The organism is Chryseobacterium sp. FH1 (genome assembly GCF_000735135.1).
Classification (GTDB): domain Bacteria; phylum Bacteroidota; class Bacteroidia; order Flavobacteriales; family Weeksellaceae; genus Epilithonimonas.
The window spans coordinates 1,326,445-1,787,817 of sequence record NZ_JPLZ01000006.1; the positions used below are offsets into that span (position 1 = coordinate 1,326,445).

The following is a 461,373-nucleotide window of genomic DNA, read 5'->3' on the forward strand; positions in this document are numbered from 1 at the left end:
GACTTTTATCCCAAGTGCGCAATTGACACCGGGCCGACTGAATATCTTCAACTTCAAAAACTTCAAAGTGATGATCGATTTTGCGCATAATCCAGCTGGATACGAAGCAATTGAGGATTTCTTGAAAAGTGTGGAAGCCAACAAGAAAATCGGAATCATCTCGGGTGTTGGCGACAGGAGAGATGGCGACATCCGCGAGATCGGAAAAATTGCTGGAAGAATGTTTGATCACATCATCATCAGAAACGAAAAACATTTGAGAGGCAGACCGGAAGAAGAGATCAACGGCTTGATCATCGAAGGCATCCAAGAAGCGAACAGAAACATTAGCTACGAGTGTATTCCGAAAGAAATCGATGCATTGAAACACGCGATGAGTCTGGCAGAAGAAGGTACTTTTATCACCGCTCTCAGTGATGTGATCACGAATGCTATAGAACTGGTTCAGGAATATCAAAATAAGGAAGTTCAGGACGAAGGAAAATATTAGAATTTAAATTTCAATAAGAAACCGCTCTATTCAAGGGCGGTTTTTTAGTTCCTTGAAATCAAATAATCCTTAAATTACAATACTTTTTTAAGCCTTAAAATTGAAATTAATGCAAAACTTTAAAATCATAAAAGTCGCTCTTATTTTTAGTTCGGCTCTGTTATTTTCTCAAAATTATAAAACCTCGATAACTGCAAAGGACGGAAAGTCATTTCCTAGAATTGATGCTAATCGAAAAGCAGAGTTCAAAGTCCATTTTCCAGAAGCAAAATCAGTCATTTTGGAAGGTGGAGACGGAATGCAAAATTTGAAAGTGACCACTTCAAAGGAAAATGATGGCTTTTGGAATATCTCAACCTCGCCTTTGGAGATCGGCTTTCATTATTATTGGTTTAATGTTGATGGCAAACGAACCAATGACCCGAATACAGAACTTTATTTCGGATACGGTCAGCCAACAAGCGGGATTGAAATTCCGTCTGGCGAAGATTTCTTTTTTGAGAAAAATGTGAAGCATGGAAAAATTGTAGAGGAAGGTTTTGATTCTGAAATCACCAAAGGAAAACGAAACTTCAAAGTGTATTTGCCACCAAATTACGGCACTAAGAAACTCCCGGTTTTATATCTCTATCACGGGACTGGCGAAGATATTACTGGTTGGGAAAGACAAGGTTACATCAGAAATATTTTAGATAATCTTTTGGCAGAAAAAAAAGCAACCGAAATGATTGTCGTGATGGATTATGGCGTTGCACTAACTCCCGAACTGGAAAAATTGCCCGACGATTTTCCAAGAACTGTCATTTCTACAAAAAATCTAGACAAGCTGGTGGCTCAGGAACTGATGCCTTACATCGAAAAAAAATATAAAACAAACGGGCAAAATGCTATCGCTGGGCTGTCGCGGGGAAGTTATCAGGCGATGTTCATCGGTTCAAATCACCCTGAATTATTTTCTGCCATTGGCTCGTTCAGTCCAGTGATCTACGACGGGACAGAACTTCAGCCTTTCAAAGAATTGCCGATTGACAAATTATTGAAATCAAAGCGAAAACCATTTATATTCATTGGAATCGGTGAAAAAGAAGACAAGCGTTTTGAGGAATACAACACGATATTGGCTAATTATCTGAATCAGAAGAAATATCCATTCGTCCAATACAAATCGGCCGGAACCTACCACGAATGGCTAACTTGGCGACGTTGTCTTTATGAATTTGTGCCAAAATTATTTAAATAAATGAAATAAACCGCTCTTGATTTAGGGCGGTTTTTGCATTAAAATGTAATGCGATTAGTCTTTTTGCATTGTCAGTATTAAAATGGGTAATCTTCAAATTCACCCTCTTCGAAGATGCCCGTAGCAACATTACTTGGTTTTGCAGTAGTTGTCGTTACTATGCTTGGATTGGAAGGATAGGTGCCATTTTTGTAGATCAGTTCTTTCCACTCTTCTCTTTCCTTGATGTAGAGGACGTTCCAACCATTTTTGGTGTCTGGATTGGCATAGACAGGTGGTCTCGTCACTGTAAATTTGGTAATTGGTTTGATTTGATGATCCAGCAGAATCATAGAGCAACCACCCGTTCCACAGAAGTATGGCGTGGAGAACATCACGAAGATTTCTTTTTCCCCATCGGCATTCAGGTCGATCTCCTGGTAGCGGAATTTTCTGTCGCTCACCTCGATGGATTGCAGATCTTCGGGAGAAAGATAATCGCTGGTTATGTATTGGGCAATTCGTTTTGCAGTGTCATCGCGCTTTGTTTTTTCCAGATTTGGAATTGCGGTCACGGTGTCATTATCCTTCGGTGACATTTTCTGAATCTCCTCTATGGGATTGTTTTCTACTTTGTTGCAACTGATGATTGACAAAGAAGTCAAGACCAATGCTTGTATGATGATATTGTTTTTCAAAATTGAGATTTAATTTCTCTAAGTTACACCATTTATATGATATTCAAAGAAGTGTGATGTGATCTAACGGTTAAATTTTACAAAGAAAAACCGCACGTTGAGATGCGGTTTTGTAAGTTAATAAGGACTTTTTGCAGTCTTGGCATTTTCCGGAAGATGGAATTCTTTGTCATCCAACTTCATATCTTTAATTTCTGTTGCTGTACTCGTGAATGTGAATTGGGGATTTTCTACAACCGTTTTCAGTGGTAAGGCTTTGGAAACTTTCAGATAGTCGTACCAATTTCCAAAAAGGTGACCTGCAAACAGGGAAGCATCGACATTCAATCTGGAATTGTAGTAGTATTTCTGAATGCCACTTTTGCAAGTCAGGATCAATTCATCGCAAGGCAATCCCAAAACCTTCTCTGTGCCTTTCTTGACCTCTACATTCAAAACTTCATCTGGATTGGTTCCGCCTTCATTGTAAAGCAAAGTGTCAGAATCAGCCATCTTGCTGTAAAGTTTGTTGTCTTTTTGGACATACAGTTGCCACTGCACCATTGTGCCGTTGGTCGTAGATTTATAGTCGCCATTTTTGATGAGGTACTCTTGCGTGGCACCCATCATTGTGGTTAACTGCTCATTGGTCAGATTGGGGATTTTGCTCTCATAGGTGTTTTTGTAAATGATTTTACCTTGAAACGTCTGTCCGAAAACCGCGATCGTTGCGGTGGTCATCATCATTAAGAAAAGTTTTTTCATCGTGTAGATTATATTGAAATAGTTTTGTTTTTATTTGGTTTCATTAATGGAATCAATTCCTCGATCCTAAATAATTAGTCTGAATTTACTTCTCCGCTCTCCTCGTATAATGCCTCACCAGCACAGCAACCGCAAACAAAAAAGTTACCGCATACAGCACAGACAAAGCCGGCTTCTCCACAGTCATCGTATTAAAATCAATTTGCTTGTACAAGGCGGAACCAACAATGATGGCTACGATTCCCATTGTGAACACGGGCGCTTTGCTCTTTTCCATAGTTTTAGAATATTTAAGTTTCTGATCAGTTTTATAGAACTAAAATAGCAATTAATTCCGACTCACAGACAAAAGTCGTTTGCGGGCTTTGTCAAAAACAATCGTCTTATTCGGACCACCGTAGAACAGGGTGATTGCAAACGTGCTGTCCGTTTCTTTTTCCAGAACAATATTCTTTGCTTGGCTGATTCTCATTTCCGGTCGCAACAGCGCTTCATATTTCACATTGATGGGTTCGTTTTTCAGTCGCTCGATGTCCATTTCGGTGGTTTTATAGATTACTTTCTCCAGCAATCCCTGTTTCTCTATGACTTCTATCCACGGATGAACCATCACGCCGTAACCCACGATTTGAGCGCGGTACTTTTCATTCAGATCCTTTTTCAGATGCAGTCCTGCTGAGGTCATAGAGAGCATCAGACTGTAGAGTGGAAGTCCCATCATCAGTACGCTGCCAACAACAGCTAAAACCATTAATCCCAAAAATACTTTGGCGACTAGCTTTTTCCAATACACCACAATCACAAACAGACTCGACAAAAGCCAACTCCAAAACAGAATAATATCACTGTGATAGCCCGCCAGACTCATCTGAAATTTGTAAAACAGCACACAATCTGCCACAAGCAAGACGGAAAGCAGAATGAAGAGGTAAAGACTTATTTTCATTTTAAGGATTAGAGGATTGATAAAACTAATGTAAGCAAAATCAAGTATTATCACAGCCCTCTATTTCTACTAGTTGTTGTTCTGCCTTTACTATTTCATCAGAAATTGATACTTTAATTGAGCCTCATTATCTTCTGGCTCTTTTTCAAGATATAACTTTAGATATTCAATGGCTTTTTCTTTTTGACCTGAAACCCTGTATGCCTCACTGATGTAATAATAACCATTGGTTGAATTGGGGAAGAAGTGGAGATTCAACTTAAACAAATCGATGGCCTGATTCGTCTTTTTTTCGAACAAGAACTTATAAGCATATCTTTCAATCAGATTTTCTCTTAACGAATATTTCTTTGAATTTTGTTCTATTTCCTTAATGCCGGCTTCATAACCTTTGCTGGATATGGTCTTAATGATATCTTTAGTGTAAAAGAAGTTGTCAATGGATGGCGCTGAACCTACCAATTGTTTTTTGATCAGATTACTCGCTTCCCAATAATTTTCGACTTCTCCATTGGTTAGAATGACTACTGTGTAGCCTAAATCCGGATAGATCATGAGTTCACAGGCAATACCGTCGTGTCCACCGGTATGTCCAAAGATGCGATGCCCATTGACTTTGGTTTCTTCAAATCCATAGCCGTACATTCCTTCTCTGTATTTCACTTTACCCGATGTACAAAGCGTTACATTGTCTTTACTTAGTAAAATATTATTTTGCAAGGCATTGGCGAAATTGAGCAAATCATCAGCTGTGGAATAGCCACCACCAGCAGGCGTTCCTTTGGCTAAATTCGAGAAAATATTATTTTTCCATTGTCCAGGTTCTTCTAATGACATTGTATAGCCAGTAGCCAAATTTGAAATCGCATGATCCAATTCGTAAGCATCTGTATTGATCATTTTTGCAGGTTGATAAATGTGTTCTTTTACGTAATCAAAATAATTCTGACCCGACACCTTTTCAATAATCAATCCTAAAACCATATATCCGGAATTGCTGTAGTAGAAATCACTACCAGGCGCAAAGGCTAGTTTTTTATCTACAAACAGCGGAAGGTAATCAGAAACTGTTTTGAAGTTGACTTTTGCAAGCTTGTCATAGTCCTCCCAAAAACTGCGCATCCCGGAAGTGTGCGTCAATAATTGATGGATGGTCACCGAGTCGGCAACCGTTTTATTGGGATAATCTGTAAGATGTTTTCCTACTTTGTCCTGAAGTGAAATTTTCCCGGATTCCACCAATTGCATAATCGCCATTGCTGTAAACATCTTGTTGATGGAAGCTAAATTGAACTTCGTGTCCGGTTTGTTTTTAACACGATCCGGCAAATTGGAAAAACCAAAAGCTTCTCTATAGATTGGTTTGCCATCTTTAGCAATAAGCACGACTCCGCTCAGGTAATTTTCTTTTTCAAGACTTTTTAAGTGGGCCTTTATTGGATCGACGATGCTTTTCAAATTTTGTGATTTGACAACAATAGGTTGCAAAAGAGCTATCAATAAGACAGCTGTAGAAAAATAGATTCGACGAATGGTCATAAGGGTTTTCATTATTGATTAAGCGACAAAACTACATTAAGCCGAAAAGGAAAAATTGTACAATTGTCAACCTGCCTATAAAAACAACCAGTGAATTTGTTTTTTTTCCAGCGCAGTCGTTTTTGCAAAGAAAACCTTGGGCGAAAACCCTGTTACCGATTTGAATTCCCTGATCATATGCGACTGGTCAAAATAATCAACACCGTAGGCGATATCCGTTAAGTTGTTTCTTGTCGTATTTGATGCATATTTGTTGACTGCATTCCTAAATCTAAGTATCTTTTTGAATTCAGATGGTGTTTTGCAGATATGTCTGCTAAAGTGTTTGTTCAAAGTGGTGCGCGAGATAGCATTTTTTTTGCACAGTTCTGTAATCGTTAAAGCATCATTTTCATCACCCATCATTTCGGACAAAACAGATTCAAGGAAGTTGTGCTGAAACCCGATCAATTTGGATAACCAATACCTTTCAACTGCCTCAATTTTTTCGGTGTCATTTTGCAAAGAAAGAATGTCGATCATCGATTTTCTGTAATCTTCAAAAGGCGAAAACTCAGAAAAGTTTGAGCTGTTGTAATGGCTTAAGTCCTGCTTCAAAAATGCATTAATCGCCAATGGTTTAAAATAGATGGTAATTTCGTTTATTTTCCCTTCATATTGCACATACACCGGCTTGTTGAAATCAGACACCAGATTGGTTTCCACCTCGTTGTCATCGCATTGCCCGATGATCAATTGATTGCCTTTAGTCAGCGATCTCGATTTTTCACTGCTTGACACAATGGTAAAAATAGAGGGAAAAGTGATATATTTTGCCGGTTCTTCTTCAGCGGTATGGGTGAGGATATAAATACTTTCGATGTATTTTTGAAGCAAAGGATTGGTGGGGGAAAAGACTTTTATTTTCATAGGTTGCCATTGGGCGTTGAAGCCTAACTAACTTTTTCTATTGATGTAATTTCTCTAATTCAGGCAACTCACTTTTATACTTTTCAACATCCCAATTCAAATTCCAGTTTTTAACATAGTCAGAGATAGGGCCTAGGCTAACTTCTGTTCTTCTTTTATCTACATTGTCAGGGTCGGTCAATGGTAAAACATAGTGTGTATTATCTTTCGGATTGATGCCTATCTGACTGCCGTAGATTTGTTTCCGGCCTTCTCGGATTTCTATTCTGTCGATCAGCAAAGCCAAAGAACCTGGATTTGCATTTCCTTTGGTTACAGCTTCTCTCATCATTGGCAAATACTTTCGTTGCGTCTCCAGATCCGAATGTTGAATGACAAGAAATATCGCATTGTTCGCTTGCGCGCCTACTTTGTCTTTGCCAACCCAACCTTTTTCATCTAATATCTTTTTTATTTTTAATAAGTTGATGGAGTCTTTCTGAAATGTTATTTTCCGGAGGTCTTGCATTTCTTTAGAGTCGTCAATGTGGGTTTTTAGCGTTTCGTAGATCTGCTTTCTGTATTTTTGGTCTTCCTCGAGGATGGTCAACAATTCAGCCTGCAATGGTTTGTCATAATTCGCTTCTACCAACTCTAATTTCTTTTCCAGCTTTTCAACCGTTTTGCCCCATTCTTTTTTTGAATGCAGATTCTCTAGATCAGTATCAGACTTTAAGTGCCTTAGATTGGACCAACCATTTTGGTATATTCTATTCTGTTCTATCGCTGGTGCGAGGCTCTGGCTCGTATCCTCTTGCAATTAATATAGCTTTGAATATATTAAGTAGTGCACAGGACACTCGCGCCAGCGGGCAGGGGAAGTAATGATAAAATTAAAGTTTCTTTACTTCAACAATACTTTCTAAAACCTGTTTTAAAATTTTATCTCCCCATTTATTTGCAATTTGCTTGTATTCTAATATTTGATCATTATTAAAATCCAACATTAATGCTAATCCTACAAAAAATTCTAGTGTGCCAAACCAATTATCACTTTCGTTCATAGAAATTAATTTATTAAAGTACTCCAAATATAATGCTTCATTTTTTATCAGTGTTTCAACTAATTCTTTCAAATTTTTAAGATTTAATATTTTTGCTATTCGTAAAATTTCTGAAAGAAATTGTTTAGAGTTACTGTCATCATTATCAATAAAACCTGCGTTTATTGCAACATCATAAATAGAGTTAAAAATGTCTAAGCGATTATCTTCGGTAAATAAGTAAGTTAATGTTATAAGATTTATATCTTCAAATTCGATTTTATTGTCACCATCAATTTTTCTTAATTCATTAAATATTTTTGTGTGATCTTCACGAATTTCTAAAAATTGTTCATCAGCTAATTCAAATAAACCTGCCAATCTGTAAAGTTTTCTTTCAATTTCTTTTGGAATTTCATAGTTCTTTTTATAAGAAAGCTCGTGAGATATGGATGCCCAAGAATGTTGAAGAACTGTCCTTACTTGAATTTCAGCTTTTAATTTTGAGAAATTTTTCCATTCAGCGAGTTTTTCCCGATCATTATTTAAAGTGATAATATAATGAACAGAAAGATAACCGAATTCATTTGACTTATATAATTCTGATTTGTTAATTGAGTTAGGTTCATCAACAATAAAATTATCTCTGACTATTCTTTCAATTTTATCTATGTCGTCTTGATAGTAAACTATAATTCTGATTCCAGATAAATCGGTTATCTCATTTAAATCCTTAATTTGTTTTCTTTCAATTTTTTCCACTAAACTATCTGAGTCTTTTGTTCTAGATTCTATGATGTGAAATTTAATATTATTTGCTACTAAAAGTGACTCTACCAGACTTTTTAAATGATTTGTAAAAAGAGTATGCTTAATTAGTTCAGATTTTATAATTTTTGTATCCATTCTTTTTTTTGTTGATTTATATATTTAATTTATTGTGTTCTATTCTTTTTCAAATCTTCCTAAAAATAGGTTTGCATTTTGCATTTCTTTTAATTCATCTGTTGAAAATTTTAATCCTACATTGTTGTAGTATTTTTCATTAAACTCATCAAAATTTTCTATAGTATCATATTTATTTAGCCAATCATCAAACTCTTGTATACTTAAAATTAGTGTTTGTGAATAATGAGAAATTATTTCAGGGAATCTTGATACAACTATATATTTATAAGTTTTTGGAATGTTGTATTTTGAGTGGTGAATTTGTAAATGATATGCTCTCCTTAAAACCTTTTTCTCCCACGAGGATTGCAAATATTTTAAATGCTCATTAGTTTTATTCGTATCCTTAAAGTATACATCTAATGGTAGTGCGTGGTTTTTTGCTTCGATTAGAAGGTATTCATTATTTGTATTTTTAAGTATAATATCAATATCTCCTATTTGGTTTTTTTTCTCAAATAAATCGAATTCTCTATCAACTTCAACGTATCCATATTTTTGTGAGATTAATGATATTTTATCAAGGAACTGTGAAGCTTGCCTAGTTATATATTCATGTTTAATGTTAGTCGCTTCAATTAGTGAATAATGAATGTTTGTAAAAAGACTATCCATTATTAATTCTGGGGAAATAACTAAAGTGTTATTTTTTATTAGAAATGGTTGGCGTGTCAGTTGATGAAATTTTAATTCTTTTGGGTTGAAACTTTCATAATCAAAAGCTAAACGATTTAGAAGTAAATCGAATTTTCTATCAAATGAGTCTAAGAACCTTTGTTTATTGATAACATAGCAGTTAGAAAAATGCATAAACGTATTTGAACTATTTACCTCGATATTACCGTTATCTGACTTGTCAAATTTGTCACTGGTTTTAAGGATTCTCTCAGATAAATCTTCGAGTGTTTTTCTAATAAAATAAGTGAAATCAACTATTTCGACTCCCATTTCCAGAAAAAACAAATCTGCATATGGTAAATATTCTTCTTCAAAATTTTTCAAAAGACCATCCAGATTTTTCTTTGATTTTTTTTTGATATTATTGTCTTCATCAATTCGTAAAAAATAATCAAATAGCTTTTTTACATCTTTATCCTTTTCAGCATTAGACATGTCAATTCTAACATGTTGATTTCTTTCGCCCGAAACTCGTATGTCAAATAGTTTTATTAGAGCTTCTGTTTCATACTTTGAATTAATTAAATTAGCATCCTTTATAAGGAATTGTGCTAATGGAAGGTTTAATATTGGTCCATTATCCTCTTTCGATATTGCTATTCTCCATTTACCAAATTTTGCACTTAGTGATATCAAGTATTTTAAAGATTCTTCAAGAGAATTGCTGTAAGTACTAATAACTTCTGGATTAACATTTTCTGCATTAGGAAAATGACGTAATAGTCTAACCCAATGTAATTGGTAAACAAAATATAGTAATTCTAAGAAATTACAGTTTTTGGAAATTTCACAAATATTATCAATGTCCTTGTTTAATTCAATGCGGATTTTTTCTAATGCCTTTTGTTTATCAGTCATGTTGATTGTAGTTTTAGTATGATGTTGCAGATTTGAAATCTGTTTCTAAAAACCCCGATGTCGTGGATTTGCAATCCGTGACAATTACTTCTCCTTATTGCAAAATTCATTAAAGTACCTTTCTCCCATAGTCTCAGGGACAACATAGCTCATATCGGCTAAAATTTCATTCACTTCGAAATGGTCAAGAAGCTTTCCTTCTTTAGAATATACATTCATTTGGAATAAGCCCATTTTTTTGTCGTCACAATCAAATTTAAAAAGAGCTAGTGTATAGCCATTAACAATTTTAGCAACCTTAGAGTTCTTCGGATAATATTCTGTTTTTTCCGATACCGTTTTGAACCAAGCGGTATCGTCGGTATTATATTTATAAAAAACAGCCTCTTCATCGTTTAGTGAAATGGTTTTCCAATCCTGAGAATAGCTAAGTGAAAATAAAAGAAGTGAAAGAAATAAAAGAATTTTCTTCATCGCAGGGTAATGGTATTAGTTTTTTAGTTTGACTCAAATTTACAAAATACTCTGATATTCAGTAAATTAATTTATCAACAATCGAAACTAAATTATAATGATACAATTTTAATAAAAAAAAACCGCCCTTTTAAGAGGGCGATCCAATTTATAATACAAAATTTAAATGCTATTTACTTTTGATCAAGACTTCAAGTCTATACATAACATCATCTTTTTCTTTCAGCATTCTTTCGTAAAGCAATATCTTTTCTTCGTGTAGTTGAATAATCTTATCAATAGGATTGTAATTGTTTACTATGACACCTGTAGCATTATCATTAAATGTACTTGCAATAATATTAACAGCTTGCTCTTCATCAAAATTTTTAAACGCTTCTACAGGAATTTTAATGACTTCGGATATTTTCTCAAGCAAAGAGTCTTCAATAAGATCTTTTTGCTCGAGTAAAGATATTTTCTTCTGGTTCCAGTCGTCACCGAGGTCAAGCGCCAATGCTTCCTGTTTGATGCCCAACATCTCTCTAAATCTCTTGACATTTCTTCCCTGATGTATTTTCTGTTCCATTTTAGTTTTTTTGAGGTCCGATATTGTAATTTGAGTAGTAAAGATAAAAAAATATGGTGGATTGGAAAATTATGACATAAGTAGAAATCCTTTTCCTATTAATTATCTTTAGTGTTGGCTAATTTCTGATGACATTCAAAGTATCGGACAAGTAAACTGACAAAATATCACAGACGCAGTAAAATTAAAAACAACCGTAGAGTATAAGAGGAGCACAGCAAAAGTATGAATATAGTATCCTAAGAGCAGATCGATAACCTCCAAAAACCAACTCTTAAAATGACAAAAGCCACCCACTCCGGATGGCTTTTTTAATAGTCTTATTTGATGAATCCTCGATTGCTCATAGAAGATTAGTGACAGTTCAACTCAACTATTGGTAGTCATTATTGCAAAACACATTGAAAAACCCTTCTCCCAGAGTATCCGGGATAGCATAGGCCATTTCTACGACGTGTTTGTTTTGCTGTAAACTAGCTAGAAAATTGTCTTCTTTTGAGTACACATTCCTTTGTAGCAGGCCTGCTTTTTTATTTTCACAGTCAAATTTCCATAAGGTCAATGTGTAGCCATCAATGATTTTCAGTCCGGTAGAAGTTTTTGGATAATACTCCGTTTTACTTGATATTACTTTTATCCAAGCCGTATTTTCTGTGTTGGGTTTGTAGTAAAAGGTATCAGTATTGTTTTCAAAAATATATTTCCAGTCCTGCGCACAGCTGAATGAAAATATGAAAAGACCTGAAGCTAATAAAAGTTTGTTCATTTGGTAATTTTCAATTGGTTATTAATTTAGTTTGCTCAAATTTACAAAATATACTGATAATCAAGCAATTGATTTGTTAATTTAATATTAAGTCGATCAATAATTTCTACATTAGATCCAGAAAACCAGTTAACATAATAATGTTCGCGGAAATCGGTCATCAAAAATATATTTTGTATTAATGAAATATTTGCTCAACAAACTCAATGATTTAAAATGACAAAAGCCACCCGATCCGGATGGCTTTTTTTAATGATTTTATTTTAAAATGTTGGTTTAAAATCTCGTCAAAATTAATTTCCCAAATGTAGTCTTGACAAACTTTTCAAATTGATTTTCCTCTCTTTAGGGTCGGGGCAAAGAAAATTAATTTACCCCTCCTCAACCCCTCAACCTCTCAACCTCTCCAACTCAAAAACTCTCCAACCCTCAAACTCTCCAACTCAAATCACACCCTCTCATTCTTGATCTCATCCACGATTTCCGGATTCAGCAAGGTCGAGATGTCCCCAAAACTGTTGAAATCGCCCTCTGCGATTTTTCTAAGGATTCGGCGCATAATCTTCCCGGAACGCGTCTTCGGCAACCCGGATACAAATTGGATCTTGTCCAGCTTCGCAATCGGCCCGATCTGCTCGGAAATCAATTGGTTGATTTCCTTCGCCAGGTTCTCACGATTTCTTTCTGCCCCAGCATCTTTCAGGATCACAAAACCGTAGAGCGCATTCCCTTTGATGTCGTGCGGATAACCCACGATCGCAGACTCTGCCACCGCCGGATGCTCATTGATGCTATCCTCGATAGGCGCCGTCCCCAGATTGTGCCCGGAAACGATGATCACATCATCCACACGACCCGTGATCCGGTAATAGCCAACCTCGTCCCGCAAAGCCCCGTCACCCGTGAAATATTTCCCAGGGAAAGCCGAGAAGTAGGTCTCCTTGTACCGCTGATGGTCACCCCAGATTGTTCTCGCAATCCCTGGCCACGGAAAACGGATGCAAAGATTTCCATCCACTTGGTTCCCGGTGATCTCATTCCTTTTTTCATCCATCAGCACCGGCTGAATGCCCGGCAATGGAAGAGTAGCGTAAGTTGGTTTGGTAGGCGTCACAAAAGGAATCGGCGAAATCATAATACCACCAGTTTCTGTCTGCCACCAGGTGTCGACAATCGGGCATTTCTTCTTCCCAACATTGTCATTGTACCAGTGCCAAGCCTCATCATTGATAGGTTCACCCACCGATCCGATCACTTTCAATGAGTCCAGATTATGTTTTAACACCCAATCCACACTTTCCTTCGCCAAAGAACGGATCGCCGTAGGAGCGGTATAGAACTGGGTTACCTTGTGTTTGTCGATCACTTCCCAGAATCGCCCAGCGTCAGGGAAAGTCGGCACCCCTTCGAAGATAACGGTGGTCGCACCATTCAGAAGCGGTCCGTACAGAATATAAGAATGTCCGGTGATCCATCCGATATCAGCCGTACACCAATAGATGTCATTCTCTTTATAATTAAACACATTCTTGAAGGTGTAAGCCGTATAGACCATATAACCCGCGCAAGTGTGCAACATCCCTTTCGGTTTCCCAGTAGAGCCCGAAGTATAAAGGATGAACAAAGGGTCTTCTGCATCCATGATCACAGTCACAAAATCTGCCGAAGCTTTGTCGTAATAGTCGTCCATCCAATGGTCACGGCCTTCCTTCATCTTCACATCGTTGTGGGTTCTTTTCACAACCAATACGTTTTCAACGGTTGGTGTTTTCTCTAAAGCTTCATCCACTAAACTTTTCAAGTCAAGGATTTTTGTTCCCCTGTAACTTCCGTCGGACGTGATGACCATCTTCGCCCCGCAGTCATTGACTCTAGAAGCCACCGCTGAAGCAGAGAATCCGGCAAATATCACGGAATGAACGGCGCCCAATTTAGCACAAGCCAACATCGTGATCGCCAATTCGGGGATCATTGGCAGATAGATACAAACGCGGTCGCCTTTCTCGATGCCTAGTTCACGAAGGATATTCGCTACTTTGTTGACCCTGGTGTAAAGTTCGTTGTATGAAATATGCTGTGCTTCTTCCTTCGGGTCGTTCGGTTCCCAGATGATGGCAGTTTTGTCACCACGCACGGAAAGATGCCTGTCCAAGGCGTTCTTGGTGATATTCAGTTTCGCGTTCTTGAACCATTTGATGTTCGCTTCCTGCATATCATAATCAACGACCTTGGACCAGCGCTGGTACCAGACGAAGTTCTCATCCGCAATCTTATCCCAAAACTTCTTCGGATTCTTAATTGATTTTTTGTACTCTTTGAAATAATCCTGTAAATTCTGAATGTGATAATTTCTCATTGTTTATCTTTTTTTAATTCTTAAAATGGTTGTTTGTTATTTGTCATGCTGAGCGAAGTCGAAGCATTCCAAATGTTGTCTCTTTTTACTTTTTCCTTTAGCCTAGCATTTCCTCGATCTGCTGAATCAGTTTCTTGATAGAGTAGGGTTTCGTAACATAAGCATCTGCTCCCATGTCCAAACCTTTCTCGATGTCTCTCGGATTGGCTTTGGCACTCAAGAAAATGACTTTTGTAGCGACTAATTCTTCCATAGTTTTGATCTGCTCCAATGTGCTGTAACCATCCAGGTTCGGCATCATAATATCGAGGAGAATGACATCCGGTGTGATGGTCTTCAATAATTCCAAGACCTCGGTGCCGTCTCTGGCAATGAAAACTTCGTACCTTATTTTCCTAAAACTGTATTCCAGAGACATCAGGATCTTGTGTTCGTCATCTGCAATCAATATCTTTTTCATTGTTCTTTTTATATCTATGTTTGAGAACCCGAAGGGTTCAATTTCAGTAGCCGTAGGTGAAATCGAGGGACGAGATTCGGCGAAGCCAAACCTATGGTTCTTCGGTATTTTCCCTCTGAACCCGAAGGGTTCAATATCAGTAGCCGTAGGTGAAACCTATGGATGTTCGATTTGTGGTTTGGCACCGAACCCGAAGGGTTTAATTTCCATAGCCGTAGGTGAAACCTATGGTACCTGTTGATTCCGAATTAGGCAACCCGTGAAACGGGTTGAATTTGCATCCGTCACAAATATTTTTCATCAAATTCAATTCCGTGTTCATTCAATAACCTTTTAAATTCATTTTCAAACGTTTCATTTTTATGATGTTCTTTTTGGTTTTTAATATAATTGACAATCGTCTCTTTCTCTCTAATCGAATAGGTAAACGCACCATACCCTTCCTGCCAACCATCGAATTCCGGAAATAACCCTGATTGCTTCATCCATAAATTAGTGGAGACTTTGATGTCTTTGACCAAGTTACTGAGGCTGATACTCGTATGCAAATCACAAAAGATATGGATGTGGTCTGGCATTCCATTGATTCTGTATAATTTGCATTGTTTGTTTTTCAAAACGCCCCAGATATATTTGTAAAGTTCGGATTCATTCTTTTCATTGATTGATGGTTTCCGGTTTTTGGTTCCGAAAACGATTTGATAATAGATTTGTTTGTAAGTTCCCATTTGTGTTTTGTTGATGGATTTTTCTACATATTGATGTTTTTGTTGAACCCTTCGGGTTCTGATTGTTATTCTTCGTTTACCATAGGTTTCACCTACGGCTATTCAAATTGAACCCTTCGGGTTCGTTGGACTATTTGATTATTATCCCATAGGTTTGGCTTCGCCGAATCTCGTCCCTCGATTTCACCTACGGCTACTGATATTGAATCCTTTCGGATTCGCTATTGTATTTAAAATTATTGTTCAGCACCATTTCGAATTCAACGCCTATTTCCACATTCTTTGCTGAGATACTTCCTTTGTGTGCCTCCACTATCTTTTTACAAATGGCCAATCCAAGACCACTTCCGGATGGTTTTCTCAGATTTTGATTTCGGGATTGATAAAACTTATCGAAAATCAAATTCAAATCATCTTCCGGAATTTGTTTTCCTGTGTTGAAAATCTTAATAAATAATTGACCATCTTTCTCCTGAAATTTCGCCTGAATCGTTCCTTGTTCATCGGTAAACTTCAAAGCGTTTCCGAGGATATTCTGAAAAACCTGAATCAATCTGGCTTCGTCGTATTCGAAAATGTGATTGGTCAGAAGGTCAACTTCGCTGAGGTGAATTTTTTTCTGATGAATCAAATGACTGATTGGGTTCAAAGCTTTTTGATAAGTTTCAATAATATTATTTTGATTAATGCTTAATGCAATTTCGCCGTGTTCCAGTTTGTCGAGGTAGAGAATGTCGTTGATGATTTCATTCAATCGGTCAGATTCCGTGATGATGTTGTTGAGAAATTCCCTTTTGATTTCCAATGGGATATCATCGTCGTCTGTCAAAATTTCGCCAGCGGAACGGATTGCAGTGATTGGAGTTCTGAGTTCGTGTGCGACAGAATCCAGGAAGTCATCTTTTTGTTTGTCTTTGAAGATAAGGTTTTCATTAGCAAAACTTAGTTCGTTGGAGAGTTGGCGAAGTTCTCGACTTTGCTCGGTCAGTTTTTTATTGAGACTGATATTTTCTTTCGATTCTTCGAGGATTTCTAAAACTTCTTTCAGAGAGATTTTGTCTTCGTGCGTCACACCTTCAATCAAAATCTTGGCAGAAGCTGTTCCGATTCTTCCGGATAAAAGATTTTCTGAGAATTTGATAAATCTCGCATCGGCGGTTTCGGTTCTTGTGTCGATGTTGTATTTAAGATTGAAGATTCGCATTGCCTGTTCGGTCTTCTTTTCGCCAAGAAATTTCACCAAAATATTCCGGATGTCAGAGACGTAAGCTTTTCCGCGCCAGATAAAGGCGTTCTCGTGATTCTGAATGTATCTGTCGATGTCAACATAGATTTCGGCAAAATTCCGTTCCCGGTAATCGCCTTTTTGGCTTAATGAAATAACCACAAACAAACTTATATTAATTAAAATTGACCAAAAGAAAACTTCCGAAATACTGCTCAAATAAGGAATGTCGAAAAAACTAAACCAATTGTACATATCTCTCACCAAGCCTTTGAATTCCTGATTGTAAGAAAAATAATACTGCGGAATTATCAATCCAAAATAACAGATTGCCAATCCGCCAATCAAACCAATCACTGCACCTTTGTAACTGCCTCGTCTCCAAAATATCGCTCCGAAAAATGACGGTCCCAATTGCGAAATAATCACAAAAGAAATCAATCCAACGGAATATAAACTGTTCTTTAAAATAAAATATTTATAAAAGACAAACGCTGTAACAATCAATATAAAAATACTGACTTTTCTAATGTTGACGATGCTTTTGGTATTTTTAGTTTCGTTGTGAGAGTTCAATTTATCAAGCCAGCCGTAAGGAATGATTAGGTTGTTCGATAACATAATTGATAAAGTAATACTGGAAATAATCACCATCGAAATAGATGAACTTAATCCACCAAGAAAAACTAAAACCGTGATGATTTGATTATTAAAATGTTGTGGAATTAAAATCGAATAAAACTCTGGATTTACCGTTTGTCCTTCAAAAATAATTCTTCCGCCCCAAGCAATCGGAAATACAAATAAGTTGAAAATCAATAAGTAAAGTGGAAAAAACCAAATTGCCGTTTTCAAATGCTTCTCCTGTCGGTTCTCAACAATTGTCGTGTGAAATTGTCTTGGCAAAAGGAAAATCGCTGAAGCAGAAATGAGACAAAGAATCATCCAGTTGAAACTTCCTTCCAAACCGTTGAATGTGTTTTTCTCTTTAAAATCGGGTAGAAGATTTGCCTTCGCATAAATATCAGAAAAGCCATCAAAAGCAAAAAACGTAACGAAAACGCCGAGAACAATTAAGAAAATTAATTTCAAAAAACTTTCCAAAGCAACAGCGGAAATAATTCCCAATCTTTTCTCGGAAGCATCAACATATCGAGTCCCATAATAAGAAGAAAACAAAGCCAAAAGCACAACTACAAAAGTTGCATTATCAGTGAAAATATTCTTAGAAATCGGCGTATTGGTCACCAGATGAAAAGTCTCGGAAATCGCTTTAATCTGCAATCCTATGTAAGGAATAATCCCAAAAATACAGACCAATGTGATAATCGCTCCAAAAGAACGGCTGTTTCCGTACCTCAATGAAATAAAATCCGCAATACTGCTGACTTTATTCACTCTCGAGATTCTCAGAATTTTTTTATTAATGTAAATCCAAGCCGGAATAATAATTATCGGACCAATGTAAATCGGAAGGTAATCCAAACCGCTGTTCACAGCAACGCCGATGCTTCCATAATACGTCCACGCCGTGCAATAAACAGCCAGAGAAAGCGAATAGATGTACGGATTGTTCACCCAGATCTTGCTCTTCTTTTTCTCGGCGCGATGGGCTACCAGAAAAAGAAGGGCGAGATAGAGGATTACCACCGCAAATAAGGAAACGCTACTCATCGTATTTTTTGAAGATTATAAAAGAAGCCACAATCGACAGAAGCCAAACGCCAAAAATGTAAACGTACAACATTGGCAACCCGAAAACCTCTCTTTCGCTATTGAATAAAAGAATAATTGGCGCACTGAACAAAATCATCAGTCCGAAACTCAGGATAATCAGTTTCTGTTCGTGTCGCTTTTTCATTGTTAATAATTGAATATTTTGGGCAACTTATCCGCCTTCCGTTCCCAATCTTTTTTGCCTTGCTTTTCCAGCGTCAAAAAAGGATTTCCACTCAAGTCGGGTTGCAGATTCGGCGTTCCAAAAACGTTTTCAGATAAAAGATAATTGATGAACATACATTGTTGTTCATCAATTATCAAATTATAATTTAGTGTTTTAAATTTTCTCGTCAGAATATTCGCCGGTCAGGGCATAGTATCCAAAAATTCCTAATCCACCACAAACGATTGGCAAAAGAATGAAGACGATAATGATTCCGAATACCAAATCTTCCTGTTTCCCTGACGTCAGTTTTGGAATTCCCATTACCGTCAGTCCGAAATACAGAACGACCAATGCCAGTAATATCCAAACGATGCCTAATATTTTTTTTATGCTGTCCATTTTTGTTTGATTTAAAGTTACTTAATACTTATGAAGTTTTAAAATAAATTTTCCTCCCTTTAGGGTTGGGGAAAAGAAAATTAATTTGCAATTTGATAATCTATTCTAATTATAAAAATAATAGTTTGAGAAGCCAACAGCAAAAAGCCATTTGCTAATGCCCTTAATCGTGAATATTATTGTTTTTCGTTTTCAGATAGAACAATCCAATCACCAGACAGACCGACGCAACGCCAATCGGATACCAGAGTCCTTCCAGATACCAGCCCGCGTGACCAGCATCTTTTCCGGTCGTCACAAGATAAGTCGCAACAGCAGGCAGAAGTCCACCGAAAATACCGTTACCAATGTGATAAGGAAGTGACATAGAAGTATATCGGATTTTCACTGGGAACATCTCGACCAAAAATGCTGCAATCGGACCATAAACCATTGTTACAAAGATGACCTGAATGAAAACGAGGAAGACCAGATACCACTTTGTATCATCATTTATTTTGACAGATGAGGTAACTTTAGGTTCTTCCGCTTTTCCATCTTTCATCACAGGTCCGGCTGCCGACCAATGCACGATACTGTCTTTTTTGAATAAAGTTCCGTCTGTGTAAGCGATTTCTTTATGGAAAGTCACGAGACTGTCGGTCGTAATTTTTGCGTGAACCTTCGAAGTTCTTTTCTCAGTGATTCCGTTTGCTGAAATCTCTTTGGTTTTTGTGTCGACAGAATTGAACATCGCACTATAAATAGGTCGGTAAGCTAAAATTGCGACCAGCATTCCGGTCATCATCACGGCTTTTCGCCCGACTTTATCAGACAACCATCCGAAGAAAACGAAGAACGGCGTTCCAAGCAAAAGCGCAATTGCCATCAAAGTATCGACCTGAGTTGTGTCTATACTCATTACTTTCTGCATAAAGCTCATTGCGTAGAATTGTCCTGTGTACCAAATCACACCTTGTCCCATCGCTGCTCCGAAAAGTGCAAGCAAGACGAATTTAAAATTAAATTTATTACCAAAGCTCTCTTTCAAAGGATTGGTAGAAGTTTTTCCTTCGCTTTTAGCTTTTGCAAAAAGAGGAGATTCTTTCATATTCTTTCTGATAAAATACGAAACAACAACCATCAAAATCGAAATCCAGAACGGAACTCTCCATCCCCAATTGTCAAAATCTTCTGCAGAAAGTGACGATTTGGTAATGAGGATTACAATTAATGAAATGAAAAGTCCCGCTGTTGCAGTAGTCTGAATCCACGATGTCCAGTAACCACGTCTGTGAGGTTGTGCATATTCTGCAACGTAAGTCGCCGCACCGCCGTACTCGCCACCGAGTGCTAAACCTTGTAAAAGTCTAAGGATTAAAACTAAAACCGGCGCCATAAATCCAATCGTTTCATAACTTGGGATACATCCTATGAGGAATGTCGAGAATCCCATAATCAGAAGCGTTACTAGGAATGTGTATTTTCTACCGATCATATCGCCCAATCTTCCGAAGAACAAAGCTCCAAATGGTCTGACCACAAAACCTGCCGCAAAGGTTGCCAAGGTTGATAAAAATGCCGCGGTTGGATTATCGGCCGGGAAGAATTTTGTAGCTAAAACAACTGCCAAACTTCCGAAGATATAGAAATCATACCATTCGATAAGGGTTCCGAGGGACGAAGCCATAATCACGCTCCAAATGGTGCGGTTTTTCTGCTTGTCGCTCAGGTTTTCATACTGTTCATGATGTAAATCGCTCATTTTATATTAAGATTTGATGTTAAACGGTTATAGATAGATTTGGAATTGAAGGATGAATTCTCCCTTGGATTTCGGTTCTGCAGATGCACTTGTGTAAGTTGGTCTGGTGGAATATTGCGTCGTCAATTTCGCGTGATGACCATCAATAAACCAGTTGGCGCCGACATCAAATTGTGAAGATGAATTCTCCAAAGCTTTGAAGTTTTTATTCGTGTAAGCTGCAAAAGGCTGAATTCTGATTTTAGGCTTATCGGCATTGCTTGGTAAAAGTAAGCCGGCTTGCAGATAATAAATATTGCCACTTCCAATCATTGGCTGAAGATTTCCTGCGCCAGCAATTGCTTTGTCGCCAATAAATCCTGGGTCGTTGGAACCAACGTTCATTATGCCGAGATTTCTCAGATAATTTGGTCCGAAGTTGTAATTGTAGAAACCTGCGTAAGCCGAAAGTGCCATTTTATTTTTCGCGTTTCCCAAAGGCAAATCAGCGAATGCATCGATGGCGTAAAGAGCGATATCGTGTTTCTCGATTTGAGAATTGACAGAAGTTCGTGTTCCATCTTTCTGATGATAAAAACCGGCACCCAGATTGAAAACTTTTTTAGTTCCCAGATAAGAACCAACTTTGAAAGGCAATAGATTAGACTCAGAGTCAAGAAATTGATATTCCACATATCCGGCTTTGGAGAATTCCGGATTTCCGTTGTTGTCAACCGCAACTCTTGTTGCTGGATTTGTTACACCAACTGGCGCAAGATTGGTTGCGAATGGTTTATTCAAACTGAATCGGTATTCGAACTTTCCATATTTTCCTTTCGCAAACATTCCCATTTGTCTGGCAAACTGGTCAGAATTATCAATTAAAGGCCAAGTGAAAATAGGAGAGTCAACAGTCAGGAAATTAAGTGTCGAAGCCATCGTCATCCGGGAAAGTCCCATATAATAATGAAGTCCGGCTCCAATCGACAAGCTGAATTTCCCCGCTTCTCCCGGCAAAACCACGGCATATTCATTCCAGGCATCGTGAAAAAACATCTGTGGCTTCTTACCGTTTCCATATCCGCCAGTTCCTGTAGAGCCCGAACCGCCACCGTTGATGAAGGTCTGATTATTAATCCCGAAGTGCATCAAAACCATATATCTTTTGGTGATTTGTGCATAGGCAAGCGCTCTCAGTCGTCGGTTTCCGATGTTCCAGGAATTCTTTGTGGCTTCATCAGAAACCATTGTTCCCGGATTCATTTCCGTATTTCTCAACCATATCTGGTTCCAAAGAATAAATCTTACATACTTATCGCCTTCCGGATTGAGATTTAATTTTAAACCATTTCCATAATCAGGCGACCCTTGCGAATATAGGCTGGTGCTCAAAAGCACTAAACCTATAAAAGTTAGAATTTTCTTCATAAATTAATAAGAATTTGGTGTTTATTTTGTGATTGCCAAATTGTTATTAATATTTTGTTTACAAAAATTTAATATATATTAATGGAAAGTATATAGTTTTATTTATAATTGATGAACGATAGACGATTAGCAATTCTTTTAATCATTTATTATTTATCAATTATCATTTACTTCTTGAATCTTTCCCATTTGATTAACATATACTTATCAGCAAATTGAGTGATAATCAATCCTGAGTTTTCAAGATTATTTTCCTGAGAAATATATTCTATCAATTCATTTTGTTTAAAGACTTTATAAACCGGATGAAACTCGGAATGTGGTGGTCGCGTAATGTTATATTTCTTAATCCAAGAACTAATGCTGACGTGGGAAACGCCAATGATTCTTTCAATTTCCCGATAGCTTAATCCTTCTAGGTAAAGTTGTAAAGCTTTGGTAACGTAGTAATCATCAATTTGTTTTCCTAATTTTTTGACCGTGAAATTATAGTTGCACTTCTTACAATAGAATCTCTGTTTTCCTTTGATAATTCCGCTTTTTGAAACGTTTTGATTATTACACTTAGGACATTGATTTTCCATAACTATACCTTTTTAGCAAATATATAATAATTTAGCAATATTTAATATTGGTTTAAAGATAATATTGTTGTTAAATATTAATTAACAGATAAAATTATCTTTTTAATTTGGTTAATAAAGATAAATGTATTTAAATTTGCCACTTAATTAGATAATATCAATGAAATTAGAAGTTTCCTCAGAGAAACATTTGGTCTATGTGGAAGAAATCCGAAACGAAATGGAGGATTCTGCAAAGAAAAGAGGAACAGGCATCGCAAAACGTTCCTCCGAATATCTGGGCAAAAAAATCTCGGAAGGTAACGCCATCATCGCCATAGACGAAGATGGAACCTGGGCAGGCTTCTGCTACATCGAAACCTGGACGAACGGAGAATACGTCGCGAATTCCGGATTGATAGTTTCGCCTCAATTCAGAAACGCCGGATTGGCCACTTTGATTAAAGAAAGAATCTTCGAGCTTTCCCGGGAGAAATATCCAAATGCGAAGATTTTCGGCCTCACCACCGGATTGGCAGTGATGAAAATCAACAGCAGTTTAGGTTACAAGCCAGTGATTTATTCGGAACTGACTCAAGATGAGCAATTTTGGAACGGTTGCAAAAACTGCGTGAACTATGAAATTCTGATGATGAAAGAACGCAAAAACTGTCTTTGCACAGCAATGCTTTTCGTCCCGGAAAAAGTAAATATGAATAAAGAAAAAGATTTTGAATCTATAAATAACGACAATGAGTAAGAAAGTAGTTTTGGCATTTAGCGGAGGTTTGGACACATCGTACTGCGCCAAATATCTAAGTGAAACTTTGGGTTACGAAGTTCACGCAGTCACAATCAACACAGGTGGTTTTGATAAAAACGATGAGGTTTTGCTTAAGGAAAAAGCAGAAAAATTAGGCGTGGCTTCTTACAGGTTTATCGATGCTTCAGAAAAATATTATAACGATTGTGTTAAGTTTTTGATTTTCGGTAACGTTCTGAAAAACAACACTTATCCATTGTCAGTCAGCGCAGAAAGAACAATTCAGGCGCAAACCATTGCCGAATCTGCTTTGGAAATCGGAGCCGACGCTATTGCGCACGGAAGTACAGGCGCAGGAAATGACCAGGTTCGTTTCGATTTGATTTTCAACGTAATGTGCTCGAAAATCGAAATCATCACACCAATTCGTGATTTGAGTTTATCGCGTGAAGAAGAAATTCAATTTCTGAAAGACCACAACTACGAAATGGATTTCGACAAAGCCAAATATTCCATCAACAAAGGACTTTGGGGAACTTCCGTCGGCGGAAAAGAAACTTTGACTTCCCGATTTTCCCTTCCAGAAGAAGCTTTTCCTTCGCAAGTTGAAAAAACTGGACCATCTCAATTAGAAATTGAATTCAAAAATGGGCAGTTGATTTCTGTCAATGGCGAGACTTTTTCTCATCCGGTTTTAGCGATTCAGAAGATTGAAGAATTGGCGTCACCTTACGGAATTGGTCGTGATATCCACGTTGGAGACACGATTGTCGGGATAAAAGGTCGTGTTGGTTTTGAGGCTTCGTCGGCGTCAATTATCATCAAAGCGCATCATCTTTTGGAGAAACATACACTTTCCAAATATCAGCAGACCATCAAATCGCAATTGTCAGATTGGTACGGAAACTGGCTTCACGAAGCACTTTTCCTAGACCCTGTAATGAGAAACATCGAATCTTTTCTGCACGATTCTCAGAAAACAGTCAACGGAAAAGTATTTATCACGCTTCATCCTTACCGTTTTGTCTTAAACGGAATTGAATCTGATAATGATTTAATGTCTTCAAAATTTGGAAGTTACGGCGAAGAGAATCTCGCTTGGAGTGGCGACGATGTCAAAGGTTTTACCAAAATTCTCAGCAACTCGCTTAATATTTATCATCAAGTCAATAAATTGAATTAAAACCAACGAACTCGAAGAGTTCAATATCAGTAGCCGTAGGTGAATCCTATGGAAGCGAATAAGGAAAATCATCCTAACTCGAAGAGTTCAATATCAATAGCCGTAGGTGAAACCTATGGAAACGAATAACGAAAATCAACCGAACCCGACAGGGTTCAATAATAAAAACGCCGGTAAACTGTCGTGCTAAAAATGAAAAAATCAGTCGGAATCATTGGAGCCAATGGCTACACAGGAAGCGAACTTGTTCGTTTGCTAGCATTCCACCCGAATATAGAATTAAAGTTTTTGTTCAGTCGTTCCAATTCCGGAGTGAAAATTTCAGAATTATATCCGGATTTGGACTCGATTTGCGATTTGGTTTTGACGAATGAAATTTCAGAAACGGACATTCTTTTCCTCTGCCTTCCTCACAAAGAAAGTCAGAACTGGCTGAATGAAAATCCGGTTTCAGAAGAAACTTTGGTTATCGATTTAGGAAATGATTTCCGTCTCGATGGCGATTTTGGAAATAGAGATTTTGTTTATGGTTTGCCCGAGATTTATTTTAATGAGATTCAGAACTCGAAAAGCATTGCGAATCCTGGATGTTTTGCGACTGCGATTCAATTGGCATTATTGCCTTTAGCGAAGCAAAATCTGCTGAAAGATGTCTATACAACCGGAATTACAGGTTCGACTGGAGCTGGGCAATCATTACAACCGACTACGCATTTCACTTGGCGAAATGACAATATTTCAGCCTACAAAACTCTGAATCACCAGCACGTTGAGGAGATTTTAAAACAAGTCGATTTGCTTAATGAAAAGGATGTGGAAATCAATTTTGTGCCTTGGCGAGGCGATTTTGCAAGAGGGATTTTTACAAGTTCTATCATCGAATGTGATTTGGAATTAGATAAAATCTACAATTTATATAAAGACTTCTACAAAGATTCGCCTTTCGTTAGAATTTCAGAAAAACCGATTGATATGAAACAGGTTGTTAATACCAATTTCTGCGTCATCCAAATCGAAAAACAAGGAAGCAAAATAGCAGTTCATTCCGCAATCGATAACTTATTGAAAGGCGCATCCGGACAAGCTGTTCAAAATATGAATATCGCCAATGGCTGGGAACAAAACCTCGGATTAAACTTAAAACCATTGGCTTTCTAAACTTTGCGACTTAAAAGCAGTTTGAAATTAAAAAAAATCTTTGCGCACTTTGCGTTAAAATAAAAATGTAAAAATGAATTTATTCAACGTATATCCACTTTTCAACATCAATCCTGTAAAAGCAAAAGGTTCTTTCCTTTGGGATGAAAATGGCCAAAAATACCTCGATTTTTATGGCGGTCACGCTGTGATTTCCATTGGTCACAATCACCCGCATTATGTTGAGAAATTGAAAAATCAATTGGATAAAATCAGTTTTTATTCCAATTCCGTTCAGAATAATTTGCAAATTGAATTGGCTGAGAAGTTGGGGAAATTATCAGGTTACGAAGATTATTCATTGTTCCTCTGTAATTCTGGAGCAGAAGCGAACGAAAATGCTTTGAAACTGGCTTCATTCCACAACGGAAAAAAGAAAGTGATTTATTTCTCCGAAGCTTTCCACGGCCGAACATCCGCCTCTGTTGCTGTGACAGACAATCCGAAAATCGTAGCACCAGTCAACGAATCTGAGAATTTCGTCAAATGTGAATTCAATAATTCTGAAGAATTGGAAAAGATTTTTGCCGAAAACCAAAACGAAATTTCAGCAGTAATCGTAGAAGGAATTCAAGGTGTTGGCGGAATCAATTTATTGGATAAAGATTTCATTTTAACGATTGAAAAATTATGCAAAGCAAATAATGCGATTTTAATTTTGGACGAAGTTCAGTCTGGTTACGGACGTTCCGGAAAATTCTTTGCCCATCAGGAATTCGACATCAAGCCAGATTTAATCACGGTTGCCAAAGGAATGGGAAATGGCTTTCCGATTGGTGGCGTTTTGATTAGTCCGAAATTCGAAGCGAGTTACGGATTATTGGGAACTACATTTGGCGGAAATCATCTCGCTTGCGTGGCTGGAATTGCAGTATTAGAAGTGATTGAAAATGAAAATCTGATTGATAATTCAGAAAAAATCGGCGCTTACATCGAAGAAAAAATTAAAGATTTCCCCCATATCCAAAACATCAAAAGGCGCGGGCTGATGATTGGAATCGAGCTTGACCAAGCTTGCGCTGATGTCAGGAAAGAATTGTTGTTTGAACATTTTATTTTCACTGGAAATGCCAATGACAAGAATGTTCTTCGGATTTTACCGGCGCTCAATATTTCGGAAAAAGAATCCGATTTGTTCATCAATGCTTTAGGAAAAACCTTGAAAGCCATTGATGAGAAAATATTAGAATTAAAATAACGCAAAGGCGCAAGAGTAGTAATCTCACTGCTGAAAAGTCGCCAACATTGTGCGTTAAAATTTGCGACTTGAAATGTCGAATCATAAAAAATCATAGCGCCTTTGCGTTCAAAACAATTAAGAAATGAAAAATTTCACTTCGGTTTACGATATAGATAATTTGCAGGAAATCATTGCAAAAGCTTTAAAAATAAAAGAAAATCCATTAGAAAATCCAACTAAAGGAAAAGGAAAAACGATTGGTTTGGTTTTCCTCAATTCCAGTCTCAGAACAAGATTAAGTTCTCAAATCGCGGCTCAAAATTTAGGATTAAATGTCCTAACACTCAACGCTGCACAAGAAGCCTGGAATCTGGAATTCGCTGATGGAACGGTAATGAACGGCGACACAGTTGAACACATCAAAGACGCCATCGAGGTCCTGAATCAATATTGTGATATCATCGCGGTAAGATGTTTCGCAGGAATGAAAAGCAAAGAAGACGACGTGAACGAAAGTATTCTGAGCCAATTCTTGAAACACGCCAAAGTCCCAGTGATTTCTTTGGAATCTGCAACGCGTCATCCGTTGCAAAGTCTGGCAGATTGCATCACAATCACAGAAAATTGGACAGGAAATAGAAAACCAAAAGTCGTTTTGACTTGGGCGCCTCACATCAAACCAATTGCGCAGGCTGTCGGAAACTCGTTTACAGAATGGATGCAACAAATGGACGTTGATTTCGTGATTGCAAATCCGGAAGGTTACGATTTGGATAAAAATTTCACAAAGGATGCGAAAGTAATTCATAATCAGGATGAAGCATTGAAAGATGCAGATTTTGTTTACGTTAAAAACTGGTCGTCGTTTGAAGATTATGCAACTATGTCGAAAGTTGAAGAAAACTGGATGTTGACCAATGAAAAGTTAGAATTGACAAACAATGGAAAAGTGATGCATTGCCTTCCCGTCCGTAGAAATTTGGAATTAAGCGATGAAGTAATGGATGGCGAAAATTCAATCATTTATCAGCAGGCAAAAAACAGAATTTTTTCTGCACAGGCAGTTTTCTCTGAAATATTAGATGACTTAAATTAAAAAATAAGGTTTAAGTCTTTGATGAGTTTTACGCCTTTGCGAACCTCAAAATATTTTCAATAATTAACAAAAAATCTTAGCGGACTTTGCGTTCAAAAAACAATTAATGCAAAAACTACACATCATAAAAATCGGAGGCGCTCTAATCGATGACAAAAAATCATTGAAAGCTTTTCTCCAGCAGTTTTCGCAAATCGAAGGCGCCAAAATCCTGATTCACGGCGGTGGAAAGATTGCAGAAACTCTAGCGGAAAAACTGAAAATCACGCAGACGATGATTGATGGACGTAGGATTACCAACAAGAAAACTTTGAAGTTGGTGACGATGGTTTACGCTGGAAGAATCAACAAAAATATTGTGGCGAAATTGCAGAGTTTCAATTGCAACGCGATGGGATTTTCCGGCGCTGATGGTAATTTGATTCAAGCTGAAAAACGCCAGCATCCAACCATTAATTTTGGATTTGTGGGCGATATTAATGAAAAAAGCATCAATCACGAATTGATTACAAATATGATAAATCTGGGTTTGGTTCCGGTGTTTTCTGCAATCACTCACGATAAAAAAGGAAATCTGTTAAACACCAACGCAGACACGATTGCCGGAACTATTGCTCAGGCTTTATCAAAAAATTTCGAGATAGAATTGTTGTTCTGTTTCGATAAAAACGGGGTTTTGGAAAATGTGGAAGACGAAGATTCAAATCTTAAAACCATTAATAAAAATGAATTTTCTGAATTGAAATCCGAAGGAAAACTCAACAAAGGAATTTTACCAAAACTCGAAAATGCTTTCAAGGCCAAAGAAAATGGTGTTCAGAAAGTGTCTTTGATTAACGAGAAAAAACTGTCAGACCAAATAAAACAAGGAAATGAAGGAACTGAAATCTGTCTTTAGCAGAGAAGAACTTGCGGAAAACGCTGTCAAATTACTGAAAAAACTCATCGCAACACCATCTATGAGTCGCGACGAATACAACGCTTCGCTCATCATCGAAGGCTTTTTCAATGAGCATCAATTGACCGTCAACCGATTCAAAAATAACATCTGGGCAACCAACAAACATTTTGACGCTGGCAAACCATCGATTCTTCTAAACACGCACCACGACACGGTAAAACCAAACAAAGCTTATACATTGGACCCATTTATTCCGGTAGAAAAAGACGGCAAATTATTCGGTTTGGGAAGCAACGATGCAGGCGCGTCTTTGGTGGCGATGGCGCAGACATTTCTTTATTTTTATGAAGCCGAAGATTTGTCGCATAATTTAGTAATTGCGTTGACGGCCGAAGAAGAAATCTCCGGTCTGGACGGCATCGAAGCCTTGTTTCCGCAACTTCCGAACGTAGAACTGGCAATCGTTGGCGAACCTACAAAAATGAATCTGGCGATTGCAGAAAAAGGTTTGCTCGTCATCGATGGCGAAATGCTGGGAACGCCTTCTCACGCTGCGCATCCTAACGATGACAATGCGATTGTGAAATGTATGAAGGATTTGCAAAGCATCCTCGATTTCACATTTCCGAAAGTTTCCGATTATTTGGGCGAGGTGAAAGTCACATTATCAGTTCTCAACGCAGGAACGCAACACAACGTGGTTCCCGAAAAATGTAATTTCACATTGGATGTCCGCGTGACAGACGAATATTCAAATCGCGAAGTTTTCGAAATCATCCAGTCACAGATGAAATCCAAACTAACACCAAGGTCATTCCGTCTCAATTCCTCAAAAATCGACGTCAACCATCCGTTTGTTCAGGCTGGATTGGCGTTGGGCAGTACAACTTACGGTTCGCCGACATCCTCGGACCAGGCGATTATTCCGTGCACATCTGTCAAGTTGGGACCCGGCGACAGCTTGCGTTCCCACACCGCAAACGAATTTATTTACATCGACGAAATCCGAGAAGGCATCGATGTTTACATCAAAATATTAGAAAATATTTTATAAAGTCCTAAAAGGGCGTTTTAGCAAAGGATAGGATGTAATCCTATTAAATAAAGTAGAAAAATAAGAATTTGGGCAGCTTTTCCGCCTTCCGCTCCCAATCTTTTTTGCCGACGATTCCAGTTTAAATAGAACTTGAGTATAAGCAAAAAAGGATTTCCGCTCAAGTCGGGCTGCGCTTCGCAAAGTTGAAGATTTGTCTTCAATTCAAAAGAACTTTAGAATTCATTCTTTGGTGAGCGTCAGCGCCTTTGTGAACCTTAAAAATGTTTTCAATAAAAATTAAAAAAAATCTTTGCGCGCTTTGCGTTCAAATATCAAAATATTACAAAATGAAAAAAATCTGGCAAAAAGACAATACGACAACCAATGATTTGGTTACAAAATTCACAGTCGGGAAAGACCTGGATTTTGACGACAGATTAGCAAAATACGATGTGTTGGGCTCCATTGCCCACGCAAAAATGCTCGCAGAAGTTGGATTGATTCGACTGGATGAAGAGCAGGCAATCGTGGCCGTTTTGGAAGAAGTTCTTTCTGACATCGAAAAAGAAACTTTCGAAATCGATAAAACCGCAGAAGACATCCATTCTCAAATCGAAAATATCCTCATCGAAAAATTGGGTGAGACAGGAAAAAAAATCCATACCGCAAGGTCAAGAAACGATCAGGTTTTGACGGATATCAAATTATATTTAATTGACGAAATCAGAGAAATCACAGAACTGACCGATTCATTTTTTCAAATCCTGAAAGACAAAGCCAATCTTCACAAAGACGTTTTGTTGCCTGGTTACACGCATTTGCAGGTGGCGATGCCGTCGTCTTTCGGATTGTGGTTTGGTGCGTATGCAGAATCTTTGGTGGACGATTTGGAATTGCTTTTTGCGACGAAGAATATCATTAATAAAAATCCACTTGGTTCGGCCGCTGGCTACGGTTCGTCTTTCCCAATTGACAGAGAAAGTACGACTTACAAACTCGGTTTCAGAACTTTGAATCATAATGTGGTTTATGCGCAGATGACGCGTGGGAAATCCGAGAAATTGTTGGCGAATTCGTTGTCGGTTATAGCAGGAACTTTAAGCAAATTTTCTTACGATGTTTGTCTTTATCTAAGTCAGAACTTCGATTTCATAAGCTTTCCGAAAGAATTCACAACGGGAAGTAGCATTATGCCACACAAGAAAAATCCGGATATTTTCGAATTGGTGAGAGCAAGATGCAACAGAATTCAGGCTTTGCCAAATGAACTGATTTTGGTGACGAATAATCTGCCTTCAGGTTATCACAGAGATTTGCAATTGACAAAAGAAATCCTTTTTCCGGCCATCGATTCCTTAAAAGAATGTCTGGAAATCCTGATTTACACGCTTCCAAACATCGAAGTGAAAGACAATATTCTGGATGATGAAAAATACAAATACATCTTCAGCGTAGAAAAAATCAACGAAGAAGTGAAGAATGGAAAATCATTCCGAGATGCCTATATCCAAATCGGTCAGGAAATAGAAAATGGCTTGCTCGAATACGATTACAAAGAACTCAATCACTCCCATCAAGGCAGTTTGGGAAACCTTTGTCTCGACGAAATCGAATATCAATTCAATAAAGTCAGAGATAAATTGTTGGGCTAAGTATTTTGATTTATTCTCGCAGATAAAACTGATTTTGCAGATTATTTGAAATCAGCAGAATTTGCTAAATCTGCGAGAGATTTGAAATTAATCCAGTTTAAATTTAGTCGATTTTTTCACTTCGGCCAATACAATAGAACTGTGATATTGCCCGATGTGAGGACTGTTTGAAATCACATTTACCGTGAAGTGATTGTATGAATAAATGTCGTTTGCTAAGATTTTCAATTGATAATCATATTCGCCGGAAAGACTGATGATTTCCTGGACTTCATCATATTTTGAGATATAATTTTCGAAATCCTTAAGCGTATTTTGAGATTGTTCTTTGAGACGAACATTGCAATAAACAACGATATTGATTCCGAGTTTTTCACGGTTGAGCAGGGCGACATATTTTTCTACAACGCCACTTTTTTCAAGGTTTTTGATACGCTCGTAGGTCGGCGTGAAAGTCAGTCCGATTTTTTCGGAGATTTCCTTTACCGATAGCGTAGAATCTTCTTGTAGAAGCGAGAGAATTAATTTGTCTTTTTTGTCCAAACTCATAATATTAAGTAGCTGATAGCACTTTGCTTTTGGCGATTGGCTTAAAAAGCAACGCTTTAATAGTTAAAAATATATGTTTAAGTAGTTTCAAGTACTTGTCAATCTTTCAAAAGTAAAGAAAATATTTGATTATAGAAATTTTAAGCGCAGAAGTTCATTGATTTAAATACTTACAATAATTTATTCATACATTTTTGTCAATCTGAGGTTTTCGAAGACTGAAATGACAGAGTGGAAAGCTAATAGCAAAAAGCTAATTGCTATCAGCTAATAATTACAAAAAAGTATGAATAAGATTTTATCATATCGAAAATATTGGTATCTTTGCACCCAATGAATCTGGTACAGAATTTAGCGACATTAGTGTTTGGCAAATTTGCCGACAACAACAATATTTTTTATATTTAACGAAGTCTTTTAGGCTTCGTTTTTTTTATTTAAAAATTTCAGATATGATTAAGCTTGCACGCGTCTCCACGGAGAGTATAGAAAAAATTTTACAGGAAGCACAGCAATTTGCAGATGGTAAAGTCAGCAAAATTAAAGGTGATGTTTTCGCCGCGAACCTCTTTTTTGAGAATAGCACAAGAACCAAAACAAGCTTTGAAGTAGCGGAGAAGAAACTCGGTCTTCAAGTTATAGATTTTGAAGCTGATAAAAGTTCGATTGCAAAAGGCGAAACAATGCTTGATACGATTAAAACTTTGGAAGCTATCGGCGTGGAAGTGGCGGTTATCAGACATTCTGAAAAAAGATATTACGACCAGCTTCAGGATGCTAAATTGAGTATCGTAAATGCTGGCGACGGCGTTGGAAGTCATCCTTCACAGGCGCTTTTAGACGCTTTGACCATCATTCAGGAATTCGGAAAGATTGAAGGTTTGAAGATTGGAATCGTAGGTGATGTGAAACACAGCCGAGTTGCCAATTCGGGTGCAGGATTGTTCAGAAGAATGGGCGCAAAAGTCTATTTCTCTGGCCCAGAGTTCTGGTTTGACGAAGGAATGTTGGTCAACGGAACTTATATGCAATTCGATGATTTGGTGAAAGAAGTGGATGTTTTGATGTTGCTAAGAATCCAGCACGAGCGTCACGAGAGAACTTTCAATTTCAAGTCGGAAGATTATCTTAAGAAATTCGGTTTGACCAAAGAAAGAGAAAAGAAAATGAAGCCAAACGCTATCATTATGCATCCGGCACCAATCAACAGAGGTGTGGAGATTGATTCGGAATTGGTGGAATGTGAAAGGTCCAGAATCTTCAAACAAATGCAGAACGGCGTTTTTGCAAGAATGGCGATTCTTAAATTTGACCTTGAGAATAAAGGTTTCGAGTTTGTCGACTCCCAAAATTAAAAATTAATTCACGCTTTTCGGGCGTGTTTTTTTTGAGTAAAAAAGACCGATGTCAGAAGTCTGATGACCGATGACAAAAATGAAATAAATATTAGTGAAACCTCGGACTTCGGACTTCCGTCTTCCGACTTAAAAGTAAAAATGAAAAAGAAATTAATATTAGAATCCGGAGAAGTATTCAATGGGGTAGGATTCGGAGCAGCACAGGAAACTGCCGGCGAAGTGGTTTTCAACACAGGAATGACGGGTTATCAGGAATTGATTTCCGACCCAAGCTATTGCGGGCAAATTGTTTGTATGACGTATCCTTTGATAGGAAATTACGGCATCAATCGCGACGATTACGAAAGCATCGAGCCAGCAATCAAAGGTTTGATTGTCAAAGAATTGTGTGATTTACCTTCCAACTTCCGAACTCAAATGACCTTGGATGAACTTTTCAAAAAGAAAAATCTATCCGGAATCTCAGGAATTGACACGAGAAGACTGACGAGAATTCTTCGCAACAAAGGTGTTGTAAAAGGAAAAATCGTAAACGCTGAAACTGATGATAATCAAACGGTTGAAGAGCTTAAGCAAACCACTTTCCCAATCAACCAGGTAGAATCTGTTTCCACAAAAACTTCGTATGCAAGTCCTGGAAGAGGCTTTAAAGTGGTGTTGGTGGATTTTGGTTCCAAGTTGGGAATCATCCGCGAATTATCTCAAAGAAATTGCGACATCATCGTGGTTTCTCAGGACACAACGGCAGAAGAGATTTTGCTAATGGACCCAGACGGAATAATGCTTTCCAACGGTCCCGGCGACCCGGAAGATGTGAAAGGTGCATCAGAATTGATTAATGGATTGCTTGGAAAAGTGCCGATTTTCGGGATTTGTCTAGGTCATCAATTGATTGGTTTGGCTTGTGGCGCAAAAACTTACAAACTGAAATTCGGGCACAGAGGTGGCAATCACCCGGTTTTGGATTTAGAAAAAAATAAAGTGGCCATCACTTCTCAGAATCACGGTTATGCAATCGACCAGGAATCTTTAAAAAATACAGACTTAATCGAAACACACATCGCACTGAACGACAGAACCAACGAAGGTCTGAAACATAAAATCCATCCTTGTTTCTCAGTTCAATACCACCCGGAAGCAAGTCCAGGCCCAGAAGATGCGAATTATCTATTTGATGATTTTATTGAATTAATGGAGGAGTTTAAATCTAATCAAGTAAAAAAGTAAAATGGCAAAGCGTACAGACATAAAAACAATTTTAGTAATCGGCTCAGGTCCCATCATCATTGGCCAGGCTGCGGAATTTGATTATTCGGGGACACAAGCTTGTCTTTCCTTGAGAGAGGAAGGTTACAGCGTGATTCTAATCAATTCCAATCCGGCGACGATTATGACGGATAAAGAGATTGCCGACAAAGTTTATATCGAACCAATCTCTCTGGAATTTGTTTCCAGAATTATCAGAAAAGAACGTCCGGATGCTTTGTTGCCAACTTTAGGTGGACAAACCGGACTTAATATGGCCGTGGAATTACAGAAATCCGGAATTCTGGAAGAATGTAAAGTGGAGGTTTTAGGAACCAAATTAGACGCTATCAATCAGGCTGAAGACAGAGACCTTTTCCGCGAATTGATGCACGAACTGAACGAGCCTGTTCCAGATTCCGACATCGTAACAACTGTTGAAGGCGCAATTGATTTTGCTAATAGAATCGGTTATCCGGTGATTGTTCGTCCCGCTTTTACAATGGGTGGAACAGGCGGTGGAATTGCCGCAACCGAACCCGAACTTCGTGAAATTGCTGAATTGGGATTGAAATATTCTCCAGTGACGCAATGTCTGATAGAGAAATCCATCGCAGGTTTCAAAGAAATCGAATACGAAGTGATGCGTGACAAAAACGACAACGCCATCGTGGTTTGTAATATGGAAAACATAGACCCGGTTGGTGTTCATACAGGAGATTCAATTGTTGTTGCGCCTTCGCAAACACTTTCTGACAGAGAATATCAGATGCTGAGAAATGCATCACTCAAAATCATTCGGGCTTTGGGAATCGAAGGTGGTTGCAACGTTCAGCTCGCTCTAGACCCGCATTCTTACCAATATTATATCATCGAAGTAAATCCAAGAGTTTCGCGTTCATCGGCTTTGGCGAGTAAGGCAACTGGTTATCCGATTGCGAAAATTGCTGCGAAAATTGCTGTTGGATTGACACTAGACGAAATCAAAAATCCTGTAACCGGAACTTCTTATGCTTGTTTCGAGCCAGCTTTGGATTATGTCGTGACCAAGTTTCCAAGATTCCCTTTCGATAAATTTGAAACGGCGGACAGAAGGTTGTCAACGCAAATGAAAGCAACAGGCGAAGTAATGGCCATCGGAAGAAATTTCGAAGAGTCTTTGCACAAAGCCATCCGTTCTTTGGAAACCGGACTTCGCCATTTGGGATTAAAAACAAAACAAGCTTTAGCCCTTACCGACGAGGAAATTGAAAGAAGGATTCGCGTTTGTGATGACGAGAGATTGTTCATCATCGGTGACGCTTTGAGAAGAGGATACGATTGGGAACAGATTGTAGAATGGAGCAAAATCGATAAATTCTTCATCTGGAAAATCAAGAAATTAATTGATTTCGAGAAAACAATTGCAGATAACAAGTTTGATAAGGAGACGCTTATTGAAGCTAAGAAATTAGGTTTTGCTGACCTTAATATCGCACATCTTTGGGAAACGACGCAACGTGAAGTTTTCAATTTCAGAAAAGAAAACGGCATGATGCCGGTTTACAAAATGGTGGACACTTGCGCCGCAGAATTTGAATCTGAAACGCCATATTTCTACGGTACTTACGAAGAGGAAAATGAAAGTGTGGTTTCTGACAAGGAAAAAATTATTGTTCTAGGTTCAGGTCCAATTAGAATTGGGCAAGGTGTTGAGTTCGATTATGCTACGGTTCATTCGGTTTGGGCGATTCAGCAGATGGGTTACGAGGCGATTATCATTAATAATAATCCGGAGACTGTTTCCACAGACTTCTCGATTGCAGACAAATTATACTTCGAACCATTGGCAGAAGAAGACGTGATGAACATCATCGAACTCGAAAAACCAAAAGGTGTTGTGGTTCAGTTTGGCGGACAAACCGCTATTAATTTAGCAGATAAATTATCGGCTCACGGCGTTCAAATCTTGGGAACTTCACTCGAAGATTTGGATAGAGCGGAGAACAGAGATAAATTCGAGAAAGCGCTTCAGGAATTGGGAATCCCGCAACCACTTGGAAAAACTTCGACTTCAAAAGAAGAAGCGATTGTGATTGCCAACGAAATTGGTTATCCGGTTTTGGTTCGTCCAAGTTATGTTTTGGGTGGACGTGCGATGGAAATCGTTTATACGGAGAAGGAACTTTCGCATTATATGGAAAATGCGGTGGAAGCGAGTCCAGACCAGCCGGTTTTGATTGACCGATATTTGACTGGCCAAGAAGTAGAAGTGGATGCAATCTGTGACGGCGAAACGGTTGTCATTCCAGGAATTATGGAACACATCGAAAGAGCTGGTGTTCATTCCGGAGATTCAATTGCGGTTTATCCGCCACAACATTTGACGGAAACTCAAATCAAAACTTTAGAAGATTATACGATAAAATTAGCTAAAGGATTGAATGTGATTGGGTTAATGAATATCCAATACGTGATTTCCAAAGGCGAAGTTTTTGTTATCGAAGTGAATCCACGTTCGTCCAGAACCGTTCCTTTCTTATCCAAAATTACGGATGTTCCGATGGCAAATCTCGCAACGAAAGCAATTTTGGGAGCAAAACTAAAAGACCTAGGTTACACCTCAGGATTGATTCCGAACAAAGAAGGAATCTTCGTAAAAGTTCCGGTTTTCTCTTTCAGCAAATTGACGAAAGTAGATATCTCTCTCGGTCCAGAAATGAAATCTACTGGCGAAGTGATGGGGAAAGATTCAACCTTCGAAAAAGCCTTGTACAAAGGATTAATCGGCGCAGGAAGAAAAGTGCCGACGCACGGTTCCATCTTGTTCACTGTCGCCGACCAGGACAAAGAAGAAGCGTCTGAAATTGCAAGAAGATTCCATACGATTGGTTTCAGAATCTGGGCGACAGAAGGAACGGCAAAGTATTTCGAGGAAAAAGGAATTCAAACCAAAATCGGTTACAAGATTGGAGAGGAAGATGTCAATTTGATTGATTTGATTCAAAAAGGAAAAGTCCAATACGTTGTCAATACGACCACCAAAGGAAAACAAGCCGAAAGAGACGGTTTCCAAATCAGAAGAATGAGCGTGGAAAACGGCGTTCCTTGTTTGACCTCAATGGATACAGTCGAAGCGATTTTGAAGGTGATTGAAAGTATGACTTTTAAGATGGAGGCGATGTAATTTCCAAATGAAATAAATTTATAGACGCATCTTAATTTTTAAGGTGCGTTTTTTGTTTTAATGCTTATCTTTAATTCAAATAAATTATCAAAAAATGAAAGCAACAAACATTTTAATTTTAGCCATTTCGGCATTATCAATTTTCTCCTGCAAGTCCGTTCACGACAGACTGCAAACGGGAACCATTGTAAGAGATTGTACGGGAACTTACGTCCGAGTCGCAGAAAACGAAGATTACTTAGTTTGTAATGCGGATATTTTGGCAACGAAAAAAGACGGCGAAAAAGTGTCAGTGGTTTATGATTACACAAAAGAATGCGCAGAAAGGGACGGCAAGATCATGTGCATGATGTATCACGAGAACAAAGGAATGATAAGAGTCAAAAGCGTTCAATAAGCTTTAATAATTAGAAACCTCATAATTCAGTTATGAGGTTTTATTTTTAATTTATTTTGAAATATGGTTCATTGAAATATTTGCTGGGTTTGATGTAGATGATCTGCGTTTCCGCATCAAAGATCCAGTTGAATCTCCTGATAAGGTCTGCACCAAAATAACTTGTGCTTTGATTCTTGATCTCTCCCATAAAGAATCCGGCTGATACATTTTGCAATGTGATATCATCAATGATTGTCAACATTGGCAGAATTCCTTGTTTGGTACTAATGCTTTGCCCGGCTGAGTTTTTCAGGGTCTTTTCACCAGTGATCTCAAGTTTTTCATTCAGTTTTTTCGAATCTGCAAATTGATTGCTATAGAGAAGTCCGCCAGAATAACCGGACTGTAACAGAAAGTTCGCTTCATAAGTTTCATTACCAATCATATTTTCACAAGTCAGAAAGATTTGACCTTGCTTGTTATAAGTGAATGAAACTTGCTTGTAATCCTTTACATTAGGCAATTGATCATAGAGCACAAATTGATTGTTGTCATAATCGATCTTATAGGTTTTCCCTTTGAAAATTCCGGTTCCGATTTTTCCATCTGCTTCTTGACCGGTCAACTCATTATCAAAAAAGCGGATGTTTTTAAATTCTTTCTTTCCGATTTTCACAGCATTGTTCTCACTCATTCCATTTTTGTCGAAAATTAAACTCTTCGCAGGTCGTATTCTTTCAGGCGAAATAGATGCGTCTTGCATTGCAATTTGAAACATCAGGTCCAAAGAATCTTTATCATTCACAAGGGTTTTTACAATAATGTTATTGTATTTTGTGATCCTAAAAGGGATAATTTCCTGAGCATTAACAGAATTAATGAAGAGAATAGTGTATAATAGGAAGTAGATCTTTTTCAAAGCGGTTGGTTTTCATGGTTGTTAATTTCAAATGTAAAAAATAAAAACTATAAAGTCTTATATTTTTTAATCATTAATTATCCATTGTTTCCTCCCGATATTTAATGAAAATTGACTGGAAATCTTCTAGGTTAGCTTTGTCAGATTTGGTGATTTTCCCGTCCTTGTAGATAGAATAGGTGTTCTTGGTGCCAACGTCCTTATTCTTAAAATCGAAATAAATCCCGTTCTGTATTTTCCCGGAAATGTCTGTGTTTAAATAAGCTAAAGCTTTCGGCTCGAATTTGTCTGCGTAGTTTCCATAGAAAAGTCTCAGCAATGCATCTTCTTTACTGAAAAAATCGCCGATATTTTCGAATATCGCATCCAGATCATCCAGATCGCTTCGAATATCCAACCTGTAAAAAACCTTGAAAGTCTTATCTGGATTGTCATCACGAAACAGTTGATAATTGGTGGTCAACATATTACTAGTGATGGTTCCATTTGAAATCGAACTTGCTATCTGTGCTTTTTTGGGTAAATGGTCAAGGTCAAAATCAATATTTTCTATAATGATCGCAGGTTTGTCTTTGTAGAAAAAAGTTCGGACCTGCTTTTTATTCTTTAATTCGATTTTGATCACCGAATTTTCATCTGCAGCATTGACGATTCGGATTTCGTCCTTTGTCTTGGAAATTATCAATGCATTGCCATAATTTACCGCGACCATGGCGACAACGATGCTGTCCAACTTCCCATCTTTGTACTTTTTAAACGTGCTTCCACCTTCAATTTCTATTTCACTGAAATCTGATAGATTTTTTTCTTGTCCGTAAAAACACAGAGAACACAACATCAAAAGTATCAAAGTAAGACTGTTTTTCATATCAATATTTTAATTTAAGAACAATGAAGATAGGCATTAAAAATTAGTTTTTTCGTTAAGCTTTAAAGTACAGTTCATTATTTCTTCAAAAGATTGATACTCACTGTCGCCAACTCAGAATCCGGAAATTTTTTAAACAAATTAATGTCTGGTTCCAAGCCAGATTCTTTACAAATCCTGTAAAAAACATCGACTTCCAAAATGTATTGGTCAGAAAATCCGTGTGTGGCATCGTAAGCTGTACAAGCCGTCAATCCAAGATTTTTCGAGGTGATTTCTGGAGAAAGTGTGTGAAGTTCAATCAAAAGCAATCCAAATTTTTCAACATAAGGTGTCCACTTTTTCAAATGATTCAAAAGATTTTCTTCGACATCGCGATTGGACAATCGTTTTCCTCGGAAGGCAAATGCACCAGTTGAAGTGCTGATTCCTTGTCTGTCGGTTTCCAAAACGTCTTCCCAAATTCGGTTATGGTCGAGGAATGTTCTGATATTCAGCAAATCTCCCAATTCGATATTGTAGTCGGATTGCAGATCTTCGGCAAGTTGTCTCGGATTTCCAATGTCGCCCCAAATCACCTTTGCCCAAATGTCATTTTTGATGAGATTGGCGCGCGTCACTTTCAACGATGCTGGATTGTAGTCCGCGCCAACCAAAAATAACGGATGTTCTTCCAAATATTTTCCGCGCAAAGTCTGCCTCTCGATGACTTCATAAAGGTGTTGCAAAAGGGCGCCATTTCCGCAACCCATATCCAAAATTCCCTTTGGTTGCTCATTGATTGGCAGGTTGAAAATTTCAATGATGAACTCATCAATCACTTTGAAATAGGTCAAATGCGCGCCACCACTTCCCCAAACATTCATCTCGCGGTTCACGTGGATTTCGTCTTCGCCATCTTCAATTTCACGGATTTCTGACGCTTTTCCGAAAATCAGATTGTCCAATTTTGAGAACATCGGCAGATAAGAAACTGTTACGCCATAAGCTGTTGCGCGTCTCGCAAAGAAAAGTCCCGTTTCCGTGAATTGGAAATTATTTCCCTTTTTGGAAAACCAGCCGATTTCTGAAAGATAATTGAGAATGATTTCAAAATAATGCGGATTCTTGTGAAACTCTTCCGCGCTGAAACTTGCTTCCATAAAGTATTTGTGAAACATTCCGCTCATTCCGAGTTTGATGATGATTGGACCAACCAGCGCGCCTTCGATATGTTTTTGGATTTGATATTTTAATGAATTTACATCTACGTTTTCCATCAAAAAAGATTTGTACTTTTCGAAGAGAGAGATCCACTTTTTACAGAGCTCTTCGGTCAGTTCTTTGGAATTGATAACGTTTGGATCCGATAAAAATTCCGCCAGATCACAGTAGATATTTTGATGAGAAAACGCCTCTTCGGTTTTAGAATTGACTGTTATTTTCACAACATCGGTTTCATTATCCAAGTGATAATCCAGAAAACCTTGTGAAGCCAAAACCCGCAACGCCACATTCAAATAACCTTTATTGGAATTAAATTTTTCATTGATCTCAGAAAGTTCCAAAGTTTGATTTTCATTAATGAAATCCAAAATATTTTTCTTCGACAAAGCCGAAATCACAGGCGCTGTCACAATCCCATCCAAATGTCTGAAAATCGATTCCCGAAGTTTTTTCTTATCCATAAAACTGTGATTTTTGTGTTTTGGAAGATAATATTTTTCAGGAATATGAAAGAGAAAAATTGCTTGTTCATTTTTCGGTTGTCATCAAATTTCCAAAACAATTACATTTGTATCATTAATTATCATTTTTTATGAAACCAAGTTTCGAACAGATGTACCAAGCTTCTTTCCAAAAAGATCCCGACTTCGAAGGTGTCTTTTGGATGGGCGTGAAAACGACAGGCATTTTCTGTCGACCAACCTGTACTGCGAGAAAACCAAAACCAGAGAATGTTGAGTTTTTTGACAATACAAAAGACGCTATTTTAAAAGGTTATCGCCCGTGCAAAGTCTGTAAACCATTGGAAAATCCAGATGAAACGCCGATTGAAATTCAGAAGCTGATGAATGAATTGTCTGAGAATCCGGAACTTAAATTCAAGGATGTAGATTTGATTGGTCGTGGATTATTGCCTGCAACTGTGAAACGCTGGTTTCTAAAATACCACGGAATGACCTTCCACGCCTTTCAAAGAACCTTTAAAATCAACTCGGCTTTCAAAAAGCTTCAGCAAGGTGAGAATGTTTTGGATGTGGCTTTGGAAAATGGTTATGAAAGTTTGAGTGGTTTTAATGAAAGTTTTAAATCCATCATCGGAACTTCACCAAAAAATTCGAAACTGGAAAAAATTGTTGACCTCAAAAGAATCGAAACACCGCTCGGAACGATGGTTGCGTGTGCTAATGACGAAGGAATTTGTCTGTTGGAATATTCCGACCGAAAATCACTTTCGAGAGAATTAGAGGAAATTTCAAAATACTTTAAAGCGAACATTATCCAAGGTGAAAATCCGCATTTCAAAACTTTGGAAACAGAATTGACCGAATATTTTGAAGGAAAAAGATTGGATTTTACCGTTCCACTTTCGCCTGTCGGAACAGATTTTCAGAAAAATGTCTGGAAAATTCTACGAACCATTCCGTACGGAATGACGAGAAGTTACCAGCAACAAGCGGACATTCTTGGCAATCCAAAAGCTGTGAGAGCTGTTGCCAATGCGAATGGACTTAATAAAATTTCAATTATTATCCCTTGTCACAGGGTCATCGGAACCAATGGAACTTTGACAGGTTACGGCGGTGGAATCTGGCGAAAACAGAAACTTTTGGAATTGGAAAAAGCTATTCTTTTTTAGTTCAATGTTCAAAATTTATTATTCAATGTTTAATAATTTTGAACTATCAACTATCAACTATCAACTATCAACTATCAACCAAATGAACATTCAGCCTATATTAGAAAACGAAAATGTAAAACTCGTTCCGCTTGATCAAACTGATTTTGAGCAATTATTATCTGTTGCTTCAGATCCTCTCGTTTGGGAACAACATCCGAACAAAGACCGCTACAAAAGGGAAGTCTTCGAGAATTTCTTCCAAGGTGCAATGGAAAGTGGTGGTGCGTTCAAAATCATTGAGACAAACACGGGCGAAATTGCTGGAAGCACAAGATTTTATGATTATAATCCAGACGATAATTCCATTTTCATTGGTTATACTTTTTACGGAAGGAAATTCTGGGGCTCAAAACTCAATCCGCAGGTCAAAAAATTAATGCTGGATTATATTTTTCAATTCGTTGATAAAGTCAATTTCCACGTTGGTAAAGACAACATCCGTTCGCAAAAAGCAATGGAAACACTAGGCGCGAAAAATGTGGATGAAGTGAATGTTGCGTATGCTTATGAACCAGAACGATTGAATGTCGTCTTTGAAATTAAAAAAGAGAATTATCAGAAGTCAGAGACTATTTAAAATTTCATCAAAGTTATTTCCCCAATTCTAAAGGGAGTAATTTCGATGAAATTTCTAATTGATTTTTGTACCCTTTAGGGTTGGGGTAAACAAAAATCAATTAGAAAAAAAATATTAGGTTTTCTACAGAATCTTTTCGTTCAAAATTTTTCACAAAACCAATTCCTCAAATAACCTCTCAAAAGTCTTCTCCAAATCCAAGCTCGCTCCGGGATGAGGTCTTGAAGTCTGAATGATAGAACTCTTCACAGCGGTCAACCATCGGAAACGCTCAGGAATTTCGAGTTGCGCAATCGAGCCGGCCGATTTTTCCCCGTTCGCAATATTGACAAAAGATTCCAAATGTTTCTTCACATCATCAAAATCGATTTTCGAATGGATCACCCGAAATTTCTCCTCACAAAGATGAATTTTAACCTTGATGAATTTCTCTCTTTTTGAGAATAAAATCAATCCCACATTAAAGAATTCCTCACGCTCAGGCTTCGGCACCAAGCGTATCACCGCATACTCATATAACTTTTGCTTTTGCATTTTTGGCTTCATTTAAAAAGTTATCAGAATGGTCTCGTCTCAAAGTCAGGAATTGAAAGTAAACATTTTTTATTTCAGTAGGCGTCAGTTCGGTATCGTTCCATTGCAACCAATCTTCAGGAATCAGTTCTACGATCTCTCTCAAAACGTCGTCCGTCAATATCGCTTTGAATCTTTCATTGGCAGAATCTAATTCAGAAGCTTGAGGCAACAAAACGTGGTCTTTGATCATCACAAACGGACTTACGGCATTCTTCTCCCAATTGTCCCAGGAATGGTGGAAGTAGAGCGAGGCACCGTTGTCGATCAGCCACAATTCTTTGTGCCACATCAGCATATTCGTATTTCGGAAAGTGCGGTCAATATTGGTAAGGAAAGCATCTAGCCAAACAATTTCGGAAGATAATTTCGCATCTATTTTCACTGCGCCAGGATCGTAAGTGATGGCGCCAGAGAGATAATGCAATGCGAGATTCAGTCCGCAACTGCCTTTCAAAAGATCTTGAATTTCTTCATCGGCTTCACTTCTTCCAAAATCCACCGAAAGATTCGCAAACACCAATTCCGGAATTCGGAATCCCAAAACCTGAGAAATTTTTCCACCGATCAATTCAGAGATCAAAGCCTTCACGCCGTGTCCAGCACCTCGGAATTTCAACACATATTTGAAATCGTCATCTGCTTCTGCCAACGCCGGCAAAGAGCCACCTTCTCGTAATGGCAGAATGTAGCGCGTGACGGTAACTGTTCTTAAAGATAAGTCCAATCTGTAATTTTTTGTAAAAATAAGTTATTAAAATCAAATTTGACAAGGTCGAACTATATTAGGTTTGGGCGCCTTTATCCACCTTCCACTCCCGCTTTTTTCTGATATTGCGATCGACGTAAAGTCATCAATAGAACTTTTTTAAAATCGCAATATCAGAAAAAGAGCTACGTTCAAGTCGGGGCGCGCTTCGCAAAGTTGAAACATTTGTTATAAAACTGAAAATTACCCAAATTATCAACGCTAATACTCACAAACTCTCTCACGCTCCAACACTCAAACTCTCCAACCCTCCAATTCGAAACCCTCCAATTCGAAACCCTCCAACTCAACATATTTTCCTATTTTTGAAAAAAATAAATCAATGTCCAGCTTCATAGACTTCGGAATTGCCTCAAAACAATATCACGGAATGAACAGAATCACACAGCTTTTCAACATCAAATATCCAATCATCCAAGGTGGAATGATTTGGCATTCGGGATGGAAGTTGGCTTCTGCGGTTTCTAATAATGGCGGATTAGGATTGATTGGTTCGGCAAGTATGTATCCAGATATTTTGCGTGAGAATATTCAGAAATGTAAACAGGCAACGGACAAACCATTCGGTGTCAACGTTGCTTTGCTGTATCCAAATATTGATGAAATCATCAATATCATTCTGGAAGAAGGCGTAAAAATCGTTTTCACATCAGCAGGAAATCCCAAAACATACACCGAAACTTTGAAGAAAGAAGGCATCAAGGTTGCTCACGTGGTGGCGAGTTCCAAATTTGCAGTGAAATGTCAAGATGCAGGCGTAGATTCGGTTGTAGCAGAGGGTTTCGAAGCGGGCGGACACAACGGTCGTGAAGAAACAACAACACTTTGCCTGATCCCAAATGTCAAAAAACACATTGATATTCCATTAATTGCAGCGGGCGGAATTGGACTTGGAAGTCAGATGAAAGCAGCGATGATTCTTGGTGCAGATGGCGTTCAAATTGGTTCTCGTTTTGCAGCGACAGTTGAAGCAAGCTCTCACGAGAATTTCAAGAATAAAATTGTTGAACTAAAAGAAGGCGACACGCAATTGACATTGAAGGAATTAGCACCAGTTAGATTAATTAAAAATAAATTCTACCACGATTTGGAAAACCTTTACGAATCTGGCAGAAATGTTGAAGCGTTGAAAGAAACTTTGGGAAGAGCACGCGCAAAGCTTGGAATGTTCGAGGGCGATCTCACGGAAGGCGAATTGGAAATCGGACAAGTCTCTGCTTTGATTGATGAGATCCTTCCTGTAGAAAAAGTCTTTCAAAATTTAATTAAAGAATTCAATGAAGCGAAAGTAGATTTGACTTTATAAGAAATAAGAAGAGGCAAAAGAGTCAAGGAAAAATTATTTAAAAAGGCTTCGAGAGCCTCAGCCTGACAACAATGGAATGCTTCGAGAGTCTCAGCCTGAAAAAGTCAAATTTCTCTTTTCAATTATATCAATTATTATTCATCAATTATCATTTATGTTTTCGAAGCAAGAAGCTCAACAACTAAAAACGGAATTCTGGACAGCTTTCGGAAAAGCTTTTCCAAGGAAATGGTTGTTATACGATACCAAGATCAAGGATTTTTCTTTCAAATTTTCTGCTGATAACAAAAAAGCGGAGGTGTCGATTGATATTGAAATGAAAGATGAACTCTTCAGAAATGCCTACTTCGAGAAGTTTCAGTCTTTGGAAAATCTGTTGAAAGATGAGATCGGCGAATTCCAGATGGATGAGTTTTACACTTTAGAAAACGGAAAAGTCATCAGCAGAATTTGGGTGGAAAAACACAATGTTAGTATTTTTAATAAGCAAACCTGGCCAGATACTTTCGAATTTTTTGTCTTGAAAATGAACGCTTTCGAAATGTTTTATTATGAATACGAGGATTTCATCAAGTCAGTTTAAATAAAGATAAATTATACTTTTTACAGTCTACATTATACAATTAACAATGAAAAAAATTACAATAAAAGCCAACGATTTCTTCGAACTACTCAAACTGAAAGGCGAATCCATGTGGGATATTTTTGCACAATTAATTGATGATGAGGAAAAAGAAATCACTTTCGTAAATGATAAGGACGAATATCTTTTTCATTATATTTTACCAACCACTTTGGAGAAGCTTAAGGAAGATAAAGAGCTTTTCTCCAAGGAATACGCCGATAAATTGTCAGGACTTAACTAGCATTCAAACCTTTCTTCCATTCCAAGTAACCGATAATTGCCATCGCTGTGAAGATAACGTATTGAATTGCTGTAATTCCCAAACCTTTGTAAAGCATCATCGGAATACAGATAAAATCGGCAACAATCCAGAAAATCCAATTCTCGATATTTCGTTTTGCCATAAAAAACATGCCGACCAAAAATAGGGAAGTGGTGATGATGTCGGTATAATTGGCCCAATCCAAATGGTAAAGTCCCAGCCTCACGCCATTCATAGAAAATTGATTGTCAATATAAGGTTTGAAATAATAAACCAATCCAACGAAAATCAAACTCCCCACAAACAAAGCACTTCCAATCTTCCAATCTTTTTTGCTGGCTTTTTTCACCTCCACATGGATGTTGTCATCCGAACTTTTCGACCAGAGAATCCAGCCGTAAACGCTCATCACGGTGTAATAAACATTAATGAGCATATCGCCCAACAATCCGAAAACGTACATAATGTAAATGAACAAAACCGTGGAGATGATTCCGGTAGGATAGACCCAAATGTTTTTTTTGATAGAAAAGAAAACGCTTAAGATTCCGAAGACTACCGCAATGACTTCAAAATAGATAAGGTAAGTTTCGTAAGAATTGTATTGTGCGGTGAGGGTTTCCAGAAAATTCATAGACTCAAAGATAGTGATGTTTTCCAAAATAAAACCCTGTCAAAGTTCAAAACTTTGACAGGGTTTAGGAAAGAATGTTTTAGGAACTTGGATTATTCTTTTACAAGTTTCTTGGTTATAGTATTACCCGCTTTTGTGGTTGCTGTGATGATGTAAGTTCCTTTTTCCAATGTTGCAACATTTACAGATTTTGCAGAAGCTGGAGCTTGTTTTACAGTTCTTCCAGAAATATCAGAAATTTTAATACTAGAAACTTCTTCGGAGAAATTAAGAATATCTTTTACGGGATTTGGATATAATACTAATTCGGATTTGCTGGTTTGAAATACTGCAAGATGATTATTACATAATGTATTGTAACTAGCGGTATTATCTTTCATCCATCCACTATAAGAATTTGCATTTGTGACATTATCTACTTGGATACAAGTAAGACTTGGATTCTCATTTGTCCACATTGTTGCCAAGATATTGTTATTGTTATTCTTCAAGTTTAGGCTTGTAAGCAGATTTTCGCGACAGTTAAGATGTGTCAACAATGTGTTTTTACTAATGTCTAGATTAGGTAGTCGATTAGTTCTACATCTTAGATCAGTCAAAACAATGTTCTTACTTATGTCAAGATTTGTTATTAAGTTTTCACTACAATCCAAGTAAGTTAATAAAGTATTTTTGCTAATATCCAAACTTAGTATTTGATTGAATTGACATTCTAGTTTTGTAATTTTCACAAAAGCTTCAATACCGACCATTCTTGCTATATTTTTACTACTAGCATTAATATCTCCTGTAAAAGCTTCAGCTTCGGAAACTTGTATCTCAGTATCTCCATTGGTATTGATTGCAGTATTGCTTACAAGATAAGCTTTAAAGTTGGTATCTGGGATATAAACAATTGGATCAGGATTACAATTGGTGTTATAACTTGCAGTAGCATCTTTTGTCCAACCAGTATGAACTACTGTTGCATTATCTACTTGGATACAAGTAAGATTGGGGTTATTGGTTGCATTCATTGTTGTGATTGCAGAATTGTTACCGTTTTTAAGATTAAGACTTATTAATTTATTGGTATTAAGAAATACACTTTTCAACGCTGTATTTGAGCTTAAATCCAAAGTAGTCAATTGATTGGAGTGACAGCTTAAAATAGTTAATGCTATATTTTGACTCACATCCAAATTTGTTAGTTTATTATCAGCACAATTTAACCACGTAATTTTTGTAAATGCCTCTATTCCTACAAGGCTACTTATTGATTTTGAAAAGCACACAATATCTCCTGTGAACGATTCTGCTTCAGACACTTGTATCTCTGCATCACCATTAGTATTGATAGTGGCAACGCTTAAAAGATAAGCTTTGAAATTAGCATCTGGGATATTTACAATTGGAGTAGAAGTACAATTGGTGTTATAGCTTGCTGTTGCATCTTTTTTCCAGTCGCCAGCTGTTGTGTAAGAATTGGCATTGGCAACATTATCTACTTGTATGCAAGTAAGGCTTGAATTGAAATCTGCATACATTTTTGTTAATATAGTATTATTGCCATTTTTAATATTTAAACTTGTAAGTTGAGAGTTATTATTACAAGCAAAATCAGTCAAAGTAGTGTTCGAGCTTACATCTAAAGAAGTTAATAAATTGTTTCCGGTCCATAGCGTTGTCAAATTTGTATTTTTGCTCACATCTACACTTGTTAATTGATTCCCACCACAATCTAGTTTTGTAATTTTTGTGAAGGCCTCAACCCCAGTAAGGTCAGAAATATTTTTATATTGACATAATATTTCTCCAGCAAAATCTTCTGCTTCTGAAACTTGTATTTCATTATCGCCGTTAGTATTAATAACTGTGTTTCCTACGAGATAAGCTTTAAAGTTTGCGTCCGGGATGTTTACAACTTGGTCACAAGAAATAACCTGAAGGGTTCCTATGACAGTGTTCCCGGCAATATTGTAGGTTATGTTATGATTCCCGATACCACCAGCAATCATCGTATTGAAGCTAAAAGTTTTTCCATCGCCATTATCTGTGACTCCAAGTCCGCTATAAACCCCGCCTACTGGAGAGGCACCTCCCAAATTTTGAGTTGTAATGTTAGAGCAAACTGGTGGAATGTTGGGGAAGGCTGGCTGGTTTATTGTTAATTTTGAAACTTTACCTCCCGCGTATTCGGCAAAATATAAATCAAGACCATTGAATGCGGATAGCGATGGCTCTTGCAAACCCGAAGCCATTGTTTCTAAAGAAGAGTTTGCATTGCTGATATCTTTTCTTTTGATGGTGGTACCTGTGGCTTCGGAAATATAAAGAAAGTTTCCGTTGAACATGATGCCATCAGGTCCTCGCAAACCACTTGCGACCGAGGTTATAGAAGGATTGGGTTGGTTTAGATTAATTTTTTTTACTTCTGTTCCATAGAAGTAACTGAAATACAATTCATCCCCTTTGATGGCCATTCCGGAGCAAGGGTTGTTTGTGATAATTGAGGTTGCTGCCTGAGGGAAAGCCTGGTCAAGTCTCACCTTGTAAATGCCAGCTTGATTTGAGAGTGTTGATGATGAGCTGATGTACAAATCATTGCCATTCTGAACAAAGGCTTGTGTTATAAATGTGCTATTAAGATTTGTGGTGATAGGTTCGATTGTGGGGTTGCTTGATTCAATATTGATTCTGCCCACAGAAGTATTGTGACCAGGTAAGTTTTCTTCTGAAGCAATATACAAATAGTTGTTGATGATATACAGCCCAGTAGTTCTGTTGATGTTGTTTAAGATTGTGGTTACTGGAGCGGGAAGTGGTTGGGATATGTCTATTTTAGAAACCTTACCAGCACCATATTCGCTTATAAACAATGTATTGTCTTTTATAGCTAATCCTAATGGTTGATTTAAGCCAGAAGCAACTGTGGTTATCGTCTGTGCAGATAATTTAAATGATAACAAAAATATAATAACGAAAAAAGATTTCCATCTTGTCTTTGTGGAAAAGAAAATAGTTTTTTTCATAGGAATTAGTTTTTTTGCCTACTCTGAAATCGCATTTTCGGCTTCCTGCGTTTTTATATCGCAAATATGGAAACCGTTTTATCTGTTTTGAAATTTCTGGGACAGAATGGCAAATTCTGGGATAGAAAACAAAATGTATTTCGTTATTGGTGAAAATTATCAAAAAATAAAGCGTTCTGATAATAATATCAAAACGCTTAAATGTTTATTGATGTGAAAAATGTAAATTTTACATCTAACGGATAAATTGCTTTACGTTATCCAAATAATTTTCAGAAACAGGAATCAAATTTCCTTTAATGATAATATTTCTATTGCTGAACTTTTCTATTTTATTCTTATTGATGATGTAGGCCCTATGGGTCTGTACGAAGGTGGATTCGGAAATTTCACTCAAGATTTTTTTGATGGTAGATCTGGATTTGTAAATTTTGTCATCGGTGTAAAGTAAAAGATAATTGCCGTCAGATTCTATATAGTTGATTTTTTCCTCGTCCAGTTTCACGCTGTACTCGCCCTCTTTTACATTTATAAAATGTTTCTGTTTTGGAAAATAGGCAGATTGCCGAATTGCGATTTCCATAGATGCAATCAAGTCGCTGTTTTTGAAAGGCTTCGTAAGGTAAGAATACGGCGAAGTGGAAACGGCCTTCCCAATGATTTCCTGATTTTCATAAGCCGTGAGATAGATAAACGGAATTTGATATTTTTCCTTTATTTTCAAGCCGAGCGAAATTCCATCCTGCTCATTTTCACCAAGATTGATGTCTAGAATGGCAAGCGTAATGCTTTCTTTTTGTAAGATTTCCAGAGCTTCTTTTGAGTTTTTAGCTTCACTCACGGCGTATCCATTTTCGGACAATATCTTTTTCGTAAATCGCCTGTTCAAAAAATCGTCTTCTACCAGTAAAATTGTCTTTTCCATATCACAATCGTTAAAAATAAAGCATCAATTCAAATCCATTCCCACTTGTTGTCATAATTTCGCCGTCCAGTTGATGGATCAGTCCTTTTGTAATCTCTAATCCCAGACCTTTGTCATTGTTTTTGTTGAAATCAAATCCATCACCGTTATCAGCATAATATAGTTTGCTTTTCCCGGATTTTTCATCCTCTGTGATTTCTATGTTGATGATTCCGATATTCCGATTTTTGAAAGCGTGTTTCATACTGTTGCTCAGAAGTTCTACGATGATCATTCCCACGGGCAAAGCTTTTTCTATAGAAATAGTTTCGATTTCACATTTGATATGAAGATCGATTTTCTTTCTATGGTTGTCGTAAGATTCTTTCACGATCTCAGAAAGCTCCGTGATGTACCTTCCAAAATCAATTTCATTCACATTGTCAGAAACATTCAGCTTCTTGTGGAGCAACGCCATAGAGTGGATTCTGTTCTGATTTCCTCTGATCAGTTCCTCGATGTTGTTATGGTCCGCAGACTCTTTCTGGATTTCTAAGATGCTGATGACGTGTTGTAGATTATTTTTTACCCTATGTTGCAATTCCGAAAGCAAAACCTGTTTTTGCTCCAAAAGTTTCTGGAGTTCGCCAAGCTGTTCATTGATGATCTTGTTCCGATGGCTGATTTGCCTGTTTTTTCCCATCAATAAAAGCAGACCGATCGCGATAACCGCTAGCAAACTACCAATCAAAATCATCAATTTATCTTTATTCTTGATGGTGTTTTCCTTTTTATCACTTTGATATTGCTCCTCCAGTTTTTTTATCTTGATTTTTTCTTCTTGGCTGGAGATAAGTTGCAGTTTTTCATGATATTCTTTATAATAAAACAATGCAGAGTCTGTCTTGCCCATTCCTTCAAATATCATAGACCTCAATTTAAGATAGAAACCTTCATTTATTGTTGACTTATTAAAAAAAACACTAGCAGAATCATTGTATGATAAAGCCACAGGATAGTTTTTCATTTTATAATTAACTACGCTGATATTATTAAACGCAGCCGCAATTTCACCAGATCGTTTTGTTTTTTTCTTATGCTTCAAAATCTTAAAATCATATTCGAGTGTTTTTTCATAATTCTTATTTTTAGAAGTATAAAATCCCATTAGGAGATAAGAATCTATCAAATCTTTTTCATTATTATATTTTTTCGAATATTTCTCGGCCTGTTTTGCATAATGGTTCATAGAATCCAGCTTCTCCACAAAACGAAAGTACGAGCTTCTCCGGATGCAATATGTGCTGTACAGATTTTCAAGTTGATGATCCTTATATTTCTTGTAAGCTTTATCGAGATATAAGTCCGTCAATTCCAGATGTTGTGATTTTTCATACGCCAAAGCAATCAACAGATAGATTTGATAAGAAAGAGCGTGCAGATTTTCATCTTCCGCATCATCGATTATCTTTAGCAAAATCTTCAAAGATTCTACAGAAGTCGCTTCGTTTTCATCAAATATAATGGCTCGCCTGAATTGAGTTTCTAAAAGCTGAGTCTTATTTCTTCTACCAATCTGGAATTTTCTCAACTGCTTGTACAAACTGTCCGTTTTCTTCTGAGCAAGGTCAATCTCCTTATCTCGGATGAGTTTATCGATTTTCATTAATTCCTGATTCACAGCAGAGTCTTGGGACATATAAAAATGACCACATAATATAGATAGGAAAAATAAAAAACGGACGATCATTTTCAAATGAAATAACTTTATCAGGTCTCAAATTTAGAAAAAGAGTTTATTTTAAAATAATTTTTGGGACAGAATGATGTTTTCTGGGACGGAATGTTTTAGATAACTCATCATTCCATTCAACGTAATTCAAAATAAATTAGTTAAAAAATGTTAAGGTTGATATTTTTTTAATATTTTCGTAATTCAAAATAAACAAACAGAAGAAAAGCCCCTCATTTTTTGGGGATAAAAAATTAGATTATGGCAAACATTTGGATTAAGAAGCCAATGGAAGCGTATGAAGCAGACATCAAAAAAAGTCAGCTAAAACGCGTATTGGGAAAATGGAGTTTAACGGCTATTGGAATTGGTGCTATCATTGGAGGTGGCATTTTTGTTTTGACAGGTACAGGGGCATATTACAATGCAGGTCCTGCTTTGGCACTTTCATTCGTCGTAGCTGGGATTGCCTGCGTTTTTGCAGCGCTTTGCTACGCAGAATTTGCATCGATATTACCAGTTGAAGGTTCAGCTTACGCTTACGCTTATGGAACAGTAGGAGAGATTTTCGCCTGGATCATCGGTTGGGGACTGATTCTGGAATATGCGATGGGTTCAATGACGGTCGCCGTTTCGTGGTCCGGATATTTCGGAAAATTGCTCAAGATGTTCGGGTTGCATTTGCCATATTGGATGACAACAGATCCTGGAACTGCTAAAAAAGCCTTTGGTGAAGCGACTTCGCAAATCGCAGCTGGCGGTTTGCCATTGGACAAATTACAGACTTTCCAAGAAACTATCGCAAACTTCAACGCGGCGCCAGAACTTTTCAATATCAAATTGTTCCTGAATCTTCCTGCATTGGTTATCGTATTATTCGTGATTTCAATCTTGGTAAGAGGAACAAAAGGCGCAGCAAAAGCGAACAACGCTATCGTGATCCTAAAAGTATCTGCCATCATCTTCGTGATCATTGCAGGTGTATTTTTCATCAATGTAGAAAACTGGACACCTTTTATTCCAGAAGCTACAACTATAATTGAGAACGGAAAATCCGAGCCAGCCTATGGTTATAGCGGGATCATTGCAGGAGCCGCCGCGATTTTCTTTGCTTACGTAGGTTTCGATGCAGTTTCGACACAAGCTGGTGAGGCCATCAATCCGAAGAAAGATGTGCCTTTCGCGATCATCACTTCATTGGTGGTTTGTACAATTTTATACATTTTGGTATCATTGGTCTTGACCGGAATGATGCATTACACAGATTTCAATCCGTTGGGTAAATATCCAGACGCGATCAAGGCTCCCGTAGCTTACGCCTTTGATATTGCAGGACAAGCTTGGGCAGGTTACATCATCACGATTGCAGCAACTGTAGGTTTGATTTCTGTATTGATGGTAATGATTATGGGACAATCCAGAATTTTCTTGGGAATGTCAAAAGACGGTTTGATTCCTCAGACTTTTGCAAAAGTAGATGCAGAATCTGGCGTTCCTAGAAAAAACCTTTACATTTTAGGAGCTGTCATCGCGGTTGTAGCAGCATTTACGCCGATCAACGATTTGGCGCATATGACAAGTTTCGGAACCTTGTTTGCCTTCACAATGGTATGTGTGGCCGTTTGGATCCTAAGAAAAAAAGAACCGAACCTACAAAGAAACTTCAGAGTTCCAGCGTTGCCCGTCATCGCGACTCTAGGGATTTTGATCAACGTTTACTTGATTTTCAACCTTAGCCCAGAAGCACAAAAATATTCATTGATCTGGTTGGCATTAGGTTTCCTCATCTATTTCCTTTACAGCAAGAAAAATTCAAAATTGCAGAATGGTGGATTTGGAGAGACTTTCAAAGCGGAACAAGAACCTTTGGAAGACATCGACATAAACATCGATAACAAAGATTAATCATTTAAATTCCGCCTCGTGCGGAATTTTTTTTGAAGTTTATCGTACAGGTTTTCCCAGTCTTTTATTTGGAGCTGTTTGACTTCGTCGATTGCTAATTTTTTATTTTTTTAGAAGCAATTCCCGCTATCCGCTATTACTCCTCGCGCCAAAGCCTTTCCCATCGCTAGCTGTGGGGTAACCGCTACTATCGGGGCTATGGGATTCCTTTTCCAAACCAAATTTTGCAAAAAATGAACCATATTCACAATGTCATACTGAGGCTCTCGAAGCACACTACACGATTACATTCACCTGCTGAGCAAATTGAAGCACATTATAAAATTAAATTGTCATGCTGAGGCTCTCTAAGCCTTCAACAAAATCCAAGATCTTTTCCAAACTTTCTTTAAATTTATAAAATGAAAAAACTAAGTTTACTTCTCCTGTTGATTTCAACATTCTGTTATTCTCAGAAATTCAAAATCGATACATTGTTGACAGATAAGATCAGCATCCGAGCCATTCAACTTTGGGATGGGAAAGTTTGGTACGCAGGGACAGATTCCAAGTTTGGTTATGTGAATATTGATGATAAGGCTGATAAGAAGCAAATTGTGTTGTCAGATAAAAAATTGCAATTCCGCACCTTAGCCCAAGATGAAACTGATTTTTATACGATTAATATTGAGAGCCCAGCATATTTCTTTAAAATTGATAAAAAAACTTTAAAATCAAAAATATTTCATACAGATAATGCAAAAACAGCTTTTTATGATTCATTTGTTATTCAGTCCAAGAATTTAGGAATTGCTATTAGTGACCCAGATGGAGATGGATTTCCAAGATATTTCAATTTTAATAATAATAAAAATTATGAGCTTTTAAATTATCCAAAGTATGATAAAGGAGAAGCGCATTTTGCAGCAAGTAATACAAATATTGCTATTAATAATAATGTAGTTTGGATTGCAACTGGCGGAACCAAAGCTAGAATTTTTAGATTTAATTGGAATTATCCTATGTATTGGGAAGTATTTGACACTCCATTTGTACAAGGAACAACATCACAAGGCATTTATTCCATAGATTTTTTTGGGAAGAAAGGTTTTGGAATTGCAGTGGGTGGAGATTATACCAAGCAAGCCGATGATATCAACAACATCGCAACTACAAATGACGGCGGACGAACCTGGCAGATCCAAGCGAGCGGACAAAATGCCGGCTATATGACCTGTGTCAAATTTCGTCCGAAAACCAAAGGAAAAGAAATTGTTGCAGTTGGCGACCAACACATCAGTTTCTCTTCCGACTACGGCAAAACTTGGAAAAAAATCTCCGATGAAAAAAATCTCTATGCCTGCGAATGGGCTGACAAAAATACTTTGATTTTATCAGGAAAAGATAAAATTCTAAGATTAAAGTTCTCAGATAATTAATTTCTTTTCTAAGTTTTACGTCTTTGCGAACCCTGAAAATATTTTCAATAATCTAAAAGAAACCTTTGCGGACTTTGCGTTTAAATTGAGCATTAAAATCAGAATCCCTATTTTTGCATCGAATCAATGAAATTGAAAAGAGAAATTTGAAGATGAAGAACACGGTTATTTTTGATATGGACGGCGTGATTGTAGATACAGAACCGCTGCACAAAAAAGCTTACTACCAACATTTCGCAGAATTGAACATCGAGGTTGACGCAGAATTATTCTCAAAATTCACAGGCAAATCTACCCGAAATGTCTATCAAATGATCAAAGATATTTTCGGCATCGATACCATTACAGAAGAATTAATTCAAAGAAAAAGAACCATTTTCTATGGTCTATTTGATACAGATCCAGCACTCAAATTATTGGACGGCGTAGAAACTTTGATTAATAATCTACATTCTCAAAATTTTCAATTGATCTTGGCATCTTCTGCTGCAAAAACGACAATTGACAGAGTTTTCAAAAGATTCAATTTATTTCCGTTTTTTTCACATCTCGTGAGTGGGGAAGATTTCCCAGAATCTAAACCAAACCCCGCGATTTTCATCGAAGCGCAGAGGCTTTCCGGAAACGAAAAATCCAATTGCATAGTGATAGAAGATAGTACAAACGGAATATTGGCGGCCAATGGCGCCGAAATATTTTGCGTAGGTTACAAAAGCGAAAACAGCAAAAATCAAAACTACGACTTGGCAGATTTGGTTATCCATCATTTTGATGAGTTGGAAGTAGAAAAACTGAAAGTTCTTTAGGGAATTCTTTTTTTGTTAGAAGATTCCACCCATTCATCTTTTCCGCAAACTTTGCATTGGCTCTTTTCATGCATCTCAAATTCTTGAGTATGACCACAAAAAGTGCAGGAATAATGCGCTGTTCGGTAAAATGATTTTACCGCTTTGTCTAGAGAATTGGGCATTATCGGCAAACCGTATTTGATGTCCTTGTCCTCATAATAAAATACGCTGATCTCACCCGAAATTTCCTCAATTGCTTTTTCGATTTGGCCAAGATGGGAAACACCTTTCAGTCTCAATTCAGAGAAGAATTCGTCTTCGCCAAGCGCTTCTTTTTTGAAATCCTCAATACAGAACACACCTTGATCAATCAAACAGATTGGTTTTCCTTCAACCAATTTTTCAAACTTTTTACTTTTGCTGATAATGTAAGTGATAATGCTGTAAAGACTGATGATCATTGTGAAAACCACCAACGCAGGCATAATTCCGACATCTTTGTAAAACATCGGATCTCCCGCAGCTGAACCTAATCCGATAATTACAACCAGCTCAAAAACAGATAGTTGTTTCACGCCTCGTTTCCCAAGAAGCCGAAGCCCGAAAATGATGATGAAGAACATAATACTTGTTCTCAAAATGGTCTCCAAAAGGAAACTCCATTCTTCGGAGCCGAGTAGAATTTGTTTTAGGTCGAATGAATCGCTGGTGAGGAACATAGTTTTTTTTGAGAAGCTATGTCAAAAAATACGCCAGAGGGAAATTGATAGTTTTCTTATAATTTGATAATAAAAACTATTTGATTAATTCCCAAAAAACGCCATAGAACTCCCAATCCAAATTGCATCTTTCTTATTGAAATCCACATTCACCATCGCTGCTTTTGTCATTCTTACAAGATTTACCAATAACTCTGGATTTTCTTTTTTCGGATCCCAACCAAAAAGCAAACGGATCTCTGCTTTGGAAAATTCGCCGTTGATGTCTTCGAAAAGTGGGGCATAAATCACTTTTCTTTGAAGAATGTAATTTTCTTTATCATCAATTTGATCAATGATTTCCTGAGTAGGATTCAGATTGACACCGCTTCCTGCGAAAGAAAACAATGGTTTCAATACAAAATTTTCTAGCGTTTCATTATTTGGAAAATCAGACAAGAAATAACTCTTCGGAACAAACGCATGTTTCAACTTTGGAAGAATATGTTTTGAAACTTTGAAGAACCAATTCGGATGTGTGATCCATTCCACATCCACATCTTCACGGAAATCAAATTCTGTTTCCAATCCTTCGATCTTATCCAATTCATCAAAGATTACTCGATTGTAAATACGATTGATCGGAATTAATTCTCCATCTTTTTCGTAGAATAACTTTTTGCCTTCTTTTTTAACTTTCGTCAGACAAACCGTTTTGATTCCCAACAATTGCTCTGTCAATACAAAATCAACCGCAGTCTTTTGTTTCTCGGGATAAATTTCCAGCAAGATCACATTCTCTGGATTTTCATCTCCAACAATCACAGCTTTCAGTTTTTCTACAAACTCATCCTGTGAAAGCGACTTCTTCAAATCAGTAAGAAAAGGATAAACTTCTGTGATCACTTCCTCAAACAACCTTTGAAAACCGAACAAACTTGGGAAAGCCTGCAACTCTATCAATTGCGGAATGATCTCGCCATTTTCATCCTGACAGATCCCAAAATCAATCGCCAAGAAATGTGGTTTCTTGGTGTCATTCGGAACCTTGCAATTGGCGGGAATCGCTTTGCTCAATTCTTCATCAGACATATTTTTGATCTGCGTAATAATCGATTGTGAAGCGTCGTCCAGCTTGTTCCAAAAATCATTAGTGAGGAAAATCGGACTTTCAGAAAGACGAAACGCGGCTTCCTGACCGCATTTCTCTATGATTAGCTCATTTGTTTTCTGATATTTTTCCTGAGAAAATTCTTTGTTGAATTGAGTTCTGTATTTTGAGACCATAGTTTTTAAGTATATTTTTAAATTATCGCAAAGGCGGAAAAATCTTATTTAGTATAATGTAGAAAGTCGCAAATTTTCAGCGCTTTGCTTCGCGACTTTCTTCACTATTATTTAAAAAAAATATTTGCGACTTTGCGTTAAAATCTAACTATAAGCTAAATTTTTAGCGATGTGCTCGGATGCAAATTTCAAGAATCTTGGAACGATCTGCGCTTGTGTCAGAACAATCTTGTCATCATCATTCATTCTGTCAATGGTTTCAAGATATTTTTCCATTCCGAAGGTTTCAATCATTGCTGTTTTGTTTTTCTCATCCTCCAGATTTTTAATAAATCCTGTCGGATCAGCCTCTGGATGAAATTGAGTTCCGAAGATCTCATCAGAAAAACGAACGGCCATCAATGCTCTTTCAAGATGAACAGTTGGACGGTATTTTTCCAAAGCCACGACTTTCATTCCTAGTTCATCTATTTTTTCCTGATTGGGTTCGATACATTGATAACCTCTGGAATCTACAGCGTAGAAAGGGTCTGGCAGATTTTTGAACAAGACTTCTTTCTCACCATCCTCAGATTTGTGGATGGGCATCACGCCGAAGGAATAGGATTTTCTCTTGCAAACATTCGCAATTCCAAAATGAATCACTGCCAATTGGAAAGAATGACAAATTAGAAATGCATATTTTTTATGTTCACTTTTCTTGTTGTGATTCCAGATTTGGTCTAAGAAATCAGCGTATTTGTTTTCCCATTCGTAGCCTTCACGGTGCGGATTTCCGGGTCCTCCGGAAGATAAAAATATATCAAAATCATTAATATTTGGCATCTCGTTTTTGTAACGAACGTCGAAGATCTCTACTGAAACATTATCATCAGATTGCTCCTGAAAAGCTTGAGATAATTCTTTAATATTGCGCATCCCTTGATTCGGATGGTTGTTATTCATATCCAAAAGCGCAATTCTTACATCATTTTTACTCATATTCATAAATTTTCTACAAAATTAAGAATTTTAAATTTGAGGGAGTTTTGAATGATTAATGATACCAAAATCATTAATCATTCATCATTTATAATTAAATCAATCCTTTTTCAGTTTCATAGATCATATAATCCACAACTTTTTTAAGATCGCCACCACTTTCGTTGAAGACTTTCAATTGTCGATCTGCGCCAGTTCCCATTTTGCAAATTTCTCTAGCATATTCTACTTCTTTTCTACAACCTAAATCGTCAACAACATCATCGATGAAAGCCAATAATTCTTCCAAAAGGTCACGGTAAGGAACGCTCGCTTCTTTCCCAAAATCAATCAAATGTGCATCGATTCCGTCTTTTGAGGCGCGCCATTTATTTTCTGTCAATAATAGTCTTCTGTAACTTCTGTAACTCGTATTTTGCTGGTGCATTTTGTAGATTTTTGCTACCAGAGATTGCATAATTGCGGCAAGACAAACGGTTTCGTCGATAGTCATTGGCATATCACAAATCCTGAATTCGATAGTCGGGTAGAAAGGATGCACTCTCAAATCCCACCAGATTTTCTTAGCATTGTCAATCGTTCCGGTTTTTACCATCAGATTTACATAAGCATCAAATTCTGCAACGCTTCCGAAGTAACTTGGCAAACCTGTTCTTGGAAATTTAGCGAAAACTTCCTGTCTGTAGGATTTGAATCCCGTCAACCGTCCCACCCAGAACGGCGAATTGGTGGACAAAGCGTAAACGTGCGGCAGAAAATAACGCATCACGTTTTGAATTCTAATGCCTTCTTCACGGTCTGGAATTCCAATGTGAACGTGCAATCCAAAAATCAAGTTGGACCTCGCAACATCGCCCATATCACTCACGATTTTGTCATAACGCGCATCTTTTGTGATGACGTTATCCTTCCAGTGCGAAAATGGGTGAGTTCCGCCACCAGAAACGCGCAAGCCTTGGTCGTGAGCAGTTTTTACAAGATGTCTTCTGAGGTCGGTGAGTTCCTGTCGTGCTTGCTGGATATTTTCGCAGATTCCGGTTTCCATTTCAACGACGGATTCGTGCATCTCGTGTTTTAGGTTTTCGCTGAGAACCGCTTTTCCGCCTTCTATGATTTTTGAAACGTGCGAAACCAAATCCCGCGTTTCGGCGTCTATAATTTGATATTCTTCTTCTACACCTATCGTAAATCTGTGCATATTATTTGTGTTTGTTGGTTAAAGTTAGTTAGTCGTTAGATGAAGTTATTTTTATTAAACCTTCAAGGTTTCAAAAACCTTGAAGGTTTGAAATTTTTTTTAAAGTTTATTGGTCACAAATTTTCCCCAGTTGATATTCACTTTTCCTGGTTTGTAATCTTTTGCTTTTTCAATCGCCAATTTTGCAGAATGTTCCACAATCCACGCAAAGTTCTCTTCTCCCACAGAATTTTTGTCCGCATCAGGCGCTGGGTTACAGAAGTCAATCGCGTAAGGAATGCCGTCTCTCACAGCAAATTCCACGGTGTTGAAATCGTAGCCTAAAGCTTCATTCATTTTCAAAGTGTAATCTGTGATGGTTTTAAGCAATTTTTCTCTGGCTGCACCTTCGGTTTGATGCGTGGTTGCATATCTCAAATGGTGTGGATTTCTCGGCTCGTAAGGCATGATGTGAACATATTTTCTCCCCAAGCAATAAACACGATAGTAATCTTCGAAGATGATTTCTTCCTGCACCATCATCACCAATTGCTCTGTCTCGGCGTGTTTTGCCCACATATCTTCCGGACTTTCCACTCGGTAAACATTTCTCCAGCCACCACCATCGTGTGGTTTCATATAAGCCGGGAATCCAACGTAATCGAAAATATATTCCCAATCGTGTGGGAATTTCAAATTTCTGAATGAAGTTTCCGAAGTGTTAGTCGGTCTTTCATAAGAAGGAAGCAACACTGTTTTAGGCAATGGAATTCCGATTTTTAGCATCAAGGCATTGTTGAAGAATTTCTCATCTGCGCTCCACCAAAATGGATTGTTGATGACGTAAGTTCCGCTCACTGCCGCATTTTTCAGATAAGCTCTGTAGAACGGAACGTCTTGCGAAATTCTGTCGATAATCACAGCGTAGCCATAATCTGCGCCTTGTTCCAATTTGTCGATTTGAACAGGTTCTGCGATGAACTCGCCTTTGCCAAGTTCATTTACTTTATCAATAAAAGCCCACGGAAATGTGTCTTCCATTCCGAATAAAATTCCAATTTTTTTTGCCATAATTTTTGTTTTTTGATTGTCAGAAAATCCAAGGTTGAAAGTCTGAAGTTATTTTGATTTGTTATTATTTTAAATTTGAATTAAGTTTAGACTTATCCGAAAAATCTTCCAATGAATTTCGGGAAGACCATTCGCCAAAGCACCCAATCGTGGTCTATCCATTTCTGCTCGTCATACCAATGGTTGATGCCTTTTGAGGTAAGAATTCCTGCCATTCTTCTAGTAGGTTCCAAGCAAATATCACGGTCAGAAGTGCTGAGGACGATGTGCATGTGTTTGTATTTCCACGCTTCATCATTTTTAACAAATTCATCCGGACAATTGAAATAAACCAATTCATCCTGAATGCCATCCATAAAATTTCGAATTGAAAAAGCACCTGATAAGCAGAAAAGATGCGATACCAAATCCGGATATCTGAAAGCGAAATTCGCCGCATGATAACCGCCGAAACTTGCACCGGCAACAATCACACGATGCGTATTATGCGTTTTCTGAATATACGGAATGAACTCCTGAACCAAGAACTGAACGTACAATTCATAGTTTCTGATTCTGTCGTTAGCCGAAATATTTTTATTATAAAAACTTAAAGAATCGATGGTTTCGAGATTGAAAAGTTTTAGTTTTCCATTGTCTGTAAACCAGGAAATGCTCCCATTCAAATGAAAATCTGCATTCTGCGTATAGGAACCCTGCGAAGTGGGAAACATAATGACAGGAAGCCCAAAATGTCCCGTGATTTCTACCTTGATGCTCTTCCCAAGGATGTGTGAGTAATAATCTGTATGTGTAATTTGAGGCATATCTTATTTATAAATGATGAATGATAATTGATGAATGATTAATTAAAACTGCTGTCAGGCTAAGGTTCTCGAAGCCTTAAATGAAATTTTAATTCGTTGGTTTGTCTTTTGGTGGCAAAATATTTAAGATTCTTTCCGTAACAATAGTTGCAGCTTCATCCAATCTTTCCTGAACTTTCTCTTCGGTTGTTGCCTTGTAAACGATTCCGATGTGATAATCGATTGGTAAGAATTTTTCGACATCTTCGTTTTGAAGATCGCTTGTATCAGAATGTTTTTCTTTGGCAAGCGAAACAATCAATCCGGAATATAATTTCTGAGTTTCCTCAACCGTATATTTTTCGCCGTCCAATAATGCATTTTCCAATTTTGCCCATTCTCTCCAAATGTTGACACCAGTTGCCGCTTCCACCATATCGGGAATGTGCGCGCCGCCAACTCTGGATGAAGTTTCCAGGAAGTAGTATTGACCATCAATTCCTCGGATATATTCGCTGTGTGTTGCCCCATTTTGAATCCCGAATTTATCCAAAACCTCTTTGTTTATTTTTTCTAAACCAATCGCTTCTTCAGATTTTTTATCCAAAGTTTTGGTTCGGAAAACACCACCTTCGTGTGACACTTTCATCGGTGGAGAAAGGTATTTTGAGAAGCAGGAAAACACGATTTCCTTGTTGTAAACCAAACAATCCACGTGGTAGACATCGCCAGGTTTGAACGCTTCCAGCAAAAATTTGAAACGCTCGTCGCCCAGATTTTCTACCGCTGGCCAAAGTTCTTCGGCAGAATTTATTTTGATAATGCCACTGGCAGAAGCTTCGGAGCGTGGTTTCAAAACCCAAGGTCCGGGGACATCCTGCATGAACTTATGCAATTTTGCATCATTGAAAATCGATGAAAATTCGGGTACGGAAATCCCGTTGTCCTTTGCCTGTTGGCGCATTGCCAGCTTGTCTCGGAAATAACGGTGCGTCGTTTGCCCCATTCCTGGAATACGATAGGTTTCACGAATCATCGCTGCTTTTTCCACATCAAAATCATCCAAAGCAATCACCGCATCTATCTGATGATTTTTCATCAAATATGCGAAACCTTGCACCAGATGGTCCAGATTCCAAACCGAAGCTTCGATTTCCGGCATATAATAAACCTCGTCTATCGCGTGCCAAGGCCAGTTTTTTTCTTTCAGGTTTTCTGACGTGATGAGAATGACTTTGTTTCCAAGCTTTTTGCACTCGTCCATAAAGTCGTAACCTTTGTAATAACAGGAGATGCAGACAATTGTTTTTTCCATATTCATTTATTTTTGTCGGAAGTCAGAAGTCGGATGTCCGAAGTCTGATATTCTTATTTGTGATTAGTTTTTAATTTAGTTAAAAGCAAAACGCAATAAGCTAATTGCATTTTGCTAATTATAATTCTCAATAAAATCCAAAAGCAACTGTACGCCATAACCTGTCGCTGCCTTATCTTTCGCATAACCAACATTTCCAAAAGCGACGCCAGCAATATCGAGATGCGCCCAATTCTGATGGCCTTCTATAAATTGCTCCAAAAATTTTGCAGCAACAATGCAATCCCCAAAAGGCTTCATCGAAATGTTCTTAAAATCTGCAACATCCGAAGTGAAATCGTCTTTCCAGACATCCCAAAGTGGTAAATTCCAAATCCTCTGATTGGTTTTATCTGCGGACTTTTCCAATGATTTTTTCAAATCGTCATTGTTGGAAAAGTAGGCGCCACAGGTGTAACCAAACATTCGAACAGAACTTCCTGTCAAGGTTGCCAAATCAATCAGAACATCGGTTTCATAATTTTTTGACAAATATGAAAGTCCGTCTGCAAGTGTCATTCTGCCTTCCGCATCGGTGTCCAAGACTTCAATTGTTTTTCCGTTGTAAGCCGTAATCACGTCACTTGGCAAATACGCTTTTTCCGAAACTGCATTGTCCGTAATCGGCAGAATTGCAATGATATTCACGGGAAGTTTTAGTTCCGAAGCTGTAATCAAAGCGCCAATCACAGCACTTGCTCCGCCCATATCGCTTTTCATATAATGCAGATTGGCAGAACCTTTGATGGAAATTCCGCCCGTGTCGAACAAGACGCATTTTCCAACCAAACCGATGGTTTTGGCGTTCTCTTTTTCTGATTTATATTCCAAAATCGTGAAAGAGGCTTCCTGCGAACTTCCCTGATTGACCGCGACAAAAGCACCCAAACCTTCTTTGATGGATTCTTCTCGGTTCAATGATTTGTAATTCAAGCCATATTTTTCTGAGGTTGATTTCAGAAATTTTGAGATTTGGTCCACCTTTTTGTGGTTCGCAGGTTTGTTCAGCCACTCCATTCCGGCAAATTCTCCGTTGCAAAGTGCTTCGGTTTTTATGGCCAAATTGTTGGCTTCGTCTTCGGAAATATTTTCAAAATAAAGTTCAAAATTCTCCTGCCAAAATGGATGCGATTTTTCGAAAGGGTAGAGGTAAGTTCCCAAGAACAGACCTTTTACAAATTCTTCAGTCAAATCAAATCCTAATTTTGAATGGACTGAAGTCGGGACTACTTGTAGATTTTTTTTATAATCGTTCGCAAATTTTTTCGCTACAGCCTGGATTTCAAAACCTTTTGAATCCTTCCCGATTCCAATGAAAAAATTGATTTCATTAGAATCTGTTTTAATGAAAACCTCGCTTTTTTTTCCGTTGAAGAAATGTTCCGTATTCGGATAATTCGATTTTTCCTGCTCCCAATCGTCTTCGCTGAACAGGAATATATTTTGTGTGGTTGTTTCTTTTTTATTGTAGATTTTAATCATAATTTCTTCACTGTTTTCATAGGAATAAATTCCTATGTTGAAATATTGGTCGTCCCGATGGGACTCGTTGGGGTTTAGTTTTTGATGTCATTTTCCAATTCATCTTTTGCCTTCACCGGACTTTCCAAACTGTCGATGAACAGCCATTCTACAGCTCTTGGAAATTCCTGCGACCAATAGAATTCCTGATGCGTTCCTTGTTCGTTGATATTGGTTTTCACTTCAAAATCAAACAATTTCTGAGCATTCAGCCGTTTCAAAGATTTCTCGAAAAGCCTGATTCTTCCTACCATTCTGGAGCCTTCCTGTCTTCCGCCGTACAGATAAACCTTGATTTTATAAGGATTACTGAAACTAATCATCGGAAAATCATTCTCCGGTTCTACCCAAAGCGACGGTGAAAAAATTAACAGTTTAGAATAGACTTCCGGATAGAGAAATCCACCATAAATACTAATCAAACCACCCAAAGAACTTCCGCCGATTCCCGTATTTTCACGGTCCTTTTTGGTTCTGTAATTTTTGTCAATCCAAGGTTTCAACGTGTCGGTAATGAACCTCAGATATTTTTTTCCTTCCGCATCTTTTGTGACGGCGTCATTGTCAAAAATATATTCCTTAATTCTGTCGTCGTTCCCGTGCTCTACGGCAATGACGATGAGTTCGCCTCGTCCATATTCTGCCAGAAGCGCCAACTTTTTATCAATTTCCCAATTGCCGTAAGCCGAGCCTTCATTAAACAAATTCTGCGCATCCTGAAGGTAAAGCACAGGATAAGTTTTCTCAGATTTGTGATAATCGTAAGGCAAAAGCGCCCAAACTTTCCTTGTTTTATCGAGCTGAGGAATGTAAAACGCCTCATCCACCAATTCCACTGTCGGGAAAAATTCCTTCTTGAAAGGTCCCCAATTCAGTCGCCATTTTTCTATATTGACCTGGACTTTTTTGTCCTCTTTTCTTGCTTTTCTATTAGGCGTAATGCTGTCATATTTGTCGATTTCTACATTTTCCCAACCGCCTTTTGTAAACTTAAATTCAATCTCATCACTCAGTTGTTCATCGGGAATCTGGATATAATAATTGCTGTCATCCAATTTTTCCAATTCAAATTTGGAATCGCGCGGATTCCACTTGTTAAAATTTCCGGTAATGAAAATCGCTCGGTCATCATTGTCTTCTGACTTCAGAAAAAACTCCATTCTTATTTTTAATTCTCTTTAATGAGTTATAAATTTATAAAATTATTTCTATAATCACGCAAGTGTTGTCTATTTTTCTTATAAAAAACAAGTTCATTATTTAATTTTAACTTAATACGGTAAATTGTTGAATTAATGAAAATTTAATAATCTTAAATATTATTAATGAAAAAAAAGAAAAGCCTAACAAAAATAGATTGTTAGGCTTTTAATTTGTAAAAATAATAATGCTCCTTTGCTTATCTGAAAAGGTCTTTAGTTACTTTTTGTTGAGTTTTTGTGAGAGTCTTTTTAATGGAAACTTGATACTTTCCGTTTTGGTTTTGTAAGTCTAAACCTGCGTTGTTAAAGTATTTTAGGTAATCGATTGGTTGTAAAGTATAAACATAAGATAAGATTTCCTCTGTAGCATCTCCAGCGTATTTTTTTATAATCGCATTTAGTTCTTCTTCCAGATATCCTCTGTTCTCATTTTTATAGATAGAGTATAGATCCTTCATCACATTATCCAGAGAATATTTGTTTTCTGAAGATATTCGTATTTGCAGGTCTAAAAGGATTCCTATAAGCGGACCTTTTTCATAAAAAGAAATGGTTTCTCCTTTCTTTCCGAACGGACCGTCTTCCCAAGTATAATAGCTTGAATCTGCCAAGGTCTGCTTTTCTTTCGCTGGATTGTTCTCAAAACTGTTGATCATTTGACTCCATTCTTCCAGCATCACTTCTTTGGATTTTATACCTGCACGATTTAGAACGATGGCTTCGTAGTACACAGAAAGTCCTTCCCCTACCCAAAGTGTCTTTGTTTTATTTTTGTCTGAATAATTGAAAGGTCCGATTTCTATTGGTCTTATTCTTTTGATATTGAAGTGATGGAAATATTCGTGTGTCAAGAAATTTAATATTTTTTGTCGGCTTTTTTCTACATTCAGAGAGTTTCCATTGAAGGTCAAGGCAGTGGAATTGGTTTGTTCAATACCTCCATTTCCTTTTCCAATCGATATAAACGTGTAATGCTCGTAAGGAATGTCGTTGAAAATATTGGTGGTCTCAATAATCATTTTTTGCAGGTCATCCATTAGTTTTTTTCTATCAAAATCTCCAAGTTCAATGCCTTTAAAAAAGTGCTTTTTTCCTTTGACCTCAAAACTAGGTAGCTCTTCCAAATCGCCGACTAGGATTGGAGAATCATATAATTGATTGAAATCTTTTGCGATGTAATTCTTGCCCTTTTTATCAAGACCTGTAGCAATTTTTTTCCATTTACTGTTTTCAATTGTTAGAGAGATTGGCCTTTCTAGAAATTTTTCCGGAAACATAAAAACGGCTGTAGGTCTTATGAATGCCTTTTTTTCGCCAAGATATGCTTTGGCAATAAACTCATCCTTGGCCGAAATTTGATAATCTATGGTGATTTTTTCTGATTGGTTTGTGGCTATTCTCCAAGTATTGGCATTAGTTTTCACAAAACCCAGAACTTCATTTTTATTGTTTGTGACCTTCAGGTTTTGGACATTTTCTGAGAAATTTAATAATTGATAATAGCCAGGTGTCCACTCTGGTATTTTGATATCTAAGATGTTTTCGCTTTTTATATTGGGAATTTTAATTTTGATTTTATAGAGATGATCGGCAAAACTGTCAAGATTAACATCTATTCTTATGCTGTCCTTTTGAGCATAAATTGAGTTAGAAATTGAAAAAATGATAACTAAGAAAAGTTTAAAGATTTTATTTGTCATTATTTAAAATTTATTCCGATTTTACAACCTCTGTTCTCTCAGAGATTCCGTTGGCATTGAAAGCTTCGATTTGGAAATAATAGGAATCTGTTCTGTCTGCTCCAGTGAAAAAGTATTCGTTTTTACCGTAAACCATAATGCTTCCGTACAATTTGTCCGGCGATTTTCCCCAATAGATGACGTAGCCGTCAGCGTCAGAATTCTGTTGCCATTTGAACCAGATGCTTCTTCTCTCGCCATATTTTTTAGGGTCGGCGCGCAATGGAACGAAGTTTTGAACTTTCGCAGGTTTTGCACCGGCACCTTTACCAAAAACTCGGAATCCGCTCAATGCAAATTTTCCTGTCGGCATTTTCAGGTTTTCCATTTTCAGGAATCTTGCTTTTGCCGGTTTTTCAAGTTCAATGTAATCGTGTGGAACGTCGGTTTGGTTTTTGGATTTATCGACAATCACTGTCCATTTTTTTCCGTCATTGGAACCGTAGATTTTGTATTGGTGCATTTTGCCAAGCGTTTTTCCCATAAACTCCGCATCTTGGTCAGCATAATTCACCTGGATTGCATTAATGGTGGAAACTTCGCCCAAATCCGTTTGAAACCATTCCCCGGAATTTCCAGTTTTTGCAGACCAGTAAGTTTTAATATCTTCATCCACCGCAAGATTTGCCTGATAACCGCCCAAAGTTGAGGAAACCTGAACGGGTTTATTGTAATTCAACAGCATCCAACCTGGGAACAATCCTTTGGTGAAATCTTTGCCTTGCGCATATTGCGGAAGCAAAGTTGGATAATCGCCGTAAGCCGTGTTGGTGTACATCACGTCATCCTTGTCGAAGCCGGTTGGCCAGATTCCCAAACGTCTTTCAAAATTATTTTTTGTTGAGATGAAAATCGTGGAAACGTGCCACCAATTCCCAAAATTATCTTCGAAAGTTGCGCCGTGGCCAGCGCCTCTCGCAAAACCACCTGGTTTGTAGGAGAATGGATTATGTTGCTGATATTCAAAACCTTCCAATGGGTTTTTAGAAACGTAAACGCCGTCAGAATAACCACTGAATTCTGTGGCTGGCGCACCGTATTGCATATAATATTTGTCTTTGTACTTCGTCATCCAAGCACCTTCCACAAAGGGTTGAAGGAAAACATTGTCATTATATTCGCCAAATCTTTCCCAGCCGTGGTCTTCCGGTTTCAATCTTAAAATCGGTTTTACGAAACCTTCGGATTGCATTGTTTTGGTTTTGATTTCGGTGCCTAGAAGTGGCCATTCGTTGCTGGAACCCCAATACAGATACAATTTGTTTTTGTCCTCATCATAATGAAAAGCCGGGTCCCAAGCGCCAACCTTCAAAGTATCGACAGCGATTTTCCAGTCGTCTTTGGTTGGATTGGTGCTTTTCCAAATCGGGAAATCCTGTTCCCAAGTGGAACCGAAAACGTACAATGTATCTTTCATCGCCCAAACTGCGGGAGCGTTCAAATCGTGGGTGTATTTGTTATCGCGAAGGAATTTTCTGTGGACGAATTTCCAATTCAGCATATCATCAGAATGCCAATAGCCTTCTTGATTCGTGGAAAATAAGAAAAGTTTTTTCTGAAAATTGACAATCACCGGGTCGGCCGTTGCGCGGTGTTTCCCTTGTTTGGAAAAAACCTCGAAAGGCGTGTAGCCATAATCGATGTTGATGGGATTGCAATAGGTTTTTTGTTGCGCCGAAATCTGACCGATGAAAAGTAAGATCAACAACGTAAAAATTGTTTGTAATTTCATTTGAATTTTATTCTTGAATTTTACTGTATTGTTCCAAAATATTATTGACGAATCTGAAAGTATCCTGCTTGATTTTCATATTTTCCTCTGGCTCTCTGTGGAAAAAAAGAACGTAATCCTTATCGTCTATCGTCAGTTTTTTACCTGCAGATTTTGCGTCGTAGAACTTGTCTAATTTGTAGATGAAGTATTTTCCGTTTTTCAGCGTAATCACAATCGGGAAGAATTCTGGCGGTGCAACAGAGCTTCTGTTAAAATTGTTAACGACATTGGCTATGTAATCTTCCTCGCCATCTTGATTGAAATCACCTTGGTCGATTGCGACGACCTCATTATCACTCAAGAAATCTTCGAACTCAATATCCTGAACGCCGTCTGGTCGGTAGAATTTCATCTCGTCGTTTACATTTAGCTTATTGGTAAAGCTGTTTTTGCTGATGAGACTTTGCAAAGTTTTGAGGTCCATATCACTTCTGATACAGGAAACCAAGCAGATTGCAACTAGGAAATAGAGGATAGATTTCATTAATGAAAAGATTTATTGTAAGTTATATAAAAATGCTGAAACTTGATTCTTAAAATCAGCGAATTCTTTTACAACAATAATCCGTTTGTAGGTTGGATTGCTTGTGGCAGGTCTTTCTCATTCAACATATCACGCATATCGATCTCTATCATTCGGCTGATCTGGGAAATCGGGACATCGTTCGCACCGCCTTCAAAAGGGTTTTCACAACTTTCGCCGATCTGTTCCAAAACCAAAAAGACCCAACCCAACAACATGCTGAAGGGAATCGTCAGCCAAATGTAATTGCTTTCCAATTTTGCAAATTCATTCAGAAAACCCAAAGGTAGGAGGATGCAGAAAAGATTGGTGAAATAAGTATTGATCGTGGAAAACTGTCTTGGATAAGGAAAGTTCTTGATTCTTTCACACTTGCCTTGTTGGTCATAAAAATCCCTTAACTGATTTTCCAAAGCCGTGTAATTAAAATCATTAACGAAACCTGACTCATGCAGTTTCCTCAAGGCTTCGGATTGCAAGGTAATGAGTTGTGTTGCCCGGTTTTTCTTTTCGAGGAGGAAATTAATTTCGTTTTGATCAATGTAATTTTTCAATTCTTCGCCAAGTTCAGATTCCCATTCCGGAACTTTATAATATTGAAGATAACGTCTGTTGTAAGGTCGCGTTTTCACATTTTCCCAAGCTTTCACTTCCCGTAATTGAAACCTCAAAGCGGTCAACCAAGCAAAATGACGATAGAACAATTCTTTGTGCAAGCGTTTTTCCTCATCAGAATTATTTTGTCTGATGAAATCCTTCACCATGATTCCAAAACTCCGACTGTTGTTGATGATGGAGCCGTAGATCTGCCTTGCTTCCCAAAGTCTGCCATAGGTCTGTGTATTCCTGAATCCGGAAATAAAAGCGGTTGCCGTTCCCAAAAGTGCAATCGGAACCCACGGAATTGCCAGCCATTTCCATCCCAAAAAGTAAAATAACAAGGTTGGAATAGTGCTGATGATAAGCATTTTGATGATTTTTTCTCTGGTCCACAAAATGAAATGTGAAACTTTGTAGCGGTGTGATGCGTTCATTTATGTTTTTTTTATTTTAAATAGTTTCAACCCAGTGTTTCTTGATCAGTTCCGTAAGATAATCCGGACATTTTACGATTTTGTTTGTCTCCGAGTCCAGAAAAAAGAGTGTGGTGGAAGCTTCCGTAATTTTTGCATTATCTTCATTATAGATTTCATAGTCAAACTCAATTCTGATTCCTGGAATTTTCCGAACATAAGTCCTGATTTCCAAAAGTTGGTCATAAAGTGCTGGTTTCAAATACTTAATTTTATATTCTGAAACAGGAAGAAAAATCCCACGTTTTTCGATTTCGTCATAGGACATTCCCAGCGTGCGGAAAAGTTCGACTCGTGCGACTTCAAAATATTCTGCATAGTTGCCATAATAGACATATTTCATAGGGTCGGTTTCGCCGTAACGAACTCGTATTGAGGTAGTTGTTTGTATCATTTGGAGTCATTAATAATTCATACAAATATATTTTTTAATAATCAATAGAGAAAAAATTTTTTTATGAAAATTAATAATTAGATATTTGTTGTCTTCTTAAAAAACTAAAATCCCACCGGAAATAGCAGCAGAAAAATGAATGAAAATTTAGTATTGATCTGGGATAGGTGTCTCCAATTTATGAGAGACAATCTAAACGCAGCGGAGGACAACACAGACCTCAAAAAGTTAGAAAATTCTTTCGACTTGTTATTTGATAAAGTTCAGCCAATTTCTTTGGTGAACAATAATCTCACGTTGCTTGTTCCTAGTGATTTTTACAAAGAATATATCGAGGACAATTACTTGTCTTTACTGTCTGCTGCGCTTAAGAAAAATATCGGTAAAGGAGTGAAATTGTGGTATTCTGTGATGGAAAACAAACCATCTGGGAAAGAAAAACCAATTACAATGAACGTAAAAGGGATTTCTACACAACAGCCTAAGATTCAAGAAGCTAGACCGGTTCTAAAAGATAATAACGTTAATGCATTTGCTGTTCCTGGAATCAAAAAAATTACGATTGATTCTAATTTGAAAGCAGACCAATCTTTTGATAATTTCATCGAGGGAGAAAGTAACAAATTTGCTTCTACAGTTGCGAGATCGATTGCAAAAAGACCAGGTTCTACGGCTTTCAATCCATTGTTTGTCTATGGTGGGTATGGTGTTGGAAAAACGCATTTGGCTCAGGCTATTGGACTTGAGGTGAAAGCTTCTTTCCCAGAAAAAGTGGTTTTGTATCAATCTTCAGAAAAATTCATTCAGGATTTTGTGAAGGCGGCGAAGTCTCAGAACAAAACAGATTTTCAGCATTATTATCAGATGATCGATGTTTTGATCATCGATGATATCCAGTTCTTGTCTGGTAAAGCGGCGACACAAGATAGTTTCTTCCACATTTTTGATTATTTGCATCAGAATGGAAAACAGATCATCTTGACCTCTGATAAAGCGCCTGCTGATATTCTTGATACGCAGGAAAGAATTATTTCCCGTTTCAAATGGGGACTTTCTGCAGAGATCAAATCACCAAATTTCGATACGAGAAGAAAGATCATCGTTGATAAATTAAGTCGCGATGGAATCGAATTGACTGATGATATGCTGGATTATCTAGCATCGGAAGTCAAGACAAACGGCGTTAGAGAACTGATCGGCGTTGTAAATGCCGTGATCGCTTACTCTACAGTTTATAAATCTGATTTCAGCCTTGACCTATTAAAAGATACCATCAATAAGTTAGCGACAACTCAGAAGAAAACCATCAATATTCCTTACATCCAAGAGATTGTTTGCGACTATTTCGGGATTCAGAGAGAGCAGTTATTATCTAAAACAAGAAAAAGAGAGATTGCACTTCCAAGACAATTGGCAATGTATTTCGCAAAAGAATATACCAACGCAACGTTCACAAAAATCGGTGAGGAAATGGGAGGTAAAGACCATTCAACCGTGATGTATGCTTGTGACACGATTCGTGACGTTTCCAAAATCGATAAAGAATTAAAGAAATATATCAAGGATTTGAAAGATAAAATTGCTCAATAACAAATACAAGGATTTAAATTTTTTTAAATCCTTTTTTATTTTTCTATGCTGTTAAAGGGTTCGACTCCGTTCAGCCTGACATTTTTTTTTAAAATACTTAGTTAGTTGTCACACTGAGCGGAATCGAAGTGTTTTCTCAATATTAAAAATTTAAATTAAATTTGACTCTTTCAAAATATTTTTACAATGAAGATTTTAATGGTTTGTCTCGGAAACATTTGCAGAAGTCCTTTGGCAGAAGGAATTTTGAAACATAAATTAGGCGAGGATTATTTTGTGGATAGCGCTGGAACCATCAACTATCACGAAGGAAGCCAGCCAGACGAACGCTCCATCAGAACCGCAACCAAAAACGGAATCGATATTTCCACCCAAAAATCCAGACCCATTACCAAATCAGATTTTGACAAATTCGATTTGATATTTTGTATGGACAAAAACAATTACAAAGACGTTCTAAAGCTCGCCGACGATTCTCAGAAGCACAAAGTCAGATTGATCTTGGATGATGAACTCGAAGTTCCAGACCCATATTTCGGTGGAATCGACGGTTTTGATAAAGTTTACAAAATGCTCGACGAATCTTGCGAAATAATTGCCGAAAAAATCAAGAACAATAGCATATAACTCGCAAACAATTCTAAATTTGTAAGACAACATTTTCTTATGAATTTTGACATTGAACAAAAACCGCTGAAGCCCAAAAGATTCTATCAGCATCTGTATATTCAGGTTTTGATTGCAATTATTTTCGGGGTTTCGCTCGGCTATTTTTATCCCGACTTAGGCGAAAAAATGAAACCTTTGGGCGACGGCTTCATCAAATTGGTGAAAATGATCATCGCGCCCGTGATCTTCCTCACAGTTTCAACAGGCATTGCGGGAATGAGCGACCTTAAAAAAGTCGGACGAGTTGCAGGAAAAGCTTTCATCTATTTTTTTACTTTTTCAACTTTAGCGTTGATCATCGGTTTGATTGTCAGTAATGTCGTTCAACCAGGAAAAGGGCTCAATATCAATCCAAGTACTTTGAACAGCGCAGAAATCGAGAAATATGTCAAAGCCGCGCACGACAACTCGATGGTGAATTTCGTCTTCAACATCATTCCAGAAACATTGTTCAGTCCTTTGACGGGCGATAATATTTTGCAGGTTTTGTTGGTCGCGATTTTATTCGGCGTCGCATTGGCGATCACTTCCGAGAAAAGTTATCCCGTTTATGATTTCCTTCAAAGCTTGACGATTCCGATTTTCAAAATAGTTGAAATTCTGATGAAACTCGCTCCCATTGGTGCTTTCGGAGCAATGGCTTTCACGATTGGCAAATATGGACTGGAGTCTTTGAAAAATCTGGCAATGCTCGTCGGCACATTCTATGCTACTTCCGCATTGTTCGTAATTTTAGTTTTAGGAAGTGTCGCTTGGTACAACGGCTTCAATATTTTCAAATTTCTAAGATATCTAAAAGACGAAATCCTCTTGGTTCTCGGCACAAGTTCATCAGAACCAGCACTTCCCGGATTGATGAAAAAACTCGAAAATGCTGGTTGCGAAAAAGGCGTTGTCGGTCTGGTGGTTCCGACTGGCTATTCCTTCAACCTCGATGGAACCAACATTTATATGACCTTGGCGGCGCTTTTCATCGCCCAGGCTTGCAACATCGATCTGAGTTTGGAGCATCAGCTCGGTTTGCTTTTAGTCGCAATGTTGAGTTCAAAAGGTGCGGCGGGCGTTTCTGGCGCCGGATTTATCACATTGGCGGCGACTTTGGCGGTGGTTCCCGAGGTTCCGATTGCTGGAATGACCTTGATTCTCGGCATCGACAAATTTATGTCCGAATGTCGCGCATTGACTAATGTCATTGGAAATGCCGTTGCTACCGTTGTCGTTTCCAATTGGGAAAATCGTTTGGACAAAGAACGATTAAAAGAAGTTTTGAACTAAATTTGTGATTGTTAGGATAATTATTAAAAATGAATGCTAAAGAAAAACAGACTGAATTTATAAAATTATATTTGAAACCTTTTTTGAAAAATAGAGATTATAAAAATTCAAACCAAACTTGGTGGAAAGATCGTGGTGATTTTTATAATGTGATTAATCTTCAGAATTTTTCTTGGAATACTTCAGATTTAATTTAGGTATCGCATTAAAAGCAACTTTGAAGGATACAACTTTAAAGAAAGTCACTCATTTTGATTGTGTCACTCATTTGGGTGATGGAGCTTTTTTACCAGATAGTAAAAATAGAAAGTTTGGAAGCAATCTAGGATATGAAATTGAATCTGAAACTCATTTAGATGATTTTGTTATTTCATTTTTTAATGATTTTTCTAATTATGTATTGCCCAAATTCGAAGAGCCAAGCAATATAAAAGAATTGATTGATTTCTATAAACAATTTGAATTCTGGGGAAATCAACTTGAGAAACAAATTGAAATCAATAAATTAATTTGAAATAAAATTTCTGCTATTTGATAGGAACAACAAATTATTTTTACTTAAACATTTTACAATAATACAAAAAAATGCTTTACCTTCTACCAGCTTACCTTTCAGAAAATTCTCCAATCGACTATTTCGCGCCAACGATCAAAGACATCATTATGAATGTCGATCATTATTTTGTGGAAAATGAAAAAACGGCCAGAAAAGTCATCAAGTTTTTTGCACAGGAAAAGAAACAACCAGAATTGAAATTATTCCTCCTCGACAAATATTCCGAAACAGCCGATTTGAAAGAAGCGCAAAAACTGATGAAAGAAGGCGTAGATTTCGGATTGTTGTCAGAAGCGGGTTTGCCTTGCATTGGTGATCCGGGAAATATCATCGTTGGTTGGTCGCATAAAAATAATGTGAAAGTCATTCCTGTCAACGGACCAAGTTCTTTCGTTTTGGCTTTGATTGCAAGTGGTTTTAATGGACAGCAATTTTCATTCAACGGTTATTTGGCGATCGAGAAAGATAAGAAGAAAAAGGAAATTCAACAGTTGGAAAGTTTGGTGGAGAAAACGGGATTCACGCAGATCTTTATGGAAACGCCTTACCGAAATAACCCATTTTTCGAAGATTTGACGAAGTTCCTAAATCCAAATACAAAACTCTGCATCGCCTCCAATATCAATGATCCGGAGAATGAATTCATCAAAACAAGAACCATCAACGATTGGAAAAAAAACAAACCGGAATTGCATAAGATTCCCACAGTTTTTCTGATTGGGAAATGATTATAAACCACAAAGCCACATTGAATTTTAATGGAAAAGATTAAATAGGATTGATTATGAACTATTTGAACTTAAAGTCTATCTAAAACTATTGTGCCTATGTGGTGGAATATTTTGTAAATTCAATAATTATAAATCAAAACTATGAATCAAACCTATCCTTTTTATGTAAAACTTTCCTGCATATTGATCAGCATTGTGATCTTGGGATTTCTTGCAATCATTGGCGAACAGATTTTGATTCCGATGGTTTTGGGATTGTTGATCTCGATTTTGTTGATGCCTCTCAGCCGATTTATGGAGAAGCGATTGCGGTTTCCGCGAAGTCTTTCTTCGATTCTGGCAAGTCTTTTGGCGTTGGCAATTATTGGTGGCGTGATCTACGTGTTGTCGCTCCAGGTAGCGAAGTTGGCGAATGATTGGCCATCATTTCAAAAGCAGTTTGTGGATTTGATAGATGATCTTCAAGGTTGGATTTCCAGAACTTTTGGTGTGCGGAGAAAAGATCAATTGTTATATCTGAATGATACGGCGAAAAAGTCGATCAGCACCGGAACTGCGATTCTGGAAAGAGCCTTGAAATCCATTGGTTATGTTTTGATGTTGACGGGTTTTACGTTTTTATTTACGCTGTTTTTCCTTTTGTACAGGACACATTTGCTCAAATTTTTGGTCGCCAGTTTTTCTGAAACGTATCACAAAACGGTGTTTGAGATCATCGATAATATTCAGTTTATGGTGAAGAAATATTTGGTGGGATTGTTTCTCCAAATGTTGATCGTCACGATCTTATCATTGATTGCGTACACGATTATCGGGGTAAAATATAACTTTATGCTCGCCATTCTTACAGGAATTTTGAACATTTTACCTTACATCGGAATTCTTATCGCCTTGCTGATTGGCGCATTGATTACGTTTGCAACCGCAGGAATCAGTCACGTGTTGTTTATTGTGATTGCCATTGTCGTGATCCACGCCATCGACGGTAATATCATAATGCCGAGAGTTGTCGGTTCCAAAGTGAAGATCAATTCTTTAATCGTGATCATCGGTTTGGTGATTGGCGAGATGCTTTGGGGCATTGCTGGAATGCTTCTCACGATTCCGATCTTGGCGATTCTGAAAATCATTTTTGATAGAGTAGAAGGTCTGCAATCCTGGGGATTCCTGATGGGTGAGGATGATGATGTTCCGCTCTTCAAAGAGACGTTTGACAAATATTTTCTGGTAAAGAAAACCAAGGTGACGAATGTGGAAATCATTTCTAAGCCTGAAGACGAGATCGGGAAATGATTTGGAAAAATTTTAAAAAGAAATAGAAATCCCGCAACCCGACTTGAACGCAGCTCATTTTTTGTGGCTGGAAAAGCGATGGCAAAAATAGCGGGAGTGGAAGGCGGATAAGTTGCCCCAATAATTAAAAATTAACTATGAAAAAATTAAGTCTTCTAATGTTGTTGCTTTCTGTATTTTGGAATGCGCAGACGAAAAAGGAAAATCTGAAAGCTGTAGAAAAGTTCCAAAATGAGCTGAACGCAGAATATCTCAACCCAAAAGAATCGCCATTGCGAGGGGACAATTTGACGAATTTCAAAAAGCATCCGTTCTTTCCGGTCAATCTAAAATATCGGGTGAAAGCAAAATTGACCAAGACGGAAAATCCCGTTCCGTTTGAGTTGCCGACTTCTTCTGGCCGTTTTCAAAAATATAGGGAATATGGGACGGCGGAGTTCGAAATTGATGGGAAAAAGTACGCGCTGACCATCTATCAAAACTTGAGACTCATCGAAATGGAGAAATATAAGGATCATCTTTTCCTGCCTTTCCGCGATGAAACGAATGGAAAAGAAACCTACGGAGGCGGAAAATATATGGATCTGAGAATTCCGAAAGGTGATGAAATTGTTTTGGATTTCAACCAATCCTATCAGCCGTTTTGTGCTTACAACGCGTTTGATTACAACTGTCCAATTGTTCCGGAGAAGAACAAATTAGCTGTGAGAATAGAGGCTGGTGTGATGTACGAGGATGTTTATCATCATTAGAATTTGAACTTTAACGTTCCTTAACAGCGCATTAGCACGAACCTTGGAACTATCATTCAAATCAAAAAATTATGACTGATAAAAAAGTAGCCGGACTTTGGATAGACGGCAGAAAAGCAATTGTAGTAACGAATCACGATGGACAGGATGTTTCTGAATTTGAAGTGAAAGAAACGGTGAAAGCAGATGTTCAACACGGAAATTCTAACGAAAACGCGGCGAACAATGTAGAACAAACCAACAAAGCGAAGTTCTACAAGGAAATCGAAAAAATCATCACCAACAGTACAGATCTTTATGTGACTGGGCCAGGAACTTCTCAGGAAGAATTGAGAAATCACCTTTTGGACACAGCGCAATACAAAAATCTGAATATCAAACTAGGAACCGATTCGCAACTGAGCGAAGAGCAAGTTCTGGAAGAAGTGAAATCTCACTTCAACGCATAAAAAATGAAAACGATCCCGAATTTGGGATCGTTTTTTTGGGTTTTAAATCCTCTCCAATTCCCCAGAATCAATCGTGGTTTTGAAAGTTCCATAGTTCACGGTGACTTTGTTTTTCTTGATTTCGTCAATCGTTCCAACACTCGCACTGCCTTTGATGCGGACGCGCTGACCCACTTTCATCCAGATTGCACGTTCGGCAACGCGCTTTTCTTCTAGTTTTTCGTTGGTTTCAACGATTTTTTCCTGAACATCTTCTTTCTTGAGTTGTTGCGTTATTTTTCGTTTGATGACTTGCAGACGTTTGCTTTCGTCTTTGTCTACGCCAATTTTTCGGAATTTTTCCTGTTCCAAGATCTTCACGAAATCTTTCACCACATCTTTTCTTGATTTCCCTTTCACATAACTGTCGATGAAGGATTCTATCTTGTTTCCGAATTGTAGTTTGCGGTGTTCGTCTTCATACAATTTTTGGAAATTATGAAGTTTTTGCTGAAGTTGCTCGTTCAGTTTTTGAAGATTGTCACGTTTGTCTTCTACAGAATCTCGCTTTTCCGAAAGGTCAGATTTTATCTTTTCAACCTCAAATTTTTCCTGCTGAAGTTTCACAATCGTTTTGTCAAGATTCACAATGTCGTGTTCCACTTTTTTCTTTGCAGAATTGATGATGAATCTCGGAATTCTGTTTTTCTCCGCCACTTCAAAAGTGAAAGAACTTCCAGCTTGTCCAACTTCCAATTTGTATAATGGTTCAAGGGAATTTTCATCGAAAAGCATTGCGGCGTTTGTGGCTGCAGGAAGATTTTCCACGACCAGTTTGATGTTCGTGTAATGCGTCGTGATGATCCCGAAACTTTTTTTGTCATAGAAGAATTCGAGGAAACTTTCTGCCAACGCGCCACCCAATTCCGGATCGGAACCAGTTCCAAATTCGTCGATCAACAAAAGCGATTTTCCGTCGGCCTGTTTGATCATTCCAGACATTTTTTTCAGTCGGGAAGAGTAGGTTGATAAGTGATTCTCAATGGATTGATTGTCACCGATGTCCGTCATTATTTTCTCAAAAAAGAACATTTCCGATTTTGGATGACAAGGAACCAAGATGCCACTCTGAATCATCAATTGTAACAATCCAACGGTTTTCAGCGTGATGGATTTTCCACCGGCGTTTGGTCCGGAGATGCAGACAATTCGGTTGTGTTCCGTCAAGGATATCGTTTGTGAGAAGATCTCTTTGTTCTCCGCTTTGTTCCTGATCCAAAGCAACGGATGAAAAGCTTCACGCAATCTCAAAGTGTGATGGCGATTGATTTTTGGTAAAATTCCATTCACTTTCTCAGCGAATTTTGCTTTGGCTCGGATTAGGTCTAAGTCAAAGATATAAGTTTGATAATTTGAAAGTTGGGGTTGGAATTCTGCAATTTCGGCGGTCAGTTTTCTCAGGATCTTATCGATTTCTTTTTTCTCTTCTTCCTGATTTTCTTTCAGTTTGAAATAATGTTTAACGACACTTTCCGGCTGGATAAAAGTAATAGAACCCGTTTTAGAAATGCCCAAAACTCTTCCGTTGACTCTTTTTTTGAATCCGGATTTCACGGCCAAAACTCGCTGATCTTCGATAATGCTTTCCTTGATGTCATCCAAAAAATCACTTTGTCCGTAATTGAAAAGAGCTCTGTTAAAGTTTTCATCAATGGTTTTTCTCGCGTGCTGAATTTCTGTTCTAAGGACTTTCAGAATCGGCGACGCTTCGGTTTTTACGTCTCCGAAACGGTTGAAAACCTTGTCGATTTTGTCAACAATTTCTTTTCGGAATTCCAAATCTTTGATCTCTTCCAGAAGTGTTGGGAAAAGCTCTGAAAGTTGAGGGAAAAATCTTTGCAATTTCCCGATCTGCTCCGTCATCGTTTTGATTCTGATGAAGGATTTGTTTTCCAATCGAAAATTCTCGATCAGCATCAGTTTCAATTCTTCTTCGATGTCCTCGTATTCATTAAAGGGAACTGCTGTTGAACTTTCGAAGCTTGAAAGGAATTCTGAGGTTTTTTTCAAGGATATTTCTGCTTCGTCTATGGGCATTGGACGAAGTTCCATTATTTTGTCTGCCGTTTTTGGCGAGAATGCGAAAGGGGCGATCTCCGAAAGAAGTTCCGGAAATTCTAATTCATTAAGGTCTGCTTGATTGATATTCACAATGCAAATTTACGAATTTGAAATGTTTTAAAATTTGAAAATTCACATTTGAAATTTCTTTCAGAAATTGAGTTTTTATATGTCTTCGAGAACCTCAGACTGACAGCTTTGATAAATTGTTAGGCGTTTGAACTTTGTTTGAAAGTTCATATTGGAAATTTCTTTCAGAAATTGAATTTTTATTGGTCTTCGAGATCCTCAGACTGACAGCTTTGAATCTTTGAATTTAATTTGAGGATTGTTTTTTTTAAAATGATGAGTATTTAAAATGGATATTGTCACTTTATTTTGAAATAGAATCGTCGATAATTGCGAAGCGCGTCCTGGCTTGAGCGGAAATCCTTTTTTGTGTAAACAAAAATTCTATTTAGAGAGAAATCGTTTGTAAAAAAGATTGGGAGCGGAAGACGGATACAGACGCCCAAATCATTTTACAAAAAAACAACATCACCGGAAAAACCAGCGATGTTGCATTGAAAAATCTAATTGTATGAAAAAGTATTATGAAAAATTTGTTTTTAGATTTTGGTTGATAGGCTGAAGATGAGATTCAGGTCGTCTTTTACGACGATCATTCCGCCCATTTTTTTCGGTGGTGTGATGTTGAAATCACTGAATTTCACATTCTTCCGGCCAATCATTTTGTTGTTTTCTACATTGAATTCTACGTTGTATCTTTTGCTTTGATTCATCATTCTGACTTCTACGACTGCGTTGTAACTTTTTTGAGTCTTGGTAAAATTGATGAACTTGATGGTCATTTCCGGATATTTTTCTGAGTTCAGGATTTTCTGAAAATCTTTGGTCATCATTTTGTTTCCGCAATCAAAATCGTTGACTTTTAGAATGATGTTTGGTAGTGTCTTTTCTGAAAATGTGTAAACGCCGGTTTCTGCTTTGAACTTGTTGTTGACACATCTGAAACTGTTGACATTCGTATTCCCGTTGATCTGAACGAAGTTGTCCTGTGCCTGAGCGACGATGGTGATAAAACCGAAAAGCAAATAGAGAAGTTTCATAGTAGTTGTATTTTTAAGAAAAAAGCAGAGGTTTCCCGAGAGTTTCCTCTGCTTCTCGTTAACTGAATATTAGAAAGAAATCACCGCCTCCAACATAAATCCTTTGAACTCGCCATCTCTTCTGATGTTTGCCTCTGGATATCCGTCATATTTCTGGTTGACGTATTCTAATTTTGTAAGAATGTTTTTGGTCATAAACCAACCTCCACCGATGTTGTATCTATCTACGCTGATGTCTTCTCCGCTGATTAGTTTTCCATCCACTTTATTGTATCGCCCACCGAAGTAGAAGTTTTCCGTATTTCCAAATCTGTAGATGAGTTCTGCGGCATATTGGTTGTAGGTTCTTCTTTCGGTTTCTGCCAGGTTGCGTCCAGATGCAGATTCGAAGATTCCGAAGAATTCTAAACCTCTGTATTTTACAAATGGATTGATCATAAATGTAGTCAAAGTGTTTTGGAAATCAGGGTCTACCATTCCAGATCTGTGGTTTGCAGAAGATGTCGCGGCGGTGTTCTCCATCACGAAATAATATCTAGATCCCGCTCTGTCTCCATTGTAGAAATCCAATCTTGGTGCTCTTGCAATGTTGTAGAAAGATCCGGTCAATCTTACTCTTAAGTCGCTGTTCAGTTGTTTGTCATAGCCCAGTTTTCCATAGATCCCCGCACTTGTGCCTCCTGTTGCGGTTTGATTAAGTCTGCCATTGGTGATACCACCCATCACGATTACGCCGTTTCTTCTATAATAGACCTCTGCGAAAGGAAACGTTGCATAGGCATCCATCAAGTAATTTCCTACGAAGGGATTCATAATGGCGTAGGCATTGTCGGATCTTCTCAGTTGCGCATCACCGTAGTTGATTTGGTCTTGACCTACTTTGATGGTTGTATATTTCATAATATCTTCAGCAAAACCTTTTTGGATGAAATCCAACTTGTCGATTTGTAGATATCCACCTTTTACATAAGTTTCATTGTGGTGTCTGGAAGATAGAAATGTTCTCAAGTGTAGATTTACGCCGTCGTATAGAGCTACATCCAAATCCAAATTGGCGGTTGGCAGGTTGATGTTGTTTCCGATGTCAAAAAGCTGATTGGTATTCAAGCCTGCAGCATTCAGAACAGGAGTTGCGTTGTTTTTATGTTGTAATCCTTGAAACTGCAATGCAAATGCGCCTCCAACTTTCACTCTTAAATGATCGAAGGTTGAAATCGTGTCTTTTGGATTTTCGAACACTGTGATTCCACTTTTGTCTCTTGGTTTCAGGTTGTCCAATTTGCCTTCCTGTGCCTGTGCGAATGTTGCGGTTAGTAAAGCGGCGATGAAGCTGGCTTTCAATAGATTTCTTTTCATAATATTAAAATTATTCAGTTATTATTCAGTTTTGTTTTCAGTTACTCTGCTACGATGTTTACTTTGACAGTCACCACATCACCGGTTTTGATGCCCATAAATCCAGGTCTGTCCATCCCGAATTCTGATAACTTAATGCTTTCTGATCCATCGATCACGTAACCATTACCTTTTTTGGCCACGTTCACTGGGAAGCTTACATTTTTAGAAACACCTGCGATGGTCAATTTTCCTGTAATGTTGCTTTTTCCAACACTCAGTGTAGGAGCGGAGAATGTAATGTTTGGAGTCTTATCAGCTTTCAAAGCATCGTAAGCTTTCTTCTCCATCGTTTTTCCTTTTTCAGCTTTGATGGTTTTTACCGGGACAATGAAGGTCACATTATTGATCGTGCTGCCAGCTACGGTTCCCACAAAAGTGGCTGTTGAACCGGTCATTTCCCAATCGTGCATTGGTGATGTTCCAGTTATTTTTATATTCGTTGTTTTCTGAGTTATTTTTTGTGCATTTGATAATTGTGGTAATAATGCAAAACCTAAAACTAACCCGATGCTCATTAAATTTGTAATTGTTTTCATTTTCATAAAATTTGATTGTTATAATTATATATATTTCATTATTGATAGGACAAAGGTATAGGGATTGTAATCATTTTGCTATTTTTTTATACTGACAAAAATCTTATTAAAGTTGTAGATTGCCATCTTGATAATTTTTACCAATGATGGTTATAGATTTTATCTTATTTCAGTTTTATTTTAAAATTTATGAATACTCTTTGTTTACTTCGTTTGAAGAATAATCAGATATGACATTTGTTAGGTCACTGATTGATGATGAATATCAGTTTGTAAATTTTTGAAATCTTATAAAAAATGTTAAATTATTAAGGAATTTATAAAGTTATATGACGGAAGTCATCTTTGAATTTTGATAGTAAATTTGTATTTTAAGAATTCACAGTATTTCTTACTTTTACATTTCGAAAACACAAAATTCTAATGCATACTTTACTTCCATTTCTGCTTGCAATGATTGCGGCCATCGTTCTCCTCAATATGTGGGCTGCAAAACTCAGGATTGCTTATCCCATATTATTGGTTGTCGGCGGATTGCTTGTGAGTTTTATCCCAGGTTTGCCGGTTGTTCGGATAGATCCGGATCTTATTTTCTTTATCTTCCTTCCGCCATTGTTGTTTGAGGCTTCTTGGGCAATATCATTTAAAGAAATGAAGAAGTGGTGGCGCATCATTGGAAGTTTCGCTTTCTTGGTTGTATTTTTTACGGCACTTTCGGTGGCTTTGGTCACCAATTACTTTATTCCGGGATTTACGATTGCGATAGGATTTCTTTTAGGTGGAATTGTCTCTCCGCCAGATGCGGTGAGTACTGGAGCAATTATGAAATTTGTTAAAATTCCGAAATCCACCTCTGCTATTCTCGAAGGCGAAAGTTTGTTGAATGACGCATCTTCTCTGATTATCTTTCGATTTGCCTTGGTTGCTGTTGGGACAGGACAATTTGTTTGGCAGGAAGCGACGCTTAGTTTTCTGTGGATGGTAATTGGTGGTGCAGGAATCGGTTTGTTGATTGCCTGGCTTTTTGTTCAGGCTCATAAACGTTTGCCTACAGACGCACCTTCCGACATTGCATTGACATTGATTGAACCTTATCTGATGTACTGGATTGCCGAGCAAGTTCACAGTTCCGGCGTGATGGCTGTTGTTTGTGGTGGTTTGTATATGTCGTTGAAACGTTTGGTTTTTCTGAATAGTGCCAGCAGGATACAAGGATACAGCGTTTGGCAAAGCTTTGTTTTTATCTTGAATGGAATTGTGTTTCTGATTATCGGTTTGGAGCTTCCAGAGATTGTCTCAGGCATCCGTGCAGAGGGAATTCCACTTCGTACAGCAATAGGTTATGGGATTTTGGTAACTGGAATTCTGATTGTTGCGAGAATGATAAGTTCGTACACTGCATTGATTTCGACAATCATTTTCAGGCCAAGTGTGCAACCTCACGCATCTTCAAGAGCGCGCCGATGGTTGATGCCACTTTTATTAGGTTGGACGGGAATGCGTGGAGTGGTTTCTCTGGCAGCTGCTTTGGCAATTCCAGTGACTTTGGACAATGATGAGGCTTTTCCGCACCGGAATTTGATATTATTTATCACTTTCATCGTGATTCTGCTGACGCTTTTGGTTCAAGGTCTTACATTGCCATATTTGATTAGAAAAACAGGATTTTTTGATGGTGCCTTTGCTGAAGAAAGTGAAAAGGTCACCAAACTGAAAATGAAGCAAGGTTTGAAAACACACGTTTACGAAGTCTTAAAAGACAAATACGAAAACAAATACCAAGGCAATGTAATCATAGAGAAAACCCTGAAACAATGGGAAGAGCGCACCAAAGTAAACGACGAAAACTGGATGAACAGAGAGACGAAGCAAATCTTCATCGAAATTCTGGACAGCCAGCGCGAATATTTGACGGAATTGAACAAAGACCAAGATATCAACGAGGAAATCATCCGCCAGCAATTGTATCAGATTGATTTGGAGGAGGAAAGGTTGAAGCGGATTTAAGTTGAAATCTTGAAAGATTCATTTTTAAATTAAAATATATTACCTTATTTTAATCACCACTTTTCCTTTAGCACGTCCGCTTTCAACATATTCCAAGGCTTCATTGGTCTGTTCAAAAGGGTATATTTTGTCGATTACAGGTTTGATGATGTCAGACTCAATAAGCTTTGTGATTTTCTCCAATTGATTTCCATTGGCTTTCATAAAGAGAAAAGAGTAGTCGATATTTCGCTTTTTTGCTTTGCTTCTGATGCTGAAACTGAGTAGTGACAAAACAATCTTTAGATACCAAGGTAATTCCATTTCTTTGGCGAAATCCGGAGTGGGCGGACCTGAAATAGATATCACCTGACCATTTGTTTTCAAAATTTTGATTGATTTTTCTAATGTTTTATTGTCCTGGCTGTTGAGTACGACATCGTAATCATTAAGCATCTTTTCGAAATCTTGCGTTTTATAATCAATCAAAACATCTGCTCCCAGATTCTTCAAAAGTTCAAAGCTTCTTTCACTGGCGGTCGTCGCAACAGTTGCTCCCAAATGTTTTGCGAGTTGAATGGCTACAGTTCCAACACCACCGGAACCCGCTTGGATAAAGACTTTCTGTCCTTTCATCAAATTTGCTTTTTCAACCAACGCTTGCCACGCAGTCAGCGCTACCAAAGGTATTGAAGCAGATTCCTCCATCGTCAGGTTTTTTGGTTTGATGGCAACATATTGTTCATTAATGGAAATATATTCCGCAAAAGTCCCGATGTGAAAATCCGGAACCCTTGAATAGATCTCGTCACCCACTTTGAATTTCTTAACATTCTTACCGACTTCCGTTATGATTCCAGAAACATCGTGTCCTAAAATTAATGGAAATTCATAAGGCAAAAACAATTTAAAATCTCCCTTTTTGATTTTCGAATCCAAAAGATTGATGCTGGCGGAATGAACTTCTACTAAAACATCATTGTCACCGACTGTTGGCGCCGGAACATCTGCAATCTGAAGTCCATCTTTCGTGTAGCTGTTGATGAGGAATGCTTTCATTTTTATTAATTTTTTAAAAGTTGATGACTCTGTTTTGGATTGATGATGTTAAAGCCTATTTTCGGAAAGAATCTGTTGATAAAGGTAAAGATTTTAGCGTCACCCACTCGGATGGTGTAATGGTCTTTTGTCAAACCGTGGATGAGACCGTCGATCATTTTCTTAGGCGTTATCTTCTTGTCGTTTCTTTCAGCCGTCATTTCTGTCGCCACAAGTGGTGGGATCAATTCGAATATTTTCACCTTGCTTCCAATGATTTTTAAATGTTCCCGAAGCGATACAGTGTAGAATGCCAATGCAGTTTTAGAGGAGGAATAGGTCGCTTCGATTAGTGAAGGCGTGATGCTTAGTATTGATGTGGTGTTGATGATTGCAGATTCATTTCTGGAATTTAGCATATCCAAAAAAAGATTATTCAGACGGATGACACCCAGATAATTAACTTCCATTTCGTAAGCCGCACCCTCAAGATGTTTATTATTTGGAATACCGAGATTTGCAGGTGGCACAAGGACACCTGCATTATTGTATAAAATATCAATGCCACCTAATTCTTTCACCTTTTCAAAAAGGGACTTAGCATCAGCTTCTTTTCCTGCATCACTTTGTATCGTAACGATGGATGGAAATTCTTTTTTCACCGCGTCCAATTTCGATTGTGTTCTCCCGGTAATGATGACCTTGGCGCCAATTTCTAAAAATTGCTTTGCAGCTTCGAGTCCGATGCCGGACGCGCCACCTGTGATCAGAATGGTTTTTCCTTTTAATTTCATAAGATTTAAATTTAATACTTTAAAAAATTAATGAGGTAATTGCTCTATGATCGGATGGATCAAGGCATGAATTTGTTTGCTGTCACCAACCGGAACTTCAAACTGATTTTTTTCTAGGGCTAAAAACAATTCATTGGCAACTTCGGATGGCGGAATTCCGTTAGCGCCACCAATTTCTGCTGAAAATTCCGTGTTGACCAGTGGTGGATAAACTTCATAAATATTCAGTTTTTCGTTTTCTGCAAAAGTGTCTCTGAGTCCTTGCGTGTAGCTGTTCAAAGCAGCCTTGCTTGCTGCGTAGGTTGGTGCATATTTGTTTCCACGGAAAGCGGCGATAGAAGAGATGTTGATGATTGCAGCTTCCGATTGTTCAAGGAGAGAGGGCAACATCAATTCTGTAAAATCAATTACAGAGACATAGTTCGTATTCATCTCATTTGCCGCAAGATCTGCGGAACTGATCTCTGGATTGTTCAGATCATTGAGGAAGGCAAGTCCAGCATTGTTAATGATAATGTTGACTTCCGGATGTTTTTGATGTAGTTCTTCTACAATTCGAATACGATCTGCCTTATCGGAAAGATCACCCTGAATAGAAGATGTATTCTCTAGTTGGGATGCGGCATTTTGAAGCCGTTCCTCGTTTCTTCCATTAATAATGATTTTGTTGCCTGCTTCACTTAGTTTTTTAGCAAGTGCTAGTCCAATTCCGGCACTTCCGCCACTGATGAATATGGTGTTTCCTGTTGTTTTCATTTTGATATATTAAAATTTGGTTCAAAATTATTCTGATAAAAATGGATAATCTGTGTAGCCTTTTTCGCCAGGCGTGTAGAATGTGCTTTGGTCGGGAGCGTTGAGTGCAGCATCAGTTTTGAATCGCTCTACCAGATCCGGATTTGCAAGGAAGGGAACGCCGAAAGATACAAGGTCGGCATCGCCGTCATTCAGTACTTTGGTAGCGGTTTCTTTGTTGAATCCTCTATTGATGATCATGGTGCCGTTGTAAATTTTACGGAAATGCTTTGCAACTTCCTGTATCGCATCCGGATTGTCTGTAACATCCGTAAAAGGTTCGATGAGGTGGATATAGGCTAATCCGTAATCATTCAATCTGTTGACAACGTAATTATAAAATGCAATGGTCTCGTCATCTACCGAGATTCCCATAATGCCATTCAACGAAGGATTCAAGCGAATTCCAACATGGCTAAGATTTACCACATTTTTTAATTCATCCAAGATCTCGAAAAGGATTCTTGCGCGATTTTCGATTGAACCACCATACGCATCCTCACGTAGATTACTATTTTTACTGAAGAATTGTTGTAGCAAATAACCATTTGCACCATGTAATTCCACACCATCAAAGCCAGCTTCGAAAGCATTGATTGCACCTTGTCTGAAATCTGAAACCGTTTGTTTGATGTCATCGATGCTCATCGCTCTGGAGCTTTCACTTTTTTTGAATCCTGTAGGCGTGAAGACTTCCACATTCGGATTGTATGCAGACGGTGCGAGAGGAGCGCTTCCATTGTGATGGTCGGGATGTGAGTTGGCGCCCGTGTGCCAAAGTTGCGCAAAGATTTTACCTCCTTTCTCGTGAACAGCTGATGTCGTGAGTTTCCAACCTTCGATTTGGGAATGGCTGTAAATACCTGGGACATTGATAACGCCAACTGCTTCTTCACTAATGACAGTTCCTTCTGTGATGATAAGGCCTGCTGACGCTCTTTGGCTGTAATATTTGGCATTCAATTCTGTTGCGGTGTGTTCTGGATTATCAGAGCGACTTCGGGTCAATGGTGCCATTACCATTCTGTTTTTTAGTTGTAAATCGTTGAGTTGAAAAGACTCAAATAATGATGTTGTATGACTCATAAGTTTGTTGTTTTTAAATATTTTGTATGATTAAATATGTTTAAAATATACTTTTTGGTCTATTTTTGATTAAAAAAATTAGATTGCGTATTGCTCTAATTCTGCTTTTAGATTTTTGATGAGTGATTGCATCGGTTTCATCGTGTCCATCGTTCGGCACATTACAATACCTCCTTCTACAGATGCCACAAGTTTGAATGCAAAAACCACAGGGTCGAGCTTGGTAGAATATTCACCATTGGCAATGCCTTCCCGCAAAATAGAACTAAGTCCTTCCTGCCCGACTCTGAACAATGTCGCAACCTTTTGCTTGATAATGGGGAAATTGTCATCTACTTCCACGGCTGTGTTGAAAATAGGACAACCTCCTGAAATATAAGTATTTATGGGGTCTTTGTAAAAATCCAGGAATGCTGCTATTTTAGCTTTAGTCGTTTTAGCATTTGAAACTGCGAGATGCATTTTGTCCGACACTTTTTTCAGCATCAATTCAACCACCTGCTCGGTGAGATCATCTTTATTTTCGAAATGGCCGTAGAGACAGCCTTTGGTCAGTTTGGTCTCATCTAAAACGTTGTCAATGTTCACACCAGAAATACCTTTCTTGTTGTAGAGAGGTACAGCTGTTTCCAGAATAAATTGTTTTGTCTTTTCTGCTTTGGTCAACATTGGTATTGAATTATGATGCAAATATACTAAAAAGTATATTAATGTCTATTTGTTTTTTTAAATTATTTTTTTAATTGTAGATAATTCAGTGAATTAAGATGTTTAACTGATAGTACAAGTGAAAGCCAAATTTAACTTAAAATCAATGTTGAATAAATTAGGATATCCTTCTGTATTAGCTGTATTGTTTTCAATTTTACTAATTTAATTGGAATAACACATCCTACTTTATCATGCATTTATTACTTAGTATAGTAATCTTAAATTTCATCTATTTAATTGTTGAAACGATTTATTTTTTATATCAAAAAAGAGAAAATTCTTTTTAAACTGAATTATTATTTATTGGTAGTAACATTTATGTGGTCAATTATTTTCATAATCTGATCATTGATAGAATGAAAAAAGCATTATTTTTTATATCAACAATCTAAAGCTAAGTGCAATGGTTAATCTGATCGATCTAAAAGGTAGATGTGTTTATACTGGTTGCAGATCTTACGGGAAATATTACTACGACCTATTTCAAGACGATGATCAGTATTCTGGTTTCTTTGCTGCTAAGAAGTAAAACTTATTATGTTTCATGGTCTTTTACTCATATAGAGCCAATTTTTTGAATGTCTAATCTATCTAAAATGTAGCATAAAGAGTATATAAATTCTGTCTCAAAAATAGTTGCAAGTTCACCCTGACTATTTAATTACACAATTCATGGAATAGTCACAAATTATCAAAAAAGTGAAAGCTCCGTAAACTATACGGAGCTTTTACATTATTTTTCTTTGACATCTCTACTTACTTGCTTCTCCGCATTCTCAGCCTTCTTTTCCTGCGCACGTTTGTCTTTTCGTTGTTGCGCTCGGGATTTTTTCTCAGCCCGTTTTTCTTCTCTGATGACTTTGTTCGATTTTGTATTATAAAGAGCATCCATAATACCTTGTCCGGTTTTGCTGAAGATTTTGATTTTCGGTTTCTCGTGAGTTCCTGTGACTACCACTGGGAAACCAATCCAACCGCCAGGTGGCAGACCAACTCGGATTCGGAAATCGAGTAGGCCATTGAAACTCGTTGTTCCGCTGATAGATGGTCTCAAAACTGAAACTTTGAATGTAAACGGGTCCACGTGAATCAAATTGTTTTTGATATTTGTTTTGATGTCAACGCCTTTCATATCGGGATTGTTGAAGGCATTTGCGCCAATATCATTTCCGACGGCTGAGAGCATTTTCAGGTTTTTGACTTCGACATCTTTTAGATTCACATTTCCGCCACCTTCCAATGATGGATAAATCGGTTTCATATTCGCATCGAAATCACCTTTCAGTTTGTAATCCAAAGACACAATTCCTTTCACATCTTTGGCTGCTGTCGCCATTTCGCGAATCATATCGATTTCTTTGTAAGCGCGCTGAACATCGAAGTTATCAACCTTCAAAGCGACATCGTAGTTGGCTGTAATTGGCGATTCGTTCTGATATCTCGCGTCGATTCCCATTCGGCTTCCGACAATATCGAAAGTTGTATTCTTAAGATAAACTTCGCCTTTGTTCACAGAAGCCAAACCAACCAAATTATTCAAACCAAGTCCTTTGAACTCGACTTTTCTGGCATTCGCTTCCAACGAAACATTCAAGTTTGTAGGAACAATCACGACGCCACTGCTTTTCGGATTTTCCTCTTTCGCATATTCCACAGCCAGCGATTTGTCTTTGTTGTCACCTTCTTTCAGTGCCATAAATTCATCAATCAAAATATAATTGGACTTGAGATGGAATTTCCCGTGCAAAGTTCCTTTTCTTTCGATGAAGTAATTGATGGTGTTTAAAAGATAACCATTCAAAGCAAAATCGGATTTACCATAAGTTGCATAGAACTTTCTGAACCACATTTTTTCATTCTCAAATTCGAAGTTTCCTTCTTTGATGAAGAATGATTTTGGTAAATATTCTGTAGTTGCTTTGATGTTTTTTAAGATTAAGTTTCCTCGGTTATCAAGCTTGCTGTATTGTCCCGTAGTCGCATAACTTTGACGACCATTTAAAGATAAATCGGCCATTATCAAACCACTTACATCAAAACCTTCTTTCTTGAAAACCTGATAGATTCGACCAATATTCAAAACACCTTTTGCTCTGACTTTATACAATAAGTCTTCGAAGTTTTGCAAATCAGCATTTACGAAAACAGGATTTCCTTCAAAATCAAATTTGAACGGGTCGAGTTTCACGCCAAGACTTTTGAAAGTCCCGTCTGTATTATAAATATTCGCTAAAATATTGATGTTCTGAATCGCATTCGGATAATATTTGGTTTTCAGCCAACCGTTTTTCAGATTCAGATAACCTTTTGTTTTTGGGAATAATTTTTTATCTAAATTGAAAATCCCGTTCGATTGAATATCTGTATTCAACAGGCCTTTCAGTTCAATATCTTTCAATCCCAAAGCTGAATCCAAGGTCGCCAAATCAATTCCGCCCTTGATGTTGGCATTGATTTTCATTTCGTCCATTCCCTGCGTTTTCACAACGGCTCGGAATTTATTGTTTTTTCCTAGGTCAAAACTCAGATTTCTCAAGTCGAGTAGGAGTTTATTCGTATCAAGCGAAGGTAAATCAACATTCAAATCCAGATTCAGATTGTTCATCGGCACTGGCGCGTTGCTGTTGGAAACGAAACCATTGTTCACTTTCAGACTTGCTTTCAAATCGGGTTTCTGATTTTTCGGCTCGCTGAATCGGCCTTTTAAACTAAAGAACAAATCACTATTTCCCTCGATTTTCGTATCCTTCACCCAACCTAAATATTGAGGTGGCAAAACGGACAACATATCTTTAATTGTTGTTTTTTCTGAAGCTGCATTGATATTCAGATTATAACCATCCTTCAAAATACTGACGAAACCGGTGAATTTCAAAGGCAGTTCATTGATTCTCAACTCATTTTTTCTCAAGACAAAAGTCAAGGCATTGGTGTTGATTCTCGTAATCAAATCGGCGTGAAGTGATTTTTCTTTGGCGTACCAAATTCTATTTAATGCAAAATCAAGTTTGTCAATTCCAAGGTCGGTTTCGAGGTCGAAAATATCTTCGCTCAATCCACCTTTTCCTGTGTAATTAAGACCTTTCGCATTCACCAAAACATTGGTTGCGTGGTCATTGTATTTGATGTTCCAGTTTTTCAGTTTGATTAAATCTAATTTGATAGATGCTCCAGCTTCCGTCGTATCTTTCGGCTTTTCGGAAGGCTTGGAAACATAAACATTATAATTCGCCTGACCTTTGGAATTGACGAAAACGTTGGCCACAGCGTCATTCACATAGATTTCATCGATTTTTATCTCGCCATCGAAAATCAAATTTTTAAGATTGATTCCAGCCGCAACCTCCTTAGCCGCGAGAAGCGTGTCTTGTTCAAAAGGTTTGGAGCCTTTCAACAGGAAATCATCCACAGAAACCGTGAGAGAAGGGAAGTGACGGAAAAAACTAAGGTGTGTTTTCTTGTAATCGAGTTCGCCAGCCAAATGTTTGTTGGCGAATATCTTGACCTGATTCGAAATCTGCCCAGGAAAAAGAATCGGAATGATGAACATTAGAAATAGGATAGAAGCAATCGTAATTCCCAGCCATTTTAATATTTTCAGCAACACTGTTGTGATATTTCCCGCACTCATAATCTTAGATTTTTATGATTGATTCAAAGACTGTGCTAAAAATTAATTCACAAAAAGACCTTCCCCGATTTGAGAAAGGTTTTAAGTCTTTATTGATGAATGTTTACAAATATTTTTCGATAATTGGAAGGGCAATTTCTGCCATCATTCCATATCCTTTTTCGTTGGGATGAACGTTGTCCTTGGAAAGCAGAATTTCTTTGTCTTCCAAAAAAGCTGAATGAAAATCGATGTAACTCAACGCGTTTTCTGTTGCGATATCTTTTAGAATTTGATTATAAACCAAAACATCTCCGTTCGTTCTAATCTTTCCTGTTGTTGAGATTTTAGAATCAATTTTATCAGAAATTGGAAGAATGCTGACCAGATAAATCTCGTTTGAATAAAGCTTTGCATCTTGAATTGCAGTTTCAATATTTGCTTTAAACTGAGTTGGATTGACCATTTGATTTCCGTCTTTCACAGCCAAATCATTGGCGCCATAACCGATGAATACGATATTTCCGTCAGCAGAGTTTCTGGCTTTCATCTCGTGCGGAATTCTTTTGACCAAACCTTCCGACGTTTCGCCACCAATTCCGAGATTGAAAAGAATCAGTTCATTCGAGCTTCCTTCATTATATTTCTGTAGCGCATAACGTTTCAAAATATCGACCCAGCCACCAAAAATACCATCATATTCGCCGTAAGTAATGCTGTCTCCGAAGAATAATCCATAAATCATCTTGTTCATTGTCTTTTTTTAAATCACTCCAAAATTAATGTAATATTCTTGTGCGATTCTAAAATCTCAACTAAAATTTCGAATAAAGTTTGCCCGTTTCCAGCAATCAAATCATCCAGTTTTTGCTGAATTATCTCAATATTAAAAGGTTTTCCTTGTTTGATTTTGTTTTCATAAAAAACTTTCGTCAATTCAAAACCCAAATCCTGTTTTGATTTCTCAGATTTTTTCCAAATGATTTCACCCTGAAATCCATAAAGAATATCATCAAAACCATCCAGAGTTCCGACTTTCCAATCTTCATCTTTCATAAAAAGTTCAGAAACTTCATCGTAAAAACCTTCCAAAGCTGAAAAATGACTGCCATTGATGACAGTCATTTTATTATTGTGAATTTCGTTTTCCATTTAATTATTTCCTTAGATAGATATTCCCATATTTGGATTCAAGACTGTATTGCGGTCCGCTTCCAAATGTTGTCGTAACTAAGGTATGAAAATCTTCCGAATCCTTCCCTGTAAATTTTGTATCCAAATTAGAATAGATTTGTCCGTAGTATGTTTCTGCAGAAAGTTTCCCCGTGTTTTTTTCTGGAATTGTAGCATCAATTCCGCCGTAAGTTGCATCAACGCTTATTTCTCCACCAAAATTTTTCACTTCTACCAAACCGTATTTTGCTTCTATGTGGGTTTTGAGAGATTGCGGAACTTTGATTTCCAATTCGATATTGATGTCAACGCCATCGGACATTGTATTGAAAGTTACACCATTGGTTTTACAATATTGTTGATAATCATCTTTGGTTTTAAAAGTTAGTTTCTCACTTCCCTTACGAACTGTTATTCTATGAGGAATTTTGTCGATTTCAGAAACTCTTCCTTCTATAACAAGAGAATTTCCTTCTTTTGACTCTTTGATTTGAAAAGCTCCATTGTTTTCATTTTCATTAATGTTGACCGTTCCCGAAATCTGAACTTCATCTTTATCCCAAGTGCTGATTTTTATCAATTGAGGATAGTCGAATTTCAAAGAAACATTCTGATTTTTGACCGTTGAAAAGCTTCTGTTAATCGTTGTTTGTGCTGTAATGATTCCGAAAACAAAAGTCACTACAAAAATGATTAGCCTTCTCATTTTGCTCTCAAATAGATTTTACTGTAATCTGAACGAACTTCTATTTCCGTTCCGCCACCATTTACTTTTCCGACAAGGTCATCACCGTGACGAATTAGGTCATCCTCTGTTTTTTTTTCTTGCTCAATTTTAAAATCCGGAGAAATATAGATTTCGCCATAAGAAGTTGTCGCTTTCAGGTTTGCTTTTACAGATTTTGGAAGGCTGACATCCGCATGTCCATAAACCGAAATGATGGATAAAGGACCTTTCACATTTTGGCTGAAAACGGCTTCCACATTTCCATAAATAGATTTTACAGTTGCCGGTCCAGTAATATTTTCTAACTGAACATTGTTATAAGTTGAAGCAATCTCGATCTCATTCTGCATATTTCTGAAAATAACTTTTCCGCCATATTGTGATTGATGTTTAAATGAAACAATAACATTCTCTGGAACTAATATCTTAATCGATGGAGATGAGATTTTTTTCAATGGATTAACTTCCAAAACGCCGTCTTTGTCAGAAATATTGATTCCAAGTCCGGTATTATCGATAAGTCCTAAAGCATTGATTGCCTGAAGTCCTTCTGCACGTTTGTCCTCTGCCGGAGCTTTACCTTCCAAAGAGAAAATAATCTCATTCCCTTTGTAGCCTTCAACCGTTGCTTTTCCAAGATTGATAATTAATTTTCCTTTGTTTTTATTGACTTTGTAAGTCTTCGGATTTTCTTTTGTTGTAGTTGTCTGGTTCGTGGTTTCCTGCGCTTGGAAGGAAACAGTCATCAAAGCAAACATAATCAAATATATCTTATTCATAATGTTTAAATTGTTAATAATTACTGAGTTTATTTATATAAAAGCTTTTAGAATTTCATTATTACAGAATATGCTTCGTCTTTCACAAAAGCTACTGTTGTTGGATTTTTAGCGAGTGCTAAAAGTTTTATGTTAACTTCAGAACTGAGCTCGGACGAGTGTTTTTCAGCCAACAAGGATATCAGTTCTTTCTCTACCATCGGGTCATTCTGTTGAACAAAAATTTGTTGAATTCTATCTTTTACAGCAGGATTCTGTCTTTGTATTTCTAAAGCGGAAATAGCCGCCAATCGTACATTCGTATTTTCGTCCGAGATGGCTTTTTCAGAAAGAATATCAATGATGTTTGCGTCATAATCTGGTAAATTCTTTATCAAAGCAATTCCTTGTAATCTGGAGCTGGCAGAAAATTGATTGTCCATCAAATCTATTGCATTTGCTTTCTCAAAATGATTTTCCTCTTCAATATTGTAGTTCGGAACAGAATTTTGTTCTTGAATTCCTTTTTTTAAATCATAAGAATTAGTCTTTGCAAGAAATTGCTTAGAATTTTGCTCTCCATTATCTTGTTTTTCCGATGTTTCTATTTCTTTGTGAGGAATTGAAATTTCATCTGGAATTTTTTGTTCTTTTTTCGGAGTTTGTTTAACAAAAACAGTTTTGTCGACTTCTTTTTTTTGCCATAAATTAAAAATTCCTAAACTTAAAATAATCGTGATAGAAGCAGCAATAGCGTAATTTTTCCAGGAAATTATGGAACGTGATTTTGCAACAGGTGGAGTAGAGTTCTCCATCTTTGACATTATTTTGTCAAACATTTCATCTGGAGCTTCGATTGTATCGAATTCCTCGCGGTGGTCTTGTATATATTTTTTAAGCGGATCTGTCATTTTGCTCTTTTGAAGTTAATTTTTCAAAAATTTTCTTTTTAGCACGGTGATAATAGCTTCTCACCGTTCCGTGCGGGATGTTTAGAACTTTTGCTATTTCTTCCTGTGGCATTTCCTCGAACAGAAAAAGGTTGACAATCGTTCTTGTCTGAGGCGGAAATTCAGCAATAATATTTTGAAGCTCCGTCACGCGAGATTCCATAGCTAGCTTCTCTTCCAAGTCGTCATCATTGAAATCCAACATTTTATCATCATCAATCTCCGAAAAGTAGATTTTATTTTTCCGGAGAAAGTTCAACGATTGGTTGATGGCGATTCGTTTAATCCATCCACCAAAACTCTCTACATTTTTCAGAGATTTAATTTCGGAAAATGCTTTTACAAAAACCTCCTGAAGAATATCTTCTGCGTCTTCTCTATCATTTAAAATCCGAAAAATAGAATTGAAAATTGCTTTAGAATAACGATGATAAAGCAGAGAATATCCCGAATTGTCTCCGGAACTGCACAATTCCAACAATTCTTTGTCGCTGATATTTTCTGTTTTTGTCTTCAAAAAGTTATTCGTTTTTTTATGGTTCTATCTAAAAGACGCAAACCTGTTGCAAATGTTGCAGTTTTTTTCTGATTTTTTTAATTAATGTCCACAAGATTGAGTTTCGATAGGAATTTTAAAAATATCAATTTTTTCCTTTTCTACCTTATCGTACATTTCTTTAGCCTCTTTGCTGTCTACGTTTTTACTTTGATAGACGTAAGTGAAAGTTGCGGTCGGCGAATTGAGATTGGCAAAAATCATCGATGGGTTTTCTTGATATCTCTTCCAAAATACTTCCCATTGTTTTGGTGTAAAATTCACTTTCGCAGTGTAAGCATTTCGCCCTTCGATATTGGTATTTTCTTTTGTAAGTCCTTTGACTTCAAAGATAAAATTCTCTTCAGAATCAGATATTTTAAGAATCAATCCGGGTAAACCAAAAAATTTATAAGGTCCGTCGCTGATTGGTATTTCGTTTGTAAACCAAGCAATCCATTGTCTTCCGCCAAAATTGGTTTCAGCTTTTTGGACATTATAATTGAATAGCTTACTTTTTTCTTGCTGGATTTTCCAGCTTGGTTTGCAATTGTAAGTTGTTAAATACACTTTGTCGAAGAAATTTTCTTCAACGATTGTGTTTTGAGATTTTAAATCTTTGAAAATCAAAGATTGCAACTTCCATTGAACATTCGGACCTGGGAAACTTCTGCTTCCCTCATCCACAAGTTTGGTTTTTATTGAATCATATTTGAATTTTGCTAGGGATTCGAAATAAGAATTCTCATCATTTTTTAAAAGAACGGTTAATTCTGAATTATAATCCTTTGCGTGTTCTTCGGTTTTCCATTTGAAGTCGTAAATGATTTTATATGATTGTGAAAATACGGAAATGCAATAGATTAATGCAAATAAGCATAGTAATTTGGTCTTCATACAATAGTTTTTGATGGTTTATTACTATTAAGATGCAGGATAATGAATAATGTTGCAATTTGTTCAAAAAAAATGACTGTCGAGATTGACAGTCATTTTTTTATTTAAGTAATTGTATAAGATTTACGGTATTATTTAAAATACTCAACGCCGTTTTTAAAGATGTTGTGATAATTCGCAGTCGGAATATTTTTCATCAAACCTTCTGCAAAGCGCTCAGGATGTCCCATACGACCGTAGATTTTTCCACACGGACTTGTGATTCCTTCTATTCCGAACAATGAGTTGTTTGGATTGAAAGGCATTCCGTGAGCGACGTTTCCATCCAAATCCAAATATTGAGTAGCAATCTGTCCGTTCTCAAACAACTTCTGAATTTCCGCTTCTGACGCCATAAAACGACCTTCACCGTGAGAAATTGGAATGGTGAAAACTTGGTCTTTCATTCCTTTCAGCCAAGGCGATTCGTCGTTTAGAACTTTCACATTCACCATCTGAGAAATGTGTCTTCTGATTGCGTTGTGAGCCAAAGTAGGAGAGTTCTCATCCAAATCCTTGATTCTTCCGTAAGGCAACAATCCTGACTTTACCAAGGCCTGGAAACCGTTACAGATTCCGATAATCATCCCGTCTCTGTCGAGCAATTCGTGAACGGCATTTCGCATCTTTTCATTTTTCAAAACATTCACGATAAACTTGGCAGAACCGTCTGGCTCATCACCCGCAGAGAAACCTCCGGAGAATGCTAAAATCTGTGACTGTTTAATTTCTTTCACCCACGCATCAATGCTTTCGTCAAGTAACTGATGATTGATATTAATCAAAGGCAAACTGCTAACAATTGCGCCTTCTTTTTGGAATGCATTCAGTGTATCGTATTCGCAATTTGTTCCCGGGAAAACTGGTGCGAAAACTCTCGGTTGAGCAATTCCGTGTTTTTTAATAATGATATTTCTTGGATTGAGTGAGTTTAATTTGTCCTCAATTTCAACCGTTATTTTTTCTTTTTCTACTGTTGAAAATAGGTTTTCAAATGTATTGGTATTTGCTGATAATAATTTTTCAATCGCAAATTCACAATCATTGATTTTAAGAATACTGAAATCCGTAATTTCACCAATGAATTGAAGTTTTGCAGTGCTTAATTCTTCTTTGGATTCGATGATTAAGCTACCGACATTTTTCGTTAATAATAATTTTTCATCAACTGTAATCTCAGCACCCAATCGATTTCCGAAACTCATTTTAGCTAAAGCAACAGCAACGCCACCTTCTTTCACAGTCTTGACAGAAACGATTTTTCCAGCCTTGATATTTTCAAAAATCAATTCAAAAACTGTCTTCATATTTTCATAGTTTGGAAGTCCGTTTTCCTGTGGAATATGGTTGAAGAAATATAGTTTATTTCCAGCTTGTTTAAATTCAGGAGAGATTACGTTTTTCTTTTCTCCATTGGCACAAGCGAACGAAATCAACGTTGGCGGAACATTCAAATCCTGATAGGTTCCACTCATTGAATCTTTACCTCCAATGGCCGCTAAACCGAAGTTGATTTGCGCGTCATAAGCTCCCAAAAGCGAAGCCAAAGGTTTGCCCCATTTCTCAGGGTTCTGACCCAATTTCTCAAAATATTCCTGGAAACTAAATCTGATGTTTTTATAATCGCAACCCATCGCAACGATTTTCGCAACGCTTTCAACGACTGCGTAAGAAGCTCCCAATAAAGAGTTTTGCTTTGAAATTTCAGCATCAAATCCCCAACTTGCAAAGGAAACGGTTTCAATATCTTTTGCGCCCAAAATCGGTAAAGTCTGAGCGCTTCCTTCCATCAAAGTCTGCTGATATTTTCCACCCAAAGGCATCGCAACCGTGGTCGCACCAATTGATGAATCAAACATTTCCAACAAACCTTTTTGAGAGGCAACGTTTTTATCTGCAAGGATTTTCAAGAAATTCTCTTCGTTGAAAACCGGAGTTTCTTCTTTCACTTCATTAAGATGCGTAATCTTAACTTCCTGACTTTTTGAACATCCGTTTGTATCCAAAAATTCTCTTGAAAGGTCTACAATTTTATCACCTTTCCAGAACATCTGCATTCTGCCTGAATCTGTCACCTTTGCAACTTCCACAGCCACAATGTTTTCTGCTTCACAGAATTTGATGAACTGTTTTTTATCTTTTGGCTCAACCACAACCGCCATTCTCTCCTGAGATTCAGAAATGGCAAGCTCAGTTCCGTTCAAACCTTCATATTTTAAAGGTAAAACATCGAGATTAACCTCCAAAGAATCAGCGATTTCACCGATGGCTACAGAAACGCCACCCGCTCCGAAGTCATTTGATTTTTTTATCAATCTCGTTACTTCAGGATTTCTGAACAATCTCTGGATTTTACGTTCCTCAACGGCATTTCCTTTCTGCACTTCAGAACTCATCGTGTGGATAGAAGTTTCGTCCTGTTCTTTTGAACTTCCGCTTGCTCCACCAACGCCGTCACGACCAGTCGCACCACCTAAAATAATGATAGAATCTCCAGCTTCCGGCTTTTCACGTCTTACCCAATCCACAGGAACGGCGCCAGCAACGAAACCAACTTCCATTCTCTTTGCTTTGTAACCTTCATCATAGATTTCAGAAACCATTGTAGTCGCCAAACCGATTTGGTTACCGTAAGAAGAATAGCCGTTCGCCGCTTGTTTTGTGATTGTTTTTTGAGGTAATTTTCCGGATAAAGTTTTGTCAACCGATTCCAAAACATCAGCTGCACCCGTCAATCTCATCGCTTGGAAAACGAAAGAACGTCCGGACAAAGGATCTCTGATTGCCCCACCTAAACACGTTGAAGCACCTCCAAAAGGTTCAATTTCTGTCGGGTGATTATGCGTTTCGTTTTTGAACAATAAATACCACGGTTCTTTTTTACCATCGTATTCAGCTTCGATCTGGATGGTACAAGCGTTGATTTCGTCAGAAACCACCAAGTTCTCCAGCTGACCTGTTTTATGGAAATATCTTCCGCAAACCGTTGCCAAATCCATTAAAGAGATTGGTTTCAATTCGCGTCCTAGGAATCTTCTTTTTTCGATATAATCATTGAAAATGGTTTCCAATGTATGTTTAAACTGTCCTTCAAATTCAATGTTTGACAGCTCTGTTTCGAATGTTGTGTGACGGCAATGGTCACTCCAATAGGTGTCTAAAACTTTAAGTTCAGTTTCTGTTGGATTTCTCTGTTCCGATTTAAAATACACCTGAATGAATTTTAAATCATCTAGTCCTAATGCAAAACCGTGAGTTTTAAAGAATTCTTCCAGCTGAGCATCATCGAAGTTGATGAAATTTTCGTGAACCAAAACCTTTGAAGGAGCTTCCTCCGAAGGAATATTTAAAATGGTTAGATCTTTTTCCTGAGATTCAACTTTATTGATCAAAAGGTCTTTGATTTTTGTCAAATCGGATTCAGAAGTTCCTTCGAACTCGATTAACTTTCCGCTTCTTACTTTGGATTTTTCATTTCCAGTCAACAAGGCAATACACTGCTGCGCAGAATCTGCACGCTGATCGTATTGTCCAGGCAAAAATTCTAGTGCGAAATATACTCCTTCTGCAGGATTTTCTTCGACTAAAATATCGGTAACCGGGTCTACGAAAGTACTGTTGACCACTTTTTCGAATTCACCGTCATTTAATCCAAAAATATCGTAAACGTTGTACACTTTTACGCTTTGGATCGACGGAACCACCGCTTTTACTTCATCAAAAATTTTTGGACTTTCTACATCGAAAATTCCTCTTTTTTCTACGAAAATTCTTTTATTCATTTTTATAGATATGAGATTTTAGCTTTCATTCTAAAATCATTTATTAGATTTATTTTATAAAAATAATTGCAGCCGAAGCTGCACAGATTATACTTTTAGGTCAGATTCCAAACCAATCAATTCGCTGTTCGCATCCAAAATCGGCTGAACTTCATTGCTGATAAATTCCTCCGTTTGAATTGGGGCAAAACCGATGAAGTTTTTCGGGTCAAGAACTTCTTTTAATTTTGATTTATCTAATTTTAAGGTTTCATCATTCAAAATCCTCTCAATCAAATCGTTTTCTTTACCTTCTTCTTTCACTTTTTTCGAAGCTTCCATAGAATGAAGTCTTATTACTTCGTGGATTTCCTGACGGTCGCCACCAGCTTTTACCTCCTCCATAATGATGTATTCTGTCGCCATAAAGGGAAGTTCCTCTTCGATGTGTTTGTTGATTCTGTTTGGATAAACCACGATTCCATTCATAATGTTGTTCCAGATCAACAAGATTGCGTCAACCGCCAAGAACGCTTGTGGAATTGTCAATCTTTTGTTCGCAGAATCGTCCAAAGTTCTTTCAAACCATTGGGTTGAAGCCACCATTGCAGAACTTGTTGTCAAAGACATCACGTATTTTGCCAATGCTCCGATTCTTTCGCTTCTCATCGGGTTACGTTTGTACGCCATTGCAGAGGAACCAATCTGGTTTTTCTCGAAAGGTTCTTCAACTTCTTTCAGGTTTTGAAGAAGACGTAAATCGTTGGTAAATTTATGTGCAGACTGAGCGATATTTCCTAATAAAGCAACCACTTTAGCATCGATTTTTCTGTCATAAGTCTGTCCGGAAACGCCGAAAACTTTTTCGAAACCGAATCGTTTTGACAATTCTTTGTCAAGATGTTTTACTTTAGAATAATCGCCATTGAAAAGTTCAAGGAAACTTGCAGCCGTTCCAGTTGTTCCTTTGACACCTCTGAATCTTAGGGTTTCTAAAAAGAAATCAAGTTCCTCGATGTCAAGAACCAAGCTCTGTAACCAAAGTGTTGCTCTTTTTCCAACAGTTGTCAATTGAGCTGGTTGGAAGTGAGTAAATCCAAGAGTTGGAAGATCTTTATATTGAATAGAGAAGTCAGCGAGATTTTTCATCACATTGACCAACTTTTTCTTTAAAATCAAAAGTCCGTCACGGATTTGAATTAAGTCAGTATTGTCTCCTACAAAAGCCGAAGTCGCTCCCAAATGGATAATTCCTTTTGCAGAAGGCGCAACGTCACCATAAGTATGAACGTGAGCCATCACATCGTGGCGGAATTTTTTTTCATATTCTGCCGCTTTGTCATAATCGATGTTTTCTGCGTTGGCTTTCAGTTCAGCGATCTGCTCGTCCGTAATTTCAAGGCCAAGGTCTTTTTCGATTTCAGCGAGAGCGATCCAAAGTTTTCTCCAAGTGCGAAACTTGTTGTTATGCGAAAAATTAAATAGCATTTCTTCACTGGAATAGCGCTCTTCCAATGGGTTTTTGTAGGAATTCATTTCTTTCTTTTTACTTTTTTAGATGACACAAAATTAAGAAAATTAACCGATTGAATAAAATGAAATTAAATATAGAAACCGATTTAACCAAAAGATAATTTTTGAATCAAATAATCGGCGGGATATTTGTTAAACAAAATTAAATCTAATAGAAATGGCTTCTCATAATACGTCCGAAATCAAAGTAAGTGTAACCACTGAATATGATAATTTCAACAGTTATCCTTCGGAAAATAGATTTGTTTTTCGATATAATATTGAAATCGACAATCTTGGCGATTTCCCTGTAAAACTACTTTCCAGAAAATGGATGATTTACGATTTGGGATTTGGATTTACGGAAGTGGAAGGTGCAGGTGTAATTGGTCTGACTCCAGTATTACAAGGTGGCGAAAAATTCAGTTATTTTTCTAATGTGATCTTGAAATCTGGTGTTGGGAATATGGAAGGCTATTACATTTTCGAAAATGCAGAAGGCGAAACTTTTAATGTGAAGATTCCGAAATTCCATTTGTTGACAGAGGTTTTGAGTAATTAATTAAATTAGAAAAGTTAAAATTAATTTTACAGAAACTTGATCTTCTTGTTAAACACTTGGTTAATTTCATCATTTCTCGAAATCATCAACCTTTCGAAACTTAAAAGTGAAATCTTAGCACAAACTTCCGCATCAGCGTCTGCCCTGTGGTGATTGAAGTTGATCTGATGCTGTTCTGCCAAGCTTTTCAGTCCATAACTTTTCAAATCTTTCCAAGCTTTTTTTGCAACGCCAATGCTGCACAGATAATTAATCTTTGGCGTAAAAAATCCATAATGATCCAGACAACCACGCAAAACATTGGCATCGAATGAGGCGTTGTGAGCAATCATTAGATTTCCGTACATCAGATTTTCTATTTCATACCAAATATCACCAAAAGTAGGAGCGTGCCTCACATCTTCCGGGTTGATGCCGTGAACCGCGACATTGTGATAATTGAAATATGGATAAGAAGGCGGTTTGATGAGCCAAGATTTGGTTTCTTTGATCACGCCATCTTCCACGATGCAAATTCCCAGCTCGCAAGCTGAGTTTTTTTCGTGAGTAGCGGTTTCGAAATCTAAGGCAATGAAGTTCATTCTTTAATTATTTTTTTGGTCCTAAAAAATGTTTGAACATCAGCCATTTTGTTTGATAATAAGGATCGATCTGATGTTTCTGTCTCAATTGAATTGACTTTGGAAGTTGGATGTAAAAATAAACGTGCGCTTTGAGGACTGCCAAAAGAAATCGCCATCCATTTTTGTAAGCCAAGTAAAACGCCGCGTAACCATCAAGATGAAGTCTGAAAAACAAGGTGAAGAATGCTTTCGAAGCTGGAAGATTCTTCAACATCATTGACAGATTATTCCTGAAATTGAGATAGGTTTTCTCTGGATTTTCCTTTTTCAACGTGCCACCACCAACGTGATAAACTTTGGATTTTCCGGTGTAATAAATCTTCTTACCTTCATTTTTAAGTCTCCAGCAAAGATCGATTTCTTCTTGATGTGCAAAGAATCTTTCATCAAAACCATTCATTTTCCAAAAATCCTCGGAACGGATAAATAAGGAACAGCCAGATGCCCAAAAGATTTCGGTCTCGTCGTCATATTGTCCGTTATCAAATTCTATATTTTCAAAAACTCTTCCTCGGCAATACGGATAACCGAGATTGTCTATCAATCCGCCACCAGCACCAGCAAATTCGAATTTGTCTTTCTGATTGTAATCCAGAATCTTCGGTTGGATCGCTGCGATATTTTGATCTTGCGAGAATAATCTTAAAATTGGAGCAATCCAATTCTCGGTCACTTCCACATCGGAATTCAGTAAACAATAGATGTCTGCTTTAATGGATTTCAGTCCTTGGTTATAACCCATTGCAAAACCAGAGTTGCTCTCGTTTTGAATGATTTTGACTGATGGGAAATTTGATTTTAAAAATGGAATAGAGTCGTCGGTCGAAGCATTGTCGATCACATAAATCTCGGCTTCTTTGGAATGTAGAATGACAGATGGGAGGAACTTTTCCAGCCATTTTTTTCCGTTCCAATTTAGGATTGCAATTGCGAGAGTCATCTATTCTTCGTAGGTTTTGATTGCGTCTTGGTACTTCCATCTTCTGTGTGACCAAAGCCAATTATCTGGTCTTTTGTTGATGGTATTTTCCAATAGTTTATGGAATTTTTTCACTACCTCGTGCTCCACAAACTTCTCTCCATCGGGATAGATCCTGTGGTAGTTCACTTGATAGTAACCACGTTTCACTTTCTTCATCTCACAATAGATAAAAGCCATATCCATTCTGGTGGACAATTTATCATAGCCAATGAAAGCCGGTGTTTTCTGATTCAAAAACTTAAGTCCATAGTTGACATTGGAAACGTGAGGCGTTTGGTCTGCTACGAACATATAAATAGAATTTCCGTCATTAGGATTCCGGAAAATATGTTTAATGACATCATTAGCTTCCAGAGACTGGTTGTTGAATCTGTTTCTAATGGTTTTTATTTTTTGTTCCCAAAATTTGTTACTCATTCTTCTGTAAACAGGATGTGAGTTTTCCTGAGGAACAATTGTTTTCAAAGCGTTGAACCATTCCCAATTGAAAACGTGACCAGACAGAAGAATCACGTTTTTCCCTTCGGCTTTCGCTTCGTGGAAAAGGTCTTGGTTCAAGTGTTGCATTCTCACTCTGGATTCTACATTGCTGATGGTAAAAGCTTTTAGCATCTCTGCAAGATAATCGCAGAAGTTTGCAAAAAACTTTTTGGAGATCTTATTGATTTCCTCGTCTGACTTTTCAGGAAAAGAGTTTTTAAGATTTCCTAAAACTTCTTTTTTTCTATAGCCAACAATATAATAAGTAATGAAAAACAAAATATCTGAAAATATGTATAATATCTTCAGTGGTAATTTTGAAACTAATAATAATATATTGAATAGAAATTGATTCAAACTATGTGTTTATTGGCAAATATACTGAAAAATGGCTGGATAATTGCTTAAATTTGGGGTAGTAAAAATCAATATTTAAATAAAATAATGAAAAAATCAATTATCAAATCAGTTTTGGTTGGTAGTTTGGTCTCTTTTTCTGTTTCAAACGCACAGACTACGGAAACGCCACTTACCAAAGAGCAAATGGAAGCGAAAAAGAAAGCGGCGAGAGAAGAAGTAGCTAAGTTGCCCAAACCGTATCATCCGGAAGCGAATGCAACATTAGAAATTAAAGAAGCAGTTGCGCTTGCTAAGAAAGAACATAAAAATGTAGTGATCCAGGCTGGAGGAAACTGGTGCATCTGGTGTTTGAGATTCAACAACTATGTGCAACAAACGCCGGAACTTAAAAAATTAGTTGATAATAATTTTGTTTACTACCACTTGAACTGGTCGCCAGAAAATAAAAATGAGAAAGTATTTACAAGTTATGGCAATCCTGGAGAGAAGTTTGGTTATCCGGTTTTCATCATTTTGGATGAGAATGGAAAACAAATCCATACGCAGGATAGTGCGGTCTTGGAAGAGGGAAGTGGCTACAGTATTGAGAAAGTGAAAGAGTTTTTCAATACTTGGAAACCGAAAAAATCATAGGAAGTACATTTCACAAAAAAAACCATCTCGAAAACATCGGGATGGTTTTTTTTTATGATTTTTAAAATCTAATTAAGCTTCTTCAGAAGGAGTTTCCTCTTCAACTTTAGCTTTTGGAGCGGCTGGTTTTGGAGCTTCTACTGGAGCGTCAGAGACGATGTTGAAATCAAAGTTGTACTCTACATTTCTGTGAAGTCTGATCAATGCAGTCACTGTACCAGTTCTTTTGATTGTGTTTCCAGGGATTTTGATATATTTTTTATCAACGCTTACACCAGCTTTTTCCAAAGCTGCAACAAGATCTGCATTGTTGATAGAACCGAATAGTCTGTCTCCAGTTCCTACTTTTGCAGGGATAGTTACAGATGTTTTCTTCAATTGATCTACTACAGCATTTGCAGTAGCTACCAATTTAGCTTCTTCTTCTTTTCTAGATTCCAAAGTAGCTTCTAGAGCTGCTTTGTTTTTAGGCGTTGCTAATAAAGCAAAACCTTGAGGTAGTAAAAAGTTACGAGCGTAACCTGGTTTTACGTTTACTGTATCGAACTCAAGTCCTAAGTTCTCTACGTCTTGTTTTAGGATAATTTCCATTGTTGTTGTCCGTTTTAGAGATCCGAGTTCCGGTTTTTAAATCCGGGTTTCTCATCACTTCGTTAGAATTTAATATTAATTCAGCAACAAAAGAAGCAGGCGAACCTACTTCCTTTATTTTATTTTTTGTCTTATTTCAAAAGATCTGCTACGTAAGGCATTAAAGAAAGGTGTCTTGCTCTTTTGATAGCTGCAGATACTTTTCTTTGATATTTAAGAGAAGTTCCTGTGTATCTTCTTGGTAAGATCTTACCTTGTTCGTTTACGAATTGTAAAAGGAAGTCAGCATCTTTGTAATCTACGTGCTTAATTCCGAATTTTTTGAATCTACAGTACTTTTTATCAGTTTTTGTGTTGATATCAAGTGGAGTAAGAAATTTTACTTCAGATTCACCTCCAGCAGAGGCTTGTTTTGCCATATCATCTATTGCCATGATTTTAAAATTTTAAAAGGTTAATAATTAAGCTTTAGCAGATTTGATTTTGCTTCTTCTTGTTACTGCATAATCGATAGCGTGTTTGTCAAGTTTAGTCGTTAAATAACGGATCACTCTCTCATCACGTTTGAAAGCAGTTTCAAGATCTGCAACTACAGTTCCTTCTCCTTTGAATTCGATCAGTGTGTAAAAACCATTCTTTTTCAATTGAATAGGATAAGCTAATTTCTTAAGTCCCCAATTTTCTTTGGCAACGATTTCGCAATTGTTTGAAGTCAATAGATCTTCAAATTTTTTCACTGCTTCCTCCACCTGAGCATCAGATAGAACGGGAGTTAAAATGAAAACAGTTTCGTAATTGTTCATAATGTTAATTTATTAATTAAAAATTCGAGTTGCAAAAGTACAAATATTTTTCAAATTACAAATAGTTTATTTGATATAAGATTATTATTAATTATAAATAGAATCAAGACTGTAAATTATGATGATTATCTTTTAGTTAATGTAAATGAAAAATCCCGCCATATGACTGACGGGACTTAAAGATTTGATATTTAAGAAAGATTATTTCTTGATTACTTTTGTAGAAGTAGAAGTTCCATCTTCCAATAAAGTTGTCACAACGTAAACACCAGCGCCAAATCTGCTAAAATTGATTTGCGATTTCATATCATTCAGATCTTTGGTTAAGATTTGCTTACCAGCAACGTCATAAACTTTTACAGATTTGATTTTACCTGGAGCCTCGATGTTAAAGATATCTTTAACTGGGTTTGGATAAGATTTGATGTTGTTTTTAGCTGTTTCTGATACTGCAAGAACTCCAATGTTCAATGTGTAATCTTCAACCTGGCCGTATGTACTGGTTCCACAAGATGTCGAATTGGCTCCGAAAGCACTATCATGCAAGCGTACACGCATTCTAGTTGTTCCAATACTTGCAGTAGAAGGAATAGTGATTGTTCCTGTCCATGGTGTAGTTTTCACAGCAGATGTATATAATTGTTCGCCGGCATCATTGAAATCTCCATCTTGGTTTAAATCTACCCAAACTATCACCTGATCGTTGTAGTATGAACTAGAGTTACCTGTAACCGTTAATGGATAGCTTGATCCAGCTGTTGCATTTCCAACTACGGATGTGAAATCTTCGTATCCTGCCGTAGAGGTTGAGCTTTGATTAATATTTGAAAATGTAACGTTTGATATTTTTTCAAAGCCTGTAGAAGTGGCACCGGCTGAGCAATAGCATTGCGTTGGAGCGTTCTGCGTTACTGTAATTGCATTGGAAGTTGTACTTTGAGATGTTTCCGAACAAGTTACAATTATTCTATAATAAGTACTCACAGTCTGGGAGGTGACTGTGTAGGAAGGTGTGCCTTGTGCGCTTCCCAGGTTGCTCCATGTGTTATTATCTGTGGAAGATTGCCATTGATACGAATATGCGGAGCTAGGTGTGGCAGTAGCTGAAAGGACAAAGCTCTGTCCTGTACAAATGCTAGATAGTGACGATGATACCGATTCTATGGTAGGTGCGCCTGTACAGGCAGTTGGTTTTGTTATGGTAACAGTGTAATCTTCATATTCACCATAAGTTTCAGGATCATCTGTGCAAGGATCAGTAGATGCAGGATTGTTACTTCCAGCTGCTAATACTTGGATACGTAATCTGTAATTACCAGTATCAACATTAGCGGGGATGCTAATGTCATCTGTTACGGTAACGCCGGTTCCTCCGTTACCTATTTCCCCTAGATACTCGCTGCTGTCAAAAGTGCCATCATTGTTATAATCAATCCAAGCTGAGACCCTCTCGTACCATCCGTCTCCAACTGTAACTGAAATCGGGTATGTTTGTCCACCCAACAATTGTCCTGGAGTTGTGGTAGTGTAATCACTGTATCCATTCGTTCCGCACGCGGAATTGTTGTTTATACCTGCGAATGTAACATTGGTTATGACATCTCCGTCAGTACAATCCAATGAAACTGTGCAGTAAGTAGCAAGGCTTGATTTGGAATCACTTGCTGTCGTGCTGACCTTTCTGCCATTTAAAGTTGTGTCGTTCGCTTTGATTTTTCGATTGGAAAATTTAACTTTTAATGCTTCTGCTTCTTGTTTTAATTGTGCAATCTGTCCATAACCAATTAGCGGTATAGTCAGAAATGCAAATCGTAGTAGATTTCTTTTCATAATAGTAAATTTTTTGATTCATTTCAAAATTATGAAAAAAAACTTAACAAATGTTAATTTATTGTTATTTTAACATTTAAAAGTTTAAAAATATAGCTAATGAAGAATTATTTTTCATTTCTAATGTCATTAATGAAATTAATCTTAAGCACTTCGTATAAGGAATGACGGCTCACTAGGACAGAAAAAATTGACGACATCATTCCGGCCAACATCAAATGAAATATCAATGAATGTCTGTCCGTCATCTCCAAAACTAGAATCGCAGATGTAAAAGGCGCTCGTGTAATTCCTGTAAGAAAGGCTACCATCCCTGCCAAGATCAAAACATTCGTTTCATTATCTGTGAGATTCATAACGTTCGCGAAAACACTTCCGATAGAAGCACCAGTAGAAAGAGCTGGTGCAAAAATCCCACCTGCACCACCAGAAGTAAAGGCCAAAGCGGGACCCAACATTCTGAGAATCGGGACGTACCAAGCTTCTGTTTTATTTTCTGTAAACAGAACTCTCTCTATAATGTCTTTTCCAGAACCCAAGATATCTCTATTGATGAAATAGGCAATTGTAGCAACGATGAGTCCGCAGATTACAAGAAATACAACATTGGAAAAATCGGTTTTTAATTTCTTTTTTAATCGATTGATTTTCAACATTGCCACAGAAAGCTGACTGCTCAGGATTCCACAAATGCCAGAAGTGAAAACAATCGGGAACATAATCCACAAAGTCACATCGCTCGTTTTTGGATAGCCAAGATATAAATAAGATCCAGCAAAAGATTGTGCCGTAAGTCCAGCAATGATTACCGCCGTAAACAATGCCGTTTTGAAATAGTTGATGTGCGTCTTCGACAATTCTTCCACTGCGAAAACAATCCCTCCAAGTGGCGTGTTGAAAGCCGCAGAAAGTCCAGCCGCAGCACCTGTCAAAATCATATTTTTCTTTGATATTTTTGGCCACCAAGCGGGTAAGAATTCATAGACTTTTCGGAAGATGGAACCTGCGATTTGAATCGTTGGTCCTTCTCGTCCAATCGCGCCTCCACTTGAAACCAAAACGAAACTGGAGAGAATTTTTATGATAATGATCCTAAAACTTAATAATTTGTGGATCAAATGATTGTCTTTCGGATTGGCAAGTTCTACGGAAGCCATCACTTGCGGGATTCCGCTTCCTTTTGCGAATGGTGCATATTTTTTTACAAGCCACCAAGAAAGCACGAAACCAGCTGGCGCAATAATGAAAATCATCCACAAATTCCAGTTCAAAATCTTGTGGAGTGTATGTTCTCCAAAAGCAAAAATCTGAGCGTACAAAACTGCGATGATTCCCGTAATGATGGAGCCGATCCAAAACGGAACAGCTTGCAGGAGATTCTCTTTCAAACGTTCATTTCTGATATTGTCAAAAGATTTTTTGAGGATGGTTCTGGCGTATCGGAATAATCTTTTCATACTCAGAGTTTCAAAGTTTCTGGATTGTGCAGACGGATGACCTTCGCGCCTTTTTCTATTAATTTCAAATGTAGATCTAAAGTTTCTTTTTCAACTGCATTGGGTTGTTTCCCCAGTGGTTTGTAGATAAATGACTTCTTCGAGATTCCTGCAAGAATAGGATATTTTCCAAAACCGATGTATTCAAATTCATCTATCATCTTGTATTGGTCTTCAACCGTTTTTCCAAATCCGAAACCTGGGTCGAGGATGATGTCTTTGATTCCTTTTTGATTTAATTCTAATAATTTCTCTGAGAAAAATCGATTGATTGACAAAATAATATCATCAAACTTCATTTTCTTGTGCATCGATTCATAACTCGGATTGATGTGCATCAATATATAAGGTAAACCCGTTTTCGAAACCACATTCAAAAGTTCAGAATCAAATTGTCCCGCCGAAATGTCATTCACCAAATCGATTCCTTCATCAAAACCAAATTTCACAACGTCTGCATAAAAAGTGTCCAGCGAAATCAAACTTTCCGGAAATTCTTTTTTGATTAATGAAATCACATTTCCAATTCTTTGGATTTCCTCATCAGCCTTCAAATATTCTGCATTTGGTCTTGTGGATTGTGCGCCAATATCGATAATGCTAGCTCCGTTTTCCAAGAGATTTTCTGCTTGCTTCAGCGCATTCTTTTCATTATTAAATTTCCCGCCATCCGAAAAAGAATCGGGCGTGAGATTCAGAATCCCCATTAATTTTGGCTTCGACAAATCAACCAATCTGCCATTGAAATTGATTGAAAAAGAATTATCGTTTTTAGAATTGGTAACGGAAAAGTTCATTTTAAAATTTGAATGAAAATATTTGATAGTAATTTAACCACATAGGAACATAGTTTTTTAGATGAATTTAATAGCCTTTAAAAATAATTCAAAAATAAATTTTTAAAAAGTTTTTCTTTTCCCCAACCCTACAGGGTGTAAAAACGCCTTAAAAATTTCATCAAAATTACTCCCTTTCGGGTCGGGGAAATAATTTTGATGAAATTTAAACAAGCTTTAAGACAAAATAGTTTTATTGCTATGTTATCTTTTTTAATTGAATAATCATCATTTTTCTATGTGTCTATTGTGGTTTTAACATTTAAAGTAAGCCAGAAGTTTTCATTAATTGGTCATCGCATAAACCGCAAAACTCGCCAACCAATGGTCGCCACCATAATTTCCTTGAAAAATAATCGGAAGCGAATTCTCAATGAATTTTTCCCGCGTAATTTCAAATCTCTTTCTAAGCTTATCTCCTTCTGGCAAAGCGTTCGCAATATTTTTCATTGCCCAAGCTTTCGAAAACGACAAGCCAACCAGATGAACGGTTTGATAATCGCTCAAATCACTGATGATGGGAATTTGTTCGATATTTTCCAAACTTCTTTTTTCGTAGAAATTATTCAGCCATTTTTCAAATTCTTTTTGTGGCAAAATTCTGCTCATCAATTCTGCAATTTCCAGACTTGGCGAGAAGAAATCACTTCCGTCAGGCTCCAAGTAAGCTGGCGTTTTTGTGTTGTTCAAGTAGAAAACTTTGGCTTTTTCAGACAATTCTTTCTCGAAGATTTTATCGCCCGTTTCTCTCGCCCAATCGATGGCGAAACACATTGCAAATGCGGTATTTGGATGAACGCCAGTTCTGTTTGGGTAGGTTTGTTTTGGTAAATAAACTTTCCAAAGTCTTAGGATTTCATCTGTCAAAGGTTTCAAATTCTGATGCCAGATTTTAGCTTTTGGATGATTCCATTTTGCCAATTCCTCATCCAGTTTGAGAATCCAAGCCCAGCCGTAAGTTCGTTCAAAATTCTGCGCAACTTGATATTTTGTGAAGTATTTTGCTTCTTCTTTAATTTTTTCTGATGAAAATGATGCTTCTAAAATGGAGATGATTTGGTCTTTGTTTTCCAAATTTTGTTCAGTCCTTAATAATCGAACCAACATCCAATGTCCGTGCACAGAGCTGTGCCAATCGAAACAGCCGTAAAAACTCGGGTGCAATTCTTTCGGCGTCAGGACTGCATCTTTTTCAGAATTGATGACGTGCGCGGTCTTGTTCGGATATTCTTGGTTGATGCATTTCAGAGGCATCGATGCCAGCTTGTTTGCCATTTCTGCTGTCAGTTCCGATTTTTGTTGAGCGTTGACAAAAAGTGAAGACATTAGAAAAATTGAAATGGCTATTTTCATTAGTTGGATTTAATTGTTTGATGTTCATTTTCAATCGCTAAAAATTTTTTTGATGTTTCAAAATATGGCGATTTTATTAAGGAAAATTTGGAATCATAAAAATAGTTAATTTTTCCGGTTGACAATCAAAAATTGAAAACAACAAAATTTGTATCTTTGACCAATTAGACAGATTTATGCACAATACTTCCGCCCAGTTTGACGACGTTATCACGGTTTGCAGGGACTTATTTCAGAAAAAAATGAAGGATTATGGAACCGCGTGGCGCGTTCTTCGCCCAAGTTCTATTACCGACCAGATTTATATCAAAGTCAATAGAATCCGTACTTTGCAGATGACCGACGTGAAAATGGTGGACGAAAGTGAGGAAGACGAATTTATCGCCATCATCAATTATTCCATCATCGGATTGATTCAATTAGAGAAAGGTTTTTCTGATGAACTGAATGCCAATCCAGAAGAAACAATGGCACTTTACAATTCCTACGCTCAAAAAGCAAAGGACTTGATGGAACGCAAAAACCACGATTACGGTGAAGCTTGGCGCGAAATGAGAATCTCATCCATCACCGATTTGATTTATCAAAAAGTGCTTAGAACCAAACAAATTGAGGACAACAACGGTGCAACTTTGGTTTCCGAAGGTTTGGATGCGAACTACTTCGATATGCTCAACTATGCAGTGTTCTGTTTGATTAAGTTCAAAAATTAAGAGATTTTTTTTAATCATTTATAAATTATCATTCATCACTTATGAAAGCAGTTTTACGCTACATTGTCGCACTTATATTCATCGCTTCCGGATTTGTGAAAGCGGTGGACCTCAAGGGATTTTCTTTCAAACTGGAAGAATATTTTTCGCCCATCGTTTTTGACTTGCCGTTTTTGGAGAAATATGCTTTGGTATTTTCAATCATCGTGGTTTTGCTGGAGCTGGTTTTAGGGTTTATGTTATTAATGAAAATCAAGCTTAAAGAAACCATTTATGCCTTGATTGCACTCTGTGTTTTCTTTGGGTTTCTGACGTTCTATTCCGCATACTTTGATGTCGTTACAGATTGTGGATGTTTCGGGGACGCTTTGAAATTCACGCCTTGGCAATCGTTTTGGAAAGATATTACGCTTTTGGTTTTATTGATAATCTTGGCAGTTCTCTATAGAAAAAGAGAAGAAGATGATGTCGTGAGATTTGGAAAATTACCGTTGTTGGGCGTTTTCGTTTTGGTAATGTTTTTCGTGATGTACCGCGGACTTTTCCACGAACCGATGATTGATTTCCGGGCTTATGCAATTGGGACGGATTTGGCTTCGGAGAAAGATAAAATCAATAAAAATCCTTCGGAATACAAGACTTTTTATTCATTAAAAAATTCAAAAACCAACGAGGTCAAAAAAGTTGACCAAGACGAATATATCAATAAAGAATATTGGAAAGATACGACTTGGCAAATCGAGGAAGGAAAAACCACTTCCGAAATCGTGAAAAAAGGCTACGAATCCGAAATTTCGAAATTTAAAATCGAGGATACAAACGGAAATAACATCACAGACGAAATCCTGAAAGAGCCAAAAGTCATCATCATTTTCACTTATAAACCAAAAGAAGCCGACGCAGAATTGGTCAAAAAAACTGAAACGAAAGCGTTGTCAGAAAAAGCAAAAGTAATCGGCGTAAGCACACAACCTGATTTCTACAAGCAAGTTCCAAATTATATGATGGACGAGATTGCCATCAAAACCATCGCCAGAAGCAATCCTTTCATCTTGATTTTGGAGAAAGGAAAAGTGGTCGAAAAATTGGGCGCAAAAGATTATTTGGATTAATAATCTTAAATTTGAAATGCTGAATGAAAAATATTAAAAATGAATTACAAAATATCATTACAAGAGATGGACAAGATGGCAATCAAAACCTTGTCAAAACAGTCCAAAGTATCCTTAGAACAAATGCAAAGTCAGGCAAATTCTCTTCATACAAAAAGCCTCTCAAAAGTGAAGAAGAAATCTATTTAAAAAAAATTATAGAAACTGAAAGTCTTCATTACAACCAAGATATTTCGGAGGATAACTATATTGCAGAAGGAGCTGAGCAAAAGGTTTACAGACTAAATGATGAATATGTCATTAAATTGAATGACGCTATTTTTTATGAATGTTGGCAAGATTACTTTGAAAGTCTATTGATACATAATTACTTTTTTAAGTCCACAGAATATGAATTTTTGGGTTTTAAGATAATTGATGAAAAAATATTCTCAGTGGTAAAACAGAGATTTATCAAAGCCACGGAAACTGTAAATCTAAATCAGGTCAAGGACTTTTTGGAATTCAATAACTTTCGTAATATTAGAAATAACGATTACTTGAATGAAGAATTAAGATTGATTTTTGAAGACTTGCACGACGAAAATGTATTGAGCAACGAGGGAATTCTATACTTCATCGATACTATTTTTTACACTACAGAAAAATTTTATATTATATAATGAGAAAATCAAACAAACCAATCGCTGGCTATCACTTACTGATGATTTTGTCCGCAGTCGATGGAATCATAAAACCGGAAGAAGGGCTCAAAGTTCAGGAATATATGACCGAGGAATTTCCTTTCCGTCTCAATTTGGACGACGAGTTGGAAATCATCGCGCAATTGACGTCTGACCAATGGCAAGACCACTTCGAGTTCCACGCCAAATGTTTCGAAGAAGATTCTACCGAGCAAGAAAGAAAAGACTTCATCCAATTCGCAAAATCCCTCATCAAAGCCGATAACAAAGTGAGCGACGACGAGCACAAATTTTACATCCTACTGAAAAACCTTTGGAATTTAAAATAATATCAAAATGAGAAAGAACATTGTCGCAGGAAACTGGAAAATGAACAAAACCTACGCTGAAGCACAAGAATTGATGGCTCAGCTTTTAGAATACAAAAAAAACAACACCACCAACTGCGAGGTTTTCATCGCTCCGCCAGCGTTGTATCTGGCTTCTGCTAAAGAAGTATTCAAAAATGGGGAAGTGGGCGTGTACGCTCAAGACGTTTCAGAATACGCGAGTGGCGCGTACACAGGCGAGATTTCTGTGGATATGTTGGCATCTATCGATGCAGACGGAAGTTTGGTGTCGCACTCCGAGAGAAGAACTTTCCACGGCGAGACCGATAGCCACGCGAACAGAAAAGTGAAAGCCCTTTTGGACAAAGGTTTGACGCCAGTCTATTGCAATGGCGAAAAGTTGGAGGAGAGAAAATCCGGAAGACATTTCGAAGTCGTAAAAAATCAGACCGAAACCGCACTTTTCACTTTGTCCGCAGAGGAAATCAAAAAAGTCGTGATTGCCTACGAACCTGTTTGGGCCATCGGAACCGGAGAAACAGCCACTGCAGAGCAAGCGCAGGAAGTCCATGCCTACATCAGAAGCCTGATTGCTGACAAGTACGGCAAAGAAGTTGCGGACGAAGTTTCCATCCTGTACGGCGGAAGTGTGAAGCCAGACAACGCCAAAGAAATCTTCTCCCAACCCGACGTAGACGGCGGTTTGATTGGAGGCGCAGCGCTAAAAATCGAAGATTTCACAAAAATCATAGAAGGATTCAATTCATAAATAAAACTTACTTTGTCAAATCGAAGATTGGGCGTAGCCAAAGTTTATCCGATTTGACAAAGTTTTTTTTAGGAGCTTGATCCCGCTATCCGTTGCAATCTTTTTTGCACCACATTTGGTCATCCGAAAGAAAGTGAAATCAAAGCAAAAAAGGATTTCCACTACTATCGGGGCTAAGGGTTTTGTCATCCAAACAAGTTTTGTCATCCAAAAGTTAGCATTCAGATATTTATTAATTGAACCATTATTGTTTTTCTTTGCTGAGCTTCAGCGCCTTTGCGAGCCTTAAAAATGTTTTCAATTAATTTAAAAAAAATCTTAGCGAACTTTGCGTTAATTTTTTTTATTCAGCTTCAGCATCTCAAAAATTTATCTCCTTACTATTTTTAAAATTAAGACAATATGAAAATAGAACACCTCGGCATCGCTGTGAAGTCTCTCTCAGATTCAGATGATTTGTTTGCCCGACTTTTGGGAAAATCAAATTACAAAAAGGAATCTGTAGAAAGAGAAGGCGTTACCACCTCTTTTTATGAACTTGGCGAAAGCAAAATAGAACTTCTGGAAGCATCAAACCCCGAAAGTCCAATCGCCAAATTCCTCGACAAAAAAGGGGAAGGAATCCATCATATTGCCTTCGGTGTAGAAAATATCCAGACCGAAGTAGAAAGATTAAAAAAAGAAGGCTTCATTTTCATCTCCGAAGAACCCAAACAAGGTGCTGATAACAAATTAGTTGTCTTCCTACACCCAAAATCGACCAACGGTGTCTTGATAGAATTGTGTCAAGAAAAACCGTAAAACGTTTTGTAGATAAAGAAATTTTGCTATTTTTGCAAACACAAAATCTAACCAATTTTATGCGGTCCTATAGCTCAGCTGGTTAGAGTCCCTGACTCATAATCAGGTTGTCCCTGGTTCGAGCCCAGGTGGGACCACAATAAAACCCTTGAATATGTTTATATTCAAGGGTTTATTTTTTTATAGGGGAGTGATTAGGGGCAGGATAATTTTGTTAAATAAGATTAATTAGAGTCTTATAGTTTAAAATAAAGGTCTTAATATTTCTTGATTTTCTTCGGACAATGTTGGTACTGATATAAATAATCTATTCATTGCTCTACTACATTATAGTCGTCCAAAATCGTGCTCAGATAGTACCATCCCCAGCCAATGATCTTGAAATAGGTAAAATCTGTCTGCCACATTTGATGCACAAATTCCGTTATGTCTTTGAACTCATTTGCTGCTGAAAGAAGAAAATGATTCGGTGCCGGGATTAAGTCTCTTTGCTTCAAAATACGGTAAACGGTGGATTCTGAAATAAAAACACCTTGCTCATCGGTAATTTTGTAGGTAAGTTCCCTTGTAGATAATTCGGTGTGTTCCAAAGCGATCTCTACCATCAGATCTTCATGTCTTTCAGGAATGCTGTTCCATTGCCTATGGTTTGTTCTTTTCGTAATTTCCAGACCATCATAGCCGTATTCGAGGTAGCTTTGATACCATTTGTAAAAACTACTTCTGGCGATTCCAAAACTTTCCAAGGTTCGCTTCACACCGATTTCACTCCTGGTCACCGTTTGAATGATCTCGTATTTCTCGGCTGCTGATAATCTCATATATTTCCTGTATTTATCGATTAATCCAGCCTTTCTAAACTTTTTTTACAATGTCATAGCGAACGACCAGGTCAGCTACGATCTCTTTCAAACGAGCGTTTTCCTTCTTCAGGTCTGATACTTCATCACTCGTAGTCTCGCCATCAGAAATTTAAGCAGAAACAACAAGATTATCGAGGCAGAGGGAGAAACCATCCTGAAAGCCGAGACCGAAAATAGCAACGAGTGGTACACATAGTACGGATGATTTTTCGGTGCGATAGTATTGGTGTATGTCAGCTCTTTTCTTATGCGCAATGTCAAAGTGCATCCATTTCTCATCAAAGATGATCATCTTATTATCAACAGTTTATTCTTTAGGAAATACAAGATTCAGGAAATTGATAAAGTGGTGTTCCGATCTGTCAAAACCAATTACAGAATGGGTGGCTACAGTGGCACAATGCGCATCGACCTGAAAAATGGAAAATCCAATCGTACCAGTATGTACTCTGCCCGAATGACCCTCGTTTCCGAAAGCGATACGAAAGTGATCGCTTACATCCGGGAGTTGCAGAAGCAACTGAAAGAGGCCGGGATCGAGAGTGAGTTTGTGAATTAGTGATTTTTGAATTTTTTCCGTTTTCCAATGTAACCTAGTAGGAAACTCAATGGATATAATTAAATACGATGTATTAAAAATTTGAAGTTATTTCTATAGGCTTTGTATAGGCTCGCTAAGTATTTCATTGGGGCCCTGCATGGGCTTCCTATATAGTTTTCAAATGCTTTCTACAGGCTTAGAGCTATATTTAGCTTTCAATGTTAATTTGTCTTTCATTATTTTGTCTTTTTTAAAGCAAAATGAGGAAAACCGTAATGCATTAGATTGGTTTTTGGTTATATTTGGATTTGAAAAACTATTCACTTCATGATTACTTACAACGGAAGCCTTGCCATCGAGCTCAGCACGGTAAAATCTATTTTTATAGAATATTTGCAACAAGGCGGAAATCTTGTTTTTGAATTAAACAACCTTATCATTCCTTTTACCGATCCTGATACGGATGAGACCACACTTCATTCTTTCCCGAATGAACCTGTCAAATATTACTTTGACAGTTCTGATTCTCTGCACGCTTATTTCGAAGAGTGGGTGGGAATGTGGAAAGATTCTCAAAAATAAACTTAATAAATTATATCTTGTATTTCCAATATTACTATTGGAGATACCTACAAATTAAAATAAATGAACCACGCTGTACACAATAAACTCGTTTCCTTTATCTGGAGTATTGCCGATGACTGTCTGAGAGACGTCTATGTAAGAGGAAAATATAGGGATGTTATCCTGCCAATGGTTGTTTTGCGAAGACTGGATGCTTTGCTGGAACCTACCAAACAACATGTTTTAGAGGAAGTCGTTTTCCAGAGGGAGACAATGAAATTTACCGAATGGGATGACAAAGGGATGACTGCTGCTTCCAAGTATGTTTTTTACAACACCAGCGAATGGACGCTGCAAAGCCTCCACGGTTCGGCAACCAACAGCCAGCAGATTTTGCTGGGGAATTTTGAAGATTATCTGAATGGTTTCAGTGCCAATGTGCAGGAAATTATTGAGATGTTCAAGCTTCGGGCGCAAATCAAACATATGGCGAACAAAGATGTGTTGCTGGATGTTCTGGAGAAATTCACATCACCTGATATTAATTTGACGCCTTTTGAAAAACTGGATACTGCCGGAAGAAAAATTCCTGCGCTGACCAATCTGGGAATGGGTTATGTTTTTGAGGAACTGATTCGGAAATTTAATGAAGAAAATAACGAGGAAGCTGGAGAACACTACACGCCACGAGAGGTTATCGACCTGATGACGCATATGGTTTTTGACCCGATCAAAGATAAAATTCCATCGGTGATTACCATTTATGACCCTGCCTGCGGAACAGGTGGAATGCTGACAGAATCTGAGCTTTTCATTACCGATGAAGACGGCGAAATCAAAGCGACCAATACTTCCGTATATCTTTTTGGGAAGGAAGTGAATGACGAAACATACGCCATCTGCAAATCGGATATGATGATTAAGGGCAAAGACCCAGAACATATCAAAGTGGGTTCTACACTTTCTACCGATGAATTTGCCGGAACGAAGTTCGACTTTATGTTGTCGAATCCTCCGTATGGAAAGAGCTGGGCGAGTGAACAGAAATACATCAAAGACGGAAAAGATGTTATCGACAACCGTTTTCTCATTAAACTGAAAAATTACTGGGGCGAAGAAGAAGATGCCGATGCAGTGCCACGTTCTTCCGACGGACAATTGCTGTTCCTGATGGAAATGGTGGATAAAGTGAAAGCCATTACCAACAAAAATACCATCGGAAGCCGTATTGCCTCGGTACACAATGGCTCGAGTCTGTTCACCGGTGATGCAGGCGGTGGCGAAAGTAATATAAGACGCTATATTATTGAAAACGATTTGCTGGATGTGATTATCCAGTTGCCGAACAATATTTTTTACAACACAGGCATTACCACCTATATCTGGATTCTGAGCAACAACAAACCCGCTAATCGTAAAGGGAAAGTACAGTTGATTGATGCCAGTGAAATGTATCAGAAACTCAGAAAAAATCTGGGTAATAAAAACTGTGAACTGACGAAACAGCATATTCAGGAAATTCTGAACTGTTATTTAGAGCTTTCAACACTGGATAAAAAAGATACCGGAAATATCGGAAGCAAGGTTTTTGAGAATGCTGATTTTGGCTATTACAAAGTCAATATCGAAAGGCCAAAACGTTTGAAATCTCAGTTTACTCAAGAGAAAATTGAAGCCTTGAAATGGGATAAGACACAACCTGTATTTTCCAAAGAACTTTATGAGAAATACGGAATGGAAGTATATGCAGGTTTGGAAAAACATAAAAAAGAAATTGAAGACCTTGCCGAAAAGCAGGACCTCAACATCAATGCAAAACAGCTGTCTGCATTTCTGAAAAAAGAAAGCTGGGAAAAACAGGATGCCCTGTACCAAACGGCGGTTCGCCTGATGGAAGTTTTGGGGACGGAAGTTTATAACAACTTTAATGAGTTTGGAAGCAAGGTGGATGAAGTTTTAAAACTCGACAAAACCAAACTGTCTGCTTCGGAGAAAAAACAAATTCTGGATACCGTGAGCTGGTATGATGAAGAAGCCGATAAAGTGGTGAAAAAAACAGAAAAACTGAATGGTCAGAAACTGGCAGATTTGCTGGAATTTTTAGGCTGTAAAGAAAAAGACCTGCCTTATTATGGTTATTTCCCCGTGGCGTCGAGTCCCTCAGCCACCGGAAAAGGTGAATATATACTTTATGAAACCGAAAGTGATTTGCGCGACAGCGAAAGCATCCCATTGAAAGAAAACATACAGGATTACTTTTTAAGGGAAGTAAAACCTTATGCCGAAGAAAGCTGGATTGCTTTGGACTCTGTAAAGATTGGATATGAGCTGAGCTTCAATAAATATTTTTACCAACCTGCCCCATTGCGCAGTCTGGAGGAAGTGACCGAAGATATTTTGGCGCTGGAAAAGGAAGGCGACGGATTGCTGGCTGAAATCTTAAATTTTTAGGCGATGCAGCGATACGAAAAACACAAAGACAGCGGTGTGGATTGGATTGGGGAAATTCCTGAGCATTGGGAAGTTTCGCGATTAAAAAACCATATCTATTTTATAACAGGATTTCCGTTTAAAAGTGAAAAATACTCTTATGAGGGAATAAAATTAGCGAGGGGTATTAATGTAAAAGAAGGTGTATTTAATTGGGATGACACGAGGTTTTGGCCAGCAATTGAAAACCATTTAGAAAATTACTTACTTAAAGAAAACGACGTCTTAGTAGCGATGGATGGATCTAAAGTAGGTAAGAATTTTTGCAAAGTTTCAGTTGATGATTTACCAATTTTACTCCTCCAACGTGTAGCGAGATTAAGGACAAAATTCACATTGAATGCTAATTTTCTATATATTAATATAGTAAATAGAAGTTTTTTGTATTGGGTTGAATTGACAAAAACCGATCCAATGGTTCCTCATATTTCACCAGACGATATCAAGAATTTTATAATTGCAATTCCACCAATTTCCGAACAGCAAACCATTGCCACCTTTCTCGATGACAAGACCGCTAAAATAGACCAAACGATTGCCAACAAGCAGAAAGAAATAGAACTGCTTAAAGAACGCCGACAAATCCTCATCCAAAAAGCTGTTACCAAAGGTCTGGATGATACCGTGCCACTCAAAGACAGCGGTGTGGATTGGATTGGGGAGATTCCGAAGCATTGGGAGGTGAGGAAGTTGAAGTATGTGCTTACTATGCGAAATGAAAAGATAGAAAGTAAGTCAACAGACAAGATTTATGTAGGAATGGAAAATATTGAATCGCAAACTGGCAAGTATGTACCTACAGATTCTCAAGTTGAAGGCTTAGCAAATGTTTTTTACAAAGATGATATTCTATTTGGAAAGCTGAGACCCTATTTAGCTAAAGTTTATCTCAGTGAATTTGATGGAATTTGCTCTACAGAATTTTTGGTTTATAAAAGTTCTAATGCTTCATTCTATCAAAGGGTTTTACTTTCAGATGTATTTATAAAATTAGTAGATTCTTCAACTTATGGAGCAAAAATGCCAAGAGCAAGCGCTGATTTTATTAATAAAATTTCAATTCCAAATCCACCAAATCCAGAACAAATCCAAATCGTTACCTACTTAAAAGCAATAGAAGAAAAAATCGCCAAAGCCATTTTGCTGAAGCAACAGGAAATAGAAAAGCTGAAAGAGTATAAAACGGTGCTGATAGATAATGTGGTGACGGGGAAAGTGAAGGTGAGCTAAAAAATAAATCAAACACAAACAATATGTCAAAAAACGCCAATTTTCAAGTTGACCCAAAGTTAGCTGAACTGTTAGGAGAAACTTACAAATCAACTGAAGATGCCACAAAAGAATTGGTTGATAATTCATACGACGCCGATGCCGATAATATATGGATTACTTTGCCCGAAGTTCTAACTAACGATGCCGTCATAACTATTGTTGATGATGGTACAGGTATGAAAGAACAAGAACTCAGAACAGAATATCTGAAGATTGCAAGCAGCCGACTATCAAGGAAAGGCGAAAAGACATTGCTTAAGGGCAGAAAGGTTAAAGGTAGAAAAGGTATTGGTAAGTTTTCAGGATTAATGGTTGCTGCTGTAATGAATGTAACTACAAAAGCAGGCGGAAAACAAACAACTGTTTCTATTTCGAAAGATGAACTTGCAAGAGAGAAATATGATTTAGAAAAAGTAAATCTACCTATTACCGTAACTGACTGTTCGAAAGAAGAACATGGTACAACAATAACTTTAATTGGACTCAATCAGAATTTTAATTATCCTAATCCAGATAAATTAAAACAAATCTTGGTTTGGGACTATGGTAGAGTTTCGGACTTGAACATATTTGTAAATGGAGAAAAACTAGGAGTACAGGATTTTCAGGGCAAAACTATTACAAAAGAATTGCCGTTGGAAAATGGCAGTGTTGCGCAAGTAGTTTATACAATTACAGATAAGCCTGTTCCGTATGATGGTCTTATTTATCGAGTAGGTGGTAAAATAGTTGGACGACCGGAAAATTTCTTAAAGGAAGATGAATTGGTACCTGATAAATTAAAGAAAAGACTTGTTGGTGAGATAATCTGCGATGAGTTGGAAGATTTTGTAACCGCGGATTGGGGAGGAATTATTGAGAATAGCAAACTGAATGAAAGTATTAAGAAAGAAGTAAAGGAAGAATTACACACTTCATTTACCGAAGTTTTTAAAACTGATATGCATTTAGCCAAACAAAGACATCAGCAAAAAATTAATCGTGAATTACAGAAGCTACCAGAATACAAACGGCAATTTGCAGAGAAGTCATTGCATAAGGTCTTAGAAAAGTTTTATGGAGAACCAGAGGAGAAAGTGAATGTAATAATTTCGGTAATGGTTGATGCTTTGGAAAAAGACTATTACTGGAATGTTGTTCAGAATATAGAAAATTCAAAAGATGGAGACATCGAAAAGATAGCAGATGCCTTATCAGAGTTTGGTTTTGTTGAAATGGCTGTAATGACTAGTCAAGCTACAAGTAGATTAAAGTTTCTGGACGAATTGGACCTATTAAATAATAATCCTAAAACTTTAGAAGCTACAATACATAAAGCTTTGGAGAACAACTTATGGGTATTTGGAAATGAATATACTCTGATGTTTTCTAATAAAACCCTGAAGATTGCTGTACAAGATATGCTTGGGAAGAAATTTACTGGTAAAAGAGCAGACAAAAGACCAGATTTATTTTTAGGAGAAGATATTCTTAGAAGGCATTTGCTAATTGAGTTTAAAAAACCTTCTGCTACTATTGGCAGAGATGCTGAAAGTCAAGCTTTAAAATATCGTGACGACTTGAACTCTGTAATTCATAGTAAAAATATCCAAATCATTATCATTGGCGGAAAGGTTAACTCGGCTATCTCATCACACAATGAAAGAGATGATGTTAAGATGATAAGCTATTCTGATTTAATTTCTACTGCGAGAACGCAGTTGGATTGGTTGCTGAAGGAATTGAAAAGTGAGTAGTGGAAAAATTTAAACAATCTTCTACATTGGAGAATGATATTAGTAATGATGTGGTTACTGGGAAAAAGAGCGTGAGTTGAGAAAGTAAAAAAACTAAAATTAATAACTAAGAAAACAAAAATTGAATGTGTGCATCTTACGGAGATAAGCGAAAAAGAGGATTCTTTGAATCTTCGGCAAATAAGATTTTTACTGGGATAAGGGAAATTGTTCCCCAATATGCTGAGAAAAGAGCAATCTGGGAATTATTTCAAAATGCGTTAGACACCGTAAAGGAAAATGGAATTATTGAAATTGCAAAAACAGATAATGGTTTATTGTTTAAGCATAATGGCAGATCGTTTACAGATGATGAATTTGGAGGGCTGATAAATCAATACAGCGTGGGAAAATCTTACGGAGACAATAGTGAGCAACTTGGTCAGTACGGAACAGGTTTTTTGAGCACTCATATTTATGGAAAAAAAATATTGGTCAATGGCTCTTTATTAACAGATGATAATAGCTATAGATTGTTAAATGATTTTGAGATTGACCGTGATGCTTTCAGTATAGATGAACTTACAGATAAACTTATTGCGCAAGATGATAAAATAGAAATGCTCTGTGATGATATAGAATTAGCAGAAAAAACTTGCTTATGTTATACTTCTTTTGAATATAAAGCATCTGCTAAAAGTAAAGAACATATTGACTCTATGCTTCAATATGTTGAAACAGTATTACCCTACATATTTTGTTTTAATGATAAACTTTCGCAAGTTAATCTTACTTATGATAATATTTCATTAAAATATGAAAGAGATGAGACTTCTGATACAGAGGTTTCGATTAAGATAAACGACCAACCAATAAAAATACCAGTACTAAAAGACAAAGAAAATAAGATTGTGGTAGTGCTGGCAAGTGAAGAACGTGTAATCGATGAGATTCCTAAACAATTTTTGTTTTATCCTCTAATGGAAACTGGCAATGCAGGTTATAACTTTATTATTCACGCTAATGATTTTAAACCCAATAGAGAAAGAGATTATTTACACAAAATAAAGGAAAATGAGGAATTAAAAATCGATGTTGAGGCAAATGAAAACTTATTACAGATAGCATTTAAATTAGCGCTAAAAAGGATTAATGAAGATGAAGATATATCAATTGTAGATATGGCTAAAATTTCATTCAACGCTTCTGATTCTAGTTTTGAGAAAGAATTGAAAAGTGATTTCATTGAAAATATTAAGGATCTCAAACGTATTGAATTTGACACTGAAAAATATGCTCTTAGTGATTTACAGTTCTTTGACAAGTCGATTTTATTGTTAGAAGAATATGCAAAAAAAGAAGTATTCCAATTATTAAAGCAATTTCGTAAAATACCACCTTATGAAACGTATTGTTTTCTTAGTGAATACATAAATACTTGGAACGAAAATGCAAATAAGAATTTCGATACTATATCATTAAATGATCTCGCCGAAATTATCGAAAATGAAGGAGGAGGAAATTATGCATTTTTAAATGATAAAAAATCTTATAAAGAATTTGTAAATCAGATTAGTACAGATATTACTATTCTTAATAAAGTTGCTCTTATTCCTAATATTCACGGCGATTTCAAAACGCTTGAAAGTCTTGTAAAATGGGATAATAAAGAAGATTTACTTATAGATGTGATGGATAATATAAATGCATCAGTTAGCGAAAAATATATTCATCAAGATTTTGAGTTTATTAATAATGTAAATATCTATACAAGAGAAAAGTTTAAAGAAGATTTTAGCAAATTTTGTAATGAGTTATTAGATAATCTGGAAAAAGAAAAAGTTTCCCTCTCTTCAAAGGGAATCAGATATATATACCTGACAAAGTTTCTAAATAAATTCATTGGATTAAATAGAAATACGCAGTTAAATATTGACCTTTATTCATTTTACAATAAGATATATAATTTTTCAACAATGTTTGAGGGATTATCTTCGCCAACTGTTGAAGTAAATTATCAACCAGCGATTAAGTTACTCGCAAATATATATATCAAAAATATTGTCAAAAATGACATTAAATCTAATATTGATGATTTAAAAGAAATCATCGGGATAATGTATACTAACACAAATCTTAAAGAGGAGCTTTTGCATAAAATGGAGTGTATTCCAAATCAAAATTTTTGTTTGAAGTCGCAGTCTGTTTTAAAGAAAGATAGTGTAAAAGACGAAGATTTCAAGGATGAATGGAACAAAATTTTAGGAGGAGATATTCGCAATGACTTAGTGCTTGAAGGCTTTGAAGGTTTTCTTCAGCACAGTAGTTTTGTGTCAGGTTCTGAATTAGGGAATCAAATAGAACAAAAGCTTAATAGCGAAAGAAAATTTATTCCTGTAGATAAAGATATTTTGGAAACTGTAATTAGATTAATTGAAAAAATTTCCTCAAATCAAGATACTTGGGGGAGTTGGTTAAGGGAAATAAATGCAGTAAAGGAAGAAATTCTAATGTATAAATTTCAGGATGAAAGTACAAGACAAAGTTTATTTAGTATTCTTTCTGTTAAACCTGAAAAGATTAATTTGTTAGGAGAACTTGCAAAAATTGATAATCTTAGTGATTTAATCCGTGCAGGTAAAGAGAAACAAAAAGAGGAGGCTAGAAAATCAAATCATTTAATATACATAAATGAAGTTGGATTAAGAATCCAAAATATAATTGAAAGTGAATTGAATTCTTCATTGAGAGATACTATAAAAATCATAGAATCAACATCGGATGAGAAATTAAAAAGTGTTGAAGAACAAAATGGGCAAGATTTTATAATATACAAGTCAGGTAGACCTATATACTATATTGAAGTTAAATCAAGATGGGATATAGAGGGAATAGTTGCTTTAAGTAAAAGACAAGTAGAATGTTGCTCTCTTAATAAAGAAAATTACGCTGTAATAACTGTGAATGTTGCTAATTACAAATCTAAAAACAAAATAGATATTGAAACTATTTCTTTTATAGATTTAGCAGATGATGTAAAGGTAAACGTAGACTTAGGAGATGGTTTTGAAAAATTAATTAAAGAGAATGAAGAATCTGAAAAGATTCCTGAAAAAACTAAGTTAATAGAATTTAGAGGTCACATACCTCAGAAGAGAATTGAAACAAATGGTATGTCGTTCGAAAAATTTATTGGTGACCTTAAAGAAATTATGATTAAGGCTTAAATATTTAGTAAAGTAATTCTAAATATTGATAAAAAAAACAATTACAACATAGACACAATACTGAAAATTAATAGTATGGAAATAGACGCACAAGTTAAAAGTATATCAAAATTAAAGGATTATTTCTTCATAGTTCCAGATTATCAAAGAGAATATGTCTGGAAACCAGAAGATCAGGTAGAGCAGTTTCTAATAGATATCGATAACGAATACGATGAGGATGTAACAAAACAAAAAGGTTACTTTATCGGGTCAATAATAATTGTGGCCAATAAAGAAAAATTTGATGTTATTGATGGACAGCAAAGACTGACTACAATAATTCTTACTTTATGTGCCTTTCGAGATTTATTACAAGGGGTTGATTTAGATAGAAAACAAGAGCAATATCTTAAAAATATTGAGGAACTTCTATCCGATTTTGATATGGATAGTGATGAAACTCAAATGCGATTAGAATTGCAGTATGAAGAGAGTAAAGGTTATTTGGAATCATTAATTTCCAAAACAAATTTCAACGATTTGAAGTCTCCTTCGATTATTAAGATGGAGCAAGCCTATTACAAAATCAAGAATCATTTAGAAAGTTATTTAAATGATAGCGTTGAGTCAATAACAAACTACGCAAAATATTTTCTTACTAAAATAGAATTAGTTCTAATCGAATCAGAAAATCTAAGTAGTGCATTAAAGATTTTCGAAACAATTAATCAGAGAGGAGCTGGACTCAATGCAATGGATTTGGTGAAAAATCTTTTGTTCAGTAAAGCTAAGCCTGCCGATTTTAATCACATTAAAGATATATGGAAAGAAATAGTTCACAATCTACAAAAATGTAAAGAAGATAATACACCTTTACGATTTCTTAGGTATTTTCTCATGTCTAGATATTATGATGGAATTTTGAGAGAAGATGATATTTACAAATGGTTTTTATCTGAAAAGGGTAAAAATGATACTAAATATGAAACTCAGCCACTTATTTTCGCCAAGGAATTAAAAAAAATGTCTAAAAGGTATTCTGATTTAGTCATTGCAACGGAGTTAATAAAAGACGGTGGAGAATATCCTAATATTACCAACATAGGATTTATTAATAAATATAAATCGAGACAACATCTAATCCTATTGATGGCGCTTAATGAAATCGCAACTATAGATGTTATTGAATATTTAGGCAAGCAAATAGAGAGTTTCTTTTTTTACAGTGTGAGTTTAGGGATTCAGGCTAAAAACAATGAAAATCAATTTACTAGATGGGCAATAAAACTTCGAAATAAAAACACTATTGATGAAGTTGCAGAAGTTATCGAACAAAATATGGTACCTTATATCAAAGAAAGGTTAGGTGAATTTTTAGTCAAATTTCCCACTTTGACTCACTATCACTATAGTCCACTTTATAGAGAAAGATATGTCTTGGGGATGATTGAGAATACAATATTAGCAAAATCTAATTTTCCGATAAAAGGAAAAGATTATCTGTATAATTTACAAATTGAACATATACTACCTCAAACTCCAAAGAATGATATTTTAACGGAGGAATTTGAAAGTAAACACGACTATTCTAGTTATGTATATCGTTTAGGAAACGTTACTTTGATTGAGTCAACGATAAATCAAGCAGTCAATAACTTCAATGATTTGAACAGCGATTGGTTTGAGAAGAAACAGAATGAATATAAAAATTCTGGAATTATTTCCACTCAACTGCTTGATGATGAATTTCAAATAGGTGCAAATACTGCTCTAAATAGATTCAAAAATGAGTACAGTTTTGAATTTGAAAAATGGGATAAAGAATCTATCAATCAAAGACAGGAGAAATTGCTAAATTTAGTTTTTGAAACTTGGAAGTTCAATGATAAACCAATAAATCTTTAATGACCAGCAAAACTAACGAACTCGCCCTCGAAACTGCCATAGAAAAAGCCCTCTGCGGTATTTCGACAGAAGATATTAAAAGCGGAATAGTTTCCGAACCGAATGAGCCCTATAGCAGTAACGGTTATCGCATCGGCAATCCGGCAGATTTCAATGCAAAATATGCATTGGATGAAGTGCGATTTTGGGATTTTTTGGAAACGACTCAAAAGGAAGAATTAGAAAAACTCAAACGCCAGTCGGACTGGAAAATAAAAGTGTTAGACCGTTACGACAAGCTGGTAAAAAAGTATGGTGTTTTGCGTTTGCTTCGCAAAGGTTTGGCGGTGGATGATGCGCATTTTACATTATTCTATGTAGCTCCTTTGCAAAACAGCAGTCAGAGCATCAAAGATAACTTTGAAAACAATCAGTTCAGTGTTACCCGACAGTTAAAATATTCCGTTGCCAATCCGCTGGAGGAAATTGATATGGTGATTTTCATCAATGGCATTCCTATTTCAACCATAGAATTGAAAAATCACTGGACCGGACAGAATGCGAAAGTGCACGGTGTAGACCAATATAAGTACAAGCGTGATATTACCCAGCCATTGCTGAATTTCGGAAGATGTATTGTGCATTTTGCAGTGGATACCGATGAAATTTATATGACCACCAAACTGGACGGAGCCAATACTTTTTTTCTGCCGTTTAATCTTGGTAATAATTTTGGGAAAGGAAATCCGCCCAACCCTTTCGGACATAAAACTTCCTACTTTTGGCAGGATGTTTTGCGTAGAGAAAGCATTGCCAATATCATTCAGCATTTTGTAAGATTTGACGGTGCAGAGAGCGATGCGTTGAGCAAAAAGACGTTATATTTTCCAAGATACCATCAGCTGGATGTCGTACGCAGACTGATAAAAGATACAATTCAAAAAGGTGCCGGTGAAACTTATCTGATTCAGCACAGTGCAGGTTCGGGAAAATCCAATTCCATTACCTGGCTTGCCTATCAGTTGATAGAAGCCTATCCTGAAAGCGATGCTGTTTCCGGAACTAAAACTACCAATCAACCTTTGTTTGATTCTGTGATTGTCGTGACAGACAGACGATTACTGGATAAGCAATTAAGAGATAACATCAAAGAATTTTCAGAAGTTAAAAATATTGTAGCACCTGCTTACCGTGCTGCTGATTTAAAGTCGGCTCTGGAAAATGGAAAAAGGATTATTGTGACAACCATTCAGAAATTTCCTTTCATTATTGAAGGCATCGCTGATATGAGCAGTAAACAGTTTGCTGTAATTGTAGATGAAGCGCACAGTTCGCAATCGGGAAGTTCTGCCGACAAACTGAATGAAGCCATTGGAAATAAAGGTGAAGATTCAGATGCGGTAGATTATCAGGATAAGATTCTCGAAGCGATGAAAGCCACAAAAATGACTAAGAACGCTTCCTATTTTGCTTTTACGGCTACACCAAAAAATAATACGCTGGAGAAATTTGGAGTAAAACAGGAAGATGGCTCTTTTAAACCTTTTCATTTGTATTCGATGAAACAGGCGATTGAAGAAGGATTTATTCTCGATGTATTAGCTAACTATACAACATATAGGAGTTACTATGAAATTGAAAAATCAATTGAGGATAATCCATTATTTGATACTTCCAAGGCACAGAAAAAATTAAGAGCTTACGTAGAAAAACATAAGCAAACGGTGGGTACGAAAGCTGAAATAATGCTGGATCATTTTTCCTCATCGGTGGTGAATACCAAAAAGCTGAAAGGCAAAGCCAAAGCTATGGTTGTCACCCAAAGTATAGAATCTGCTATCCGTTATTATCAGGCATTGCAGCAACTGTTGAATGGCAGAGGAAATCCTTTTAAAATTGTCATTGCATTTTCAGGGACAAAAGAAGTGGATGGTATTGAATACACCGAAGCCCAAATGAATGGCTTTCCGGAAAGTGAAACCAAGGATAAATTTGATGAAGACGAATACAGAATGCTGGTGGTTGCCAATAAATACCTCACCGGATTTGACCAACCGAAACTTTCTGCAATGTATGTGGACAAAAAACTACAGGGTGTATTGGCGGTGCAAACTTTATCAAGATTGAACCGTTCTGCCAACAAGCTGGCTAAAAAAACCGAAGACCTCTTTGTACTGGATTTCTTTAATACAGTGGAAGATATCCAAACTTCGTTCGATCCTTTTTACACCTCAACAACACTAAGCGGTGCAACAGATATCAACGTTCTCCACGAATTAAAAGACAGTCTGGATGATTCAGGAATTTACGAGCACTCGGAAGTTGAAGATTTTAATGAGAAGTACTTTACTAAAGTGGATGCTCAGTTTCTAAGTCCGATAATCGATATGGCAGCGCAACGTTTTGTTTCAGATTTAGAATTAGAGGAGAAAGACAAAGCAGATTATAAAATCAAGGCAAAACAGTTTGTTAAGATATATGGACAAGTTGCAGCTATATTGCCTTATGAAATGATTGCGTGGGAAAAGCTTTTTTGGTTTTTGAAATTTCTGATTCCAAAACTAAAAATTGAGGATAAAGACAACGATTTGTTGGATCAGCTTTTAGAGTCAGTTGATTTATCTACATACGGTTTAGAAAGAGTAAAATTAAATACTCAAATTTCTCTTGATGACTCTGAAACACAGGTTGACCCACAAAACCCTAATGTGCGTGGTGCACACGGAGAAGAAGAAAAAGATGAATTGGAAAATATCATCAGTGGATTTAATGAGAAATGGTTTCAGGGTTGGGAAGCTACGCCGGAAGATCAGAGAGTAAAATTTATTTCTTTAAGCAAATCTGTACAGGCACATCCTGATTTTAATATGAAAGTTGCTCAAAATGCAGATGACCAAAACAGAGAATTAGCTCTGAAGAAAATACTGGATGATGTTATGTCGCAGCATAGAAAACAGGAATTAGAGCTGTATAAATTATACGCGCAAGACCCATCTTTCTATCAGGCCTTTTATAATACGATTAAGCAGGTAGTGAATGTGAGATAATAATATATCTACAAAATAAACGGTTTGGAAAGTAATTATTTTTAAACCGTTTATTTAACCTTTATCTGAATCGCAGTGTACCCATTTTTTAATTTCTTTTTTTAAGAATCTAGTCATCATCAGCATATCCTTTTCCTACATGATCCTTTCCTACAAATCAATTTACTTTGTACAGTGAAACTAACTTCTTAATCAGAGAAATAAAATCTCTTTCCAAGCACTCACTCATCTTAAAAGTAAAAATACCAACTCTCGTTGGTATCTTATTCATTTAAAAGTTTAAAAAATTGTTCAACAGTAATTTTATTACTTTAATTTAAAATCAAATAGTTCCTGTGGATGCACATCTAATCCTTTGGCTAACTCTTGAATAGTAGAAATCCTAATATCTACTTCCCCTTTTTCTATTTTGCTAATATTACTATGATCCACATCGCATTTTTGAGCCAACTCTCTATAACTTAAATTTAGCTTTTTTCTAAAGATCTCAACTCTTTTACCAAATGCTATTCTAAATTCTAATTTGTCCATTGCGGTTAACTTTTAATAGACAAAATGATAAGATTTTAATAAAATTATGTAGTCGAATTAACCTACATTGATAAAAATATCTTATATTTGCTAAATAAGTTACAATAAAGGTAACTTTGCAATACTTCAAAATTAATAATCGAAGCTATTGCTTAGATTCTCGACTAGAAAACTGGTAATTTTTATGTGTACGGGAAGATAAGTAAATTAGCTCACGACCGCGGCGTGGGCTCTCTTATCGTACACGGGTATACCAGTGCCTCTAGTCAATAAGTTGAGTTCCACGCCTTTTCTTTTGGGCAAAATGTAGTGAGTGTATTTTCAATGTTGTAGAGAATTCATACGGAAATCTAGGCAGTTCCTTCCGGCAATAATTTGCTAAAAGAAACACTGCTTATGAAAAAAAATAATTCTTCACCCCGAAATCTGACCGATCTTCAGCTCTACGAACTGCTAAAAAAAGGTGACACTACCTCTCTTGGACATATCCATCTACGCTACAGAAGGCTTCTTTTCTGGATCGGGATGCACTTACTTAAGGATGATTTTGTGGTGGACACGCTAGTTCAGGATGTCTTTCTCAAATTATGGTTGCACCGGGACGCGATAGAGACGCCTGATCATATTCTTGGCTTCTTACGCTTTGTGATGAAAAGGGATTGCATCTCGTATTTCAATGCGCCTAGAAATAAATTTAACCGCTTGGTTGCTTCCCTCGAAAGTTTTGAGAATTATCAGGATTATCTCGTCGGTTATGATCCCCTGCATGACAGAGAGAATCTCCTCAGCCAGGAATCAGACCAGAAAAATTTCGATGAGGTCACAAAGGTCTTACCCGTTCTGGCTCCCAAAAGAAAACACCTGATCGAGCTTTGCCTGGAATATGGCTTCCAATACAAACCCATTGCAGAGGCTATGGGAAGCAGTGTGACAGGCATCAGCAATGAGGTGAGCAGAGCCATAGATGACCTTCGTAAAATTCTGAATAGAAATTCTTTTGAACAGCCACAGGAAAAAGCGCTCAATAATAAAGTGCAGTCAGAAAAACTCAGCAGTCAACAACTCGATATTCTGAAAAGAAGGTTTGAACAGAGATCATCATTTGCAGTCATTGCCAAAGAACTCAAATTACCTGAGAAGGAAGTCCATAGGGAATTCCTGTATGCCTATCAACATTTGCAAAATCAAAACATTTCTGAAATACCACTTTGAAATGGAAAGATCCACGATAACATTGACCCGAAAAATTCAGCTGCTGATAGATGTTCCACCCGATGAGAAAAATGAGGTGTGGGAAAAACTCTATCGGTATCAGAACCGCTGTTTCCGTGCGGCAAATTTAATTGCTTCCCATCTGTATGTTCAGGAGATGATCAAGGATTTCTTTTATCTCACAGAAGAGATCCAATACAAGTTGGCAGATTCAAGCAAAGACGAAATGGGAATGCTCAACCGTTCCAAAACAAATACAACGGCACGCTTGGTCTTTGACCGTTTCAAAGGAGAGATTCCCACCGATATCTTAGGAAGCCTGAACAATACGATCCAATCCACCTTTTCCAAAAATAAGGCAGACTATTGGCAGGGAACAAAATCTTTGAGGAACTTTAAAAAAGACATTCCAATTCCGCTTCCGGTCAAATGCATCAGCAAAATGAGATATGATGCCGAAAAGAAAGCGTTTTGCTTCAATATGTTCGCGATTCCGGTCAAAACCTACTTAGGGAGAGATTTCTCAGACAAACGGCCGATCATGGAACGCCTATTAAAAACAGAGATCAAGCTCTGCAACTCACAGATCCAGCTAAAAGCAGGAAAAATATTTTGGCTTGCCGTATTTGAATTTGAGAAAGAAGAACATCTCTTAAAACCCGAGATCATCGCAGAAGCCTCCCTGTCTTTGGAACATCCCATCGTAGCAAAAGCCAACAATGTGCGGATCAACATCGGTTCGAAAGAGGAGTTTCTCTATCGCAGATTGGCGATCCAGGCAAGCCAGAAAAGGATCCAAGCTAGTGTCGAATATGCGCGTTCAGGACATGGAGCCAGACGCAAACAAAAGGCACTGTACAAAACAGAAGATTTGGAAAGCAGGTATGTCAGCCATCGGCTTCATCTGTACAGCCGGAAGCTGATTGATTTCTGCATCCAACAACAGGCAGGAACATTGATCCTCAAAGATCAGGAAGACAAGATAGGCATTGCAAAGGAACAGGAATTTGTACTCCGCAACTGGAGTTATTATGAGCTGCAGACAAAAATAAAATACAAAGCAGAAAAGGCGGGCATCGAATTGATCAATAGGATAGCTAAAAAAAATAACGAGGGTGCTTGTAAACCCGTAGGGTGAGGTCATGAACACTCACTAAATACTCAATAAGTATATACAACGGCGTGGGCTTCTTTTTTTAATGGAAAAGCTTGTCAATAAATAGAAATTTAAGTAATTCGGGATAATTACTTTTTCATAGTAAAGGCTCAACTAATTCGGTTGAGCCTTTTTAGATTTTCAATTTTATATTAAACCTGCAACTATTTTTGAGACAAAATTCATATATTTTCTATGTTAAATTTTGCATCGACTAGACATTAAATTTTGATAATCTCTTATTGTTAAATTTCTTAAAGCCGAAATCGAAGATTCGATATAGTCTATGCCTGATATTACTCCTGCGACGTAAAGGGAAGGAAGGGTTTGGGGAAATAATTTTTATGAAATTTGAACATTTTTATAATAAATTAAAGTATTTTAGCTATGTCAACCAATTTGTTGATAGAGATCGAATGGTGAAATTCAGGATTTGTAAAAGCATCTATATTGTACTATTTTCTTTAGTACAAGTCTTTCTGTTTGGCCAATCTCAGACCGTTATCCTTACGGACCAACAAATTGAAAAACCCATATCGCTACAAAATTCCCACTGGAGGTTTCATCCCGGAGATAAAATAGAATTTGCGAGTCCGGCATTTTCTGATGAGTCGTGGGAAATTATTTCTAATACCAATTTCGGGAAAGATAAATACAGCAGAGCACCAATGCCAAAAGGCTGGACGGGAATTGGCTGGTTTAGAATTTGGGTTCAAAAATCGAACTCAAATTTAACCGATACTTGGGCAATGTCAGTCAACCACGATGGCGCATCAGAAGTCTATCTGGACGGAAAAAAAATAATGACCATAGGAAAAGTTGATGATTCAAAAGAAGATATGGTGGCAAGTAGGCAACCCTACCTCAGTATTCCGCTCGCAATTACCGATACCGCTACCCATGTTATCGCAATAAGGTATTGCAATTATAACGCAGCATTTCCCAATTTTTACGGATTTCAGGCTAGTTTGCAGGACTTGCATCAGATGAATGCGAAGCAAAAGGCGGATAAATTCGTAATGGATCAATTGCTGATGAGCGTTGCTGCCGCCTGTATTTTGATTCTTTTGCATCTCTTGATTTTTATCTTTTATCCAAAACAAAAAATTAACCTTTACTATGTTCTATTTGTTGCTTGCGTAGCCATTGGGTTGTATTCACGTTATCAAACCTTTGTTACTACAAGTCCGGCTCAGCAAGTCTTTTATTGCAAGATCTTCATGGGATTTGTTACGCTTCATCTCACGTTTGGATTTCTTTTATTATACTATGCGGCTTTTGGCAAATTACCAATCAAACGAACTATTCTTATGCTTTTGGCATCAGTACCGATCGCGGTTTATTTTCTATTTAATTGGTATGATACGTGGAATGACAGCAAATTAGATTGGTTTCAGAATTGGCATCAAAATATATTTTTGCTGGTTTTTTTTACTGATGCGGTATTTTTCTTGCTCAAAGCCATCAAAAATGGAAACAAAAAATTGTGGTTGCTTCTTGTCGGAATGTTCATATTTATAGTAATGGGAACTATAGCAGGTTCTAACCAGTTTGGATGGTTTACCCTGCAACAGGTGATGGTTTTGTTTGGTTGGGGCAATCTATTAATGCCTCTTATGTTTTCAATTTATTTGGCGATCGATATTGCTGCAACCAATAGAAATCTCGCTTTTCAACTGGTAGAAAACAAAAAGCTGTCCGAAGAAAATCTGGAAAAGGAACTAGAAAAAAACAGACTTATCTCCGAGCAGGCGGATCATCTTGAAAAAACAGTTCTACAAAGAACGGCGCAAGTTCGGGATCAGGCAGAAAAATTGCAAGAGATGGATGCTGCCAAATCTAGATTTTTTATAAACCTGACGCACGAATTCAAGACACCGCTGACACTGATTATTAATCCTGCGAAAGAACTGTTGCAAAATCCAGACAAAGAAACAGCAAAGCAATATGCCAAATATATCCTGAAAAACAGCGAACGTCTTTTGCAACTCATTAATCAACTTTTGGATCTGAGCCGTCTCGAAAGCGGGCAAATGAAGGTGGACTATCGAAATATCGACATCGTGAAATGGCTGGAATTGCACGTGAAGCAATTTGGTTCCTTAGCGGAGCACCATTATCTTGAACTGAAATTTGAAACTGGGCAACAGGAACTTTGGGTACAAACGGATCTTGACAAGCTTGAAAAAATTGTACAGAATTTGGTTTCAAATGCGATAAAATTTAGTGAGAAAAATGGTTCTGTAGATGTCATATTCCAAAAATTGAATGAAAACTATTTTGAAATTAAAGTAATTGATAAAGGAATTGGTATTAAAAAAGAAAAATTGCCCTATATCTTTGATCGGTTTTATCAAGCAGACACTTCTGATTCTCGCGATAGGGAAGGTGCAGGCATCGGATTAGCTTTAGTGAAGGAATTGGTGGAACTTTTAAACGGAAGTATTGAGGTCAATAGCGAAGAAAATAAGGGCTCAACTTTCACTGTAAGATTACCCTATTTCTCTGCGGATAAAAATTCTGAAGAAACGGTCACATCATCTTTATCTGAAATATACGACAGCCACAGCAGTATCGAATTAATTGACGATGAAGAAGATCAGCAAACTAAAGAAACCATTTTAATAGCGGAAGACAATGAGCAACTTCGTGAATTTATAGAAATTACGTTAAAGAAAAACTATCAAGTCCTGTCAACCAGTAACGGCGAAGAAGGAATACAAATAGCCCAGGAAACAATACCCGATCTGGTGATCACCGATCTTATGATGCCCAAAAAAAACGGATATGAACTCTGCGATACACTCAAAAATGATGAGCGCACAAGCCACATTCCCATTGTTATGCTAACGGCAAAAACCGATCAGGACAGCAAGATCCAAGGGATAAAATCCGGTGCCGACGCATACCTTGCAAAACCGTTCGATAAAACAGAATTAATAGCCATCATCGAAAATCTCATTACGACACGTCAAAAACTAAGATCAAAATTTTCTCAAAATAAGGGTTGGCTGAGCGAAATTTCCAAATTACCATCAATAGAGCAATCATTTTTATCAAAAATAAAAGACATTATTAATGATCGGATAGATGATGCGCAGCTAAGTGCAGAATCCTTGGGGAGCGAAGTTGGTCTTAGCCGAACGCAACTCCACAGGAAACTCAAAGCATTGATCAACCAAAGTCCAGGTGAGCTTTTGCGCACCATTCGTATGCAAAAAGCGCACGAACTGTTGGAAAAAAAGACAGGCTCTATTGCGGAAGTAGGTTTTATGGTAGGCTACGGAAATCCTGCAAATTTTTCTACCAGTTTCGCAAAACATTTTGGCTATCCACCAAGTGCAGTTAATAAAGATTAGTTTTTAAATACACTAGAATTTAGCACAAATCCCTGACTTTTCAGATTTTCAAATATCTTTTTAATGTTTTAATGCTTGATTTTGCGCCTTAAGGTTTTTAATTGGCAACAAATTCAAATTAATATGCAACAAAATCAAAACACACAATAATAATTCGTTTAAACGCACAATATCAAAAGCATTTGCAACAACAGCAAATGCTTTTTTTTGTTTCTGAATGTAGCTTTGGACTATCGAAATAAAGAAATATCCAATAACTTATTAAATCTTACAATTATGAAAACTTTAATTTTTAGCCTTATTACAACTTGTTTGTTGATGTCTTGCCAGAATAATAATTCAAAAACCGATACTTCCGTAATTGGTGATTGGGATGCCCATCTCCGCCATAATGGAAAACCGTATGTTTTGAAGGCGCATTTTGGTGCAGATAATAATTATGAAGGATTTACCGACGGAAAATTATTCGTCACCGGTAAATATACAATCAACGGAGATGTTATGATCATCTCCGATTCACTTTGTAATGAGCACTACGAAGGGAAATACAAAATTGCATTTTTTGCTAAAGATTCTTTGCGTTTTTCTGTGATTGAAGATACTTGCAAAATGAGAAACCAAGGAATAAACGGACTTGCAGTTAAGAGATTACAATAAAAAAGCAATTTCCAGCTTTACTCATTTTGGTAATACTTCTAATCATTGTCTTGATCTACACACCTGACTGAGTTTAGTTAAGAATTCAAATCTATTATAGGGTCTGTTAGTAGAAAAACATCCAATCAATCTAAATAATTATGTCATTATGAAAACACTTAAAATAATTTCGATATTTCTGCTGATGATTGGTTTGATGTCTTGCAGAAGAGACGATAAAGAACCAGAAGTTGTTGAAGATTCTTTTGATATTACAGATTATGTGCTTGTAGCATTGGCAAAGGATGATAACCAATCATCAACTTTTATTCTAACTTTTGAAAAGGAGGCTCAAGGAAAATCTATTGAGTATCACACCTTTGCCCCGATTGAAGGCTATAATTATACTTACACTTTTGTAGATGGCATCGTAAAAATTTATAGTGCAGGTTACGTTGTCAGAGAATTTAAGATTCAAAATAAAACGATTGTATCAGCCAATAATGCGGATCAACTTAATTATAAATTATCATTAGTGAAAATTTCAAATATAAACCAGCTCAATGGCAATACCTATGTTGGATCGTGGAGAGTTCCGGGAACAAATACCCAATATGCTGTAAATTTAAGGTTCTCTGGCACTCATTACTCCGAATCATATCCTAATCCGATTGATCCTAATCAGGAATATAAGATTATAAAAAACGTCGCTGCATATTCAATTGAAGCGAACAAACGATCTCTATGGATTCTGGTAGATGGTAAATTAGAGGGGTACAGGCAACTTTTTCCTCTTGCTCAGCAGATTGGAACTTTCCAAAAACAATAATTTCAAAATAAAAATTATTATGAGTACCAATATTTTTAATGTGCATTTTAGGGGCATACTACGAATCAGTTTACTTCTAATCATAAATATCAATCAAGTTTTGCAAGCACAAGACCTTACAACTCCACAAGTTGTAGGTCAGCCTTCCGGAAGAAGAATGACTACTCCAATTCCATTCGATGTCAAAGGTGTAGCATTTTCGGAAATACGCAATAGTGTATGGTCACCTCAGTCCGAGATTGTGAGTGAATTTCAAGTAAGCTATTACAGAGAAGGTGACCCGAAACAATATGTAAATAAAAGCATCAGCAAAGTGAGTCTTGCCCCATACGGAAATTGGCAGTTTCACAAGCTCTATGTAGAACCTTTGCCATACCATAAACCCAATGTAAAGCTTGTTAAAGGAAAAACAGAATATTCATTATTTATCTATCAACTCTACCAAGGCAGAACATCTGCAATATGGAATGCGGCTATAGACATAGACGATTACAAAAGGTGGAAAACAAAGGATATTAAAAATGGTCCAATCATCGTACATCCGAAGGACAAGGTCATTCTCAATCCTCAACCCATTCCACCGAAAACGCCATCTAAAAAAAGATAATCATTAAGCAATCTTAAAAAATTTCATTATGAAAACAAATATTTTATACCTATCCAAAGCATTACTTTCATTAGTTTTTATAATTATATTCAGTCTAAATGTTAATGCCCAATCAGGTGAAAAACTGAAAAGAAAACCAAAACCGAGCAGTCAGGAAATAGAAAACAAACCTGCTATTACCTTTCCAACGGCTGGTTCTGTAATAGACGGACCGTTTGTAATAATAGGAAAAGCAGAACCTAATACTTATATCAATCTGAGGGTTTCTCCTATATATAATTTTCCTGCAAATCCATCAGGTAAACCAACCTTACGAATAAGTACAAAAGAGCACAATCCACAGGAATTCAGCATCAAAGCAGATGAGAAAGGCATTTGGCAAAGCCCGCCTATCCAGGTTTTGTTTGATCCGAAGGCCATTGATACAAAAATATTTGCCTTTGTTTCTCAAAAATCAGGGTCAAAGTACTACGAAAGCAAAAACATCGAATACAAAACTTCGCCAAAATTATTTCTGAAAACCGTCCCGATGAAAATACCGGCAATGGAAAACAATACGAATGAATCTTCAGGAAAACCACAAAAAGACGAACCTCTTATCAAAGGCGGTGCTATTTCCAATTTCAAAATCATTTCACCGTTTGATAACAAAAACGTGGGCAATGATGGGTTTTACGTTAGCGGAGAAGCTCCGGAAGGCGCATTGGTAAGAGTGGAAGTTCGATTTTCCGGTTACAAATCCAAATCAGAAATAAAAATTGGCAATGTAGGTCCAATATTTCCAATCCCGACGATTGATAAAAATACCACTACAGTCAACAATGCGATTTGGGGAACTTACAATGTGCGTTACAATTCCTTAATGAAAATGTGGATTACGGACGAAATCAAACTGATTAAAAAATCAAATGACTATTCCTATTGGGCAAACACTTATACCATTACGGCAAGTCTTATAAATGAAAAAGGACAAGCCGTGAATTCTAAAACCATCCAAGTTTCCCGAATGAAAACCAAAGCCATCTGATGAAAAAGCTAATATTAATTAACCTGATATTCTTCCTGATTGCCAATTTTTATCAAGCGCAGGAACTTACAGATTGTTTAAAAGAAATTGAAAAAGAAAATGTGGGTAGCCTCAGCAAGATAAAATTTGAAAGAATAATTGAGCTAGACGAAGATAGAAAGGTATATGAATTTTCCATAAAAAGCGATAGACGCTGTATGGATTGTTATAATGGTCGAATCTTCTATGACAGCCATTGTAAGCAAGTCGCACGATTTGGAATTGGAAGAGGAGTAGACAAATTTGTAGCAGATGGCTATACCGCAGGCGATTTCGGGATTCCTAAACTACCAAATAGAAACCTGGAGAATATAGAGAATTCATTGTTTTATATTTCTAAAAACGAAGCGAAGGAATTGAAGGGTTTTGAATATGATGACCAGATTGAGATATCTCCAAAAGAAGGCTTAAAACATTTTCGTAAAGGAAAATTAATCAACACCTATAAAATCATTCCCGGAAAATTTTCATCCACAGAAATGAATGCTCCACGTATTTACTATTTGCCCTCATTTCAGTTGTATTTTAAAGTTGTGGAACGTGTATTTTATGTCACCAAAACAACATTTCAGGACGATGTTCTCACCAATAAAATAGATGAAGATGATTGGGTTAAAGCTTTTCATCTCATAAAGCAAAAATTAAAATGATTATGAAGAATATCATCATCTTATGTGGTGCTTTCTTATTCCTCATTACAAACAACGAAGTCAAAAGCCAAAGCAAGAAACAGAAAGACGTCACGATTGTATACCCTAAAAACAATCAAAAAGTTAGAGGTGCACACATAATCGAACGGTTAACACAGCATTCTGGAAAAATAATACGACAGTCACCATCTCTTCAGAAAACTTTCCAGGAGCAGTAAATTACATTTTCACAATAGGCGGTGATGTCTACATATGTGGTTATAAAACCAATAATTCACTCATTTGCAAAGGTCTGGGAAAATGGGGAAGCTCTAAACCTTACAGACGCGGCTCTAATAATGCAGTTGCAAAGGGGATTTTTGTGACAGAAACCCAAGAGTAAAATAAGCAGAATTGATATCATAAATAAGATTTTATAAACTAGAAAAAGATAACGTTATGAAAACATTGAAATTAATTTGTTTTTTAATGCTCATTTTAAGCTTATCAGCTTGTAATAGAGAAAATGATGAACCTGAAACTATCAATACCAATGTTTCTGCAGAGGATTTGTTGGGATATCAAATGTATTGGGCACTTCAGTTTAACGGAGGAGGAGATTCATACATACGTTTTATGTATTTTGATAAGACAGGAAATACCATCAAAGCTACAATAGATGGCATAAACAACAGAACCATAAAAGAAGTGAAGGTAGAAAATAACATCCTTTCCATAGACCTCAACAATAATGGATCGGTAATGTACACCTTCGAACTGGAGAAAAATAATGATGGTACTGTACTGGTGAAATCGGCCAAATATTACGACATCAACCATCCCAATGATAAGTTAGGAGATGGTGCTGGCATCATCCCTTTATCTAAATTTTCTTCGGTAAAGGGAACCACTTTTAAAGAGGTTAATGGCACAACAATCATTCGGTTTAATGCCGATAATACTTTTTTATCAGGACAACATCCTAACAATACCGGAAGCTATTATGAATGTGGCGTTGGAGGCTTTAAAGCAAGCATTAACAACGAAACCTACTTTGGTTTTAAACTGACTGAGCAAGGAAAGCTGTTTATACTTCTACAATATACAGGGGACTTCAAAATATACAGCTACGAAAATTACTAATGCTTAATTGGTGGATTAAATTTATCTTTTGCGTATGTATTTGATTATTAATTGTTTAATAGATTGATGGAATTGTCAGAATATGAAAATATTTTGATTGAAATGCTTTTTATGAATTTGTGAAAGATAAACTTCCCGAATTGGTAATACATATGACCTTTAAAAAAAATAAATATCTGCATATGAAAAGAAGAAATTTTATAACAACAGCACTGTTGTCGATTCCTGCATTTTCCTTAGCAAATCTGCTTTCAGAACCTAAGAAAAAAAAATTGCAAAATGAAAAACCCTACCATTTAAAATCCAACGAAAGTCGATTTTTTGGGAAAACTGCAAGTGCCGAAAATCTGCACGGAAGATGTATCGTTTCATCTGCCGATACTGATAGCCAATTGTATATAAGTTCTGCCTCAAAACTTACAAATGCTGAGATTGGCGGACCCGCATTACACATTCATCATCAAAGCGATGAGATATTCTTTGTCGCTTCCGGAGAGTTTTTATTTCAAATAAACGATGATGTTTTTTTTGGCAACGAAGGTGATACTGTTTTCGTTCCGAAAGGCGTTCCGCATACTTTTGCGAATCCGGTAGCAGGAAATCCAGGAAATCTGGTCATCATCCATCAGCCAATTAATGAGAATTTGGAGAAGTTTTACGAATTATTTTGTAAAATCGGTTATATGAACGAAAAGATATTGCAGGAAAACATTTCTCCCGAACTTCTCCAGGATATTATGAAAAATAATGTATATGTGGGTCCGCCGATAGATGTGGAATCTGCAATGAAAAATTTGACAATTAATCATTAACACTAAAGCACTTTATTATGAAAACCAATTTTTATTTTATCAAAAACAGCATTAAGCTTTTAGCTTTTTTCATGCTCGGAAACGCCAATGCGCAAAGAACTGCATATTTCTCGAACGATACTGATTTGCCAATTCCAGACAATTCTACATTGGCTTCTTTACCGATAACAGTAAGTGGAATCCCAAATGGTTCACATCTTTATTATCTCAATCTAGGAGTCAGAATGGATCACTCATTTGTAGGAGATTTGACCATGCGTTTACAAATGCCTAATGGAGGGACAATCGGGTTGATGCATCGTCCCGGTACAAATGCTGTTACAGGAGCTCCTTATGGCAATATGGCAAATTTGTCTTCCGCCAATATGATTTTGTTTGATGACTATTCAGCAAAAATCAGCGAACAAATTGGGGCGGACTTGACTAGCAATGAAATCATACCTCAAGGAGCATTCCGTACAAGTTGGAACAATTTGGAAGGAACTCCAACCTATCAATCTTTTTCCGAGATTACGGCAAAAAATGTGGGTACTGTAAATTCTAACTGGACTATTTATCTGATGGATAAAACGGGTGGTGACAGTGGAACATTGACTTATTCGGAACTTCTCATGAAATATGACGATTATTGTGTGCCCTTTTTTGAAAATAGCTTTGAACATATTACAAATGTGAGTTTTGCTGGTCTCAATCAGAACTCAGGAAGGTTTGCGTATGATCATCCCGATTACCAAACAGTAGCATCAACAGACAATTCCACTCCTGTAAAGCAAGGAAAAACGTATCCGATTTCTGTTTCTATAACGCTCGGCATCAATGAATATATCTATGCTTTTATCGATTGGAACCAAGACAAAGATTTTGACGATGCAAATGAAATTTACACCATTGCTTCTAATGTTTCTGCACAAGGACCGCATACAATTAATATCACTATTCCGGAAGATGCTGAGCTGGGAGAAACACGTATGCGTATCATGCTGGGGTACAGTGAACCCAATCCGAGCCCATGTTACAAATTGTCTAACACATTCTACGGAGAAGTAGAAGATTACACGCTTTTGGTGGAAGAAAATTTGGGTGTCGAAGATTTTACGGCAAAAGAAAAAACGATTGCTTACCCCAATCCAGTAACCGATTTTGTGAAATTTAAATCTCAAAATAACATTCAACAAATTCATATTTACAATGCAAATGGTCAAGAAGTTTTGGCTCAAAAATTTAGTTCTAAAAATGCAGAGTTGAATTTAGCAGGGTTAACTTATGGTGTTTATGTAGCTAAAATCCAAACCGATATAGGAACGGAATCCGTAAAAATCATCAAGAAATAATTCAACAAAAAAAATATTTCTAAACTTTTGCAACTTATTTCTGATTGTAAGTTGCAAAAGTGATGAAAAAACTGGTTGTTGAGATATTCTGAAAATTTTGAGCAGCTAGGTCAAACGATGAGACTTAATTATAAAGAAATCAACGGTATTGCCAAGCGTTTTCAAAAGAATGAAAAATTAGGATTTAATTGGATTGATCATTCATTCTTATCAGGAGAGTATAAGGATAAATATAAAGAATTAATTGAAAGTGGATATGCAAATCTATTTAGTTAACGATCAGAATGAACTACTTCGTTTTTTGGGTAAGTAAAATTAACCTTTCTCTTGGAAGAGATAAACAAGGTTGTTACATAAAAAAAGCTACCAAGATTGGTAGCTTTCATTTTGGTGGTTCATAATTACTCTTTCAAAATTCTTTCTGTGACTTTCTTATTGTTCACATTTCCTGTCACGATGTAATGACCTTTTGGCAAATCGGAGATGTTCAATTTGGAACTTCCCTTTAAGCTTACCGTTTTCACGAGTTGTCCAGACATATTGAAAAGTTTTAAATCCTGCACGTCTGATCCAAATATGATCTCGTTATTTTTAACAAGTGTATTCTTAATAAAAACCGATTTGTTGGAATTTGAATCATCTACGGCCAATATGGTACCAGTAGATTGTGGAGTAGGAAAGGCTATTGTAAAGTCTACATTGTTATTGTTGGTGTCCGCTGAAATCCTCGTAATGGAGTTGAGTATAGTTGGGGAAGGTGCTGCTCCAGCGCCTTCGTATTGATCTGCGGTACCATATCCAACAAAATCTATAACGTTAGAGGAAGTAGGCCCCGTAACACGAGTACTGTTAGTTGCCAATGCGACTTTTCCCGATGTTAGCCCTAGTTGTATTCCAACGCCTAAAAGTGGCGCAGACCCATCAAAATTTAACACAACATCTACAATGAGATTGGGATTGAGAAGGTTGATGCCTCCCAGGCCCTCCGAAGCTTGCTGTATCAAATAGGTTTGTCCGGGGCCAAGGGTTATTGTTGGCAATGTGTGGTATTGTGAAAATTGTCCCGAGGGTGGTCCGTATTGGATTGTTGCACCAGTCAATGTTTGGGTAGATGTTCCAATATTTTTTAATTCGATGAAGTCATTCGTGAGAATTGCGGTGAGTAAACCACCACCTGTATAAACTTCATTGATGACAATCTGCGCATTATAAAATGCAAACGAGGAAACAAGTCCGATGATAGTAAAAAATTTTCTCATAATAATAAATTTTTATTGATTTGAGAAAAATATTACAATTAATATGCCATATTTATTGTTTTTATGTCTTTTTATTGACTTTATAATGATTAATTATTGTTATTTTTAAGGATATGATAATAAAAACACACAATAGTTTAATATCACTCATTTTGTAGATGAATGGGAAAATTCTTACACGGTAATTTCAAATCTGCACTTTAATTTTCAGTTTTAAATTGCAAAAGCATCTGTAGAAGGGATTTTAATCATATATTCAGTTTTTATTCTTGTTATTAAACTAAATTAATAAGCTGATATATAAATTTTTATGATTTGTATCATAATGCCCACGACTTTCAAATTTTACAATAGTTTTTCCACTCATGCGATTACTTTTAATAGCACTTAAAGGGATTTGTAGATGGAATTTCAAATTTGTTTGGAGGAAACTGGCTTTAGTAAGAGAAAATAGACAGCTTAAAAAAAGAATAATAGACAATCACGTAATTCAAATATGTTAAAAACATCCACTCTCATAATTTTGTGTACGATCGATCGTATTTGTATGCAATATTGAGATGACACTTTACATCAACTTAAGGCTAAATCATAAATAATATCTGTATTAAATGGATGAGGAAATATATAGCTCCCTAATTTGGATTTCTATTTCTTCAAAATAATATTCAACGGCTTGATTGTTGTAAAAGATAGAATATCAAACTATTAAAATTCACATACTAAAAATAGTTTTGCTATTGAACAACATTCAACACATATTATATTATTAACCACAACAAAATTTTATTATGAAAAAGTCAATCTTAACAATTATCGCGATAGGTGCCATGATTGCTTGCGAGAAAAAAGAAACAACACATTTGGATCATTCAACTGATAGTTCCGCGGCTGCAAATGACAGTTCAATGATGGTCAAAGACTCGGCTAATGTTGCTCCAGTCGCGGGCGCTACAACAACCGCTTTGACAGATCAAGACAAAAAATTCGCTGATGCGGCAGCAACTGGCGGAATGATGGAAGTGATGATGGGAGAGCTCGCTCAATCCCAGGCTACGGACGCTTCGGTTAAGGCTTTAGGGACAATGATGGTAAAAGATCATAGCAAGGCAAACGAAGAGCTTAAAAGTTGGGCCACATCAATTGGCTATACATTGCCAACGAGTTTAAAAGCAGAGCAACAGAAAATGTACGATGACCTGAAAGCCAAAAAAGGAGTAGATTTTGATAAAGCCTATGCCGAAGCCATGGTGACGGATCACAAGAAAGATATTGCAGAATTCAAAAAACAAGCTGCCGATGGAGGAGAGGCTTCATTGAAATCTTTTGCCAGCAAAACTGTACCGACATTAGAACATCACCTGATGGAATCGGAAAAAGCAAAAAGTGCAGTTAAGTAATAATTTCTGAAATCAAAATTTCAATAAAAAAGAGAGGTAGTCTAAAACTATCTCTCTTTTTGTTTTTAAACATCACAGATTGGTGGCCGAATTGTTATTCGTAGTTAAACTTGAGCATGTGACGATTTCTTGATTTATTTGATTTTGTCGTAAATCAACTTTGTTACCAAAGCACCGAATAGATAATAACCAACTGTCATAGCCTTCTTCTTGAAATTTTCAGCAACAGGTTTATCATTCAAACCGATATGTTTCGGAAGTGCTACTGCGCCTATTCCCATCAATAATCCTGAACTTATATTGTGATTGGTAGCGGTGGACGCGTAATATAGACCATTGCTGATGATATCGCCTGCAAGCGTGGCAGCGTAAAGTGAATTTTCACCACTGATATCGATCGATGTGTTATCTGTCAACTTCAATAGCGCTTCCTCACCCAGTTCATTGATGTGTGGTACATTGTCGAAGTTCTTCCTGATGGTCTCATGCAGAATGTTTAAGGCAATGGCACCACCAAAGCCCGCTAAAATTTTCTTGTACATAATATTTGAATTTGATTGTTTATTTGATTGAAGAATCTGAAATAATTCTAAATATGTTATCTCAAGATTCAGACCAAGGCCAATTATGATTGCATCTTTTAATTTTCATCAGGTAAGTCGTAGAGTTTTGATTGCCGGCACCCATTCAGAATGATCGCATCTTGAACAGCAATGTTTACCACGATCTAGTTCTTCAGAATGACCACAGTAGGTACATGCATACATGCCGTCTGTTGTAATGGAGCTTTGTTTCTTTTCGTATAATTTTGGAAGCACTGGCAGGCCGTATCCAACATCATTATCTTGGTAATAATAAAAGCTGATATTTCCAGTCGTTTCCAGAATTGCCGTTCTCACTTGTCCCAAATGTTCGATAGACTCCTGTCTCATTTCCGAAAAAAATTCATCCTTGGCAAAAGTATGGTCTTTCTTCACTCCCAATACGAATTTGCCATCTTCAATCACGTATAGTGGCTCACCTTCTATGAAGTCTTCAAATTTCTCACTCTTCATTGCAAAATAAGTAATGGTGCGGTAGAGTGCAATGATGGATACAAAAACGATTACGGAGGGAATGATGGCGGTGTTTTTGTCAAACATGGGATCTCCAGCCGCAGAACCCAGGGCAATGATGATAGCCACTTCAAATAGTGAAAGCTGACGGACACCCTTCTTTCCTGACAGACGCAGGATCAAAAGTACCATGCTGAACATTATGAGGGTGCGAATGACAATTTCTACCGCAAAGCTGAAATCGAAATCACCAATAAATATCTTGTTCCAATCTAAATCCATAATGTTTAAAGTGTTTGGTTGCAGATAAACAAAATCCCCGCCAAGCATTTACATACGATGTCATTACTTAATCTGATCAACTTCAAAGTTTCAGCTAATTAAAAATTATTTCTAATTGTGAATATGACCCTAATCATAATAAGAATTTTAAGTTCTGTTTATTTTTGATTTTGAAAATTTAACTATGACCGAATTTTACTTTAACGTTCCATTACATATCCCTCATACAGACACTTTCCGAAATCTATCATTGTAATCATAAATTTTGCAATCAATGGCTATTGAAGAGTTTATAATCAAGTCATCAGTCGGAAGGGTGAGGGAGTACGATGCAGGAGATGTTGTTTTTTCTGAAGGCAATCTACCTAACTACTATTACCAAATTATTGAAGGCGAGGTAAAGTTGACCAATTACGACGACGATGGAAAAGAAGCCATCCAAAATATCGTGACAGCTGGTCATAGCGTCGGCGAATTTCTTCTTTTTATCGATAAGAAATATCCTGCCAATGCAATCGCGATTTCACATTGTAAAATATTGCGGATTTCTAAGCTCAAATTTTTTAAGCTCTTGGAAGATTATCCCGAGTTGAAGATGGATTTGATCAGGAATTTGTCAGACTCCATGTTTTTAAAATTCGTTATGCGCCAGATACTTTCAATCAAAGATCCCGCAACCAAGCTTAAGGTTCTGATGGATCATCTAAAGGGAACGCAGGATGAAACTACTGCTTTTTCTTTTCAAATCCCTTTGACGAGACAACAGATGGCGAGTCTCACTGGAATGCGTGTAGAGACAACAATCCGGGCACTGAAGATGATGGAAAAAGAAAACATCGTTAAGATCAGGAATCGGAAGATCTTTTATTAACGTGTTACAGAATCTTAGATGTTGATCTATGTCAACTTCGGTCATTGCTGGACTTGATGGAAGATGAGAATATAAAAATAAAATTTTCATTTTTAGGATATTAATAAATATATTGTGAGAAATTATAGGTGATAATAGTTCTTGATCTCAAATTTGTGTTTTGATAATCGGAAGAATTATTTATTTTTGTTTAAATCGTAATCTGTTCGATGTGATTTCGATCATATTGGTCTGTCTTTGTAAATTTTAATTTTGTGAACTGGTGTTTGATAGCGATATTTTGTTTTAATCTTTCAAATTTCCTCCAAAATAAGATGTGATGAGTAAGAAAATTTTGATCTTTGATGATGATGTTGCCACGTTGGAAGTCGTTTCGATAATCTGTCGAGATCTTGGTTACGAGGTTGATATTGCCGAGACCGCTGATGATGTTCTCTCGAAAGTGGAATTTTTTCTTCCCAACCTTATTATGATGGATATTAATATTCCGATGATTGGCGGTGTGGAGGCAACACGATTGATCAAGGCACATGACACTCATCGAGAGATACCCGTTGTTTTCATCACTGCGAAAAATGATGTAGCCCTTCTGTCCTCGCAGGCACACGCCGATGGATACTTGTCAAAACCCTTTGATATTGAGGAATTGGAGGATATTGTTGAGAGATTGATCTGAATTAATATTCGTATCAATTTTGCCAAGTTTATTCCAAATTATAATTAAATACACTTTATTTTCAAATTCATATTTCCGGAAACTTCAAAATTTTCTTCAATTATTTTTCGAAAGATTATTTAATATGATTTCATAATAGTTCAATGAAAACTCAGAATATTGTATATAACATCAATCTCTATATTTAATTTAACATAAAGTTAATAATCCTTTTTATACTCCGTTGTTTTAATTTAATCTGATTATGCAAGTGAGGTTTTATTCTTCTAAAGTCTGATTACTAATTACATATGATTAATTACGATATTGTCCTGTTTTTTATTAAATAAACATTTTATCACGGAATTAGTATTCATAATGACAGTCTCACACTTCAAAGATTGTAATTTTGATATATAATTTTTAAATTTGGTAATTCAAACAAACATTTAATTTATTTATATGAGACAATATCTACTAAATGATAAGAAAAATAAGCTCAAACAATTACTTCTTGAGATCAAAAGAAGGAAAAATAGTCTTAATGTATATAATGTGTCATCTCTCGATAGAATTAAAATGTCTGTACAGAGGCTTTTTAATGAATTAAGATTTAGCATTAATCAAAAAGAATGGAACAGTTGGGTTTACAAAGGTCTTATCGCTGCTGGTTTGATTACATCATCAGTTGCAGAAGCGCAGCAAACACCTAGTTTTGATGCAGGCACATTGATCAAGGCAAATGGTAGTAATGCTTATTTGAACGGTGGACGCGCATCTTTGTCCGTAGCGGATTTTGATAATGATGGCGATGTGGAACTGATTGCTGGTATCAGAACAGCTTACACTGGGTATGATAATGGATATACGGCCAATCCTGAATTTAAAATGTTTAGTGATTTTGATGCCGACTCTGGTGAGTTTAATCTAAGAACCGATGTCAATACCAATAACTTTACAATCACCAATGATTCCTACTTCTATTCATACGCGAACCCATCTTTTGCAGATGTCGATGGTGATGGAGATTTGGATCTTGTGGCTGGAGATTTTACCAATAAGCTAGCCGTTTTATTAAATGACGGTAATCAAAATTTTACTTTTGACAGCTATTTACAAGTCGGGGGTGAGGATATTTCATCGGGTAATTTCACAAAATCTGTCTTTGCAGATATAGATGGAGACGGTGATCTGGATATGATCCTAGGCGAAAGACATTCTGCATCCGGAGGTGGATATGAATCTCAGGTGCATCTGTACATTAATACTGCCGGAGCGGGCAATCCGATAAAATTTGACGAGCCTAGTACAATTTTGCAAGCCAATAACAGCAATGTTGGAGTTGGAATATCTGGATTTCACATGCCTGCGCCATTTTTGGTCGATTATGACAATGATGGTGACTTGGATTTGTTTATAGGAACTAATACCGGGAAAGTATTTTATTTTGAAAATGCTGGTACCGCAACAGCTCATTCTTTTACTGCTCCTAAAGAAGTTGCATTGGATTTTCAATATGAAGGATTTTATGGAACTATGGCAAGTCCCGTGGTTGCTGATATTGATGGAGATGGCAACTTGGACCTAATCGTTGGTTATGGAGATAATTCTGACACCAGTGGCGTGATGTATCTTTTCAAAGGTAAAAGTGTAACGATGGGTACTGATGATCTGGATAAAAACAATGCAATTTCTGTCTATCCAAATCCTGTAAGTGATGTCCTTCATCTGAATAGTAAAAATGATGTAGAGCAGATCAATATTTTCAATACCGTCGGTCAAAAAGTATTAAGCTTTAAGGATAGCAAGTCTATCGATGTTTCCTCATTGCCAGCCGGTGTATATATCATGAATGCAACATCCAAAGGAAAAACAACGACAAAAAAAATCATCAAGAAATAACTTGATTCATATTACAAAAGCCACTTACATTTACAGTGGCTTTTGCTTTTATAATATTTTATGAGTACTGATAAACAACCTAAGATAAGTCCTTTCCAATTAACCTATTCATCTCAGGTTCCTGAGCTCCTGCACAGATTAGGCTGTAGTCTGATATTGTCTACTTTCCAAGCAGGAAAGTTAATTGCCATCTCACCTAAGGACGAAAACAATCTGATACAGTTGGCCCGAAACTTCAATCGGCCCATGGGAATTACATTTGCTGATGCTTATCAAAAAATGGCGCTTGCATCTTTTAACGAAGTTATCCAATTTCGCAATTCTCCCAGATTAGCAATGGGCTATCCGTCGAAAGCAAATGTATATGACAGTCTGTATGTTCCCACACAGACCAATTACACCGGGAAATCTGACTTGCACGATTTGTCCTACGGAGAAGACAATCAGCTTTATGCTGTAAATACTTTGTTCTCCTGCATTTGTACTTTCGATTCCAATTCGAATTTTGTGCCTTATTGGAAACCGGATTTTATTTCCGAATTACAGCCCGAAGATCGTTGCCACCTCAACGGAATGGCACTTTTGAACGGCAAACCCAAATATGCCACTGCCTTCGCAAAAAGCAACAAGGAAATGGGATGGAAGGAAAACCTAACCAAAACTGGTGTTCTGATCGATGTAGAAACTCAGGAAATCATCTTGGAAGGTTTGGGAATGCCACATACACCAAGAATCATCGAAGGAGAATTATATTTATTACTTTCGGCTACAGGTCAACTAATCAAAGTTGATATCGAAGCCAAAAGTTACAAAATCGTAATCGAGTTAAATGGATTTGTACGTGGAATGTCCTTTTATGAAGATTATCTATTTGTCGGAATGAACAAATTGAGACAAAATTCCTCAAGTTTCGCCCATTTGGACGTTGCGAAATTATCTGATTTTGCAGGAATTAAAATTGTGCATTTGCCTACAGGAAGCCTTCAGGGCTATTTGCAATATACATCATCCGTGGATGAAATTTATGATGTAGAAGTTCTTCCGGATTTATTAAGACCAAATATTCTCAACACAGTAACAGATACATTTGCACAAAGTATTTTGACAGATGATATGGCGTTTTGGATGAGGTCTGAATAAGATTAAATTGTTTCTAAAATTTTATTTAGAGCCTGTTTAAAAATGATTCAAAAATAGAATTTTCAAAACATTTTTCTTTTCCCAACCCTAAAGTGGAAAAACGCTTTTTAAATTTCATCAAAATTACTTCCTTTAGGGTTGGGGAAATAATTTTGATGAAATTTAAACAGGCCCTAAGATTTTCCATAAAATTCATAAATGATTTTTGAGGAAGATTTTATGTCTGATTTTAAAGTGTCAATAATGATTTCTGGCGACAGTGGAACGTCGTAAGGAGCAGTCAAACCTGTAAAATTCTTGATCTCGCCTGATATTGCTTTGCGGTACAAACCTTTTGGATCTCTACTTTTACAAGTTTCAAAATCCGTTGATACATAGACTTCGATGAAGTTTTTGCATGCTTTTCTTATCTGTTCTCGAATATCATTGTAAGGCGAGATCAAAGATACGATGACAGTATTTCCCTGTTTTTCAAACATTGCGGACAAAAGTCCAATCATAAGATTGTGCTTCTTTCTTGATTCTTCGTCAAAACCTATGTTTGGAATGATGTTTCTGATTTCATCTCCATCCAGATAGATGGGATTGATGCCGTCATTTTTAAACCGTCTTATCAGATCATTCGAAATTGTAGTTTTGCCAGCGCCACTAAGACCTGTCAACCAAATGACAGCAGATTTATTTTTTGAATGATTTGCTGAAGATGTTTCTTGCATTAACGGAATGATTTTAAATTAGATAAAATTTTGATCTGGTAGTGTAATGTGAAGATTTGAAAGAATTCAGAACTCTGTAACCGCCTTACAAATCTACAATATTTTTATAAAAATGATGCTTAAAAACTATTCTATACAACAACTTCTGATCGTACTTTAGAATCTGTAACTTTTAATTTTTCGGACAATCTTTCTGCCTGATCACGCAGTTCGTTTACTGCTGTACTTTCCCATAATACACCTTTTAGGTTAGATCCAATTGTGTACAAATGGTCATGAGGTTTTCCTTCACCATTTTTAATTTGAAACGATTCTGGATCCGCATCAATGCCAAGATTCAAATGGTCTTGAGTCAAAATTCTTTTTGACAAACAATTTTTCAAGAAACTATTTTCAAGATTGGTCAGATTACTTTCGGGTCCAGTACAGTTGATGACACGAGATATATTGATCGTTTTCTCTTCGTTCTTTTTTTTGTCAAAATATTCTACTGTGATAAAATCCTGCGATTCCAAAATGTCGATGATCTTTCCAGATTTGATATGAAGTTTGCCATCAATTCTCAATTGCTGAATCTTGTCATGAGAATGTAAAGGAATTCTGTGTCTTGCAACACCCCACAAATGCCGAAGTCGAGACATAAACAATTCTTTCTCTAGGTGCGAAAATGTTTGCCATATCTTTTGAGTATGGATTCGCAGAGAATCAATGACCGACTCAGCTGATAATCCATATTTTCTGACAGACTTGATATGTTTATTCACGAGTTTCACCAATTCGTAAATGGTCATATTATCTTTCAGTTCCTCATTTAATTTAGAATATTTCAGTCCATTGTTTCTGTGTGGTAAAATATTAAATCCATTGGGCGAAATGGCGTAGATTTCCCCATCAAAACCTTGTTCCAACAATCCAAATATGGTATCAACCATTGTCAAACCATTGCCAATTATTAAGACAGGCAGTTTACTATTTACATGAATAACGGATTCGATTTTCCAGGGATTTTGGAAATAGTTGTTACTCTTGTAGAAATTTACATTTTTAATTGCTGGATTTCTTGGAATATGATTGCCTGTTGCAAGGATGCAATCATCGACAATAAGTTTCGATTTGTCGTCCAAAGACAAAATGACAGCATCTTCAGAGACATCCAGATCTGTGACAAGGCTATGAATCAGGGTTATTTTTATTCTCTTTGTTTCCGCGAGCTTTTTTGCATCTTCCCAGATCGAACATAGATACTCCCCATAAAGTAGTCTTGGCAGGAAAGAATTTTCTAAAAGTGTAATATCCGTTCCTACAAAATTATCCCTTTTGATAACCCAATTCAGAAAATGTTGCGGGTTATCGGGATATGCACTCATTTTTCCTGCAGTTACGTTCAATAAGTGCTTTTCAGAATAAGGATTGTAAGCGGTTCCTTTGTTCAAAGTTTCTTTATCATTGATAATAATAATCTCGAAGGGATGACTCGATTTTCCAATCAATTGAACCGCTGTCATCGTCCCTGTAAAACCTCCGCCGACTACACCTATTTTCTTCATAATTATATTAACTTTTCACTAGTGGGAATTGCATGTTTAAATGAATAATAATTAGCAATGCGGTTATTACTCTGCGATAAATATTTTCTTTTTGGCAATGTCGATTGTCAAAACCTTGCCAAGCCATTCTATGCTTATTTTTCCTTCGTAGATCAATCCATCCACAAATGCGACATCCAATCCCTCAAGTTTACTTAATTTGTTAACTGTACTTACTTTTGAAAGCTTACCGATATAATAATTGTTTTCTTTTTTGAAATCGCTTTTGACAGGTACTGCTTTAAAATCTGCTTTGTCCAAAGCCAAAGGTTCCATCAATTTTGAACTGAACCAAAATGAACTTTTTCCAGCCCCGCTATCCAATAAAGTTTGAATCTTCAAATTGTCATTCAACTCGACATAGGTGAAAATATCAATCGCTTTTCCGGCATAATCCGCAATTTGAATATCAATGCTTTTTTCATTTTTTGTAGACTTGTTGAAAAGAATGTTTTTGTTGTTATAATCAATGGTAATCGGCGTATTTCTGAAAGCTTGCAGTGAGATCATCCCATCTATATCCCCAAATTCCAGATCAATCACAGCATATTGTTGATCCTCAAATTTTTTATTATTGATTTCAAGACTTTTTGCATTGTAAAGATCAACACTTAATTCTTCGCCTGTTGCCCTGTGTCCCACGAAAAAATTATTGGTCTTTTCATTTTTGATTTTATTCGAGAATTTGGTGAAGATTGCGTTAAGACCTGCTCCCGTGTCAAGAATGAATTTACCTTCGACATCATTTATTTTTGCCTTAATGATGATGTGCCCACTATTATTGACTTCAAACGGAATTTGTGCATTTGTTTTTAAGGAAAATAAGAGAAATACAAAAAGAAAGCTGGTTGTGAATATTGATTTTGTCATGGATAATTTATATAAAATCGCAGATTAATTTTAATTATTGTGAAAATATTTTCGATATAGAATTGTGATTATTTATTCTAAGAATTTTACATTTAACAATGCTGATTTCGTTTTTCAAAAATAATGTTATTGACTTAATTCATAAGGATGTATTACTAATTATTTTGCTAATAATAATTTAATACAGCAAATGCAGACTTTGAAACATAGAAAATATTATATTTGCCTTCCAATTTTAATTTTAAACTATCATATTATGAAAGAACTTATCGAAAAAATCAATGCTGAGTTTGAAACATTTTCAACTGAAGCAAGTCAGCAATCTGAAAAAGGAAACAAAGCGGCAGGAACAAGAGCAAGAAAATCTGCTTTGGAGTTGAGCAAATTGTTCAAAGACTTCAGAAAAGTTTCTGTGGAAGAATCCAAAAAATAAAAACTTCCAAAACTGATAACCCTGCAACATTGCAGGGTTTTTTGTTATCGTTATATATGAAAGTTAAGATCCGTAAATTATGTTTTCTTAGAGTTTATTCAGTTTATTGACGAGATAGCTTATCATTTGTGCGACATTTTCGGCAGGGAGCGCAAAATCACTTTCGACCCAATTTTTGATAACGGCAATGCTCCCTTTTTCACCAAATTGATAAGCCATTTCAACAAAAGGTTTTGTTTCAGGCGTCAATTCAATTTGATCTTCCACCGGAAAATTATTTCGGACACTTGTCAGAATACGCGATAAAATGCCACTTCCATCACCTTTTGTAAAAACGATCTTGCTCATTTCTTTGTCATTTTCCAATAGTTGACAGCTTAGCAAGATCACCTCGTCCATATTGTAGCTTTTGCGCAGTACGGCCGACAATTTCTCAAAAACCTCTTCTTCCAGCTCCAGCAATATATCAAGCGGAATGGCGTAATGACGATAAAATGAATTTCTATTGACGTCAGCTTTATTGCATAATTCTGTAATGGTGATCTGACTCAGTTCCTTTCCTTTCAAAAGATCAAACAATCCTTCTCGCAATAGTTTCTTGGTGTATTGCACTCTTCGGTCTTTTCTTAATTCCATCTTAATTTTTTTGAGTAATGCTACAAAATCTTAAGTTTTTGCTACTTATCGTACAGAGTTTGTGGCTTTGCAACCTTAATTTAATCACAGATTTTTAGCTTTACATTGTGATCATAGTAAAGCGCTATGTTAGATAATGAACAAAATGTATAACAAATCAAAAGAATTTGATACACATCACGGTTTATTCTACAAATTATTCTAATTTAAAAAAAATGAAAGATAAGATAGTAAGTACAAAAAAAAGAATTCTTCTTACTGGTGCATCTGGTACGGTGGGCTTCGAAACTTTAAAGCATTTGCTGAAGGTTCCCAATTATGAAATCACCGTTTTCGATATAAAAACGCCAAGATCAGTTAAAAAATTAATGCCTTTTAAAGATCGTGTAGAAATCGTGTATGGTGACATCAGCAATTACTCAGCGGTGGAAAAGGTGAGCCAAGATAAGGATATTGCACTTCATCTCGCCGCGATCATTCCGCCGATGGCAGATATAGATCCCGAATTGGCCTATCGTATCAATGTGCAAGGAACAGAAAATCTGATTCGTGCTTTGGAAGAACATTCACCCCAATGTTATTTGCTTTTCAGCTCCAGCATTTCTGTTTATGGCGATCGCTTGAGCAACCCCAAAATTTCCGTGAATGATCCCTTGAGACCAAGCGCAGGCGATAGATATGGTGAGACCAAAGTTTTATGTGAAAAAGCAATACTTGGATCTAAATTGTCGTGGTCTATCTTTCGTCTGGCGGCGATTATGGGGAATCACAAGATCTCCAAACTGATGTTTCATATGCCACTCGATACGCCAATGGAAATCTGTACACCTGAAGATACTGGAAGGGCCTTTGCCAATGCGATTGTTTTCCAAGGTCAACTTAGATACCAGATTTTTAACCTAGGTGGAGGAGAAGACTGCGTAATTTCGTACCGCTCCTTTCTTACAAAAATGTTCGATGTATTTGGACTTGGGGACGCAAACTTTCCTGAAAAAGCGTTTGCAGAGAAGAATTTTCATTGCGGAATAATGTTTGACGGTAATAGGCTGGATGAGATCATCCATTTTCGCCAACAGAATTTGACCGACTATTTTGAGAATGTCAATCAAAAAGTTGATCCTATTCAGAAAAAAATAACCTTTCTATTCAAAAAATTAATCAAACGGTGGCTACTTTCACAATCGGAACCTTACCAAGCTTACCGACGTGGAAATCAATTGGCAATGGCGCATTTTTTCAATAATAATGAAAGTGAGATTATCGGATTCAGCTAAAAATTAAACTTAAAAAAATAAAAAATATGTTACAGAAAATAATGGTACTGGCACTCCTTATCATCATCACTACAACTCTTTTTGCACAACATCATTTCACGGTGGAAGTGTCTGATCTTGTAACGGATAAAGGCTCTGTCTATCTTGGGCTTTACAATAAGAAAGATGGTTTTCTAAAGGAAAATACTGCGTTTGCAAATGCAAAAGTAAAGACGACGGGAAATAAGATCAGCTATACCTTCAAAAATCTGCCACTTGGAGATTATGCTGTCGCCGTCTATCAAGATGTCAACAACAATGGAAAATGTGACCGGAATATGATCGGATATCCAACTGAGGGATTTGGTTTTTCCAAAAATTACAGACCCAAACTGTCTGCTCCCACATTTGATGATGTGAAAATTGCCATCATACAATCTACAAAAGCCAGTATTTCTTTGATAGGGAATTAAGTCGCTCACTTTTATTAATAATTAAGTGAAGTACATAATGAGAATATTTAGTCAAATAATTCTCAAAGTATCACAAAAAACAGTTTCTGACATTAGATTTTTACGATAAAATTAACACAAGATAATTTTCGTACTATATGAAGTTTACCTAATTTTGTCCCGTTAGCTCTTTGAGAGTTTTCATGGTTATTAGTTTTTATCCCCACATTGTGGGGATTTTTTTATTTCAAAAGTTTAGGTAAGGATATTTCTCAGATTATCCTTAAGCAAATTCGTCTCACATTATCATTAATTAATTATACGTTCGAAATTTCTCTAATTAACTATTTTTTTAAGGTCTGTTTTTTGCAATCATCTCGAAAAAAGCATAATGCCTAAAGTAAATTTAGGTTCAACTACCTTTTAAAGTATATTTGAATCTATATATAATCATCTCTCAACAGTGTCATGAATCCATCCAAACAATCCGCCAAGCTCAAACTAACATTTGACAAAGGTGTCACGATTCCCAGTCTTATTTTTATTATAGGAGTATGTCTTTTTTCGGTCATGTTTCCTACAATGGTTAACTCTATTTTAACAGACATCAAGAATTTTATATTTGTCAATCTGAACTGGGTCTATGTATGGTGCGTAACTATATTTGTGGTGTTTCTGGTTTTTCTATTGTTCAGCAAATACGGTAAGATCAAATTGGGATCGAACGACAGCAAGCCAGAATATTCTTTCTTCTCATGGGTGTCCATGCTTTTTGCGGCGGGAATGGGAATTGGACTGATGTATTTCAGTGTAGCAGAACCCATGCAACACTATTCTACAGATGCGTTTTCTGAAAGTCATATTATCAGCAGGGCAAAGAATGCGCAGCTTTACACTTTCTTCCACTGGGGAATTCATGCCTGGGCCATCTATGGTCTTGTTGGTCTCTGCTTGGCCTACTTCACATATCGATATCGCCTTCCACTGTCACTTCGGAGTTGTTTATATCCTTTGTTAAAAGATAAGATTACGGGCAAATGGGGGGATGTCATTGATATCTTCGCTTTGTGCAGTACTTTTTTCGGTATCACAACTACGCTTGGATTCGGAGTGGTGCAGATCAATTCAGGCTTGGAGACATTGAATATTTTGCCTGAGACTGGATTTGTTTATCAGCTCTTAATTGTTGCAGTTTTGGTGTCGGTCGCTGTTTTTTCTGCGACATCAGGCGTTGACAAGGGCGTGAAGATATTAAGTAAGATCAATGTCGTAGCGGTCGTGATTCTACTTTTTTTTGTGCTTTTTCTAGGACCTACAGTGTATCTTATCGGAAGCTTTACTTACGGTCTGGGCAATTACATTAATAATTTTTTTGATCTCACATTCAACACGCATGTTTATGAGGAAAAGACATTGCCATGGTTTTACAATTGGACTATTCTTTATTGGGCTTGGTGGATCTCTTGGTCACCATTTGTCGGACTTTTCATTGCTAAAATATCGAAGGGTCGCAGCATCAGGGAATTTATTGCGGCTGTGCTGATCATCCCAACATTATTCAACTTTATATGGATGTCGGTTTTCGGAAACAGTGGCATGTGGATCGATCTCAATATCGCTAATGGTGCGCTGAGTGCGCTGGTTTCTGATCCAGATGCACTTATGTTCCGTTTTTTGGAATATCTGCCACTTTCTGACATTTTAAGTTTAGCCGTGGTTTGCATCATCATGATTTTCTTTGTCACATCGGCAGATTCTGGGATTCTTGTCATGGATAGCATTTCGACAAAAAATTCCTCGAAGTCTCCAAAAATTCAAATCGTATTTTGGGGATTGCTTCTCGCCGCGTTGGCGCTCATGTTACTTAATGCTGGAGGATTGCAGGTTCTCCAGACCATGACGCTGATCACCGCTTTGCCATTTGCCGTCATTATGATTTTGTTCGTGGTATCGTTGATGAAAGCCCTTGTCATAGATTATAGTTATTACGAAAAAGGCTTGTCGGTTTCGACGGTACCATGGTCTGGTGAATTTTGGAGACAGCGTCTTAAAACCATTGTTTCCTTCAAAACAAAAGACTCGGTTAAAAAATTCATCGAAGAGCAGGCCTTAGGAGCGTTCAACGATTTGAAGGATGAATTTGAAATTAATGGTATCAAAGCAGAGGTCAACTACATCCAGGAATCATCGAAGATCTATTTGGAAATTCGCCACAACATTGTCAATAATTTTATCTACGGTATAAAAAATCAAAAAAGGATTGTTTCAGAATATTTGGTCGACGATAGCAATCTTCCTGATCTGGAAAGCAATATCACTTATTTTCCAAAAACATATTTCGGCGACTCGCGCGAAGGCTACGATGTGCAATACTTCACGAAAAATGAATTGATCAGCGATGTGCTCAAGCATTATGATCGCTTCCTTAAAATCATTGCCGACGAATCAAACGAAATGTTCATTAGCAGTGATAATAATGATCTCGGGAATTGATTAAATTGCGTAAAAATAAATCTAAAAGTATATTAAATTAAATCCTCCCTCATTTCTGAAACAGGATTTAAGATCTAAATTTTATATAAAATTACTGAGCCTTTTTTATTTGCTCTTCAATTTTGCGCCAATCGTAATAATGAAAAACTTTCCCGTTGCTCATCGCTACAAAAACGCCTTTCGGAAAACGATCGCCTAAAGGGATTGCAGTTACTTCCGAACCATCACTTTCACTTGTTGAGAATGGTATTTCTGCAATTTTTCCTTTTGCCGGATTTTCTCTCAGATAAACATTGAAAGTATCTGCCTGCTGATTGGAGATTAGAATATACCCTTTCCCAGTTTCTGTCGGATAAATAGAAATTCCCTCGATGTCTCTTTTGAAATCTCCCTTTCCAAATAATAAAATCTCCCCATCACCTTTTGTAGGATTTGCGTGATAAACATGGACGCCGAACATTTCATCGGAATAATAAATCAATCCTAATTCTGCGTCAACAGCAATACTTTCTATTTCTTTCAATCCGCTGAACTCTCCGAATTTTCTCACAACTTCAGCTTTGATTTTACCCTGGTCATCAGAAAGCTTATACTGCCACAAGTATTGACCACTCGGACCGGTTTTTCTTCCAACGATGACATAAATCTCTTTAGAATCGGGATTTTTGTATACAGAAATTCCCATTGGTGAACGGAGCTCCTCTCCATCAAAAACTGAAAATTCACCAATTTCCTTCAGATCAGGCACCGAATAAATTCTCACCTTATCGGTATCTCGCTCTGTGACTACGGCAAAATCGAAGGTTTCCCCATTGAGAGAAAGTCCATATCCAATATCCACATTATTGGGACGACCCAACCCGGTTATTTTATTGATAATCTTCCCTTCAAGATCGAAAGCGTATAAACCACCGCCGGTTTGTTTGTCTGTTCCTACGATAATGCTTTTCGAAGCGTCATCAGGATTGATCCAAATGGCAGGATCATCGGTATCGAACATTACTTTTTCTGTTACGATGTCAGGCTTTAAAGCATTTTTATTTTTTTTTAATACTGAACAGGAAGTTAACAAAGCCAACATTCCAAGTACAGCAAAACTATTTTTTATGGATATTCTTTTATTCATTTTATTAAAAATCAAATTTTAATCCCAGCGTGTATCTCGGCATATAATATTCCATCTGCATCGTTCTGTTTTTCTCACCTTGATAATAGCGCAACGGCTGATTGGTCAAATTATTGGCTTCTGCAAAAACTCTCATAAAGCTGGTAAGAGCGTAAGAAACATTGGCGTCTAAGAAAGTCTGCTTGTCGTAGTAACGGTCTTCAAAATCTGTCGAACCAAATTCATCAAGATAAGCTGCTGCGTGATTCAGAGACAGTCTTGCTGTGAATTTTTTGTTTTCCCATGATAAAGATGAATTAAACATATGAGGCGCGGTTCCCGGTAACATCACGTTCGTTCTCAAATCTCCATCTGCATTGTAAACGCCTTTTGCCTTGGATTTTGTGTAAGTATAATTTAAATAAACTCCAAAATGCGAAAGAAAACCAGGAAGAAAATCAAGCTGTCTCTGTACCGCCGCTTCAAAACCATACACCTGTACCGACTCACCGTTTTGTGGCAATACCAAGGTGTAGTTCTGCCCGTCTTCTAAAGTATTCGAGATATCCGGAAACATCTGTGCAAATTTCTCTCTGTTAAAATTTTGATCTCTGTAATCATAAATAAAATTATTGATTTTCTTGTAGAAACCTCCCAAAGATAAAATTCCGACGGATTTGAAATAATATTCTCCCATCAAATCGTAATTGTGTGCATAAGATGCCTTCAAATCAGGATTTCCCGCAGACACAACTCTGTCATTCGGTAAAATATTGACGTACGGAGAAATTTTATAATAACTTGGCCTTGCCAAAGCGGTAGAATAAGCAGCTCTCAAAACTACATCCTTGTTGGGAGCATATTTGAAGGAAATGCTCGGCAACCAGTTGGTGTACTGACTTTCTATATTTCTGCTTCCTGTCAGGTTTTCTTCGTCTTCCACCACGTTTCCGGTATAATCAATCTGTGTGTTTTCAACTCTGACACCAACAATCATTGATAGTTGATCGGTAAAATTCTGATCCCATCTCAAATATCCAGCGTAGATCTTTTCATTTGCAGAATAATTTTCTGAAAGGAATTCTGAAGGCTCGCTGGCTTGCTCGTAAGCCGAAGAATTTAAATTTAAATTTCCTAGATAAGTATTGCCTGCAAAAATTCCTGGAGCGTAACCAGAATTCGGATTGAAACGTCCATTCCAATTTACCAGACCAGTTTGTCCTAGATTATCCATGGAATTTCCTGTAGGCTCATAAGAGAAGAAATCATTTTCGCGTTTCTTGAATTTCAATCTGGCTTTACCACCAAATCTTAAACGACCTTTCTGATTTTCAATAATAGACAATGGAACTCTGAAATTCAATCTTCCTGTGATTTCCTCTTCGTAAGTCAGTCCGTTTTGTTGGCTCAACTCATCAAAGGCATATTGATTAAGACCAACCTGATTTTGCAATGTGAACATCGGTTTTTTGGTCGAAAAATTACTTGACAGTCTGATGTCGTCACCATTATCTGCAGTTTCAGCTTCGTAGGTCAAATACCTTTCGTTGGGTCTTTGTTCTTCAGCTTTTGAGTAAGAAGCACCCCAATCCATTTCCAATTTACTTCCGATCACATGATTTCCGAGAATCGAATAATTCTGCATAATCTGCCTTTCCAAACGTCTTGAATCATTCAGTTTATTATTGATTCCTCCTTTCGTCTGACGGTTTAACACGGCATTGAATCCTGAAATGTTGGTTTCGGAAGCGTCAGAATAAATAGGTTCGATATCTTTAATTCTTAATCTATATCTGTTTTCCCAGTCGTCTCTCCAGTTGTACAAAGCAGAAACTCTGATGTTGTTTTTGTCATTAAATTTAAAATCAAGATCAGTTCCTATGCTTTTTCTTTCACGTTTTACATCGTACTTTCGGATGTCCATTTCTTCCATGTAAACATTTCCTGCCTCATCTTTTGTCCAGACACCTTCCACATTATCAGAACCGTAATCATTGTTATTGTAAGAACCATTTAAGACCAATCCTAATTTTCCGCCTGCAAACCTGTTGCTATACACAAAACTGTCTGCAAACAAAGCTTTTGAACGAATAGGATTGTAACCGGAAGCCGTAGAAATTGAAATCCGCTCCTTAGCCGATGCTGTTCTGGTAATTAAATCTACAGATCCACCAATCGCATCACCGTCCATATCGGAAGTCAGAGTTTTATTCACTTCAACAATCTGAATCATATCTGAAGGAATAAGATCCATCTGCACATTTCTGTTATCTCCTTCCGCAGAAGGAATTCTGTTTCCATTTAAGGTTACGGAATTAAGTTCGGGTGCTAAACCTCTGATGATGATATTTCTTGCTTCACCCTGATCATTCTGCATTGTAATTCCGGGAACTCTTTTCAAAGCGTCACCAATATTGGCATCTGGAAATTTCCCCATTTGATCAGCGGAAATGACGTTCGTAATGTTCGCGTTGCTTTTCTGTTTGTTCAGAGCTCGGGCTTGATTTTGAAGGGCAAAACCTTTGATCTTGACTTCCGAAATTTGCTGTTCCTTCCTAACGAAAACAATATTCTGTTTTGTATTTCTGTCTGAATCTACAGATATTGGAATCTCCTTTTTACCATATCCAATGTAATCAACATTTAAGGTGTAATTTCCTGAAGGAACATCAAGAAAAACAAAATTACCGTGTTCATCCGAGACCGTAAAAATGTTACCCGGACTTAAAGTGATTTTTGCTCCCGGAAGGGCAATTTGTGAATTGTCGTTGATATTTCCCGACACAGTACCTTTCTGCGCGAAAACGATCATTGATGCACACAGTAAAACCGTGCATAATACTTTTTTCATTTTTAAATTTTAGATAGCAACAAAACTATAGGATTCGAGACCGTTGCCGTTTAAGAAAACCTTATGAGTAAATGAACAAACCCTTAAGAAATCCCTATAAATACAGGTGATTGTAAACAATATGTTATTGTTTGATTAAAAAAAACTTAATTATCATAGTTCGAAAATAGCATATATGTTCTATGGTTCTAATTTTCAATGCTTTAATAAGATTCTACTATTGATAAATTCAGATTGCAATCATATCCACCAAAATAAATAGGGAAGTTGCTATCTAAAAATAGCTTTAGGATGAAGGTTAAGAAATATGATTGAGTGATAAAAGTTAGATGATCCTCAATTCTTTCACAGAAGCTCAGAACTAAAGATTTTTGAAGTAGTGGATTTAATTATCAATAGGAGAAGAATGACAAATTTTTATTTAAAAAATCTCTTCCTTGAATTGAGTCGCCGTCATTCCCGTATTTGATTTGAAAAATTTTGAAAAACTGGCGTGGTCATAAAAACCGAGATCATAAACGATGTCTTTTACCGACATTTTAGAAACTTTGAGCAGACGTTTTGCCTCGAGCAGAATTCTATTCTGGATTAATGATGATGCGGATGTATTGAGAATCTTTTTGCAGATAATATTCAAATAATTCGCCGAAATATGAAGTTTGTCCGCGTAGAAAGAAACAGATCGTTCTACTTTGAAATTCGAATCTATTAAGTTTAAAAATTTGGAGATTACAGGATTTGAGTGAATTGCATCATAACCTTTGAATCTCGCTTCTACAGACTTACTTATCATTAGACCTATGATTTCACATCGCTTCTGTACCATCTTCCAAAAAATATTTTGCCCTTCCATTTCTTTTTGAATGCTTCGAAATTCATACAAAAAAGACTGAAAAAGATGATCGGAAAGATCAACAACAGGATGATTCTGATAAAATAGAGCCGAAAATCTAAGCGATGAAAGAAGATTTTCGAACCAAGATCTGCTGATCATCAATTGATAACCAATCGTTCCTTTTTCAATATGCCATTGATGCACCTGATCTGGAAAGACCAAATGAACCTGACAGTTTTGAATTTGATACGATACAAAATCTATGGTATGATTGCCCTTTCCTTTTTCGAAAATGTTGATGATGAAAAAATCGTGCTTGTGCGGTGAATCGATTGAACGCTCACCGTGAAGTTCGTTGAATAAAATCTGACCTCCAGAATTCTGGTTTTCACTGAAATCCTGAATACCCAAAATGGGAAAGTGATCTGACTGTTGATTCATCCTGAATGATTTTCGCTTAAAATTAGTAAAATTTAAACAGAAAAGGATTCAGAATGAAAAATCATATTTTAAGACTCCAATATTTTTACAATATTTTTAAAGCCTAATGATTTTGAATGTTGTAAAGCTGTTATGCTATCTTTATCCGGAATGTTGAGATCTGCACCTGCATTTTTTAAGATCGTGATGATCTGCTGATATATTGTGCTTCCATCACCTAATACGACTGCTTCCATGAGAGCTGTCCAACCCAATCTATTGACATGATCTATCGGAAATCCTTTCGTATTAGCAAGAATTTCGACGGTTTCCACATGACCTCTTTCGCAGGCAGGAATCAAGGCTGTTCCATTATATCGGTTAAAAACATCGAATCTGGCTCCATTGTTCAGAAATAGTTTTACCAATTCGGTTTGTCCGCTTGCTCCGGCGTATAAAAATGGACTGTCTTTTTGAGCATCCTGGAGGTTGACATCAGCTTTATATTCTACCAGAACTTTTGCCATCTCTGTTTGTTTTCCGATCACGGCAATTAGCAAAAGTGATCTTCCTTTTTGATCGGTTGTATTAACGTTGGCCCCGTTGTTCAAAGCATTTTTTAATTTAGTAATATCATTTTTCATCACCAAATTCACCAAATTTTCATCTTGCATCCTGTTTTCTTTTAAATATTGAACTGTATTTTTTTCGCATGCAGTAACACTTATAATGCAAAAAGCGAAGAGAAAAATTAAAATTTTCATTGATGTTTGATTTAGTTAAAATACGATATTTCCCTGATGAATCAAGGATCTCACGTCGGATATTCTCGAAACAGCTTCAGCCGAACAACTCGCATTGAGAAAGACCAAATTTGCGTCGTCTCCAACTTTTGGCCATTGCTGATTTCCTTTATCATCCAATGGAAGTACGTTCGCTGTTGCCAGTTTCAAACATCTTGATAATAGGAATTCCGTCGACTGGCCGTACAATTGCGCGTATAGATTGGCTTTTTCCAGAACACTTCCAGTTCCGTAGGTGTTCCAATGATCTACGATGCTGTCGTTTCCGGTATAAACAGTTACACCATGTTTTTGTAACGTAGGAAGTGGCATGATGAGGTTTCCAAAAGGAATCGTAGAGACAATTCCAACTTGGGCATTTCCTAATTTTTCAGTAATCTCTTCCTGTTTTTTTTGATCTAGTTTACCTAAAACAAAGCAGTGACTTAAAAATGTCTTTCCCTTCAAAGCAGGATTTTCGTTGACTTTATCAATTAGATATTCCACGGTTTTCAAACCAGATTCTCCAGTTTCGTGTAGATGAATATCAATTCCTTTTTGATGATCTAGTGACAATTGTACTGTAAAATCAATTGTCTTTTCAATAGCGCCATCTAAGGTGTAAGGATCTACGCCACCAATATAATCGATGTCCATTGTGGCAACTTCTTTCAAATAGGGGACAGAATTTTTATAAAAAACACCATGTTGCGGAAAAGCCACCAACTCTGCACCGAAAGTTTTCCTCTTGTTTTCTAATGCTACCTGCAGATTTTTAAATGAATCTAATTTTGAAGTTGGCTCAATATTTACGTGGCTTCTGGCAAAAGATGTCCCTTTGGAATGGAGTAGTTCAATCATTTTTTCGGCTTTCTGCGTAGAAGTTTTCAGCAGTTCGGGCATCAATTTTTCTTCTAACTCTATCATTCCTTTTACACCGCCTTTTCTTTTTCTCACCGCCTGCCATTTGTCGCCGTAGAAAGTTTTATCCAGATGAATGTGCATGTCCTTGAAAGCCGGAAGCATTAGAAATCCTTTTGCGTCAATTGCTTTTGCGTTGGGATTGTTTGGAGATATTTTTAAAATTTTTCCGTTTTCAACTTCGATGAGAAACAAATCTGTTTTTGTAGCAACTATTTCATCTTCTTCGTATTGAAAACCAGTTTCTAACCGAACATTTTTTAAGATCAATTTTTTGTTTGATGCAATTGTTTCATCATTAAAATTAGAAGTTGCCATCATAATATTGGGAGTTAAGGTAAGACCAGCCACTGCTAGTGCAGAATTTCTAAGGAAATTTTTGCGTGATATATTATTTGAAACATTCATGTCAATTCTTTGAAACAAAATTAAAAAGAAGACCTGATACCACAGAGGTATGGTTTATCACATCATTTGTACCATTTATCAAAAATGAGAGAGAGGATGAATCTTTACAAGTTACTCCTTCAAATTTTGTAGTAATTTTTTTTTTTAATTTTATAATAAAATACCAATTAATCCGTTATATTTCCATAAGATCCGGTCATCTGCCGGAAAACTCAACATTCTTTTTATTCAGACACCCGATATTGATTACATCTGTTTGTTCGCTTAAAGTAGATCAAATATGATATCAAATGTCACAAAAATTAAAATTCTCTACCGCTTCAGGTTCTCGTTTTTATGCAACCGTTAGAAATAGGGTAGAGCACCATTTCAGTCATAATGAATTAAGTCAACATGCGAATGCGCCAATGTGGGGCAAAACCGTATTTTTCTTGACAGGTTTTGTAGGGATTTATCTTTTCATTATCTCAGGTCATTTGCCTATGTGGATGCTTTTGCCACTTTCAATATTGCTGGGTATGTTTAGTGCATTTGTAGGGTTTAATGTGTGTCACGATGCAATTCATGGTGCGCTTTCCGGGAATAAAAAGGTGAATAAGATCTTCGGGTTTATTTTTAATCTTGTCGGAGCTAATCCTTATGTTTGGAGTATTACGCATAATTTGGTCCATCATACGTATACAAATATTCCTGGCCACGATGAGGATATTGAAATAGCGCCAGGATTGATCCGAATTGCAGAAGATGATGAAGTAAAATCCATCCAAAGATACCAGCATTGGTATGCGTTTCCGCTTTACAGTCTTGCCTCGCTGTCGTGGGTTTTCCGTAAGGATTACAAGAAGTTTTTTCAGAAGAAGATAGGCGCTCATCAAAACAGGCATCCCAAGTTAGAATTTTTCAATTTATTTTTCTTTAAAGCAATCTATTATTTCTTGTTCATCGTTTTGCCTCTTCTAGTGTTGGATGTAAGTTGGTGGCAGTTTCTGATCGGCTTTTTGCTTTTGCATATTGCACAAGGTTTGACCATGGGGCTTGTTTTCCAGCTGGCTCACGTAGTGGAAGGAACCAATTTCCCTGTCCCAAATGAATCCGGCAATATAGAAGAAGCGTGGGCGGAGCATCAGATGCGTACAACAGCAAATTTTGCAACTCATAATAAAGTCGCCGCATTTTTTCTTGGTGGCCTGAACAGGCAGATCGAGCATCATTTATTTCCTAAAGTCTGCCATATCCATTATGGGGAGATTTCCATTATCGTAAAACAGACCGCGCTGGAATTTGATTTGCCCTACAATGAAAATAAGACATTTCTATCCGCACTGCGTTCACATTTTTTGATACTGAAGAAATTTGGTAAAGAGGCGAGTGTAAGCTAATTTTATAGTAGTTTTGCTCGTAACGCTTTATGAATGATAGATTTTTAGCACAAAAGTTTAATATAGAAGGCACATAGAAAAAACTTGGTGGTGGCAGTTATTTTAGTTTAATGAACTTGACTTTAGTTGCCCCAAAATTGGTAATGTTCAATCCAGTCATTTCGCCTTTTTTGTTTCTTTCAAAAGTGACTTCCACTGCAAAGGTCATTAATCCCGTAAATTTATCTTTCTCTACTTCTGTCAGCACAACATCGCTTAATCTACTGTGAGTCATTGTCAACTTTCCATCGATGACCTTCAATGTGAAAAGTGATGACAGATCCGTGTTTTGAAACTGACCTTCGAAGTCTTTTAGCATTTTAGTAGGAACATATTTTGGTTTTTCTTCGGCCTTCTTTTCGGGTTCGGCTATCGGCGCTCTTTTTTTAAATTGGTCAGATAAGTAAAATTCTGCAATGTCTAATCCTGCATTGTATGAAGCGAAATTTTCATCATTGCTCAAAAGGATGATGGATAATTTATTGTCAGGAAAACGACCCAAATAAGATTTGAAACCTGCATCGCTTCCAGTATGATTATAAAGATTTAGACCTTTGTAATTTCTGGTAAATTGACCTTTTGCGTGGTAAATAGTTTCGCCATCTCTCACGGATAGAATAGCAGGTTCACCATTATCCAATGTTGATTTTTCATTAAAATGATTAATAAAATCAGCATCGCCAACTTTAGGATTTTCAAAATTGGCGGTCCATTTACTTAAGTCTTCCACGGTCGTATAGACGTTTGTAGGTCCTATAGAAGAACTATTGAGGTTTCTCTTAATGTACAATCCGTCTTCACTGCCGTATGAGTAGGCTCTGTTTTTAACTATTTTTTCGTTGTCATCATAGATCAATGTGTTTTCCATTCCTAATGGATCGAAGATATTTTCTTTTGCAAACGCGCTGAAACTTTTTCCCGAAACTCTTTTTACTATTTCCGTTAACAATGAGAATCCTGAGTTGCTGTATTTAAACTGGCTTCCCGGTGCAAAATTCAACTCCTTGTGTTTAGTGATTATTTTCATGACCTGCTCATGAGTGATCACATCATCCATTCTCCAGCCTGCCAGTGTCAATAATGACCATTGATCTTTCAGTCCGCTTGTATGCGAGCACAAATGTTTGATGGTAATTGTTTTTTCATAAATTGGCAATTCCGGAATGTATTTTCTGACATCATCGTCCAACGATATTTTGCCCTGTTTTTCTAATAAATAAATTGAAAAAGTCGTGAATTGTTTTGAAACAGAACCTACGTTGAAAATCGTTTTTGGTGTTATGGCGATATCGTATTCTAGGTTGGCCGTACCATATCCTTTTTTGAAAATCAGCTTTCCGTCTTTCACGACACCAACCGCAACGCCGGCAGTTTTTGAGTTATATGTAGAAAATAGCGAATCAATTTTCTTTTCTGGATTCGAACGTGTCTGTGCTGACAAATTGTTTGCAAAAAAAAAGTAAAATAGAATAAATTTGGTTAATTGCTTCATTTGATTAATTCGATTCTTATTTGGTATTGCATTCTCTCAAAAATACAATCAGATAACAGGTGTGGAGGGCTATATTGAACCAAGTTTCTGTAAATTTAATCATTAACTTTAAAATCAAGTATTAAATATTAAATTTATTTAGAACAGTTATCATTCAATTCTCGCAATGGTGTCATTTTTGACTATTAACTTATTATAAAGCTGATGTTTATTTTTTACCGAATAAATTCTGTATATATTTTTAATGTGATATTTCACGGTCGTTGTTGCAACAAATAATCTTGAAGCAATCTCTGTATTAGAAAAACCGTGTAACATCAAAATCACGATTTCCTTTTGTCTTTCATTGAGCTCCGTGCTTTGTAGTATCAGTTCATCATCGATGGTCTCAAAAATTGATGAACTTTCAAAAATTTTAATTCTGTGTTGCAAGCTTTTTATTTGCAGGTTTTTCCTTTTGATTTTATTCCTGTACGATCGAACTTTGAGACAATGATAGGTGAGCGTGATCATTAGAAAGACAAAAAAACTGACAGCATTGGTGATTTTGTGATATGACATTGATAATATTGAAATTTCCGCAGATAATTAAAAAAAAGAGTAGACTAAAATAGCCTACTCTTATTCTGAAAACTTTTAAAATACTTTAGATTCTCTAATGTTTTTTATGCGGTAAAAAGAATTCATTTTTTTTTCATCATTTACATTTGTTAAATCCTATTGCTTTCCTCTCTTCACTCATTAGCAAGTAAGTTTAGCATTTGATATTACAAATTTCGTCTAATTAATTCCATTTAAGTTGTTGATGTTTTTTTAATATTTACACATATCACAGTATTTCTGAAAGAAATGATTCTTAATGTGTGATAAGTGTAAGGATGATGAATTTATATGTAACACACCGCTTGAATAACAACCGTAAATTACAACTTAAAGGTTTGTATTGAGAATTAAATCAATTCAAAAGCTAAATATTTTCGGAGCGGAAATGTTGTAAATCAGAATTAATTGAGATTACAGATGTGCTTATCCAAAACCTTGTTGCTATAGATATATGAAATTATACATTAAATACATGGTGAGTCTGCGCTGTAAAATGATAGTGCAAAACGCACTTGACACTTTGAAAATAGAATATGTAGAGATAGAGTTGGGATTTGTAGAGACCTTGATAAAAACAAGTGAAGAGAAAAGGAAAGGACTTGCCGAAATTCTCAGCAAGTCAGGATTACAACTTTTAGATGACAAAAAAAGTATTCTCGTTGAAAAGATAAAAACAGTAATCATCGAGATGGTCCATTATTCAGATGAACTTCCAACACAAAATTATTCAGATTATATCAGCGAAAAATTAGGTTACGACTATACCTATTTAGCCAATACATTTTCGGAAGTCAAAGGCATCACAATCCAACATTTCATCATCATTCATAAGATTGAAAGAGCTAAGGAACTGATGCTGTACAATGAAATGAACCTGACCGAAATTTCCTACAAACTCAATTACAGCAGTGTTGCGCACCTTTCCAATCAATTCAAGAAAATAACAGGACTCAGTCCATCTTTTTACAAACAACTCGGGCAGAGAAGAAAGCAAAATCTGGAAGATATTTAATTGCATCCGCCACATTGATAGCGATAATGATATCTCTCCTTTTGAAGCTCGTACATTTTGATTGAACCAATATCATTTTATGGATTACTTAGCAAGGTATAAAAATTACTTCAATGTTTATGCAATTTCTGATGTAAAAGCTAATGACCACACAATTGAATAGTAGATTTTGACCACAATTTCAAATGAGTTGAATGATGGAATATTTATTGTTAGAAATTCGGTAATGATATTTTATTATTAATTTCAATTATAAAACTGAATTATGAGAGCAATCTGGAATGGCGCCATTGGCTTTGGACTTGTGAATATTCCCATCAAATTATATTCTGCGACAGATTCCAGCACTTTGGATTTGGATATGTTGGACAGCAAGGATTTGAGTAATATCAAATTCAAACGTGTCAACGAGAAATCTGGAAAAGAAGTGGTTTGGGAAAATATTGTCAAAGGTTACAAACTTGAAGACAAATATATTGTTCTTGATAAAGAAGATTTCGCGGCCGCAAGTCCGGAAAAATCCAAAGTTCTCAGTATTGCCCAATTCGTTAAACAAGATGAAATTGATTCTGCCTTGTTCGAAACCCCATATTTCCTTGAACCTCAAAAAAATGGTGAAGCGGCTTACAAATTATTATTAAAATCATTAATGAAAACCAAAATGGCCGGCATCGGTTCTTTTATTTTAAGAGAACGTGAAATCCTATGTCTGATTCGGCCTTACGATGACAAAATATTGATGGTCAATAGAATGCGTTATCCTGAGGAAATGCGAAGCTACGAAGATTTGAAAATCCCAACCGGAAAAGCACCGAAACCGGACGAACTCAAAATGGCAGAGTCATTAATCAAATCTTTGGCAACCACTTTTGACCCTTTAAAATACAAAGACACTTACAACGCAGATTTACTAAAAATCATCAAACAAAAAGCAAAAGGCAAAAAAGTGAAATTGGTGGAAGAAAAAGAACCAAAAGGAAAAACCACCGATTTGATGGCAATGCTGAAAGCCAGTCTCGAAGGCAAAAAGAAAAAAGCTGGATAAAAAATTCCAGAAAAAAGAAAAAAGATGAGGGCTTCGAGAACCTCAACCTGACAAATATCAAATTCTCTAAAACACTCAAACTGTCAAACACTCCAACCCAAAATGGCACTCGAGGATTACAACAAAAAACGGAACTTCAAAGAAACTTCAGAACCGAGTGGAAAGGAAAAGGCGAGCGGTAAAAAACTGAAATTCGTGATTCAAAGGCACGCGGCGTCGCGATTGCATTACGATTTTCGATTGGAAATGGAAGGCGTTCTGAAAAGTTGGGCTGTTCCGAAAGGACCATCACTGAATCCTTCTGACAAAAGATTGGCGATGATGGTAGAAGACCATCCCTATGAATACAGAACTTTTGAAGGCTCGATTCCGAAGGGGAATTATGGTGCCGGCGAAGTGGAAATTTGGGACGAAGGAACCTATGAACCTATCGAAAAAGTGAAAGGCAAAACAGATGACCTTGTGATGCGCGCCGAACTTCACAAACAATCTCTGAAATTCATTCTTCACGGAAAGAAATTGAAAGGCGAGTTTGCATTGGTCAAAATCAAAAATCCGCAGGATGACAACGCTTGGTTGCTGATTAAACATAAAGATGATTTCGCGGTTTCAGATGATTACAATGCCGAAGAACACACCTCCAAAAACTCAAAAGTAACGGCTTACCTGGAAGGGAAAGACAGTAAAAAAAAAATACCGCCTCCGAAAGCATAAACCATTTTAAAAATTATACACCAGCACTTTCCGGCGAGAAAAAACTGTCGGAATTCATTGTTCCGATGTTGTGCAAAACCACTGATAAAGCCTTTGATGATGCGGATTGGGCGTTTGAAATTAAATGGGATGGTTATCGTGCAATTGCTGATTTAAGAAATGATTCTATCGGATTGTATTCCAGAAACGGCCTCGATTTTTCTCAGAAATTCAAGAAAGTGGCGAATGCATTGAAACTTCAGGAACACGAAATGATTCTGGATGGCGAAATTGTCGCGTACGATGACAAAGGAAAACCGAACTTTCAATGGCTTCAAAAAATTGGCGACAATCCTGATTTGGCCTTGATTTATCAGGTGTTCGATTTGCTTTGGCTGAACGGACACTCGACAGAGGAACTGACTTATCTTGAACGGAAAGAATTACTGAAAGAAGCTTTGGTTCAAAACGAAATTGTCCAATTCCACGACCACATAATCAAAGATGGGAAAGATTTTTATCAAGTCGCAAATGACCTTGGTTTGGAAGGCATTGTGGCGAAGAAAACCGACAGCACTTACAAAGAAGGCGTCCGAAGTTCGGAGTGGCTGAAGATTAAAATCAACCAAACGGATGAAGCGATTATCTGCGGATTTACCGAACCAAAAGGTTCTCGGAATAAATTTGGTTCACTAATTCTCGGGAAATATCTGGACGACGAAATGGTTTTCTGTGGTCACACGGGAACAGGTTTCAACGACAAAGTGCTTTCTGAACTTCATCAATTAATGAAACCTTTGATTATCGAAAAATCGGTTTTCAAAATCACGCCGAAAACCAATGCAAAAGCGACTTGGATAAAACCGGAATTGGTTGCGGAAATCAAATTTACGGAAGTCACCAAAGATTTTATTTACCGTCATCCCGTTTTCCTGCGACTTCGCGACGACGTGAAACCGAAAGACGTCGAATTCAATGCTGAAAACAAATCAAAAAACGAAATTGTGAAAAAAGCCGAACCAAAAACCAGAACTGCCAAAAACGAAATCACCAAAAAAATCGGAAAACAAGAGCTGAAACTAACGAATCAGAACAAAATCTATTTTCCCGATGACGACGTGAGCAAAGGCGATGTGATAGATTATTATCAAAGTATTTCGAAATATATTCTGCCACATCTCAAGGCGCGTCCGCAATCTATGAACCGTTTTCCGAACGGCATCAAAGGCTTGAGTTTTTATCAAAAAGATGCATCCGAAGAAACCCCCAATTGGATTGAAATTGAAAAAGTTTTTTCAGAAAGCAGTGACAAATACATCAATTACATCATTTGTAACGACAAGGAAACTTTGGCGTATCTCAACAATCTCGGTTGCATCGAACTGAATGTTTGGACGAGCCGATTACCGAAAGCCGATTTTCCCGATTACTTGGTTTTGGACCTTGACCCATCAGACAAAAATACCTTTGAAGACGTCATTGAAACAACTTTGGCGGTGAAAGAAGTTTTGGATTTAGCTGGAATCAAAGCGGTTCCGAAGACTTCTGGAAGTTCGGGAATTCACATTTATATTCCGATGGGTGCGAAATATGATTATGACCAAGTCAAGGATTTTGGACATTTGTTAATGCAAATGGTTCAGCAAAAATTGCCCGATTTGACAACGCTGGAAAGAAGTCTTCAAAAACGTGATAAAAATAAAATCTACCTCGATTATCTTCAAAACCGCCGTGGACAGACGCTCGCGAGTGTTTACAGTCTTCGACCAAAAGAAGGCGCTACCGTTTCGATGCCTTTGGAATGGGATGAGGTGAAAGTTGGTTTGAAGCCGACGGATTTCACAATTCATAATGCTTTGGAGCGATTGAAGGAAAAAGGCGATCTTTTCAAACCGGTTTTGGGAAAAGGTGTTGATATGTTGAAGGTGATCAAGAAATTGGAAAAGTAGAAATTGAATTTTTTATTAATCTAAAAATTAATGAGTTTAATTCTCCTCTGAAAATCCTGCAAAACCTCAAGACTTTCTTGATGGATTTCCCTTTCCAAAGTTTCCAAATTCGTAATATCCCAAAGTCCACTGTGGTGCCACTCATCTGGAAAATCCCAGTCTGGACGGTCGATAATTGGGTAGATACAACAACCGTAGAAGGGAATTCCGGTTTTCAAAATCGATAAGCATTCATCAGAAATCATCTCAAGCCAATCTCTTCTGTTATCTTCAGGAATACTGGTTTCTGACAGGACAATTGGTTTTCCGTAATTGATGAAAACTTCTTCGATTAATGAATGCAGACTTCGCCAATGTGGACTTGGAGGCGTTTCGTTCCAAGGAATGAATTGATGTTCCGGAAACGTCCATTGATTATCATTGTAAAAATTAACGCCAATCATATCCAGATATTCTGGTTTTCCTCTGAGTTCTGGACACAATTTTCCTGTCAGAATTTCCAAAACCTGAAACTGCTCCTGATGTTTTTCGTTTGCTTTAAGTACTGAAAATGGATCTGACAAATTGGAAGAAATGATATTGACCAAAGGTTCCGTCGTCATTATTTTGATGGTCGGATCGATTTCCTTCATCATTTCAATCCCTTCGATGTAGGCTTTCATCAGCATATATTTCACTTCCCAACCTTGATTCACGCAATACGGACTTGTACCTTTCGCATCGCCACCGAGCCAAGACAGAAAACTGACCTCATTGATCGGTGTGACAGTTAATTCGCCATCTGGAACCAAACTTCTGTATTTCAAAACGAAAGCTCTGCACAAATGTGAAAATCGCCTTGCAAACATTGGATGCAGTGGCGTCAAATCATCTGGAAATCCAAAATGACAAATGTCCCAAATGACCTGGATGCAATTGTTTTTTGCATTGATAATGATCTCTTCGACCTGCGACCAATCATAAACGAAAGGCGATTTCTCAACAAAACTCCAACGGATTCCTTCGCGAATAGTTTTGATTGTGATTTCTGTCAGACGCTGATAATCTTCATTAATGAAACGATCGTGTCCAGTTAATTTGATTAAATCCACTCGTTCGCCAAACGCATTTTGCTGGTCTGCACATTCGAAACCAGCCATCAGAAAGGATTGAAAAGGATTTTTAAAATTAATGGGATTACTGTTGTACTGCATTTTCTTCTTTGATGATCTTTCGGAAAAGCGCCAAAGATTGCGCTACGACTTGATCCATATTGTAATATTTGTAAGTTCCCAATCGCCCTGTGAAAAAGACATTCGGTGTTTCGTCTGCCAATTTTTTGTATTGATTGTACACGTCCTGATTTTCTTTTCTGGGAATTGGATAATAAGGATCACCTTCCGCCGTCGGATATTCGTAAACAATCGCCGTTTTGTGGTGTTTTTGTCCCGTCAAATGTTTGAATTCCGTGATTCTTGTATAAAGATTTGAAGTGGGATAATTGATGGTTCCCGTTTCCTGATAATTTTCCTGATCTAATGTTTCAAATTTAAAATCAATCGAACGATAAGGCAATTTTCCAAATTGATAATCAAAATAGCCGTCGATCGGACCAGTGTAGATCAATTGTCTATGCGGAATGATATCCACAATATCTTTGTAGTTCGTGTTCAACATCACGTGGATATTCTTGTGGGAAAGCATTGTCTGGAACATTTCTGTATAACCGTTTTTCGGCATTGCCTGCAGAGAATCTGTGAAATATCGGTCGTCGGCATTGGTTCTCGTCGGAACTCTTGCGGTCACCGAAGCGTCCAATTCTGACGGATCCAGATCCCATTGTTTTCTGGTGTAACCACGGAAAAATTTCTCGTAAAGTTCTTTTCCAACGACGTTCAAAACGACATCTTCCGAGGTCAAAACGGGTTTGCGAAGTTCAGCTTTTGAGGCTAAAAAATTAACGACTTCATCGGAAGTCAAATTCTTTCCATAAAGTTTATTGATCGTCGTCAGATTGATTGGAATCGGAACCAATTGTCCATCCACACTTCCCAAAACGCGATGTTCATAAGGTCGCCATTCTGTGAATTTGCTTAGGTATTTGAAAACATCTTCGGAGTTTGTATGGAAAATATGAGGGCCGTATTTGTGGATTAAGATGCCTTCTTTGTTGTAGAAATCGTAGGCATTTCCAGCAATGTGATTTCGTTTGTCAACAATCAAAATCTTTTTTCCTTCATTGGCCAACCTTTCTGCCAAGACCGATCCGGCGAATCCGCAACCGATAATTAAATAATCATACATAGATTCCGTTGGTTTTTTTGACGTTGTTAATTAACTGATTCATCTTTTCGAACGTATTGTCCCAAGATTCATCTGCCAGATATTCATCCACTTTTGCCAGCCATTCTTTTTTGGAATCTTTACCGAGTTCCTCCTCAGCATAAGCGATAAAAGTTTCGGCATTGTTTGCGATGTACACCAAATAGGCTTCTCCGTAAGGTTTGACAACATCTTTAATTGGCGTGGAAATCACCGGAAGTCCAGCCGAAAGATATTCTGGCGTTTTGGTTGGGCTGATGAATTCCGTCGATTCATTAATGGCAAAAAGGACCAATGCAATATCCCAATGGCTGATGTAATCTGGCAATTCCGAATATTTTTTCGAACCGAGATAATGAATGTTCTCAGCTCTCGGAAGTTCATTAACATCGATTTTTACAACTGGACCAATGATGACGAAATGCCAATCCGGTCGCAGTGCAGAGACTTCTCTCAACAATTCGATATCGAATCGCTCATCGATCACACCATAAAATCCAAACCTCGGATTTGAAATGTGCTTTTGGTCTTCGGCATCTATTTTATTGATTCGTGCTTTTTGAAAATGTGATTTATCTATGCTACTTGGAAATGGATGAATGTTTTGATGGCGGTTCTTTTTTGCCTGGTAAAGCGTGTGTCCACCTGTGAAAACCACATCTGCTTTTTTGAATAATTCATTTTCCAAATCCAACAATTGTGGTGGTGCAAATCGGAATGCGGACAGCTCATCCATAGAATCGTAAATCGTGATCTGAGGTTTCAAATGGGATGTATATTCCAAAGCCATTGGCGTGTAGTACCAGCAGGAATAGGTTTTTATGTTTTGATCTTCCAGAATTTTGCTGATGAGTTTTTCCAACCTTTGATTTTTGTTTTCCTGATCATCATTAATGAAAATTTTAATAATGGAAACGCCATCCTGCAAGTCGATCTCGTAAAAATCAGAAATGCTGTTGCGAGGTTCTTCGATATAAAAAACCTTGTTTTGTTTGGCAAATCTGGTCAACAAATGTTGCGGACGCTGGTAAACGAAATCCCAATGTAAATGGCTGAAACATAGAATATTTTGCATAGATAAAAATGTATTATCACAATATTGGATGGAAAGTATTTCCAAAGCTCTACATCAGAATAGAATGTGATTTTAGCCGAAATTAAAGAGCAATTGTGGATTGTAAATCTAAGCCGTAAATTTTGCCTTATTTATGATTGCGGTCATAACAAAGCTGATATTTAAAACGTATTTTATAACAATTTATAATTTGAATTTCAATAAGTTATAATCCTTTTATTTTTGATTAATCGTATCGGTTATGACTCAAATCATAAACTCCCGCTGTTCTTCCGTCTACCTTTACGTATTACCAAATCAACAATTATTGTAATTGATAAAAAATAAACCTATCAAAAATATTTCTATGGAAAATGACAAAAGTAAGAATGAAAAAGTAGATCAGCTTCAGGATCATACAACGGACAATTCGGACAAAGCGTTGACGACCAATCAAGGTCTTAAAGTCAACAACAACCAAGACTCTTTGAAGTCTGGCGAAAGAGGGCCAAGTCTGTTGGAAGATTTCATTCTAAGAGAAAAAATCACGCATTTTGACCACGAGAGAATTCCGGAAAGGATCGTACACGCAAGAGGTTCCGGAGCACACGGCGTTTTCAAACTGACGAAAAGTTTAAAGGAATTCACCAAAGCAAAATTCCTCACAGAAGTTGGAAAAGAAGTTCCAGTTTTCACCAGATTTTCTACCGTTGGTGGAAGCCGTGGAAGTACGGATTTGGCGAGAGATGTGAGAGGTTTCTCAGTGAAATTCTACACAGAAGAAGGGAATTATGATCTCGTTGCGAACAATATGCCTGTGTTCTTCATTCAGGATGCGATGAAGTTTCCAGACCTTGTTCACGCTGTAAAACCTGAGCCAGACAATGAAATTCCGCAAGCTTCTTCCGCGCACGATACATTTTGGGATTTTATTTCATTGATGCCGGAAAGTATGCATATGATAATGTGGCTGATGAGCGACCGCGCAATTCCAAGAAGTTACCGAATGATGGAAGGTTTCGGCGTTCATTCATTTAAATTTATCAATGATGCCGGCGCTGTTCATTTTGTTAAATTCCATTTCAAACCGAAATTGGGTGTCCATTCTGTAGCTTGGGACGAGGCGACGAAAATTTCAGGGAAAGACCCGGATTTTCACCGACGAGATCTTTGGGAAGCGATTGACAGTGGCGCATTTCCAGAATGGGATTTTGGCGTACAACTGATTCCGGAAGCGGATGAACATAAGTTTGATTTTGATCTTTTGGATCCCACCAAATTAGTTCCCGAGGAAGAAGTTCCCGTTCAGATCTTCGGAACTTTGACATTGAATAGAAATCCGGACAACTTCTTTGCAGAAACAGAGCAGATCGCTTTCCATCCAGGACATTTGGTTCCAGGAATCGATTTCAGTAATGATCCTCTGTTGCAAGGCAGATTATTTTCTTATACCGATACACAATTATCAAGATTAGGTTCTCCTAATTTCCACGAGATCCCGATCAACCGATCATTAAATACGGTTAACAATAATCAGCGCGATGGGCATATGCGTCAGCAAATCTCAAAAGGAAAAGTGAGCTACGAGCCAAATTCCATTGGTGGCGGATGTCCATTCCAATCGATGATGAAAGATGGCGGATTTGTATCGCACGGCGAAAGGGTAGATGGTCATAAAGTGAGAGCCAGAAGCCAGAGTTTCGTGGATCATTATTCTCAAGCCAAATTGTTTGTCAACAGTCAAAGTGCGCCAGAAAAAAAACACCTTCAGGATGCCTTGATCTTTGAACTTTCGAAAGTGAAGATTCCGGCAATCCGTGAAAGAATGGTCGGTCAACTTAATTTCATTGATAAAGATCTGGCCAAAAATGTAGCGAAGAAAGTTGGCGTTGATGTGACGAAACTCGAACAACCCAACCAAAGTATTCCCGCAGATGCCGATCCGAAAACACTTCAAAGTGAGGAAAGAGAACCAGCAACCAAAAGTTCAGACGCGCTCAGTATGAAAAATACAGCGACGGATTCCATAGAAAGTCGAGTGATCGGTTTCATTATGGAAGATGGCGTAAATGCTTCCGATGTCAATTCTTTAAAATTAAAACTTGAAGCAGAAGGAGCGGAGGTTCAAATCATCGCCGGAAGTCTTTCACCAGTGAAAGCAGATGATGGAAGCAGTTTTACGCCTAAGCATTCTTTAACGAGTACAGCCAGCGTTTGTTTTGATGCATTGTATCTCTGTAGCGGAAAAACATCTTCAGATAATCTTTTGAATGAAGATAACAAACCAGGAACTGTTCATTTTGTGAATGAAGCTTACAAACATTGCAAAGCGATCTATTTCGGAGCGGATACGGACGAGATCTTCAAAGCGAGTGAAGTGGCAAGCAAGAAACATAAGGATCCTGCGATTGTCACCTCAGAAAGTCAAAACGCAGACGAATCTTTCATCAAAGCAATTGCCAACCACCGCGTTTGGGAATTGGAAACGGAAAGAAACAATCCCGCTTAGAAACAACAAGATCACCACAAAATATTAAAATATGAAAGCAGCAGTTTTTCACGCACCAGGTAAAATTACTTGCGACACGGTAGAAGATCCAATCATTGAGGATCAAAATGACATCATCCTAAAAGTGACTTCCACAGCAATCTGTGGCAGTGATCTCCATATGTACACCGGTGGCATTCCGCAGGCCAGACCAATGGTAATGGGACACGAGTTTATGGGAATCATAGAAGAAGTTGGAAAGAATATCAACCATCTAAAAGTCGGCGATCGGGTAGTTGTACCTTTTCCAATCGCTTGCGGTGGCTGTTATTTCTGCGAACACGGATTGCCAACAGCTTGTGAAAATAGCAATCCAGATCATTATGGTCCGGAAGGAGGAATCTTGACAGAGAAAGGTGGCGGTATGTTCGGCTACACAGATTTGTATGGCGGTCACAATGGCGGACAGGCACAATATGTACGTGTTCCTTCCGCTAATTTCGGACCGAGAAAAGTGCCTGATAATTTAACCGACGAACAAGTGCTTTTCCTCACAGATATTTTCCCGACAGGTTATGTTGGCGTAATGTGGGGCGATCTGAAAGGTGGCGAAACGGTAGCGATTTTCGGCGCAGGTCCCGTTGGGTCGATGTCTGTGAAAAGTGCCATTCTTCATAATGCGAAAAAAGTCATCGTGATCGATACTTTGCAATACAGACTGGATCAAATTCAAAAGCTGACAGGTTGCGAAACTATTCTTTGGGAAAATGCGGAACAAGTCGTGGAGGAAATCAGAAGCTTGACAAACGGACGAGGCGCAGATCTTTGTATCGATGCCGTTGGATTCGAGCCAGAAAGAGATTTCTTGGACAAGGCCAAAGCGGTTATCAACTTCGAAAAAGGGTCGATCAAAGTTTTGGAAGCTTGTATGAGCGGTGTCAGGAGAGGCGGTACTGTTTCTATTTTGGGAGTTTATCCTGTTAATTACGACAACTTCAAAGTTGGTCAATTATTCGACAAAGGCATTACGATCAAAGGTGGACAATGTCCTGTTCATACCATCATCGATAAACTTCTGAAGTATGTAGAAACCGGCCAAGTAAAATTGGATGATATCATCACGCACAAACTTAGTCTCACCGATGTGGCGAAAGGCTACGAGATCTTCCACAAAAAAGAAGACGGCTGTGTGAAAGTCGTTCTGGATCCGTGGATTTAATCAAGAAAACAATTTAAACTTATTAAAATTTTATACTATGAAAAATCTATTATGGCTTGTAGCCGCTATTTGTATCATCGTTTGGTTATTGGGAATGTTGGGCGTTGTAGAAGGACTCAGTACCGGATATCTGGTTCACGTTCTTTTGGTAATTGCCGTTGTGGTAGTGCTATACAATATTATTAGTGGAAGAAAACCACTTGATTGATCGATTTAAACTTCGAAATATTATGGTCATTTTTCAGATTAAATGATTGATATGCAAAAGCCCACTCGTAAAAAAGTGGGCTTTGTGCATTTATGTGTTTGAGTATTTAATAATGGATATTCCGATTGATGATTTTGAGAACTTCCTGTTTTTCAAGATTTTTGATGGTTCTAATGACTGTCTCAACGCGCAATCCAGTGATGGAAGCCAATTGTTGCCTTGTCAATGGAACTTCGTAGGAGTAATTGCTCTGGTCTGGACTGAAACTTTTGTGATAGTCCAATACCCCTTTGATGCGTACTTCTGCGTGCAAAGACGAGTTGTTTTCCAACATCATAAATTTGTGGTACAAACGCTCCGAAAGAAATTTGTTCATATCCTTGGAAATATTCGGATGCTCGTCCATCATTTTCATAAAGTCGGCTTTGGGAAGTTTCAAAACGGTGGATTCTTCTATTACGACAGCGTTCACGGGATATTTTTTATCGATGAAGAGCAAAAGTTCACAAACGCTGAGTCCAGGTTCCAGGATTGCCAGTATTAATTCTTTCCCAGCTTCGTTGTAATGGTTAAGTTTGATTCTTCCACTGATGATTTGATAGTAGCATTTTGGTGTTTCGCCTTCATCAAAGATAATTTCGCCTCGGGAGAATGTTTCATATTCGGCGCCATAAGACAGAAGTAGATTTTCTGGTATCATATTAGTTTATTTTTATTAATTGTTGAATGATGTTTTTTTGATTAATTTTCTGAATTACAATTTCAGTGCCGTTCCAATTTTAGATAAGAGCCTGCTATTGTGAACAAATGATGAATTTGCCTGGCTTATGATTCAAGTCATAAACCCGAAAACATAACAACGTTAATTTTACAAACTAACCAAAAATAAAATTTTATGAAAACATTACTTGTAACGCTTAGCGTTTTGTTTATTGTAAGCTGTTCGAAAAAAGATACAGCAGAAACAAACTCGACAACTGATTCTTTGCCAGTTGATACGATGACGGCAATCCCAAATCCATCACCTTCCACAGATACGACTTCTGTTTCTACGGCTGACAGCACTTCAACTTCCGCTGCGATGAAAAAAGACTCAGCGAAATAACTTTTTCGATTTTAATTTCAATCTTTACAATCCTGCTTTTGTTTATATTTAATATTAAAAACAAAAGTAAGGATTGTAATTTGTTTTTATTGAATTAATTTTAATAATTATCTTTAATTTTTAGTTTTATTTTAATAATTTTAAAAATATAATGTGAATTATTTATTTTATCGGTATGGTTTTTGAAATATAATTAAATGTATAAATGAAATTTCTTGTTTCATGATATACCTTATTAAAATTACAAAACCTTTTCCTGATTCTATTTGTGAGATCTGATCATTAGGAAATTAATATCATTCAAAATGATGATCAATGAACAAATTTTAGAATCGCTGGGTGCGACTACCGAAGTCTATCACGCTGGCGAATCCATCTTCGAAGAATCCGAGACGCCCAAATATTATTTTCAAATCATCGAGGGAAAAGTAAAACTCAACAACTTCAACCACGAGGGGCGAGAAATTCTACAAACTTTTTTGGAGCAAGGACAATGCATCGGCGAATCTTCGCTTTTTGTTGATGATGTCACATATCCTGTCAACGCCGTTGCGGTAACGGTTTGCAAAATATTCAAACTCAGAAAATCTTTATTCTTCGAGATGTTGGAAAACCATCCGGAGATTAGTCTTCAGATGAACCGCTACCTCTCCAAGATTCTCTACTTCAAACAAATTATGGCGCCAATTCTCTGCACGAATAGCCCAACTTTCAAGATCAAAGCATTGCTAGATTATTTGAAAAGCAATCAGGAGGAGAAAGAGCCGTTCGCATTTCAGGTTCCGTTTACGCGTCAGGAAATGGCAAATCTCACAGGACTTTGTGTAGAAACGACGATCAGGACGATTAAAACAATGGAGAAAAACAATGTGGTCGTCATCCGAAAGCGGAAAATTCTTTATTGAAATATCAAAGATTCGGATTGTGATTCAGATCATAATTTGTTGAAATTCATATTATTTAGCTTTGAAAAGTCATTCAATTAAAATATTATTAATGATTTCAAACTAATAAGTATGGACCAGAAAACTCTACTCATTAATTTACAGAAAGACTTCGTTAAGATTGCAAATGAGGGAACTCTTTTTGAAAAGGGAACAGAAATCTATGCAAAGGAAATTAAAGACGGGACATTTCTGCTTTTCAACGTCTTCGCTGATAAAAGGAGAATGCCCATTCAGGCCATGATTGCCACTTATGATTGTTTGGAAAGCATCGCCCTGAATGCACCCAATCAACTATTGTTTCAATTGAAGATCAACAATATTGCAGATCTGCATTATTTGAAAACCTATTTGTCCGCTGCAGTTTAAATTGGATTATGATTGTAATCATAACTTTAACATTTTCAAGGCTGTACATTTGAATTCAGTTAAGATCAAGACATCAAACTAACCAAAAATATTATTATGAATTCAAAACCTAAAACTACGGCTAAAACTAGCACGGAGAAAAAAACGCCTGCAAAAAGTGATGCGGCCAAAGAATTAGTAGATCTTTTCGAAGACAGTCTGAAAGACATCTATTGGGCTGAAAAAGCGCTAGTAAAGGCATTGCCAAAAATGCAGAAAAATGCGACAGATGAAAATCTGAAGGAGGCCATCGGACAACATCTTGTGGAGACAAAAGAACACGTGAGCCGTCTGGAAGCTACTTTCGAATCGATTGGCGTAAAAGCGCAAGCCAAGAAATGCGACGCGATGCAAGGGCTTTTGGACGAAGCTGACAGTATCATCGAGGAAACAGAACCAGGGACAGTTCGTGATGCAGGAATCATTGCGGTCGCTCAAAAAGTGGAACATTATGAGATCGCGACTTACGGCACTTTGGCAGCTTTCGCAAAAGTACTGAATGAAAAAGAGGCTTTGGCAAATCTGCTTTCTACATTGGAAGAAGAGAAAAACTGCGATAGTCTGTTGACTCAGCTTGCGGATACTAATCTAAATTCGAAAGCTAAGAAGTAATCTTAAGTTAGATTTATTTTTTCATAGCAATCAAATGGAAAGAGAGCAATTAATTGCTCTCTTTTTTATTTGTCTTGATGATATATTCTAATCTCGGAAAAACTGTCCAATTCCAGCAGAATCAAAAGTGTAAGCGTTGGAATTTTCAGATTTATCTAATTTCTTGCTGATCGTCAAAGCCCATAAAACCAATTCTTTGCAGAAGTTTTGATCTTCCTCGCTAAGTTCCGTGGCATTTTCTTCAACAACATTTACCAAAGGCGTAATGCTATTTAGTTTGTTGTAGAATTCTTCATCGGAATCGGTGTAGTTCAGTTCCAGATGATTTTTGTTAAACCATTTGATCAAATCGGTGTAAGGTGTTTTGATGCCTTCTTTCTCTAATTTTGAAATGCGTGGGAAAATACTTTCAAATTGCGTCATCACAGCTTTGTCAATTAATATTTTGGCCACATAATCTGCGCCTTCCTGTTCACCTTCGTAAACCAATTCAATTTTTCCTGTAATTGATGGAATGATCGACATAAAATCCAACAGACGAACGCTTGTTTTCTCAGCATCAGATTCAATTAGACGAAGTTTTGCGGCAGCAACGAGATTTTCCATCGCACTGATCGTCAATCTTGCACTCACGCCACTTTTGGCATCCACATATTCGCTGTCACGCGCTGCGAAAGCTACTTCTTCCAAAAGATCTTTTGCTAGATTTGGAATTTGAATTTGAGATCTGTCATCTTCAGAAATTGCGGCTTCTTGCTCTGTGATTTGTCTTGCAAGTGCAATCGTTTTTGGATAATGCGTAAAGATTTGTGATCCTATTCTGTCTTTCAAAGGTGTTACGATGCTTCCACGATTGGTGTAATCTTCCGGATTTGCTGTAAACACAAACTGAATATCCAAAGGCATTCTCAATTGGAAACCTCGAATTTGAATATCGCCTTCCTGCAAAATATTAAACAAAGAAACCTGAATTCTGGCTTGTAGATCCGGCAATTCATTCAGTACAAAAATCGAACGGTTGGCTCTCGGAATCATTCCGTAATGCAAAACACGTTCGTCAGAGTAGGGAAGTTTCAAAGTTGCAGCTTTGATCGGGTCGATGTCACCAATCAGATCGGCAACATTTACATCTGGAGTCGCCAGTTTTTCGAAGAAACGATTCGAACGGTGAACCCAGGAAATCGGAGTTTCATCGCCTAATTCAGCTATGAGATCTCGTGCAAATTTTGAGATTGGCTGAAATGGGCTGTCATTGATCTCCGAACCTTTTACAATCGGCATATATTCGTCCAAAAGATTGACCATGCTTCTTGCGATTCGGGTTTTTGCTTGTCCTCGCAAACCTAAAAGATTGATATGATGACCTGCTAGAATCGCCTTCTTCAATTGTGGAACCACGGAATCTTCATAGCCCCAAAGTCCTTCAAAAACAGGTTCTTTCGCTTTGATTTTCGCGATCAGATTTGCCTGAATTTCCTCACTGATCGTTTTGTCTATATATCCCGAATTTTTTAATTCTTTGAATGTTGTATTGTTTTTCATTTTAATGATGTAATTTTTTATTCGTTTAATGATGAGAATTGGAAGATGGTTGTTCGAAATTTTTAAAGAAATTTGGTTTTTCCCAACCCTAAAGGGACTAAAAATATTTTAAAAAATTCCACCAAAATTACTCCCTTTAGGGTTGGTGAAATAATTTTGATGGAATTTCTGCATTGATTTCTTCCATCTTCAAGCTTCCGTCTTCCCGCCTTGTCTCAAATCCTTTTAATTCTATTTTTCTCATAATCTTCAAAAATCATCTGTCCCAAACCAGAAAGTCCAGTCAGAAAAGCTTTCCCTTTGTTTTGAGCCGTAAATGCATTCACAAATTTTCTCAAATAAGGATCTTGCGCAATCATAAATGTGGTGATTGGAATTTTTAATTTTCTTGCTTGTGCGGCCTTGTTGAGACATTGGCTGACAATCATTTCATCCAAGCCAACGCTATTCATGTAATATTCGCCGGTTGGTAATTTGATACAACTCGGTTTTCCATCGGTGATCATGAAAATCTGTTTGTTGGTATTTCTTTTTCTTCGAAGGATATCCATTGCCAATTCCAATCCAGCAACGGTGTTCGTGTGATAAGGACCAACTTGCAAATAAGGTAGATCTTTGATTTTAATAGGCCAGGCTTCATTTCCGAAAACAATAATGTCGATGGAATCTTTCGGGTATTTTCTATTGATCAATTCCACCAAAGCCATTGCGACTTTTTTGGCGGGCGTGATTCGGTCTTCACCGTACAAGATCATTGAGTGGCTGATGTCAATCATCAAAACCGTGCTCATTTGCGCTTTGTGCTTGGTTTCTTCTACGATGAGATCGTCTTCTGTCATTCGAAGATCTGAAATTCCGTTGTTGATTTGAGCGTTTTTCAGACTTTCGGTCATATTGACTGTGGAAAGATCGTCGCCGTATTGGAAGTTTCGGTTTTCGCCATCGCGCTCATCGCCGACTCCGGATTTGTTGGTTCTGTGATTCCCGATGCCAGATTTCTTCAGCTTTCCGAATATTTGCTCGAGTGCATATTCTCGCAACGCCGCTTCCAGTTTGGCTGTCAGAATGTTTTTGCCTTTTCCAGTTCCGGTGTTTCCATCTTCGGAATCATCTTCTCTTTTGATGTAACCTCGCTTTCTGAGGTCTTCTTCAAAATCTTCAAGCGTATATTCGTCGGTGAAAATATCATATTCTTTGTCCAGCATTTCGAGCCAGTTAAAAGCTTCTTCGATATCGCCGGAAGTGTGGGTCAACAAATCTTTGAACACGTCGAAAACACGGTCGAAGTGGGAGATTTCTTCCGGAACGTGCTTGCTGAATGTAAAACCTTGTCGAAAATTAAATTGTTTATTTGTCATGAGATGAATCTCGTTTTAGAAAGGACAAGTTATGGAAATTTTATACCAATCTTCCTTTATTAAAAATAGATATTAGTAATGACAATGATGCAGAAAAGGTAAATGAGAACTTGATCTTTAATTAATCAAATTTGAGTTTCTAGTGATATTATTAAAAAAGTTTGAGCCTGTTTAAAAATAATTTAAAAATAAAATTTTCAAAACGTTTTTCTTTCCCAAACCATAAATGGTGGAAAAACGCCTTACAAATTTCATCAAAATTACTCCCTATAGCGTTGGGGAAATAATTTTGATGAAATTTAGACAGCCTTTATTTTATTAATCTAATGAATCAATTCGGCAAAGTGAACCAAAATGTACTTCCTTCTCCAATTTTACTATCAGCGCCAATTTCACCTTCGTGTTTTTTGATGATCTCAGAACAGATGTAAAGTCCCAATCCAAGACCGGAATACGACTTTCCAGAATGGTCTGCACGGTAATATCTATCAAATAGATTTGGAAGGATTTCTGCATCGATTCCTTCTCCAAAATCGGTTACGGAAACTTTGGTCTTGTTTTCCAAAGCTTCTATTTTAATTTGAATTGCTTTGGATTGAGATGCGTATTTAGTTGCATTGTTTACAAAATTGACGATGATTTGGTCAATCCGATTTTCATCCGCTAGAACCTCAATAGATTTATCGCCTTCAATCGTGATGTCAAATTTCCCTTCCATTCTGATATGGTTGCAACTATTGGAAAGCATATCGTACAGATTGAATTTTTTCTTTTCCAGTTTCAATTGGTCTTCATTCATTCGACTCATATTCAGCAGTTCATCGATGAGCTGAACCATTGTGTCAACACTTTTTTCGGACTGCTCGAGAAGTTTGTTGTGCGTTTCGGAAAAAGGTTTCTCTTTCAGCCTATCTAACAATTGGATAGACGCTTTCAAGATCGTAAGTGGCGTTTTCAGTTCGTGGCTGGCGATGCTGAGGAAATCGTCTTTACGCTGATCAAACAATTTTTTATCTGTGATATCGGCTGTCATTCCTACCATTCTGTCGGCAACGCCGTTTTCGTCGTAGCGCGGTCGGCCGTGTGCTTCTATCCAATGCACAGATCCGTCTCGCCATTGGATTGGATATTCTGTTTTATAGATGCCGTTTGTTCTGATAGCTTCTTGCACCAGACCTTTCACTCGTTCTCGATGATCTGGAAACATAGCCTCGAACAAATCGGAATAGGCAAAATCTTCCTCCGGTGCAAAGCCATAATTCTTCTTGAATTGATCTGTGCTTTGCATGACTCCAGTCGCCAAAAGCACTTCCGTATAACCCAAACTGCTCGCATCTAAGGCAATTTGCAACCTTGTATTGATCTCATTTACGGATTCTCTTGCGTTTACCTGTTCGGTAACATCTATTGCAACAACAAGTACGGTCTGGGTTTTTCCGTCGGGATCAAAGGTCGGTTTGTAGACAAAATTCAAATATTTCTCTATGATCTCTCCATTGATTGTTGCGGCCGATTTGTATTCCGTTCCGTAGTAAGGTTTTCCGGATTTAAAAACATCATCCAAGATTTTCCAAAAAGATTGGCTTTCTGTCTCGGGTAAGGCATTTTTCATTGGTAAACCAAGAATAGATCTGTCTTTGCCAACGATCTCTAGAAATGTGTCGTTCGCAACATCTATCAAGTATTCTTTTCCTTTGAGAGATGCCATTGCTACGGGCGAATGTTCTATCAGAGATTTGAAGCGGTTTTCACTTTCGATGAGTATGTGGTTGGTCTCCTGTAATTTATTTTTAAATTTTGTAAGATCTTTATTGGCCTTCTCTAATTTATTGTTGATTTTCAGAAGTTCCTCGTTGGTGATTTGGTATTCTTCATTCAGATCGCCAAGGTCTTTGGTCAATTGCGCTTCGGATTTTGACTTTTCGGTCACCATTATTCTATTTGCCATCCTTTCGGAAACTTCGAAGGCTGTATGGAGGATGTAAGCCGTTTTTCCGGATTCGTCCAAGATTGGCTTGTATTCAAAATCGAAATAATAATTCTCAATGATGCCATCTACTTCCAAGATCGCCGGAAAATCCTTTGCAAGAAACAGTTCTCCAGAATCCCAAACCTGTTTCAAAATATCGAAAAAAGGTTGACCCGAAAGTTCGGGAAGTGCTGTTTGAAAATCCTTGCCCAACACGGATCTGTCTTTGCCCCAGAAGTTTAGCATTGCCTCGTTGGCGCTTATGATTGTGATGTCTTCGCCAGTATAGATGGCAGTTGCATTTGGGGATTTGAAAAGGATGCTAAGTAGCTTCTCGGCGGGGATCAGGTCGGGAGAATTCATATTCTTAATAATAGATACACAAATATAATTAATTATCTTTCAATAGAAAGGCTACAAACAATTTCCGTGCAAAAAGAGGTACGGATTTTGAAACTAAAATTTTCATTCGGGATTTCTTACAAGCGGTCTCGATAAATTTTTGTTTTTTTGCAAATCTTTAATTTTAATATCTACGTATGTCCAAGTTTGATGCTATCAGACCTTTTTATGACCATGAAGTGAATGAGGCTTTGCAGGGTATTGCAAAGCATCCGATGATGAAGACGATGATGCAGTTCACTTTCCCGAATCGTGAAGAGAAAGATTGGCAGGAGCAATTTGAGAATATCAATACCATTTCCGAATTTCAAAGCCAAATCATAGCTGAAACGGTTCGTCGGATTTTGGAAAGAAGCTCTGAGGGCTTGACTTACTCTGGATTTGATGCGTTGGACAAAACTAAATCCTATCTTTTTATATCCAATCACAGGGATATTATTTTGGATACTTCGTTGCTCAATTTGGTGTTGCTGAATCAGGATTTTGTAATGACGTCTTCCGCGATTGGGGACAATCTTGTGAAAAAAGACTTTCTGCATGTTTTAGCAAAGTTGAATCGTAATTTTCTGGTTCAAAGGGCATTGTCTATTCGTGAGCAACTGAATAGTTCTCAGGTCTTATCAGAATATATCTATAAATTATTACAAAAAGAAAACCGTTCTGTTTGGATGGCGCAACGCGAAGGCAGAACCAAAGATGGAAATGATGTAACGCAACAAGGCATTTTGAAAATGCTGGCAATGGCGACAAATAATACTTCGCTGACAGATTTTTTTAAAAACTTGCGAATTGTTCCACTTTCAATTTCTTATGAATATGATCCAACCGACGTCCTAAAAATGCCTCAACTCATGGCGCAATCTCGAAATGAATTGTACATCAAAGAAAAAAATGAGGATTTCAACACGATGCTGAGTGGCGTTCTGGGGCAGAAAAAAAGAATTCATTTGCACGCAGGTCAAGTTTTGGATGAAAAGTTGGACTTTCTGGATTCCAAATTTGAAAACAAAAACAAACTGTTGCAGGCGATTGCACAAGTCATAGATCATTCTATCATCAAGAACTACAAACTTTGGCCAACCAATTACATAGCGTACGATTTGTTGCATAAGACCGATAAGTTTTCCGACCGATATACCATTCAGGAAAAGCAATTGTTTGCAAGGCGCTTGGAAATGAGAATCAATAATTGCGATCAGAATTTGAAGCAGAGTTTTCTGGCGATGTACGCCAATCCTGTTGTCAACCAAATGAAGCTTGAATCTGTATTTTGACCACGATTTCCAGCTGTAATATTCTTATTTCTTTAAAATATCTAAAAATTCCAACTTTTTTCAGGCTTTGGTAAAGCAATTGCATTGTCAGCATTTAAAATAATGACTTTCCTTTTTCATGAAAATTAATGATAATTCAGTGAATAAATTTTTAGCGATTTGATTTGATTTTTTAAATCTTGTCTTTAAGAATAATTTATTTATAATGAATTATTGATTATTGGTTTTCTTGAATTGCAAAATTTTACTCTAATATTCTTAAAATAACCATCGGTTTTTTAAAAATTGTGAGTATTTTTGGTGGCTGAGGAGAGTATAAACTGTTACCAGATTTATTTTACGCTTTATGATTTTAATTGTCGATGATAACCAAAACAATATTTATTCATTAAAAAAACTTTTGGAGTCGAAAGATTTCCAGGTTGATACCGCTATTTCTGGTGAAGAAGCTTTGGGAAAAGCATTGAAGAATAATTACGCGTTGATTATCCTGGATGTCCAAATGCCAGTGATGGACGGCTTCGAAGTTGCTGAAACTTTTTCTGGTTACAGCAAGACCAAAGAGATTCCCATTATTTTTCTATCCGCAGTCAATAAGGAAAAGGAATTCATCACGCGCGGTTACGCATCTGGTGGAATGGATTACGTGACAAAACCTATCGATCCAGAAATTCTTCTTTTAAAAGTCAAAACCTTTTACAATTTGCAGGAAAACAGTCTTGCGATGAAGAAGACTCAGCGAAGTCTGGAAAAAGAAGTCAAAGGCAGAAGGGAAGCTCAAGTGACGATGAGATCGGAAATCGACCATTTTCATTTGATGTTGGAAGCCTTGCCACAGATTGCCTTCACGCTGGATGGTGATGGAAAAGTGAATTTCGTAAACAGCAAATGGTACGAATATTCCGCATCCGAATTGGAATTTCCAGAAACCCATCCAGACGATAAAAATATCCAATACGAATTTGAACGTTGCAAGAAAAAAGGAAAAGCACTCGAGCTGGAATCCCGCATCAAAAATATCACAACTGGAGATTATAGATTTCATTTGCTGAGAATGTCGCCAGTTTACGATGGCAAATCAATCAAAAATTGGGTCGGGACTTTTACAGATATAGACGATCAAAAGAAAGTTGAAAAAGAAAAAGACGAGTTCCTCAGTATCGCAAGCCACGAATTGAAAACACCTTTGACGAGCATCAAAGCTTACATGCAACTCTTGGATCGCAAATTGAAAATCAATGAAGGAACAACGGAAGCCAATTATGTGAACAAAGCTCTGTCTCAAGTCGAAAAACTTAACACTTTGATTACAGACCTTCTTGATGTTTCCAAAATCGACAACGGAAAACTCAAAATCAATAAGAAACCTACGAACTTAGATAGCGTCATTCACACCGCAATAGAAACAATTCTCCAAACGCATGATGACAAAGTGAAAATTACAAGACACGGCTTCATTCCCGATATTTTGATTCCTCTGGATGCAATCAGGATTGAGCAGGTTTTGATTAATTTTCTTACCAACGCTATCAAATATTCTCCCGAAAACAATCAAGTCATCGTCACAACTTTTGTAGATGAAAACGAAGTGAGAGTTAGCGTCACAGACTTTGGAATTGGAATTCCGGATTTCAAGCAAGACGCAGTTTTCAAAAAATTCTACCGCGTGGAGGAATCGTCTCTTCAGTTCCAAGGAATGGGAATCGGTTTGTACATCTGCTCGGAGATCATCCAGCAACATGACGGAACTATTGGTCTCTCCAGTGTCGTGGAAGAAGGATCTACGTTTTACTTTACATTACCATTAAACTAATTTTTTATGCCGAAAAAAGTCATTAGAAATCTTCAATTCGGGATTGGATTTTCATTATTTATATTAATCGCGAGTTCCATTGCATCTTACTGGAGCATCCAGAAACAGATGGAGCATCGGGAAAATGTTTCTAAAAGCAGAAAATCTGTAACGGCTGTCAAAGATGTTTTGATTGCCCTTCTGGATGCTGAAACTGGGAACAGAGGTTTCCAGTTGACAGGAAAAGAAAACTTTTTGGAACCATACAACAGAAGTATTTCTGAATATTCCAACGCGATAGAATTAGTGAAATCATATGATTTAGGAAATGATGCTCAACTTGAAAGGCTCAAAAATCTGGAGCAGACTGTTGATGCTAATATGAACAACCTGAAACAGTTTGTTCAAAACAAAAAAGACGGCATTGTGATGACTCAGGATCAGATGATTCAGAGCAAAGTTTACATGGACAGATGCAGAAATCTGGTTCATGATTTTGTCAAACTTGAAGAGACTCAGTTGGATCAAAAGAACAAAGACCTCAATTCATCATCCAATATTACCGTTTTATTCATTTTGTTTTCAGCGCTGTCTGCCATTGCTGTGACTGTGTTTTTCTACATCAAGCTAAGAAATGACTTGCTTAGAAGAGATAGATTGGAAAAAGAATTAAAGGCCAAAGATATAGAAATTTCAAATCGTGTCAGCGTCATTCAGCAAGTTGCAAATCGTGTTTCCAATGGAGATTATGATCAGAAAATTTTTGATAATTACGACGGAGATTTAGGTGATTTGGTGGAGTCTCTCAACCACATGACGGATTCTCTCAAAGAATCCTTTGACAAATTGAATCGAAGTGATTGGCATCAGAAAGGTCTGGCTTTGCTTAATGAATCTCTGGTCGGAAACAAATCGGTGAGCCAAGTGACAATCGATTCACTTAATCAATTGATTGAATATGGAAATTGTACAAATGGTGCTGTTTATTTGTTAGATGAAGGTCAGTTGCGACTGACGACCGCTTTCGGATTGGAAAATTCGATGAAGCAATCCTTTGATTTGGGTGAAGGAATGGTTGGTCAGGCTTTTGTTCAAAAAATGCCGAAAGTTTACAACGATCTTAATGAAGATGATTTTTCAATATCGTTCGCGACTGGCAAAATCAAGATCAATGCTATTCTATTAATCCCGATTATTTTGAATAATGAAGCGATTGGCGTTTTGGAATTAAGCTCTTGCACCAATTTTGACCAAGATCAAATTGAATATTTTGCAGAAGGAAGCAGAAATATTGCAATCGCACTCAACGCGGCAAAAGGCCGTGAAAAAGAACAACGATTGTTGGAGGAAACTCAGGCACAGTCGGAAGAACTTCAGGTCCAACATTCTGAATTGGAAAACCTGAACACAGAATTGGAAGCGCAAACCCAAAAATTACAAGCTTCTGAGGAAGAATTGAAAGTACAGCAGGAAGAATTGATGCAGACCAATACGGAATTGGAAGAACGTTCAAAATTATTGGAGGAAAAAAACCACTTGATTGCAGAACGAAATGCCGAGATTCAGAAGAAAGCGGAAGAATTGGAATTGAGTACAAAATACAAATCGGAATTCCTGGCAAATATGTCACACGAATTGCGAACGCCATTGAACTCAATTTTGCTTCTTTCAAGATTGATGGCAGAAAATTCTGATAAGAATCTGAACGAAGACCAAGTAGAATCTGCAAAAGTCATCCAAAGTTCGGGAACGAGTCTTCTGACTTTGATCGATGAGATTTTAGATTTAGCTAAGATTGAATCGGGGAAAATGTCACTTGAATATCAAGAAGTTTTCTTGGAAGATGTGGTGAAAGATCTCAAAAACCTGATGAATCCCGTTGTGAAAAACAAAGGCATAGAATTTAATATCAATATAGAAGATGATCTAGAAAAATCCCTTGAGACAGACCGTCTGCGTTTGGATCAGGTATTGAGAAATCTTCTTTCCAACGCTATCAAATTTACGAAAGAAGGAGGCGTTGAATTGAACATCAAACAAGATTCTAAAAATCAGGACAACATCATTTTCTCTGTGAAAGATACGGGAATCGGAATTCCGGAAGAGAAACAGAAAGTAATTTTCGAAGCGTTCCAGCAGGCTGATGGATCCACACAGCGCAAGTTTGGTGGAACAGGTTTGGGATTGAGCATCAGTCGTGAGATCGCCAAATTACTCGGAGGCGAATTGCTTTTGGAAAGTACCGTAAATGAAGGAAGTGAGTTCAGTTTGGTGATTCCGAAAAATGAATTGTCAAAAATTAAAATCATTGAGAAAGATCAAAACGCCGATCAGATTTTAGCGGATGAAATTAAGGAAATAGATTTCGAAGTTTCATCCACATACGCAACTCTAGAAATTCCTGAAGATGTGGCTGATGATCGCGATAATATTACGGATGAAGACAAAGTGATTTTGATTGTGGAAGATGACACCAATTTTGCAAAAGCACTTTTGAAATATGCAAGATTGCAGAATTACAAAGGCATCGTCGCAGTGAGAGGAGATCATGCACTTCCGGCCGCGTTGCAATATCATCCTTCCGCTATTCTCCTGGATGTTCAGCTTCCTGTGAAAGATGGTTGGCAAGTGATGGACGAATTGAAGGCTAATTCGAAAACCAAACCAATTCCGGTTCATATGATGTCTGCGATGCAAGTGAGACAGCAGAGTTTAATGAAAGGCGCTATAGATTTCATTAATAAACCTATTGCGATGGATCAGATGACGGAAGTTTTCAGAAAGATTGAAGATGCGCTGAAAAGATCACCACAGAAAGTATTGATCGTGGAGGAAAATGCCAAACATGCAAGTGCTTTGTCTTATTTCTTAAGCAATTTTGACATCTCTCTTTCCATCGAAGATAATGTGGAAGACAGTGTGAAAGCTTTAAATTCTGACGCTACAGATTGTGTGATTTTGGACATCGGGCCAGACAGAAGAAATGGCTATAAAATCTTAGAATCGATTAAGAATTATGAAGGCATGGAAAACTTGCCGATCATTATTTTTACGGAGAGAAATCTTTCCAAATCCGAAGAACTTAAAATCAGAGAGTACGCAGATTCCATCGTCGTGAAAACGGCGCATTCTTACCAAAGGATTTTGGACGAAGTTGGCCTGTTCTTACATTTGGTCGAAGAGAAGAATACGACTGTTGAAGCCATTAGAAATAAAACTTTAGGCTCATTGACAGAAGTCTTGAGTGGGAAAAAAATCCTGATCACAGATGATGACGTTCGGAATATATTCTCATTGTCAAAAGCATTGGAGAAATATAAAGTAGACGTGGTTCTGGCGATGGACGGCAAGCAGGCATTAGAACAAATCAAGCAAAACCCTGACATAGATGTAGTCTTGATGGATATGATGATGCCAGAGATGGATGGCTACGAAACCATTCAGGAAATCAGAAAAATGCCGAGTTACAAAAAATTGCCAATCATTGCGGTGACTGCAAAATCTATGATTGGTGATCGGGAAAAATGTCTGCAGGCTGGCGCATCCGATTATATCACGAAACCTGTGGATATAGATCAGTTGCTGTCATTGCTACGTGTTTGGTTATATGAAAGTTAAAAGTTTTTTAAGTTTTAAATGAGTACAAGAATTTTAATAGTGGATGACGATCCAAACAATATATTTGCCCTGAGACTGACTCTGAAAGCGCGTGGTTACAAGTTAGAAAGTAGCACGATGGCGGAAGAGGCAATTCGGATTTTAAAAGAAGAAAATGATTTTTGTATCGTACTGATGGATATGATGATGCCGGAAATTGACGGCTATGAAGCGATAAAGATCATTCGAAGCACGCCGGAAATCAGCAAAGTTCCAATCATCGCTGTCACTGCACAAGCGATGGAGGAAGACCGAAGAAAGTGTCTGGAAGCAGGCGCACAAGATTATATTAAAAAACCCATTGACGTAGATCTACTACTCAGTGCTATCGAAAAATATTGCTAATGTTGGAGCCAAGCATCGTAAAAGATAATGAAATAGAACATCTGATCAAGGATGTCTACGAATCTTACGGTTACGATTTTTCACTATACAGCCGAGCATCTTTCAAAAGAAGGGTGAATAGAATATGTGTGATAGACAGATTTACGAGCTACGCAGAATTGCGTTATCAAGTGTTGAACGACGGCGATTATTTCAAACATTTTATAGAAGAAATTACAGTGAATGTCACTGAGATGTTTCGTGATCCCTTATTTTTCAAATCGCTTCGGGAGAAGATTTTGCCACAATTAGGCACATTTCCTTTGATCAGGATTTGGGTCGCAGGATGTTCGACTGGCGAAGAAGCCTACTCAATCGCAATTTTGTTGAAGGAAGCTGGACTTTATCACAAATGTTTGATCTATGGAACTGATATCAATCCATCGGTTTTGGAAACTGCAAGAGCGGGGATTTTTCCGATGCATCACATGAAAACCTATTCGGAAAATTATATGCTTTCTGGAGGGAAGAAGGATTTTTCTGATTATTATACTGCGAATTATGACAATGCCAGATTTGATAAAAGTCTGCAGGAAAAACTTATTTTAAGTACCCATAATTTGGTTTCAGATAGTTCTTTCAACAGTTTTCAGCTGATTGTCTGTCGCAATGTTTTGATTTATTTTGATAAGGAATTGCAGGAGCGCGTATTTGGTCTTTTTGATGCAAGCTTGGAAAATTTGGGTTATTTGGCTTTGGGTTCCAAAGAAACTTTGAGATTTTCCACTTTGAGCAAATTTTACAGACAAATGGAAGATCAGAAGATCTGGAAGAAATTGGATTATAACTAATTGTGATGGAAGCGAATGATTTCAAGACGGAGTTGGTTGTAATTGGCGGATCTGCAGGTAGTTTGCAGGTGATTTTGGAAATGCTCAAGAATTTGAATGACCATCTTGATTTTCCAATGGTTCTTGTTCTACATCGGAAAGCGCAAGCCATCAGCATTCTTCCAAAACTGTTGCAGAAATTTTCAAAACTTGAAGTTATTGAGATTGAGGATAAAACTGAGATCGAAAATAATAAAATATATATTGTTCCTTCGGATTATCATTTGTTGTTCGAAACTAAAAATTCAGTCTCGCTTGATGGTTCCGAAAAAATGAATTACTCGCGTCCGTCCATCGATGTGATTTTCAGATCGGCATCAGAGATATTTGGAGAAGGTGTTGTCGCAGTTTTGTTGTCAGGCGCCAATGCAGACGGCGTGGAAGGCTTGAACTACATCAAAAAAAATAATGGAAAAGTTTGGATTCAGGATCCGGAAACGGCCGAGGTCAATTATATGCCAATGCAGGCAAAATTAAACGTAGATTACGACCTGATAACGACCCCCGAAGATTTGGCAAAATATATTAATCAATTGAAATAACTAACTATATATAAGATGAATAAAATTTTAATATTTGACGATGACACCAGCATTCTGGAAGTGATCAGCATAATTTTCGAGGAAAATGGCTATAAGGTCGAAATCTCCGAAACTTCGCACGACATTATCCAAAAAGTTGAAGCTTTCCGCCCAGATGTGATTTTGATGGACAATTGGATTCCCAATATCGGTGGAGTAGAAGCGACCAAACTTTTGAAAAGTCACGCAGAGTTCAAAGATATTCCGGTGATCTATGTGACGGCGAATAGCGACATCAAAACCTTGGCCGACAGTGCGCAGGCAGATGATTTCGTAGCGAAACCATTTAATTTAGAAGACTTGGAAGAGAAAGTTGCTTTTTATATGAAAAAGTAATTTCCTAATTTAAAACTCCAAGATTCCATCTGCAAAATTTTTCCACTGCGTTTTGGAAATGCCGAACATTCCACCGAATGCGATGACGAAATTTCTGATTTTACCTATCAGATTTGTTTTCATATTCGGGGTTTCGTTTCTTCCGTAGATGCTCATTTGGATGTAAGTTGCAGATCTTGAAATTGAAAATACAGAAGCAGATTGATCGGAATAGAAATGAGCAATGTGTCCATTTTCTTTTTGTGAAGGTGGCGAGGTTGGAACACAATTCATCAAAATATTTTCAAGCTCATCATTTTTCAGAAAATAATTGCTCAAGGTAATGATCTTTACCCAATCAAAGCCTTTTGTCTCGGGATTTCCAGGCCCTGGAATATCAATTCTAATTAAGTCGCCTTCTTTTGGAATTCGGTTTACAGGTGTACCATTTTGGTCAAAATGTTTGAATTTGGCACCACCTTTTCCACCGAATTCTTGCCAACGGTTGATATCAAAAAATCTTCCTTTTAAAATTTCAAATCCAGAAAACGCAAGTTGCGCATCTGAATATTCTTTGAAGCTTTCTGTATCATGGAAACTTCCTTTTTCTTGCTGAGGAACGCCGGGAATTTGTTTAGCTTTCATTTATGGGAGAGTGATTAGTTTAAAAGAAAAATTCCGGATGAACCGGAATTTTGACTGAATTTTACTTTGCTTTTGTATTAAGATTTGTGTCTGCGATGCTGGACAGCAAATCGTCACATTGTTTTTCTTCTTCCAAAGTTTCCAACAGATTTTTGAGACATCTTTTTTCTTTCATAACTTTTGCAAATGCTGCAAGCGTTCCATAAGTTGCAATCTCGTAGTGCTCAATTTTTTGAGAAGCGGCGATGATTCCTGCATCTCTCACTGCGCCTGGCTCTGTTTCTTCCATGATGCTTTTTCCCTCGTCTAAAAGGCCTTGCATTGCGTCACATTTTTCAGCTTCGGCTTTTTTACCAAGTGCGGAGAAACAATCTTCCAATCGTTTTACTTGATTTTTGGTTTCAGCAATGTGATTGGTGATGGCGGTTTTCAATTTTTTGTCTGTTGCATTTTTCTCCATTTTTGGCAAAGCTTTTAGGAGCGCTTTTTCTGCCCAATAGATATCTTTCAATCCATCTTCGAAAAGATCTTCCAGTTTCTTCGCCGCATCTTTTTTCGCAGGGACTTTTTTAGCTTTAGATTTGGTTGCAGGTGCTTTAGATGTTGCTGTTTTCGAAGTTGTTGTCTTTGTCGATGTCTTCGGGGCTGTAGTTTTTTTTGGTGTTGCGGTGTTTGTGGCCATAATATTTTGTTGTTTTATGATTTGTATTTTCGATGTGGCAACTATTGTACCGTTAAATTAAATGTTTGTTTAATTTTTATTTGATTAATATTATTCTTGTTGATATTTTATTATTATGTTTAAATTTTCCTTAATGATAGAAATTTTTTAACAGCTTTATTAATAATTATTTAATGTTTTTGCATCTTCTGTATTAGTGTAGTAAAAGATTGTATTTTAAAGTAAATTTATTAAAGTGTAATAATTAACTTAAGTTAATCAAAATGGTGTAAACCAATTAATTAATGTTATCTTTGCTTTATTAATTATCACTGTGAAGCTGCTGATATTAATTTGATTAATACAATTGCCATTCGCTTCACCTTATTTTTTTGCTGTAATGATGGCTTACAGCGCGTTTTTATCTCTCAAATTATATGAATGCACTTGCATTAGACCTACCTACAGACTCATACACGGAGTTTCTAAACCGTTTCAAAACTTCAATTTCATCTCTTTTTCAAAAGGAAAATATAGATCAGCTAAGCCTTTCGCGTGGTTTGCCTCCTAATGTTTGGAAAGAAATCTTCAATTTGAAGCCATTGTCGGTTGCTATTCCGAAAGAATTTGGTGGTAGAGGTGTAAAGGTGAAAGAATGTCTTGGACTTTTATCCGCAGCGTCTTACGAATCTTTGCCTTTGTCTTTGACATTTGGGATTAATATTGCACTTTTCTTGGAGCCTTTGGCGAAGTACGGAAATGAAGTGATCAAAGGTGACATCTTCAAACATTTCTTGGATTACGGTGCAATGGGTGGTTTGATGATCACCGAGCCGGATTACGGAAGTGATGCATTGAGTATGAGAACTCAAAATCAATTGATTGATAACGAATACCACGTAAAAGGTACAAAACACTGGCAAGGTCTTACAGGATTGGCCAATTACTGGTTGATCACTTCCAGAAACGCCAATGCAGAAGGCAATCTTGGAAGAGATGTAGATTTTTTCATTGCTGACACGCACAAGCCAAATCAAAATATCGAGGTTTTAGAATATTACGACAATGCGGGATTGTATATGATTCCTTACGGTCTTAATAAGGTGGATGTCAAACTTCCTCAGGAAAATAAATTGATTCCGGAATCTACGGGATTGAAATTGATGCTGGACGTTCTTCACAGAAGCAGATTCCAGTTTCCAGGAATGGGAATGGGTTTCTTGAAAAGAATGATGGACGAGGCGACAACACACTGCAAAGAAAGAATCGTTGGAACTTCCAATCTTTTCGCTTTGGATCAAGTTCAATTCCAATTGGCAAAAATGCAGTCTTATTTCACGCTGTGCTCAGCAATGTGTGCAAAAAGTTGCAAAGTAAGTGGCATTGACAATGATGTGTCCGGAAGCGGTGTTCACGCAAACAGTATGAAGGCTTTGGTGACCGATATGATGCAGGATTCTGCACAGATGTTGGTTCAGCTTTCTGGCGGAAAAGGTTACAGATTGAGCCACATCGGTGGACGCGGCATTATGGATAGTCGTCCATTCCAGATCTTCGAGGGTTCTAATGAAATGCTTTACACGCAAATCTCAGAAGGCATCTTGAAAGATATGAAGAAGAAAAAAACAGAAAACCTTGGAGAATATCTTGCAATCAACGAATTGACAAGCAACGCTTCAAAACTTTATAAAAAGGAATTTGACTTCAACATCGGAAGTCCGATCTCTCAAAGAAAAATGATTGATCTTGGAAAAGTGATCGCAAGAGTGGTGACTGTAAATGATCTTTTGGAATTGAATAACGAAGGCTTTAGCCAGCAATTGACAGATAACTCTGTGGAAATGGTAAGACAAGAAATCGTAATGTTATTGGCATCTTTGCAACATCATCAAAATATCTCGGCACTAGAAGATTTAGGAAATAGTGATTGGATGTCGTTTGCGTAATCAAACAAAATAGAACTTAAAGACCTCAAGGCTAATCGTTTTGAGGTCTTTTTTTATTAATGGATTCTCAATAATCTTCTAATTTAATATTAATTTGAAAATCAATTAATTAAAATAGTGTTTGTATCATATTAATGTTGTATATTTGCATTATAATTTACAAAAAGAGGTGTCTGCCTTGCTTTTTCTGTCACAGTTTAGAATACCAATTTTTCTCTCCCCAGTTTTCGCTTACAGTACCAATCTTCAAATTTTATATTGTAAAATTGAATTTATTGTTGACCTCGATTATTAAATTATAAAAAAACATAGCTCTCGTGGAAAGGAGTTATCATCACAACAAAAATATTAATATAACACTAGAATAATTTATGGCAGATTCTTTCTCCAAAAAAGAAAATTTTAAGAAAAAAATCGCAAAACAAAAAGAAAAGGCAATACGTCGTGAAGATCGTAAAAACAACAATGACAAAGGTAAAGAGTCAGAGTTCATGTACGTAGATGCTTATGGCAGACTTACTTCTACACCTCCAGAGGAAAGATTAGAAGTTAATTTGGATGACATCCAGCTAGGTGCAGCGCCTATCGAAGCCGAAGAAGCTGTAAAAACAGGAATTGTAACATTCTTTAGCGAGAAAGGTTACGGTTTTATTACAGAGGATGGTAACAAAGAAAATGTTTTCTTCCATAGCAACAATTGTGTGCACTTGGTGAAAAAAGGAAACAAGGTCTCTTTCGAAAAAGAGAGGTCGCCAAAAGGTTACTCCGCTATCAACATTCAACTTATCAAATAGATAATTTATAACAACAATTTTTTAATACCATTACAATGCAAGAAGGCACAGTAAAATTTTTCAACGAAACAAAAGGTTTCGGATTCATTTCTCCATCAGCTGGAGGAGACGACATCTTTGTACATTCATCAGGTTTAGTTAGCAGAAACATTCGTGAGAATGACAAAGTAACTTTTGAAGTACAAAAAGGACAAAAAGGATTAAACGCAGTTAATGTAAAACTTGCGTAAGCATAAAAAGTTTTTTCCATTGAAAATGATAAGCTCTAATTAATTTTAGAGCTTATTTTTTTGTTTGATAATCACAATTCTTGGCTTCATTTTGGTTTAATGCATTGATATGATTCCTAGACTCAAGTACGATCCGCAATTAGATTCTCTTACCGAAAAAGAACTGAAACTTTTGGACAAAGCTTCTGATTCCATTCGGAAATTTGTGAACAAATCACCGAAGATCAACAAATCTGATTTTGCGCCGAGAGACGCACACGCGACAACTTATTCTGTTGTGAAAGGAACTTTTAAGGTCTATGAAGAATTTGATAGGAAAGCTATATTTCCAACCGAAAAATTGGATTGCATCATCCGGATTTCCCACGCTCATATGAAGCTGATGAGTCAAGAGAAAACGATTCCAGCTTACGGATTTTCAGTTAAAATTTATAATGATGAAAAAACCATTGCGAACTTTCCGATGGTGAATTTTCCATTATTTCCGATTGTCAATGTTTCGAGATTTCTGAAATTGTTCATTTCCATTAATGATTATTTCGCTGGAAATTTTTTTAGAAAAATATTTAGTTCGCTGAGAATATTTAAAAGTTTTATCACCATCATTCCTAATACCTTGAATTTCTCTTTTCAAAATCAAGTTTTAAAATTTTTGAAACGATGGAATCATTTTATTTTGTCATTGGATTATCATTCAATCGGTGTTTACAGAATGGGCGATGATTTGGTTAAATTAAAATTAACTCCTATTAATATTAATCATAAGATTCAAGACAGTAGAATCGATTTATCAATTGAAAATTATCTAAAGAGTAATATCTACGAATTGGAATTATGCGTTCAATATTGTTATAATTTGAAAGACCAGCCAGTCAATCAATTAAATAAAATGTGGAAAAAATCAAAGTTTGTTCCATTGGGAAATATCCAAATCACTGAATTATTAGATAAATATAAGGTGGAGAATGAATTGCTTTCTTTCAATCCGTTTGAAAATATTCTTGGATTACAACCTGTCGGGAAGATTCAAAAATTGAGAGATCAAGCGTATAAAACTTCACTACAAACCAGAACCGAAATTAATTTGAAATAAATGGACGAAAATATATTAGGACTAGTCGCGGGTATTTTGACCTCAGTCGCAATGATGCCACAACTCATCAAAGTTTTGAAAGATAAAAATGTAGAAGACATTTCCGTAATGATGCTATTGGTGCTGATTTCCGGACTGTCTCTTTGGGTTTGGTATGGAATCTTGCAGGAGGAATGGCCAATCATTTTGTCCAATGCTTTCTCCGTTTTGGTCAATGTCACGCTTTTAACTTGTTGTCTGATCTTCAAAAAGAAAGATTAAATCTCATAGATTTCAGAATCGGTAAAGACAAAATAAGTTCCTTTCTTGGGAATATTTTTCGTGTCCAATCCCGTAAACTCGCTGAAGGCAGGCAACAATAATTGTTTTGAGGTCTGGGCAAAACAAGGGAGTTTTATTTTCTTGACAGGAGAATTGATAACAAATCCTGGATGGATATGTCCCGTAATCTGGAATTTAGGATTTGAACGGTCAAAGTCGTGAACAAAAGCGATGTCATCAATTTCTAACGAATCACTTCTCGAATCCAAACATAATTTATTCTCTAAAGTTTTCGAAATCCTGTCGTGATTGCCTTCTACGAGACAGAATTTGATATCCGGATATTGATTTTGCCACGCGCAAAATTCATCAACATCAGAATTATTTCCTGCGTGCAACAAATCGCCAACGATAATAAATTTATCAGGCTGAAAATTTTCAATTAAAATAGATAAACGCTCCAAATCATTTTTCATAATATGATTGGCCAAAGCAATTCCGTTTTTCCGAAAATGAGCGGTTTTTCCGATATGTAAATCTGAAAAAATTAAGGCTTTTTCTTTCCCCCAAAATAATGCACGTTGGTTGGTTAGCGTGAAAGTTTGGTTTTGAATTGTTATGTTTTTTGTGGCTATATTCATTTTTCCAACTGTTGCAAAAAATGCAACAACTCATTTATTCATTTATTTTCCCTGACTGCTTTATCAACTTCTGAATCCTCACATCCAAGTCTTCACTCGTCAAAGTTTGCCTCAAACTGTCAACTTTAATCGGAAAACTCAAGGGTGTAAATTTATCCGAAAATTTCAGAATAAACTTCGATTTTTCTATTCGTTTAAAAGCTTCCACCAATCTTTGCTCCTGCAACTGCATATTAAAAACTTCGGTGTACGCCTGTCTCACCAGAAAATGATTCGGGTCATAATCTTCCAGTACTTTAAAAATCAATCCGGCTGAACTTTGCAATGCCTTGTTTGAACGTTGCTGTCCGGGGAAATTCTGCACGACCATTCCCGAAATCACCGCAATGTCTCTGAATTTACGACTTGCCATTTCTGCTGAATTGATACTTGAAATCACATCAACCATCAGATTATCTCTGGTTAGAATTCCATCTAAATTATCTTCATTGATTGGAATTTCTTTGTCACTGAACAGTTCAAAACCGTAATCATTCATCGCCATCGAAAAAGAAATCGGAGCCAGTTTGGAAATTCTGTAAGCAATCAACGCTGCCATCACTTCGTGCACCAAACGTCCCTCGAATGGATACATAAACAAATGATAACCTTCTCTGTTTTTAATCAATTCAATCAAAAATTCATCTTCTCTTGGAATATGAGAGCGTTTTTCCTGATTAGCTAAAAGCGGATATAAAAACTTCAGTTCTTTTTCAGAAGCTTTTGGATTTAATGCTCCCGACAATTTTTCTCTTAAAAAATGACCCAGATTTGAACTTAAAGGCAATCGTCCGCCCAGATAACTCGGAGCCTGCGCTTTTCCTTTGGAAGCCCGAACAAAAACTGTCATATCTTTTATCATTGCCACTTCCAAAACACGACCAGCCAGAATAAATTTCTCTTCTTTTTTCAGTCTTGAAATAAAATATTCCTCAACCATCCCGATATAACCGCCCGAAATAAATTTCACTTTCAGCATTGCATCGCTGACAATCGCACCCATATTCATCCGGTGGAGCATCGCAATTTTTCGTGAGATCACTTTGTGCAGACCGTCTTCCATTACGACGACTTTGTGATATTCTTCGTAGCTTTTCAAGGCACTTCCGCCAATCGTGAGGAAATCAATCATCGCTTTCCATTCCTCATCTCTGATTTCCTGAAAAGTATAGACTTTTTTGATTCTTTCGTAAACTTCTTTCGGTAAAAATCCATCACCAACCGCCAACGTCATCAGAAACTGAACTAAGACATCGAAACATAAAACCACCGGCTCGCGTGGTTCGATAACTTTCTGTTTTACAGCTTCTTTTAAAGCAGCAACTTCAATCAGTTCCAGAGAGTGCGTGGGAACGCAGAAAATTTTTGAGGTTTCAAAAGGGGAGTGGCCACTCCGTCCCGCACGTTGCAGAAATCTCGCTACACCTTTCGCTGAACCAATTTGAATGACTGTATCTACAGGTTTAAAGTCAATTCCCAAATCCAGAGATGATGTGGAAACAACTGCTTTTAATTTTCCAGAACTTAAATTTTCTTCAATCCAGATTCTGAGATGCGCATCAATCGAACTGTGGTGAATAGCGATTTGTCCGGCAAAATCGGGATAGGCATTTAGCAAAAGCTGATACCACATTTCGCTCTGACTTCGGGTATTCGTAAAGACGATGGTCGATTTTGATTCTAAAATAATCGGAACGACTTTATCGGCTAATTTTTGTCCGAGATGTCCTGCCCAAGGCAACAGTTCAACTTCATTCGGAAACACAGAGATAATATCGATTTTCTTGAGTTCCTTAGCCGTAATTTTTGTCTTCTTAATATCATAGGGAATCAAAACATCCTGCGCTTCGTCGAGGTTTCCGATGGTTGCAGTAATTCCCCAGATTTTAAGTTTAGGAACATAATGAAAGAGCTGTGAAATTCCCAATTCGACCATCACGCCCCGTTTGGAACCGAGCAATTCGTGCCACTCATCCACTGCAACGCAATGCATATTGGTAAAGAATTGCTGATGGTTTTTCTGTCCTAAAAGTAAATGTAGACTTTCAGGTGTGACCACCAGAATTTCAGGCATATTTTTCACCTGTTGCTGACGGACTTTAGGGTCGGTATCACCGTTTCTCACGCCAACTGCCCAATCTAAGCCAATCTCGTCAATCGCTTCCTGCATTGCTTTGGCTATATCTTTGGAAAGGGAACGTAATGGCGTAATCCAAATCATCTTCAGTCCTTTTTTGTACTTGTCGGGATTCGTCAAAAAATCAGAAACCAAAGCTAAAAATACAGAAAACGTCTTCCCAAAACCGGTCGGAGCAACCACCATTCCGCTATAGCCACTGCCAAATTTCTTCCAGGTGTCGACCTGAAATTTAAATGGCGAGTTGCCTTTTTCCATCATCCAGTTTTGAATGATTTTAAAGCCTTCGGTATTTTCGTAGTTGCTCAAATTTATTTTTCGCTTTCTAATTAAAAATTCTTCGACTTCGCTCTGACTGACATCTTTAAAAACATTTAGTATTAGGATTGTCATGCTGAGCGGAGTCGAAGCATTACTGTATCAATTTCTTAATCTCTTCAATATCATCAATATCATTCACGGTTTTGTCTTTCCGCCATCTTAAAATCCTTGGGAAACGCAATGCCACGCCGCTTTTGTGTCGGTTGCTGAAGCCAATTCCTTCAAACGCAATCTCGAAAACCAACTCAGCTTTCACAGTTCGGACGGGACCGAATTTTTCAATCGCATTTTTATTGACAAACTTGCTGACTTCCATTATCTCTTTATCCGTCAATCCGGAGTATGCTTTGGCAATGGTAACCAATGTATCGCCACTTTTCACGGCAAAACTGTAATCGGTGTAGTAGGCGCTTCGTCGTCCGCTACCTTTTTGAGCGTAAATCAAAACAGCATCAATCGTCAACGGACTGATTTTCCATTTCCACCAGTCACCTTTTTTCCGTCCGGAATGGTAGTGCGAATTTTTCTGTTTCAGCATCAAACCTTCACTGTTGATTTCCCTTGAATTTTCCCGGATTAAATCTAATTTGTTCCAGTCTTCAAAATCAATGGCCTGAGAAATTTTAATATTTTCCGGCGCTTCATTTAATAATAATTCCTCTAACATTGCTCTTCTGGCTGAGATGGGCTTTTCCCTTAAATCAGTTCCTTCCAGTTCCAAAATATCATAAGCGAAAACTTCAATCGGAATTTCAGCGAGCATTTTTTTAGTTAAAGTTTTACGGTTCAAACGCTTCTGTAATTCATTAAAATTTAAAACATTACCTTCCATTACCGCAAGTATTTCTCCATCTATCACAAAGTTGCCTTTCATCGCTTTTACAGTCTCGGCAATTTCAGGAAACTGTTCGGTCACCAGTTCTTCACCACGCGACCAGATGAAAACTTCGTCATTTCTTCTGATGATTTGTCCACGGATTCCATCCCATTTATATTCAATCAACCATTCTTCAGGTTTTCCCAAATCTTCCAGCTCTTTTTCAAGCGGATAAGCCAAACAGAAAGGGTAGGGTTTTGAGTTATCGGGATTGATATTTTCAGCCGAAATCAATTCCTGAAATGAAACTTCATCAGGTTGCCATTTCCCCATCAGACTGTGCATCAACGTGCTTGCTTCCTGTCCGGAAAACTTGGTCAGAGAATTAATTAAAGTTTTCGAGGAAACTCCAATTCTGAAACTTCCCCCCAATAATTTATTGAAAATCAATCGTTCCGTGTAATCCAAACCATTCCAGGAATTAAGAACAAATTCCTTTTTCTCTGCTTCGGTTTTTGTTTTAAGTCCGATGATTTCATTCATCCATTCAGATAAAGTTTTCTCTATTTTTTCAGTTGGTGGCGGAAGAATCAAGGATATTGTTTCACCCAAATCGCCGACTGAGGAATAACTTTCCTGAAAAAGCCAAAACGGCAGTTGAGTAATTTCCAATGCCCATTCTTTCATATAGTTGGTGTTCACATTTCGCTTGGGTCTTTTTCCCGTAAACAGGGCGATGAACCACAATTTATCATCATCAGGCGCACGCTCAAGATAATCGATGATGGCATCGATTTTAGCATTGGTTTTATTAGTGCTTTCAAGGGCGTTGATGAGTTCTGCGAAATGTTTCATCGGTTAGATTTTCAGGTTGAAAACTGCAATTTAGTTTCAAGAAAGGCTCAGATTAAAAAATCCAAGCCTTAATATTTTACTTAAAAAATTGTGGCAATTAGCCACAAAATAATTTTTAGTGGGTAGCGTTTTGAACGTCTGTTTTCACTTCTTCAGCTTTGTTTTTGAATTGGTCAGCTGTTTCAGTAGCTTTATCTTTCAATTGATCCGCTGTTTGGTTTGCTTTGTCCTTCAGGTCATTTCCGAATTTCGTCAGATTTTCCTTTGCAGTGTTGAAGGTATCTTTCACCTTTTGTTGATCTTCCGGAGAAGATTTTTTGTATTTCCACCACGCCAAAGCGCCAACTCCTAACAATGCCAATAGGCCATTTGTTTTATTTCCCATTTTTGTAATTTTTTTTAGTTAATAAACTGATTTGTAAAGAGAGTAGAAAATTTTGTGCCAACAATCCAACATTTGCATGTTTTTTTGGGCGTGCCCCTCTCCAGCGCTAAGGCCAATACTCGGGTCGCGCTGTCCACTAATATCTTTTTGTTTTTAGAAATTTTGTAAAACGGTAGAAAGATTGGTTCAAAAAACAAAAAGGATAACCGTTACCATCGCTCACGCGCTTCGCAAAGTACAACCTTTCACATCAAAACAAGTTTCCCATAACTCTCAAACTCTCAAACCCTCAAACTCTCCAACTTCATCGATAATTTCTGAGTCAATTCCTTGCGACTAAATTCATTGATACTAGCAGAATTTTGAATTGCTTTTCCAGATTTCCAATCCTGATATAGCGACAGAATAAAATCCGAGATTTCCCCACTTTCCGAATAATCAAAATGCTTTCCCGCTTTGGTTTTTTCCAGAATAGTTTCCACATCAGCGTATTTCGGGCCGAAAGAAATAATCTGTCTTCCCGTCGCCAGATATTCAAACAACTTTCCAGGGATGATTCCTTTCGAACTTTCATTAGGAAAATTAGTTATCAAAAGCAAATCCGAATTTTCCATTTCCTTCACAGATTCATTGTGTGCCAAGTAACCAAGATTCTTGATGTTATTTTTCAAAACAGAATTCTCAATGTCGTTCAAGATTTTATCATCCACTCTTCCAACAAATTTCAATTCAAAATCATTAGAAAAATCCTGATGTTTTTCACAAAGTAAAGTCAAAGCATTCCAAAGATTTTCGGGATTTCTCAATTGCTCCATAACGCCAACGTAGCTCAAAGTGAATTTTGCAGAGAGGAAGGGATTCGAACCTTCGATAGTTTCTTGTTTGTCAAAACCGTTAGTAATACAAAAAGCATTCGCCCCATTTTTCATAAAATTCTCTGCGTCCGTGTAGCTTGTCGCCAATGTCAAATCTGCATTTTCGAAAACTGATTTTTCAAGTTCTCTGTGTTTTTTGTCAGAACCAGAAGTTAGTTTCAAATGTTTGTAGTAGGAAATCTCTGTCCAAGGGTCACGGAAATCGGCAATCCATTTTAAATTAGGCAATTCTTTTTTCAATCCGAGTCCAATCAAATGCAAACTGTGAGGCGGACCAGTTGTGACAATTGTATCAATGTGATTTTCGGTCAGATAATTTTTTAAAAATTTAATCGAAGGTTTTACCCAAAATTTCCTTGCATCTGGAATGAAAAAATTACCTCTGATAAAAATAGAAAGCTTCGAAACAAAAGACTGATTCTTCCCAACATCAAACTGTCCACCTTTGAATTTCTTATTGCTCTTACTAAATTTCTCCGCAATCTGATAAGGTTCCCAAATATTGGTCTTCACGATTTTCAGATGTTTTGGAACTTCTTTTATTAAAGTCTCGTCCATCAAAGGATAACTCGGGTTTTCCGGTGTGTAAATAATTGGTTCCCAGCCAAATTCTGGAAGATATTTTGCAAACTTCAACCAACGTTGTACGCCAGGTCCGCCTGCTGGTGGCCAATAATAAGTGACGATTAAAACTTTTTTAGAATTTTCCATTTAAGAATTTCGGCTTCATCAAACTATTCAGTAAATTTATATGTTTTTTCGAAAGGTCTAAAATAGGACTTTTTACAGTTCGTTTCAAAACCAAAATCAAGAAAAACATTAATTTCTATTTCAAGACCAATGAACTATTTCTCCGACCAAAAATTCACGAAAATCAGCACGGAAAAACTTGAAAAAGCGGATTACGAAAACTGTATTTTCACGGAATGCAATTTTGCGAATCAAGATTTATCAGATTTCAAATTCTCGGATTGTGACTTTAAGGATTGTGATTTCAGCAATGCGAAGATTCATCAAACGGCTTTTAGGGACGTGGTTTTCAAGAATTGTAAAATGATTGGGCTTAGTTTTGATGACGCGCATTCCTTCAATATTTCTTTCAAGTTTGAGGGTTGTCTGCTCAATCATTCTTCGTTTTATCAATTGGATATTCGGAAAACGGTGTTCAAAAATTGCAGTCTTCAGGAAGTCGATTTTACGGAAGCAAATCTTTCCAATTCATTTTTCGATGATTCAAATTTGACAAACGCGGTTTTTGACCGAACGATTTTGGACCAAGCAAATCTGAAAAATGCCATCAACTTTTCCATCGATCCAAGTAAAAATCAACTCAAAAAAACCAAATTTGCAAAAGACAATCTCTCAGGACTATTGGATCAATTGCAAATTATTATTGAATAATTAGACCTAATTAAATTAAAAAAATGAAAAAAATATTATACGCCAGTTTCCTTTTATCCATAACGGTTTCTGCACAATATACGGACATTAATATCATCAAAGAAGTCAAAGTGAAAAACAAAGGTGTTGTGGTTTCTGCGCATCCTTTGGCGAGTGAAGCCGGTGCGAAAATCCTTAGACAAGGCGGAAATGCATTTGACGCAGTGATCGCGACACAGTTGGCTTTGGCAGTTGTTTATCCTCAAGCTGGAAACATCGGTGGCGGTGGATTTATGGTGGCGACAACTGCAGAAGGAAAGAAAATCGCATTGGATTATCGTGAAACTGCGCCTTCCAAAGCATCTTTCGATATGTATTGGGACAAAGAAGGCAATGCGAATGTTGACCTTTCCCAAAACGGACGATTAGCAGTTGGCGTTCCGGGAAGTATTTCTGGGATGTTCGAAACTTTGAAATATGCGAAATTGCCTTTCTCTAAGCTGATTGAACCTGCGATAGATCTTGCGGACAAAGGTTTTGCCATCACAGAACAAGAAGCTGGATTGCTGAATTCCCACAAAGCTGATTTCCTCAAAAATAACAAAAACAAAACGGTTTTCGTAAAAGATACAGATTGGAAAATTGGAGATTTGCTGATTCAGAAAGAATTGGCGGAGACGTTGAAAAGAATCCAAAAGTCGGGTGAGAAGGAATTTTATCAAGGAAAAACAGCAGATTTGATTCTTGCGGAAATGAAACTCGGAAACGGAATTGTACAATCTCAGGATCTTAAAAATTATAAAACCAAAGAAAGAAAACCGCTTGTTTTTGATTACAAAGGACATCAGATTGTCTCGATGCCCTTTCCTTCCAGTGGTGGCGTTTTGTTGGCGCAAATGCTGAAAATGTCTGCTTATGAAGATCTTTCAAAGTACCAACAAAATTCGACAGAAGCGGTTCAAATAATGGTGGAAGCGGAACGGAGAGCATACGCTGATAGAGCGGAATATATGGGCGATCCGGATTTCATCCAAGATAAAACGGCAATGCTGATCTCCGATGAATATTTGAAAAGTCGTTGGAAATCTTACAGTCCAAAATTGGCTACGCCGAGTAAAGACGTGGGAAATATCATCAATTCAAATCGAAAGGAAAGTACGGAAACCACGCAGGTCTCTATCTTGGACAAGTTCGGAAATGCGGTTTCTGTGACCACGACTTTGAACGGACTCTATGGAAGCAAAACGGTAGTTTCCGGCGCGGGATTTTTCTTGAATAATGAAATGGACGATTTCTCCATCAAACCAGGCGTTCCAAATATGTTCGGCGCAGTTGGCGGAGAAGCGAACAAAATTGAGCCCGGAAAAAGAATGCTTTCCTCGATGACGCCGACTTTGGTTTTGAAAGATAACAAAGTAAAAATAGTGGTTGGAACGCCTGGTGGAACTACGATTCCGACGTCCGTTTTCCAAGCGATTGTTGGCGTGATTGATTTCAAACAAAACACCAATTTCTCTGTCAACGCTCCGAAATTCCACCACCAATGGTTGCCGGAAATTGTAACTGTCGAAAAGAATTTTCCATCAGCCACCATCAAAGACCTTGAAAAAATGGGATATAAGATTGACAAGCGCAGTCAGATCGGAAGAACAGAAATGATTTTGATTGATGATAATAAAACCGTTCACGCGGTTGCAGATGGGAGAGGAGATGATTCTGTGGGAGTGGAGTGATTTTTTTTAATTAGCAGTAATTATGAAGTCAAAATTCTCAATTTTATTTCTGTTTCTAATTTTACTTTTTTCTTGTTCTAAAGATGAGATTCAATATATAGAACTTACAGGTGGACGTGAAATGGATCGTAGCAAAGAAAGATTTGGCATTAAAATTAAGTCGGATAACCACATTTATTTTTGTAAAGAGATAATGGATGTTAAACCAGATAACTATGATCATCATAGCGGAAAATATAGTTACTATAAATCAATTTCAAAAGTTGATTTTATGGAATATCAAGCTTTAGTGTTCAATAATTTTTCAAGAGATAAGGTAGATGCATTTAGTTCTATCCCGGATGCAAAAGCTTATCAGATAAAATTTCAGTTCACGAATGCGCAGGAAAAATTGACATTCTATCCCGAGTATTTGAATGAAAAACAAAGTTTTATTATTGAAATGCTTGAAAGATTAAAGTATAAGAAATTTAAGGCGATAGATTCAATTGAATTTTCGAAAGATTTACTTCAAGAGAAACTTCCAGAGCCACCAAAATTTTAAACAAAGCCAAAGCAAAAGGCTTCCAAATTTTGGAAGCCTTTCATTATTATATCAAACTGAAAATTACCTCGCGATATTCACAGATCTTGTTTCTCTGATAACAGTTACTCTTACTTGTCCTGGGTAAGTCAATTCGTTTTGAATCTTTTCAGAGATATCGTAAGACAATTGATGAGCATTTTCGTCGTTCACTTTTCCACTTTCTACCATAACTCTAAGCTCTCTTCCCGCTTGGATTGCGTAAGCGCTGGAAACGCCGTCGAAACTTAACGCAGCTGCTTCAAGATCTTTCAACCTTTGGATGTAAGATTCCAAGACTTGTCTTCTTGCGCCTGGTCTTGCACCGGAGATGGCGTCGGCAACCTGGATGATTGGTGATAGGAGAGAAGTCATTTCGATCTCGTCGTGGTGAGCACCGATTGCGTTGATCACTTCAGCATTTTCGCCATATTTCTCAGCCCATTGCATTCCAAGAAGTGCGTGTGGCAATTCAGATTCCTGCTCTGGAACTTTTCCGATATCGTGTAACAAACCAGCTCTTTTCGCAAGTTTTACATTTAATCCCAATTCCGCTGCCATAGTTGCTGCGATGTTCGCAACTTCTCTGGAGTGTTGAAGAAGGTTTTGACCGTAAGAAGAACGGAACTTCATTCTACCAACCACTTTTACCAATTCTGGGTGAAGACCGTGGATTCCAAGATCGATGATGGTTCTCTTACCAACTTCAATGATTTCTTCCTCGATTTGTTTTCTTGTTTTTTCAACCACCTCTTCGATTCTCGCTGGGTGAATTCTACCATCTGTCACCAATCTGTGAAGGGACAATCGTGCAATTTCTCTTCTCACAGGATCGAAACAGGAAAGAAGGATTGCTTCTGGCGTGTCATCAACGATGATTTCTACGCCTGTCGCAGCTTCCAACGCTCGGATGTTTCTACCTTCACGTCCGATGATTCTACCTTTGATCTCGTCGGATTCGATATTAAATACAGAAACCGAGTTTTCAACTGCTTGCTCTGTTCCAATTCTTTGGATGGTTTGGATAACGATTTTTCTGGCTTCACTTTTCGCATTCAGTTGCGCTTCCTCCATAATGCTTTGAACGTGCGCTGATGCTTTCGTTTTAGCTTCTGATTTCAGGGATTCTACCAATTCGTTTTTCGCTTCTTCTGCAGAATAGTTGGATATTTTTTCCAGCATTTCTACTTTCTGAGCGGTTGCAACTTCCAGATCGTGTTGTTTTTTCTGAACAACTTCCAATTTTTTGTTGTAGTCTGCAACTTGTCTTTCCAGGTCTTTTTCTAATTTTCCAGCTTTGCTAAGCTCGTCATTTAGTTTGTTTTCTTTGTCCTTGGTGCGTTTTTCAGATTCCTGCATCTTTCTCTCACGTGATTGGATGTCTGCATCGTGCTGAGATTTAAGCTCCATAAACTTTTCTTTTGCCTGGAGATGTTTTTCTTTTCTTACAGCTTCTGATTGCACATTGGCTTTTTCTATAATGTTTTCGGCTGTTTTCTTTGCATCTTCTATCACGAACTGTGCTTTTGTATTCAAAGAACTCTTTCCGAAGAAAAGTCCTGCAACTGCGCCGATGATAAGTGCAACAACACCGATAATAATGGTAAGTGTGTCCATAAAATTTATATATATTGAGTTTTAATTGTCTCTTTTGTTTTGTAAAAAGTATAATGTACAATGTACGTTGACTTTCTTTATTATAATCTTAATACTTTATACATTTTTACTTTGTACATTGTACATAAAAAAACCTACAACAGTTCAGATATAGAGTAAACTCCATAAAAACACGATTTGAACTGATTTTCACTCTCTGTAATCTGCGCAAGGCAGCACGCCATCAAATGAACTTTCGTCCGGTAATTTTTAATTGTTGAGTTTACTTCTTTGTGTTAGAACTATTGTAGGTAGCTTGTCAATTCGAAAAAAAATTATTTTTCTAATTGGTCTAAGAGTGCGTTGATCTTCACCACGCGCTCGTTTGTATTTTTAATATTTTTCTCATTGTTTAAAGAATAAACTTCTGCGTTGGTCCCGAGTTTCAAAACGCACATTGCGAGTGCATCTTGTTTGTCCCTCACGTCGAAACTGGCTTCGAAGTCCTTAATCATACTTTCTATCTGCTTGCCAACTTTCCTTAGGGTTTCCTCCTCGGCTGCTGGTACATTTAGCGGATAATTTCGTCCGGCAATAGTTATAGTTATTCTTCTGAAATCCATAGTTATAAGCCGGTGTTTTGTAATTCAGAAACGCACATATCTATTTCTTTTACCAGTCTGTTGATGTGATTTTTCATCAAGCGGTTGTGTTCTGCGTTTCCGGATATTGCTGAATAAAGTTTTAATTCTTTGTTTTCTTCTACTAAGATCTGGTTTCTGCGTTTCTCTGCAACATATTCTTCCTTCAATTTCTCCAGCTCCTCAGACGTTTCTGCGTGTTTCTCCGAAAGATTCTTAAACTTCTTATAAAGATTGAGAATCTTTTTTTCTAAAACAGAAAAGTTGTTTTCTAATTCGCCTAACATAACCAGAATTAAATTCTAACTTTTACAAAAATAGGAAAAATTAATGATGATTTAACACGTTATTTCTGTTTTGTGAAATCGAAATTGCTTCTGTTTGATTTATAATGATTTAACTTTAAGTAAGTCATCAAAATAATTAAGAATGAAAACTTTGAGAATCATTTAATCTAAATTTAAATAAAAAAAAGAGCCTTTGGGAAAAAGCTCAATTTGTATTTTATTCAAATTTCAGAACGAACATAAAGGCTCTGGATTGCATTGTAGAAATCGTTGGCGTCCAATATGGCGGTGTTGTGTCTTTATCAGAGACCAATTCGTTGTTTGTGAAGAATGTTCCTCTGATTGCAGGTGTCAGTTTAAATCTACTGAAGTATAACTGAATACCAATCTCCGCACTCCAACCGAAATTGTGAGTTGTAGTTCTGAAAGTATTCTGTAAATTGTCACCTTCTGATGTTTGGTTGGATTGCAAATTAACCAAGTAATTAATCCCGGCCGCAGCGTAAGGTCGCGAGTTGTACCAACGATCGCCATGAACTTCCAGCAAAACTGGAATATCAATATAAGTTGACTTTACAATTTTTTTTGTGTAAGCTTCATCTGGATTTGAAATTACTTCAGCAAAATTTCCATCCTGAAGAGGGAAGCCTGAAGGATATAATTCATTGACACGGTCGAAAGTGTTGAAAGTCAAATCTCTTTGTACAAAATGCAAACCTGGTTCAATTCTCAAATCAAAGAATTCATTCAATCTCATTTTTCCGATCAATCCTGCTCCGAAACTGTAGGTCGCCTTGGACTCTACCAAATTCTGGTTGCCATCCATCCCTAAAACAGGATTGAGATTCATTTTGTAATCGAAGTTATTGGCTGCAAGATAAAATCCGTAGCTGAATTTATTCAGATCAAAGTCTTCCAAATTGTCCATTCTGTCTTTGGTCCTGAACAAATTGTTGTAAGTCTGAGCCTGTAAATTAGTGCTCAGAAGCACTGCAAATGATAAAATCTTGATAAGTCTTTGCTTCATCCTATTTTGTAGCTTTATAAATGGTGGCTATTCCTAAACTTAATTTTGTGTATTCTACTTTTTTGAAACCTGTGTTCAGCAGAATTGTTTTCATCTTTTCTCCAAATGGAAACGCATTCACAGAATCCGGAAGATATGTGTAAGCGCGGTTGTCTTTGGAAACCAAACGCCCGATTGCGGGCAAAATGTTCTTAAAATAAAACATATAAAACGGTCCCAAAAATCCTTCTACTTTGGAGAATTCTAAGATATAAATACTTTTATTGTCTTTCACAACTCTTCTTAATTCTGATAATCCTTTTTCCAGATTCTCAAAATTTCTTACTCCAAATGCAACGGTAACGCCATCAAATTTATTGTCCTCAAACGGAAGTTGTTCCGCATCGCCTTTCTGCATAGAGATTTTGCCATCCAGATTTTGTTTTTTGATTTTCTCGATGCCAACGTTCAACATTTGTTGGGAGAGATCCAAACCTACAACATCCGCATCGGTTCCTTTTTGTACGGCAATTGCTAAATCTCCGGTTCCAGTTGCAACATCCAACACCAATTGTGGTTTGTCTTTCGCAAGCATCTTAACCAGTTTGTTTCTCCAAAGCACATCAATTTTCATCGACAAGACGTGATTCAAAAGATCATATTTCGGCGCAATGTTGTCAAACATATCTTCTACTTGACTTTTCTTGCTGTACTCGGAGTTGTATGGTGTTACGTTGTTGTGTTCCATTTTCTTGATGAATGATAAATAATAGTTGATAAATGATTATTAATGCTTCTTAATCATTTAATTTTTTAATAATTAATTTACTAAAACTTATAATAGTTCTTGTAATAATTGATGAAATCCTGCTTTCTGAAAATCTTGGTTCGGCTTTCTACTTTTGCCACATTTTTTACGATTTTGTCATAATCTTCATCCAGATTGTAATAAAAATCTTCTGTATAAAGTTTGTTGACCTTTTTCACATCGCCAAGATATTGCTTTTTGTCAATCTCAATTCCAGGTTGTGAAGCAATTAGTGAATCTTTGTTCAGACCATAACCGTAATATTGATTATTGATGTAATAATCCTTATTTGTGATGTTTAGCAAACCTCTAACTTTGTTCACCGTGAAGGCAGAGTCGTAAAGAATTGTTTTATTTTGGTCAAAAACTTTGATGCTGTTTTTACCTTTGTTCAAATTTACTTTCAAATATTGACCAGCGGAAAGAATGTTTTCCTCACCGTTGTTGATTTTGAAATAGAAAGTCTCAGGCGTCGGGTTATCTACCAAGTAATAATTGGGTTTCGCTAAAAACAAAAAGTAGATCGCAAACGCAGATCCCAAAGCCAATAAAGAAATAATCAAGCCTTTCGTAGAGGCGCTCAGATTTTTCATAAGTAGATTTTATTTTTTTCAAAAGTCTTATGCAATCGCAGGCTTTTTGTCTTTTTAATTAGAATGGCAATAGCGATTTCGTAGAACGAAAATCAATATTAAGGATGCGAATTTACGGATTTTTTTCCGAGCGTTGATTTTTATAATTCTGATATTAATCAAGACCTTGATTCCTGAAAAGCATAACCTCGCAATCTCTCAATTTTTCTGTTTTTTCTGGATTGAAATCGAAAGTTGGCGCTTTGGTTCCATTTTCGAGATTCAAATTTGGGGTTTTGAAGATCAAAGCTTCATCCCAAAGGTTTTGATCGACGAATTGTTGCAACGTAAATCTTCCACCTTCAATGATGACGGATTGAATTTGCAATTCATACAACTTTTCTAAGATTTGATTTAACGAATTTTCTTTTTCTATTTTAATGAATTTCAGATTTTTATCTTCATAATTTTTAGTTGAATTAAAGATAATCGTTTCTGCATCGTTATTATAAATATTGAAATTCTCAGGAATATCAAGATTAAAATCAATCAAAATTCTAATAGGATTTCGACCTGCAATTTCTCTCACTGTCAAACTAGGATTGTCGTGAAGTGCGGTATTTTTTCCAACCAAAATTGCGTGTTCCTCACTTCTCAATTGATGGACCAATTGCTTCGAAAGTGAATTGCTGATCTGCGTCGGCTTGAAATCCTTGTCCATAAAACCATCCGCAGATTGCGCCCATTTTAGAATAATAAATGGTCTTTTCTTTTCATGGTAAGTAAAAAATCTTTTGTTGAGTTCTCGGCATTCATTTTCTAGAATGCTGGACACAACTTCTATTCCTGCATCGGTGATGATTTTTTTTCCTTTTCCGTTCACTTTGTCGTGGCTGTCCATTGCACCGATCACGACTTTTTTGAAACCGAGTTCTACAATTTTCAAAGCGCAAGGTGGCGTTTTCCCAAAATGCGCGCAAGGTTCCAAAGAAACATAAATCGTAGATTCCGGAATCAGATGTTTGTCTTCGTCTTTTATGGAATTGATTGCATTGATTTCTGCGTGCGGTTCGCCAGCTTTTTGATGAAAACCTTCGCCAATGATTCTGTCATTGTGGACAATCACCGAACCAACTAACGGATTTGGATAAGTCTTTCCCAGAGCTTTTCCCGCCAATTCTATGCAACGTTTGATGTAATATTCTTGATTCAAAGATTAAATGATTAAAAAATTAGATTATTGAAATCGGACAACGATCAACTGAAAACTATCAAGCAATTACTTTTTCTTCGCTTCAACAGCAGTTGGTTTGTAAGTCACTGGCGGAATTGCCAGTGTGATAACGGCTTCCATCAGTCGGCTTCTTTCTTTTGACAAAGATTTAGAAGCGTATTTCAAATCGCCCGCAAGTCTTTTGGAATAGGAGAAAATCAAGAACGATTTTTTGCCTCCAGCTTCGAAACTTTTGAATCGGTCAATATTATATTCAGCGTAAGATTCGCCTTCTTTTGGAACTATGGTCACGAGGTAATCAACTATGATTTCCTTTCCATCTGGACTTTCCGTTACACTTACAAAGGAATATTTGTCCTGGGTTCTTTCTTTTCGTTTTTCGACATATTCCACTTTTTGTTTCACGGCAGTGTCCATATCGATTTCTTTGTCGAAGTAAGAAATATTAATGAGTTCTTTGTAATTGTTAAAATCGTCATCTCGCAAAATATACTGCTGTTGCGCCCAAGTTGGCGAGTTTTGTTTGCTCCAGGTCAGGATATATTCGTTATCGTGAAAAGTCAATGGACCAGCAATGTTGAGTCTGTCAACCACTTCAACTGGCGCAGAAACCGCCGTTTCTTCAGTTTTTGTTTCCTGAGAATGAAAAGCCGAAGTGAATGCGAAAAGACTAAAAGCAGAAAGTAGAATTTTATTTTTCATAATTATTTTTTTTTTTTGTTTTTTAATTTCCCTGATTCTTGATCTAAATAACAAAACAGAAATTATGATAAGAATTGATCCGATTAAATTCATTATTAATGAATTGATTTCCTCTGATTTTGGCGATAGCACAAGTGCTAAACCTGTAATTAATAGAAAAATACCAAAGCCGATTTTTGTTTCAAAGGATGTTGCTAGAACCTCTAGAATTCCTAATAAAAATTCGCCTCCGATTTTCTTAAAAATATTGTTGTTTTTCATTAATTAAATCTTTGGAAAAGTTGTTACGCTTTCAATTCTTCCGGAATCTCACAAACAGGAATCGGATTCATTTTATGTTGCGTCGCTCTGTTGAATCTTAGATAAATGGTCATCACTTCTTTTTCTCGTCCATCAAAATCAGCTTCGGTTTTTCCGGCTTTTTGCTGTTCCATTGCCCATTCCAATTCAGGATAGGTTGCGCCGATTTGGTCTTCGTCCGTTCTTTCTACTTCCCAAAGTCCGTCTGTTGGTTTAGCTTTCTGAATGCTTTCAAGAATGCCTAATTCTTTAGCGATTTCATAGATTTGAGTTTTGTAAAGATCCGCGATAGGAGAGATGTCTACGCCACCATCGCCATATTTTGTGAAAAATCCAACGCCAAAATCCTCCACCTTATTTCCAGTTCCCGTCACAAGAAATCCGTTGATTTGACCATAATAATAAAGCGTCACCATTCTTAATCTGGATCTCGTGTTCGCTTCAGCGAGATTTTTGCTTGGCGAGTCGTCTTTGTAGCCTTCCGTTGTTTTTTCGAAACTTTCAAAAGTAGGCGTTAGATCAACTCGGAAACCTTCTACATTTGGAAAATTAGATTTCAAAAAATCGATGTGATCCTGAGCTCTGTCCACTTGATCTGCTTTTTGACGGATAGGCATTTCCAAAACCAAAACCGGCAATCCTGTTTTCGCCACCAAAACTGAAACCACAGCAGAATCAATTCCTCCGGAAACACCAACCACGAAACCTTTTGAGTTAGCTTTGGTTGCATAATCTTTTAACCAGTTGACGATATGATCTATTACTTTTTTTGTCTGCATATTTTTTTATTATTTTTAGCCTTGTCAAGGTTTCAAAGCTTGACAAGGCTGTTTTTAACTTTTATTTTTTTTCTAGTTCGTACCAATAGCAATTGTCGCCATTATCAAGAAATTCGCCTTTGTTTTCAAAACCTAATTTCGTGAGAATAGAATTGGAAGATTGATTTTCGACATCGGCATAAGCATAGATTTTATCAGCATTGAGTTGATTAAAACCTAAATCCAATGAAGCTTTTGCAGATTCTGTCGCGTAACCTTTTCCCCAGAATTCAGGAAGAAATCTGTAGCCCAATTCGTAAATATTTTTGAAACCGTTGACTTCCTCTGTCAAAAGTTTGATACCGCTCCAGCCGATAAATTTGTTAGTTTCCTTTTCGATGACCGCAAGTCTGCCAGTTCCGTTTTTTTCGTATTGATTTAGGATATTCTCAATCATTTTTTCAGATTGTTCTTTGCTGATAGAAGGCGGAACACCTACATACTTCATCACGTCGGGATTGCTGTCCAAAAGGAAGATGTTGTCAACATCATCTTTTGTCAATTTTCTTAAAATTAATCTTTCCGTAATTATTGGTAGCTTCATCTATTAAATCGTATTTTTGCTTTTCGAAAATCTTAATGTAAAAATAATGAAGTTTTTCCGATATATCTCTTTTTCGGCCATAATTGTTTTCAGTTTGTCGGCGTGTAAAAAGGAAAACGAAAATAGATGGGACGTTGAAATCAAGAATCCTGTCAAAAAAATAAACATCACGGACATCTCTGGCGAATTCTACAATTCTGAGGTCAGTCTGGAGGATTTCAAAAAGAAATATCCGTGGTTTCAAGGTTCTGTGCCTGATGCAGATTACGATGATCGCCGAAAAGATACGATGGAAGTTCGCATTTACAAAGAAGCGATTTCCAAGATTGATAAATCCAAACTTGACAAAGATCTGGTGAATCTTTTCTCGCACATCAAAAATTATTTTCCGAAATTTCAACCGCCACATATTTATCTTTATTCATCGGTTGTTGATGCTCAGAATGTCATAGATCCGATCTTTTTGAGAGAAGATGAAAATATGCTTTTCGTCGATATCACAGGATTTTTGGGAGATGGAAATAAGAATTACAGTGGACTTGATTTGTATTTTCAAAAATCGATGACTCCTGAAAATTTGGTTCCCAAGATTTCTGCTTTTTTTGCATCAAGGTTGGTTCCTGTTCAGACAGCTCAGCAAAAGTTTTTGGATCAAATGGTTTATCAAGGCAAGATTCAGATTCTTCAAGAAGCCTTTTTGCCGAATGTTCCTGAGCATTTGAAAATGAATTATTCCAAACAACAATATGATTGGGCGGTCGCGAATGAAGCCAATATCTGGAATTACTTTGTGGAAAACGATTTGCTCTTCAGTGCAGACGCTGGACTTTCCGAAAGATTCATCACCCCTGGACCATTTTCAAAATTCTACACAGAAGTGGATCCTGAAAGTTCGCCTCAGATTGCCATTTGGACAGGCTGGCAAATTTGCAAACATTATTTGAATGCCCATCCCGAAGAAAAATTGGACGTGTTTTTGAAAAGAAATGCAACGGAGATTTTCAATGGATCGGAGTACAGACCTAAGTAAAGTTGGAGAATGGGAGAGTTTGAGAGATATAGTAGACTAACATATTTCGAATCTTAAATCTCTAATTTTTTGATCATTTAATTTTTTAATCATTAATTTTAATATAACAATGCGTAAGACAAAAATTACAATAGATATCGAACTGGACGAAAATCACGTTCCAGAAAAAATGACCTGGAATGCTCAAGACGGTGGCGTAGAAAACCAAGAAACCAAAGCCGTAATGATCTCAGTTTGGGACGAAAAAACTTCCGAAGCATTGAGAATCGATCTTTGGACAAAAGATATGCCTGTGGATCATATGAAACGTTTCTATCACCAGATCATCGTTTCTCTAGGACAAACTTACCTGCGTGCAACTGGCGAAGAAGATGTTGCTGGTTGGCTGGAAGAAGTAGCTGAGGATTTCGCAGTGAAGTCGGCGATAAAAATGTAGTTGGCAATTGGCTGATGGCTTATTGCTATTGGCTTTTAACCTATTACAACAAAACAAAAATCTGCGGATCGCAAAAAGCTAATAGCCAATTGCCATTTGCAAAAAGCAAATTATTATGAAATTCAATACAAAAGTTATTCACGGCGGACAACAGCACGAGCCAGCGACTGGCGCAGTCAATGTTCCCGTATTTTTAACATCAACATTCGCGCAAAAAAGTCCAGGACAATTGATCTCTGGCTACGAATATTCAAGAGGTGCAAACCCAACTAGACAAGCTTTGGAAGATTCCTTGGCAAGCATCGAAAATGGTGCTAGAGGATTGGCTTTCGGCTCAGGTTTGGCCGCAATCGATTGTGTTTTGAAATTGCTAAATCCAGGTGATGAAGTGATCGCAGTCGATGATCTTTATGGCGGTTCCTACAGAATGTTCACCAGATTATTCGAAAAGTACCAACTGAAATTTACGTTCATTGGATTCGATAATGTTGAGCAACTTGAAAATGTCATTACAGACAAAACAAAACTAATTTGGCTAGAAACACCAACCAATCCTTTGATGAAATTGGTGGATATCAAAATGGTGGCTGATTCAGTAAAAGGAAAAGATATTTTGGTAGCTGTAGATAACACATTCGCAACGCCTTATATTCAAAAGCCTTTGGATCTGGGAGCGGATATCGTGATGCATTCTGCAACGAAATATCTTGGCGGGCATTCTGATGTCATCGCTGGAGCTTTGATCGCGAAAGATGCAGAATTGGGCGATAAATTACATTTCATCCAGTTTGCAAGCGGTGGGATTTTGGGACCTCACGATTCTTATTTGGTCTTGAGAGGGATCAAAACTTTGGCGCTTAGAATGCAAAGACATTCGGACAACGGTTTCGAAGTGGCAAAATATTTGGAAACGCATTCTTTGGTTGATAAGATCTATTACCCAGGATTGTCTTCTCATCCGCAATACGATTTGGCGACCAGACAAATGACGGAATTTGGAGGAATGGTTTCTTTCACGTTCAAATCTGGAAAGAAAGAAGATGCGGTTAAATTCTTGGAAAATATCAAAGTTTTCACTTTGGCAGAATCTTTGGGTGGCGTAGAATCGTTGGCAAACCTTCCAGCTTTGATGACGCACGCTTCGATCCCAGAAGACAAAAGAGCAGTTCTTGGAATCACGGATGACTTGGTAAGACTAAGCGTCGGAATCGAAGATGCAGAAGATTTGATTGCTGATTTGGAACAAGCGTTCAACTCAATAAATGATTAATGATAGATGATTTTTAATTAAGATTATGTTTTAAAAATAATTGAGTTATTCATTTTTAATTAATTTTTGTTTACCCCAACCCTAAAAGGGAGCAAAAATCAATTGAAAATTCAAGCAAAATTACTCCCATTAGGGTTGGGGAATTAATTTTGATAGAATTTTAAACAGGCTCTAAGTATTTATAAATCATTTATCAATTATCATTCATCAATTATCATTCATCAATTATAATTAAAAATATGACTTTTCGAGACGCCACTTTAGAAGACCTTCCAAAAATCGTAGAGATTTACAATTCTACGGTGGCGTCGCGATTGGTTACCGCTGATCTGGAACCGGTTTCTGTGGAAAGTAAACTCGATTGGTTTAATGAACACAATTCCGAAACGCGTCCGCTTTGGATGGTTCAGGATTCTCAGGAAAACACGATAGGTTGGGTGAGTTTTCAGGATTTCTATGGACGTCCAGCTTATCAGAAAACGGCCGAGATCAGTATTTATATTGATGAAAAATATCGCGACAAAGGTTTTGGAAGACAGATTTTGGAATTGTCAATCGACAGATGTTCAAGTTTGGGAATCGAAAATCTTCTCGCATTCATCTTTGCCCACAACCTTCCAAGTTTGACCTTATTCGAAAAATTCGGGTTTAAACTGTGGGCCAATCTCAAAAATATCGCTGAATTGGACGGCGAAAAAAGAAGTCTGATTATCTTAGGTAAGACCATTAAGCATTAGAATTATTTATGGAAAGTTACACGTATTGTTTGTATTGGATTCTTTCCATTTTGGCGATTCTATCGGTGTTTGTTCCTGTTATCAAAAACACATTCTGGATTTTCAGGATTTTCGATTATCCTCGTTTTCAGAAATTCGTCATTCTCATTATTCTTGCTTTTCTATGGAATTTCGCAGTTGAAAATCCGACGATTTACGATAAAATTCTTCTGATTACGGAAGTCGTAGTTGCACTTTATTTGTTTTATATCATCATTCCTTACACCAAATTTGGAAAGACAATGATAGATAAAACCGAACCAAATCCTGGCGAGGAATTGTTGGATATTTTGGTTTGCAACGTTTATCAGCACAACCGGAATTATCAAAAATTGGTTGAGCTTATCAAAGAAAAAGATCCAGCCATCTTATTCTTTTTGGAAACTGATGAAGAATGGAAAAAAGCTTTGGAAACGGTCACAAAAGACTATCAATACAAGATCGAAGTTCCGCTTGCCAACACTTATGGCTTGTTGTTTTACAGTCATTTTCCGGTTAAGAATTACGAGGTCAATTATTTGATTGATGACGATATTCCGTCCATTGTTGCGGATGTGGAATATAATAACAACGTTGTGCGATTGTTCGGAATCCATCCAACGCCACCTGTTCCTCAGGAAAATCCCGAAAGTACGGAGCGTGATGCCGAGATTCTGATGGTTGGCGAAAAAGCTGAAGAATACGGAAAACCAGCCATCGTTTTTGGGGATTTGAATGACGTTGCTTGGTCGCAAACTACCAAATTATTTCTCAAATCCAGCGGAATGCTCGATCCACGACGCGGACGCGGAATGTTCAATACCTTTCACGCCAAATATTGGTTTTTGCGTTGGCCTTTGGATCATTTTTTTGTAAGCCCGCATTTTCGGTTGGTAGATATGAAAGTTTTGAAAACCGTTGATTCTGACCATTTTCCAATTTGGATTTCGTTGGTCATTAGAAATGAAGATACTGAAGATCAATTGGATATTTCGCACGACGAAGAGCAGGAAGTGGCAGAAAAAATAGAAGAAGGAATCGAAAAAGGCGATGCCAATTAAATTTCGTATCTTGAAAATTAAATTTAATAAAAATGAAAAAGATAATTTTTAGTCTGATACTTTCCCTTGGTTTTATCTTCGGTTCTGCGCAGACAAGTATGCCAAAACCAATTGTCATCGTTCAAAATGTGGTGATGGGAACTTTGACTTTAAATAGTTTGGATCCCAATAAAATCGAAAGCATTCAGGTTTTTAAATCGCCTTCTTCCGAAACGGCAAATTTCGATGATTTGATTAAAAATGGTTTGATCAATGTCAAGCTTAAAGAAAAAATAGCCATTGAAAGTTTGACAATTTCTGAAGCTAAAAAGAAATTCCAATTGCCTGAAAATGCCTTAGTTTTCCTTAATGACATCCAAGTTCACAACGAAACTATTTTGATTGCAGAAGATCTGTTAAAGACCACGAGAATCATCAATCCTGATAAAAAAGTAAACAATTTCACTGCGCCAGTTTTGAGCATTAAAGCTGACTAAACTTGTTTTTACATTTCCGAATTGCTATTTTTGCTGGAATCCCTATTTTCAAAAATATGATTTTCACGAAGGCCAAATTATTTCTCTGCGCCCTTTTTCTAACTTCAATTTCAGCATCTTTTTCCGCACAAAATCGGATCAGCGATCACAACAATATCGGCTGGTACGCGTACAACGGAACTTTCAAGCTGGATTCTAAGTTTTCCATTCACACAGAATATCAGTGGCGAAGAAATGATTACATCACGTCTTGGCAACAAAGTCTCTTGCGTTTGGGACTTAATTATCAGGCGAATCCAAATTTGCAATTACGTGTAGGCTACGCTTGGGCAGAGACTTTTCCTTATGGTGAAATTCCACTCAACAGTCTGGGAAAAGATTTTACAGAACACAGGATCTATGAGATGGCAACCATTTCTGACAAAATCGGAAAGGTGGATTTGTCGCACCGTTTTATGCTGGAACAACGCTGGGTTGGGCGATATTCTGATGCCAACCTGACTTCCGAAGACCAATATCCATTTATGAACCGAGTGCGATATATGATCCGTTTGCAAATGCCTTTGAAGGGAAATTCGATTGGAGACAAAACGCCTTACGTTGCGGTTTACGACGAATTGATGATTGGATTTGGGAAGAATGTCGGCGAGAATGTTTTTGACCAAAATCGAATCGGAGTTTTGCTAGGTTACAAATTCAACAATTTGGTTAGGGTAGAAGGTGGATATCTGAATCAGATTGTGCAATTTGGACGAGAAATAGAAGGGAAGAATGTGTTCCAGTACAACAATGGATTTATTGTAAGTGCAAATTTCAATTTTGATTTTTCTAAGAAAGCTGTGGATTAATTTAACCACATAGACACATAGTTTTTTTGATTTAAAAAGGTTTCGACTCCGCTCAACCTGACAACGTTAATATTATTGACTTGTATACTGCGTTGTCATCCTGAGCGGAGTCGAAGGATTTTCTATGTATGAAAAAATCTTCTTTTGTGGTTCAAATAAAGAATAATCTTTAATTTCGCAAAATGAAAATAGCATTCCTCGGACCCGAAGCTTCTTTTACGCAGTTGACCGCAACGCAGTTATTCCCAAATGATGAATTGATCCCAAAAGCCAATATTTTGGATTGCTTTCTGGCGGTTCAGAATAATGAAGTGGACAAAGCAGTGGTTCCATTGGAAAACTCGATAGAAGGAACGGTTTCTATGACTTTGGATTATCTTTATCAAACGTCCGAAATCAAAATCGAAGCGGAAGCGGTAATGCCGATTGCGCATCATTTGATGATTCATCCAAGTCAGGAAAATCCAGAATCCATCGAGAAGATCTATTCTCATCCGCAGGCGCTTGCGCAAAGTTTTCATTTTCTGAATAAAAATTATCCCGATGTTCCGAAACAGGATTTTGCTTCCACAGCTGCTGCGGCAAAACGTGTCTCTGAAAATCCAGATCGTAAAATCGCAGCAGTTGCGAATAAATTTGCTGCAGAATTATACGGGTTGAAGATCCTTAATGAAAACATCCACGACGTTGAGGAGAATCACACGCGTTTCATCATCATTTCCAAAACTGAGAATTCTTACGAGAATCATCTGGAAAATATTGGGAAGAAAACCGCGATGCTTATCACTTTGCCACAAGATCATGCTGGAGGATTGCATCAGGTTTTGTCGGTTTTTGCGTGGCGAAATATGAACCTTAGCAAAATCGAATCCCGAACGCTGAAAACCAGATTGGGAAATTATTTCTTCTTCGTGACCGTTGTTGGCGGTTGGGACGATGTGCTTTACATCAATTCGGTTGACGAACTGAAAGCGATTGGCGCTGATGTGAAATTTTTGGGGAATTATAAAGAGTTTTTGTTGGAAGGGTAATTTTTAGTAAAAGGTTAAATTTTAAAAGGTGATTTAATTCATAATGTTGGACCATATTTATTTTTTATGATTTCCCAATCCACATTATGTTTTTTAAAGATTTCATTATCTTTTCTGGAATTCCACATCTTCCATCTTTTATTATATGAATTTTTGAAATATTTGTGATAATCATTTATTATTAAAATGAGTCTTATTAAACCAATCAAATTAATTTCTTTTTTATCATCAAGTAAGTAATATTCATCAATATCCTTGACAATATCTTTTGTTAATATGTTGTTTAATTCGTCTAAGTTTTTTATGCCATATTTTTCAATCTCATCAATTATATCTTTAGATGATCTCATATTAAAAATCTTGCCTTTCTTTATTAGAGATTCAAATTTTGTATTTATAAATTGTTGTAATGAAGTGGTATTGATTTCAAAATCTAATTCACCAGACTTTGTTCCTTTTTTTACTTTTAAAGATAGAGTGTCGATTTCTTTTGAAATATTATTAAATTCTCTATCTGCAATTTCTAATGAACCAGCTAAAAGCATAAATCTTCTAGCTATTTCATCTGGCAACTTACCTGAAAATTTATAATTTTTGTCGTGTTCTATTTCTGCCCAAGCGTGTTGTAAAATTGTTCTTACTTGTATTTCAAAAAATAAGTCTTTTAAATTTTTATATTCTACAAGACATAGTCTATCTTCCTTTAGTTTTGCAATAAAATGAATTGATTTGTAACCTACCTTATCTGTACCTAAATTTTTGCTTTTATCAATACTCCGATCAATATCAATTTCAAATATAGATTCTATAACCTTACATATTTTTTGAACATCTTCTTCTACATATGTTATGATTCTTATTCCAGCAAAATCTGTAATTTGTTCAATAGGATTATCATACTTTTCATTTGAAATTTTATTTCTAAAACTTTCTACCTCTTTAACTCTTGAATTTATTGCATGAAATGGTATCTTTTCAATTTCAAGAACTTCTATTATTATACTACTTATTTTACCGCATAGTTTCTTAAAATTTATTCTATTTTCAATAAACCAATTTACAGATGATTCAATTACAATCTCTTTATTTTTTTCCATAAATAGTGTTTTTAATTATCAATTTTTCTTTTATTAATAAAAAAATAAACAGGCAACCCAAGCAATATCAATCCCAATCCTGGCAACGTATAATCTGGTTTGTAGATTAGAAGCAAAATACAAAACGCCGTTCCAATCAAAAGGTAGAGTGCGGGTGTGAAAGGATAAAGGAAGGTTTTGTAACCTCTTTCCATTTCTGGTTTTTTGATTCTGAGGTAGATCACACCAAAAACGGTCAGCATATAAAACAGAACAATTACGAAGGAAACCATATCCAAAAGATTCCCGTATTGTCCGCTCAGGCAAAGCAAACTTGCCCAAATTCCCTGCATCCAAAGTGATTTTTCGGGAACGCCATTTTTATTATTTTCAACGGCGGATTTCAGGAACAAACCATCTTTTGCCATCGTTTGGAAAACCCTTGCGCCTGCTAAAACAATTCCGTTCACGCAACCAAATGTCGAGATCATCACAAGAACCGCGATGATGATTGTTCCAGCATTTCCGAACATTTTCTCCGCTGCAGAAACCGCAACTCTGTCATTCGCTGCAAAGGCAATTGAATCTCTGTCAAGCGCATTCAGATAAACGAAATTTACTAAAAGATAAAGAATCATCACGGCCGAAGTTCCCAAAATCATTGCTTTCACCACGTTCTTTTTAGGATTCTTAATCTCGCCGGAAATGAAAGTTACATTCTCCCAAGCCACAGAACTGAAAACCGAACCGACCATCGCAGCGGCAATACCACCAAGGATTGTTGCGCCGGAGATTCCCGTCCATTCTGTATTTTTTAAGTTTTGAAAAGCGTCCCAACCGAAACTCATATTGGAACTCCAATTGGATTTGTCGATCAAAATAAAACCTAAAATAATCAATCCGAGAAGTGCGATGATTTTTGAAGAAGTGAAAACATTCTGCAAGATTTTCCCGAATTGTACACCTTTGGTATTCACAAAAGTCAGGAAAAGAATCACAACAATCGCTAGGATCTGAATCCAGGTAATCTGAAATTCGCCACTTTGGAAAATTGGAGCAGCGTCATTCAGAGAAGGAACAAGATAAGCTGTAAACTTTCCGAAAGCCACAGCCACTGCTGCAATTGTCCCGGTTTGAATTACCGTAAACATTCCCCAACCGTAGAGAAATCCCATCGGTTTTCCAAAAATTTCCGTGATGTAAGTATATTGTCCGCCCGCTTTTGGAAACATCGCCGAGAGTTCGCCGTAGCTGATCGCCGCCGCAACGGTCATAACGGTCGTAATTAGCCAGACCACGATCAGCCAATAGCCAGACCCAAGATTTCGCATGATGTCTGCGCTCACGATAAAAATCCCGCTTCCGATCATCGATCCCATCACAATCATCACGGCGTCCCAAAGTTTGAGTTTCTTTTCCATAGTTTTTTATTCTTCATCAAATATAAAAACATCTTTGGTATTTTGATGACGGCGAGTGAATTAAAAGTTGTTGAAATAGTTTTTGCGATAATATTTCCAAAGAATTCTTATCACAAATATGGGTGAAAACATTATTCTTGATAAAAATAATACACAAATGAAATTTTATTTACAAATTCCATTAGCATCTTCTATTTTTGTTGTCAATCTCAAAGATCAGAATCTAAGAGAAGAAGTTATGTTGAAAGGCACAAATTAAAAAAAATCGTCGCTGTAAGACAAAATCGTTTGAATTTATTATGACAGAAATTCGGTTTCTATTGTCGAAAATGAGGTGATAATAAACTACTTTTTGTGTTGGATTGTGACGCCTGTTATCGCATTGTTCCCATCGTAAATCAATGCTTTTCCTTCACAGTTTTTATTGATGTAGGAGACGGTTTTGGATTGTACTTTTCCGTTCATTGTGTTGATGAAGGTTTCTTTTCCGTCTACAAGCGTGTTGGTGTTTTCAGAAATATAACTTTCGTTAGCTGGGACAACTTTCATTTTTGAAAAGCGGGTTTCCACTTTGTTTTTATATTCGTAAAAATTTGTGCTACTTGCTTCTCCGGAAGAAAAGTACTCTTCCCGAATCAGCCTTCCAAGATCATCGTAAAAGAAATGCTGTTCAGATGTTGGGTTGTTTCGTTCATCAATACTTACTTTTTTTGAAATTTGAAATTTGTCGTTCAAAAGATATTCATCGCGAGATTGGCTGTTTATGAATCTTGTGACAACGCGATCTGGTAGATATTTGAATTGGGTTTCATAATCCTTTTTATGATTCAAATGATACACGATAGAATCCACCAAACCCAGAGCATTGAAATGGTATTTCTGTCCGGACTTTTCTCCGTTTCTATCATAATCGCTGCTTATGATCTGCCCATTTTTGTAGGTTACAGAAGAACTGTAGCTCAATTTTTTTTCGGCAAGGTCCGTAAAAACTTGGGTCTCAATTATTCCATCGCAATTGATAGCACTTAGCCCGAAAACGGCAGGAGAAAGATTGCGTTTTAAGTTCATCAGAAGTTTTTCTGCATATTTCTGGTCGGGTTTGTAAACGATGGACCAGATAGAATCTACCGCGGATCTTGCAATTTTTTCTTGATTTTTGATAGTTTTGTTAACTTGTTGGGCTCTCTCCAAATTATCGGATAAATGTCTTTTTATTAATGGTAGATAATTTTCGACATCATATTCTACAATAGGTTTTTCTGAACCATCAAAAAGGATCATTGCGGTTCTTTTGTTCATTTGGTTGACATCTAGAAACCAGGTTTTTTTTCCTTTGGTAAATTTAAAAGTCTTTGCATTGGTTCTTCCAACCAACATTAGATCTGTTGCTGAGCCGAATAAACCATAAATTTGATTTGCTTTTTCTGTGTGCTTTTTAACTAATTCTTCTTCGGCTTTTATATTTTCGTTTTCAACAAAAAAGGCAGATTTGGAAGGTGAAGTGATTCCGAAATCAGATTTTTCACCATTTTTCGGATTGCGGATGATTTTTTGTGAGCATGAAATACAGATCAGAACAATTGCGAGAGGAACTAAAATTAATTTTTTAATCATCTTTTTTATGTTTAGTTTTTTATCAAATATAAATAAATAGTTTACAATTTAATTTCTTGGCTGGTTAATATTTTTATCAAAGTGTATGTTTTGGATAAAAGTAAAAGTAAATTTTTCTTAAAAATATTCTATAAAATTAAGATTTTATTAAGCATTTCATAATAGTTTGTTAGTTTACAGAGAAAAGCTTAATTTTGCAACTTCAATTTTACACACACTATGGAACTAGAATACGTAGAACATCTGAGCCCAATGCTGAAAGGCGATATCAAGAATTATCTGATCGATATCGACGGAACCATTACAGAAGATGTGCCTAATGAAGAGCCAGAAAGAATGGTGACTTGCGAACCTTTTCCAGATGCTTTGGTAACGATCAACAAATGGTACGATGAGGGTCACCAGATTTGTTTTTTCACTTCCAGAACCGAGGATCTTAGAGAGGTGACAGAAACGTGGCTCAACAAACACGGCTTCAAATACCACAGCGTACTACTAGGAAAACCACGAGGTGGAAACTACCACTGGATAGACAACCACCTTGTAAAAGCAACAAGATACAAAGGGAAATTTACAGATATGGTTGAAAAACAAGTGACCATACAAGTTTTCCGTGACTAATCATAATAAATGATAATTGATGAGTGATAAATGATTGTGAATTCAGATTGTTTATCACTCTTCTTTTTATCATTCATCATTTATCAACCATCAATTATACAAAATGAAAGTACTTGCAAATGACGGATTGACACAATCTGGAATCAATGCGCTATTACAGAACGGATTTGAGGTAATCACTGCAAAAGTGCCTCAGGAAAATCTGATCACTTATATCAACGAAAACAATGTGACGGTTCTTCTCGTGAGAAGCGCGACGAAGGTGACGAAGGAGATGGTGGACAATTGTCCAAGTCTGGAAATCATCGGTAGAGGTGGCGTCGGGATGGACAACATCGAGGTTGCCTATGCAAGAGAGAAAGGGAAACACGTGATCAACACGCCGGCAGCTTCGTCGGAATCTGTGGCAGAATTGGTTTTTGCACACCTTTTTTCGGGATGTAGATTCTTGCAAGATGCGAACAGACAAATGCCTGTAAAAGGAAATACCGAATTTGCAAAACTTAAGAAAAAATACGAAGCTGGAATCGAACTTAGAGGTAAAACCATCGGGATCGTCGGCATCGGAAGAATTGGACAAGAAGTAGCGAGAATCGCGCTTGGTTTGGGAATGAAGGTCATTGCTTCCGATACAAGAATCGGGAAAGCAAGTGTAAGAGTGGATTTCTACAACAGTCAATACATCAATGTTGAGATCGAGACTGAACCTTTGGAGCAACTGATCCAGCATTCGGATTTCATCACGCTTCACGTGCCTGCTCAGGATGGCCCGATCATCGGTGCTGCTGAGTTGGAAAAAATGAAGCCTGGCGCAGCAATCGTAAACTGCGCAAGAGGTGGCGTAATAGATGAAACTGCTTTGATTGCAGCGCTTGATAGCGGAAAGTTAGCGTTTGCAGGTCTAGATGTTTTCGAAAACGAGCCAACGCCTTCTGACGCTATTTTGAACCATCCGAAGATTTCTTTGACGCCTCATACAGGTGCAGCCACGGAGGAAGCGCAGGACAGAATTGGAACCGAGTTGGCAAATCAGATTGCCAGCATTCTTTTGGTTAAATAAATTAACTTAAATATAAATAAATGCTCGTTTTTTTAACGGGCATTTTTTATTTCCCTGATTCAGATTAAAATTTTACTTTTGTGGCTATGAAAAGAAAAGTACTTCTCATCTACACCGGCGGGACAATTGGGATGGAAAAAGATTATGAAACAGGAAGTTTGGTTCCATTTGATTTCTCCACGATTTTCAAGAGAATTCCGGAAATGAATCTTTTGGAATGTGAGGTTTCCGTTCATCCATTCGAAAAACCTGTTGATTCTTCTGATATGGGTCCGAAAGAATGGCGAATGATTGCTGATTGGATCTTCAAAAATTATGATGATTTTGATGGTTTTCTGATTCTTCACGGGACAGATACAATGTCTTACACGGCGTCGGCACTTAGTTTTATGCTGAAGAATCTTGGAAAACCGGTCATTCTCACGGGTTCACAACTACCGATTGGAGATTTGCGTACGGATGCGAAGGAAAATCTTCTGACAAGTTTGTATTACGCCAGCCTTTATGAAAATGATGAAGCGATCATCAAAGAAGTGGCGGTCTATTTTGAATATAAGCTCTTGCGCGGAAACAGAAGTCTGAAATATTCAGCTGAGTTTTTTGACGCTTATCAAAGTCCGAATTATCCGATTTTGGGGCAATCTGGCGTTAATCTTAATATCGAAAAAGATTTGCTTTGGAAATCTAAAGGCAAATTTGAACTCGATAATTATCTGAATGAAAAGGTTCTTTTCTACAGGATTTTCCCGGGAATGAACTTCGAATCTCTTTTGGAACTCAAAACGCCGGAAGCAATCGTACTGCAGGTTTTCGGATCGGGAACTATTTTCAATAATGAGAAAACGCAGAATGTTTTGCAGGAACTAAGAAAGCGAGACATTGAGCTTGTGGTCATCAGCCAATGTATTTCTGGCGGGATCAGTTTTGGAAAATATAGCAATAGCAATATCTTCACTAAGATTGGTGCGATCAGCGGGAAAGATATGACGGCGGAATCAGCCATTACGAAATGTATGCACATTTTGAAAAATCCAAAATATAACAAATCATTTTCTGAAGTTTTCAGTGAAAATATTTGTGGAGAGATGACAGAAAACTTTTGATAGAATAGCTGTTAGATTCTAGAAATTAGATTTTAGAAAAAAAAATAATAAAATATCCTCATCAAGGTGTTTTTATCTTTTGAGAATTCAGATATTTCATTATATTTGCAACCTCAAATAGAGAGGTGTCCGAGTGGTTGAAGGAGCTAGCCTGGAAAGCTAGTGTGCGGGTAACTGTACCGAGGGTTCGAATCCCTTCCTCTCTGCAAAATCCCCTGTAAACGTATTGTTATAGGGGATTTGTTTTTTAGGTGCTAATATAGGTGCTAATTTTTTTTTTCTTTCTATTACAAATAATCTTTTACTATGCATTCTTACAAGTACTTTTTTTTCTTAATAATCTCTGGAGCAAAATATTACAATTATAGATATAATTGCATCGTTTTTTGCAATTTATTTTAGCTAACGGTTTGGCGCTTTAGGGCATTGGCGGATTTCGGCGCACAAAACTTTTAATACACCACAAAAGTTGATGCGAGGTACAATGTTCAATTAAGTAACTTCGCCCGTCATAGAGCCAAATGCCTTTTGCCAATTGTTTTTCTATTTCGTTTTATTTAGGTGGCTGAATATTTTTTCTGCAATTAATTGTCCTGTCGGGATGAAATTGTTGTTAAAGTGAATTTCATTTTGGCTTTCTGGCCAACGTCCTGTTACCTTTCTTACAATAAATGCTAATTCTGCTTCTATACTTTCAATTTTAACCTTATCAAAGTCTTCAAAGTTAAAGACATATAGCAATACTGTTTCATAAGTTTTCCATTTGTAGCCGTGATAACCGTTTTGTCCATTCGCTGTTAAGCCATAACGAAGTCTGTTTTTAACAGAGGATTTTGTTGTCCCAATGTAAAGGATTATATCTTCACTTTTGAGAATGTAAATTTTAAAACCATTAGATGTAAGAGGATGTGAAAACTTAGTAATAATTGACTTTTTGTCAATGTCAAAAATTGACTGTACTTTATTGTCCAAAAGAGATAAGCTAAATATGTATGGTTTTAATTTAATCATCTTCCTATTCTATAATTTTTTGAACTTTCGTGCATCAAGTTCGTTCATTTCAATTATTGTCTGTAAACCTATACTGCTAAAGAAATTTCTGTCAGCATATTTTTCTTTCGGGTATTTTTCAATTCTATTTCTAATGAAGTCATAAACGGAGTCGAGAGTAAGCCATAAATAATTAATGTCATTTTTAGGCTCGTCTCTCGTAATTAAAAGTTTTGCGATTTGGCAGTTTTGTCCGAATTCATTCTGAAAACTAACAATTGCAGACTCGCCTAATTCTTTTGCAATTCTGGAATTGTCAGCCGTTAAACCTAATCTGGCCAAACTGTAAGATAAATATGGTTCACGAAAAAGTTCTTTGTCACCAATTGCTCCACCCTTCACTTGGCAGATAATCCCGATTAATGATTTAGTATCAAAGTTTTTAAAAAGCGTCTGGTCCCAATCTTCTGATTGTCCACCGATTTCTTCATAGACAAATGGTGTTCTAACTCCGATAAGGTCAGCATCAGCAGAGTATTTTATATTTTCCGATTTATGAATTACAAAGTTGTCAATGAGGAAAAATCCATTTAGCCTAAAATACCAATATGATTGTTCTTCTGAACTGTTTAGCATAGGGTCTGTTTTTTTTTAATAATCAATAACATTTCAGCGCTTGCCAAAGGCAGGGATTTTAGAACAAAGTTCAATAGAATTACTGCCGTCGAACCTTGCACAAACGATTAATCGAAAAACTTCAGTCTCGCTTTTGGCAACCCTTGTTAGCAGTTGTTATTCTCTTTTTCTAGTACCTTTCCGTTTGTTAATTTCCTTTGTGATTTTTTTTAGCTCTTTAATTTCATCATTGTAGATTTTATTTAATGAAAATTCCAAAAGTCTATAAGCTTCCAAAATATCAATAGTTTCAATATCTCCAATGTGACTTCCTGTATTTCCAATCCATTTTATAGCTAAAAGCAAATCTTTAATTTCACTATGATTGTAATTTTCAATACGTTTGTGTAGTGAAATTGGAACTCTTTTTCCCCCTCTAATTTCAAATTTTTTAACTCCTTGTTCATTCATCAAAATTTCAAGCGAAATTCTTATCTTATTGGCACAAGATGGGAGATCACACCAAAATAGTTTAAATGAATTTTCAATTTCCATTAGAAGTTCTTCACTGCATTTATCTGGAATATTAAATAGCTTTATAAGTGGCTGAAAAAAAGTTGGAGTAAAAAAATTTGTATATTGGTCATTATATTCGTCTAAAACTTGGTCATAATAACCAGTATGTTCTGGATTTCCAGTTCCAGTAAAAAATACGACTTCGCCACAATTTTTACAAGTTAACTGTCCATTAAAAACAAGTTGTATCCATTCAATTTCCCAATCTTCATTCTCTGAACGAAACTTTTTGGAGCTTGCCGTTTCTTCGTGATGAAGTTTTTCTTTAATTAGATTTAGTGAAGAGGTGTTACAAGAAGGACAAGGCCACTCAATTTTCGAATTCTCATCAAAATACCTTTTTGTCCAAATATTTAAATCCATATCACCAGTTTTTATTTATTGTCAATTAAGTGTTTCAATTCGTCATATTCAGGATGTTCAAGTAAGTCAAGATCGTTCATTGTTGCCAATTTAATAGCTTGTCTAGCTTCGTTGATACGGTTTAACATTGGTAAAATAATTCGTTTGCCGTGATTGACAAAATTATCTAAGTCCTTTGCTGTAGTTGGTATTTTATAACCTTGTCTTCCTGAAGCGATTAAAATCCCTTTGTCTCTTAAACTTCCTACAACTTTGCTTCTGAAATATTCGTCTTGAATTCTCGTAGGTCTGTTCTGGTTTAAATGTCCTAGAATTTCTGCTGTTGTTGTATATCGATTTTTAGGATAGGCTCTTTGTAGCCAAAGTAATAATTTCAAGAAATTAATTTGGTCAATTTTCTGTTGATCGCTACCAGTTTCTTTGTCTAAAAAATCTTGAATACGTGTAATACAAACTTCTGCTATTCTTGAGTCAAAACTTTCATCTATGTTACTTTTATGAAACTCTTCATATGTCCAATTTATAGGAGGAAAATGAGTTAAGCTACTAATTTTAGGTGTGAGTATATTTTGAAATTCGTTGCTGTGTTCTGATTTTTTAAGTTCATCAAATATATAACCTAATGAACCTGCAACAAAATCAGCTAGTTGAATTAATTCATTTTGTTTGCTGTCTTGTATATTGAAATCTGCACCTGAAAATAGATTTCGAGAGTGATTTCTTTCTACATATTTTTTAAATTCTTTTAAAAACTCATTTCCGCCGTGTTCATCAACATATAAGTCAAGTGTTGGAAAAGTTCTAAATAATTCCTTATACAGTAAATTATTGGTGAATTTGTAAAATGACTTTTTAAAGTTAAATCCTTCTCCGGTCAATTTTTGCTTATCAATTATAACTGCGTAAATAGATATGTCAAGTTTTGCAATGTCTTCTAGAATTCTTTTTCGTCTTAAATAGTCTTTTGCGACTTTACTTGATTTTAATTCGCCGGTCTGAAATTTATGTTTTTGTCTTAAATCTTTGACTTGATTTTTGAGATTTTCTATGTTGTCAGTTTTTGTAATAACAGTAGCAACGATAAAATGGCTTCCTTGTGTTTGGAAGTTAAAAGAGTTGTTGCCAAATTCGTCTGCAAAAGCTGTTATTTGTTGTGTCATCTTGGTTTTAGTTTTTTGTTTTTTAAAATTTTTGCTAACGTTTTGCGCCTTGGTGTAGTGGCGGATTTTAGCACAAAAGTTCTGTCGAAGAACTGCACTTGAACCTAACACAAAACTGTCATACGAAGCACTACACCCGCCATTACGCCAAACCGCTGTTAGCTGCTGGTTTTATTGATTCAATAATTAAATTAGACAACTTCGTCCTTGCTTGTTCGTTAGAGCCAAAATACTCTGAAGTCAACTTAATATCCTTTAATTCAAGGTAGTTTTTAAAATTTACAAATGTGTCTTTGAAAAAGTCTCTCGTCAATTTATTTTGACTCACTCCAATTCTATGAATTGTCGGATAGGCCTTTATTACAGACCCGAATCCAATTGGCTTTGAAATAATGTAATCTTTAGGATTATCCCATTCGGTTTCAAAAGCATCTCGGACGCCATTAAACAAATTCAAAATTATTTTGAACATAACCGCATCTTGATTATCAATGAAATATTGTCTGAATACCAATTTCTCGTTTGGTTCGATGCTCTCTCCATTTTTAATTCTACGAGTATCATCGTCAGGATTTTTAGTAATTAACTCTAATAGATACTTAATAAATGTCCCTTGTGATAATGAAGCAAAATCTTGATTTTCTTCTTTTTTTCCAAGCATTTTAAGTCTGTTTGAAAATGGAGATCCCTTTTCAATATTTAGTGCTCTTGCCATTTCGTGACAACTTTTGTAAGGACTTCTCTTATCGGATAGTGCGAAAAGGTCATATATCAAGGACATATTTACCCTTGTTTGTTTACTATTAATTATTGAGAATACATATGCTTTTTGTGAAGGGAAAAGGTCAAACATTAGAACTACTGGCATTTGGAACTTGCTTAAATAGTTGGAAGCCTTTAATCCTTCAAGTCTATGCTGTCCGTCAATAACTTCACCTAAAACTTCGTCTTCGTTAAATAAAATATAATCTTCGTCAATTCTCACATCTGCATCTTCTTTGACTGCAATAATTATTGGTGTAGGAAATGTTGCATCAGAATCACCACAATATTTTGCGATGTCTTTGATTCTTGTTGTCGATTGTTCTCGTTGAACAGCATCTGGATTTTCGTGTCTGCGTTCAACAGTAGCAACTTTTGCTAATACAGATGCATCAATTGAGGTAAGGTAGAAAGTCCCAATTGGTTGTTCTATTTTTAAGTATTTAATTTTCTTCATAATTGAATGCCATTTGGGTCTTGATTCAACAAAGGTTCAGCCACTAAAATTTCTTCAACGTGTTCGTCATTTTGCTCATTAAAGAGAGGGTCATTGATGTTGTTGAAGTTCAAATTGCTTGACTCAAGTCTAAGTATGCAATATCCATATGACGCAAAAATTATTGCAAAAATGTAAATAATAGTTTGAGTAAAATCTATTCTTAGATTACCTAAGGTTGAACTGCCAATAATTTTGGATTGTATTGATGCGTAAATAATCCCCGTTATGAAAAGGTAGAAAATCGCAATAATTATTGTAAAGGTTTTTAAAGTTCTGAATTGAATTCTATCAGACTTGATAAAATTCAGGAATATCGGGCCAAGAAGAGAAGCAATTAAGGCAATTGCAAATGTGTAGAAACTACCATTCATTGATTCAATATAAATTGAATTTGAAAGGATTGTTTCGCTTGTATAGTGTCGGACTATAAAGTTTGCCAGAATTCCAAACTGCCCTGTCACAATTGTGAATAAAAACCAAATGAAGAAGTCGCTTTTGCTCTCCTTTATGACTTTGAATGGGTCTTTGATTAGTATTAAAAGTTTTTTCATATTTTATGTTGTCGTTAATGTCGGTCTGTCTAAACTTGCAGCTAACGGTTTGGGGCTTTGAGATGGTGGGGCAATCGAAGCACAAATCTTCAATTTTGCACAAAAGTTGAAACGAAGCACAAAAATTGAACTTTGCAGTTTAGCCCCACTACTGCAAAACCCTTGTTATATGCTGTGCTTGTTGTCATTCGGTTGTTGGTAATAATTTGTCTATTAAATATCGTTTCCATTTTTCGCCTATAAATTCACAGTTTCCGCTATTGATTTTAGCATTTGGAAAGTCGGAAAGAACTGTTGTTAAGTCGTTCCAAACATATTTCAACTCTTCGTCCTTGTTTTCAAAACTCAAACTCAAACTCAGTTTTCCGTTTTCTATTTTTAAATACTTAAGAAATATGCCTTCTTGTGTTGTGTTAATTCTGTCAGCAAGTTGTATGTAATAACCTTGATAGTCTGGATACGGAACTTGTTCTGGTAGTCTTTCGGCACCTGCGTAATAACGAAACAAAATTTCGTGTCCGAACTTACTTAATTTCTCTTTCCAAAATTCAGGTCTTGGAATTTCTGAAAGATCTGTTGTCAAATACATTTCTGTCTCGCTTGCCCAAGGCTTAAAAGTCGTTTTTATTAATTCTTGTTCTTCAATTTCAAAACTGTCCGCTACAAGTTTAAAAGTCGCAGGAGTTGAGAAATCTAAGCAAATACCATTTTCAACTTTACTTGCTTCAATACATTCAATGTAATTGTCGTCACCGACATTTACCACATCTTTTTAAAAAGTCCATTCATAAATTTTATTAGGAATGACTTTGAAAGATAAAATGTGTCTTTCAGAATTTGCCTTATAGTTCGCTTTCACATTATAACCAACAATAATTTCAAGTGGTTTTTCCTTAATTGCTAATACGTGTCCGTCTTCAAAATAGAAGTTGTCGGACAACCATTTGTCAAGGTCGTTAAATGTTTGTATGGTCGTTTTTAGCATTGCATATAACATTTGTTTTTACACATTGCGTCAACCGATACTATATGATATTCGCAAAGCCATTTATGATACTAAGATAAGATTTTATTTTGATGAATTGATTATTAGTTTCATACAGTTTTATTTCAGTAGAATCTTTCATTGGATTGACGAATTTTTTACTTTTTAATGCCGTATGTTTAAAAAAGGGATTGCAAATACTTTAAAATTTCTAAACGTATTTCACCATTAATATAATTTCTTTAACGACACAAACTTATTTTAAAACAAAAATCCCAACTCTCATCAGGATTTTTTACTTTTAATTTCTTTAATATCGTATTTCTTATCTCGGAAGGGTTCATCAGGAAGAAAATCTTTAATGGAGCATCCTAATGTTATTGCAATTAGATTTAGATGGATTAAATTATATTTTGCTTTTTTAGATGGAGCTTCTATCTGTGAAATAAATCCAATATTCTTCCCAATAGAAAGTGAGAGCTCCTCTTGGGTGACACTCTTTGATTCTCGTATTTCTTTAACACGTTTTATAACATATCTTTCTATTTCTTCTAATGATTCATTCATAAACCAAAGTGAATGAAAAACATCAAAAAATATTATGTACTATAGTACATATTTTAGAAAAAATTTTTATATTTGTAAAATAAGTTATTGAAATGTAACTTTGCGATACTTCAAAGAAATATAGAAGCTATTGCTTAGAATCTCGAACTGAAAACTGGTAATTTTTAATATGCGAGAGGATAAGTAAAGTAGCTCACGACCTAGGCGTGAGCTCACTTATCTGCATATAAGGTATACCAGTGCCCCAGTTCGGATATGTTGAGTTTCACGCCATTTATTTTTTTTTTGTAAAATGAAGCGAGATAGTGCATAAATGGTAAAGACAATTCATACTGAAATCTAAGCAGTTTCTTTTAGCAATCATTAAGCTGAAAAATACCGCTTATGAAAAGAACAAACACTCTGCTCCGAAAGCTCAACGATCATCAGTTATATGAACTGCTGAAAAAAGGAAATCCCGCCGCTCTGGAACATATTCATAAACGTTATAAAAGACTTCTTTTCTGGATCGGAAAACAAATGCTTGATGATGATTTTGTTGTAGAAACTTTAGTTCAGGATACATTTCTTAAACTCTGGCTACAACGTGATTCCATTGAAACGCCAAATCATATTCTTGGCTTTTTACGGTTCGTTCTGAAAAGGGACTGTATAACCTATTACAATACTCCGAAAAATAAATTCGCACGCTTAACTGCTTCTCTTGAAAGTTTTGAGAACTATCAGGATTATCTTATCGGATATGATCCTATGCAAGACAAAGAACATCTTCTTTGCCAGGAATCCGATCAGAAAAATTTTGATGAAATCAATAAGGTCTTAAAGGTGATAAACCCCAAAAGAAAACACCTGATTGAACTTTGCCTTCAATATGGATTTCGGTACAAACCTATTGCAGAAGCAATGGGAAGCAGTGTAAAAGATATTAGCAATGAGGTAACTAGGGCAATAGATGATCTAAGAAAAATCTTGAGAGCAAATTCTAATGAAGAGCTAGCGATTGAATCTCAGAAAGACAAGGTTCACCAAGATGAACTCAGCAGTCAACAAATTGAAATCATAAAAAGAAGATTTGAACAGAAATCTTCATTTGCAGTGATTGCACGAGAACTCAAACTTTCCGAAGAAAAAGTCCATCAGGAGTTTCTTTATGCCTATCAATATTTACAGAACCGAAACAAGTCTGAAATAACTACTTGATATGGAAAAATCCACAATAACACTTACCCGAAAAATTCAGTTGTTGATCGATGTTCCATCGGATCAAAAAAATGAAATGTGGGAAAAACTTTATCGGTATCAGAACCGCTGTTTCCGTGCAGCCAATTTGATTGCTTCCCATTTGTATGTTCAGGAAATGATCAAAGATTTCTTTTACCTCACCGAAGAAATCCAATATAAGTTGGCCGATGAAAAAAAAGATCACATGGGAATGTTTAACCGTTCAAAAACTGGCACTACAGCACGAATGGTATTTGACCATTTCAAAGGAGAAATCCCGACCGATATTCTGGGAAGTTTGAACAATACAATTCAATCAACTTTCTCTAAAAACAAAGCAGACTACTGGCAGGGAACAAAATCATTGAGAAATTTTAAGAAAGACATTCCGATTCCACTTCCGGTTAAATGCATTAGTAAAATGAGATATGACGAAGAAACTAAAGCGTTTTGTTTCAATATGTTTGCAATTCCTATCAAAACATTCTTAGGAAAAGACTATACTGATAAGCGAGTGATAATGGAACGTCTGCTAAAAGAAGAGATAAAGCTTTGCACCTCGCAGATCCAACTGAAAGACAGGAAAATCTTCTGGCTTGCAGTTTTTGAATTTGAAAAGGAAGAATATTTTTTAAAACCTGAAATCATTGCAGAAGCTTCCCTGTCTCTTGAACATCCTATAGTAGCAAAAGCCAACAATGCACGAATCGACATTGGTTCAAAAGAAGAGTTTTTGTATCGCAGGCTTGCAATTCAGGCAGGTCAAAAAAGGATTCAAGAAAGTATTGCCTACGCTCGTTCCGGAAAAGGAGCTAAGCGCAAACACAAGGCACTGTATAAAACAGATAAGCTGGAAAGCAGATACGTAAGCAATCGGCTTCACCTGTATAGCCGAAAACTTATAGATTTCTGTATCAAGCAACAGGCAGGTACACTTGTTCTAAAAAATCAGGATGACAAAATTGGCATTGCAAAAGAACGGGAATTCGTGCTTCGTAATTGGAGTTATTACGAGTTGCAGACCAAAATAAAATACAAAGCTGAAAAAGCTGGAATTGAATTGATCATTGGATAGCTAAAAAATAACGAGGGTGCTTGTAAACCCGCAGGGTGAGGTCTTGAACACTCACTAAATACTTTAGAAGTATATACAACGGCGTGGGTTCTTTTTTTTTAAAATAAAAACTTGAACCTTATTGAAATCAACTAATTTAATTTTAAAAAATTCTAAAATTAAATTAAAAACTTCTCTTTGAAAGCAATCAAAGAGAGGTTTTTATTATAATCTTAGTATTGAAATTTCGGAGTTGTCCAACGGACAACCGCATTAGCTGTAATACTAATTTTTCTTACCACAGTTTGGACAATATAAAGGTGCTACCGCAAAAGATTTTGTTAGAATATCTCCAGAAATTAAATTTCGCTTTAAATTTTCGTCGCTATCGAGCAATCTTAATATTGACAAGGTTTTTCTATCATCATCTGATAGAAAAAGTTTTGCTTCTAATTCATTCTTAAGGTTTTGTAATTTTTCTGTTAACATGATAATTATTTAAATTGATTCAAATAGTGCTGATACTTTCTTAGTTAGTTTACTTCCAATAAAATTCTCTGCTAATCCTAGAAAAATTCCAAAAATAATTGAAACAAAAGGGTCAGATTCAATTTCGGTTGTAGATATGGATCCAAATTGAAGTATTATAACCTTTTTATAAAACAGAAGAGAAAATACTAATGCAATTGAACTAATAAATATTAACTTTAAATAAGGTTCTAGACGATCTTGTTCAATAGTTGTCAATTCCTCAAATGATAAAATGGTTTTTCTAGTTCCGAATGACAACCAAATCCCAAATAAGCAAGAAGACCAAACTAATAAAAAATTAGTGAATGTATTTAAACTCTCTAATAATTCATCATCAGTCTGGAAATGATAGTAACTCTTAAAACCTAATGCTACAATAAGAGGTAAAATACCTAAATTAATTGCTTTAAATCCTAATTTTTTAAAGTAGCTATTTTTAATTTCACCTGATTTTTTATCAATTATTTCAAGTTTTAATTGTGCTAATGCATTGAAAGATATTGTTGGCTGTGCATTATCAGGAACTAATCCAGCTTGTGCTAGAGATAATAGTTGGTTAAAATAATGTTGAAGTTCAATTTGGGAGTTTTCAAATAATTTTCTAACAACAACTAATGTTTTCTCAATATCAATATGCAGTTTTTGTTGATTTTCTGTTACTTGCTCAATGTCAGGTTTAATTGAAAAAACTATATCATGTGGAGTATTTGTATTAGCAGAAACGATATAACAACCTTTTTCCATCTTTACAATTTTTTTCCACAAAGTTGACAAATTGATGGAGCAGCTGCAAACGATTCCATTACTACTTTTCTAATGCTATATTCTTGATTAACAATTTTTTTTATTCCATCATTTGTGTCAAAAAAATTTAATTCATATAGCAATTCTTTTTGATCTCTGTTCAAAGATTCAATTTTTGAAAGTTGTTGCTTCAGTTCTCTTAGTTTTTTTGTAAGCATAATTTTTAGTTTTTATATTATGGAATTGTTGGGATAATGCAGTGGCCGAAAGTTTTTTCAAATCATTAAAAACGGAGCTCATTTATGGAAACAAACTCATTACAAAAGAAAAAATGGAGCTGGAAATTTTTGAATATATTGAAATCTGGTACAACAAAAAAAGACGGCAAAGTACTCTAAATTACCAAACAATAGAAGAATTTAACAATCAAAACAAAATTTATCAAAATGTAGCTTAACTTATACTGGAATTTTTGTTTGCATATCCAGTTTGTTGTTGTATTTTTTTGTTATGTCTAGGATAAAAACATCTAAAAAATTTATATTAGTAAAAGAGCAGGTTATTACATGCCCACCGATGCCATTATTTAAAAACCCGACCCAATGAGAAAACTAATTTTTATCTTATCGCTTTTCTTGACTATAACAGGCTGTAGCCAAGACAAAAAAAACAGGATCAAACAACAAAATTCAAACTTCTAAAATGACCTATAATATCAACGGTTACGTCCATGAAGAAAGTAAAAATATTACTGCTGATAACTATGCTGAAAAAATAAATTTACAAATTAATCATTACAATAATGAACCGATTTATTATTTTAGGATTAATAAGCAGAATTGTTTAATAAGAACATATGTCAACAATATAAATCTATATGATGATTATGAATTAAGTAATGTCATAACACCCATAGAAATTGGAAACATCTTAAAATCAGGACAACAAACTGTAATGGTAAAAATGTATCCTGTAGGTAATTTAATAAATGAAGATTTAGGATTGGAAAATGAGCTTCCAGCAACTGAATTATCAGATAAAGCAAAAGTAGATATTGATATTGTGGTTATGGATAACAAATCTAAAAAGCAATTTGCCGATGAGCGTGTAATAGTTACACAAGTAAGCCCTAAAGAAGCCGCAGGAAAAGAGTATTACGAATTTAGTTTTACCTTCAATGCAGAAGTACCTTATAAATTTGAAGGCTGGACAAAAGGAAAAGATCTAAGAAAATTAGATCAAGATTTAGTAAGAAAAAAAGCTATAGAATTTTATCAAATGTGTGGTAAGATTTTTGAGAAAAATGATGTAGATGCATGGTTGAAGTTAAGTTATTTATCTGACATGAGAATTATGTCTTCCTCATTTGTTGATAAACAATATCTTGACGAATTAGTTGAAGAGTATAATGTCGACTTAAAAAGAGACTATAATATACAACAATTAGATAATTTTGTTTTAGAATATATGGGAAATGGTAAATTACTTCGATTAATTACTGATAACCAACACCCAAAGTTAAAAGGAGGAGGTGCATTATTACTAAATTATGGTAAAGGTGGTGTTTACCAACCGGGTATCACCTTATACCTCCCCGAAGGTAGAGATTTGGCAACCCAAGGTTTTATGATGTGGAAGTAATAAAAAAATGGTGATATGATAGTATTGGTTTTATTGATTCAGATAGCCATTGTAGTATTTTATTTCAGAATTTTAACAGAGAGTGAGAGTTACACTGGCAATGAAAATAATTCGGAAAGGTGGTTCTGGTATTTTATAGTGGCACTCAATCTCCTTTTTATCTTTCGTTTTATTTTTGTACAGATTAATTTTTCATATAGATGGTACGATCAAATTATGGAATTTATTTCATTAGGGATTTCTCTACTAATAGTGGTTCCAACTTCAATATACTATCTCGTGAAGAGTAATGAACAGCAAAAAAAGAAATAAAATAGTTTTAATAATAGAAACCTTTGTAGGAATACAGCTACGCTCATATCGACTTGAAAAAGGATTTGCTCACCGGAAAATTTGATTTCTTTTATGGTATCAGCAGGCACCTAAACCACAGCAAGGTAACCTTTGGATAAAAACAAGAACTTGATGCTAAAAGGAGACTTTGCAAATAAAACCATGTGGAGCAAACTGAACAGATGTACCCCGGTTTTTTTTGCAAGACTTTACAGGGGCAGAATGGGCAGATACAGAACTTGGCGTAGAAGTAGAAGGAGCTATTAAAGGAACATTATACTACGAGCGTACTTATAGCTATTCTGCGGCAACCTTTGCAGCCAAGTCGGTAGATGAATTAATGAATAAAACCCTCCCCGGAAAAAAAAAAAAGTAGAGGACAGAAAAGGACTGTCTGCCTATGAAGCAGCCGTAAAAAGTGGCACACTAAAAATGCCGGTGTATCGGGATGATTTCATCTTTATGGGATTGATTGGGACTATTTTTGTGAGTATGATGGGTAAAGTTGATGAAGTCAAAGTTTTTGATTTGGAATTATCCAATGGAAAAACAGCAGATAACCAGTTTATACCGTACCGAGTAGAGTTAATTCCTCCTTTGGTAATCGCAGGAGATGAAATCCCACTTTTTTAAGACATAAAATCAGAATAATTATGAAGTATACAATAAGTGTATTATCGATGTTATTACTCACAAAATCATGTGCACAAAAAAAAGAAACTATGAATAACGAAAAAATAACTTACGAGAATGTGACTGGGATAATTATGAAAGATATGAAACAATATGAGATCCAGTCTCTCGAAAATCCGCCTCAGTGTTGATACATAAGCCCGATTTTGTATATTCGAATTACAGTCGTATGCAAAGACACAAAATATAAAATTGGGATATTGGGCGATGAGGTGTTATACATATCTAATGGTAAAGTCTAATTTTTTTCCTGAGTTTGTCAGTTTCTAAATTTTTCATAGATGTCCTATCTTGATAATTTTCTCTCCTCAAGAAGGTCAAAATGATATGTTTCAGGTCACTCTGTAACCAGCTACTCATCCGTTAATAAGTTGATGAATGTTCTTTAGTCAGATAAAAAAAATCACGATTCTCAGATAGGCGAAAACGATAATGTTTTTATTTGGGTAAAAATGACATTGGTTGATTTGAAATATCCAAAAAATTCGTCAAAACCTACCCAACATCTAGAATTCTACAACCTTTGGAAGTTCTTACATATGACAATGCACAAATTCTAATTTCCGATACTTCCATTCGCCGTACTTAGTCAAATTGGAAGGGACCTTTATAGCCCCCTATCGAAAAGTCGAATAAAAAAATCTTTTCGTTACTACGAAAAGGTAGTGATTTTATGTGATGTCCATTCTTCAACTTTACCACAGTAAAAGTTGATCAACTGTTCAAATCATTATTAACATCAAAAAATCGCCGTTATGAATATCGAACGAACAGAATTTATAGCCTGGATGGAAAGAATCATGGAACGATTCGACATCCTCAAAGAGCAAGTTTCATCCAGCCAATCCAGATTTATTGAGATCGATGGTGAAGTGCTGCTTGACAATCAGGACGTATTGCAACTCCTAAAGATCAGTTCAAGATCATTGCAGCGTTACCGTACGGATAAAAAGCTACCATACTACACCATCAGTGGCAAGCTATACTACAAGCTTTCCGATGTCCATCAGCTCATCATGTAATGTCTGAGTTCATAGTGGACAGAGACATTAAAAGCCAAAGCAACACTCTAAAACCATATTTCAAATATCGACAATATCTGCTTTTATTTTCGCCTAGGTCAACAAACCGAAGCTAACTTCGCATAAAAAAAAGGTTTCTTGAAGTACTATCTTTTGATTTCTGTAAATTACCATTTGTTGAAGAAGAAGTTGTCTTAAAAGAAAATCAAGTTTAGTAGTAATAACTGAAAAAAGGATATTTTTGAATAAATGATTTGAGAAGATTCTAGGCTTTCAATGTTGTTATACATTTTATCCATAGATTTAAGAAAATTTGAAGACATGAAGATAAAATTTAATAATTCGTCTCTTGTTGTGATAGACATACAGGAAAAACTGCAACCAGCGATCAATGAAAATAAAAAAGTTTTAGACACAGTTCTTTGGGCAGTAGATTTAGCATTACTAATGGGTGTTCCAATATTTGCAACTGAGCATTGTTCTGAAAAAATAGGACTTATGCCAAATGATTTGCGAAGGAGGTTTCCCGAAAATAACATCATTTCTAAAGTTCACTTTTCCGGAGTCACAGATGGAGGTTTGCTTAAGAAATTTGATGCAGAAAAAGATCAAATCATTGTAGTGGGAACAGAGGCTCACGTTTGTGTGATGCAAACTGTTTTGGATTTACTCCACCATCAATACAGTGTATTTGTAATAGAGTCAGGCATTGGATCTAGAAACGATGATGACAAAAAAACGGCTATTGAAAGAATGAGACAAAACGGTGCGGAAATCATCACCAAAGAGATGCTCGCTTTTGAATGGTTAGATAGGGCTGATCATCATCAGTTCAGAGAGATTCTTAAAAACTTTATTAAATAATATGAATCTTTATAAATTAAGAAATGATCTTACAATAATTCCTGATATGGCTTTAATCGTTTCTTCCGAATTTTCATTTGAAGGTAATCCGTAATTTAGTCGTAAGCTGTTGACCTGATCTATATAGCAAGCCATTAGGATTAATGATCTTAATACCTTTTGCCTTTAGTTTTTGATCAATTGTATCCCAGTCAGTCTTATTTTAGAAACTAGCTAGAAAGCCATTCACGTGGCGGTATGGAGTAATTCACTATCTTTCAAAAATTCTTGAAGTTTCTGTTCCGTAAACATATATCTTGAAGTTCGATAAGCTCTAATCGGCGTTGTAAACTTAATATAAAGTTGTAGGATATTGGTAATGTGAGGTAGTATATTTTAACCAAGTCAACAACTCTATCATCAGGCGAAATGCTTAAGTTGAATAGCTTTTTTTCTGAGCATCATCCTTCAGGACAAGGCGAGAAATTGGAAATATTTTGAATGCAGAAATCGCATAAATTCTATAGTTAAAAAAAATATACAAAAAGCATCGCACAGGTAACCTGTTAATAGTAACAAACCCCAACAATTGGCAACTAATAAAATGTTGCGTAAATTACGCCTCAGAAAAAATAAAAAAATAAATATATATGAAGAAAATTCTAATTTCAATTTCACTTTTATTTATGATGAATGCAATGGCACAGAAATTTGAAACAAAAACCCAAACCGACAACCAAGGTTATACGTACGAAACCGTAAAAAACGACCAATCCGGCGTTAGAGTTTACACCCTGAAAAATGGGCTAAAGGTCTATCTTGCTAAGAATGATGACGCACCGAGAATCCAAACTTACATCCCTGTAAGAACTGGTTCCAACAACGATCCAAGCGATAATACAGGTTTGGCGCATTACTTGGAACATATGGTATTCAAAGGGACTTCCAAATTGGGAACTCAGGATTGGGCAAAGGAAAAAGCAATGCTGGCACAGATCTCGGATTTGTACGAGCAGCACAAAGCGGAGAAAGATCCGGAAAAGAAAAAAGCACTTTACAAGAAGATCGATGAGGTTTCTCTGGAAGCATCACAATACACGATTGCCAACGAATACGACAAGGCGATCTCTTCCCTTGGAGCTACAGGAACCAACGCCCACACTTGGCTGGACGAGACGGTTTACAAAAACAACATTCCTTCCAACGAATTGGAAAAATGGCTGAAAGTGGAGAAGGAGCGTTTCTCAGAATTGGTTCTGAGATTGTTCCACACAGAGTTGGAGGCTGTTTATGAAGAATTCAACCGTGCGCAAGATAACGACGGAAGATTGGTAAACTACGCCATGATGGAAGCCCTTTTTCCGAAACATCCAAACGGTCAGCAAACGACCATTGGAACTTCAGAACATTTGAAAAGCCCGTCTATGGTAGCGATCCACAAATATTTTGACACGTACTATGTGCCGAACAATATGGCAGTGGTATTGGTTGGAGATTTGGATTTTGATAAGACCATCAAAGTGGTAGATCAGTATTTCGGAACTTTCAAATATAAAGAATTACCGATGAAGAAAATGGTTTCTGAAGAACCAATGACAAAAGTGGTTTCCAGAACAGTGAAAAGTCCATCGACACCAAGAATGACAATGGCTTGGAGAACTGATTCTTATGGAACTCAGGAATCCAGATTGGCGGATATTGTAGCAGAAATCTTGAGCAACAATGGGGATGCAGGTCTTATCGATCTTAATATCAATCAAAAGCAAAAAACACTTGGTGCAGGCGCTTACGAGTCGGCTTACAAAACTTACGGAGCATTTGTATTGAGCGTGGTTCCAAAAGACGGACAAAGTTTTGATGATGCGAAGAAATTGTTATTAGACCAAATCGAATTGGTGAAAAAAGGACAATTCCCAGACTGGATGCTGAACGCCATAGTCAACGATATGAAAGTTCAGAGAATGAAAGGTTTCGAAACGGCTGACGGATTGGCGACAACGCTTTATTCCACTTACATCAAGAACAGAACGTGGGAGCAGGAATTGGACGAGATCAATCAATATGAAGCCATCACGAAAGCCGATGTGGTGAAATTTGCAAACGAATTCTTCAAAGACAATTATGTAGTTGTTTACAAAGAAAAAGGCGTGAATGATAAATTAGTTCGTGTTCAGAATCCTGGCATCACGCCAATCAAATTGAACAGAGATGCTCAATCGCCGTTCCTGAAAGAGATCATCAATACAAAATCTTCTGACATCAAGCCTCAGTTCATAGATTTTAAAACAGCGATCGCCACTTCTACAATCAAAGACAAAAAAGTAAGCTTCGTTAAAAACAAATACAACGAAGTGGCTCAGGTAAATTATGTGTTTCCTTTCGGGACAGATAACGACAAAGAATTGGCTCTGGGTGTAACAGTTCTTCAATATCTTGGAACGGACAAATATACGCCGGAACAATTGAAAGAAGAGTTCTACAAATTGGGAATCACCAACCAATTCAGAACTTCGAATGACCAAATGATCATTGCCCTAAGCGGACTTGAAAGCAATATGCAAAAAGGCGTAGAACTGATGAACCACTGGATCAACAATGTGAAAGCGGATCAATCTATCTACGACCAAACAGTAAAAACCATCTTGGAATCCAGAGAAGTAGCGAAGAAAGACAAGACCAGAATTATGGGCGCGCTTACCAACTACGCGAAGTACGGGAAAGAATCCAGATTGACAGATGTGATCTCAAAACAACGTTTGGAAAGCATCAACGTGAATGAGTTGATGTCTAAAATCAAAACTTTGAACCAATATCCTTACGAAGTTTTCCTATACGGAGAAAATCAAAAAGGTTTGGAAAAAGCAGTGAAGCCATTTGTGGAAAATACAAAACTTCAGCCTGCAAAAGCTAAGGATTACAAAGAATTGGCAACAGAAGGTAAAGTGTATTTCACCAGTTATGATATGGTGCAGATGGAAATGTCCAAAGTGGCGAAAGCTGGTGATGTGAACTTGAGCAACTTCGGGAAAGCAAGTGTTTTCAATGAATATTTCGGACGTGGATTGTCTTCCATCGTTTTCCAAGAAATCAGAGAGAGCAAGTCTTTGGCTTATTCGGCTTACGTTTCTTACGCAAATGCGACCGAGAAAAACAAACCAAACTACGTGACCAACTACATTGGAACGCAAGCTAATAAATTGCCAGCAGCTGTTTCTGCAATGAGCGATTTGATGGCAGAATTACCACAGATCCCAGCTCAGTTCGAAAATGCAAAAGGTTCTGCACTTAAACAAATTGCATCCAACAGAATCAACAGAACGACGATTTTCTACAACCAGCTTTCATTGAAAAAATTGGGCGTGGATTATGACATAAGAAAAGATGTTTATGCTGAGATTCAGAAATTGACTTTGCCAGAGCTGACCTCTTTCTACAATACCGAAATCAAGCCGTTGTCTTACAACACCGCTATCATCGGGAAAAAAGAAAACCTGGATATGGCATCCATCAACAAGATGGGAACTTTCACAGAAGTAAGTTTGGAAGAGATTTTTGGATATTAATCTTAACCTATCTCATCAATATAAAAGTGGAGCAGAAGTGCTTCACTTTTTTTGTTTTAAAACTGAAAATATCAAGGCGACGTTGCACCTTTCACCGTATAATAATTATCAAAACTTGTATAAACTCTGGTCTCATCCAAAATCCCATCATCATAAATTTCAACTTTGGTGGTGCTTTCTGATTTTTTATCGATGTATCTTATTTTGGTCAGCCTTTTTTTGTTGTCGTAATGTTCGGTTTTCAGATTTCTGCCATCTTCCATAAAGTGAATCGTTTCCAACTTGCCATTCTTTTTGTATCTGTATGTTTTCGAATTGTAGAAATTTCCCTCTTTGTTGAGTTGTTCTTCATACATATATTCTGAGTCATATCGGCCTTCCAGAATCAATTGTCCAATGTTATTATGAATGAAATAGTAAACACCATTTTTGGGATTTTTCAGTTCGTATCTTGTAGTAAATTCTGGTGTGTTGTGCGGTCTGCGGGTCAAAATTTCCTCTTGCTTGAAGACTGTGGAATCATTCTGAGAAACCCAAAGCGTATCAATAATTTTTGAATTCGGTTTGTAACGGACTTTTGAAATGATTATATTTTGTGGCTCTTTGGAATCACAACTCATCACGAAAATCGAAAATAAGTAAACAATAAAATTTTTCACGTCCAATTATTTTAATTAAAATTGATTTTCAACCCGCACATTATCATTGATCAAATGAATGTTGTCGTGGAAAAATTCGGCTTCTCTCGGGTATGTTGTGTAGTAGGTAATTCTGGATTTTGAACTATCGTTTTGATAGATGTCAATAAAAGATCTTCTAAAACGGCCCGTATTAACATTCTTGATTTTAACATATTTAATAGAGTTGGGCGGAAGCAATTCTGTTTTGAAATTCCTGAAAATAAATAAGCCTTTCTGCGAAATCAAATACATAGGAACGACAGATAAAAATTTATAAGTAAAGTGTGTATATCGCTGGTAATGAATAGTAAATTCGTCATTCAAATCTTCAAGTTCTGTTAAAACACTCGAGAATCTCTTGGAAATTATTAAGATTAATGGACCAAATGCAAACGCCAAAACCAGTTGAAGGGAAGCCACAGTCGGGAAAATATAGGTAATGAAATTTCCCGTGAGATTCCTCGACCTATAAACGTCATAGAAACCATAAACGAAAAAACCAACAATTGAAAAATTTACTAGCAACAGAAATCCAATCGAAATTGCTCTCATTTTTTTCAAATTACTTATTTCCTTGATTTTGAAATCTTGAGTTGTAAATGTGGCTTTACTCATAAGGAGAAAAATGATTCCTATAAAACTAAGAAAATTAGATGAGGTTTTGGAATAAAATTGAAACTCATTCTACGTAAACTATATAAAATTATTTAATACTTAAAATACTATTTTAGCAAGATTTTTGTTTTAAAGTGACTTTGCTACTGGATGAATAAATTCTTCAACTTTTGTTTTATAATTTTCTGTTTTCTCAAAATTACAGCACAAAACAATTTTACATTTTTGAATGACAATTACAGCGGAGTCAACTCAGCAGTATTATCTCCAACGCAAGCTTTTCTCAATCCAAATCCTTGGGATGTGAATTTGATTTCTGCAGACGCTTTTTTGCAGAATGATTATGCTTACATTTCTCAACGAAGTCTTTTGGGGTTATCCAAAACGCCAATTTATGTCTCTAATCCAAAACAAAATGTTACGGGCGAAAATACAGCAGGTATTTTTGATTTTTTTAATAAGGACAAAGCAAATCTTTTGTTTGATTCAGACGTTTTAGGGCCATCGTTTTCTATGACTGCAAATATCAGGGAGAAAAAATTTGTTTTTGGATTGTTCACTCGAGTGAGAAGTCAAGCTTCTGCTTTAGATGTTGATAATTATCTTCGCTTCAGCAACGAAATGACTCCGCAACCGCAAGATTACATGTTGCGACCTTTTTCTATGCAGGCTATGAATTGGAATGAAATCGGTTTCAACGCTTCTACAAGAATTTTTCCTTATTCTGAGAAACAATGGATCTTAGGATTGAATCTGAAATATGAAATTGGTTTGGATGCAACAAACATTGTGAGTCATCAATCAATTGATTTCACGGCAAGCGAACCAGGCATAGACGAAAATCCCGACCTTCTGAATATCTACGCTTCAAATTACAATGTTTCGGCAAGTTATATCACCAACTACAATTCGGAAAGCAAAAGCTACGAATACAAACAAAATGGATCTGGTCTAGGTTTGGATCTCGGACTCACAATGGTGGACAAAGATCCACGCGAAGATGAGTATAATTCCAAATTCTCATTTAATATTATGGATTTGGGTTACATTAATTTCAAAAATGGGAACAATCACCAATTCGTCAATGGCAACACGGTCTGGCTTCAGAATAATCCCAATCTTGAGGACGAGCCGTTTGAAAGTCCAGAACAGTATTTAAAATTATTAAGCCAGGAAGCTTATGGTGATGAGAATAGATCGTTTGTAGGTAATGGTTTCAAGATGGGTTTGCCTACGAGTATCAATGTTAACTATACCCAAAGAGTCAAGGAACATCATTTTATCAACTTCAATTGGGTTCAGCGTGTTCCGGTTTTTGAGAATTCTGTGAAGCGGAATAATGTTCTTAATGCCAATTATTCCATTCAAAAAGAAGCTTTTGGTTATGGTGTGTCAACAACTTTGTCGGAATATAAAAGTTTGCAATTTGGCGGTTATCTCAGACTTGGCCCGTTGATTTTCGGTAGCGAAAATGCCTTTCCGCTTCTCTTCAAACACAAAAAACTTCACAACGCCAATTTTTATTTGGCCATCAAGTTTTATCCATTTTGGGATAACCCGATGAAACGCCATCGAAGACAAAAGTGTGATTGTGAATAGTGAATTTCAAATTAGACAAATTAATTCTCTCGCGGATTTCGTAAATTCGCCAGATTTTCTCTTGTAGAAATCTGTAAAATCAGCTCAATCTGCGAGAAATATATTTTTATTAATAACCGTGCAACTCAATACCTTCCGTACGTTGCAAAGTCACTTTCTTTCCCATTTTCTTTTGAATCACACGGAAATGTTGCAATTCGTCGTCCGTCAAAATACTGATTGCCGTTCCTTTTCCCCCAGCACGACCAGTTCTACCGATTCTGTGGATATAGTCCAAAGGTGAACGTGGCAATTCGTAGTTGATGACGCAAGGCAAAGAATCGATGTGGATTCCACGGCCGATCAAGTCGGTGGCAACCAATATTTGCGCACCGTTTACTTTGAATTCTTCCAGATTATTTCGTCTTGCACCTTGTGATTTCTGGCTGTGGATTGCTACGGCTTTTATTTTGTTTTTCTTCAGTTTTTCAACCAAATTGTCCGCAGATTTTGTCGAAGAAACGAAAATCAAAGCTTTCTCAACTTTCTTTTCTTTGATGAGATATCTCAAAAAAGGGCCTTTGTTTTCAGGCGAAACGTGATAGGCGAGTTGCTCGATGTCATCAAGTTCAACTTCTTCTTTTTTGATTTCAATCAACGTTGGATTGATGGAAAGTCTTTGCTTCATCTCAGAAACTTTATCGTCCAAAGTCGCTGAAAATAAAGTGGTTTGCTTCATTGCAGGCATCAAACCGAAAAGCTTGTTCATCTCTTCGCCAAAACCCAATTGGAACATTTTGTCTGCCTCATCGATGACCAAATGTTGGATTCCAGAAATACTCAACGCATTGTGGTCAATCAAATCAAGCAATCTTCCGGGCGTGGCAATCAAAACTTCCACGCCAAACATTCCTTTCATTTGCGGATTGATAGAAACTCCGCCGTAAACTGCCATTGTTCGGATTTCACGCTTCAAATTATCTGTAAATGCTCGGAAAACTTCGTCAATCTGAATCGCCAATTCGCGCGTCGGAACCAATATCAAAACCTGAACGTTACGGTCTTTTTTAACTTCAGCATTTTGAAGTTTTTCTAAAATCGGCATCACAAAACAAGCCGTTTTTCCAGAACCGGTTTGTGCAATTCCCATCAAATCTTTTCCTTGCAAAATCACAGGAATCGCCTGCTCCTGAATCGGAAACGGCTTTAGATAACCTAAATTTTTGACAGATTTGATTATGTTGCTTGATAATCCTAACGACTCGAATGACATATAATATTGATTTGGTGCAAAGATAAGTTTTTGAGATTGGTTATCAACTTTTAAAAATTAGAAAAAAACCACATAGGCACATAGATTAATGGAGTACAAGAACTTTAAAAAGTCAAAATAGATAAGACCTGCCATCTATTTTACCTTAAATATTTTGAGAAAAACCTATGTGTCTATGTGGTTGAAAATGTTTTAGGATAAATTTATGTTGTTTTTAAAATCTTTTCAAATTTCCCAAGAATCACACTCTCTTTTTCAGCATAATTAATGAAAAATTGCGTCTGCCAAAGTTTGGTTTTCTCAGCTTGTTTGTTGTTTGGAAAATGCCAATCTGCATAAATCCTGAAACCTCGTTTTCCAACTTTTAGATGAGTTGAAATAAAATTTTCCTTTTCTAAAACCACTTTAGGGAAAATGAAAACTCCAGAATTCTCATTCTCTTCGATAGAAATAATGTAAAAATCGATATCATCATTAATATCAAATGGAACAGTTTTTCCTTCCGAATCTCGTTTCCAAAACGTAACGAATTGTCCCACTTTCTTCGGCGTCAATTTTGATTTTCTGAATTTGATGAGATATTCATCGACCTTAAAATTAAAACCAAAATAATCTTCACATTCCAAATCAGGAATTAATTCGGTGATACTTAATTTTAATGGTTTGAAGATTAAATTGTTAAGTTCCGTGATTTCTTTAATCATCATTGAAATTAAGTAAAAGAAAAATCACCATCACCGTCTTTGAAATCATAATCGAAATCTTTCCCAATTTTCTCTTTCAAATCTTTGTGAATCAAGTACTTCCTTTCCATTGGGCGTTTGTAGATGGCTTTTGGAGATTTGTTTTTCTGGATTGAATGATTCAATTGGTCATCAAAAATGGTCATCATTTTCACCTTGTATTTCTTGATGATTTTTGGAAGAATTTCTGAGACCAGATTCACGTTTCCAAAATGATAAAGCACTTTCAAATGTCCATTTCTGACGGAACAAAACATCGCAGAAACAATTTCCTGATTCTGATAAACCGAAACCCAAAACATTTCATAATGCTTTGAAAATGAAGAAAATAGATAGTTTGCTTGTTCTTTTTCATTGGAAAGCCAAGGGAAATCTGCAATCCATTTGAATTCTTCCGAACTTCTTCCAAGTGGATTTTTTTTCCGATGATTGATGAATTTTTCCAGTTTTTCGTCCAGCGATTTTGTGATTTTATAAAGATGATTTTTCCCATTTCCAAAATACGGAATGAAAGAATTAACAAAATTATCGAGTCTTTTTAACCAACTTTTATTCTTTTCAAAAATTGGTTTTTTAGATGGTAAAAGCTCTGCCAGATTGGATTTGAAGTAATATCGGATGGCTTTTTTTGGTTTCAGGTAATCAAAGAAACCAATTTTGTTGTAAAGTCCTTCCGCACTTGGCGTAAACTCTGTGATCATCAGCTTTTTCTGATAGTTTTCCTCCGCTTCAAAAAGCAATTTCTGAGCAATCTGTTTTCCCCTGTGTTTTTCGCTTACAAAAAGTGTAGAAAGCCAACCAAAGTGAAATTTTTCGCCATTTTTTCCAGTAATGTCGTCTGGAAGAATTCCCAAATAGCCCGCAAGAATCTGATCGTCATAAGCTAAAAACAATAAAATGTCATCAGATTTTGCTCGTGGATTTTGAATGTGGGAAATTTCTCTAAGTTCAGAAATCGGAGCGAAAGGAAAATTCTGAAAATCTTCAGAACTTGTAAATCTGTTGAGTTGTTGCTTGTTGAGTCCGACGATTTTTATCACAGAAAAATAGTTTCAACAAATATAAGAAACACATTATTCAAAGCATAATTTTAACTTCGGATAATCTTATTTTTATTGATTTTCCTTAAAAGTTGATAATATAAAATTTCGTTTTTAAGAATTTCTTCAGCTGAGTAATTTCCAGTTTCAATCGGAATTCTTTGAAGATTTTTAGGATAAGAATCGAGTTTCAAACCAGCTGAACCAAAAGTGAATTTTAGTTTAGGGTTTTCATTAAAAACATTGTCAAAAAACTGATTATCAATTAAATAATCTGTAAAAGGAAATGCGAAAGAATCATTGGATAATTGATTTTCTTTCATATAATCCAAGGATTTTTGCGTGTTTTCCAATTGTTCAGTCAACGAAAGTTGATTGTAAAGCGGATGATTCCAACCGTGAGAACTGATGCCGAAACCGTCGTTTTTTAAATTGATTAGTTGCTCTGTTGTAAGATAAACTGGATTTTTTTTAAGATAATCATTGAAATCAATCTCAAGATGATTGGCAATGTCATCTAGCTGGTTTTGATTTTTAAAATTGATTTTTAGGATTGAATTGATGTTCGTTTTCAAATCGCTTCCAAAATCCTGAAACTTAGAAATTTTGTTTTGAAGTAATTCATTATCAATGATTTCTGAAACAATCAAACTTGCTTTGTTCCGCCACATCATTTCTTTGTTGTCAATGAATTTCGGATTGATGAAGTTGATGGCAAAGATTCCTTTTCTTTTAAGAATTGGAACAATGATGTCGTAAAACTCACTGTATCCATCGTCAAAAGTCAAAAGAATGGTTGGCTTTTTAGTTTTGACTTTTTCAATTTTATTTCTCAAAAAAGTTTCCCAATCTATAAAATCAAAATGCTTCAACAAAAAATCCAAGTCACGTTCAAATTGCTTCTCAGAACGATAAGGAAACAAGTGTTTAGCGTGTTTCAAATCCGCATCGGAAACCAAATGATAAACTAAAATCAAATCCTGAAAAGGCAATTTCTGAGAAAATCTCTCAAAAGAAAATCTCTTGTTGATTGGATTTGCAATTCTATAAAATGTGGTTTTGAAACTCATCAGAAAAAAACTTTGCCAAAGATAATCATCTTTGGCAAAGCTGTATTTAGTTTAAGAATTAAAATTTACTTCACGATTTTCATCTCATTCAGCAACCATTTAGAATCCGCGTATTTATCAACTACGAAAAGAATATATTTGGTATCAACCATAATATTTCTACATAATTTCGGGTCATAATTGATGTCGCTCATTGTGCCTTCCCATTGTCTGTCGAAGTTTAGGCCAATCAGGTTTCCGTGCGCATCCAAAGCCGGACTTCCAGAGTTTCCACCCGTTGTGTGGTTTGTTGCCGTGAAGTTTACAGGAACATCGCCAGTTTTATCTTTGTAAACGCCGTAATCTTTGGTGTTGTAAAGATTGATTAACTTTTTAGGCAGATCAAATTCATAATCTCCAGGGATATATTTTTCCATCACGCCTGCAAGATGCGTTTGGTAGCCGTATGAAACTGCGTCTCGTGGCTCGGAACCTTTCACTTTTCCGTAGGTCACACGCAAAGTTGAATTCGCATCTGGAAAGAATTTTCTGTCTTTGTCCGTTTCCATTTGTTGTGCCATAAAAGTTTTTTGCAAAGCGTCGATGTTAGTTTGCAAAGCCGTCACTTTCTCGTGTGTGGATTTTACATAGGCAGTTCTAATGGATGTGTAAAGTTGAACCAAAGGATCATTTTTCAACGCCTGAACCAACGCTTTTTGATCTGCAAAAACTTTATTGATGTCTGTGTAAACTGTTGCGCCGTTTACTGTTCCACCTCCTGTGATGATTGACGTTTTTGCCCAATTTTCAATGGTTGCAAGATTTTGGTTGACATCTTTATATTTCTCGAAACCAGCTGGCAAAAATTGTTGAGGCGTTTTGTTGGCGTAGAGTGCAAGAACTTTTGCAGTCACTTTTGCATCCAAAGCGCTTTCGTAGTCTTTGTACATTTCCGCAAGTCTGGATTTCAGATTATCCACAGATTTCTGAGAAGATGTTCCATTTTCCACCGCATCAACATAACTTCCAAACAAACTTCCCAAGGCCAAAGTTTCGGCATTTCTTGGTAATTCGCTGTAGTAAGCTCTGTTCAAGGCGTAAGGCGCTTGCTCGTTGTAAAGTTTATTGAGTCCGTCAATCGTGGTTTTGATTGCTGGATTTTTTGAAATCAATGATTGCTCGTATTGTTGTTTTTTTCCAACCGCATTGGATTTTTTCAGACCTTCGATTTCACCTTGCCATTTTTTCCAAGCGTTTGAGATTCTGGCGTATTTGGAAGCATATTTAATTCTGGTCGCATTGTCAACTCTCATTTTTTCGTCAAGCGTTTTCAAGGTCACATCACGAACGGAAATCATCGCAGGATCAATCTCTGTCATAATTTTCTCCACCGCTACGGCCGGAAGATATTCAGTCGTTCTTCCTGGGAATCCGAAAACGAAAGTGAAGTCATCCTCTTTCTTGTCTTTTACAGAAATCGGAAGGAAATGTTTCGGCGTGTAAGGAATGTTGTCTTTGGAATACTCTGCAGGTTTGTTGTTTTTGTCAGCATAGATTCTGAACATAGAGAAATCTCCCGTATGTCTTGGCCAAACCCAGTTGTCTGTGTCTGAACCATATTTTCCGATTGCGGAAGGTGGTGCACCAACCAAACGGATATCCTTGTAAGTCTCGATCACATAAGCATAGAACTTATTGCCATAGTACATCGATCTCACAGAGATTTTCTGATAGCTTTCCGTTTTTTGGGAAGTGACATAGGCATCTGTATTTTGTTTGATTTTCGCATCCAGATCTTTACCTGTCAATCCTTCGGTTCCTGCAAGAATCTCTTTAGTTACTTCTTTGATATCTGTGATGAAATCAACTGTTACTCCAGGATTTGGCAATTCACCATTCATATCTTTTGCCCAGAATCCGTTGGTCAAAAGGTCATTTTCAACAGTGGAGTGGGATTGAATATTGTCGTAACCACAGTGGTGATTTGTTAACAAAAGTCCTTTTGGAGAGATGATTTCTGCCGTACAGCCACCATCAAATTGAACCACGGCATCTTTGATACTCGCTTTGTCCGGGTTGAAGATGTCTTTTGCCGAGATCTTCATTCCCAAGCTTTTCATTTCTTTTTCATTAAGTTCCGTCGGGATCCACATTCCGCCGTATTGCTGGGCAAATGCCATAACAGCCGGAAGAAGCAGGGCTGATAGAAGGATTTTTCTTTTCATTATATCAAAATATCAATTTATAAACGTGACGAATTTAAAGAAAATAATCTGAACGGGATATACTTCATCAACTATAAAAAAAATAGAACCTAAAATTAGATTCCATTGATGTTATAAGGATTGATTTTCTTCAGAGGTATTTTTCAAACTAAGTCTATCTGCGACATATTCGATTGTTGTTTTGCCGTGCGGTTTTGGATTTCCTTCTTCGTCCAATGCAACAAAAACCAGTCTTTCAATCGTAATGATTTTTTGATGCGTCATTTTGTTTCGAACTTCGCAACGAAGCGTTAGAGATGATCTCCCAAATTCAACTGCTTCGATTCCGATTTCAATGATGTCGCCTTGTTTTGCCGAACTTACGAAGTTGATCTCCGAGATATATTTGGTAACCGTTCTGGTATTTTCCAACTGGATAATAGCATAAAGTGCCGCTTCCTCATCGATCCATTCCAAAAGTCTTCCTCCGAAAAGTGAATGGTTGGGATTGAGATCTTCTGGTTTTATCCATTTTCTGGTGTGGTAATTCATCATAATTCTATGGCATTTTAATTTGTTGCAAAGGTAACAAATCCATAGAAAATTTGAGGTTAGAGACTATAGAAATTGTAGATTATAAAATTAATTTTTCGAAATATGAGTTTAAATCTTTTGGTTGGATTTTTGATTCCCTAGAATCTTAGTATTTTTGTAAAAATTTTTTAGAAATGTCAAAAGTAAAAATAGGTACAGTTCAGATGTCTTGCGTTGCAGACAAGCAGCAAAACCTGAACAAAGCCATTGAAAAAATAAGAGAGGCCGCAGCAAAAGGCGCACAGATCGTTTGTTTGCAAGAGCTTTTCACATCCTTATATTTCTGCGATGTCGAAGATTATGATAACTTCGATTTGGCAGAAGCTATTCCTGGCCCTTCAACCGATGCGTTATCTCCAGTTGCGAAAGAATTAGGTGTCGTAATTATTGCATCGTTATTCGAAAAAAGAGCACAAGGACTTTATCACAATACGACTGCAGTTATCGATGCAGACGGAACTTATCTTGGTAAATACCGAAAAATGCACATTCCAGATGACCCCGCTTTTTATGAGAAATTCTATTTCACGCCAGGTGATCTGGGTTATAAGATTTTCCCAACGAAATTTGGAAAAGTTGGAGTCCTGATCTGTTGGGACCAATGGTATCCGGAAGCGTCAAGAATTACCGCTTTGATGGGTGCCGACATTATGTTCTATCCAACAGCAATCGGCTGGGACACCACTCAAGACGAAGAAACCAATCAAGACCAATACAACGCTTGGCAAACCATCCAACGTTCTCACTCGGTTGCAAACGGACTTCCCGTAGTTTCTGTGAATAGAGTAGGCTACGAGCAAGATGGCGCGATGAAATTCTGGGGCGGAAGTTTTGTGACAAACGCTCAAGGAAAATTATTATATCTCGCTTCTCACGACAAAGAAGAAGTGGAAGTGACAGAAGTTGACCTGGCACAAACAGATTATATGAGAAAGCACTGGCCATTCTTGAGAGACAGAAGGATTGAGACCTATTTGCCGATTACAAAACGTTTTATTGACGAGGATTAATGACAATAGATAAAGATTTCAATCCATTAGAAAATGGATACACTTTCCCCGCAGAATGGGAAGAGCACGAGGCAACCTGGCTTTCTTGGCCTCATAAAGAAGAATCTTGGCCGGAAAGAATCGATTTGATCTATCCAGCTTATGCCAAATTCATTGCTGAACTCACGAAAGGCGAATTCGTTTGCATCAATGTAAAAAATCAGGAAATGCAGGCTTTCGCAATGGAACATATTTCCAAAGCCGGCGCAGATATTTCGAAAGTCGAATTTTATTTCCACGAAACAAATGACGCCTGGTGCAGAGATCACGGTCCTGCTTTCTTGGTCAATAAAAACGGAGAAGAGCCTCAAAAGATAATTATTGATTGGGGTTTCAACGCGTGGGGCGGAAAATATCCACCATTCGAATTGGATGATGTCATTCCTACCAAAATTGCTGAAGAAAAAGGATTGCCAGTTCTTTATCCAGGAATTATTATGGAAGGTGGTTCGGTTGAATTCAACGGTGCTGGAACGGTTCTGACCTCCAAGTCTTGTTTGCTTAATGAAAATAGAAATCCACATCTTTCTCAGGAGGAAGTAGAAGATTATTTGAAAAAATATTACGGACAAAAACAAGTCCTTTGGGTAGATGATGGCATTATTGGCGACGATACAGATGGACACGTGGACGACACAATCAGATTCGTAAATGAAGACACCGTCCTAACTGTTGTTGAAGACGATAAAGAAGACGACAACTACGAAATCCTTCAAACCAATCTTCGTCAATTAAAAGAAATGAAATTGTTGGACGGAAGACCTCTAAATATCATCGAACTTCCAATGCCAGATCCAGTTTATTGCGACGGACAAAGATTGCCAGCATCTTACGCCAATTTCTACATCGCAAACAAATCCGTAATTGTTCCAATTTACAATTGCGAGAAAGATCAGATTGCATTGGAAATCATCCAAAAATGTTTCCCAGAAAGGGATGTGGTTGGCATAGATTCCACCGATATTATTTGGGGATTGGGAAGTTTCCACTGCCTCAGTCAACAAGAACCTTTGGTTTAAAATACAGATCCGCGAAACAGGCGGATCTTTTAATTTTTCAATTTAAATAATGAGCGAAATACAGACTACCGAACAGGTCAAAAAATATCTTCCTTTTATCTTAGGAACAGCCATTTTTATGCAAATGCTGGATTCCACGATTCTGAACACCTCTTTGCCTTCAATCGCCAGAGATTTGCAGGAATCGCCTTTGGATATGCAGAATGCGATCATCAGTTATGTGTTGACTTTGGCTTTGTTTATGCCAGTCAGCGGTTTTTTGGCGGATAAATTCGGAACAAAAAGGATTTTTATTCTTTCCCTCGCTATATTTTCTGTCGGATCGTTATTTTGTTCTTTATCGCAGGATTTGACGCAGTTGGTAATCTCCCGAATTGTCCAAGGAATTGGCGGAAGTTTGATGACGCCTGTCGGGAAATTGGCTTTGATCAGAGCTTTCAACAAAAATGAACTTTTAAAAGCGATGAATTTCGCCATTATCCCAGCCTTGATTGGACCAGTGATGGGACCATTGGTCGGTGGTTATATGGTGGATTATTTGAGTTGGCACTGGATTTTTTTAATTAATATTCCGATCGGATTGATAGGGATAATTCTGAGTTTGAAATATATGCCTAATTACAAATCGCCAGTTATCGACTTCGATTTGAAAGGATTTCTAATTTTCGCAATGGCATCTTTACTTCTTTCTGTTTCTTTGGAATTGCTCGGAAATGCGCACAATATCACGCCAGTTCTCTTGGTTTTGGTCTTGGGGTTTTTGATGCTTTACTTTTATTACAAACACGCCAAAACAGATAACAATCCTATTTTTCCATTGAATCTTTTTCAGGTTCGGACGTTCCGTGTTGGGATTTTAGGAAATCTTGCGACAAGGCTGGGAATCAGTTCAATTCCGCTTTTGGTTCCGTTGATGATCCAGATTGCGTACGGACAATCTGCGCTTACTTCCGGCTGGATTGTTGCACCAATGGCACTCACGGCGATGTTTGGAAAATCTTACGTGATCGGGATTTTGGATAAATTCGGTTATCGTAAAACTTTGATGACCAACACGTTTGTAATTGGTGTTTTGATCTGCTGTTTGGCAATTCCCACGGTTCAAAGCTCGATCTATTGGTACATTCCGATCTTGTTGGTTCTAGGTTTTTTCAATTCCATCCAGTTTACATCGATGAACACGATTTCGATTGCCGATTTGCGACCGTATCAAAATAGCAGTGGGAATTCTTTGGTTTCTGTCAATCAGCAGTTTGCGGTTGGATTTGGGATCGCGTTTGGTTTGATAGTTTTGAAATTGTTCGAAGGCGATACCACTTTCATCAAGAACGAAGTTCACAACGCGTTCCGATACACCTTTTTGATTGTCGGATCTCTCACGATTCTTTCTGGATTCGTTTTCCGAAGACTCAATTTCCGTGATGGCGACAATATGAAATCGGTTTAAAATACATAAAATTTGGGCAACTTATCCGCCTTCCGTTCCCGCTTTTTTTGCCAAGCTTTTCCCACTGCAAAAAAGAGCTCCACTCAAGTTGGGTTGCGGGTTTGTTACAAGAAATAACGATTGGTTTTAAATTGAAATTTTCTATCTTTAAAAATTAAAAACTTCTCAAGATGGCAAAAAACAAAACCACCGAAAACAATCTTTCCGTAGATGATTACATCAATAATATCACCGATGAAAAACGCCAAAGTGATGTCAGAGAATTGGTGAAAATTTTCGAAGCAACATCAGGATTTCCACCTAAAATGTGGGGCGAGGCCATCATAGGATTTGGAAGTTATCATTACAAATATGAAAGCGGTCACGAAGGCGACGCACCTTTGGCCGGACTTTCCAATCGGGTTGCTCAGATTTCGCTTTACGTTTATCAAGACATTGATGACAAGGAAAATCTATTTTCACAATTGGGAAAAGTCAAAACCGCGAAAGCCTGTATCTACATCAAAAAACTGGAAGATATTAACATCGATATTTTGAAAAATATCATCACCAATTCCATCAAAACCATTCAAAAGATCTACGGCTAAATGGATTTTACAAACTTGCTTGCTACGGAAGTTCAGACTTTCATCACCCAAAATATTGATAGTGACATCAACAGATTATTATTAAAAAGATCACCGTTTCCAAATGTGACTATTCAGGAGATCGTTCAACAGATCAAGGGCAAAAAAGTCGCGCAGAGAAAGTTTCCATTCTTATTGAATGAGAACATTATTTTTCCGCCAAACCTCAATCTGGAACAAGCTTCATCGCAATCCACAGCAGAATATAAAGCCAAAGATCTAATAGGAAAATCATTCCTCGACTTGACCTCAGGTTTCGGGATCGATGCTTATTTTCTCTCTCAAAATTTTGAAGAAGTAACTTTGGTGGAGCAAAATCCAGAATTGATAAAAATCGTAGAACATAATTGGAAAACTCTAAACAGAAAAGCAAATTTCATTAATCAAAATCTTGAAGAATTTTTAGAAATTAATAAAGAGATGTTTGATATCGTTTATTTGGATCCTGCGCGAAGAGATAAGAATAACAAAAAGAAGTTCCTGCTGGAAGATCTTTCGCCAAATCTTCTAGAAATTGAAGAGCAACTTAATTCAATTTCAGACAGGATAATTGTGAAACTTTCGCCTTTGATCGATATTTCATATTTGGTTTCGGAACTTCAAAACATCAATGAAATCAAAATCATCGCCTTTAGAAATGAGGTAAAGGAATTGGTTTTAATTATCGAAAATAAACCATCAACTGTCAACCAACAAACAATAACTATAAGCTGTATCAACTTGGAATCGGATGAACCAGAATTTTCTTTTTATATTAATGAAGAAAAAACTGCCACTTCAGAATTCTCAGAAAGTCTTAATTTCCTTTATATTCCAAACAATTCAATCCTGAAAGCTGGTGCATTCAATATTATTTCAGAAAAATTTGGATTGAAGAAACTGCACCCAAATACGCATTTCTACACTTCGGAACATAAAATAGAAAACTTTCCCGGAAGGATTTTGGAAGTTGAAAAGATCGATGGAAAGGATTTAAAAAAGAATGACCAGTTCAATATCATTTCCAAGAATTATCCTTTGAAACCCGACGAAATCAAGAAAAAATACAAGCTGAAAGATGGCGGAAACCGTTATCTGATATTCACGCAAAGCATCAACGGAAAAGAGATTCTGAGAAGCATTTGATTTAATGTATTGATTAACAAAATTTTAAATAGATGTTAATTAATGTAGCTTATTTTTAAAAATAATTAAATGGGCGTTCATCTTACCATAAAAATTCACTACATTTGCACGCGTAAAAAATAGATATGCAAAATATTAGAAATATAGCGATTATCGCACACGTTGACCACGGAAAAACAACTTTGGTTGACAAAATTATCCACGCCACAAACATCTTCCGTGAAAATCAGGAGAGTGGTGATCTGATCATGGATAACAACGATCTTGAAAGAGAAAGAGGGATTACGATTTTATCAAAAAACATCTCTGTAACTTATAAAGACGTAAAAATCAACGTTATCGATACTCCTGGTCACGCCGATTTTGGTGGTGAGGTAGAGAGAGTATTGAAAATGGCTGATGGTGTTGTTTTGTTGGTAGATGCCTTCGAAGGACCAATGCCACAGACAAGATTCGTACTTCAGAAAGCTTTGGAACTTGGATTGAGACCTCTAGTAGTTATCAATAAAGTAGATAAGCCAAACTGTCGTCCGGACGAAGTTCACGATCAGGTTTTTGACCTTTTCTTCAACTTGGATGCAACTGAGGAGCAATTGGATTTCCCAACGTTCTACGGTTCATCTAAACAAGGTTGGTTCAACACTTCATTAGAACAAACTGACAACATTTTCCCACTATTGGACGGGATCTTAGAATACGTTCCAGAACCGAAAGTAGAAGAAGGTAACCTACAGATGCAAATCGTTTCTCTTGACTATTCTTCTTTCTTAGGAAGAATCGCGATTGGAAAAGTGATCAGAGGTGAGATCAAAGAAGCTCAGTGGATCGGATTGGCGCAAGCTGACGGAAAGATATTGAAAGGAAAAGTAAAAGAACTTTATATTTTCGAAGGTCTTGGAAAGAAAAAAGTAGCGGAAGTGAAGGCTGGAGATATCTGTGCTGTTGTAGGTTTCGATGCTTTCCAGATTGGAGATTCTTTCGTAGATCTAGAAAATCCAGAACCATTGCCAAGAACTTCTATTGATGAGCCAACGTTGAATATGACGTTCTCTATCAACAATTCACCGTTCTTCGGAAAAGATGGTAAATATGTAACTTCCAACCACCTGAAAGAAAGATTGACCAAAGAATTAGAGAAAAACTTGGCATTGAGAGTTCAACAGACTGATGATGCGAACACGTTCCTAGTTTTTGGTAGAGGTATTCTTCACTTGTCAGTTTTGATTGAAACGATGAGAAGAGAAGGTTACGAAATGACAATCGGTCAGCCACAGGTTATCTTGAGAGAAGACGAAAGTGGACAAAAATTGGAGCCTTACGAATCTTTGGTTGTAGACGTTCCAGAAGAATTTGCTTCTAGAGTTATCGATTTGGCAACTCAGAGAAAAGGAGATCTTCACATTATGGAAACTAAAGGTGAAATGCAACATATGGAATTCGAAATCCCTTCCAGAGGTTTGATCGGATTGCGTTCTCAGATGTTGACTGCTACTGCAGGTGAAGCTATTATGGCGCACCGTTTCACAGAGTACAAACCTTTCAAAGGGGCGATTCCTGGAAGAAGTAATGGTGTATTGATCAGCAAAACTCAAGGTCCAGCGACTGAGTATTCTATCGCGAAACTACAAGATAGAGGTAAGTTCTATGTTGATCCGGGCGAGGAGATCTACGCAGGAATGGTGATTGGTGAGCAAAACAAGCCAGGTGACTTGGTTGTAAACATCGTTGAAGCTAAACAGTTGAACAATATGAGAGCTTCTGGAAAAGATAAAGATACAGGTGTTGCACCAAAGATCTTGTTCTCTCTTGAAGAATGTATGGAATATATTCAAGCTGATGAAGCGATCGAGGTAACGCCTAACTTCATCCGTATGAGAAAGAAGATCCTTTCTGAAGAAGAAAGAAAAAGAGTGGAAAGAGGCGCTAAGTCTTAATCTAATCTTAATTAATATTTAAAGTCCTCAGAAATGGGGACTTTTTTATTATATTCGATTTTCAAAATTCAAAATCATATTTAGATTTCATTTTATGAATCATAAACGCCAGTTCCATTTTTTTTGGTTGATCTTAATTTCTGTTTTAATCTACAATTGCTCACCACAAAGGAAGCAAGTTAGCAAGATCAAAACGCCACCTTCAAAACCTGTTATCAAATCAGTTCCGAGCAACGTTAAAGTTGAAGATAATTATCGTGTGGATCTGCCTGCGATCAACAGAGAATTTCGTGGCGCTTGGATTGCGTCGGTTGCAAATATCAACTGGCCGTCCAGAACGAATCTTACATCAGAACAGCAGAGATCGGAAGCGATTGAAATGTTGAATATGCTTCAAAACAATAATTTCAATGCGGTGATCTTGCAAGTGCGTCCGTCTGGAGATGCTTTGTACAAAAGTTCTCACGAGCCTTGGTCTTATTTTATGACAGGAGAAATTGGCAGAGAACCTTATCCTTATTATGATCCTTTGGAATTTTGGGTGGAAGAAGCACACAAACGCGGAATCGAATTGCACGTTTGGCTAAATCCTTACAGAGCACATCATTCCAACGGTGGAAAAGTGACGTCGCAATCTTTGGCCAACAAATTTTCTGACGTGACTTATAGATTGAGAAATGGAATGTATTGGTTCGATCCGGCAAGTCCGGTGATCCAGGATCACGTTTCTAAAGTTGTGAATGAACTGGTGAAAAAGTACGATATCGACGCTGTTCACTTCGATGATTATTTTTATCCTTACGCCACTTACAACGGTGGTGCGGATTTTCCCGATTCTAAAACTTGGAATGCGTATAGAAATTCTGGTGGAAATCTTACGAGAGCAGATTGGAGAAGAGATAACGTGAATCGTTTTGTGGAAAGGATTTATAAAGAGATCAAAAACGAAAAGAATTATGTGAAATTCGGAATCAGTCCGTTTGGCATCTGGAAACCGGATTATCCAACGGGAATCAAAGGTTCCTCTCAATACGATGAACTCTATGCCGATGCAAAACTATGGCTCAACAAAGGTTGGGTGGATTATTTCGCCCCGCAGTTGTATTGGCCGGTCAATTCCACAGGACAGAGTTTCCCGAGATTACTGGAATGGTGGAAAACGGAAAATAATTTTAATAGGCATCTTTGGCCAGGACTCAACACCGTTGAAATAAAAGTATCTGATAAACCTTCCGAGATCGTGAATCAAATCGAGTTGAGCAGACAGATCTTGAAAGATGACACTGGCGAAATCCATTGGAGTATTGCAGGTTTGACCAAAAGTTACAGTATGCAGAACACTTTGAAAACAAGGGTTTATCAGGATAAAGTTCTGATCCCGAGAAGTCCGTGGTTGAAGACTGATAAGGAACTTTCGCAACCAAAATTAAACTTGAAAAATAATGGAAGCAACATCTCCGCAACTTGGAATTTATCAAATGGTGAAAAGGCTTTCCAATGGGTTCTGTTCACAAAATATGGCAACGAATGGCGAACTCAGACCCTAAATGCTGATATTCAGAATATGGAAATCATAAAGTTTTATAATGGAAAGAATCTTAACACAGTTGCCATCAAAGCAATTGACAGATTAGGAAACGAAAGCGATTATAAAGCAGAGAAAGTTAAATAGAAAAATGTATTTTCAATATTCTCGCAGATCAGGCAAATCAAGCAGATTTTATTCAAAACAAATCTGCAAAATCATCTTGATCTGCGAGATTTTTTTTTAGTTAAGTTTTAAAAATATTTTAAAAATCTTTGTAACATTAATTTTAAAGAAACATTATCATTAAATTTGATGAAAACTAATCGATGAATTTCACTTTCAAAATTACCTGTACCGACGAAAAAGGCTTGGTTTACAGAATCTCAGAGGTCCTTCTCGAAAACGGTCTCAACATCATCAAAAATGACGAATTCGTGGACAGCGAAAAGTCATTGTTCTTTATGAGAACCGAAGTTGCAGGAATTGCCGACCCTAATAAAGTGATTGCCCAACTTAAAGATCAATTAGGAGATTGCGAAATAGAATTGAGCAACAACAAACCAAAAGACGTCGTTGTTTTTGTGACCAAGGAACATCATTGTTTGTCGGACTTATTGATCAGAAATCAGTTTAAAGACCTTAATTTTAATATTCTTGCAGTCGTTGGGAATTATGAAAATCTAAGAGAATTGACAGAGAAATTTCAGATTCCATTTCATTATATTTCAACTGAAAATATCACAAGAGATGAGCACGAAAACCTGATCAAAGAAACCCTACAGAATTATGAGTTTGATTATTTGGTTTTGGCTAAGTTTATGAGAATTCTGTCTTCAGATTTTGTGGCGAATTTCAAAGGGAAAATCATCAATATCCACCATTCATTTTTGCCCGCATTTATTGGTGCCAATCCCTACAAACAGGCTTTTGAAAGAGGCGTGAAGATCATCGGGGCAACGGCTCATTTTGTGACAAACGATTTGGATGAAGGTCCAATTATTTATCAGGATATTATCAAAGTTTCTCATTCCAAAACAGCAAAAGATCTGGCGAAGTTAGGAAGAGATGTCGAGAAGAATGTTTTGGCAAATGCTTTGAAATTGGTCTTTGAAGACAAGGTTTTTATTGATGGGAATAAGACGATTATTTTTGAGTAGGATTTTAATTTTTATCTCTTGCTTTTTCCAATTTTACCAAACTTACCAAAAAATCACCTGATCCCCAACAACTGAAACAATTCCTCTTTCTTATTAAGCGCAATAGAAATACTTTTTCCGTTCACAAGTTCCACCATATTACCGCTGAGACTTCGGATAGCTTCCAGATTGATTATAAACGAACGCTGAACTCGGAAGAATTTTGGTAAAGTCAGAACTTCATCCATCGATTTCAACGTTGCTAGAGTAGTGTAAGTTTCATTTTGGATGACGATTTTCAAATAATCGCCTTGCGCTTCTACATACAGGATCTCGTCCAAAAGGATTTTTGTGAGTTTTCCATCAGACTTAATGAAAATCCGGTCAGAATTGACTTGATGAACCGTAGAGTTTTGTTTTAAACTAATATAATCTTTCGCCTTGTTCACGGCTTTCAAGAAACGGTCGAAGCGCACGGGTTTTACCAAATAATCCGTCGCTCCAGTTTCGAAACCATCCAAAGCAAAATCTCTATGAGCGGTGATAAAGATAATGACAGGCGGATTTTCTAGACTTTTCACTAGATCCAAACCATTGATCTTCGGCATTTGAATATCACTGAAAATAAGATCAACATTATTATTCTCCAAAAACATCAGAGCTTTTACAGGATCTTCAAATGAATCCACAAGTTCCAGAAAATCAATCTCTTTCACGAAGTTTTCTATGATCTCTCTTCCAATTGGTTCGTCGTCCAAAACGATGCAACGCAGTTTTTCCATTTCTACAAATTGATTTTCAGTTCGATTTTAAAGCTGTTTTCAAGGGTTGTGATCTTCAGATCGTGTTGATTTGGATATAATAATTGAAGACGTTTTTTGATATTTTCCAAGCCAATTCCACCAAATTCTTTCTTGATCTCTGTTTTGTCAAAATCATTTTCCAGAACAAAGTAAAATATGTCATTTTCCACTTTAATTTTCTGGTCAATAAACTGATTGGCAGAATTCTTCAATCCATATTTGAAAGCATTTTCGATGAATGTAAAAGTCAAAAGTGGAGCGATGTAAAGCCCAGCGCTCTGGTCATCACCCAAAATTTCCAACTGGATATTTTTGTCTCTCGGATAACGCATTTTTTCAAGTTCAAAATAATTTCTGATGAAGTCCAATTCCTTTTCCAGGGACACTTTTTCAGAATTGGATTCGTAAAGGGTGTAGCTCATAATGTCGGAAAGATTCAAGACAACTTCCGGCGCGGAATCGTCTTTTTTCACAATCAAACCGTACAGATTATTCAAGGTGTTGAAGAGGAAGTGTGGATTAAGTTGCGATTTCAAAAAGTCTTTTTCAATATTGACATTCTGGATCTCGACCTCTAGTTTTTGCTGTTGAAGTTGCGTCGTTTTGTTATAAATTCTCACAATCTCAAACAAGATCTTCACAAAGAAAAAAGGTGACAAAATATAGATCACAAGCATAATGTTGGACAATACAACCTCAAGTCCAATGACTTCTTTAATGCTTTGATTCGCAAAAACTTTGATTATTCCAGCGAATCTTCCAGTTTTGATTTCCCAACCTAAATAATGGTAGAGGCGAAACATAGAATTGTTGACAATAAGCCAAATATAAATGCTGACAGGAATTAATATTGATGTGATGATCAGGAAATTATTGATTCTGAATTTCTTAATTTTTGGAAATATCAAATAAAAAAATCCATAAAAGATAACTGCATTGCTTACAAACGTCCTGAAAGTCATAAGGAAACATTCAAAATAAGTGATTTTGGAATCAAAACGATAATAGACAAAAAGTAATGTAGAAAAGAAAAACCACATCATGAAATGGAAAATGATCTTCGGGCTTCCGTTGTAAAATCGTTCAAAGTCCTGCAGAAAATTTTGATTCGACAGTTGTTCTTTCGAGAAAGGGTTTTCTTGCATTTTGCTCGTATTAAAAGGCATTTTCAAAAATAGGCTTTTGATATTTTAATTTGAAATAAATCTAAAATTTTTGTAAGATCTCATCCACTTCTATCAGGTTGAAGTTCTTATCATTTTTGATGAGATCGTAGATCATCGCAGAGTGTCCGGCTCCGACTAGGATCAAGACATTCTTGCTTCCTTTCTTGATCTGAGCCTGAAAATTAGCATAGATCAAAAGATTTCGTCTGTACCAATCCGCAACCAAATTGGCTCCGAAATAATTGTCTTCAACACCAATTTTATTTGCTAATGAAATGTAAAAACCTTTATTGGATAGTCTGTTTTCAGCGGTATTCAGACATTTTAAAGTTTTTATCAATTCGATCTCGTTGATGCAGGTCTTGTAGTCAATTGAAAAACTTTTCAGACTTTCAGAGAATTCATTTTTAAGTTCTTCATTCTCACCAGCTTTCTTTTGGAGCAGGTCAAAACGCATTTCTGAGAAATGATCGATGGGATAGATGGAATCGTTTTTCGCCTTCTTTCCTAATCTGAAAGCCAGTTGATAGATCTCATTTTCCTTGTGTTTTTTCTTGGATCTTGAATTGGAGATTGTGTCTGTGACCTTATCAAAAGTATTATTGAGATAGGCTTAGTAAAGTTGATTCAGTTTCGCTTTATTCGAAAATTCTTCCTCAACAAATATTTGGTCGGGTTTCAGTTTTCTGTAAATCAAATCTGTGATCTCTTCCAATTCAGCTTGGTTTTTTGGTTCAAGGATATTACGGACCTCAGACTTTATCGCATCATTTCCGGGATTGTTGAAGTGGTAAGTGCCAAGAAGTACAACATTGATCTTGTCCTGAGAATAGATCAAGGAATTGAAAAATATCAGAGAAAGAACAAAAAATATTTTAGCAGTTTTCATAGCATTGAATTATTAACGGACCAAAAGTAAAATCGAAAAGGTTTTATATCAATTATAATCGCTGAAAATGGATTTTTGTCCGTCAGAATTTAATTTTTCATCGATGAAGAAAAATCATTATTTTTATCGGGAAATAAATCAAAAACTATGTCGATCAACAGACGAGACTGGCTGAAAACCGCTTTCCTGGGAAGTGCAGCACTCACACTTTCCCCACTTGAATTCCTTGCGAAAAATACCCCAAATTTCCACGAACTGAAGAACGATGACAAAACCATCCGCCTTTGTTTCAACGAGAATCCGTTTGGTGTTTCCCCGAAAGCTTTGGAAGCGATGCAAAAAAGCCTGAGTCTTTCCTCGATGTATGATTTCAAATTTGCGGATACTTTGAGTGCGAAACTGGCAGAGAAAAACCAGTTGAAACAAGAAAATATTTTAGTTTCGGCGGGTTCGTCTTTTTTGTTGGAATTGATCATTAAGTATGTTTCGTTGGACAAAGGACATTTCATTATTCCAGATCCGTCTTTCACTATTTTTGAACCGATTGGCGAATTTCTGGGAATGTCAAAAACCGTTATTCCTTTGAATGAACAAAAGCGAATCGACCTCGATAAAATGAAAAGGTCAATACGAAATGATACAAAACTGATTTACATTTGCAACCCGAATAATCCAACTGGAGATTTGCTTTCAAGAATGGAAATTGAAAGTTTCATCAAGTCTGTTCCTGACAATATCACAATTCTGGTCGACGAAGCTTACATCGAATTTACCAATCAAAAATCTTTGGCAGATCTTGTGGATATTTATAAAAATCTGATTGTAACGAGAACATTTTCCAAGCTTTATGGTTTCGCTGGTGCAAGATTAGGCTATGCAATCGGTCATCCGAAAATGATTACAGAATTGAAAAAACTTCAAAGCTGGAGCGGTGCAGAAATCAGCGTAACAACTATGGCTGGCGCAATATCTGCGATGGAAGACCAGGAATTCATTTCCAAAGTATTGAATAACAATCAAAAAGTGAAAGATTTTACAATGTCTGAATTTCAAAAAAGAGGCATCAAAACCATTCCGTCTTCTGCCAATTTTATTTATTTCTCATTGGAAAATTACAAGGAAAATTATTTCAAAAAATTAAAAGATGCGAAAATCCTTGGCGGAAAAACCTATGAGCAGAATGAAAAATGGACGAGAATAAGTTTGGGGACAATGGAGGAGATGAAGAAGTATTTTGAAGTAATTTCTTTAAAAAAGTAAGATGATGAAAGTGAAATTTACTAAAATATTTTTTTTCTCTTTTATTTTAATTTCTATTCAGTGTCTATCTCAAAATGGATTATTTGACAAGAATAGATTAAAAATACAACAAGAAGTGCATCTTATTGATAGTCTTAACATATTAAGTTTAGATTCCGTTAAGCTATTAATAAACGATAGTATAAATGTTAATGTTAAAAAATTTACTGATAGAATAGTTGCTAAAAATGTTTTAAGAAATAGCAATACTAATTTTGAAATTAAATATTATTTGAAAAATGGAGAATTATTTTTTATCAAAATTGAAGAACAAAGTACAAATTTATCAGATTTAAAAAAGCACACAGAATATTACATTTCAAAAAATAAAATTTCAGATGTAAATTATTATCGTAATATGAGAATTTGTTTACCAATTTCTTTAGATGCCGATATTGATAAACAATTTGGCTATAACAAAAATCTTAGTGAAAACTTTATGAAAAAATATGTTTTTCAATTATACAAGAAAATAAATAAAACATTAAGATTGTAAGTAATCACGCCATAATATTACTAAACTCTTTCCGATACTGCGACGGACTTTTCTGCGTATGTTCCTTAAAAGTTTTGTTGAAATAACTGAAGTTGTTGAAGCCACTTTCAAAACAGATTTCTGTAATGCTCATCGGCTGTTCTGCCAAAAGTTTTAATGAGTGCGTGATGCGATATTCATTCACAAATTGCGTGAAAGTTTTGTTGGTAATCTTTTTAAAATATCTACAAAACGAAGGAACCGTCATCGTCGCCAAACCTGAAACTTCTTCCAAACTGATCTGGTTTTTAAAATTATCTTTCACGTGGTTGAAGATCAGATTGATTCTGTCGTTATCTTCTTTTTGTGTCTGCAAATAGTACTTTCCTGCATTCAGGATTTTGAAATCGTTGGTGTGAGCGAGTTCGTCCAAAATATCAATCAGTTTTACCAATTTGTCCAAAGATGAGGATTTTACCAACGCATCCATTTTGCTTGCCATTGCTCTCTTTATCTTTTCGCCAAAGACAATTCCGCTTTTTGCAGTTTCCAGCATTTGGAAAATCCGGTTCATTTCTGGCGCGTTCCAAAATTCGGATCCCAGAAAATCTTGTGAAAATTGGATGACAATCTCGTACTCGTTTTTCGTGTTTTCATTCGTCATTCCGCAATGTGGCAAGTTACTGCCAATCAGAATCAAATCGCCTTCTGTGAAGTAGGAAATATTACTTCCAATCTGTCTTTTTCCCGATCCGCCACAGACAAAAATCAGTTCAATCTCGGGATGATAATGCCAAACGTGCGATTTTATATTTTCGTTTTTTGAGAAATGAAGACACGTGAAACTACTGCCAATATTGGGTTTTATCGATTCGAAAGCTGGATTGAAATGTTTCATTAGAAATAACTTGATACAAAAGTACGAAAAGAAAATTATATGTTCAATATTGTCTGTCATTGATTAGTTAACATTTAGTTTATGTTAATATAGAACATATTTGTGAAAATCGCATTGTATCAATGATTCAAGATCCGACATAAATTTGCAGTATTAATAATCAAATAAAAAAATACTGTTATGAACAAATTAATGAAATTAAGTTTACTTGCTGGATTAATGTTTTTTTCTGCAAGCTTAATGGGAAGAGATAAGGATTTTTCGGTTTCGATAGGAGAGGTAAAACAAAAGACCATTCGTTTCGGAGTTTCCAATGCAAAAAATGTATCGCTTTATATATACAACGGAGACAGAGGTGAAGTTTTTTCTGATAAGATCATCAATCTTGACAATGTCGAAAAGTCTTATAATATGAATGATATGGCTTCTGGAACTTACTATCTGGTTGCAGAGTCTGATTCTAAAATTGAAAAATACAAAATCACTGTGGACGAAAAACAGGTGGTGGTAGATCATTCGCCAATTTCTGCGATCACGAAACCAGAATATACGATCAACAAAAATATGGTGAAGTTGCAGATGGCAAACGTGATTGGAGACGTGAGAGTTTCTATCTATGACACAGAGAACAACACTTATTACAGCAAAAATAACCTCGCCAAAGATGGATTGGTAAATCTGACGTTTGATTTGAATCCTGCAAATGCGGAAACATATATCATCAGCGTGGAGAAAGACGGCGACAGTTTCAGTAGAATGATTACCTTGAAATAGGTTCTTAGGTTTATATATTATTTTCTAAAAGCTTCATTTTTTGAAGCTTTTTTTTGTTCTAAAAGTTGATGAAAAATAAAAAAGCCCAATTCACAATCGGGCTTTTCGTTTGGTTTAAAGCACTTCCTTAATGTGTTTATAATTGCTGGAAATCGTATCCGCAACTTCTTTGAAATTTCCATCCAGCATCATTTTCGTCATCGCGATTCCCATTCCTTTCATTTGATCCCAACCGATTTTAGGTGGCATTGCCAATGCATTTGGATCCGTGAAAATGTTTACCAAAACTGGACCTTTTGTTTCTAAAGCATCATCAATTGCTTCCTCTACTTTTTCCGGATCGCTAACATTGATTCCTTTGATTCCAAAAGCCTGAGCCAACAATCCGAAATCTGGATTGATCATATCGGTTTCATTGTCCGGAATGCCGTTTACTTCCATTTCCAGTTTTACCATTCCTAGAGATCTGTTGTTGAAAACGATGATCTTGATTGGAAGATTGTATTGTTTAATGGTTGCGATATCGCCCAACAACATAGAAAGTCCGCCGTCTCCGCAAAGTGCGATGACTTGTTTGCCTGGATTGGATAATTGTGCTCCGATGGCCATTGGCATCGCGTTCGCCATTGTTCCGTGATTGAAGGATCCTAATAATTTTCTCTCGCCAGTTGCATTGATGTATCTTGCACCCCAAACACAACACATTCCTGTATCGACCGTGAATATGGTGTCTTGATTAGCTTTAATGTTTAAAGTTTCTGCAACAAATTCTGGAGAGATGTGATTTTCTTTTCCTTTGTCTTCAACGTAGGATTGTAGATTATTTTTTACTTTTTCATAAAACTCTAATTGTCTATCTAGAAATTCTCTGTTGTCATTGATTTTGATTAATGGTAAAAGACTTACTAATGAATCTTTGATTTTTCCTGCAAATCCTCTCGTCAATTGCGCACGTCTTCCTAAACGTTCCGGCTTGTCATCGATTTGAATGATGACTTTATCAACAGGCATAAATTTCACATAAGGAAAATCTGTCCCAAGCAATAAAATAACATCAGCCTCGTGCATCGCTTTGAAAGCGGAAGGCAAACCCAGAAGTCCAGTCATTCCCACTTCGTAAGGATTATCATACTGGATTCCCATTTTTCCACGGAACGAATATCCAATTGGTGCTTTCAGTTTTTCTGCTAAAGCAATTACTTCTGTATGAGCATCTGAAGCACCAATTCCACAATAGATTGCCACTTTTTTCCCCGAATTTAGATGGTCAGCAATCCAATCGGTTTCTTCTTCTGAAGGAATAATTCTAGGATTTGTTTTAAAGACTATATCTGAGCTGATATTTTTCACAGAATCGGCTTCAAAAAGATCTCCGGGCATTCCTAAAACTGCCACACCTTTTTGCGAAATTGCGTGTTGCAAAGCCGCCTGTAACATTCGCGGAGCCTGTTCAGGCGTTGTTGCAATTTGATTGTAAACAGAACAGTCATCAAACAATTTGATCGTATTCGTCTCCTGAAAATAAGAAGTCCCAAACTCTGAACTTTCACAAGTTGATGCGATGGCCAGAACGGGAACATTTGCACGATTAGCTTCGTAAAGCCCGTTGATCAGATGAACGTGACCTGGACCAGAACTTCCTGCACAAACCGCAAGACCTTCCAACTCAGCTTCTGCAGCGGCAGCAAAGGCTCCAACTTCCTCGTGTCTTACGTGGATCCATTTGATAGAACCTTCACGTTTGATGGCGTCATTTAAAAAATTAAGGCTGTCACCAGTGACAGCATACAAGCGTTTAACTCCCGTTTTAACTAGGATTTCGACAAATTGGTCAGCGATATTTTTAGACATAGTTTTATGAGTTTAATTAAAAATAAAAATTCACAAAAGATGTTCCAATCAACGATATCTACTTATAATTAAATGTTAATTAAATCAATGAAAATGTTTTGGGAAAGCCTCTCGTGGCGATTGTTTCAGAATGTTGAGAAGAAACCACGATTTCAGAAAACCGTAGCCGTAAGAAAACATTTGGATGTAAGTGGAAATCACCGCCATAGAACCTATGCTGATGTTCTTTGTCACAATCCAAGCGTGGATGAAAACCAAAAACGTGTAAAGCCCGTACAAAGCGAGAATCAGCCCATTTCCCCAAACGAAGTAATGGAAAATTCCAACAAAATAACCCAACAAAAAAATACTTGGAAACCAAAAAGTGGGCTTCACATATTTTGGATGTCGTTGGTTGAGAATAGGTCTAGCGCAACCGAATTGATACACTTGTTTTGAGAATTTTCCAAAGTCCGTTCTGCGTTTGTGGTAAACGCCAATATTGTCGTAAAACAAAGTCGTGTAGCCATTTTCCCAAAGCATCATTGACAAATCCGGATCTTCACCGATTCTCATTTCGGAAAATCCGCCAACTTGCAAAAATTTTTCCTTATTCACGCCCATATTGAAACTTCTGGGCTGAAATTTCGTCACCGCTTTTTTACTGCCACGGATTCCACCGGTTGTGAAAACTGAAGTCATCGAGTAGGAGATTGCCTTCTGCATCAAGTTGAAACCTCGGTGCGCTTTATCTGCTCCACCAAAAGCATCGCAAGGATTTTCGATGAGATTTTTCTTAATGTTTTCAATGTAATTTGTCTCAACGATCACATCGGAATCTACGAAAACCAACCAATCATTTTTCGCGCGTTTTGCCCCGTAATTTCTGGAAAGTCCAGGCCCGGAATTTTCTTTTCTGAAAAATTTGATGTCCAATTGTTCTTCGAATAATTCTACAGTTGGAAGAAGTGTGATCTTGGAACCATCATCCACGATTATCACTTCAAAATCTTTGTCGGTTTGATGGGACAAGGAATTGAGAAGCTCGAACAATTCGTCTTTTCGGTTGAAGATGGCTATGATGATGGAGATTGTCTTGTTCAAATTGTTAATCTTTAAAACCAAAAATTCCGATTGCTAAAAATATTAAACTTAGGGAAAACCAACTTACAATGTTTCTGATTTTTGACGTATTTATTTCTCTGTAATTATTTACATATTTTCGATATTCCCAAATACCTAAAATGAAAAATATTACTGATAAAATATAGAACACTTTATTCCGCTTCCTTATTCATATATTTCCCTTTCTTAGATCCATCATACATTTCATATTGCAGGAATCTTGTTTCCAATTTCCCATTGAACAATTTGATTTTTCTTGATGGTCTCAATCCAATTTTCTTCGGCGCGTCAAGATCTGCAGAGATCAGCCAAGCCAAAGTGTTTGGATAATGTTGTTTGAAAGTATCGCCGATCTTCTTGTAGAAATCATCATCATTAATAGAAATTCTCTCATCATAAGGCGGATTGAAAACCATCAACAACGGGAACAAATCTTTCTCAGATTCAAAGAAATCTTTGTTTCTAAGTGTAATGATATCTTCCATCTCGGCAGATTCTATGTTGATGTGCGCAATGTCAAGAGCTTCAGGATCAATATCATAACCCACGATTTTTCCTGTGAATTCTCTCACACGATTCAATCGTACTTCTTTGATGGTTTTGAATAATTCAGAATCGTAGTTTTTCCAGTTTTGGAAACCGAAATATCTTCTGAAAGTCTGCGCTGGCAAATCCATCGCAATCATCGCTGCTTCTATCAACAATGTTCCGGAACCACACATCGGGTCTAGGAAATTTCCCTTTCCGTCCCAACCTGCCAATTGCAACATTCCCGAAGCCAAAACTTCGTTGATCGGTGCAACAGTTTGCTCCTTTCTGTAACCACGTTTGAAAAGCGGATCGCCGGAACTATCAATGGAAATCGTTACCAATTCTCTATCGATGTGAAGATGGAATTTGATATCCGGATTGTCCTTGTTCACGCTAGGTCTCATCTTATGTTTGTCCTGAAAATAATCCACGATGGCGTCTTTCATTTTCAAAGTCATAAACTGAGAATGGTGAAATCTCTCAGAATTTACAGTCGCGTCTATCGCAAAAGTCTGGTTTTTGTCCAAGAACTCGTCCCATTCAAACTTGAAAAGCTTATCGTAATATTTACTTTCATTGTAAGCCTTGAATTCCATAATCGGAATGATGATCTTAACGGCAGTTCTGCAAGAATAATTGAGTTTGTAAAGGAATCCTAAATCGCCTTCGCAAGTGACTGCACGATTTTTGACTTCCACATTTTTACCTCCCAATTTCTTGATTTCTTCTGCCAAAATCTGTTCTAATCCGAAAAAAGTCTTGACCTGTATCTGTAGATTTTCTATATCCATTCTGCAAAATTAATGAATGATAATCGATAAATGATAAATGATTTGAAAAATCTATCATCTATATTCTATTTGTCTCACGTCTATTTTCACTATTTTTGCAAAATGCAATGGTTCGAAGAATGGTTTGATACACCATATTATCATATTTTATACAACAACAGAGATTACAACGAGGCCGAAAACTTTCTGAATGTTTTAACCGATTTTCTAAAACTTGAGGAAAATTCTAAAATAATTGATTTAGCTTGTGGAAAAGGCAGACATTCTGTTTATCTCAATAAGTTGGGTTACGATGTTTTAGGATTGGACTTGTCTGAGCAAAGTATCAGTTTTGATAAGCAATTTGAAACCGAAACCTTGAAGTTTCAAGTTCACGATATGAGAAATCCAATCGAAAGCGAGCCTGTAGATGCAGTTTTCAATTTGTTTACGAGTTTTGGATATTTTGAAACGGAAGCCGAAGATAGAAGTGTTTTCAAATCTGTTTCGGATGTTTTGAAGGACGAAGGTTATTTTGTTTTAGACTTTTTGAATTCTGAATTTGTAAAAAATGTAATTGTTCCACAAAGTTCTGTTGAGAAAGAAAATATTCTTTTCAATGTCAAAAAACATATTGAAAACGAATACATTGTAAAAGAAATCGATTTTGAAGACAAAGGCAAAAAGTTTCATTTTTTCGAAAGAGTAAAACTGACGTCCGCTGAAAAGATCCAACAATATGCGCAAGAATTCGGTTTTGAGTTGGTGAAAAGATGGGGTGATTATCAACTAAATGATTTTGATGAATCGACTTCGCCTCGCTGTATTAATCTTTTTAAGAAGAAATAGAATTCATTAATGATTTCAAATATTTTATTTTTAATTCTGACATTATTCTCAGTTATTTCGGGAATCAGCTTTGGATATTTTGATAGTCATACACCGCCACCACAATTTGTAATTTCAAGTTTGTTATTGATTTTGGGGTTTGTTTTAATTTTTTTTAAAAGGAAACTTTTTAAAAATATATTGAATTATAAAATTCATCTTACACTTTTAATTGTAAATCTCATCATAGTTCTAATCTGTTTATTAGTGCCATTTATTTAAAATGATTATAATTTTACTACTCATATTGAGCGTCTTGATCGGTGTTTTTCTTGGAAAATACTTCGGAAGCAAACAGCAATTCGCTAAAAATCTCTTGATTCTGAGTGCCGGTTTCCTGATTACGATTTGCCTCAACGAGGTTTTTCCCGAGGTTTATCAATTAGGCGGACATCAAATTGGAATTTTCGTGATTCTGGGTGTTTTGATTCAAATGCTGTTGGAAAATCTGACCAAGGGTTTTGAACACGGTCATCTCCATCACCATTCAGATGACCATTCTATTCTTCCAGTGGCGCTGATTGCGGGCTTGTTCGTTCACGCTTTTATCGAGGGAATTCCTTTGTCACACGAGAAAGAGACTTTGTCGCCTTATCTTTTGGGGATTCTTTTTCATAATATTCCAATTTCTTTTGTGTTGGGAAGTTTCCTGGCGCACAGCAAAAATTTTTCTACCAAATTTTGGGTCATTGTTTCCGTTTTCGCATTAGCTTCACCTTTGGGAATGTTGCTTGGAAGATACTTTGACGAGGATTTGAAAGTTTATTTCTTGGCCGTTGTTGGCGGGATTTTCCTTCATATTTCGTCAGTTATTATTTTTGAAAGCAACAAGAATCACAAAATGGATTGGCAAAAGATCGTGCTTGTGATTGTCGGGATTGCCTTGGCGTTGACTGGCCATCTTTTTCATCACCATTAAAAAAAGATTTTATTTTCTGATGGGAAAATCTTATTTTTACTCAAATTAATTGGATGGGATTTTTAGACCAAATATTCGGAAAGAAAGAAGAGCAGGATCAGAGCAATAGTCTTTGGAAAAAGATTGAAATTGAGAGAGATCTAGATTTGGCTGTTGAGAAATCATTTCAGCATAAGGTTTTGATTTTCAAGCATTCCACGCGTTGTTTCATTAGCAAAACTGTTTTGAAGTCGTTTGAAAAGCAGATGCAAGATTCGGATAAAGATCAATCATATTATTTCTTGGATTTGATAGCGCATCGTGATATTTCAAATGAGATCGAAAGCCGTTTTGATGTCACACACCAAAGTCCGCAACTCATCGCTTTGGAAAATGGAAAAGCGTTCTACAACGCGTCGCACCAAAATATTGATTTGGACAAAGTCTAGTTCAGAATCAATTGTACCAAAATTAAAAAACACACAAAAACAATAAATGGTATATCAAAATTTTCGCAATCATCTTTCCAAGATCTTAGGCGTCCCTATTAGTAGTTTAGAAGTTTGCGCATCGTTCTACGAAGTAAAAGAAGTGAAGAAAAACGAAATCATCCTAAGAGAGGGCGAGATTTCTGATTCTACTTTTTTTGTGGAAAAAGGCTTGCTCAGAATGTATTCCATCGACAAAGCTGGGAAAGAGCACGTGATTCAATTTGCGCCAGAAAACTGGATTATTTCCGACACAACAAGCCAGTTGCTGAATGAAAAATCGAGGTTCTACATTGAAGCTATCGAGGAAAGTACTGTCATCATTACGAAAGAAGGCTTTTTCGAAAATCTGTCCAAAGTTTATCCTGATGTTGCAGAGAAGAACCAGCGATTGATGTTCAATCATATCAAAAATCTGCAGAATAGAGTCAATGCTTTGATCAGCACAACTGCTGAAGAACGTTATATGGATTTCCTTAAAAAATATCCCAATCTAATGTTGAGAGCGCCACAATGGATGGTTGCTTCGTATCTTGGAATCACGCCCGAAAGTTTGAGCAGAGTTAGAAAAGAATTGGCAAAGAAGAAATTTGAGATTTAAACTTTTAAATGCGAAATTTCCTATTCCTAATTTTATTTTCAGTTCAAATATTTGGACAAACACAACTTTCCGAGAAGCTTTCTAACAAAACATTTTCTGCAAAAGTCATCGGAATAATGGATGGTGACACGATGGAAATTCTTTACAATAATGTTCCCACAAAAATCCGTTTGGCTCACATCGATTGCCCGGAGAAAAGAGGAAAGCAACCTTTTGGGAATAATGCTAAAATCGCTTTGTCTGATCTTTGTTTCGGCAGAATTGTTATAGTTAAAGGCGAGAAATACGACCGCTATAAAAGATTGATCGCGGTTGTCATCAATGATAAAAAGCAGAATGTCAATCAGGAAATGATAAAGCAAGGAATGGCTTGGCATTTTACAAAATATTCCAAAGATCCGGTTTATGCAAAACTGGAAATTGAAGCCCGAAAAAATGGAGTAGGACTTTGGCAAGATAAAAATCCGGTCGCGCCCTGGCTTTGGAGAGAAAAAAAGAAAAAATGAACTACGAAATTTTAAAAGCAAAAACCACAGATATCCCTGAATTGTCTCAAATGATGAAGGATTTCTACGCAATTGATCTTTATCGTTTTGATGAAAAATTGACGACTGAAAATTTTCAGAAATTTATTAATGAAGAAAAATATGGCGATTGTTTTAAAATTCTTTTTGAAGGTCAAATTGCGGGCTACATTATTCTTGTAAAATATTTCAGTTTTGAGTTTGGTGGTGAGATTTTGTTTTTGGATGAGTTGTTCATTAAGCCAGAATTTCAGGGAAAATCATTAGGCAAAAGAGCGCTGGAATTTGTGAAAGATTATTCGGTTGAGAATAGCTTTAAAGTCGTGCTTTTAGAAATCGAAAACCATAATGACAAAGCGAAAAAACTCTATGAACATTATGGTTTTCAAAATCATAAAAGGAGCTTGATGATCCTAAAGAATTAAAATTTATAATCGTCAGTTTTGCAATACCAATTTGGGTCACAACCAGTAATTTCACAACCTTCAAAATAATATTTATTTTTATTTTCTTTCATAAATTTCGTAGTTGTTAAACCGTAAAATATTGATAATACTTTTTTATCTGTTTTACAGATTGGACAGATAGAAACTTTGTTTTCTCTGTACTTACAGTTGATAGTGTCGATTGTGCCTTTCTTTTGAGAAAAAGCATTAAAAGAGAACGTGATTAAAATTGAAACAAAGACTTTTTTCATTTTTAAGTTACATGCTTAAAAGTTAATTCCTAATTTCATTAATTCTTGTCCTAAATCAGTTTCTAGTTTGATATAAATAGTTTCAAAACCTAGATTTTTAGCAGTTGCAATATTTTTTGCATTGTCATCTATGAAAACAGATTGCTCAGCTTTCAAATCATAACGGTTCAATAAAACCTTAAAAATCTCTTTATCAGGTTTTATTAATTTTTCTGTTCCAGAAACCACAATCTTTCCTTTGAATACTTTGAAGAAATCATAATTTTCCAAAGCGAACGGAAATGTTTCCTCTGACCAGTTCGTTAACCCATAAAGATGGAATTTTCCTTCCAATTGTTTTAAAACTTCGACATTTTTGGGAATGTCGCTTCTCAGCATTGTGGTCCAATTGTCATAATACGCTCGGATCTCTTTTTCCCAATCCGGATGTTGTTTGACAAGGATTTCTGTTCCTTCTTTTAAAGTTCGTCCACGGTCTTGCTCGATATTCCATTCGTCAATCGCTATGTTTTTCAGGAAAAATTCCATTTTCTCATCGTCATTGAAATAAGTTTTGAAAAAATACCTCGGATCCCAATCCATTACCACACCTCCGAAATCGAAGATTATATTTTTGATTTTCATTTTTAACTATTAAATTCATTAACAACTTGATTCACTTTTTCTAAATAAATTTTCTTCTGCTCATCCGTCGCAAAAGAGTAGTTGAAAGAATTTTTCACCAATGTTATAATTTCTTCTTTAGAAAGATCTACGGCTTCCTGAACAGCTACGAAATTTGCATTCATATATCCACCAAAATATGCAGGGTCATCAGAGTTTACAGTTGCTTTGATACCTTTATCCAAAAGCTTTTTCAAAGGATGATTGGTCATTACATCTGTATTTCTCAATTCAAGATTGGAAAGCGGACAAACGGTCAATGCCAAATCTTTTTTAACAATTTCATTAACCAGATTTTCATCTTCCAAACATCGGTTTCCGTGATCGATCCTTGCAACTTTCAAAACGTCTATGGCTTCCCAAATATATTCAGTAGGACCTTCTTCGCCGGCGTGAGCAACGGGAATGTAGCCTTCTTTCACAGACGCTTCAAACACATTTTTGAATTTGCTTGGCGGATTTCCCATTTCAGAAGAATCCAATCCTACAGCTGTGATGAGATCTTTGTAAGGAAGCGATTGCTTCAAAGTTTCAAACGCCGATTCCTCGGACAAATGTCGCAAGTAACTCATGATGAATAATGAATTAATTCCCCATTTTTCCTTGGCGTCGATTCTTGCTTTTTGCAAACCGTTGATCACCGTTTCAAAAGCGATTCCACGTTCTGTATGCGTCTGTGGATCGAACATTATTTCGGTGTGAATCACATTATTCTCGTAGCATTTTTGATAATAGGCCATCGCCAGATCATAGAAATCTTGCTCGTGGATCAGAACGCCAGCTCCAGCGTAATAAATATCAAGAAAATCCTGAAGACAAGAGAATTGATAGGCTTTCTTGACATCGTCGATGGTTTTGTAAGGAATCTCGATCTGGTTTCTTTGGGCAATTTCAAACATCAGTTCTGGTTCGAAACTTCCTTCGATATGCAAATGCAATTCAGCTTTTGGAAGTGCTTTGATAAAATCCTTCATAGTTTTTGATTTATTCAAATTTAATAAAAAAGGCTTTAGAAATGATTCTAAAGCCTCGATATCATATAAAAGTTAACTTTTATTTATCAATAGATCCCATTACTTTTTGAGCAAATGAGTTGAGCGCATCTTTTTCGCTCATTCCATTGTTGACGTTTGCGTGAACTTCAAGCGCACCGCAAATGTTGGTGATCAGTTCTCCCGCAACGTTCAGATCTTCTTCAGAAACATTTCGGAATTCTGAAAAACTTTCCAAAACTTCCAAAGTAGCTTCCAGATTTTCTGGCGTTTGGTTTTGATAGAACTGTCTTATGATGGGTAATTTCATTATTTTAGAATAATTTTAAATTTAATACTGAAAATTTTAACGCAAAGTCCGCAAAGATTTTTTTTTGAACTTATTGAAAATATTTTTAAGGTTCGCAAAGGTACTTCGACAGACTCAGTATAAACTTCAAACTCAGCAAAGCTTACAAAGGTTTTCAGCTACTAATTTTTAATCTCTGAAAATAATGTAGTCAAGCTATCCGCTTTGTTGGTTTGAACCTGGCTTTTCAAAGCGCCACCTTCGAAAACTGCAAACGTTGGCAAATTGTCAACTGTCGCCAATTTTCTGCTTTCTGGCAATTTCTCTGCATCTACGTAATAGAAAGGAATTTCGTCATTTTCTGAAGCCAATTTTTTGAATTTCGGTTTCATAATTCTGCAGTTTCCACACCACGTTGCACCATACTGAACCATCACTTTATCATTCTCACTCACAATTTGTTGCAAGTTGTCTTCTGTAAGTTCTATGTACATAATTTTATAAATTTAGGAATGTAGCAGTTTAATAATTTATCATTAATTAATATATGTTAAACTGTTACATTTTTACATTGTTATATTAATTCTTGCTGAAGTATTCTGCAACGCCAGTTCTGTTGGCATTCATTGCTTCTTTACCTTCTTCCCAGTTTGCAGGACAAACTTCACCGTGTTTTTGAACGTGAGCATAAGCATCGATCAAACGAAGATATTCTTTCACGTTTCTTCCAAGTGGCATATCGTTTACAGACTCGTGGAATACTTTTCCAGTTTCGTCGATCAGATAAGTAGCTCTGTAAGTTACGTTAGAACCTGTGTAAACTTCGTTTCCTTCTTCATCGTAATCCAAATCCTGATCTACGATTCCAAGGATGTTTGCCAATTGTCTGTGTGTGTCAGCTAGGATCGGGTAAGTTACACCTTCGATTCCGCCGTTGTCTTTTGGTGTATTCAACCAAGCGAAATGAACTTCATTGGTGTCGCAAGATGCACCAATTACAACTGTATTTCTTTTTTGAAATTCTGGTAAAGCTTCCTGGAAAGCGTGCAATTCAGTCGGGCAAACAAAAGTGAAATCTTTTGGATACCAGAACAAAATTACTTTCTGTGCATTGTTTACAGCTTCTTCAAAAACATTGATCTTAAGATCGTCACCCATTTCGCTCATTGCATCGATTGCTACATTTGGGAATAATTTACCTACTAATGACATAATATTTAAGTTTAAATTGTTGTTGAAATTTGATAGTGCGAAATTACAAAGATTTTGTGAATTGAATATTAAATATCGATTTATAAAATCTATCAATATGAAAGTCTGGAAACTAACGGTGTTATCTAAGAAAAGATGGACTTAAATTACTTTCATTAATTGATTGATAAATAATAAAGTTTCAAATATGATTCAAATTTCAAACAATTAATTAACTTTTTGAATGCGTTAAGTCAGGATTTTGACGATTTTGCAAATAAAAAAACACCACATTAAAGTGATGTTTGATTTTATATAATGTTTTCGAGAACCTCAGACTGACAATTTAAAACTTCTCTACACAATCTTTAATTCTTTTCATAGCTTCTCTCAAATCTTCTTCCGAAGCGGCGTAGGAAAAACGGATGCATTCCGGACTTCCAAAACTTACACCTCCAACGCAACCAACGTGCGCATTTTCCAATAGGAACATTGCGAAGTCGTCTGCATCTTTGATCTCAGTTCCATTCAGGTTTTTTCCGATGAAATAGGAAATGTCCGGGAAAAAATAGAACGCGCTTTTTGGAAGATTGCATTTGAAACCTCGGATGTCTTTCATCAATTCAAAAACCAAATCACGTCTTTTGTGAAACTCGGTAATCATATATTGCAATTCCGAAGGATCCATTTGCATTGCAGTGATAGAAGCTCTTTGGGCAACCGTATTTGCTCCACTTGTCATTTGACCTTGAACTTTGTCACAAGCGCTTGCCAACCATTCCGGACAAGCAGAATATCCGATTCTCCAGCCTGTCATTGCAAAAGCTTTGCTCATTCCGTTGATCACAGCCGTTTGTTCATAGACTTGTGGGAAACTTGCGATAGAAACGTGTTCTCCTTCGTAATTGATAAATTCGTAGATCTCGTCTGAGATGATTGTTACGTGAGGATATTTTGCGACAACATTCGCGATCGCTTCCAATTCTTCTCTTGTATAGTAACTTCCGGAAGGATTGCAAGGCGAGCTGTATAACAACGCTTTTGTTTGAGGCGTAATTGCTTTTTCGAGTTGTTCAGCTGTAAATTTGAATTCTGTATCAATAGATGTTTCGATGAAAACAGACTTTCCACCAACCAATTTTACCATTTCGTCATAACTTACCCAATATGGAGCAGGAAGAATCACTTCGTCGCCATCATTTACTATAGCCAATAGAACATTCATAATAGATTGTTTCGCGCCAGTAGCAACACATATCTGCGATGGTTTATAATCCAAATCGTTATCTCTCTTTAGTTTTGCGGCAATGGCTTGTCTAAGTTCCAAAAATCCGGGAACAGGCGAGTAGTGGCTATAATTTTCATTGATGGCATCAAAAGCGGCTTGTTTGATTTTTTGAGGAACATCGAAATCTGGTTCTCCCAAAGTCAAACTTATCACATCGATTCCAGCGGCCTTCATATCACGCGCTTTGTTGCTCATCACAAAAGTCTGAGAATAGCTCAGTCTGTTCAATCTATCAGAAATTTTACTCATAAATACTCTTTTTTTAATATATCAGATCAATTTTCACAAATATAATTTTTTTAATATAAAATGAGGGCGACTTTCGTGAATTATTTCATCAGGTAATTACTGATTTTACAAAAAAAATGTTTCTGATTGTTATGAATCAATTTTGAAATACTATTAATATATTTTGAATTCTTAAGAGTTCTTAGGCTGTCGACTTTTGTTTTACAGTTCGATAAATTCTAATATTAATATAATTAAACGAATGTTTATATTAAATATTCCTGTGTTTGGTGGCGATTAATAAAAAAAATACGTTAAAATGTATTTTGTGTAATAATAATTAATTATTTTTGGGCAGAAAAAATTTATTGCTGTGAGAATTTAGGATAACCTAAATTTAAATTAATCTCAAAACACTTTAACACAAGAATCGAAATGGCTCGTTACCTATTGCTATTACTACTGATCTGTGCCAATTTTCTTTTGGCCAAAGATATCAACCTTGACTTGTTGGAAAAAGAAATCTTTCAAAATAACAGGGCCGGGAAATACGAAGTTTCTCAACAGAAATTATCCGAACTACTTTTACGCAAAGATCTTTCGAAAGAAGAAGAGGGGCAAATTCTTTATCTGATGGCAAACACTTATCGCAGTGTCAATGATTTTATGATGAGCATTGATTATCTCAAAAAATCTGAAGTTGTTGCTGATGGTCTTCCAAATGGCAATTTGCTGAAAATGAGGATTGATTATGAATTTGCATTTATCTATTTTGATAACAAAGATTATGATAAATCCAGAGTTGCTATGGAACATCTTGCATCTCAGAATTATAAAAATCCATTCCCAGAAGATCAGGCATTTATCCTAATCCAGGAAGGTTATCTGCTGATAAGAGATCAAAAACTAAAACAAGCAGAAAAGAAGTATCAAGAAGCACTCTCAATCATGAGGGATGTTGACTACTGCAATCTTCCGATTGTGATGGTGAAGATGATGGAGCTGTATTCTTATGATAAGCAAATTTCTAAAGTAGAAGACACCTTTCAAGAAACTTTGAAAATCACAGATAGCTGTAATATTTTGAAGTATCGGATTTTTGCGACAGCTGAGATGGAAAGACTCTACAAGCAAAATGGGATGTTTGATAAGGCTAATGTGCTTGGATTGAGGCTAGATTCGTTGCGCAGACTTGAACGGTTGGATGGCAAGATTTCCGAAATGCATGTGATGGACAGAAAATTTCTTGAGAAGGATCAAAGCAATCAAACAGAAACTTTCTTTTGGGAGAAGATCTTTGGAATGTTTTCACTTGTTGGTATAGGATTTGTTGCTACATTTTATATTGTAAAAAGTAGGAGGAATTTTCGAAAAGATAAACTGAAAATGGAGGAGGAGATAGAAGCGATGAGACTAGATCTAAGATCTTATTCTCAACTAAACCACTCTAATGAGAGATTTGTAAATCCGCAAAATATATCTGAAAATTTTGAAAAACTCACAGAGCGACAAAAAGACCTTCTTCGACTCATGGCGGATGGTTTTTCCAACAAGGAAATTGCTGATAAGCTTTTCATTTCTGAAAGTACGGTAAAGTACCACATCAAGAATATCTATAGCATACTCGAACTCAAAGACAGGAAGGATTTTTTCCGAAAACTTAGCCAAAACTAACCTACAAACCTACAACAAGCTCATTCAATTACCTGTCCTCAGGGATAGTTTTTCCCCTGTTTTAGCACAACTAGCCCAAAGTACAGTCTGTTTTCATGTCATTATCAATAGTATTGCACCATTGATTCTGAAAACACATTGATGGTGCTCTTAATCTTGGGGCGTATTTCTAAAATTCATTAACATAAATGTATGTTTTTATTATCATGGATTGTTATCTACCTGAAAGATGGTCGATAATATTTTTGGTCTAAAATCAAATATTTATAGATAATGAAAAAATATTATTTTTTACTTTTTCTTGCTTTATTTACAATTGCAAATGCGCAGACAGATCTAGCGAAATGGGCATTAAATTCTAACGGAAATGTAAGCTATTCGGATAATAGAGTAATAGCGACATCAATTTCCACGACACAGCCAATATCATACCAATCTCAAGGGATGACAGTCACAGGTTGGAATAATGGAAGTGTTGAGCATTACCGATATTTCGGATTTTCGGTTGGTTCTTCGAATGGTAATGCTATTAAAATATCCAATTTAGTTTTTGAACAAGAGAAACTTAATCCTGGTCCAGATAACTATACAATTAGATACTATATTGCTCCAAATAGCAATAATGTAGATGATTATGCATTTTTGCATTCTGTTGGCTCTACAATATTGGTCAACAATGAGTCTATAGTCTCTAATGCAATAAAGAATATTCCTTTGAATGTGACGCTATCTGGTACTCAGAGATTGGTGGTTAGATTCTTCTCATCAGGAAACGATTGGAATGCGGGCTGGAGAATTAAGGCCAACACTCTTAGATTAACCGAAGTTCAAGCAGTAGTTCCTGTTGCAAACAATGATTCTTACAGTGTTTATAGCGATACAGCTACTAGCCTTGATATCTTATCTAATGATAATTCTGGCTCCAGCATCACTGGCATTACAATTACCCAGCAACCTTCACATGGAACTCTAGCGGTGAATGGTGCTACGAATGTAACTTATACACCAGATTCAGATTATCTAGGGAATGATACTTTTAAATACAAATCTAGTAATTCCACAGGATTGTCTAATGAAGCTAATGTCAACATAAGCGTTGTACAAAATCCAAATACGGCCGTGCCAGTTGCAAACAACGATTCTTTTACGGCTTACAAAAACAACGAATCAAGCTTCAATATCCTTAGTAATGATACTTCTGTCTTGGCAATCACTGGTGTGACTATTACCCAACAACCGACACATGGAACATTGATTGTAAATGGTACTACAAATGTGACCTACAAACCTACAACAGGATACACGGGGACTGACTCTTTCAAGTATAAAGCCAGCAATTCCACTGGATTATCAAATGAAGCTAATGTAAGTATTAGTGTAGTTGATAATGTAAATACAGCATTAGCAAGATGGAACAATTCCAACTTTGCGCCTAGTTTTACAAATGGCAGTATAGAAAAAATTAATTTGACATCCACTCAAGGTCTTTCCTATGTGCAGGATATTAGTATCAGTGGTGGTTACAATGCGTTTCAGACATCTGGCTGGCCAGACAAAAATGCACAGACAGTTGATACCTCCAAATTCATTCAATTTACGATCAGTCCAAAACAAGGTTATAAGTTAAATCTTTCTGAATTTAATTTTGAGTGTTTAATGCAAAGCGGTGACGGTAATATCAGAGTTGACTACTCACTGAACAGTAATTTCTCAAATCCAAAAACGATACTTCCTGAAACAGTTATAGGAGCGTCTGCGAAAACATTCTCTCTCACAAATTTTTCCAGACCAATTGCTACAGACGGACAAGTTTTATACTTGAGAATCTATGTTTATAATACTTGGAATGCATTTCAGTTACTGTTGAAAAACGGGCAGAATGTAGGTCCCGCATTCATTGGATATACAGAATCCAGTTCTACTGCGCCTATTGCTTATGACGACACAGTTTCGAATATCGTTAATAATGATATTGATATCGATGTTCTTGTCAATGATGATTATAGCAACAAGATCAATGCTTTGACTTTTACGCAACCTGCACACGGAAGTACGACTCTGAATAGCGATAACAGCATCAATTACATTCCTGCAAAAGATTACATCGGAACAGATTCTTTCACATATTACATTACGAATGAATTTGGTATTTCTAATGCAGCGAAAGTTGACATTACTAATAATCCAAATGCAACTACACCGCTCATCAGATGGGATAATGCAAGCTTAAAAGCAACCGCATTCCAATCGTTCATCAACGAGACAACCATCACCAGTAATGGCGCTATCGGAATTGCTGTAGGTGGAGAAACCAATCCTAGAACTTTCTATGTAGAAACTTCGGGAGATAATACAGTATTTAATTCATCCAAATACATTCAATTTGTATTCGAGAACAAAAGCACGAACAAAACGATTGAGCCAAAGATATTCAGATATTATGCTAAAGGTACAGCTTCAAAATATGAGATCAGATATTCCAAAACAGCTGATTTCTCAAGTGATGTACTTGCTTTGTCCTCCGGAACTATTCCTACTAACTACACGCTTCAAAGTTTTAATTTTGATGACGGGCTTAAATTGGAACCAGGTGAAAAGCTTTACTTGAGAATGTATTTCTATGATACCTATTATGTTCAGTTTATTATGCAGTTCATTACAGGAGCAATGGGACCTGAGATAGATGGTTTATATTACAATCGCGTGTATTCACCAAATAATACCATTTGGCTGAACCCGGCGAATCCTCATTGGAGCAACGGTGTACCAAATGCCACAAAAAGTGCAATCATAGATACATATTATGACACAGCCGTAAGAGGAAGTTTTGAAAGCAAGGATTTGACAATCAATCCTACTGGTAGCTTGATCATCAAGGAAGATAATCCTGTAAGTGTACATGGACAAATTATTAATAATGCTGTTGCTTCTAGCTTTGTAGTAGAACATAACGCAAACTTGTTACAAAGTGCTAATGCTCCAAATACCGGAAATATCACCGTTAAGAAATCTGCGGTCATCCCGAAAATGGGCTACAACTATTGGACTTCGCCAGTTTCCGGACAAAATCTTTATCAGTTTTCAGAGGGCTACAACCAAGCTAACGGAGGTACGGGAACCGGAACGCCTTGGAACAGGTTTTATGTTTATAATGAAGCTAATGATTATTTTGTAACATCTATCGCCAATGAGATCACACTCAATTCTTCTTCTACGTTCCAACAAGGAAGAGGATATGCGATCCGAGGAAAAAACAGCTTCCCAGATGCGGTGACTGTATCATCACCAAGTTCTACATTCCAATTTGTAGGAACGCCACAGAATGGTGATATTAATTCTTACAATTTGAAATGGACAAACGCGGCGCGCGGTTATAATATGGTTGGAAATCCATATCCTTCTAACTTGAGTTTTGATGACTTCTTTGAACAGAACAAATCAAAAGTTTACGGTGTAGCCTATTTCTGGACCAACAATGATGGACAAGTATTATCTCAGCAAAGTAGCAATTATAATGGAAATAACTACGCGATAGAAACAGCTGTTGGAGGGACATCAGCTACATATTTTGGAATTAATAACAGAAAACCTAATGGTAGTATTTCAGTGGGGCAAGGTTTCATAGTTCAAGCTAAGCAAACAGGTAAGAATCAGCCTTTGGTTTTCAACAATGGTATGAGAACCACAAGCACTGCCAATTATTACAACAAAACAGCTCAGAAAAACAGATTTTGGATGGAGTTCAAATCTCCTCTTAATGTGAATAATGAGATTCTGATTGGATATCTAGCCAACGCAACCAATGGATATGACAGCGATTTTGATGCAGATCTTTTGGCCGTGGGAAGTGACTCTTTCTGGAGTATCGTTAGCAATCATAAGTTAGCAATTCAAGCAAAAGATGTTAATTTTACCAATGAAGATATTACGGGAATAGGATTCAAAGCTTCTGTTGCAGGTGACTTCACAATTTCTATTACAGACAAAGATGGGATTTTTGACGCGAATCAAACCATCTACATCAAAGACAAATATCAGAACAAAACTTTCAATCTTTCGCAGGCGCCATACACGTTCTACACAAACTCTGGTCAGTACGAAGATAGATTTGAAATCGTTTACAGAGCTGTGGAAACTCTAGGAACGGATAATGTTTTGAAAAACGGAATCCAGATTTACAAAGATGTTCAGAATTTCATCGTGAAATCTTCCGATAATCTAGATGAAGTAAGCGTTTACGATGCTGTTGGAAGATTGGTTTACGATTCCAAAGTTTCAAAGAGAGAGATTTTAATTAATAAATCAAATTTCGCAGAAGGACTTTACATCATCAAAGCAAGATCTGGAAACACGATCATCACCAAAAAAGTTTTGAAGTAAAATTAGAAACACAAATAATCCATAAATTTTCTCAAACCATCAAAATTATTTTTGATGGTTTTTTCTTAATCTAATATTAAAAATTCATAATTTCGCTCTATGTCATTAGAATTAGTTTTAAAATACTTCCCAGATATCACCAGCGAGCAAAAAGACCAGTTCGCCGAGTTGAAAATCCTATACAAAGATTGGAACGAGAAAATCAACGTCATCTCCAGAAAAGACACAGACAGTCTGTACGAAAAACACATTCTACATTCTTTAGGAATTGCTAAAGTGATGGAATTTGCAGACAACACAAAAGTTCTAGACATTGGAACAGGAGGCGGTTTTCCCGGAATTCCGTTGGCAATTCTCTTCCCAAATGCACAATTCACTTTGGTGGATAGTATCGGTAAAAAAATCACTGTTGTAAAAGGGGTTGCAGAAAGTCTCGGTCTCAAAAATGTGACAGCACATCACATGAGAGCAGAACAGTTGAAGGAAAAATTCCATTTCGTAGTCAGTCGAGCAGTGACGCAGATGCCCGTTTTCCTGACTTGGCTTAGAGGGAAATTTGAGAAAGAACAATTTAATCCAAAGCACAACGGTGTTCTCTATCTCAAAGGCGGCGATTTGGCAGAGGAATTGGCAGGATTGAGATGCGAGATTTTCAACCTCAAAAATTATTTCGAAGGCGAATTCTTTGACACCAAAAAAGTCGTATATCTATCAAAAGGTAATTTTAATAATTAATAAAACGAAAAGATTATGAAGAAAGCACTTATTTTATCAATGATTTCCCTGTCCTTTGCAAGCATTATTTCCTGCAACGACAATGACGATTATCCGGAGATTACAGAAGTTTCCGCAAGAAAAATAGACAGTGTGAAAATCCCGATTGACACAATGACTTTGGGCATAATGCAGGAATTCAAAATATATTCCACGTTCACCCGAGGTTGCGAGGGAATCTACAGCTACGATTACAATTACACCAACGATTCTGTGCGAACAATCGCCAATTTTGCCTACAAGACCAACGAAGCCTGCGCCGACGGAACTTATGTAGATGGAAGCAGAATCAACTTCAAACCAGTGAAAACCGGAACCTACACGTTCAAATTTTTCACAGGAAAAGATACCACCGGAGCCAATACTTTCTTCGAGAAAAAAGTGGTTGTAGAATAAAATTCCTCCTTTAGGGTTGGGAAAGTAGAATTTAAATTTTTAGAAGCTTAATCCCGCTTTCCGTTGCAATCTTTTTTGCAAGACGATTTCCTTTTAGTTGAACTCGAGGGTTACGCAAAAAAGGATTTCCGCTGCAATCGGGGCTATGGGTTTTGGCATTCAATTAATGCTTTCAACAGATTAGCAAGATTTGCAAAATCTGCGAGAGAAAATATTCTTATTTCATTACTGAGCCTGTCGAAGACCTTTGCGACCTTAAAATGTTCTCAAAACTTTCAAAAAAATCTTTACGCCTTTGCGTTAAATTTATTTTCAAAGTCAACGAAAATTAATTAAATTGAGCCTTTACTTCAAAAGGCTTTTTTTATGCAGTTTCTCCACAGGATCATTTCAGAATTATTAGAAAATCACAAAGACCTTTCCGCGTTGGACATCGTCTTACCGGGAAAGCGTCCAATGGTTTTCATCAAAAGAATCTTGCAGGAGAAACAATACCAAGGCCTTTTGCCCAACTTTGTTACGATAGACGAACTCATCGCAGAACTCTCCGACGATTTGGAGATCAAGGGAATCGCACTTTGGCTTTTCGCTTACCGAACGTATCAAAAAGTAGATTCGTCCGAAGATTTTTCCGGCTTCCTCAAATGGTTTCCAACCTTGCAAAAAGATTGGGACGATATGATGAAGTTTTCAGAAAACGACCAAAAGATCCTCGAATGGATGTTGGACGAGGAACGCATTAAAAACTGGGGCGAAGATCTCGGCGATGAGGACAACGCAAGAAAAAGAAACCTCAATTTCTGGCGAAAAATGAACGAGTTCCTTCCGCTTCTCAAATCAGATCTAAGGAAAGAAAATCTCGCCACTTCCGGAATGATCTATCAGGAAGCATTTTCAAAACTAGAAGCTTTTGCTAAATCGACTCAAAATCACTTTGTTTTCTGTGGTTTCAACGCGTTATCAAGAGTTGAGGAGCAACTCGTCAGAAAATTACTGCAATGGAACAAAGCCGAAACCTACTTCCAGGCCGACAAATATTACATTGACGATGCAAGACAGGAATCCGGAAAATTCCTCAGAGAAACCATCACGTGGAAAGAATTCGACCTTTACAGAAATTTCAATTGGATCGATGACCAATTCTCTCAACCAAAAAATATCAAAACTTACGAAGTCTCCGGAAACATCGTTCAGGCAAAGGTTTTACCAGAACTTCTGAAGAAAATTCCAAAAGAACAATTGTCAGAAACCGCTTTGGTCTTGTTGGATGAGAATCTTTTGCCAGCCGTTTTGGACAGCTTGACTTCTGTTGAAAGTGTGAACATCACGATGGGTTTTCCGTTGAAGAATCTATCGTTCAGCAACGCGATCAAGAAGCTTTTTTATTTACAGAAACAGCAGGAGAAAAAATCTTCCAGTTATTATTACGCCGATGTTTTACCAATCTTGGAAGAACTTCCAAATGATGAAATCGATGGCGCGATCATTCAAGATTTCATTGCAAAGATCGAGGAACGGAATATTGTTTATATCTCCAAAAATCTATTGGCAGAATTACTTGGAAAGCTAAGTTATTTCCAGCTTCTTCAAAAACCGGAATCAACTCAGGATTTTCTCGATCTCTTAATTAAATTCTGTTACGAATTGAAATTCAAAGAATTGGATGATATTCAGTATGAGAATGTGGCACATTTTGAAAAGGTTTTCAAAGTCATCAAAAACCAATTGTTGCCTTATAAAATTGATATTAAAATTGAGACTTTAGAAGTTCTTATCAATCAATTGGTCAACACAGAAAGCATTGATTTTGTGGGAGAACCGTTAGCTGGATTTCAAATAATGGGACTTTTGGAAACGCGACTTTTGAACTTCAAAAATATCATCCTACTTTCAGTCAACGAAGGTAAATTGCCATTGGGGAATACTCAGAACACATACATTCCATTTGATGTCCGCAAGAATTTTGGATTGAACACTTTTCTTGAAAATGACAGCATCTACGCTTATCATTTTTATAGATTAGTTCAAAATTCAGTAAATGTCCATCTGCTTTATAACGCATTGAGTTCTGGCGTCAACACAGGTGAAAAAAGCCGTTTCATCACACAATTGGAAATGGAAAGTCCGCACAACATCGAACATATCATCATCGAAAATACTTCCGAACCAATCTCGCAGGAACTGATGAAGATCGAGAAGAATGAAGCCGTAATGCGACTTCTGAACGAATGGAAAAACCGTGTTTCAGCTTCACATCTGGTGACTTATCTTTACAATCCCATTGATTTTTACCTCAATCAAATCCTAAAAACAAGAGAAACCAACGAGATCGAGGAAGAACTGTCCCAAAGAAATTATGGGAATTTGGTTCATTACGCTTTACAGTTTTTGCACGAACCAATCAAAGGTAAAATTCTATCAATTAATGATTTAGAATATTTACTTCAAAAAGTGGATGAATCAATAGAAGATGCTATTGAAAAACTAAAACACCAATCGGAATTCTACGAACGCGGAATGAATTTTATTCATAAAGAGATCGCCAAAAGGGTAGTGCGCAACATTGTAGAGTACGATCTGGAATTGGTGAAAAATGGTTTAGCGTTAGAAATCATCGACCTCGAAAAAGAGATCAATTGTGATTTTTACCTTGATGAAAACCGAACCGACAAAATCAGCTTTTACGGTTTCATCGACAGGATTGACCGCCTTGACGGAGTGACTCGGGTGATTGATTACAAAACGGCAAAACCAAAAAAATTAACTGTTAGTTTAGGAAAGAATAAGGAAGAAAAATTGCCGGAATTGTTTTTTAACGACGACTACAAACAAGCTTTGCAACTTTCGATCTATAAATATTGCATCATCAATTCTCTCAACATTAAACCAGAAAATGTGGAAACCGCCATCTGGTCTTTCGCAGAAGTGAATAATGGTCCGCAAAATCTCAATTTCATTGATATTGAAGATTCTGAAGTGGAAGATTCCATCAGAAATCTGATTGCAGAAATTTTGAATCCTGAAGTTCCGTTTGAGGAAAAGGAGAAAGTGAGTTGGTAAGTTTTATATGAGGGAAAGGCTTCGACTCAGCTCAGCCTGACACTGATTGGTGAAATTTTAGAATCAGTAAAGTTGTCACACTGATTGGAGTTGAAGTGTTGATAGTCACCACTCGTAAGGTTTTATATTTTTTAACATTTTACTGGAATTTAGAATTATCCAAAGTATCGTTGGAAAAACCCACAAACTTTGTGACTTTTACTATAAATAGAAAAATCTTTACCACTTTGCGTTAAAACATCAATCCAGAAACCAAAGCAAACTCGCCTTCAGCTCACGTTTCCAATAAGCTTCTGTATGTGATCCATCTTCATCTATTTTCACCACGATATTCTTTTCCGGAACCGATTTCTTTAACAATAATTTTTCCATATTTTTAATTTCTGGCGCCACTGTTTCATCTTCATTTTTCCCTGCTACAAAATAGAATTTAGAATTCTTTAGATTGTTTTGATTGACATTCAAATATTTGTTCAAATCCTTTGAAGCAAACCAAAACGCTGGACTGAAAATTCCCGCTTTTCCAAAAACAGTCGGATATTTTGCAGAAGCAAAAAGCGAAATCAATCCACCCATCGAGCTTCCAATGATCAAAGTTTTTGACGCTTGTTTCTCGGTTCTGTAGGTTTTGTCGATGTAAGGTTTCAACGTTTTTGCCAAGAATTCTACATACAAATCACCTTCGCCAGTTGTCTTGTATTTTGAATTATTCCACGGTGAATATTCTGTCAATCGTTTGTCACCGCCGTTGTCAATTCCGATAACGATTGCGGATTTTCCAGTTTCTTTATAAAGTTCATCCAGAGTTTCGTCAACGCTCCATTCTCCAGAAAAACTGGTGAACTCATCGAAGAGATTTTGTCCGTCGTGCATATAGATCACAGGATATTTTTTCTTCGAAGTTTCATAATCGGGTGGGAGATAGATCCAGATTTTCCGAGTCGTTTTAAGTTGCGGAATGTTGAATTTTTCACTTAATATTTTGACATTCGAAGTTGTTGTGTGTTTCTTTTCTTTTGGCGAACTCCAATTTTTAATTTCTAACTCCACCGTTTGAATTTTTTCTGGATTTTCCAAAATTCGGTTTTGGATTCCGTTTCCTTTTTCATCCGTTTCTGAGAAATCCCAACTTCCTTTCGTGATTTTATATTCAATTTTTTGAGCTTGATTTGGAATCAGTAAAGTGTAAAAACCATCTGAGTTTTTCTTAAATTCAAACTGAGAATCCTCTGCTTTCCAGCCATTAAGATTGGAAGCCAAATATAATTTTGCTTTATCTTCGGTGTTTTGAGGAAGCTTTGTAATCCGTAAAGTGATTTGCGATTGTATTGTTATAAAGAACAATGAGAAGATTAAAGCCAAATTTTTCATAGAAGTAAAATTAGAAATTATTTTAATCTTGATTCATTTTTTAAACTACATATGAGAGAAAAAAGTTTTTGCCGCTTTTTCAAGTGGATTAATTCTAGTCTTTTTGCGTCATTTGCGGTTTGACAATTTTACTCTAAATAATTTATGAAAACTTTAAGGCTTGCTTTTTATTTTAATCTTTTTAGGTTTTGTAAATTTGGAACGCTTTAAATGTTTTTAATCTAACATCTAAAGCTTAATATCTAATATCTATTTTTAAATGACAACAAAATACGAACAAATTCCAAGTTCACTATTCGTAAAAAACAGAAAGAAATTTGCCGAAAAACTATTACCAAAATCTTTGGCAGTTTTCAATTCCAATGATATTTATCCCATCAGTGCAGATTCCACGATGCCTTTTCAGCAACACCGCGATATTTTTTATCTGAGTGGTGTGGATCAGGAAGAAAGCATTCTGGTGATTTTTCCAGATGCTTATTTGGAAGAGAACCGCGAGATTTTGTTTTTGAGAGAAACCAACGAACATATTGCAGTTTGGGAAGGCGAAAAATTAGATAAAAAACAAGCTTTCGAGACTTCAGGAATCCAAACTGTTTACTGGTTGAGCGATTTTGATAAAATTTTCAAAACCTTGATGTATGAAGCAGAAAATGTTTACCTGAATAAAAACGAACATTACAGAAGTGCTGTAGAAACGGAAATCCGCGAAGACCGATTTATCAAAAAAATCAAAGCAGATTTCCCGATGCACAATTATAAAAGAAGCAATCCAATCCTGCAACGTTTGAGAAGCATTAAAGAGCCGGAAGAATTGGCATTGATCCAGAATGCTTGTAATATCACGGAAAAAGGAATTAGAAGATTGCTGAATTTCATCAAACCAGATGTTTGGGAGTATGAAATTGAAGCGGAATTGATCCACGAATTCGTAAGAAACAGAAGCAAAGGTTTTGCCTATACACCAATCATCGCAAGTGGAAACAATGCGAATGTCCTACATTACATCGCAAACAATATGCAATGCAAAGATGGCGACGTAATCCTTTTGGATGTTGGTGCAGAATACGGAAATTACTCCAGCGATTTGACAAGAACAATTCCTGTGAACGGCAGATATTCCGAAAGACAAAAGAAGATTTACAACGCTGTTTTGAAATGCAAAGAGGAAGCGGAAGATCGCTTGGTAGCTGGAAACAACTGGTACAGATTCCACAAAGAAATGGGAGAGGTTTACACTTCGGAATTGCTTCAATTAGGTTTGATAGATAAAGCTGATGTACAAAATGAAGACCCGAAATGGCCGGCTTACAAGAAATTTATGATGCACGGAACGTCTCACCATATGGGATTGGACACGCACGATTACGGAATTTTGACGGATGATTTTGTTGAAAATATGGTGTTTACAAACGAACCAGGATTCTACATTCCAGCAGAAGGTTTTGGCGTGCGAATCGAAGATGATTATGTGATCCAAGAAGTTGGAAAACCATTTAATATGATGGCCAATATTCCAATCACTGTTGAAGAAATAGAGGATTTGATGAACTAAGAAAATCCATTAAAATATAATCCCCAATCTTAAATTTCGACCATTTAGGATTGGGGATTTTTTATGATAAGTACAATTGTAACAAAGCCCGATTATGTTTTATATAAACGGGCTTCTTGTTGGATAAATTTTTGATTCATTCGTGTTAAACTATGATAACACAAATTAAATGCCAATATTATTTCTTGAAAAACTCCATCAGATCCATATAGTTTTTCTGGTTGACGCCGTGGCCAGCCATATATTCTCTGAAAGAAAAATAGGCGCTTAAGTCATATAATAATTCTGCTCCTTTTTTTGCCCATTCGATCGGGATAGCGCCGTCGTCTGTGCCGTGTGAGATGAAGAATCTCAAATGTTCGATTTTCTTTTTGTCCTTCACCATATTTTTCAAAAGTTTTTCTTCTGGGAAGGTACTTAGACAAGCAATTTTCGAGAAAAGATCTGGATACTGCAAAGCCAAAGAATAAACAATGATCCCACCTTGGCTGAAACCGCAAAGGTGCGTTTTGTTATTCGTAAGTCCGTAACGGTTGGAAACGCTTAAGATGTTTTCCAAAACTTGCTTCACGGCTTCTTCTGCCTGAGTTTCATCTACGAAGTTTTCTGCACTGTTGAAATCGATGTCAAACCAAGCGTAACCGCCATTATCGGAATTGTAAGGTGCTCGGAAACTTACGACCAACCAATCTTCTGGCAAAGTCGGGACAAAGCTGAAAAGGTCTTCTTCATTGCTTCCGTATCCATGAATTAGAAACAGAATTGGTGTTTCCGGCGTGATATTTTGAGGTTCTCTTACGAGATATTGTAATTCCATAATTTTTAATTGGTCAATTGTAAAAATACAATGTCTTTTGTTAATTAATTTAAATCACTGAAACAATGAAGTAATTCTTTTTCCCTTTTTGGATAAGCAAGAATTTCCCATCAATCAAATCATTTTCAGAAACCGAATAGTCTTCGCCAACTTTGGTTTTATTAATGGAAATCGAGTTTCCAGCTAATTCTCTTTTCGCTTCACCTTTAGATTTAAGGAAACCTGTTTTTTCAGAAATCAAATCAATGATATTGGTTCCGATTACTTCTGATTTGGAAACTTCTTTCTGGGGAACACCATCAAAAATCTGAAGGAACAATTCTTCATCCAAACTCACAAGATCTTCCGCTGTGGATTGTCCAAAAAGTATGTTTGAAGCTTTTACGGCTTTTTCAAATTCGTCTTTCCCGTGAACCCAAATCGTTACTTCCTCCGCCAATTTCTTTTGAAGTTTTCTTTCGTGGGGAGCCGTTTTGTGTTCCTCAATCAACGTTTCAATTTCTTCTTTTGGAAGGAATGTGTAGAACTTGATGAATCTTTCAGCGTCCGTGTCGGTAGCATTCAACCAGAATTGGTAGAATTTGTAAGGCGAAGTTTTCTTGGCATCTAACCAATAATTTTCTCCACTTTCAGACTTCCCGAATTTGGAACCGTCCGCTTTTGTGATCAATGGAACCGTTAAAGCAAATGCTTCACCACGCGCTTTTCTTCTGATTAATTCTGTTCCGGTAGTGATATTTCCCCACTGGTCAGATCCGCCCATTTGAAGTTTCACGCCCTCGTTTTGGAAAAGGTGAAGGTAATCGTAGCCTTGCAAAAGTTGGTAAGTAAATTCTGTAAAGCTCATTCCATCCACACCAGAATCTCCGGAGAAACGTTTTTTCACAGAATCTTTCGCCATCATATAATTCACCGTGATGTGCTTTCCGATATTTTTAGCAAAATCAAGGAATGTGAAATTCTTCATCCAATCGTAATTGTTGACAAGAATTGCCTTGTTGTCGCCATTGCCATCAAATTCTAAAAATCTAGATAGTTGATTTTTGAGACAATCTACGTAATGGAGTAGTGTTTCCTCACTTAGAAGATTGCGTTCTGCAGATTTTCCAGAAGGGTCGCCGATCATTCCCGTTGCGCCACCTACCAATGCGATTGGCTGATGACCGTGTTGTTGGAAATGCGCTAAGATTTTAATTTGAATCAGACTTCCGATATGCAAAGAATCCGCGGTGGGATCAAATCCGATATAGGCTTTCGTCAATTCTTTGTCCAGTTGTTCCTCCGTTCCCGGTGTCATATCAGAAAAAAGTCCGCGCCATTTCAGTTCTTCTATAAATGCATTCATAGTCTTAAAAAATTTCGTGCAAAGATAAGGATTTGAAGTGGTAAAATATTTTAGTTTTAATAATTATTCAACGATAATAAATTTTAACAAATAATGCAAATAAATGTATTAATTTTTGTTATGATATATAGCATATTTAAATATGATTAATTAATAATAAATTAATATACTGGATGTTTTCATTTTTTCTAAATTTGCAATCGCACAAAATGATGAGATAGAATTTACTAAATACTACTGAATGAATAAGATTTTTAAAGTAAGTGCATTTCTAGTGCTTGCTATTACTAGTAATTGTATCACTGCTCAAACAAGACCTGACGCTATTTATGGTGATTATAATGGATATTGGACTTCTTCCAATGCCTCTGGTACCCTTGCTAGGGAAGCTAATAATTTGGTAGCATATACCATAGGATCTACAATTTATGCGACTGGTGCAGATAATAATGTATTGACTTCTCACGGCATTACTAATTTTGTAAATGAAAACTACAGAGCGTTCCCAACTTCATTTTCAATACTTTCTACTGCGAATGACTTTTTAGTAGGTCAGCCAGCTTATGCCAATGGAGCACTAGTGACTGCAGCAACTAAACCAAATCTTTCATGCGGTTTTTCATTAGGCTATTATCTAAGAGATGGCAAAAATGGCTTGGATCTTAGTTCGGCTGTTTTCAATATTCCAAAACAAGAATTAGTTTTTTTTGTCAATGTTCTGGCCGATATCAATCCATCCTGCATTTCGGATAATATTCCTGATATTATTGTTACCCAAGTTGGTGAGCCTCACGCTACCTTAACTGATATATTTAAGTTTACAGACATAAATGGTGTTACGGTTGGAAATGAAAAAGCTGTTGCATTTGCTTCAACAGCCTCATTAGGAAAGGCACAATGGAATTTTTATTCGGCCTCAGTTGCTTGTCCATATCCATTTAACGCTGGTTTTTCTAATACGCCACGAGATGTTCGTGTCCTTACTTTTAAATTAAGCGATTTTGGTATTACCCCAGCTAACTATCGAAATGCGGTAAAATTTGTACAAGTTTTATCAGGATTTAGTGATGTTGCATTTTCAGCTTATAGTACAAATTCTATGACAATGTATTGTTTGGAAAACGCAACCTTGACAGGAACAGCACTAGATACTAAGATAGGAATAAGCTCATTGGGACGTGCAGGAACCGAAGCGAGTAACAACAATTGGCCACAGGTAAGAAAAGGTGGTGCATTGGCATTGGAATCTAATACAAAACCTTTTGTTCCTACCCGTATTTCTACCGCAAATCTTGTTAATATAACAAATCCTGTAGAAGGAATGATGGTTTACGATACTACAGAGAATTGTTTAAAAATATATGTTAATTCAACCATCGGTTGGAGATGTTTTAATAAAAAAACTTGTCCTTAAAATGAAAAAATTATTAATCTTACTGTCAATTTTATTAATTAGTAATTGTAATGCACAAGTTATTTTCGGTGATGCAATAGGATCGGCAACAAATAAAACTTCTGTTTTAATGGAATTTTCTAATACAGGAAATAGAGGTATGATTCTGCCTTGCGTTACAGATAAAACAAGAATTACAACACCAGGAAGCATGATCTTGGACGCAACAGTGAGAACTGCCGCAAAAGTAGAATATTACAACGGAACAACATGGTTTGATCTTAGTAGCGGACAGACTGCAAATGTTACTGCATTTGCAGCCATTCAGCCTATTGCATTAGAAAAACCAAACGCAAAAGTGGTTATCGGAAGTGAAACTTCTGCAACCGATGGCATATTAGTTCTTGAATCTGCCACAAAAGCAATGGTTTTGCCGGTTGTTTCCTCTCATAATAATATAGTCAATCCTTCTCCGGGAATGATGGTAATAGTAAATGGTGGTGGAATAAAAACGCTGGCTTTTTACAACGGAAGTAAGTGGGCTTTTTGGAACTATTGATTTTTACTTAATAAAATAAAAAAAGAATTTCTAATTTAGAGATTCTTTTTTTTTGTATTCTATTGAATTTTTAATAGCTTGATACTTTTAAATATGAGAAAAACTACACTACGAACTTTGATTGCTTTTAGTTTTACTCTCTTCTTTCTTCCATTTTTAAAAACTTGTTCTAATACTCATGAAGTAGAAACCATAGAAACTACATTTTTGGATTCTACAGGAACATTTACTGAAAGTAACGATACAATTATAGCTCAAAAACCTGTTTTAGAACAAGAAGAAAAAAAATGTTCGGAACAAGAAAACGAGAGTATAGAATTAAATATCACTAAGTCTGATGATTCTTTCACATATAGTTTTTATAGACTATTATTGAATACGTGTGGAAAAGCCGAATATGATACAAACCCTCTGTTTGACAAAACCTTTTACCCGTTGTTAGGCTATTTGACAGTTTTCGTATCTACAGTGATAATGCTGATTGTTTCTTTCTTTAATCGAATAAATACAATCAAGATATTAACGGTAATTAATTTAAGTTTATTAATAACTTCTACAATTTTATTCTATTTTTGCGACGTCATTAGGTCTATGAATCAAATTAAAATTGGGGTTTATTTAATTATTATCTACTTCATTTTAATTTACATCATTAGTAGAAATATTCTGAACAACAATCAATTAGTCTAATAAAAAGTCAATGAAAATCACAGAAGAAACTCAAGAAAAACTGACCATTTTAGAGAAAATCGCCAATGGAATCATCTGGTGGGTAGGATCTATTCAGTCATTGGTTTTTCATACGATTTTCTTTATCGTCTGTTTTGCATTACCGATTTTCAATATTGTAGAATTTGAACATATGCTGTTGGTTCTAACAACAGTTGTTTCGTTGGAGGCGATTTATTTGGCGATTTTCATTCAAATGTCTGTCAATAAGAGTACCGAACATATCGAGGATTTGAAGGAAGATGTAAATGAAATCCAAGAAGATATTGATGAGATCCAGGAAGACATCGAGGAAATCCAGGAAGATGTAGAAGAAATTCAAGAGGATATTGACGAGATTCAGGAAGATGTAGAGGAAATCAACGAGGACGATGACGAAGAAGATCACAGCGAACGCGCCAGAACGGTAATGCTGAAGAGCAAAGTTTCCAACAATAAAAACGATATCAAAAACCTGAAAGACAAAATAAAAGAACTTGAAGGTTTGATTGAAAATCTAAAGAAAGAAGAGTAGTTAGTTGTCAGTCTGAGGTTCTCGAAGAACATCATAAATTTGTCGGTCTGAAGTGCAGTTTATTCTGAGCCAGACGACGGGAAGACCAATAAAAAAAACTATTCCAATTTCAGAATCTTTTCCATCTGCTTCTGATTCACACTTTCCGGCATATTTCTAAAAACGAAATTCCGAAGTCCAGTAAAATTCTCCCACTGCGCCACTTTGCCAAGCATCCAACTGGTTTTCACAATGTGATTCACTTTTGATCTTCTGATTTTTTCGAATTGATGAAAGACTTTATTCCAGTCTTTTTCAGTTTCTAAAAGTTTACCAATGATATAAGCATCTTCAACCGCTTGGCAACCGCCTTGTCCCATATTTGGCGTTGTGGCGTGCGCAGAATCTCCAATCAAACAAAGATTTTCTGAAGACCATTTTTCCATTGGTTTTAGGTCGATGATGTCATTAAGAATGATATTTTCTTTCGAAGTTTTAGAGATCATTTGCAACACATCAGGGTGAAATTCCTTGAAGGTTTCCATTAGATCAATATCATCAGAATAGAATTTCTCATTCACCAAAGCATACCAATACAGCGTATTTTCCTTGATCTTCACAAAGCCGAAACGTTTTCCTTTTCCCCACATTTCGTAGGCGTCGTGACTGTATTTTTCTGGGATTTCGGTCGTCAGGATTCCGCGCCAGCATTTTTGTTTCGCCTGTCGGATCTGTCCAGATTTAAGAATTTGATTTCGAACCAACGATTTCACACCATCAGCTCCAAAGACGATCTCACTTTCGATTTCAGTCTTATCTTCAAAAGTCAAATGGTAATTTTCCTTCTTCTCAATTGTAGAAAGACGTTTGTTAAGAATGATATTTTCTGAAATATTCTCACTCAAAACTTTTTGAAGTTCCGCTCGGTGAATCGCGATATTGAAAACCATGTATTTGCTTTCAATCTTCAGAACGTCGGTTTTTGAAATGGTTTTGAGCTTTTCATCAGTAATAATTAAAGAGTGCATTTTCGTTCCTGCATTTTCGATTTTCTCTTTCAAACCGAGTTTGTCAAAGATCTGCATTGCATTTCCTGCCATTGCGATTCCAGCTCCGACGGGTTTTATTTCCGGCGCACTTTCATAGATTTTGAAATCGATGTTGTGTTGCTTCAGAACATTTCCCAAAGTCAAACCGCCAATTCCGCCACCGATGATTGAGATTTTCATTATTTAAAGTTTTTTAATTCTGCCAACAATTGATTTTGTTTGTTGATGAATTGAGTCAAACTGTCGGTCTTCAAAGGGTGAGCTTGCTGGTATTTTTCAATTTCAGGAATTGTTTTCTTGATTCTAAAAACAATATATTGGTCCTTGATTTTAGATTGATTTTCATTAATTCGTTGAATCAAATTCGTAATGTTTTTGGTCTTTAACTCGTATTTTTCAGCACTAGTCTTTATATTCGCTTTCACTTGTTCTTTTGTTATCGAATCTGTAATTGCTCTGGTCAAATGCTCTGCATCGTTATAATAGATAGCTGATTTATTAATCACATCCTCATATCTTGAAATTGTTTTTTGAGTTTTATCATTAATATCAATGATTTTCTCATCCAACATTTTAAGGTTTTTATCATTTTTCATCAATTCATTATAAATCTGATGAACCATATTTTCACTGTATCGACCTTGTTTTAACGAACTCATTGGGGATGATTCCACATTGTCAACGGCATTTTCTACAATTGGAGGATTGGTTTTGCTTTCAGTACAAGAAATAATTAGGAGAGAAAAAGCAAGCAATAAGAATATTCTTTTCATAATGGTTTTTGATTTTAGACAAAGTTAATTTTATTCCATCATTATTAAAACAAAAAAAGCAAGACCAAAAAGTCTTGCTTCAATTTCATTCCGAAAAAGGAATTTTTATTTTCCAAGGTAAGATTTCAAGATCTTACTTCTTGTGTTGTGTTTCAATCTTTTGATCGCTTTTTCTTTGATCTGACGAACTCTTTCTCTCGTAAGGTCAAAAGTTTCACCGATTTCTTCAAGCGTCATTGGATGTTTTCCGTTCAATCCGAAATACAATCTTACCAAGTCAGCTTCTCTCGGCGTCAAAGTCTGAAGCGCTCTTTCAATCTCGATCTGTAGAGATTCCAACATCAGATCCTTATCTGGACTAGGCGATTCTCCCGAACGCAAAACGTCATAAAGGTTAGAATCTTCACCTTCCACAAGCGGTGCATCCATCGATAGGTGACGACCACTGTTTTTCATAGATTCCTTGATATCTTCCTCGCTCATATCCAGAACTTCCGCCAACTCTTCCGGAGAAGGTGGTCTTTCGTTCTCTTGCTCCAGGTGAGCATAAGCTTTGTTGATCTTGTTGATAGAACCAATTTTGTTCAATGGCAATCTCACAATTCTCGACTGCTCGGCCAAAGCCTGCAAAATCGACTGACGAATCCACCAAACAGCGTAGGAGATAAATTTGAAACCTCTCGTCTCATCATATCTTTTCGCCGCTTTCATTAGACCAAGATTTCCCTCGTTGATCAGATCGGGAAGAGAAAGTCCTTGATTCTGATACTGCTTGGAAACGGAAACCACGAAACGTAAGTTAGCTTTGATCAATTTTTCCAACGCAGCTCTGTCGCCAGCGCGGATTCTCTGTGCTAAATCTACCTCTTCATCGGCCGTGATCAATTCCACTTTTCCGATTTCTTGCAGATACTTGTCTAGTGATGCGGTTTCCCTGTTGGTAACCTGTTTTGTAATTTTTAATTGTCTCATATAAAAACCTCATTCTTTAGGTTGCATTATATTATACGATCAGAAACCGAAAAAGGTTACAAATATTTTATTTTCATCAGATTAATCTTCAATTTTAACGCATTTTAAAATAAATTAGTAATATTTGGGCAACTTTTCTTCCTTCCACTCCCTCCCGATTTTACATCGGGATCCATTCAAGTCGGGTTGCAGATTCTTCATTATCAGAACTTTTCTACAAAGATTTGACGGTTTTGTTATTCTTATTAAAAACACTTCGACTCCGCTCAGTGTGACATTTCTAATATAAAATATCTTTGTCGGTCTGAGGTTCTCGAAGACTTCATAATTGTCAGTCTGAGCGGAGTCGAAGACTTTATTATTAAAACAATCCGCAAAATTTACCAATTATTCGAGAAAATCATCAACTTTCCAATCAGTATCTAAAGTATTTCTCTGTAAATCAATTATTCTTAACAAAAATTAAGTATTCAAAATTCTTTGTATCAATTCTAATTGTTATTTTTGCCGAATGTTTAAAAATCTGATCAGAGTTTTCATAGGCTTATCACTTTTCTCCTGTGGCAAAGAACCGGTTCCAAAACCGAAAGGAGATCTGCGTTTGGAATATCCAGCCCCTAAATATCTGAACTTTTCTGCACCGTGCGATTACTCATTTGACTATTCAGATTTTGCAAAAGTCAAAGATGCAAAACAAGCTTGCTGGTACAACCTTTCTTACCCTGGAATGAAAGCCAATGTCTTCATCACTTATTTCCCAATCAAAAATGATTTCGATCTTCACGTGAAAGAAGTGGAGAAGATGGTCTATGAACATACAATCAAAGCGAGTGCAATTGACACCAAATCATTCGCCTATCCAGAGAAAAATGTTTACGGAAATTTCTATGAACTAAAAGGACAATCCGCTTCTAACATTCAGTTTTATGTGACAGATAGCACGAGACATTTTGTAACCGGAAATTTGTATTTCAATTCCCGTCCGCGTCCCGATTCTTTGGCTCCGGCTGTAGATTATATCAAAAAAGACCTTTTGCACTTAATTGATTCATTTCAATGGAAAAAGTAAGTTCGAAGCTGGAAGTCAGGGGTCAGAAGACTTTCAATTCGAAACAAAAAAATAACATAACAAAAAATACTTCCGACATCCATCATCGGACATCGGACAAAAAAAAACTTAAATTATGAAATTATTAGCAGTAGGAACTGTAGCATTTGATGCCATCGAAACACCTTTTGGAAAAACAGATAAAATTCTTGGTGGTGCAGCCACTTATATTGGACTTGCAGCAGCTTCTTTGGATACAGACGTAAGTTTGGTTTCCGTGATCGGAGGCGATTTTCCACAGGAATATCTTGATATGATGACTTCAAAAAACATCAATGTAGATGGTGTAGAAATGGTGAAAGAAGGGAAAACTTTTTTCTGGAGCGGGAAATACCACAACGATCTAAATTCAAGAGATACTTTGGTGACAGAACTTAATGTTTTGGCAGATTTTGACCCGAAAGTTCCTGAGCATTCTTCGGAAGCAGAAGTTCTTTTACTAGGAAATCTTGATCCAGTTGTTCAGCTTTCTGTTTTAGAAAAAATGAAAACACAACCAAAATTAGTCATTCTAGATACAATGAATTTCTGGATGGACATCGCATGGGACAACCTGATGAAAGTAATTGCAAAAACTGACGTTATTACCATCAATGACGAGGAAGCAAGACAACTCTCCGGAGAATATTCTTTGGTGAAAGCCGCTAAGAAGATCCACACTTTGGGACCTAAATATGTAATCATCAAAAAAGGAGAACATGGCGCTCTGCTTTTTCACGACGGAAAGATCTTTGCGATTCCTGCTTTGCCTTTGGAAGAAGTTTTTGATCCAACCGGCGCTGGAGACACTTTCGCTGGCGGTTTTGCATCTTACTTGACGAAGAAAGGTGATTTCAGTTTTGAAAGTATGAAAACTGCGATCATCGTTGGAAGTGCAATGGCTTCTTTCACCGTTGAAAAATTCGGGACAGAAAGAATTGAAAGCGTGACAAAAGAAGAATTGAGCGAGAGAATCAACCAATTCAAAGAGCTTACGACTTTCGAATCTGTGATCTAAATTTAACTTTATTCCAATTTATGACTCCAAGTAGAGTTGTAATTATTAATATTAAAAATGAAAAAAAATATTTTCCCTATTGTTTTAGCGTTTGCCTCACAAATGGCATTTTCTCAATACCTGATTGTCGGTAAAGACAGTATTTCTGCAAAGGATTACATCCGAGATAACAAATATGGACTGGAAAATTCCGGTCCTGAGAAGTCTGTGAATGCGACTATAGAATTTTTACTTTTACAACAACTAGCAAAGGAGAAAAAAGCAGACACGCTGAATTATTTCGCCAATTCTATCAATCAGAAAATGTCTGAATTGAGAGAAGATAAATTCTACCCAAAATCTGTTTCAGAACCTTTGATACAGGATTTCGTGAGTGCTAATAAGACAGAAACACAGGTTTTGCTTTTCATCAAAGAGAAGAAAGCTGATGATAAGACAGATTACAAAGCACTATACAATGATGTAAAAGCAGGGAAAATGACAATGGAAGATTTCCTTGCAAAAAATTCGACGCCAGAATCTTCTAAGCCTTTCTACGTAAAACCAGGCATGTTGGATTACAAGATCTATCAACAAGTGAAAGATTTGCCGGTGAATTCCTATACCACTTTTATAGACAAACCAAATATGGTTGGCTTTGCAAAAGTTGTTGGAACAAGACCAAGTTTGGGTTATATTATTTTCGGAGTTTTGTCTATTCCTAATGATGCTAATTATGAAGCTACAAAAACTAAGATTTACAAAGAATTGGAATCTGGTAAAAAGTTTCAGGCAGTTGTAAGCGAATTTGGAGCGACTGAGGAAGAGAAAAGTTCGGGAGGTGCAGTGATGGGTTCTCCAATTTTGCCAGACGAAGTTTACGCCGCATTCAAAGGTCAGGCGAAAGATTTCTACACAAAACAACCAATTCTGTTTGGGGATAAATATTTTATTTTTAATATTTATAATATTGAGCCTTACACGCTTACAGAGGCTAACCGAAAGTTTTACCAGAAGGAAATGATAGCTACGAGTTATGGTGAAGAATTGACATCCAGATTTGTTGATTGGTTGAAAACTCAGGATAAGTATACCGAAACGGCAGATTTTGCAGAGATCAAAAAATCTTATCAAAACTATCTCAATCCTAAAAATCCAAAAGCTTTACTTTTCTCTTATGGGAAAAACAAAGTGACTTACGAAGATTTGAAAAAAGCGATTGATGCGCAATACAAAAACTTGGAACAATTACCAACCAATCAGTGGCCAGATCTTGTGAATTATCAGGCTCAGCAATACGTGATGGGTGTCTATGCCAGAAATTTTGAGAACCTTCCAACTGTAAAACCAGAAGTGGATGAGCTTAAGAAAAATCTTTTCTCAGAATATATCTTCTCGGAATATCTGAAAAATGAGGTTAAAAATAATCCACAACTTTTCACAGATTACTATAATGAAAACAAATCCAAATTTGTTTGGGAAAAAAGAGCAGAATCCAGAGCTGCAGTAATTTCTGATCCAAAATTACTGAAGGAAATTGAAAAAGAAATCAAAGATCCAAAGAAATGGGAAGCGCTGAAAGCAAAATACAAAAACCAGGTGAATGCTAAAAACCAGGTTTTGGTGCATTTCGAAGAAGGGAAAATCCAGGAATCTGCAGATATTTTCAAGAAAAACAATGTGCCTTTCAAAAAAGGAATTTTCACAACCAAAATTTCTGAACGCGATGTAGTTGTAGCTGTCGACGAACTTTTACCAGAACAGCAAATGACACAGGCAGAATCTACAGAAGATATGACGGACGGTGTTACAGAAAAATTGTTGCAAAAAACAATTGCAGATCAACGTGCAAAAACCAAGATCGAAATTCAGCCAGCTTTTATGGCGGAACTGAATAAAAATTTTAAGAAATAATTATAATTAATAATGTAGCGGAATAGGTGGATAATACTAATTTTGCAGCTTAACAAATAAAAATAATGTCGAAATACAAAAAATATCTTTTTTTACTGTCAGTAGTTCTGTTACTATGCAACATGAATCTTTCTGCACAGATAAAAAAAGGTCAGCTTATAGATGGGATTGCAGCCGTAATTGGTGATGAGATCGTTCTGGAATCTGACATTGAGGATCAAGCCAATTATGCAAAACAGCAAGGCACCAATGTAGGCGATAGATGCGATTTTATGGAAAGCATCTTGAACAATAAACTATTGATCTACGAAGCAAAGAAAGATACGCTGATTGAAAACAGAAGCGCGGCAATCAAAGAAATGGCTGGTAACAAATACAGCCAAATCCTTGGACAGTTTCCCGATGAGAAAGCAATGCTTGTTGCTTATAAATTCCGTACGTCTTATGAAATGAAAACAGCAATTGAAAAAATTGATGCCGATAACTATTACGGACAAGCGAAATACGGTAGAATCACAGAGAAAGCTGACGTAACGCCAAACGAAGTGACTGATTTTTACAATCAATTCAAATTTCAATTGCCGAATGTGAAAGATGAAGTTGCGTTATCAAAAATCAGTGTTTTTCCAAAAATTTCTGCTTCTCACAAAAAAGAAATTATTGATAAACTCAATAAAATAAAAGAAGACATCAAAAAAGGCGAAAGCTTTGAAAGCCAAGCCAGAATCTATTCTGAAGACGAAGGTTCTGCAGCATTGGGCGGACTTTACAAAAATATCAACGTTGGACAGATGGTAAAACCATTTGAAGCAGCAGCACTTAATCTTCAGGAAAATGAAATGTCTGATCCGATAGAATCTGAATACGGTTATCACTTGATTCAATTGATCAAAAGAAACGGGAAAAAGTACGACGCAAGACATATCTTGATCAAAAGTACACCAAACGCCAGCGAAATCACTGCAGCGAAAAAAGAGTTGGACAGTATCAGAACTTTGATCTTGGAAAACAAAATAACTTTCAAAGATGCGGCTTACAAATATTCTGATGACAAGAGCAACAAATTCTCTGCTGGGATCATGACGAATAACCAAGATGGTTCTGACAAATTGGAAAAACTAGGATTGGATCCAACCATTTCTTACCAAATTGCAGGTCTTAAAAAAGGCGACATCACAGAGCCTTTCCAGCAGGAAGATCAGCAGAAGAGAAAACTAATTAGCATCATCCAAGTGAATGAAATCATTGATGCGCATCAATTGGAACTCGCTACAGATTATGAAAGAGTAAAGGAAATGGCGCTCAACAAGAAGAAAAACGAAATCGTGGAGAAGTGGGTTAATGCAAAGATCCCATCAATCTTTATCTCACTAGACGACAAATACAAGGACTGCAAATTCCACAGCAACTGGCTAAAAGGGAATGTGGTAACTACAACTAAATAAACTGTAAAAGGTTTATATAATTAAAAAAGGATGAGTGTTTTGCTCATCCTTTTTTGTTTTTATCTTAATTTTTCTTTTTAAATGGTTTGTATGAGGTAATCACCATTCCTTCGATTAAGTCATTTTTTGAAATCCAGACACTAAGATATTTTATGGTTTTATCCTTTTCGGTTTTTGCATTGAAAATATAAAGTCCTGTACGTCCAAAGAAAGAATCGTTAGTTTTGTAAACGGAATTTAAATCTATAAGCTCAATTTTTCCATATCTATACTCATCACCAAGACAAATCTCTTTTAGTTTTTGGCCCACAAAATTTTTGTGACCTTTTGAGAGATTAAAATCTACAAAATCGGAGTAATCTTGACTTGAACATTTTGTAAGATAGGATTTAATAAACTTTTCAGACAGTTGAACTTTATCTTGATTAATATCTTCGTTGTCAATTTTTTTTAAATCTATTTGACTGTAAAATAAATTACTACAAATCATCATCAAAAGAATCGGTAATTTTTTCATGGTTTTAATAATTTGATTAAAGCGTTATTCTGCTTTCAGAATCTTAAAATCCGTCAATTTTCCATCCCACTTTTCTTTGTAGGTTGAGAACTCGATGGAAGTGATTTGTCCCATCGTCACATCGATGACATAGCTCAAACCTTCCTTCAAACCTTTGATTTCAATATTTTCGCCGTTGCTGAACAAAGCGTTGGTGTCATCAAATTCATTGTTAAAAACAACGTATTCAAGAGTTACATCCAAACCTTCTCCAGTTGCTTTTCTTTCCGATACTTTTAGAAAGAGAATGTGAGATTGCAGTTGTGGGTATTTTGCGGTTAAACCTTCTAATAAGGATAATTCTAGGTCGTTTAGTTCTTGCATAATTTCCTTTGTTTAATTTCTGTGTTTGATGACCACGTAGCCTTCCAAGATCCTTCCATCCGATATTTTGATTTGATACCAATAACTGTCTGTCGGCAACTTGCGACCATTTGATTCACCGTTCCATTCGAAAGTTTCTCCTTTGGTAACTTGGTTCAAGACCATTTTTCCTTGTCTGTCAAATATTTTGATTTCAGAATTTGGATAATTTTCTATTCCAGAAATTTTCCAGGTATCATTGATTCCATCTCCGTTTGGAGAGAAGATATTGCTGAGAGAAAATATCGTAAAAGATTTCGAACCAAGATCGCAACCCAATTTTGTTTTCACGAAAACAGTGTAAGTTCCATTTTCTAAATTTTCAAATTTATTTGATGTTTTCCAGTCGTTTTTATCTAAAGAATAAAGATATTCTCCAGCCACAGACATCACGATCATCACCGAATTATTCGTAATCACAATATTCTGAATCTCCGCCAACTTCGCTTTTTTGACAATTGTGCTTGCGGTATTCACACATCCGGCCGGCGTCGTAACTGTAACTGTGTAAGTTTGTTCTATGTCAGCAATGATGCTGTTTGAGGTTTCGCCCGTATTCCATTGGTAACTGTATCCACTTACAAAATCAACTTTCAAAGGTGTCCCGACATTATCACAAAACTCTTCCTCGGCCGGAAGGTTGGCTTTTGGTTTTTCGTCTAAAGTCAAATTCAATTTCACATACTGAAAACAGCCGAGAGAGGAAATGATCTTAACATCGAAAATGTTAGGTCCAACATTTAGATTCGTATCTCCTGTTTCCAATTCACCTTTGCTATTTCTAATTTCAAAAGCGTAATCTTGTGGATTGGAGATGAGTTCTTTTTTGTAATCGTCAATATTGATTGTTTTAAAATCTGCCGTTGTATCATTACAAAAACTATCTGAGAAGTCGTTTGCGGAAAGATTATTAATTAGAATATTTACTTGGACTGCTAATCTATTACTGCTTTCACAATTATCAATAGTTTGAGATGCATAATAGGTTTTCCCATCTTCAAGTGTTGTAGTGATTGGTAAATTGTTTCCAAGATTGTCATACCATTTAATATCAGCTCCAATAACTTCAATATCTTTCAATGTGGGATTTTTTGCTGAACAAATACTTTGTACAGGATTTCCTGTAGGAGCAGGTTTGTCTTCGATTTTTACATCAATAGTAAATGTCCCGTCGCATGCTCCTGTGCCTGTTACAGTACAACTATAGATGCCTGCATCTGATAAAGAGATTTTTGGGATGGACGGATTTTGTATTGTAGAGCTAAAGCCATTTGGGCCAGTCCAGTTATATGATGTGCCAGATATTACAGAAAGTTTTAATTCTGATCCCAAACAGACCTTCATTTCGGATGAGAGAATTTGGTTTTCTGTACAATCATGAAATTTTGCTAAAAATCCGTCTGCATAGCCTCCTGCAAAGTAGTTTTGAAAAGCACCGCTTGTTGCAATATCAAAGCTTGAAGAGTTTGCTCTTCCTGAAAAATATACAGAACCATTTTTTCCTTTATACATATGTGGATAGTCGTAACCGCCATAATAAGTTGCCCAAACAGTGTTACTCTCAGAATCCACTTTCATTAGATATATATTACCATAAGAACTATTATATGCATTAGGTGTGGGAAAAAATCCGCGAGTGTCTGCATGTCCCCATAAGTAGGTATTGCCTTTTTCATCTATATAAGATGCAGTATCACTTAAGCTACTAATGTTAGCATAATATTTTGAAAAAATTAGTTGTCCTGTAGTTGTGTCAACTTTTCTTATGAATTTCCCATAAGGAGGTAAACTAGCATTGAAACCACTATAAATTATAGTATTGCCAATTCTTCTAGCAAAGGAAACTTCTTCACTACTTGCAAATCCACCTAGGTATGTTCCATATAATTGAGTCCCCTTAGAATCAAACTCTCCATAATAACCTACATAATTATAATTTTTAGTCTTTTGAACCGCATCTGGTGTGATTGTCAAATACAAATTAGAAAAAGCCCAACCTATTAGACATAATTTGTCATCAGGACTTACATAACTAGAATTTACGACGTATTCTCTATTGATTAACTTTGTCCACTCTGTAGAATTATCTGTTTTGAGTTTAATAATAAAAGTTGCTAAGTCAATATAACCAGGAGAGTAAGATCCAATTTGGTTTTGAGCAACAAAACCAGTTGGATGAGTCTGTCCTATCAGATAAAGACAATTATTTTTATCATCAACTGTTAATGTCGAAATACCTGTATAATTGTAGGTACTTGTAAATTTTTTCTCATCAACGAAAGTTCCATTAAAGTTAAAAGAAACCAGTATGCCTTGAAAAGGAGTGTAACTAAAATTAGCATTGGGATAAGTCTGTGTTCCCGCAGAAACGGCACTATAGCCAATGATATATATTTTATTATTAAATACGACGGACTTACCAAAATTATCTGTATAAGTACTTCCATAATAACTACTCCAAAGTCTATTTCCATCATCATCAATCGCAAATATAAAACCATCAGTATTTCCATTCAATGTTACTTGATAACTTCCGGATGTAGCAATATTATTGACACTATTAGTAGAACCTGTTGCATATAAATTATTCTGATCATCTGCCATCATGCTAGCAGTAGTCTCATCCCCACTTCCTCCATAATAACTTCCCCAAATCCTCGTAGGAACTGGATCTATCACAATTGTTCTATCAGAATTATTAATAGAAGAATCAAAACCAAAAGTTTGGTTTCCAAGGTCTTTATAATTTACGTCGATGCTTTGCTTTCTGTCATTTTCGATCCAAGAATTGGGGATGTTTTCTTGCATTTCACCAAATCTTAGATTCATAGAAAGTTTGCCATCTTTCAATTTGGTTTTCGCACCTTTGAATTTCATTTTGATGTCGGAAATCTTTCCGCCAGGATGAACTAGGAAATTATATTCCACAGGTTTTGTAGAATCATCTGGCTTGAAGAAAACCAAATCTATATTATGGTAAAGGTTTTTATAAGTAATTTTTCTGTAACGATGTACAAAGCTTACGCCTTCTTTCTTGTGTTGAAGATTATAATAGTTTTCGTAATCTTCAGATTTCCCTTCAGCCTTTATTTGAATATTCTCATTAGAATCCAAAAAGTCAATATTAACTCTGTGATATTTATACTTAATGGATAAATCTGATACCTCCATTTTACCAACAGGCTCAGACGGAACACTTTTTTGTTTTTTTAAATCTTTTCTTTCAGTTTCATAAACATCATAAGAGAAACCATTTTTCTTGATTTGAACATTCAATCCGGGTGAATTCAGAAGATATTTGACATCAGGATTTGATTTTCCATCCTGATCTACGATTTGACCTTTGTTTTCATAAAATGAAAAATCTTGATTCTTTTTCTGAGCGAAAAAAAATGTGAAGACTAAGAATAAAACTAAAGAATAAAATTTCTTCATCTGTGGTTAATAATTTCCCACAAAGATAATGTTTATTTTAACAAAATTTTAAGGTTTCCACCATTCTGTAAATTTCTGATTTTCATTATTCAGACTCATTTTTTCGCCAATCATTGGCGTGCAAGTTCGAAAGTTTTTGCCTTTGCAATTTTCAGTGATTTTTTGCAACGGTTCGTCCCAAGCGTGCTGAGCAAGAGAAAATTTTCCCGAGTGTACTGGCAAAACATTTTTGACGTTCAGATCTTCCACAACTTTCGAAAATTCCTCCGGCAAAGTGTGTATGTATTTCCATTTAGCGTTGTACTGTCCATTTTCAAGAATTGCCCAATCAAACGGTCCAAATTTTTCTCCTATTTGTTTAAAATGAAAATCATAACCGCTGTCGCCACCGATGAAGATTTTCTGACTCGGCGTTTGCAAAACGAAAGAACTCCAAAGCGTCGTGTTTCTCTTGAAAAGTCGTCCCGAAAAATGGCGTGCTGGAGTAGAGGTAATTTTAAATCCACCAAAAGAAACATCTTCATACCAATCCAATTCAGTAATTTGATTTTCAGCATAATCCCATCTTTCGAAATGCGCACCAACGCCCAAGCCACAAATCACCTGATTGACTTTTGGTTGCAAATCTTTCACGGTTTTGTAATCCAAATGATCGTAATGATCGTGCGAAATAATCAAAAAATCGATTTCAGGAAAATCGTCTGGCGTATAAAGATCGGTACCAGCAAAGGCTTTCGTGGTTCCTGGAATTGGTGATGCGTTGCCACTGAAAACTGGATCTACCAAAAATCGTTTCCCATCAATCTGAAAATAATAGGAAGAATGTCCCATCCAAACCATAAAATTTTCGGTAATTGGCTGACTTTTCAAATCCGTTTTCATAGTTCGGAATTTGTTTAATGGAATTTTATTGGGCGTTTTATCTGTGAAGAATTCCCACAAAACTTGGCGCATCGTAAAACCTTCTGCAAGAGACGGCGTGATGCTTAGATTCTGGAAAGTTCCATCTTTGTAATTGGGAGATTTTTTAATTCTTTCCAACCGCTTTCCTTTGATGGATCCGCCGAAAATCGGATGATTGAATATCAAAATGATCACAGCTAACAGACCAACAACAGCGAGATATTTGTACATAATTTTTTCTGAATGAGACGGTTTGAAAATTGATTTACTTTAAAATAATTAATCAATCGTTTTTTTGACAATCAAAATCCACTCGCTGTCCAAGATTTTATAACCTTGATCATAAACGAAAAAATATTGCGAACCATTTTTGTAAGTCACAATTTGCGTCACATAATCAAAATCGAAATCGGCGCTTTGCAACTTCAGTTTTGTGATTTTCGTTTTGCCTTCGGTATTGTATTCGGCGAGGATTCGGTAGTTTTTGCGGAGTCTGTTGTTCACATTCCGCATATAGTTGGTCGAGTTTTTATTTTGCTTGTTGTTGAAGGAATTTCGGCACGCATCGGAGCAGAATTTCTTGTCGGATCTACCGATGATCTTGTCGCCACATTCTGGGCAGGTTTGGGTTTCCATTGGTGTGTTTTTATAAATTATTTTTTTTAAAATAATGAAAATCATTAAGAGTGTGTGATGAAAATTAGCAAAACCACGTAGACACATAGAAAAACGTGATATTTACTTTGGAAGATAAAATAGAACTAAACATACTACTATTTCATCTTAAAACATACAAAACCTATGTGTCTATGTGGTTTATAAAATGCAGGCTTTAAGTTTCAAAATTATTTCCGTTCAACTTTTTTCTTAATCAATTTTCCATTTCCCTCCCTCATATCTTTCTCCAAATAAAAAATTTGGTTTTTCTCACGAAATATTCTTTTCTGCAAATCATCCTTGCTAATTACTTCACAACCGGTCGGAATCAAAAATCTATCGACGATTGTTTTCCAATGTCCATTGATGTTAGAATAAGTTTCCATCGCGTAGGTGCAACCATTTGTTGGCGCTTGGTAGATGGAGATTTCATCGCTTCCATCCTGGTTTAGGTCGCCTTCGTTAATGAGGATTATTTCGCAACAGCCAACTTTTATCGGTTTTAATTTCTTATCAGAAAACCGAATTTCATATACCGCAGGCGTTCCGTCCTCGATTGGATTTCCTTTTGCCTCTTTAGTTTTAACTGCAGTTGCAATAATCTTTTTTCCATTTCCAAGAAAATTTCCTTCAATTTTCTCACGGATTTTGTTGTCCGTTTGAGTTTGTCCACAAACGAAAATTCCGATTGTCATTAAGATTAAAGTCAATTTCATAACGCAGATTTTAATTTTTATTAAGAACCAAACTATCGCCGAATTTCTCAATCGTCATCGTGAATATTTTCGGTTTGCCGAAACGTTCGATTGGCGCTTCGCAAGTTCCAGTGCGTGTGATGCTTTCGATTTGAAATTCGATTTCAGATTTGTCCACAAATTTATATGTTCCATCGATGGAGGTGAAGCAGTCATTTCCACATTCCCAGCTGTTGTAACTTGTGAATTTTTCTTTGTCCGTAAACTCGATTGCGGAGAAATTCCAAATGAGCGCCGTGTCGTTTTTCTTCTTTAATATAAATTGTTTTTCAACGATTTCATATCCAACCAATTTTTCATTATTGATGAGCCAAGTTGTATTAACTAGATAATTCTCATAATTTTTGACAGCAATTTTCTCGTTTTTCTTTTCGCAATTGATCAGAAAAATTAAAGTGAGAAAAGCATAGAAAATGGTTTGGATATTTTTTGTCATTTGGATTTGTTTGAAATCGTTTGGTCTTTAAAATAAAAGAGATATTTCAGTGGAAGTACAAAATTTGAACTATAGATTTTCCGTCAGATAAAGCAAGATAATTATGACAAGCCCTCTCATTTGAATACTTTCCACCATTTACCTTTTTTTGTAAGTTTTTTTATAGTGATTTTTTGTGATGGCTTTTGCTTCGTAAGTTCAGAGTCAAGTTGTCTTTCAAGTGCACCTTTCATATTCCAACCCGCTGTAAATGTCGGCTTAAATAAGTAACCCTCTCCTTGGTAGTTTTTTGTCTCATATTCTATTTCCACAGAAAGATTTCCTGCTAGTTCATAGATGTCTGAATAGTTTTTATAAAAAAGATCGGGCATACACCAGTTTATATCTGGTTTATCTTCCCAATGTCCAAAATTACAAATCAAAACTTCGGCATTTTCAAAGTCTTTAATTGTCGGTTTTTTAATTTGATTAAGTCTTGTTGTAGCTACCAAATTATAAGCTGTTTCTGGATTGTCATCTCTCGCTAATACAACAGCTCCACCAAAATTTCCATTTTCCATTTTAAATACAAAACAGTCTCCAGTTACAAAAATTGGAATTTTTGATTTAACTCGTTTTCTAGGTTTTGCTTTAGGTCTGTCTGATCTTATTTTTTCCAGGAACTTATCGAGAACAATTTTCCTCTTTCTAATGTCTTGTTCACTTGCACCAAGGTCAAGCCAAGTTTTCAAATCCGCACCTGATATAATTATTTCTTCAACTGCCGATAGTATTTTTGGTTCAAGTGATTTTGTTTCCCATTGAGCTAAAGCAAGAGCAAACCATAAACTATTTTTTTCTTCTTCTATTTCAAGAATTTCCCAGTTATCGTCGAAAACTTTTTTCGATATAACATTTGGTTCTGCTCCTTTATTATATAAATCGAAAAACTCGCTGTATATGTCAGCAAATGCATCGTTGTCTTTTATAGAAGTTCCCCAAGTTCCCATTTTATATCGTTTTATCAAATTTATAAAATCCTTATCAATTACAAACGATTACAAACGGATATAAATACTTTTCTACCGAATAACGTTTTCATTTTATTGAAAATTTGCAGTAAGAAAATCAGGAAACACGATGATACGTTCTGGTTTTAAAAGTTTAATCCAAAAAATTATTTATTATGTCGTTAAGAAACAAAGTGACACTAATTGGTCACACAGGAAAAGAAGTAGAAATCTTCAATTACGAAAATGGAAACAAGCAAGCAACAGTTTCAATTGCTACAAATGATTACTACACCAAAGCCAATGGCGAGAAAGTAGAAGAAACGCAATGGCACAATTTGGTTGCTTACGGCAAAACTGCCGAAGTGATGGAAAAGTATATGCCAAAAGGCAAAGAAATCGCCATAGAAGGAAAGCTGACATACAGATCCTACGATGACAAAGATGGGGTAAAACGAATGATAACCGAAATCCGTGTGGAAGAATTGGTTCTTTTGGGTTCCAAATAATTCACATCAAACAAAACCTCGACAGGTCAAAAGCTTGTCGAGGTTTTTATCTTTTTAAATATCAATAAGATGAAAGTTAAAGTATTTCAAATTAGAATTTCAGAAGAGTTTTTAACAGCGGATCAAAATGCGATCAACGATTTTCTCGAGGAGAACGATGTGATGAACACCAATTCAAAATTAATTGAAGATGAGATGAATTATTGGTCTGTATTGATTTCTTATCAAGAAAAAAAATCGAAACCTGTTTCCAGCAAAGCAGTTCCAATTTCCGAAGAAGAACTATCGGAAGAGGAGATGATCATTTATAACAAACTGAAAGATTGGCGATCGGAAAAAGCGAAGGAATCTCAATTGCCAGCTTACATTATCTTTCATAATGCGCATCTTCTTTCTATCGCCAAACAAAAACCGAGCAACTTGGAAGACCTTGAACAAATCAACGGCTTGGGAAAATCCAAAACCGAAAAGTACGGCACGGAAATCATCGAAGTTTTGGAAAATGCTTAATATTCACTTTGAAAAATCATTATTCTTTGCTGAGTTTGAAGTTTATACTGAGCCTGTCGAAATGTTTTTGCGAAATTAAAATCTAACATATTAATTATAATCAAACGTAGTGGGTTTTGCGTCCAAAAAAAATGACAAAATATCGAGATATTAAGATAAAAATAACATTTCCGAAGATTGATATTCTAATTTATCTCTTATTTTTGTTAAATGCTAAACGATCAGAAAATTGAAAAATTCAGGCAAATTGTAGAGAATAAGTTTCAAATCTACAACTCGCTCTTTATGAGTTTGCCGTATGATAAAATGACAAACATTGGGATGTTGTTGCCTTTTCTTTACGAAGAAAGCAAAGACGGCTATCAACTGGGAAAATCTCCGGAAGAGATTGTGGAAGAATTTTTCCAGAAACACACCGAATTAGAAACCGAAGACCAAAAGCTGGAATTGCTTTTCAAAATCATACAATATATAGAAAGACAAGTGGTACTTTTCGATAGTATAGAAGACGCCGCTTTCCAGCAACTTCACTCAGAAAGTGATTCCGGAACGGTGATGAATCTCTATGACAGAGCCAATCAGGAACATCATTTGGAAGCGATCAGAAAAAAGATGGACGATTTTGCCATCAAGATTGTTTTCACCGCGCATCCAACGCAGTTTTATCCAAATGCGGTTCAAAGAATTATCCACGATTTGCGTGATGCCATCATCAATGATTCTGTGACGCAGATTGATACCTTGCTTCAGCAATTAGGGAAAACACCTTTCGTCAACAAAGAACGTCCAACGCCTTTGGACGAAGCGATGAGCATCATTTATTATTTGAGATATGTCTATTATCAAAGTATTGGCGAGCTGTACAGAAAAATAAAACAGGTTTACGGAACTTCCAATTTTACACCGAATACAGACATCATCCAATTGGGATTTTGGCCTGGTGGTGACAGAGATGGAAATCCATTTGTGACGGCTGACATTACAATGAAAGTCGCTGAGGAATTGAGAATTTCAATTCTGAAAGATTATTATGGACATTTGAAAATCGTAAGAAGAAGATTGAGTTTCCGAGGTGTTTCTGACGTTTTGAAAGCGGTAAGCAAAAGAATTTACGATTCAATTTTCCAAGAAGATGTGAGGATTTCTGCAGAGGAAATCATCGCAGAATTGGATAAAGCGGAAAAGATTTTAAAGGAAGAGCACAACGGACTTTTCTTTGGCGTTTTGGATGATTTTAGAGATCGCGTGAAGATTTTCGGGACGCACTTTGCAACTTTGGATATTCGTCAAGATAGTAGAATTCATCAAAATGTGATCGATGATATTTTCAAAAAAGTCATTGATGGAAATGTTGATTCCAGAACAAACGATGAGAAAATTGACTTGCTTTTAGATTCTGGGATTATTTTAAATCCTGATGATTTCGAAGATGAGATGACTTGTGAAACTTTGAAAAGTGTTTATAACATCAAAGTGATTCAGGAAAACAATGGCGAACGCGGAATGCACCGTTACATCATTTCAAATTCGGACGAAGTGAAAGATGTGATGAACGTTTATGCGATGATGAAACTTTGCGGTTACAAAGATGAAGATATCAATATCGATATCGTTCCGCTCTTTGAAACAATGGAAGGTCTTGACAGATCTGAAAGCGTGATGAAAACTTTGTACGACCATCCGGTTTACAAAAAACATCTTGCAAGAAGAAACAACAAACAAATCATTATGCTTGGTTTCTCCGACGGAACCAAAGATGGTGGCTATTTGAAAGCAAACTGGCAGATCTATACATCAAAAGAAAAACTGACTAAAATCTCTGAGGAAAACGGAATGAAGGTCGTTTTCTTCGACGGTAGAGGTGGACCGCCAGCAAGAGGTGGTGGAAAAACCCACGATTTTTACGCTTCACAAGGCAAAACAATTGCGAACAACCAAATCGAATTGACCATCCAAGGACAAACCATTACAAGTGTATTCGGAAACAAAGATCAGGCGAAATTTAACTTCGAACAATTGTTGACGGCTGGAATTGAAAATGATGTTTTCAAAAGCGTCAAAAAAGATCTTAATGAGAAAGAAAGACAACTGATCTCAGAATTAGCTGACCTCAGTTATAAAAAATATTCCGATTTGAAAGCGCATCCAATGTTCGTGCCTTATCTTCAGGAAATGAGTACGTTGGAATATTACGGACGAACCAATATCGGAAGCCGACCTAGCAAAAGAGGCGCAGGTTCTGAATTGAAATTTGAAGATCTGAGAGCGATTCCTTTCGTAGGATCTTGGTCGCAATTGAAACAGAATGTTCCTGGTTTCTTCGGATTTGGATTTGCCTTGAAAACAATGATGGAAGCTGGAAGATTTGACGAAATCAAAGAATTGTATAAAGGTTCGGATTTCTTCAAAACTTTGGTGTTGAACTCGATGATGAGTATGAACAAGACCTATTTCCCATTGACTTATTATATGAGAAACAATGAGAAGTTTGGTGAGTTTTGGAATATTCTTTTCGCTGAGTTTTCTTTATCCAAAGAAATGATGCTGGAACTAACTGGTTACAAAATCCTGATGCAAGAAGAACCATTGAATCGTAAGTCTGTGAAGATCCGTGAGAAGATCGTACTTCCACTTTTGAGCATTCAACAATATGCATTGATGAAAATCCAGAAAGGAGAGGGAAATCGCGAAAGTTACGAGAAACTTGTGATGCGTTCTTTGTTTGGAAATATTAATGCCAGTAGAAATTCTGCTTAAAGTAATATTCAATATGAAAATAAAAAGAATCAAGTTGATGATTCTATTAAAAATGAAACCTCTCAAGTGATTGAGAGGTTTTTGTTTGTTGCAAAGAATAATTTTAAGTCAAGATAAAGTATTTTGTGATTGGTTGAAAAAATAAGGGCGAAGAATATCTTCAAAATTGTAAAGGCCTTTCAACTTGTCTTTCAGATTTTCGGCTACAAACAAAGCACCACTTCCAAAGGCTTCTCGCGAAATAGACTCGTGAACCAAACGAACAGTTTGATAAGGAAATCCAAAGATAACCTCATGTTTCCCTACGATTCCACCAGCTCTTACGGAGTTGATACTTTCGGTTTCCAGATCCAGAGTTTCTGCAATTTTCACAGCGGTTCCGGAAACGCCAGATTTGGCTTTGAAATGTTCTTCGATCACTTCTATATCCACGCCTGGTGCAATACTTTTTAGCAGAGAGGCTGCAAATAAAAGATAATTGACACCCAATGTGATATTTGGAGACCAAAATACAACGGTTTCTGCAGAAAGTTCTTTGAGAAGTTTGATTTCGTTTTCCCCATAATGGGAAATGGCGGAGATGATTTTGATCTTCTTCCGAGCTGCCGTTTTACCGTAGTGATGGATGCTTGCTTCTGTAGAAAAATCGATGATGATGTCTACTGGATTTTTCGTTAGCAATTTTTCGAGATCTGTGGTCTGCTGAGAATAGATGAGCGCATTGTCCGTTGCTGAGATCCCAATAATATCTTTTGCAGAGAGGTTATTCAGTTTATCATTATTTTTCAGTACCCACTCCAGAGAAAAATCCGGATGCTGAAGAATAACATTCGCGACTGCTTTTCCCGCTTTCCCAAATCCTACTAATCCTATTTTCATAATCACTTTTTTATAGATTTATTTTAATTATCGATTTCGAATTATTAACATCAGTAAGGTACGATAAATAAAATAAATGTTTTTGAGAGTCAAAATCACATTTAAAGAATGACTTGCCTAAGTTATAAGACTTATTATTTTTCAAATATTTTGAACTCTGATTTCATCAAATGTAAAATCCACAAAAAACCTCGTCCCAAAAATTGAAACGAGGTTTTTATTTTAATTCCAGAACAGAAACTTAAACTTTTAAGATTTCCGCTTCTTTTGTCTTGTAAGCATCGTCAGACTTTTTCACGTAGGCATCTGTCAGATCTTGGATGTCTTTCTCAGCACCTTTGATCAGGTCTTCCGCGATTCCATCAAGTCTCTTCAATTCCTTGTTCCCTTCCTGTCTTGCGTTTCTGATGGTTACTTTCGTTTGGTCCGTTTCACCTTTTGCTTGTTTGGCCAATTCACGTCTTCTTTCCTCTGTCAAAGGCGGAACGTTGATGATGATGACATCACCATTGTTAGACGGTGCAAATCCAAGGTTGGAATTCACGATTCCTTTTGCGATCGCACCAATTGCTGTTCTGTCCCAAGGCTGGATAGAAAGCGTCATCGCATCCACTACAGACACGTTTGCCACTTGGCTTAGAGGCGTTGGCGCTCCGTAGTATTCCACCATCACGTCCTGAACCATAGATGTAGAAGCACGTCCGGCTCTGATCTTTTGGAAAGCATGATCCAAATGCTTGATTGCAGCATCCATCTCTTGCTTTGCGGAGGCTACAATGAGTTCTAATTCTTCCATTGTATATTTAAAATTTGATAATTGACACATTTAAAATAATTCAAAGTTCAAGATTTGAAATTCGAAGTTGGAACACTTCCGACTTCTGACTTCCGACCTCTGACTTTTTTACACATTCACGAGCGTTCCTATAACTTCGCCGTCGATCAGTCTTTCCAAATTACCTTTTTTGTTCATATCGAAAACGATGATCGGCAATTTGTTCTCGTGGCTCAGCGTGAAAGCGGTCATATCCATAACTTTAAGGTTTTTCTCAAACACCTCGTCAAAAGACAAACTGTTGAATTTTACGGCATCTGCATTTTTTTCTGGATCGCTATCGTAGATTCCATCCACTCTTGTTCCTTTCAAAATCACGTCTGCATCTATTTCAATTGCTCTCAATGTTGCAGCAGTATCAGTTGTGAAATATGGGTTTCCGGTTCCAGCTCCGAAGATGACAACTCTTCCTTTTTCGAGATGACGAACTGCCTTTCTTTTGATAAAAGGTTCTGCAACTTTGTCCATTTCGATGGCAGATTGCAATCTTGTAATAATTCCTGCATCTTCCAGAGCGCCCTGCAAAGCCATTCCGTTGATCACGGTTGCCAGCATTCCCATATAATCACCCTGAACTCTGTCCATCCCTTTAGCTGCACCAGCCAATCCTCTGAAAATATTTCCTCCGCCAATCACGATTGCCACTTCGCAACCTTTGTCAACCACTTTTTTGATTTCGACCGCATATTCTTTCAGTCTATCGTTGTCGATGCCGTATTGACGTTCTCCCATTAGTGCTTCACCACTCAGTTTCAGAAGGATTCTTTTGTATTTCATTTATATTTATTACTTTTTTATTAATCATCTGCCATCGTGATTGCAGATATTTCAAATTTATTTAAAATTTTGACTGTGCAAATATAATGAAAGGAAAAGAATTACGTTAATGAAAAAGATAGTCGTGCAAAAATTTTGATAAACCTCAAAATAGATTATTTTTGCAAAGCCAAAAAATAGTGTGAAGAAGTTTTACAATCTCTTATTTAGCGTCATTTCAGGTGTGGTTTTTTCTCAAACAGGAACCACAGTTTATCAATTTCTGAATATTCCGATCTCAGCAAGACAAGCCGTTTTGGGCGATGCTGTTTCTGTTCGTGATTATGATGTCAATTTTACAGCCGCCAACCCAGCTTTGATGAATATCGAGATGGACAATATGTTGTCTGTGAACTATTCCTCATATTTGGCAGATACGAAGATTGGTAGCATTAGTTACGTTCGCGATCTGGAATTCGGGCATTTGGTTTCTTTCAATGCGCGATACATGGATTACGGTTCAATGCCGAGAACCGACGAGAATTCCATCATCAATGGTGATTTTTCCGCGATGGATGCTTCAATTGGAGTTGGTTACGCTTATCAATTTGAAGATAACTTCACGATTGGCGCCAATGTCAATTACATCACTTCAAAAATTGACACTTATTCTTCTTCGGCAATCGCAGCGACTGCGGGAGTAACCTATTACTTTGATAAGACTAACGAAACCTTGGCTTTGGTTTTCAGGAATTTTGGTTATCAGTTCCAGCCTTACAACGGCGTACGGGAAAAATTGCCTTTCCGTGTCGATCTTGGTTATACCAAAATTTTGGATGAATTTCCAGCCGCACTCACGATTACTGCTCACGATCTTCAGCAATTCAATATTTCAGCAGAAACCGATATCAACGGGCAACCAACCAAATTTGGAAGAAAAGTTTTGGATCACCTGGCTTTTGGTGCTGAATTATTTCCAGGTCAGGCTTTCAATATCAGAGTTGGTTACAATGTAAAAAGAGGCGGTGAGTTGGCTGTTCTTGATCAGAGAAGTTTCACCGGACTATCCGCAGGTTTCAGTTTGAGGATTTCTTCTTTCCGTTTCGACTATTCTCATATGCGTTATCACAATGCTTCCAATGTCAATATGATTGGCCTTACGATGGATCTTATTCAGCTAGGCGGAAATAGGAGATAAGTTTAAGATTCAAGAAACAAAAATCATGATTCGAGAAAGATAATGTTTATCAATTCCTAAAAATATTCCTTGTTTAATATTAAATTTATTAAGGTCAAAATCTCAAAATTTTTTATTTTTGTGGTATGACAAAAAAACCGGTAATCGCAATCGACGGATTTTCATCCACAGGAAAAAGTTCCATTTCTAAAATCATTGCAAAAAATCTTGGTCTCATCCACATGGATACCGGCGCACTTTACAGAGGTGTTACCTATTTCGCACTTCAGAATTGTACGAATCCAGATCGAAGTATCGATATTGAAAAATTACTTTCGATCCTCCCAAAAATCAATCTTGAGTTTCAGAATGTTGATGGTGAATTGCAGCTTTTTCTAAACGGGAAAAACATCAATAGAGAAATCCGTTTCCCACAGGTTTCTGACAATGTGAGCCAAGTCGCAAAAGAAGCCGAAGTCCGAAATTATCTTTTGAAAACTCAAAGAGATATTGCTGAAAAAGGTGGTGTGATAATGGATGGCAGAGATATTGGGACAGTGGTTCTACCAAAGGCCGATTACAAATTTTTCATGACAGCAAGTCAGGATGAGCGTGCCAGAAGACGATTTTTGGAACTGGAATTGGCAGGTGAAAGAACGGATATCGAAACCGTAAAACAAAATTTGATTTCCAGAGATAAGATCGATAGTGAAAGAGAAGTTTCACCATTGAAGCAAGCAGATGATGCAATTCTAATTGATAATACAAATATTAATAAAGAAGAAACAATTGAGTTAATATTATCCTATGTCAAAAAGTTTTAACAAAATTTTAAGAACGATAAGGCATCTTTGGCATTTTAGTTGTAAATTTAGATGCAACGAGCAAGATTATTAATTAACTTAAAAATAATAACATGTCTAAAAAATCAAATTCAGCAGCAGTATTGGCTGCGTTACTAGCAGGGGCCGCAACAGGAGTAATTTTAGGTTTACTTTATGCACCGGAAGAAGGTAAAGAAACTAGAAAAAAAATCAGAGACAAAGCAAATGATCTAAAAGACAAAGCTGTTGATGAGTACGGAAAAACATCTGAACTTGTAAAGGATAAATATTCCGAAGTTTCTCACAACGTAAAGGATAAGTACGATACAATTTCTTCTACCGTAAAAGAGACAGCTCAAAATGTAGCTTCTACTGTAAAAGACAGCTATGATAAATATAAAGATCAGATTGTTTCCAAAACTTCTGATGTGGTAAAAGACGTAGAAACTGAGTTGGACGGTTTGAAATAAACCTTATATTTTAGTTTTTCGAAAAGGAATTTAGTTTCTAAATTCCTTTTTTTGTAAATAATTGTGTAATTTTATATTTAACAAGATACTTATGATTGATATTATAAAAGATTATACTTCCAAACGGTTGGATCTTGTCAAGATCCAGTTGACCGAAAAATCTTCTCTCTCAGCGGGCATTATTGCGTTTCTTTCCATTGTTTTGATCGCATTTTCCTTCTTCATCATTCTCTTCAATTTTGGAATCGCTTTCTTAATTGGGCAATCTATCGGAAACGCGGCGTACGGATTTCTGATCGTTGCAGGATTTTATTTAGTAGTAATGATTGCCGTATTTTTTATGAAAAAAGCAATCGTAAAATCTATAGCAAATCAGGTAATCGACTTTCTAAACAAATAATTTATGGCAACTAATTATACTAATTTAGACGAACTTAGAAGTCAGAAAAGACTTCTGAAACAAGAAATAGGAGAGTTGGAAGATATTCTGACCTTCAAAAGTAAAAAGGATAGCCTAAGTGTAATGACAAATGGGTTGACAGATAAATTCCTCAAAGAAACAGAAGACGAAGATGGAGAAAAATCCTTAGCTTTGGATACTCAAAATATAATGAGAGAAATCTCGTTTGGATTAAAAGAGACAGCGTCTAAAAGAAATGTAATGAGTCTGGCAAATGATACCGTGCAATCCGGATTGTTGGAGACTACTTTGAAAATGGGAACTGTAGCGCTTGTAGGTAATTTCGCAAAAAAAAGTGTGATGAATAAAAGTTGGAAAAGAAAATTAGTTGGTTTGGCATTGATCTATGTTGCGCCGTATGCTTTGAGATTTCTCAGAAAAAAATTGGATGAATATCAAAGAAACAAAACAGCTTCAAGCTTAGAAAAATTAATTTAATTTTAGATCTGGAGTTTCTATTTCATTAGTCTAAACAAAATTACTTTTTAGAAAAAATATTTCCCAGGATTATCCCTGCAGACATCGAGACGTTCAAACTCTCTGTGGATTGTGATTTTCCGAATCTTGGGATTGTAATCATTTTGGTAATAAGATCTTCTGTTGAAGGTCTTATTCCATTTCCCTCATTACCGAAAACCAAAGAGAACTTCTCAGGGAATTCGGTTTCATAAATGTTTTCACCATTCATGTCAGTCCCTAAGATCGGATGATTGTAATCTTTGAAATATTCTTCCAGCTCTGTGTAAAAAACATTGACCCTAAGAAAAGATCCCATTGTTGCCTGGATCACTTTCGGATTGTAAAGATCAACGGTATCATTGCTACAAATGATCTGCTCAATCCCAAACCAATCTGCCAATCGGATGATTGTCCCCAAATTCCCAGGATCCTGAATCCCATCCAATATCAATTGAACATCAATATTTTTTAAAATCTTCCCATCTGGAATTTTGCAAACCGCGACAGAATCTTTCGGATGTTGCAGAAAACTGATTTTCTTGAGATCAGTGGGCAAGATTTTTTCGATTTCCTGCGTTTTGAAAGTAATATTTTCTGGTTCTACAGAATATAGGTTTTCAATTTCGTAGTTAGAATTGGGTAGTTCTTTTATAATTTTATTACCCTCAACTAAAAACAAATTGTATTTTTGCCTGTATTTCTTTTTATCCAGAGATTGTATAATCTTTATAGTATGAGCCGTAAGCATATCAACAAATATTTTCAAAAATATCATATATTTTCGTACTCCGCAATTTTAAGTGTCATTTTGTATGCTTGCAATGTCACGAAGAAGGTGCCGGATGGCGAATTTCTTCTCACAAAAAACAAATTTGAATTCGTAGATGGCAAAGTTCACTCGGACGAAATCCAGGAAATGGTTGCTCAAAAACCAAACAAGAAAACGCTTGTTGTTTTGCCACTTGGACTATTATTCTACAACGCGGCCAATCCAAAATACGATACGATCCTCAAAGAATATATGACCTACCCAGGTGAGATGAGAAATCAAAAATTAAGAGATTCTCTTTTCATTAAATATGAACGCCCTGAATATGTCGGTAAGAATCTTTTCTGGAACAGATTTTTTCACACCGTGGGAGAAGCGCCGATCATTTACAGTGATGCGAAGACCAAGCAAAGTGAGAAAAGTATCAACAATCGATTGATCAACCGGGGTTATTGGGATTCGGAAGTTGAAACAACGGTGAAAAAAGATTCTGCACACAAAAAAGCTGAAGTTAGTTACATCATCAGGCACAAAGATCCGACGCATATAAAGGAATATTATTACAACATTCCAGATCCCAACATCAAAGCGCTTTACGAATCCAGATTAGACAAAAGTCTTGTGAGGAAAGGACAAGTTTTGGATGAAACCGTTCTTGAAAAAGAAATTACAAGAATCAACGAATTGGCAAAGGAGGATGGTTATTATAAATTTAATAATGACAGTCAGGATATTTATTTCGTGGCAGATTCTCTAAGAGGGAGAAAGGATGTTCCAGTCGTGATGACGATTCATAAGGATTCTTTGGATACGCCTTATAGGAAAGCAACAATTGGAAAAGTTTCTATTTCTGTTGCCAACAATATTAACAATGTTGGTAAATTGAAAATCAAAGACAGCATCAGAGGAATTGAGATCAGCAGACAAAATCGAAAGTATGATTCGATTACTTTGTGGCGTCCGATTATCATTAAACCTGGAGATGTTTACAAACAATCCAATCTAGATTTGACAAGAAGAAACCTGATGGCGATGAACAACTTCACCATCCTTAAAGCAACGGATGAACTTAGAAAAGAGGGTACTGCTGCGGAAAGAGATAGCATCATAGATGTAGAATATATTTTAAAACCCCTACCAAAATATGAGTTTAATATTGCAACAGATGTTCATTATTCTCAAATCTTGAATTTCGGTTTTTCACCATCAGTCGATTTGACGACAAGAAATGTTTTTGGTGGCGCAGAAAATCTGATCACCAGTTTTTCCGGAATCATAGGAACCACGAAAGATCCGAAAAATCCGGATGCATTTTTCAACGCATACGAGCTATCTGCACAGGCTTCTTTGCAGTTTCCAAGATTGCTGGTTCCATTCAAAAATTACTGGAAATTAGTTCCAAAAAGATATTCACCAACCACGAGTTTGAATCTTGGTGCTACTGTTCAAAATAATATTGGATTGGGGAGAATCAACTTTAATACAGGGCTATCTTTCAACGCCAATGTGAAAGATGGATTGATACAACATAGATTGACGCTCTTCAACACACAGCTGAGTCTTACCCAAAACAAAGACAGATACTATGAATATTTCCCTGCTGATAATGAGATCCGACGAAATATATTTGATCTATATGCTGTAAATAATCCGGAAATTCTGACCTCCGGATATTCCTTCGACCAGATTTCTGCAATCATTTTGGAGGATACACCATTCATTACAAACCTTATAAATTCTGATAGGAATTTGCTTTATAACTTCATGCAATCGCTTTACAACAAGGAGCGCCAGACGCAGGACGTGATTATTTCTTCGCTTATTTATAATTACACTTACAATCAAATTGGAAAGAAAGATTACACCAATCCATTTTCTTTCAGTGGAAAAGTGGAGCTTGCAGGCAATTTCCTCAATATGATTACGAAGAGAGAAGAGAATTACTTGGTTTATGGGAATACAAAAACCATTTTCAAAATTCCGTTTTCGCAATTCATCAAGTTCGATTTTGATTTTAGAAAATATTTCACATTTTTTAATAATCGTGCAAAACCGCATACTTTAGCTTTCAGACAATTTGTAGGCGTGGGGATTCCGTATGGTAATTCATCAGAAATGCCGTTTATTAGATCGTATTTCAATGGTGGTGCTTATGACATCAGAGCTTGGATTGCTTTTGGTGGTTTGGGTCCTGCAGACTCTCAATTGGACGAAAGGGTACGATCTTTCGCAATGGATAATGTAAAACTTACCACAAGTGTTGAATACAGAATGCCATTGACAGATGTTTTCGAAGCGGCGCTTTTTACAGATGCAGGTAACATTTGGGGGCTTAAGGACAATGGTTTTGGAGATCAATTCAAATTCAAAAAATTCATTAGCCAAATGGGTGTCGGAAGTGGTTTCGGAATCCGTATGAATATCGCTTATGTCAATTTGAGATTGGATATGGCTTACAAAATGTACGACCCAAACCGTCCGGAAGGCGAGCGTTGGATTGTTGATAAAATCAAGCCTCTCAAACCAACTGTCAATTTCGCTATCGGTTATCCATTCTAAAATTTATTACATACAATGCGTCTTCTCAAGTTTATCATTATTATCATTCTGTGTCTTTTCGGGATCTATTCTATTTCTATGAATTTTGTGGACGAGAGCAAAAGTTTTGTACATCGTTCCGAGATCGCATATCCTGTAGACAAGGTTTTTCCTCAGTTTAATAATCTTCAAAACTTCACAGCTTGGAATGATTTCTTTAATGGAAAAAAAGATATTAGCTATAGTTTTTTTACACCTTATGAAGGCATTGGAAGCGCAATGAAGTTTTCTGATAATAAGAATGAGGAATTTGGTGATATGTTTATTCGCTATTCTAATCCCAACAGAACTTTACGTTATCAGCTTTTCGAAGGAGAAAGCGAAAATCCTTATTTGATTGATGTAAAATTTATTCCTGCTGGCGAAAAGACCAAAATGGTTTGGAACATTCATACCCCAAAAAGAAGTTATTTGGAAAGATCACTCAACTTGGTTGCAGAAGATTTTTTTGTTGAGAATATTGACAAAAGTATGAAAAACCTCTTTGCACTTTTGGGCAACAAGGTAGACAAAGATCAACAATTAGCTTCTATCAAATACGATAGCGTGATGGTTGAAAATAGAGAAGGCGGACTGATTTTGGGAGTGAATGTAAGTAGTAGAAATACGAAAGATATTTTGTTTAAAAATGTCTTGATGAATCACAACAAGGTTCTCAATTTTGTAAAATCCGACCTCGCCAAAAAAGATGACGAATTTGGAATGCCAGTTTTGCTCACAAACGCATCCAATCTTAAGGATAAAGAAATCTCTTATTTTTACGGAATTCCTTTGTCAAAAAGGGTATCCGTGAGTGATAATAATTTTAATTTCCAAACCTTGAATGCTTCTAAGATGTACTATATCTACTATCAAGGAAATTACAACAACCGTATCAAAAACATCCAAGAACTACTCAAAAAGGTGAAAAAAGACACACTCAGAAATGGACAGCTCTATGAAGAGTTTCTGGAGGAACCGACAGATATTCAGGATGTTAAATTGAAATTATCCCTGCCGGTTTTTCGTTAACATATCTGATAAATATCACGTATATTTACGGGAATAAACCGTTACATTATATGCCAGTCTGCAAAAATTTAGTAAATTTGTTGGCAATTATTTAATAAGTAAATATTTTAACAGATAATCTGTAATAATGGATAAATTTTCATTTCTAAATGCCGTACATGCTCAACTTGTTGATGATATGTACGAGCAGTACAAAAAATACCCAGACGCTTTAGAACCTTCTTGGAAAGCATTTTTCCAAGGTTTCGATTTTGCTTTAGAAAACTACAGCGAAGAAGATTCTTATGTTTCAGCGCCGTCTAATTCTGCTCCAGTTCAGTACGCACAACAAGCTGTGACAAGTAATGCTGTTTCAGAAGACATTTCAAAAGAATTCAAAGTGGTGAACCTGATCGAAGCTTACAGATCAAGAGGTCACCTTTTCACAAAAACAAATCCTGTAAGAGAAAGAAGACATTACTTCCCAACTCTTGATATAGAAAACTTCGGATTGTCCAAGGAAGACCTGAACAAGAAGTTCAATTCTGCAACACAAACCGGAATGCCTGGTCCTGCGACTTTGCAGGAAATCGTGACGCATCTACAAAACATCTATTGCGATTCTATCGGAGTAGAGTATATGCATATCCAAAATGTGGAGGAGAAGAAATGGATCATGGAATGGGTCAACGTAAACGAAAACCATCCAAATCTTTCTGCTCAGGAAAAAACCGAAATCCTTTTCAAATTAAACCAGGCGGTGGCGTTTGAAAATTATCTTCATACAAAATTCGTAGGTCAAAAACGTTTCTCTCTCGAAGGAGGCGAATCTCTAATTCCTGCACTAGACCAATTGATCACGCGCTCTTCACAATTAGGTGTTGACGAAGTGGTTCTCGGAATGGCGCACAGAGGACGTTTGAATGTTTTGACCAATGTTTTTCAAAAGTCTTACAAACAGATATTTTCAGAATTTGAAGGTAAGGAATTTGAAGAAGACGTTTTCTCTGGTGACGTTAAATATCACTTGGGATCTTCTAAAAAAATCACTACTGCAAACGGCGAAGAAGTTAGAATCAATTTAACGCCGAATCCATCTCACTTGGAAACTGTAGCAGCTCTTGTAGAAGGAATTTGCAGAGCAAAAGTTGATAACACTTACAATGACGATTATTCTAAAGTTCTTCCGATCGTGATCCACGGAGACGGTGCAATTGCAGGTCAAGGCATCGTTTATGAAATCGCTCAGATGATGAATCTTGAAGGTTACAGAACTGGTGGAACTGTTCATATTGTTGTGAACAATCAGGTATCATTTACAACAAATTATATGGATGCAAGATCGTCTGTGTATTGTACAGATATTGCAAAAGTGACGGATTCTCCAGTAATGCACATCAATGCTGATGATGTAGAAGCTGTAGTTCACGCAATCAGATTTGCAGCGGATTTCCGTGCTAAGTTTGGTAAAGACGTTTATATCGATCTTCTTGGTTACAGAAAATATGGACACAACGAAGGTGATGAGCCAAGATTTACGCAACCAAATCTTTACAAATTAATTTCAAAACATCCAAATCCAAGGGAGATCTACAAAGATCTTTTGATCAAGGAAAATGTAGTTTCTGATGACGTTTTGAAAAAAATGGAGCAGGAATTCAAAGGTTTGTTGGATGAGAATTTTGACGCTTCCAAAGAAATCGAGAGAAACACGATGGATGTCTTTATGAAAGATGACTGGACAGATTTCCCGATCGGTGGAAAAGGTTGTGTTTCGAATTCTGATATTGATACAACTTACGATCTTGAAAAACTGAAGGAGCTTGCAGTTAAAATCTCCACTCTTCCTGCAGATAAAAAATTCATTAATAAAATCACCCGTCTTTTCGATAACAGAGTGAAGATGGTAGAAAATAATTCTTTGGATTGGGCAACAGGCGAGTTGTTGGCTTATGCAACATTACTTACCGAAGGTTATAATGTAAGGATTTCTGGAGAAGATGTAGAAAGAGGAACTTTCTCTCACCGCCACGCAGTTGTAAAAACTGAAGATACGGAAGAAGAATACATCCCGTTGAGACACATCAATGATCAAAGATTTGATGTTTACAATTCACATCTGTCAGAATATGGTGTTTTAGGATTTGATTATGGCTATGCTATGGCAGCGCCTAAAACATTGACAATTTGGGAAGCGCAGTTTGGAGATTTCACGAATGGGGCACAGATTATTGTAGATCAATATTTGGTTGCGGCAGAGGAAAAATGGAAAATCCAAAACGGAATGGTTATGATGTTGCCTCACGGATCGGAAGGTCAAGGTGCAGAACACTCTTCTGCAAGATTGGAAAGATTCTTGACGCTTTCTGCAAACGAAAATATCATCGTTGCCAATATTACTTCTCCTGCGAATTATTTCCATTTGTTGAGAAGACAGATGAAGTTTGGATTCAGAAAACCATTGGTAATTATGACGCCGAAATCTCTATTGAGACATCCAAAAGTAGTTTCTCCACTAGAAGATTTGGCAACAGGAAGTTTCCAACCAATTTTGGATGATCCAACGGCTGATCCAGCAAAAGTGGAAAAATTGGTACTTTGTACTGGTAAATTATATTACGATCTTTTGGCTAAGAAAGAAGAATTGAATGACGATAAAGTAGCTTTAGTAAGACTTGAGCAAGTTTATCCTTTAAATTTTGAAAAAGTTCAAGCAATCTTTGACAAATATAAAAACAGGAAAGATTTAGTTTGGGCTCAGGAAGAACCAGAAAATATGGGTGCTTGGAGTTTCATATTGAGAAACTTTAGGGATACGAACATTCAGTTGATTTCTCCAGTTGCAAGTGGAACGCCTGCGCCAGGAAGTCACAAGATGTTTGAGAAAAACCAGACGAAGATCATCAATTCTGTTTTTCAATGCAATGACGAACCTGTAAAAAGACCAGTTACAGCTTAATAAAATTAATAAACTATAAAGAATAACAGTTTCGGCTGTTCTGAAATTAAAAACAAAAAAGAGTATGTCAATATTAGAAATGAAAGTTCCTTCACCAGGAGAATCAATCACAGAAGTAGAAATTGCGACTTGGCTAGTACAAGACGGTGATTACGTAGAAAAAGATCAGCCAATTGCAGAAGTAGATTCTGATAAGGCAACTTTGGAACTTCCTGCTGAGCAAAGTGGAATCATCACTTTGAAAGCTGAAGAAGGTGAAGTGGTTCAAGTTGGTCAAGTGGTTTGTCTTATTGATATGGATGCTGCAAAACCAGACGGTGGCGCTGCACCAGCTGCAGAAAAACCAAAAGAAGAGCCTAAAGCGGAAGAGAAAAAAGAAGAACCAGCACCAGCTCCAAAAGCCGAGGCTGCAAAAACTGAAACCTATGCTGCTCAAACACCTTCTCCTGCTGCTAAGAAAATCCTTGACGAAAAGGGAATTGCTCCAAGTCAGGTAAGCGGTTCTGGCAGAGACGGCAGAATTACAAAAGATGACGCTGTTACAGCTTCGGTTCCTGCAATGGGAAGTGCAAGCGGTGGAAGCAGAGGAACATCAACTACAAAACTTTCAGTTCTTAGAAGAAAGATCGCTGCAAGATTGGTTTCAGTGAAAAACGAAACAGCAATGTTGACGACTTTCAACGAGGTTGATATGTCTGAGATCTTCAGAATCAGAAAACAATATAAAGAAGAATTCGCTGCAAAACACGGGATTGGTCTTGGATTTATGTCTTTCTTCACAAAAGCTGTAACCAGAGCATTGAAACTTTATCCAGATGTGAACGCTTCTATCGACGGTGATTTCAAAACTAACTATGACTTTGCAGATATTTCTATCGCGGTTTCAGGACCAAAAGGTTTGATGGTGCCAGTTCTTAGAAATGCAGAAAATATGTCTCTAAGAGGTGTTGAAGCAAATATCAAAGATCTTGCTCTAAAAGTAAGAGATGGAAAAATCACAGTTGACGAGATGACTGGTGGAACATTCACTATCACAAACGGTGGAACTTTTGGATCGATGTTATCGACGCCGATCATCAACCCGCCACAATCTGCAATCTTGGGAATGCACAACATCATCCAAAGACCGGTTGCTGTTGACGGACAAGTCGTTATCAGACCAATGATGTACGTTGCAATGTCTTATGACCACAGGATCATCGACGGAAAAGAATCCGTAGGTTTCTTGGTTGCTGTGAAAGAAGCAATCGACAATCCAGTAGAATTCCTAATGGATGGCGACGAAAGAAAAGCTTTGGAATTATAATTGATTTCATCAGTATGAAAAAAGAGAGCAAGTTTTTTGCTCTCTTTTTTTTATATTTAGTCATAAAATTGAATTATGATGAATTGCTTTGAGTTACCACTTTACAAAAAATCACAGGAGATCTACGAAACTGTGAAGGTCATTACGGATTTGTTTCCAGAAGACAATGATTATTTACAAAACGTCAAGCAACATTTGTTGGGCGATAGTATGATTATTCAGGCAAAGATTTGTGGCGCAGAAGCAGTAAAGTTATATGATATAAAAATGGAGAATACCGCAATCATTAGGAAAGTGGCGCGCGATATAATGGTCGGTGGTAACAATTTGGAACACTTTGGTTTCTCCGATGCAAAATATTATCATCTTATTAGAAAATTAATTGAGGAATTTAGACTTTTGTTTATCGATTGGGTTGGATCTTTTAATCAGAAACATTACATTGTTGATGATTGGGGATTGTTCAATCCACCTGGAGTTTCTCCAGACCATATTCAAAGCGATGACGAACTGGACTTTTTGGATGAGGACGATGAAGATTATTAATGAAATTATTTGGGCAGCTTTTCCGCCTTCCGCTCCCAATCTTTTTTGCAGATGATTTCAGTTTAAATAGAACTTTGGTACAAGCAAAAAAGGATTTCCGCTCAAGTCGGGCTGCAGCTTCGCAAAGTTGAAAGTTTGTTTTCTAGTTTCAGATTTACCAACCGTTGAAATTTGTCTTTGGTGAGTTTTACGTCTTTGCGTACCTTAAAAATATTTTCAATAATTTCAAAGAAATCTTTGCGCTCTTTGTGTTTAAATCTTCTCCCAAACCAACAAACAATTATTTAAAAACCATTTCCAAAATTCACAATTAATCCTTACTTTTGAGCAATGGAAAATTTCATCGTATCCGCACGCAAGTACCGTCCGCAAGAGTTTGACACTGTTGTTGGGCAATCGCACGTTACCGATACTTTGGAACACGCCATCGACGAAAGTCAATTGGCTCAGGCTCTGCTTTTCTGCGGACCAAGAGGTGTTGGTAAAACGACTTGCGCCAGAATTCTAGCAAGAAAAATCAATGAGAAGTCTGGAGCTGCAGATGATGACGGATTCGCATTCAATATTTATGAATTAGATGCCGCTTCGAATAACTCTGTTGATGATATTCGTGAATTGATTGACCAAGTGAGGTTTGCACCTCAAGTCGGAAAGTATAAAGTTTATATCATCGACGAGGTTCATATGTTGTCTCAGGCTGCTTTCAACGCATTCCTGAAAACTTTGGAAGAACCGCCAGCACATGCTATTTTCATTTTAGCAACAACTGAGAAACACAAGATCATTCCGACGATTCTTTCCAGATGTCAGATCTATGATTTCAAAAGAATCACGATTGAAGATATTCAGGAGCATTTGAGAAAGATTGCCGAGAAGGAAAATATCACTTACGAAGACGATGCGCTTTACCTGATTGCTCAAAAGGCTGATGGTGCTTTGAGAGATGCTTTATCGATTTTTGATAGACTAAGTACTTTTTCTCAGAAAAATATTACGCTCGAAAAAGCAGCGGAAGTTCTCAATATTCTGGACTACGACCAATATCTGAAAATCGCTGATTTGGCGAAGGAAAATGATATTCCTGGTGTTTTAATCGCGTTCGACGAGATTGTGAAAAAAGGTTTCGACCCGCACATTTTCATTGCCGGATTGGGAAATCATTTCCGAGATCTAATGATGGCTCAGAATCCAAAAACTTTGAATCTGATCGAAGTTGGAGAAAAAACCAAATCCAAGTTTGCCGAGCAATCGCAAAAATGGAAAGCTCAGGAATTGATAGACGGCATTGAGATTTGTAATTTCGCCGACATCAATTATAAAAATTCCAAAAATCCACGTTTGACAGTTGAGATTGCCTTGATGCAATTATCAAGTCTCACGGCAGGTTTGGAAGCTAAAAAAAAAAGTTCTTAATATTAGCGCCACTTCTTGAAGCAAACCTGATTCAAGAGCCAAGTGTAAAGACTCAAGAGTCAAAACCAGAAGCTAAATCACCAGCAACCAACAACAATGTCATCCTGAGCGGAGTCGAAGGACAGCAACCAACAACCAAAATATCTTTCGAAGAACCTAAAAAGGTAATTCAGAAAGCATCTGAGCCGATTGCTAGAAGTTCTTCTAACTCTAAGTTCAGCATAAAAGCAGCTCTTGAGAAAAAGGAAGAAATTGTAAAGGATGAATTTGCAGAAATCAAAGATGAAAATCTGCCTTCAAACCATTTCTCACAGACCGATGTGGATAGAGAATGGGATATTTTTCTTAAAAATCTTGCTAGAACCAATACTTTCGTCTACAACGCCATCAGCAGCTTCAAGTTAGAAAAAACGGATGAACATCAAATCACGGTCAAATATTCTTCTGAATTTGCAAAGTCAGAATTCGATAGATTGAGTATCGAGTTCTTCAACCATTTCAAGCATAAAGTCAGCAACTTCAAAATTGAAATCGAATATCAGACAGATTTGACCATCAAAAAAGAAGTTTTGACCAAGCGTAAAATCTTCGAAAAATTTGTTGAAATTAATCCGCTACTGAAAGATCTGGATGATTTGATGCGTTTCGATTTGACTTAATTATTTTAAGTTTATGTACAATTACCTTTTTGATGTAACAAAATCACAGTCTAGTTTGTCATAGTAGTATTCGAAAACTTAAAAAATGACAAAACTAAACCTGATTATTCTGCTATTTTTATCGCTCAGCATTTTTGCACAAACTGAAAGTTCAAATGTTGATGAAATTATCAATCGTGAAATGAAAGAAAGAAGAATTCCTGGATTGCAATTAGCGGTTGTTCAAAATGGAAAAATTGTTTTGAGTAAATCTTACGGCGTTGCAAATATCCAAGATAATATTCCGGTCAAAAACACGACCATTTTTCCAATTAATTCTAATACAAAAATTTTCACTGGTGTTTCTGTAATGCAATTGGTCGAACAAGGTAAAATAGAACTCAATGCGCCTATCAAAAAATATCTAAATGATTTACCTTCAGAATGGCAAAATATAACGGTTGACCAATTGCTGACGCATATTTCAGGATTGCCCGAAATCCTACAACTTCTTGATCCTCTCACTGGTAACATAGGTCCTTTAAAAACCGAACAAGCCATTTGGGAAAAACTGAAAACACTTCCTCTAGAATTTAAAACAGGTGAACAATTCAGTTACAATCAGACCAATTATTATCTATTAGGAAAGATTATCGAAAAAGTCAGTAAACAATCATTTGCTAATAATTTCGAGCAGAAACAGTTTGAAATTGTTGGGATGAAACATACATTGTTTGGAGATTCAAGAGATTTGATTCCGCAATTTGCGCCTACTTATCGTTACAGAAATTTATTTGATAGCAAAAAAACTGATGATAAATTGGTTAATAATTATACCGAATTTCCTGATTTTTTAAGAACCGGAGCGGGAGTCAATAGTACAGCTGAAGATATGGCAAACTGGATAATTGCTTTGCAAAATGGTCAATTATTTCAAAAACCTGCAACATTAGATTTGATGTGGTCGCCAAACAAATTCAATGATGGGAATCCGACCAACTGGACACGAGGTTGGGGAATTGCAAAATTTAGAAAAAACCATAAAGCAATAGGAATGTCTGGCGGAAATAGATCCGCTTTGTTGATTTATCCGGATGATAAATTGGCAATCATTGTTTTGACAAATTTAGGCGGAAGTGCTCCTGAAGATTTTCTGGAAGAGATTGCAGGATGTTACAATGCGGATATTTTAGAAGCTGATCCTCTAACTTTTTTGAGGAAAAATCTTCGAGAAATTGGATTTGATAAGGCTATTGATTTTACAAAAAACACGAAAAAGAAAAATCCCGAATTTGAACCTCAAGAAGTAGAGTTGAATAATTGGGCATACAGAATGATGGCATATAATCAACAAACCGAGGCTTTGGAAATTTTCAAACTCAACGTTTATTTATTCCCTAAAAGCTGGAATGTTTATGACAGTTATGGAGAAGTATTGTTAAAAATAGGAGATAAAAATAAGTCAATAGAAATGTATAAAAAATCGATTGAACTAAATCCTAAAAACGAAAACGGAAAAGAAATGCTTTCTAAAATTGAGAAAGAAATTTCAAAGTAAAATAATTAAATTAGAAAAATGAAAAAACTACTTTCCATCATCATCATAACATTCGGATATTCCGCATTTGCCCAAAAAACTTTAACTGAAAAGCAAATTTATTCAGCAATGGATGCTCAGGCAGAAGCATTCTTGAAAGAATCAAAAGCAAATTCTTTCTCCATCGGAATCGTAAAAGACGGGAAAACTTACACCAGACATTACGGCGAAATCGACAAAGGAAAAGGCAATAAAGCCAATAATTCAACATTATTTGAAATCGCTTCTGTTACCAAATTATTTACCGGAACGTTGGTAGCGAAAGCTGTTCTGGATGGGAAAATAAGTTTGGATGACGACATCAGAAAATATATCACAGGTTCTTATCCGAACCTTCAATTTAATGGAACACCTGTAACGATTAAGGATTTGGTTTCACTGAAATCCGGTTTTAATAAAGATTTGCCAGACAGAAGTGAAGTGATGAAAGTAAGGAATGACAGCACTGCTTTCAAAGTTGAAAAATTAGAAAAAGCTTACACGAAAGAGCAGTTTTTCAAAGATTTGAAATCAATCAAAATAGAGGCTTTGCCAGGAACTGTCTATAATTATAACAACGGAACTCTACAACTGACAGCGCATATTCTTGAAAATGTTTATGGAAAAAGTTATGAGACTTTATTGAAGGAAAATATCTTCATTCCTTTAAAATTAAATCACACAAAACTTCACATCAGTCAAAATGAAACCATCGCAAATGGTTACGATGGAAACGGCGTTCTGATGCCATTTTTGCCGTACTCACTTTGGGGCGCACAAGGTTATTTGAAATCATCATTAACTGATTTGACGACATTTTTGAAATTTGAATTGGATAAAAATAATCCGCTCGTTCAGGAATCACAAAGAGATCTACTTAATAATAAAAATTATTGGAACGCTTATTTTTGGGATGAAGTTACGGTAAATCACAACGGTCGAAATGCCAGAAAACACGGTGGTGCTTTTGGGACGCAGAATTTGTTTTGGGTTTTTCCGGATTATAACATCGGTATTTCTGTGATCACCAATCAAGGTGGCGAAAATACTTATGGGAATCTATATAACGCTGTCCAAAATCTAATTGACGATTTGAAACCATTTGGACAAAAATTAATCGGAAGAGAAATCGAGAAAAAATGTTTTGAAAATATAGATTCCGGAATTGCTTATTACAAAGAATTAAAGAAAAATAAACCCGATTCTTACAATTTTTCTGATGAATCTGAATTGAATAATCTTGGCTACAAATTGATGAGAAGTGGAGCAGTAGAATCAGCCATCAAACTATTTAAACTCTACGTTTCCGAATTTCCAAACTCTGGAAATCCTTATGACAGCTTGGCTGAAGCTTATTTTAATAATAAAGAGTATGCGCTTTCCAAACAGAATTATCAGAAAGCTATGGAGCTAAATCCAGATAATTCTAATGCGAAGGAAATGCTTTTGAAGATTGAAAACCAGACAAAATAAAAATAGAGCTTAATTTCATTTTCCTACAACATTTATCACTTAATGAAAAAATAATTGCACAATCATAGTTCTCATTTCCCATTAATTTATATATTTGTCCAAGATTTCGACCACAATAGTCGAAATCAATTAACTCAATCAAGCTAAAAAGCCTTCCAGTAAGGCATTTACAAATGGAATCAATCCAATTTCCATATCTTTCAACTTTTGCATCTGCCGAGTATTTTGGTGGATCATTTAGCTTTTTTGGATCTTATTATAGAAATTTTAGAAACTATTACCGATTTTATTGGTTTAGCTAACTAGATTTCTTTCTCAAAAATCCCGTGGAATATTTCAGACTTCCGCAACTCATTTAAAGTTTTTAAACGTTATTTTTTGGAAAAGAATTATAAATCAACATTTATAACAGATATACTATTGCATTAATTTAAAATAAAAAATTAGAAATATGAACCTTAATGAATTAAAAAATGATTGGATCAAAGACTTCGCAAATCCAATGATCATCGCAGGACCTTGTAGCGCAGAGAGCGAATCTCAAATGTTGGAAACAGCAAAACAACTGAAGGAAAGTGGTGCAGAGATTTCCGCTTTCCGTGCAGGGATCTGGAAACCGAGAACAAAACCAAACGGTTTCGAAGGCGTTGGCGTAATTGGTCTCAATTGGCTGAAAAAAGTAAAAGAAGAGTACGGTTTCAAAACAGCAACTGAGGTTGCAAATGCGCACCACGTTTTCGCAGCGTTGGAAGCAGATGTTGACATTCTTTGGATTGGTGCGCGTTCTACGGTGAATCCTTTCACTGTTCAAGAAATCGCTCAGGCTTTGCGCGGAACCAACAAACCAATTTTGGTGAAAAATCCAGTGAATCCAGATTTAGCACTTTGGATCGGTGCTTTGGAAAGATTGCTAGGTCAAGGGATTGAAAATGTTGGTGCCATTCACAGAGGTTTTTCAACGTACCAAAAAACGAAGTATAGAAATATTCCGAACTGGCAGATTGCCTTGGATTTCAAAAATCAATTTCCAAATATCCCATTGTTCATAGATCCGTCGCACATTTGTGGAAACAGAACTGGTTTGGCCGGCGTTGCGCAGGAAGCGTTCAACGTAGGTTACCAAGGTGCGATCATCGAGAGTCACAACGATCCGGACAACGCTTGGAGCGATGCTTCTCAGCAGATCACGCCAAAAGTTTTGGCCGAGATGATAGGCAATCTTCAGATTCGTAATTCCGATATTTCTGGGTACGAAGACGAGATGGGAAAACACCGAACGCTCATCAGCGATATGGATTTCCAATTGATCGAATTGTTGTCGCAAAGAATGAAAATCTCTGAAAAAATCGGAAATCTGAAAAAAGAAAACAACATCGCCATCTTCCAGCCAGAACGTTGGAAAGTGATCACAGAATATGCGAACCAAAAAGCCAGCGAAACAGGAATGTCCCAAGAATTCATCGAGAAAGTTTTCAAAGCGATCCACGAAGAAAGCATCGAGGTGCAGAATAATATTATGATTGACAAATAATTTAGATAAAAGCTTGTCAGTCTGAGGAGCTTGAAGACTTTTAGTTATTGGGGCAGCTTTTTCCGCCTTCCACTCCCAATCTTTTTTGCAGACGATTTCCACTTCAATAGAACTCGAAGATGACGCAAAAAAGGATTTCCGCTCAAGTCGGGCTGCAGCTTCGCAAAATTTGAAGATTTGTTTTTCATTCAACATTTATCAGCAGAAGAACATTAGTTGAAAAGTAAAATAACCCTTTCAGAATTCAAACTCTGAAAGGGTTTTTATTTGTCAACACGATAAAAGCTTTAACTTTGTGAAATATTAAAATCTATTTTTTGAAAGGAATCATCATCAAATCTACGGGCAGTTGGTATCAGGTTTTGGAAGCAGAATCTAAAACTGTTTACGAAGCCAGAATCCGAGGCAAATTCAAACTGATAAAAACCCGACTTACAAATCCGCTTGCAGTGGGAGATGAAGTTGAATTTTCTTTGGAGCAGGATGATGTAGCCTGGATTACAAAAATTTTCCCAAGAAAGAATTATCTCATCAGAAAATCCGTAAACCTTTCAAAAGAAGCGCATATTATTGCTTCGAATGTAGATATTGCCTGTTTCATTTATACTTTAAAATTCCCAGAAACTTCATTAGGATTTTTGGACCGTTTTCTTGCTTGTTGCGAAGCTTACAATATCAAGCCTTTGATACTATTCAACAAAATGGATACTTTGAATGACGAGGAAAAAGAAATCGTGGAAAATATCGAAGCGATGTACCAAAACATCGGTTACGACACTTTGAACATTTCATCATACACAAAACTCAATCTCAATTTTTTGATTGATAAGATTAAAGATAAAACCTCTGTGTTTTTCGGACATTCCGGTTGTGGAAAATCAACTTTAGTGAACGCAATGCAACCAGATCTTCACATCAGAACTGGCGAAATATCAGAATCTCAGCTCAAAGGAAAACATACAACGACTTTTGCTCAGATGCACTTCTGGGATTTTGGAGGTTCGGTGATAGATACGCCAGGCGTCCGGGAATTTGCAATGATTGATGTTCAGAAAGAAGAAATTCAGCATTATTTTCCTGAGATTTTCAAAGCGGGCAGGAGTTGCAAATATCACAATTGTATGCACATCAACGAGCCTAAATGTGAAGTCGTAAATGGTTTGGAAACAGGAGAAATAGAGGAGACACGATACATTACTTATCTCAAGCTGATGGAAGAGGCAGAGGAGATGAATCAAAACTAAAAAGAAAGTCCTGTAAAATATTTTTACAGGACTTTTTTATATTTGAAAAGGTAGTTCTTAGAATTTCCAACCAACAGTCACAAAGAAATTGCTTCTGTTGTTTTTAACTTTCGAAACGGCGTAAGCATCACTATTGACATCAAATCCACCATTGAAATAGCCAGAATTGTAATCTACATTTCCTTGTAAGAAAGGGCTGCTATATTCAGAAGTTATGTTTTGGTAAGATGCGTCAATATAAAATGCTCTGAAATCATAACCCAGACCTGCACCAATTGTATTTCGTTTTCCTACAAGAAGATTAGAGAACGATTGGTTTGAAGTCGAACCATTATCGTTGTAAGATAGCAGAGACAGATTATCAAAACTATTTCCTTGATAAGCGTAGCCACCTCTCAATCGGAAAGCGTTGATTCTGTATTCCGCTCCAATTCTTACTTCCGAAGAATTTTTGTAAGAATCATCGAAGAAATCATTCAGTTCCTGTTCCGCTTCTCCATAGACTTTATACTTAGGTTTTGTAACACCTTGGATAAAATCGACGTTGATCGCTAAATTTTTGCTTGGAACAAAAGCCGCACTCAATGTAGCTTTCATCGGCGTTACCAATCTTCTATCTTCGCCAAATGTTCTATCATCTTGATCGAAATTGTATTGACTGAAAACTCTATCCATAGACCACCAAGTCGGCGTTTCCAAAGCTGCACCAACGCGGATCTGATTACTTACTTTTGCAATCACCCCGAAGTTTGCTGAGAAGCCGTCGGCACTTTCTTCGTATCCTGTATATTGTTTGTTATACAGTAGGTTTGTATTATCATAGTCTGACAGAAAAGCAGCAGAATCAAACTGTCTTAAGAATGAAGTCTGAAAATTAAGTCCAGCTCCAAAATATAAACGATTGTCATAATTCGCACCAACTGCAATATTCATTTTAGATTGATCACCATATCTATCATAGCCGTGTCCGCGATATGTGTAATTTATGATTTGATTCGGAAGAGAAAAATCATCTACAATTTTAATGTTTGAATTACCAGCAGAGTTGCTGTAATTATCCAAAGAGCGAGTAGAGTAGTTTACTCCAACGTTGATGAATTTCCAATTGGAATTTAACGCATCAAGATTGAATGACAAAAGGCCACCAGTATTGATGATGTCTGTATTGTTGATCTTATTGCTTAAAGCCTGTCCTGCAAAAGTTGTCGTATTTTTATTGCTGTGTACGCCAAGAGTTAAATTTAGATCATTGGTGATGAAAACCCCGATTCCAGCCGGATTGAGATTTGCAGAAGAAATATCGCCTCCCAATGCTCCGATAGACCCAGCCATCGAATTAAATTTCGCAGTCCCGTTAATTGGATTTGAGGAATAAACATCCACTGTATTTGTAATAACAGAGATATCCTGAGCTTTCAAATAAACAAAAGAAATAGGAATACTAAGCAGTAAGAAAGTTTTTTTTAGCATTTTTTATATGAAATGTTTTTTAATTAAAGATTATCTTCTTCCACCGCCACCGCCGGATCTCATTCCGCCACCGCCAGATGAACCACCAGATCTCATTCCACCTCCAGAGTTGAATCCACCAGAGTTACCAGATCTTGAAGGCGCAGAGAATGTTTCATTTCTGAAGCCACCGTTGTTAGGAGAAGTTCTTACACCGCCATTATTTGGAGTAGTTCTCACACCGCCATTATAGTTTGGATTTTGTCTTACGTTGCCGTTTGGATAATTTTGTCTGATGCCGTTATTGGAATTTCTGATTCCACCATTATTAGGATAAGTTCTCATCCCATTATTGTTGTTTCTGAAACCATCATTTTGAGTTCTTAATCCGCTGTTTCTTGTTCCAACCGTATTCCGAACATCAAGATTTTGTCTTGAGCCACTTGTATTGATTCCATTGAAACGTCCAGCTGTTCTGTTACCAACTCTGTTTTGAGAGATCATCCCATTGAGTCTTCCACCATTTGCGCCAGATCTACCATAGATGATGTTATGTCCACCGTAGAATCCACCGCCCCAGCCGTAGCCAGGACCCCAGAATGGGTCATAAAATCCGCCTCCCCAGCCCCAAGGTGAGTAGAACGAGTTGCCCCATCCCCAGCCGAAGCCCATTCCCCAACCCCAAGAGTTGAAAGGACTGTTCCAGCCCATTCCCCAGCCAGGATAACCCCAGCCACCGAAACCGCCTCCCCAGCCGAATCCCATTCCCATTCCGCCCCAGCCCCAATTATTGAAGCTAGTATAGTTGGTCTCAGTTCCTGTAAAGGTTCCCCAGTCAGAATCACTGGATAAGTTGTAACGTCCCTGCTGATCTTGTAGATTTTGCTGGTTATTATCATAAATACTAGGATATGTGTCCTGATAACTGTAATAATTATCAACCTGATTACTGTTAGAAGGATATGCACCAACAGGAAGAGAATCCTTGTTAGGATCATAATATACACCGTCTGTTTCAGAATAACCGCCTGTGTATATCACACAAGAGGTCAAAAGAAAACTACTCGCAACTAATATCAAACCTTTTGATTTGATAAAATTCATTAAGCTTTTATTGTTGATATTTTTCATTTTATGAGTACTATTAAGTTTGCTATATTTGTATTCTTAAAAGAAACCAAATTTTGTACCAGTAATTATTTACAAAGTAGCGTAAAATTAGGCTTTTTATTTAGATTACGAAAAGTTAAAAAAGTTAAAAACAAGTTTAAAAAAAATATGGCAAAGTTAACATCAAGAGCAGAAGATTATAGCAAATGGTACAACGAATTGGTTGTAAAAGCGGATTTGGCAGAGAATTCTAGCGTGAGAGGATGTATGGTGATCAAACCTTATGGTTATGCAATTTGGGAAAAAATGCGTGACGAGATGGACAAAAAGTTCAAGGAAACTGGACATCAAAACGCTTACTTCCCACTATTCGTACCCAAAAGCTTGTTCGAAGCCGAAGAAAAAAATGCCGAAGGTTTTGCCAAAGAGTGTGCGGTTGTCACACATTACAGATTAAAAACTGACCCAAATAATCCAGCAAAATTAATTGTTGATCCAGATGCTAAATTGGAAGAAGAATTAATTGTTCGTCCAACATCGGAAGCGATTATTTGGAGTACTTATAAAAATTGGATTCAGTCTTACAGAGATTTGCCGATTTTGATCAATCAATGGGCAAATGTTGTGCGTTGGGAAATGAGAACAAGATTGTTCCTTAGAACTGCCGAATTCCTTTGGCAAGAAGGACATACAGCACACGCCACAAGAGATGAAGCTGTAGAAGAAACTGAAAAAATGTTGGAAGTTTATGCAAAATTTGCAGAAGACTTTATGGCAATCCCGGTTTTCCGAGGCATCAAAACACCTTCTGAGAGATTTGCCGGAGCGGATGAAACCTATTGTATCGAAGCTTTGATGCAAGATGGAAAAGCATTGCAAGCAGGAACTTCCCACTTCTTGGGTCAAAGTTTTCCGAAAGCTTTTGATGTGAAATTCACCAACAAAGAAGGAAAACAAGAGTATCCTTGGGCATCATCTTGGGGAACTTCCACAAGATTGATGGGCGCATTGATTATGACGCATTCTGATGATCTTGGTTTGGTCTTGCCTCCAACTTTAGCGCCGATTCAAGTTGTGATCGTTCCGATTTTTAAAGGAGAAGAGCAATTGGCTGAGATCAGTGAAGTGGCTTTGGAGATTCAAAGTAAATTGAAAGCGAAAGGCATTTCGGTTAAATTTGATAATGACACACAGAACAAACCAGGTTGGAAATTCGCTGAATATGAGTTGAAAGGTGTTCCATTGAGAATTGCGCTTGGACAGAGAGATCTTGAAAACAAAACAGTAGAATTGGCTAGAAGAGATAATTTAACCAAAGAAACCGTTTCCATTGAAGGTCTTGATGTTTATGTCGAAGAATTATTAAAAACGATTCAAAGTGACATATATAATAAGGCTTTAAAATTCAAAGAGGAAAATATTACGAAAGTGGATTCTTACGAAGAATTCAAAAAAGTGCTTGTAGAAAAAGGTGGTTTCATCTTGGCGCATTGGGACGGAACTGCAGAGGAAGAAGAGCAAATCAAGCAGGAAACCAAAGCAACCATCAGATGTATTCCTTTGAATAATGAGCAGGAAGATGGTATTTCTTTGATAACTGGAAAACCTTCCAAACAAAGAGTTGTCTTTGCAAAAGCTTATTAAAACTGATTTTCACCAAAAATAATCCTCAGAAAAATAGACTGTCCCTAAAAGTTTAGAAACTTTTTAGGGACAGTCCAGTGAGGCAAATTTTTTGCAATGATTTTTATTCCATTGTTAACAGTATTTGTTGAATGGCTATTCTGTTTACTCCATTGTTGTCTTCAAATTCCGCAACGATAAACCTGTGTTTTTCATTAGTTGTATTAGGATAAAGTATTTTGTCATTTTGCTCAATAAGCTTTTTTAAAGTCTTTTCGATGTTGTAAGTTTAAAATAAATGATAACTCCATTTTTTGACGGACGGTAAATATCTCACATTGCAAAATACATTTTATAGAATTTCTCAGCTCTTCCAAATTTTAAATAGGGATTCTCAAAATAAATAAAATGTTTATATTTTTCCATATTCATCTAAGTTTGATTTAGATGTTAAGAGATAATAGTTAGAAAAAATCCAATTTTGATAAAGCTAAATTTCATTTTTAGAATTATACTTTGTAATATCAATAGGACTATTTCTTCTCCACCTTCACAGCTTGTCTCGCCAACAATTTCCAACCACTTTTAGTTTTAGACCAAACGTATAAAATATCAAGATTCACAACTGCTGGTGCTTTTCCAAGGTCCTCGGTGTTTGCGAATAAATGATGACGGACGATTGCTGTTTTGTCAACGATCTGGATGGATTGGTTTGTAATATCAATGTTGAGGAAATTAGATTTTTTGCTCGCTAATTTTTCTACAAATTCTTTCGCATAGTCAATGTGACCGCCGGAATGTCCGTAGGTTAATTCAGGTAGAATCAAAGATTCTAAGACGGTTTTGTCACCGCTGATCATTGCGAGTCTCAATTTTTCTGAGGCTTCGGAAACGGCTTGTTGGTCATTGTTCTTCTGCGCAAACATCATTGATACGGCGATAAAGCTTAATGCTACTAATAATTTTTTGATCATAATAATATTATATATTTCTAACCCAAAGATAATGAACTTTCTTTTGAAATCTTATTCAACTTATTTTCTATCTTTATTTAATAATTTTTCACCTTGGATCCAATTCTCGATATCGTTCTTCGTTCGCTTGCAGTGTACTTTTTTATGGTCATCGCCGTAAGGATTTTCGGTAAGAATCAATTGTCACAACTCAATGCCGGCGATGTGATTCTTTTGTTATTGATAAGCAATGCGGTTCAGAATGCGATGGTTGGCTCCAATAGCAGTTTGCAAGGTGGCATTGTTGCGGCTTTGGTGTTGTTTGTTGCGAATTTTATTGTCAAGAAATTTATTTTCAAAAGCAAGTTTGTGAAAGAATTGATAGAAGACCATCCATACATTTTGGTTAAGGACGGAAAGGTCTTCACTGATGTTTTGAAGAAAGTCCAGATCTCTGAGGATGAATTGGAAGAATCCATCCACGAACACGGCATAGAAACGGTTTCTGAAGTGAAGCTGGCGATTCTGGAAGTTGATGGCAATATCAGCGTGATGTCCATTGATAAAGACAGTCACCAGACGCATTATTCCAGACATAAAACTAGGATTAAAAGGAAGTTTAATCCTTGATGAAATGAACATTTCGTTGTTAAATTAAAGTTGTAAAACACTTCGACTCCGCTCAGTGTGACAGATTTTAATATTGTCAGTCTGAGCGGAGTCGAAGACTTTGTAAGGGAAATTTTTTTAAGCTAAAATAGTAATTCCTTTGTCAGCCAAATCATAAATCGTATTTCTTGCGCTGTCTGGTTTTACATTCACCGCTTTTGTTCCGTTGAAGTGGAGACAAGTGATAAATCCTGCATTGAAAGCATCTATCGCGGTAAACTTTACGCAATAATCCAAAGCCAAACCAACAATCTCGACCAGTTGAATGTCGTGATATTTCAAATAATCTTCCAATCCTGTTTTCACAAAATGATTGTTATCCTGAAAACCACTGTAGCTGTCGATTTCTATGTTTTTTCCTTTTTGGATGATGTGCGTCACCTTGTCACGGTTCAAGTCCTTTTGAAACTCAGCCCCGAAAGTTCCTTGAATGCAATGGTCTGGCCACATAAATTGTGCACCGCCGTTCAATGTGATCATTTCGCCAACGTTTTTTCCATTGTTGGATGCAAAACTTTTATGGTCTGCAGGATGCCAATCTTGCGTCAAGATAATCTCGTCGTATTGGTTTTCTGCCAAAAGAAGATTGATATAAGGAATGATGCTGTTAGCTTCTGGAACGGCTAAAGCGCCACCTTCGCAGAAATCATTTTGAACATCAACTATTATTAATGCTTTTTTCATCTGTTAAAATATTGTCGGAAGTCGGATGTACGAAGACCGAAGTTGGATAAATGTGGAAACCTATAGCCCCGATAGTAGCGGTTACCCCACAGCAAGCGTCGGGAAAAGCCTTGGCACGAGGAGTAGTAGCGGATAGCGGGAAATAGCTCCTGATTTTTATAAAAGAGAAAAGTCAGATGCCGGCAGTTTTCAACACGAAGTTTTTTTTCGAATTGAAATCTTCCGTCATCTGACCTCTGACTTCAGGCTTTTAGCCTAAATATGGATATTTATAATCTTTAGGAGACACAAAAGTTTCCTTGATGCTTCTTAAAGAGACCCAACGCGTCAAGTTCATTTTAGAACCTGCTTTGTCATTGGTTCCAGAAGCTCTAGAACCACCGAAAGGTTGCTGTCCAACCACTGCACCCGTAGGTTTGTCGTTGATGTAGAAGTTTCCGGAAGCATTTTCCAAAGCTTTGTAAGCCTCGTCAATCGCATATCTGTCTTGTGCGAAAATAGAACCAGTCAAAGAATATTGCGTCGAAGTGTCAACCAATTTCAAAGTATCTTCCCAGTTTTCATCTTCATAAACAAAGACAGTCAGGATTGGACCGAAGATTTCCTCCACGATACTTTCGTAATAAGGATTGATGGTCTCGATAACTGTTGGATGCACGAACCATCCTTTTTTGTCATCATATTTTCCACCGATTACAACTGTTGCGTCGTTTGCCGCTTCAGCTCTGTCGATGTAGCCTTTGCATTTTTCAAAAGAATTTTTGTCGATCACTGCATTCACGAAGTTTGATGGATCTTCTGGAGAACCGATCTTGATGGATTTAATTTGAGATTCCATCACCGCTTTCACATCATTCCAAAGAGATTTTGGAACATAGGCTCTAGATGCTGCGGAACATTTTTGACCTTGATATTCGAAAGCGCCTCTTACCAAACCAGTTGCAACGGCCTCGATATTCGCAGACGGATGAACCATCACGAAGTCTTTTCCGCCAGTTTCTCCAACGATTCTCGGGTAAGATTTGTAGTTGTGGATATTGTTGCCGATCATTTTCCACATGCCTTGGAAAACCTTTGTAGAACCTGTGAAATGAAGACCTGCAAATTCTGGATGAGCCAAAACTTTCTCAGCCGTTTCTTTTCCGTCTGTGAAAATCATATTGATTACGCCATCCGGAAGTCCAGCTTCTTTCAAAACGTCCATAATTACTTTTGCAGAATAGATCTGTTTGTCAGATGGTTTCCAAACCACCACATTTCCCATCATCGCCATACAAGCTGGCAAGTTTCCGGAGATTGCCGTAAAGTTGAAAGGGGTCACCGCGAAACAGAAACCTTCCAATGGTCTATATTCTACACGATTCCAGATTCCAGCATCAGAAACTGGTTGCTCAGCATAAAGCTCCGTCATAAATTCTACATTGAAACGCAAGAAATCTATGAACTCACAAGCTGCATCAATCTCTGCCTGATGAACGTTTTTGGATTGTCCGATCATCGTCGCCGCGTTGATCACATCTCTGTATGGCCCAGCCAAAAGGTCTGCCGCTTTGAGGAAAATCGCCGCTCTGTGTTCCCAGCCAAGCGCGTTCCATTTTGATTTTGCAGCCAACGCAGTTTCTATCGCGCTGTCAACGTGTGACATGTCGCCTTCATAATAAAAACCGAAATCGTGTTTGTGGTCCTGAGGCGAACTTAACTGTACTTTTTTATCTGTTTTAATATCTTTTCCACCGATCACCATTGGGATTTCGGTTTTTTCTTTCCACATTTTTTTATAGGTGGCAATCAGGCTTTTTACCTCGTCGGAACCTGGTACATAAGAATTAACAGGTTCGTTTTGTGCAAAAGGCACTTGAGAAATGGCTTTAGACATAAATTTTAATTTTTGATTTTTACAAATTTACAATAAGGATTTCAGAACCGCAATTGATTCAGTTTCTTTTATTGAGGGAGATTTTGAATTGTATTTAAGTTGTTGTAAATTAATGTTTTGTGAATTTAACAATTGAATTGGTTTTGTTAAAGTTTCAAAAAAGACATAATTTATTATCGATAATTTAATGCGTTAATTTTTACAGATTTTACATTAATACAAATCAATCAGGGAAGAATAAAAAAGAAAATGGCGCAAAAGTGGAGAATGCTCCCACACAAAACGAAAAGATGCCAAATCGGATGGTAAAACGGTTTTCTGTCTTTAGCATAAAAATAAATCCCGAAAGTGTAGCACAATCCGCCAAGAATAATCAATGATAATGCGCCGGTGGAGAGATTCTCAATCATCGGTTTGATCGCAATAATCGAAGCCCAACCCATCAAAGCATAAAGCGAAAGCGAGATCTTCTCATTGTTTCTGAGCGGTGAGAATTTGAAAATAAATCCAATCAGAGCCATTCCCCAGATCAAACCAAACATACTCCAGCCCCAAGCGCCTTTCAATCCCAATAATGCAACTGGCGTATAAGTTCCGGCAATCAGAACATAGATGCTGAGATGGTCTATTTTCTGGCAGATCTTTTTCCATTTCAATCTGTAAACGGCGTGGTAAATTGTTGACGCAGAATAGAGTAGTATCAAACTGATGCCGAAGATCAAAGAAGAAGCAACCGCAATCATATTCTCGCTGATGACAGAATAATAGATCATCAAAATCAAAGCTATGATTGATAAAACAATACCCAAACCGTGTGTGATGACATTGTAGAATTCTTCTTGCTTTCGGTTCTTCTTCGGCATAATTTTCATTTTAATCAAAGTTAATCATTAAAGTTTTTTCTGAACTTAAAACAATTTTATTTTAACAAAGTTTAATAGTCATCGAGACCTTCGGTGGTGTAGCCTGGTTTATACTTTCAGTTTGTAAATTATCAATATTGTTAGAAATTAACAAAATCCCAAAACTAGGTTGCAAAACTGAAAAAGCCCATACCTGGACATTCCTGCACCTATGCGACTAGCTTTTGTAGTTGTCCGAAAGTCTTTTGCAACCTTGCAACATAATTTTGGAAATTTTGAAATAGATTGATGATATGTGTAATGTTTTTTAGTAAAATAATTATCTTTAAAACTTATATTAAAAACACTCAAAAAATGATTAATTCAATTGACCTTACGCGTTTGCATAACGCTAATTATCTGCAATTCCAAAAAGACTTTTTGGAAATTATTTCAAGAAACAACCCAACAGTTTTGCAGATAGAAACCAATTATAACGGCCTTTCTGACAAAATCAATGAGCTGGAAGACCTATTCAAAAAAGTTTTAGCTAATCCTATTTTTCAAGAACTATTGGTTTTGGATGAGAGTAGAGATTATGCGGTAAATGTGATTTATTACGCTACATTGGCGTACTCTTACCATTAATGCTACTACAAAACAAAGCAAAATGCAGATGCTATGCTAGCCAACATCAAACGATATGGCTCAATTGTCAGGCAGGGACAGCTGTCATCAATAATCTGATCAATGACTGTGAAAAGAAATCGGAGCTTAACCAAGCCATTGTTACATTTGACCTGAAAGCCTGGAAAGAAGAGCTGGGAAGCATCAATACAGAATTCAGTACCTGATATCTTGATAGAACTCACGTTTATGGCAACGCTACTCCGGAAACTCTGAAATTAAAAAGAGAAGAAACGAATACTGCCTATTATGCTTTGCGAGACAGGATCAATGCACTACATTTGTTGATAGAAATGCCACCATCGCCTTACAGTACGGTCATCAACCAGCTGAATGCTTTGGTAGAGCAGTATAATCTGCTGGTGACAGTTCCGGAAGAACCTACAGAAAAACCTAAAACGGACGAGGTATAATTAAATTAAAAACTAATAATCAGAAAAAAATCAATGTTATGATTAAAAAAATGACAATTATTTTACTTTTTATCTACAGTTTTGTTGGTGCCCAATGTTGGAAATCAGTAGCCAGTGGTGGATCGCATATAGTAGCTGTAACAACGGATGGATCTCTCTATTCTTGGGGATATAATTACTATGGACAGTTAGGAGATGGGACTTATGTCAATAAAAAAGTTCCTACTAGGATAGGATCCGATACTGATTGGAAAACCGTTGCAACAGGGAAGTACTTCACACTTGCTATGAAGACGGATGGCTCTATATGGGCTTGGGGTGATAATCAGTTTGGTCAATTAGGAGATGGTACCAATGTAAGAAGGAATAACCCTGTACGAATTGGCACCGATAAGGAGTGGAAAAGTTTACATACCACCAGTACTAACACAATAGCTATCAAGAATAATGGCTCAATATGGGGGTGGGGTAGAAACCAATTTGGAGAATTAGGAGATGGCACTACAGTGAGTAAAGCCTATCCTACACAAATTGGAACCGACACTGATTGGAAAACAGCTACCGGTGGTTGTGGCTTTCATACTTTCGCTATAAAAAATGATGGCTCCCTTTGGGCTTGGGGGCGTAACTTGAATGGTGAGCTGGGCGATGGGTCGATAGTCAATAAATATTTTCCTACAAAAATAGGTAATGATACCGATTGGAAAGACGTTGCAGCAGGTTTTCGATACAGTGCTGCCATCAAAAATAATGGTTCAATCTGGATGTGGGGTGATAATGGACAGGGACAATATGGGGACATCTTTATTGGTAATAAACTGATACCTACCAGGATGGGAGTCGCTAATAATTGGCAAAGCTTGACAACGGGTATTAATGATACCTATGCCATAAAAACAGACGGAACACTTTGGAATTGGGGTAGAAAAACTTTAGTACTTACTCCAGGTGGTAGTATTTGGGAACATAAGTTACACAAGATTGGCAACAGCGTCGATTGGTCATATGTAAAAACATCGGATACTGGTCAACTACTATTTAAGTCTAATGGTTCATTTTGGGGGATGGGCGAGAATACTTACGGACAGTTATCAAATACAATTTCAGGATCCATTAATGTTCCAGTGGAAATCTCCTGCTCAAGGCTTAGCGTTTCAGAAACTATCAAATCAGTGTTAAATTTTTATCCTAATCCTATTAAAGATTATTTTTTTATCAATAATAAAGAAGTTAAAACAATACAGTTATATTCATTAGATGGTAAGTTGTTGAAAGAGTACTCTGTCTCGGAAAAATATTCTATCAATGGATTATCAAAAGGTATTTACATATTGAATATACATTTAGGAAACGGCAAAGTAATTTCTGAAAAAATAATAAAAGAGTAAGCGTTAATGAAGTATTTCCTTTTAATTCCATTAGTAGTTTCACAAACTTATTTCTCACAATCGGTTTCTGCAGATCTGGAGAAATCTGTTAAAGAAATAATGTCTGCACCAAATGCTTTGTCTGCGAATCTTTCTTTTTATGTTTCGGACGAAAAAGGAAATTTGGTTTATGAATTCAACGGGAGCAAAGGACTTTCTACAGCAAGTACGCAGAAGATTTTCACTTCGATTTCGGCTTTGGAAACTCTGGGAAAAGATTATCAGTTCAGAACAACTGCTTCATATTCCGGAAAGATATCGAATGGGAATTTGGATGGCGATTTTTATATCACTTCAAACGGCGATCCGACTTTGGGAAGTTGGCGATATGAAGCTTACAAACCTGAGAACTTCAAGCAAAAATTGATCGAAGCCATCAAGAAATCGGGTATCAAGAAAATCTCTGGAAATCTGATTGTGGACGATTCTTATTTCGATTTTCAAAGTACGCCTGGCGGTTGGCCTTGGAACGATCTTGGGAATTATTACGGCGCTGGAACCTTTGGCGTGAATTGGAGAGAAAATCAATTTGATATTAATGTTAATGGCAATCAAATTAAAAGCTATTCTTATCAGCTCGAAAATGTCAACTGGATCAATGAACTGAAAACTGGCGGAAGTTCTGACCAAAGTTTAATTTTCACGGCGCCACATTCTGAAACTGCAATGATCAACGGAATGTTGCCCGCAGGAAAAGTTACAACTGTTTCTGGTGCAACGCCCAATCCTCCAATGCATTTAGCTATTGAAATCAAGAAAACGCTTGAAGAAAATGGAATTTCGGTTTCGGGAAAAGTCACTTCTTATTATAATGAAAAATTGGAAGGGAAATCCGTCTCAAAAGCGCCAAATTCTAATATTATTCTTGAGTACAAATCGCCAACGCTTGATAAGATTGTCTATTGGTTTTTGAGAAAAAGCATCAATCTTTACGGTGAAACGCTCATCAAAACAATGGCAAAAGAGAAACGAAACAATCCGAATTTCGAAACAGGAATTGCCTTTCTAAAAGATTTCTGGAAATCGAAAGGTATCAATCCAATGATGATCAATTTCGCTGACGGAAGTGGACTTTCGCCTCAGAACTATGTTTCTGCAAAAGCGCAGGTTCAAGCTTTGTTATACGCGAAAAAACAAAATTATTTTGATGTTTTCTATGAAGGTTTCCCAATGCAGAATGGCATCAAAATGAAAAGTGGAACGATTAAAGACAGTAAATCTTTCGCTGGTTATCACACTTCCAAAAGTGGGAAGAATTATGTTTTTTCTGTGATTTTGAATAATTATCAGGGTGGAAGTATTAGTAATGCTTTGTTTAAAATTTTGGATAATTTGAAGTAAGTGTAATGTACAAACACTTCGACTCCGCTCAGTGTGACATTTACATTCTGAGGCTCTCGAAGACAAAAAAAATTAAATGAACAGAATTAACTCTTTCCCACCGATCGTAGATGAAAATTCGAGAATATTAATTCTTGGATCGATGCCTGGTGCTAAGTCTTTGGAAATGAATCAATATTATGCTTTTCCGCAGAATCAGTTTTGGAGAATTATGTTTCATCTTTTTGAATCGGAGTTTTCTGATGATTATGAAACAAGAATCAATCTCATCAAAGCAAATCATATAGCACTTTGGGATGTGATAGAAAGTTGCGAAAGAAAGGGTAGTAGCGATACGGAAATCAAGGCGGAAATTGATAACGATATTCCACAATTGATTGAAGATCATCCAAATATTAAAATGATATTTTGCAACGGACAAAAATCTTACAAAAATCTGCTAAAAATCCTAGGTAAAAACTTCAAAATTCCAATTGTGGTCTTGCCTTCTACAAGTCCGCTCCATACGGTGAAGTTTGAGGAGAAACTGGAGTGGTGGAAAGTGATTAAAAATGATTTGAAGAAATCATAATTAAATTATTAAAATAAAATGCATCAAGTATTAAGGCTACATTTTGAAAATATAGTACAATTGACTGATAATCAATTTGATTTTATAATGTCTCATTTCACGACCAGAAAATTAAAAAAACATCAGTTTCTAATTCAGGAAAATCAGATTGTGAATGAAGACTTTTGGGTTGCGAAAGGCTTGTTGAGAGCTTATAGTACAGATGCAAATGGAAAAGAACATATTATTCAATTTGCGAAAGAAGATTGGTGGATTTCAGATTATCAAGCCTATTTCAATCAATTGCAATCTACCATCAACATTGTTTGCATGGAAGAGACCGAGGTTTTTTGTCTGTCATTGGAAAACAGAGAAAAGATTTGTTTGGAACTTCATAAAGTAGAACATTTCTTCCGGAAAAAATCCAATATGGGCTATATAGCTTTGCAAAGGAGAATTTTATCTCTGCTCAGCAGTAGTGCAAAAGAACGTTATGAACAGTTTTTGCTTCAATATCCAGACTTGTTGCAACGGATTCCTAAGGCACTCATTGCTTCTTATCTTGGAGTTTCCAGAGAAACGCTCAGCCGTTTGATTTGACATTTGTCACAGTAAAATTGTGATGTATGTCTCAATTTTTCCAATTCATAATTCGGAATTTTGTTTTGTTCAACAAAAGAAACAATATGAAAAAGTATTTTAATTTAATGATAAAAACGACGGCGGTCATTTTTACTTTGTCATTAGGCAATAATTTTCAGGCGCAAAATGAAACAATTATGAAAAAGAAAATTTTGTTTGTTGTGACCAGTCACGACAAAAAGGGTGGAACAGGAGAACCCACTGGTTATTATCTAGGAGAAGTTTCACATCCCTGGGAAGTGCTTCACAATGCAGGTTATGAGATTGATTTTGTAAGTCCGAAAGGTGGAAATCCGCCTGTTGACGGTTTTGATTTGACTGATGCCGTAAACAAAGAATTTTGGGAAAACAAAGAATATAGAAACAAAATTGGTAACTCTTTGAAGCCTGATGATGTGAAGCCGAACTCGTATTTAGCTATTTTTTATGCCGGTGGGCACGGTGCAATGTGGGATTTTGCTGATAATCAAAAATTATCACAATTAGCTTCGGATATTTATGAAAATGGAGGGGTTGTAGCGGCGGTTTGTCACGGTCCTGCTGGGCTTGTCAATATTAAACTAAAGAATGGGAAGTATCTTGTCGATGGTAAAAAAATCAATGCATTTACCAATGAAGAAGAAACTGAAGTGAAACTGGAAAAAATTGTTCCTTTTTTGCTGGAAGATAAATTGAAAGATCGTGGCGCCATCTTCGAAAAATCAGAAAAGTGGAAACCTCATGTAACCGTTGATAAAAAATTAGTTACGGGACAGAATCCTCAATCCGCCAAAATCGTTGGAGAGGCTATTTTAGCAGAATTGCAGAAAAAATAATTAATACAAAAGATAAAGTGATTGTCAATACACAATCACTTTTTTTATAAGATATATTTTGATTCAACTCTTCCAAATCTCCCAAGCCTTCTCCGCCTGTTGCTCCAGCATATAAAAACCATTCAATGTAGTTGCACCTTTTTCTGCAGATTTTCTGAGGAAAGCCGTTTCTGATGGATTATAAATCAAATCTATGACGTAATGTTTGTCCGTAATCGCATCAAATGGGAATTTTATAGAATCATCCACATTCGGGAAGGTTCCAACAGGAGTTGTTTGGATGATTAGTAATGAATCTTTTACAAGATCTTCACTCAGATTTTCAAAGTTGATTTCGGATTTTCTGGAAACGGTTTGATGTTCGATGTTATGTTTGTCCAGGATATATCTCACAGCTTTTGCCGCGCCGCCATCGCCGAGGATCAACGCTTTTTTGTGATGTTCTTTTTTATTGATTAAAAGCGTTTTCTCAAAACCAAAAGCATCTGTGTTGTAACCGATTTTTTTACCGTTTTGGAATCTTACGCAATTCACAGCGCCAATCTGTAAAGCCTCATCACTAAGTTCATCGAGAAAAGGAATTACGGCTTGTTTGTAAGGAATCGTGACGTTGATGCCCACAAGATCTGGATTTTCTGTTACCGATTTGAAAAGGTCGATCTCAGGAATATCAATGAAGTTATAGCTGTGATTTTTCAGGAACAGTTTTTTGAATTTTTCTTCAAAGTATTTTTTTGAAAACGAGTAAGAAATATTCTTTCCCAACAATCCGAACGCTTTATTTTCCATAATTCAAATTTAGGAATTATCAGAAAATTACAGATCAATTTTCTGGTAAAATTAATCAATTAATACAAAAGAAAAACAACTTGAATAAGTTCAAGTTGCTCATATCTTGTTTAGTGAAAATTAAAATTATTTACTCGAGTAATATCTCATTTTTTCTACAATCTCTCCAAGGTCAAAGGGTTTTGGAATGAAATCTACCGCGCCACTTTCGATGGCTGTATCTCCCAATCCACGGCTTGCAGACATGATTACAACAGGAATATCTTTGAAATCTTCATTGGCTTTGATTTGTTTGCAAATGTCTCTGCCATCTTCGCCAGACAACCACATATCCATCAATATCACATCTGGTTTAGAAGATGCCGTAAGAGAGTTGAACATTTCGGAACCTCTCTCATAATTATCTACTTCATAGCCTTCCATATTTAGCATTAGCTTAACTGAATCTAATATGGCTGGGCTATCATCTACTACGAATATTTTTTTTGAATTTGACATTTTTAATGTTTATTAATAGGAGGTTATAGTTTTGGGAATCTCGAAACAAAAATCAGACCCTTTCCCTTCAACTGAGTTTACAAAAATCTTGCCACCACTTCGTTTTATAATCTCAGAAGAGATGTAAAGTCCCAAACCGAGACCAGGGAATGTGTGTTCTTTGCTTCCGCTCACACGGTAGTATTGTTCGAAGACCTTGTCTTTCTTATCATCTGGGATCCCAATTCCGAAATCTCGGACGCAGAAACGAACGTTGTTGTCTTCTGTTATTTTGCTTGTAATTAATATTTTATCTGCGGTTGGAGAATATTTGATAGCATTGTTGATGAGATTGCTCATGACCTGAGAAATTCTGTGTCTGTCGCCAGTGATAACACCAATTGCCTCAGAATTCAACTCAATTGCATGTTTGGTATTCATTTGTTGTTCTTCGACAGTTTCGGCAATCAGCTCATCAAAATTGAATTCAGAATTATTAAGAATGATCTTTCCATTTTGAATTTTCGTTACGTCCAAAAGATCATCCACGAGACTAGTCAATTTATTTATTTGCTCATCCATTTTTTTGGCAACGTCAGCATTCCCCAAATCTTCCTGTTTTCTGAGATTTTTTTCTAGAAATTGAGAGTAGAGCTTAAGACTAGTCAATGGTGTTTTCAACTCGTGGCTGGCAATGCCTAGGAAGTTATCCTTTTGTTGCTGGAATTGTTTGAATTCATCAATATCTGTGCAAGTTCCAATCCATTGCAGAACTTCATTGTTCTGATCTTTTATGGGAATAGCTTTTCCGAGAAACCAGCGATAGGCATTTTCCCTAGTCCGATCTTTGAATTGATATTCGATCTCGTACCCTGTTTTGTTTTTTTGGCTGTTTTGCCAAATTGTACTTGCTCTTGGAAAATCATCGGGATGTAGGATTTTCTTTGATGCACTTGCGCGGTTGTCAACACCTTCAAAACCGCTGTACTCATACCAACGCTTGTTGTAATAGTCGATGTTTCCATCTTTGTCAGCTGTCCAAACGATGATTGGAAGACTGTCTGCAAGATTTCTGTATTTCTCCTCGTTGTCCTGAATTTGCTTTTTCGCAAGGACGAGATCGGTAACATTCACTGCAAAATTGAGAATTGCATAGACTTCACCATCTTGATTTTTCAAAGGTTTGTAGGAGAAATTATAATAAAACGGTTTTAAAATACCATCTTGCTCCAGATATATATGATCTTCCGTTGCAGTGTAGGTTTTTCCGGTCTCAAAGACATTTTTCAAGATGTCCAAAAAAGGCTGACCTTTGAGTTCGGGCATTGCATCTTCCAACCTTTTTCCAATCACAGATCTGTCTTTGTCCCAGGTTTTTAGCATCGCATCATTTACCATATCCACGATGAGATCTTTGCCACTGTACAAACCGATGGAAAAATCAGATTCATTGATCAGGGTTTCGAATTTGTATTCGGTTTCGGCAAGGTTGATCTCCGCCATCACTTTGTCCGTCGCATCTGTCGCTACGATGCTCACGCCGATGATTTCAGTTTCTGCATCGTTATAAATTGGCGCATAGATAAAGTCGAAATAACAAGCTTGTCTCTCTCCATTTTTGATAAGATAAGCCACTTGTTTGTAACCTTTGTAAGGAATTCCAGTTTTCTTGACCTCCCCAAGAATATCAATGAAAGGCTGGTCCTTGATTTCTGGAAGCGCTTCTATCAGCTTCATTCCAATCACTTCCTTCTCTCGTCCCCAAAGTTCCAAAATTTGAGGATTTGCAACTTTGATGACAAAATCATCGCCCATCAACATTGATAATGCAATAGGAGCCTGAGTCAGCAAGAGCGCCAAGGAGTCCTGAGAAATATTACTTTTAATAAAGTTTTTCATTGAAATCTAATTCGAAAACTAATTGTGTTTTTAAGAATCTACACCTTGAGTTTCTTTTTTCAATTTGCTGTTTTTATATCCATAAAGGAAATAAATCACCAAGCCTATAGCAAACCATAGTCCAAACCAGAACCAATTATCGTGGCTCATTCCAGTCAAAAGATATAGACAAGAACTAAGTCCAATCAATGGAATTAATGATAAGTTTTTTATGAATGTCAAAATGCAAAGAATGACATTAAAAATGATATAAACGATGATTGCCAATCTGAATTCGCCTTCCTTCTCATCACTTAAATTTGTTAATTGATGGAAAAAATCTGGTTCATAAAAATAGAAAAACACCAGTCCACCAAAGAAAATAAAAGGGAAAATAAACTTACCATTGATGTAGGGCAAATGGAATCTGCCTTTCACTTTTTCCTTATTTGGAAGTAGCAAAACGCCACCACAAACCAATACGAATGCGAAGATGGTTCCGATACTTGTAAAATCTAGGATGAAAGATTTGTCTGTAAATAGGATAGGAACTCCGACTAAGATTCCCGTAACAATCGTTGCAAAAGAAGGGATTTTGTTTTTTGGATGAACTTCCTGAAATTTCTTTGGTAAAAGTCCGTCTCTTGACATTGCCATCCAGATTCTTGGTTGTCCCATTTGGAAAACCAAAAGCACGGTAGTAATTGCCACAATAGCTATTAATGAAACAATAAATTCCATCCAAGGCAAATTAAGATTAGCAGAGTTGAAAACGAATGACAGCGGATCTCCAATGCCATCGAAATTTTTATAATCCACCAAACCAGTCAAAACCAAGGTCAGAATAATATAAATTACGGTACAAAGTCCGAGAGAAATGAGCATTCCTCGTGGAAGATCACGTTGTGGATTTTTAGTTTCTTCAGATAAAACCGAGATGGCATCAAAGCCAATATAAGCAAAGAAAACGCCCGAAACAGCAGACATAACACCAGTAAATCCATTAGGCATAAAGGACGGTTCTGAAGTGACGGAACTTGTGGGAAACCAATTTCCTGTGTTCACAAATCCAATTCCGACCACAATTACTAATAGAATTACAAATAATTTTAAGATGACAAAAAAGTTGTTGAAATTCTTGCTCTCCTTGATTCCCTGATAACAAAGCCAAGTGATCAATCCGTTGATGACCAATGCAGGAATGTCTACAATAATCTTTAATCCGCCGATGATTGGAGCCGATTTCCAAGCGTTGATCAATTCTCCGTTTGTAGAATTATTGAAGAAAGCTTTTTTGGCCTCAGTATAACTGCAAGTAAAATAATCTGGAATATGAATGCCAATTCTCTCCATAAAACTTGTGAAATAATCCGACCAAGAGAAGGCGACATAGATATTCCCGAAAGAATATTCCATAATCAAAGCCCAGCCGATGACCCAAGCGATCATTTCTCCAAAACTCGCGTAAGCATAAGTGTAAGCACTTCCTGCAGTAGGAATTCTACTTGCAAATTCCGCATAACAAAGGGCAGTGAAAGCACAGGCAAATCCACAAATCAGATATAAGATGATCACACCCGGACCGCCGCGGAAAATGGCTTCTCCCAAACTACTGAAACTTCCAGCCCCAATGATGGCCGCGATCCCAAAAAATACGATGTCCCAAGTTCCAAGAACTCTGTTTAGCTGTCCTGTTTCGGATTTTCCGGTGTAGTGTTTTCTTCTGAAAAGTGAGTTTATCAAAGCTTAAGATTTTTGTGCAAGAAACAAATATAATGATTTTTTGAGTTTTTAGTTAAAAATTTGTTAAACGTATGGAATTTTTAATAATGTCAACTTCTGATGATTCAAAATTTTTCGTTCATACAGAGTTAGAAAACTCGATAAATGTTTTTAAAACAAAATCAACTTTGTCTAATAAAACTACCACCAAATAATATCTTTTCCCTATTTTCGTTGAAAAGGAATAAACTTTGTTGAAGCCGTTCTTCGACAAACTCAGAATGACATTAATTTTGAAAATCTATATGAATTCAAAAAAAATAATAATCGCTTCGATGTTATCTCTTTACGGGATTTCCGAGGCGCAACAATCTCAATATTTTACAAAGAACGAAGATTATCATTTCGGTTTGGCAGATAATCTCTACCAGACCAAGATCTACAACGCTTCGCAATACGAATATTCCAAACAATATTTCTACAACAAGAATCTCAGCAATTCCAGAAAGGAAGCTTCTGCGTTTTTCAGCAATGTGATCGGCGTGATCCTTCAGCAACAATATGCGGAAGAAGGCTTGAACGCTTTTATGAAAGAATATCCGAATTCGGCATATTTTGCACAGGCCAATGGACCTTTGGCGGATTATTATTTGGCGAAAAAAGATTTTGAGAAAGCGTTGGAAACTTTGCAGAAGGTCAATCAATACCAATTGAGCAAGGAGGAGAACACGCAACATATTATGAAGTTGGGTTATGCCAAGTTTATGACCGGCGATTCTGCTGGCGCAATCGAGGCTTTGGAAGAATCTTTCAAATCGGCGGACGAGGCCAGCAAACCAGCGATTTCTTATATGCTTGGACATTTGTATTACGCTGACAAACAGAATGATAATGCCTTCATTTATTTTGACCAGATTAAAAATAATGAGGAATATGCACATCTTGTGAAGCCTTACTATGTTCAGATATACTACAATCAGAAGAATTATGATTTGGCGATTTCGGAAGGAAATGAACTTCTTAATAATGGAAAATCAACCAGTTACGATACGGAAATCCATAAGATAATTGGTGAAAGTTATTTTATGAAAGGCGATTACCAATCGGCTTATCCGCATCTGAAATTGTTTTTGGACAAGGAACAAACGCCTTCAGAATCTGACCTTTACGAGATGGGTTTTGTTTCCGCTCAGCTGAAGAAAAATGACGAAGCGGTTGGTTATTACAATCAATTGATCAACAGCAATTCTCCGTTGGCGCAAAACGCTTATTACCAGTTGGGAAATGCGTATCTGGAAACGGGTAAAAAGCAGGAAGCTTTGTCGGCTTATCGTAATTCTTCACAAATGACTTATGACCCGAAAGTTCAGCAATTGGCTTTGGAGCAATATGCGAAACTGAGTTACGAATTGGGAAATCCGTTTGAAAACTCATCGAAAGTGATTCAAAGCTATATTGATAAATATCCGGGCGGTGCAAAAACTCAGGAAATGAGATCGCTTTTGGTTAAATCTTATCTGTATTCCGGAGATTACAAAGCGACTTTGGAAGCACTCGCAAAGCTCGACCAAAAAACAAACGAGACCAGGAAAATAGAGCAGGAGGTTTCCTATCTTTTGGGTTCTGAGGAATTCAACAAAGGGAATTTTGATGTGGCTGAAAAATATTTCAAGCAAAGTCTTCAATCTAATTTAAACAAAGAATTCTACAAGAAAGCGCAATATTGGTTGGGTCAAACTTACTATCAAAAAGGTGATTACAAATCAGCAATTTCGACTTACACAAAACTCGAGAACGAAACAGCAGAAGGTTTCCCAGAGCGTGAGCAATTGGATTACGATCTAGGTTATGCTTATTTCAAGGCTAAGGATTTTGCGTCGTCTCAGGAATATTTTAAGGAATATCTGAGGTTCCCAAAACAAGAATTCAAGGCGGATGCAGAATTGCGTTTGGCGGATACTTATTATGCTAATAATCAGTTGAATGAAGCTTTAGAGATCTATAACAAAACCGAAAATGCAAGCGATTACACATTATATCAAAAATCTTTAGCTCTTGGTTTCAAAGGTGATACAGCTGCGAAAATTGCGGAGCTAAAAACCTTAATCTCAAAATATCCAAACTCTGAATATGTGGATGACGCGAACTACGAAATCGGAACGGCTTATGCGCAGAATGATGATTTCAATAATTCAAATTCATACTTCGATAAAGTTATCAAATCAAGTCCGGACAAAGATCTTGTAGCAAATTCCCAGATCTACCGAGCTCAGAATTACATCGACCAGGACCAAACGGACAAAGCGATTGCTGAGTTTCAGCTTTTGGCCAATCAATATAAAAATACAGCGTTTGCAGAGAAAATCGTTTTGGCTTCCAAACCTGCTTTTGTGAAAAAAGGCGACGTTGCCGGTTACGAACAATTTGCTAAAACTTTGAATGTGAAAGTTGACACTTCAGAGATCAATGAGATCAATTTCAATCTGGCGCAGGAAAGTTTTGCTAAGAAGGATTATACTAAAGCTGTTTCTTACTACGAGAAATATCTGGAGCAAAGTCCGAGTGGCGACAATCTTTTCAAATCTCAATATGAATTGGGCGAAAGTTATTATCAATTAAAACAAATTGACAAAGCGATGTTGCCGTTGCAGAATGTTGCCGATTTCCAGAATGATTATCAGCAAGATGCGCAGGTTCGATTGGCGCAGATTTACATTTCGCAAGATAAAATTTCGGATGCGAAAAAATATCTGGAACAAGTTGCCAACTCAACGAATGTGAACATCAAAAACTTCGCTTCGATTGAATTAATGAAAATCTATGCGGACGAAAAGAACTTTGCCGAAGCAGAAAAATTCGCCAATGCAGTGATCTCGAATTCTAAAAATTCTGCAGCCACATTGGAGCAGGCGAAAGTCATAAAAGCGAGAAGTCTGATGCAACAATCGAAAGATAAAGATGCGCAAACAGCTTACACAGCTTTAGAAAAATCCTCCAATACAGAAGTTGCTGCTGAAGCTCTTTACGCAAAAGCCTTCTATCAAAACAAAGGAAAAGCCTTCAAATCGTCCAACGAAACGATTTTCAAATTGGCAAACAATTATGCTTCGGAAGAATATTGGGGCGCAAAAGCTTTGGTCATTATGGCGAAAAATTATTTGGCTTTGAAGGACAATTACCAAGCGAGTTACACTTTGGACGAGATCATCAATAATTACGGAGATTTCCCAGAGGTTGTGGCGGAAGCGAAGGAAGTGAAAGCGCAGATCAAAAAGTAAATTTAAAGGTTACAAATTTTTAAATCAATTTTTACCCCGACCCTAAAGGGGGAATTGCTTTAAAAATTTCATCAAAATTACTCCCTTTAGGGTTAGGGAAATAGTTTTGATGAAATTTTAAAAAATAAAAAATAAATGAACAAACTGAAATATATCGCCGTTCTGGCATTTTTGGGAACTTTCGGAATTTCGGAAATCGGAGCTCAAATCAAAGAAGAGCAACTGATCCTGAACAGAAAACGTGAACCTGAAGTTAAGAAGATCGAGAAGAAGAAAACGTCTGTCATCCAGGAGAAAAATTATCCGCCGGAAAACAAAAAGAAGGAAGATTCTCTCAATCTGAAATATGATATCGTGAATGTTCCGCCGGTTTCTGACTTCAAAACGACCGAGATTCAAAGCGAAGATATTTCTCCAAAATTCAATAATGATTTTCAATCGAACTATTTCAGATTGGGTTACGGAAATTATGGAAAGTTCCTGGCAGATGCGAACATTTCTGGAAAAGTGCAGGACAATGTGGAAGTAGGAGCGGATGTTCATTATTTGTCAACGACTGGACTGAAGAAAGATTACGATTGGGATTCCAAAAGCAGTCAGGCAAAGATTGGCGCTTATGCGAACATCTATGCGGAAAAAGGAAAGTACAATCTGGACGCGAATTATGGTTTTAATAATTACAATTATTACGGAATTTACGCGTTTTCGCCATCAAATTCTGATTTAGACTTACAGCAAAAAGTAAACAAATTCAGTGTGAATGCCTCGTACGACCATTATTCCAACGAGATTTTGAATAATGTAAAAGTGAGATCGTACTTCTTAAGCGATCATTTTAATGCGAAAGAAAGTTATGCTGATGTTGAATTGAATTTGTCAAAACACGATTTTGAAGTTACCAATGACATCACGGCAAACGCAGATCTGGGAATCGATTTGGAAACCGTTAATTCTAAATTCGAATTGCTGAATCAAAATAATTCCAATCAGCTGAATTTCACTCTGTCTCCAAAAGTCACTTTCTACAAAGGCGAATCTTATTTGTTGATCGGGTCGGATTTTAGTTTTCTTAATTCAAAATTATCCGATTTTACCGGGGAAAATAAAGGAAGCAAATTCTATTGGTTCCCGAGAGCGGAAGTTTTGGTTGCTGCGGCAGATGAATTCAAATTCTATGGAGGAATTGATGGCGGTTTGAAGCTGAACACTTACGGAAATCTTTTGGAGGAAAATCCATTTCTGATCTCCGACTTGCTTTTGACGCCAACTGAAAATAAATACCATTTCTATTTCGGTTTGAAAGGTGACATCAACCAAATGTTTAAGTATGATGTGAACGCAGGTTTCAGCAAAGTGAACAATGCGCAGTTTTTCATTAATAATGGTTTGTTTAATAATACAATTTCTACAGACAGACCAGGATTTGATTATGCAAACACGTTCAGTTCAATCTACGACAATGGAACTTTGATGGAAATCAAAGGAGATTTACAAGCATTTCCTATGGAAAACCTTACTGTGGATGCAGGTTTGCATTTTATGAAATACAAATTGGATAATCTTGAGGAGGTTTATTATAAGCCTTTGGTACAATTCAATCTTGGCGCGAAATATACAATGCTGGAGAAAAAGCTGGCACTTGGGTTCAAAGGATATTTCGTAACTGACAGAACCTCAAATGCTTTCTTGGTAACGCCTAACGATTTTGTGCCTGGTCAATATTTGCCTACAGAGAATCGAGATGTAAAAGTTGGTGGTTATGCAGATTTAAATTTGTCAGCAGAGTACAAACTTCACAAAAATTTCAGTATTTTCGCACTCGGAAATAATCTTCTAGGCGCCAAATATCAGAATTACTTGGGCTACAAAGTTTTGGGAGCACAGGTTGTAGGAGGCGTGAAGATAACGTTCTAAAAATAATTGATAGATGATAATCTATAAATGATCATTCATCACTTATCACTTATCATTTATAAAAACGGCTTCGTAGTTCAACTGGATAGAATATCGGATTTCGGCTCCGAGGGTTGGGGGTTCGAATCCCTCCGAAGTCACTTAAAGAGACAACAATTTATTAGTTGTCTCTTTTTTATTCATAAATATCTCTTTATCAAACTTTTAAAGTCTGACATTTTGTGTTCGACATTTTAAGCATAAAATATTTATTCTGTTTGAAATAAGCAGTCTTACAGTGCCAGAATACGTTTGTAACCTACAAGTGTTGAGTGTTCGAAATCTCCTTAAGGTTAGAGCTTTTTTTTGCTACTAAATGTAGTAGTTCTAATATATCCTTAGCTTCCTTCTCATTTACCTGAACACCATTTGGCCAAAATAATAATTGCTTGTTCTGCTGAAACATTCCTATCAATGAAGTCCTTTTTTTTCAATACTTTTTGTTACTTTTTTTGAGAATATTTTTGAGAATGCATCATTTAAATCTAAAGAAAGATCTCCTGATTCATAATCAATTTTAAATTTGATGCTATTTCACTTTTCAATTTAAAAACATTTGATAATGAAAAAGACAGCTCTAAGCTGTCTTTTTTAAAATTTAAGTTCTGATGGTTTTGTTTTATTTTTTGATGACTTTGAAAGATTTTGTATCTCCATCTTTGAACCTGACATTGATAATATAAGTACCAGATGCACTGTTGGAGAAATTGATTTCCTTTGTTGGTTTTATCGTTTTGATTAATTTACCAGAAACATCATTCACCGTGATAGATTCTATAAGATTTATATCCGATAAATTAATCACTTCTGTAAATGGATTTGGATAGACTGCAATACTTTTTTTGTTAATATCAGAAACATTAAGAGTAATATCAGGATTTACTTTTATCGTAAAGGTTTTTGGTGTGCCTGTGGTGGTAGTTCCAGCAGAATTATAAACTCGGAAAGCGAAATCTACATATGGGTAAGAAAAATATTCTGGCCAAACATATACTTGTCCATCAGCGTAAGTATTAAGACTCCCCATCATACCATTACCTTCATCTGTACTTTTGAACACCAAATAGTAAGTTGTTCCAGGCGTAACCGATACAGGCGACCACGATACATCGACCCAAGAGTTTGGTGTAGCCGTTGAGGAACCGGTTGACAATTTGATTGCTCCTGTCTGGTTTGGCAATTTGTCCCAAAGCTCTACTGTTACCGTTGAATTTCCTCCGCGTAAAGACAATTTGATACCTGCACCAGAAATGGAGTTACTTACCGCTTTGAAAGATTGAGCAAGTGGTATATCAAAGTTTGAGATATGTTCCTCTGCGATCGGCTGGTTAATATCAACTATGTTTTCTATAACAATTTTTGGTGTTACAGTAATGGTTGCCGTAACTGCTGTACCGGTGGTATTGTTTGCTACAAAGGAAGGAATATTTCCTGTTCCGCTTGCTGGCAAGCCAATAGAAGTCGTATTGTTTGTCCAGTCATAAGTCACACCAGATACTGCACTTGTAAAAGTTACCGCCTCAGTATTGTCACCATGTCTTACTTCCTGGTTGGCAGGCTGATCCATTGTTAATCCAGGCTTTACTTTGATTGTAAAGGTTTTTGGTGCACCTATTATTGTTCCAGATTTATAAACTCGGAAGGCGAAATCTAAATCTGGGAAAGAATCATAACCTGCATTGGCATACATTTGACCATCTACATAAGGGGTATCAAAATTTCCAAGTAAAACATTATTATTATTTGTACTTGTAAACACCAAGTAGTAAGTTGTTCCAGGCGTAACCGATACGGGCGACCATGATACATCTACCGAAGAGTCTGGTGTAGCTGGTGAAGAACCTGTTGCCAATTTGATTGCTCCGGTCTGGTTTGGCAATTTGTCCCAAAGCTCTATAGTTACCGTTGAATTTCCTCCGTGTATATCCAAATCCACACCAGCACCAGAAATGGAGTTACTTACCGCTTTGAAAGATTGAGCAAGATATCCTTGATCAAAAGAAGCCATTGGAATTTCTTTACTTGCTTGATTAATATCAAGAATGTCCATCCCAATATTTTTTGGAGTTACAGTAATTGTAGCAGTAACTGCTGTACCGGTGGTATTGTTTGCTACAAAGGAAGGAATATTTCCTGTTCCGCTTGCTGGCAAGCCAATAGAAGTCGTATTGTTTGTCCAGTCATAAGTCACACCAGCTGCTGCACTTGTAAAAGTTACCGCCTCAGTATTGTCACCATGTATTACTTCCTGGTTGGCAGGTTGGTACATAGTTAGCGCAGGATTTACTGTAAGCGTTACTGCGGTTCTTTCACTTTCGCAAGTGCCGTTGTCTGCTGTTGCATAATAGGTGTAAGTTCCTGGTGTATTCAGTTGTGTGGTATTTGTAACTTCATAAGTTGTACCTGTTGCTAAAGCTGTACCGCTTGTTGCACCATCATACCAGTTGATTGTTAGCGGTAAATTATCAGTATAAGTATATTCTAACTTAACAGAGTTAATGGTAAGATTACCAAAGCTAAAATTGTTTCTTATTTTTACTGTAAACGCTCCGTTAGTAAGACTTGCCAAATTGAGGTTATAAGGACCACCATTAGCAACATAATCAACATTAGCCAACGGCGTTTCAGCTAATGTAGTTGCTGTACCGGAAACCGATACATAGAATTCAAGAACATAAGATCCATTAACTCCTCCACTTGTTGTAACCCCATTAAATACCAATTTTGCTGATGTTACAGTAGCTCCTGAAGGTATATCGCTAACTGAACCACTTAATTCCACAAAATCATTACGATTTCCTCCTACAACAATACTACTACCCAAGTCAATTGTTTCGGTTATCGTGCTTTCTATTCCCGTTGCTCCCAAAATAGCAGAAGTCGCCCCTGTATAAACTGATGCATCAGTAGCCGTTGGTTGTGTAGGTTTTGTACAAGGTGTACAAGCTGTTTTAACTTCGTTTTCATTTTGGCAACCTGTGGCATTGTCAGAAATATCTCTGGTTCCTGACGTTTGCAGATAACTACAAACACTAGCAATATTACAAACAGATAAATTAGGATGCCCCACAATAATCAAATTAATAATATCTGAACTTATATTCCGTAATCCAGAAATGTCTGATAGTTCAAGATTAGAACCAATCTCAAGACTTCCATTAATGCTTTTTAAGGCTGATAAACCATTCAGATTGGTTAATTGTGTTTCGTAAATACCTAAATGAGTTCCGATACTCTGCAACTTGCTTAGAGGCGAAAGGTCTGTTATATCACCTTGTAGAAGTAAATAACCTGTTGTTTGTGTACAATTGGGATACATTGCTCCAAAATCATCCACATCTTTCTGCGAACTCAAAGTAACATTTCCAATCGGACAAATTGAAATAGTACTGAATGTATGCTTAACCCAATCACTTTGATTTTCTGTACAGTTTTGACGAACATATACATCATACGAAGTAGTTTCTGTAAGTCCTGTTATCGTATAATTAAGAGCGGAAACGCCGTTTTGTTTTGTCCCCGTTCCTTGTGTAAAACCTGCTATTCCCCATTCTATATCAAAAGTCCCGGAGTTGGTCCAGTTAATTGTGGCTTTATTGGAAATAACATTGGAAGTTGTGATGTTTGCAGGAACTTCGCAAGCTGGAGTACAAGATGCAAGTATGGCATTTGCACTTTCGCAACCTGCGCCATTGCCATAAATCATTCTACTTCCCGAACCTTTCAAATAGTTGCAAACAAAAGTGCTATTACAAGTAGATAAATTAGAGTTATCAATAATAACAAGAGAGCGTCCAATGTTTGATACATTCCCTAAACCGTTTAGATTATTTAATAAAGAATTATGCTCAATATTAATGTAACTTCCAACAGTTCTTAATGCCTCTAGCCCATTTAGATTAGTTAATTGATTATTATAAATATCAACAAAACCTCCGACACTTTTTATATTGCCCAAAGGTAAAAGATCGGTAATATCACCACCACTTATATGCAAAAACCCTGAGATCCCTGTACAATTTGGATACTGCAATTTAAAATTATTTACATCTGCTTGAGAAAGCAAAAAAACATTTCCACTTGGACACTGCGCATTTGCCTGCAGAGAAAACGATAAAAGCATAGCCAGAAGCCAAAAATTTTTGATAAACCCATTGGTTTTATACCCATAATAGTAAAGATGTTTCATATACAAAAAATATTAGATGTTAAATAGATTTCCCGCTTTTACAAAAGCAGAATAGACAAAACTACTTTTATCTATTTAACATAATATAAAACTGGGACGAAATGCAGAACTTTGTATATGAAAGGTAAATCTGGCTAAAGATTCGGTCTGTAATTCCTAGAAAGTGGCAGTTTGTAACCTTTGACAAGAACTTCATCGGAAGAAATTTTCTCTATCCAATCAGAATTTACAAACACAGAACGATGGATTTGTTTGAAAGAAGACGGCAGTTGCTTGCAAAATTCCTGCAATGTATTTCTGATTGTGAGTTTTGTATTATTAGTAATAATATCAAGATAATTTTTATCTGCCTGGATGTAGATAATATCTTCCAATTTGAGTTTGATATCATTATAGCCATCTTTTACAAACAGGAATTGCTTTTGTTTTTTATTGATGATAATCTTGATTGTGGTCATCAAGTCCACTTCTCGGATTGGTTTTGTAAGATAAGATTCTGGAGAGATACTGAGCGCATCTTCCACAGTTTTGGAGTCCGATTGCCCTGTGATGAAGATGATCTGGGCTTCTTCATTTTTTTCTTTGCCAAGTGAAATCCCTTCAAAGTTACCTTCCAGATTGATGTCCATCAAAATAATTTCGGGTTTCCAAGATTTCATTTTTTCTTGAGCTTCTGTTACAGAATGAGCCATTTCAATATTCTCACAGCCATTGTTTTCCAAAATATCTTTGATGTAATCTGCAATCAGAACCTCGTCTTCAACAATTAAAATTTTGATAAAATTCACAACTTACAATTTCATATTAAAACTAAACTTAAAACCATTTCCTGATTCGATCTTGTAATCAATTCTCAATTGGCGACAGAGTTTTTCCACGAGATTCAGCTTCGTGATTTCATTTTTCGCTTTGCCATTATCTTCATATTGAAAATAGATTTTACTTTCGTCCGTATCTATTTTGAGATCAATTTTTTTATTTTCTTGATTTGGAAAAGCGTGTTTCATCGAGTTCATACAAAGCTCCGTGACAAGAAGTCCGATGTACATCGCACTATTTACCGGAATCACCAAATCTTTAACATCAAACTGAACTTCGATATGATTTTCAACAAACAGAAAGTGAAGATTTTGTTTAATTTCCAATAGAAAAGTTTTCAGATTCAAGTTTTTCTTGTCTTGATTATCATACAACTGACGATGCAAAATTCCCAAGGAATCGATTTTCGCAATGATTCTTTTGTTACTAAGGTCATCATTAGAATTCTTTTTCAACTCATTATCAATCAAAATTCTCACAAGCTGAAGATTATTGTTGATGCGGTGATGAGTCTCGGAAACCAAGAACTCATTTTGCTGGGAAACAACAGTCAATTTCTTATTCTGCTTTCTGATAATCTTGACATAATTAAGCAAAATAACCGTGAAAATCAAAATGGCAATTAATCCAAAAAGGATGAAATATTTTAAAAGATTCTGTCTTTTGATTTCTTCTTCTTTTAGCAAAAGAAGCTTTTTATTGTCTTCAATCGTTTTTTCCTTTTCGGCAATCTTAAATCGCTCTTCATATTCCAAAACTTTATCATCATACAATTTGTGATAATAATCTTCCGTCAGGTTCAATCTGATTCTCAAATATTTGTGAGCTAGCTGATAATTGCCTATCTTCTCATAGACGTTTTGCAAATGATCCGCAAAAACAAGTTGATTGTAACTGAGTTTGTTTTCCTCAGACAGATGATAACCTGCAATACCGACATTGATTGATTCAGTGTAATCTTTTGTTAAATCCAAATTTCTGGAAAGATTAATCATAGCATCGGATTGCAAATGGATATTAGAATTTCTTCTTGCCAAACTAATTACCTGTTGCAACTGCTCTATAGCTTTTCGGTAATTTTTCCTGCCTTCGTAAATATTTGCAATCTCCATCATTGAAATCAGTTCATTTTCATAATCCTTCACTTTTCTTGATAAGATCAAAGATTTCTGTGAATATATAAGGACACTATCGGAATTGACTTGATTTTTTGAAAAGAGTGCCGCTTTTCTGTTGTAGAATTTGATGAGATATAGATCCTTGATTTTATGGTTTCTCAAAATATTCTCACAGATTTTAAAATAATCTTCAGCTTTTTTAAACAATCTGCGGTATCTGTAAAATTCTGCAAGATGGGTGTAAACATAAAATTCTTCCTGCAAAAGGTTTTTCTGTTTGAAAATTCGAAGTGCATCTTTATAGGCCTCAGGAGATTTTTCATACTCTTGCTTCAACTTGTAGGCATTTCCTAACTCAACATATAAAAAGCCTCTGCTAATTTCGGATTTTGATTTTGAAATGTGTTGATTGATGTAAACAATTGCAGAATCAATTTTATTTTGGCGAATGAGTTCGTGAGAATAGATTAATGGATTTTTGTCATTAGCATTAATTAATATTGAATTCATCAAGAAACATAACCCCATTACTTTTATAATCACATAAAAATTGGGAATTATTTTTTTCATTTTGATAATCTAGGAATCAGATTGCAAAATAAACTTATTTTATAATAATATCAAATTTATCAAAGATTGTCATAAGATTTCACATCTTTGATAAATTTTCTCATATACTAAATATTGAGTAACAAATTTCGGACAACTATATTGCAATGTGCAAGAATGCATTTATTTTAAAAGCCATTCTTTAACCTAAAGATCAATGATTAAAACATAAAATTAGTAATTAAAGAAAGTTGTGCAAGTTTGTCCAAATCCTCTAAAAAAGTGTTCGAAAAATGTACCGCAGTCGTCACTTTTCTAAGCCAAACAACGCCACTTAACTTTAGCGGCGTTGTTTGTTTTTTTAACAGTAATGAATTGAATTATATCAAAATACCTATTTCGCAAAATTCTTAGGTGAATAGAAATACAAAAATTTCTTTTTGGCCAATGAAAAATCACTCCAATTGTCGCAATCTACTTCGTAGCCGACAACGCCGGAAGTTGGAAGATTCACAATCTCATCTGTCAAAGAATTGGCAAAATTGGAAATCCCGTTGTTATGTGAAAACAAAATGACAGAGTTGATCGTATTTTCTAATCCGAGAATTAGGTTTTCAAAATTACGTTCTTTGGGATTGTACAAAGATGCATCTGTGGAAAAAGACTTTTGATACACCTCAGAAAATAATTTACATGTTTCCAACGCACGTTTTGCTGGACTTGAAATGAAAGTATCAAGTTCTATTAATTTTTCTTGTAGAAAACGAGCCATCTTTGGTGCATTGATCATTCCCAACTCATTCAACGGACGGTCAAAATCCTCAACATCTACAGGCCAATCACTCTTGGCATGTCTCACGAGTAAAAGTGTTTTCATCTGTTTCTTTTAAATTTTAAACTTGCTGAACTAAATATTTAAAGATATTCTATTAACAAATAGTTAATAATAAATTAAAATTAGTAAAAAAAAATCACTTGATGGTTGTTATAAAATAAATTTTCCATGTTATTTCTCATCCTTATATATAACAAAATGTTCATCTGTATCTCGAATCACAATTTACTGATATCAACAATAAAGTTTTATGGTTAAGTAATTGAAAATTTGATTAAAAAAATCATAATCAATTGGATGAATTATAAATTGAACATTATAGTTTCAGATTCTTATCAACTTAAATTTCTAATGAAAAATTTAGAGCTGAGATTCTTCTCCGAAAAATTTATATATTTAAGCTAAATATTTTTAGTAAATGAATGTCCTGCTAGTTGAAGACGATGAGAGAATAAGCAATTTTTTGATGAAAGGATTGGGCGAAATTGGTTTTCAAGTAACGTTGGCGCCAACTGGCGAAATGGCGAGAGAGTTGATTGCTACTTATGAATTCGATATTATTCTGATGGACATTATGCTTCCTGGGATAGACGGCGTGCAACTGACACAGATCATCAGATTCAAAAAAAATTACACACCAATACTTGTTTTGAGTGCACTGAATCAGCCTGATGATAAAATCAAAATGCTGGATATTGGAGCAGATGATTTTTTGTCAAAACCCTTTCATTTTGAAGAACTGATTTCAAGAATCAATGCGCTTACCAGAAGGAACAAATTGTCTTATCAGGATTCTTCAAACGTCATCATCTGTGGAAATATTACTTTGGATAACGATTTACACACTGTGATGCAGGATGGCAAAACAATCGACCTTTCACCCACAGAATATAAACTCCTGAATTATCTATTCGAAAATAAAAATAAAGTTTTGTCAAGAACCCAGATTCTACAAGCAGTTTGGGGAATTAATTTTGATAATACCACCAACGTTGTGGATGTTTACATTTCTTACATCAGAAATAAAATTGATGAAACCGAGCAAAAAATAATCCATACCGTGAAGGGAACCGGATATCTCGTAAAAGATTAAATATGACGCTGAGAAACCGATTTACCATCATTTCAAGCCTTTCTTTTGGCATCGTTTCCATCATTACTTTTGTTGTGATTTTTATCGCTTATTATGACAGTACCAAAATCTCATATTTTGACAAACTGAAAAATACAGCTTTGATTTCCGCCATCTATTATCTAGAAAAAGATGAACTTCCGAAAAACAGACATTCGCAGATTACAAAAGAATACAACCACTTGATAGAGAACAGACAAGTTGCTGTTTATGACAAAAATAACGTTGTGAATTTTGGTAAAAACTTAACTGATAAAAATATAAAAATTCAACATCTGAAAAGTGCACGCAAGAATGGAAATGTTCAGTTTATGTCAGAGGATAATTTTTATTATGGCATCTTTTATCCTGATAATCAAGGTGATTTTGTTGTTTTTGTGAAGTCTTCGAGTGATTCCTTTAATTCTCAAATCATCAGACTTTCCATTATTATGCTTTCTGTTTTGATGATTGGTTTGCTTGCTATTTATTTTTTGAGCAGATATCTTTCGAAGATTGTCTATAAGCCGATTTCTAATGTCGTTGAGCGAATCAATAATGTAGATTATAATGATATTTCACAAGCTATAACCTCTACCAATACCCATGATGAAATAGATGAGTTAATTAAATCTTACAACAAATTGTTTGGAAGAATATCAGAAAATATTCTCTTACAACAGAATTTTATTAACTACGTTTCCCACGAATTCAAAACACCTTTGGCATCGATTTCTGGAAATCTTGAGGTTTTTGCTCAGAAAGACAGAAGTCCAGAAGAATATAAAAAGGTTGTAAAAGAATCTTTGGAAAACGTCTATGAAATAGAAAATATTCTCAATAATTTATTGCTCATGTCGGGTCTTGCTAATTTGAAAGAGTCACATCAAACGGTAAGAATTGACGAGCTGATTTGGAAAATTTCTGAGAAATTAAATTTTAAAATTGATGATTCTAAGTCAGCGATTTCTGTTCAACTGGAAGTTCAAACATCAGATTTTCTGGAATTCACCGGAAATGAAACCTTGATTTATCTTGCGCTATATAATATTGTAGAAAACGGTATTAAATATTCTCAAAATAGACCAATTATTATTAGAATTTTCGAAAATCAACAAGTATTAAATATCGAAATCAAAGATTTTGGAAGAGGGATTGCTCAGGAAGATTTAGATAAAATAACTGAAACATTTTACCGAGGCAAGAATGTAGAAAATATCAAAGGAAGCGGAATTGGGTTGTCTCTTTCGAAAAGTATTTTTAGCCATCATCATATCGCAATGCAGATTAGTTCTGAAATTAATTCAGGAACTCAGGTCTTGCTTACTTTCCCCAAAAATTGAAAGTTCTAATCAAACTCTAATTTTAGATTAATCAATTCTTAATTCCATTAGAAATTACCTCTAATATGTAGATAATAGCTTTGTAGTGTTAAATAGAAGACCTTGAAGAAAATTATTTTTACATTATTTTATATTCATTTTTTTGGATTTTTTTCTGCGCAGATTACAGACACTTTGAAAATCAGCAGAAGCGAGGCCGAATCTGTTTTTCTCAACAAAAATTTAGACCTTATTATTCAAAAGCTTGAAATTTCTCAGGCAGAAGCACAAGTTGTGCAGGCTAAATTCTGGCCAAATCCCACGGTGACGGTTAGCGAAGTCAATCTTTGGAGAACTTATGATATTGAAGAACAGCCTGCGTTGATTGGAAATTGGGGAAGAAGTTCACAAATATCAGCCGAAATAGAGCAGGTGATACAAACTGCTGGAAAGAGAAGAAAGAATATTGAGCTTCAGCAACTTGAAGTGGAAGGTGAAAAATATGAATTGCAGGAAGTCCTGAGAGAACTTAAAAAACTTTTGCGAAACAGCATTACTGAGATTTTATACAATCAGGAACAGCAAAAACTCTATCAAAGCCAGATTTCATCCATTACTAAACTTACAAAATCGTACAACAATCAGTTGACTCTGGGCAACATCAGCAAATCTGAATACATCAGACTAAAAGCTCAGGAGATGGAATTTAAGAAAAAACTCATTTCGTTGCAACAGGAAATCGAGGAGCAACAAACTGAATTAAAAGCTTTACTCATTATTCCTTCAAATTCTTATATCATTATTTCGGATCCTTTGGTAAAACCTGAGCGTGAAATTTCTGAATTGGAACTGCCAAAATGGATGGAAACTGCACAAAGCAATCGTCCAGATATTCTTCTTTCAAAAAACAAAGAAAAATATGCACTGAAAAATCTCGAACTACAAAATGCGTTAAAAACTCCCGACATCGCTGTTTCGTTGAATTATGACCGTGGTGGGAATATTATGAAAGATTTTATTGGAGTTGGAATCTCAGTTGACCTTCCGGTTTTTGATAAGAACAAAGGAAATATTCAGGATGCAAAACTGGAAGTCACAAAAACAGGATACGAAATCCGAAAAAGTGTGCTGAAATCTGAAAATGAAATCACCTCAGTTTTTCACAATTACCAACGGACTCAAAAAATATCCGAAGAAATTGATGACGATTACGAGGAAACTTTAGATTCATTAATGAGGAGCCACGAGAAAAATTTCAGACTTCGGAATATTAGTATGCTCGAATATATGGATTATCTGGATACCTACATTGAAAACAAAATGATCATTCTCGATACAAAAAAAGAACTCAACGAATATTATGAAAATCTACAATACGTTGTGGGTCAGGATTTATAAAGATTAAAAATGAAAACAACTAAATATATTACCACTTTCTGTTTCCCTATCCTTATTGCATTTGCCGGATGTTCTGAAAAAAATAAAGAGGCAGAAACTGCTACCAAAGGATATTGCATTAGTCCGGAACTTAAAAAAGGGTTGAAAATCAGCACAGTCGAAATGCTTCCCATTGAAGAAAATATTACGCTTACAGGTGAAGTGGAAAGCAACTCAGATAAAACGGTCCCGTTTGTGAGTCTGGTAGATGGAGTCGTTACGCAAACTTACTTTTCTTTGGGTGATTATGTGAAAAAAGGACAGGTTTTGGCGACCGTGAAAAGTGTTTCCTTAAACGAATTACAAGACGATACTCAAACTTTACAAGCTCAATTGGGTGTTGCAAAAAGAAAGTTGGCTTCAGTTGAAGCGATGTATAAAGATGACATTGCTTCCCAAAAAGATTTGGAAGAAGCGAAATCGGAAGTTCAGATTTTACAGTCGAATATTTCTAAAACTTCTAAAAATATGCAGTTATACTCTGGTGGGAAAAATGATTTTCAAATCAAATCTCCTGCAGACGGCTATGTGATTGAAAAGAATATTTCCAACGGAATGCCAGTTACAGCAGGTGGCGACCAGCTTTTCACCATTTCAAATTTGGATAAAGTTTGGGTGATGGCAAATGTCTATGCGACGAATATGCGTCACGTGTATGTCAATCAACCCGCTATCATAAAAACGTTAGCTTATCCTGATGAAAGTTTTTCAGGGAAAATTGATGCCGTTTCACAAGTCTTTAATGAAAATGAAAGGGTTTTGAAAGCCAAAATCATTATGGATAATAACAATATGAAATTGCGCCCCGGAATGTCTGCGGATATTATCCTTCCAGTCAATTCTCAAAACATCAGCGCACTGGCAATTCCTACCAACGCTTTGATTTTCGATAACAATCAAAGTTACGTGATCGTCTATAAAAAAGATTGCGAACTTGAAATAAGACACGTGACAGAAATTGTATCAAACAATACTCTTACCTACGTGAAAGGTGCGCTAAAAGCTGGCGAAAAGGTAATCGCTTCCAACGGATTAATCATTTACGAAAACCTTAAAAACCAATCCAATAATTCTACTAAATAATGCGAAAATTTGTCCAGAATATAGTTTCTTTCTCACTTAAAAACTCTTTGATTGTTCTCTTAGGAACCTTTCTTTTGCTGGCTGGTGGAATTTATTCTTACATCCATACGCCTATAGAAGCCTTCCCGGATGTAACCAATACGAGAGTAAGAGTCATCACGCAATGGCCGGGCAGAAGTGCGGAAGAAATTGAAAAGTTTGTAACGCTACCGATTTCAAAAGAGATGAATACGATTCCGAATAAAACTTCGGTGCGTTCCATTTCTTTGTTTGGTTTATCGGTCGTTACCGTAATTTTTGATGATCACGTAGATGATTTTTATGCCCAGCAATATGCATCCAACCGGCTCGGAAATGTAGACTTGCCAAACGGAGCCGATTACAGTATAGAACCTCCGTCTGGTGCAACAGGAGAAATTTACCGATATATTATTAAAAGTGACCTTCCCATAAAAGAAGTGACTGCTATTCAGGATTGGGTGATTGAAAGAGAACTCTTGGCGGTGCCGGGTGTTGCAGATATTGTGAGTTTCGGTGGTGAGGAAAAAACTTATGAGATCAAAATAAATCCTACCGAGTTACATAATTACAATCTGTCACCTTTGGACGTTTATGAAGCCGTTTCGAGAAGTAATCTGAATGTCGGTGGTGACGTTATTTCAAAAGGAGATCAGGCTTATGTGGTGAGAGGAATCGGACTTTTGGAAAGTAAAAAGGATATTGAAAATCTTCAAATTGAAGTCAAAGGTTCTACGCCGATTTTAATAAAACATATTGCGGAAGTCAAAGTTTCTGCAAAACCGCGTTTGGGGCAGGTTGGTTACAATAAGGAAGATGACGTTGTAGAAGGAATTGTAATTATGCTTCGGGGTGAAAATCCAAGTGAGGTGATCGAAAGATTAAAAGACCGTATTGCAGAACTGAACGGCGGTGAACTTCCGGGTGATGTGAAAATTGTTCCAATCATCGACCGTACCGAATTGGTTAATACAACCGTAAGCACAGTATCTAAAAATTTAGTTGAAGGTGTTATTCTTGTTTCAATCATTGTATTTATTTTCCTTTATAATTGGAGAACTACATTTATTGTCGCCTCCGTCATTCCTTTAGCGTTTCTATTTGCCATTATTATGCTGAAGATTCAAGGATTGCCTGCGAATTTAATTTCAATGGGAGCTTTGGATTTTGGACTTTTGCTGGAAGGAACATTAGTCATCGTAGAACACGTCTTTGTCGCCCTCGAGCATAAAGCCAAGAAAATCGGAATGGCGCGTTTCAATAAAATGTCGAAGCTCGGCATTATCAAGAAAAGTGCAGGAAGTGTAGCCGGATATATTTTCTTTGCCTTACTAATTCTGATTGTTGCGTTGATGCCAATTTTCTCCTTCCAAAAAGTTGAAGGGAAGATGTTTTCACCATTGGCATTTACTTTAGGATATGCGCTTTTAGGTTCATTAATTTTAAGTTTGACTTACGTTCCGGCAATGTGTAAATTATTGTTAACGAAAAATATAGAGGAAAAGGAAAATTTCATTTCCAGATTTTTCAGAGTCAATATGTACAGATTATATGAGTTCGCCAACAGTCACAAAAAAGGTTTTATGATTGGCTTCGCGGCTTTGCTTGTTCTTTGTGGTTTGAAATTCTCCAATTACGGTTCTGAGTTTTTGCCAAAATTAAATGAAGGGGCAATTTATGTTCGTGCCACACTTCCGAATAGTGTCAATCTTGACGAATCGGTGCGACTGACCAAAGAAATGAAAAAATCATTATCAAATTTTGATGAAGTGAAATTTGTCATGACGCAAACCGGACGTCCAAATGACGGAACAGACCCGACAGGGTTTTTTAATATCGAATTTAATATTCAACTGAAGCCTGAAAATGAATGGAAGAAAAAAATATCCAAGGAGGAACTTCTTGAGCAGATGAGAATTTCACTTGAAAAATATCCAGGAATTAATTTTGGATTTAGCCAACCCATTCAGGATAATGTAGAGGAATATGTTGCCGGTGTGAAAGCGCCTTTGGTAATTAAAATTTTCGGAAATGATCTTTTTGAACTGGAAAATTACGCCAATCAAGTTGCAAATTCCATCAAAACAGTTCCCGGAATTTCTGATGTTAATGTCTTTAAAAATATAGGTTTACCCGAATTACGAATCCAACTTCATGATGCAAAAATGGCGAAGTACGGTATTTCTACCGCAGATGCGCAAGCCGTCATCGAGATGACAATTGGTGGGCAAGCAGCGACCAAATTTTATGAAGAGGAAAGAATGTTTGATGTGATGTTGAGGTTTGAAAAACAATATCGTGACAATCCGGAAAAAATTGGAAATATCTTAATACCAACTCAGGACAGTAAAAAGATTCCTTTAAAAGAGATCGCAACAATTGATTATCATACTGGTCCGTCATTTATTTATCGTGAAGGAAATAGCAGATACATTGGTGTTGGTTTTAATATTGAAGGTCGAGATTTGGGAAGTACGATTGAAGATGCCAAAGCAAAAGTTGCCAAAGATGTCCACATTCCGAAGAAGCATAAAATGACTTGGGCAGGAGAATTTGAAAGTAAGGAAAGAGCCGGAAAGCAGTTGATGATGGTTGTTCCTATTTCGCTGGTGTTGATTTTAATGTTGTTGTATTTCAACTTTGGAAATATGAAAGACACTTTGATTTCCTCTGTCACTTTGGCCTTTGCCTTTATTGGTGGATTTTTATCGTTGTGGTTTACGGGAACTATTTTCGGGATTTCGGCGGGCATTGGATTTATCATTCTCTTTGGTGTTGCCACGATTGACGGAATTGTCCTCATCGGTGTGATGAAAGAAAATCTTCAGAATAAAATGCCTTTGAAAATGGCAATTTCAGAAGGTGTAAAAAGCAGAATCAGACCAGTCGTGATGATTGCCTTAATGGGATCAATGGGACTTTTCCCAGCAGCGATTTCCAACGGAATGGGTTCTGAAATTCAAAAACCTTTGGCGATCATGATTGTCGGCGGATTGATTATTTGTATGATTCTATCCTTTACAATTCTTCCTTTGGTATTTTATTTTGCTTATCGAAAGAAGTATAGAATTGCAGATTAGTTTTTTGATATATAGTTTAGTTGTGAATGTCGGAGCAGTTTTGTTTCGGCATTTTTTCAATTAAAAATATCAGTGCAGAACTAAATTAAGCACAAAAAACGAGAGCAAAATATTTTTACTCTCGTCTTATATTTTCGTAAGATTTAAATCTAGTTATTGGGAACTCCCGCCAACATATTGTTAATATCAACAATCATTTCATCCATGTTGAACGGCTTCGGAATGAAACCATTGGCACCTGCATTGTTAGCAATTTCTTTTCCATCTACACTTGCAGAAAGTATGATGACAGGAAGATTCTTGAACTCTTCACTTGTTCGGATTACTTTTAAGATTTGATCACCCGACAAAACCGGCATCCACAGATCCATCAACAATAGATCAGGAGATGTACGCTTGATCTCGCTCAACAAATTGGTGCTGTTGCTTTCTCTGAAAACGGTAAAACCTTCGATTTCCAACATCATTTCCAAAACTTCTAATATACCGTGATCATCATCGCAGATCATAATTTTTTTCCCTTCCATAATATCAGCTATTTATAATCGGTAATGTAAAGTTAAAAGTAGATCCAGAGCCTATTTCGCTCTCTACCCAAAGTGTTCCATCGTGGCTGGCGATGATCTCGTGGCAAATATAAAGACCAATTCCCATTCCAGGAAATTTTTTCTGAATATCGCGTGCTCGGAAGAATCTTTCGAATATTTTTGTTTGATCCTGAGCGCTGATTCCCATTCCGTAATCTGTAACAGAAACTTTTACAAAGTTGCCAACTCTATTTCCATGAACTTCTATTTTTTTTGAGTCTGGAGAATACTTTATAGCGTTCGAAATCAGATTGTTGATGACTTGTGAGATTTGCAACTCATCGCCCAAAATCGAAGCATTTGTATCGCTTTTCAAAATGATTTCATATTCTGGCGTCGCAACCGTCAAACTGTCGACAGTGTCTCGGAGCGCTTTGTCAATATCAAATGGTTCTTTGTGAATCTCAATATTTCCGGATTGGATTTTTGAAGTGTCCAAAAGTTCTGAAATCAAGTTATTTAAACGATCCACATGAACAGAAGCTTTATCCAAAGTTGCTGTGAATTTTTCCGAAGAATTTTCCGGTTTCATTCTTTGTAACAATTGCACCAAACCTTTTATTGTGGTCAAAGGCGTTTTCAGCTCGTGACTTGCAATAGAAAGAAAATCATCTTTTCTACGATCAATTTCTTTTTTGTCGGTAATATCTTCTATGGCAATCAGGATCCTGTCTTTGTACTGGCCTTCAAATTCAATTCTGTAAGCATTTACAAGCATGATCTTTTTCCCGATGTAAGGAAAGTCGTGCTCAACTTCAAAATCGATAACTGGATTGTTTGTAGGTAAAATTTTTGTCAATAAAACTTTTAAAGCTTCAATATCCCATTGGTGATTACCAAGTTCAAATAAAATCCTTCCCACCGTATCTTCCTGCGTTACTTTGAAGGAATTTAAAAAATGAGTGTTTGCACTCAAAACTTTGTAATCTGCATCCAAAACAAGCAAACTTTCTCTCACGGTTTGAATTATACTCGAAAGGAAAGCCTCATTATCCTGAAGTTCTTTTGTTCGCTCCAGAATCTTTTTGTCAACAGAAGCTTTTTCTTCACGAAGTTCATTCTCAGATTTTTTGCGATCTGTAATATCATTTTGAACACCAATGAAGTGGGTAACTGTTCCATCCGATTTTATGACAGGAGATATGATCAACTCATTCCAAAAAAGAGTACCGTTTTTTCTGTAATTTCTGATCTCTACTCTGCATTGCTCGCCATTTTTCACAGCATTTTTTATAAACTCCCGTTCTTCCTGCATGCGATCCTGAGCCTGTAGAAAACGGCAGTTATGGCCAATGATCTCATTATGAGAATATCCTGTGATTTTTTCGAATGCTTTGTTACAATAGATAATAGGGTTGTCCGGTAACAAATTATCAGTAATAATGATTCCAGAATTAGCGGAATCGAGGGCGTGTAAATATATATTATCGTTGAGATCGTTACTCATAGTATTGAAATCTTGTTTTAATGTATCCAATTGTTACATTTTATATTGAACTTAATTTTCATTAGTGCTCGATTTAAAAACACCTTTGAATTTGATGAATTAGTATTAACCAAAACTATGCCCATAGTTTTAGCTTTTATTTTATTAATGTTAATAGTTGGGAATTGTAAACCAGAAACTGCTACCTTGTCCGAGATTGCTGTCAACCCCAACTTCACCGCCGTGACGTTTGATGATTTCTGAAGAAATGTACAATCCCAGACCTAAACCAGAATAGCCTTGGCTCTTGTGGCTTGCACGGTAATATCGGTCAAACAAATACGGCTGGACAGAAGGATCAATCCCGTCACCATTATCTTTAACAATGACTTTCACATGATCTTCTTTTTGTTCCACGATCATTTCAATTACTTTGGAATGGGGTGCGTATTTCACAGCATTATTTACAAAATTGACGACGACTTGATCTATCCTATGTTCGTCTGCATAGATTTTCGCATTCAGATCACCTTTCACGACAAGTTCATGTTTTCCATCAATTCTGACGTGGTCACAGCATGAATTCAGCATTTCAGAGACAGTGAACCAATCTTTCGTAAGCTCCAATTGACCGGCAGTCACACGATGGATATTCAAAAGGTCATCAACCAATTTATTGAGTTTTTCCAGGCTATTTGCAGATTGATCGATCAATCTTGGAATCATCTCATGCGTTGGTTGACCTTTCAGTCTCTGCAAAAGCTGAAGCGTTGCTTTTAAACTAGTGATAGGCGTTTTTAATTCGTGGCTGGCAATTCCCAAGAAATCATCTTTCTGCGTTTCGTAATGTTTTCTTTTGGTGATGTCTACAGTTACACCAATCATTTGCGTGGCTTCACCATTTTCGTCAAAACTTGGTTGCCCGGATGCACTGATCCAATGTAAAGAGCCATCTGCCCATCTTACCAAATATTCTGCATGGAAGGAGGAAAGGCTTTCTAAAGATTCATTGATTTTATCCTGAAGAGATGAGCGGTATTCTGGCAAAATAATTTCCATCAAATCATCAAAATCGAATTGATGATCAACGCTCAAACCGTAATTAGCTTTGCATTGGGCAGAGCTTGTAATCGCTCCAGTTTTCAGATTAAGATTGTAAGATCCCAACTCGCCAGCTCGCAAAGCGATTTCCAATTGTTGGTTGAGTTCTTCTAATGCATTTCTTTTATTAATGCGTTCTGTCACATCATTCGCTATGACAATGATGGATATGGTTTCGTCCTTTTCGTTTTTCAAAGGTTCATAGATGAAATCAAAATAATGATCCTTTAAAACACCTTCAGATTCTAATTTCAACAAAGCCGTATCGCCTATATAAGTTTCACCACTTGTGAAAACATTATCCAACAAAGAAAGATAGGGTTGTCCTTCCAATTCCGGATGTGCCACGGCCAAAGGTTTTCCAATGACATCATTCGTTTTGCCCCAAAGTAGTAAAATCATTTCATTTGCAACCTCGATTCTCATTTCGCGTCCAGTCAAAATCCCAAAAGCTACTGGTGCTTTGCTGATAAATGATTGCAAACGCAGTTCACTTTTCTGTAAATTTTCATTTAAAGTAACTGTGAGGTCATAGGTCTTATTTAGCTCATTATTAGCGATATTAAGCTGTTCGTTGGTAGCTTCCATCTCCACATTGAATTCCGCAAGATCCTGCATTGCCACTTCCAATTGTTGACGAGCAGAATCGACTTCATCAATTTTATCTAATGCGGATCTTCTAAGCTCAATCTGGTCCATCGCAGTCTTCGCCAATCCTTCCAAAATCAAACGGTCGGCATCGGAAAATTCTCTTGGTTTTTGATCAATGATGCAAAGTGTTCCAATCAAAAATCCATCGTGTGTGATAAGTGGAGCACCTGCGTAAAATCTTACTCCAAAATCTCCAATTACATTTGGATTGGCCATCAAGCAAGGTTCTTTCAAAGCGTCTTCAAAAACTGTGACTTCCTTGTCCAAAACTGCCAACGCACACAGACTATGACCTCGATTGGCTTTCTTTGCTTTGCCCATTCCCACATTGGCTTTGAAAAAAACAGATTCTGCATCTACGAGGGATAGCAACGAAATAGGTACATTGAAGATCTGTGTCGCCAATTTCGCAATGCCGTCAAAACTTTCTTCGGAAGGTGTGTCTGTAATTCGATAACGATGCAACGCGTCAAGGCGCTGTAAATCATTGTCAGGCACGATGTTGATGCCAAATGTATTGTCGATCATATTCCTTAAAATAATTGGGGAAGTAAAATTAGTTTAATATCTAATAGCACGCAAAAAGTTTCTCCAAATGCAAAAATGAGTCCTATTTTGATAACAACTGACTGATGGTTTCAATATCAGAATTTTTATATTCGGAGTAGAGGTGAGCATGGAATTCATTAAGTTTTTTAAGAATTCTTAGAAGGTCATTCTTCTCATCATCATCCAATTTCCCTGATAGAATTTTGGAAGTTAAGTTAACGTTTGAAACTGAATCGTGGAAAACGGCTTCACCTTTTTTTGTCAGGTTCAATCGTTTGCTTCGTTTGTCATCTTCGTCATTTTTTTCTTCTAGAAATTCGGCCTCCAAAAGTCTTTTGATGATTTGAGTTCCGGTTTGCTTCTCGTGCCCATTTTTTTCGATCAGTTGGATTTTTGTCAAAAAAGGTTCATCTTTTAAACGATAGAGGTAGGTGAATTCTTCATTTGCCAATTCCGGAAAATCTCCCAAACCTTTTCTAATCATCAATTTAGAATATCTTCCAAGAAGGAGAATCTGTTTGCAAATCTCGTTTTCTGTGAAGGAAACCTTGTGATTTTCATTTTTGAAAAGCTTGGTTGGACTTTCATCAGAATATTTTTTATCATTCATCCAAACTCGAAAATCCTCAACATCAGCATTGGGCTTGAACGCTTCAGAATCTTCAAATTCTTTGACTCTTTGTAGGAGATTGATGAAAAAATCGGTTTGCATAGTTCTAATTTAATGTAAAGATATTAGTTTTTTGCTTTTCGAACACAAAGTATAGTTTCCCACTGCCCATTCCACCGTCTATTTCAATGATTTTCACGTTTGCCCCATATAACCAGTTTTTTTAATAATAAAATCAAAAGCGATGGATTCGATCATATTTTATTGATATGGGTTTACCTCAAAAAATTCTCATTCAACCATTTGAGCTTATTATAGCTTTGGAGGAATTTCGTTTTAAGTTCAAGGTTTTTTTCCTTTGCTTCCAGTAGTTTATTTTCTCTTGAATTAATTAAAAACAAAGAACTTTCACCATTGCTGAATCTCATTTCTTCAGCATCCAAAAGACGTTGATAATTATTGAGGTTTCTACTCATAATATCAATCTGCGTGAAATAATTACTGACCTCGTTTTTGTAAGATTCTATTTTAGTACTGACCTCACGCGTTTTGAATTGGAAATCCTGCTGGTTCTGGGAAATCTTCAGCTTTGCAATTTCGTAATCTGCTCTTGCTTGCCTCAGGAAAATCGGAATTTCGAGCTTCAAACCGTATTGGAAATTGTTGTCAAATAATGGAAGATAATTGGGCTGATAATTTTCTTTGTTGAAAAAATTGTAGGTGAAATCCAACTTGGGAAGGAAACTCTGCCATTTCAACCGCCGCTCACTTTCCAAAATGTTTTGTTTTTGGAAATAATATTCCAGCGAAGCGTGATTTTCCAATTGTCTATCGGAAACATTTTGAACCAAAAATTCATAGTCCGAATATCCGGAATGCTCATCAAGATTGGAAGATGGAAAAATAAGCTGTGAGATCTCAAAAAGTTCCTGATTGTCTTGCCATAGAAACATCTGCAAATCCTGCGTACTTTTCACAAATTTCAGATAAGCATCACGCTCCTGAAGTTCAAAATTTTGCAATTGAGACAAGACTTCTACAGTGTCAATTGCTGGTCTTTCTCCGTATTCGTAGGTCTTTCTGGTAAGTTCAAGACGTTCTTTGTTGATGTCCACTGCAGATTTTTGGAGCTTGTAGATTTCATAATTTTTCACCCATTCCCAAAATGTATTTTCAGCATCAAGCAACAGTTCATTTGTTAACACGATCTGTTCAGCTTCGGTCATTCTCAATCCGAACCTGGCTTGGTCCAGCAAACCTCTTCTTTTGTCGTATAAAAGGTTTTTGGCTAATGGAACGGTAATTCCAAATTGATAAAGTCCACCTGGCGTTTCACTGCTATTTAGCTTCTGTCCATCAAGGTAATTGTAGCTTCCCGTGATGTCGATGCCGTACCAAGTCGGGATTCCAAGTTCGATGTTTTTCTGCTCGTAGTATTTGGTGCCGTCAATATTTTTTTCACCAAGTTTTCCCGCGATCACGGGATCAAAGTTCCCCCTTGCTCGGGTAATTTCTGCATTTGCAATTTGATTTTGAAGTTGATATTTGAAAGCCAAAGGATGATAAGTCTTTACAACATTCAAAAATTCCTGATGCGAAAGTTTCAAAGAATCCTGCGCAAAAGAGAACTGCAGACAAAACAGCATCAAAACCAGCGATAATCTATCTTTTAGCTTTACCATCTCCTGCAGATTTTTCCGTTGTTTTCACTTCATAATAGTCCGGCGGAAAACCATTGATATTTCTCCACAGTTCGTACCAAATCGGCACATCGTGCAAAATAGCGATGCCTTGAACGCCGGTTCCCATCTTTATTTTCGGAGGCCATTGTTTCTCATTTTGATCCTGAATGATTAATGCTTTGAACATTCCATTCATACTGATGTTATTCTCCACCGCAACCACTTTTCCTGCAAAAGTTCCGTAGCTGGAATTAGGCCAACCAGAAAATACAATCGCTGGAAAACCATCGAAAATACACATCACGCGTTGTCCTTCCTTCACCAAAGGCAAATCGACTGGCTTGATATAAATCTCCACCGCATAATCCACTTTTGTTGGAACAATCACGCCGATGCTCTCACCATCTTTCAGGATTTCACCAATTCCCGCTTTATTGATTTGCACAATTTGACCATCTTGAGACGCGATCACAAAATACAAACCTTGTCTCGCACGATAATTGGCCACCTGATTTTCAAGCTTGGCAATATCACCATCACTTCCTTCGATTTGTCCCATACTTTGGAATCGATCACCTTCGGTCTTGCTCAATTTTTCGTTATAATCTTGAATTGTCGCATTTTGTTCGATGCTTACATTCACAATTTCTTGACGGGTTTGAGCTAATTTATTTTCTGTGGCGGTTTTCTTTGCCAAAGCATTTTGATAGGAAACGCTTCTTTGCTGAAATTGCGTGAGGGAAACCAAGCCTTCATCGTACATTTTTTTCTGTCTCTCGTACTGGTCTGATGTCAATCTGAGTTCATTTTCCGCTGCTGCGAGTTCTGCTTCTTCACCTGCCAATTTATTATTAAGCTGACTGATCTTTACTTTTAGTTGGCTTAATTTCAAATCTCGTCCAGAATTTAAAGCTTGCATTTGGTCGTTGGTGCTTCCCACTTTAGCTTCGTAATATTTCTGCAAACCCTTTTTGGCTTCCACCTGTTGTTCGGTTCTTTTGACCAAGAGCGGATCCAGGTAATCATCCTTCACTTCCGAAAGTTGAAGAAGCGTGTCGCCTTTTTTTACATAATCTCCGTTTTTGACATTCCATTTTATGATTCGTCCCGGTATCGGCGAATTCAATTGTTGCGGACGTTGTTCCTGGTAAAGTGTACTTACATTTCCTGTCACCTTGATATTCTGCGTCCACGGTAAAAACAAGATCATAATGCCACCAAACAAGATGAAGAGAAACCATCTTTTCACGTTCGATTTCTTGTGGATTTGGTATATTTTATTGACTGATTGCAGTTCCATCTTCTTAGTTTTTGTTTAATAATTTTACCGTTTTCTCCTCAATATGAAGATGTCCATCTGCGTTGTCTATAAGCATTTGGTCTTCCGATACAATGATGATTGTTGTTGTTTCTTTGAGTTTTAGAAGGTATTGTGTCATTTTGGTTTTGAACTCGTCATTCATTCCATCCAATGGATCTTCAAGGATCAGAAGTCTTTTTCCACCAACCAAAGCTCTCAGAAGCATGATTTTCTTTTTCGAACTGAAGGAAATCTCAGTATCGGTTTCGCTGATTTCGGTAAAGAATCCGTTGCTGAATTGGCTGGAGAAATTATCAATTCCAACTTCATCACAAATATCAAGGATCTGTTCTGCGGTCGTGTTGTTGTTTCCAAGAATGATATTTTCGTAAACTGTTCCCTTGATAATGGTCATATCTTCCAGATACATTCCGATTTGATTTCGCAATGCAATTTTGTCGATATTTTTAAGAGGGATTTTATCAAACATAATACTGCCAGAAGTTGGCTCGTAGAATCCAGTAATCATATTGAGAAGCAAAGATTTTCCAGATCCTAGCTTTCCAGAAATGATATTAATGGAATTTTCAGCGATTTTGAAATTGATGTTCTCTAAAATTTTCTGATAATCATTAAAGGCAAAGTTGACGTCTTTGAACTCGATTGCAAATCCAGTATGCACTTCTTCAAAAGTTATTTCACCCATATTTTCTTCAGGCAGGCCAGTAACTTTGTTAAGCTTTGCCAATGCCGCAATCACATCATAATAACTTTCCAAGCTGATGATTAGTTTCTCAACGGCCATCATAATGCTCAAAACTACAATCTCTGTAGCGATAAAAGCACCGATATTCAATTGTTGATTCACCAAAAGATAAGTTCCGATCACAAGCATTACCAAAGTAATGATCACTTTGAATGCGATAATAGTTTTGTACTGAATCACCAAAACCTTGAAGTGGGAAGTTCTGTCATCCAAATAATCAATCACACGTTCATCGGTTCCTCGCAGATGAATTTCTGTTTTTGAGTTGAGTTTGAATGTTTTTATTGATGCCGCAATATCCTCAAGCCAAGATGCCACGATGTATTTTTTGTCACTTTCATCGATACTGGATTTGATGCCACTTTCCATCGTAAATCTAAAAATGAGAATCACGCAAATGATAACCAAAGCTCCGAAAACCAAAAACCAAGGATGATAGAATGATAACAAAAGAATTCCAAAAAGAATTTGAATCAAAGCAGTCGGAATCTCAAGTAAAATCTTGGAAATTCCCTTTTGCAAATTCTGTGTATCAAAAAAACGATTGACCAACTCGGGAAGATAATATTTTCTCGTAGCTGAGAGATTCACTTTCGGAAGTTTTTCTGCAAAGGCAATTGAAAATTCGACAAAGATCTTTTGCTGAATCTTTTCGATGATTTCCATTACTTTCAGCCTAAAATAGCCAACAAGCCAAGTTCCTAAAACCACGAAAGCAATAAGAATGTAAATAGAAGTCGCCATTGTTGCGCCCATTACAAAGCTGACAATGGATTGGATTCCGAGTGGAACACTTAGTTGCACCAAACCGTTGAGAATGGCGTAAAAATAAATATTGGTGACGTCTTTTTTTTCTTTGGTTACATATCTGAAAAGATTGTAACCGTGCTGTTTTGGAGAAATTTCCATTTGTGTATTATTCTTTGATCAGATTGAAAGTAATGAAACGCAAATAGTCTAAGACATATTTTTTATGTTCCATTTTTTGTGTGTGATTATCGGTAAGTTTCGGTAGATGCTCGCTAAAAAACTGTTGATAGTGAGCAGTTTCCAACAAAGTGCTTGCAAACGATTTAGGATAGGGAAAATCAGGTTTTGCTTGTGAGATGACCTCACCAAAAAAGTTGCAAAGACTTTTCAATGGACTGAAAACCATATCTTTATTAAAATCATCCACATCTTTTACAAGATAAGATTTACTGCTTTCTGCAATGACAATACTGTAGAGTTTGGAAAGGTCGTAATCTTCAATCTGGTCATCTGTCTCGTAATTATGCGTGATGATTTCCAAGATTTCCGACATTTTCTTACAAGGATCTTTGATGCCCTGCAATCTTTGTTTGCAAGTAAACTCGAGGTAGGACCAGTACCAATTGAGAATATAGGTTAAAAGCTTGTGTTTCGAAGAAAAATATCTGTAGACCGTAGCTTCCGTTGAATGAATTCTTTGAGCCAATTTCTTAAATGTAAAATTCTCAAAGCCAGTCTCATAAATCAGTTCTATCGCGTTTTTTACGATTGATTTTCCAATCTCGCTATTTTCCGGATCCTTTAGATAAAGATGCGCATTGACCTTAAATTTTAACTGAAACTCCATAGTTATCTTTTACTTTGTTTTAAAGTAGCAAATTATGCGACAAAGATAGTTAAATATTATTAATGATAGTATTACTATTATTTAAGGTTATTGTAATGTTTTGTTAATTATTTGATGTGAAAGCATTATTAATTATGTGTAAAAGTTGATTGCCATAAATTAAATTTCCCTTTAGGGAACGGTTTTTGTAATTATTTGGGCTGAATATTTCTAATCCAAAATCTCAAAAAATTATGAAAAAATATCTTCTACCTGCCGTTGCAGTGCTGATGATAAGTTGTAAAAAAACAGACACAGATAGTGCAATCTCCAAGCAGACCGCGGAAGCTCAAACGCAGATCGATACTTTGAAACTACCGCCACCAGACGAAAAAGGTGCGAAAAACAAATTCAGCAATGTGATCGGATGGCCAAAAGACAAGGCGCCAACAGCTCCAAAAGGTTTTACTGTGACACGCTTTGCAGAAAATATCAAAAGCCCAAGAAATATGATTCAAGGAGAGAATGGCGATATTTTCGTAGTTCTTTCTAATTCTGAACGCACTGCGACAGAAAAAATAAAAAATGATATCAGCGGAAAAAGTGATGCTGAAGTTGGTGGCAAGTCTGCCAACAGAATTATTCTTTACCGAGACGCCAACAAAGATGGAATCCCAGAATCTTCCTCAGTTTTTCTGGATAATCTAAACCAACCGTACGGCATGTTGATTATCAAAGACCAATTTTACGTTGCAAATACTGATGGACTTTGGGTTTATCCTTACAAAGCTGGCGAAACAAAAATCACCAAGCCTGGAAAGAAGATTGTCAGCCTTCCTGCCGGCGGTTATAACAACCACTGGACTCGAAATTTGACAACCAACAAAGATCAATCTAAAATCTACATCTCTGTCGGTTCTGGTAGTAATGTCGGCGAAAATGGAATGGAACACGAAGTAAGAAGAGCCAATATTTTGGAAGTGAATCTGGATGGAAGTGGCGAGAAAATCTATGGAGCCGGACTCAGGAATCCAGTTGGGATGAGTTGGAATCCTGTAACTGGAGAGCTTTGGACTGTCGTAAACGAGAGAGACGAGTTAGGCGATGAATTGGTTCCAGATTATTTGACGAGCGTGAAACCAGATGCCTTCTACGGTTGGCCTTACGCTTATTTTGGTAAAAATGAAGATCCGAGAAGAAGAGGCGAGAAGCCAGATTTGGTAGCGAAAACAATAGTTCCGGATGTACCTTTGGGAAGCCACACGGCGTCTTTAGGATTAGAATTTTATACGGGCTCGCAGTTTCCGGGAATCTACAAAAATGGAGCTTTCATAGGACAGCACGGCTCTTGGAATCGTTCTTCTTTGGTCGGTTATCAGGTAGCTTTTGTCCCTTTCAAAGATGGAAAAGCTTCTGGTTCTTACCAACCATTCTTGACCGGCTTTATTGCGGACGAAGCAAAAGGTGATGTTTACGGAAGACCAGTTGGCGTTCTTCAGATTGCAGATGGATCGTTGCTAGTAGCGGATGATGTGAGCGGAATTGTCTGGCGGGTTTCCTACAACAAGAGATAAATTAGTACTAAAAGCAACTTTATAAGTTGCTTTTTTTTGTAAGTTTCTAAAAATTTGGACTTTGATTTATAATTTATGAAGCTGTTTCCGCTTCAACATCTGGTTTTTTAAATTTATAAAAGAAAAACAAATTCCAAAGAATCATCTCGTAACCGTAGAAGAAATCCTCAATTGGAATCGTCAGCATTCTAAAACCGATGTGATTTTGTGGATTATAATTCACGATGGGAGAGTCCAAACCTGTTCCAGTAAGAATTCCATTAACCAAAAAAAATCCTGGTGTCAAAATCAAATAGATCATCGAAGCTTTGCCAATCCAATTGATTTTCAAGAAAAAATATAAAATCAATAAGCTAATTGAAGTTGATAAGAAAGTAACAAAAGTGTAAATTCTATCGTGATAGTAAAGTGCAATTCCCAAAAATATGATTGATGAAATCACAACAAATATTTTCTCAGAATTTGGTTTCCAATCGAGTTTGAAAAATTTGTCCAAACAGAAATATGTGAAAACACAGGAAAACGGAATACAAATGAAAAATAATATTTCTTCAATTGGCAATTCCGAAATTTTTAGGCCGATTAAATATCGATAATTAAACCACCAAACGCCATTTTTCGTAAACCAAATATCCCAAAGAATAAACACCAAACCAACCAAAACCGAAGCTTTGATAAAGGCGCCAAAGTGTCTGTTGAATTTAATCTTAGGATGAAAAGAAAAAATAAAACAGATGATGACGGTAAAGAAATTAATCAAGAGATAAGTATATTGAATCATCAGGCTTTGTCTTTGTTAAAGTACATTTTGAAATATTTAACTGGCACCCAAAGAAATCCAAAACATTCGCCATCTTCTTTGTTGATGTGTTTGTGATGTTGCTTGTGAGCGCGTCTAATTGCCAATAGATAAGGGTTTTTCGTGTCCTTCAAAAACTTCACGCGTTGATGAATGAAAATATCGTGAACGAAAAAATACGACATTCCGTAAAGCGTAATCCCAATCCCGACGTAGAACCAAATGTCAAAATCATTCATCGTTCCAATGTACATTAAGGCAATTGCAGGAATCGCAAAAATCACGAAAAAATAATCGTTTTTTTCTAAAGGCGGATCACTGCTATGGTCGTGGTGATCGCGGTGAAGTGACCACAAAAATCCGTGCATCACATATTTGTGAACGACCCACGTAAAGCCTTCCATCAGGAAAAAAGTTATTAAAATTATTAAGAAATTCATTATTCTTTTCTTTTGTTGTTGAACATCACTTCCAAGACTTCGTGGCGGAAATCAAAGATATTTTTAAGTTTGCTTTTCACAAAAAGTTTGTGTGCAATTTCGCCTAAAACTCCCATCGGAAGTTCATAGCTTACGGTATCTTTGATCAAAACACCATTATCGTTTTGGATAAATTCGTGGTAATGGTTCCACAATTTGTAAGGTCCTTTTTGCTGAAAATCCGTGAAACTCTTTTGGAAATCCACTTGCGTGATCTGCGTTTGCCATTTCATTGGGATTTTCAAAATCGGTGAAACTGTGTAATCTATCAGCATTCCTTTGTAAATTTCGTCGTTCTCCAATTTCGTCAACACTGTGAAATTCATATCTTTCGGTGTGATGACGGCTAAATTATTGGCGGATGAAAAGAATTTCCAAGCCGTTTCAATATCGCAGTTTAACTGTTGTTCTCTATAAAGTCTGTGTACCATTTTCAATTTTTAGATTTATTTCAATTTCATTTTACAGATCTATAGAATTTTAGATCGATAACATTTTATATTCTACGTAACTTCCCATCATCAAGGATATTTTTTTGCTGTTGGAGATTCGGATTCTCTGGTTGATCATTTTGGTGGCTGACGTTCGCTTGATTTTTTTGAAGAGCGAAAGATAATATCTGTACGCCAAATAAACGCCGAATCTGGACGAAGTTGGTAATTTTTTAATGCCTTCTAATGCCAATTGGAATTCGTGTGCGATTTCCTTTTCGATTTCCGCTTTTACTTGATTGTCAAATGCTTTGATGTCAACATTAGGGAAATAAGTTCTGCCCAAAACATCATAATCATCTTTCATATCACGCAGGAAATTCACTTTTTGGAAAGCCGATCCCAAGATCATTGCAGAAGGTTTCAGCCTTTCGAATTCCGCCTTGTCGCCGTTTACAAAAATGTGAAGACACATCAAACCAACCACTTCCGCGGAACCCAAAATATATTCTTTGTAAAGCTCCGAGTTGTAATCAATCTTGTGAAGATCCATTTCCATGCTTCTCAGAAATTGCTTGATGAGTTCGTGATCGATCTCGTATTTGCTCACAGTTTCCTGAAAAGATTGCATAATTGGATTGAGCGAAATTTGCTCTTCCAAAGCCAAAAAAGTGTCTTCTCGGAAACGGGACAAAAGTTTTTCTTTGTCAAATCCGTGAAAACTGTCCACAATCTCATCTGCCAATCTCACGTAACCATAAATGGCGTAAATAGGATTTCGAATTTTGGAAGATAAAGCCAAGATTCCTAGCGAAAAACTTGTGCTGTATTGCTTTGTCGTCTGTTTGCTGATCTTGAACGAAAGGTCGTCAAATAGTTTTTTCATAGCTAGATATTATTTGTTTGTTGGCTTCTATGGAGGCAATTTTCCCTGAGATAATGCTTGGCGGAACACCTGGTCCTGGCACCGTCAATTGTCCTGTGTAAAAGAGATTTTTTATTTTTTTGTTTCTGAGAGAAGGTTTCAGAACTGCGGTTTGTGACAATGTGTTTGCCAATCCGTAAGCGTTTCCCTCGAAAGCGTTGTAGTCCTGTTTGAAATCCTCCAGACAGAAACTTCTTTTATATTCTATTTTAAGAATTAAATTTTCTGTGTTCGTGTGCTTTTCCAATCTGCTCATCATTTCGAGGAAATATTTTTCCCGCATCTGGTCAGAATCTGCAATTCCGGTGGCGATTGGCATTAATAAAAATACATTTTCGCAGTTTTCCGGCGCAATGTTTTGATCGGTTTTGGATGGACAACAAACATAGAATAATGGTTTCGATGGCCATTTTTTATCTTCATAAATTTCTGTTGTATGGAGATCCAAATTGTTTTCGAAGAACAACGTGTGATGTTTCAGATTTGGAATTTTTTCCTTGATTCCCAAATAAAATATCAGACAAGAAGGTGCAAAAGTTTTCTTCTTCCAATAATTATCGTCGTAATTTCTGTATTCTTTTGCAAGCATTTTACTTTCCGTATGTTGGTAATCTGAAGAAGCAATGATGGAATCGAACTCGATTTTTTCGCCGTTGACGATGAGCGCGTTTGCTCTTTTATCATTAACGATAATTTGCTCGACGTTCGCATTGAAATGAAACTTAACACCTTGTTCCATAGCGATTTCCTGCATCGATTCTATAATCTTGATGAAGCCTCCAATCGGATACCAAGTTCCTAATTTGTAACCGCCATAATTCATTAAACTGTAAAGTGCCGGAATATCTTTCGGCGAAGCACCAAGAAAAATCACGGGGAATTCCATTAATGTGATCAACTTCGGATTCGAAAAATATTTGCGGACAAACTTGCTGAAATCTGTCAACAAATCCAGACTGAAGGCACTTTTCAAAATCTTAAGCGAAACAAACTCAAACCAAGAATTGCAGGGTTTCGTGACGTAATCTTTCATCCCAACTTCGTACTTGAATTGCGCATCTTTCATAAAATCGTCCAACCGTTTTCCTGCGCCTTTTTCGGTTTCTTCGAAGAGCGTTTTCATCGCTTCAAAATCTTGTGGAATCGCCATTATTCCATCCGAAAAGACCATTTCGAATTGTGGATCGAGTGGAACCAATTCATAGAAATCGGACGCTTGTTTATTAAAATCATTAAAGAAATTTTCGATGATATCTGGCATCCAGTACCAACTTGGTCCCATATCGAAAGTGTAGCCATTGTCTGTCTGGAAACTTCGCGCACGTCCGCCAACTGTTGAATTCTTCTCGAAAACGTGAACTTCGTGACCGAGTTTTGCGGAATAGGCGCTGGCCGACAAGCCTGAGAATCCGGAACCGATGATGGCAATTTTCTTTTTCATAATTTAATTTTTCCCGAAAGAATAGTCTTGGTAAACGGTTTCTAGTAATTTTTCGCTGTTGATATTTTTAGAAAATATGGGCTGATGGAACTTTTCTAATTTGTCGAGGATTCTTATTAATTCCATTTTTTCGGAATGGTTTAGATTTCCGCTGACAATTTGTGTGGCGTTTCTAATCTTTTCCATTTGATTGTCTAAGGCCAATTTTCCAGCTTCAGTAATGTTAAGAACTTTGGATCGCTTGTCTTCTTGGGAATTGGATTGTTGAATCCAACCTTGGTTTATTAATCTGTTGATGATCAAGATTCCGGAAGATTTGTCGTGGATATTTTTTTTAATTAATTCCATTTTTGTCATCGATCCAAAAGCTTTGAGATTGATCAAATAACTGAATTCGTCCTGCGTTTTAAAGTCCGAACCTGCGATGGCGGATTTGGAGTAAGTTTTCGCATAACGATTGAGATGTACTAACAAAGTGCTGATAACGCTTTCCGGCGATCGACCTTCCTCTTTTCCTTGCCAAATTTGTTCAGTGGATTCGGAGTTTCTTTTGTCGAGTTCCTTATCTGCGATCCAGGATTTGAAACCATTGATGTCATTAGCATAAAAATGATCCTGATTTTGAGAATCAAATTTTTCCGCCAGACCGATGATTTCTTTGATAAAGGTGAATTTCATTTGTGCTTTATTTTGTGTTTTTATGTACTAATTATTATGCCAATTGTTCATTAATATCCTAAAATTAGACAAAAAATGAGTCTCTAATTTTATAAATCGTAAAAAATCTTAATTACGATCAGATTTATGTTAAGGATTTCTAAAAAAAATTAAAATTTGAAAAGAATAAACATTTATGGAATCGTTATTGTGACTTAACTAACAACATTAAAACAAAAAGTTATGAAAACGGAAATGAAAAGTTTAATGTTTGGATTATCACTGGTAGCAGGAAGCTACCTAACAGCCCAAACAGCACCGACCACGAATGATACTGTAAAAATGGAAACGACTGCAAATGCGAAAACCACAGCAGTTATAAACCCAGCCATAGAAGCCTTGCAAAAGCAAATTGCGACAAAACCGGATGATACGCAGACTCTGGTAACTTTGGCGACTGCCTACCAAGATGCTGGAGATTGGAACTCCGCCATCGCGACTTGGAACAAGATCACAACCATCATTCCAGATTGGGCGCCAGCATATTACAGTATTGGGTATGCAAACCAATCGGCAAAGAATAACCAAGGTGCGAAACAGGCTTATGAGCAATATATTGCAAAAGTAAAACCAGAAGAAGTGGAAGCTTCGAAACAAAATCTGGGTTACGCATATTTCTTTATCGCATTCCAAGATAAAGACACCGATAAGGAAAAAGCAAAACAATATATCGCAAAATCTTTGCAATACGACAGTTCAAACCAAGATGCGCTCAACTTGAGCAAAAGCTTGATGAACTAATTTTCAATACACTATTTATATAAAAAAGACGCTTAATTTAAGCGTCTTTTGTTTTATATATTATCTTGCGAATCCTTATTTTCAGGAGGGTTTTGGTTTTTGTTGTTTTTCTTTTTGTAGAAATAATAACCAATTCCAGCAATCAGGAAAACTGGCCAAAAGGGTAGGAGAAAGAGCAGAATACTTCCGATGACATTCCAGCCAGAGGAAATTGCGTCCAAAGATTTGGAACCGAAACTTTTGTCATTTTCATTTTCAGTTGGATGGAGTTTGTTGCCGTACAAAGTGATTTCGATGTCGCACATTTTGTTTTGATTGTAATCATTTCCGACAATCTCGACATTCTTGTTTTTCACGCTTCCAAGATCTGCCAATTCCTCCACCAGATAATCGAATTTCTGAAGCGGAACTTTTGCCGTGATGTAGTAAGTTTGGAATTCATCATTGCTGATCAGATTTTCGGTTTTGATGTTTCCATCATATTTTCTGATTTGTTCCTGCACCAGATATTTTCCCGTTGCAATATCATCCACATTGATTTCTACATAACCTTTCTTCAGAATTGAAGCAGGTTTCGGCTCTGAATTTTGTATTGGTTTGTCTCTGTAAACGATTTTGTTTACCGTTTTGGTGACAGGTTTTGGAATTTCTTTTTTGATGGAATTTTTAATTGAATCAATATTAGAATTAATTTTTTTCTCATCGATTTCCTTCTTGAATTTCTCAACATTCTCACCAATTGAATCGATTTTATTCTTGCTGTTTTCAAAAGCTTTCTCGATTTCCTCTTTTTTTTTGATGAGATCTTTAGCTTTCAAATTGACAGAATCTACAATCGTGTTGGCAGTAGAATCAAATTTCTCTACACTTTCTGAAACATTATCTACTAGAGAATCTGCACTTGCGATGGTGTTGTTAGCTTGTTCTAAATCGGACTTCTTACACATTGTCAATGTGCTAAGGACGAACACGGTAAATATTAATTTTTTCATTTTGGATAATTTTGTTGATGTAAAACTACCAAGGCTGTGAAAAATTAATTTGTAAATGAAAGGGAATGTTCTTGTAAGGTTTTAATTGGTTGAAAATGAATAATTTGTGATTGATTTACAATTAATTTACAAAGAATAAGACAGATGAAAAGTTATGCTTATTACATTATTCTTTTGTTATTTCAAATTTTCTTTAAAAACAATAATAAATTTATGTAGCGGAAAATAGAAACTTATTAATATCAACCAAATAGTAAGAGTAATTGATGCTTTGGCTAAAAAATTTGATTCTTGCCAATTCTTAATTAAATCTTTCAACAAAATAAATTCTAATATAAACGGAGCTAGTGTTAGAATTATAGTTAAGGGAAAAATTAAAATTGCACCTAAACAACCTAAAACTGATTTTCCCTTAAAAGCTAGATTATTGATTTCAGAGTAAATAGAAAAAGGGAAGATACTTCTGACAAAATCATCCATTTGGATGTGTTCATTTTTTGAATTTTCCTTTTCAATTTTGTAATAATATCTACTGTAAAATTCAAGACTTTTATGACTATCTGCTTTATGAGAACTAATTAAACGTATCTAAATATAACAAAAGCAAAAGCTAATGGAAAAAATAATTTTATTGTCTCTAAATCATTAATTGTCAAAGGTCCAATCTCAAAATTTTCTAATTTAGAAAAATTTAAAATATAATAAAATAGAAAGCTAATTACCATAATAATACCTAAATAATTACTTTCCTTAGCGATCTCTCTAGATTTTTCAACCAAAATATTAATGTGATTAATTATTTTATCATCATTACAGGAACTAATAATTTTAATAATATCTTGCTCTTTCATAAAATTTTGGTGTATATCAAATATAATAATATTTATTTTCAATTTATGATAAAAAATTCCGCAGAAAAACTCCGCGGATCATATATTTTACTCTGCCGTAGCAAACTCACTAATGAAATGCAACTTCACATTCGGAAACTTCTCCTGCGTCATCACGATTGTGAAAGATGAATCTGCCAGGAAAACCAATTGGTCATATTTATCTCGCGCCAGGAATCTCTGTTTCAATCTTGCAAACTCCTGGAATTCCTCAGATCTTTCATCCGCCTCAACCCAACAAGCTTTGTGGATTCCAATTGGTTCATAAGTACATTTTGCACCATATTCGTGCTCCAAACGGTATTGGATGACTTCGTATTGTAGCGCTCCAACCGTTCCGATGATCTTTCTGTTGTTCATCGTCAACGTGAAAAGCTGAGCTACACCCTCGTCCATCAATTGGTCGATTCCTTTGGCTAACTGTTTCGCTTTCAACGGATCATCATTGTTGATGTAACGGAAATGTTCTGGAGAGAAATTCGGAATTCCTTTGAAACTGATCTTTTCACCAGCCGTCAAAGTATCGCCAATCCTGAAATTTCCTGTATCGTGAAGTCCCACGATATCTCCTGGGAAACTCTCATCCACAACTTCCTTTTTGTCCGCAAAGAAAGCGTTAGGAGAGGAGAACTTCATTTTTTTGCCTTCTCTTACAAGTAGATAATTCTCATTTCTTTTGAAAGTTCCGGAAACGATCTTCACAAACGCCAAACGGTCTCTGTGCTTCGGATCCATATTTGCGTGAATCTTGAACACAAATCCAGTAAAATTTTTCTCTTCAGGTTTCACCACTCGCGTCGAACTTTCCTTTGGCTGAGGCTTCGGCGCAATCTCGATGAAAGCATCCAACAACTCACGAACCCCAAAATTATTTAAGGCAGAACCGAAGAAAACCGGTTGCAGATCTCCTTTCATATAGTCATCTCGGTCAAATTCCGGATACACAGATTCCACCAATTCCAATTCCTCCCTAAGTGTCGCCGCCGCTTTTGCCCCAACCAACTCATCGATTTGAGCATCATTGATGTCATCAAATTTTATCGCCTCACCAACTTTCTGTTTTTTCTCTTCCAAAAACAATTGGATATTCTTTTCCCAAATATTATAGATCCCTTGGAAATCCGCTCCCATACCAATTGGCAAAGAAAGTGGCGTCACGCGCAGACCCAATTTTTGCTCCACTTCATCCAGCAGATCGAAGGCATCTTTCCCTTCACGGTCCAACTTGTTGATGAAAACCAACATCGGAATATTTCGCATTCTGCAAACCTGGACCAACTTTTCTGTCTGTTCCTCAACACCTTTTGCGACGTCGATCACGACGATCACGGAGTCAACGGCTGTCAAAGTTCTATAAGTATCTTCAGCAAAATCCTTGTGACCTGGCGTGTCCAAAATATTGATCTTGTGACCTTTATATTCAAAAGCCAAAACCGAGGTCGCTACGGAAATTCCTCTCTGGCGCTCGATTTCCATAAAATCGGAGGTTGCCCCTTTTTTGATTTTGTTGGATTTTACCGCGCCCGCTTCCTGGATCGCTCCTCCAAAAAGAAGAAGTTTCTCTGTAAGCGTCGTTTTTCCCGCATCGGGGTGAGAGATGATCCCGAAAGTTTTTCTCCTGCTGATTTCTTGTTCTAAAGACATAATAAAATTTGAGACTGCAAAAATCGTGTTTTTTATCGAATTCTGAAAATCGAGTTTTCGAGATACTAATTAGGAGCTATCTGACCAAGTCCAAAAGATATTTTTATTTTTAATTAGGAGCTATTTCCCGCTTTCCGTTGCAATCTTTTTTGCAGACGATTTCCCTCTCAATAGAACTTTCAGTAAACGCAAAAAAGGATTTCCACTGCAATCGGGGCTAGGGATTTTGTTTGTAAAAGAAGCTTTCCACTAAAAAAGAAGATTGTCAATCCTAACCCGAAACACTTCGACTCCGCTCAGTGTGACAAACCCAACTCAGATTTCCAACATCAATCCATTGTCATTCCGAGCGGAGTTGAAGACTTTTCAATCTTATTCAAAGATTTCGAAAGACATTAGCATTGTCAGTCTGAGCGGAGTCGAAGACCAAATACTGTAAAAGTATTCTTAAATTTAATAACATAATTATGAATAATAATCTCTCGCAGATTTACAGCATAAAAAAATCAGCCTAATCTGCTAAATCAGCGAGAGTTTTAAAAAATCATACTTGTGAGAAGAAAGAAATTAATTCGTTAGAATTGTCAGTCTGAGGCTCTCGAAGACATATAAAAACTAAAAATTCATATAAAAAAATCAATCCCTCAAAACTCGATACTCTGGGTCTTCAATAATATTAATAGCCACCACATTTTCCGCATTCTTTATCAACCGCAAGCAATCAGAACTCAAATGCTTCAACCGAACAGTTTTCCCTTGACTTAGATAGCGTTCCGTGATTTTATTCAGAATATCAATCGCAGACATATCCACCACACGACTTTCCTTGAAATCAATAATCACATCTTTCGGGTCATCCATCACATCAAATTTCTCAGCAAAAGTTGTCGTTGAACCAAAAAACAACGGGCCGAAAATCTCATAATGTTTCACGCCATTATCATCAATATATTTCTTCGCACGGATTCGTTTTGCACTTTCCCAAGCGAATACCAGAGCGGAAATAATGACACCAATCAAAACTGCCAAAGCCAAATTGTGAAGAAAAACGGTAATCAAGGTCACAACAACCATCACAAAAATATCAGACTTCGGAAATCTCTTTATCGCTTTAAAACTTGCCCATTCAAACGTTCCAACAGAAACCATTATCATTACGCCAACCAAAGCAGCGACAGGCATTTTTCCAATCACAGGCGCTCCGAATAGGATGATAAAAAGAATAACCAAAGCAGCGATAATTCCAGACAATCTGGCTCTCGCGCCAGCCGAAAGATTCACCAAAGTCTGTGCAATCATCGGACAACCGCCCATTCCGAAAAAGAATCCGTTGAGAATATTGGCGGTTCCTTGTGCAACGCATTCTCTGTTGCTATTTCCTTTGGTATTTGTAATTTCATCAACCAAATTTAAAGTCAACAAACCTTCCGTCAATCCAACCGTTGACATTATCAAAGCAAATGGAAAAATGACCTTCAAAACTTCAAAAGACATCTCGACATTCGGAATGTGAAACGGTGGAAAACCGCCAGCAATATTAGCAATGTCACTTACAGTCTTGGTCTGAATTCCGAAAATCATTACCAAAGCAAAAGTGACCGCAATCGCCACCAAAGAAGCCGGAATTTTCTTTGTCAATCTTGGAAAAATTAAAATCACCGAAATCGTCAATGCGACCAAACCAAGCATTATATACAAAGGACTTCCGAACAACCAACTTTCCGAACCCTGGATTTTAAACTGATTGATTTGTGACATAAAAATGACAATCGCCAAACCATTTACAAAGCCGTACATCACAGGTTGCGGAACCAGCCGAATGAATTTCCCCAACTTAAAAATCCCCACGAAAATCTGAATGATTCCAGCCAAAACCACGGTCGCAAAAATATATTCGATGCCGTGAGAAATCATCAGTGGAATCAAGACAATCACGGTTGCACCAGCGCCACCGGAAATCAAGCCGGGCCGTCCGCCAAAAATTGCTGTGACCAATCCCATTATGAAAGCGGCATACAAACCTGTCAACGGCGAAAATCCAGCAAGAATGGCAAACGATAAGGATTCCGGAATCATCGTCATTGCAACGGTGAGTCCAGCGAAAATTTCGTTTCTGTAATTTACTTTTTGAGAGAAATCAAAAAGGTTGAGAACTTTCTGCATAAGAATTTGAAAATGCGAAATTAGGGAGAATTCTGGCGGGAAAATTTATTCAGACAATTTCATCTTCATATAAAAGACCAATCCCAATCCGATCATTACAATCCCAATACTGAATGGGAAAATATAATTCAGTCCAAAAGTATCGGCCACACCACCAATCAAAGGACCGGTGATTCCCAACGAAATATCGATGAACAATCCATAACCAGCCAACGCTGAACCTTGATTGTAAGATGGAACAGTTTTCATCGCCATCACGCCCAAAGCAGGGAATATCAATGAAAATCCTAATCCAGTGATTCCAGCGCCAATCAATGCAAAATACGGATGATAGGACAAACTGATGATTGTCAAACCAAGTGTCTCAACAGCCAAGCACACAATCGCCACATTGATTCCGCCAAATCGGTTGATAGCATTACTGAAGACCAATCGGCCTGCCACAAACAAGATCCCGAAAACCGACAGACACATTGCGCCGTTTTGCCAGTGGTAATAATCGTAGTAAAGCGTGATAAAGGTAGAAATGGAAGCAAATCCTAAACCACCCAAAGCCAGACCAAGTCCGTAAGGGGCTACCTTACTCAAAACTTTCCAAAATGAAGTTGGCTCACCTTCTGACAGTTCTCCGGTTTTATTTTCTTTTGTATTTGCTAGAAAAAATCCTAAAATTCCGAGGATTACAATAAGAATTCCTAAACCATAAAAATTAAAATGCTTCACAATGGTCACACCGAGAGAAGCACCCAAAGCCAAAGCGCCATAACAAGCGACGCCATTGTAAGAGATGATGTTCGCGGTATGTTTTTCTCCAAAGGCCATTATTGCCCAGTTGATAGGACTTGCACCGATCATTCCTTCGGCACAGCCTGTAAAAAGTCTTGTAATAATTAAAAATGATAAGCTTACAATAGGAGAGAATTTGAAATAATAGGCCATTATCAATACCAATCCTGTAAAAGCAAAACTCAGCATACTCACAAGCACAGCAGGTTTTGGTCCTTTGCTATCGATGATTTTACCGGAATAGGCGCGCATCAAAAATGTCATCACATATTGTAAACTGATCACAATCCCTGCAACCAGCATACTGAAACCAAGACCTTTGCTAATAAAAATAGGTAAAACAGACAATGATAATCCAATGATAAAATAGCCTATAAATGTGAAGAAGACATAGGAAATCAGGGAATAAGAAATATTTTTGCTTTGTTCAATCGTTGCATCCATAACTCAAAAATTAATCTGCAAAGATACCACGGAAATCATTTTTAGAAAATTTTCTGATATTAATAAATGTATAATTTTCGTAGACTGTGAAAACTATTTATTTTAATGATTTGCCAAAAATCAGTAACTTTCGGCTTCTAACTCAAATTAGACCATTTTAAAAATTAATTTCCATCATCAATGACGAAGCTTCAGAAGTTAAAGAACGCTATTCAATACATCATCAAAGAACCAAGTTTGCTCAATATCATTCTCGATTTGAATGATATTAGAAAACAGGAATTTCAAAAAGATTATCCTCAATTTTTAAGTCTTCCGGAAGTTTCTTTGGACGAGATTTCAGGCGGGAATTTTGAAGCTGATGTTGATTTGTGCATTTTGGATGGTGGTTCACTTTCCACGGATTTGGCTTTGTTAAAGACTTTAGCCAAAGGAAAAAAATCCTATTTTGAGATTGGAACCTGGCGAGGCGAAAGTGTTTGGAATGTTGCGAAAGAAATTGATGATTGTACAACGCTCAACCTTTCCAAAGAAGAAATGGAAGCGATGGGCTGGAACAAAAGATACGCAGAACTTCACGGCATTTTGTCTAAAAAAAATCCAAAAATCCTCCATCTGGAAGGCAATACCAAAACCTATGATTTTGCTGGACTGAATAAAAAATATGATTTGATTTTCATCGATGGCGACCATTCTTACGATATGGTAAAACACGATACAGAAAAGGTTTTCCAACATTTGGTTCACGATGAAACTGTAGTGGTTTGGCACGATTACGCGTACAATCCGGAGAAAATCCGATATGAAGTTTTCAAGGCGATTTTGGATGCGTTGCCGAAAGAATTGCATCAAAATCTTTATCATCCGCAAAATACAATGTGCGCGATTTTCACCAAGAAAAAGTATAATACTTCAACGTTTGAAAGTCCGAAAACGCCGGAAGTTTTGTTTGAAGTGAAATTAAAATCGAATAAGTTTTAATATTAATAATTCAAACCTTCAAGGTTTATTTAACGTAATCATTTAATTTGAAATTTCTCATCATCATTCCTGCGCACAACGAAGAACAGAGCATTGCTTTGTGTTTGGAATCTTTGCAAAAGCAGAGTTTTCAGAACTTTACCTGTGTGGTGGTGAATGATGGTTCAACGGACAAGACCAAAGAAATCGTAGAAAACTTCCAGCTCCAAACTTTCAATTTCCAACTTTCAAATCTCCAAACTTCTGAGCATCAGCCTGGTGCAAAAGTGGTGCGGACTTTTAAGAAAGGTTTGGAATCTGTGGATTGGAAAGGTTTCGATGTGATTTGCAAGTACGATGCAGACATTGTTTTTCCCAGAGATTATCTTGAAAAAGTGAATCAAGTTTTTGAGGAAAATCCTAAGGCTGGATTGCTTTCCGGCTTGGTTTACATTAGAAATTACAAACAAAATCCACAAATTAAAAATCTGAAATTGCCGAGCGCAAATCTCTTCGATTTCAGTAATAAAAATCACGATTGGGTTTTCGAAAATCTATCATCCAAAAATCACGTTCGTGGTCCTATAAAAGCTTATAGAAAGGAATGTTTTGTAGCGATGGATGGACTTCGACCAGTTTTGGGTTGGGATAATCTGGATGTTTTGTTGGCGAAAAAACACGGCTGGGAAGTGGTGACCATTAAAAATATTTGGGTCAAACATTTGCGCCCAACGGCTTACAAATACAAAGACCAGAAAGCGGAAAAACTTGGACAGTATTTTTACAATATTGGTTTGAGTTTGCCTTTGGCGATGATTTCTTCAGCTAAATCTTCTTTTAAAAATCGTTCTGCGAAAGAGTTTCTCACAACGATTAATTCTTTTTTGAAACAAAATAAAAAACGGGAATTGAGCAAGGAGGAAATTAATTTTATCCGAAATCTGCGTTGGAAAGAGTTTTTCAAAAACTTCGGATTATGAAGAAAATCGCTTACATAGAACTCGATACACACGCCGAACTGGCCAATAATTTCTTTGAATTAACTAAAGATTCAAGTAAGTTTTCTGTTGATTTTTATTTTTCGGAGAAGATTTACAAATTGTTGAAATTGGAGGGCGGAAATATCTTTTTGACAGATTATTCTGAGTTTTTGGAAGTCCTGAAAAAGAAAAACTATGATTTGATTATCATTGGAACGGTTCATCGGCATTTTAATTTTTATAAAGCGATTGTTAAGAATTATAGAACTGCGATTGTAGTTCATAATCTGAACTTTACAAAAGCTTCGAGATGGGAATTATTAAAAAGTATTTTCAGAAAAGACCAACAATATAGACTCAAATTATTCTTGAAAGAGGGACTTTTGGAATCATCTAAAGTTTATCAAAGAGCAAAATATCTTTTTGGTATTGACGACTTGATGTCGAAACAAAATCATCTGAAATTTCTGCCAATTTATTTTAATCAATTTAATTCTGAAAATTCAGAAAAAGATTTAATTAGAATTGTCGTTCCCGGTGCAGTTTCGCAAGATAGGAGAGATTATTATTCGTTCTTTGAAAAGTTTAAAATCTTCAAAGATGTTAATCTAAATTACGAAATTATTTTTCTTGGAAAAGCTTCTGGAGAAGAATTAGAATATTTAAAGCAAATTTCAAATAAAATCCATCAATTTGTTAAAATTCAATACTTTGAAGAAAAATTAGAGCAGGAAATGTTTGATGAATTGATGGTGAAAGCGGACGTTTTATATTGTCCAATTCAAACCAAAACTGAATTCTTTTCAGTCAAGGAAATTTATGGAAAAACTAAAATCAGCGGAAATATCGGAGATTCTATTAAATATGGAAAACCGGCAATTTTTCCTACAACTTATCATTCTGATTTAGAATTTATTATTGAAGAGAAAAAAGTTTTGCAATCACAGTTTTCTGAATTAAAAAACCTTAAATTTGATTTCAGCGATTATTCAAAAGAAACAGTTTCTAAAAAACTTAACTTACTTCTTGAAAATCTTTAATTGAAATAACATTGATGAAAAATTACACTTTAATAGCAGTTGTTTCCCTAATCACCTTGACTTTAATTCAATTGGCGTATATGTTCCAGCGCTATGGCTTTTCGGAAAATGTCTATCTGGTAACCAATATTTTACAGATTTTGGCCTACGCAGGACTTACTTCTTTTTTCATCAAACTGTACCAAAAACAGAAATGATATGAACGAAGAATTTAATGAATTGTTCGATATCAAGGAAGATAAAAAAGAGGTTTCAAATCTTCCCGTTCCAAAGCAAAACGTGTTGGTTCACAGTATTATAAGAGTCGTGATTCTAATCATTGCGTCGGTTCTGACGCTTGGGATTTTGTTTGTCGCTGCGCTAGGTGGGGAAATTGGTTTTGCTATTCTAGCGCTTGCGATTGTGATTGCGTGGTTTGGAATTATGATTGCGGAGGCAAAAAACTTAAGAAAGCAAAACAAAAATAACTTGGCCGATGCTAATAATTTAATAATATTTCTCGCAGTTGTAACGGTTTTGTGTCTTTTCGCTTACATTGCTACGATGCATTAAAGCTTATTTCGCTCTCTGGAAACTCTTTCTCAAAACCACTTTTGACCTTCTCAAATGTTTGATTGAATTGAATCTGATTCTTTCATTATACAAAAACCATCCACCAATGCAACCAATTGCGCTTCCAATTAAAATTTCTAAAAACCTCATTTGCAATAAGTAATCGGGTTCAAGTGAAGTAGAACTTCCGGTTTCGGCGAGTAGAATTCCCATTGGTGTGAGAAACATCACGGCCAAAGCGTAATGTCTTGTAATTAATATTTCCACGATAATTTGAAGCGTGATGATACAAATGCAAATCCATAAAGGAGATGTGACGTAAGAGAAAATCAACCAAGCAATTCCAAGTCCGATGGTTGTCCCGATAATCCTGTGCAAACCGCGTTTCCAGATGTGATAGCTATTTACGCCTTGCAAAACTGCCAAACTGGAAATCGGAATCCAATACGGATAATCAAGATTGAAAAACTTTCCGACAAAAACTGAAACCAACATACAAATCCCGATGATAAAGGATTCTACGAGATTGACATAAGGGTTGATGTTAAAAGTGGTAACATTTTTATTTAATTCCTTTTTTGAAATCAACAAACTATAAATCAAACAAATAAGGCAAGCGCTCAAAGTCCCAATTGTGAAAATACCAACGCGTTTTGGAATCAATTCAGGCGCGTGTGGAAGTCCGATTGCCATTGAGGCCATCATTATAAAGAAAAAACTTCCAGGTGGTTTTAAATTAAAATATCTGGCAACAAAGTAAGCAACCGTCGATAAAATCCCGAAAACCAGAGATGCAATCCAAAGATTAAAACTAAACGCCAAGCCCAGACTGTACGAAATAATCATCCCAAACGAGCAGACAAACATCTTCATCATCGTCTCGATAAATCCACTGTTGCTGGGAATATAAATGATGACCAATCCTGCAAGACTCGCTGTGAGTGCTGACCTGACGTCGCCCAAAAAGTAGCCAAACATCAACGGTATTCCAACCGCAAGTCCCGCAAGAAAAGGAATGTGCCAGCTTCTCGGTGAAGGTTTTAATTTGAAAAAGGAGAGGAGTTCGTTTTTAAGATAGTCGGATTTCAAGTTTTGGTTTTATTAGATTTGATGGTGGTTTGGGAATTCATTTTTTACAAGTGCAAAATTACCCATAATCGACCAAAATCAAATGATAATGGACTGGAAAATTGCATAAAAAACGCTATTTTTGTTATCTTAAAATTTCGAGAATAGAATGGATTATCTGAAAGGATTGAATGAGCCTCAGCTAGAGGCAGTTACCACATTACAAGGACCGTTGATGGTTTTGGCAGGCGCAGGTTCTGGCAAGACCCGAGTTCTCACGATGCGGATTGCCCATCTGATAAAAAATGGAGTAGACCCTTTCAATATTTTGTCGTTGACGTTTACCAACAAAGCGGCGAAGGAAATGAAGGAGCGTATCGCAAAAGTCGTTGGTCCCAGTGATGCAAAGTCGCTTTGGATGGGAACTTTTCACTCGGTTTTTGCAAGGATTTTGAGAAGCGAGGGTCACCATCTCGGTTATCCGTCCAACTTCACGATTTACGATATGCAGGACGCGCTGAATGTGATGAAGAAGGTCATCAAAGACTTGAACATCGATTCTGATATTTATAAAGCGAAGAAAGTGCTTTCGAGAATTTCTCAGTATAAAAACAATCTCATCACGGTTAACGCTTATTTCAACAATCCGGAATTGATGGAAGCCGACGAAAAGGCGAATATGAAATTGATTGGCGAGATTTATAAAAAATATGTCGAAGCTTGTTTCCGAAATGGTGCAATGGATTTTGATGATTTATTGTTGAAAACCAATGAATTATTGACGAGATTTCCAGAAGTTTTAGCAAAATATCAAGACCGATTCCGATACATTTTGGTGGATGAGTACCAAGATACGAATCATTCTCAGTATTTGATTGTCAAAGCTTTGGCTTCAAAATTCGAAAATATTTGTGTGGTTGGAGACGATGCACAGTCCATTTACTCTTTCCGTGGCGCAAATATTTACAACATCTTGAATTTCAAAAAAGATTATCCCGATGCAGTCACGGTTTCATTGGAACAAAATTACCGTTCGACGCAAAATATCGTGGACGCGGCGAATGTTGTGATTTCAAAAAACTTACAGCAATTCAAGAAAAATGTTTTCAGTGAGAATGAAGTCGGGGAAAAGATAAAAGTTTACCGAAGTCTTTCTGATGCGGACGAAGCCAACTTTGTCTCCGCCAATATTTTCGAGAAACACAATACGCAACAGCGTCATTTTTCCGATTTTGCGATTCTTTATAGAACCAATTCTCAAACCAGAGCTTTTGAAGATGCGTTGAGAAAAAAGAATATTCCCTACCGAGTTTACGGTGGATTGTCTTTCTACCAAAGGAAAGAAGTGAAAGATTTGTTGGCTTACTTAAGACTTTTGGTCAATGAAAATGACTCTGAAGCTTTGGCGAGAATTATCAATTTTCCAGCGAGAGGAATCGGTGAAACGACTCAAAATAAATTAATTGTTTTTGCAGATTCTCAGAATGTTCCGACAACGCAGGTTTTGGATAATCTTGGATTCTACGCGCCACAATTAGGCTTGAATAATGGAATTCTAACAAAACTTGGAGATTTCTGGGCGATGATAAAAGCTTTCCAAGTGATGTTGAAAACTGATAACGTTTATGATGTCGCAATGGAAGTCGCGAAACGAAGCGGACTCATCAAATTATTGAAAGAAGACCAAACGCCTGAAGGCATTTCGAGAGTCGAGAATATTCAGGAATTGCTGAACTCGATGCAAGGTTTTATCGAGGAACAAATTCAGATAGAAGATGGCGACCCAAGTTTGTCCAATTTTATGGAAAATATTGCGTTGTCTTCTGATACTCAAAATGATAAAGACGACGATACGAATAAAGTTTCATTGATGACCATCCACTTGTCCAAAGGTTTGGAATTCCCTGTGGTTCACTTGGTTGGATTGGAAGAAAATCTTTTCCCGAGTTTTATGAGTTCTTCCACGAGAGAAGAATTGGAGGAAGAAAGACGTCTGTTCTACGTTGCTTTGACGAGAGCCGAGAAGGAAGTTTTCTTCACGTACGCCGTTTCCAGATTCCAATGGGGAAAAATTACCGATGCAGAACCATCAAGATTCTTGAGCGAAATCGATTCAAAATATATTGAATTAATCAATCCTTTGAATGAGTTGAAATTCATCAACCGTTCCGGAATCGACTCCAATATCTTCGATGACACGCCTTCCGAACCTCGATTTTTCAAAAAGAAAGAGGAAAAGAAAACGCTGGAAAGAAATATCAATGCTCCAGTTCCAAAACAGTTGAAACCGATTGCAACGGCGAAAATCATCAATCCTGCTGGACAATCTTCGCAAGATATTGAAGTTGGCGATTTGGTAAGACACGACCGTTTCGGTGTTGGAGAAGTGAAATTCCTGGACGGAACTGACCCTCAAAACATCAAAGCAAAAGTAATTTTCAAAAATGAAGGCGAGAAAAATCTTATCCTGAAATTTGCTAAATTGACGAAGATTTAAGAAACAAGAGAATAAGTTTGATTTCTCGCAGATTTGGCAAATCAAGCAGATTTTAATTAAAAAAAATCCTATAGAATCTGCTAAATTAGCGAGAGAAATAAAAAAATAAAAGCTAAAAGCAATTTGCCGGAAGCCAAAAGCAATACTATGATTCGAGCAAAAAACATACATAAATTCTACGGAACTCTGGAAGTTCTGAAAGGCGTTGATATCACGATAAAAGCGGGAGAAGTCGTTTCCATCGTTGGAGAATCGGGCGCGGGAAAATCTACGCTTCTTCAAATTTTGGGCACTTTGGACAATCCTTCCGACCCAGATAAATATGGAACCGACATCGCTTTGGACGGCAATAGTTTTCTGAAAATGAAAGACCGTGAATTGTCAAAATTCAGGAACAAGAATATTGGTTTTGTGTTTCAGAATCACCAGTTGTTGCCAGAATTTACAGCTTTGGAAAATGTTCTTTTGCCATCCAGAATTGGCGGAATTGCAGAGAAAGAAGTTTTGGAAAAAGCACATTCATTATTTGAAGATTTGAATATTGCGAGCCGATTGCACCACAAACCATCTCAACTTTCAGGCGGTGAATCTCAGCGAGTTGCGGTTGCGAGAGCTTTGATTAATTCTCCAAAAATCATCTACGCAGACGAGCCAACTGGAAACTTGGATTCCAAAAATGCTGATGCGCTTCATCAATTATTTTTTGATTTGAGGGACAAATATCATCAGACTTTTGTGATTGTAACGCACAACTCCGTTTTGGCGGAAAGTACAGATAGGAAGTTGGTGATGAAGGATGGGCAGATTGTTTTGTAGATTTTTTGAAATATTTGATTTAAAATAAATCCAACCTTAAAGTGCGTAAAATTCATTTTAAATTTCATCAAATTAATTTCCCCAACCCTAAAGGGAGTTAATTTGATGAAATTTGAAGTTGTTTTAATATTATTTATTCTAATTATTTCGTTTTAATTGCAAACTAATATTCTTTGAAACCATTTCTATTCTTCATGTTTTCATTGTTAATAATTTCCTGCGACGTAAAATCCCAGGAAAATCAATCTATTCAATTTGCAAGTCCTGAAGCAAAAATCTCTCAGAAAATAGCTGATTTAAAGGCCTTTATTAAAGAATCAAATTACAATTCGGATAAAGCTTTTCTAATTGATTTCTCAATCTCATCTTCAAAATTTAGATTTTTTGTGGTGGATTTGAAGTCAGGGAAAATTATCCAAAAAGCTTTGGTGGCGCACGGCGACGGTTCGGAAGATGGAAAAGTAAATGGAATTTTAAAGTTCAGCAACAAAGATGGTTCGCATTGTTCATCTCTAGGAAAATATATTATTGAGGAAAAATACAAAGGAAAATTCGGGATGTCTTACCGGCTGACCGGACTTGATGAAACCAACAGCAATGCGAGGAGTAGAGCCATTGTTTTGCACAGATTGAGTTGTGTTCCTGATGTAGAGCAGAAAGACGAGATTTGTTTAAGTTTCGGTTGCCCGATGGTTTCTGATAATTTCTTTAAAATTTTGGAGCAACATATTGATAAATCTGATAAAAAATTGATAATTTACGCCTACAATTAATTTTCAAACTCAGAACCCAAAACCTTGAACCTAAAATCCCTTGCGGAAGACGACCGCCCAAGAGAAAAATTCCTGTTAAAAGGAAAGTCTGCAGTTTCGGATTCGGAGCTGTTGGCCATCATTATGGGAAGTGGAAATCGGGATGAATCTGCAGTGGAATTGGCAAGAAGGATTTTAAATTCCGTAGAAAACAATTGGCATCGGCTCAGTCAATTATCAATCAAGGACTTGACAAAGTTCAAAGGTGTAGGCGAGGCGAAAGCCATTTCTATTGCCACAGCTTTGGAAATCGGGAATCGTAAATCTCAGCAGGAAGTTTTGGAAAGACAGCAAATCAGCAGTAGCAAAGATGCCTTCGAGATTTTACAACCCCATCTGTCGGACTTGCAGACGGAAGAATTTTGGGCGATTTTCCTTAATCATCAAAACAAAATCTTGTACAAAACGTGCCTTTTCCGAGGCGGAATTGCGAGTTCTGTTGCAGATGTGCGCGTGGTTTTCAAAACGGCTTTGGAACATTTTTCCACACAAATTATCGTGGCTCACAACCATCCGGCTGGCAGTTTGAAACCGAGCAAAGAAGATATCAACATCACGCAAAAAATAAAAGACGCTGGAAAATTATTGGACATCGATTTGCTGGACCATTTGATTCTGACGCAGAATAATTATTATAGTTTTAAAGACGAAGGGATTTTATAATGATAGAAAGAGTTAAGTATCAAGATATTGATTTTCAAAAATATAACACTTGCATAGAAAATTCGGCTCAGAAAAATTTCTACTGTGAAAAAGAAACACTCGATTTTTTGAGTAAAAACTGGGAACTTTTGGTTTTTGGTGATTACGAAGCTGTGATGCCGATTCCGTTTGTGAAAAAGACTTTTTTCAAAGTAGTTTTGATGCCTTTGTTCTGTCAGCAATTGGGGATTTTCGGGAAGTCTGATAAAATAATCAATGAAAAATTCCTAAAGTTTTTAAAGACGAGTTATAATGTCATCAATTATAGTTTCAATTTCCACAATGACTTTGAAACCAAACTCGTTACAAAGAAAAATTTCTTTGTCCCAGTTCAGGAATACGCTTTTCTAAGACGCAAAAAATATTTTAAAGGGAGAAAATCAACTGTGAAAACCGCGCAATATCTTGAGTTCAGAGAAGTATTCGCGCAGAAAGATATTTTGGAATTTATTAAAAACAATTTCAAAGGATTGGAAAAGGAGAGTGATATGGATTTTTTCATTCAATATCTTCTGTTTCTAGACGCGAAAAAGCAACTGAAAATGTTTGGAAGTTATTATGAAGAAAATTTAACAAACGTTGCCGTGTTAATTGATAATGAAAACTATTTCTCGCTTCTCGGACTTTTGAATAACGAAGAACTGAAAAATCACAATGGCGCATCTTTCTTGATAGACAGGATTTTAGATTTGAATATCGAAACCAAAGCCTTCAACTTTATGGGCGGAAGCATCCGCGGCATCGAGGTTTTTTTCAAAAGTTTTGGCTCCGATTTGCAGGAATATCATGTGATTCAAAATTCAAAAAAAGATTTGATCAAAAATTGGCTAAAATTTTCTTAATTTTGCAGTCCGATTTCAAATATGTTTGATTCAGATTATTTCCCTTACGCTGTAGCCGTTATCATCGCATTGCCCTTTTTGGTTTTTGCGAAACAGTTCGTGAACAGCTTTGTCAGGCTAAAAAAACAGGAAATTAATTTCTTGGCAACCAAAACCAATAGCGAGATCAAACTTCAGGCTTTGGAAAGAATGACTTTGTTTTTGGAACGTTTAAAACCATCAAATCTCGTGATGAAATTCGATAAAAACCTCCAGCCCCACGAGTTTGTTTTCCTTACAGAGAAGAACATCATCGAAGAATTCGAGTACAATGCTTCCCAGCAATTGTATATCTCGAAATCATCTTGGCAAGACATTATCACAAGCAAAAACAACATTCTGCAAAGCCTTCGCAAAACCTACGAAGAAATGAATGAGAACTCAAAACTGGAAGATTTCAAAACCGTTTTCCTGATGAGCTATCTTAACTCGGAAGACTATATTTCCGACACCATCGAGAATCTGAGACAAGAACTAAACAAAATAATATAAATACTAAGATAATAAATGATTCCAAATTTTAAAGCCCATCCGTGGCACGGGATTTCAGCTGGAGACAATGCTCCAGAAGTTGTGACAGTTTTTGTAGAGATCGTTCCTACAGATACTATTAAGTATGAAATTGACAAAGAAAGTGGTTATTTGAAAGTAGATCGCCCGCAAAAATTTTCCAACATCATCCCAGCAATGTACGGTTTTGTTCCAAGAACATATTGCGAAGAAGAAGTGAAAAATCTTGCTGTAGCGACCGGTGCTACAGACGTTACAGAAGGCGATCACGATCCTTTGGATATTTGTGTTCTTAGCTCGCACAATTTCACTTCAGGAAACATTATTTTGCAAGCAATTCCAATCGGAGGTTTCCAAATGATAGACAAAGGTGAGGCAGATGACAAGATCATCGCTGTATTGGTGGAAGACCAGGTTTATGGCCACATCAGAGACATTTCTGAGCTACCATCTGCAGAGGTCAACCGTCTTTTGCATTACTTCTTGAGCTATAAAAACTTACCAACAGAGCCTGCAAAAGTAAAAATCGATTTGATCTACGGCGCAGACCAAGCGAAAAAAGTAATCGTAGCGTCACAAAAGGATTACACAGACAATTTCGTCGACAAATTGAAGTAAAATAAAAGCCTAATGCCATCTTGAAAAAGATGGCATTTTTAATTAAATGACCTACCAGCTAACCAAGCCGTTTTCTAAAGCTTTGGTATAAATTTCTTCGTCAAAAGAATACAGATCAGGAGCTTTATGGGCGCCTCCTTTTCTTTGTTCATCCAATTTTTTGAGGATTCCCATATTCTTTATTTTTCTGTAAAAATTTCCTCTGTTCAGTTCCTTGCCAAGAATGGCTTCATATAATTTTTGAAGTTCGGATAAGGTGAATTTGTCCGGTAAAAGATTAAAACCAATCGGTTTGATCGAAATTTTTTCTCTTAATGTCAACAATGCTTTCTCTACAATTTCTTTGTGATCCATTGCCATTTCAATGTCAGGAAGTTGGCCTACGTTGATCCATTCACAACTCTCGCTGTATTCGTCTTTTGTAAGATCAATGATTGAAGGATTGTATAAAGCGTAATAACCAATGGTGATGAATCTTTGCTTGTGAAATAAGGTCTCATCGAAATCTTCAAAATAAGCTTCACTTCTGTTAGTTTTACCGAATACTGCAAATTCTTCAAGATAAGAAACAGCATTTACACCAGCTCTTTCTCTCAGAATTCTAAGAACTGCATCATCCAGATCCTCATCTCGTTTCACATATCCGCCAGGCAGAAACCATTGGTGTCTGTAATTCATCTTTAAGAGCAATACTTTCAGTTCATTTTGATCAAATCCAAAGATGACAGGATCTGCCGATAAATTGGGTAAGAAAATCTCTTTTGCTTCATTCGATCTTTGTAAAATTAATTCTTTCGAGTCCATTATGTGAGTTTCTAAAGTCAATGTTACAAAAAAATTAAATAAAAAATTCCCGTCTTAACGAATTTTAATATTTCAGCACTCATTTTGGAGAATATTTAAGCATCATATTTTCATTGATTCTCTAAGAATCAATGAAAATATTTATTAAATTAAAATTTAAATACCTGAATTATAGCTATTTAAATTCAATGTTAATTTTTATTAATATTTATTTGTTCAGTTAAAATAAAGAATGTACTATTGTAATGCTTCTTAGTGAAGCAATGTGTTTTTGTTTCATCGGACTAATTAATCCATTATAATTTTAATTCAAAACAACAAGAGAATTCGCAAATAACACTACAAAATTATCTGCCTCAAGAAATTCAAAGTTGTCTAAGGTCTGTATCGAAATTGTCTTAAAGAACGAAAAGAATTATTAGAAATATATATAAATTGAAATGAGAAAATCGTTAATTAAAATTTCAGCTTTAGGACTAATGCTTTCCTTTGCTTCGGTTTTTGGACAAGAAAAAACTGATACGCTGGCTGTTAAAAATGCGCTGAAAGCTACCAAGATAGATGATGGCGTAAAGACTGTTGCCACATCTTCCAAAGAAGATAACAATAGAAACGTAATGTTGAACGCCGCCAACAATACAAGTCCACGAGACGTAAACATTGGTTTGCCATCAACAGTTGGTGGAATTACCATTCTTGAAAATGATCTTCCTGTAGTTTACTTTTTCTGGCCAGAGCTTCCAAACAAAACCTGGAGACAAAGTGTAGGTTTAGAAAAAACTGGGCTTTTGAAAATGGATCAATTGGCAAACACGATGGGTGATCTTGGTTTTGCAGTCAATTCCTATTCTCAGATTGGAACCAAAGATTTAAAAGTGAAAGGAAAATTCACGACCAGTACATTTGGTTGGTTACAAGGTGATGTAAACGTTTCCGGTCCTATTTCTAAAAATGGTTGGACCTACACAGCTGGAGCTTTTATGAATTATGATCCAAGCACTTTCAAGTTGGGTTTTGCAAGAAATGTGGATGAAACGAAGATTTTCAGAGCTGGCGTAACCAAATATTTTAATGATGATAAAGGTAAAATCTCAATTCTTTACAAATATTCAGATTCTTATAATGTAGGAAACTATGCGGTTTTTCAGTACGGGGAGAACGGAAAAGTAACTGAACTGGATAATTTTAAAATCGGTAGAGATTCTTATGTTGTGAATGATGGAATGATCAAGATGAAAGATATTTTATCAGGTCAAAGTTATTGGGCGTCGATGAGTGGAAATGATAACAGATCAAGTGCTCATAACATCGATATTTTTGGTAACTATCTTTTTAATAACGGGTGGAATTTCAAATTCTCTACAAGAGCGCACTTCTCGAAAGCGAAAATGTCAACCATTATCCCTTTGAGTATTTTCAATGCTGATGCATCTGCGGGTTACACTTTGGCTTCAAATGGTCAGGCTTACAGTGGCGCAGTTGGAACTCAGTTGGCAATGCACACACCAGAAACGCCGATCACAAATATTGCAGGCCGTTTTACTTTGGGCAAACAATTGGGAAATCACAATGTTACATTTGGTGTTTTAGAGCAATATTATAATGTGGACAAATTCACATCCAACAGATCATTTTTCTTCCAGACAGTTGGTGCTCAACCACAAAGATTGATTGGGCCAACCACAGATTCTGACGGATTTTATAATTACAATGCTGGTGGAGAATTCCATAGTGGAACCGAAAATAAAATCTCCGTTTACGGAACAGACGAATGGAGAATTTCAGATGATTTTAACTTGAGCTACGGTTTGCATTTGAAAAATCACAGCATAGACGGCGAGTTTTCTTTGACACCAAGAACTGTTGGTTTCAATTTTACAGACCCAAGTCAGTTTGATCAGATCAATAAAAGCTTTTTCCAGATTGCAGGAAGTTTGAACGCAACTTACAACATCAGCAAAAATTTTGGAGTGATCGCCAACTTCCTCTATACTGAGGAAAATAGAAGATTGGAAAGTTATTCCCAAGCTTTCGATCCCAATACAAACAAAATCAAAAGTCCTCTTGGAGCGTTGGGTGTTTTCTGGAATACAGATTATATCCAATTGATTTCTCAGGCAACTTATCTTAAAAAGAACAATAATCTTAACAGATACAACTTGGTAAATCCTGCAAATACTTCTCAGGCGCAGAATACAACAGTGTATTACGATATCCAGACTTTGGGATGGACAACTGACTTTGTTGTAAAACCTTTCAAAGGATTCAACCTTCATTATTTGATCACTTTCCAAAATCCGGTTTACAAGAAATTCAATTTTGATGCATTCGGAACGGCTTACGATTATAATGACAATAATGTATTGGGCGTTGCAAAAACTTTGATGGAGATCGACCCGAGTTATTCAATTGATAAATGGAGATTCTGGGCAAGTTTCAGATATTTTTCCAAACAATATGCGAATCTTACCAACGCCTTATATTTCGCTCCAAGATGGGAAACTTTCGGTGGGGTAAGCTATACGGTGAACAAAAACATCAACCTTGGCGCAACTGTTATCAACTTCCTGAATCAAAGAGGAGCGAGCGGAACCATCAATGGTGCTGAATTGATTACCGATGCGAGTCCATATTACGGAAGACTGCTGACTGGAACTTATATTATGCCATTGACAGGTCAGTTTTCTGTGAGCTTTAATTTCTAAACCTTAAACAATGAAAAAATCAGTATTCAACATCGCCGCTTTATTTTTGGGCGTCACTGCTTTTTCTCAAAATATCCAAACCGTGACCAATTCCAAAGGTCCGGTTTTGGGGTATTCTGCAGATTCTGGCGTTAAAATCCTTACGGTTGGAGGAAATAAATTCAAAGATTTAAACCGAAACGGAAAACTTGATAAATATGAAGACTGGAGACTTCCGGTTGACGAAAGAGCCAAAGATCTAGCTTCAAAAATGTCGGTTGAACAGATTGCAGGATTAATGTTGTACAGCGGTCATCAATCTGTTCCGGCTCCTGCAGAAGGTTTCAGAGCAGGCAAATACAACGGAATGTTCTACAAAGAAAGCGGTGCCAAAGCTTTTGACTTAACAGACCAGCAGAAGAAATTTCTGAAGGAAGACAATCTTCGTCACGTTTTGGTAACGACAGTGGAATCTCCGGAAATTGCAGCAAAATGGAGCAATAATATTCAGGCATACATCGAAGGTTTAGGATTGGGAATTCCTGCCAATAACAGTACAGACCCGAGACATTCTGCAACCGTAACGGCAGAATTCAATGAAGGAGCAGGCGGACAAATCTCCCTGTGGCCAGATGGTTTGGCAATGGGCGCAACTTTCGACCCGGAATTGGTGAAGAAATTCGGAAACATCGCCGCGCAGGAATACAGAGCCTTGGGAATTTCAACCGCTTTATCTCCTCAAATCGATTTGGGAACAGAACCTCGCTGGTACAGAATTGCTTATGTTTTCTCGGAAAGTCCTGAGTTGACCGCAGATTTGGGAAGAGGTTACATCGACGGATTCCAGACAACTATCGGAAGCAAAAATGGTTGGGGAATTAAAAGCGTAAACGCAATGGTGAAACACTGGCCGGGCGGCGGACCTGAAGAAGGCGGTCGAGATGGTCACTGGGCGATGGGAAAATACGCAGTTTATCCTGGAAATAATTTCCATAATCACGTAAAACCTTTTACGGAAGGTGCCTTTAAACTGAATGGCGGAACCAAAGAAGCTTCTGCGGTAATGCCTTATTATACAATTAGTTTCAATCAGGATACGAAAAACGGAGAAAACGTTGGAAACGGTTACAGCAAATATCTAATCACCGATTTACTGCGTGGAAAATACAAATACGACGGTGTAGTTTGCACCGATTGGCTTATCACTGCAGACGAACCGAAATCTCCGGGAGGATTTGCAGGAAAACCTTGGGGCGCAGAGAAATTATCCATCGCCGAGCGTCATTACAAAGTTTTGGAAGCGGGCGTTGACCAGTTTGGAGGAAACAACGACAAAGCGCCTGTTCTAGAAGCCTATCAAATGGGTGTAAAAGAACACGGCGAAAAAGCCTACCGTGCAAAATTTGAGCAGTCTGCCGTTCGTCTGTTGAGAAATTTCTTCAGAACCGGATTGTTCGAAAACCCTTATGTAAACACAGACGAAACCAAGAAAATCGTTGGAAATCCTGAATTTATGAAAGCGGGTTACGAAGCTCAGGTAAAATCCATCGTGATGCTGAAAAACAAAGCCAATATTCTTCCAATCAAAGAAAGAAAAACGGCTTACATTCCGAAGCGATATTCTCCGGCAACGTTCAACTGGTGGGGAATTTACACGGGACCATCTTTGGAATATCCTGTGGATATCGAAAAAGTGAAGCAGCATTTTAATGTGACCGATGACCCTGCGAAAGCTGATTTTGCCTTGGTTTTCGTGAAAAGTCCGCACAGTGAAGAAGGCGGTTACAGCGATGTTGATGCCAAAGAAGGCGGAAACGGTTATGTCCCGATTTCTCTTCAATACCAAACGTACACAGCAACCGAAGCCCGTGAAAAAAGTATCGCAGCAGGAGACCCTGTTGTTGCACCGAATGTACACGACAGAACCTTCAAAAACAAAACTTCTACAGCGACCAACTTTACCGATTTGTTAGCTATAGAAAACGCGTACAAAGCAATGAACGGAAAACCGGTTATCGTTTCTATCACAGCTTCCAAGCCGATGATTTTTAATGAATTCGAAAAACACGCAGACGCAATTCTGATGAATTTCAACGTGTCAAATCAGGCAGTTGTGGATATTGTGACCGGAAAATACGAACCTTCAGGATTGCTTCCACTTCAGATGCCTGCGAATATGGCGACAGTTGAAAAGCAGAAAGAAGATGTTCCTTACGATATGGAAACGCACAAAGATTCCGAAGGTCACAACTACGATTTCGGGTACGGAATGAACTGGTCTGGTGTGATTAAAGATGCCAGAACTCAAAAATATTATAAGCAATAGTTCATCATAAATAGGTTAATTGATGTCTTGAGACCGGGCATTATGTTCGGTCTCATTTCTTTATTAGAATATTTTGGGCAGCTTTATCCGCCTTCCACTCCCAATCTTTTTTGCAGACGACTTCTGTCTAAATAGAACTCGAAGACAAAGCAAAAAAGGATTTCCGTTCAAGTCGGGCTGCGTGCAATTCGATGTCAAAGTCAATGACAAACTAACCTGTTATTTAATTGTTTGTCTTTGCTGAGTGAAACGCCTTTGCGAACGGAAAATTTCCAGAAAAACATTAAAAAAATCTTAGCGCTCTTTGCGTTAAAAATTAATATCAAATCAAAATGAAAAAATTAATCATAGCAAGTGCATTCCTTTTAGGATTAAGCACCATCAACGCTCAAAAATCAATTCCATTATACCAAGGAAAAGCGCCGGGAACAGAAAACTGGACGCAGAAAGAAGCGCAACAATTCAATGAATTGTTCAAAACCGAAGTCGTTTTCAATGTAGTACAACCTTCAATGCTATTGTTCGAAGCGGATAAATCAAAGGCGAACGGAACTGTCATCGTTGTTGCTCCAGGTGGAGGCTTCCAAAGTTTATCCATCAACCGAGAAGGAATTGATGTCGCCAAAAAATTAGCAGAAAACGGAATTACGGCAGTCGTTTTAAAATACAGATTATTGGAAACAAAATCCAACGATCCGGCCAAAGAAATGATGGAAAACATCAAAGACCGAAAAGCTTTTGATGCAAATACAGCTCCTATCAAAGTAATGGCAGGCGAGGACATCAAAACTGCAATCTCTTATATCAGAAACCACGCAAAAGAACTGAACATCAATCCTGAAAAACTAGGTGTTATCGGATTTTCTGCTGGGGCAAGTGTGATTTTGGAAAGCGTTCTTCACAGCAAAGATTCTTCAACGTTACCGAATTTCGCAGCTTCGATTTATGGCGGACCAAGTCAGGAAATTTTAGATACTGAAATTCCAAAAGCATCTCTTCCAATGTTCATTTGTGCTGCAAGTGATGACCAATTAAAACTCGCTCCGAAATCAGTTTTATTATATAATAAGTGGTTGCAAGCAGGACAGCCCACCGAACTTCACATCTACGAAAAAGGCGGTCACGGTTTCGGAATGGGAAAACAGAATCTTCCTGTTGACAAGTGGTCGGATGTCTATCTGGACTGGTTGAGATTCCACAAATTTTTATAATGTTTGCTTAAATCATAAAGATTGCCTTGAATTTAATCTCTCACAGAATTAGCAAATTTCGCAGATGATTGAATTAAAAATCTGTTTAATCTTAAAAATCTGCGAGAGATTCAAAATACCATTTTGTACAGTCCCAAAGGGACGATTTACTAGAAGATAGGATAAAATCCTATCAGAAAACAATCAATAACTATTAGCGGTTAATTCAAAACCAAAGCAATGAAATCAATTTTTAATATCGTTTCTTTTTTCTCGGCAATGGCTGTGTCCGCACAATCTTCTCCCGTGATTTCAGAAATGGACAAATACGTAAAACCCCGCTATCGTGTCATTGTTGATAACGATTTTGGTGGCGATCCGGATGGTTTATTTCAACTGGTTCATCAAATCCTTTCGCCTTCTACAGAAATAAAAGGAATTATCGGTTCTCATTTAAAACCAGGCGACCCGTTTGATAAATCTAATGTTACCGCTGAAAATGCCGTGAAGAAAGTCAACGAAACTTTGGAGGTAATGAATTTGAAAAATAGATTCAATGTTTTACAAGGTTCCAATGACCCATTGAAAGACTTGAAAACGCCAAACATTTCCGAAGGTGCAAAAGCCATCGTTGCAGAAGCGATGAAAGCAGATGAAAAGAATCCTTTGTTTGTCGTTTGCGGTGCAGGTTTGACGGAAGTGGCGAGTGCCTATTTAATGGAACCAAAAATCGCCGACAAAATCATTGTTGTTTGGATTGGAGGTCCGGAATATCAAGATTTGGCAACGCCACCTCCAGGCTACACACCTTTAGAATACAATCTCGGAATCGACATTAAAGCGGCGCAGGTTGTTTTCAATGAATCGAATTTAAACATTTGGCAGATTCCGAGGAATGCCTATCGACAAACTTTGATGTCTTACGCAGAACTCGTAACGAAAGTGAAACCTGATGGAAAAACCGGGGCTTATTTAACCAAAAAGATTGAAGACTTGATGGAAATGGTTCAGAAATTCAATCTGAAAATCGGGGAGACTTACATTATGGGAGATTCCCCTTTGGTTTTGCTGACGGCTTTACAGTCTTCATTTGAAGCAGACCCGTCATCAAGTTCTTACGTTATCAAAAATGCTCCGAAAATCAGTGATAGCGGACTGTATGAAGACAATCCGAATGGTAGAAACATCAGAGTGTACACCCAACTCGACACTCGACTGATGTTCGAAGATTTCTACTCAAAACTAAAATTATTAAGTAACAAAAAGTAAAAAAATATAGAATTATGCAGAAGAATATATCAACGCTGATAGGACTTTCTCAGAAAGCAAAATATTCAGGATTATTCCTGGCTTTATTGGTGGCATCGCCGTTTGCGAATGCTCAGACTAAAAATGCAACGGTAACGGTTGACGGAAAAACATTTAAAGATTCCAACAACAACGGAAAATTGGATGTTTGGGAAGACACAAGACTTTCTGTTGACAAAAGAATCGACGCCATCATCAAGCAAATGACCAACGAAGAAAAAGTAAACCTTCTAATCGGAACCGGAATGCCAGGAATTGAAGTTCTGACAGGACCTGTTGGTGATTCAAAACAAGGTTTGGTTCCCGGAGCTGCCGGTGGAACAGATTCTTTCGACAGATTCGGAATTCCGGCGACGATTGTTGCCGATGGACCGGCTGGTTTGAGAATTCAGCCAACGAGAGATAACGACTCAAAAACATACTATGCAACAGCATTTCCTGTGGGAACTGCTCTGGCATCGACCTGGAATAAGGATTTGCTGGAAAAAGTTGGAAAAGCAATGGGAAATGAAGTTAAGGAGTATGGAGTAGATGTACTTTTAGCTCCGGCTCTCAACATTCAGAGAAATCCATTAAACGGAAGAAACTTCGAATATTACTCTGAAGACCCTTTAATTTCAGGGAAAACTGCGGCTGCGATTGTGAACGGAATTCAGTCTCAAGGTGTTGGGACATCAATCAAACATTTCGCTGCGAACAATGAGGAAACCAACCGTTTAACCATCAATGCTCACGTTTCCGAAAGAGCAATGAGAGAACTGTATCTGAGAAATTTTGAAATTACGGTGAAAGAATCTCAGCCCTGGACGGTAATGTCGTCTTACAACAAACTGAACGGCGTTTACACATCAGATTCTAAAGATTTACTGACTCAGGTTTTGAGAAATGAATGGGGTTTCAAAGGAATCGTTATGACCGATTGGTTCGGAGGTTTCCCAGGATTTGAATCCATTAAAGACGGCGGACTTTCTGATGTCGTTAAACAAATGAATGCAGGAAATGACCTGTTAATGCCAGGAATTCCAGCACAAAAAAAAGTATTGTTGGAAGCTTTAAATTCTGGTAAGTTGTCTCAGGAAGTAGCAAACTTGAATGCGAAAAGAATTTTGGAATATATTTTCAAAACGCCAACTTTTGCGCAATACAAATACAGCGACAAACCTAACTTAGCTCAAAATGCTGAAGTGACCAGAAATGCTGCCACAGAAGGTATGGTTTTGCTTAAAAACCAACAAAATGCTTTGCCTTTTGCCAACAAACAGAAAGAAGTTTCGTTATTCGGAGTGACTTCTTACTCTTGGATTACAGGTGGAACGGGGAGCGGAAGTGTGAACAATAAACACACGGTTTCTTTGTTGGAAGGTTTAAATTCTGCAGGCTACAAATTAGATAAAGAATTGGTTGATTTATATAAACCATTTGCAGAAAAAGAAGCAACTGTCGAAAAAGAAAATAGAAAAAAGAGAGGGATTTTAGCTTTGCCGGAAAGACTTCCTGAAATGAAATTAGACGACGCTTTCTATGCTAAAAAAGCAGCAACTTCTGAAATCGCTTTTGTAACTTTAGGAAGAAACTCAGGTGAAGGTGGCGATAGAGTAGTGAATGAAGATTTCAACATGGCAACGGAAGAAATTGAAATGCTGGACAAAATCTCCAAAGCGTTCCACGCAAAAGGGAAAAAAGTGGTGGTGATTTTAAATATCGGTGGTGTTATTGAAACCGATTCCTGGAAAGACAAAGTGGATGCGATTCTTTTAGCTTGGCAGCCGGGTCAGGAAGGCGGACATTCTGTAGCTGACGTTGTTTCCGGAAAAGTAAATCCTTCAGGAAAACTAACGATGACTTTCCCTGTGAATTATACAGACCATGCTTCTGCAAAGAATTTCCCTGGAATTCCTGCAGATAATCCAAAAGAAGTGACGTACGAAGAAGGCGTTTATGTGGGTTATCGTTATTTCAATACTTTCAATGTTAAACCGTCTTATGAATTTGGTTTCGGTAAATCTTACACTGACTTTGCTTACAGCAATTTAAAACTGAATTCTAAAACTTTCAATAACAAATTAGAAGTTACAGTTGACATTAAAAACACCGGAAAAGTAGCTGGAAAAGAAGTGGTAGAATTATACCTTTCTGCACCCAACCAATCCATCGACAAACCAAAATCTGAGTTGAAAGCTTACGCTAAAACCAAAGATTTGAAACCGGGAGAATCTCAAACCATCACTCTGACTTTGAATCCGAAAGATTTGGCTTCTTACATCACCGCAAAATCCGCTTGGGTTGCAGAAGCAGGAAATTATAAAGTGTCTGTAGGAGCATCGTCATTGGACATCAAACAAACTGCAGATTTCTCGCTTCCAAAAGAATTGGTGGTTGAAAAAGTGCAACACGTTTTCCCTGCAGACAAACAGTTTGATGATTTGAAACCTTAGGAATAAAACACTTCGACTCCGCTCAGTGTGTGAGGGCAAGTGCTAATTTTTTTTAGAGATGTCAGTCTGAGCGGAGTCGAAGACTTTTGACAAATATTATTAAAGCTTTTTTAACAATAAATTTATTGTCTCAAAATAAGTAAATATCAACAAAAGAGGCTATCTTTAGCCTCTTTTTAAATTAAAAAAAATATGATAAGTAATGAAGTTGGATCCAAGCGGAATTATACTGTTCCTCTGATCACGATTACCCTTTTGTTCTTTATGTGGGGATTCATCACGTGTATGAATGACATCCTTATCCCTTATCTGAAACAGCTTTTCAATCTTACATTTTTCCAATCGATGTTGGTGCAGTTCTGTTTCTTTGGCGCTTATTTTATAGGCTCCTTGATTTACTTTTTAATTTCCACTACGCAAGGCGACCCGATTGATAAAGTAGGTTACAAGAAAGGAATTCTTTTCGGAATTTTTTTGGCGGCATTTGGTTGCGTTTTGTTTTTTCCTGCAGCAAGTTTTTCTTCTTATCCGTTGTTCTTAGGCGCTTTGTTTATTCTAGGCTTAGGTTTTACAGTTCTCCAAATTACAGCGAATGCTTACGTTTCGCTGTTAGGTCCGGAAGATTCTGCATCCAGCCGACTGAATATGACCCAGGCTTTCAACGCCTTCGGGACAACCATTGCACCGGTTTTGGGTGGCCATTTGATCTTTGAATTTTTCTCTGCTCCAGATGGATCTTTCAGTGCCGAAGCAACGAAGATTCCATATCTGATCTTTGCAGGAATCCTATTGTTGGTGGCATTATTAATTTCAAGAGTGAAGCTTCCAGACTTTCAAATCAAAGGTGAAGAGATCGTAAAAGGTTACGGCGCTTTGAAGTACAATCACCTGAAATTTGGTGTTTTCGCAATGTTCTGCTATGTCGGTGGAGAAGTGGCGGTAGGAAGTTTTATCATCAGCTTTTTGGAGCAACCTCAGGTGATGAATCTTTCCGAGTCTGTAAGTAAAAACTACCTTTCTCTGTATTGGGGCGGTGCGATGATCGGGCGTTTCCTTGGGGCAATCTCTCTGAATCATTCCATCAGTCAAGGCAAAAAAGCCATCTATATGTTGGGCGCGGCGATTGCAGTTTTCTTGGTTATTTTTAGTATTGTTGATCTGACGTTTGCTCAAATTAGTTTTTTCCTTGTATTCATTGCATTGAATTTCGTTGCGTTCTTCATTGGGAAATCTGCTCCGGCAAGAACGCTTTCTATATTTGCTGGGATCAACGTTCTGTTATTGATCTCAGCCATGTTGAATCACGGCGAACTGGCGATGTACAGCATTTTGGGAATCGGTATTTTCAACTCGATCATGTTCTCTAATATTTATACATTGGCAATTTCCGGCTTAGGAAAATATACGAGCCAAGGTTCCTCTTTGGTTGTCATGGCCATCTTAGGAGGCGCGATCGTTCCGATTTTTCAAGGTTATTTGGCAGATCAGTTTGGCGTTCAGCATTCCTTTGTGATCCCTGTATTCTGTTACTTGTTTATCCTGGTCTTCGGAGCATATTGCACCAAATATCTGGGGCATGTGAAACAGGATGCGGATGCAAAATCCGGACATTAAGATCTTTAAATTTTAAAATGTAAAACCTGCTATTGAGCAGGTTTTTTGCTTTAATTTTATCCTTTTTTGATTTACAAATAAGCTAAAAAAATATTTGGTTGACAAAACACTTAGAGGACATTTTGCAATGGAAATTCTAAAAATGTGATAAAATCATATTGAGCATATATAAATTGAAACATAAAAATGGTCGGAATTATTTTCTGACCATAAACTATCCTATTAGAAAACTTTAAATTTTATTTGTAAAGATTGTCATATAAATCTTGGAATTCTGCCTTGATGGCTTTCCTTTTCAGTTTTAGGGTTGGTGTTAGAAGTCCGTCATCTATGGTCCAGACCTTCGGCGTCAATTCAATCTTTTTGATTTGTTCCCATTTGCCAAGATGCTGGTTCATTTTTTCGATTTCTTGTTCTATTCTCGACTTGATTGCTGGATCTGCCGCAATTGCTTTATGAGATTCAGCCACTTTCACATTATGTAGATCTGCCCAGTTTTTGGCGTATGCAAAATCAGGCTGTACCAGTGCACAAGGCATTTTTTCGCCATCACCAACTACCATGATCTGTTCAATGAATTTCGATGCTTTTGCCAGATTTTCAATCACTTGAGGTGCGATGAATTTTCCACCGGAAGTTTTGAACATTTCTTTTTTTCTATCTGTTATGAATAGAAAGTTATCCTCGTCTAAATGTCCAATATCGCCTGTTCTGAAATAACCGTCAGATGTAAATGCCTCTTTGGTTTTTTCCTCATCTTTATAATAACCTTCGAAAATTGAAGGACCTTTCACCACTATTTCGCCATCAGATTCTATTTTAACCGTCAAGTTTTCCAATGGAATTCCAACAGATCCAGATTTCACTTTTCCAAAACTATTTACGGAGATTACAGGCGAAGTTTCGGTAAGTCCATAGCCTTCAAGAATCGGGATTCCTGCAGCGTGAAACATCACGTTTAGTCTTTTAGATAATGCCGCAGAGCCAGAAACCAAAGTTATCAGATTGCCTCCCAAACCTTCTCTCCATTTTTTGAAAACCAATTTGTCCGCAATCGTGTGCATAAATGATTTTGGTTGGCCGATTTCATATTTCTCAGCAATGCCTAATGACCAAAGGAAAATTTTAGATTTCAATCCTCCAGCCGCGGTTCCTTTGTTGTAGATAGAATCATAAACTTTTTCTACCAATCTTGGAACAACCGTCATGTATTGTGGTTTCACTTCTTTTACATTTTCCCCAATTTTTTCGATGCTTTCGGCAAAATAAAGAGAGATTCCATTACTCATATAAATGTAGAAAATCATCCGTTCGAAAACGTGACAGATGGGAAGAAAACTCAGGGCTCTCAAGTCTTTATAATCCAAACTTTTATCTTTCGGAACTCTCGGATTACTAGCTATAACATTTGAAACCAAATTGTTATGAGTCAAAGGAACGCCTTTTGGTTTTCCAGTCGTTCCAGACGTATAAATAATGGTTGCAAGGTCTTCAGGATTAATGGCTTTAGCTAAGTCATCCACTTCATCTTGTGTCAAATCATTTTCTCCAAGGTCAAGGATTTCGTTCCAATTTGGAGCGCCATCAACTTCATCAAACGTGAAAACGCCAACCAGAGATGGAATGTTTGGTTTTGCATTAAGTAATTTTTTATAAAGATCTTTATCGGAAACAAAACAGTATTTGATCTCAGAATTATTGAAGATGTAAATATAATCTTCCTCAGAAATCGTAGGATAAACCGGAACTGTCACAACACCGATTTGAGAAATTCCCAAATCCATAATTGCCCATTCTGTTCTGTTGTTTGTCGTAATGAGTCCAATTTTGTCACCAGGTTTGATGCCCAGTTTCAAAAGTCCACGGGATATTTTGTTCCCTTGATTTACAAATTCGAGGGTTGAAGTTTTAATCCAATTTCCATTTTTCTTGGTGACAAGACAGTCTTCTTTGGGGAATTTTTCCAAGGCCAGCGCAGAAAAATCAAATATTCTTTTAACGTTCATATAATATCTTTATTAATATATAATTAAAATTCAGTTTACATTATCGTAAATATAATTTTTTTTTATGGAATGACAAAATGCCATTATTTACTTTGATTTTTTGCTAAAAAGTTTATATTTACGATTGAAAATATAATAAAAAATATATGAACTTCAATTTAACAGAAGAACAGCAAATGATCCAGCAAGCAGCGAGAGATTTTGCTCAGGCAGAGCTTTTGCAAGGCGTTATCGAAAGAGACAACGAGCAGAAATTTCCTCACGACGCCGTTAAAAAGATGGGAGAGATGGGATTTTTGGGGATGATGGTAGACCCAAAATATGGTGGAGCAGGTTTGGATAGCATTTCTTACGTTCTGGCAATGGAAGAGATTGCAAAAGTGGATGCATCCGCTGCAGTTGTAATGTCTGTGAACAATTCTCTGGTTTGCGCGGGAATAGAAAAGTTTGCAAGCGAAGAACAAAAAATGAAATATCTAGTACCACTTGCAAGTGGCGAAGTAATCGGGGCTTTTGCACTATCAGAACCGGAAGCGGGCTCTGACGCAACTTCACAGTCAACCACTGCAGAAGACAAAGGTGATTATTACTTATTAAACGGAACCAAAAACTGGATCACGAATGGCGGAAACGCAACTTACTATGTTGTGATCGCACAAACTGATCCCGAGAAAAAACACAAAGGCATCAACGCTTTCATCGTAGAAAGAGGTTGGGAAGGTTTCCAGGTTGGAAAGAAAGAAGATAAATTAGGAATCCGCGGAAGTGATACGCACTCTTTGATGTTCACAGACGTGAAAGTGCCTAAGGAAAATAGAATTGGCGAAGACGGTTTCGGATTTGCGTTTGCAATGGCTGTGCTTAATGGCGGTAGAATCGGGATTGCTTCTCAAGCTTTGGGAATTGCTTCCGGCGCTTATGAATTGTCACTTAAATATGCTAAGGAAAGAAAATCTTTCGGTACAGAGATTATCAATCATCAGGCGATTGCTTTCAAATTGGCAGATATGCACGTGAATATTATGGCGGCGAGAATGTTGATTTACAAGGCGGCAACTGAAAAAGATGAAGGAAAAGACATCTCAGAAAGTGGTGCGATGGCAAAATTGTACGCTTCTCAAGTAGCGATGGACACGACGATTGAAGCCGTTCAAATCCACGGCGGTTATGGTTATGTGAAGGAATATCACGTGGAAAGAATGATGCGTGATGCGAAGATCACTCAGATCTATGAAGGAACTTCCGAAATCCAAAAGATTGTGATCTCCAGAGCGATTTCTAAGAAATAAGGATTTCATCAAATAAACTTTAAACCTTTCTATTTTTAGAGAGGTTTTTTTGTTGAGTTGAGATAAAAATTTCTGTGACATTCTTCGAATTGCTAAATTTGTTTTTGAAATCATTTATCATTAATCAATTATCGATTATAAATAATGTCAGAATTAAAAAAAATACGGGAAGAAAAGAATCTCACGCAGGAAGAACTGGCGGAGAAGTCGGGAATTTCCGTGAGAACTATTCAACGAATTGAAGCCGGAACAGAACCGAAAGGTTACACACTGAAAACCTTGGCTTCAACACTTGACATTTCTGAAAAAGAATTATTAATTCCAATTATTCAATCGGAAGAAATTAAAATTGAAGAACCTATTTTAATTAATGAATTTGAAACTAAAAAACAAATTTCAATGGTAGAAGGAGTTGAAATTTTCAATTCAACTTTGATCAAAATCATCAATCTTTCTTCACTTCCTTTTGCGTGGTTTCCGATTGCCAATTTTCTACCACCTTTATTAATTATGATTTTTACTAAAGAGAAATCCCAAATCGCCAAAGAAATCATTTCGCTTCAAATATTTTTAGCCATTGTTTCGCCCATTATTTTTCTGATTGTTGCTTTTTTAAAACTCGGTTCTGCATCTGTAATGATGACGATGGTCGGCTTAACACTCACAAACGTTTTCATTATTTTGAGGAATGCTTACGAAATCGATAAGAGACAAGGTCTTCGCTATAAGCTCAATTTCAGCATCATATAAATCTAACCGACGATTGTCGGGTTTTTGTCGGGTTGTTTTTTTGAATTTAATTCTACAAATTCTGAATCTTTGTCAAAAATAATTTCAATGACAACAAGGTTCTACTTCAGCATTTTCATTCTCTTCTTTTCTCTGGGAAATCTACAAGCTCAGATTGATAAAAATTCCCCATTATTTTTAGAACTCAAGAAACAAGACAGCCTGTTTTTCGAACGTGGTTTTAATAATTGCGACATCGCTTATCTGGAAAAAACGATTGACGAAAATCTGAAATTCTACCACGATAATGGCGGTTTCCAAGACAAGAAATTGTTTATGGAACGAACGAAACAAAACATTTGCGGAAATCCAAACCAAAAGCCGATTCGCAAAGTGATTGAGAGCAGTTTAGAAGTTTTTCCGTTGTATAATAATGGCGAATTGTACGGCGCGATTCAAACCGGAGAACATCAGTTTTTTATCCGTGAAAAGGGTAAAGATGATGTTTTGGGCGGACAAGCAAAATTCACGTCAGTCTGGACGAAGGAAAACGGAAATTGGTTGATGAGTGACGTTCTCAGCTATGACCACGGCAATCCTAATCAAACAAAATTGACAGACAATTTAGAAAAATTAATCAAAGACAACCACATTCCAACCTTGGGTTTGGGTGTAATCGAAGATGGAAAATTGACTCAAGTAAAAGTTTACGGGAAATTAAATGATAAAACTTCAGCTTCCTATAATTCACTTTTCAATGTAGCGTCATTAACAAAACCTGTGACCGCAATGACGGTTTTACGTTTGGTAAGTCTCGGAAAATGGAGTCTGGATGAACCGCTTTACAAATATTTTACAGATCCAGATATCGCGAATGATCCTCGAAATAAAAAGTTGACTGCAAGATTGGTTTTGAGTCATCAAACCGGTTTCCCCAATTGGCGTTCGATGAATAAGGACAACAAACTCAATTTTGAATTTGAACCCGGAACGAAATATCAATATTCTGGTGAAGGTTTTGAATATTTAAGGAAAGCGATTGAGAAAAAATTTAATAAAAACTTGGAACAATTAGCCAAAGAATATGTCTTTCAACCTTTGAATATGAATGATACAAGTTACATTTGGAATGAGAAAAAAATGGCAGACAGAATCGTCATTGGTTACGACAAAAACGGAAAACCGTATGATATTGTCAAAAATAAAACAGCCAGCTCAGCAGATGATTTGATGACGTCGGTAGAAGATTACAGTAAATTTTTGATCGGCGTGATGAAAAACGAATTGCTTTCCCCCGAAGTTTTCGAAGCGATGAAAACCAAACAGGTTGAAACCAAAAAGAACAAATATTTCGGGCTTGGTTTTGAGATCTATGACTTGGGGAATAACGAGATAGCTTTATCACACGGAGGTTCCGACAAAGGTGTAAATACATTTGCCATCATTTTACCCAAAACCAAACAAGGTCTTGTGATTTTCACGAATGTTGATGATGGTTACAAAATTTACGAATCGATTCTTGATCAATATCTTGGGGAAAAAGGAAAGAAGATTGTCGAGATTGAAACTAAACAATAGTTAATTTTCTCTCGCAGTTTAAGTTGATTGTACAGATTTTATTAACTAATTTAAAAGAAGCTTAAATGAATAATTACAGTTAAGAAAAATTTAACTGTAATTATTTTTGTTACATTTAATAATGTTTATAAATTTGCATTATTATGAGCAACACAAGATTTGCAACCGCCATCCATATTATGACCCTTCTTGCGAAAGATCCGCAGGAATGGCTGACGTCCGATTGGTTGGCAGGAAGCATCAATGTGAATCCTGTGGTCATTCGTAAAGAATTGGGAAATCTGAAAAAATCTGGTCTCGTGGAAAGCCGACAAGGAAAAGATGGAGGCGTAAGGATTGCTAAAAATCCCGAAGAAGTCAACGTAGCGCAAATCTATGAAGCAATAAAAAATTCTGAAGTTCTTGGCAAAAAAAATCAAAATCCAAATCCACTTTGTAGCGTGGGGAAGGACATTAATAAAAATCTAAATCAATTATTTACTGAGACAGATGATTTGGTTTTTCAGTTTTTGGAGGGTAAGAAATTGTCAGATTTTACCTATCAATTTGATTAAAAAATTTTGAAATAAAATGTAACAAATAATATTACAATTAATTTAAATTTAAAAATTATGAGCAAACAAGTAGCAGTGATCGGAGCAACAGGCTTCGTAGGGAAACAAGTCGTAAACGAGTTGTCGAACAGAGGTTATGTGGTAAACGCCATCGCAAGAGACAGTTCAAAAGTGGAGGAGAAGGACAACGTGAGTGCTATCAGCGCAGACGTCAACAATGTGGAAGAATTGGCGAAAGTTCTGGAAGGGAATGATGCTGTGATCAATACTTTCAATCCTGGATGGACCAATCCCAATCTTTATAATGACTTTTTGAATGGTTCTAAAAACATTGAAAGTGCAGTTGAAAAATCAGGCGTGAAGAGATTCATCACAGTTGGTGGGGCTGGAAGTTTGTACATTGATGGAAATCAATTGGTGGATGGTCCAGATTTCCCTGCAGACATCAAACCAGGTGCGACGGCAGCCAGAGATTATCTGAATGAAATTAAGAAAAACGAAACTTTGGATTGGACATTTTTCTCTCCAGCAATCGAAATGCATCAGGGAACAGCTGGCGTAAGAACGGGAACTTACAGAACGGCTTTGGAAAATCCAGTCTTCGATGCGGATGGAAGAAGTATTTTGTCCGTTGAAGATGTTGCCGTGGCTTTGGTGGATGAATTGGAGCAGAATAACTTTGTGAAACAGCGTTTTACAGCCGCTTATTAATATCTATATTATATCAAAAATAAACCCCTTCAGAGTTCAAAACTTTGAAGGGGTTAACTGTTGAGATGAAAGTCTTTCATCTATCAGTCTATTGTCTTCAAATCTACATCCTATTTCTCAAAAACCAAATAGCCATAAGCATTCAGGCTTACGTCAGAACCTTTGGTGAATTCAGCTTTGGATTTGGAGAAGACATTCTTGTAACTTCCGATAGAATGGTCGTCCTCCAATTTGAAATTGACAGGATCTTTGCTCGTGTTGATCAAAACCAAAACTTCCCTGTCTCCATTTTTTCTTAGGTAAGCCAAGATTTTATCGTTCGCTGTGGTGTTTACCCAGAACGTCGTTACCGCTGGATCGCCACCTCGCAGTGCAGGATTTTCGGATTTTAGATTTAATAATATTTTATAAAAATCTTCCATCGCAAATTTTTCTGTCCACGGAATCGGATCTTTTTCAAAGAATTCCAGACGCTTGGTTTTCATCGGCAATTCCTGTCCGTTGTACAAAAGTGGAACGCCGTTCCAAGTTGCTGAGAAAACGGCCAAAGCTGGTGCGAGATCTCCGTACTTTTCATATTCGGTTCCGTTCCAAGAGTTCTCGTCGTGATTGCTCGTAAACCAAGCTCTCATTGAGTTGTCTCCAATTTTTGAATATTGCTCCAAAAGGTTTTTCAAATCTGAAAGTGGCAAATGTTTTTGATAGAAGTCTTTGGTCAGGTGCATCCATTTCCAACTGTAGCTTGCATCGAAAACCTTTCCATATTCGGGTGATTCCAACTCATCAAATTCTCCTAGGAAGAACATTGGTTTCAGTTTTTCCACTTCTGGTCTTGCTTGTTGCCAAAAGTCTACTTCTACCCAGCTTGCAAGATCACAACGGAAGCCGTCGATATTGGTTTCTTTCACCCAATATTTCATTGCCTCGATCATTTCCAGACGCATTTCTTTGTTGGTGAAGTCCAGCTCAATAATGTCATCCATTCCGCTTGCTTTGTGGAAACTTCCGTCTTCGTCCTTCAAATAATATTCTGGATGAGATTTGGTCCAAACGTGATCCCAACCTGTATGGTTTGCTACCCAATCTATAATTACTTTGAAACCCATTTTGTGAGCTTCATCCACCAAATGTTTGAAGTTGTCCAAGGTTCCGAACTCAGGATTGATGGATGTGTAATCATAAGCCGCATATTGGCTTCCCAAAGTTCCTTTTTTGTTGAGTTGCGCAATGGGTGTGATTGGCATAAACCAAAGTGTCTTCACGCCCATTTTTTTGAGTCTTGGCAAATGTTTTTCAAAAGCTTCGAAAGTGCCTTCCTGCGTATATTGTCTTACATTGACTTCATAGATATTCGTCGTTCGTTTCCAGTCTTGCGGTTGTTCCATAGTTGTATTTTCGGTAGGTTTCAATGTTTTACACGATACTAATAATGCGGCGATTGCCGGAATAAGAATCAGTTTTTTCATTCTAAAATAATTTCTCTTGATTTTATGAATTCTTTTTGTCTATTCTGTAAATGTAATAAAAATAAAAAAGCCCGGGAAATTAGGCTTTGTTAATGTTTGATAAAAGTATTGCTTGGTATTTCTCAACTCAATTCATTAGAGTAAAATTTAGCAAAACTTTAAGATTTCTTAAAAATAGATAGGTATCAATGTTGCATAATGAAGCAATGAAATATTAATTATTAAAATTATGTCAAACTTTAAAGGAAAAACAATCATAGTGACAGGTGCAGCAATGGGATTAGGTCTCGCGGCTGCGGAATCTTTAGCTTCCAAAGGTGCTAACCTAACTTTAGTCGATTACAATGAAGAAGCGTTGAATAAAGCTAAATCAGAATTAGAATCCAAATACCCTGAGAGCAAATTTCTAACAGTGAAGGCTGATGTTTCTGTAGAGGAACAAGTTAAAAATTATGTAGATGAGACGGTGAAAGAATTCGGGAAAGTGGATGGGCTTTACAATAATGCAGGAATCGAAGGGAAGCAGGCGCCACTGGTAGATTACGATATCGAGGTCTTCAAAAAAGTTATTGATATCAATCT

419 protein-coding genes, 3 tRNA genes and 1 pseudogene (2 of these 423 cut by a window edge) are annotated in these 461,373 nt (G+C 36.6%); 214 read left to right on the forward strand and 209 right to left on the reverse strand.

The window, feature by feature from the left end; translation table 11 throughout:
- Positions 1 to 490, forward strand: the end of a protein-coding gene (cphA, locus tag IO90_RS12930) for a cyanophycin synthetase (protein WP_034967252.1). The gene continues 2,138 nt to the left of window position 1, outside the view; 490 of the gene's 2,628 nt are visible here — the last part of the coding sequence; its start codon lies off the left edge, out of view; the stop codon is at positions 488 to 490.
- A 109-nt stretch (positions 491 to 599) separates the two neighbouring features.
- Positions 600 to 1,730: an alpha/beta hydrolase-fold protein gene (locus IO90_RS12935; RefSeq protein WP_034967255.1), complete on the forward strand. Its 1,131-nt coding sequence runs from the start codon at positions 600 to 602 to the stop codon at positions 1,728 to 1,730.
- A 77-nt stretch (positions 1,731 to 1,807) separates the two neighbouring features.
- Here the strand turns inward: IO90_RS12935 and IO90_RS18465 are convergent, their stop codons facing one another.
- The 22 genes from IO90_RS18465 to IO90_RS13045 all read right to left on the reverse strand — a co-directional run bounded on the left by IO90_RS18465 (position 1,808) and on the right by IO90_RS13045 (position 22,647).
- A complete protein-coding gene (locus tag IO90_RS18465) occupies positions 1,808 to 2,407 on the reverse strand; it encodes a hypothetical protein (RefSeq protein WP_051878659.1) in 600 nt (199 codons plus the stop codon).
- A gap of 117 nt (positions 2,408 to 2,524) precedes the next feature.
- Positions 2,525 to 3,151 (reverse strand): hypothetical protein, encoded by a 627-nt coding sequence (locus IO90_RS12945; protein ID WP_228374688.1) that lies wholly within the window; start codon positions 3,149 to 3,151, stop codon positions 2,525 to 2,527.
- Positions 3,152 to 3,236: 85 nt separating this feature from the next.
- On the reverse strand, positions 3,237 to 3,398 hold the full coding sequence (locus IO90_RS12950) for a hypothetical protein (protein ID WP_228374689.1): 162 nt from the start codon (positions 3,396 to 3,398) through the stop codon (positions 3,237 to 3,239).
- A gap of 81 nt (positions 3,399 to 3,479) precedes the next feature.
- Entirely contained in the window at positions 3,480 to 4,097 is a 618-nt protein-coding gene (locus tag IO90_RS12955; protein ID WP_034967262.1) for a hypothetical protein, read from the reverse strand.
- A 90-nt stretch (positions 4,098 to 4,187) separates the two neighbouring features.
- Positions 4,188 to 5,648, reverse strand: coding sequence for a serine hydrolase (locus IO90_RS12960; RefSeq protein WP_081871818.1), 1,461 nt, complete (start codon positions 5,646 to 5,648; stop codon positions 4,188 to 4,190).
- Between the two features lie 63 nt (positions 5,649 to 5,711).
- A complete protein-coding gene (locus tag IO90_RS12965; protein ID WP_034967265.1) occupies positions 5,712 to 6,545 on the reverse strand; it encodes a helix-turn-helix domain-containing protein in 834 nt (277 codons plus the stop codon).
- 37 nt (positions 6,546 to 6,582) lie between these two features.
- The gene (locus IO90_RS12970; RefSeq protein WP_185094385.1) at positions 6,583 to 7,344 is read right to left on the reverse strand and encodes a DUF6624 domain-containing protein; all 762 of its coding nucleotides are present in this window, start codon (positions 7,342 to 7,344) and stop codon (positions 6,583 to 6,585) included.
- A 73-nt stretch (positions 7,345 to 7,417) separates the two neighbouring features.
- Complete coding sequence (locus tag IO90_RS18470) at positions 7,418 to 8,473, reverse strand: GTP pyrophosphokinase family protein (protein ID WP_051878664.1); 1,056 nt, start codon at positions 8,471 to 8,473, stop codon at positions 7,418 to 7,420.
- Between the two features lie 39 nt (positions 8,474 to 8,512).
- Positions 8,513 to 10,051: a hypothetical protein gene (locus IO90_RS12980; RefSeq protein WP_034967269.1), complete on the reverse strand. Its 1,539-nt coding sequence runs from the start codon at positions 10,049 to 10,051 to the stop codon at positions 8,513 to 8,515.
- Positions 10,052 to 10,135: 84 nt separating this feature from the next.
- Complete coding sequence (locus IO90_RS12985; protein WP_034967272.1) at positions 10,136 to 10,525, reverse strand: hypothetical protein; 390 nt, start codon at positions 10,523 to 10,525, stop codon at positions 10,136 to 10,138.
- 169 nt (positions 10,526 to 10,694) lie between these two features.
- Entirely contained in the window at positions 10,695 to 11,093 is a 399-nt protein-coding gene (locus IO90_RS12990) for a helix-turn-helix domain-containing protein (protein ID WP_034967276.1), read from the reverse strand.
- A 373-nt stretch (positions 11,094 to 11,466) separates the two neighbouring features.
- A complete protein-coding gene (locus IO90_RS12995; RefSeq protein ID WP_034967280.1) occupies positions 11,467 to 11,859 on the reverse strand; it encodes a surface-adhesin E family protein in 393 nt (130 codons plus the stop codon).
- A gap of 448 nt (positions 11,860 to 12,307) precedes the next feature.
- Positions 12,308 to 14,215, reverse strand: coding sequence for an acetate--CoA ligase (acs, locus tag IO90_RS13000; RefSeq protein WP_034967286.1), 1,908 nt, complete (start codon positions 14,213 to 14,215; stop codon positions 12,308 to 12,310).
- Between the two features lie 97 nt (positions 14,216 to 14,312).
- A complete protein-coding gene (locus tag IO90_RS13005; RefSeq protein ID WP_034967289.1) occupies positions 14,313 to 14,675 on the reverse strand; it encodes a response regulator transcription factor in 363 nt (120 codons plus the stop codon).
- Between the two features lie 284 nt (positions 14,676 to 14,959).
- On the reverse strand, positions 14,960 to 15,403 hold the full coding sequence (gene tnpA / locus IO90_RS13015) for an IS200/IS605 family transposase (RefSeq protein ID WP_034967296.1): 444 nt from the start codon (positions 15,401 to 15,403) through the stop codon (positions 14,960 to 14,962).
- 193 nt (positions 15,404 to 15,596) lie between these two features.
- Positions 15,597 to 16,607, reverse strand: a complete 1,011-nt coding sequence (locus IO90_RS19260) for a sensor histidine kinase (protein ID WP_410492595.1) — start codon at positions 16,605 to 16,607, stop codon at positions 15,597 to 15,599.
- A gap of 1,687 nt (positions 16,608 to 18,294) precedes the next feature.
- On the reverse strand, positions 18,295 to 18,489 hold the full coding sequence (locus IO90_RS13025; protein ID WP_034967305.1) for a hypothetical protein: 195 nt from the start codon (positions 18,487 to 18,489) through the stop codon (positions 18,295 to 18,297).
- Positions 18,490 to 18,491: 2 nt separating this feature from the next.
- Entirely contained in the window at positions 18,492 to 18,644 is a 153-nt protein-coding gene (locus tag IO90_RS19030; RefSeq protein ID WP_165570279.1) for a hypothetical protein, read from the reverse strand.
- 40 nt (positions 18,645 to 18,684) lie between these two features.
- On the reverse strand, positions 18,685 to 18,912 hold the full coding sequence (locus IO90_RS13030) for a DUF6814 family protein (protein ID WP_034967309.1): 228 nt from the start codon (positions 18,910 to 18,912) through the stop codon (positions 18,685 to 18,687).
- Positions 18,913 to 19,075: 163 nt separating this feature from the next.
- Complete coding sequence (locus IO90_RS13035) at positions 19,076 to 20,656, reverse strand: MFS transporter (protein ID WP_051878666.1); 1,581 nt, start codon at positions 20,654 to 20,656, stop codon at positions 19,076 to 19,078.
- A 27-nt stretch (positions 20,657 to 20,683) separates the two neighbouring features.
- Positions 20,684 to 22,063: a hypothetical protein gene (locus tag IO90_RS13040; protein WP_034967312.1), complete on the reverse strand. Its 1,380-nt coding sequence runs from the start codon at positions 22,061 to 22,063 to the stop codon at positions 20,684 to 20,686.
- A 167-nt stretch (positions 22,064 to 22,230) separates the two neighbouring features.
- A complete protein-coding gene (locus IO90_RS13045; RefSeq protein ID WP_034967316.1) occupies positions 22,231 to 22,647 on the reverse strand; it encodes a helix-turn-helix domain-containing protein in 417 nt (138 codons plus the stop codon).
- Positions 22,648 to 22,807: 160 nt separating this feature from the next.
- On the opposite strand from IO90_RS13045, the gene IO90_RS13050 reads away from it, so the two are divergent.
- The 8 genes from IO90_RS13050 to argH all read left to right on the forward strand — a co-directional run bounded on the left by IO90_RS13050 (position 22,808) and on the right by argH (position 31,634).
- A complete protein-coding gene (locus IO90_RS13050; RefSeq protein ID WP_051878668.1) occupies positions 22,808 to 23,386 on the forward strand; it encodes a GNAT family N-acetyltransferase in 579 nt (192 codons plus the stop codon).
- Positions 23,379 to 24,572: an argininosuccinate synthase gene (locus IO90_RS13055; protein WP_034967319.1), complete on the forward strand. Its 1,194-nt coding sequence runs from the start codon at positions 23,379 to 23,381 to the stop codon at positions 24,570 to 24,572. The genes IO90_RS13050 and IO90_RS13055 overlap by 8 nt, the downstream gene beginning before the upstream one ends.
- Positions 24,573 to 24,764: 192 nt before the next feature.
- The gene (gene argC, locus IO90_RS13060) at positions 24,765 to 25,730 is read left to right on the forward strand and encodes an N-acetyl-gamma-glutamyl-phosphate reductase (RefSeq protein WP_034967322.1); all 966 of its coding nucleotides are present in this window, start codon (positions 24,765 to 24,767) and stop codon (positions 25,728 to 25,730) included.
- 73 nt (positions 25,731 to 25,803) lie between these two features.
- Positions 25,804 to 26,967 carry an aspartate aminotransferase family protein gene (locus IO90_RS13065; protein WP_034967325.1) on the forward strand — a complete coding sequence of 388 codons (1,164 nt, stop codon included), beginning with the start codon at positions 25,804 to 25,806 and terminating at the stop codon, positions 26,965 to 26,967.
- 124 nt (positions 26,968 to 27,091) lie between these two features.
- Positions 27,092 to 28,045 (forward strand): N-acetylornithine carbamoyltransferase, encoded by a 954-nt coding sequence (locus IO90_RS13070; RefSeq protein WP_034967327.1) that lies wholly within the window; start codon positions 27,092 to 27,094, stop codon positions 28,043 to 28,045.
- Positions 28,046 to 28,151: 106 nt separating this feature from the next.
- On the forward strand, positions 28,152 to 28,943 hold the full coding sequence (gene argB / locus IO90_RS13075; protein WP_034967331.1) for an acetylglutamate kinase: 792 nt from the start codon (positions 28,152 to 28,154) through the stop codon (positions 28,941 to 28,943).
- Entirely contained in the window at positions 28,918 to 30,000 is a 1,083-nt protein-coding gene (locus tag IO90_RS13080) for a M20 family metallo-hydrolase (protein WP_034967336.1), read from the forward strand. The genes argB and IO90_RS13080 overlap by 26 nt, the downstream gene beginning before the upstream one ends.
- Positions 30,001 to 30,329: 329 nt before the next feature.
- Positions 30,330 to 31,634, forward strand: a complete 1,305-nt coding sequence (gene argH / locus IO90_RS13085; protein ID WP_051878809.1) for an argininosuccinate lyase — start codon at positions 30,330 to 30,332, stop codon at positions 31,632 to 31,634.
- A gap of 87 nt (positions 31,635 to 31,721) precedes the next feature.
- Here the strand turns inward: argH and IO90_RS13090 are convergent, their stop codons facing one another.
- The gene (locus tag IO90_RS13090) at positions 31,722 to 32,183 is read right to left on the reverse strand and encodes an Lrp/AsnC family transcriptional regulator (protein ID WP_034967340.1); all 462 of its coding nucleotides are present in this window, start codon (positions 32,181 to 32,183) and stop codon (positions 31,722 to 31,724) included.
- Between the two features lie 452 nt (positions 32,184 to 32,635).
- Here IO90_RS13090 and IO90_RS13095 point away from each other — a divergent pair, with 452 nt between their 5' ends.
- The 4 genes from IO90_RS13095 to IO90_RS13110 all read left to right on the forward strand — a co-directional run bounded on the left by IO90_RS13095 (position 32,636) and on the right by IO90_RS13110 (position 38,349).
- The gene (locus tag IO90_RS13095; protein ID WP_034967344.1) at positions 32,636 to 33,538 is read left to right on the forward strand and encodes an aspartate carbamoyltransferase catalytic subunit; all 903 of its coding nucleotides are present in this window, start codon (positions 32,636 to 32,638) and stop codon (positions 33,536 to 33,538) included.
- A 141-nt stretch (positions 33,539 to 33,679) separates the two neighbouring features.
- Positions 33,680 to 34,768 (forward strand): glutamine-hydrolyzing carbamoyl-phosphate synthase small subunit, encoded by a 1,089-nt coding sequence (gene carA, locus IO90_RS13100; protein ID WP_034969154.1) that lies wholly within the window; start codon positions 33,680 to 33,682, stop codon positions 34,766 to 34,768.
- A gap of 1 nt (position 34,769) precedes the next feature.
- Positions 34,770 to 37,952, forward strand: coding sequence for a carbamoyl-phosphate synthase large subunit (gene carB, locus IO90_RS13105; protein ID WP_034967347.1), 3,183 nt, complete (start codon positions 34,770 to 34,772; stop codon positions 37,950 to 37,952).
- A gap of 94 nt (positions 37,953 to 38,046) precedes the next feature.
- Positions 38,047 to 38,349, forward strand: a complete 303-nt coding sequence (locus IO90_RS13110; protein WP_034967351.1) for a hypothetical protein — start codon at positions 38,047 to 38,049, stop codon at positions 38,347 to 38,349.
- Between the two features lie 46 nt (positions 38,350 to 38,395).
- Here IO90_RS13110 and IO90_RS13115 read toward each other — a convergent pair whose 3' ends face one another.
- The 3 genes from IO90_RS13115 to IO90_RS13125 all read right to left on the reverse strand — a co-directional run bounded on the left by IO90_RS13115 (position 38,396) and on the right by IO90_RS13125 (position 41,785).
- Positions 38,396 to 39,250 (reverse strand): hypothetical protein, encoded by an 855-nt coding sequence (locus IO90_RS13115; protein WP_034967354.1) that lies wholly within the window; start codon positions 39,248 to 39,250, stop codon positions 38,396 to 38,398.
- A 73-nt stretch (positions 39,251 to 39,323) separates the two neighbouring features.
- A complete protein-coding gene (locus tag IO90_RS13120; RefSeq protein ID WP_051878670.1) occupies positions 39,324 to 40,118 on the reverse strand; it encodes a hypothetical protein in 795 nt (264 codons plus the stop codon).
- A gap of 77 nt (positions 40,119 to 40,195) precedes the next feature.
- Positions 40,196 to 41,785, reverse strand: coding sequence for a class I SAM-dependent methyltransferase (locus IO90_RS13125; protein WP_034967357.1), 1,590 nt, complete (start codon positions 41,783 to 41,785; stop codon positions 40,196 to 40,198).
- Between the two features lie 131 nt (positions 41,786 to 41,916).
- Here IO90_RS13125 and IO90_RS19185 point away from each other — a divergent pair, with 131 nt between their 5' ends.
- Positions 41,917 to 42,960, forward strand: coding sequence for a bifunctional transcriptional activator/DNA repair enzyme AdaA (locus tag IO90_RS19185; RefSeq protein ID WP_034967361.1), 1,044 nt, complete (start codon positions 41,917 to 41,919; stop codon positions 42,958 to 42,960).
- Between the two features lie 25 nt (positions 42,961 to 42,985).
- Positions 42,986 to 43,579 (forward strand): GNAT family N-acetyltransferase, encoded by a 594-nt coding sequence (locus IO90_RS13135; protein WP_051878811.1) that lies wholly within the window; start codon positions 42,986 to 42,988, stop codon positions 43,577 to 43,579.
- A 150-nt stretch (positions 43,580 to 43,729) separates the two neighbouring features.
- Here IO90_RS13135 and IO90_RS13140 read toward each other — a convergent pair whose 3' ends face one another.
- A complete protein-coding gene (locus IO90_RS13140) occupies positions 43,730 to 44,113 on the reverse strand; it encodes a DUF3037 domain-containing protein (protein ID WP_034969161.1) in 384 nt (127 codons plus the stop codon).
- Entirely contained in the window at positions 44,091 to 44,879 is a 789-nt protein-coding gene (locus tag IO90_RS13145) for a HipA family kinase (RefSeq protein WP_034967364.1), read from the reverse strand. The genes IO90_RS13140 and IO90_RS13145 overlap by 23 nt, the downstream gene beginning before the upstream one ends.
- Positions 44,880 to 45,291: 412 nt before the next feature.
- On the opposite strand from IO90_RS13145, the gene IO90_RS13150 reads away from it, so the two are divergent.
- From IO90_RS13150 to IO90_RS13160, 3 genes are all read left to right on the forward strand, one after another.
- The gene (locus IO90_RS13150; protein WP_034969162.1) at positions 45,292 to 46,227 is read left to right on the forward strand and encodes an NAD(P)H-dependent flavin oxidoreductase; all 936 of its coding nucleotides are present in this window, start codon (positions 45,292 to 45,294) and stop codon (positions 46,225 to 46,227) included.
- Positions 46,228 to 46,381: 154 nt separating this feature from the next.
- Complete coding sequence (locus IO90_RS13155) at positions 46,382 to 46,810, forward strand: DUF4268 domain-containing protein (protein ID WP_034967367.1); 429 nt, start codon at positions 46,382 to 46,384, stop codon at positions 46,808 to 46,810.
- 46 nt (positions 46,811 to 46,856) lie between these two features.
- A complete protein-coding gene (locus IO90_RS13160) occupies positions 46,857 to 47,093 on the forward strand; it encodes a hypothetical protein (RefSeq protein WP_034967371.1) in 237 nt (78 codons plus the stop codon).
- Here the strand turns inward: IO90_RS13160 and pnuC are convergent.
- From pnuC to IO90_RS13180, 4 genes are all read right to left on the reverse strand, one after another.
- Positions 47,086 to 47,748 (reverse strand): nicotinamide riboside transporter PnuC, encoded by a 663-nt coding sequence (gene pnuC / locus IO90_RS13165; protein WP_034967374.1) that lies wholly within the window; start codon positions 47,746 to 47,748, stop codon positions 47,086 to 47,088. The two genes, IO90_RS13160 and pnuC, sit on opposite strands and share 8 nt — an antisense overlap.
- Positions 47,749 to 47,840: 92 nt before the next feature.
- The gene (locus IO90_RS18475; protein WP_051878672.1) at positions 47,841 to 50,759 is read right to left on the reverse strand and encodes a T9SS type A sorting domain-containing protein; all 2,919 of its coding nucleotides are present in this window, start codon (positions 50,757 to 50,759) and stop codon (positions 47,841 to 47,843) included.
- Between the two features lie 235 nt (positions 50,760 to 50,994).
- Positions 50,995 to 51,684 (reverse strand): LytR/AlgR family response regulator transcription factor, encoded by a 690-nt coding sequence (locus IO90_RS13175; protein ID WP_034967377.1) that lies wholly within the window; start codon positions 51,682 to 51,684, stop codon positions 50,995 to 50,997.
- Between the two features lie 10 nt (positions 51,685 to 51,694).
- Entirely contained in the window at positions 51,695 to 53,329 is a 1,635-nt protein-coding gene (locus tag IO90_RS13180; protein ID WP_165570280.1) for a sensor histidine kinase, read from the reverse strand.
- Between the two features lie 327 nt (positions 53,330 to 53,656).
- Here IO90_RS13180 and IO90_RS13185 point away from each other — a divergent pair, with 327 nt between their 5' ends.
- The 3 genes from IO90_RS13185 (at position 53,657) to IO90_RS13195 (ending at position 57,524) form a co-directional block, all read left to right on the forward strand.
- Positions 53,657 to 55,300 (forward strand): APC family permease, encoded by a 1,644-nt coding sequence (locus IO90_RS13185; protein WP_051878673.1) that lies wholly within the window; start codon positions 53,657 to 53,659, stop codon positions 55,298 to 55,300.
- Positions 55,301 to 55,701: 401 nt separating this feature from the next.
- Complete coding sequence (locus tag IO90_RS13190; protein ID WP_034967383.1) at positions 55,702 to 56,718, forward strand: WD40/YVTN/BNR-like repeat-containing protein; 1,017 nt, start codon at positions 55,702 to 55,704, stop codon at positions 56,716 to 56,718.
- A gap of 152 nt (positions 56,719 to 56,870) precedes the next feature.
- Entirely contained in the window at positions 56,871 to 57,524 is a 654-nt protein-coding gene (locus IO90_RS13195) for an HAD family hydrolase (protein ID WP_034969169.1), read from the forward strand.
- On the opposite strand, the gene IO90_RS13200 is transcribed toward IO90_RS13195, so the two are convergent.
- The 14 genes from IO90_RS13200 to IO90_RS13265 all read right to left on the reverse strand — a co-directional run bounded on the left by IO90_RS13200 (position 57,521) and on the right by IO90_RS13265 (position 73,085).
- Positions 57,521 to 58,225, reverse strand: a complete 705-nt coding sequence (locus tag IO90_RS13200) for a DUF421 domain-containing protein (RefSeq protein ID WP_034967387.1) — start codon at positions 58,223 to 58,225, stop codon at positions 57,521 to 57,523. The two genes, IO90_RS13195 and IO90_RS13200, sit on opposite strands and share 4 nt — an antisense overlap.
- 84 nt (positions 58,226 to 58,309) lie before the next feature.
- Positions 58,310 to 59,491 carry a hypothetical protein gene (locus tag IO90_RS13205; protein WP_034967390.1) on the reverse strand — a complete coding sequence of 394 codons (1,182 nt, stop codon included), beginning with the start codon at positions 59,489 to 59,491 and terminating at the stop codon, positions 58,310 to 58,312.
- 144 nt (positions 59,492 to 59,635) lie between these two features.
- The gene (locus tag IO90_RS13210) at positions 59,636 to 60,472 is read right to left on the reverse strand and encodes a type 1 glutamine amidotransferase (RefSeq protein ID WP_034967393.1); all 837 of its coding nucleotides are present in this window, start codon (positions 60,470 to 60,472) and stop codon (positions 59,636 to 59,638) included.
- A gap of 94 nt (positions 60,473 to 60,566) precedes the next feature.
- Complete coding sequence (locus IO90_RS13215; RefSeq protein WP_034967396.1) at positions 60,567 to 61,670, reverse strand: carboxylate-amine ligase; 1,104 nt, start codon at positions 61,668 to 61,670, stop codon at positions 60,567 to 60,569.
- Positions 61,671 to 61,769: 99 nt separating this feature from the next.
- Positions 61,770 to 62,720: a RimK family alpha-L-glutamate ligase gene (locus IO90_RS13220; protein ID WP_034967399.1), complete on the reverse strand. Its 951-nt coding sequence runs from the start codon at positions 62,718 to 62,720 to the stop codon at positions 61,770 to 61,772.
- A gap of 92 nt (positions 62,721 to 62,812) precedes the next feature.
- Positions 62,813 to 63,526 (reverse strand): alpha/beta fold hydrolase, encoded by a 714-nt coding sequence (locus tag IO90_RS13225; RefSeq protein WP_034967402.1) that lies wholly within the window; start codon positions 63,524 to 63,526, stop codon positions 62,813 to 62,815.
- A gap of 88 nt (positions 63,527 to 63,614) precedes the next feature.
- Complete coding sequence (locus IO90_RS13230) at positions 63,615 to 64,820, reverse strand: acetyl-CoA carboxylase biotin carboxylase subunit family protein (RefSeq protein WP_034969174.1); 1,206 nt, start codon at positions 64,818 to 64,820, stop codon at positions 63,615 to 63,617.
- 114 nt (positions 64,821 to 64,934) lie between these two features.
- A complete protein-coding gene (locus IO90_RS13235) occupies positions 64,935 to 66,341 on the reverse strand; it encodes a M17 family metallopeptidase (protein ID WP_051878675.1) in 1,407 nt (468 codons plus the stop codon).
- A 74-nt stretch (positions 66,342 to 66,415) separates the two neighbouring features.
- Positions 66,416 to 67,540 carry an alpha/beta hydrolase gene (locus tag IO90_RS13240; protein WP_034967406.1) on the reverse strand — a complete coding sequence of 375 codons (1,125 nt, stop codon included), beginning with the start codon at positions 67,538 to 67,540 and terminating at the stop codon, positions 66,416 to 66,418.
- Positions 67,541 to 67,779: 239 nt separating this feature from the next.
- Positions 67,780 to 69,282: a M61 family metallopeptidase gene (locus IO90_RS13245; RefSeq protein WP_051878677.1), complete on the reverse strand. Its 1,503-nt coding sequence runs from the start codon at positions 69,280 to 69,282 to the stop codon at positions 67,780 to 67,782.
- A 10-nt stretch (positions 69,283 to 69,292) separates the two neighbouring features.
- Positions 69,293 to 71,053 (reverse strand): discoidin domain-containing protein, encoded by a 1,761-nt coding sequence (locus IO90_RS13250; RefSeq protein ID WP_034967408.1) that lies wholly within the window; start codon positions 71,051 to 71,053, stop codon positions 69,293 to 69,295.
- A 7-nt stretch (positions 71,054 to 71,060) separates the two neighbouring features.
- The gene (locus IO90_RS13255; protein ID WP_034967411.1) at positions 71,061 to 71,579 is read right to left on the reverse strand and encodes a hypothetical protein; all 519 of its coding nucleotides are present in this window, start codon (positions 71,577 to 71,579) and stop codon (positions 71,061 to 71,063) included.
- Between the two features lie 68 nt (positions 71,580 to 71,647).
- Complete coding sequence (locus tag IO90_RS13260; protein ID WP_034967415.1) at positions 71,648 to 72,652, reverse strand: bestrophin family protein; 1,005 nt, start codon at positions 72,650 to 72,652, stop codon at positions 71,648 to 71,650.
- A 16-nt stretch (positions 72,653 to 72,668) separates the two neighbouring features.
- On the reverse strand, positions 72,669 to 73,085 hold the full coding sequence (locus tag IO90_RS13265) for an acyl-CoA thioesterase (RefSeq protein WP_034967418.1): 417 nt from the start codon (positions 73,083 to 73,085) through the stop codon (positions 72,669 to 72,671).
- Between the two features lie 135 nt (positions 73,086 to 73,220).
- Here IO90_RS13265 and dnaA point away from each other — a divergent pair, with 135 nt between their 5' ends.
- The 9 genes from dnaA (at position 73,221) to IO90_RS13305 (ending at position 80,400) form a co-directional block, all read left to right on the forward strand.
- Positions 73,221 to 74,675: a chromosomal replication initiator protein DnaA gene (dnaA, locus tag IO90_RS13270; protein ID WP_034967421.1), complete on the forward strand. Its 1,455-nt coding sequence runs from the start codon at positions 73,221 to 73,223 to the stop codon at positions 74,673 to 74,675.
- Positions 74,676 to 74,861: 186 nt separating this feature from the next.
- Positions 74,862 to 75,302 (forward strand): low molecular weight protein-tyrosine-phosphatase, encoded by a 441-nt coding sequence (locus IO90_RS13275; protein ID WP_034967425.1) that lies wholly within the window; start codon positions 74,862 to 74,864, stop codon positions 75,300 to 75,302.
- Positions 75,303 to 75,341: 39 nt separating this feature from the next.
- Positions 75,342 to 76,619, forward strand: a complete 1,278-nt coding sequence (locus tag IO90_RS13280) for a dicarboxylate/amino acid:cation symporter (protein WP_034967428.1) — start codon at positions 75,342 to 75,344, stop codon at positions 76,617 to 76,619.
- Positions 76,620 to 76,648: 29 nt separating this feature from the next.
- A complete protein-coding gene (locus IO90_RS18790; RefSeq protein ID WP_081871820.1) occupies positions 76,649 to 76,816 on the forward strand; it encodes a DUF4304 domain-containing protein in 168 nt (55 codons plus the stop codon).
- 20 nt (positions 76,817 to 76,836) lie between these two features.
- Complete coding sequence (locus IO90_RS13285) at positions 76,837 to 77,133, forward strand: hypothetical protein (protein ID WP_131450882.1); 297 nt, start codon at positions 76,837 to 76,839, stop codon at positions 77,131 to 77,133.
- A 71-nt stretch (positions 77,134 to 77,204) separates the two neighbouring features.
- Complete coding sequence (locus tag IO90_RS13290) at positions 77,205 to 77,903, forward strand: SAM-dependent methyltransferase (RefSeq protein WP_034967432.1); 699 nt, start codon at positions 77,205 to 77,207, stop codon at positions 77,901 to 77,903.
- 144 nt (positions 77,904 to 78,047) lie between these two features.
- Positions 78,048 to 79,199: an AI-2E family transporter gene (locus IO90_RS13295; protein WP_034967436.1), complete on the forward strand. Its 1,152-nt coding sequence runs from the start codon at positions 78,048 to 78,050 to the stop codon at positions 79,197 to 79,199.
- Positions 79,200 to 79,336: 137 nt separating this feature from the next.
- The gene (locus IO90_RS13300) at positions 79,337 to 79,951 is read left to right on the forward strand and encodes a DUF1684 domain-containing protein (RefSeq protein ID WP_034967439.1); all 615 of its coding nucleotides are present in this window, start codon (positions 79,337 to 79,339) and stop codon (positions 79,949 to 79,951) included.
- A gap of 71 nt (positions 79,952 to 80,022) precedes the next feature.
- Positions 80,023 to 80,400 carry a hypothetical protein gene (locus IO90_RS13305; protein ID WP_034967440.1) on the forward strand — a complete coding sequence of 126 codons (378 nt, stop codon included), beginning with the start codon at positions 80,023 to 80,025 and terminating at the stop codon, positions 80,398 to 80,400.
- A gap of 42 nt (positions 80,401 to 80,442) precedes the next feature.
- Here the strand turns inward: IO90_RS13305 and IO90_RS13310 are convergent, their stop codons facing one another.
- The 4 genes from IO90_RS13310 to IO90_RS13325 form a co-directional block, all read right to left on the reverse strand.
- On the reverse strand, positions 80,443 to 82,590 hold the full coding sequence (locus IO90_RS13310) for an endonuclease MutS2 (RefSeq protein ID WP_034967443.1): 2,148 nt from the start codon (positions 82,588 to 82,590) through the stop codon (positions 80,443 to 80,445).
- 518 nt (positions 82,591 to 83,108) lie between these two features.
- On the reverse strand, positions 83,109 to 83,609 hold the full coding sequence (locus tag IO90_RS13315; protein ID WP_034967445.1) for a YceI family protein: 501 nt from the start codon (positions 83,607 to 83,609) through the stop codon (positions 83,109 to 83,111).
- A 69-nt stretch (positions 83,610 to 83,678) separates the two neighbouring features.
- Positions 83,679 to 84,965: a hypothetical protein gene (locus tag IO90_RS13320; RefSeq protein WP_034967448.1), complete on the reverse strand. Its 1,287-nt coding sequence runs from the start codon at positions 84,963 to 84,965 to the stop codon at positions 83,679 to 83,681.
- A gap of 41 nt (positions 84,966 to 85,006) precedes the next feature.
- Positions 85,007 to 85,543, reverse strand: a complete 537-nt coding sequence (locus tag IO90_RS13325; RefSeq protein ID WP_034967451.1) for a YceI family protein — start codon at positions 85,541 to 85,543, stop codon at positions 85,007 to 85,009.
- 423 nt (positions 85,544 to 85,966) lie between these two features.
- On the opposite strand from IO90_RS13325, the gene IO90_RS13330 reads away from it, so the two are divergent.
- Positions 85,967 to 87,550, forward strand: coding sequence for a Na+/H+ antiporter (locus tag IO90_RS13330; protein WP_034967455.1), 1,584 nt, complete (start codon positions 85,967 to 85,969; stop codon positions 87,548 to 87,550).
- Between the two features lie 39 nt (positions 87,551 to 87,589).
- Here the strand turns inward: IO90_RS13330 and IO90_RS13335 are convergent, their stop codons facing one another.
- From IO90_RS13335 to purB, 15 genes are all read right to left on the reverse strand, one after another.
- Positions 87,590 to 88,588, reverse strand: coding sequence for an NADP-dependent oxidoreductase (locus IO90_RS13335; RefSeq protein ID WP_034967457.1), 999 nt, complete (start codon positions 88,586 to 88,588; stop codon positions 87,590 to 87,592).
- A gap of 5 nt (positions 88,589 to 88,593) precedes the next feature.
- Positions 88,594 to 89,361, reverse strand: a complete 768-nt coding sequence (locus IO90_RS13340) for an SDR family oxidoreductase (RefSeq protein WP_034967460.1) — start codon at positions 89,359 to 89,361, stop codon at positions 88,594 to 88,596.
- Between the two features lie 27 nt (positions 89,362 to 89,388).
- Positions 89,389 to 90,117, reverse strand: a complete 729-nt coding sequence (locus tag IO90_RS13345; RefSeq protein WP_034967462.1) for an SDR family oxidoreductase — start codon at positions 90,115 to 90,117, stop codon at positions 89,389 to 89,391.
- A gap of 27 nt (positions 90,118 to 90,144) precedes the next feature.
- Entirely contained in the window at positions 90,145 to 91,242 is a 1,098-nt protein-coding gene (locus tag IO90_RS13350; RefSeq protein WP_034967465.1) for an alkene reductase, read from the reverse strand.
- Positions 91,243 to 91,320: 78 nt separating this feature from the next.
- The gene (locus IO90_RS13355; RefSeq protein WP_034967468.1) at positions 91,321 to 91,911 is read right to left on the reverse strand and encodes a TetR/AcrR family transcriptional regulator; all 591 of its coding nucleotides are present in this window, start codon (positions 91,909 to 91,911) and stop codon (positions 91,321 to 91,323) included.
- 775 nt (positions 91,912 to 92,686) lie between these two features.
- Entirely contained in the window at positions 92,687 to 95,584 is a 2,898-nt protein-coding gene (locus IO90_RS13360; RefSeq protein ID WP_051878679.1) for an AsmA-like C-terminal region-containing protein, read from the reverse strand.
- A 103-nt stretch (positions 95,585 to 95,687) separates the two neighbouring features.
- Entirely contained in the window at positions 95,688 to 96,317 is a 630-nt protein-coding gene (locus tag IO90_RS13365; RefSeq protein WP_051878681.1) for an SGNH/GDSL hydrolase family protein, read from the reverse strand.
- Positions 96,318 to 96,331: 14 nt separating this feature from the next.
- Positions 96,332 to 96,715: a ribonuclease inhibitor gene (locus IO90_RS13370; RefSeq protein WP_051878683.1), complete on the reverse strand. Its 384-nt coding sequence runs from the start codon at positions 96,713 to 96,715 to the stop codon at positions 96,332 to 96,334.
- 4 nt (positions 96,716 to 96,719) lie between these two features.
- On the reverse strand, positions 96,720 to 97,442 hold the full coding sequence (locus tag IO90_RS13375) for a hypothetical protein (protein WP_034967470.1): 723 nt from the start codon (positions 97,440 to 97,442) through the stop codon (positions 96,720 to 96,722).
- Positions 97,439 to 98,242, reverse strand: a complete 804-nt coding sequence (locus IO90_RS13380) for a DUF4097 family beta strand repeat-containing protein (RefSeq protein ID WP_131450883.1) — start codon at positions 98,240 to 98,242, stop codon at positions 97,439 to 97,441. Before IO90_RS13380 ends, IO90_RS13375 begins: the two co-directional genes overlap by 4 nt.
- A 47-nt stretch (positions 98,243 to 98,289) precedes the next feature.
- Positions 98,290 to 99,132 (reverse strand): HEAT repeat domain-containing protein, encoded by an 843-nt coding sequence (locus IO90_RS13385; protein ID WP_034967474.1) that lies wholly within the window; start codon positions 99,130 to 99,132, stop codon positions 98,290 to 98,292.
- Positions 99,116 to 99,688: an RNA polymerase sigma factor gene (locus IO90_RS13390; RefSeq protein WP_034967477.1), complete on the reverse strand. Its 573-nt coding sequence runs from the start codon at positions 99,686 to 99,688 to the stop codon at positions 99,116 to 99,118. Before IO90_RS13390 ends, IO90_RS13385 begins: the two co-directional genes overlap by 17 nt.
- A gap of 81 nt (positions 99,689 to 99,769) precedes the next feature.
- A complete protein-coding gene (locus tag IO90_RS13395; RefSeq protein ID WP_034967479.1) occupies positions 99,770 to 100,603 on the reverse strand; it encodes a GLPGLI family protein in 834 nt (277 codons plus the stop codon).
- A gap of 131 nt (positions 100,604 to 100,734) precedes the next feature.
- Entirely contained in the window at positions 100,735 to 104,424 is a 3,690-nt protein-coding gene (locus IO90_RS13400; RefSeq protein WP_034967482.1) for a phosphoribosylformylglycinamidine synthase, read from the reverse strand.
- An 87-nt stretch (positions 104,425 to 104,511) separates the two neighbouring features.
- The gene (purB, locus tag IO90_RS13405) at positions 104,512 to 105,939 is read right to left on the reverse strand and encodes an adenylosuccinate lyase (protein WP_034967485.1); all 1,428 of its coding nucleotides are present in this window, start codon (positions 105,937 to 105,939) and stop codon (positions 104,512 to 104,514) included.
- A gap of 154 nt (positions 105,940 to 106,093) precedes the next feature.
- Here purB and apaG point away from each other — a divergent pair, with 154 nt between their 5' ends.
- Positions 106,094 to 106,477, forward strand: coding sequence for a Co2+/Mg2+ efflux protein ApaG (gene apaG, locus IO90_RS13410; protein ID WP_034967488.1), 384 nt, complete (start codon positions 106,094 to 106,096; stop codon positions 106,475 to 106,477).
- 26 nt (positions 106,478 to 106,503) lie between these two features.
- Here apaG and IO90_RS13415 read toward each other — a convergent pair whose 3' ends face one another.
- From IO90_RS13415 to IO90_RS13425, 3 genes are read right to left on the reverse strand one after another with little or no spacing between them, the layout of a single operon-like run.
- Positions 106,504 to 107,058 carry a 3'-5' exonuclease gene (locus tag IO90_RS13415; protein ID WP_034967491.1) on the reverse strand — a complete coding sequence of 185 codons (555 nt, stop codon included), beginning with the start codon at positions 107,056 to 107,058 and terminating at the stop codon, positions 106,504 to 106,506.
- A gap of 7 nt (positions 107,059 to 107,065) precedes the next feature.
- Positions 107,066 to 108,040, reverse strand: a complete 975-nt coding sequence (locus IO90_RS13420; protein ID WP_034967493.1) for a glycosyltransferase family 2 protein — start codon at positions 108,038 to 108,040, stop codon at positions 107,066 to 107,068.
- Positions 108,041 to 108,919: a lysophospholipid acyltransferase family protein gene (locus IO90_RS13425; protein WP_034967496.1), complete on the reverse strand. Its 879-nt coding sequence runs from the start codon at positions 108,917 to 108,919 to the stop codon at positions 108,041 to 108,043.
- Positions 108,920 to 109,006: 87 nt separating this feature from the next.
- On the opposite strand from IO90_RS13425, the gene IO90_RS13430 reads away from it, so the two are divergent.
- A complete protein-coding gene (locus IO90_RS13430) occupies positions 109,007 to 109,555 on the forward strand; it encodes a thioredoxin family protein (protein ID WP_034967499.1) in 549 nt (182 codons plus the stop codon).
- 72 nt (positions 109,556 to 109,627) lie between these two features.
- Here the strand turns inward: IO90_RS13430 and rplI are convergent, their stop codons facing one another.
- The 7 genes from rplI to IO90_RS13465 all read right to left on the reverse strand — a co-directional run bounded on the left by rplI (position 109,628) and on the right by IO90_RS13465 (position 116,464).
- Entirely contained in the window at positions 109,628 to 110,146 is a 519-nt protein-coding gene (gene rplI, locus IO90_RS13435; RefSeq protein WP_034967502.1) for a 50S ribosomal protein L9, read from the reverse strand.
- A gap of 131 nt (positions 110,147 to 110,277) precedes the next feature.
- Positions 110,278 to 110,580, reverse strand: coding sequence for a 30S ribosomal protein S18 (rpsR, locus tag IO90_RS13440; protein WP_028122362.1), 303 nt, complete (start codon positions 110,578 to 110,580; stop codon positions 110,278 to 110,280).
- 27 nt (positions 110,581 to 110,607) lie between these two features.
- Positions 110,608 to 110,949 (reverse strand): 30S ribosomal protein S6, encoded by a 342-nt coding sequence (gene rpsF, locus IO90_RS13445; protein ID WP_028122361.1) that lies wholly within the window; start codon positions 110,947 to 110,949, stop codon positions 110,608 to 110,610.
- A gap of 201 nt (positions 110,950 to 111,150) precedes the next feature.
- Positions 111,151 to 112,779 (reverse strand): GEVED domain-containing protein, encoded by a 1,629-nt coding sequence (locus tag IO90_RS13450; protein WP_034967506.1) that lies wholly within the window; start codon positions 112,777 to 112,779, stop codon positions 111,151 to 111,153.
- A 107-nt stretch (positions 112,780 to 112,886) separates the two neighbouring features.
- Positions 112,887 to 114,236, reverse strand: coding sequence for a chloride channel protein (locus tag IO90_RS13455; RefSeq protein ID WP_034967508.1), 1,350 nt, complete (start codon positions 114,234 to 114,236; stop codon positions 112,887 to 112,889).
- Between the two features lie 2 nt (positions 114,237 to 114,238).
- Positions 114,239 to 115,072, reverse strand: a complete 834-nt coding sequence (gene folP / locus IO90_RS13460; protein ID WP_034967511.1) for a dihydropteroate synthase — start codon at positions 115,070 to 115,072, stop codon at positions 114,239 to 114,241.
- Between the two features lie 324 nt (positions 115,073 to 115,396).
- Positions 115,397 to 116,464 carry a DUF2891 domain-containing protein gene (locus IO90_RS13465; protein ID WP_034967513.1) on the reverse strand — a complete coding sequence of 356 codons (1,068 nt, stop codon included), beginning with the start codon at positions 116,462 to 116,464 and terminating at the stop codon, positions 115,397 to 115,399.
- A gap of 176 nt (positions 116,465 to 116,640) precedes the next feature.
- Between IO90_RS13465 and IO90_RS13470 the strand changes: the two genes are divergently transcribed.
- The 7 genes from IO90_RS13470 (at position 116,641) to IO90_RS13505 (ending at position 121,008) form a co-directional block, all read left to right on the forward strand.
- Entirely contained in the window at positions 116,641 to 117,177 is a 537-nt protein-coding gene (locus IO90_RS13470) for a DUF1599 domain-containing protein (protein ID WP_034967516.1), read from the forward strand.
- 41 nt (positions 117,178 to 117,218) lie between these two features.
- On the forward strand, positions 117,219 to 118,289 hold the full coding sequence (locus IO90_RS13475) for a BT_3928 family protein (RefSeq protein ID WP_034967518.1): 1,071 nt from the start codon (positions 117,219 to 117,221) through the stop codon (positions 118,287 to 118,289).
- Positions 118,290 to 118,312: 23 nt separating this feature from the next.
- Positions 118,313 to 118,951, forward strand: a complete 639-nt coding sequence (locus IO90_RS13480) for a hypothetical protein (protein WP_051878685.1) — start codon at positions 118,313 to 118,315, stop codon at positions 118,949 to 118,951.
- Positions 118,951 to 119,301: a TerB family tellurite resistance protein gene (locus IO90_RS13485; protein WP_034967521.1), complete on the forward strand. Its 351-nt coding sequence runs from the start codon at positions 118,951 to 118,953 to the stop codon at positions 119,299 to 119,301. Before IO90_RS13480 ends, IO90_RS13485 begins: the two co-directional genes overlap by 1 nt.
- A 7-nt stretch (positions 119,302 to 119,308) precedes the next feature.
- Positions 119,309 to 120,070: a triose-phosphate isomerase gene (gene tpiA, locus IO90_RS13490; protein ID WP_034967523.1), complete on the forward strand. Its 762-nt coding sequence runs from the start codon at positions 119,309 to 119,311 to the stop codon at positions 120,068 to 120,070.
- Between the two features lie 402 nt (positions 120,071 to 120,472).
- Positions 120,473 to 120,871 (forward strand): methylmalonyl-CoA epimerase, encoded by a 399-nt coding sequence (mce, locus tag IO90_RS13500; RefSeq protein ID WP_034967528.1) that lies wholly within the window; start codon positions 120,473 to 120,475, stop codon positions 120,869 to 120,871.
- A 63-nt stretch (positions 120,872 to 120,934) separates the two neighbouring features.
- A tRNA-Ile gene (locus tag IO90_RS13505) sits at positions 120,935 to 121,008 on the forward strand.
- 174 nt (positions 121,009 to 121,182) lie between these two features.
- On the opposite strand, the gene IO90_RS13510 is transcribed toward IO90_RS13505, so the two are convergent.
- A complete protein-coding gene (locus IO90_RS13510) occupies positions 121,183 to 121,692 on the reverse strand; it encodes a helix-turn-helix domain-containing protein (RefSeq protein WP_081871822.1) in 510 nt (169 codons plus the stop codon).
- Between the two features lie 304 nt (positions 121,693 to 121,996).
- Here IO90_RS13510 and IO90_RS13515 point away from each other — a divergent pair, with 304 nt between their 5' ends.
- The 8 genes from IO90_RS13515 to IO90_RS13550 all read left to right on the forward strand — a co-directional run bounded on the left by IO90_RS13515 (position 121,997) and on the right by IO90_RS13550 (position 136,456).
- A complete protein-coding gene (locus IO90_RS13515) occupies positions 121,997 to 122,293 on the forward strand; it encodes a hypothetical protein (protein ID WP_131450885.1) in 297 nt (98 codons plus the stop codon).
- 309 nt (positions 122,294 to 122,602) lie between these two features.
- Positions 122,603 to 122,857, forward strand: coding sequence for a hypothetical protein (locus IO90_RS13520; protein ID WP_034967532.1), 255 nt, complete (start codon positions 122,603 to 122,605; stop codon positions 122,855 to 122,857).
- 63 nt (positions 122,858 to 122,920) lie between these two features.
- Positions 122,921 to 125,290, forward strand: a complete 2,370-nt coding sequence (locus tag IO90_RS13525; protein WP_034967536.1) for a class I SAM-dependent DNA methyltransferase — start codon at positions 122,921 to 122,923, stop codon at positions 125,288 to 125,290.
- Between the two features lie 3 nt (positions 125,291 to 125,293).
- Entirely contained in the window at positions 125,294 to 126,559 is a 1,266-nt protein-coding gene (locus IO90_RS13530) for a restriction endonuclease subunit S (RefSeq protein ID WP_034967540.1), read from the forward strand.
- 23 nt (positions 126,560 to 126,582) lie between these two features.
- Complete coding sequence (locus IO90_RS13535) at positions 126,583 to 128,337, forward strand: ATP-binding protein (protein WP_034967543.1); 1,755 nt, start codon at positions 126,583 to 126,585, stop codon at positions 128,335 to 128,337.
- A 125-nt stretch (positions 128,338 to 128,462) separates the two neighbouring features.
- A complete protein-coding gene (locus IO90_RS13540; protein WP_034967546.1) occupies positions 128,463 to 131,543 on the forward strand; it encodes a sacsin N-terminal ATP-binding-like domain-containing protein in 3,081 nt (1,026 codons plus the stop codon).
- Between the two features lie 75 nt (positions 131,544 to 131,618).
- A complete protein-coding gene (locus tag IO90_RS13545) occupies positions 131,619 to 133,430 on the forward strand; it encodes a DUF262 domain-containing protein (protein WP_034967549.1) in 1,812 nt (603 codons plus the stop codon).
- The gene (locus tag IO90_RS13550; protein ID WP_034967553.1) at positions 133,430 to 136,456 is read left to right on the forward strand and encodes a type I restriction endonuclease subunit R; all 3,027 of its coding nucleotides are present in this window, start codon (positions 133,430 to 133,432) and stop codon (positions 136,454 to 136,456) included. Before IO90_RS13545 ends, IO90_RS13550 begins: the two co-directional genes overlap by 1 nt.
- Before the next feature lie 306 nt (positions 136,457 to 136,762).
- On the opposite strand, the gene IO90_RS13555 is transcribed toward IO90_RS13550, so the two are convergent.
- Positions 136,763 to 136,987 carry a helix-turn-helix domain-containing protein gene (locus IO90_RS13555; RefSeq protein WP_034967556.1) on the reverse strand — a complete coding sequence of 75 codons (225 nt, stop codon included), beginning with the start codon at positions 136,985 to 136,987 and terminating at the stop codon, positions 136,763 to 136,765.
- Between the two features lie 396 nt (positions 136,988 to 137,383).
- Between IO90_RS13555 and IO90_RS13560 the strand changes: the two genes are divergently transcribed.
- The 12 genes from IO90_RS13560 to IO90_RS18915 all read left to right on the forward strand — a co-directional run bounded on the left by IO90_RS13560 (position 137,384) and on the right by IO90_RS18915 (position 150,043).
- Positions 137,384 to 138,199 carry an RNA polymerase sigma factor gene (locus IO90_RS13560; RefSeq protein ID WP_051878688.1) on the forward strand — a complete coding sequence of 272 codons (816 nt, stop codon included), beginning with the start codon at positions 137,384 to 137,386 and terminating at the stop codon, positions 138,197 to 138,199.
- Position 138,200: 1 nt separating this feature from the next.
- The gene (locus IO90_RS13565) at positions 138,201 to 139,337 is read left to right on the forward strand and encodes a hypothetical protein (protein WP_051878690.1); all 1,137 of its coding nucleotides are present in this window, start codon (positions 138,201 to 138,203) and stop codon (positions 139,335 to 139,337) included.
- 362 nt (positions 139,338 to 139,699) lie between these two features.
- Complete coding sequence (locus IO90_RS18480; RefSeq protein ID WP_051878693.1) at positions 139,700 to 142,714, forward strand: ATP-binding protein; 3,015 nt, start codon at positions 139,700 to 139,702, stop codon at positions 142,712 to 142,714.
- A gap of 276 nt (positions 142,715 to 142,990) precedes the next feature.
- A complete protein-coding gene (locus IO90_RS13575) occupies positions 142,991 to 143,371 on the forward strand; it encodes a hypothetical protein (RefSeq protein WP_131450887.1) in 381 nt (126 codons plus the stop codon).
- Between the two features lie 148 nt (positions 143,372 to 143,519).
- On the forward strand, positions 143,520 to 144,179 hold the full coding sequence (locus tag IO90_RS13580; RefSeq protein ID WP_131450889.1) for a hypothetical protein: 660 nt from the start codon (positions 143,520 to 143,522) through the stop codon (positions 144,177 to 144,179).
- 19 nt (positions 144,180 to 144,198) lie between these two features.
- Entirely contained in the window at positions 144,199 to 144,786 is a 588-nt protein-coding gene (locus tag IO90_RS13585) for a hypothetical protein (RefSeq protein ID WP_131450890.1), read from the forward strand.
- Positions 144,787 to 144,814: 28 nt separating this feature from the next.
- Positions 144,815 to 145,813 (forward strand): hypothetical protein, encoded by a 999-nt coding sequence (locus IO90_RS13590; RefSeq protein WP_034967570.1) that lies wholly within the window; start codon positions 144,815 to 144,817, stop codon positions 145,811 to 145,813.
- Positions 145,813 to 146,502 carry a hypothetical protein gene (locus IO90_RS13595; RefSeq protein WP_034967573.1) on the forward strand — a complete coding sequence of 230 codons (690 nt, stop codon included), beginning with the start codon at positions 145,813 to 145,815 and terminating at the stop codon, positions 146,500 to 146,502. Before IO90_RS13590 ends, IO90_RS13595 begins: the two co-directional genes overlap by 1 nt.
- A 468-nt stretch (positions 146,503 to 146,970) precedes the next feature.
- Positions 146,971 to 147,624, forward strand: a complete 654-nt coding sequence (locus IO90_RS13605; RefSeq protein WP_034967579.1) for a hypothetical protein — start codon at positions 146,971 to 146,973, stop codon at positions 147,622 to 147,624.
- Between the two features lie 182 nt (positions 147,625 to 147,806).
- Entirely contained in the window at positions 147,807 to 148,436 is a 630-nt protein-coding gene (locus tag IO90_RS18485) for a cupin domain-containing protein (protein ID WP_165570281.1), read from the forward strand.
- 17 nt (positions 148,437 to 148,453) lie between these two features.
- Positions 148,454 to 149,767 (forward strand): GEVED domain-containing protein, encoded by a 1,314-nt coding sequence (locus IO90_RS13615; protein ID WP_034967581.1) that lies wholly within the window; start codon positions 148,454 to 148,456, stop codon positions 149,765 to 149,767.
- Positions 149,768 to 149,845: 78 nt separating this feature from the next.
- Complete coding sequence (locus IO90_RS18915) at positions 149,846 to 150,043, forward strand: hypothetical protein (protein ID WP_131450891.1); 198 nt, start codon at positions 149,846 to 149,848, stop codon at positions 150,041 to 150,043.
- A gap of 125 nt (positions 150,044 to 150,168) precedes the next feature.
- On the opposite strand, the gene IO90_RS13620 is transcribed toward IO90_RS18915, so the two are convergent.
- Positions 150,169 to 151,026 (reverse strand): lamin tail domain-containing protein, encoded by an 858-nt coding sequence (locus IO90_RS13620; RefSeq protein ID WP_034967584.1) that lies wholly within the window; start codon positions 151,024 to 151,026, stop codon positions 150,169 to 150,171.
- Between the two features lie 908 nt (positions 151,027 to 151,934).
- Here IO90_RS13620 and IO90_RS13625 point away from each other — a divergent pair.
- Positions 151,935 to 152,426, forward strand: coding sequence for a DUF4142 domain-containing protein (locus IO90_RS13625; RefSeq protein ID WP_228374690.1), 492 nt, complete (start codon positions 151,935 to 151,937; stop codon positions 152,424 to 152,426).
- A gap of 134 nt (positions 152,427 to 152,560) precedes the next feature.
- Here IO90_RS13625 and IO90_RS13630 read toward each other — a convergent pair whose 3' ends face one another.
- Both IO90_RS13630 and IO90_RS13635 read right to left on the reverse strand, forming a co-directional pair.
- A complete protein-coding gene (locus IO90_RS13630; protein ID WP_034967590.1) occupies positions 152,561 to 152,968 on the reverse strand; it encodes a hypothetical protein in 408 nt (135 codons plus the stop codon).
- Positions 152,969 to 153,076: 108 nt separating this feature from the next.
- Complete coding sequence (locus tag IO90_RS13635) at positions 153,077 to 153,763, reverse strand: DUF421 domain-containing protein (protein WP_034969219.1); 687 nt, start codon at positions 153,761 to 153,763, stop codon at positions 153,077 to 153,079.
- 274 nt (positions 153,764 to 154,037) lie between these two features.
- Here IO90_RS13635 and IO90_RS13640 point away from each other — a divergent pair, with 274 nt between their 5' ends.
- The 4 genes from IO90_RS13640 (at position 154,038) to IO90_RS13655 (ending at position 158,331) form a co-directional block, all read left to right on the forward strand.
- On the forward strand, positions 154,038 to 154,634 hold the full coding sequence (locus IO90_RS13640; RefSeq protein ID WP_034967593.1) for a Crp/Fnr family transcriptional regulator: 597 nt from the start codon (positions 154,038 to 154,040) through the stop codon (positions 154,632 to 154,634).
- A gap of 319 nt (positions 154,635 to 154,953) precedes the next feature.
- A complete protein-coding gene (locus tag IO90_RS13645) occupies positions 154,954 to 155,310 on the forward strand; it encodes a response regulator (RefSeq protein ID WP_034967596.1) in 357 nt (118 codons plus the stop codon).
- 441 nt (positions 155,311 to 155,751) lie between these two features.
- A complete protein-coding gene (locus tag IO90_RS13650; RefSeq protein WP_081871823.1) occupies positions 155,752 to 157,191 on the forward strand; it encodes a T9SS type A sorting domain-containing protein in 1,440 nt (479 codons plus the stop codon).
- 60 nt (positions 157,192 to 157,251) lie between these two features.
- Entirely contained in the window at positions 157,252 to 158,331 is a 1,080-nt protein-coding gene (locus tag IO90_RS13655; protein ID WP_034967603.1) for a TIGR03032 family protein, read from the forward strand.
- A 173-nt stretch (positions 158,332 to 158,504) separates the two neighbouring features.
- Here the strand turns inward: IO90_RS13655 and cysC are convergent, their stop codons facing one another.
- The 3 genes from cysC to IO90_RS13670 form a co-directional block, all read right to left on the reverse strand.
- Complete coding sequence (gene cysC, locus IO90_RS13660; protein ID WP_051878697.1) at positions 158,505 to 159,047, reverse strand: adenylyl-sulfate kinase; 543 nt, start codon at positions 159,045 to 159,047, stop codon at positions 158,505 to 158,507.
- A gap of 131 nt (positions 159,048 to 159,178) precedes the next feature.
- On the reverse strand, positions 159,179 to 160,594 hold the full coding sequence (locus IO90_RS13665; protein ID WP_034967608.1) for an FAD/NAD(P)-binding protein: 1,416 nt from the start codon (positions 160,592 to 160,594) through the stop codon (positions 159,179 to 159,181).
- 66 nt (positions 160,595 to 160,660) lie between these two features.
- Positions 160,661 to 161,503: an aspartyl protease family protein gene (locus IO90_RS13670; protein WP_034967610.1), complete on the reverse strand. Its 843-nt coding sequence runs from the start codon at positions 161,501 to 161,503 to the stop codon at positions 160,661 to 160,663.
- Positions 161,504 to 161,759: 256 nt separating this feature from the next.
- On the opposite strand from IO90_RS13670, the gene IO90_RS13675 reads away from it, so the two are divergent.
- The gene (locus IO90_RS13675) at positions 161,760 to 161,936 is read left to right on the forward strand and encodes a histone H1 (protein WP_034967612.1); all 177 of its coding nucleotides are present in this window, start codon (positions 161,760 to 161,762) and stop codon (positions 161,934 to 161,936) included.
- Positions 161,937 to 162,023: 87 nt separating this feature from the next.
- Here the strand turns inward: IO90_RS13675 and IO90_RS13680 are convergent, their stop codons facing one another.
- Complete coding sequence (locus tag IO90_RS13680; protein WP_034967615.1) at positions 162,024 to 162,572, reverse strand: TetR/AcrR family transcriptional regulator; 549 nt, start codon at positions 162,570 to 162,572, stop codon at positions 162,024 to 162,026.
- 215 nt (positions 162,573 to 162,787) lie between these two features.
- On the opposite strand from IO90_RS13680, the gene IO90_RS13685 reads away from it, so the two are divergent.
- From IO90_RS13685 to IO90_RS13695, 3 genes are all read left to right on the forward strand, one after another.
- Positions 162,788 to 163,846: an NAD-dependent epimerase/dehydratase family protein gene (locus tag IO90_RS13685; RefSeq protein WP_034967618.1), complete on the forward strand. Its 1,059-nt coding sequence runs from the start codon at positions 162,788 to 162,790 to the stop codon at positions 163,844 to 163,846.
- 41 nt (positions 163,847 to 163,887) lie between these two features.
- Complete coding sequence (locus tag IO90_RS13690) at positions 163,888 to 164,298, forward strand: DUF2141 domain-containing protein (RefSeq protein WP_051878699.1); 411 nt, start codon at positions 163,888 to 163,890, stop codon at positions 164,296 to 164,298.
- Between the two features lie 447 nt (positions 164,299 to 164,745).
- A complete protein-coding gene (locus IO90_RS13695; protein ID WP_034967622.1) occupies positions 164,746 to 166,770 on the forward strand; it encodes a BCCT family transporter in 2,025 nt (674 codons plus the stop codon).
- A 91-nt stretch (positions 166,771 to 166,861) separates the two neighbouring features.
- Here IO90_RS13695 and IO90_RS13700 read toward each other — a convergent pair whose 3' ends face one another.
- The 5 genes from IO90_RS13700 to IO90_RS13720 form a co-directional block, all read right to left on the reverse strand.
- Entirely contained in the window at positions 166,862 to 167,896 is a 1,035-nt protein-coding gene (locus tag IO90_RS13700) for a phytase (protein ID WP_034967625.1), read from the reverse strand.
- A gap of 4 nt (positions 167,897 to 167,900) precedes the next feature.
- Positions 167,901 to 170,726: a TonB-dependent receptor gene (locus IO90_RS13705; protein WP_034967629.1), complete on the reverse strand. Its 2,826-nt coding sequence runs from the start codon at positions 170,724 to 170,726 to the stop codon at positions 167,901 to 167,903.
- Between the two features lie 421 nt (positions 170,727 to 171,147).
- On the reverse strand, positions 171,148 to 172,002 hold the full coding sequence (locus IO90_RS13710) for an AraC family transcriptional regulator (RefSeq protein ID WP_034967633.1): 855 nt from the start codon (positions 172,000 to 172,002) through the stop codon (positions 171,148 to 171,150).
- Positions 172,003 to 172,070: 68 nt separating this feature from the next.
- The gene (locus IO90_RS13715; RefSeq protein WP_228374691.1) at positions 172,071 to 172,655 is read right to left on the reverse strand and encodes an ankyrin repeat domain-containing protein; all 585 of its coding nucleotides are present in this window, start codon (positions 172,653 to 172,655) and stop codon (positions 172,071 to 172,073) included.
- 105 nt (positions 172,656 to 172,760) lie between these two features.
- Positions 172,761 to 174,092: an amidohydrolase gene (locus IO90_RS13720; protein WP_034967640.1), complete on the reverse strand. Its 1,332-nt coding sequence runs from the start codon at positions 174,090 to 174,092 to the stop codon at positions 172,761 to 172,763.
- 290 nt (positions 174,093 to 174,382) lie between these two features.
- Between IO90_RS13720 and IO90_RS13725 the strand changes: the two genes are divergently transcribed.
- Positions 174,383 to 175,471 carry a fatty acid desaturase family protein gene (locus tag IO90_RS13725; protein WP_034967643.1) on the forward strand — a complete coding sequence of 363 codons (1,089 nt, stop codon included), beginning with the start codon at positions 174,383 to 174,385 and terminating at the stop codon, positions 175,469 to 175,471.
- Between the two features lie 97 nt (positions 175,472 to 175,568).
- Here IO90_RS13725 and IO90_RS13730 read toward each other — a convergent pair whose 3' ends face one another.
- Both IO90_RS13730 and IO90_RS13735 read right to left on the reverse strand, forming a co-directional pair.
- Positions 175,569 to 176,951 (reverse strand): serine hydrolase domain-containing protein, encoded by a 1,383-nt coding sequence (locus tag IO90_RS13730; protein ID WP_165570282.1) that lies wholly within the window; start codon positions 176,949 to 176,951, stop codon positions 175,569 to 175,571.
- Between the two features lie 201 nt (positions 176,952 to 177,152).
- Positions 177,153 to 177,563, reverse strand: a complete 411-nt coding sequence (locus tag IO90_RS13735; protein ID WP_034967646.1) for a LuxR C-terminal-related transcriptional regulator — start codon at positions 177,561 to 177,563, stop codon at positions 177,153 to 177,155.
- Between the two features lie 493 nt (positions 177,564 to 178,056).
- Here IO90_RS13735 and IO90_RS13740 point away from each other — a divergent pair, with 493 nt between their 5' ends.
- The 4 genes from IO90_RS13740 to ligD all read left to right on the forward strand — a co-directional run bounded on the left by IO90_RS13740 (position 178,057) and on the right by ligD (position 182,304).
- On the forward strand, positions 178,057 to 178,617 hold the full coding sequence (locus IO90_RS13740; RefSeq protein WP_051878702.1) for a helix-turn-helix domain-containing protein: 561 nt from the start codon (positions 178,057 to 178,059) through the stop codon (positions 178,615 to 178,617).
- A 265-nt stretch (positions 178,618 to 178,882) separates the two neighbouring features.
- A complete protein-coding gene (locus IO90_RS13745) occupies positions 178,883 to 179,662 on the forward strand; it encodes a Ku protein (protein WP_034967648.1) in 780 nt (259 codons plus the stop codon).
- A gap of 102 nt (positions 179,663 to 179,764) precedes the next feature.
- The gene (locus IO90_RS13750; protein WP_034967650.1) at positions 179,765 to 180,376 is read left to right on the forward strand and encodes a DNA polymerase ligase N-terminal domain-containing protein; all 612 of its coding nucleotides are present in this window, start codon (positions 179,765 to 179,767) and stop codon (positions 180,374 to 180,376) included.
- A 65-nt stretch (positions 180,377 to 180,441) separates the two neighbouring features.
- Positions 180,442 to 182,304 carry a DNA ligase D gene (ligD, locus tag IO90_RS13755; RefSeq protein WP_034967653.1) on the forward strand — a complete coding sequence of 621 codons (1,863 nt, stop codon included), beginning with the start codon at positions 180,442 to 180,444 and terminating at the stop codon, positions 182,302 to 182,304.
- 20 nt (positions 182,305 to 182,324) lie between these two features.
- Here ligD and IO90_RS13760 read toward each other — a convergent pair whose 3' ends face one another.
- The 3 genes from IO90_RS13760 to IO90_RS13770 are packed head-to-tail and all read right to left on the reverse strand — an operon-like array spanning position 182,325 to position 185,680.
- Positions 182,325 to 183,497 carry a hypothetical protein gene (locus IO90_RS13760; protein ID WP_034967656.1) on the reverse strand — a complete coding sequence of 391 codons (1,173 nt, stop codon included), beginning with the start codon at positions 183,495 to 183,497 and terminating at the stop codon, positions 182,325 to 182,327.
- Positions 183,481 to 184,587: a UDP-galactopyranose mutase gene (gene glf, locus IO90_RS13765; protein ID WP_034967659.1), complete on the reverse strand. Its 1,107-nt coding sequence runs from the start codon at positions 184,585 to 184,587 to the stop codon at positions 183,481 to 183,483. The genes IO90_RS13760 and glf overlap by 17 nt, the downstream gene beginning before the upstream one ends.
- Positions 184,580 to 185,680 carry a glycosyltransferase family 1 protein gene (locus IO90_RS13770; protein WP_034967662.1) on the reverse strand — a complete coding sequence of 367 codons (1,101 nt, stop codon included), beginning with the start codon at positions 185,678 to 185,680 and terminating at the stop codon, positions 184,580 to 184,582. Before IO90_RS13770 ends, glf begins: the two co-directional genes overlap by 8 nt.
- A gap of 346 nt (positions 185,681 to 186,026) precedes the next feature.
- Here IO90_RS13770 and IO90_RS13775 point away from each other — a divergent pair, with 346 nt between their 5' ends.
- Genes IO90_RS13775 through IO90_RS18870 form a run of 3 tightly spaced genes read left to right on the forward strand, consistent with a single transcriptional unit; the run spans position 186,027 to position 189,574 of the window.
- Positions 186,027 to 188,168: a catalase gene (locus tag IO90_RS13775; protein WP_034969234.1), complete on the forward strand. Its 2,142-nt coding sequence runs from the start codon at positions 186,027 to 186,029 to the stop codon at positions 188,166 to 188,168.
- Between the two features lie 31 nt (positions 188,169 to 188,199).
- The gene (locus tag IO90_RS13780) at positions 188,200 to 189,366 is read left to right on the forward strand and encodes a zinc-dependent alcohol dehydrogenase (protein ID WP_034967666.1); all 1,167 of its coding nucleotides are present in this window, start codon (positions 188,200 to 188,202) and stop codon (positions 189,364 to 189,366) included.
- Positions 189,367 to 189,403: 37 nt separating this feature from the next.
- Positions 189,404 to 189,574 carry a lmo0937 family membrane protein gene (locus IO90_RS18870; RefSeq protein WP_034967670.1) on the forward strand — a complete coding sequence of 57 codons (171 nt, stop codon included), beginning with the start codon at positions 189,404 to 189,406 and terminating at the stop codon, positions 189,572 to 189,574.
- Between the two features lie 106 nt (positions 189,575 to 189,680).
- On the opposite strand, the gene IO90_RS13790 is transcribed toward IO90_RS18870, so the two are convergent.
- Entirely contained in the window at positions 189,681 to 190,274 is a 594-nt protein-coding gene (locus IO90_RS13790; protein ID WP_034967673.1) for a Crp/Fnr family transcriptional regulator, read from the reverse strand.
- A 195-nt stretch (positions 190,275 to 190,469) separates the two neighbouring features.
- Here IO90_RS13790 and IO90_RS13795 point away from each other — a divergent pair, with 195 nt between their 5' ends.
- From IO90_RS13795 to IO90_RS13810, 4 genes are all read left to right on the forward strand, one after another.
- Complete coding sequence (locus tag IO90_RS13795) at positions 190,470 to 190,679, forward strand: hypothetical protein (RefSeq protein ID WP_034967676.1); 210 nt, start codon at positions 190,470 to 190,472, stop codon at positions 190,677 to 190,679.
- Between the two features lie 305 nt (positions 190,680 to 190,984).
- The gene (locus tag IO90_RS13800) at positions 190,985 to 191,584 is read left to right on the forward strand and encodes a Crp/Fnr family transcriptional regulator (RefSeq protein WP_081871824.1); all 600 of its coding nucleotides are present in this window, start codon (positions 190,985 to 190,987) and stop codon (positions 191,582 to 191,584) included.
- 111 nt (positions 191,585 to 191,695) lie between these two features.
- The gene (locus IO90_RS13805) at positions 191,696 to 191,992 is read left to right on the forward strand and encodes a hypothetical protein (protein WP_034967680.1); all 297 of its coding nucleotides are present in this window, start codon (positions 191,696 to 191,698) and stop codon (positions 191,990 to 191,992) included.
- A gap of 96 nt (positions 191,993 to 192,088) precedes the next feature.
- Positions 192,089 to 192,643 (forward strand): ferritin-like domain-containing protein, encoded by a 555-nt coding sequence (locus tag IO90_RS13810; RefSeq protein WP_034967683.1) that lies wholly within the window; start codon positions 192,089 to 192,091, stop codon positions 192,641 to 192,643.
- An 87-nt stretch (positions 192,644 to 192,730) separates the two neighbouring features.
- On the opposite strand, the gene IO90_RS13815 is transcribed toward IO90_RS13810, so the two are convergent.
- The 3 genes from IO90_RS13815 to IO90_RS18490 form a co-directional block, all read right to left on the reverse strand.
- Positions 192,731 to 194,185, reverse strand: coding sequence for a sigma 54-interacting transcriptional regulator (locus IO90_RS13815; RefSeq protein ID WP_034967686.1), 1,455 nt, complete (start codon positions 194,183 to 194,185; stop codon positions 192,731 to 192,733).
- 215 nt (positions 194,186 to 194,400) lie between these two features.
- The gene (locus tag IO90_RS13820; protein WP_034967689.1) at positions 194,401 to 195,543 is read right to left on the reverse strand and encodes a vWA domain-containing protein; all 1,143 of its coding nucleotides are present in this window, start codon (positions 195,541 to 195,543) and stop codon (positions 194,401 to 194,403) included.
- 331 nt (positions 195,544 to 195,874) lie between these two features.
- Positions 195,875 to 197,875, reverse strand: coding sequence for a PAS domain-containing sensor histidine kinase (locus IO90_RS18490; protein WP_051878705.1), 2,001 nt, complete (start codon positions 197,873 to 197,875; stop codon positions 195,875 to 195,877).
- Between the two features lie 176 nt (positions 197,876 to 198,051).
- On the opposite strand from IO90_RS18490, the gene IO90_RS13830 reads away from it, so the two are divergent.
- From IO90_RS13830 to IO90_RS13860, 7 genes are all read left to right on the forward strand, one after another.
- Complete coding sequence (locus IO90_RS13830; protein WP_034967691.1) at positions 198,052 to 199,188, forward strand: 1-acyl-sn-glycerol-3-phosphate acyltransferase; 1,137 nt, start codon at positions 198,052 to 198,054, stop codon at positions 199,186 to 199,188.
- A 346-nt stretch (positions 199,189 to 199,534) separates the two neighbouring features.
- On the forward strand, positions 199,535 to 201,001 hold the full coding sequence (locus IO90_RS13835) for an ATP-binding protein (protein ID WP_034967692.1): 1,467 nt from the start codon (positions 199,535 to 199,537) through the stop codon (positions 200,999 to 201,001).
- A gap of 6 nt (positions 201,002 to 201,007) precedes the next feature.
- Entirely contained in the window at positions 201,008 to 204,598 is a 3,591-nt protein-coding gene (locus tag IO90_RS13840) for a response regulator (RefSeq protein ID WP_034967694.1), read from the forward strand.
- A gap of 18 nt (positions 204,599 to 204,616) precedes the next feature.
- A complete protein-coding gene (locus IO90_RS13845) occupies positions 204,617 to 204,982 on the forward strand; it encodes a response regulator (RefSeq protein ID WP_034967697.1) in 366 nt (121 codons plus the stop codon).
- A complete protein-coding gene (locus tag IO90_RS13850) occupies positions 204,982 to 205,812 on the forward strand; it encodes a CheR family methyltransferase (RefSeq protein WP_034967699.1) in 831 nt (276 codons plus the stop codon). Before IO90_RS13845 ends, IO90_RS13850 begins: the two co-directional genes overlap by 1 nt.
- 5 nt (positions 205,813 to 205,817) lie before the next feature.
- Positions 205,818 to 206,393, forward strand: a complete 576-nt coding sequence (locus tag IO90_RS13855; protein WP_034967701.1) for a chemotaxis protein CheB — start codon at positions 205,818 to 205,820, stop codon at positions 206,391 to 206,393.
- Between the two features lie 15 nt (positions 206,394 to 206,408).
- Positions 206,409 to 206,768 carry a PleD family two-component system response regulator gene (locus tag IO90_RS13860; RefSeq protein WP_034967704.1) on the forward strand — a complete coding sequence of 120 codons (360 nt, stop codon included), beginning with the start codon at positions 206,409 to 206,411 and terminating at the stop codon, positions 206,766 to 206,768.
- Between the two features lie 9 nt (positions 206,769 to 206,777).
- Here the strand turns inward: IO90_RS13860 and IO90_RS13865 are convergent, their stop codons facing one another.
- The gene (locus IO90_RS13865) at positions 206,778 to 207,392 is read right to left on the reverse strand and encodes a hypothetical protein (RefSeq protein WP_034967706.1); all 615 of its coding nucleotides are present in this window, start codon (positions 207,390 to 207,392) and stop codon (positions 206,778 to 206,780) included.
- Between the two features lie 61 nt (positions 207,393 to 207,453).
- Entirely contained in the window at positions 207,454 to 208,074 is a 621-nt protein-coding gene (locus tag IO90_RS13870) for a ferritin-like domain-containing protein (RefSeq protein WP_034967710.1), read from the reverse strand.
- A gap of 416 nt (positions 208,075 to 208,490) precedes the next feature.
- Between IO90_RS13870 and IO90_RS13875 the strand changes: the two genes are divergently transcribed.
- The 5 genes from IO90_RS13875 (at position 208,491) to IO90_RS13895 (ending at position 212,377) form a co-directional block, all read left to right on the forward strand.
- The gene (locus tag IO90_RS13875; protein ID WP_034967714.1) at positions 208,491 to 209,999 is read left to right on the forward strand and encodes an acyl-CoA dehydrogenase family protein; all 1,509 of its coding nucleotides are present in this window, start codon (positions 208,491 to 208,493) and stop codon (positions 209,997 to 209,999) included.
- Between the two features lie 371 nt (positions 210,000 to 210,370).
- Positions 210,371 to 210,793, forward strand: coding sequence for a cold-shock protein (locus IO90_RS13880; protein WP_034967718.1), 423 nt, complete (start codon positions 210,371 to 210,373; stop codon positions 210,791 to 210,793).
- A 35-nt stretch (positions 210,794 to 210,828) separates the two neighbouring features.
- Positions 210,829 to 211,023 carry a cold-shock protein gene (locus IO90_RS13885; protein WP_028123823.1) on the forward strand — a complete coding sequence of 65 codons (195 nt, stop codon included), beginning with the start codon at positions 210,829 to 210,831 and terminating at the stop codon, positions 211,021 to 211,023.
- Between the two features lie 109 nt (positions 211,024 to 211,132).
- A complete protein-coding gene (locus tag IO90_RS13890) occupies positions 211,133 to 212,116 on the forward strand; it encodes a hypothetical protein (protein WP_034967724.1) in 984 nt (327 codons plus the stop codon).
- Positions 212,117 to 212,377, forward strand: coding sequence for a SemiSWEET transporter (locus IO90_RS13895; RefSeq protein ID WP_034967729.1), 261 nt, complete (start codon positions 212,117 to 212,119; stop codon positions 212,375 to 212,377). It begins immediately after the preceding gene.
- Here IO90_RS13895 and pdeM read toward each other — a convergent pair.
- The 5 genes from pdeM to IO90_RS13920 all read right to left on the reverse strand — a co-directional run bounded on the left by pdeM (position 212,374) and on the right by IO90_RS13920 (position 219,158).
- On the reverse strand, positions 212,374 to 213,018 hold the full coding sequence (pdeM, locus tag IO90_RS13900; protein ID WP_034967733.1) for a ligase-associated DNA damage response endonuclease PdeM: 645 nt from the start codon (positions 213,016 to 213,018) through the stop codon (positions 212,374 to 212,376). The genes IO90_RS13895 and pdeM overlap by 4 nt on opposite strands.
- Before the next feature lie 34 nt (positions 213,019 to 213,052).
- On the reverse strand, positions 213,053 to 215,503 hold the full coding sequence (locus tag IO90_RS13905) for a ligase-associated DNA damage response DEXH box helicase (protein ID WP_034969244.1): 2,451 nt from the start codon (positions 215,501 to 215,503) through the stop codon (positions 213,053 to 213,055).
- Positions 215,504 to 215,606: 103 nt separating this feature from the next.
- Positions 215,607 to 217,187, reverse strand: a complete 1,581-nt coding sequence (locus tag IO90_RS13910; RefSeq protein WP_034967736.1) for an ATP-dependent DNA ligase — start codon at positions 217,185 to 217,187, stop codon at positions 215,607 to 215,609.
- A gap of 115 nt (positions 217,188 to 217,302) precedes the next feature.
- Positions 217,303 to 217,572: a YtxH domain-containing protein gene (locus IO90_RS13915; protein ID WP_034967740.1), complete on the reverse strand. Its 270-nt coding sequence runs from the start codon at positions 217,570 to 217,572 to the stop codon at positions 217,303 to 217,305.
- Between the two features lie 281 nt (positions 217,573 to 217,853).
- Positions 217,854 to 219,158: a glycosyl transferase family 1 gene (locus tag IO90_RS13920; protein WP_034967745.1), complete on the reverse strand. Its 1,305-nt coding sequence runs from the start codon at positions 219,156 to 219,158 to the stop codon at positions 217,854 to 217,856.
- 129 nt (positions 219,159 to 219,287) lie between these two features.
- On the opposite strand from IO90_RS13920, the gene IO90_RS13925 reads away from it, so the two are divergent.
- From IO90_RS13925 to IO90_RS13935, 3 genes are read left to right on the forward strand one after another with little or no spacing between them, the layout of a single operon-like run.
- A complete protein-coding gene (locus tag IO90_RS13925) occupies positions 219,288 to 219,848 on the forward strand; it encodes a pentapeptide repeat-containing protein (RefSeq protein WP_034967748.1) in 561 nt (186 codons plus the stop codon).
- 23 nt (positions 219,849 to 219,871) lie between these two features.
- Positions 219,872 to 221,560, forward strand: coding sequence for a gamma-glutamyltransferase (gene ggt, locus IO90_RS13930; protein ID WP_034967752.1), 1,689 nt, complete (start codon positions 219,872 to 219,874; stop codon positions 221,558 to 221,560).
- A 22-nt stretch (positions 221,561 to 221,582) separates the two neighbouring features.
- Complete coding sequence (locus tag IO90_RS13935; RefSeq protein ID WP_034967756.1) at positions 221,583 to 222,104, forward strand: hypothetical protein; 522 nt, start codon at positions 221,583 to 221,585, stop codon at positions 222,102 to 222,104.
- 63 nt (positions 222,105 to 222,167) lie between these two features.
- Here the strand turns inward: IO90_RS13935 and rny are convergent, their stop codons facing one another.
- The 8 genes from rny to IO90_RS13975 form a co-directional block, all read right to left on the reverse strand.
- On the reverse strand, positions 222,168 to 223,739 hold the full coding sequence (rny, locus tag IO90_RS13940) for a ribonuclease Y (RefSeq protein WP_034967760.1): 1,572 nt from the start codon (positions 223,737 to 223,739) through the stop codon (positions 222,168 to 222,170).
- Between the two features lie 314 nt (positions 223,740 to 224,053).
- Positions 224,054 to 224,341 (reverse strand): cell division protein ZapA, encoded by a 288-nt coding sequence (locus tag IO90_RS13945; RefSeq protein WP_034967765.1) that lies wholly within the window; start codon positions 224,339 to 224,341, stop codon positions 224,054 to 224,056.
- Positions 224,342 to 224,343: 2 nt separating this feature from the next.
- Positions 224,344 to 224,646: a hypothetical protein gene (locus tag IO90_RS13950; RefSeq protein WP_034967769.1), complete on the reverse strand. Its 303-nt coding sequence runs from the start codon at positions 224,644 to 224,646 to the stop codon at positions 224,344 to 224,346.
- 217 nt (positions 224,647 to 224,863) lie between these two features.
- Positions 224,864 to 225,673, reverse strand: a complete 810-nt coding sequence (locus tag IO90_RS13955; RefSeq protein WP_034967774.1) for a porin family protein — start codon at positions 225,671 to 225,673, stop codon at positions 224,864 to 224,866.
- A gap of 1 nt (position 225,674) precedes the next feature.
- Complete coding sequence (ubiE, locus tag IO90_RS13960) at positions 225,675 to 226,400, reverse strand: bifunctional demethylmenaquinone methyltransferase/2-methoxy-6-polyprenyl-1,4-benzoquinol methylase UbiE (protein WP_034967778.1); 726 nt, start codon at positions 226,398 to 226,400, stop codon at positions 225,675 to 225,677.
- Positions 226,401 to 226,480: 80 nt separating this feature from the next.
- Positions 226,481 to 227,053 carry a hypothetical protein gene (locus IO90_RS13965; protein WP_034967783.1) on the reverse strand — a complete coding sequence of 191 codons (573 nt, stop codon included), beginning with the start codon at positions 227,051 to 227,053 and terminating at the stop codon, positions 226,481 to 226,483.
- A gap of 154 nt (positions 227,054 to 227,207) precedes the next feature.
- Positions 227,208 to 228,245, reverse strand: a complete 1,038-nt coding sequence (ribD, locus tag IO90_RS13970) for a bifunctional diaminohydroxyphosphoribosylaminopyrimidine deaminase/5-amino-6-(5-phosphoribosylamino)uracil reductase RibD (RefSeq protein ID WP_034967786.1) — start codon at positions 228,243 to 228,245, stop codon at positions 227,208 to 227,210.
- Positions 228,246 to 228,311: 66 nt separating this feature from the next.
- Positions 228,312 to 228,968 (reverse strand): hypothetical protein, encoded by a 657-nt coding sequence (locus IO90_RS13975; protein ID WP_131450893.1) that lies wholly within the window; start codon positions 228,966 to 228,968, stop codon positions 228,312 to 228,314.
- Positions 228,969 to 229,032: 64 nt separating this feature from the next.
- Here IO90_RS13975 and IO90_RS18920 point away from each other — a divergent pair, with 64 nt between their 5' ends.
- Positions 229,033 to 229,236, forward strand: coding sequence for a hypothetical protein (locus tag IO90_RS18920; protein WP_131450894.1), 204 nt, complete (start codon positions 229,033 to 229,035; stop codon positions 229,234 to 229,236).
- A 16-nt stretch (positions 229,237 to 229,252) separates the two neighbouring features.
- On the opposite strand, the gene nadE is transcribed toward IO90_RS18920, so the two are convergent.
- Together nadE and IO90_RS13985 are read right to left on the reverse strand one after the other, a co-directional pair.
- Positions 229,253 to 230,047 (reverse strand): NAD(+) synthase, encoded by a 795-nt coding sequence (gene nadE / locus IO90_RS13980; RefSeq protein ID WP_034967792.1) that lies wholly within the window; start codon positions 230,045 to 230,047, stop codon positions 229,253 to 229,255.
- A 61-nt stretch (positions 230,048 to 230,108) separates the two neighbouring features.
- Positions 230,109 to 230,630, reverse strand: a complete 522-nt coding sequence (locus IO90_RS13985; protein WP_034967796.1) for a GNAT family N-acetyltransferase — start codon at positions 230,628 to 230,630, stop codon at positions 230,109 to 230,111.
- Between the two features lie 46 nt (positions 230,631 to 230,676).
- Here IO90_RS13985 and IO90_RS13990 point away from each other — a divergent pair, with 46 nt between their 5' ends.
- The 8 genes from IO90_RS13990 (at position 230,677) to pheA (ending at position 237,537) form a co-directional block, all read left to right on the forward strand.
- On the forward strand, positions 230,677 to 231,660 hold the full coding sequence (locus IO90_RS13990) for a gliding motility protein GldB (protein WP_034967799.1): 984 nt from the start codon (positions 230,677 to 230,679) through the stop codon (positions 231,658 to 231,660).
- A gap of 109 nt (positions 231,661 to 231,769) precedes the next feature.
- The gene (gene gldC, locus IO90_RS13995) at positions 231,770 to 232,096 is read left to right on the forward strand and encodes a gliding motility protein GldC (protein WP_034967803.1); all 327 of its coding nucleotides are present in this window, start codon (positions 231,770 to 231,772) and stop codon (positions 232,094 to 232,096) included.
- A gap of 115 nt (positions 232,097 to 232,211) precedes the next feature.
- The gene (locus tag IO90_RS14000; protein ID WP_034967807.1) at positions 232,212 to 233,366 is read left to right on the forward strand and encodes a cystathionine gamma-synthase; all 1,155 of its coding nucleotides are present in this window, start codon (positions 232,212 to 232,214) and stop codon (positions 233,364 to 233,366) included.
- Between the two features lie 239 nt (positions 233,367 to 233,605).
- Positions 233,606 to 234,103: a GNAT family N-acetyltransferase gene (locus IO90_RS14005; protein ID WP_034967810.1), complete on the forward strand. Its 498-nt coding sequence runs from the start codon at positions 233,606 to 233,608 to the stop codon at positions 234,101 to 234,103.
- 8 nt (positions 234,104 to 234,111) lie between these two features.
- Positions 234,112 to 235,182: an endonuclease/exonuclease/phosphatase family protein gene (locus IO90_RS14010; RefSeq protein WP_034967814.1), complete on the forward strand. Its 1,071-nt coding sequence runs from the start codon at positions 234,112 to 234,114 to the stop codon at positions 235,180 to 235,182.
- A gap of 32 nt (positions 235,183 to 235,214) precedes the next feature.
- Positions 235,215 to 235,658: a hypothetical protein gene (locus tag IO90_RS14015; protein WP_034967818.1), complete on the forward strand. Its 444-nt coding sequence runs from the start codon at positions 235,215 to 235,217 to the stop codon at positions 235,656 to 235,658.
- A gap of 56 nt (positions 235,659 to 235,714) precedes the next feature.
- Entirely contained in the window at positions 235,715 to 236,506 is a 792-nt protein-coding gene (locus IO90_RS14020; RefSeq protein ID WP_034969249.1) for a DUF2490 domain-containing protein, read from the forward strand.
- Between the two features lie 182 nt (positions 236,507 to 236,688).
- Positions 236,689 to 237,537 carry a prephenate dehydratase gene (gene pheA / locus IO90_RS14025; protein ID WP_034967821.1) on the forward strand — a complete coding sequence of 283 codons (849 nt, stop codon included), beginning with the start codon at positions 236,689 to 236,691 and terminating at the stop codon, positions 237,535 to 237,537.
- A 38-nt stretch (positions 237,538 to 237,575) separates the two neighbouring features.
- On the opposite strand, the gene IO90_RS18710 is transcribed toward pheA, so the two are convergent.
- The 3 genes from IO90_RS18710 to IO90_RS14040 all read right to left on the reverse strand — a co-directional run bounded on the left by IO90_RS18710 (position 237,576) and on the right by IO90_RS14040 (position 241,648).
- The gene (locus IO90_RS18710; protein ID WP_034967825.1) at positions 237,576 to 238,634 is read right to left on the reverse strand and encodes a GTP pyrophosphokinase family protein; all 1,059 of its coding nucleotides are present in this window, start codon (positions 238,632 to 238,634) and stop codon (positions 237,576 to 237,578) included.
- A gap of 11 nt (positions 238,635 to 238,645) precedes the next feature.
- Positions 238,646 to 240,034 (reverse strand): APC family permease, encoded by a 1,389-nt coding sequence (locus IO90_RS14035; RefSeq protein WP_034967830.1) that lies wholly within the window; start codon positions 240,032 to 240,034, stop codon positions 238,646 to 238,648.
- A 345-nt stretch (positions 240,035 to 240,379) separates the two neighbouring features.
- Positions 240,380 to 241,648 (reverse strand): hypothetical protein, encoded by a 1,269-nt coding sequence (locus IO90_RS14040; RefSeq protein ID WP_034967833.1) that lies wholly within the window; start codon positions 241,646 to 241,648, stop codon positions 240,380 to 240,382.
- Between the two features lie 219 nt (positions 241,649 to 241,867).
- Here IO90_RS14040 and IO90_RS14045 point away from each other — a divergent pair, with 219 nt between their 5' ends.
- The 4 genes from IO90_RS14045 (at position 241,868) to IO90_RS14060 (ending at position 244,638) form a co-directional block, all read left to right on the forward strand.
- Positions 241,868 to 242,269, forward strand: a complete 402-nt coding sequence (locus IO90_RS14045) for a phosphoheptose isomerase (protein ID WP_034967836.1) — start codon at positions 241,868 to 241,870, stop codon at positions 242,267 to 242,269.
- 103 nt (positions 242,270 to 242,372) lie between these two features.
- A complete protein-coding gene (locus IO90_RS14050) occupies positions 242,373 to 243,329 on the forward strand; it encodes a D-2-hydroxyacid dehydrogenase (RefSeq protein WP_034967839.1) in 957 nt (318 codons plus the stop codon).
- Positions 243,330 to 243,415: 86 nt separating this feature from the next.
- The gene (locus tag IO90_RS14055) at positions 243,416 to 244,432 is read left to right on the forward strand and encodes an asparaginase (protein ID WP_034967842.1); all 1,017 of its coding nucleotides are present in this window, start codon (positions 243,416 to 243,418) and stop codon (positions 244,430 to 244,432) included.
- 119 nt (positions 244,433 to 244,551) lie between these two features.
- A tRNA-Ser gene (locus IO90_RS14060) sits at positions 244,552 to 244,638 on the forward strand.
- Positions 244,639 to 244,975: 337 nt separating this feature from the next.
- Here the strand turns inward: IO90_RS14060 and IO90_RS14065 are convergent.
- From IO90_RS14065 to IO90_RS14100, 9 genes are all read right to left on the reverse strand, one after another.
- A complete protein-coding gene (locus IO90_RS14065; RefSeq protein ID WP_034967844.1) occupies positions 244,976 to 245,443 on the reverse strand; it encodes a hypothetical protein in 468 nt (155 codons plus the stop codon).
- Between the two features lie 9 nt (positions 245,444 to 245,452).
- The gene (locus IO90_RS14070; RefSeq protein ID WP_051878708.1) at positions 245,453 to 246,058 is read right to left on the reverse strand and encodes a hypothetical protein; all 606 of its coding nucleotides are present in this window, start codon (positions 246,056 to 246,058) and stop codon (positions 245,453 to 245,455) included.
- 156 nt (positions 246,059 to 246,214) lie between these two features.
- Positions 246,215 to 246,976, reverse strand: a complete 762-nt coding sequence (locus IO90_RS14075) for a DUF4145 domain-containing protein (protein WP_034967847.1) — start codon at positions 246,974 to 246,976, stop codon at positions 246,215 to 246,217.
- An 11-nt stretch (positions 246,977 to 246,987) separates the two neighbouring features.
- Positions 246,988 to 248,136 carry a DUF3800 domain-containing protein gene (locus IO90_RS14080; RefSeq protein WP_034969256.1) on the reverse strand — a complete coding sequence of 383 codons (1,149 nt, stop codon included), beginning with the start codon at positions 248,134 to 248,136 and terminating at the stop codon, positions 246,988 to 246,990.
- Between the two features lie 142 nt (positions 248,137 to 248,278).
- The gene (locus IO90_RS14085; protein ID WP_034967849.1) at positions 248,279 to 249,355 is read right to left on the reverse strand and encodes a DGQHR domain-containing protein; all 1,077 of its coding nucleotides are present in this window, start codon (positions 249,353 to 249,355) and stop codon (positions 248,279 to 248,281) included.
- Positions 249,352 to 249,948, reverse strand: coding sequence for a hypothetical protein (locus tag IO90_RS14090; protein WP_034967851.1), 597 nt, complete (start codon positions 249,946 to 249,948; stop codon positions 249,352 to 249,354). The genes IO90_RS14085 and IO90_RS14090 overlap by 4 nt, the downstream gene beginning before the upstream one ends.
- 184 nt (positions 249,949 to 250,132) lie before the next feature.
- A complete protein-coding gene (locus IO90_RS14095; RefSeq protein WP_051878710.1) occupies positions 250,133 to 250,714 on the reverse strand; it encodes a hypothetical protein in 582 nt (193 codons plus the stop codon).
- Between the two features lie 6 nt (positions 250,715 to 250,720).
- The gene (locus IO90_RS18795; protein ID WP_051878712.1) at positions 250,721 to 250,933 is read right to left on the reverse strand and encodes a hypothetical protein; all 213 of its coding nucleotides are present in this window, start codon (positions 250,931 to 250,933) and stop codon (positions 250,721 to 250,723) included.
- A 285-nt stretch (positions 250,934 to 251,218) separates the two neighbouring features.
- Entirely contained in the window at positions 251,219 to 251,500 is a 282-nt protein-coding gene (locus IO90_RS14100) for a helix-turn-helix domain-containing protein (RefSeq protein WP_034967853.1), read from the reverse strand.
- A 384-nt stretch (positions 251,501 to 251,884) separates the two neighbouring features.
- Between IO90_RS14100 and IO90_RS14105 the strand changes: the two genes are divergently transcribed.
- Both IO90_RS14105 and IO90_RS14110 read left to right on the forward strand, forming a co-directional pair.
- A complete protein-coding gene (locus IO90_RS14105) occupies positions 251,885 to 252,700 on the forward strand; it encodes an RNA polymerase sigma factor (protein ID WP_034967856.1) in 816 nt (271 codons plus the stop codon).
- A gap of 1 nt (position 252,701) precedes the next feature.
- Positions 252,702 to 253,796 (forward strand): transposase, encoded by a 1,095-nt coding sequence (locus IO90_RS14110; RefSeq protein WP_034967858.1) that lies wholly within the window; start codon positions 252,702 to 252,704, stop codon positions 253,794 to 253,796.
- A 264-nt stretch (positions 253,797 to 254,060) separates the two neighbouring features.
- Here IO90_RS14110 and IO90_RS14115 read toward each other — a convergent pair whose 3' ends face one another.
- From IO90_RS14115 to IO90_RS14125, 3 genes are read right to left on the reverse strand one after another with little or no spacing between them, the layout of a single operon-like run.
- On the reverse strand, positions 254,061 to 254,264 hold the full coding sequence (locus IO90_RS14115; RefSeq protein ID WP_034967861.1) for a hypothetical protein: 204 nt from the start codon (positions 254,262 to 254,264) through the stop codon (positions 254,061 to 254,063).
- Between the two features lie 9 nt (positions 254,265 to 254,273).
- The gene (locus IO90_RS14120) at positions 254,274 to 255,050 is read right to left on the reverse strand and encodes a hypothetical protein (RefSeq protein WP_131450896.1); all 777 of its coding nucleotides are present in this window, start codon (positions 255,048 to 255,050) and stop codon (positions 254,274 to 254,276) included.
- Positions 255,051 to 255,052: 2 nt separating this feature from the next.
- Positions 255,053 to 255,268 (reverse strand): hypothetical protein, encoded by a 216-nt coding sequence (locus IO90_RS14125; protein ID WP_034967865.1) that lies wholly within the window; start codon positions 255,266 to 255,268, stop codon positions 255,053 to 255,055.
- Between the two features lie 23 nt (positions 255,269 to 255,291).
- On the opposite strand from IO90_RS14125, the pseudogene IO90_RS14130 reads away from it, so the two are divergent.
- The 7 genes and pseudogenes from IO90_RS14130 to IO90_RS14160 all read left to right on the forward strand — a co-directional run.
- Positions 255,292 to 255,507: pseudogene (locus IO90_RS14130) on the forward strand (IS3 family transposase); the annotation flags it as partial.
- 145 nt (positions 255,508 to 255,652) lie between these two features.
- Positions 255,653 to 255,751 (forward strand): lipoprotein, encoded by a 99-nt coding sequence (locus IO90_RS19265; RefSeq protein ID WP_410492590.1) that lies wholly within the window; start codon positions 255,653 to 255,655, stop codon positions 255,749 to 255,751.
- A gap of 1 nt (position 255,752) precedes the next feature.
- Positions 255,753 to 256,691 (forward strand): hypothetical protein, encoded by a 939-nt coding sequence (locus IO90_RS14135; RefSeq protein WP_034967870.1) that lies wholly within the window; start codon positions 255,753 to 255,755, stop codon positions 256,689 to 256,691.
- A 765-nt stretch (positions 256,692 to 257,456) separates the two neighbouring features.
- Entirely contained in the window at positions 257,457 to 257,657 is a 201-nt protein-coding gene (locus IO90_RS14145; RefSeq protein WP_034967875.1) for a hypothetical protein, read from the forward strand.
- Positions 257,658 to 258,472: 815 nt separating this feature from the next.
- On the forward strand, positions 258,473 to 258,739 hold the full coding sequence (locus IO90_RS14150) for a helix-turn-helix domain-containing protein (RefSeq protein WP_034967878.1): 267 nt from the start codon (positions 258,473 to 258,475) through the stop codon (positions 258,737 to 258,739).
- Between the two features lie 321 nt (positions 258,740 to 259,060).
- Positions 259,061 to 259,603, forward strand: a complete 543-nt coding sequence (locus tag IO90_RS14155; RefSeq protein ID WP_034969260.1) for an isochorismatase family protein — start codon at positions 259,061 to 259,063, stop codon at positions 259,601 to 259,603.
- A 629-nt stretch (positions 259,604 to 260,232) separates the two neighbouring features.
- Complete coding sequence (locus IO90_RS14160; RefSeq protein ID WP_051878718.1) at positions 260,233 to 263,145, forward strand: M16 family metallopeptidase; 2,913 nt, start codon at positions 260,233 to 260,235, stop codon at positions 263,143 to 263,145.
- 71 nt (positions 263,146 to 263,216) lie between these two features.
- On the opposite strand, the gene IO90_RS14165 is transcribed toward IO90_RS14160, so the two are convergent.
- Both IO90_RS14165 and IO90_RS14170 read right to left on the reverse strand, forming a co-directional pair.
- Positions 263,217 to 263,804 (reverse strand): hypothetical protein, encoded by a 588-nt coding sequence (locus tag IO90_RS14165; RefSeq protein WP_034969267.1) that lies wholly within the window; start codon positions 263,802 to 263,804, stop codon positions 263,217 to 263,219.
- A gap of 15 nt (positions 263,805 to 263,819) precedes the next feature.
- Positions 263,820 to 264,440 carry a hypothetical protein gene (locus IO90_RS14170; protein WP_034967880.1) on the reverse strand — a complete coding sequence of 207 codons (621 nt, stop codon included), beginning with the start codon at positions 264,438 to 264,440 and terminating at the stop codon, positions 263,820 to 263,822.
- Between the two features lie 225 nt (positions 264,441 to 264,665).
- Between IO90_RS14170 and IO90_RS14175 the strand changes: the two genes are divergently transcribed.
- Positions 264,666 to 266,039: a DUF5723 family protein gene (locus IO90_RS14175; RefSeq protein ID WP_131450898.1), complete on the forward strand. Its 1,374-nt coding sequence runs from the start codon at positions 264,666 to 264,668 to the stop codon at positions 266,037 to 266,039.
- A gap of 109 nt (positions 266,040 to 266,148) precedes the next feature.
- Here IO90_RS14175 and IO90_RS14180 read toward each other — a convergent pair whose 3' ends face one another.
- The 6 genes from IO90_RS14180 to IO90_RS14205 form a co-directional block, all read right to left on the reverse strand.
- A complete protein-coding gene (locus IO90_RS14180) occupies positions 266,149 to 267,291 on the reverse strand; it encodes a DEAD/DEAH box helicase (protein WP_034967885.1) in 1,143 nt (380 codons plus the stop codon).
- Positions 267,292 to 267,494: 203 nt separating this feature from the next.
- Positions 267,495 to 267,998 carry a MepB family protein gene (locus IO90_RS14185; RefSeq protein WP_051878723.1) on the reverse strand — a complete coding sequence of 168 codons (504 nt, stop codon included), beginning with the start codon at positions 267,996 to 267,998 and terminating at the stop codon, positions 267,495 to 267,497.
- Between the two features lie 5 nt (positions 267,999 to 268,003).
- The gene (locus IO90_RS14190) at positions 268,004 to 269,074 is read right to left on the reverse strand and encodes a GNAT family N-acetyltransferase (protein ID WP_034967888.1); all 1,071 of its coding nucleotides are present in this window, start codon (positions 269,072 to 269,074) and stop codon (positions 268,004 to 268,006) included.
- 50 nt (positions 269,075 to 269,124) lie between these two features.
- Positions 269,125 to 270,144, reverse strand: a complete 1,020-nt coding sequence (locus IO90_RS14195; RefSeq protein ID WP_051878725.1) for a polysaccharide deacetylase family protein — start codon at positions 270,142 to 270,144, stop codon at positions 269,125 to 269,127.
- Between the two features lie 65 nt (positions 270,145 to 270,209).
- Positions 270,210 to 272,348, reverse strand: coding sequence for a S46 family peptidase (locus tag IO90_RS14200; RefSeq protein WP_081871825.1), 2,139 nt, complete (start codon positions 272,346 to 272,348; stop codon positions 270,210 to 270,212).
- Between the two features lie 111 nt (positions 272,349 to 272,459).
- On the reverse strand, positions 272,460 to 272,879 hold the full coding sequence (locus IO90_RS14205; protein ID WP_034969276.1) for an acyl-CoA thioesterase: 420 nt from the start codon (positions 272,877 to 272,879) through the stop codon (positions 272,460 to 272,462).
- A 176-nt stretch (positions 272,880 to 273,055) separates the two neighbouring features.
- Between IO90_RS14205 and IO90_RS14210 the strand changes: the two genes are divergently transcribed.
- The 8 genes from IO90_RS14210 to purU all read left to right on the forward strand — a co-directional run bounded on the left by IO90_RS14210 (position 273,056) and on the right by purU (position 282,806).
- Positions 273,056 to 273,931, forward strand: a complete 876-nt coding sequence (locus IO90_RS14210; protein ID WP_034967894.1) for a carbon-nitrogen hydrolase — start codon at positions 273,056 to 273,058, stop codon at positions 273,929 to 273,931.
- Positions 273,931 to 274,989 carry an agmatine/peptidylarginine deiminase gene (locus tag IO90_RS14215; protein ID WP_034967897.1) on the forward strand — a complete coding sequence of 353 codons (1,059 nt, stop codon included), beginning with the start codon at positions 273,931 to 273,933 and terminating at the stop codon, positions 274,987 to 274,989. The genes IO90_RS14210 and IO90_RS14215 overlap by 1 nt, the downstream gene beginning before the upstream one ends.
- A 49-nt stretch (positions 274,990 to 275,038) precedes the next feature.
- The gene (locus IO90_RS14220) at positions 275,039 to 276,436 is read left to right on the forward strand and encodes an MFS transporter (RefSeq protein WP_034967901.1); all 1,398 of its coding nucleotides are present in this window, start codon (positions 275,039 to 275,041) and stop codon (positions 276,434 to 276,436) included.
- 170 nt (positions 276,437 to 276,606) lie between these two features.
- A complete protein-coding gene (locus tag IO90_RS14225; RefSeq protein ID WP_034967904.1) occupies positions 276,607 to 277,023 on the forward strand; it encodes a DUF1801 domain-containing protein in 417 nt (138 codons plus the stop codon).
- Entirely contained in the window at positions 277,024 to 278,187 is a 1,164-nt protein-coding gene (locus IO90_RS14230; RefSeq protein ID WP_034967906.1) for a class I SAM-dependent methyltransferase, read from the forward strand.
- 125 nt (positions 278,188 to 278,312) lie between these two features.
- On the forward strand, positions 278,313 to 280,121 hold the full coding sequence (gene typA, locus IO90_RS14235; RefSeq protein ID WP_034967909.1) for a translational GTPase TypA: 1,809 nt from the start codon (positions 278,313 to 278,315) through the stop codon (positions 280,119 to 280,121).
- 94 nt (positions 280,122 to 280,215) lie between these two features.
- Entirely contained in the window at positions 280,216 to 281,793 is a 1,578-nt protein-coding gene (locus IO90_RS14240) for a glycoside hydrolase family 10 protein (RefSeq protein ID WP_034967910.1), read from the forward strand.
- A 182-nt stretch (positions 281,794 to 281,975) separates the two neighbouring features.
- Positions 281,976 to 282,806 carry a formyltetrahydrofolate deformylase gene (gene purU, locus IO90_RS14245; protein ID WP_034967913.1) on the forward strand — a complete coding sequence of 277 codons (831 nt, stop codon included), beginning with the start codon at positions 281,976 to 281,978 and terminating at the stop codon, positions 282,804 to 282,806.
- A 53-nt stretch (positions 282,807 to 282,859) separates the two neighbouring features.
- On the opposite strand, the gene IO90_RS14250 is transcribed toward purU, so the two are convergent.
- The 4 genes from IO90_RS14250 to IO90_RS14265 form a co-directional block, all read right to left on the reverse strand.
- Entirely contained in the window at positions 282,860 to 283,567 is a 708-nt protein-coding gene (locus IO90_RS14250; protein ID WP_034967914.1) for a LytR/AlgR family response regulator transcription factor, read from the reverse strand.
- Between the two features lie 2 nt (positions 283,568 to 283,569).
- The gene (locus tag IO90_RS14255) at positions 283,570 to 284,733 is read right to left on the reverse strand and encodes a sensor histidine kinase (protein ID WP_051878726.1); all 1,164 of its coding nucleotides are present in this window, start codon (positions 284,731 to 284,733) and stop codon (positions 283,570 to 283,572) included.
- 61 nt (positions 284,734 to 284,794) lie between these two features.
- Positions 284,795 to 285,328: a DUF5694 domain-containing protein gene (locus IO90_RS14260; RefSeq protein ID WP_228374709.1), complete on the reverse strand. Its 534-nt coding sequence runs from the start codon at positions 285,326 to 285,328 to the stop codon at positions 284,795 to 284,797.
- Positions 285,329 to 285,367: 39 nt separating this feature from the next.
- Positions 285,368 to 285,643, reverse strand: a complete 276-nt coding sequence (locus IO90_RS14265; RefSeq protein ID WP_034967920.1) for a hypothetical protein — start codon at positions 285,641 to 285,643, stop codon at positions 285,368 to 285,370.
- Positions 285,644 to 285,790: 147 nt separating this feature from the next.
- On the opposite strand from IO90_RS14265, the gene IO90_RS14270 reads away from it, so the two are divergent.
- Positions 285,791 to 286,903, forward strand: coding sequence for a pyridoxal phosphate-dependent aminotransferase (locus tag IO90_RS14270; RefSeq protein WP_034967922.1), 1,113 nt, complete (start codon positions 285,791 to 285,793; stop codon positions 286,901 to 286,903).
- A 1-nt stretch (position 286,904) separates the two neighbouring features.
- Entirely contained in the window at positions 286,905 to 287,438 is a 534-nt protein-coding gene (locus IO90_RS14275) for a hypothetical protein (RefSeq protein WP_034967926.1), read from the forward strand.
- A 4-nt stretch (positions 287,439 to 287,442) separates the two neighbouring features.
- On the opposite strand, the gene IO90_RS14280 is transcribed toward IO90_RS14275, so the two are convergent.
- Positions 287,443 to 288,315: an AraC family transcriptional regulator gene (locus IO90_RS14280; RefSeq protein ID WP_034967929.1), complete on the reverse strand. Its 873-nt coding sequence runs from the start codon at positions 288,313 to 288,315 to the stop codon at positions 287,443 to 287,445.
- 180 nt (positions 288,316 to 288,495) lie between these two features.
- On the opposite strand from IO90_RS14280, the gene IO90_RS14285 reads away from it, so the two are divergent.
- Positions 288,496 to 289,089 (forward strand): DUF3244 domain-containing protein, encoded by a 594-nt coding sequence (locus IO90_RS14285; protein WP_034967932.1) that lies wholly within the window; start codon positions 288,496 to 288,498, stop codon positions 289,087 to 289,089.
- A gap of 114 nt (positions 289,090 to 289,203) precedes the next feature.
- On the opposite strand, the gene IO90_RS14290 is transcribed toward IO90_RS14285, so the two are convergent.
- From IO90_RS14290 to IO90_RS14300, 3 genes are all read right to left on the reverse strand, one after another.
- Positions 289,204 to 290,940: a thiamine pyrophosphate-dependent enzyme gene (locus IO90_RS14290; protein WP_034967934.1), complete on the reverse strand. Its 1,737-nt coding sequence runs from the start codon at positions 290,938 to 290,940 to the stop codon at positions 289,204 to 289,206.
- 84 nt (positions 290,941 to 291,024) lie between these two features.
- On the reverse strand, positions 291,025 to 292,023 hold the full coding sequence (locus IO90_RS14295) for a glycosyltransferase (protein ID WP_034969283.1): 999 nt from the start codon (positions 292,021 to 292,023) through the stop codon (positions 291,025 to 291,027).
- A 173-nt stretch (positions 292,024 to 292,196) separates the two neighbouring features.
- On the reverse strand, positions 292,197 to 293,366 hold the full coding sequence (locus IO90_RS14300; protein WP_034967937.1) for a class I SAM-dependent RNA methyltransferase: 1,170 nt from the start codon (positions 293,364 to 293,366) through the stop codon (positions 292,197 to 292,199).
- 102 nt (positions 293,367 to 293,468) lie between these two features.
- On the opposite strand from IO90_RS14300, the gene IO90_RS14305 reads away from it, so the two are divergent.
- From IO90_RS14305 to IO90_RS14330, 6 genes are all read left to right on the forward strand, one after another.
- Complete coding sequence (locus IO90_RS14305; RefSeq protein ID WP_034967941.1) at positions 293,469 to 294,194, forward strand: class I SAM-dependent methyltransferase; 726 nt, start codon at positions 293,469 to 293,471, stop codon at positions 294,192 to 294,194.
- 265 nt (positions 294,195 to 294,459) lie between these two features.
- Positions 294,460 to 295,152 (forward strand): ZIP family metal transporter, encoded by a 693-nt coding sequence (locus tag IO90_RS14310; RefSeq protein ID WP_034969288.1) that lies wholly within the window; start codon positions 294,460 to 294,462, stop codon positions 295,150 to 295,152.
- Positions 295,153 to 295,205: 53 nt separating this feature from the next.
- A complete protein-coding gene (ytxJ, locus tag IO90_RS14315) occupies positions 295,206 to 295,580 on the forward strand; it encodes a bacillithiol system redox-active protein YtxJ (protein ID WP_034967944.1) in 375 nt (124 codons plus the stop codon).
- A gap of 46 nt (positions 295,581 to 295,626) precedes the next feature.
- A complete protein-coding gene (locus IO90_RS14320) occupies positions 295,627 to 296,220 on the forward strand; it encodes a Crp/Fnr family transcriptional regulator (RefSeq protein ID WP_034967947.1) in 594 nt (197 codons plus the stop codon).
- An 8-nt stretch (positions 296,221 to 296,228) separates the two neighbouring features.
- Entirely contained in the window at positions 296,229 to 296,726 is a 498-nt protein-coding gene (locus IO90_RS14325) for a thermonuclease family protein (RefSeq protein WP_034967950.1), read from the forward strand.
- On the forward strand, positions 296,723 to 297,169 hold the full coding sequence (locus IO90_RS14330; RefSeq protein ID WP_034969292.1) for a GNAT family N-acetyltransferase: 447 nt from the start codon (positions 296,723 to 296,725) through the stop codon (positions 297,167 to 297,169). The genes IO90_RS14325 and IO90_RS14330 overlap by 4 nt, the downstream gene beginning before the upstream one ends.
- On the opposite strand, the gene IO90_RS14335 is transcribed toward IO90_RS14330, so the two are convergent.
- From IO90_RS14335 to IO90_RS14365, 7 genes are all read right to left on the reverse strand, one after another.
- Positions 297,166 to 297,441, reverse strand: coding sequence for a hypothetical protein (locus IO90_RS14335; RefSeq protein ID WP_051878730.1), 276 nt, complete (start codon positions 297,439 to 297,441; stop codon positions 297,166 to 297,168). The genes IO90_RS14330 and IO90_RS14335 overlap by 4 nt on opposite strands.
- Before the next feature lie 15 nt (positions 297,442 to 297,456).
- Positions 297,457 to 298,065: an HAD family hydrolase gene (locus IO90_RS14340; RefSeq protein ID WP_034967952.1), complete on the reverse strand. Its 609-nt coding sequence runs from the start codon at positions 298,063 to 298,065 to the stop codon at positions 297,457 to 297,459.
- A gap of 2 nt (positions 298,066 to 298,067) precedes the next feature.
- The gene (locus IO90_RS14345; RefSeq protein WP_034967955.1) at positions 298,068 to 299,078 is read right to left on the reverse strand and encodes an adenosine deaminase; all 1,011 of its coding nucleotides are present in this window, start codon (positions 299,076 to 299,078) and stop codon (positions 298,068 to 298,070) included.
- Between the two features lie 79 nt (positions 299,079 to 299,157).
- A complete protein-coding gene (locus IO90_RS14350; RefSeq protein WP_034967957.1) occupies positions 299,158 to 299,406 on the reverse strand; it encodes a DUF6952 family protein in 249 nt (82 codons plus the stop codon).
- 161 nt (positions 299,407 to 299,567) lie between these two features.
- Positions 299,568 to 299,879: a thioredoxin family protein gene (locus tag IO90_RS14355; protein ID WP_034967960.1), complete on the reverse strand. Its 312-nt coding sequence runs from the start codon at positions 299,877 to 299,879 to the stop codon at positions 299,568 to 299,570.
- 85 nt (positions 299,880 to 299,964) lie between these two features.
- Positions 299,965 to 300,597 carry a peroxiredoxin gene (locus IO90_RS14360; protein WP_034967963.1) on the reverse strand — a complete coding sequence of 211 codons (633 nt, stop codon included), beginning with the start codon at positions 300,595 to 300,597 and terminating at the stop codon, positions 299,965 to 299,967.
- 325 nt (positions 300,598 to 300,922) lie between these two features.
- Complete coding sequence (locus IO90_RS14365; protein WP_034967966.1) at positions 300,923 to 302,113, reverse strand: pyridoxal phosphate-dependent aminotransferase; 1,191 nt, start codon at positions 302,111 to 302,113, stop codon at positions 300,923 to 300,925.
- Between the two features lie 414 nt (positions 302,114 to 302,527).
- Between IO90_RS14365 and IO90_RS19120 the strand changes: the two genes are divergently transcribed.
- The 5 genes from IO90_RS19120 to IO90_RS14395 all read left to right on the forward strand — a co-directional run bounded on the left by IO90_RS19120 (position 302,528) and on the right by IO90_RS14395 (position 312,376).
- Complete coding sequence (locus IO90_RS19120; protein ID WP_051878732.1) at positions 302,528 to 303,766, forward strand: LuxR C-terminal-related transcriptional regulator; 1,239 nt, start codon at positions 302,528 to 302,530, stop codon at positions 303,764 to 303,766.
- 273 nt (positions 303,767 to 304,039) lie between these two features.
- A complete protein-coding gene (locus IO90_RS14375; RefSeq protein WP_034967968.1) occupies positions 304,040 to 308,146 on the forward strand; it encodes an Ig-like domain-containing protein in 4,107 nt (1,368 codons plus the stop codon).
- 99 nt (positions 308,147 to 308,245) lie between these two features.
- Complete coding sequence (gene rsmG, locus IO90_RS14380; protein ID WP_034967971.1) at positions 308,246 to 308,881, forward strand: 16S rRNA (guanine(527)-N(7))-methyltransferase RsmG; 636 nt, start codon at positions 308,246 to 308,248, stop codon at positions 308,879 to 308,881.
- Positions 308,882 to 308,896: 15 nt separating this feature from the next.
- Entirely contained in the window at positions 308,897 to 309,316 is a 420-nt protein-coding gene (locus IO90_RS14385) for a hypothetical protein (protein ID WP_034967973.1), read from the forward strand.
- Between the two features lie 366 nt (positions 309,317 to 309,682).
- Positions 309,683 to 312,376 (forward strand): PD-(D/E)XK nuclease family protein, encoded by a 2,694-nt coding sequence (locus IO90_RS14395; RefSeq protein ID WP_034967978.1) that lies wholly within the window; start codon positions 309,683 to 309,685, stop codon positions 312,374 to 312,376.
- Positions 312,377 to 312,616: 240 nt separating this feature from the next.
- Here the strand turns inward: IO90_RS14395 and IO90_RS14400 are convergent, their stop codons facing one another.
- Positions 312,617 to 313,747: an alpha/beta hydrolase gene (locus tag IO90_RS14400; RefSeq protein ID WP_034967981.1), complete on the reverse strand. Its 1,131-nt coding sequence runs from the start codon at positions 313,745 to 313,747 to the stop codon at positions 312,617 to 312,619.
- A gap of 259 nt (positions 313,748 to 314,006) precedes the next feature.
- Between IO90_RS14400 and IO90_RS14405 the strand changes: the two genes are divergently transcribed.
- A complete protein-coding gene (locus tag IO90_RS14405) occupies positions 314,007 to 315,302 on the forward strand; it encodes an aminopeptidase P family protein (RefSeq protein WP_034967983.1) in 1,296 nt (431 codons plus the stop codon).
- A gap of 178 nt (positions 315,303 to 315,480) precedes the next feature.
- Here IO90_RS14405 and IO90_RS14410 read toward each other — a convergent pair whose 3' ends face one another.
- On the reverse strand, positions 315,481 to 316,119 hold the full coding sequence (locus IO90_RS14410) for an alpha/beta hydrolase (protein WP_034967986.1): 639 nt from the start codon (positions 316,117 to 316,119) through the stop codon (positions 315,481 to 315,483).
- A gap of 49 nt (positions 316,120 to 316,168) precedes the next feature.
- The gene (gene tyrS / locus IO90_RS14415) at positions 316,169 to 317,464 is read right to left on the reverse strand and encodes a tyrosine--tRNA ligase (RefSeq protein ID WP_034967988.1); all 1,296 of its coding nucleotides are present in this window, start codon (positions 317,462 to 317,464) and stop codon (positions 316,169 to 316,171) included.
- Between the two features lie 241 nt (positions 317,465 to 317,705).
- Between tyrS and IO90_RS14420 the strand changes: the two genes are divergently transcribed.
- The 4 genes from IO90_RS14420 (at position 317,706) to IO90_RS14435 (ending at position 320,659) form a co-directional block, all read left to right on the forward strand.
- A complete protein-coding gene (locus IO90_RS14420; protein WP_034967991.1) occupies positions 317,706 to 318,878 on the forward strand; it encodes a hypothetical protein in 1,173 nt (390 codons plus the stop codon).
- Between the two features lie 109 nt (positions 318,879 to 318,987).
- Complete coding sequence (locus IO90_RS14425; protein WP_131450899.1) at positions 318,988 to 319,416, forward strand: hypothetical protein; 429 nt, start codon at positions 318,988 to 318,990, stop codon at positions 319,414 to 319,416.
- A gap of 93 nt (positions 319,417 to 319,509) precedes the next feature.
- On the forward strand, positions 319,510 to 320,106 hold the full coding sequence (locus tag IO90_RS14430; RefSeq protein ID WP_034967996.1) for a hypothetical protein: 597 nt from the start codon (positions 319,510 to 319,512) through the stop codon (positions 320,104 to 320,106).
- A gap of 10 nt (positions 320,107 to 320,116) precedes the next feature.
- On the forward strand, positions 320,117 to 320,659 hold the full coding sequence (locus IO90_RS14435) for a coiled-coil domain-containing protein (protein ID WP_034967999.1): 543 nt from the start codon (positions 320,117 to 320,119) through the stop codon (positions 320,657 to 320,659).
- A gap of 98 nt (positions 320,660 to 320,757) precedes the next feature.
- On the opposite strand, the gene IO90_RS14440 is transcribed toward IO90_RS14435, so the two are convergent.
- The 3 genes from IO90_RS14440 to IO90_RS14450 all read right to left on the reverse strand — a co-directional run bounded on the left by IO90_RS14440 (position 320,758) and on the right by IO90_RS14450 (position 323,432).
- Positions 320,758 to 321,867: an FAD-dependent monooxygenase gene (locus tag IO90_RS14440; protein ID WP_034968002.1), complete on the reverse strand. Its 1,110-nt coding sequence runs from the start codon at positions 321,865 to 321,867 to the stop codon at positions 320,758 to 320,760.
- Positions 321,867 to 322,460, reverse strand: coding sequence for a hypothetical protein (locus tag IO90_RS14445; protein ID WP_034968005.1), 594 nt, complete (start codon positions 322,458 to 322,460; stop codon positions 321,867 to 321,869). The genes IO90_RS14440 and IO90_RS14445 overlap by 1 nt, the downstream gene beginning before the upstream one ends.
- Before the next feature lie 105 nt (positions 322,461 to 322,565).
- Positions 322,566 to 323,432, reverse strand: coding sequence for an RNA polymerase sigma factor RpoD/SigA (locus IO90_RS14450; protein WP_027383822.1), 867 nt, complete (start codon positions 323,430 to 323,432; stop codon positions 322,566 to 322,568).
- Positions 323,433 to 323,943: 511 nt separating this feature from the next.
- On the opposite strand from IO90_RS14450, the gene gldD reads away from it, so the two are divergent.
- The 4 genes from gldD to IO90_RS14470 all read left to right on the forward strand — a co-directional run bounded on the left by gldD (position 323,944) and on the right by IO90_RS14470 (position 328,875).
- A complete protein-coding gene (gene gldD / locus IO90_RS14455; protein WP_034968011.1) occupies positions 323,944 to 324,501 on the forward strand; it encodes a gliding motility lipoprotein GldD in 558 nt (185 codons plus the stop codon).
- Positions 324,502 to 324,616: 115 nt separating this feature from the next.
- Entirely contained in the window at positions 324,617 to 325,537 is a 921-nt protein-coding gene (locus tag IO90_RS14460) for a PfkB family carbohydrate kinase (RefSeq protein ID WP_034968013.1), read from the forward strand.
- A gap of 57 nt (positions 325,538 to 325,594) precedes the next feature.
- Positions 325,595 to 327,430, forward strand: a complete 1,836-nt coding sequence (locus tag IO90_RS14465; protein WP_034968016.1) for a hypothetical protein — start codon at positions 325,595 to 325,597, stop codon at positions 327,428 to 327,430.
- A 65-nt stretch (positions 327,431 to 327,495) separates the two neighbouring features.
- Positions 327,496 to 328,875, forward strand: a complete 1,380-nt coding sequence (locus tag IO90_RS14470) for a peptidylprolyl isomerase (protein ID WP_034968019.1) — start codon at positions 327,496 to 327,498, stop codon at positions 328,873 to 328,875.
- A gap of 64 nt (positions 328,876 to 328,939) precedes the next feature.
- On the opposite strand, the gene IO90_RS14475 is transcribed toward IO90_RS14470, so the two are convergent.
- The 8 genes from IO90_RS14475 to IO90_RS14510 form a co-directional block, all read right to left on the reverse strand.
- Entirely contained in the window at positions 328,940 to 329,392 is a 453-nt protein-coding gene (locus IO90_RS14475) for a hypothetical protein (RefSeq protein WP_034968021.1), read from the reverse strand.
- Between the two features lie 24 nt (positions 329,393 to 329,416).
- Entirely contained in the window at positions 329,417 to 329,755 is a 339-nt protein-coding gene (locus IO90_RS14480) for a hypothetical protein (protein ID WP_034968024.1), read from the reverse strand.
- Positions 329,756 to 329,767: 12 nt separating this feature from the next.
- Positions 329,768 to 333,229, reverse strand: coding sequence for a T9SS type B sorting domain-containing protein (locus IO90_RS14485; protein WP_034968026.1), 3,462 nt, complete (start codon positions 333,227 to 333,229; stop codon positions 329,768 to 329,770).
- Positions 333,230 to 333,277: 48 nt separating this feature from the next.
- Entirely contained in the window at positions 333,278 to 334,363 is a 1,086-nt protein-coding gene (locus tag IO90_RS14490) for an MBL fold metallo-hydrolase (RefSeq protein ID WP_034968029.1), read from the reverse strand.
- Positions 334,364 to 334,411: 48 nt separating this feature from the next.
- Entirely contained in the window at positions 334,412 to 334,768 is a 357-nt protein-coding gene (locus IO90_RS14495; protein WP_034969305.1) for a DUF2116 family Zn-ribbon domain-containing protein, read from the reverse strand.
- Between the two features lie 209 nt (positions 334,769 to 334,977).
- The gene (locus IO90_RS14500) at positions 334,978 to 335,505 is read right to left on the reverse strand and encodes a hypothetical protein (RefSeq protein WP_034968033.1); all 528 of its coding nucleotides are present in this window, start codon (positions 335,503 to 335,505) and stop codon (positions 334,978 to 334,980) included.
- 10 nt (positions 335,506 to 335,515) lie between these two features.
- Entirely contained in the window at positions 335,516 to 335,980 is a 465-nt protein-coding gene (locus tag IO90_RS14505; protein ID WP_051878734.1) for a hypothetical protein, read from the reverse strand.
- Positions 335,981 to 336,096: 116 nt separating this feature from the next.
- Positions 336,097 to 336,969, reverse strand: a complete 873-nt coding sequence (locus IO90_RS14510) for a hypothetical protein (RefSeq protein WP_034968036.1) — start codon at positions 336,967 to 336,969, stop codon at positions 336,097 to 336,099.
- Positions 336,970 to 337,145: 176 nt separating this feature from the next.
- On the opposite strand from IO90_RS14510, the gene IO90_RS14515 reads away from it, so the two are divergent.
- The 3 genes from IO90_RS14515 (at position 337,146) to IO90_RS14525 (ending at position 340,745) form a co-directional block, all read left to right on the forward strand.
- Positions 337,146 to 337,478 (forward strand): single-stranded DNA-binding protein, encoded by a 333-nt coding sequence (locus tag IO90_RS14515; protein ID WP_034968038.1) that lies wholly within the window; start codon positions 337,146 to 337,148, stop codon positions 337,476 to 337,478.
- Positions 337,479 to 337,547: 69 nt separating this feature from the next.
- Positions 337,548 to 337,988, forward strand: a complete 441-nt coding sequence (locus IO90_RS14520) for an HRDC domain-containing protein (RefSeq protein ID WP_034968041.1) — start codon at positions 337,548 to 337,550, stop codon at positions 337,986 to 337,988.
- 210 nt (positions 337,989 to 338,198) lie between these two features.
- A complete protein-coding gene (locus IO90_RS14525; protein WP_034968043.1) occupies positions 338,199 to 340,745 on the forward strand; it encodes a phosphoenolpyruvate carboxylase in 2,547 nt (848 codons plus the stop codon).
- Between the two features lie 108 nt (positions 340,746 to 340,853).
- Here the strand turns inward: IO90_RS14525 and IO90_RS14530 are convergent, their stop codons facing one another.
- The 3 genes from IO90_RS14530 to pyrH all read right to left on the reverse strand — a co-directional run bounded on the left by IO90_RS14530 (position 340,854) and on the right by pyrH (position 343,236).
- Positions 340,854 to 341,624 carry a 4-hydroxy-tetrahydrodipicolinate reductase gene (locus IO90_RS14530; protein ID WP_034968046.1) on the reverse strand — a complete coding sequence of 257 codons (771 nt, stop codon included), beginning with the start codon at positions 341,622 to 341,624 and terminating at the stop codon, positions 340,854 to 340,856.
- A gap of 241 nt (positions 341,625 to 341,865) precedes the next feature.
- Positions 341,866 to 342,420, reverse strand: coding sequence for a ribosome recycling factor (gene frr / locus IO90_RS14535; protein ID WP_034968049.1), 555 nt, complete (start codon positions 342,418 to 342,420; stop codon positions 341,866 to 341,868).
- A gap of 108 nt (positions 342,421 to 342,528) precedes the next feature.
- Positions 342,529 to 343,236, reverse strand: coding sequence for a UMP kinase (gene pyrH / locus IO90_RS14540; RefSeq protein ID WP_034968052.1), 708 nt, complete (start codon positions 343,234 to 343,236; stop codon positions 342,529 to 342,531).
- Between the two features lie 181 nt (positions 343,237 to 343,417).
- Between pyrH and porQ the strand changes: the two genes are divergently transcribed.
- The 5 genes from porQ (at position 343,418) to IO90_RS14565 (ending at position 346,584) form a co-directional block, all read left to right on the forward strand.
- Positions 343,418 to 344,413, forward strand: a complete 996-nt coding sequence (gene porQ, locus IO90_RS14545) for a type IX secretion system protein PorQ (protein WP_034968054.1) — start codon at positions 343,418 to 343,420, stop codon at positions 344,411 to 344,413.
- A gap of 125 nt (positions 344,414 to 344,538) precedes the next feature.
- Entirely contained in the window at positions 344,539 to 345,216 is a 678-nt protein-coding gene (cmk, locus tag IO90_RS14550; protein ID WP_034968057.1) for a (d)CMP kinase, read from the forward strand.
- 92 nt (positions 345,217 to 345,308) lie between these two features.
- Positions 345,309 to 345,686 (forward strand): YtxH domain-containing protein, encoded by a 378-nt coding sequence (locus tag IO90_RS14555; RefSeq protein ID WP_034968059.1) that lies wholly within the window; start codon positions 345,309 to 345,311, stop codon positions 345,684 to 345,686.
- Positions 345,687 to 345,777: 91 nt separating this feature from the next.
- Positions 345,778 to 346,086 (forward strand): phage holin family protein, encoded by a 309-nt coding sequence (locus IO90_RS14560; protein WP_034968062.1) that lies wholly within the window; start codon positions 345,778 to 345,780, stop codon positions 346,084 to 346,086.
- A gap of 3 nt (positions 346,087 to 346,089) precedes the next feature.
- Positions 346,090 to 346,584, forward strand: coding sequence for a hypothetical protein (locus tag IO90_RS14565; RefSeq protein WP_034968063.1), 495 nt, complete (start codon positions 346,090 to 346,092; stop codon positions 346,582 to 346,584).
- Positions 346,585 to 346,624: 40 nt separating this feature from the next.
- On the opposite strand, the gene IO90_RS14570 is transcribed toward IO90_RS14565, so the two are convergent.
- A complete protein-coding gene (locus IO90_RS14570) occupies positions 346,625 to 347,353 on the reverse strand; it encodes an RNA methyltransferase (RefSeq protein WP_034968066.1) in 729 nt (242 codons plus the stop codon).
- Here IO90_RS14570 and IO90_RS14575 point away from each other — a divergent pair.
- The 11 genes from IO90_RS14575 (at position 347,339) to rsgA (ending at position 363,648) form a co-directional block, all read left to right on the forward strand.
- Positions 347,339 to 349,933, forward strand: a complete 2,595-nt coding sequence (locus tag IO90_RS14575) for a BamA/TamA family outer membrane protein (RefSeq protein ID WP_081871828.1) — start codon at positions 347,339 to 347,341, stop codon at positions 349,931 to 349,933. The two genes, IO90_RS14570 and IO90_RS14575, sit on opposite strands and share 15 nt — an antisense overlap.
- A 15-nt stretch (positions 349,934 to 349,948) precedes the next feature.
- Complete coding sequence (locus IO90_RS14580; protein WP_034968068.1) at positions 349,949 to 350,983, forward strand: polyketide cyclase; 1,035 nt, start codon at positions 349,949 to 349,951, stop codon at positions 350,981 to 350,983.
- 127 nt (positions 350,984 to 351,110) lie between these two features.
- Complete coding sequence (locus IO90_RS14585; protein ID WP_034968071.1) at positions 351,111 to 353,921, forward strand: 2-oxoglutarate dehydrogenase E1 component; 2,811 nt, start codon at positions 351,111 to 351,113, stop codon at positions 353,919 to 353,921.
- A 64-nt stretch (positions 353,922 to 353,985) separates the two neighbouring features.
- Positions 353,986 to 355,227, forward strand: a complete 1,242-nt coding sequence (odhB, locus tag IO90_RS14590; RefSeq protein ID WP_034968073.1) for a 2-oxoglutarate dehydrogenase complex dihydrolipoyllysine-residue succinyltransferase — start codon at positions 353,986 to 353,988, stop codon at positions 355,225 to 355,227.
- Positions 355,228 to 355,302: 75 nt separating this feature from the next.
- Positions 355,303 to 355,773 (forward strand): hypothetical protein, encoded by a 471-nt coding sequence (locus IO90_RS14595; RefSeq protein ID WP_034968076.1) that lies wholly within the window; start codon positions 355,303 to 355,305, stop codon positions 355,771 to 355,773.
- A gap of 330 nt (positions 355,774 to 356,103) precedes the next feature.
- On the forward strand, positions 356,104 to 357,186 hold the full coding sequence (gene dnaX / locus IO90_RS14600; protein WP_034968079.1) for a DNA polymerase III subunit gamma/tau: 1,083 nt from the start codon (positions 356,104 to 356,106) through the stop codon (positions 357,184 to 357,186).
- Between the two features lie 320 nt (positions 357,187 to 357,506).
- Positions 357,507 to 357,845, forward strand: coding sequence for a hypothetical protein (locus tag IO90_RS14605; RefSeq protein ID WP_034968081.1), 339 nt, complete (start codon positions 357,507 to 357,509; stop codon positions 357,843 to 357,845).
- Positions 357,846 to 357,930: 85 nt separating this feature from the next.
- Entirely contained in the window at positions 357,931 to 359,382 is a 1,452-nt protein-coding gene (locus IO90_RS14610; protein WP_034968084.1) for a serine hydrolase domain-containing protein, read from the forward strand.
- A gap of 18 nt (positions 359,383 to 359,400) precedes the next feature.
- Positions 359,401 to 360,873 carry a serine hydrolase gene (locus IO90_RS14615; RefSeq protein WP_051878736.1) on the forward strand — a complete coding sequence of 491 codons (1,473 nt, stop codon included), beginning with the start codon at positions 359,401 to 359,403 and terminating at the stop codon, positions 360,871 to 360,873.
- Positions 360,874 to 361,324: 451 nt separating this feature from the next.
- Positions 361,325 to 362,404 (forward strand): chorismate mutase, encoded by a 1,080-nt coding sequence (locus IO90_RS14620; RefSeq protein ID WP_034968085.1) that lies wholly within the window; start codon positions 361,325 to 361,327, stop codon positions 362,402 to 362,404.
- A gap of 317 nt (positions 362,405 to 362,721) precedes the next feature.
- Positions 362,722 to 363,648 carry a ribosome small subunit-dependent GTPase A gene (gene rsgA, locus IO90_RS14625; protein WP_034968088.1) on the forward strand — a complete coding sequence of 309 codons (927 nt, stop codon included), beginning with the start codon at positions 362,722 to 362,724 and terminating at the stop codon, positions 363,646 to 363,648.
- 57 nt (positions 363,649 to 363,705) lie between these two features.
- On the opposite strand, the gene IO90_RS14630 is transcribed toward rsgA, so the two are convergent.
- Complete coding sequence (locus IO90_RS14630) at positions 363,706 to 365,118, reverse strand: OmpP1/FadL family transporter (RefSeq protein ID WP_034968090.1); 1,413 nt, start codon at positions 365,116 to 365,118, stop codon at positions 363,706 to 363,708.
- Between the two features lie 30 nt (positions 365,119 to 365,148).
- Complete coding sequence (locus IO90_RS14635) at positions 365,149 to 366,228, reverse strand: hypothetical protein (RefSeq protein ID WP_034968093.1); 1,080 nt, start codon at positions 366,226 to 366,228, stop codon at positions 365,149 to 365,151.
- 147 nt (positions 366,229 to 366,375) lie between these two features.
- On the opposite strand from IO90_RS14635, the gene proS reads away from it, so the two are divergent.
- The gene (gene proS, locus IO90_RS14640) at positions 366,376 to 367,851 is read left to right on the forward strand and encodes a proline--tRNA ligase (RefSeq protein WP_034968096.1); all 1,476 of its coding nucleotides are present in this window, start codon (positions 366,376 to 366,378) and stop codon (positions 367,849 to 367,851) included.
- Between the two features lie 512 nt (positions 367,852 to 368,363).
- On the opposite strand, the gene IO90_RS14645 is transcribed toward proS, so the two are convergent.
- Complete coding sequence (locus IO90_RS14645; protein ID WP_034968098.1) at positions 368,364 to 368,804, reverse strand: nuclear transport factor 2 family protein; 441 nt, start codon at positions 368,802 to 368,804, stop codon at positions 368,364 to 368,366.
- Between the two features lie 93 nt (positions 368,805 to 368,897).
- Here IO90_RS14645 and IO90_RS14650 point away from each other — a divergent pair, with 93 nt between their 5' ends.
- The gene (locus IO90_RS14650) at positions 368,898 to 369,413 is read left to right on the forward strand and encodes a DUF421 domain-containing protein (RefSeq protein ID WP_034968101.1); all 516 of its coding nucleotides are present in this window, start codon (positions 368,898 to 368,900) and stop codon (positions 369,411 to 369,413) included.
- Positions 369,414 to 369,530: 117 nt separating this feature from the next.
- Here the strand turns inward: IO90_RS14650 and pncA are convergent, their stop codons facing one another.
- The 3 genes from pncA to trhA form a co-directional block, all read right to left on the reverse strand.
- The gene (pncA, locus tag IO90_RS14655; RefSeq protein ID WP_034968104.1) at positions 369,531 to 370,136 is read right to left on the reverse strand and encodes a bifunctional nicotinamidase/pyrazinamidase; all 606 of its coding nucleotides are present in this window, start codon (positions 370,134 to 370,136) and stop codon (positions 369,531 to 369,533) included.
- Positions 370,137 to 370,386: 250 nt separating this feature from the next.
- Positions 370,387 to 372,012: an L-glutamate gamma-semialdehyde dehydrogenase gene (gene pruA / locus IO90_RS14660; RefSeq protein WP_034968108.1), complete on the reverse strand. Its 1,626-nt coding sequence runs from the start codon at positions 372,010 to 372,012 to the stop codon at positions 370,387 to 370,389.
- A 227-nt stretch (positions 372,013 to 372,239) separates the two neighbouring features.
- Positions 372,240 to 372,875: a PAQR family membrane homeostasis protein TrhA gene (trhA, locus tag IO90_RS14665; RefSeq protein WP_034969317.1), complete on the reverse strand. Its 636-nt coding sequence runs from the start codon at positions 372,873 to 372,875 to the stop codon at positions 372,240 to 372,242.
- Positions 372,876 to 373,229: 354 nt separating this feature from the next.
- On the opposite strand from trhA, the gene IO90_RS14670 reads away from it, so the two are divergent.
- The 7 genes from IO90_RS14670 to IO90_RS14700 all read left to right on the forward strand — a co-directional run bounded on the left by IO90_RS14670 (position 373,230) and on the right by IO90_RS14700 (position 378,729).
- Positions 373,230 to 373,502 (forward strand): hypothetical protein, encoded by a 273-nt coding sequence (locus tag IO90_RS14670; protein ID WP_131450900.1) that lies wholly within the window; start codon positions 373,230 to 373,232, stop codon positions 373,500 to 373,502.
- The gene (locus tag IO90_RS14675; protein ID WP_034968114.1) at positions 373,502 to 373,708 is read left to right on the forward strand and encodes a hypothetical protein; all 207 of its coding nucleotides are present in this window, start codon (positions 373,502 to 373,504) and stop codon (positions 373,706 to 373,708) included. The genes IO90_RS14670 and IO90_RS14675 overlap by 1 nt, the downstream gene beginning before the upstream one ends.
- A 284-nt stretch (positions 373,709 to 373,992) precedes the next feature.
- The gene (locus IO90_RS14680) at positions 373,993 to 375,342 is read left to right on the forward strand and encodes a T9SS type A sorting domain-containing protein (RefSeq protein WP_034968118.1); all 1,350 of its coding nucleotides are present in this window, start codon (positions 373,993 to 373,995) and stop codon (positions 375,340 to 375,342) included.
- Between the two features lie 6 nt (positions 375,343 to 375,348).
- Positions 375,349 to 376,722 (forward strand): D-alanyl-D-alanine carboxypeptidase/D-alanyl-D-alanine-endopeptidase, encoded by a 1,374-nt coding sequence (dacB, locus tag IO90_RS14685; protein WP_034968120.1) that lies wholly within the window; start codon positions 375,349 to 375,351, stop codon positions 376,720 to 376,722.
- A 76-nt stretch (positions 376,723 to 376,798) separates the two neighbouring features.
- Positions 376,799 to 377,293, forward strand: coding sequence for a DNA-deoxyinosine glycosylase (locus tag IO90_RS14690; RefSeq protein WP_034968123.1), 495 nt, complete (start codon positions 376,799 to 376,801; stop codon positions 377,291 to 377,293).
- A gap of 18 nt (positions 377,294 to 377,311) precedes the next feature.
- A complete protein-coding gene (locus IO90_RS14695) occupies positions 377,312 to 377,872 on the forward strand; it encodes a Crp/Fnr family transcriptional regulator (protein WP_034968126.1) in 561 nt (186 codons plus the stop codon).
- Between the two features lie 179 nt (positions 377,873 to 378,051).
- Positions 378,052 to 378,729 (forward strand): type 1 glutamine amidotransferase domain-containing protein, encoded by a 678-nt coding sequence (locus IO90_RS14700; protein WP_034969320.1) that lies wholly within the window; start codon positions 378,052 to 378,054, stop codon positions 378,727 to 378,729.
- A 63-nt stretch (positions 378,730 to 378,792) separates the two neighbouring features.
- Here the strand turns inward: IO90_RS14700 and IO90_RS14705 are convergent, their stop codons facing one another.
- From IO90_RS14705 to IO90_RS14720, 4 genes are all read right to left on the reverse strand, one after another.
- Entirely contained in the window at positions 378,793 to 379,518 is a 726-nt protein-coding gene (locus IO90_RS14705; RefSeq protein WP_034968129.1) for a shikimate dehydrogenase family protein, read from the reverse strand.
- Positions 379,519 to 379,644: 126 nt separating this feature from the next.
- Positions 379,645 to 380,016, reverse strand: a complete 372-nt coding sequence (locus IO90_RS14710; protein ID WP_034968132.1) for a response regulator transcription factor — start codon at positions 380,014 to 380,016, stop codon at positions 379,645 to 379,647.
- Positions 380,017 to 380,028: 12 nt separating this feature from the next.
- Positions 380,029 to 381,894, reverse strand: coding sequence for an ATP-binding protein (locus tag IO90_RS14715; RefSeq protein WP_034968135.1), 1,866 nt, complete (start codon positions 381,892 to 381,894; stop codon positions 380,029 to 380,031).
- Between the two features lie 30 nt (positions 381,895 to 381,924).
- Positions 381,925 to 383,613, reverse strand: coding sequence for an APC family permease (locus tag IO90_RS14720; protein ID WP_034969324.1), 1,689 nt, complete (start codon positions 383,611 to 383,613; stop codon positions 381,925 to 381,927).
- 287 nt (positions 383,614 to 383,900) lie between these two features.
- On the opposite strand from IO90_RS14720, the gene IO90_RS14725 reads away from it, so the two are divergent.
- From IO90_RS14725 to IO90_RS14735, 3 genes are all read left to right on the forward strand, one after another.
- Complete coding sequence (locus IO90_RS14725) at positions 383,901 to 386,873, forward strand: tetratricopeptide repeat protein (protein WP_034969328.1); 2,973 nt, start codon at positions 383,901 to 383,903, stop codon at positions 386,871 to 386,873.
- Between the two features lie 135 nt (positions 386,874 to 387,008).
- Entirely contained in the window at positions 387,009 to 388,787 is a 1,779-nt protein-coding gene (locus IO90_RS14730) for a TonB-dependent receptor (RefSeq protein WP_034968139.1), read from the forward strand.
- A 66-nt stretch (positions 388,788 to 388,853) separates the two neighbouring features.
- A tRNA-Arg gene (locus IO90_RS14735) sits at positions 388,854 to 388,927 on the forward strand.
- A 518-nt stretch (positions 388,928 to 389,445) separates the two neighbouring features.
- Here the strand turns inward: IO90_RS14735 and IO90_RS18510 are convergent.
- The 4 genes from IO90_RS18510 to IO90_RS14760 form a co-directional block, all read right to left on the reverse strand.
- Positions 389,446 to 393,015, reverse strand: a complete 3,570-nt coding sequence (locus tag IO90_RS18510) for a T9SS type A sorting domain-containing protein (RefSeq protein WP_051878738.1) — start codon at positions 393,013 to 393,015, stop codon at positions 389,446 to 389,448.
- 134 nt (positions 393,016 to 393,149) lie between these two features.
- Complete coding sequence (locus tag IO90_RS14750) at positions 393,150 to 393,803, reverse strand: LytR/AlgR family response regulator transcription factor (protein WP_034968141.1); 654 nt, start codon at positions 393,801 to 393,803, stop codon at positions 393,150 to 393,152.
- Between the two features lie 3 nt (positions 393,804 to 393,806).
- On the reverse strand, positions 393,807 to 395,522 hold the full coding sequence (locus IO90_RS14755) for a sensor histidine kinase (protein WP_034968144.1): 1,716 nt from the start codon (positions 395,520 to 395,522) through the stop codon (positions 393,807 to 393,809).
- A gap of 373 nt (positions 395,523 to 395,895) precedes the next feature.
- On the reverse strand, positions 395,896 to 396,378 hold the full coding sequence (locus IO90_RS14760; protein ID WP_034968146.1) for a SixA phosphatase family protein: 483 nt from the start codon (positions 396,376 to 396,378) through the stop codon (positions 395,896 to 395,898).
- Between the two features lie 376 nt (positions 396,379 to 396,754).
- On the opposite strand from IO90_RS14760, the gene IO90_RS14765 reads away from it, so the two are divergent.
- The 5 genes from IO90_RS14765 (at position 396,755) to IO90_RS14785 (ending at position 404,387) form a co-directional block, all read left to right on the forward strand.
- Positions 396,755 to 397,429, forward strand: coding sequence for a response regulator transcription factor (locus IO90_RS14765; RefSeq protein WP_034968148.1), 675 nt, complete (start codon positions 396,755 to 396,757; stop codon positions 397,427 to 397,429).
- A 2-nt stretch (positions 397,430 to 397,431) separates the two neighbouring features.
- The gene (locus IO90_RS14770) at positions 397,432 to 398,790 is read left to right on the forward strand and encodes a sensor histidine kinase (protein WP_034968150.1); all 1,359 of its coding nucleotides are present in this window, start codon (positions 397,432 to 397,434) and stop codon (positions 398,788 to 398,790) included.
- Positions 398,791 to 398,892: 102 nt separating this feature from the next.
- The gene (locus IO90_RS14775; protein WP_051878740.1) at positions 398,893 to 400,167 is read left to right on the forward strand and encodes a TolC family protein; all 1,275 of its coding nucleotides are present in this window, start codon (positions 398,893 to 398,895) and stop codon (positions 400,165 to 400,167) included.
- A 9-nt stretch (positions 400,168 to 400,176) separates the two neighbouring features.
- Positions 400,177 to 401,289 carry an efflux RND transporter periplasmic adaptor subunit gene (locus IO90_RS14780; RefSeq protein WP_034968152.1) on the forward strand — a complete coding sequence of 371 codons (1,113 nt, stop codon included), beginning with the start codon at positions 400,177 to 400,179 and terminating at the stop codon, positions 401,287 to 401,289.
- A complete protein-coding gene (locus IO90_RS14785) occupies positions 401,289 to 404,387 on the forward strand; it encodes an efflux RND transporter permease subunit (protein ID WP_034968154.1) in 3,099 nt (1,032 codons plus the stop codon). Before IO90_RS14780 ends, IO90_RS14785 begins: the two co-directional genes overlap by 1 nt.
- 149 nt (positions 404,388 to 404,536) lie before the next feature.
- On the opposite strand, the gene IO90_RS14790 is transcribed toward IO90_RS14785, so the two are convergent.
- The 8 genes from IO90_RS14790 to IO90_RS14825 all read right to left on the reverse strand — a co-directional run bounded on the left by IO90_RS14790 (position 404,537) and on the right by IO90_RS14825 (position 414,656).
- Entirely contained in the window at positions 404,537 to 404,914 is a 378-nt protein-coding gene (locus IO90_RS14790; RefSeq protein ID WP_034968157.1) for a response regulator, read from the reverse strand.
- A gap of 4 nt (positions 404,915 to 404,918) precedes the next feature.
- Complete coding sequence (locus IO90_RS14795; protein WP_034968159.1) at positions 404,919 to 406,421, reverse strand: PAS domain-containing sensor histidine kinase; 1,503 nt, start codon at positions 406,419 to 406,421, stop codon at positions 404,919 to 404,921.
- A 150-nt stretch (positions 406,422 to 406,571) separates the two neighbouring features.
- Entirely contained in the window at positions 406,572 to 408,680 is a 2,109-nt protein-coding gene (locus IO90_RS14800) for an ATP-binding protein (RefSeq protein WP_034968162.1), read from the reverse strand.
- An 82-nt stretch (positions 408,681 to 408,762) separates the two neighbouring features.
- A complete protein-coding gene (locus tag IO90_RS14805) occupies positions 408,763 to 409,413 on the reverse strand; it encodes a MarR family winged helix-turn-helix transcriptional regulator (RefSeq protein ID WP_034968165.1) in 651 nt (216 codons plus the stop codon).
- A gap of 173 nt (positions 409,414 to 409,586) precedes the next feature.
- Positions 409,587 to 410,993, reverse strand: coding sequence for a TolC family protein (locus IO90_RS14810; protein ID WP_034968167.1), 1,407 nt, complete (start codon positions 410,991 to 410,993; stop codon positions 409,587 to 409,589).
- Complete coding sequence (locus tag IO90_RS14815) at positions 410,974 to 412,293, reverse strand: HlyD family secretion protein (protein ID WP_034968170.1); 1,320 nt, start codon at positions 412,291 to 412,293, stop codon at positions 410,974 to 410,976. Before IO90_RS14815 ends, IO90_RS14810 begins: the two co-directional genes overlap by 20 nt.
- Positions 412,294 to 412,297: 4 nt before the next feature.
- Complete coding sequence (locus tag IO90_RS14820) at positions 412,298 to 413,968, reverse strand: peptidase domain-containing ABC transporter (RefSeq protein ID WP_034968173.1); 1,671 nt, start codon at positions 413,966 to 413,968, stop codon at positions 412,298 to 412,300.
- A 7-nt stretch (positions 413,969 to 413,975) separates the two neighbouring features.
- Positions 413,976 to 414,656: a TetR/AcrR family transcriptional regulator gene (locus IO90_RS14825; RefSeq protein ID WP_034968175.1), complete on the reverse strand. Its 681-nt coding sequence runs from the start codon at positions 414,654 to 414,656 to the stop codon at positions 413,976 to 413,978.
- 233 nt (positions 414,657 to 414,889) lie between these two features.
- Here IO90_RS14825 and IO90_RS14830 point away from each other — a divergent pair, with 233 nt between their 5' ends.
- Positions 414,890 to 416,209, forward strand: coding sequence for a PQQ-dependent sugar dehydrogenase (locus IO90_RS14830; RefSeq protein ID WP_034968178.1), 1,320 nt, complete (start codon positions 414,890 to 414,892; stop codon positions 416,207 to 416,209).
- A 73-nt stretch (positions 416,210 to 416,282) separates the two neighbouring features.
- Here IO90_RS14830 and IO90_RS14835 read toward each other — a convergent pair whose 3' ends face one another.
- The 6 genes from IO90_RS14835 to IO90_RS14860 are packed head-to-tail and all read right to left on the reverse strand — an operon-like array spanning position 416,283 to position 420,962.
- Positions 416,283 to 416,990: a lycopene cyclase domain-containing protein gene (locus IO90_RS14835; RefSeq protein ID WP_034968183.1), complete on the reverse strand. Its 708-nt coding sequence runs from the start codon at positions 416,988 to 416,990 to the stop codon at positions 416,283 to 416,285.
- Positions 416,990 to 417,448, reverse strand: a complete 459-nt coding sequence (locus IO90_RS14840) for a sterol desaturase family protein (protein ID WP_034968186.1) — start codon at positions 417,446 to 417,448, stop codon at positions 416,990 to 416,992. Before IO90_RS14840 ends, IO90_RS14835 begins: the two co-directional genes overlap by 1 nt.
- Positions 417,448 to 417,918, reverse strand: coding sequence for an SRPBCC family protein (locus IO90_RS14845; RefSeq protein ID WP_034968189.1), 471 nt, complete (start codon positions 417,916 to 417,918; stop codon positions 417,448 to 417,450). Before IO90_RS14845 ends, IO90_RS14840 begins: the two co-directional genes overlap by 1 nt.
- A 49-nt stretch (positions 417,919 to 417,967) precedes the next feature.
- A complete protein-coding gene (locus IO90_RS14850; protein ID WP_034968192.1) occupies positions 417,968 to 418,804 on the reverse strand; it encodes a phytoene/squalene synthase family protein in 837 nt (278 codons plus the stop codon).
- Positions 418,788 to 420,284, reverse strand: a complete 1,497-nt coding sequence (locus tag IO90_RS14855; RefSeq protein ID WP_034968194.1) for a phytoene desaturase family protein — start codon at positions 420,282 to 420,284, stop codon at positions 418,788 to 418,790. The genes IO90_RS14850 and IO90_RS14855 overlap by 17 nt, the downstream gene beginning before the upstream one ends.
- A 3-nt stretch (positions 420,285 to 420,287) precedes the next feature.
- Positions 420,288 to 420,962 carry a MarR family winged helix-turn-helix transcriptional regulator gene (locus IO90_RS14860; RefSeq protein WP_034968197.1) on the reverse strand — a complete coding sequence of 225 codons (675 nt, stop codon included), beginning with the start codon at positions 420,960 to 420,962 and terminating at the stop codon, positions 420,288 to 420,290.
- Positions 420,963 to 421,184: 222 nt separating this feature from the next.
- On the opposite strand from IO90_RS14860, the gene IO90_RS14865 reads away from it, so the two are divergent.
- Complete coding sequence (locus IO90_RS14865) at positions 421,185 to 421,742, forward strand: tetratricopeptide repeat protein (RefSeq protein ID WP_034968200.1); 558 nt, start codon at positions 421,185 to 421,187, stop codon at positions 421,740 to 421,742.
- A gap of 53 nt (positions 421,743 to 421,795) precedes the next feature.
- On the opposite strand, the gene IO90_RS14870 is transcribed toward IO90_RS14865, so the two are convergent.
- From IO90_RS14870 to IO90_RS14885, 4 genes are all read right to left on the reverse strand, one after another.
- Complete coding sequence (locus IO90_RS14870; protein WP_081871829.1) at positions 421,796 to 422,734, reverse strand: DUF4349 domain-containing protein; 939 nt, start codon at positions 422,732 to 422,734, stop codon at positions 421,796 to 421,798.
- 177 nt (positions 422,735 to 422,911) lie between these two features.
- Positions 422,912 to 423,214: a hypothetical protein gene (locus IO90_RS14875; protein ID WP_034968206.1), complete on the reverse strand. Its 303-nt coding sequence runs from the start codon at positions 423,212 to 423,214 to the stop codon at positions 422,912 to 422,914.
- 98 nt (positions 423,215 to 423,312) lie between these two features.
- Complete coding sequence (locus IO90_RS14880; protein ID WP_034968209.1) at positions 423,313 to 423,585, reverse strand: hypothetical protein; 273 nt, start codon at positions 423,583 to 423,585, stop codon at positions 423,313 to 423,315.
- An 87-nt stretch (positions 423,586 to 423,672) separates the two neighbouring features.
- Positions 423,673 to 425,268 (reverse strand): peptide chain release factor 3, encoded by a 1,596-nt coding sequence (locus IO90_RS14885; RefSeq protein ID WP_034968211.1) that lies wholly within the window; start codon positions 425,266 to 425,268, stop codon positions 423,673 to 423,675.
- Between the two features lie 262 nt (positions 425,269 to 425,530).
- Between IO90_RS14885 and IO90_RS19040 the strand changes: the two genes are divergently transcribed.
- A complete protein-coding gene (locus IO90_RS19040; RefSeq protein WP_165570284.1) occupies positions 425,531 to 425,707 on the forward strand; it encodes a hypothetical protein in 177 nt (58 codons plus the stop codon).
- 197 nt (positions 425,708 to 425,904) lie between these two features.
- Here the strand turns inward: IO90_RS19040 and IO90_RS14890 are convergent, their stop codons facing one another.
- Positions 425,905 to 427,431, reverse strand: coding sequence for a SulP family inorganic anion transporter (locus IO90_RS14890; RefSeq protein WP_034968214.1), 1,527 nt, complete (start codon positions 427,429 to 427,431; stop codon positions 425,905 to 425,907).
- Positions 427,432 to 427,476: 45 nt separating this feature from the next.
- Complete coding sequence (locus IO90_RS14895; RefSeq protein WP_034968216.1) at positions 427,477 to 428,661, reverse strand: MFS transporter; 1,185 nt, start codon at positions 428,659 to 428,661, stop codon at positions 427,477 to 427,479.
- A 180-nt stretch (positions 428,662 to 428,841) separates the two neighbouring features.
- On the opposite strand from IO90_RS14895, the gene IO90_RS14900 reads away from it, so the two are divergent.
- Genes IO90_RS14900 through IO90_RS14920 form a run of 5 tightly spaced genes read left to right on the forward strand, consistent with a single transcriptional unit; the run spans position 428,842 to position 432,193 of the window.
- On the forward strand, positions 428,842 to 429,642 hold the full coding sequence (locus IO90_RS14900; RefSeq protein ID WP_034968220.1) for a class I SAM-dependent methyltransferase: 801 nt from the start codon (positions 428,842 to 428,844) through the stop codon (positions 429,640 to 429,642).
- Positions 429,643 to 429,689: 47 nt separating this feature from the next.
- Positions 429,690 to 430,601: a glycosyltransferase family 2 protein gene (locus IO90_RS14905; RefSeq protein WP_034968223.1), complete on the forward strand. Its 912-nt coding sequence runs from the start codon at positions 429,690 to 429,692 to the stop codon at positions 430,599 to 430,601.
- Complete coding sequence (locus tag IO90_RS14910) at positions 430,598 to 431,641, forward strand: hypothetical protein (RefSeq protein ID WP_034968226.1); 1,044 nt, start codon at positions 430,598 to 430,600, stop codon at positions 431,639 to 431,641. Before IO90_RS14905 ends, IO90_RS14910 begins: the two co-directional genes overlap by 4 nt.
- A gap of 14 nt (positions 431,642 to 431,655) precedes the next feature.
- Positions 431,656 to 431,838: a hypothetical protein gene (locus tag IO90_RS14915; protein ID WP_034968228.1), complete on the forward strand. Its 183-nt coding sequence runs from the start codon at positions 431,656 to 431,658 to the stop codon at positions 431,836 to 431,838.
- A 1-nt stretch (position 431,839) separates the two neighbouring features.
- Positions 431,840 to 432,193, forward strand: a complete 354-nt coding sequence (locus IO90_RS14920) for a hypothetical protein (protein WP_034968231.1) — start codon at positions 431,840 to 431,842, stop codon at positions 432,191 to 432,193.
- 3 nt (positions 432,194 to 432,196) lie between these two features.
- Here IO90_RS14920 and IO90_RS14925 read toward each other — a convergent pair whose 3' ends face one another.
- Complete coding sequence (locus IO90_RS14925) at positions 432,197 to 433,282, reverse strand: FUSC family protein (RefSeq protein ID WP_034968233.1); 1,086 nt, start codon at positions 433,280 to 433,282, stop codon at positions 432,197 to 432,199.
- 148 nt (positions 433,283 to 433,430) lie between these two features.
- On the opposite strand from IO90_RS14925, the gene IO90_RS14930 reads away from it, so the two are divergent.
- From IO90_RS14930 to IO90_RS14960, 7 genes are all read left to right on the forward strand, one after another.
- Complete coding sequence (locus IO90_RS14930; protein WP_034968236.1) at positions 433,431 to 435,758, forward strand: ATP-dependent helicase; 2,328 nt, start codon at positions 433,431 to 433,433, stop codon at positions 435,756 to 435,758.
- Between the two features lie 147 nt (positions 435,759 to 435,905).
- A complete protein-coding gene (locus IO90_RS14935) occupies positions 435,906 to 436,574 on the forward strand; it encodes an ABC transporter ATP-binding protein (RefSeq protein ID WP_034968238.1) in 669 nt (222 codons plus the stop codon).
- Between the two features lie 173 nt (positions 436,575 to 436,747).
- The gene (locus tag IO90_RS14940; protein ID WP_228374692.1) at positions 436,748 to 437,347 is read left to right on the forward strand and encodes a murein L,D-transpeptidase catalytic domain-containing protein; all 600 of its coding nucleotides are present in this window, start codon (positions 436,748 to 436,750) and stop codon (positions 437,345 to 437,347) included.
- Positions 437,348 to 437,371: 24 nt separating this feature from the next.
- On the forward strand, positions 437,372 to 438,049 hold the full coding sequence (gene radC, locus IO90_RS14945) for a RadC family protein (RefSeq protein WP_034968242.1): 678 nt from the start codon (positions 437,372 to 437,374) through the stop codon (positions 438,047 to 438,049).
- Positions 438,049 to 438,930, forward strand: a complete 882-nt coding sequence (locus IO90_RS14950; RefSeq protein WP_034968245.1) for a hypothetical protein — start codon at positions 438,049 to 438,051, stop codon at positions 438,928 to 438,930. Before radC ends, IO90_RS14950 begins: the two co-directional genes overlap by 1 nt.
- A gap of 21 nt (positions 438,931 to 438,951) precedes the next feature.
- Entirely contained in the window at positions 438,952 to 439,461 is a 510-nt protein-coding gene (locus IO90_RS14955) for a hypothetical protein (RefSeq protein ID WP_034968247.1), read from the forward strand.
- A 15-nt stretch (positions 439,462 to 439,476) separates the two neighbouring features.
- Entirely contained in the window at positions 439,477 to 440,097 is a 621-nt protein-coding gene (locus IO90_RS14960) for an inorganic pyrophosphatase (RefSeq protein WP_034968250.1), read from the forward strand.
- Between the two features lie 51 nt (positions 440,098 to 440,148).
- On the opposite strand, the gene IO90_RS14965 is transcribed toward IO90_RS14960, so the two are convergent.
- Positions 440,149 to 440,901, reverse strand: coding sequence for an NUDIX hydrolase (locus IO90_RS14965; protein ID WP_034968253.1), 753 nt, complete (start codon positions 440,899 to 440,901; stop codon positions 440,149 to 440,151).
- A gap of 440 nt (positions 440,902 to 441,341) precedes the next feature.
- Between IO90_RS14965 and IO90_RS14970 the strand changes: the two genes are divergently transcribed.
- From IO90_RS14970 to IO90_RS14995, 6 genes are all read left to right on the forward strand, one after another.
- Positions 441,342 to 443,606 carry a TonB-dependent receptor gene (locus IO90_RS14970; RefSeq protein ID WP_034968255.1) on the forward strand — a complete coding sequence of 755 codons (2,265 nt, stop codon included), beginning with the start codon at positions 441,342 to 441,344 and terminating at the stop codon, positions 443,604 to 443,606.
- A 10-nt stretch (positions 443,607 to 443,616) separates the two neighbouring features.
- On the forward strand, positions 443,617 to 445,911 hold the full coding sequence (locus IO90_RS14975; protein WP_034968258.1) for a glycoside hydrolase family 3 protein: 2,295 nt from the start codon (positions 443,617 to 443,619) through the stop codon (positions 445,909 to 445,911).
- Positions 445,912 to 446,243: 332 nt separating this feature from the next.
- Entirely contained in the window at positions 446,244 to 447,122 is an 879-nt protein-coding gene (locus tag IO90_RS14980) for an alpha/beta hydrolase (RefSeq protein WP_034968260.1), read from the forward strand.
- 219 nt (positions 447,123 to 447,341) lie between these two features.
- Positions 447,342 to 448,370 carry a nucleoside hydrolase gene (locus IO90_RS14985; protein ID WP_034968262.1) on the forward strand — a complete coding sequence of 343 codons (1,029 nt, stop codon included), beginning with the start codon at positions 447,342 to 447,344 and terminating at the stop codon, positions 448,368 to 448,370.
- Between the two features lie 14 nt (positions 448,371 to 448,384).
- The gene (locus tag IO90_RS14990) at positions 448,385 to 450,844 is read left to right on the forward strand and encodes a glycoside hydrolase family 3 C-terminal domain-containing protein (protein WP_034968264.1); all 2,460 of its coding nucleotides are present in this window, start codon (positions 448,385 to 448,387) and stop codon (positions 450,842 to 450,844) included.
- A gap of 192 nt (positions 450,845 to 451,036) precedes the next feature.
- Positions 451,037 to 452,458 (forward strand): sugar MFS transporter, encoded by a 1,422-nt coding sequence (locus IO90_RS14995; RefSeq protein WP_034968266.1) that lies wholly within the window; start codon positions 451,037 to 451,039, stop codon positions 452,456 to 452,458.
- Between the two features lie 239 nt (positions 452,459 to 452,697).
- Here IO90_RS14995 and IO90_RS15000 read toward each other — a convergent pair whose 3' ends face one another.
- Positions 452,698 to 454,464, reverse strand: a complete 1,767-nt coding sequence (locus IO90_RS15000) for an AMP-dependent synthetase/ligase (protein ID WP_034968268.1) — start codon at positions 454,462 to 454,464, stop codon at positions 452,698 to 452,700.
- 146 nt (positions 454,465 to 454,610) lie between these two features.
- Here IO90_RS15000 and IO90_RS15005 point away from each other — a divergent pair, with 146 nt between their 5' ends.
- From IO90_RS15005 to IO90_RS15025, 5 genes are all read left to right on the forward strand, one after another.
- The gene (locus IO90_RS15005; RefSeq protein ID WP_034968270.1) at positions 454,611 to 455,753 is read left to right on the forward strand and encodes an acyl-CoA dehydrogenase family protein; all 1,143 of its coding nucleotides are present in this window, start codon (positions 454,611 to 454,613) and stop codon (positions 455,751 to 455,753) included.
- A gap of 144 nt (positions 455,754 to 455,897) precedes the next feature.
- Complete coding sequence (locus IO90_RS15010; protein ID WP_034968273.1) at positions 455,898 to 456,503, forward strand: helix-turn-helix domain-containing protein; 606 nt, start codon at positions 455,898 to 455,900, stop codon at positions 456,501 to 456,503.
- Positions 456,504 to 456,590: 87 nt separating this feature from the next.
- Positions 456,591 to 458,060, forward strand: a complete 1,470-nt coding sequence (locus tag IO90_RS15015) for a serine hydrolase (RefSeq protein ID WP_034968276.1) — start codon at positions 456,591 to 456,593, stop codon at positions 458,058 to 458,060.
- 143 nt (positions 458,061 to 458,203) lie between these two features.
- On the forward strand, positions 458,204 to 458,614 hold the full coding sequence (locus IO90_RS15020; RefSeq protein ID WP_034968279.1) for an Rrf2 family transcriptional regulator: 411 nt from the start codon (positions 458,204 to 458,206) through the stop codon (positions 458,612 to 458,614).
- Positions 458,615 to 458,671: 57 nt separating this feature from the next.
- Positions 458,672 to 459,325: an NAD(P)-dependent oxidoreductase gene (locus tag IO90_RS15025; RefSeq protein WP_034968281.1), complete on the forward strand. Its 654-nt coding sequence runs from the start codon at positions 458,672 to 458,674 to the stop codon at positions 459,323 to 459,325.
- 110 nt (positions 459,326 to 459,435) lie between these two features.
- Here the strand turns inward: IO90_RS15025 and IO90_RS15030 are convergent, their stop codons facing one another.
- Positions 459,436 to 460,791: an alpha-amylase family glycosyl hydrolase gene (locus IO90_RS15030; RefSeq protein WP_034968283.1), complete on the reverse strand. Its 1,356-nt coding sequence runs from the start codon at positions 460,789 to 460,791 to the stop codon at positions 459,436 to 459,438.
- 229 nt (positions 460,792 to 461,020) lie between these two features.
- On the opposite strand from IO90_RS15030, the gene IO90_RS15035 reads away from it, so the two are divergent.
- On the forward strand, positions 461,021 to 461,373 hold the 5' portion of the coding sequence (locus IO90_RS15035; protein WP_034968285.1) for a glucose 1-dehydrogenase. The gene runs 439 nt beyond the window's last position; 353 of the gene's 792 nt are visible here — the first part of the coding sequence; its start codon is at positions 461,021 to 461,023; its stop codon lies beyond the right edge, outside the window.

Excerpts from the sequence above, each read along its gene's own strand:
- IO90_RS14620 (WP_034968085.1), top strand. The coding sequence starts at position 361,325 with ATGAACCTTAATGAATTAAAAAATGATTGGATCAAAGACTTCGCAAAT.
- IO90_RS14115 (WP_034967861.1), bottom strand. The coding sequence starts at position 254,264 with ATGTTAACAGAAAAATTACAAAACCTTAAGAATGAATTAGAAGCAAAA.
- IO90_RS13990 (WP_034967799.1), top strand. The coding sequence starts at position 230,677 with ATGAAGTTTTTCCGATATATCTCTTTTTCGGCCATAATTGTTTTCAGT.
- IO90_RS13955 (WP_034967774.1), bottom strand. The coding sequence starts at position 225,673 with ATGAAGCAAAGACTTATCAAGATTTTATCATTTGCAGTGCTTCTGAGC.
- IO90_RS14185 (WP_051878723.1), bottom strand. The coding sequence starts at position 267,998 with ATGATGATTAAAGAAATCACGGAACTTAACAATTTAATCTTCAAACCA.
- IO90_RS14050 (WP_034967839.1), top strand. The coding sequence starts at position 242,373 with ATGAAAGTACTTGCAAATGACGGATTGACACAATCTGGAATCAATGCG.
- IO90_RS18920 (WP_131450894.1), top strand. The coding sequence starts at position 229,033 with ATGATAAGAATTGATCCGATTAAATTCATTATTAATGAATTGATTTCC.
- IO90_RS15010 (WP_034968273.1), top strand. The coding sequence starts at position 455,898 with ATGTCAGAATTAAAAAAAATACGGGAAGAAAAGAATCTCACGCAGGAA.
- IO90_RS14985 (WP_034968262.1), top strand. The coding sequence starts at position 447,342 with ATGAAATCAATTTTTAATATCGTTTCTTTTTTCTCGGCAATGGCTGTG.
- IO90_RS13670 (WP_034967610.1), bottom strand. The coding sequence starts at position 161,503 with ATGACAAAATCAATATTCACAACCAGCTTTCTTTTTGTATTTCTCTTA.
- IO90_RS13450 (WP_034967506.1), bottom strand. The coding sequence starts at position 112,779 with ATGAAAAGAAATCTACTACGATTTGCATTTCTGACTATACCGCTAATT.
- IO90_RS13720 (WP_034967640.1), bottom strand. The coding sequence starts at position 174,092 with ATGAATGTTTCAAATAATATATCACGCAAAAATTTCCTTAGAAATTCT.
- rplI (WP_034967502.1), bottom strand. The coding sequence starts at position 110,146 with ATGGAAATTATCCTAAAACAAGACGTAGAGAACTTAGGACTTGAGTTC.
- IO90_RS14975 (WP_034968258.1), top strand. The coding sequence starts at position 443,617 with ATGAAAAAATCAGTATTCAACATCGCCGCTTTATTTTTGGGCGTCACT.
- IO90_RS13875 (WP_034967714.1), top strand. The coding sequence starts at position 208,491 with ATGAATGCACTTGCATTAGACCTACCTACAGACTCATACACGGAGTTT.
- IO90_RS14870 (WP_081871829.1), bottom strand. The coding sequence starts at position 422,734 with ATGAAAAAATTAATATTTACCGTGTTCGTCCTTAGCACATTGACAATG.
- IO90_RS13030 (WP_034967309.1), bottom strand. The coding sequence starts at position 18,912 with ATGGACAGCATAAAAAAAATATTAGGCATCGTTTGGATATTACTGGCA.
- IO90_RS13975 (WP_131450893.1), bottom strand. The coding sequence starts at position 228,968 with ATGAAAAATAAAATTCTACTTTCTGCTTTTAGTCTTTTCGCATTCACT.
- odhB (WP_034968073.1), top strand. The coding sequence starts at position 353,986 with ATGTCAATATTAGAAATGAAAGTTCCTTCACCAGGAGAATCAATCACA.
- IO90_RS13215 (WP_034967396.1), bottom strand. The coding sequence starts at position 61,670 with ATGCACAGATTTACGATAGGTGTAGAAGAAGAATATCAAATTATAGAC.
- IO90_RS14195 (WP_051878725.1), bottom strand. The coding sequence starts at position 270,144 with ATGAGTTTCAAAACCACATTTTATAGAATTGCAAATCCAATCAACAAG.
- IO90_RS13420 (WP_034967493.1), bottom strand. The coding sequence starts at position 108,040 with ATGACTCTCGCAATTGCAATCCTAAATTGGAACGGAAAAAAATGGCTG.
- IO90_RS13475 (WP_034967518.1), top strand. The coding sequence starts at position 117,219 with ATGAAAGCAGTTTTACGCTACATTGTCGCACTTATATTCATCGCTTCC.
- rpsF (WP_028122361.1), bottom strand. The coding sequence starts at position 110,949 with ATGAACAATTACGAAACTGTTTTCATTTTAACTCCCGTTCTATCTGAT.
- IO90_RS14400 (WP_034967981.1), bottom strand. The coding sequence starts at position 313,747 with ATGAAAAATTTGGCTTTAATCTTCTCATTGTTCTTTATAACAATACAA.
- IO90_RS13065 (WP_034967325.1), top strand. The coding sequence starts at position 25,804 with ATGAATTTATTCAACGTATATCCACTTTTCAACATCAATCCTGTAAAA.
- IO90_RS19185 (WP_034967361.1), top strand. The coding sequence starts at position 41,917 with ATGAAACCAAGTTTCGAACAGATGTACCAAGCTTCTTTCCAAAAAGAT.
- IO90_RS14385 (WP_034967973.1), top strand. The coding sequence starts at position 308,897 with ATGAAGAAAGCACTTATTTTATCAATGATTTCCCTGTCCTTTGCAAGC.
- IO90_RS18710 (WP_034967825.1), bottom strand. The coding sequence starts at position 238,634 with ATGGAAAAAAATAAAGAGATTGTAATTGAATCATCTGTAAATTGGTTT.
- IO90_RS13335 (WP_034967457.1), bottom strand. The coding sequence starts at position 88,588 with ATGAAAGCATTCCTCATCAACAGCTACACGAAAGATGGACTTCAGATT.
- IO90_RS13380 (WP_131450883.1), bottom strand. The coding sequence starts at position 98,242 with ATGAATAAGATATATTTGATTATGTTTGCTTTGATGACTGTTTCCTTC.
- IO90_RS13740 (WP_051878702.1), top strand. The coding sequence starts at position 178,057 with ATGAAATTATACATTAAATACATGGTGAGTCTGCGCTGTAAAATGATA.
- IO90_RS13070 (WP_034967327.1), top strand. The coding sequence starts at position 27,092 with ATGAAAAATTTCACTTCGGTTTACGATATAGATAATTTGCAGGAAATC.
- IO90_RS13080 (WP_034967336.1), top strand. The coding sequence starts at position 28,918 with ATGAAGGAACTGAAATCTGTCTTTAGCAGAGAAGAACTTGCGGAAAAC.
- pheA (WP_034967821.1), top strand. The coding sequence starts at position 236,689 with ATGAAAATAGCATTCCTCGGACCCGAAGCTTCTTTTACGCAGTTGACC.
- IO90_RS13150 (WP_034969162.1), top strand. The coding sequence starts at position 45,292 with ATGAACAGAATCACACAGCTTTTCAACATCAAATATCCAATCATCCAA.
- IO90_RS13565 (WP_051878690.1), top strand. The coding sequence starts at position 138,201 with ATGGAAAGATCCACGATAACATTGACCCGAAAAATTCAGCTGCTGATA.
- IO90_RS14480 (WP_034968024.1), bottom strand. The coding sequence starts at position 329,755 with ATGCAAGAACTAAACGACCTAGAATTATCCTTATTAGAAGGTTTAACC.
- IO90_RS14410 (WP_034967986.1), bottom strand. The coding sequence starts at position 316,119 with ATGGAATTACAATATCTCGTAAGAGAACCTCAAAATATCACGCCGGAA.
- IO90_RS13620 (WP_034967584.1), bottom strand. The coding sequence starts at position 151,026 with ATGAGAAAATTTTTTACTATCATCGGACTTGTTTCCTCGTTTGCATTT.
- IO90_RS14440 (WP_034968002.1), bottom strand. The coding sequence starts at position 321,867 with ATGAAAATCTCAATCATCGGTGGCGGAATTGGCGGTTTGACTTTGGGA.
- IO90_RS14290 (WP_034967934.1), bottom strand. The coding sequence starts at position 290,940 with ATGTCTAAAAATATCGCTGACCAATTTGTCGAAATCCTAGTTAAAACG.
- IO90_RS13125 (WP_034967357.1), bottom strand. The coding sequence starts at position 41,785 with ATGGATAAGAAAAAACTTCGGGAATCGATTTTCAGACATTTGGATGGG.
- IO90_RS13090 (WP_034967340.1), bottom strand. The coding sequence starts at position 32,183 with ATGAGTTTGGACAAAAAAGACAAATTAATTCTCTCGCTTCTACAAGAA.
- IO90_RS13360 (WP_051878679.1), bottom strand. The coding sequence starts at position 95,584 with ATGAGTGCGGGAAATATCACAACAGTGTTGCTGAAAATATTAAAATGG.
- frr (WP_034968049.1), bottom strand. The coding sequence starts at position 342,420 with ATGGAAGAATTAGAACTCATTGTAGCCTCCGCAAAGCAAGAGATGGAT.
- IO90_RS13095 (WP_034967344.1), top strand. The coding sequence starts at position 32,636 with ATGATTAAGCTTGCACGCGTCTCCACGGAGAGTATAGAAAAAATTTTA.
- IO90_RS12955 (WP_034967262.1), bottom strand. The coding sequence starts at position 4,097 with ATGAAAATAAGTCTTTACCTCTTCATTCTGCTTTCCGTCTTGCTTGTG.
- IO90_RS13275 (WP_034967425.1), top strand. The coding sequence starts at position 74,862 with ATGAAGATTTTAATGGTTTGTCTCGGAAACATTTGCAGAAGTCCTTTG.
- IO90_RS15025 (WP_034968281.1), top strand. The coding sequence starts at position 458,672 with ATGAGCAAACAAGTAGCAGTGATCGGAGCAACAGGCTTCGTAGGGAAA.
- pnuC (WP_034967374.1), bottom strand. The coding sequence starts at position 47,748 with ATGAATTTTCTGGAAACCCTCACCGCACAATACAATTCTTACGAAACT.
- argB (WP_034967331.1), top strand. The coding sequence starts at position 28,152 with ATGCAAAAACTACACATCATAAAAATCGGAGGCGCTCTAATCGATGAC.
- IO90_RS13110 (WP_034967351.1), top strand. The coding sequence starts at position 38,047 with ATGAAAGCAACAAACATTTTAATTTTAGCCATTTCGGCATTATCAATT.
- IO90_RS19030 (WP_165570279.1), bottom strand. The coding sequence starts at position 18,644 with ATGTTCATCAATTATCTTTTATCTGAAAACGTTTTTGGAACGCCGAAT.
- IO90_RS14710 (WP_034968132.1), bottom strand. The coding sequence starts at position 380,016 with ATGTCAAATTCAAAAAAAATATTCGTAGTAGATGATAGCCCAGCCATA.
- IO90_RS14915 (WP_034968228.1), top strand. The coding sequence starts at position 431,656 with ATGAAAAATTACACTTTAATAGCAGTTGTTTCCCTAATCACCTTGACT.
- IO90_RS14695 (WP_034968126.1), top strand. The coding sequence starts at position 377,312 with ATGCATCAAGTATTAAGGCTACATTTTGAAAATATAGTACAATTGACT.
- IO90_RS13845 (WP_034967697.1), top strand. The coding sequence starts at position 204,617 with ATGAGTACAAGAATTTTAATAGTGGATGACGATCCAAACAATATATTT.
- IO90_RS13325 (WP_034967451.1), bottom strand. The coding sequence starts at position 85,543 with ATGAAAACAATTACAAATTTAATGAGCATCGGGTTAGTTTTAGGTTTT.
- IO90_RS13865 (WP_034967706.1), bottom strand. The coding sequence starts at position 207,392 with ATGAAAGCTAAACAAATTCCCGGCGTTCCTCAGCAAGAAAAAGGAAGT.
- IO90_RS14470 (WP_034968019.1), top strand. The coding sequence starts at position 327,496 with ATGTCGAAATACAAAAAATATCTTTTTTTACTGTCAGTAGTTCTGTTA.
- IO90_RS13585 (WP_131450890.1), top strand. The coding sequence starts at position 144,199 with ATGAGTACCAATATTTTTAATGTGCATTTTAGGGGCATACTACGAATC.
- IO90_RS14145 (WP_034967875.1), top strand. The coding sequence starts at position 257,457 with ATGCCGGTGTATCGGGATGATTTCATCTTTATGGGATTGATTGGGACT.
- IO90_RS14280 (WP_034967929.1), bottom strand. The coding sequence starts at position 288,315 with ATGAAACATTTCAATCCAGCTTTCGAATCGATAAAACCCAATATTGGC.
- IO90_RS14045 (WP_034967836.1), top strand. The coding sequence starts at position 241,868 with ATGGAACTAGAATACGTAGAACATCTGAGCCCAATGCTGAAAGGCGAT.
- IO90_RS14395 (WP_034967978.1), top strand. The coding sequence starts at position 309,683 with ATGCAGTTTCTCCACAGGATCATTTCAGAATTATTAGAAAATCACAAA.
- IO90_RS14910 (WP_034968226.1), top strand. The coding sequence starts at position 430,598 with ATGAAGAAAATCGCTTACATAGAACTCGATACACACGCCGAACTGGCC.
- IO90_RS13560 (WP_051878688.1), top strand. The coding sequence starts at position 137,384 with ATGAAAAAAAATAATTCTTCACCCCGAAATCTGACCGATCTTCAGCTC.
- IO90_RS18790 (WP_081871820.1), top strand. The coding sequence starts at position 76,649 with ATGAATGCTAAAGAAAAACAGACTGAATTTATAAAATTATATTTGAAA.
- nadE (WP_034967792.1), bottom strand. The coding sequence starts at position 230,047 with ATGCAGACAAAAAAAGTAATAGATCATATCGTCAACTGGTTAAAAGAT.
- IO90_RS14250 (WP_034967914.1), bottom strand. The coding sequence starts at position 283,567 with ATGGAAAAACTGCGTTGCATCGTTTTGGACGACGAACCAATTGGAAGA.
- IO90_RS13530 (WP_034967540.1), top strand. The coding sequence starts at position 125,294 with ATGCAGCGATACGAAAAACACAAAGACAGCGGTGTGGATTGGATTGGG.
- IO90_RS13870 (WP_034967710.1), bottom strand. The coding sequence starts at position 208,074 with ATGGCCACAAACACCGCAACACCAAAAAAAACTACAGCCCCGAAGACA.
- IO90_RS13805 (WP_034967680.1), top strand. The coding sequence starts at position 191,696 with ATGGACCAGAAAACTCTACTCATTAATTTACAGAAAGACTTCGTTAAG.
- IO90_RS14765 (WP_034968148.1), top strand. The coding sequence starts at position 396,755 with ATGAATGTCCTGCTAGTTGAAGACGATGAGAGAATAAGCAATTTTTTG.
- IO90_RS13455 (WP_034967508.1), bottom strand. The coding sequence starts at position 114,236 with ATGAAAAGATTATTCCGATACGCCAGAACCATCCTCAAAAAATCTTTT.
- IO90_RS14345 (WP_034967955.1), bottom strand. The coding sequence starts at position 299,078 with ATGAAGGATTTTATCAAAGCACTTCCAAAAGCTGAATTGCATTTGCAT.
- IO90_RS14700 (WP_034969320.1), top strand. The coding sequence starts at position 378,052 with ATGAAAAAGAAAATTTTGTTTGTTGTGACCAGTCACGACAAAAAGGGT.
- IO90_RS13470 (WP_034967516.1), top strand. The coding sequence starts at position 116,641 with ATGCACAATACTTCCGCCCAGTTTGACGACGTTATCACGGTTTGCAGG.
- IO90_RS14645 (WP_034968098.1), bottom strand. The coding sequence starts at position 368,804 with ATGATCAAAAAATTATTAGTAGCATTAAGCTTTATCGCCGTATCAATG.
- IO90_RS14055 (WP_034967842.1), top strand. The coding sequence starts at position 243,416 with ATGAAAAGAAAAGTACTTCTCATCTACACCGGCGGGACAATTGGGATG.
- IO90_RS13220 (WP_034967399.1), bottom strand. The coding sequence starts at position 62,720 with ATGGCAAAAAAAATTGGAATTTTATTCGGAATGGAAGACACATTTCCG.
- IO90_RS13700 (WP_034967625.1), bottom strand. The coding sequence starts at position 167,896 with ATGAATAAAAGAATATCCATAAAAAATAGTTTTGCTGTACTTGGAATG.
- IO90_RS14465 (WP_034968016.1), top strand. The coding sequence starts at position 325,595 with ATGAAAAAAAATATTTTCCCTATTGTTTTAGCGTTTGCCTCACAAATG.
- IO90_RS13340 (WP_034967460.1), bottom strand. The coding sequence starts at position 89,361 with ATGAAATTAAAAGGAAAAACCATTCTGATCACAGGTGGCGCGTCCGGC.
- IO90_RS13140 (WP_034969161.1), bottom strand. The coding sequence starts at position 44,113 with ATGCAAAAGCAAAAGTTATATGAGTATGCGGTGATACGCTTGGTGCCG.
- IO90_RS14475 (WP_034968021.1), bottom strand. The coding sequence starts at position 329,392 with ATGAAAAAATTACCGATTCTTTTGATGATGATTTGTAGTAATTTATTT.
- IO90_RS13945 (WP_034967765.1), bottom strand. The coding sequence starts at position 224,341 with ATGGATTTCAGAAGAATAACTATAACTATTGCCGGACGAAATTATCCG.
- IO90_RS14265 (WP_034967920.1), bottom strand. The coding sequence starts at position 285,643 with ATGAAAACTGCTAAAATATTTTTTGTTCTTTCTCTGATATTTTTCAAT.
- IO90_RS14810 (WP_034968167.1), bottom strand. The coding sequence starts at position 410,993 with ATGGTAAAGCTAAAAGATAGATTATCGCTGGTTTTGATGCTGTTTTGT.
- IO90_RS14065 (WP_034967844.1), bottom strand. The coding sequence starts at position 245,443 with ATGATTAAATTAAAACCATACATATTTAGCTTATCTCTTTTGGACAAT.
- IO90_RS14780 (WP_034968152.1), top strand. The coding sequence starts at position 400,177 with ATGAAAACAACTAAATATATTACCACTTTCTGTTTCCCTATCCTTATT.
- IO90_RS14570 (WP_034968066.1), bottom strand. The coding sequence starts at position 347,353 with ATGCTTACGGCTCATACTATAAAGATTATACAATCTCTGGATAAAAAG.
- IO90_RS14705 (WP_034968129.1), bottom strand. The coding sequence starts at position 379,518 with ATGGAAAATAAAGCGTTCGGATTGTTGGGAAAGAATATTTCTTACTCG.
- IO90_RS14150 (WP_034967878.1), top strand. The coding sequence starts at position 258,473 with ATGAATATCGAACGAACAGAATTTATAGCCTGGATGGAAAGAATCATG.
- IO90_RS13315 (WP_034967445.1), bottom strand. The coding sequence starts at position 83,609 with ATGAAACTTCTCTATTTGCTTTTCGGTTTTATCACCATCGTCGCTCAG.
- IO90_RS18475 (WP_051878672.1), bottom strand. The coding sequence starts at position 50,759 with ATGAAAAAAACTATTTTCTTTTCCACAAAGACAAGATGGAAATCTTTT.
- IO90_RS13480 (WP_051878685.1), top strand. The coding sequence starts at position 118,313 with ATGAAAAATATTAAAAATGAATTACAAAATATCATTACAAGAGATGGA.
- IO90_RS18490 (WP_051878705.1), bottom strand. The coding sequence starts at position 197,875 with ATGAATTCTCCCGACCTGATCCCCGCCGAGAAGCTACTTAGCATCCTT.
- IO90_RS13395 (WP_034967479.1), bottom strand. The coding sequence starts at position 100,603 with ATGAAGACCAAATTACTATGCTTATTTGCATTAATCTATTGCATTTCC.
- IO90_RS13160 (WP_034967371.1), top strand. The coding sequence starts at position 46,857 with ATGAAAAAAATTACAATAAAAGCCAACGATTTCTTCGAACTACTCAAA.
- IO90_RS14005 (WP_034967810.1), top strand. The coding sequence starts at position 233,606 with ATGACTTTTCGAGACGCCACTTTAGAAGACCTTCCAAAAATCGTAGAG.
- IO90_RS14565 (WP_034968063.1), top strand. The coding sequence starts at position 346,090 with ATGGCAACTAATTATACTAATTTAGACGAACTTAGAAGTCAGAAAAGA.
- IO90_RS14200 (WP_081871825.1), bottom strand. The coding sequence starts at position 272,348 with ATGAAAAGAAAAATCCTTCTATCAGCCCTGCTTCTTCCGGCTGTTATG.
- IO90_RS13355 (WP_034967468.1), bottom strand. The coding sequence starts at position 91,911 with ATGTTGACCAAAGCAGAAAAGACAAAACAATTTATTCTGGAAACAGCT.
- IO90_RS19120 (WP_051878732.1), top strand. The coding sequence starts at position 302,528 with ATGGCTCGTTACCTATTGCTATTACTACTGATCTGTGCCAATTTTCTT.
- argC (WP_034967322.1), top strand. The coding sequence starts at position 24,765 with ATGAAAAAATCAGTCGGAATCATTGGAGCCAATGGCTACACAGGAAGC.
- IO90_RS14630 (WP_034968090.1), bottom strand. The coding sequence starts at position 365,118 with ATGCTAAAAAAAACTTTCTTACTGCTTAGTATTCCTATTTCTTTTGTT.
- IO90_RS14075 (WP_034967847.1), bottom strand. The coding sequence starts at position 246,976 with ATGGATTTAAATATTTGGACAAAAAGGTATTTTGATGAGAATTCGAAA.
- IO90_RS14795 (WP_034968159.1), bottom strand. The coding sequence starts at position 406,421 with ATGAGTAACGATCTCAACGATAATATATATTTACACGCCCTCGATTCC.
- IO90_RS13695 (WP_034967622.1), top strand. The coding sequence starts at position 164,746 with ATGAATCCATCCAAACAATCCGCCAAGCTCAAACTAACATTTGACAAA.
- IO90_RS13365 (WP_051878681.1), bottom strand. The coding sequence starts at position 96,317 with ATGAACAAGATGATTTATGGATTATTCTTCGGAGACAGCATTACTTAC.
- IO90_RS14760 (WP_034968146.1), bottom strand. The coding sequence starts at position 396,378 with ATGAAAACACTTTTACTCGTGAGACATGCCAAGAGTGATTGGCCTGTA.
- IO90_RS14180 (WP_034967885.1), bottom strand. The coding sequence starts at position 267,291 with ATGTCATTCGAGTCGTTAGGATTATCAAGCAACATAATCAAATCTGTC.
- dnaA (WP_034967421.1), top strand. The coding sequence starts at position 73,221 with ATGAATGAAAATTTAGTATTGATCTGGGATAGGTGTCTCCAATTTATG.
- IO90_RS13510 (WP_081871822.1), bottom strand. The coding sequence starts at position 121,692 with ATGAGATTATCAGCAGCCGAGAAATACGAGATCATTCAAACGGTGACC.
- IO90_RS14330 (WP_034969292.1), top strand. The coding sequence starts at position 296,723 with ATGAACTACGAAATTTTAAAAGCAAAAACCACAGATATCCCTGAATTG.
- IO90_RS14205 (WP_034969276.1), bottom strand. The coding sequence starts at position 272,879 with ATGAATTACCACACCAGAAAATGGATAAAACCAGAAGATCTCAATCCC.
- IO90_RS13880 (WP_034967718.1), top strand. The coding sequence starts at position 210,371 with ATGGCAGATTCTTTCTCCAAAAAAGAAAATTTTAAGAAAAAAATCGCA.
- IO90_RS14495 (WP_034969305.1), bottom strand. The coding sequence starts at position 334,768 with ATGGAAACCCAAACCTGCCCAGAATGTGGCGACAAGATCATCGGTAGA.
- IO90_RS13235 (WP_051878675.1), bottom strand. The coding sequence starts at position 66,341 with ATGATTAAAATCTACAATAAAAAAGAAACAACCACACAAAATATATTC.
- IO90_RS14520 (WP_034968041.1), top strand. The coding sequence starts at position 337,548 with ATGAAAGTTAAAGTATTTCAAATTAGAATTTCAGAAGAGTTTTTAACA.
- IO90_RS14790 (WP_034968157.1), bottom strand. The coding sequence starts at position 404,914 with ATGGAAGGGAAAAAAATTATGATCTGCGATGATGATCACGGTATATTA.
- IO90_RS13635 (WP_034969219.1), bottom strand. The coding sequence starts at position 153,763 with ATGGATTTAGATTGGAACAAGATATTTATTGGTGATTTCGATTTCAGC.
- IO90_RS13590 (WP_034967570.1), top strand. The coding sequence starts at position 144,815 with ATGAAAACAAATATTTTATACCTATCCAAAGCATTACTTTCATTAGTT.
- mce (WP_034967528.1), top strand. The coding sequence starts at position 120,473 with ATGAAAATAGAACACCTCGGCATCGCTGTGAAGTCTCTCTCAGATTCA.
- IO90_RS13605 (WP_034967579.1), top strand. The coding sequence starts at position 146,971 with ATGCTCATTTTAAGCTTATCAGCTTGTAATAGAGAAAATGATGAACCT.
- IO90_RS13540 (WP_034967546.1), top strand. The coding sequence starts at position 128,463 with ATGTGTGCATCTTACGGAGATAAGCGAAAAAGAGGATTCTTTGAATCT.
- IO90_RS14890 (WP_034968214.1), bottom strand. The coding sequence starts at position 427,431 with ATGCAGAAAGTTCTCAACCTTTTTGATTTCTCTCAAAAAGTAAATTAC.
- IO90_RS13250 (WP_034967408.1), bottom strand. The coding sequence starts at position 71,053 with ATGAAATTACAAACAATTTTTACGTTGTTGATCTTACTTTTCATCGGT.
- IO90_RS14375 (WP_034967968.1), top strand. The coding sequence starts at position 304,040 with ATGAAAAAATATTATTTTTTACTTTTTCTTGCTTTATTTACAATTGCA.
- IO90_RS13205 (WP_034967390.1), bottom strand. The coding sequence starts at position 59,491 with ATGGTCTCAAAATACAGAACTCAATTCAACAAAGAATTTTCTCAGGAA.
- IO90_RS14040 (WP_034967833.1), bottom strand. The coding sequence starts at position 241,648 with ATGATTAAAAAATTAATTTTAGTTCCTCTCGCAATTGTTCTGATCTGT.
- IO90_RS14690 (WP_034968123.1), top strand. The coding sequence starts at position 376,799 with ATGAACAGAATTAACTCTTTCCCACCGATCGTAGATGAAAATTCGAGA.
- IO90_RS13430 (WP_034967499.1), top strand. The coding sequence starts at position 109,007 with ATGAAAAAATCAATTATCAAATCAGTTTTGGTTGGTAGTTTGGTCTCT.
- IO90_RS14885 (WP_034968211.1), bottom strand. The coding sequence starts at position 425,268 with ATGTCTTTAGAACAAGAAATCAGCAGGAGAAAAACTTTCGGGATCATC.
- IO90_RS13735 (WP_034967646.1), bottom strand. The coding sequence starts at position 177,563 with ATGTCATATCACAAAATCACCAATGCTGTCAGTTTTTTTGTCTTTCTA.
- gldD (WP_034968011.1), top strand. The coding sequence starts at position 323,944 with ATGTTTAAAAATCTGATCAGAGTTTTCATAGGCTTATCACTTTTCTCC.
- IO90_RS13780 (WP_034967666.1), top strand. The coding sequence starts at position 188,200 with ATGAAAGCAGCAGTTTTTCACGCACCAGGTAAAATTACTTGCGACACG.
- IO90_RS14930 (WP_034968236.1), top strand. The coding sequence starts at position 433,431 with ATGGATTATCTGAAAGGATTGAATGAGCCTCAGCTAGAGGCAGTTACC.
- IO90_RS14860 (WP_034968197.1), bottom strand. The coding sequence starts at position 420,962 with ATGAAATTCACCTTTATCAAAGAAATCATCGGTCTGGCGGAAAAATTT.
- IO90_RS13630 (WP_034967590.1), bottom strand. The coding sequence starts at position 152,968 with ATGTACAAGAAAATTTTAGCGGGCTTTGGTGGTGCCATTGCCTTAAAC.
- IO90_RS14420 (WP_034967991.1), top strand. The coding sequence starts at position 317,706 with ATGAATAAGATTTTTAAAGTAAGTGCATTTCTAGTGCTTGCTATTACT.
- IO90_RS14240 (WP_034967910.1), top strand. The coding sequence starts at position 280,216 with ATGAATCATAAACGCCAGTTCCATTTTTTTTGGTTGATCTTAATTTCT.
- IO90_RS13650 (WP_081871823.1), top strand. The coding sequence starts at position 155,752 with ATGAGACAATATCTACTAAATGATAAGAAAAATAAGCTCAAACAATTA.
- IO90_RS14635 (WP_034968093.1), bottom strand. The coding sequence starts at position 366,228 with ATGAAAAATATCAACAATAAAAGCTTAATGAATTTTATCAAATCAAAA.
- IO90_RS13615 (WP_034967581.1), top strand. The coding sequence starts at position 148,454 with ATGAAAACCAATTTTTATTTTATCAAAAACAGCATTAAGCTTTTAGCT.
- carA (WP_034969154.1), top strand. The coding sequence starts at position 33,680 with ATGAAAAAGAAATTAATATTAGAATCCGGAGAAGTATTCAATGGGGTA.
- IO90_RS14510 (WP_034968036.1), bottom strand. The coding sequence starts at position 336,969 with ATGGGAACTTGGGGAACTTCTATAAAAGACAACGATGCATTTGCTGAC.
- IO90_RS14170 (WP_034967880.1), bottom strand. The coding sequence starts at position 264,440 with ATGAGTAAAGCCACATTTACAACTCAAGATTTCAAAATCAAGGAAATA.
- acs (WP_034967286.1), bottom strand. The coding sequence starts at position 14,215 with ATGAGAAATTATCACATTCAGAATTTACAGGATTATTTCAAAGAGTAC.
- IO90_RS13910 (WP_034967736.1), bottom strand. The coding sequence starts at position 217,187 with ATGAAACATTTCGCAGAACTCATCAACGCCCTTGAAAGCACTAATAAA.
- glf (WP_034967659.1), bottom strand. The coding sequence starts at position 184,587 with ATGTATGATTATTTAATTATCGGTTGCGGATTCGCCGGATCGGTCTTG.
- IO90_RS14210 (WP_034967894.1), top strand. The coding sequence starts at position 273,056 with ATGTCAAAAGTAAAAATAGGTACAGTTCAGATGTCTTGCGTTGCAGAC.
- IO90_RS14215 (WP_034967897.1), top strand. The coding sequence starts at position 273,931 with ATGACAATAGATAAAGATTTCAATCCATTAGAAAATGGATACACTTTC.
- dnaX (WP_034968079.1), top strand. The coding sequence starts at position 356,104 with ATGGAAAATTTCATCGTATCCGCACGCAAGTACCGTCCGCAAGAGTTT.
- IO90_RS18480 (WP_051878693.1), top strand. The coding sequence starts at position 139,700 with ATGAAATTTGAACATTTTTATAATAAATTAAAGTATTTTAGCTATGTC.
- IO90_RS13950 (WP_034967769.1), bottom strand. The coding sequence starts at position 224,646 with ATGTTAGGCGAATTAGAAAACAACTTTTCTGTTTTAGAAAAAAAGATT.
- IO90_RS14525 (WP_034968043.1), top strand. The coding sequence starts at position 338,199 with ATGCTAAACGATCAGAAAATTGAAAAATTCAGGCAAATTGTAGAGAAT.
- IO90_RS13295 (WP_034967436.1), top strand. The coding sequence starts at position 78,048 with ATGAATCAAACCTATCCTTTTTATGTAAAACTTTCCTGCATATTGATC.
- IO90_RS13810 (WP_034967683.1), top strand. The coding sequence starts at position 192,089 with ATGAATTCAAAACCTAAAACTACGGCTAAAACTAGCACGGAGAAAAAA.
- IO90_RS14895 (WP_034968216.1), bottom strand. The coding sequence starts at position 428,661 with ATGGATGCAACGATTGAACAAAGCAAAAATATTTCTTATTCCCTGATT.
- purU (WP_034967913.1), top strand. The coding sequence starts at position 281,976 with ATGAATTTCACTTTCAAAATTACCTGTACCGACGAAAAAGGCTTGGTT.
- IO90_RS18510 (WP_051878738.1), bottom strand. The coding sequence starts at position 393,015 with ATGAAACATCTTTACTATTATGGGTATAAAACCAATGGGTTTATCAAA.
- IO90_RS12965 (WP_034967265.1), bottom strand. The coding sequence starts at position 6,545 with ATGAAAATAAAAGTCTTTTCCCCCACCAATCCTTTGCTTCAAAAATAC.
- IO90_RS14220 (WP_034967901.1), top strand. The coding sequence starts at position 275,039 with ATGAGCGAAATACAGACTACCGAACAGGTCAAAAAATATCTTCCTTTT.
- IO90_RS13985 (WP_034967796.1), bottom strand. The coding sequence starts at position 230,630 with ATGAAGCTACCAATAATTACGGAAAGATTAATTTTAAGAAAATTGACA.
- IO90_RS14850 (WP_034968192.1), bottom strand. The coding sequence starts at position 418,804 with ATGAAAAAACTATTTGACGACCTTTCGTTCAAGATCAGCAAACAGACG.
- IO90_RS13935 (WP_034967756.1), top strand. The coding sequence starts at position 221,583 with ATGAAGTCAAAATTCTCAATTTTATTTCTGTTTCTAATTTTACTTTTT.
- IO90_RS14135 (WP_034967870.1), top strand. The coding sequence starts at position 255,753 with ATGACCTATAATATCAACGGTTACGTCCATGAAGAAAGTAAAAATATT.
- IO90_RS14360 (WP_034967963.1), bottom strand. The coding sequence starts at position 300,597 with ATGTCATTAGTAGGTAAATTATTCCCAAATGTAGCAATCGATGCAATG.
- IO90_RS15020 (WP_034968279.1), top strand. The coding sequence starts at position 458,204 with ATGAGCAACACAAGATTTGCAACCGCCATCCATATTATGACCCTTCTT.
- IO90_RS13770 (WP_034967662.1), bottom strand. The coding sequence starts at position 185,680 with ATGCAAAATATTCTATGTTTCAGCCATTTACATTGGGATTTCGTTTAC.
- IO90_RS14845 (WP_034968189.1), bottom strand. The coding sequence starts at position 417,918 with ATGGTACACAGACTTTATAGAGAACAACAGTTAAACTGCGATATTGAA.
- IO90_RS13200 (WP_034967387.1), bottom strand. The coding sequence starts at position 58,225 with ATGTTCCTCACCAGCGATTCATTCGACCTAAAACAAATTCTACTCGGC.
- IO90_RS13175 (WP_034967377.1), bottom strand. The coding sequence starts at position 51,684 with ATGGAAAAGACAATTTTACTGGTAGAAGACGATTTTTTGAACAGGCGA.
- pdeM (WP_034967733.1), bottom strand. The coding sequence starts at position 213,018 with ATGAATATAGCCACAAAAAACATAACAATTCAAAACCAAACTTTCACG.
- IO90_RS13485 (WP_034967521.1), top strand. The coding sequence starts at position 118,951 with ATGAGAAAATCAAACAAACCAATCGCTGGCTATCACTTACTGATGATT.
- IO90_RS13350 (WP_034967465.1), bottom strand. The coding sequence starts at position 91,242 with ATGAGTCATACAACATCATTATTTGAGTCTTTTCAACTCAACGATTTA.
- IO90_RS13815 (WP_034967686.1), bottom strand. The coding sequence starts at position 194,185 with ATGAAAAACAATACAACATTCAAAGAATTAAAAAATTCGGGATATATA.
- IO90_RS14955 (WP_034968247.1), top strand. The coding sequence starts at position 438,952 with ATGTTTGATTCAGATTATTTCCCTTACGCTGTAGCCGTTATCATCGCA.
- IO90_RS13305 (WP_034967440.1), top strand. The coding sequence starts at position 80,023 with ATGACTGATAAAAAAGTAGCCGGACTTTGGATAGACGGCAGAAAAGCA.
- IO90_RS14825 (WP_034968175.1), bottom strand. The coding sequence starts at position 414,656 with ATGGAGTTTCAGTTAAAATTTAAGGTCAATGCGCATCTTTATCTAAAG.
- IO90_RS18870 (WP_034967670.1), top strand. The coding sequence starts at position 189,404 with ATGAAAAATCTATTATGGCTTGTAGCCGCTATTTGTATCATCGTTTGG.
- IO90_RS13190 (WP_034967383.1), top strand. The coding sequence starts at position 55,702 with ATGAAAAAACTAAGTTTACTTCTCCTGTTGATTTCAACATTCTGTTAT.
- IO90_RS14990 (WP_034968264.1), top strand. The coding sequence starts at position 448,385 with ATGCAGAAGAATATATCAACGCTGATAGGACTTTCTCAGAAAGCAAAA.
- IO90_RS14350 (WP_034967957.1), bottom strand. The coding sequence starts at position 299,406 with ATGAAATTACCCATCATAAGACAGTTCTATCAAAACCAAACGCCAGAA.
- IO90_RS13525 (WP_034967536.1), top strand. The coding sequence starts at position 122,921 with ATGAACCACGCTGTACACAATAAACTCGTTTCCTTTATCTGGAGTATT.
- IO90_RS13050 (WP_051878668.1), top strand. The coding sequence starts at position 22,808 with ATGAAATTAGAAGTTTCCTCAGAGAAACATTTGGTCTATGTGGAAGAA.
- IO90_RS14920 (WP_034968231.1), top strand. The coding sequence starts at position 431,840 with ATGAACGAAGAATTTAATGAATTGTTCGATATCAAGGAAGATAAAAAA.
- IO90_RS14840 (WP_034968186.1), bottom strand. The coding sequence starts at position 417,448 with ATGAATTTCTTAATAATTTTAATAACTTTTTTCCTGATGGAAGGCTTT.
- tyrS (WP_034967988.1), bottom strand. The coding sequence starts at position 317,464 with ATGAATGCATTTATAGAAGAACTGAAATGGCGCGGACTTTTTTCTGAT.
- IO90_RS13895 (WP_034967729.1), top strand. The coding sequence starts at position 212,117 with ATGGACGAAAATATATTAGGACTAGTCGCGGGTATTTTGACCTCAGTC.
- IO90_RS13915 (WP_034967740.1), bottom strand. The coding sequence starts at position 217,572 with ATGGGAAATAAAACAAATGGCCTATTGGCATTGTTAGGAGTTGGCGCT.
- IO90_RS14405 (WP_034967983.1), top strand. The coding sequence starts at position 314,007 with ATGACAACAAAATACGAACAAATTCCAAGTTCACTATTCGTAAAAAAC.
- IO90_RS13575 (WP_131450887.1), top strand. The coding sequence starts at position 142,991 with ATGAAAACTTTAATTTTTAGCCTTATTACAACTTGTTTGTTGATGTCT.
- IO90_RS13385 (WP_034967474.1), bottom strand. The coding sequence starts at position 99,132 with ATGACAGATCCGCTTAAAAAATATATACAAGACCACCGCGAGGAATTC.
- IO90_RS14340 (WP_034967952.1), bottom strand. The coding sequence starts at position 298,065 with ATGAAAATCAAAAATATAATCTTCGATTTCGGAGGTGTGGTAATGGAT.
- IO90_RS13370 (WP_051878683.1), bottom strand. The coding sequence starts at position 96,715 with ATGGAAAACGAAATTCACAATAATAAAATGACTGTCATCAATGGCAGT.
- IO90_RS14305 (WP_034967941.1), top strand. The coding sequence starts at position 293,469 with ATGCAATGGTTCGAAGAATGGTTTGATACACCATATTATCATATTTTA.
- IO90_RS14435 (WP_034967999.1), top strand. The coding sequence starts at position 320,117 with ATGAAAATCACAGAAGAAACTCAAGAAAAACTGACCATTTTAGAGAAA.
- IO90_RS13345 (WP_034967462.1), bottom strand. The coding sequence starts at position 90,117 with ATGAAAACAACAGGAAACACCATATTCATCAGTGGCGGAAGTGCCGGA.
- IO90_RS13925 (WP_034967748.1), top strand. The coding sequence starts at position 219,288 with ATGAACTATTTCTCCGACCAAAAATTCACGAAAATCAGCACGGAAAAA.
- IO90_RS13715 (WP_228374691.1), bottom strand. The coding sequence starts at position 172,655 with ATGCAAGATGAAAATTTGGTGAATTTGGTGATGAAAAATGATATTACT.
- IO90_RS14555 (WP_034968059.1), top strand. The coding sequence starts at position 345,309 with ATGTCTAAAAAATCAAATTCAGCAGCAGTATTGGCTGCGTTACTAGCA.
- IO90_RS14815 (WP_034968170.1), bottom strand. The coding sequence starts at position 412,293 with ATGGAACTGCAATCAGTCAATAAAATATACCAAATCCACAAGAAATCG.
- IO90_RS14880 (WP_034968209.1), bottom strand. The coding sequence starts at position 423,585 with ATGAAAGAGCAAGATATTATTAAAATTATTAGTTCCTGTAATGATGAT.
- cysC (WP_051878697.1), bottom strand. The coding sequence starts at position 159,047 with ATGCAAGAAACATCTTCAGCAAATCATTCAAAAAATAAATCTGCTGTC.
- IO90_RS13545 (WP_034967549.1), top strand. The coding sequence starts at position 131,619 with ATGGAAATAGACGCACAAGTTAAAAGTATATCAAAATTAAAGGATTAT.
- IO90_RS12995 (WP_034967280.1), bottom strand. The coding sequence starts at position 11,859 with ATGAACAAACTTTTATTAGCTTCAGGTCTTTTCATATTTTCATTCAGC.
- IO90_RS14585 (WP_034968071.1), top strand. The coding sequence starts at position 351,111 with ATGGATAAATTTTCATTTCTAAATGCCGTACATGCTCAACTTGTTGAT.
- IO90_RS14355 (WP_034967960.1), bottom strand. The coding sequence starts at position 299,879 with ATGTACATAGAACTTACAGAAGACAACTTGCAACAAATTGTGAGTGAG.
- argH (WP_051878809.1), top strand. The coding sequence starts at position 30,330 with ATGAAAAAAATCTGGCAAAAAGACAATACGACAACCAATGATTTGGTT.
- IO90_RS14830 (WP_034968178.1), top strand. The coding sequence starts at position 414,890 with ATGAAAAAATATCTTCTACCTGCCGTTGCAGTGCTGATGATAAGTTGT.
- IO90_RS14805 (WP_034968165.1), bottom strand. The coding sequence starts at position 409,413 with ATGCAAACCGATTTTTTCATCAATCTCCTACAAAGAGTCAAAGAATTT.
- IO90_RS14080 (WP_034969256.1), bottom strand. The coding sequence starts at position 248,136 with ATGACACAACAAATAACAGCTTTTGCAGACGAATTTGGCAACAACTCT.
- purB (WP_034967485.1), bottom strand. The coding sequence starts at position 105,939 with ATGAATTCCTACAAAAACCCATTGGAAGAGCGCTATTCCAGTGAAGAA.
- IO90_RS13230 (WP_034969174.1), bottom strand. The coding sequence starts at position 64,820 with ATGGAAAAAACAATTGTCTGCATCTCCTGTTATTACAAAGGTTACGAC.
- IO90_RS14865 (WP_034968200.1), top strand. The coding sequence starts at position 421,185 with ATGAAAACGGAAATGAAAAGTTTAATGTTTGGATTATCACTGGTAGCA.
- IO90_RS12990 (WP_034967276.1), bottom strand. The coding sequence starts at position 11,093 with ATGGAACAGAAAATACATCAGGGAAGAAATGTCAAGAGATTTAGAGAG.
- IO90_RS13225 (WP_034967402.1), bottom strand. The coding sequence starts at position 63,526 with ATGCCTCAAATTACACATACAGATTATTACTCACACATCCTTGGGAAG.
- typA (WP_034967909.1), top strand. The coding sequence starts at position 278,313 with ATGCAAAATATTAGAAATATAGCGATTATCGCACACGTTGACCACGGA.
- IO90_RS14800 (WP_034968162.1), bottom strand. The coding sequence starts at position 408,680 with ATGATCGACAATACATTTGGCATCAACATCGTGCCTGACAATGATTTA.
- IO90_RS13260 (WP_034967415.1), bottom strand. The coding sequence starts at position 72,652 with ATGAACGCATCACACCGCTACAAAGTTTCACATTTCATTTTGTGGACC.
- IO90_RS13135 (WP_051878811.1), top strand. The coding sequence starts at position 42,986 with ATGTTTAATAATTTTGAACTATCAACTATCAACTATCAACTATCAACT.
- IO90_RS14490 (WP_034968029.1), bottom strand. The coding sequence starts at position 334,363 with ATGTACAAATATCTCGCTGTTGTTGGTCTGTTAGCTGTGATCATTTTG.
- IO90_RS13710 (WP_034967633.1), bottom strand. The coding sequence starts at position 172,002 with ATGAATCAACAGTCAGATCACTTTCCCATTTTGGGTATTCAGGATTTC.
- IO90_RS12945 (WP_228374688.1), bottom strand. The coding sequence starts at position 3,151 with ATGAAAAAACTTTTCTTAATGATGATGACCACCGCAACGATCGCGGTT.
- IO90_RS13745 (WP_034967648.1), top strand. The coding sequence starts at position 178,883 with ATGAGAGCAATCTGGAATGGCGCCATTGGCTTTGGACTTGTGAATATT.
- IO90_RS14090 (WP_034967851.1), bottom strand. The coding sequence starts at position 249,948 with ATGAAAAAACTTTTAATACTAATCAAAGACCCATTCAAAGTCATAAAG.
- cmk (WP_034968057.1), top strand. The coding sequence starts at position 344,539 with ATGACAAAAAAACCGGTAATCGCAATCGACGGATTTTCATCCACAGGA.
- IO90_RS13790 (WP_034967673.1), bottom strand. The coding sequence starts at position 190,274 with ATGATACCAGAAAATCTACTTCTGTCTTATGGCGCCGAATATGAAACA.
- IO90_RS13820 (WP_034967689.1), bottom strand. The coding sequence starts at position 195,543 with ATGACAAATAAACAATTTAATTTTCGACAAGGTTTTACATTCAGCAAG.
- IO90_RS13040 (WP_034967312.1), bottom strand. The coding sequence starts at position 22,063 with ATGAAGAAAATTCTAACTTTTATAGGTTTAGTGCTTTTGAGCACCAGC.
- IO90_RS13415 (WP_034967491.1), bottom strand. The coding sequence starts at position 107,058 with ATGAACTTCATTGCCTTAGATTTCGAAACCGCTACTCACGAAAAAAAC.
- IO90_RS13290 (WP_034967432.1), top strand. The coding sequence starts at position 77,205 with ATGCTTTACCTTCTACCAGCTTACCTTTCAGAAAATTCTCCAATCGAC.
- IO90_RS13680 (WP_034967615.1), bottom strand. The coding sequence starts at position 162,572 with ATGGAATTAAGAAAAGACCGAAGAGTGCAATACACCAAGAAACTATTG.
- IO90_RS14900 (WP_034968220.1), top strand. The coding sequence starts at position 428,842 with ATGACGAAGCTTCAGAAGTTAAAGAACGCTATTCAATACATCATCAAA.
- IO90_RS14325 (WP_034967950.1), top strand. The coding sequence starts at position 296,229 with ATGCGAAATTTCCTATTCCTAATTTTATTTTCAGTTCAAATATTTGGA.
- IO90_RS13210 (WP_034967393.1), bottom strand. The coding sequence starts at position 60,472 with ATGAGTAAAAATGATGTAAGAATTGCGCTTTTGGATATGAATAACAAC.
- IO90_RS12960 (WP_081871818.1), bottom strand. The coding sequence starts at position 5,648 with ATGAAAACCCTTATGACCATTCGTCGAATCTATTTTTCTACAGCTGTC.
- IO90_RS13195 (WP_034969169.1), top strand. The coding sequence starts at position 56,871 with ATGAAGAACACGGTTATTTTTGATATGGACGGCGTGATTGTAGATACA.
- IO90_RS14445 (WP_034968005.1), bottom strand. The coding sequence starts at position 322,460 with ATGAAAAGAATATTCTTATTGCTTGCTTTTTCTCTCCTAATTATTTCT.
- IO90_RS13265 (WP_034967418.1), bottom strand. The coding sequence starts at position 73,085 with ATGATACAAACAACTACCTCAATACGAGTTCGTTACGGCGAAACCGAC.
- IO90_RS13555 (WP_034967556.1), bottom strand. The coding sequence starts at position 136,987 with ATGGACAAATTAGAATTTAGAATAGCATTTGGTAAAAGAGTTGAGATC.
- IO90_RS14275 (WP_034967926.1), top strand. The coding sequence starts at position 286,905 with ATGATGAAAGTGAAATTTACTAAAATATTTTTTTTCTCTTTTATTTTA.
- IO90_RS12935 (WP_034967255.1), top strand. The coding sequence starts at position 600 with ATGCAAAACTTTAAAATCATAAAAGTCGCTCTTATTTTTAGTTCGGCT.
- IO90_RS14225 (WP_034967904.1), top strand. The coding sequence starts at position 276,607 with ATGGCAAAAAACAAAACCACCGAAAACAATCTTTCCGTAGATGATTAC.
- rsmG (WP_034967971.1), top strand. The coding sequence starts at position 308,246 with ATGTCATTAGAATTAGTTTTAAAATACTTCCCAGATATCACCAGCGAG.
- ubiE (WP_034967778.1), bottom strand. The coding sequence starts at position 226,400 with ATGGAACACAACAACGTAACACCATACAACTCCGAGTACAGCAAGAAA.
- IO90_RS14300 (WP_034967937.1), bottom strand. The coding sequence starts at position 293,366 with ATGGATATAGAAAATCTACAGATACAGGTCAAGACTTTTTTCGGATTA.
- rny (WP_034967760.1), bottom strand. The coding sequence starts at position 223,739 with ATGGACACACTTACCATTATTATCGGTGTTGTTGCACTTATCATCGGC.
- IO90_RS14680 (WP_034968118.1), top strand. The coding sequence starts at position 373,993 with ATGATTAAAAAAATGACAATTATTTTACTTTTTATCTACAGTTTTGTT.
- IO90_RS13920 (WP_034967745.1), bottom strand. The coding sequence starts at position 219,158 with ATGGAAAATTCTAAAAAAGTTTTAATCGTCACTTATTATTGGCCACCA.
- IO90_RS13240 (WP_034967406.1), bottom strand. The coding sequence starts at position 67,540 with ATGGAGTTTTTTCTGAAGTCAGAAGACAATGATGACCGAGCGATTTTC.
- ligD (WP_034967653.1), top strand. The coding sequence starts at position 180,442 with ATGTTGTGCAAAACCACTGATAAAGCCTTTGATGATGCGGATTGGGCG.
- IO90_RS14335 (WP_051878730.1), bottom strand. The coding sequence starts at position 297,441 with ATGAAAAAAGTCTTTGTTTCAATTTTAATCACGTTCTCTTTTAATGCT.
- IO90_RS14450 (WP_027383822.1), bottom strand. The coding sequence starts at position 323,432 with ATGAGACAATTAAAAATTACAAAACAGGTTACCAACAGGGAAACCGCA.
- IO90_RS15005 (WP_034968270.1), top strand. The coding sequence starts at position 454,611 with ATGAACTTCAATTTAACAGAAGAACAGCAAATGATCCAGCAAGCAGCG.
- IO90_RS13655 (WP_034967603.1), top strand. The coding sequence starts at position 157,252 with ATGAGTACTGATAAACAACCTAAGATAAGTCCTTTCCAATTAACCTAT.
- IO90_RS14320 (WP_034967947.1), top strand. The coding sequence starts at position 295,627 with ATGGTATATCAAAATTTTCGCAATCATCTTTCCAAGATCTTAGGCGTC.
- IO90_RS14285 (WP_034967932.1), top strand. The coding sequence starts at position 288,496 with ATGAACAAATTAATGAAATTAAGTTTACTTGCTGGATTAATGTTTTTT.
- IO90_RS14460 (WP_034968013.1), top strand. The coding sequence starts at position 324,617 with ATGAAATTATTAGCAGTAGGAACTGTAGCATTTGATGCCATCGAAACA.
- IO90_RS18485 (WP_165570281.1), top strand. The coding sequence starts at position 147,807 with ATGAAAAGAAGAAATTTTATAACAACAGCACTGTTGTCGATTCCTGCA.
- IO90_RS13800 (WP_081871824.1), top strand. The coding sequence starts at position 190,985 with ATGATGATCAATGAACAAATTTTAGAATCGCTGGGTGCGACTACCGAA.
- IO90_RS18470 (WP_051878664.1), bottom strand. The coding sequence starts at position 8,473 with ATGGATACAAAAATTATAAAATCTGAACTAATTAAGCATACTCTTTTT.
- IO90_RS14160 (WP_051878718.1), top strand. The coding sequence starts at position 260,233 with ATGAAGAAAATTCTAATTTCAATTTCACTTTTATTTATGATGAATGCA.
- IO90_RS13025 (WP_034967305.1), bottom strand. The coding sequence starts at position 18,489 with ATGAAAAAGCGACACGAACAGAAACTGATTATCCTGAGTTTCGGACTG.
- IO90_RS14575 (WP_081871828.1), top strand. The coding sequence starts at position 347,339 with ATGAGCCGTAAGCATATCAACAAATATTTTCAAAAATATCATATATTT.
- IO90_RS14010 (WP_034967814.1), top strand. The coding sequence starts at position 234,112 with ATGGAAAGTTACACGTATTGTTTGTATTGGATTCTTTCCATTTTGGCG.
- IO90_RS15030 (WP_034968283.1), bottom strand. The coding sequence starts at position 460,791 with ATGAAAAAACTGATTCTTATTCCGGCAATCGCCGCATTATTAGTATCG.
- IO90_RS13685 (WP_034967618.1), top strand. The coding sequence starts at position 162,788 with ATGAAAGATAAGATAGTAAGTACAAAAAAAAGAATTCTTCTTACTGGT.
- IO90_RS14425 (WP_131450899.1), top strand. The coding sequence starts at position 318,988 with ATGGAATTTTCTAATACAGGAAATAGAGGTATGATTCTGCCTTGCGTT.
- IO90_RS13855 (WP_034967701.1), top strand. The coding sequence starts at position 205,818 with ATGGAAGCGAATGATTTCAAGACGGAGTTGGTTGTAATTGGCGGATCT.
- IO90_RS13835 (WP_034967692.1), top strand. The coding sequence starts at position 199,535 with ATGATTTTAATTGTCGATGATAACCAAAACAATATTTATTCATTAAAA.
- gldC (WP_034967803.1), top strand. The coding sequence starts at position 231,770 with ATGCGTAAGACAAAAATTACAATAGATATCGAACTGGACGAAAATCAC.
- apaG (WP_034967488.1), top strand. The coding sequence starts at position 106,094 with ATGGCTTCTCATAATACGTCCGAAATCAAAGTAAGTGTAACCACTGAA.
- IO90_RS12980 (WP_034967269.1), bottom strand. The coding sequence starts at position 10,051 with ATGACTGATAAACAAAAGGCATTAGAAAAAATCCGCATTGAATTAAAC.
- IO90_RS13580 (WP_131450889.1), top strand. The coding sequence starts at position 143,520 with ATGAAAACACTTAAAATAATTTCGATATTTCTGCTGATGATTGGTTTG.
- IO90_RS14785 (WP_034968154.1), top strand. The coding sequence starts at position 401,289 with ATGCGAAAATTTGTCCAGAATATAGTTTCTTTCTCACTTAAAAACTCT.
- IO90_RS13850 (WP_034967699.1), top strand. The coding sequence starts at position 204,982 with ATGTTGGAGCCAAGCATCGTAAAAGATAATGAAATAGAACATCTGATC.
- IO90_RS14755 (WP_034968144.1), bottom strand. The coding sequence starts at position 395,522 with ATGAAAAAAATAATTCCCAATTTTTATGTGATTATAAAAGTAATGGGG.
- IO90_RS13045 (WP_034967316.1), bottom strand. The coding sequence starts at position 22,647 with ATGGAAAATCAATGTCCTAAGTGTAATAATCAAAACGTTTCAAAAAGC.
- IO90_RS14230 (WP_034967906.1), top strand. The coding sequence starts at position 277,024 with ATGGATTTTACAAACTTGCTTGCTACGGAAGTTCAGACTTTCATCACC.
- IO90_RS14995 (WP_034968266.1), top strand. The coding sequence starts at position 451,037 with ATGATAAGTAATGAAGTTGGATCCAAGCGGAATTATACTGTTCCTCTG.
- IO90_RS13725 (WP_034967643.1), top strand. The coding sequence starts at position 174,383 with ATGTCACAAAAATTAAAATTCTCTACCGCTTCAGGTTCTCGTTTTTAT.
- IO90_RS13705 (WP_034967629.1), bottom strand. The coding sequence starts at position 170,726 with ATGAAAAAAGTATTATGCACGGTTTTACTGTGTGCATCAATGATCGTT.
- IO90_RS14035 (WP_034967830.1), bottom strand. The coding sequence starts at position 240,034 with ATGGAAAAGAAACTCAAACTTTGGGACGCCGTGATGATTGTGATGGGA.
- IO90_RS13640 (WP_034967593.1), top strand. The coding sequence starts at position 154,038 with ATGGCTATTGAAGAGTTTATAATCAAGTCATCAGTCGGAAGGGTGAGG.
- IO90_RS13775 (WP_034969234.1), top strand. The coding sequence starts at position 186,027 with ATGGAAAATGACAAAAGTAAGAATGAAAAAGTAGATCAGCTTCAGGAT.
- IO90_RS14875 (WP_034968206.1), bottom strand. The coding sequence starts at position 423,214 with ATGGATGATTTTGTCAGAAGTATCTTCCCTTTTTCTATTTACTCTGAA.
- IO90_RS13890 (WP_034967724.1), top strand. The coding sequence starts at position 211,133 with ATGATTCCTAGACTCAAGTACGATCCGCAATTAGATTCTCTTACCGAA.
- IO90_RS14015 (WP_034967818.1), top strand. The coding sequence starts at position 235,215 with ATGAAAAAGATAATTTTTAGTCTGATACTTTCCCTTGGTTTTATCTTC.
- IO90_RS13465 (WP_034967513.1), bottom strand. The coding sequence starts at position 116,464 with ATGAAAATAGCCATTTCAATTTTTCTAATGTCTTCACTTTTTGTCAAC.
- proS (WP_034968096.1), top strand. The coding sequence starts at position 366,376 with ATGGCAAAGTTAACATCAAGAGCAGAAGATTATAGCAAATGGTACAAC.
- IO90_RS13760 (WP_034967656.1), bottom strand. The coding sequence starts at position 183,497 with ATGCAGTACAACAGTAATCCCATTAATTTTAAAAATCCTTTTCAATCC.
- IO90_RS14530 (WP_034968046.1), bottom strand. The coding sequence starts at position 341,624 with ATGAAAATAGGATTAGTAGGATTTGGGAAAGCGGGAAAAGCAGTCGCG.
- IO90_RS14715 (WP_034968135.1), bottom strand. The coding sequence starts at position 381,894 with ATGAAAAACTTTATTAAAAGTAATATTTCTCAGGACTCCTTGGCGCTC.
- pruA (WP_034968108.1), bottom strand. The coding sequence starts at position 372,012 with ATGTCTAAAGCCATTTCTCAAGTGCCTTTTGCACAAAACGAACCTGTT.
- trhA (WP_034969317.1), bottom strand. The coding sequence starts at position 372,875 with ATGCCGAAGAAGAACCGAAAGCAAGAAGAATTCTACAATGTCATCACA.
- IO90_RS14610 (WP_034968084.1), top strand. The coding sequence starts at position 357,931 with ATGACAAAACTAAACCTGATTATTCTGCTATTTTTATCGCTCAGCATT.
- IO90_RS14515 (WP_034968038.1), top strand. The coding sequence starts at position 337,146 with ATGTCGTTAAGAAACAAAGTGACACTAATTGGTCACACAGGAAAAGAA.
- IO90_RS12950 (WP_228374689.1), bottom strand. The coding sequence starts at position 3,398 with ATGGGAATCGTAGCCATCATTGTTGGTTCCGCCTTGTACAAGCAAATT.
- IO90_RS13690 (WP_051878699.1), top strand. The coding sequence starts at position 163,888 with ATGGTACTGGCACTCCTTATCATCATCACTACAACTCTTTTTGCACAA.
- pncA (WP_034968104.1), bottom strand. The coding sequence starts at position 370,136 with ATGAAAAAAGCATTAATAATAGTTGATGTTCAAAATGATTTCTGCGAA.
- IO90_RS14675 (WP_034968114.1), top strand. The coding sequence starts at position 373,502 with ATGCTACTACAAAACAAAGCAAAATGCAGATGCTATGCTAGCCAACAT.
- tnpA (WP_034967296.1), bottom strand. The coding sequence starts at position 15,403 with ATGGGAACTTACAAACAAATCTATTATCAAATCGTTTTCGGAACCAAA.
- IO90_RS13535 (WP_034967543.1), top strand. The coding sequence starts at position 126,583 with ATGTCAAAAAACGCCAATTTTCAAGTTGACCCAAAGTTAGCTGAACTG.
- IO90_RS13860 (WP_034967704.1), top strand. The coding sequence starts at position 206,409 with ATGAATAAAATTTTAATATTTGACGATGACACCAGCATTCTGGAAGTG.
- IO90_RS14125 (WP_034967865.1), bottom strand. The coding sequence starts at position 255,268 with ATGCTTACAAAAAAACTAAGAGAACTGAAGCAACAACTTTCAAAAATT.
- IO90_RS14725 (WP_034969328.1), top strand. The coding sequence starts at position 383,901 with ATGAATTCAAAAAAAATAATAATCGCTTCGATGTTATCTCTTTACGGG.
- IO90_RS14255 (WP_051878726.1), bottom strand. The coding sequence starts at position 284,733 with ATGCAAGAAAACCCTTTCTCGAAAGAACAACTGTCGAATCAAAATTTT.
- IO90_RS13965 (WP_034967783.1), bottom strand. The coding sequence starts at position 227,053 with ATGAAAAATCTGAGCGCCTCTACGAAAGGCTTGATTATTTCTTTATTG.
- IO90_RS13320 (WP_034967448.1), bottom strand. The coding sequence starts at position 84,965 with ATGAAAAGAAATCTATTGAAAGCCAGCTTCATCGCCGCTTTACTAACC.
- IO90_RS13885 (WP_028123823.1), top strand. The coding sequence starts at position 210,829 with ATGCAAGAAGGCACAGTAAAATTTTTCAACGAAACAAAAGGTTTCGGA.
- ggt (WP_034967752.1), top strand. The coding sequence starts at position 219,872 with ATGAAAAAAATATTATACGCCAGTTTCCTTTTATCCATAACGGTTTCT.
- IO90_RS13665 (WP_034967608.1), bottom strand. The coding sequence starts at position 160,594 with ATGAAGAAAATAGGTGTAGTCGGCGGAGGTTTTACAGGGACGATGACA.
- IO90_RS13055 (WP_034967319.1), top strand. The coding sequence starts at position 23,379 with ATGAGTAAGAAAGTAGTTTTGGCATTTAGCGGAGGTTTGGACACATCG.
- IO90_RS14155 (WP_034969260.1), top strand. The coding sequence starts at position 259,061 with ATGAAGATAAAATTTAATAATTCGTCTCTTGTTGTGATAGACATACAG.
- IO90_RS13400 (WP_034967482.1), bottom strand. The coding sequence starts at position 104,424 with ATGAATAAAAGAATTTTCGTAGAAAAAAGAGGAATTTTCGATGTAGAA.
- IO90_RS13330 (WP_034967455.1), top strand. The coding sequence starts at position 85,967 with ATGCATACTTTACTTCCATTTCTGCTTGCAATGATTGCGGCCATCGTT.
- IO90_RS13830 (WP_034967691.1), top strand. The coding sequence starts at position 198,052 with ATGTCCAAGTTTGATGCTATCAGACCTTTTTATGACCATGAAGTGAAT.
- IO90_RS13645 (WP_034967596.1), top strand. The coding sequence starts at position 154,954 with ATGAGTAAGAAAATTTTGATCTTTGATGATGATGTTGCCACGTTGGAA.
- IO90_RS14615 (WP_051878736.1), top strand. The coding sequence starts at position 359,401 with ATGAAAAAACTACTTTCCATCATCATCATAACATTCGGATATTCCGCA.
- IO90_RS13375 (WP_034967470.1), bottom strand. The coding sequence starts at position 97,442 with ATGAGAAGGCTAATCATTTTTGTAGTGACTTTTGTTTTCGGAATCATT.
- IO90_RS14020 (WP_034969249.1), top strand. The coding sequence starts at position 235,715 with ATGATTTTCACGAAGGCCAAATTATTTCTCTGCGCCCTTTTTCTAACT.
- IO90_RS14505 (WP_051878734.1), bottom strand. The coding sequence starts at position 335,980 with ATGACAAAAAATATCCAAACCATTTTCTATGCTTTTCTCACTTTAATT.
- IO90_RS14935 (WP_034968238.1), top strand. The coding sequence starts at position 435,906 with ATGATTCGAGCAAAAAACATACATAAATTCTACGGAACTCTGGAAGTT.
- pyrH (WP_034968052.1), bottom strand. The coding sequence starts at position 343,236 with ATGAAATACAAAAGAATCCTTCTGAAACTGAGTGGTGAAGCACTAATG.
- IO90_RS14105 (WP_034967856.1), top strand. The coding sequence starts at position 251,885 with ATGAAAAGAACAAACACTCTGCTCCGAAAGCTCAACGATCATCAGTTA.
- IO90_RS14500 (WP_034968033.1), bottom strand. The coding sequence starts at position 335,505 with ATGAAATTGACTTTAATCTTAATGACAATCGGAATTTTCGTTTGTGGA.
- IO90_RS14120 (WP_131450896.1), bottom strand. The coding sequence starts at position 255,050 with ATGGAAAAAGGTTGTTATATCGTTTCTGCTAATACAAATACTCCACAT.
- folP (WP_034967511.1), bottom strand. The coding sequence starts at position 115,072 with ATGAACTTTTCCGTTACCAATTCTAAAAACGATAATTCTTTTTCAATC.
- IO90_RS14980 (WP_034968260.1), top strand. The coding sequence starts at position 446,244 with ATGAAAAAATTAATCATAGCAAGTGCATTCCTTTTAGGATTAAGCACC.
- IO90_RS13180 (WP_165570280.1), bottom strand. The coding sequence starts at position 53,329 with ATGAAAATCGATAAACTCATCCGAGATAAGGAGATTGACCTTGCTCAG.
- IO90_RS14070 (WP_051878708.1), bottom strand. The coding sequence starts at position 246,058 with ATGCTAAACAGTTCAGAAGAACAATCATATTGGTATTTTAGGCTAAAT.
- IO90_RS14970 (WP_034968255.1), top strand. The coding sequence starts at position 441,342 with ATGAGAAAATCGTTAATTAAAATTTCAGCTTTAGGACTAATGCTTTCC.
- IO90_RS13300 (WP_034967439.1), top strand. The coding sequence starts at position 79,337 with ATGAAAAAATTAAGTCTTCTAATGTTGTTGCTTTCTGTATTTTGGAAT.
- IO90_RS15000 (WP_034968268.1), bottom strand. The coding sequence starts at position 454,464 with ATGAACGTTAAAAGAATATTTGATTTTTCTGCGCTGGCCTTGGAAAAA.
- IO90_RS14730 (WP_034968139.1), top strand. The coding sequence starts at position 387,009 with ATGAACAAACTGAAATATATCGCCGTTCTGGCATTTTTGGGAACTTTC.
- IO90_RS19260 (WP_410492595.1), bottom strand. The coding sequence starts at position 16,607 with ATGCGAATCTTCAATCTTAAATACAACATCGACACAAGAACCGAAACC.
- IO90_RS14430 (WP_034967996.1), top strand. The coding sequence starts at position 319,510 with ATGAGAAAAACTACACTACGAACTTTGATTGCTTTTAGTTTTACTCTC.
- IO90_RS13840 (WP_034967694.1), top strand. The coding sequence starts at position 201,008 with ATGCCGAAAAAAGTCATTAGAAATCTTCAATTCGGGATTGGATTTTCA.
- IO90_RS13595 (WP_034967573.1), top strand. The coding sequence starts at position 145,813 with ATGAAAAAGCTAATATTAATTAACCTGATATTCTTCCTGATTGCCAAT.
- IO90_RS14835 (WP_034968183.1), bottom strand. The coding sequence starts at position 416,990 with ATGATTCAATATACTTATCTCTTGATTAATTTCTTTACCGTCATCATC.
- IO90_RS14580 (WP_034968068.1), top strand. The coding sequence starts at position 349,949 with ATGCGTCTTCTCAAGTTTATCATTATTATCATTCTGTGTCTTTTCGGG.
- IO90_RS14950 (WP_034968245.1), top strand. The coding sequence starts at position 438,049 with ATGATAGAAAGAGTTAAGTATCAAGATATTGATTTTCAAAAATATAAC.
- IO90_RS13120 (WP_051878670.1), bottom strand. The coding sequence starts at position 40,118 with ATGAAAAACAGTCTTACTTTGATACTTTTGATGTTGTGTTCTCTGTGT.
- IO90_RS14855 (WP_034968194.1), bottom strand. The coding sequence starts at position 420,284 with ATGAAAAAGAAAATTGCCATCATCGGTTCCGGATTCTCAGGCTTGTCG.
- IO90_RS13520 (WP_034967532.1), top strand. The coding sequence starts at position 122,603 with ATGATTACTTACAACGGAAGCCTTGCCATCGAGCTCAGCACGGTAAAA.
- IO90_RS13280 (WP_034967428.1), top strand. The coding sequence starts at position 75,342 with ATGAATTTTGACATTGAACAAAAACCGCTGAAGCCCAAAAGATTCTAT.
- IO90_RS13550 (WP_034967553.1), top strand. The coding sequence starts at position 133,430 with ATGACCAGCAAAACTAACGAACTCGCCCTCGAAACTGCCATAGAAAAA.
- IO90_RS14965 (WP_034968253.1), bottom strand. The coding sequence starts at position 440,901 with ATGGACTCGAAAGAATTAATTTTACAAAGATCGAATGAAGCAAAAGAG.
- IO90_RS14100 (WP_034967853.1), bottom strand. The coding sequence starts at position 251,500 with ATGAATGAATCATTAGAAGAAATAGAAAGATATGTTATAAAACGTGTT.
- IO90_RS14820 (WP_034968173.1), bottom strand. The coding sequence starts at position 413,968 with ATGGAAATTTCTCCAAAACAGCACGGTTACAATCTTTTCAGATATGTA.
- IO90_RS14000 (WP_034967807.1), top strand. The coding sequence starts at position 232,212 with ATGAAATTCAATACAAAAGTTATTCACGGCGGACAACAGCACGAGCCA.
- IO90_RS12985 (WP_034967272.1), bottom strand. The coding sequence starts at position 10,525 with ATGAAGAAAATTCTTTTATTTCTTTCACTTCTTTTATTTTCACTTAGC.
- IO90_RS14560 (WP_034968062.1), top strand. The coding sequence starts at position 345,778 with ATGATTGATATTATAAAAGATTATACTTCCAAACGGTTGGATCTTGTC.
- rpsR (WP_028122362.1), bottom strand. The coding sequence starts at position 110,580 with ATGGCAATAGATGATATGGCAAAACAAGCCTCTGCTGGAGGTGAATCT.
- IO90_RS14595 (WP_034968076.1), top strand. The coding sequence starts at position 355,303 with ATGATGAATTGCTTTGAGTTACCACTTTACAAAAAATCACAGGAGATC.
- ytxJ (WP_034967944.1), top strand. The coding sequence starts at position 295,206 with ATGGGATTTTTAGACCAAATATTCGGAAAGAAAGAAGAGCAGGATCAG.
- IO90_RS14365 (WP_034967966.1), bottom strand. The coding sequence starts at position 302,113 with ATGAGTAAAATTTCTGATAGATTGAACAGACTGAGCTATTCTCAGACT.
- IO90_RS14670 (WP_131450900.1), top strand. The coding sequence starts at position 373,230 with ATGATTAATTCAATTGACCTTACGCGTTTGCATAACGCTAATTATCTG.
- IO90_RS14485 (WP_034968026.1), bottom strand. The coding sequence starts at position 333,229 with ATGAAGAAATTTTATTCTTTAGTTTTATTCTTAGTCTTCACATTTTTT.
- IO90_RS13255 (WP_034967411.1), bottom strand. The coding sequence starts at position 71,579 with ATGAAATCTATCCTCTATTTCCTAGTTGCAATCTGCTTGGTTTCCTGT.
- IO90_RS13035 (WP_051878666.1), bottom strand. The coding sequence starts at position 20,656 with ATGAGCGATTTACATCATGAACAGTATGAAAACCTGAGCGACAAGCAG.
- IO90_RS14110 (WP_034967858.1), top strand. The coding sequence starts at position 252,702 with ATGGAAAAATCCACAATAACACTTACCCGAAAAATTCAGTTGTTGATC.
- IO90_RS14770 (WP_034968150.1), top strand. The coding sequence starts at position 397,432 with ATGACGCTGAGAAACCGATTTACCATCATTTCAAGCCTTTCTTTTGGC.
- IO90_RS13795 (WP_034967676.1), top strand. The coding sequence starts at position 190,470 with ATGAAAACATTACTTGTAACGCTTAGCGTTTTGTTTATTGTAAGCTGT.
- carB (WP_034967347.1), top strand. The coding sequence starts at position 34,770 with ATGGCAAAGCGTACAGACATAAAAACAATTTTAGTAATCGGCTCAGGT.
- IO90_RS14085 (WP_034967849.1), bottom strand. The coding sequence starts at position 249,355 with ATGAAGAAAATTAAATACTTAAAAATAGAACAACCAATTGGGACTTTC.
- IO90_RS13675 (WP_034967612.1), top strand. The coding sequence starts at position 161,760 with ATGAAAGAACTTATCGAAAAAATCAATGCTGAGTTTGAAACATTTTCA.
- IO90_RS19265 (WP_410492590.1), top strand. The coding sequence starts at position 255,653 with ATGAGAAAACTAATTTTTATCTTATCGCTTTTCTTGACTATAACAGGC.
- dacB (WP_034968120.1), top strand. The coding sequence starts at position 375,349 with ATGAAGTATTTCCTTTTAATTCCATTAGTAGTTTCACAAACTTATTTC.
- IO90_RS14960 (WP_034968250.1), top strand. The coding sequence starts at position 439,477 with ATGATTCCAAATTTTAAAGCCCATCCGTGGCACGGGATTTCAGCTGGA.
- IO90_RS13625 (WP_228374690.1), top strand. The coding sequence starts at position 151,935 with ATGATGGTCAAAGACTCGGCTAATGTTGCTCCAGTCGCGGGCGCTACA.
- IO90_RS13155 (WP_034967367.1), top strand. The coding sequence starts at position 46,382 with ATGTTTTCGAAGCAAGAAGCTCAACAACTAAAAACGGAATTCTGGACA.
- IO90_RS15015 (WP_034968276.1), top strand. The coding sequence starts at position 456,591 with ATGACAACAAGGTTCTACTTCAGCATTTTCATTCTCTTCTTTTCTCTG.
- IO90_RS18795 (WP_051878712.1), bottom strand. The coding sequence starts at position 250,933 with ATGCTAAAAACGACCATACAAACATTTAACGACCTTGACAAATGGTTG.
- IO90_RS13005 (WP_034967289.1), bottom strand. The coding sequence starts at position 14,675 with ATGAAAAAGATATTGATTGCAGATGACGAACACAAGATCCTGATGTCT.
- IO90_RS13185 (WP_051878673.1), top strand. The coding sequence starts at position 53,657 with ATGGCAAACATTTGGATTAAGAAGCCAATGGAAGCGTATGAAGCAGAC.
- IO90_RS14270 (WP_034967922.1), top strand. The coding sequence starts at position 285,791 with ATGTCGATCAACAGACGAGACTGGCTGAAAACCGCTTTCCTGGGAAGT.
- IO90_RS13245 (WP_051878677.1), bottom strand. The coding sequence starts at position 69,282 with ATGACAAATAAAATCTTTAAACTTTTCTTAGTTATCATTTTTTCAATT.
- tpiA (WP_034967523.1), top strand. The coding sequence starts at position 119,309 with ATGAGAAAGAACATTGTCGCAGGAAACTGGAAAATGAACAAAACCTAC.
- IO90_RS13750 (WP_034967650.1), top strand. The coding sequence starts at position 179,765 with ATGGCACTCGAGGATTACAACAAAAAACGGAACTTCAAAGAAACTTCA.